The sequence below is a fragment of the Lelliottia sp. 489 genome (genome assembly GCF_050435885.1).
Lineage (GTDB): Bacteria > Pseudomonadota > Gammaproteobacteria > Enterobacterales > Enterobacteriaceae > Enterobacter > Enterobacter nimipressuralis.
In genome coordinates this window covers 56,134-508,693 of the sequence record NZ_JBNDLC010000001.1, presented here as the reverse complement: position 1 = coordinate 508,693, position 452,560 = coordinate 56,134, and the positions used below count along the sequence as shown (strand labels likewise).

Sequence of the window (452,560 nt, the reverse complement as noted above, 5' to 3'; positions counted from 1 at the left end):
CCCAGCTCGACTCGCTCTCTTTTGGCATCAGGCAAAAACGGTCCGGCCCGCCGCCGTTTTTCCAGCCGCTGGCCGTTTTGTGGTAACTCTCGTAGCCGTCCGCCACATACAGGCTCAGGGTATGGTGGTTACTTTTTACCGTCACCGTATCGTGCTTGTTGTACCACGCCGCCAGCTGGATGCCCGAATTGAGGGCGACCGTCTCCCGCAGCACGGCGTTCTGTTGGCGAAGGGTTTCAAAGGTGTCGTAAGCGTGAGACATAACCGTAACTGACAAGTAAACAGATCGACAGTCTAAGAAGTGTTGCCCCGCGATACCAGTCATGGGGAAACAAAAAAGCGCAAGAATTTGCAAGTGAGCCGCAAGTGGCTGAAAGCGCGCCGGTTCAGTTCCGGTCACACTTCACTTTTACCCTTTGATAAGAGAGAACGATGAACGCACTTCTGTATGGGCTGGTGGTGGTGATCTGGGGGACGACCTGGATTGCGATTTTCCTGCAACAAGGACCGGTTGCCGCGCCGGTGTCCATTTTCTGGCGCTTTGCCGTGGCGAGCGCCGCGATGATGCTGGTCCTGCTGGCGCTGGGGCGTCTGCGTAAACTGGCAGTGCGCGATCATCTGTTCTGTATGGTTCAGGGCTGCTGCGTGTTTTGCTTCAACTTCTGGTGCTTTTACACGGCGGCGAAGTTTATCAATACCGGGCTGGAGTCGGTCATTTTTTCGATGGCGGTGCTGTATAACGCCATTAACAGCTTTATTTTCTTCGGCCAGCGTCCACCGGCGCGCTTCTGGGCCGCCGCGATCCTCGGGCTGCTCGGCATCATCACCCTTTTCTGGGACGATTTGCTGGCCAGCGGCTGGAGCCACGAACTGCTGCTGGGTATCGGCCTGTCAGCGCTTGGGACTTACGGTTTCTCGCTGGGCAATATGATCAGCCTTCGCCATCAGCGTAACGGTCTGGAAACCATGACCACCAACGCCTGGGCGATGACCTACGGTACGCTGGTGATGGGTGCGATTGCGCTGGTGCGCGGCGACAGCTTTGTCCCCGAGTGGACCATGAGCTACATCGGTGCGCTGCTGTATCTGGCGATCTTCGGATCTGTGATTGCCTTTGGCGCGTACTTCACCCTCGTCGGTCGCATTGGTGCAGGCAAAGCGGCCTACAGCACCCTGCTGTTCCCGCTGGTCGCGCTGTCGATTTCTACGGTGTATGAGGGCTACGTCTGGCACATGAACGCGGTGGCGGGATTACTGCTGATACTGACGGGGAACCTGGTGATGTTCACCCGACCAGAAACCTGGTTCAGGCGTCTGCGGATGGCATAAAAAAACCGGCGGTGTGAGGCCGCCGGTTTCAGATTATTTTTTGGTATTGTTCACATCAAACATGGTGGCATCCGTCGCCATGTCATCCACGACCTGTTTCAGCGTCGCCACGGTCATTGGTGCATTTTCGTTATTCAGCTCTTTCCCTTCGCCTTTACGAACCACTTTGATCACCGGTTTGCCCGTTGAGGCGTCGATCAACTCACCTTCAAAGAAGAGATGGGTGTCCATCGTGCGGTGTCCTGTCGCCATTTGCGTACCCGCTACCACCAGCGCAACCGGCACCACTTCATAGAACTGCAGCCCTTCGCTCTTCGAACTCACACCCGTTACCGCGCCGCGGAAGATCAGACTACGTGGCCCTGGTGTTGTCACCAGCGGTTTCGTCTGGCCAATGGCCGCTTTCATTTTGGTATTGGTGTAGGCCAGCAGATCGTCCAGTAACTTTTGCCCTACCTGAGTAGTTGGTTTAGGCACCGGATAATAGGTGATTGGATTCCAGACGATATTATCGTAATTAGACGGTTTGTAGGATGGATCTACCCAGCGCAGCGTCGGTTTGCCCGTTGCTGACGTTGTCTGCTGCAAGCCTGAATAATCTTTCAAAAAGCCCGAATATTGATCGGGTTGCGCCACTTTGGACGCGCAGCCCGCTAAAACCAGCAGGCCAGAGAGCGCTGCAACTTTAAAAAAAGTCTGAGTACGCATGGTTGTGAATCCCTGTTATGTGCAGATATGCATATGAAGTTATAGCAAAAGAATCAGGGGTTTGTTGTGACAAAAAGGGTGCTGGCGGCACAATTCAAAAAACAAACTGCCCGGAATAGTCACGGGCAGTGATTTATGGTTATTTAATATCCACTTGCCAGAAGAGGTGTTTACCAAACGGATCGATTTCGTAACCCGTCACCTCTTTTCTCACCGGTTCGAAAATGGTGGAGTGCGCAATCATCACCGCAGGCATTTGATCGTGCATCATCTGCTGCGCCTCTTTATATAGCGCCACGCGTTTGTCGTGATCGGTTATCGATTTCGCCTCGTTGATGATCTTATCAAACGGCTGATAGCACCATTTCGCCGAATTCGAGCCGCCGTTGGCGGACGTACAGGTAAACAGCGGGCCGAAGAAGTTATCCGGGTCGCCCGTCGCCGTGGTCCAGCCCATCAGCGCCGCCTGGTGCTCACCGCCCTTCACACGCTTAAGATATTCGCCCCACTCATAGGTGACGATTTTGGCCTGCACGCCGATTTTCGCCCAGTCAGCCTGAATCATTTCGGCCATCCGTCTGGCGTTCGGGTTATACGGGCGCTGCACCGGCATCGCCCACAGTTCGATACTCACGCCGTTGGCAAATCCCGCCTCTTTCAGCAGCGCTTTGGCCTTATCGGGGCTGTAGTCGTAATCCTTCAGCTCGCTGTCGGCGCTCCAGACGCCGGGCGGCAACAGGTTTTTCGCTGCGGTTCCCGTGCCATGGAACACCGCGTCAATGATCGCCGGTTTGTTGATCGCCATCGCCAGCGCCTGTCGCACTTTCACGTTATCCAGCGGCGGCTTTTGGGTGTTAAACGCCAGGAATCCGGTGTTCAGCCCCGCTTTGCTCATCAGGTTGATATCACTGTTGGCCTTCATGCGCGGCAGATCGGCAGGATTCGGGAATGGCATCACCTGGCATTCGTTTTTTTCGATTTTAGCAAAACGCACGGAGGCGTCCGGCGTGATGCTAAACACCAGTCGGTCGAGTTTTGATTTGCCCTGCCAGTAGTCCGGGAACGCGGTGAAGAGGATGCGCGAATCTTTCTGGTACTGCGTCAGTTTAAACGGCCCGGTGCCTATCGGGTCCATATCCACTTTTTCCGGCGTACCCGCTTTGAGCATCGCGTCGGCGTATTCCGCAGAGAGAATCGAGGCAAAATACCAGGCCAGATCGGCGACAAACGGCGCTTCCGGATGCGCCAGGGTAAAGCGTACGGTGTGGTCGTCCACTTTGTCGATAGCGGTAATCAGGCTGCCGAACTCCAGACTTTCAAAGTTGGAATAGCTGCCGTTAGAGACGTTGTGGTACGGGTGGTTAACGTCTTTCTGCCGCATGAAGGAGAAAATCACATCATCGGCGTTAAAATCGCGCGTCGGTTTATAGAATTTATTGCTCTGGAATTTAACGCCCTTGCGCAGGTGGAAGGTGTAAACCTTGCCGTCTTCGCTGACATCCCAGCTTTCGGCCAGGCTTGGCACCAGCTCCGTCGTGCCGGGTTTAAAATCGACCAGTCGGTTATAGACCGGTACGGCACTGGCATCCACGCTGGTGCCAGAGGTGTATAACTGGGGATTAAAATTCTCCGGAGATCCTTCGGAGCAATACACCAGTGTCTTTGCCGCCACGGCGGAACTTACCGTTAATGCAGCAATTGCCAGGGTTAAGGTTGTCAGTTTGCTATTCATCGCATTTTCCTGTCTTTTTAATTCGACGGCTAATTAATTCTTTTGCCATTGCATAAATACCATTAAAGTGACAATGCAAACACCTGATAATACAAATAAAGAGAGAATCACTATGACGAATTCGCTTTCCAGTCAATTAACCCAACGCTTTTATCGCTACCTGGCCATCACCAGCCAGAGCGATCCGAAAAGCGCAACCCTCCCTTCCACACCGGGCCAGCACGAGATGGCGCGGGTGCTGGCAGAAGAGCTGAAATCACTGGGGTTGAGCGACATCGTGATCGACGAATTTGCCACGGTGACCGCCGTCAAAAAAGGCAATGTCAGCGGCGCTCCGCGCATTGGTTTTATTACCCATATTGATACGGTAGACGTGGGATTATCACCGGATATTCATCCACAAATATTAACTTTTGCAGGAGAAGACCTCTGTCTGAATAAAGAGAAACAGATCTGGTTACGGGTGAATGAGCATCCAGAAATACTGGCTTATCCTGGCGAAGAGATTATTTTCAGCGACGGAACCAGCGTATTAGGCGCAGATAATAAAGCCGCAGTAACAGTGGTAATGACGGTTCTGGAAAACCTGACGGCAGAGGATCAGCACGGCGATATCGTGGTGGCGTTTGTGCCCGATGAAGAGATTGGCTTATGCGGAGCGAAAGCGCTGGATCTAAAACGTTTTGACGTTGATTTTGCCTGGACTATCGACTGCTGCGAAATCGGCGAGATTGTTTACGAGAACTTTAACGCGGCAGCGGCAGAAATCCGCTTTACCGGCGTAACCGCTCACCCCATGTCGGCGAAAGGCGTGCTGGTGAACCCGCTACTGATGGCGATGGACTACATCAGCCATTTCGATCGTCAGCAGACGCCGGAATGCACCGAGGGCCGCGAGGGGTATATCTGGTTTAACGGCATTCAGGCCGGGCAAAGCGAGGCGGTACTGAAAGCCAATATCCGTGATTTCGACACAGCGAGTTTTGCCGCGCGCAAACAGCAAATCGCTGACGTTGCCGGTAAAATCGCCGCGCAACACCCTACTGCCCGCGTCGAGCATCACATTGAAGACACCTACAGCAATATCAGCAATGCGATTGGGGAAGATCGTCGTGCTATCGACCTGATGTTTGAGGCGATGACGTCGCTCGGCATCACGCCAAAACCGACGCCGATGCGCGGAGGCACCGACGGTGCGGCCCTGTCGGCGAAAGGACTGTTGACCCCGAACTTCTTCACCGGCGCGCATAACTTCCACTCAAAGTTTGAGTTTTTGCCGCTGTCGTCGTTCGAGGCCTCTTACAAAACGGCCCTGCAACTCTGCCTGCTGGCGGCGCGTTAGACCGGTTTGCGGGCAAGCAGTGTGGCGAAACGCAGTTTGATGCGGTTGCCATTGGCGTCGGTACGGTGTAATTCACCGACGTCTTCATTATATTTCAGCAGCTCCCAGCCTTCGTAGTAGCGGCTCAGCTCGCCGCTTTTAAAGGCGAACGGGAAACCAACGGTGCACGGATAATCTTCCGTATCCATCGCCGCCACAATCAGGTTGTAACCGCCAGGCACGGTGCAGCGCTGCATGTTCGCAATCAGTCCTGGAATGGTTTTGGCTTCCAGAAACATCATCACCACGGTCGAGAGAATAAAATCGTACTCACCGTCAAAGCTCAGGCTGTTCAGATCCTGCACGGAAGCCTGCAGATTGGCGATCCCTTCTTCAGCCTGGATGCGCGCGATGTTATCGATGCTCATCGGGTTTTTATCCCAGGCGGTTACGTCATAACCCTTCGCGGCCAGATACAGACTGTTGCGACCATTGCCGCAGCCCAGATCCAGAGTTTTGCCGGGTTTGACGATCCCGGCGCTGTAAACCACATCCGAGTGGGTGCGGGTCAGGCCATATTTTTCCGTAAAATAGTTTTCATCAAAGTGAGTCATCTCTTTTCCTCAGCGTGCATAAGCGTGGCTTTATCTGAACGAACTAATAGCTTTCCCTGCACCAGTAAAATGAAGGTGCGCACCAGTAAGAGCGCAATGATGCAGTTGGTAAAAATAAACAGCGGTACCGCAATGGCGTGGAAAAAGCCCGATGGACTGCTCTGCCCCAGATGCAGCCCGGTGGTAGCGAGCGCAGAAACGCCGAACGAGAAGCTCCAGAAGGAGGCGTTGAACGGCTGGGAGAGATACCAGGGCATCAGGCGCAGCATAAACAGCAGCTGCAACAGCCCGTAGCCAAACAGCATTTTGGCGAAGGTATCTGCCTCGCCGCCGTTGACGCTAAACCAGGCGCTGCAGGCCACCAGCGCAGGCGCCAGCTGGATACCCAGAGAGGTGCGCAGCGCCGTCGGTAGCTCGCCAGAACTGCGCAGACGCTGCAATATCACTGGCTCAAGGCTCAACCAGGAGAAAATCCCTGCACCCAAAAATACCAGCCCGGCATCGTGGAAACCGAGCACGCCGCAGGCCATCGCACTGATGAAATTATTGGCGACCGTCGGGAGATACAGGCCCGGCGTGGTGGCCTCTTCGGGGTGTTTTCCCCGCCACAGACCGGCGCTTTGCCAGGCGGCATAGCTCAGCTGCACCACAACGCCGATACCAAACAGCACCAGCGAAACGGGTCGACACCAGGGGACAAACCCTATGGCCACCAGCAGTGTGGTGGCCGGAAACAGACTCACAAAACTGCTCATCAGCGGATGGCGCATCTCCGCAAGAACACTATGCGGGAAGCGTACGGCGCGGGTAAGCATTGCCAGGGTCAGCAAAAACCAGATGAGGATCGCCACCAGCACCAGAATCTCACCCGGCCAACGGGAAACCGGCCCGATCGTGCTGGCATAGCGCCACGCGAAACCCATGCCAATAGTCCCTAATACCATGCCAAAGTAACCGAACGGTAAGTTAAGAACCTGTTGGGATTTGTGTCTATTATGCATTCATTTTAAAGTATAAATTATATTTGAAATGCTAGTTTAAGGGGTTTCAGACGCGGTTGCCAGCACTTCAGAAGGCGTAAAGTTTGCTACGGTTAGTAAAGACCCTTAGCCGAGATCATGAGATGCAAAAATACCGACTCAGCGACGAAACCCGCCTCCACCACTGGCAGAACGGCGAGACAAAAGCAGCCGTAAAGCTCCGGCAAATCATCGCCACGCGAGATTTCGGCGATGTGACCGCCGGGACAAAAGGCGGCTGGCTTGAGGATGAAAGCGCCCTGTCCCATGACGGAAACTGCTGGGTTTATGATGAAAACAGCGTGGTTTTCGCACAGGCGCAAATTTATGATAACGCGCGAATCACCCAGCATTGTGTGATCAGCCACGGCGCGAAAATCGCTGATAACAGTTGGGTCGACGGTTCACACATCAGCCATGGCGCACAGTTAAGTGACAACGTCACCGTTCAGTCTTCCGAAGTGCGCGGTATCTGCCATCTTTACGGCAATGCACGGATTCTGCATCAAAGCACTGTTATTGCAGCCCTTGGCCTGACGCCGGATCGTGAACAGGTTCTGAAAATTTACGATAACGCCACCGTCAGCCAGTCCAGAATTGTCCATCAGGCGCAGATTTACGGGGAGGCGATGGTCAATTTCGCCTTTATCGAGCATCGGGCCGAAGTGTTCGAGAATGCGCTCATCGAAGGCAACGATCTGAATAACGTTTGGGTCTGCGACTGCGCAAAAGTGTATGGCAATGCCCGGCTGGTTGCCGGCCGTGAAGACGATGCGATTCCGACGTTGCGCTACAGTTCGCAGGTGGCAGAAAACGCCGTGGTCGAGGGGAACGTGATCATCAAACATCATGTACTGATCGGCGGCCAGGCCTGGCTGCGCGGTGGCCCAATTCTGATTGATGACAAAGTGGTGATTCAGGGACGGGCGAGAATCAGCGGCGATGTGCTTATCGAACATCGTATTGAAATCACCGACGATGCGGTGATTGAGGCATTCGGTGGCGATAACATCCATTTGCGCGGTGAGAAGGTGATCAACGGAAAACAGCGCATCACCCGCACCCCGCTGCTCGGCGCGCTATAGACGAATGATTTTGGCGTAGCTGTTTACATCCTGGAACTCGCCGTTTAAAAATTCGGCTTCTTTCAGGCAGCCTTCCAGCTCAAAACCATTGCGCACGGCTACGCTGTTGCTTTGCGCATTCGCCACGCGACATTTGATGACGAAACGGCGGACTTCCCCGCGTTCAGCGTAATAGCGCATAAACGCCTGCAACGCGTTTGACAAAATACCCTGCCCCTGGCTGCCTTTATCCAGCCAGTAGCCGATGTAACCCGTCTTATTCGTCGGCTCAATCGAGTTGAATGACAGCACACCTTTCAGGGTCTGATCCTGAAAAATCAGGAACATTTTCGCATAACCACGCTGATGCAGCATGTGATTGCTGAGCACATTTTTGCGCGTGTCGTCTTCCGTTCCCACATACTGCGCCCAGTCAAAGGCGGTTTGTAGCCAGCTTTTGTTTTTGACCACCAGATTGTGCAGCTCAGCGGTATAGCGCTCGTCGATGGCCCGCAGTTCGATGCGGTCGGTAACAGGAATGATTTCAGGGGTGTTAGCCGTCATGGGTCCTCACTTTCCCTCTCCCGTCGGGAGAGGGAATTCAGCGTTAGCGCATCACGCGATCGTCAACGTAGTTGCGTTTATCAGGCGCAGGCGGGAAATACTGATACAACCAGGTTTCACTGATCGCATCCCCCTGACAGCGCAGGAACATGCGCATTTCGACCGGATCGGTGGAATCGTCCGTTGGGTACCAGTCAAACAAAATACGGTAGCCGTCGAACGGTTCGACGTAGAGGATTTCGACCTGTTTCGCTTCGCCGTTAGAGAGCGTAATCACCGGCTCGATGCCTTTCGGCGCAGCGGCTTTCAGATCGCCTCCCACGAAGTCGATAGCAAAGCGACGCGCCCAGACTTTCGGGTAGTTTTCGCCTGGTGCCCAGCCTTCCGGGAAGCCGCCCATACCGGTGCGGGTGGCATAGACGTTCGCCAGCGGCGAGCGAACCGGCGGCTGCGCGCTCCAGTAGAGACGGTATTTGAAGTCCAGCTCATCGCCAGCTTTAACCGGTTTTTCCGGCTGCCAGAAGCAGACGACGTTATCCAGCGTTTCACCGGTGGTAGGGATCTCCATCAGACCGACGCTGCCTTTGCCCCACTGATTGCGCGGCTCAACCCACAGGCTCGGACGCTTGTTGTACCAGCCCATGATGTCCTGGTAGTGGGAGAAATCGCGATCCAGCTGCAGCAGGCCAAAGCCTTTCGGGTTTTTATCCTGGAAGGCATTGAACTGCAGTTTTTGCGGGTTGTTCAGCGGACGACAGATCCACTCGCCGTTGCCCCGCCACATCGCCAGACGATCGGAGTCGTGGATTTGCGGATGGATAGTGTCACACATGCGGCGCTCGTTGTTCCCGCAGCTGAACATGCTGGTCATCGGCGAAATGCCGAGCTGCTTGATATCTTTACGGGCATACAGGTGGTTATCCACCTCCATGATCACCTGGCTCTTCTCGCAGTGGATCACGAACTTATAGGCGCCGGTGATACTTGGGCTGTCGAGCAGCGCATAGACGGTAAACGTGGTGTCGTTCGGCTTGACGGTTTCAAACCAGAATGAGGTGAAGTCCGGGAACTCTTCCGGCGTATCGGTAAAGGTGTCTATCGCCAGACCGCGCGCAGACAGGCCGTACTGATAGGTATCATCCACGGCACGGAAATAACTCGCGCCCAGGAAGGAGACGATATCGCGACGCGCCAGTTCCGGCGCTTTAAAGGCGCGGAAACCGGCAAAGCCTAAATCGCTCTGCCCCTGCAGCTGTTGGGTGTCGACATCCGTATCGTTATAGCTAAACAGCTCCGGGCGGAAGTGAATTTCACGCGCCTGGGATGTCGCAGAATCAAGCGAGAACATACGTACACGCCGGCGGAATCCCATTCCCATATGGAAGAACTGCACGTCGAGCTGGCGATCTTCAATATTGTTCCACAGTGACTGTTTCTCGTCGTATTTGATGGCGTTGTACGCCTGCGGCGTCATGGTCGCCAGCGTATTGGGCAGCGGACGCGGCGCACCGCCCCACGCAGTTTGCGCCAGATCGTGCGCCATGGATTGCAGTACAGAGAAGTCAAAACGACGACTCTGACCGTCGGCAATATCCGATTCCGCGGCAAATGCCGCACGGGAAAAGAGCGATGAGAGTCCAGCGGTACCGCTCAGCGCAGCCATTGCCAGCGAGCCTTGTAAAAAACGTCTGCGATTCATGCCTGAGAAAACGTCCTTATGGTCGTGTGAATGAGTTTCGCGGGCAGCGAAACGACGGCAAGAAAGAACGCACAGCCTAAACAAAAACGGTTAGAAATCCAATTGTTGAGCGGCGATATTCTGAGCAAAGCGAGAAATATTTTCTGTCGAGGGGAAAGGACTGAATTGACGGTAAAGTTATGTATAAATCAAAAATAAAAAGCCTCTGATGGACATCTGCATCAGAGGCGAAGAGGCGCAATATTATTATTTTACGCTGACATCAATGCCCGGGAAGTATTTCTTCGCAAGCTGGTCGATGGTGCCGTCAGCGCGGACTTTTTCGATAGCCGCATCGAGCTGTTTTTTGGTGGCCTCGTCACCTTTGCGCAGCCCGAAACCAATCCCGCTGCCGAGGATAGTGTCATCCGACACCGGTTTGCCAATAAAGCCAAAACCTTTCCCCTGCGGCTTACTCAGGAAACCAGCCTGCCCGGCCGCGGACATCACCAGCGAGGCATCAATACGGCCATTCAGCAAATCACCCCAGGCCATATTCTGATCTTTATAAGACACCACGGTGACACCGTGCTTCTCCCAGTGCTCTTTCGCATAGGTTTCCTGAATGGAACCTTGCAGTACACCGATGGTTTTGCCTTTCAAACCTTCCGGCGTCGCGTCGACGCCACTCCCTTCTTTCCCGACCAACTGGGAAGGAATACGGTAGATCGGCTGGGTGAAATCAATGCTCTGACGACGCTGATCCGTAATGTTCATGGCCGAGTTGATGGCATCGAATTTCTTCGCCATTAATCCAGGGATCAACGCATCAAATGAGGTCTCGACCCAACTGCACTTTAGCTCAGCGGCTTTGCAAATCGCTTTGCCCAGATCGATATCAAAACCTTCCAGTTCACCCGTCGCATTACGGCTTTCAAACGGCGGATATTCCGCTTCCAGGCCATAGCGCAGCTCGGTTGCAGCGAAGGAAGAAAAAGAACACAGCAATCCCATGCCGACAACTAACGCGTTAAATTTCATCTCAACACTCCTTAGCGTGGTTTAACCCGACACAGGGCCTGCGCACCTGCCCGTAATGTTGCCTCGTCTTTCGCAAAAGAGAGGCGGATCAATTTGTTATCTGTACCGTCTGTGTAAAACGCCGACAGAGGAATGGTCGCGACACCGGATTCAACGATCAGCCGTTTGACCATCTCACTGTCGCTTTCGTCGCTGAAGTGGCTGTAATCGGCCAGCAGGAAGAACGAACCTGCGCTCGGCAGCAAACGGAACGGCGACTCCGCCAGTAGATTTTGCAGTAAATCGCGTTTGCGTTGATAGAACGCCGACAGCGACAGCCAGGTCTGAGGATCGGCCATATGCTCTGCAAAGGCGTACTGCATAGGAGTATCGGCAGAAAACATCAGGAATTGATGCACTTTGCAGATTTCGTCCATCAGTTCAGCGGGAGCCACACAATACCCTACTCGCCAGCCGGTGACATGATAGGTTTTTCCAAATGATGAAATGATCACGCTACGCTCCGCCAGCTGCGGGTGCGTTGCCATGCCGTGATGCGGCTGGCCGTCAAACACGACGTGTTCATACACTTCATCAGACAAAATAATGATATCCGTCTGGCGGGTAATCGCCGCCAGCTGTTCGAGGTCGTTCGCCGAGAAGACCTGACCGCTCGGGTTGTGCGGGGTATTGATGATGATCATGCGTGTGCGCGACGTCACCGCGGCGCGGACTTCATCCCAGTCGACGGCAAAATCGGGCACCGTCAGCTTAATCGCCACCGGCGTGGCGCCTTGTAAGCGCACAATCGGCGCGTAGCTGTCGAACGACGGCTCAAAATAGATCACCTCGTCGCCAGGATGCACCAGACCGCTGATCGCCGAGTACAGCCCTTCGCTGGCACTGGCGGTAATCAGCACTTCGCTGCTGGCGTCATAACGGGTGCCATAGAGTGTGGCAATTTTATCGACGATGCGTTCTTTCAGCGGCTGCAGGCCGGTCATAGCCGCATACTGATTGTGCCCCGCCTCCATGGCGCGGGTTACGCCCGCAATGAGCTTAGGATCGCAGGAGAAGTTAGGTGCCCCCTGAGAAAGATTGATGGCGTTATGTTGAGCAGAAAGCTGCCCAATCACCGTAAAGATAGTCGTGCCAACGTCAGGCAGTTTCGAGCGGGTGTGCACGGGAGTACGCAGAGTCATCATCAATCCTTTCTCGTGGATATTGCATAACTATTCAACGCGAAGGGAGCTTTGGCGACAACCGAATTGTTGTCATAGTAGCCATGATGAAAACGCATGGCTGGCCCATTTCGCCGGGCGCAACTCTGGCAAAAACAGAGTTTTTATTTTTCCATTAAAAACTCATGCAGCGCTCACAATTATTAAATTACACTGGCGAAAACTTGATAAACAAGACGAAATTTGCAGCACTGTTAATTAGTAATTAATAATTCACATCAATAAATAATAGCAACTCATAACTCAATATAATTGAGGTTTCATTCCGTTACGGCGGAATTAATTCTTAACATTTTATAAGCGCATACTGTTTGCCGCCCTATTAAAAACAATATTAGGATTCGGGTGATTCTTGTAATGGGCAAAAGTTCATTTCAAATCATAATAAAAACCTTTTTAAGGAATGAAAAAATGAATAGAAAAGTATTGGCACTTGTTATCCCGGCGCTTCTGGCAGCCGGTGCTGCTCACGCAGCAGAGATTTATAACAAAGACGGTAACAAACTGGATCTGTACGGTAAAGTTGATGGCCTGCACTATTTCTCTGATGATTCTGGTGTGGATGGCGATCAGAGCTATGTGCGTATTGGCTTCAAAGGCGAAACGCAGATCAACGACCAGTTGACCGGTTTTGGCCAGTGGGAATACAACGTTCAGGCGAACAACACTGAAGGTTCGTCTAACCAGTCCTGGACCCGTCTGGGCTTCGCAGGCTTGAAATTCGGTGACTACGGTTCATTCGACTACGGTCGTAACTACGGCGTGCTGTACGACGTAGAAGGCTGGACCGATATGCTGCCTGAGTTCGGTGGCGATACCTGGGCACAGTCTGATGTCTACATGACCAGCCGCGCAAACGGCGTTGCAACCTACCGTAACAGCAACTTCTTCGGTGCAGTTGATGGCCTGAACTTTGCTCTGCAGTATCAGGGTAACAACGAAGGTGACGGCAACGGTAACGAAGGCACCAACAACAGCAATGGCCGCGATCCTCGTCATGAAAATGGCGACGGCTATGGTATGTCCACTACCTATGATTTCGGCATGGGCTTCAGCGCAGGTGCTGCATACGCCTCTTCCGACCGTACCAACGATCAGGTTAATCATGGTGGCACCTACGCTGGTGGCGATAGAGCCGATGCATGGACTGTCGGTCTGAAATATGACGATCACGATATTTACCTGGCGACCATGTATTCTGAAACCCGTAATATGACCATTTACGGTAACAGCGATGATGGCGGTATTGCGAATAAAACGCAGAACTTCGAAATTACTGCTCAGTACCAGTTCGATTTCGGTCTGCGCCCATCTATTTCCTACCTGCAGTCTAAAGGTAAGGACCTGAGCTATAACGGCAACACCGATAAAGATCTGGTTAAATACGCTGATATTGGCGCGACCTATTACTTTAACAAAAATATGTCCACCTACGTTGACTATAAAATCAACCTGCTGGATGAAGATGATCAGTTCTATAAAGATTCTGGCATCTCTACTGATGATATCGTAGCCCTGGGTCTGGTTTACCAGTTCTAATTCTGCGCATAATCCCAAAACCCGCCATCCGGCGGGTATTTTTTCGCCGATTGACAGGCACCTTAAGGTCAGGTGTTATGGACGACATGATGAAAACGCATACCTGGAGTGTTTATGTCGCGCCGTTCATTTCCGCACAATGCTGTGGACGCCTTTCTGGTCACCGCTCGTCATCTGAATCTCACCCACGCCGCGAAAGAGTTGTGTCTCACTCAGGGTGCCGTCAGTCGTAAAATTGCCACGCTGGAGTCCTGGTTCGGCTTTTCTCTTTTTGAACGTCATGCGCGCGGGCTGCGGCTTTCATCTCAGGGCAGCGCCCTGCTTCCTGATCTACAGGCCGCCTTCGAACATCTGCTGACCGTCGCGGAACAGGCGCGCGCGCAGCAAACGGTGGTGCGTCTGAAAGTCCCGACCTGCGCCATGCGCTGGCTGGTTCCACGCCTGCTTGAAGTGGAACGCGATCAGCCTGAGCTGCAAATTGCCCTCACCACCACCACCGATCACACGGTGAATTTCAAAACCGAGTCCTATGATGCGGCTATCGTCTTCGGAACGCATCTCAGCGCAGGCGATCTGCTGTTTGAAGAGGCGCTCACGCCGGTGATGAGTCCACTACGAATGAGCGCCCCTCTGGAGTCGCTGACATTCCTGCACCCCACGCGAGATAAAACCGACTGGTCGCTGTGGCTGTCCAGGCAGGAAGAGCTCGCGCTGACAATGCAGCGAAATCAACACTTCGACACCATGGATTTGGCGATAACCGCCGCGATGCAGGGGCTGGGCGTGGCGATTGCTGACGAAACGCTGGTGAGAGAAGATATTCGCGCCGGGCGCCTGGCACGCCCCTTCAATACCAGCGTGAAAACCGGCGCCAGCTATCGGCTGGTGTTACGGGAGTCACGCGCAAAAGCCGCCGGGCTTGCCGCGTTTCGCGCGTGTCTGCTCAATCCAGGCTCACGTGATGCTTCATCACCCGTTTAAACAGGCTCATTCTGGCGCGCATAAAGCGGTTTTCCAGGCGAAATCCTGCATGTTTATTCAAACCAATGCGTAACAGCACATCACGCCCTTTCCGGCAGGCGGGCCAGCGCGTCGGGCCATGTAGCGCATCACAGGTTCGGCTCGCGAAACGCGCAAAATTGACCCAATAATCTGCCACCTGCGCGGCAAAGGCCAAATCGCGCTCGTTCACATACTGGCTGGCAGGTTCCACCTTTCCGAGTGTGTCAAAGACATAGGGCACTTCGTTGCCGTGCCACGCGCCGTTCTGATAGGTTTCGTGTTCCGCTTCCGCAACGTAATCAAACCAGTAGCGCCAGCAGGGTTCGCCGACCCGCTGCTGAGCTTGCATCACCACAAATCCCATGGTCGTAAAAGCCATGTCACGACACACCTGCCGCCCCAGCTCTTCATCCCCCTTCACACCGGGATAAAGCAGCTTGATCAGCCCCAGGCCAAACCGACGTTCACGACGCAGCTTCTGAATTTGCCCGGCGAGATCGATGCCAAACACCGCCATCACGCTGGCTTCGTCACTGTTGGAACCAATCATCACCGGAACCGGGTGCTGGCGGGCCGAGAAAAACACATCCAGCATTGCTTCCGGCAGCACGCAGTCGCCGACAATCGGCGTCGGGGCAATATTGAGGGGAGCCGTCAGTGACCAGAACGCATCGGCGGGGATCGCCCTCAGCTGTTCAGCCGTCGCATTCTCAATGCCAAAATGCGCCGCCAGCGCCTCACCTTTTTGCAGTGCCTGCTCGCGCGGGGTATCAGGAAGCGTGTAACCGCTCTGCACGATCGCCTTGTGAAACAACCCTTTTGCCAGCGGCGAAGCCAGCAGTGACAGCACGCTTCGCGCCCCGGCGGATTCGCCAAACACGGTCACGTTATCAGCATCGCCGCCAAACGCAGCAATATTGTCCTGTACCCAGTGAAGCGCCGCGATTTGATCGTACAGCGCAAAATTATGCACCACATCGGCTTCCTCACCGGCGAGCGCCGGGTGAGCGAAAAAGCCGAGATGGCCCAGACGATAGTTAATGGTGACAACAATGACGTCACGTTGAGCCAGCGCTTTCCCCTGGTAAGGCGGTAATCCGCCCGCGCCAATGGTATACCCGCCGCCATGCAGCCAGACCATCACGGGAAGTGGCTCGGTCAGTTTTGCGGGAGCCCAGACGTTGAGATAGAGACAATCTTCCGAGAATCGCCCTGGGTCGCCCCCGCCCAGTTCCCGGCAGTAGTCGATGTTTTGCCAGCTGGATGCCGAGAACATATTGGCCGGACGGATACCTTCCCAGGAGACGGGTGGTTGCGGCGAGCGCCAGCGCAGCGCGCCAACGGGCGGCGCGGCATACGGAATACCGCACCAGACGTGCACATCATTATCAATAAAACCGCTTAACGCTCCCTGGCGGGTAGTCACTACTGGGGTCGTGGAATTTTCCATACTTGCCTTCTTTTTCCATCACACCCCAGCAGAGTAGCGATTTCAGAGCAAACCGCAACGCCGTTTACTGCGGTCTTCGGCCTGCTGATACAGCGCAAACTCGTCGTTTACCGGGCATCCCAGTGCGGCTTCGAACGCTTCACGACTCGAATTTCCACGGCTGCGCGCCTGGGTTTCATTCCCCAGATTGGACTGGAAAATCCCTGCCGCACTCACCGGCAGAAAATCCTCATAAATAATCGGCTGCGCCACTACCCAGCCACGCTCAATGAGCGGCTGAGGATCGTCGCCCGGGCGGAACGCCTGTCGGTGCGCTTCGCCCGCAGGGGTCAGACGATAGCGGAAATAGGCCAGCTCCTGACGGCGCAGGAACATTTCGCTGTCCGGGAAAGTCTGGAACACCTCCCGCAGATGCAGTTGATGCGTCAAATTATCCTTGCCGGTTCCGGCTTGATTCAGCAGACGGTCATACAGTTCGCGGCCTTTTGGCGTGAGCGCAACTCCGCGCTGTTCGATTTCGCCAAAGCGCGCCGTATGGGTGCCTTTATGCTCTCCGGCAAAAAACACCGGTTCCTCCAGCGCTTTAAAACTGGTCTGGCGCAGTAAAATCGGCACTTCACGACGCGGCGGCCCCTCGATCAGAATCTTCGGCTCAATGCCATATTTCGGCATCAGCTCCTGCACCCGGTCGATATCCAGGGTGCGCGGCGTAAGATGGTTGATATGACATCCCGGGAAACAGACCACATCGGCAATCAGACGGTGCTCATCGTGCAGCGCCTGATAGGTCTCCTGATCGACGGTGGCGTGGCGATGCCAGCGGAACGTCTCCAGTGCTTCTTGAACAAACTCGCGCGCTTGCGTTTCAGTAAACTGCCCTTCTGACTCATGCAGCGCAATCAGTTCCAGGCAGCGCGGAGTAAAAATAGTACGTTGGGCGAGGATCTCAGCCGCGCGTTCGCGCAGGGCGACATTTTCGATAAGCTCCATGCGCAGCAACGAGGTAAACACGCGGAACGGGTTGCGCGACAGCGCGGCGTCATCAATGGGACGAAACGCCGTAGAATGCACCGGGACGCCCGCCTGGGAGAGATCGTAATAGCTGACAGGATACATGCCCATAATGGCAAACATCCTGCGCAAGGTGGACAGCTCCTGAGCGCTCCCCACGCGAATCGCCCCGTGGCGTTCGACGTTTAACCGCGCCAGCTCATCGGCGTTGGCCAGCTGTTCATGTAAGTGCGGATTGTTTTCCAGTACCGCCAGATTCACGTCCGCTACCAGTTCCAGCAGCGTGCCGTACTGCGGAACTTCCTGCTGGTACATCGCTGACATAGCCTGCGAAAAGTGTTCCCGAATATCATCAGCCGTGATGGTGTTCGCCATGATGTCATGCCTCCAGTGAATATTACCTGGAGTGTAGAGAAGGCCGCTGTCGTTGGGGGGAAGAATTTGCGATTTGTGATCCTGACAGACAAGTGGTTATTCCCTGCGCTTTTTCTCTTTCTGCGCGAAGAAAAAACCTCATGAGAATCACCTCATCCACGGGTGAAAAAATTCTTGTAACTCAAATAGATCAAATGTTAATAATATTTTGCTATCAAGTTATCAAAATTAAACATCTTCCCTTGTCACTCGCACGGCTCTGTTCTTAACATCGCATCATGGAAAAAAATGGTTTGTTTAGTCAGCGCATACGCTTGCGCCATCTGCACACTTTTGTGGCCGTCGCTCAACAGGGAACGCTGGGGCGTGCGGCTGAAACTCTTAATCTTAGCCAGCCAGCCCTCTCGAAAACCCTGAACGAACTGGAACAACTCACCGGCGCACGCCTGTTCGATCGCGGGCGTCTTGGCGCGCAGCTCACCTTAGTCGGCGAACAGTTTCTCACCCACGCCGTCAAAGTGCTGGATGCGCTCAATACCGCCGGTCAGGCGCTGAATCGTAAGGACGATCAGATCTCGGATGTGGTCCGCGTTGGCGCACTGCCCACGGCGGCGCTCGGCATTCTGCCTTCGGCGATTGGTCAGTTTCATAAGCAGCAAAAAAACACCACGCTGCAGGTCGCCACGATGAATAACACCATGCTGCTGGCCGGGTTAAAGTCTGGCGAGCTGGATCTGGGCATTGGGCGAATGTCCGATCCAGAGTTGATGGGCGGTCTGAATTACGAGCTGCTGTTCCTGGAATCGCTGAAGCTGGTGGTTCGCCCGAATCACCCGCTGCTGCATGATACGGTCACCCTGAGCCGGGTCATGGAATGGCCGGTGGTGGTGTCACCAAAAGGCACTGTTCCTCGCCATAACGCCGAAGTGATGCTGCAAATGCAGGGCTGCAAGCTGCCATCGGGGTGTATCGAAACCCTCTCGGCCTCCCTGTCGCGCCAGCTGACGGTAGATTATGACTATGTCTGGTTCGTGCCGTCCGGGGCGGTAAAAGAAGATCTTCGCCAGGGCACCCTGACCGCGCTGCCTGTCGCGTCGCCGGGCGCCGGTGAGCCAATTGGTATCCTGACCCGCGTAGACACCCCGCTCTCATCGGGGGCGCAAGCGTTGCTGAGCGCCATCCGCAAGTCGATGCCGATTTAACCGTCTCCCTCCGCTTTCCAGCTGACCCGTTGTGATGACGGGTTTTTTATCGCTTTTAATCAAATAATGCGAAATTTTTTATTAACAATTGCAACAAACAATTTAACAGACTTATCATAGCCACGAATTCACCAAATGGTTCACACCCTATTTCATTCGGTGGGTTTCAAAGCCGTATAAACGGTATTCATCGTATAAATCATCATTAAACCCGTATTCTGTTACCCATTTGGTACAGGCTCTGCGCCCGTGCCACCGGAGGAAAACGAGGTCTTTAAGGAGATAGACATGGCATTTGGCAGCGCGCCACGCGGGGTTCCGAGACTCCTGCAGTGGCTCCTGGTCGTCCTGATGGCAATCATCGGACTGGCGGTCGGCGGGCTGGGCTTTAAGCTCGCCACCGTAGGCGGAAGCTGGTACTTCCTGATCATTGGCGTGGTGATGGTTATCTCCGCCGTTTTAATCCTCATGAATCGCACCAGCGGCATCATTCTGTATGCCATCGCGTTTATCGCGTCGTTATTCTGGGCCGTCAGTGACGCAGGCTGGGATTTCTGGCCGCTCTTCTCGCGCCTGTTTACCCTCGCCGTGCTGGCCTTTTTATGTGCCATTGTCTGGCCGTTCCTGCGCGCAGCAAACGGCAACCAGGCTGTAAATAAAATCCCGGCATTTACCCTTGCCGCCGTGCTCGCCGTAGCGATGCTGGTGAGCTTCGGCTGGATGTTTAAGCCGCAAACGCTGGTCAAGGCTAACGAAGCGGTACCGGTGAAACCCGTCGCCCCAGGCGAGCAGCAGAAAAACTGGGAACACTGGGGTAACACCACCCACGGCGACCGTTTTGCCGCACTGGATCAGATTAACAAGCAAAACATTGGCGAGCTGAAAGTGGCCTGGACCGCGCACACGGGTGATATCCCGGTGAGCAACGGTTCTGGGGCAGAAGATCAGAACACGCCACTGCAGGTGGGCGACACCCTATTTGTCTGCACGCCATACAGCAAAGTACTGGCGCTGGACGTGGATTCCGGTAAAGAAAAATGGCGCTACGATTCCAAAGCCACCGCGCCAAACTGGCAGCGCTGTCGTGGCCTGGGCTTCTTTGAAGACCACAGCGTCGTGACAACGTCACAAACAGATACGCAACCGGCCGCCTGTGCCCGTCGTCTGTTCCTGCCAACCACCGATGCGCGCCTGATTGCCATCAACGCCGATACGGGCAAAGTCTGCGAAGACTTTGGCGATCACGGTATTGTTGACCTCAGCGTTGGCATGGGTGAAATCAAACCGGGCTACTATCAGCAAACCTCTACCCCGCTGGTGGCCGGTAATGTGGTGGTCGTCGGTGGCCGCGTGGCGGATAACTTCTCGACTGGCGAACCGCCGGGTGTGGTTCGCGCCTATGACGTGCACACCGGCAAACTGGCATGGGCCTGGGACCCCGGAAATCCGGAACTGACCGGTCTGCCGCCAGAAGGCCAGACCTATACGCGCGGTACGCCGAACGTCTGGTCTGCCATGTCTTACGACGCAAAACTGAACCTGATCTATCTGCCAACCGGCAACGCAACGCCCGATTTCTATGCTGGCGAACGTACCGCGCTGGACGATAAATACAGTTCGTCAATTGTGGCGGTAGACGCGACTACCGGTCAGGTGCGCTGGCATTTCCAGACCACACACCACGACCTGTGGGACTTCGACCTGCCGTCGCAGCCGCTGCTGTACGATCTCCCTGACGGTAAAGGCGGCACCACGCCGGTGCTGGTGCAGACCAGCAAACAGGGCATGATCTTTATGCTCAACCGCGAAACCGGCAAGCCAGTAGCCAAAGTGGAAGAGCGTCCGGTTCCGGCAGGTAATATTGAAGGCGAACGTTACTCCCCAACGCAGCCGTATTCCGTTGGCATGCCGATGATTGGCAACCAGACGCTGACCGAATCCGACATGTGGGGCGCAACGCCGGTCGATCTGCTGCTGTGCCGCATTCAGTTTAAAGAGATGCGTCACCAGGGCGTCTTTACCCCACCGGGTCTTGACCGCTCGCTGCAGTTCCCAGGCTCCCTCGGCGGGATGAACTGGGGCAGCGTCTCCGTTGATCCGAATAACGGTCTGATGTTCGTCAACGATATGCGTCTGGGTCTCGCGAACTATATGGTGCCGCGCGCGAATGTTGCCAAAAACGCCAGCGGGATCGAGATGGGTATTGTGCCGATGGACGGTACGCCGTTTGGTGCAATGCGCGAGCGTTTCCTCTCTCCGCTGGGCATTCCGTGCCAGAAACCCCCGTTCGGCACCATGTCCGCCGTGGATCTGAAAAGCGGCAAGCTGGTGTGGCAGGTTCCGGTTGGTACCGTTGAAGATACCGGTCCGCTGGGTATTCGTATGCACATGCCGATCCCAATCGGGATGCCGACGCTGGGCGCATCACTTTCCACCCAGTCTGGTCTGCTGTTCTTCGCGGGCACTCAGGATTTCTACCTGCGCGCGTTTGATACCGCAACCGGGAAAGAGATCTGGAAAGACCGTCTGCCAGTGGGCAGCCAGTCAGGCCCGATGACCTACGTGTCGCCGAAAACCGGCAAACAGTACATCATCATTAACGCAGGTGGCGCGCGTCAGTCACCGGACCGTGGTGATTACATTATTGCGTACGCCCTGCCAGATAAAGCGTAAAAGCAGTAATGAAAAAGGGGCCGATTGGCCCCTTTTTTTATCGCCCGGCGACGTTTCACGTTTACGGACGTATGATGTTATCGATGGGGAAAGACATAGCAGCCCATCGATATGTCACCCACTCAGAACGTTTCCCAGTTATCCCCACCGTCAACCACCGCCTGACGCAATGGCGCAGGCTGCGTGGCTGGTGCCGCTTTATTCCCGCGACTGGCGGTTGTGCCGTTAAGACGGAACGCGCCCACGGCTTCGGTCAGACGAGCACCCTGTTCTTCCAGCGATGCCGCCGCCGCAGAAGCTTCCTCCACCAGCGAGGCGTTCTGCTGGGTTACTTTATCCATCTCAGAGATCGCCTGGCTCACCTGCACGATACCCCGGCTCTGCTCGTCGGAGGCTGCGGCGATCTCCAGCATGATATCGGTGACGCGTTTCACGGCTTCAACGATTTCATTCATGGTATTCCCCGCAGCAACCACTTCGCCGGAACCCTGGTCGATCAGCGTGACGGATTCATTAATCAGGCCTTCAATCTCTTTTGCCGCATTGGCGCTGCGGCTTGCCAGCGTACGCACTTCGCTGGCGACCACGGCAAATCCGCGCCCCTGCTCACCCGCACGGGCCGCTTCCACGGCAGCGTTAAGAGCCAGGATGTTGGTCTGGAAGGCGATGCTGTTGATCACCGCCGTGATTTCCGAGATTTTCTTCGAGCTGGTAGAGATATTGCTCATGGTTTTCACCACGCCAGAGACCATCTGGCCGCCACGGCTGGCTTTCCCGGAAGCGTCTTCCGCCAGTTTGCTCGCATGATGGGCATTATCGGCGTTCTGTTTCACCGTCGCCGTCAGCTCTTCCATGCTGGCAGCGGTCTGTTCGATGGCCGCCGCCTGTTGTTCGGTGCGGGAGGAGAGATCGGTGTTACCGGCAGAAATCTCGCTGGTGCCACGGTAAATCTGCTCTGCGCCCTGGCGAACCGTTCCGACGGTATTCACCAGCGAGTGCTGCATGGTTTGCAAATCGCGGGTTAAACGCCCGATCTCGCTGCGACCGGTCAGGTCGTCCGCCATGGTCAAATCCCCCTTCGCAATCTGTTCGATGCGGCGGGCAGCGCGTTGCAGCGGATGAATCACCGTGCGGCGCAGTACCACGAAGGTCATCGCGGTCAGCACCAGCGCCAGCGCAAAGGCGCCGACCATAAACATCAGGCCAAGCTGAGTACGCTTGTGAGCGTCGGTTGTGAGGGCATTCGCGCGATCGGTACGGATCTTAATCGCCTTCAGCAGGATTTCGTTGTAGCCATCGTCCAGCGGGCGCGCAGACTCATTTTCGTGATTAATGATGGCTTCAAACATGCCGTTTTTGGCGTATTTCAGCATCGGCTGCAGGCCGGTAATATAGGCATCAAAGCGAGTTTTCAGCTCACCATCCAGCGCTTCGTCCGCAGGCGTGCGCACGGCACGATTCATATAGGCGGCGAAGCTCTCCTGCGACTGCTTAATACGCGTCTCGGCTTCAGCGATGTTTTGCTTCATCGCGTCCATCTCAGCGATACGGCTGGCCGCACCGGCATGGATCATATTGATGCGCGCCGTGCGTAAATGGTTCGAGCTATTCGACAGCCCCGTACGTACCTGGATTTCAGACGTGACATCCTGCAAATCCGTGTCAGCCTGCAGCAGGAAATACCCCGCCAGAGCCGAACTCAATGCGAATAACAAAATGATGCCACCGAGAATTGAGGAAAACAGCGGAACCAGCCGGATATGATGCAGGAAGCTCAGCGTTTGCGGGCTGCGCATCGTTTTTGTGTTGTCCATGACCGTCGACTCTCTTTATAGGTAAATGCGTGAAAAACACGCCTGTAAAATAGTCATCGGCACGGCAGGAAATTTGCTTATGGCTAAAAGCGCCAGACAGGTCACACTTTAGAAAAGAATATGCAGGAAGGGCCAGCGGCAAAAAACCGCTGGCAGAATAATTAGTTGCTGCCGAAATGTATGACGGTGCGGATCGACTTTCCTTCGTGCATCAGATCGAAGGCTTCGTTGATCTGCTCAAGCGGCAGACGGTGGGTAATGAACGGGTCGAGATTGATTTTCCCGGCCATCGCATCCTCGACCATCCCCGGCAACTGGGTGCGACCTTTTACGCCGCCAAATGCGGAGCCGCGCCAGACGCGCCCGGTCACCAGCTGGAATGGACGGGTTTTGATCTCCTGACCCGCCCCTGCCACACCGATGATGATGCTCTCGCCCCAGCCCTTGTGGCAGCATTCCAGCGCAGAGCGCATGACATTCACGTTGCCGATACATTCAAAGCTGAAATCCACGCCGCCGTCGGTCAGTTCAACAATCACATCCTGAACCGGTTTGTCGTAGTCTTTCGGGTTGATGAAATCCGTTGCGCCCATTTCACCGGCCAGTTTGAATTTCTCCGGGTTGGTATCGACTGCGAGGATGCGCCCGGCTTTCGCCTGTACCGCGCCCTGAATCACCGCCAGACCGATCCCGCCGAGACCAAACACCGCCACAGTGTCGCCCTCTTTCACTTTCGCCGTGTTGTGTACCGCGCCGATACCGGTGGTCACGCCGCAGCCCAGCAGGCAGACTTTATCCAGCGGGGCCTGTGGATTTACTTTCGCCAGGGAAATCTCCGCACAAACGGTGTATTCGCTGAAGGTACTGGTGCCCATGTAGTGATAAATCGGCTCACCGTTGTAAGAGAAACGCGTGGTGCCATCAGGCATCAGGCCTTTGCCCTGCGTGGCGCGAACGGCCTGACAGAGGTTGGTTTTACCGGATTTACAGAACTTACACTCGCCACATTCGGCGGTGTACAGAGGAATAACGTGATCGCCCGGCTTCAGGCTGGTGACGCCTTCACCAACTTCCACTACCACGCCACCGCCTTCATGGCCTAATACCGCCGGGAAGACGCCTTCCGGATCGTCACCCGACAGGGTAAAGGCATCGGTGTGGCACACGCCCGTATGGGTGATTTTGATCAGCACTTCGCCCTTCTTCGGCGGCGCAACGTCAATTTCGACGATCTTCAACGGCTGGCCGGGGCCAAATGCGACAGCTGCACGTGATTTCATATTTCTTTCCTTTATGTGATGCCAGTGTTTTATTTTAGATAAGAGCGTAGCAAATGACCGACTTCCGCCATGCGAACCGCACGCTGGTCGGCGGTGGTTTCGCCCGTCACCAGCTCATCTTTAAGGTGAATTTCGACCATCTCGCCCATCAAACCGTTCGCCGCACCGCGAACCGCCGCGATTTGCTGCAGGATGGCAAGGCAGGGTTCGCCGGACTCCAGCGCACGCTCAAGGGCATCAACCTGCCCCCGAATGCGTCGCACGCGAGTCAGAACGCGTTTTTTGTCTTCGGGTGAATGAGGCATACGCCCTCCTCATTGATACTGTAGGGGGGTATAGTAACTACATTCATTCTCTCAAGCAAATGATCAACGGGCCTTGTCTAACAACGCAGACCTAAACGGAATTTTATGACGCGGATAGCAATGGTTGGCGACGAGTGAGCAAAGGGTTGTGGAGGGAGACGTTTAGGAAGTGTATTCACGCAGCCTTGAGGAAAATCCGGGAACCTGCCGACATCGGTCAGGTCCCGTAAACACACAGCACTGCAGATTTGGATACACCCTGTCCGTGGTGGATAGTGCATTTATAATCGTTCACCCTGTGTTTGTCATGGATATATTCATGACTGAAATACAACAGACTTAAAGCAAATCATCGGGTTAAAGCTCACCTTAAGAACGAATGTTTATTCGCTTAACTGGAATGGATCTTTTTATTGATTGATGTCGGAAATAAATACAAAAAACCCGCTGACGAGAGCGGGTTTAGGACAGCCTGGAAAGATTATCAGGAACGCTTTTTCGGCATCATGCGCAGCAGCGTGTTGTCCTTCCAGTAATAGTGATGCAGCAGCGCCGCAAAAGCGTGAATGCCGATGACGAAATAGCCAATGTTCGCGAGCGTGACGTGCCACGCCTTCAGGCTGTCCACCAGATCGAAATTCGCTTCTGCCGCATGGGGCATCACCAGGCCGAAGGCCAGCCACGGATTACCGCGGTTGTACATCATCACCAGGCCAATCAATGGCAAAGCAATAAACAGCAGATACACCACCAGATGCCCCAGATGTGACATCCCGGTGATCATCGGTTTTGGCTTAGGCTGAATAGGCGGTGCCGGGAATTTCAGGCGTACCAGCAGACGCGCCACCATCAATACCAGGATCGAAATCCCGCAGGAAACATGAATCATATTAATTACCGGACGCGCGCTGCGGGGGAAGAATCCTCGCAGCTCCATCGCCGCGTAAGCCACGATAACCAGAAGAAACACCAGCCAGTGAATGCCAATTTGCAGGCCAGTATATTTATTACGCATATGATTTCCTGGAAAAGGTCGAACAAAGGGTCAACATAACGGGCTTTCCTTAAAAATTCATTAACTTTTCTTTATGGGTTTTCAAAAACTTCGCCTGCTCATGAATCATCTTCAATTGCCTCACCCGCCGACATGGTCTAAGCCTGGAGGAGTTTTCAAACTGTCGCATCGTTCAGTTCATACAGGAGTCAACCATGAGTAAAATTGGCATTAATGGTTTTGGTCGCATCGGACGCCTCGTCCTGCGCCGTCTGCTTGAAACTCAGGACAGCAACACCGTCGTCGCCATTAACGACCTCACCTCCCCCAAGGTGCTGGCGTATCTGCTAAAGCATGACTCGAATTACGGTCCCTTCCCCTGGAGCGTCGATTTCACCGAAGATTCCCTGATTGTTGATGGCAAATCGATCTCCGTCTACGCCGAAAAAGAGGCCAAACACATTCCATGGACCACGGCGGGCGTCGATCTGGTGGTTGAATGTACCGGTTTTTATACCTCGGAAGAAAAGTCCAAAGCCCACCTGGACGCCGGGGCGAAAAAAGTGCTCATCTCCGCTCCCGCAGGCGAGATGAAAACCATCGTCTTTAACGTCAACGACGACACGATTGACGCCAGCGACACCATTATCTCGGTCGCCTCCTGCACCACCAACTGCCTGGCGCCGATGGCGAAAGCACTGCACGACGCCTTTGGGATTAAAGTCGGGACCATGACCACCATCCATGCCTATACCGGCACCCAGGCACTGGTCGACGGGCCGCGCGGGAAAGATCTGCGCGCCTCACGCGCGGCGGCGGAGAACATTATTCCGCACACCACCGGGGCGGCAAAAGCGATTGGGCTGGTGATCCCGGCGCTCAGCGGCAAGCTCAAAGGCCACGCCCAGCGCGTACCGGTGAAAACCGGATCGGTGACAGAACTGGTGTCGATTCTGGAGAAAAAAGTGACGGTCGATGAGATTCACGCCGCGCTGAAAAAAGCGACCGAAGGCAACGACTCTTTTGGCTATACGGACGAAGAGATCGTCTCTTCCGATGTGATCGGTTCCCACTTTGGCTCGATCTTTGATGCCACTCAGACAGAGGTGTCCGAGGCGGGCGACCTGCAGTTGGTAAAAACCGTCGCCTGGTATGACAACGAATACGGCTTCGTCACCCAGCTGGTGCGCACGCTGGATAAGTTCGCCGCACTCTGATTTACAGCGGGCAGCCAGGCTGCCCGCGTATCGCAAATTACGACTGCAGATACACTACCTGGGTTTGCAGATATTCGTGCAGACCGTGTTTCCCGTCTGCCCCGCCGATACCCGATTTCCGCCAGCCCGCATGGAAGCCCTGCATCGCTTCAAAGTTCTCGCGGTTGATGTAGGTCTCGCCGAACTTCAGCCCTTTGATCGCTTGCATCGCCACATTCAGATTTTGCGTGTAAATGGACGAGGTGAGGCCATACTCACTGTCGTTAGCCATCGCCAGCGCCTCATCCAGAGAATCAAACGCCACCACCGGCAGCACCGGCCCAAAGGTCTCTTCATGCATAATGGTCATCTCCTGGCGCACATCCAGCAGCAGCGTCGGCGGATAGAAATAGCCTTTGCCTTCCACCGCTTTGCCGCCCAGTGCAACTCTGGCCCCTTCCTGTACCGCACGCGCCACTTTTTGTTCCACGCGCTCAAGGGCAGCGGCGTTAATCAGCGGGCCCATCGCAATATCATTCCGCTCGGCCGGATTGCCAAACTGCACCGCTTTCATCGCTTCACCCAGACGGTTCACAAAGCGGTCGTAAATGCCTTTTTGCACATACACGCGCTCGGCGCAATTACAGACCTGCCCGGTGTTAATGACGCGCGAATCGACAATCGCTTTCACCGCCAGCTCAAGATCCGCGTCATCCATCACGATAGCAGGCGCTTTGCCGCCCAGCTCCAGGCACACTTTGGTGATGTTTTTCGCCGCTGCGGTCATGATTTTCTCCCCGGCGGTGACGCTGCCGGTCATGCTTACCATCGCCACTTTCGGGTTGCCCGCCAGCTCCTGCCCGACGGTTTCGCCGCGCCCAAGCACCAGGTTAAAGACCCCTTTTGGAAGTCCGATGTCATCGACGATTTTGGCAAACGCAATCGCATTATTTGGCGTGAATTCGCTCGGCTTGATGACGATGGTGTTGCCCGTCAGCAGCGCAGGTGCCAGCTTGCGGGCAATCAGGAAGAACGGGAAATTCCACGGCAGAATGCCGGTCGTTACGCCCAGCGCACGTTTAAACACCAGAATGTTCTCGCCCGGACGGTCGCTCTGAAGAATTTCCCCTTCGTAGCGGCGCGCCCATTCAGCCATATAGTCGATGTAATCGGCGGTGAAACTGACCTCCACGTCGGCCAGTTGCTGAATTTTGCCACCTTCGGCCACGATCAGGGCGCTGATCTCACTGGCGCGCTCGCGAATACCGGCGGAAATTTTGCGCAGCCAGTTGGCGCGTTCAATCGCCGGGAGGGCTTCCCAGCCGGCCTGCGCGTGTTCGGCGGCCTCTATCGCTTTGCGGGCGTCTTCGGCACGCCCATCGGGAATACGGGAAATGACCTCTTCGGTGGCGGGATTGGTTACATCAATCCAGGTTTCACCTTGCCAGGCAACAAACTGTCCATCGATATACATAGGATGTTGTACGGGTACTGTCATGACCTGCTCCTGTAATTGCACTGTTTTTAACAAGTAAAATTAATGTTAAAAATTACAATCAGGCGTCAGGTTGCCTATCGTATCGCGCTGTTTTTGTGAGATATCTCAAAAAAGAAACGGGTCAGCAAAACAATGACATTACAGACTGGCAACATAAAATGCCCGTTTGCGACACAGGGTGCGCAAACGGGCATCACTTACAGCAGAGAGCGACTGACCAGCGCGTCGGTGAGAGTGGTATCGTGGCGCAAAATCTGCCACGCGGCTTCCACATCAGGCGGGATCTCGACATGAGCGATAAAGTCCCGCCCCACCGGGCCGTAGCCGTTCGCGTCGTCCCGCAGGCGCGGGAGTTCACCCAGCACCAGCGACAGATAACGCTCAACCGGCCAAAGCCCCTCACCGCCGCCACTAAACACCAGGCCGTTTTCGCTGTTTTGTAGATGCGGAGTGATCCCAGGATGGCTGATAAAGTGCGGCGACTGGCGCTCGTCGCGGCACACTCTGGCAAAGGTCGCCATCGTGCGCCGCTGCATGGTCGGGTCCTGTACCACGAGAATGCGTTGCGGGATGGGTGCGTGCTGCTTCAGCAGGTTCCAGCTAAAGCGTGCGTTTTCACCACAGTTGGTGGACTGGTCGTCAATCAGAATACGGTCGTCAGGAATGTGCCAGAACTGACGTGCGATATCCGCCAGAATCGCCGCCTCGGCGCGTCCGGTGGTCGGCACCGTGTTATAGCGCGGGTGGCGCGCCGTCGCCGCATACAGAAACGTCGTCGAGTGGCCGATACCGCCGCTAATTAGCAATGGGATCGCCTGTTCAGACGCGACCCGACAGGCGGCGTCTATCGTCGGGATCACCGCATTCCCGGCAAGGATCACTGCGTCAAACGGCTGGTCGCGCGGGTTATCGTCCTGCGCCAGCCAGTTACCCACCGTGTTAACCGCCGCCAGCGTGGTCTCGGGCAGGCAGGGAAAAAGTGTCAGCGTCATCGTTACCTCCTTACATCAGGTTACTTTCAGGGTAGCGCGTATAAGGTTGTGAAACAGAGGATCTCTCCGAAAGCCGCCCGCACGATACCGCAGTTGAGGGCAATCATATTTGATTTAATGAACTATTTCATATTCACTTGAATTATGATTTCTGCCACAGGTAGAATCCTTAGCCCACTAACTATTCAACTATTCCAAAGGTAACCGACGTTATGCGCCTGCCTCAACGCGATCCTTATGCTCCTCGCGAGTGGCAGCCACATGAAAAACCCGCCCTGCTGGGGTCCCCTTCTACACCGCTGCACAGCACACCGAAAAGAGTGGCCTACGGCGTGGTCGGTTTACTGGTTTGCCTGACGGGAGCGCTTGGCAACGCGATGGTAGCCGCCAACCTGCAAAATCTGCAGGGGACATTCGCCGTCTGGTCGACGGAGATCGCCTGGCTCCCTGCCGTTTACGTGATGACCAACGTCTCGATTAACCTGCTGCTGGTGAAGTTTCGCCAGCAGTACGGGCTGCGCGCGTTTACGGAAGGGTTTCTGGTGCTGTATGTGCTGGTGACCTTTTTCCACCTGTTCGTTAACGATCTCAGTTCGGCGCTGATGGTGCGCGCGGCCCACGGCATGGTGGCCGCCGCCTTGAGTTCACTGGGGATTTACTATCAGATTCAGGCCTGGCCGGCGAAACATCGCCTGAAAGCGCTGACCATTGGCATCACCGGGTCGTCGCTGGCGATCCCCATTGCGCGACTGTTCTCGACGGAGTTACTCCAGCTCGATGAATGGCGCGGGCTGTACTTCTTTGAACTCGGTCTGGCGCTGATTTCGCTCGGCTGCGTGATTGCGCTGAAACTCCCGCCGGGCGACCGCCGTAAAGTGTTCGAAAAGAAAGATTTCATCACCTTCTTCCTGCTGGCACCCGGTATGGCGCTGCTGTGCGCGGTGCTCTCCCTCGGGCGGCTCGACTGGTGGTTTGAAGCGCCGTGGATTGGCTGGTCGCTGGCTCTGTCGCTGGTGCTGATCCTCTCGGCCATTGTTTTCGAGCATAACCGCAGCAACCCCCTGCTCAATACCCGCTGGCTCTCTAGCGGCAGTATTCTGCGCCTGGGATTGATTATGCTGCTCATCCGCATCGTGCTGGCAGAGCAAAACACCGGGGTGATCGGCTGGCTACAGTATGTCGGCCTGCAGAATGAACAGATGACGCATCTGGCCTGGTCGATCCTCGCCGGGATTGTCTGCGGCATAGTCGCCAGTTGCCTGACCATCAAACCCACCAGACTGGCCTGGCCGATAGTCACCTCGCTGGTGCTGATGATTGTCGCGTCGCTGCTGGACAGCCAGTCGAACAATCTGACGCGCCCGGACCAGCTGATGCTGAGCCAGTTTTTGCTCGGCTTTGGCAGCGCATTTTTCCTCGCCCCGGCGATGCTGGCGGGTATTGGCGGTGTGATTGCCGATCCGCGCAATCTGGTCAGCTTCTCGGTGCTGTTTGGCATGAGCCAGAACGTCGGCGGCCTGCTGGGTTCCGCCATCCTCGGCACCTTTCAGACCTGGCGCGAGAAATACCATTCGAACTTACTGGCCGATCAACTCACCACGCTCAATCCGCTGGTCAACGAGCGGCTACAGATTTACACCCAGATGTATCAGAACCTTATTGGCGACAGCGCCCTGCTTAACACCCAGGCCGTCACGCAACTGCAATCTGTCACGACGCTGGAAGCCAATATTCTGGCCTATAACGACACTTATCTGCTGACCGCAGGTATTGCCACCGCCACGCTGGTGTGGATTTTGTGGCGCCTGCTGCGCCTGAGAATCACCGCCCGTCTGGCGCTAAAACACGCCACGGGCACCAAATAATGGAAGAAAACCGAGAATGAACAGCGCATTACCTCCGGAGAGATTATGAGTCAGCAGGATGCCGCCAAAGAGCAGGCCACTACCCGCAATAATTTGCGCATTGTTTCCATTTTTACCGCAGCGGCGATAGGGATTGTCGGGGTGCTGGTGATCCTCTACGCCTGGCAACTGCCGCCCTTTACCCGCCACAGTCAGTTCACGGATAACGCCTATGTGCGCGGGCAGACCACCTTTATCAGCCCGCAGGTTAACGGCTATATCACCGAGGTAAAGGTGCAGGATTTCGTGCAGGTCAAAAAAGGCGATCTGCTGCTGCAAATTGATGACCGCATCTATCGCCAGCGCGTACATCAGGCGCAGGCGCAGCTGGCAATGAAAATGGCAGCGCTGAACAATAATCTGCAACAGCGCAAAAGCGCCGAAGCGGTGATTGCTCGTAACGATGCGGCGCTAATAAACGCGCGCGCCCAGAGTGTGAAAACGCAGGCGGATTTAAAGCGCGTTAAAGATCTGACCGCCGACGGCTCCCTGTCGATTCGCGAACGCGATGCAGCGCTCGCCAGCGCTGCTCAGGGCAGCGCTGATATTGAGCAGGCCAAAGCGACGCTTGAGATGTCGCGTCAGGACCTGCAGACGGTCATCGTCAATCGCGGCTCGCTGGAGGCTGACGTCGAGAGCGCGAAAGCCGCGCTGGAACTGGCGCAAATTGATTTGCAAAACACGCGGATTGTCGCCCCGCGCGACGGTCAGCTCGGACAAATTGCCGTGCGACTCGGCGCCTACGTCACCGCCGGAACCCATCTCACTACCCTGGTGCCGCCGCAGCACTGGGTGATCGCCAATATTAAAGAGACGCAGCTCGCGGATCTGCGCGTCGGACAGCCCGTCTCCTTTACCGTCGACGCCCTGAACGGTAAACGCTATCAGGGCCGCGTGCAGAGTATCTCTCCGGCGACCGGCGTCGAGTTCAGCGCCATCACGCCGGATAACGCCACGGGTAACTTTGTGAAAATTGCCCAGCGTATCCCGGTGCGCATCGAAGTGCTCGGCAAGCCCGAAGAGTCCGCCCTGCTGCGCCCTGGCATGTCCGTTCAGGTGAACATCGACACGCGGGAGGCGAAACAATGACGCTTCGCCCCGTCGTCTGCATGTTGGGTGCGCTGTGGCTGGCAGGCTGTCAGTCGGTGGATGTCGCGCCGGCCAAAAGCACGCTGCACATCCCCGCCGAGTGGCGCGAAAACCGTGGCCCTACCAGCCCAGCGGAGCAGCTGTGGTGGCGCAATTTTCACGATAATCATCTCAATCGCTACGTGGATCAGGCGCTGCAAAATAACAGCGACGTGCTGATCGCCCGCGAGCGGATCAACGAGTATCAGGCGCAGGTCTATGCCGCCGACAGCAGCCTGTTCCCCTCCCTGGATGCGGGTGTAAGCGGTACCCGCGCCCGTGCCCAGTCGGCTGCGACCGGCCTGCCTGTCTACAGCACTTTGTATAAGGGAAGTCTCACGGCCAGCTACGATGTGGATATCTGGGGCGTCAATCGCAGCACCGCGAATGCCGCCGAGGCAACGCTGGAGGCGCAAAAAGCCGCGGCTGCCGCGGCGGATCTGACGGTCGCCTCGTCGGTGGCCTCGGGCTATGTCACCCTGCTTTCTCTTGATGAGCAGTTGCGCGTCACTCAGTCCACCGTGAAATCACGGGAAGATGCGCTGGCGCTGGCCAAACGCCAGTTCGAGACAGGCTACAGCTCGCGCCTGGAGCTCATGCAGTCGGATTCCGAGCTGCGTTCGACGCGCGCGCAGATCCCGCTGCTCCAGCATCAGATCGCCATGCAGGAAAACGCGCTCAGCCAGCTTCTGGGTGCGAATCCCGGTGCAGTGGCGCGCAGCAACAGTTTCAGCGTGCTTACGCCGCTGCCATTGCCGTCGCAGCTGCCGTCGACGCTGCTCAATCGCCGCCCGGACATTGTGCAGGCGGAACGCCAACTGATCGCCGCCGATGCCACGCTCGCCGCCTCCCGCGCCAGCCTGCTGCCGTCGATCAACCTCACCGCCACAGGATCGATACAGGATCGCACGCTGCCCGGTTTGCTCGACAATCCGCTGCAGCTCTGGAGTCTCGGCGGCAGCATTCTGGCACCGCTGCTGAACCGCCAGGCGCTGAACGCGCAGGTGGATATCTCCCAGTCCCAGCGTAATCAGGCGCTGTACAGCTATGAAAAGACCGTGCGCAATGCATTCCGGGAAGTGAACGACAGTCTGGATGCGATCACGCGCTATCAGGAGCAGCTGACGGAGTTAATGGCGCAGCAGGATGTGGCCCAGGAGACGCTGCGCATCGCGCAAAACCGTTATCGCAACGGCTACTCCTCCTATCTGGACGTGCTGGACGCCCAGCGCACGCTGTTCTCGGTGCAAACGAATGTGGTACAGGTGAAAAATAACCTGCTGCTGGCGCAGATTGATTTGTATAAGGCGCTGGGCGGCGGGTGGTCTGAGAAAAACTAAAGGGTCAGTCTATGCAACAAACGTGGTCTGCAGTAGATAACTATATGATTTCTTCTCTTATTCCCCAGGATACCGTGCTGCAAAGCGTTCTGGATAATAACAAACGAGCCGGTCTGCCGGAGCATGACGTCGCGGCAAATCAGGGGCAATTACTGGCTTTATTTGTCCAGATGACGCAGGCAAAGCGCATCCTGGAGATCGGCACTCTGGGCGCTTACAGTACGATCTGGATGGCGCGTGCGTTACAGCCTGGTGGCAAAATTATCACCCTTGAGGCCGACCCTGTTCATGCCGAAACCGCCCGGCAGAATATCCGCCTTGCCGGGTTGCAGGCGAAGATTGAGCTTATCGAGGGACCAGGATTGCAATCGCTGGAAGGTTTCAGCGACATCCCCCCTTTTGACCTGATCTTCATCGATGCCGATAAGCCGAATAATCCGGGCTATCTGGAGTGGGCGCTGCGCTACTCCCGCCCTGGCACCGTGATCATCGGGGATAACGTGGTGCGTGACGGCGAGGTGATCAATGAGCAAAGCAATGATGAGCGCGTACAGGGCGTACGGCGTTTTATCGATATGATCGGGGAAAACCCTCGCCTCACGGCCACCGCGCTGCAAACCGTGGGGGTAAAGGGTTGGGATGGATTTACCCTGGCAATGGTGAATAGCTGAACCGTGTTTAGCGCCCGGTTAGCATTGCGCCACCGGGCGTTAATCACACACGTCTTACGACCCGCCGGGTGGCGGCGACGCCTAACCCGGCCTGCAAACTACGCCGTAATCTGCTCCATCGCCTGCAAAATACGCTTGTCGGAGATCGGATACGGCGTACCGAGCTGCTGCGCGAAGAAACTTACGCGCAGCTCCTCGATCATCCAGCGGATCTCCCGCACATCTTCGTCCTCACGACGCGCCGGCGGCAGTTTGTTTAACCACTGCTGCCACGCCTGCTGAACACTCTCCACTTTCAGCATTTGCGCACGATCGCGATGTGGATCGACGGCCAGCTTCTCAAGGCGTTTTTCAATCGCATTCAGATAACGCAGGGTGTCGCCGAGGCGCTTGAAACCGTTGCCGGTAACAAATCCGCGATACACCAGCCCGCCCATCTGCGCTTTCACGTCCGACAGCGCCAGCGCCATGGTCATATCCACGCGCCCTTTCAGGCGTTTGTTGATATTAAACACCGCCGTCAGGATCTGTTCGACCTGTTTGGCGATGGTCACCACGGTGTCGTTCAGCCCGGCGCGCACTTTGTCGTGCAGGGCCGCAAAGCCCTCTTCCGTCCAGACCGGACCGCCCGCCTCGTCTATCAGCTTATCGACCCCACAGGAGATGCAGTCGTCGATCAGATCCAGCACCTTGCCGTACGGGTTGAAGTACAGTCCAAGCTTGGCTTTGTTCGGCAGTTTTTCATGCAGATATTTGATCGGCGACGGAATGTTCAGCAGCAGAAGACGGCGCAGACCACGCCACATGGCCTGCTGTTGTTCCAGCGGATTATCAAACAGCTTGATCGCCACGCTGTCACGCTCATCCACCAGCGCCGGCCACGCCTTCACTCTGTAGTTGCCGCGCTTCTGCTCGTAGTGATTCGGCAGATTGCCGAAACTCCAGATATGCAGCCCGCTCTGCTCGATACCGTCATCGGCAACCGCCGAGAGCGTCTCCTGCACTTTGCCTTTCAGCGCCTCTTTCAGCTCCGTCAGCGAACGGCCTTCGTTGAGCTTTTTGTTTTTATCATCCACCACCCGGAAGGTGATTTTCAGGTGATCGGGTACCTGATCCCAGTGCCAGGATTCGCGGTCAATGGTCACACCTGTCATGCGTCTAAGCTCTTTCTCAAGCGCATCCAGCAGCGGCAATTCCAGCGGCGTGACGCGGCCTAAAAAAGCTTCCGCGTAGTTCGGGGCCGGAACAAAATTACGGCGCACCGGTTTCGGTAGAGATTTGATCAGCGCAATCACCAGTTCGCGGCGCAGCCCGGGGATTTGCCACTCAAAGCCGCTCTCATCCACCTGATTCAACAGCGGCAGCGGAATGTGCACCGTCACGCCGTCGGCGTCTGCCCCCGGTTCAAACTGGTAGGTCAGACGCAGCTTGAGGTTGCCCTGATGCCAGAAGTTCGGATAGTCGAGCTTGCTGACCTGCTCCGCGCCCTCTTTAATCAGCATGCTCTTTTCAAAGTTGAGCAGGTCCGGTGACTCTTTGCTGGCCTTTTTCCACCAGCTGTCGAAGTGACGCGCAGACACCACGTCATGGCTGATGCGCTGGTCGTAGAACTCAAACAGCGCTTCGTCGTCCACGAGGATGTCGCGACGACGGGATTTGTGCTCCAGCTCTTCCACTTCGGCGCGCAGCTTGAGGTTTTCGCGGAAGAAGGCGTGGCGAGTCTGCCAGTCGCCTTCCACCAGCGCATGGCGGATAAACAGCTCGCGGGAGAGCGCCGGATCGATCAGGCTGTAGTTCACCTTACGCGCCGCCACGACCGGCAGGCCGTAAACGGTCACTTTTTCCGTCGCCATTACCGCGCCCTGCGCGCGCTCCCAGTGCGGTTCACTGTACGAGCGTTTCAGCAGGTGCTGCGCGACAGGTTCGACCCACTCAGGATCGATACGCGCCGCAATGCGTCCCCACAGACGGCTGGTTTCGACCAGCTCCGCCACGATAGTCCATTTCGGCGGTTTCTTGAACAAACCGGAACCTGGGAAAATCGAAAAGCGGGCGTTGCGCGCGCCGGTATATTCCTGCTTATCGGCATCTTTCATGCCGATGTGCGACAACAGCCCGGTCAGCAGCGCCATGTGAATCTCGCGGTACTCCGCAGGCTCACTGTTCACCGGAATGCCCAGCTCTTTCACCACCTGCCGCAGCTGGGTATAGATATCCTGCCATTCGCGTACGCGCAGGTAGTTCAGATACTCGACCTTACACTGGCGGCGGAACTGGTTCGACGACAGCGCTTTTTGCTGCTCACCGAGATAATTCCACAGATTCACAAAAGCGAGGAAATCAGACTCTTTATCGTGGAAGCGCTGATGCTTTTCATCGGACGCCTGCTTTTTGTCCATTGGCCGTTCGCGCGGGTCCTGAATCGACAGCGCCGAGGTAATGATCATCGCCTCGCGTACGCAGCCATGTTTCTGCGCTTCGAGCACCATGCGCGCCAGACGCGGGTCCACCGGCAGCTGGCTGAGCTGGCGGCCCAGCGGCGTCAGCTTATAGGCGTTCGCCTGTTCGTCGGTGGTGATTGCCCCCAGCTCTTCGAGCAGGCGCACGCCGTCCTGAATATTGCGTTTATCCGGCGCTTCGACAAACGGGAACGCTGCAATATCGCCAAGCCCAAGGGCGGTCATTTGCAGGATAACGGACGCCAGGTTGGTTCGCAGAATTTCGGGATCGGTAAATTCCGGGCGCGACAGGAAATCGTCTTCGGAGTAGAGGCGAATACAGATCCCTTCCGACACACGTCCGCAGCGGCCTTTACGCTGATTCGCCGACGCCTGTGAAACCGGCTCAATCGGCAGGCGCTGCACCTTGGTGCGATAGCTGTAGCGGCTGATGCGCGCCGTACCCGGATCGATCACATACTTAATGCCCGGCACGGTGAGTGAGGTTTCGGCAACGTTGGTCGCCAGCACAATCCGGCGGCCGCTGTGGGCCTGAAACACGCGGTTCTGCTCGCTGTTAGACAAGCGGGCATACAGCGGAAGGATCTCCGTGTGGCGCAGATCGCGCTTGCTCAGCGCATCGGCGGTGTCGCGGATTTCGCGTTCACCGCTCATAAAGATCAGAATATCGCCGGGGCTTTCGCGGCCCAGCTCGTCAACGGCATCAAAAATGGCCTGCAGCTGGTCGCGATCCGTGTCGTCCGCCTCTTCCACGATCGGGCGATAGCGCACTTCCACCGGATAGGTGCGGCCAGAGACTTCAATGATTGGCGCGTTGTTGAAGTGGCGCGAGAAGCGCTCCGGATCGATCGTCGCGGAGGTAATGATGATTTTCAGGTCAGGGCGGCGTGGCAGCAGCTCGCGCAGATACCCGAGCAGGAAATCAATATTCAGACTGCGCTCGTGGGCTTCATCGATAATGATGGTGTCGTACTGCATCAGCAGCCGGTCCTGCTGGATTTCAGCCAGCAGAATACCGTCGGTCATCAGTTTGACCATGGTGTTGTCACTGACGTGATCGCTGAAGCGCACCTTGTACCCGATGCAGCCACCCGGCTCGGTTTGCAGCTCTTCGGCGATGCGGTTCGCCACCGTGCGCGCCGCCAGACGACGCGGCTGGGTATGACCGATCAGGCCCTTGATCCCACGACCCAGCTCCATACAGATTTTTGGCAGCTGAGTGGTTTTGCCGGAGCCGGTCTCCCCGGCGACAATCACCACCTGGTGATCGCGCACGGCTTCGAGAATTTCCTGTTTTTTCTGACTGACAGGCAGGTTTTCCGGATATTCAATCGCTGGTCGCGCCGCTTCGCGCAGCACGACTTTCCCTGCTGCCTGTTCAATCTCTTTCGCCATCTCCTGGTAAATGGCCTGTTGTGCATCAGGATTTTTAACCTTTTTAACGCCGTGCAGGCGACGCGCAAAGCGCTGCTTATCTCGCAGCATCAGCGTATCGAGCTGTTGCATCAGCTTCGGGAAGGTTAATTTTAGTTGTTCTGTCATAGTGTTAGGGGGCAGTGCTCTGCCAGGCTAAATCTCACTTGAATGATTGCTATAGAGTACCACACCGCCGCTTTGACTGCCTTATTCAAAAAAATCGAACATAGAATTCGATATATTGCGCTATCTCTGCGACAGGATTGTGAATAAAGTGTCAGCAAGCAACGGGGAAACCCCCAATCCAATACAATTTAAGGAATCACCCATGAGCAAAGTATTAGTTCTCAAATCCAGTATTCTGGCAGGGTACTCTCAGTCTGGTCAGCTGTCTGATTATTTCGTTGAACAGTGGCGTGAACAGCATAGCGCTGACGAAATCACCGTTCGCGATCTGGCTGCAAACCCGATTCCGGTACTGGATGGTGAGCTGGTTGGCGCGCTGCGTCCGAGCGATGCCCCACTGACCCCACGTCAGCAGGAAGCGCTGGCGCTGTCTGATGAGCTGATTGCCGAGCTGCAGGCGCACGACGTGATCGTGATCAACGCCCCGATGTACAACTTCAACATCCCGACGCAGCTGAAAAACTACTTCGACCTGGTGGCGCGTGCTGGCGTAACCTTCCGTTACACCGAAAACGGTCCGGAAGGTCTGGTGAAAGGCAAACGCGCAATCGTGCTCTCCAGCCGTGGCGGTATCCACAAAGATACCCCAACTGACCTGGTTGCACCGTACCTGACCCTGTTCCTGGGCTTCATCGGTATCACCGACGTGAACTTTGTCTTCGCCGAAGGCATCGCTTACGGTCCGGAAGTGGCAACCAAAGCACAGACCGACGCGAAATCCGCTATCGACAGCCTGGTCGCTGCATAAGATTTTCCCCTCTCACCGCCTGGTGGGAGGGTTTTTCCTCTCGCTTTATCCGCACCCTATTTCCAACACGCCATGACGCGCCCGCAAATAATAATACGGAATTATTCTGAAATATTTTCGGCAGGATTTTGATGCAAAGAGAAGTTAATTTTTTACAGCAGAAATGAATGCGAGCTATTTGAGGATGATACGTGTATGGTAGCAGGCCAATTACACAGGAAATGCCTATGTCCGATCGCAAAGATGGAAAAGCCCGCCGTAACTTTCTGATTAAATGCCCTTGCCCAAACTGCACTAAAGACTCTGAACACAGCTATACGCGCGTTCAAAAAGGGTCACTGCTCGTTTGCCCTTACTGCAGCACAATGTTCAAATCCAACCAAAAAGTCTGATTTGTTGATCCTCTGCGATTCTGACTACTGAGGCTTTCGCCGTCATCGTGGTTGCAGACTCGCAGAGATCAAAACAGGTTAGTCGCGCAGAACCACGTTAGCGGCAGCCGGGCCTTTCGCGCCAGCGCCCATCACGAACTCCACTTTCTGACCTTCAAACAGTGTGTTGAAATTATCGCCCTGCAACGCAGATAAATTGACAGAAACATCTTTGCTGCCGTCTACCGGAGAAATAAAGCCAAAGCCTTTATCTTCGTTAAACCACTTTACTAAACCAATAATTTTTGCAGACATATAAGGCTCCTTTATTCTGGCCTTTCGGCTGGCAAATTTGTTTAAATCGTAAACGCTGGGCATTAATGCACGGCAGGGCATAATAAGCAATGTTTATTTTAACCGTGCATCAATGTTATCCCTGAAAAGGCCGACGAAAATAATTTTGCCCTGACATAAACAGACAAATTTTATTTCGTTTGCGAGGATTTTGGGCGCAGGTTTTCATCAAAGACCAGACGCGTTCTGCCCGGCTCCACTTCCCGCAGCGGTTCTACCTGATGCAGGGTCATTTTGCAGCGCTCAACCAGCACCTGATATTCACGCGTCCCCTGCTTTTTCCATTCGAGCTCCTGATCGCTCAGCTGACGAATGGCTTTTGCCGGGCTGCCGATAATCAAATAGTTGGCGGGCATTTCGGCTTTGGCTTTCACAAACGCCGCCGCGCCGACGATGCTGTTTTCGCCGATCACCGCGCCGTCCATCACCACCGCGTTCATGCCGACCAGCGCATTTTTACGGATCACGCAGCCGTGCAAAATGGCGCTGTGACCGATATGTCCGTGCTCTTCCACCACCGTATCTTGCTCAGGGAAGCCGTGCATTACACAGTTATCCTGAATATTTGCACCGTCTTTTACCACAATCCGGCCAAAGTCGCCGCGCAGGCTGGCATTCGGCCCGACATAGACGCCTTTGCCCAAAATGACATCGCCAATCAGCACGGCGGTAGGATGAACGTAGCTCTCATCAGGCACGACAGGTGTAAGACCATCTATTTGATATACAGGCATTCTTCCTCCGTTATGGAATATTCAGGCCACCAAAGCGCTGGAAATAGAGCGCCCCCGGAACCGGCAGCTCCCCGACCGAGGTTTCCCCTTTTTCACTGACAAACGCCAGGGCACCCGGTGCCACGCGCTGGTAGATGTTAATGCACAGCTGGCGGGCAGTTTGCCCGGCCCAGTGCGCGGGGAGTAGCTCCTCCGGCAACAGCGGATCTTTCAGCACCACGCGGCGATAAAAATGGATCAACAACAGCTGGATCTGGAAACAGCGCTCCGGCGTTAGCTCATCGGCTCTCGCCTCTTTCAGCAGAGGAAGTAAAGGCCGGAACGAGTCGATAAAGGTTTCGTACATCACGTTTTGTTCCGTGAGCTGCCAGCACTCTTCCACGCGAGAGCGCAGCGCCGCACGCGACAACGCCAGCGGAGAGTGCGCTTCAAAGCAGATCACGTTCTCGGCCACACCCGCTTCATGCAGCAGGGATTGCACATCGGCCATTTTCTGCGACGGTGAGGCCATCAGGCTGGAGGCCAGCGTGCCGAACCCCTGCCAGATGAGCTGTTTTTTCACATCGGCGAGGGTATTTTTATCCAGCCCTTCCGAGAGCAATAACAGCCATTTTCCGTCCCACGCCGGTAGTTCAGCGCGGTAAATTTTGTTCTCTGCGCGACGGGTTAACCGCAGCCCCTTGTCGCTCAGACGATAAAAACTGCGCCTGCCAATTCGGGAGACATCCAGCCAGCCCTCTTTATTCAGGCGAAACAGCGCGGTACGCACAAAGCGCTCGCCAAATCCCATCCCTTCCAGCAGCGCAGCCAGGCTCCCGAGCCAGATTTCACCGCCACGGTGCGAGAGCGAATCGCCATATAAGGATGAAATCAGCGACGTTCCGCTGATGGGCACAGAGCTGACGGCGTGCTGAATAAAAGTATCGAGTTTACTCATCTGATTCATTCTGTTGTGATTTTTGTCCTGGATGAATCATAGCACACAGATACCGCGCAGCGCTGCGCTTGCCCGGCCTACGATAGTTTATAGGCCGGGCGGAGGGTTAACCGTTAGCCGCCACCTTGCGCAGATCAAACACCCGGCAGGCTTTGCCTTCGGAGCGCGGGATACTGCCGCAGTTGACAATCGTCACGTCCGTGGAGATCCCGACCATCGATTTAATGCGATGACGCAGCTGATGACACACCTGGCAGCGCTGCTCGTGGCTCAGCACCAGGCTGCTCTCTTTCAGCTCGACTTTTACCGAAAGTGAATCAAGATGCCCGCGACGGTTCACTTCCAGCTGGTAATGCGGCGACAGATGCTCGAACTTGACGATCTCCTCCTCCAGCTGTGACGGGAAGACGTTCACCCCGCGAATAATCAGCATGTCATCGCTGCGCCCGCTGATACGATCCATGCGGCGCATGGTGCGCGCCGTCCCCGGCAGCAGTCGCGTCAGGTCGCGGGTGCGATAGCGGATCACCGGCAGCGCCTCTTTGGTCAGGGTGGTAAACAGCAGTTCGCCCTGCTCGCCGTCGGCCAGAGGTGTGCCGTCGTTCGGGTTGACGATCTCCGGATAGAAGTGATCCTCCCAGATGGTCGGGCCGTCGGCAGTGTCGATGCACTCCATCGCCACGCCCGGGCCCATCACCTCTGACAGGCCGTAAATATCCAGTGCGGTAATCCCCAGACGTCGCTCAATTTCATGGCGCATCGCCATCGTCCATGGCTCTGCGCCAAACACGCCGACGCGCAGGGAACATTGGCTGGCGTCGCCGCCCATCTGACGCTCCAGCTCTTCAATCAGGTTCAGGCAGTAGGACGGCGTGACCATGATCATATCCGGCTGGAAATCGCGGATCAGCTGCGCCTGTTTCTCCGTCTGCCCGCCGGACATCGGGATCACCGTCGCGCCTAACCGTTCAGCGCCGTAATGCGCACCCAGCCCGCCGGTAAATAAACCGTAACCATACGCCACGTGAATTTTGTCTTTCGCGGTGCCACCGGCCGCGCGTAGGGAACGGGCCACGATATTGGCCCAGTTATCGATATCGTTTTGGGTATAGCCCACCACCGTCGGTTTACCGGTGGTGCCGGACGAGGCGTGAATGCGCACCACCTGCTCCATCGGCACCGCGAAGGTATCGAACGGGTAGTTATCCCGCAGATCCTGTTTGGTCGTGCAGGGAAATTTATTGAGATCGGACAGCTCTTTGAAATCGTCAGGATGCACGCCCGCAGCGTCGAATTTGCGTTTGTACATGGGTACATTGTTATAAGCATGCTTCAGCGTCCACTTCAGGCGTTCAGTTTGCAGCGCCTGTAATTCGTCCACCGAGGCTGTTTCAATGGCATCAAGTTGTGTTGTTGTCGTTGTCATTTTGTAGGGTACTCGCAGGTAGTTTTGCTCAAACACGCTCCAGGATCAGGGCAATGCCCTGGCCCACACCGATGCACATCGTACAAAGCGCGTAGCGCCCGTTGCGTCGATGCAATTCATTACTGGCCGCCAGCACCAGTCGTGCGCCGCTCATCCCCAGCGGATGGCCCAGGGCAATCGCGCCGCCGTTCGGGTTTACGTGCGCGGCATCATCCGCTAACCCCAGCTGGCGCAACACGCCCAGAGCCTGCGATGCAAACGCTTCGTTCAGCTCAATCACGTCCATATCGTTAATGCTCAGACCCGCGCGCTCCAGCACTTTGCGTGTGGCCGGAACCGGGCCAAGCCCCATCAGTCGCGGTTCGACGCCGGCACTGGCCATCGCCACGATGCGCGCACGCGGGGTTAACCCCTGCTGCTGCGCCATCTCACGGCTGGCAATAATCAGCGCTGCCGCACCGTCGTTCACCCCCGATGCGTTCCCGGCCGTCACGACGCCGTTTTTACGAAACGGGGTTTTGAGTGCGGAAAGCTGCGCTAAGGTGGTGTCGGCGCGGGGATGTTCATCCACCCGCACTTCGGTGATAACGCCCTTTTTGCCCGCCACGCTCACCGGCACGATCTCCTGCGCCAGAATGCCGTTCTGCTGGGCCTGCGCGGTACGCTGTTGGCTGCGCAGCGCAAACGCGTCCTGATCGGCGCGGCTAATATTTAACAATTCAGCTACATTCTCTGCCGTTTCGGGCATGCTGTCAGTTCCGAATTGCTGATGCATGAGCGGATTCACAAATCGCCAGCCAATGGTGGTGTCGTACATCTCTGCCTGACGCTGGAAGGCTGTGGTGGCTTTGCCCATCACAAACGGCGCACGGGACATGGACTCAACGCCACCGGCGATCAGCAGATCCGCATCGCCCGCTTTAATTGCGCGCGCCGCAAACCCCACGGCGTCCAGCCCGGAGCCGCACAGACGGTTGATGGTCGTGCCCGACACCGTCTGCGGAAAGCCCGCCAGCAACGCGGCCATGCGCGCCACGTTGCGGTTATCTTCCCCGGCCTGGTTCGCGCAGCCGAAAATCACATCGTCAATACGTTCTGCATCCAGGTGCGGATAACGCGCCAGCAGCGCGCGCAGCGGGACGGCCGCCAGATCGTCTGCACGCACGCCGGACAACGCACCGCCATAACGCCCCACCGGGGTACGAACACCATCACAGATAAATGCATCACGCATCAGGCTTCTCCTGTCACACTGCCGCCAATGCGGTGCGATTTACCGCGGAACAGGGCGACTGTTTTTTGTTGTTGGTTAGTAATTTCGATGTCGTACACGCCGGTCAGTTTGCCCTGATGTTTCACGCGGGCGCTGGCGGTCAGCTTGTCTCCGGCAAACCCTGGGCGCAGAAAATCAATGGAGCAGGCCGAGGCCACCGCCGCCAGCCCCTGGCTGTTGCAGGCGTAGGCGAACGCCGTATCCGCCAGCGAGAACAGCTGGCCACCGTGGCAGGTTTTGTGGCCGTTGAGCATCTGCGGCGTGATGGTCATGGTCAGCACCGCGTAGCCCTCGTCCATCTCGATAATGTCGATCCCTAGCGCCTGGGCGCAGGCATCGTTTTCATACATGGCGCGGGCGTTGTGCCAGGCGTTATGACTCATAGCTACTCTCCAGAAGCGCACGCTGGCGCAGCAGTGAACAGGGGCGATAACGTTCTTCGCCGTAGTGGCGTTGCAGGTTTTCCAGCAGAATCAGCAGGCGCTGCCAGCCCAGACGTTCCCCCCAGGCAATAGGCCCGACGGGATAGTTCACGCCGAGGCGCATGGCGGTGTCGATATCCTGCTCGCTGGCCACCCCTTTCTGCAGGGCATCCAGCGCTTCGTTGATGATCATCGCCACGGTGCGCCAGATCAGCAGACCGGGATAATCCGCACTTTGCAGAACGCGTTTTCCCTGCTGCTGCAGGTGATAAATCGCTTTTTGCGTGGCGGAGTGCGGATTACTGGCCGCTGCGGCAATCACCACGGCGTCGCCGTCCATTCGATCGACCACCACCACCGGTGAATTAAGGCGCAGGGCGAGGCTTTGCGCGGTTTCGCCGGTAGTTTCCACCAGCAGCACTTCGTCGATTTCCGTGACACCGTCACTTCTTTTAGCGATGGTCGTCGGGCTAAAGGTCGCGCCGACCGGTTCCAGCCACTGGGCGGCTGGCCGCTCGCTGTGCCAGTCGTAAACCCCCTGCCCGGTTTTCTTACCGAAACGTCCGCCAAGCACCAGCTCCTGCTGAACCAGCGACGGCAGAAAACGGCGCTCCTGCCAGAAAGCGTTAAATACCGAGCAGGTCACGGCAAAGTTCACGTCCTGCCCGATCAAATCCGTCAGCTCCAGCGGCCCCATCGGGAAACCGCCGCCTTCGCGCAGCGCGGCGTCGATGTCCTGCGCCGGGGCGACATTCTCTTCCAGCGCGCGCCAGGCTTCGGAGTAGAACGGGCGCGCCACGCGGTTGACGATAAACCCAGGCGTGGACTGGCAGCGCACCGGCTGTTTGCCCCAGTTCAGCGCCAGCTCGCACAGCAGATCCGCCACTTCGGTTGACGTCCCCAGCCCGCTCACCACTTCCACCAGCTTCATCACCGGCGCCGGGTTAAAGAAATGCAGCCCGGCGACGCGTTCCGGATGGCGCACCTCGGCAGCCACCGCGGTGATTGAAATCGACGAGGTGTTACTGGTGAGCAGCGTCTGCGGCGGGCAGATATCGCCCAGCTGTTTGAACAGCGCTTTTTTCACCTCAAGGCGCTCGGAGGCCGCTTCAATCACCAGATCGGCGGCGGCGAGCGCCTGGATATCGTTAACGGGGAGCAGACGCGCGACGATTTTTTCGCTGGCCTCGGAGGACAATTTTCCGCGCGCGACGCGGGATTCCAGCCGCGTGCGGATGCCCTCGATGGCGCGAACCACGGCGTCTGAAGCGATGTCGTACACCAGTACCTGATGTCCGTTGCTGGCGGCCACTTCCGCGATCCCGGCCCCCATGGTGCCGCTACCGATCACGGCGACGGTGTGAATTCTCATCGTCATCTTATTTCCCCGTGAAATTCGGCGGGCGTTTGGCGAGAAACGCGCTCACGCCTTCGCGATAGTCGTCGCTGCGCCCGGCCAGTCGCTGATAATCACGCTCCAGATCGAGCTGTTCGTCCAGGGTGTTGGTTTCGGCGGCGTTCATCGCCTGTTTGATCAGCCCCAGACCCAAGGTCGGCTGAGAGGCAAAATGGATCGCCAGTTTCTGCGCGGTGGATGACAGTTCTTCATCGTCAACCACCTGCCAGATCATCCCCCAGGCGTGCGCCTGCTCTGCGCTCAGCTTATCGCCCAGCAGCGCCAGCCCCATGGCCCGCGCACGTCCGGCGACGCGCGGCAGCAGCCAGGTGCCGCCGCAATCCGGCACCAGCCCGAGTTTGCTAAACGCCATCATGAAGTTCACGGAACGCGCGGCGATCACCATGTCGCAGCCCAGCGCCAGCGTCGCGCCTGCTCCCGCTGCCACACCGTTCACCGCCGCGATCACCGGTTTCGGCAGTTTTGCCAGGCGGCGTACCAGCGGGTTGTAGAAAGTTTCCACGGAGTAGCCGAGATCCGGCGCGGGGCCGTTCGGATCGACGTTGCGATCATTCAGATCCTGCCCGGCGCAAAAACCGCGTCCGGCACCGGTAATCAACAGGCAGCGGATAGTGTCATCCCGTTCGGCCTGCTTCAGGCACTCGGAAAGCTGCTGATGCATGACATCGTTAAAGCTGTTCAGACGCTCCGGGCGGTTCAGCGTAATGGTCATCACGCCCTGCTCAACATGACTCAGAATAAATTCCACAATTAGCGTCCTTTAAAGTCGGGGGTGCGTTTTTGTAAGAAAGCGGCGATGCCTTCCCGGCGGTCTTCCGTGGCAGACAGCAGCGTAAACAGCTGACGCTCCTGAGCCAGGCCGGCCTGTAGCGGCACTTCCTGCGACTGGCGCAGCGCCTGTTTCGCGGCCTGCAACGCCAGCGGAGAATGACGCGCCATCAGTGCGGCCTGCTTCAGGGCATATTCCAGCACCAGCGCCGACGGGAATACGTCGCTCACCAGCCCCGCCAACTGCGCCTGCTGCGCGCTAATACTTTCGCCCGTCAGCACCATTTTGCTGGCGAGGGACTTGCCGACGCTGCGGATCAGACGCTGGGTGCCGCCCGCGCCCGGCATAATGCCAAGTGTGATTTCCGGCAAACCAAAACGGGCGTTGTCTCCGGCGATCACCACGTCACACAGCAGTGCCAATTCGCAGCCTGCGCCGAGCGCAAAACCGTTTACGGCGGCAATCAGCGGTTTGTTAAAAGCGTTAATGCGCGCCCAGATCAGCGGGCGAACGTCGTTCAGCGTGGCGGGCAGATCTTTCTCCGCCATCTCGTTGAGATCGGCCCCGGCGGCAAAGCAGCGTTCGTTGCCATAAATGACACAGGCGGAGATCTCGCCATCAACCGCAGCGGCTTCCAGCTCGTCCGCCAGTTGCGAAAGCAGCGCGTTGTTCAGGGCGTTGCGCGCCGCCGGACGGTTCAGCGTCAGCTGCAGCACGCGACCATGACGGGTGACAATCAGCTCGCTCATGCCATCCCCTTCGCGTCAAAATCGACCACCACGTCGGCGGTCAGCGGCAGCGCCTGGCAGCTCAAGACATATCCCGCCGCCAGCTCGTCCGGCTCCAGGCTGTAGTTGGTCGCCATATCGACTTTTCCGCGCAGCACCTTGCATTTGCAGGTGGCGCAGACGCCACCCTTGCAGGCGTACGGCAGATCTGCGCCCTGACGCAGGGCCGCATCGAGAATGCTTTCGTCGTCAGCGGTGAGCGTGATTTCGCGGTCGCGGCCATCCTGACGAACGGTCACTTTCTGCCCCTGCGCCTGAATCGTCGTCGCGCGTTTCACGGCGCTCCCCGGCGTATTAAAGCGCTCAAGGTGTATAGTTTTCTCCGGCATCCCCAGCGCTTTCAGCGCCAGCTCGGCGTCGTCCATCATCGCCGAAGGGCCGCAGATAAAGGCTTCGTCGAACAGGCTGAAATCGATCAGCGTTTTTCCCAGCTGCTGCAATTTTTCGCCGTCGATACGCCCGTGCAGCAGTTCACTGTCGAGGGTCTCCTGACTGAAAATATTCACCAGCTGCAGGCGCTGCGGCCAGGTGTCTTTCAGATCCGCCAGCGCCTGGCGGAACATCATGCTCTGGCTGCTGCGGTTACCGTAGATCAGGGTGAAATGGCTCTGCGGCTCGACCTGCAGGGTGCTGGAGATAATCGCCAGCATCGGCGTGATCCCTGAACCGGCGGCAATCGCCAGATAGCGCCCGGCGCGTTCCGCCTGCGGCTGATAGCCAAAGTGACCCTGAGGGACCATCACCTCCAGCGCCATACCCTGTTTGATCTCATCGCGGGCATAGCGAGAAAAACGCCCGCCGTCGATGGCTTTCACCGCCACGCTGATTTCGCCCGGCGTTACGCTGCGACAAATGGAGTAGCAGCGGCGTAACTCTTCGCCTGCCAGCTGCGCTTTGAGCGTCAAATGCTGACCGGGGCGGAAACGGTAGGCGTCCTGCAAAGTCTGTGGGATCGCGAAAGTAATGGTCACCGCATCGCGGGTTTCGGGTTCCACTTTTGCCACCGTTAAGGAATGAAACGTTGTCATGGCAACCTCAGATACATTTGAAATAGTCGAAAGGTTCACGGCAGGTGTTACAGCGATAGAGCGCTTTACAGGCCGTTGAACCAAATTCACTGATAACCGACGTGTCGGTGCTCGCGCAGCGCGGGCAGGCCACCTCGGCAGGGGCATGCGCATGGCAGCTATGGCCTACCGGCGGGCTGATGCCGTATTCACGCAGTCGCGCGCGGGCGTCGTCGGTCATCCAGTCGGTTGTCCAGGCCGGGTCAAGCTGCAGGACGATATGCACCGGCGTAAAACCGTGGGCGGTCATCGTCTCGCGAATGGCGCCGAGCAGATGCTCCGTCGCCGGACAGCCCGAATAGGTTGGCGTAAAGCCAATCACCCAGCCGCCCGCCTGTGCGCAGACGCTGCGCACCATGCCTAAGTCGGTGATGGTGAGTACCGGCACTTCCGGGTCCGGGATCTGGCTTAACAGCGACCAGATTTGCGGGATTTCCGCCGGGGCGATCTCAGCGAGACGTTGCATAGCGACCTCCTCTTACCACTGCTGACCGGGATACATGCGCTGGAGATACTGCATCTCCGCCAGCATCGGTCCCAGATGTTCGGTGTGCAGCCCTTTTTTGCCGCCGGTGCGATACGCCGCCTCTTCCGGAATGTTCAGGCTGGCCTGCTGGAAACCGGCAAACACTTCCGCTTCCCACTCGGCGCGGAGTTCGCGCGGGTCGACGGCGATCCCCTCGGCAATAAGCTGCTCTTCCAGCGCATCGGCTTCGAACAGTTCGGCGGTAAAGCGCCACAGGGAATCGATCGCCTGCTGCATTTTTTGCGCCGACACCTCCGTGCCGTTGCCCAGACGCTCCAGCCAGCCGCGGCTAAAGCGCAGGTGGTAGCGCGCCTCTTTGATCGCTTTCGCGGCAATCGCGGCCAGCTGCGCGTCGCGGCTTTGGGTCAGACGGGTAAAGAGCGCCACGTGCCAGGCGTCGATGAAATACTGACGCACCAGGGTGTCGGCGAAGTTACCGTTCGGCTGCTCCACCAGCAGCAGATTGCTGAACTGACGCTCATCGCGGCCAAAGGCCAGCGTGTCTTCGTCGCCCTGTCCTTCCAGTTCGGCGGCGTAGGTTAAGAAATTGCGCGCCTGTCCGAGTAAATCCAGGCCGATATTGGCCAGCGCCAGATCGATCTCCAGCTCCGGCGCATGGCCGCACCACGCGCCGAGACGCTGCGACAGGACCAGACAGTTATCACCCAGACGCAGGGCATATTGCGTTGTTGCTTTCATATTCATCCTCACATGTGCTCGATGCCATCAGGGAGGGTGTAAAAGGTCGGATGACGGTAGACCTTGCTCTCTGCGGGGTCGAAAAATTCTCCGCGCTCTTCCGGCTGCGAGGCGACAATTTCGCTCGCTTTCACCACCCAGATCGAACAGCCTTCGCTGCGACGGGTGTAGGCATCGCGCGCATTTTCCAGCGCCATGCGGTCATCGGCGGCGTGCAGGCTGCCAACGTGACGGTGGGATAACCCCTGTTTGCTGCGAACAAACACTTCATATAACGGCCAGTAGACATTGCTCATGGTTAATTCCTCTTACGCGGCGGTGCGGGCATGTTGTTTTTCTGCGTGCGCCAGTGCGGCTTCGCGCACCCACGCTCCTTCTTCCCAGGCTTTACGTTTCGCGGCGAGGCGCTCGTGGTTGCAGATGCCGCGTCCGTTAATCACTTCCTCAAATTCATGCCAGTCGATTTCGCCAAAGCGGTAGTGGCCGCTCGCTTCATCGAACTGCAGATCCGCATCCGGCACGGTCATGCCCAGCATCTCGACCTGTGCGACGGTATTGTCGACAAAGCGCTGGCGCAGTTCGTCATTGCCGAAGCGTTTGATTTTCCAGGCCAGGCTGCGGGCGCTGTTGGGGGAGTTGTCGTCGTTCGGTCCGAACATCATCAGCGCGGGCCACCAGAAACGGTTGATGGCGTCCTGCAGCATCTGGCGCTGAGATTCGCTGCCCTGCGCGAGTGCCATACAGGCTTCAAACCCCTGGCGCTGGTGGAAGCTCTCTTCTTTACAGATTTTCACCATTGCGCGGGCATATGGCCCGTAAGAGGTGCGGCACAGGGCCACCTGGTTAACGATGGCCGCGCCATCGACCAGCCAGCCAATCACGCCGATGTCGGCCCAGCTCAGGGTTGGGTAGTTGAAGATCGAGGAGTATTTCATCTTGCCGTCGAGCATCTTCTGGTAGATGTCTTCCCGCGCACAGCCCAGGGTCTCCGCCGCGCTGTAGAGATACAGCCCGTGCCCCGCCTCATCCTGCACTTTCGCCAGCAGAATCGCTTTGCGGCGCAGTGTCGGCGCGCGGGTGATCCAGTTTCCTTCCGGCAGCATGCCGACAATTTCGGAGTGCGCATGCTGACCAATCTGGCGGATCAGGGTTTTGCGGTAGGCGTCCGGCATCCAGTCTTGCGGCTCGATGGCTGTCTCCTGTGCGATGCGCTGTTCAAAGCGTTGTTCTTCCGTCACGTCGTCACCTTTATGATTCGTTAAATAGCCAATCATCGTTTAATGATGAATCACTTCGTTTCTTAAAAGTTACACAAAGGTTAAATATAACCCCAAGGAGTGTTTGTCTATTTTGTGATGTCGCTCGCAAGGCTTTTACTGCAAGCCGCTTATGGCGGGCGCTGTTCGCCTGAAGATTCATCCGACAAGATCACATTGTTAACAAATCATTAAAACATCACTTGCTTTTTATGATTCATAATCAAACTATCTATAGTGAAATTACGTAACATTTGGAGAAGAGAGATGCAGCAGTTAGCCAGCTTCTTGTCCGGCACCTGGCAGTCTGGCCGGGGCCGTGAGCGCAACATTCATCACGCCATCAGCGGCGAAGCCCTGTGGAGTGTGACCAGCGAAGGTCTGGATATGGCGGCAGCGCGTCGCTTTGCCATCGAACGCGGCGGTGAATCACTTCGCGCGATGACCTTTATCGAACGTGCGGCGATGCTGAAAGCAGTCGCCAAACATTTGCTGAGCCAGAAAGATCATTTTTATGCCCTGTCGGCAGAGACCGGCGCGACCCGCGCGGACAGCTGGGTGGATATCGAAGGCGGCATCGGCACGATGTTCACCTACGCCAGCCTCGGCAGCCGTGAACTGCCCGATGACACCCTGTGGCCAGAAGACGAGCTGATCCCCCTGTCGAAGGAAGGCGGTTTTGCCGCGCGCCATGTGCTGACGTCCAAATCCGGCGTGGCGGTGCATATCAACGCCTTCAACTTTCCCTGCTGGGGGATGCTGGAAAAACTGGCGCCGACCTGGCTTGCCGGGATGCCCGCAATCATTAAACCGGCTACCGCTACCGCGCAGGTCACCCAGGCGATGGTCAAATCCATCGTCGACAGTGGCCTGGTCCCGGAGGGGGCGATTAGCCTGATCTGCGGCGGTGCGGGCGATCTGCTGAATCATCTCGATTTCCAGGACGTAGTGACGTTTACCGGCTCCGCCTCCACCGGGCAGATGCTGCGTGTGCACCCGAATATCGTTGGCAAATCCATTCCGTTCACCATGGAAGCAGACTCGCTGAACTGCTGCGTGCTGGGGGAAGACGTGACGCCGGAGCAGCCGGAATTTGCGCTGTTTATCCGTGAAGTGGTGCGTGAGATGACCGCCAAAGCCGGGCAAAAATGTACCGCCATTCGCCGCATTATTGTTCCGCAAGGGCAGACTGAAGCGGTCAGCCAGGCGCTGATCGCCCGTCTCGAAAAAGTGGTGGTTGGCGATCCGGCGCAGGAAGGGGTCAAAATGGGGGCGCTGGTCAACGCGGATCAGCGTGCCGATGTGCAGGAAAAAGTCGATCTGCTGGTGTCTGCGGGCTGCCAGATCCGTCTCGGCGGTAAAGCCGATCTACACGCTGCGGGCGCATTCTTCCCGCCGACGCTGCTCTTCTGTCCGCAGCCTGACGAGTCCCCTGCCGTTCACGCGACGGAAGCCTTTGGTCCGGTCGCCACGCTGATGCCGTATCGTGACGCAGACCACGCCATGACTCTGGCGCGTGCCGGTGAAGGCAGCCTTGCCGGAACGCTGGTAACGGCGAATGCAAATATCGCCCGCCAGTTTATTTCCGGCGCGGCGCGGGCGCATGGGCGTATCCAGATCCTTAACAACGAGTCAGCGAAAGAGTCTACCGGCCACGGCTCTCCGTTGCCGCAATTGGTTCACGGCGGCCCGGGGCGCGCGGGCGGCGGTGAAGAGCTGGGCGGGCTGCGTGCGGTGAAGCACTATCTGCAACGTACCGCGATTCAGGGCAGTCCGTCGATGCTCGCCGCCGTCAGCCAACAGTGGGTGCGCGGTGCACAGGTACAGGAAGATCGCGTACACCCGTTCCGCAAATACTTCGAAGAGCTGCAGCCGGGCGACAGCCTGCTGACTCCGCGCCGCACCCTGACCGAAACGGACATCGTCAATTTTGCCTGTCTGAGCGGCGATCATTTCTACGCCCACATGGACAAAATTGGCGCGGCGGAGTCTATCTTCGGCGAGCGCGTGGTACACGGTTACTTTGTGATTTCTGCGGCGGCGGGTCTGTTCGTTGATGCGGGTGTCGGGCCGGTCATCGCCAACTACGGCATGGAAAATCTGCGCTTTATCGAGCCGGTCAAACCGGGCGATACCATTCAGGTGCGTCTGACCTGTAAGCGCAAAACCCTGAAGAAACAGCGCACCGCAGACGAAAAACCGACCGGCGTGGTGGAATGGGCCGTCGAGGTCTTTAACCAGCACCAGCAGCCTGTCGCGCTTTACTCCATTCTGACTCTCGTGGCTCGCCAGCAGGGCGATTTCACCGACTGATGTGTCTTTTTACCGGGAAGGCCCCTTCCCGGTTTTTAATTTGGCAAGAGTGACAAATAACCTGGCAGGTGCAGGCAAACACTTTGCGCCCGCGCCTGCCAGGATAACGCTGCACAACACCAATAACACAATAATGATGAGGTCAACGATGGGAAGCCCTTCTTCTTTTTCTGCCCGTAAGACGGCACTGGCCGTGGCTGTCGCGTTGTTATGCGCCTGGCAATCTCCCGCGTTCGCCCATGGCGGCGAAGCGCATATGGTTCCGATGGATAAAACCCTGGCCGATTTTGGCGCCGATGTGCAATGGGACGATTACGCCCAGATGTTTACCATTGCCAAAGACGGTGCCTTTGTGAAGGTCAAACCGGGCGCGAATACCGCCATCGTCAACGGCAAGCCGCTAAAACTGCAGGTGCCGGTGGTGATGAAAGACAACAAGGCGTTTATCTCCGACACCTTCATCAACGATGTTTTCCAGTCGGGACTTGATCAGACTTTCCAGGTGGAAAAACGCCCGCATCCGCTCAACGCACTGACCGCAGACGAAATTAAACAGGCCGTCGAGATCGTGAAAACTGCGGCGGAGTTCAAACCTAATACCCGCTTCACCCAGATTGCGCTGGCCGAACCCGACAAAGCCAAAGTGTGGGATTTTGTCCTGAACGGCACGGCTGTCGATGCTCCGCGTCAGGCGAATGTCACCATGCTGGATGGTAAACACGTCATTGAAAGCGTCGTTGATCTGAAGGACAAAAAAGTCCTGAGCTGGACGCCGGTCAACGACGCCCACGGCATGGTGCTGCTGGATGATTTCACCGCCGTACAGCAGATCATCATGAGCAGCCCGGAATATGCGCAAGCGCTGAAAAAACACGGCGTGGACGACCCGCAGAAAGTGATCGGTACCCCGCTGACCGTCGGCTATTTTGACGGGAAAGACGGTCTGAAACAGGAAGAGCGCCTGCTGAAAGTGGTCAGCTATCTCGACACCGGCGACGGTAACTACTGGGCACACCCGATTGAAAACCTGGTAGCCGTGGTCGATCTCGAGCAGAAAAAAATCCTTAAAATTGAAGAAGGCCCGGTGGTGCCGGTGCCAATGAATCCGCGTCCGTATGATGGTCGTGACCGTATCGCCACCGTCAAAAAACCGCTGGAGATTGTCGAGCCAGAGGGCAAGAACTACACCATTACGGGCGATATGATCCACTGGCAGAACTGGGACTTCCACCTGAGTCTCGACTCCCGCGTCGGGCCTGTCATCTCGACTGTGACCTATAACGACAACGGCAAAAAACGCCAGGTGATGTATCAGGGCTCGCTCGGCGGGATGATTGTCCCTTATGGCGACCCGGACGTGGGCTGGTACTTTAAAGCCTATCTCGATTCCGGTGATTACGGCATGGGCACCCTGACCTCGCCGCTGGTGCGCGGCAAAGATGCGCCGTCGAACGCGGTGATGCTCAACGAAACCATTCCGGATTACACCGGCACGCCGATGGAGATCCCCCGCGCGATTGCCGTGTTTGAACGCTACGCCGGGCCGGAATTTAAGCATCAGGAGATGGGCAAACCGAACGTCAGCACCGAACGCCGTGAACTGGTGGTGCGCTGGATCAGTACCGTCGGTAACTACGACTATATCTTTGACTGGATCTTCCACGAAAACGGCACCATCGGCATCGATGCTGGCGCAACGGGTATCGAAGCGGTAAAAGGTGTGCAGGCTAAAACCATGCATGACCCGAGCGCCAAAGACGATACCAAATATGGCACCCTGATCGACCACAACATCGTCGGAACTACCCACCAGCACATCTACAACTTCCGTCTGGATATGGACGTGGATGGCACCAACAACCGTCTGGTGGCGATGGACCCGGAGGTGAAACCGAACACCGCCGGTGGCCCGCGCACCAGCACCATGCAGGTGAATCAGTACAATATTGATACGGAGCAGCAGGCGGCGCAGAAGTTCGACCCCGGCACCATTCGACTCCTGAGCAACACCAGCAAAGAGAACCGCATGGGCAACCCGGTGTCGTACCAGATTATCCCTTACGCGGGCGGCACTCACCCGGTCGCGAGCGGCGCGAAATTCGCGCCAGACGAGTGGATCTACCATCGCCTGAGCTTTATGGATAAGCAGCTGTGGGTCACGCGCTACCATGCGAATGAGCGCTATCCGGAAGGCAAATTCCCGAACCGTTCGATTCACGACAGCGGTCTGGGGCAGTACAGCAAAGATAACGAATCCATCGATAATCAGGACGATGTGGTGTGGATGACCACCGGCACCACGCACGTGGCGCGCGCCGAGGAGTGGCCGATCATGCCGACAGAGTGGGTTCATACCCTGCTCAAACCGTGGAATTTCTTCGACGAGACACCCACGCTCGGCAAGAAGAAAGACGAGAAGTAGCAAATCTGGCCGGGCAAATGCCCGGCTTTTTTTAATGAGATACCACATTGCCCCCGCAAATTCGATCCCGCGCGCTGCAGGTGATACGGGTAGCTTCGGCGTTATATCGGCTGAAAAATGGTGGGCGGAATAGACAGGTACGGTGAGGGTTTTGTGAGTGGCGGCATCGCCTGGACGACAATAAAGAAGTATGTGAACTGCAGCCCTCTCACCCAGAGGCTGAGGGCTTTACGTTTGTAGGTCGGGCAGCGTTGCCGCCACCCGACAAGGGCAATTAATACCGCACACACACCGACTTCGTTTCACACCAGCCATCCAGCCAGTCAGGACCAAAATCGCGGCCTGTGCCGGACTGTTTCATGCCGCCAAACGGCAGGTTGGCGTCGATCAGCGTATGGCTGTTCACCCACACGGTTCCCGCCTGTAAACGGTCCGTGTACTCCAGCGCTTTGCTGATATTTTGCGTCCAGACGCTGGCCGTCAGGCCATACTCCGTGTCGTTCGCCAGCTGGAGTGCCTCTTCCCCATCGGCCACTCGCACCAGATTTACCACCGGGCCAAACACCTCTTCGCGGGTCAGGCGCAGGCTGGCATCGGGGTTTACAACCAGCGTTGGCGCAACGTAATAGCCCTGTTTATCCGGGCCGCTGTTGCCGGTAATCAGCTCGGCATGGCTGAGCTGCGCCTCGTTGAGGAAGGTTTGCACTTTGTCGCAATGGGCGCGGGAGACCAGCGGGTTGATGTGTGCCGTGGGCGACATGCCTGGCCCGACGCTCAGGGATTTCACCGCCTGCTCAAAGTGGCTCACCAGGGTATCAAACAGCGGTGCTTCAATGTAAATGCGCGAACTGGCGGCACATACCTGCCCCTGGTTGAGGAAGCTGCCGGTCATGAGTCCTTCCACCACCCACGCCGGGTCGGCATCTTTCAGCACGATAGCCGGGTTTTTGCCGCCCAGCTCCAGGGTTACGCCCGTTAAGGTATCGGCGGCGGTGCGTGCGATCTGTTTGCCGGTGGCCGTTGAGCCGGTAAAACTCACTTTGGCGATATGGGGGTGCGAAGTTAATGCCGCGCCGCACACGGCACCGCTACCGGTGACGACGTTAAATACGCCATCGGGAACGCCCGCCTCGCTTGCCAGTTCGGCCACGCGCAGCAGGGTCAGTGGCGTGGTTTCCGACGGTTTGATCACGATAGAGCAGCCCGCGGCCAGCGCAGGCATCACCTTCCACATGCCAATCATCAGCGGGAAGTTCCAGGGGACAATTCCGGCCACCACGCCGACCGGCTCTTTACGGGTCCACGCCTGATAGCGCGCCCCTTGCGGCAGCGGAATAGAGAGATCGAGCGTTTTGCCCGCAATTTTGGTGGTCAGCCCGGCGGTGTAGCGCATCCAGTTCAGGGTGCAGCCCACTTCAAACGCGCGGGAGATGTTAATCGATTTGCCCTGCTCCAGGGTTTCGAGCTGCGCCAGCTCTTCCGTATGCTGCTCCACCAGATCGGCAAAACGCAGCAAAATGCGCTCGCGCTCGGCAGGCAGTTTCCCGGCCCAGCTGCGGGAGACAAAGGCGCGCCAGCCGGACATCACCGCGCGATCCACGTCGTCCACACTCGCATCTGCCGTGGAGGCAATCACTTCACCCGTCGCCGGATTGAATATGTTCAGGCGCTTTTCACTTTCAGAGGCAGACGGGCGGCCCTCGATCCACAGGCCATGATGACGGTCTAAAAACTGTTGCACGCTTTGCAGGACGGCGGTCTGTGACTCAGACATAGGGTGCTCCTTCATTATTATTCGCAGGGTGTCATCGCAGTCTAAGATGGGTTGGCAAAACGCGCTTTTATCTCTGTGACATTCGTTTTGCCACCTGTGACAGCCCCCGCAAATCATGATAATTCCGGCTTATAACACTGTTATCAGCGAGTGTTCTTTCCTATAGTCAGCCCTGACCTCTGACAAAATGCAACACAAATGCAACAATGCAAAAACATTGACAGTGCAGCGAGATGAAAGATGGCGTGTGCAAGTGAGCAGGAAAAATATCAGCAATGGCTGGCGCAAATTAACCAGGTGTGTGGCAGCTTTGCCGCGCGCCCGTTGCCGGGCCAGTTCATCGGTGAACTGGAAACCAGCTATGCCAGAAGCCTGAAGCTCAGCACCGTCACCGCCGCAGGCGTTAACCTGTTTCGCACCCGTCAGGAGATCAAAACCAGCAACGACGCCTGGTTTTACACCGTGTTTCAGCTCGAAGGTCAGGCTACGCTGGAGCAGGATGATAAGCAGATCGTGATCGACGCGGGCGACATTACGCTGATTGACGCCTCACGCCCCTGCTCGATCTACTGGCACGACAAATCGCGCCAGATTTCCCTCTTACTGCCGCGCCAGATACTGGAACAGCAGTGCCGTTTCCAGGAGGTGAGCTGCGCCCATAAGCTGTCGCGCACGCTGCCCACCGTGCAGCTGAGCTATCGGCTGTTGCAGGAGAGTATGGATAATGCGCAGCTGAGCGATATGGAGAGCGAAGCGGCGCTGGAAGCGATGGTGTGTCTGTTGCGCCCGGCGTTTCAGCAGCGCGAATCTGCGCCGCCGCGTAAAGAGCGTCAGTTCCAGAATGTGCTGTCGCTGATCGATTCCCATATTCAGTCGGAAGCGCTGCGACCGGAGTGGATTGCCACCGAGAGCGGGATGTCGGTGCGCAGCCTGTATCGCATGTTTGCCGATAAAGGGCTGGTGGTGGCGCAGTACATCAAAAACCGGCGGCTGGACCTGTGCGCGCAGGTGCTACGCGCCACAGGCGATGATGAAAAACTGGCGGGCATTGGCTATAGCTGGGGCTTTGCCGACCATAGCCATTTCTCTACGGCCTTTAAGCAGCGCTTTGGCGTGTCGCCAGGCGAGTATCGCAAGCGCTACCGCTGATCACTTCCTCAGCCACTTTCCGTTGATACCCTTCACGTATTCGCCGGGCTGCGCGCGGGCCACCAGCTTTTGCCCGGCCATTTTCGCCACTTCATCCACCGGAATATTGTTGCTGTCCGCCAGTTTCTGGTAGCTTTCGGTGCGCGCCGCGTTGATCTCGTTCACCAGCGCCAGCGTTTGCTTATCCTGGCGCAGCGGCGCGATGTAGCCGCTGAGCGTCTCGCCCACCAGCCCCTGTGCGCGCGCTTCGTTTAAGGTGATGGCCTGCGCCTGAACGCTCATGCCCAGCGCCAGCAGACCGATTGCAAGAAGTCGTTTCATGGCATCCTCAGAACAGATCGCTGCGCGATTTCAGCAGGGTTTCGACGTCTTTATCCACTTTGATGTGGATTTCATGTTCGATTTTGACGTTCATATTGATGGTGATCGGCTCTTTCGGTGCCGCCACTTCGATTCGGGGCGTACAGCCTGATAGCATTGCGACCATGACCACGCCGAGCGCGCCTGTCAGCTTTTTCATTGTTGTTCCTCACATTCCTTGCCTGCCTGACAGCGGGCATCCGGTAACGCCGCGTGTTGCTCAAGCCATGCCTGTAAATTATCCCCATAGCGCAGGCTGCGCCACAGGGTAAAAAGATTCTCTTCGTGAGTGTAATTGAGGTTCACGGTGTTGCTTTTACCGTCGACGCGGCTGGTGCCGCTGATCGCCGCCTGCATGGTCAACACACCCAGATTATCTACATTGATTTTCGTCCACGAGCGAGAAATTTCCATATAGCGAAGCCAGTTAATCGCCACGCCCGCCGCCATGTTGTCTTTAACGATGGCGTCTGCCGTGTCTTTATCCAGACGCAGCGTCATCGGGCCGGGGTTAGTCAGCCAGCCGTCTTTGATGATCCATTTTTCGTTCTCCAGCCAGAACGGCAGCGCCCCGCTCACAGGGCCGGACAGGGTAAACTGTTTCGGATTGACGGCACTGATAAGCTCGCTGGAGGAGATATTCTGCACCCTCAGCAGCGCCGGATCGTGCTGCGGCATCCGCAGCTGTTGGAGGGTGATTTTTCCGCCCAGTACGTCGGTGCTGACGTTGGTCAACAGCAGCGGGTGAGATTCACTCCACGGGTAATCGCCCTGCAAATCGGCGGTAATATTGCGTGCGGTGACCTGGTTTATCACTTCGGCGATGCGCAGCGTGACCGGTCCGCGCGTGCCCAGAGACCAGGTGCCTTCGCTGAAGCGGAACGGCAGTACAAAATCGACACCGTTGATCTGGTTGTCGGGCATCCAGACGCTGCCGCTTTTCACCACGCCATGACCACCCGCTTCGAATCCTTGCCCAGCGGCCGCCGAAAACGCCACCTGAGCGTACAGCTCGCCGTCGCGCAGAGTCATTTTCCAGTCGGGCGGCACCAGCGGCTGGAAGACCGTCAGGGACTGTTTTGGCCACCAGGCCTGCCCGCGCAGACGCTCCCCGTCCCAGCGACCGTTCAGCTGGACCGGGCCAATCGCCCCGGCGTGCAGATCGCCTTTAAACTGGAAGAACGTTGGATCGGTGCCGTCGACGCTGAACTTGAGGGTCGACGGCGGTAACACGCTGCCGCCGGAGAACGACGTCTGCTCCGCATCCAGGGAGAGCGCGCCGCTAAAGTGCGGATTGTTTTCGCCACGCAGCCAGCGCACCGGCTGATCCAGCACCAGACGCGGCTTGCTCACCAGCATGGTGCCGTACTGCAGTTTATCAAAACCGGTCGAGAGCGCCGTCAGTTCGATGGCACTGTCGCGCCACTCGCCCTTCCCGGCCACATCCCAGCGGGCATTCATCGGCGTGAAGTGCCCATCGCCCCAGTAGCGCCACTGCCACAGGCCGCTGTCCGGCAGGAAGTCATTGGCCTGTCCGTCGAGATGCAGCACGAAATCGCCCATGTCGTTTTCATGGGCTTTCAGAATCGCTTGCAGACGGCCATCCACCCCTTTTTGCGAGAGTTTAACGCCCGCCAGCGGCCAGCGGATTTCATCGATATTGAGCGAGTCGATAAGCCGCCCGCGCGAACGCAGCAGTGCGCCCGGTTCAAAGACGAGCTGCGGATCGGCGAGGCTGCCCGTCAGTTGGGCTGGCAGAATCGCGTACAGAATCAGGTCGCCCTGCTTGGCTTCGCCCGTCACCTGCAGCGGCATAGCGCTGTTTTCCATGCTCAGCTTGCCCGGTCCGAGGCTCAGCACGGCGTTACCTTTCCCGGCATCGCCCTGAGTCAGCACGTTCAGACGACCGCTGAAGGTGGCGTTTTCCAGCCCCTGCTGCCAGTTGTCGACTTTCACGCCCACGCGCCCGCTCAGAGGTAGCCCCTCCAGATCCCAGTGCCAGCGTCCGTCGCTGACTATTAGCTGTTCAGCAGTGAGCTGCCACGGCAAATCCAGCAGCGGATCGGGGTTATCGCGGGCGGTCAGCACCAGCTGACCACGGTTCTCTTCCCAGTCGAGTTCAGCGTCTACCGGTGATGACAGCGGCGGCACCGTCAGAGTGGCCTCCGCATGGCCTTTCACCGGCACGCCGTCCGGCACCAGCGGCAGGGTAAACTCCCCTGCCAGCCTGATCGGCTGCGGGTAATCCGGCAGATGGACTTCAAACTCGCTGATGGTCAGGTTTTGCCCGCGAAGTTTGCCGCGCACCTTGACCTGTTCGCCCTGGTAGGTCACGTCCTGAACGGAGGGGGTTAAAGAGATGTCGAGTTTGCCCTGCCACTGCTGCCACGGAGAGAGCGTTAAGCGATCAATCGTCAGCCAGGTGTTCGGCAGCATCGACTGCCATTCGGCAAGGGTTTTGGGCGCGGTGTTAGCCTGTTCCGCCTGCGGCAGTTTGCTCAGGCAGGCGGTATTGAGATCGAGTGCGCCGATATCCAGTTTCCAGCGGCTGGGGTGCGACAGCGTGGCGTTTTCCACGCGAGCGATTTCGCAGTCCTCCACCAGATAGCGAAGATCGGGGATAATAATTTGATTGCGGGTCAGACGCGGGCTTTTCTCGAAAGCAATGCGCGTTCCGACGGGGAGCCAGATCCCGGCAAGGGTTGGCACCCACTGGGCGAGCGTCATCAGCAGCGTCAGCGGCAGAAGAATGAACAACAGCAATAGCGCAATTGCGGCTTTGTATTTACCCCTCATGGGCAGTTAATATCCTGATTTAGCGAAAAAATAAGCCGACAGTGCCCGTCATTGTGGCATGTTTAGCCAGTCAGTTGAAGTCAACGCCATTTTTAAGGATAGTTGCTCTAGAATTATTCATAGAACTTATTGAATTCAATAATATTTTATAAATTGTAAGATTATTTTAATCATGCTAACGTGATGGTAAAATCACTGGAGAAAGTCTTATGAAACTCGCGGTATATAGCACAAAACAGTACGATAAAAAGTATCTGCAACATGTTAACGAGACTTACGGATTCGAACTCGAATTTTTTGACTTTCTGCTGACTGAAAAAACCGCCAAAACGGCGAACGGATGCGAAGCGGTGTGTATTTTCGTCAACGACGATGGCAGCCGTCCGGTGCTGGAAGAGCTGAAAAAGCACGGCGTGAAGTTTATCGCGCTGCGCTGCGCGGGCTTTAACAACGTCGATCTGGATGCGGCGAAAGAGCTGGGGTTAAAAGTGGTGCGCGTGCCGGCCTACTCCCCGGAAGCTGTGGCTGAACATGCCATCGGTATGATGATGTCTCTGAACCGACGTATTCACCGTGCTTATCAGCGCACCCGTGATGCCAACTTCTCTCTCGAAGGTCTGACGGGCTTTACCATGCACGGTAAAACCGCAGGCGTCATCGGCACCGGTAAAATCGGCGTGGCGACGCTGCGTATTCTGAAAGGTTTCGGGATGCGTCTGCTGGCGTTCGATCCGTATCCAAGTGCTGCCGCGCTGGAGCTGGGCGTGGAGTATGTCGATCTGCCGACGCTGCTCTCTCAGTCGGACGTGATCTCTCTGCACTGTCCGCTGACCCCCGAGAACTATCACCTGCTCAATCAGAGCGCGTTTGACCAGATGAAAGACGGGGTGATGATTATCAACACCAGCCGTGGCGGTCTGATTGACTCTCAGGCGGCGATCGAAGCCCTCAAAACGCAGAAAATTGGCGCGCTGGGGATGGACGTGTATGAGAACGAACGCGATCTGTTCTTCGAAGACAAGTCTAACGATGTCATCCAGGACGACGTGTTCCGCCGCCTCTCCGCCTGCCACAACGTGCTGTTTACCGGGCACCAGGCGTTCCTGACCGCCGAAGCGCTGATCAGCATTTCAGAAACCACGCTGGGTAACCTGAAACAGCTGGAAAACGGCGAAGACTGTCCGAACGAAGTGGCCTGATGTTCCAGGCCGGGTGGCGTTGATGCGTACCCGGCCTCTATAAATCCCGCAGCATAAACACCGCCAAAAAGATGTGCGAATCAGGTTCTTCTTAGTCCCTCAGTTGGTAATAGATTTACTCATATTGATACCCGTCACCCCAAATCCGCTGGCTTCATAAATATGCTGAGCGCGAGCATTGTCCCCTGCGACACGCAATTTGATCTCTTTAATACCCTCAATCCGTAAATACGCTTCAAAAGCAGCCAGCGACTGTTTACCCAATCCCATTCCCTGGCAGGCAGTGAGAATATGGAAATCGTAGATAAAAGCCGTACGCATAGCCGAGTCGGGTTTGTACCAGAGATAACCGACATGGGCCGACTGCGCGATAATACACAACAGCACCTGGCCTGCGGTATTTACACCCTCGGGAAGCAATGCCGATAATTCCTGTTTCGCTCTTGCCAGAGAATCCGGTTGCGATACGCGATAGTTTGATTCGATTTCATTGGCATAATCCTGAACAAAATATTCAAGATAAGCGGGATATTCATCTTCCGTCATTGCGCGGAACGTAATCACTTTTAACCTCTCAGGCCTAACCTTCTGATAGATAGCATAATAGTGATAAGCCCGTCGGCTTCACTCGTCAATGGAATTCACTGTTAACTACTGATTTGGGTGAGTTGGTTACGTAAAATGCGTTTTGATGATCTGCACCGGATACGGTGGGGATAATGTGTAAGGTTCTGGAGATGCTTTGAGCAAAAAACAGACGATGCTATCTTTGTCATTCTCTGAGCGTTGATAAGGTATCGACTGATATGGATTTGAAACTGTCTGGCGGATGTTTGTGCGGGTTTATCAGATTCACAGCGATTAACCCGGTTTCCACTCATTCCTGCTCCTGTGATATTTGCCAGAAGCATTCAGGTTGTCAGACCGCAGTATGGCTTGAATTCCACTCGGCGGATGTTGAATGGACGGGTGAAGGAGGCACACCTTCTTTATATCGCTCATCTAAAACCTCATCCAGAGCATTCTGCGCCAGGTGTGGCAGTTCATTAGGTGCGATTGATGACGCGCCGGTGACGGCTTTACTCAGCGGTATTTTTGACCACAATGAAGCCGTCATTTTTTCGCCCCACTCCCACTCTTTTCAGGATATGAAACCTGACTGGTGGAGAAAAATCATGCCCGATACCGCTGGATAAAAAAGGACGTTTTGGGCAGTTTCTCAATATTTATCTTAGTTATTCGAAGCATTCGTTCTGCCTGAAGATGCGGACCGCTGAAGTAGCGCGAGGTCTGCTATGAGCGAGAAGGGGTCATCAGAACCTGATACCATGGGAATGTGCGTCATTATTCATTGGTTCTTAAGGGTGTATAACAGCCTGCTACTTATGCCAAAATGATTCAAATTTAGTGATTAGCAGAGACCTACTGAAATGGCTGTTGTATTCATCCCGTCACTTGTTGCGTTGCTTGAAGCAAAAGAGAAAGAGGCCAGCCGCGAACTGCTCAAGTCTGAGGTCGAGGCGATACGAGATAATGCTATCGCTATTGAATTACCAACAGAAATTGCCAGAGACATGACTAAAAGCCGTGGCTATCAAGATATTGATGCGGAGGATGTCTGGAACGAATGGTTAACTATCAAAAACAATAAATCATGAAAAATATCGAAGAGTTACGCGCAGAACTTCTCAAAATCGGTGAAAGAATTGGAGGGGGGATAAGACCCAATTATTACTTCATCATCCCTGACAGACCTGATGGTATGGCGACTCCATATCTGGAAATTCATGGCAAAGAATATCATTTCGTTGTCAATGAAAGAGGTACCGAAATAGCGCGTAAAGTTACCCTGAGTGATGATGATATTCTTTATTGGTTTGTTGAGTGTGGTGTGGTTGGTCTGGCTACAGAGTATGCAGCCATGAATAGCTTAGCTGGAACGGAATTCAGGTATGTTTATTTTCGAAAACAATATAGTTTAATGCTCTCCATCAAACCTGAATGGGCAACAAGGAAGCGCAGAGAATTTACAGAAATCCTTAGCGGACAGGTTTAAAAAGGTCACAGAATTTTTCAGAAATGTCGTTATCATCAGTTTGTTTCGAGCATCACTGCTCCCACCACTCAGCATCCAACTTCCGCTCCTTGGCACCAGACGGTCTGTAAAACGCTTAAACTTCCAGTGCACGCTTATAGTCGATCCTCAGCAAAGCCCCTGAATACGGCATCTTCTCTAAAAGCGTTTCCGAAAGCCCAAGACGCGCTGTGGTGACATACAGAAAACGATCGTCATCTGCAAAGGCACAGCTTGTCGGTCGCTGCACGGGGAGCTTAAGCCATCGCTCGATTTCTCCTTCCGGGGATATCCGCGCAATGGCAGCACCATCAAAGAGTACACTCAGGAGAAACCCGTCCTGATCAACGATCAGTCCGTCAGGCTTACCTTTTTTGGGATTAATGCTGACAACCACCCTTCGATGACTGACTTCGCCTGAGCAAGGATCGTTATCATATCCGTAAATTACGCCACGCCGGGAATCAGTGACGTAAAGTGTTTTGCAGTCGGGACTCCAGCTGATTCCATTGATAAGCGTGAAACCAAAATCGACGGTGTGCCACTTACCGTCTGGATCGAGACGATACAAATAGCCTGAACCCTCTTTCAATTCTTCATCTATCAGCCCAACCCACAGGCGGCCTGAGGAGTCCAGGCTCGCATCGTTGAGACGAAAGCCCTCCTGTACGTGTGGCGCAGTGCCGATCCTTCGTCTCTTACCGGCTCTGTCAATTAGCTCAACATGGCATCCTATGCCAATGATTAACTCACCCGTATTTTTCTCAACGACAAAGCCCAGCGACCCGGGCATGGCATGTTCTACATTCCGGCCCGTTTTGGGATCAAAATAATTGAGAGAAGCCCCAAGGGTATCAACCCACAAAAGCCTGGCTCTTGACCAGCTCCAGATGGGTGACTCTCCCAGTACCGCCTTGCCTGGAAATACCGCCGAAATGCCATTCACTGTCGCGGTTCCACATCAGGAATAGCGATCGATTGCCAGTTCTCCGCAACCTCCTGAGCAGTTGATGCCTTAATAGCGCGAAGATTTCGCGGATAGTCCACATTTGCGGCCTCCCTCATTTTGGTTGCATGGAACTGCCCGTTCGCGGCACGAAGTATCCATCCCCCATCAGTGCATTCTGCTGAGGCAAGATAGGCCACTCCCGGTGCCACTTCCGAAGGATGGAGTTCGGCAGGTTCCCCCTTAATCCCCCACATACGTGTCTGGGCAACGGGAGAAATGGCATTGACGATAATTCCATCTTTTTTGCCTTCACTGGCAAGGACGTTCGTAAGCCCTATCACGGCCATCTTGGCTGCCGCGTAGGAGGCAAGACCGTTGTGAACATACTGCGGATAGATCGCCCGGCAAGAGGTCGTCATAATGATGCGGCCATATCCAGCCGCTTTCATGGCAGGCCAGGCCGCCTGTGACAACCAGAGAGGAGCCTTGGCAGCAATGGCCATCATATGGTCAAAAGAACTTTCTTCTATCGACTCGATATTCTCGTAAGCCACCCAACCCGCATTATGGACTAAGGCATCCAGCCGCCCCGCGACTTGAAGGGCGTCTCTACACAAATTGTGACAGCTCTCGCGTGAGGCCAGCTCCCCCGGTATCGCGTGTACATTCAGCCCTTCCAATCGAAGTGTCTCTGCCGCCAGTTCTGCAATATGAGGATCGATGCCGTCCCCGTCAGAATTGGCACCGATATCCTGAATCAAAACCATTGCGCCAAGCTGACCCATACACCGGGCATAGGCGAATCCCAATCCGCGCCCCGCACCGGTGATAAGTACTACCCGACCGTTAAAGTCCACCATGCCACCCTCGCCGTTTTCACTAAGTGATTGAGAAAACAACATAGAGTGATACCTTTGATATATAAAATACTATTTATATGGCTTCTTAATACTTTAATTGTATCGTGGGAAGATTGACTCACAAACAAGAGGAACGGCGGGATATGACGACAGAGAGTCGGGCACGGATCACTTTACGAAGAATGGAGCAATTCATTGCCGTCGCTGAGGAGTTGCATTTTCACCGGGCCGCTGAACGCCTTAACATGTCGCAGCCTCCGCTGACCAGTGCCATACAGAAACTGGAGGAAGATCTCGGCGTCGCTCTTATTGAGCGTGGTAATCGCGTGGTTAGGCTGACGCCTGCGGGAGAAAAGTTTGTCAGTGAGGCACGCAAAACCCTCCGCCAGGCTGAAAAAACCCTTGTTTCTACGGTAGATGTGGCTGAAGGACGAACGGGTCTTTTACGCCTGGGTTATGTAGGAAGCGCACTTTATGGCCGGTTGCCCGATATTATTCGTGAATTCAGGGCAAGTCATCCGAAGGTACGAATTGAATTGCGAGAAGCAACAACCGCTGCACAGATTGCTGCTCTGCGCGACGGGACGTTAGACATCGGGGTACTGATCCCCCCTCTTGAAAAGGCTGATGACATCGAACAGGTCAATTTCGACAGTGATCGTCTGTGTATCGCTATCCCAAAAGATCATCCTTTCAGTAATCGGTCAGACCTTACGCTTGCCGATCTTGCAGGTGAATCCTTTACTTTGTGGCCAATCCCTGAGGGGCGGAGCTTTCATCTGCAGGTTATCCGCCTTTGTGCTAAAGCTGGCTTTGTGCCGATGATTACTCAGGAAGCACATGGAATGCATGCCGTCTTGTCATTGGTGTCTGTGGGAGGTGGTGTATCTGTCGTTCCTCAAAGTATGAGTGGCTTTCGAGGTGACCGGATTAGTTATCATCCCTTATCAGGTACTGAAACTGAGTTCGATCTCGTCATCGGCTATCGCCACTTATCTCCATCAGCACATGCCTTCGTTCTTTCGGCCGCAGATAAGCAGCAGGGTTTATCACGTTCACTATGAAAATTTTCCAGCGGTCGGAGTGATCATCTTTTAAAGGTGGTAGTAGTAAAGGAGTGTCTGTTTCTGGCACTCACCAGCCCACTAAGTTAGAAAATGGTGGCTATGAGTGAGAAGTGAAAGCTGAATCCATTTTTATGCCTGCTCATGTAGATCCCTCTAAATAACTCTCGTGTTTATAGGGATATTGTTTTTGTATTAAAAACGCATGAATTGAGTAAATTTTCCAGGTCTGTGCTCTGCTTCTGAAATCAAAAGAATGCTAATCGGCTTTGACGAAGAAAAATACTACTAATTCGCGAACATGGGTAATTGATCTCCCCTAATACTTAGTAAAATTATCAGACACGGTGATATGACTTTTTAAGAACAGAGACAAACGGCCAAGTCAAGACAAATTCTAGTAGTATCCTGTTGCCCCTTTCATTGACAGGTAATGTTGACAGAGATAAATACGTGAAATATATTTAACAATTTGTTAATAATGTCAATTAAAGTAAACAAGACATTAAATATTGTAAGGATTACAATGAAAAAGTTGTTATTGTGTGGACTTGTGTTGGCTTCTACTTCATGTGCTGATTTCCCGAAAAACATTGGTGATCAGATGAAAGCGGTGAATGAGGCATTAACGCCTAAATCGACAAACTCGGTGCAAACAGCATCTGTGAATAAGGCTGGGGCTATTACCAATGACCAATGCAAGAATAGCATCGGGAAAACGAGAAATTATTTCGAGCAACTCATTGGTTTTAAGCTTAATGAGACTAACTCATCCGGCTACACTTCCTTCTCTGAGACTTACAACCTTAAAATATCCGACCGCAAAGATCGTTTTGGCGGTAACTTAGCTATTTGTATCATTTCCATCGACCCGCAAACCAATAAAGTCACGTCATTCTCAATGCCTACATAACCTGGTGTAGATATGTTGAATAACCGGGGCATTAAATACCCCGGTTATTACACAGAAGATCTTAAATGCACGGGAGACAGGTCACTTTCTCTGAAGTGAGGCGTGTTTATTTCCAGTGATGTTTAATACACGCTTCTGGCACAGAGCGACAAGCCATCTGAGTTTAAGAGCCGCTGCGAGCGAGGAGCGGCCTGTCAGTGCGGAACTGTCACCGGTACCTTCCAAAGCCTTTGTTTCCATCCCTGAATGATAATATCTTTTAAAATAAACCCTTCTGTCACCTTACTCCTGTTTATCAGGATAAATTACAAGGACTAAACTCATGCCCACCCCAAATATTCGAGCCACAATCGTAGGGGTTATTTTATTTATGTCAGCTTTAGTCTCAGCGTCCGCAAATCAGTCTATACCCATACCTTCAGAGCATCCGAACTCGCAGCGTATTTCTGTACAGACACAAGGCTCAGGACCGGATGTCATATTGATTCCGGGGCTGGCATCGTCTCGCGAAGTTTGGGCCGATTTAGCATCAACTTTACGTATGAATCACCGTATTCATCTTGTTGAACTTGCAGGTTTTGCAAGTACGCCTGCCATTTCCAATCCAGAGGGAAAGGTCATCGATCCGGCAGTTGACGCCATCGCTGATTACATTCAAACCCAGCACCTCGAAGCACCGGCGATCATTGGCCATTCGCTTGGGGGGGAGATTGCATTGATACTGGGGGCCCGTCATCCCGACCAGGTCGGTCGTTTGATGATCGTCGATGCCTTGCCTTTCTATACGTTGATGATTGACCCTGCTGCGACCACCGAAACTGCTGCCCGACAAGCCACAGCTATGCGGGATTGGCTACTGGTGCAATCGCCGGAACAAATCAAAGAGTTTCAGAAAACATCCATAACCCGCTTAGCTAAGACCAAGGCGGTGAGGCCAGCTTTGGTGACTGCGGGAATTAATTCTGATCGAAAAACTGTTGCGGATGCCGTGTATGAATTGATGACTACGGATCTGCGTCCAGAGCTCGCCCGCATCAAAGCGCCGATTGAGATCGTCTACGCGTATGACGCCTTATTCGGGGTGCCTGCGGCCAGAATGGATGCGATGTACCGTCAATCCTATGCTTCTGCTCCCGATGTTCATTTCACGCGGATCGATGACAGTTTTCACTTTGTCATGCTTGATCAGCCAGAGCGGTTTTCCAGCGCGGTAGAGTTATTCTTAAATCAATAAAGGATGCTTTTGCACATCAGGTTGACGTTGCAGGAGTATCTAAAGTCCGGCCAGCAGATCGAGCTGGCCTAAACATCAGTTCAGTAATCTAGATAATCTGACATAGCTGAGTCTTTGTAATGTCCGCTTCTGGCACACACCAGCCGTCCATTGAAAAACCGTCGCCTCGGAGGATTTGACGGTGTGATATCAGATTTAAATCTGCGCCATACCACCGTCAACAAACAGCTCTATGGCATTGATAAAACTGGCGGCATCAGACGCCAGAAACGCAACGGCTTTGCCGACTTCCGCTGGCTCACCAATCCGGCCCAACGGAACCTGCGCTGCCAGCGCATCAAACAGGCCCTGACGCTGATCCTCGGCAACCAGCCCCTCTAATCCAGGTGTTTTGACCGGTCCCGGACTCACGACATTCACCCGAATACCCCGCCCCTGCAAGTCCAGCGCCCATGAGCGAGCAAAGTTTCTCACTGCGGCTTTACTGGCGCTATACACGCTAAAGTTAGCCGTCCCTTTTACCGAAACGGTGGAAGCGGTGAGGATAATGGATGAACCGGCACCAAGCAGTGGCAGTGCTTTCTGGACGGTGAATAATACTCCGCGAACATTGGTCCCGAAAATCCGGTCATAATGTTCTTCCGTTATTTCACCCAGCGCCAGCATATCTCCACCACCGGCGTTAGCAAACAGAATGTCCAGACGCCCCGACTCTTCTGCAATTTGTGCGTAAACATTATCCAGATCGCTAAGACGGGAGATATCGGCCCGAATCCCCTTAGCCGACGGGCCGATCAACGCTATGGCCGCATCCAGTTCCTGCTGACGTCGTCCGGTGATGTAGACTTTTGCCCCCTGCGCCGCCAGTTCCTGCGCACTGGCAAGACCGATTCCTGTGCTGCCGCCCGTGACCAGGGCAATTTTGTCTGAAAGTGGTTTACTCATTATCCATATCCTCGGTTGTGGGTTCGAATGGGCCGTCATTCAGCCTGTGAACTCACTCTAGCCGCAGAGAAATTATTGATAAATTAGCAAAAGTAGAAAACACTCTTTCTACAGGTGAATAATCAACTCCATCACGGAGAAACAGAACGTGGATCAGTTAATGGCTATGCGTGCGTTTACGCGGGTGGTGGAAACGGGCAGTTTTACGCGGGCAGCGGATTCACTGAATCTGCCGAATGCCACATTAAGTAAGCTGGTTAAATCACTGGAGGCCCATCTCGGCGTGCGTCTTTTACATCGTACGACCCGGCGCGTCGTCGCAACACCAGAGGGTCAGGACTATTATGAAAAAGCCTCGCGGGTGCTCATTGACATTGAGGAGATAGACACGTCGTTTAGCGCCTTGCAGAGCAGACCTAAAGGGTATCTGCGTATTGATGTCGGTGGCTCTACCGCACGTGAAGTCCTGATCCCGGCGTTACCAGATTTTTTGCAGCGCTATCCGGAAATCAAAATCGATTTAGGCGTTTCCGACAGGCCGGTGGATCTTATTAGCGGAAATGTGGACTGTGTAATTCGCGGTGGCGCTCTCAATGACTCCTCGTTGATCGCCCGCCACATTGGTGATGCCCCAATGGTGACCTGCGCTACGCCGGGATACCTGAAAGCCGCTGGTGTACCTGCGTATCCGGAAGAATTAAGAAAAGGACATAAGCTGGTGAGCTATTTGTCTCCGCTCACGGGCAGAGCCTTTCCTTTTCGCTTTATCGTAGAAGGTGAAGAGCGGGAGATGAAGACGCAGCATCACATCGGGGTTAATGAAAGTAATGCGCATTTGGCTGCGGCCTTGGCGGGAATGGGAATCATCCAGACCTTTTGCTATGCGGCGAAAGATGAACTGAACAACGGCACACTGGTTGAGATCCTACAAGAATGGCGTCCCGCGAGTTATCCTTTTTATGTCGTCTATCCCCAGAACAGGCACATGACGCACCGGTTACGCGTGTTTATTGACTGGCTAACCGAGGTATTCCCAGCGGCACTACGCAGTTACCGGTAATCACACCTCTAACGATCCTGAAGGGCGCAAAAGTTTCACCGATTCATCTTCTCTTGAGCCCTTCTCTAATGCCTGCCCTTGGGGTGATCTGCGCTGAGCGAGGAGCAGACCTCGGCTTATTAAAACGAATGTCTGCGCTTCCACTCATTTACAACATCACCCAAAGTTTTTGGATCATCATTACGTATCCACATCATAAATTCACGATCGAATCGAAAATCTTCGCCACACTCCTTAATCATGAAACGACGAACGTTTTGTGTATTTTTGTAGTTTTTATCAATGCTAGTGGCACTGGTCAGTAATGAGCTATGCCAATCAATTTTCAATTTACTCACACCTATGATGAAGAGGTTGATTAGAAATTAGGATACTAACTAGCATCAAATTCCGAAATTTTGCAACGTCCGCTCCTGGCACAAAGCAGACTCCTATTTGGCTCACACTCTGCTCTGAGCAAAAATGGGTAGTTCGAACATGCTTCCGCATTGGACGATGCAGGCGGCTCGTCGCAGACATGTCAGGTTTTTTCTATTACGGAATAGGACCATTTCCCCTCGCCGGATCGCTTGTCAGCAAGTACGCATGTCTCCGTTCAGATCTGGTGCTCAGACGAGAGTGCCAACGCAGAGTAGTTCTTGTGTCATTCCCCCTGCCGCGCCGGGTAAATTTACGGCTCACTATAAAATCCGTCATCTACATTGCTAACGGATTTATAACGTTAAAAATCCGGAAGGGACAAAATTATCTACTATCCTTAGTTCGTGGAATGCATTCCCAGTCTGATTTTTAAGTTTTCGTTTTTTAAGGTTTTACAGCTTTCCCTTTTATCTATGGCATTACCAGGCTCCTCAAGAGCCTTAATGTTGAAGGTGATAATGTTTCCTGTTTTTTCAATCAGTTCCTGGTTCCGAACGCAAAGATTAATCAAAGGACAACAGCTATGACTCACATTCACGAACACGCCTCCGTTAACACGACGTATCCTGATACGCGCCTGCCCGTGCCCGCCGCGAGCAGTAGCGCCGTCTCATGGGGCGCCATCTTTGCCGGTGCCGCAGCCGCAGCATCCCTCTCTTTGATATTGCTGATTCTGGGCGCAGGCCTGGGGCTTACGTCCGTGTCACCATGGGAAAGCCGCGGGCTTGACGCGGGTACGGTGGGGATCGCTGCCATCGCCTGGCTGACGTTCACGCAAATTGTTGCGTCGGGTATGGGCGGCTATCTAGCCGGACGACTGCGCTCGAAGTGGGTCGATACCCACACCGATGAAGTTTACTTTCGCGACACTGCACACGGGTTTTTAGCCTGGGCTGTGGCAGCGCTGGTCTCCGCAGCACTGTTAACGAGCACGATGAGTGCCATCGTTGGCGGGGGCGCTAAAGTGGTGGGTACCGTTGCCGGAGGAGCTGCGGTGGCCACGGCGACGGGTGCAGCAAGTATGGCGAACGGATCGTCTGCTGTAGAGGGTTCATCAATGAACTATTTCGTTAACTCTCTGTTCAGGGCGAATAATCCTGCCACACCGGCAGCAAACGGCGCAGCCGATCCCGCCTCTCCTGCCGCAGCGCCTGCTCCTGCAGCGCCCTCTCAGCAACACGTTTCTCCTGCACAGTTAGGTGAAGTGACCGGCATATTTGCCAATAGCATAACCACCGGCGCTTTACCTCAGGAAGATCGTCAGTATGTCGCCCAGCTGATTGCTCAAAACACGGGTATCACTCAGCAAGAGGCTGAACAGCGGGTACAGAGCACCTATGACAAAGCACAAGCTAAATTAAAAGAAGCGAAGGAGAAAGCGCAGCAAGCTGCTGATACCGCACGCAAAACCACGAGCTATCTCATGCTGTGGACATTTATTTCTCTGCTGGCCGGTGCCTTTGTCGCCAGCCTGTGTGCGACCTTCGGTGGCCGTCAACGTGATTTATAATCTTTAATTAAGCGAGAGGTCTACAATGCGCTCATTATTATTGTTCTTCTTAGGTGTTCCTATTCCCATCATTATTCTGATTGCGCTGTTTTTCCATTAATGCGCTGGAGTAACAGACTGGCTGTTTAATCAGTAATATCAGAATAGTTTCCTGTAAAACATAAATGCCCGTAAGGGCATTTATGTTTTCGACTTTCCCTGATGCTTAGATTTTAAGTGCCGCAACAATGGCGGCCTCCATTTTCTCCGGGGTGGAGATAGGTGCAAAACGCTTAAGCGGCTTGCCGTCGCGCCCGATCAGGAACTTCGTGAAGTTCCACTTGATCCGCCCACCCAGCACGCCGGGCAAGGCTTCTTTAAGGTAACGAAACACCGGGTGCGCCGCGTCGCCGTTGACCTCTACTTTCTCGAACATCGGGAAACTCACCCCATAGTTGATACGGCAAGTCTGGGTAATTTCTTCAGCGCCGCCAGGCTCCTGCTTACCAAACTGGTTGCAGGGAAAACCAAGCACCACCAGCCCCTGGTCCGCGTACTTTTTGTAGAGCATTTCCAGGCCTGCGTACTGCGGCGTGAAGCCACAATGGCTGGCAGTATTTACCACCAGAACCAGCTTCCCCGCATAGTCGGCCATAGAGATTAGCTGGCCTTGCAGGCTGGTGGCATTAAGTTGATGAAAAGTCGTCATGCGAAAACCTCATTCACTCAATCCACGGTTCAGGAGCATCGCTTCAATCTTTGGATCGTGCCCGCGCCATTGACGATAAAGTTCAGCTAAATCGCTGCTGTTCCCACGCGACAAAATCGCTTCACGGAATTTCTGCCCGTTTTCACGCGTTAATCCGCCCTCCTCGACAAACCACTGATAGCCATCGTCTGCCAGCATTTGTGTCCACAGATAGGCGTAATAGCCCGCCGCATAACCGCCGCCAAAAATATGGGCAAAATAACTGCTGCGATAGCGCGGGGGTACGGCGGGCAGATCCAGCCCCTCTTTTTTCAGCGCGGCGGTTTCAAACGCCTCAACATCGCTGACCGTTTCCTGCGCCCCGATGCCGTGCCAGTTCATGTCCAGCAGCGCCGCGCTCAGCAGCTCGGTCATATCGTAGCCTTTGTTGAACTGCGTCGCGCTGAGCATTTTCTCGCGCAAAGCGTCCGGCATCGGCTCGCCGGTCTGATAGTGACGGGCATAGTTAGCAAACACCTGCGGATGGCTGGCCCAGTGTTCGTTAATTTGCGAAGGGAATTCCACAAAATCGCGCGGCGTGTTGGTGCCGGATAGCGTGGCAAAGCGCTGATCGGCAAACAGACCGTGCAGCGTGTGACCGAACTCGTGGAACAAGGTGATCACATCATCCCAGGAGAGCAGCGCCGCCTGGCCAGCGGCCGGTTTCTGGTAATTACAGACGTTGTAAATCACCGGGCGGGCGGAGAATTCATGGGATTGCTCAACGAAATTGCCCATCCACGCCCCGCCGCCTTTGGAATCACGTGCGAAGAAATCGCCGTAGAACAGCGCCATCCCTTCGCCGGTATGGTCGAAGATTTCCCACACGCGGACGTCCGGGTGATAGACAGGAATATCGAAACGTTCGACAAAACGAATGCCAAACAGCTGGCTGGCCGCCCAGAACACGCCATCGCGCAGGGCGTTATCAAGAGCGAAATAGGGTTTAATCTGCGATTCATCGAGGGCGTATTTTTCAAGGCGCACGCGCTCTGCGTAATAGGCCCAGTCCCAGGCCTGCACGCTGAAATGCCCCCGCTCACCATCGATCACTTTCTGGATATCCGCCTGCTCGCGTTCGGCGCGCTCTCGCGCGGCTGGGACGATCCCGCGCATAAATTTCAGCGCTGCGTCAGGCGTTTTCGCCATCTGATCGGCAATGCTCCAGCTGGCATAGCTGTCGAACCCTAGCAGTTGCGCGCGGCGCGCGCGCAACTGTGCCAGGCGCAGCACGATCTCACGGGTGTCGTTTTCATCGCCTTTTTGCGTGCGCGTCCAGCCCGCCCTGAACAGTTTTTCCCGCGTCTGACGGTCGTGGAGCGCCGCAAGCGCCGGTTGTTGGGTGGTGTTGAGCAACGGAATCAGCCAGCGGTCGGCCAGCCCTTTCTCCGCAGCGGCACGCGCGGCCGTCGCGATCTCCTCGGCGCTCAGCCCCTCAAGCAGGTGAACATCATCCACCACCAGCCCACCGGCTTTATCCGCCGCCAGAAGATGCTGATTAAACTGGCTGGTGAGGGACGCGGCCTCGGTATTCAGCGCTTTTAACTCGGCTTTTTGCTCGTCGGTTAGCTGCGCACCGGCCAAAATAAAGTGCTGATACGTCTCTTCCACCAGGCGACGGGACTCGGCATCCAGCGACGCGGCCCCTTCCCGCACCGCCGCGACGCGTGAAAATAGCGTGTTATCCAGCCAGATATCGTTAGCCAGTCCGGCCAGTTCGGTGGAAAAGGCTTCGTCCAGTTCCTGTAAAAAATCATTGGTATGCGCCGAGGTCATCGCGAAAAAGACGCTGCTGACGCGGGAAAGCATCGCGCCGCTTTTTTCCAGCGCCAGAATGGTGTTGGTGAAATCGGGTGCGGCGGTGTTAGCAATGATGGCATCAATATCTGCGCGCTTCTGGCGCATCGCCTCGTCAAATGCCGGGCGGTAGTGGCTGTCTTCGATTACGTCGAATCGAGGCGCCTGGTAAGGCAATACGCTGACTTCAAAAAACGGATTGGAAACCGACATCGTTGACTCCTGGGCACATAATTATCCTCCCAGAGTAGGACAGGCAGCAGTGAGCTGCAATCCCCATTAACGGCAGACTAATTGCTGCAAGATACTCTGTTTCCGGGATGATTAAGAAGCCCAGTAAGACCCGGTTTTGAATTCCAGGCGGTGTAAATGTATCGCTGTTATTTACTGATGACGTGACCTTTGTTGATGGAAAAGTCGGTCATTTAGCGATACAAAAGTTGCCTTAACGGTGTGCCGGATGCCGTGCTATGGTTGTACAACACAAAAAGCGTTGAGGAACAGTGAGATGATCGTATTAGTTACCGGGGCAACGGCGGGTTTTGGTGAAAGCATTACGCGTCGCTTCGTCGCCAATGGGCATAAAGTGATTGCAACAGGCCGTCGTCAGGAGCGTTTACAGGAGCTGAAAGATGAGCTTGGCGATAGCATTCTGACGGCGCAGCTAGACGTGCGTAATCGCGCCGCCATTGAAGAGATGCTTGCGAACCTGCCTGCCGAATGGCGTGCCATTGATATTCTGGTGAACAACGCCGGTCTGGCGCTGGGTCTGGAGCCTGCGCACAAAGCCAGCGTAGAAGACTGGGAAAACATGATCGACACCAACAATAAAGGTCTGGTGTATATGACCCGCGCGGTGCTGCCTGGCATGGTCGAGCGCAACCGTGGGCATGTGATCAACATCGGCTCTACCGCCGGGAGCTGGCCTTACGCGGGCGGCAACGTGTACGGCGCAACCAAAGCCTTTGTGCGTCAGTTCAGCCTGAACCTGCGCACCGACCTTCACGGTACGGCAATCCGCGTGACGGATATCGAGCCAGGTCTGGTGGGCGGCACGGAATTTTCCAACGTGCGTTTTAAAGGTGATGATGCGAAAGCCGGCAAAACCTATGAGAACACCGAAGCCCTGACGCCGGAAGATGTGACCGAAACCGTCTGGTGGGTCGCGACGTTGCCAAAACACGTAAATATCAATACCGTCGAAATGATGCCTGTTAGCCAGAGTTTTGCGGGTTTAAGCGTGCATCGCGGCTGATACTTCCCTGCCCGGCCTGCGGGTCGGGTATGGGATGCGCGGCAAAAGAATGGTAGTATTGAAGCGTTAACTCTCTGAGAAACCACATCCAATGGCCGCCGAATCGCAACTTAATCCTACCCAACCTGTTAATCAGCAAATCTACCGCATTTTGCGACGAGATATCGTCCATTGCCTGATTCCGCCTGGCACTCCGCTCTCTGAAAAAGAGGTATCGGTACGCTTTGACGTGTCCCGCCAGCCGGTTCGCGAAGCTTTTATTAAGCTTGCGGAAAACGGGTTGATTCAGATTCGCCCGCAGCGCGGCAGCTACGTCAATAAGATCTCCCTCTCGCAGGTGCGCAACGGCTGTTTCGTCCGTCAGGCGATTGAGTGCGCGGTTGTGCGTCGAGCGGCGTCGCTGGTCGACGAGCATCAGTGTTACCTTCTGGAACAAAACCTCCACCAGCAGCGCATTGCGATTGAACGCACGCAGATCAATGATTTTTTCCAGCTTGACGATGAGTTTCACCAGAAGCTGGCGCAAATTGCCGACTGTCAGCTGGCGTGGGATACCATTGAGAATATTAAAGCGACGATGGACCGCGTGCGCTATATGAGTCTCGATCACGTCTCCCCGCCGGAAATGCTGCTGCGTCAGCATCACGATATTTTTGCCGCACTGGAAAAACGCGACGGTGACGCCATCGTCAAAGCGATGACCGTGCATTTGCAGGAAATTGGCGAGTCGGTTCAGCTTATTCGCCAGGAAAACAGCGACTGGTTTACGGAAGATTAATGATAACCGCATCCCAGGTAAATTTAGGGATGCGGTTAAGGATTTAGCGTACCACTAATACCGGTATTTTGGCGTAGCGAATAACAGATTCCGCGTTCGAGCCAAGCAGATGGCTGGATAAACCGGGCGTCTTAGAGCCGATAACAATCACCTCATAATCGTCTTTATTGCTCATACTGATGATCTCATCGCGAACATTGCCAAAACGTACTTCGGTGTGAATATTCTCCGGCGCGATATCAAACAAGCGTTTTAATTCATTCATCTTTTTCTCTGACTCGCTGACCATATAAGCCTCGAATTTTTTGATGTCAGAGTTAAAGCCGCGCAGCAGCGAGCGGCTGCTGATGGGCAAGATGTTCAGCAGCGTGATGGTGGCGTTATCCGCCTTCGCCAGGAACTCGGCGTGGCGTACTGCTTTATCGCTCAGATTCATTTCAAATACGTCCACAGGCATCAATATTTTCTTGTACATAAGCCCTTCCTTATCCAAATAAAAATAATTACTTATCTGTCTTCAGAGTGACATGCCTATTTGAAACGAAGGCTAAACCGTTCACGGAGGGAACTATCAATAAACGAAAACAATTGTCCGTTTTGTCAATTTGCGTCTGAGCGGGGCCATGCGGATAAAATGCTGACAAAAAAGTGTGACCTTGATCAAAAACAAAAAAATGTTGCCGCAAGAGGCGTATTTATATTCTCCCGTCAGCGGCTGGAACTGTAATCGCCGTGATGTGTTGAGAAGAGGAGAAATAACCATGATGACTTACGACCGCAACCGCAACGCTATTACCACTGGCAGCCGTGTAATGATTAACGGCACTGGCCATATTGGGGTTATCCGCGCAATTCACGCCGAGGGGCTGGATGCGACCCAGGTACGCCGCAACAAAACGGTAGAAGTGGAAGGTTGTGAAGGCAAGTTCGAACCGATTGAACTGATTCGTCTGGGAATGCACTAACAGGTGCAATGACATGCCGCCGCACGCGGCGGCATGAGTTGAGATTATTTCTGAGAGACAGTCTGCGCCACGGTTGCTTTCGCCCCCTGCTCCAGCAACATTTTATATGCGTGCATTACCGCATCCACAAAACGTGCTTCAAGCGGCAGTTCATTGCCGAAAATCGCCTCAATTCCCAGCAGCGCCTTCACGCGGCTTTCGCCTTCGGCACTGCCCTTCACCGCAGCCTGAATCGTTGTCAGCAAAGGATCGCAGACTTCAATCGCGTTTCCGCTTTCATCCACACCACCGACATAACGCATCCAGCCTGCCACGCCCAGCGCCAGCAGCGGGAAGCTCTGCTGATGCGCCAGATGCCAGCGTACGGAATCGAGCATACGCTGCGGTAACTTCTGACTGCCGTCCATCGCGATTTGCCAGGTACGGTGACGCAGCGCCGGGTTACTGTAGCGCGCAATCAGCAGGTCAGCGTAGCGCGCCAGGTCGACCCCTTTTACCTTCAGAGTCGGTGCCTGTTCGTTGAGCATCAACGCATGGGCTGCACGGCGATAGTTTTCGTCTTCCATACAGTCGTTGATGTGCTGGTAGCCCGCCAGATAGCCGAGATAGGCAAGGAAAGAGTGGCTGCCGTTAAGCATACGCAGTTTCATCTCTTCGAACGGAATCACATCAGACACCAGCTCTGCGCCTGCTTTTTCCCACTCAGGACGCCCGGCGACAAAGTTGTCTTCAATTACCCACTGGCGGAAAGGTTCACAGGCCACGCCTGCCGGATCGCGAACGCCGGTAATCTGTTCGATTTTATCCAGCGTCTCTGCCGTCACGGCCGGAACAATGCGATCGACCATCGTCGATGGGAACGTTACATTTGCTTCAATCCAGTCTGCCAACTCAGCGTTAACAGCACGCGCATACGCACAGGTGACGTTACGCATCACATGGCCGTTTTCCGGCATATTGTCGCAGGACATCACGCTGAACGCCGGTAAACCCGCAGCTTTGCGGCGTGCCAGCGCTTCGACCACCACGCCCGGCGCGGATTTTGGCTGCTGCGGGTTTTGCAGATCGGCGGCAATCAGCGGGTGATCGAGCATCAGTTGCCCGGTCGCAGGCGCGTGGCAGTAGCCTTTTTCGGTGATAGTGAGTGAAACAATCGCCACCTGCGGCTCGCACATGGCAGCCAGCACGGTTTCCAGACTATCTACCTGCGCGTGAAGCGCGTTTTTCACCACGCCGACGACGCGAGCGGTCCAGGCATCGGCGGACATTTCCGCCACGGTGTAGAGATTATCCTGGGCTTTGAGATCGGCAATCTGCTGTTCGCCGCCAATCAGGTTGACTTCGGTGTAGCCCCAGTCGCTATGGTGCTCAGCCGCCAGGATATCGGTGTAAACGGCCTGATGGGCGCGGTGAAACGCACCGAAACCCAGGTGCACGATACGTGGTACCAGTATGTTACGGTCATAAGCAGGAAGTGTCGCTTTGGCATTCAACAATTTATTATTCATGAGAAGGCTCATTTAGGTGAGAGGTCGTCGAATCTGAGGATGTAGACCATCTCACGCAATTGGTATGACATCTTTGATTTTCATCAACTACCATACAAGAAGAGAAGAAAAGGCGGGATCACGCTCCCGCCCCATCAGATTACTGATTCACCGTATGCCCGAGAGGCACTGCCGAACCCGATTTTTCAGCGGCATCTTCCGCGAGGCTCAGATCGCGGTCGCGCACTTCCGGCATCAGGAAAGCAGACACCAGGCCAATCAGGGAGTAGACCACCATCATCGCCACAATCGGCCACCATGAGCCGGTCATGTTGCAGAAAATCCCCGCCAGCACCGGGCCAAAACCGACCGCCACCAGACCACCGGCCTCTTTTGAAATCGCCATCCGTGTGAAACGGTTACGCGAGCCAAACATCTCCGCCATGGTGATGTTTTCCAGCGCAAACAGCCCCAGCACCGCAAAGTTATGGATGATGATGATCGACAGCATGATCACCCCTGGGCTGTAGCTTTTATCGACGATAATCGACAGCATCGGGTAGGCCAGAATAATGGCGGAAATATTGAGCAGAATGTACGGCAGACGACGCCCGACCTTATCGGAGAGCCAGCCCAGCAGCGGGATCGTGATAAACCCGAGAATGGAGCTGATCATCAGCGCGTCGGTCGGAATGCTTTTATTGAACAGCAGCGTCTGCACCAGATAGCCCGCGAGGAACGTCTGAATCAGACCGGAGTTCCCCGCCTGACCAAAGCGCAGGCCGGTTGCCAGCCAAAAGGATTTGCTTTTGAACATCGCACCCAGAGAGGTCTCTTCTGCCGTCACCACTGGGCTGCTCTCATCGTTGACCTTCTCAAACACCGGGCTTTCTTTGAGGTTCATTCGCAGCCAGATGGCGAAGATCATCACCACAACGCTGGCGAGGAAAGGTACGCGCCAGCCCCAGGCGACCAGCTCTTCACGGTCAAGGGCGAAGAACATTACCGCCCATATCGCCGTGGCGCTTAAGGTCCCGCAGTTGGTCCCCATTGCGACCAGCGATGAGATAATCCCGCGTTTCCCTTTCGGCGCGTATTCCGCAAGCATTGTTCCCGCGCCCGAAATTTCCGCCCCGGCACCCAGCCCCTGGATAATACGCAGTGTCACCAGCAGAACCGGTGCAAAAATCCCGATCTGCGCGTAGGTTGGCAGAACGCCAATCAGCGTGGTACAGATCCCCATCATGGTGATGGTGATAAACAGCACCTTTTTACGCCCGATCCGGTCGCCCATTTTGCCGAAGATAAACGCCCCGACGATGCGCGCGATATAGCCCGCGCCGTAGGTCCCCATCGCCAGAATCAACGCCATCGCAGCGGACTGCTCCGGGAAGAATATTTCATGAAAGACCAGCGCCGCACCCAGCGAATAGAGCTGGAAATCCATGAATTCCAGCGCGGTGCCAAGCCAGCCGGACACCGCCGCTTTCACCAGATCCGACGTCGTTCTTTGAGGTTGTGTCTGAGTCATAATGGCTATCTCTGAATGTAGGTAAGATGCGTACCACTTAACCGCGTGTGTTGTTATTGGCCGAACGTCAGCAAGACTTTGCAGCACTGCCGCTGGTCTTTCTCAAACAGTTCGATGGCGTCTGTCACGTGGTGATAGTCAAAAGTGTGGGTAATCAGTTTTTCCGGGTCGATCAGCCCCTTTTCCAGCCAGTCGATGACCACCGGGAATTTGTTGGCATTCAGGCGAGATGAGAATATCGACAGCTCTTTGCCGGTAATACCCTGCTGTGTTACCTGGCTCGGGTCGCTGGAGAAGCCCATCAATACAATGCGACCGCCAGGTGACGCGAGGGTGACCGCCTCCTGCAATATCGTCGGGTGACAGGCGGCATCGATGATTAACGTTGGTTTTATCCCCTTCTCATCCAGCGCCGCCTGCAGAGACTGCTCCGCGTTGTTGAACACCCAGTCCGCGCCGCTGCGTTTAGCCATTTCAAGCCGTTCATCGATGCGATCGACGACGATCACCTGTTTCACGTTATAGACGCCTTTGAGCGCCTGAACGGTCACCAGTCCCATCGGACCGGCACCGTAAATCAGCGCGATGTCCTTGTCCGTCGGCTGAGCGTGCCCGGTGACGTTGGCCGCAATGGTGAAAGGCTCCACCATTACCGCGTGGCGATCGGAAATCGTATCCGGGATGGTCCACGCATTTTTCGCCGGAACCACGGCATATTCGCTGAATCCGCCGTCACGATGCACACCCAAAACCACCAGCGACGTGCAAACATTCGGTTTGCCGACTGAGCAAGGCCAACACTCTCCGCAGCTGATCACCGGGTCCACGGATACGCGCTGCCCGAGACGCGCTTTTTCAACGCCCTCTCCGACTGCGTCAATCACGCCAAAGAATTCGTGGCCAATGACACGCGGGTATTTCGCAAACGGATTGTGACCGCGATAAATATGGCTGTCGGAGCCGCAAATCCCGGCTAAGGTGATTTTGACGCGGACTTCGCCCGGTGCCGGAACGGGCAACGGACGCTCTTCGATCAACAGCTCATTCGGTTTTTGAATAACGATGCTTTTCATGGTTGCTCCTGACCGATCCCTTTCTTACATAACGCGTTGTTATTAAGAAATTAATCAATCCTGTGTTTAACAATAAAGAGATAACACATCGCCCCAACAAAGGTGACGCAGGCCGCGACCACCAGGGCGAGATTAAAGGAATGCGTTTTATCGACGATCCAGCCGGTCACGACCGGCGCGAACGAGGCAAAAACAAAGCTGCCGAAGTTCTGGATGGCGGCAACGGAGGCGACTTTGCTTTCAGCGACCATCACCTGTACCAGGCCCCACGCGGAGGTTCCGGCAAAGTGGACGCAAAACAGGGCTAACGAAATAAAGGTGACGGCTTCCGCCGGGGACGACGATTGCACGACCAGCAAAGTGCCTAAAGCCGACAGAATCAATCCCACCACAATCGCCGTTTTGCGCGTTTTGGCGAGGTCATAGCCTTTTTTGGCAAGTGCATCGACCACCAGTCCGTTGACCCACATCCCGACGGCTGCCGCCAGGAACGGGATCGCCGAAACCCAGCCGGTCTTTGCCAGGCTAAAGCCCTGCTGGGCCTGCAGATAGCCGGGCAGCCAGGCGATATACAACCAGCCGGTGTAGTTCACGCCAGAGAACCCTAAAATCATTCCCCAGGTGGTGCGGCGTTTGAACAACGCACTCCATTCGCTAAAACGTAACGTTGGGCGCGGTTTTACCGGCGCGGAAAGGTATTCACGTTCTTCCGGCTGGAAAGCGAACTGCGCGCGGTTGCGATACCAGGCGTACCAGCAGACGCCGACTATCACACCCAGCAGACCAATGATCACGAACATGGCCCGCCAGCCCCAGAGGATTTGCATTGTCACCAGGATCGGTGGCGCAATGGCCTGGCCCAGGACGGTGGATGAGTTAAAAATCCCCAGCGCGGTCCCCCGCTCTTTTTGCACATACCAGTCGGTGATGGATTTCACCCCGGCAGGCATAAAGGGCGCTTCGCCAATCCCTAAGCCAATGCGCAACAGGATAAAATGGCTAAAGGAGTTCACCATGCCCGTCAGGGCCTGCATCAATGACCAGAAGATCACGCCTGCGCCCAACACCAGTCGTGGGCCGTAACGATCGAGCAATATGCCGGAAGGCAGTTGCGCCAGTCCGTACGAAAGTGAAAATGCGGAAAGCAAAAAGCCAAATTCTGTTGCCGACAGCCCCATGTCACCGCGAATGGCTTCACCGGCCACGCTCAGTGAGGAGCGGTCCAGAAAATTGACAATCCCTGCCAGGAATAACAGCACCAGAGTGAGGGTCTGGATTTTTTTAATCCGCGCAGGCTTGGTTAAACTTTCTGTATTGATAGTTTCAGTTGTCATACGGACTCCCGATCTCAATTTACCAGTTCCACAAGGTGCCATCTTCCAGGCGGGCGACCGGCAGATACGCCGGGTCGTACGGGTATTTGGCGGCCAGTTTTTCATCAAACTCAATGCCGAGACCCGGCTTATCGCCTGGATGCATATAGCCGTTATCGAAGCTCCAGCTGTGCGGGAAAACCTCCAGCATTTGCTCGGAATAGCCCATGTACTCCTGAACGCCAAAGTTCGGCACCCACAGGTCGAAATGCAGCGCGGCGGCGTGGCAAATCGGCGACAGATCCGACGGGCCGTGCGAGCCGGTGCGCACCTGATAAAGCGAGGCGAAATCCGCAATCCGGCGCATCCCGGTGATCCCGCCCGCGTGGGTAATGGTGGTGCGGATATAATCGATCAGCTGCTCTTCGATCAGCTGTTTGCAGTCCCAGATACTGTTGAACACCTCCCCGACGGCAATCGGTGTGACCGTGTGCTGGCGGATAAGGCGGAAGCACTCCTGGTTTTCGGCGGGCGTCGGATCTTCCATCCAGAACATGCGGTATTGTTCGATGCTCTTGCCGAAACGGGCCGCCTCGATGGGGGTCAGGCGGTGATGCATGTCATGCAGAAGATGCTCGTTAAAGCCGAACTGGTTGCGCACAGCGTCGAACAGTTTAGGGGTGAAATCGAGGTATTTTTCCGTGGACCACAGCTGCTCTTCAGGCCAGTCGCCTTTGGTCGCCGGTTCGTAGGCCAGCCCTTTCCCTTTCGCCATGCCGTAGGTGGTTTTCATGCCCGGAACGCCGCACTGCACGCGGATCGCCTTGAAACCCATCTCTTTGTGACGCGCGTAATCTTCCAGCACATCATCGATGGTGTGCCCGGTGGTGTGGCAATAAACCATGACTCCTTCGCGCGACGCACCACCCAGCAGCTGATACAGCGGCATACCGGCGGCTTTGGCTTTGATATCCCACAGGGCCATATCGACAGCGGAAATCGCCGACATGGTGACTGGCCCGCGCCGCCAGTAGGCACCTTTATAGAAGAACTGCCAGATATCTTCGATGCGGTGCGCATCGCGGCCAATCAGCTGCGGGCAAAGGTGATCTTTCAGATAGGAGGCAACAGAAAGCTCCCGTCCATTTAAGGTGGCATCACCCAGGCCGACGATCCCATCGTCCGTGGTGATTTTAAGGGTGACAAAATTACGACCCGGGCAGGTGACAAAGACTTCGGCCCCGACAATTTTCATGATCCAGTTCCTTACATCGCTCAGTGTGATGCAAGGAACTTACTTAATTACGCAACTACCATACAAGTATAGTGATCAAAAAATCTTCCACAGATCACAAAACAAAGGCGCTTATGCACGCCCCCAGCCTGCCACGATGATCAACATCCCACACAGTGCAATCAGCGCGCCTGCCCAGTCGTAGGCGCTGAGCTTCACGCCATCGACCACCCGCAGCCAGACAAGCGCCGTGCAGACATAAACACCGCCGTAAGCGGCATATACGCGCCCGCTGGCCGCCGGGTGTAACGTCAATAGCCAGACAAACAGCGCCAGCGCGATCCCCGCCGGAAGTAATAGCAATACCGATGCCCCACGTTTCAGCCACAGGTACGGCAGGAAGCAGCCGAGGATTTCGCACAGCGCGGTCGCAAAGAAAAGTAAGGTTGTTTTAATCATTTTGACGAGTGAGTGAGAATAGGTTTAACCATGATACGCGATAATGGCGCGACCATTACCCTGCCTGCCGCGTGGGTATGCCACCTTTTCAGATTGGTGTAGAATTGACCCTGGGTAAACCCACTACAAGGAACATGCAATGAGTACATTACGCAAACGCTTCTGTCTGGCGGCCATGCTCTCCCTGACGGCGTTCGCCTTTACGGCCCCCGCCTCCGCCAACACCAGCAAACTGATCATTGAGTCGGGTGACAGCGCGCAGAGCCGTCAGAATGCCGCAATGGATAAAGAACAATGGAATGACACCCGCAGCCTTCGCCAGAAAGTTAACAAACGCGTTGAAAAAGAGTGGGACAAAGATGATGTCGCTTTTGATATGCGTGATAAATGCCAGCAAAGCGCGAACGTGAATGCTTACTGGGAACCGAATACCCTGCGCTGCCTGGATCGTCGTACCGGTCGTTCGGTCGCGCCTTAATTTCGACAGCCAGAAAGGATGATTATGGCCAGCCCGTTAACGGTAAAACTCAGACCGCTGGAGCGCGAGGATTTGCGCTTCGTTCACCAGCTCGATAATAACGCCAGCGTCATGCGTTACTGGTTCGAAGAGCCTTACGAGGCGTTTGTTGAGCTGTCGGATCTGTACGATAAACATATTCACGACCAGAGCGAGCGCCGTTTCGTTGTCGAGTGCGACGGAGAAAAAGCCGGTCTGGTCGAACTGGTTGAGATTAACCACGTCCACCGCCGGGCGGAGTTTCAGATCATTATTTCGCCGGAATACCAGGGGAAAGGCCTTGCCACCCGGGCGGCGAAACTGGCGATGGATTACGGATTTACGGTGCTCAACCTGTATAAGCTTTATCTGATCGTCGATAAAGAGAATGAAAAAGCCATCCATATTTACCGTAAACTCGGGTTTATGGTTGAAGGCGAACTGATTCACGAGTTCTTTATCAACGGTGAGTACCGCAACACCATTCGCATGTGTATTTTCCAGGACCGCTACCTGGCAGAACACAGAGCGACCGGAAGCCAGCTTCTGAAACCCACCGCACAGTGACGCGTTTTTACGCCGGGTAGCGGCTTCGCCCCACCCGGCTTACAAAACCTGCCAGTCAGTAATATTCAATACTGTTTTTAATGGTGTACTTGTGCGCCACCGCCGGTTTCACGCTGTCATCCACAATATGTAACTCGCAACTTACCGGGTTATTGTGGCGATCGTAATCACAGCTCTGTTTCACCGACCCTAGCGGTTTGTCGTTAAGCAGGCTGACGGCAGAGTAATCGAGCTTTTTGCGCTTATCGTTCGACGGGGTGGCCGACACCGACAGATGCTGATCGCCTGACACCGTGGTTTTACCCAGCGGATAGCCATCAGCGTCGTAGCGGTACTTCACTTCCATCGCCTTGCCGTGTGCCGTGACGATAAATCCGTTATCGTCCGTATCCCATGTCACGCCCGCCGAGGGCAGCTCAGCCAGCTGGCATTTCCCCTGCAGCTTTATTTTTTGCTGCTGGGTTTCTGCATCCAGATAAAAATTGGCGTCCAGCACCAGCGCCACGCCGGTGTTCGCGTCCAGATCGTGCAACTCCAGGGTATCGAAACACCCCTCCTGCGAGAGCGATCCTGTGACGCGTTTACTCACTTCCCCTTTCTCATTGAACAGCGTCTGGGTGAAGTCTTTTACCGGCCCGCGCAGGGGATCAAAATCAAATTCGTTCGAAAAGCTGGCCATCTCCGGCGTAAACGACAGCGGCGCGGAGGCGTTATCACACCCCGCCAGCACACCTGTCAGCGCAATCATTACTGCTAGTTTCTTCACATTCTCACCGATGCGTGAACATTATTACCTCACATATTAGCAAATACAAAGGGTTACTTTTTAGCGAAACACAGCAGCAATGATGACATTTGTGAACCCGGCGACGCGTCAGGCCGGTACCGCCTCCACAATGGATAAATAGGACGGTGTGTGGATCACCCGGTTTATCTTCAGCCCGGCGTGACCTAACAAGTCTGCATACTCTTTCTCGGTGCGAGCACGTCCGCCGTCGAAACCCGACAGCAAGAGAAGATCAATTTCATACCTTCCCTGCTCGTTATCTTGCTCTTTGATCAGCGGCTCCAGAATTAATAAGCGGGAACTGGCTTTCATCGCTTTACGACAGGTTTGTAATATCTGGCTGGCTTTTTCGTCTGGCCAGTCCATCAAAATATATTTCAGCATATAAATATCCGCCACCGGGCAGGCTTCGAAAAAACTCCCTGCTATGGTTTCCCAGCGGGATGTATTGCCTAATAAATGCAAACTGTTTTCGCTAACTACGTTGTGGCGATCAAATAGAATACCGTGCAGAGTGGGATTGCGTCGCAAAACCGTCAATAAAAGATTCCCCAGCCCACCGGCTATATCAACGACCGTGGCATTTTCCGGGAAATGATAATTATCGGCCAGCATGTCGTTTTCGACGCTCGACATCGAGGCCATCCCGGCATGAAAACCGTCGTCGCCTGACGGTGTTTTTTTCGTTCCCCAGTACTCATAAAACGGCATACCAAATAATTCGTTAAAGACCGGCCTGCCTTTCACGATATCCGTCATCTCCCCGGCGGGCTGCCAGAGGGTTTTATCCGTTAACATCAGCACGGCTTCGCGCAAGGAGTACGGGGTGTCAGACCGCAAAAACTGTGCGGCGGGGGTCAGGGTAAACAGACCATCGTCAGTCATGCTAAACACTTCGCGAGAGGCCAGGGTTCGCATGACCCGATACAGATAGCCGGCATCGACATTCAGCTCCTGCGCGAGCTGCTCAGCGGTTTTATCTTCGTCTTTAAGATGATCCGCGACCCGTAATAACGCAGCGGTACGCAGGGCAGCCTGCCAGACAAATCCCATGCACTGCTCTAACACATACATTCCATCCTGACGCTCTTTTTCCGTCAAACTTTTTTGGCTTAACATTTTATTTCTCCTGTTCCGTAAAATTTAAAAGCACAGAATTAAAATGAAACGTCAGCCAATAAGCCTAACGGGCATAATTAAATAAGCCACTCGCTCAATTTTATTTTCATCGACGACGCTGGAAATTAAAATCCACATTCAAAATAAATAATGTACAGGAATATGGCCAACGAATGGATTTATTAGAAGGCTACTCATCGCTCGCTTAAATAATCACATCGCGCACTTAACCAGAATTAAATTCGCTCTCGGATTTTTCAGAAAATTTCGCGGCAATACAACTATTTACATTATGCCTGCTAAAATAAGACTTACACACAGAGAAAAGGAGCCACACATGAAACGGTTACCCTGGATTACCGCGCTGCTGTTAGCAGGCATTTCCCCTGCTGTTCTGGCCGCCCCCGACTCGTGCGAGCGCGTGAAAAGTGATATTCAGCAACGCATTATCAATAACGGCGTGCCTGAATCCGGTTTTAGCCTGAACATTGTGCCAAACGATCAGGCCGACCAGGCGGATGCGCAGGTGGTGGGACATTGCGCGAACGATACCTTTAAAATTCTCTACACCCGTACCGGCAGCAGCAGCGCACCTGCGGGTGGCGCGGGGACGCAAGACAATGCGCCGAACGAACCGCAGTAATTTATCTGCGGGAATTCCCTTAGCTTGATAAGGATTAATGTTTATTACCCCTGAATAGGTAAAACTCACTCCATCATTACCCCGGTTCTTATCGCGGGTAAAACCCTACGCAATGACAAAGATGGAGTGAGTCATGTCCGATATCGAACATCACGGCGGGATCAGCCGTCGAACTCTCGTTAAATCCACTGCAATTGGCTCTCTGGCGCTCGCTGCCGGAGGGATTTCACTACCCTTCGGTCTGAAAAGTGCCGCTGCTGCCGTACAACAGGCGGTACAGCCTGCCGCGGATAAAGTGGTCTGGGGCGCCTGCTCAGTGAACTGTGGCAGCCGCTGCGCCCTGCGACTACACGTCCGCGACGACGAAGTTTACTGGGTTGAAACCGACAACACCGGCGAGGATATCTACGGCAATCATCAGGTGCGCGCCTGTTTACGTGGCCGCTCGATCCGTCGCAGAATCAACCATCCCGACCGTCTTAACTACCCGATGAAGCGCGTCGGCAAGCGCGGTGAAGGCAAGTTTGAGCGTATCAGCTGGGATGAAGCCCTTGAAACGATCACCCGCAGCCTTAAAGGCGTGGTGGAGAAATACGGCAACGAAGCCGTGTATATCAACTACTCTTCCGGCATCGTCGGCGGCAACATTACCCGCTCCTCGCCGTATGCCTCGCTGGTGGCGCGGCTGATGAACTGCTACGGCGGATTTCTCAGCCACTACGGCACCTACAGCACCGCGCAAATCGCCTGCGCCATGCCTTACACCTACGGCTCCAATGACGGCAACAGCACCTCGGATATCGAAAACACCAAACTGGTGGTGATGTTTGGCAACAATCCGGCGGAAACACGTATGAGCGGCGGCGGGATCACCTATTTTCTGGAACAGGCGCGTGAACGCTCAAATGCGCGCATGATCGTCATCGATCCGCGCTACACCGATACCGCCGCAGGACGCGAAGATGAGTGGATTCCAATCCGCCCAGGCACCGACGCCGCGCTGGTCGCGGGTATTGCCTGGGTATTAATCGACGAAAACCTGGTCGATCAGCCCTTCCTCGACACCTATTGCGTCGGCTACGACGAAAAAACGCTGCCCGCCGATGCGCCCGCAAACGGCCACTACAAAGCCTATATTCTCGGCCAGGGCGAAGACGGTACGGCCAAAACGCCGCAATGGGCGTCACGCATCACCGGTATTCCCGCTGACAGAATCATCAAACTCGCCCGGGAAATCGGTAGCACAAAACCGGCGTATATTTGCCAGGGATGGGGACCACAGCGTCAGGCCAACGGCGAACTGACATCCCGCGCCATCGCCATGCTGCCCATTCTGACCGGCAACGTCGGGATCAACGGCGGCAACAGCGGTGCCCGTGAATCCACCTACACCATCACCATTGAGCGGATGCCGCTCCCGGATAACCCGGTCAAAACCCAGATCTCCTGCTTCAGCTGGACCGATGCCATTGTGCGTGGCCCGGAGATGACCGCCACCCGCGACGGTGTGCGCGGCAAAGATAAGCTGGATGTGCCGATTAAATTCATCTGGAACTATGCCGGTAACACCATCACTAACCAGCATTCCGATATCAACAAAACCCACGATATTTTGCAGGACGAAAGCCTGTGCGAAACCATTGTGGTGATCGATAACTTTATGACCTCGTCGGCGAAATACGCCGATATTCTGTTGCCCGATCTGATGACCGTCGAACAGGAAGATATTATTCCTAACGACTACGCGGGTAACATGGGCTATCTGATTTTCCTCCAGCCCGTCACCGCGCCGAAATTTGAGCGTAAACCGATCTACTGGATCATGAGCGAAGTGGCGAAGCGCCTGGGGCCGGAAGTCTATCAGCAGTTCACCGAAGGGCGTACACAGGAAGAGTGGTTAAAACTGCTGTACGCGAAAATGCTTGAGAAAGATCCACAGCTGCCCTCCTACGACGCCCTCAAAGAGATGGGCATTTACAAGCGCAAAGATCCGAACGGCCACTTTGTGGCGTACAAGCAATTCCGCGACGACCCGCAGGCCAATCCGCTGAAAACGCCGTCGGGCAAAATTGAGATCTACTCCAGCCAGCTGGCGAAAATTGCCAGCAGCTGGGAGCTGGAAAAAGACGAAACCATCAGTCCGCTGCCGGTGTACGCCTCAACCTTTGACGGCTGGGACGCACCGGAGCGCAGCAAGTTCCCGCTGCAGTTGTTTGGTTTCCACTTTAAGGCTCGCACCCACTCCAGCTACGGTAATATTGATATCTTACAGGCCGCCTGCCGTCAGGAAGTGTGGCTTAACCCGGTTGATGCCGATCAGCGTGGCATTAAAAATGGCGATCTGGTGCGGGTGTTTAACGCCCGTGGCGAGGTGCGTATTCCGGTAAAAGTGACGCCGCGCATCATGCCTGGCGTCAGCGCGATGGGCCAGGGCGCATGGCACGATGCTAATATGAGCGGTGATCGTGTCGATCACGGTTCGTGCATCAACACCCTGACCACACACCGCCCGTCGCCGCTGGCGAAAGGCAACCCGCAGCACACCAACCTGGTGCAGATCGAGAAGGTTTAAAGGAACGTTGTTATGAATGAAGTGTTACCGCGCGAATCTTTCGCACTGAGTGCCCGGGTGTTGGGAGCCTTGTTTTATTTTTCACCCGACAGCGAGCAGGCCGCTCCACTGGTGGCAGCGTTGACCACCAGCGACTGGCACCTGGACTGGCCGCTGACGCAGGACGATTTACGGCCCGTCGCTGAGACCTTGCGCACCACCACCGATGAACCGCTGGCAGATGCCTGGCAGCGTCTGTTCATCGGCCCGTGGGCGTTGCCTGCACCGCCGTGGGGTTCCGTGTGGCTCGATCGTGAATCGGTGCTGTTTGGCGATTCGACGCTGGCCCTGCGCCAGTGGATGCGGGAAAACGCCATCGCTTTCGAGGTACAGCAAAACGAGCCGGAAGACCATTTCGGCACGCTGCTGATGCTGGCCGCCTGGCTTGCCGAAAATGGACGCGACGCCGAGCGCGATCAACTCCTGGCATGGCATTTGCTGCCGTGGAGCCAGCGCTTTTTGACGGTATTCATTGAAGAAGCCGGTCATCCGTTTTATGTCGGCCTTGCTCAGCTTGCCCGCCAGTCGCTGGCCAGCTGGCAATCTTCCCTGCTGATCCCGGTCGCCGACAAACCGTTGTATCGCTAATTGTCTCTTCGCACGGCACTTCCTTTGCCGTGCGAACCTCCTCACTTGTGACGGTGTCACTTATTAAGTTTTACCTTTAGGACTATTCTGCCCGCATCCTCTGAGGCCTTACTCCATAAGGCGTAACACCCTGTTTACATTGCCATCTTCCCTGAACTGATTTTCTATGCCGCTGGAACCCTTCCCAATCGCTTGCTATAGGTCATGTACCCCTGCCGAAACATGGCATAACAACAGGCAATCAATGGGTTGCTATAACGCATGCGCACAGGGAGACACACCGCAATGCACTCATCATTACTGACACGTACGCTGCTTTTCATCGGCGCGATTATTGCAGTTCTCGCTCTCCTCGCCTGGGGAATTGGGCTGGATACGATCAAAGCGCGCCAGGTTGACCTGCTGTATCTCGGTCAGCAGCACCTGATTTTAGTTTTCTCTTCCATGTTCTTTGCCCTGTTAGTCGGGATCCCGAGCGGAATATTACTGAGCCGCCCGGCCGCGCGTGGCACCGCCGAATACGTGATGCAAATCTTTAACGTCGGCAACACCCTGCCACCGCTGGCGGTTCTGGCCCTGGCGATGGTGGTACTCGGCATCGGTGACAAACCGGCGATTATCGCGCTGTTCCTGGCGTCGCTGCTGCCGATTGTGCGTAACACCTATGCCGGATTGTGCTCGGTTCCCGCCTCACTGCTCGAAGCCGCTAACGGTATCGGGATGACCAAATGGCAGCGCCTGCGTCAGGTGGAGATCCCTAACGCCTGGCCGGTGATGCTCTCCGGGATCCGCATCGCCACGGCGATCAACGTCGGTACCGCACCGCTGGCCTTCCTGATCGGTGCCAGCAGCTACGGCGAGCTGATTTTCCCCGGCATCTATCTGAATGATTTCCCGACCCTGATTCTGGGTGCGGCGGCCACGGCGCTCTTTGCGCTGATTCTGGATACGCTTTTGGCTGCACTGGGCCGTCTGATGAGCCCACATATCGCACGATAACAATAACAAGGAGCAAGTATGAGACTGTCTTCACGCCTGGCGGCCCTGTTTACCGCCGCGCTGTTGGTCAGCCAGGCCCAGGCCGCACCGCTGATTCTGGCGACCAAGAGCTTTACCGAGCAGCATATTTTATCTGCCATGACCGTACAGTATCTGCAAAAGAAAGGGTTTCAGGTTCAGCCGCAAACCAATATAGCGACGGTCATTTCCCGGAATGCAATGATCAACAAGCAGATTGATATGACGTGGGAGTACACCGGGACGTCGCTGATTATCTTTAACCACATCAACAAACGCATGTCGCCGCAGGAGTCCTACGACACGGTGAAACGCCTGGACGCGAAACACGGTCTGGTGTGGCTCAAACCGGCGGACATGAACAACACCTACGCGTTCGCCATGCAACGTAAACGCGCCGAAGCCGAGCACATCAACACGATGTCTGAGATGGTGGCCAAAATTGAGCAGATCCGCAAAACCGATCCGGACAACAACTGGCTGCTGGGCTTAGACCTGGAATTCGCCGGGCGCAGCGATGGCATGAAGCCGCTGCAGGAAGCCTATCAGATGGAACTGGACCGTCCGCAAATCCGCCAGATGGACCCTGGCCTTGTGTATAACGCCGTGCGCGACGGTTTTGTCGATGCGGGCCTGATCTACACCACCGACGGGCGCGTGAAAGGCTTCGATTTGAAAGTGCTGGAAGATGATAAAGGCTTCTTCCCGAGCTATGCGGTCACGCCGGTGGTGCGCAAAGACACCCTCGCGGCCAACCCCGGTCTGGAAGAGGCGCTCAATACCCTTTCCGGCCAGCTTAATAACGACGTTATCACCGAGCTGAATAAAAAGGTTGATATCGACCATCAGTCACCGCAGCAGGTCGCCCGTGATTTCCTGCGTAGCAAGCAGCTGCTGTAAGGAGGCGCTATGGAGACCATTCACTACATTATTGATAACTGGGATTATTTATTAACCCTCACCTTTCAGCACCTGTGGCTGGTGGCATTAGCCGTCGGACTGGCGATTGTGACCGGCGTGCCGCTGGGCATTTTAATCGTGCGCCATAAATGGCTGGCGACGCCGGTGCTGGGCATCGCGACCATTGTTCTGACCATTCCGTCGATTGCCCTTTTCGGCCTGATGATTCCGCTCTTTTCGCTGATCGGTCAGGGTATTGGCGCCCTGCCCGCCGTTACCGCCGTATTCCTTTACTCGCTGCTGCCGATTGTGCGTAACACCCACACCGCGCTCGACAGCCTGCCGCCCGGTCTGCGTGAAGCCGGACGCGGAATCGGCATGACCTTCTGGCAGCGCCTGCGTTGGGTGGAGATCCCAATGGCCCTGCCGGTGATTTTCGGCGGCATTCGTACTGCCGTGGTGATGAATATCGGCGTCATGGCTATCGCCGCCGTGATTGGCGCGGGTGGTCTGGGGCTGCTGTTGCTGAACGGTATCGGCGGAAGCGACATTCGCATGTTGATTGCCGGTGCCTTAATGATTTGTCTTTTAGCTATTGTGCTCGACTGGCTGCTCCATCGCCTGCAGGTCGTGCTGACTCCGAAGGGGATTCGATAATGATAAAACTGGAAAACCTCACCAAACAATTTTCACAGAAAAATGGCCAGACCTTTAAGGCCGTCGACAACGTTAACCTGAACGTTCCTGAAGGGGAAATGTGCGTCCTGCTGGGGCCGTCAGGATGCGGTAAAACCACCACGCTGAAGATGATTAACCGCCTGATTACCCCAAGCAGCGGCGCTATTCTGATTAACGGCGAAAATACTAACGAGATGGATACCGTCACCCTGCGCCGCAATATCGGCTACGTGATCCAGCAGATTGGTCTGTTCCCGAACATGACCATCGAAGAGAACATCACCGTGGTGCCGCGCATGCTGGGCTGGGATAAGGCACGCAGCAAAGCGCGTGCTGAAGAGCTGATGGATATGGTGGCGATGGACCCGCATAAATTCCTCAACCGCTATCCGCGCGAAATGTCCGGCGGCCAGCAGCAGCGTATCGGCGTGATTCGCGCCCTGGCGGCGGATCCTCCGGTACTGCTGATGGATGAACCTTTCGGTGCGGTAGACCCGATCAACCGCGAGGTGATCCAGAACCAGTTCCTGGAGATGCAGCGCAAACTGAAAAAGACGGTGATGCTGGTCAGCCACGATATTGACGAAGCGCTGAAGCTCGGCGACCGTATTGCCGTGTTCCGTCAGGGCCGTATCGTGCAGTGCGCCAGCCCCGATGAACTGCTGGCAAAACCGGCGAATGAATTTGTTGGCTCTTTCGTCGGCCAGGACCGCACCCTGAAACGCCTACTGCTGGTGTCGGCGGGTGACGTTACGGATCAACAGCCGACGATCACCGTGCGCGAATCCACCCCCCTGCCGGAGGCGTTTGCCACCATGGATGACAACGACATCCGCGCCATCACCGTGGTGGATGGCAACGGCAAACCGCTGGGCTTTGTGAAGCGCCGCGAAGCGCGTCACGCCACTGGCTCTTGCGCAGATATGCTGCATCCGTTCCGTATGACGGGCAAAGCGGAAGACAACCTGCGCGTTGTTCTGTCGCGTCTGTATGAGAGCAACACCAGCTGGATGCCGATCGTAGATGAAGAGGGTCGTTACAACGGTGAGATTTCGCAGGATTATATTGCGGAGTATCTGAGTTCAGGGCGAACCCGTCGTGCGCTGAATATTCACAGCGACACGTAAAATACTGCGGATAATAGCCGGGCAGTCAGGACTGCTGCCCGGTTTCGACGTTAAGCGACGACCTTCTCAACGGAAAAGGTGCTGTCCAGCATCGACAGATCGATGTAACGCGCCAGATCGCGCTGCTCAGCGCGGGGCAGATACGGCAGTTCACCCACCAGCGGCCCCTGCAGTTTTTTGCTCAACACGTCGATGATTTCGGCGTAATGGGCAAGACCGGGGTTGATGCGGTTAGCGACCCAACCAATCAGCGGCAAACCATCGTTAGCAATGGCCTGCGCGGTCAGCAACGCGTGGTTAATGCACCCTTCCTGAATACCGACAACCATCAGCACCGGCAATTGTTCCTGCACCACCCACTCCGATAACGGACGCAGATCGTTCATCAGACTGCGCCAGCCGCCGGTGCCTTCGATCACCACGTGATCGACGCTATCGCTGAGATTCGCCAGCCCGTTGGACAACAGGGAATAATTGATAAGACCGCTGTGTGCGACGCTACTTTCGTCTTCACTCAGCGCGATCGGGTTGATGGCCTGATAAGGCAGTTCAAGGCTTGAGACACTTTGCAGCACCAGCGCATCTTTATTGCGTAGTCCTTCTGGCGTCTCTTTACTTCCTTTCGCGACCGGTTTATACCCTGCCACACTCTTACCGCCTGCCGCCAGGGCCTGCAGCAAAGCGCGGGACACCACCGTCTTACCGACAGAAGTATCAGTACCCGTTACAAAGAAACGCTTAAGCATCACTCACTCCACCTTTTGGGCATATGCTTTGAAAATATAAACTAAGTAAATAATTCAGTGGAGTGAGTCTAAGGTATGCGCCGTCGGTCCAGATTGAGATAGCGCAATTTTTATGAGATCAGCGAAAAAGAGTTATCCCTGCAGCAGGCGGATCAATAGCGAACCGTTATACATGGCATCTTTCACCAGCGCGGCCCCGGCCATGGTGCCTTGATTGGAAAACTGCGTGCTCTCGACCACCATATTTTTACTGTAGGCCGGGAGGGATTGCTGACGAATGCAGTCAGAAATCGCCGGGAACAGGATCTCGGCAGCCTGATTCAGGGGCGAGCCAATCAGGATTTTTTGCGGATTAAAGAGATTCACCATAATCGCCAGAATACGCCCGACGTTATTGCCCACACCGGTAATGATGTCCTTCGCCAGCAAATCGCCCTGTCGCGCCGCGCCGCACAAAGACTCGACGGTCAGCGGCTGGCCGTGCAGCGACGAACTCATCGACTGGCTAAGACGCAGCTGCGCCAGCTCCATCACGCTTTCGACGCTGGCGATGGTTTCGAGGCAGCCGTGATTGCCGCAGTAGCAACGCTTGCCGTAGGGATCGACCTGCGTGTGACCAATTTCCACCAGGCTGCTGCTCCCGGCATGTAACAGGCGGCCATCGGTAATCACGCCCGCCCCGACGTTATGATCAATCACCACCTGAATCACGTCACGCGCGCCGCGAGAGGCACCAAACAGCGCCTCGGCCATCGTCCAGGCGCTGATGTCATGCTGAATGTAGACCGGTACGCCGGTGTGATTCTCCAGCACTTCACCCAGCGGCATGTCTTTGACGTCGTCATAAAACGGCATGCGATGGACGATTCCATTTTCCGTATCAATAATTCCCGGCAGGGTGATCGCAATGGACGTCAACCGCTCCAGCTTTTGCTGATGGCGAATAAAAAACTGATCGATATGGGCAATGATGCGTTCAAGCAAGGTTTGCTCTGACTGGAGCGGCAGTTCGAGACGGTCCTCGACCACCAGCTTACTGCTCAGATCGCGCAGGGCAAGAATCACTTCCGCGCGGCTGATGCGAATCGACAAGTAGTGCCAGGCTTCGGTTTCCACCACCAGCCCCACCGCCGGACGGCCACGGCTGCCCGGCTCCTGGATTTCCGTCTCCTGAACCAGATGCGCTTCCAGCATTTCACGCACTATTTTGGTAATACTGGCTGGCGCCAACTGCGCCAGTCGGGAAAGATCGATACGCGAGACCGGGCCAAGCTGATCAATCAGGCGATACACCGCACCCGCGTTGGTCTGCTTAATTTGATCAATATGTCCTGGCTGACTATCAGCAACCACCTCTTACATCCTTATTTTCGCGCTTCGAAATAAACTTTGGGCTATGGTGAAGCACTTCGCAGGCAATCGTCAAATTTAAACTTAGCCATGTGATTTGCCGCACATTTTTCGCCCTTTTTCAGGCCATTATTGGCCGCTTTGAGGCTGCAATCAGCTGGTTTTTGAAACGCTGTGCCGCATGGCTCTGTTCATGGTGTTTTGGCCATACCAGCCACATCTCAGAGACGGCATCCTCTTCGGCAATCGCCACCCAGCGCATTTCGCTAAGCTGCACGCGTTTAAATGACGCCGGAAGAATCGATACCCCCAGCCCCGCCGCGACTAAACCGATTATCGTCATCGCCTCGCCCACCTCCTGGGTGATCACCGGCGCCTGCCCATAGCGGCGCATCAGGCCAAGAATGTCGTCGTACAACCCGGTCCCGACATGAGGGTCGAAAAAGACAAAGGGTTCCTGCGCCAGCTGGGCAAGCGTTACCGAGTCCAGTTCGGCCAGCGGGTGATCGCGAGGAATCATCGCCAGCAGCGGCTCGCGCAGGATTACTTCCCAGGCCAGGGTATCGGGCAGATGGGTGTTGCGCATCAGCCCCAGATCCAGCGAACCTTCATTCAACGGGACAATCTGCTCCCGCGTATTGATCTCGCGCGTCTGGATGTGCACATCGGGATAATGGCGGCGAAACGACGACAGGGTATCCGACACCGCGCTGATAAACGGCGCCGACGAGGTAAATCCGATGCGCAGTTCGCCCGTTTCGCCCAGATGCAGACGTTCGGCGCGCGCGGCAGCGTCATCGACCAGACTCAGTATTTGTCGGCTGTCGGCCAGAAACTGCCTTCCCGCCTCCGTCAGGCTGACGCTGCGGTTGGTGCGGGCCAGCAAACGTGCGCCAACCTGCTGCTCAAGGATTTGGATCTGCTGGCTCAGGGGCGGCTGGGAGATGTTCAGCCGCGCGGCCGCCCGGCCAAAATGGAGTTCTTCAGCAACAGCGATAAAGTAGCGTAAATGGCGCAGCTCGATATTCATATGTTTAACGTATCATTTGAGATTATTAATATATTAGACAGAATATTTACAATTTCCTACTCTGATCTTGTGGTCATACCCGTCACCAGAAATCACGGGGATGTTTAAGCAAGGAATGAGTGTGAGTCGTACATCTACCGTTGATATCGCCCCGGCAAGCGACATTGATGATTTACCCGCAGCACCCGCGCCGGACCAGTTTATCAAACGTGGTACTTCCCAATTTATGCGCGTCACGCTGGCGCTGTTTTCCGCCGGTCTCGCGACCTTCGCCCTGCTGTACTGCGTGCAGCCGATCCTGCCGGTTCTCTCTCATGAGTTTGGCGTCTCGCCCGCCAGCAGCAGTATTTCCCTGTCGATCTCAACCGGGATGCTGGCGGTCGGATTGCTGTTTACCGGCCCGCTCTCCGACGCCATCGGACGCAAACCGGTGATGGTGACCGCGCTGCTGCTCGCGTCGGTGTGTACCCTGCTTTCGACAATGATGACCAGCTGGCACGGGATTCTGGTGATGCGCGCTCTGATTGGGCTGTCCCTGAGCGGCGTGGCGGCGGTCGGAATGACCTATCTCAGCGAAGAGATCCACCCGAGTTTTGTTGCCTTCTCGATGGGGTTGTACATCAGCGGGAACTCGATTGGCGGCATGAGCGGACGTCTGCTGAGCGGGGTGTTCACGGATCTGTTTAACTGGCGCATCGCGCTTGCGGTAATTGGCTGCTTTGCCCTGGCATCAGCGCTGATGTTCTGGCGTATCTTGCCAGCGTCACGCCATTTTCGCCCTACTTCCCTGCGGCCAAAAACGCTGTTTATCAACTTCCGCCTGCACTGGCGCGATCAGGGCCTGCCGCGTCTCTTCCTGATGGGCTTCCTGCTGATGGGGTCGTTCGTCACCCTGTTTAACTATATCGGTTATCGCCTGATGCTCTCGCCATGGCATCTTAGCCAGGCCTTTGTCGGCCTGCTCTCCGTGGCCTATCTCACCGGCACCTGGAGCTCGCCGAAAGCAGGCGCGATGACCGCACGCTTCGGTCGAGGCCCGGTGATGCTGGTTTCAACAGGGGTAATGCTCGCGGGTCTGCTGCTGACACTGCTCTCTTCCCTGTGGGTCATTTTCGCCGGAATGCTGCTCTTCTCCGCTGGTTTCTTCGCCGCGCACTCTGTCGCCAGCAGCTGGATCGGCCCGCGCGCCCGTCGCGCCAAAGGCCAGGCGTCATCCCTGTATCTGTTTAGTTACTACCTGGGCTCCAGCATCGCCGGGACTCTCGGCGGCGTGTTCTGGCACAACTATGGCTGGAATGGTGTCGGAGGATTTATTGCGTTGATGCTGTGCGCCGCGCTGCTGGTCGGGGCGAGCCTGCATAAACGTCTGCATTGACGGATATCCTTCAAACTAGCGCGAAATGGGAAAGCTGGTACATCGCCACCAGCGCTGAGATATTCACAATCACACTGATGATGAACCTGGTTTTGAATGGCTGCTTTTGCGTTTTATGGCGGAAGAGTTGTTGGCCCGCCATCGCGCGGGCCATCCTCCCACAAGGCCAAACACCAGCAATGTGGATTCCGGCACTCTGCGCCAGCCCTTGCGCGCCGCCGTTTTATCCACGCCATAGATCACCAGCGTAAGCACATTGGCGAGCAAGAGCCAGCTGACAATGGGATGGGCGGTAAACGTGCTTCCGATCGCTGAAACGATGAGGAGCAAGTAACAGAAGCGATTGAGATTCATAGGCGCGGTCACGGTCGTTATTACGGTAAGTTGTGCGGCATTATACGGGGTCGCGCTGTCAGGGCGAAACGGATGTCATAAACCTGGAGCGGGCTGTTTAGCATCTTCTATAAAAGCCACGTCAATCCTTACACCCGGCATCATTTCTTCAAGACCGTCTGTCAGCATCTTCCCGGCTTCATGAAGCTTCTCCAGGGGCATCTGCGGCAGACTCTCCAGAATGAACCACATTTGTTGCGCGTCCGCACTGAGGCGGGTTCTTATCCCCTGTCGCCAGTTCCAGCGGCGGCAGGTCACTCCGGCATCATCGCACCAGATAACTTCTCCCTGCGAAGGGTATTCAACTGCGGGTTCACCCTCTTTGACGGTATCAAAAGGTTCTGTGCCTTTTGCCACAACCAGCCGTGGCACCCCCTGATAGGCAGCGATATTTTCTCCCCCAACCGGAACGGCATACTTCAGACTGACGGCGTTATAGAGATCCACGACCGGATCAAGAGCGGGCATTGCGCCGTCGCGAAGAACGCGTTTACGCAGAGCATCAGCTGAGCACGGCGTGCGTTTTGGCCTGGCACCAAATCCCTGAAACACTTCTGCCCACGCGGCCAAATGTGCTTCAGTCCAGTCAGGATTTCCAGTCAGAACGGCTTCGCAGGCTTGTTTCAGAGCGGTTTCACCAACGCGCGGGTTACGTACCGGGGCGGCCTGTACACAGATACTCAGAGCCCGGAAACCGGGGGCGATACCATAAACCTCTGGGGCAATTGACGGAGAGACAATGAACACGTGATAATCCTGTAATGACCAATTTATTCCATGATAATGACCAATGACCAAAAAAGTCAATTTAATGACCGATGCAAATGCGATTGTGAATACCGTTAACGAAGCCGTATCGCAGCGGATTAAGCTGTACCGTAAGCAAAAGAAAATATCACTCGATGAGCTGTCCGGCCGGGCGGGCGTCAGCAAGGGCGCTCTGGTTGAGATTGAGGGGTGCAGGGCAAATCCCAGCATCGCCCTGCTATGCCGCCTGGCTGCTGCGATGGGCGTTTCAGTAGCGGATTTTGTTGATGTCAGTTCCAAACCGACCGTGCATCTCATCGCTGAAGATGAGATCCCTGAGCTTTGGAATGGTGAAAAAGGAGGAAGAGCACGGCTGCTCGCAGGATCCGGCGGCCCTGATATGACAGAGCTGTGGATGTGGGAAATGCAGCCGGGGGAAAAATTTGCTTCACCCGGTCACCCGCAGGGAACGCTTGAACTGTTTTATGTACAACAGGGGACGCTTACGCTTGGCGTACAGGAGCACCTGTATTCGGTGAATACCGGCTGTTCAGCAACGGCCAGAACCGACGTCCCGCATTTCTATGAGAACCGGGGTGAGAGTTCACTCACATTCATCATGACAGTAAATGAAAAAGCATCCTGAGTGCTGCTCTTAGCACAGAGTAGACTTTACTGTTCCGCGTCTAAACATTCTTCGGCTCCGGGGTTCCCTGATGAAAAACTAACTTCCATTGCCCATTATCAGAACGCGCCCAGCACGATGAACGAAGGGAAACGCGACTACCATACGGATGAAACGTCCTGTAATGCAAGATGGCGAAATCCTCGCGAATGCTGATGAGCCGAAAGTCGTTGCTGAGAATGGCCGGGACACATTCTTCACCCATCAGAGACGCTATCGTCTCCTCACGAGTCACCAGGACGCCCGAGCGTGTAATTTCCTTGAACTCAGGATGAAGTATGTGCTCAAGCCATTCAAGGTCGTTCCGTTTGATCCCATGAAGAGTGCATTCAAGTGCTTTCAGCTTTTCCAGCAGCATGGCGTTCATCCTCGTTGAAATTCCTGTCACCTGGTATTAAAGCAGCCAGAGATAACCAGGGCGATAACCTGATATCAGCAATCTGATAGTGCTCGTTGTTAAACATTTTTCAACCACTGACATCATTCTAACTTATTTATTAAGCACTTAGTCCAGTTATAGTTAACTCTCGCTAATACCAATGCTCCCGAAACGTCGCCGAAATCAACCGCCTGATGCCGGACAAAAAACTCGCGCAGTTGCGTGGGTAAAAACGCTGCGTTATATCGCATCAGCGTGCTGTGCCAGAACGGTGCGGGCAAAGGGCTGCCCGTATGGCGCAGCAGCAGCTCATCTTTCCATTGGGAATTTAAAACGCTCTCGCAGAATGACTGGCGCAGGGCAATGGCGGGATCATCGGGGATACCTGCCAGCAGCAATTGACTGGGCAGTGCCACCAGCCTTAGATGCCGGATCACAATGTGCTTTCCCTGATATTCACGCCAGATATCGGTCAACTGCCCTGTTTTTTCCGGCAGCGGCTCATTCTCTTCATACAGCGGCAGAGTCAGGGGCAGAAAGGTAAAATGGACGCTACTGACAGGGAGAACATCGGCCAGTCGATCGCCCTCCGTGCGTTGCTCCAGTTCGCGAATGAGGCATACCACAGGCTCGGGCAATACCGGCTGTATGCCCGTTGCAAGCGCCAGTTTGTCAGGATCGTAGTAATGCTGTTTCCTGATTTCCCCGATAGCGGGGTTTTCCCGCCAGGGCGCGAGGGTTTTCTCATTCGTCGCGCTGTACGCATTTTGCAGACGGGTGGCGTTCATAGCAGATCTGCCAGGGCGAGAGAGGTGAGTTCCCTTCACTTTACCCTCCTCTCTTCAGGCCGTCACAGGATCTAACAGAGAGGTGCCATAGGAATTATCGATTGTACACAGCCAACGCTCCCCCGCTTCCTGCCTGAAAACATAGGTCGCACGACGTGTCGTTTCGACCGTTCCCCCCTTGCCATCAGGGAAGCGAAGTACGGTTTCCATAATAACGAGCGCATTGCCGCCCCCTTCGATAACCTGCATCTCTCCCTGCTCAACAATAAGTTGATCCTGAAAATAATCAGAGATGGCGATAAACGCTTTACGGATATTCTCTTTACCTGTGACGGTTAATCCCGGCTTCACCACCAGAGCAGCATCTTCAGCGTAATTCTCCATCAGAGAATCAAAGTCTTTAGCGGAAATCGCTCTGTCACAAGATTCAATAATCTGACGTAACGGATGTGAGTGCATAATGATTATCCTGTAAAGTGTCCCACCTGTATTACCTGGTAACTCAGTGTATATGTATAGCTACTATATTTTATGAGTTGTTGGGATTAACACGTTATTTCAGGAGGCTTTGTGCGCACTCGCCCGTCATCCCGGTTAATCGTTATTTCGCCTGAGAATCGCGTTTTGCTCTTTTGCTTCTGTCATAACGATGACGCTCTGCGTGGAAAGACCTACTGGGCAACGCCTGGTGGAGGGCTTGAGCACAATGAATCTTTCGAACAGGCTGCGTTGCGCGAATTACGTGAAGAGACGGGCCTGACAAGAGACTCAGCAGGTCCGCAGAAAGCCTCCAGAACCTTCGAAATGATGCTGCCGAGTGGCGAGACTGTTCTCGCCGAAGAGCGTTTTTTTATTATTCATGCAGATCAATCAGATATCGACCGCTCAGGATGGAGCAGCAATGAAAAGAACGTCATTCGCGAGCACTACTGGTGGACAATCGAAGAGCTCAGACAGACCACTGAAATCATCTTTCCAGCCGAATTGATCATTGAAATACTTGAAGGTTCAGCTGTGTTTACTGCTGCAAAATGACGCTGATATCCGCGCCTGGCACCCGCAGCCAGGTCTGCGAAAAGTAAAATGCATGAAGTTATAAATGAAAAGCAGAGACAGATGACAACCTGGGATTATCCGTTTCGGCGTACTACATTCTCCCGCGTAGGTCCCTGAAAATAGAGGGTACTCACATGGCAGCTTCGGGGTTGTAACAATACAAAACGTACCGCTTCCCAGATTGAACGCCCGTTCAACAACGCCTCACCCATTTTAACCGTGCCATTCGGCAGTTCATTTAAATCGGTCATTTCAAAATCGGGTGGATACAGACCGGTGACGCGAATATTCTCCTTCGCAAGCTGGTGTGACAGCGTCTGCGTAAACCCACTCAGACCATGCTTACTCGCAAAAAATGCCGGATGTGCAATTGAATCTGTAAAGCCAGGAATACCACATGCAGAGATGATGGAAATAATATCTGCCGAGCTGGAACGTCTTAAGCAGGGAAGTAAAGCCTGAGTGAGTAAAATCGAGCCTGTAAGACCAGAGCTAATGGTAGTAATGCATTCTGATGCGGGTTGATCCTCTAATTCCCCGGACAACCATTGTGCGGCGTTGAGAATAAGGATATCGACCGGTGCATCTGAATTTGTTATTAGCTCTGCGAACTCTTCTATGGATGCCACATGGGTTAAATCACAGACATAGCCCCTTGCCTTCCCGCCTTCTGCTGAGACGATACCGCAGGTTGTCTGAATATCTTCTGGCCGCCGCGCGCAAAATTCCACGTCAACCCCTTCGCGAGCCAGCCAGACAACCAATGCCTGACCAAATCCACTGCCACCTCCGGTGACAACCGCTCTTTTACCTCGCAACATTCAACCTGCTCCTGTATTGGCGTTCCATGAAACGTTGACGGAGATAGTGCAGGTTAGTACAGCGAGACGTCTTCCCGTTTGTGCCATTCGGTTCAGATTAAGCAAAAAAGTAGACTGTTCTCTTTCAGTCCGTTTTTTCGCTTAATTTCTCGCGCAGAAATTCAATGAATACCTGAGTTTTTGCAGGTAACAGACGCGTCTCAGTCAGCGCATAAATGGTGACCTCTTCTGCTTGCCAGTCAGGCAAAACCCGAGTCAGTTTATTATCGATAACCTCTTCCTCGACAATTTTGTCCGGCAGGATTGCAATGCCAGCGCCCATCTCGGCAAAACGACGCATCATACCAATGCTGTTCATCTGAAAACGCCCGGTCGGCGTGATGCTGATTTCGTCTTCTTTACGCTGTAATAACCAGTGGCCGGGCTTATCCTGGCGCATAGCAATACATTCATGATGTGTCAGTTCATCAGGATTGTCGGGCGTGCCGTTGCGACGTAAATACGCCGGGGAGGCATAGAGGCTTCGAGGGAGCGAGCCGAGCTTTCGCGCAATAAGACCGGAATCAGGCAAACTTCCCATGCGAATAGCCAGATCATAGGGTTCCGAAACTAAATCGACATTTCTCGGTGTTAAATCAAAATCGAAGCTTATCCCCGGATGGCAGTCCGAAAACGCTTTGATGAGCGGTGCGAGAATAACTACCGCAAAATCGGCCGGCAAAGAGACCCGCAACATGCCCTGTGGCTGAGCCAGGAGAGAACCGAGCTGCTCATGTGCCAGACGCGCTTCATCAATAATGCGCCGGCTTCGTTCGTAATAGATCTGCCCCGCTTCAGTCAGCTCAATCTTGCGCGTCGTCCGGTGTAACAGCCTGAGGCCGATAAACTTTTCAAGCTCATTTATTTTGCGGGACAGGGTGGAGTTCGGCATGCCGAGAGCCTGAGCTGCGCCACGAAAACTGCGCGCTTTGACGACCTCGACAAAGTAGGACATGTGGTTAAGAAGTTCCATATTCATTGTGCCATTGATGGAATATTCAATTCTTATTTTAGCTATTTATCCCAAAAATTAACAGAACTATACTTTAGTCATTCGCAGGAGATACCTGCACAAACTCTGATAAATACTAGCTATCTCAATCAGTTAACCACAAAAGAGGATTACCTATATGAGCTTTGAAAAATTCACCGCTGACAATGCCGCCATGCTGTTGATTGACCATCAGGTCGGTACGATGGGCTGGGCTAAATCGATGGCGTTTGACGAACTTAAACGCAATGCACTGATGCTGGCTAAATCTGCCGCCATTCTGGATATGCCGGTGGTGCTTACCTCCAGCATGGAAGAATATGCGCAGGGGCCGCTGCTTGAAGAACTGAAATCCATTCTGCCAGAAGAATTTGAAGCACGAATCAAACGCATGGGCATTGTGAATGCCATGGACGATGAGAACTTTGCCGCCGCCGTTCACGCAACCGGCAGAAAAAAACTGATTATTGCGGGCGTAACTAACGACGTCTGTACGGTATACCCTGCTCTGTCGCTGGTTGCAGCCGGATTTGACGTACAGGTTGTTGCAGACGCCGGTGCTTCTCCAACCAAAATGGCCGACGACATCGCCCTGCGCCGTATGGATAAGAATGGCATCACGCTTACCACAACGAACCAGCTGATTGCTGAGCTGGCAGGAAGCTGGGCGACACCGCAGGGTGAAAAACTGGTTCAGGTATTAATGGAATCTTTCCAGTAAACACTGAGCTTTTGGCCACTGACCCGGCAGCAAAATCTTTCTGTGGTGGAATGAACAGTGGAAATATACGTCAGCGTATATCATCCCCACAGAAAGCGCCGTGATACTCTTATATTTTTTTGATGTTCACCCTTTATCCGTTGAGCGTTATTACCTTTACGTTTCCCCTCAGCATGCCGGGCTGCTGAATTAATTTCTTTTTATTATCTCAGGGAATTTACCGCCTTTATTTTTCAGCCTACAGGAAAAGAAAAATGAATAAAATATTTACCCCATTCACACTCGGGAAATTAACCCTTAACAACCGCCTGGCTATGGCCCCCATGACTCGCAGCCGTGCTGAATATGATGGCACGCCGGGTGCTCTTGCGGTTGAATATTACGCACAGCGCGCCGGTGTGGGTCTTATCATTGCAGAAGGGACACAGCCCAGCGATGACGGACAGGGATATTTGATGACGCCGGGTATTTACACCGACGCTCACGTGGCCGGCTGGAAAACTATCACTTCAGCCGTTCACCGTCAGGGTGGACATATGTTCATTCAGCTTATGCATGTCGGGCGCATGAATCATCCTGACAACACCCCGCACCATCGTCAGGGCGTTGCGCCGTCCGCCATTGCTCCCGGTGTACAGATGTTTACAGCAACCGGGATGCAGGATATTCCGGTGCCACGAGAACTGACAACGGCAGAAATCGCCAGCACCGTGACTGATTTTCGTTACGCAGCCAGACGCGCGATTGAAGCTGGCGCAGACGGCGTGGAAATCCACGGTGCTAATGCCTATTTGATACATCAATTTTTGGCACCGAGCGCTAACCAGCGCACAGATGAATATGGCGGTTCCATTGAGAACCGAGCCCGATTTGCGCTGGAGGTGGCTGCAGCCATCGCAGATGAGATTGGTGCAGATAAAACGGCAATCCGTCTGTCGCCGGGCAGCAAGATCTGGGGTATTGATGAAGGTGAAGAAGGCCCGACGCTTTATCGTTATCTGGTGGCTGAGCTCAATAAACTCGGACTGAGCTACCTGCATATTATGCATATGGGCAATGAGGAATTGCTTAGCGAGCTGCGGACATTGTGGTCGCAGTCGCTGATACTGAATCGCCCGGGCAAAAGCAGAGAAGCCATCGGCGATGATGTCGAGTCCGGATTTGCTGAACTGGAATCCTATGGTCAAATGATTTTGGCTAATCCAGACTTTACCCGCCGTATTAAAACAGGGGCACCGCTAAACAACGCCGATCCGGCAACGTTCTATGGTGGTGGTGCCGAAGGATATACGGATTATCCTGCAATGCAGTAATTTCTCGCACGAAGAGAGAGGATGGGCATTTATACTCATCCTTTTTTTATTACGCCGCACTGAGTCTGAAAATTGCGGTGAGTTTTAGTCATATTACAGGTCACGAAAAGCCCCGCCCCCGTCAGGATATATATTCCACAATTCAGCGCTGAAATTCATGAATACGCCATGAGATGAATATTCACTGTTGATTAACTCACCGTCGTGTCAGAAACGCGCATATCTGTTACATTGCCAGAACCATCGCCCGATTCCGACACGAGGACCTCATGAATAACAACAACTACCAACAACTCACCCGCACGTTCCAGCGTCTCTCCCGTTTCTCCCATCTCTCCTCCATCGCCAGCTGGGACATGTTCGCCATGATGCCGCCGGGCGGGAGCCAGGCGCGTGGGGAAGCACTGGCGGAAATGAGCGTGTTACAGCATCAAATCCTGACGGATAAAAAAGTGGGCGACTGGCTGGCCGCTGCCGAAAGTGAAGATCTTAATGACGTTGAACGCGCCAACCTGCGCGAGATGACGCGCCATTTCCAGCAGGCCTCCCTGCTGCCGGAATCGCTGGTGGAAGCCAAGTCACTGGCCGGGAGCAAATGTGAACACGCCTGGCGCACCCAGCGTCCGGCTAACGACTGGCAGGGTTTTTCAGCCAACCTGAAAGAGGTGGTGAAGTTCAGCCGTGAAGAGGCGCGTCTGCGTGCCGAAGCCAAGGGCTGCACCCCTTACGACGCCCTGCTTGATATCTTCGAGCCAGACATGACCAGCGCCCGCCTCGACGTGCTGTTTGGCGATCTGAAATCCTGGCTGCCCGATCTGCTGTCACAAGTGGTAGAGAAGCAGTCACAAAAATCATTCGTTCCGCCACAAGGCCCTTTCCCGACCGCCGTTCAACGTGAGCTGGGGCTGGAAGCGATGAAAATGCTGGGCTTTGATTTTAACGCCGGGCGTCTCGACGTCAGCGCCCATCCGTTCTGCGGCGGCGTGCCGGAAGATGTGCGCATCACCACGCGTTACGATGAAGACGAGCTGCTGAGCGCTCTGTTTGGCGTGGTGCACGAAACCGGCCATGCGCGCTATGAGCAAAATCTGCCGCGCAACTGGCTCGGCCAGCCCGTCGCTCTGGCGCGCTCCACCGCCATCCATGAATCGCAAAGTCTGTTCTTTGAGATGCAGCTAGGCCGCAGCAATGCATTCCTGAAACATCTGCTCCCGGCGGTACATGCCCGCTTTGGCAGTCAGGCGGCGTTTAGTGAAGAGAACTTCATCGCCTGGAACCAGCGCGTGAAACCGGGCTATATCCGTGTTGATGCGGATGAAGTGAGCTATCCGGCGCACGTGGTATTGCGTTACGAAATTGAACGCGCGCTGATCAACGGTGAAATCGAAGTGGACGACATCCCGGCCCTGTGGGACGAGAAAATGCAGGCGTGGCTTGGGTTGTCGACAAAAGATAACTACCGCAACGGCTGTATGCAGGATATCCACTGGACCGACGGCGGCTTTGGCTACTTCCCGTCATATACGCTGGGGGCGATGTATGCCGCACAGCTGTTCAGCGCGGCGAAAACGGCGCTGCCGGGGCTGGAGTCTTCTGTTGCGGAGGGTGATTTCTCGGCGCTGTTTGACTGGCTGAACCAGAACATCTGGCAGCACGGCAGCCGCTTCACCACTTCGCAGCTGATTACCCAGGCCACGGGGGAAGATCTTAACAGCCGCTACTTCCGCGACCACCTCACCTCCCGCTACCTGTAATCCCCCGCGCCGGGGCGTGTACCCGGCGCTGTACATTCCGTTACACGCCGATACCAATGACTCACGGAAGCCTCGAATTCATAAGGATATAGTTATTTCAACGGCCCCGCAGTGGGGTTAAATGAGAAACCAAATTCGAGGGTATGAGAATGAAAAAAGTATTAGCTCTGGTTGTTGCCGCTGCTATGGGTCTGTCTTCTGCTGCGTTTGCTGCTGATGCTGCAACGTCTGCTACCCCAGCTCCGGCTGCTGCTGCGACCACGAAAGCGGCGCCAGCAAAAACTGTACACCACAAAAAACACAAGAAAGCCGCTGTAGAGCAGAAAGCTCAGGCCGCTAAAAAGCACCACAAAAAAGCAGCAACCAAACCAGCTGCCACCACCACTACGGCTGCGCCAACTGAGCAGAAAGCCCAGGCGGCTAAAAAACACCACAAGAAAGCCGCTGCTAAACCTGCTGTAGAGCAGAAAGCTCAGGCTGCTCAAAAGCATCACAAAAAAGCAGTAAAACACGAAGCGGCTAAACCAGCTGCACAGCCTGCTGCGTAATCGCACTCGCTAAACCGTGCCCCTCGCGGGCACGTTGCTAAACCGGCGCTGAGCTGTATTTATCGGCGCCGTTTTTTTATCCGGAGGGCGTATGCTGCGGCGCTATCGGTTTGAGTTCATTCTTATCACGCTTATTTTATGCGCGATTATCGCCAGCATGTTTTATCTTTCCTGATTGTAGCACGCTGATTTTACTCCCACTTTAACGCCGTCCCGTCTATAGTATTTTCATAGGGTTCAACTTTTTATAATCATAATTACCCCACCAGAGTGTGATATGCGGAAAACTGTTGTGTTGTTACTGGGAACGTTCTGTCTCTTTTCAGGCCTGGCACATGCAGACGATGGCGATGATAGCGCCATGGCTGCCAAAGAGATCAAAACGCTGTTCTTTGGTCATGATGACCGCACGCGTGTCACCGATCCGACCGGGGCGCCCTGGGATGCCATCGGGCAGCTGGAAACCGCCAGCGGCAACCTGTGTACCGCAACCCTGATCTCACCTCATCTGGCCCTGACCGCCGGGCACTGTTTACTGATCCCACCGAAAGGCAAGCCGGACAAAGCCGTTGCGCTGCGTTTTATCTCCCAAAAAGGTCTCTGGCGCTATGAGATCCACGGCATCGAAGGTCGTGTCGATCCGTCGTTAGGCAAACGCTTAAAGCCAGACGGCGACGGCTGGATTGTGCCGCCGGCGGCAGCCGAGTGGGATTTTGGTCTGATTGTTCTGCGCTATCCGCCCTCGGGGATCACTCCTCTACCGCTGTTTGATGGCGACAAAGCGGCGCTGACGGCAGCCTTAAAAGCCGCCGACCGTAAAGTCACGCAGTCGGGTTATCCGGTCGATCACCTGGATTCGCTCTACACCCACACGGACTGCATCGTCACCGGCTGGGCGCAAAACAGCGTCTTATCCCACCAGTGCGATACGCTGCCGGGCGATAGCGGCTCTCCGCTGATGCTGAAAACCGACGGCGGCTGGCAGTTGATTGGCGTACAAAGTTCAGCGCCTGCCGCCAAAGACCGCTGGCGCGCCGATAACCGGGCGTTATCCGTGACCGGTTTTCGGGAAAAACTGGAAGCGCTGGCGCAGGAATAGCTCAGCCATATTTGATTTCACGTAATTCCATAATCGCCTCGATGGGCATCGGCTGGCTGAACCAGAACCCTTGCAACTGGTCGCAGCCCGCGAGGCGCAGCAGTTTCATCTGCTTTTCGTTTTCCACGCCTTCGGCCACCACCGCCATCCCCAGTGCACTGGCAATCCGCACGGTGCCGCTCACCAGCGCCGCCGCCTGTTCGTCGTTATCCACCAGCCCGGCCAGTGATTTGTCGATCTTGATGGTGTCAAAATTAAAACGGCGTAAATAACCGATGCTGGAGTAGCCCGTACCGAAATCATCCAGCGCGACGGCGATGCCCAGCGCTTTAAGATTCGAGATCGCGGCCCTGGCGCGCTCCGGGTTTTCCAGCACGTAGGTTTCCGTCACTTCCAGCTGCAGACGCGTGGCCGGGAAACGCGTCATTTCAATGATTCGCGCCACTTTGTCCTCAAATTCGGGATCGCGAAACTGCGCCGGAGAGATATTTACCGACAGCTTCAAATCACCGAAAGGCTCCAGATCCTGACAGGCGCGGCGCAGGACAAACTGCCCTAAACCATAAATCAGGCCGCTGGTCTCGGCGATACTGATAAACACATCCGGCCCCAATTCCCCCGCCGGACGCCGTGGCCAGCGCAGCAGCGCCTCGACGCTGGTCATTTTCTGGCTACGCGCATCGATAATCGGCTGATACCAGATGTCGAACTCGTCGCGTTCCATGCCGCTGCGGATCTCATTTTCAATCGCCAGCTGCTGCTCGCGCACGCTGTTCAGTTCAGCGTCATACTGAGTGACGCGGCCCTTGCCGGTAATTTTCGAGTGATACATGGCGATATCGGCCCGGCGGAACAGCTCCGAGCTGGTGCATTCGATCAGCGTGCCGCTGGCAATTCCGATGCTGGCACTGATGTGAATGGTGCGCTCACCGAGGCGCAGGGGCGCACTCAGGAATTCGAGCACGTTATCGGCAAACGCCGCCGCCTGCGCCTGTGAATGGTCGCCGCCAATCAACATCGCAAATTCATCGCCTCCCATGCGGGCCAGCATGCCCCCTTCCGGCACCCGTTCACGCAGGGCGCCGGCCATCATGATGATCAGGTCGTCGCCCACGTCGTGACCGTAAATATCATTCACATCTTTAAAACCATCAAGATCGATAAAGACCACGCTTTTGACATCAATATCGCCGCGCAAACTCACCCGTTCCAGCTCCTCAATCAGGGCGCGGCGATTGGGCAGATGGCTCAGCCAGTCCGTCCGCGCCACCCGCCGGGCCTGATTTTCTCCGCGCGCCAGTTTGTACAGCCCGACGCTGCTCAGCAGAATAAACAGCAGGATCAGCCCCGCCGCCAGGATCACAATTTGCGTGATGTCGTTCGACGCGGCGCTGGCCGCCTGCGCACCGGGCAGTCGCGGCTGCCAGTTGAGATAGCCCAGCAGCTCGCCCGCCGAGCTTTTCAGCGGAACGCTGGCGATGCTGGTGTGATTGACGGTGAAATTGAGATCTTCAATCTGAAAGGTATTGCCCAGATCGCTCAGAATTTGCGGATTCAGGTGGCGGGTGATCACCAGGTAACGGCGCACATCGTTGTGCACCTGCAGGCGGCCAATCATCGGGCGGATTAGTCCAATGCCGACAAACGCTACCCCCTGGCGCGTGCGGGTGATCCCGGCGTAGATATTTTTCTCAGCGCGCAGCGCGTCGGCGTTATCGCGAATCAGCGCCTTCAGGCCATTGCCAAAAAAATCGAGGTTTTTCTCGTGGAAGGCTTTGCTCTGAAACGACCCCCACAGCACGTTGAAATGCTCGTCCAGCACGAAGGTGCCGTCGTACAAATTATTAATTTTAAAGCCTGCTCCCCAGGTATTGTACAGCCACTCGGTGTTCAGCACCGGGGGATATACCTCACGAACGGCATCATCCCAGACGGCATTATCAATCACCAGCGACCAGACGCGGTTGGCCGACGTCTGAATCGCCCCTTGTACGGAGAGCGCCGAACGGTGTTCATCTATTTCGTTGGTTTTACTGCTGATGAGGTGCAGGGAAAGGTAGAGCAGCGCAATGATGGAAACGATCAGGCCGATCCCGGCCATAAAAATCATGACAAACAGGGTTTTCGCGGTGGGAATATTGCGCCAGCTTAATGGGTTATACATTCGCCGCCCTCTCAAAAGCACTTCTTTCTAAGAGTAATACAGGTAGCGAATTTCGCTGCCCGTAAATACAGGCAGCGATCACATCAGGCCAGTTTTATCATGATCATGCCGGCGAGCAGCAGGACCAGGCCAATCCAGCCTTTACGGTTCAGACGTTGGCCGAACAAAATCCAGCCCGCCGCCAGCGTTGCGGCGATACCGAAACCGCCCCACAGGGCATAGGCCACGGAAAGATCGATCCCTTTCACCGCCTGGGACAGCGCGCTGAACGCCCCCAGCACTGCGGCGATTGACATCAGGCCGTAGACTTTACGGCGGAAGCCATCAGAAAATTTCAGGAATACGTTGGCGGCAATTTCCAGCACAATCGCCAGTGCCAGCCACGCCCCATGTACCCACTCAAACTGTTGCATGAGTTGGCTCCTGTGGCTGTTTTTTGCCTTTGCGGGTGCCCGATTTGATCAGCACAATGCCCGCGACCACGGTGGTCAGACCGGCAATTTTCATCGTTGACAGGGCTTCATCAAATAACATCACGCTGAACAGCGTGATTAACAGAATACCGATCCCCTCCCACAACGCATACGCCACGCCGAGGGCGATCTTTTTAACCGCGAACGACAGAAAAATATACGAAAGGGAAATCATCACCAGCATTAAAATAAATCCGGTGTTGCCATCGCTGACGCTTGCCCATTTCATCGACAAGGTTCCGGTAATTTCAGCGATAATGGCCAGGGCTAACAATATCCAGTAAAACATGGTACTTCTCCTGCATGAGAATATAAATCACTGCAGCTTGTCGAAAACGACAAACCCAAAAATATGAAATAAATCAGATAGCCAGACGCATGGCGTCAGCTCAGGCAGAAGACGGGACTATAGCGCGTTGCGCCAGTGTTGCTCACCGGACAGCAGGCAGAGGGAGGTGGAAAATACAGCGGTGTTATTTGAAAAGTACGTCCTGAACAGATTGTCCATAATATTACAATTATCCGCGGTATTGCTTCTCGTCATTGCGGATGAAAATTGTCCTCGGTAGTTAAACACGCCTGATTTGTACCATAAGCTAAGGATTTACTCAAAACATTTTCAATTCTTTACCCTGCCCGTTTTATTTTCGTTCGCATATAAAATGCGCGTTGCCGTTATTATCATTATTATAAATAAAAAGCGTCACGCGGGAACTCACATGGCTAAGCCCATCATTACACTGAACGGACTGAAAATTGTCATCATGCTCGGCATGCTGGTGATCATTCTTGCGGGGGTACGTTTTGCCGCCGACATCATTGTGCCCTTTATTCTGGCGCTGTTTATCGCCGTGATCCTCAACCCGCTGGTGCAACGTATGGTGCGCCTGCGCGTCCCGCGGGTGCTGGCGATTACGTTGCTTATCACGGTGATTATTCTGGCCATGGTGCTGCTGGTGGCGTATCTGGGCACCTCCCTGAACGAGCTGGCGCGCACCTTGCCGCAGTACCGCTCCTCGCTGGTCGTGCCGTTACAGCATCTCGAACCCTGGCTGCAGCGCGCCGGGATTGAAGTCTCCGTAGAAGAGTTGCTGAAGTACATCGACCCCAATGCCGCCATGACACTGGTGACGGCGCTGCTGTCACAGCTTTCGAGCGCGATGACCTCGATTTTCCTGCTGCTGCTGACGGTGGTGTTTATGCTGATTGAAGTGCCGCAGCTGCCCGTGAAGTTGCAGCAGATGATGTCCCGCCCGGTTGAGGGGATGGAGGCGATTCAGCGGGCGCTGGACAGTGTTTCTCGCTACTTGGTGCTGAAAACGGCCATCAGTATTGTGACGGGTCTGGTAGCGTGGGCCATGCTTGCCGCGCTGGACGTGCGCTTCGCGTTTGTCTGGGGACTGCTGGCCTTTGCACTCAACTATATTCCCAATATTGGCTCGGTGCTGGCTGCTATCCCCCCTATCGCTCAGGTGCTGGTGTTTAGCGGACTGTACGATGCCCTGATCGTGCTGGCGGGATACCTGGTGATAAATCTGGTGTTCGGCAATATTCTCGAACCGCGCATGATGGGGCGTGGGCTGGGGCTGTCCACGCTGGTGGTCTTTTTATCGTTGATCTTCTGGGGCTGGCTGCTCGGCCCGGTCGGGATGCTGCTCTCCGTGCCGCTGACCATTATCGTGAAGATTGCCCTCGAGCAGACGGTGGGCGGCCAGAGTATTGCCGTTTTGCTGAGCGACGTCAGCCATCGCTGATCGCAAACACCGGCTTCGCGATCCTGCCCGCCTCGCGGTAATACGCCAGCGCCGGACGCCACGCTGTAAGGGAAAACAGCGTGGCGTCGCCGCCGTGGCTGGCCTGCAGTTTCGGCCAGATTTCACGAAACTCCCCCTGCCACTCGGCCACGCTCATTCCCGCCAGGTAATTACGGATATGAAACCAGCGCACCTGCGGCTGTTGCCGGAACAGCTTCCCGGACAGCAGACCGTAGCTGACAAACACGCCTGCCGCAGGCAGCGTATTCAGGATCTGCTCGGCCACCTCGCCACCCGTAGCGTCGAAGACAATATCCGCGTCTTTGGCGATGGCGTGGATCGCCGCCGTGTCATGGTGTGATATTGGCGTGATCCCCCGCGCTGCCAGCCGGTCGGCGTGAACCGCTGAACGATGAATGCCGTACACGGATTCGGCCCCCGCCTGAAGCGCCCACTGTCCCAGCAGGAGCGCACAGTCCGATCCGGCGGCCGTCAGCAGCACGCGTTTTCCTCGTGGCGGAGAGTGTTTCAACATCAGCTGCGCGGCCAGCGGGTTGATGTACGCGCGCGCGGCAAGCACGGAATCGATAAAGTCGGGCACAGGAACCGCCAGATCCGCCGGGCAATCCACCACCTGCTGCCAGGTTCCCTGTCCGCGCAGCGGCAGCACCCGTTTACCGGTCCAGTCGGGCGGCCCGTCAATCACCACCCCAACCCCCTCGTAACCTGCAATCGCAGGCAGCGGCGTGCGATGGCGATAAGCCCCGGTGATGGGGATCAGATCCGAGGCGTTGACCGGCGAGAACAGCATCTGCACCCGCAGCTGGCCGGGAGCCAGCGGCCCGCAGCGGGAGGTTTCCAGTTGCAGCACCGATTCTGGCTCACCAAAACGGCGATACATTAGCGCAACGTTGTTCATCAGCGGCCCCGAGCAGAGTTAAACCGCACGAGCTTACTGTCTCGCGCGACGAGGGAAAACGACTATTTTGCCACAGGCAAATCGGCGTAGCGTGTCGTATACCCCGGCGACAGCATTTCGCGTTTCATCGCCCAGCTTTTCTGGCTGCCCTGACCGGCAAACCAGACCGTTCCACGCCCGGAGAGATTGAGCCGATCGATAGTCTGCATCAGCGCCTGGCTGTTGTTTCGCGGCTGATATTCATCAAACAAATTCAGCTGCGCGACCCCCTGGCTGAAAAAATCGCTCAGCATCACCCCCGCTTTCATATAGCGAAAACCGTCCTGCCAGATCCGCTCCAGCGCATGGCTGGCGACGCGGATGATATCGCGCGTGTCGTTCGACGGGATCGCCAGACGACCGCTGGCCTGAGGGCCATAAAACACTTCATTTTCCGCGTGCGGGCTGGTGCGCATAAACACGCTGATCACGCAGCAGAACTGCTTTTCTGCCCGCAGCTTCTCGGCGGCACGTTCAGCGTAAGCGCACACCGCCTGCTGCATCTCGCGGTACTCCGTAATACGGTGCCCAAAGGAGCGGCTACAGATGATCTGCTGTTTCGCTGGCGCAAATTCATCGATCTCCAGACAAGGCTCGCCGCGCAACTCACGCACCGTGCGCTCCAGTACCACATTGAAATGTTTACGGATCACCCAGGTTGAGCACTCCGCCAGCTGCAGCGCGTTTTCGATGCCCATCTGATTGAGTTTTTTGCCGATTCGCCGCCCCACGCCCCACACTTCACCCACCGGCACCAGCGCGAGCAGCTTTTGCTGACGATCCGGATCGGAAAGATCCACCACGCCATCGGTCTTACGCCAGGTTTTAGCCGCAAAGTTGGCCAGCTTGGCGAGGGTTTTGGTCGGCGCGATACCGACGCCGACGGTCAGCCCGGTATTTTTCAGGATCTGCTCGCGGATCTGACGGCCAAACGTCTCAAGCGCGATGCAATTCGCCACGCCGGAGACATTAATAAAGGCCTCATCGATGGAGTAGACTTCAATCGCAGGCGCCATCTCCGCCAGGATCGTCATCACGCGATGGCTCAGGTCCGCATACAGGGCGTAGTTGGAGCTAAACACCGCCACTTTTTGCCGTCGCAGTTCATCTTTGATCTTGAAGTAAGGCGCACCCATCTTGATACCAAGCTTTTTGGCTTCTGCCGAGCGGGAAATTATGCATCCGTCGTTGTTGGACACCACCACCACCGGTTTGCCCTGCAGATCGGGGCGAAACACCGTCTCACAGGAGGTGTAGAAGCTGTTGACGTCAACGAGCGCGAACATGTTTGTGCGATTTCACGGTGTGCGTTACCACGCCAAAGAGCTGCAGCTCGTCCTCTGACTGGAAAACGATGGGAGAGTAGTGCTTGTTGTGCGGCAGCAGATGGAGGTACGGGCGGGTGCGCAACTCTTTCACGGTGAACTCCCCCGCAATCGCCGCCACCACAATATCGCCATGTTCCGCCGTTAACGATCGGTCGATCACCAGCAGATCCCCGTCGCCAATCCCTGCGCCGATCATGGAATCCCCGCTCACTTTCACGAAATAGGTCGCACTGGGATGTGCGATGAGCAGTTTGTTCAGATCGAGACGATCTTCGACATAATCCTGCGCCGGACTGGGAAACCCGCACGGGACGCGCTCCAGAAAAAGCGGTAATTCGATGATTTCTTTATGTTCACATGAAAAAACAGGATTCATGATAGCCAACCTGATAATAACTGTATATAAATACAGTATTATGCATTTAGCGATCAGATCAAGTCGATTCTGGCCCGCGAAAATGAAGCCGTTGAAGTCACACGGAATTTAAAAAGGAGAGATCATGCTGAAAGTCATCGCGGAAGATTTTATTAAACCGGAAGCCATTGAGACCGTACTCCCGCTCTACCGCGCGCTGGTGGAGGCCACCAAACGGGAGCCGCTGTGCATTGCCTACGATTTATATGTGGACGAGAAAGATGCCGGGCATTTTGTTTTTATCGAAGAGTGGCCGGATCGCGCCGCGCTGGATGCGCATTGCGCGAGCGAACACTTCAGACGGCTGGTGCCGATGATTAACCAGCACCAGCGAAAAGCGCCAACCTTTATTCTGATGGGCAGTTTCAGCACTACAGTTTAAACGTGAAATCAGCGATATACCGCTCGCCGCCTTCGGCAATCGCCTTCGACAGCTTCTTGTAATAACGCTCAACGCCGTAGGCTTCGATGTGCTGGATTTGAGCGCGAACCGGCGCGCAAAACAGCTCGGGATTACCGGCCCCCACTCTTTTGCTGTTGGGCGGCAGCTCGGACGAAATCGCTTTAAACCAGGTGCGCACGGCGCTCTTCAGCGTGGCGGGCACTTTGGCGACGTCGTCGATGCCCGTCAGCACCTGCACCGTGGGAAACTGGTTGGCCTCGACCGCTTTTTTGAGACGGTTAAAGAACTGGCTGAATAATTCAAATGAGCTTAAATCAGAAATCTTCTGTTTCGTGGAGCCACGGGTTTTGCTGGCCGCTTTCGCACCGCTTCTCCCGCGTTGAGGGCTTTCTTCGAGCTGCAAATCAAACAGCAGATTGCAGTGCTCCCGACGTTTTTTCACATCGGAGAACATTTCCAGAAAGGTAGAGATAAACTGCGGCGTCATCAGATCGTGAAGCTCATGGTTCACCAGCCACTGTGAGCGCGCAAACGCGCCAGGTGTAATGAACCAGTCCGGTGTGTCGGTGAAGCGCCTTGACCGACCTTTGCTGTCAAATTCGACGAACTCAGCCCCGTTCGCAAAGGCGAAACGGCAGTTCTTCAGACTGATGATAGTGTGGTTCATGATCAACGCATCTTTGATAAATCTGGCCACCACCGCACTCATCACAAAGGCGGTGTGCTTATCATCACGGATGACATACTTCAGATCTTCGACAGACTTCACGCCGGGTTCAAGATTATCGAATTCCAAGAAAAGGTGATACATGCCGAGGACTTCCTGATAGCGCCAATCCGCAAAGGATAACACAGATTAATAATGGGGTTGTTAATTGCCAGTATCCCTTTGCAGACACAACATACACTTCACTCACACTACAATAAAAAACATAGCACACTAACAGAAATAAAAATCATCACTTCACATAAAAAATAGACACTACAAACTCACTAAAATAAAACTTTTTCAGAATTTTATGCTGTTTTTACGCCCGCTCTTGCAACCGTTCTTTGCAGAAATGTTACATCTTTCGCGCCCTCTCTCTGGCGCACTATCGGCGAAAAATGGGACTTTCCGATTTTTAAGTGCATAAAAAAGCATTTTATTGCATAGGTAAAGATCCCACGTTGAGGTGATGTTTAATTGTTTACATCCCTGTAATTCATTGAGCAGATTTATGATTAAGCCAGAAGCTCTCACGCAGGACCTCACCCCGAGAATGGAAGCGTTTACACACTATGCAAAACCGGATGATTATTTTCCGCTGTTTTGCCCACTTTCCATGCTCAAGCCTTTCCCCTTTCAAATGAAAATCGGCACAAAAACCAGGCGCGTTTTTAACGGATTTAATACAAATTAAACCGCAGTTTCAGAAAGTTGACTTGTAATCACTCTCCACGCATATTTCACAGCACGAATTAACAAGACAACGTTTGGAGGACTTGAGCAATGCCAAGCCGAGATTACCCGGACAAGCGTGTAGCACGCGGTACAGCAAAGGATGCTAACTTAAAAATGTTGAGCGCGAGGATTGAATCCACGCTGGTCGAATATGTCAGAGCCACGGCGTATGAAACGCGGCTGAGTAAGCAGGAAATTATCGCTGAGGCGCTAGAGCTTCACAGAAGAAGCCGAATGACGGAAGCGGCCACGGAATAAAGGCGTGGCCGCCGGTTTACCAGGCTGGCGGGTTATTCCGCCAGCGCGTTCAGGGCAGCCAGGGCGTCATCCGGCAGCACCAGATCGCCAGCCGCCAGGTTTTCGCGCAGATGCGCCACCGACGAAGTGCCAGGAATCAGCAGGATATTCGGCGAGCGTTTCAGCAGCCATGCCAGTGCAACCTGCATTGGCGTGGCACCCAGTGAATCAGCAACCACCTGAAGGCCGGACGATTGCAGCGGCGTGAATCCCCCCAGCGGGAAGAACGGCACATAGGCAATCCCCTGCTCCGCCAGCTCATCGATCAGCGCATCGTCGCTACGATTAACGATGTTGTAGAGATTCTGCACGCAGACAATCGGCGTGATGCTCTGCGCCTGCGCAATTTGCGTGGCAGTAACATTACTCAGCCCAATGTGTCGTACCAGCCCCTGACGCTGTAATTCCACCAGCGTAGTTAAAGGTTCTTCGATCGACCCCTCTGCAGGGCCGTGAGCGCTAAACATAATGCGTAAATTCACCACATCCAGCACATCCAGCTGCAGGTTTCGCAGGTTATCGTGCACCGCCTGCGTTAGCTCCTGAGCCGAAAAGGCCGGCAGCCAGGAGGCGTCAGTTCCGCGACGGGCGCCAATTTTCGTTACCAGCGTCAGATCGTCACGGTACGGATGCAGTGCTTCCCGAATCAGCTGATTGGTCACATGCGGGCCGTAGAAATCACTGGTATCAATATGATTCACCCCTGCCGCCACCGCTTCACGCAGCACTGCCAGCGCAGCCGCTTTGTCTTTTGGCGGACCAAATACACCGGGGCCTGCAAGCTGCATCGCGCCATAGCCGAGTCGGTTAACCGCGCGAGTCCCTAACGTATAACTGCCACTTTTCTCAATACGGGTCATATGCGTCTACCTGTCTGACTGCCAATTAAGCAGTAGTAAAATTAAAGTTTAGCCCCACTACGTCGATAACAATGATGCAACTTCTGCACATCAAATGGGCTTCCGTCATGCTGAAAAATCTGCACGTTATTACCGGGATTGTCTTTGCTCTCACTATATTCTGCCTGTTGCAAGTCGTCACGGGGGGATTGTTTTATTCCGCTGTCAGCAATGACCGTCATAACTTCCAGAACTCAGGCAACCTGAATGCACAGCAGGAGAGCCTGAGCGACAGCGTCAACACGCTGGTCAAAACTCGCGTCACGGTCACGCGCGTCGCCATTCGTTACCTCAAAAATCAGCGCGACCCGGCCTCTCTGGCGGCGATCAATAAGCTGCTCGGTAACGCCAGCGATTCCCTGACCAAAGCGGAAAACTACTACAGCACCTGGCAGGCCATGCCTCCGGTGAAGGGCCAGCGTCCGGAACTCACGGCTGAAATGCAAAAAGCCTACACCCAAATGCATGAAGTGATGCGCCTGTCGATTGAGTATCTGCGCGCGGATAACTATCAGGCGTATGGCGATCTCGACGCGCAGCAGGCGCAGGATGGAATGGAAGCCGTCTACACCCAATGGCGGGCGGAAAACAACACTCTGCTGAAAGCGGCGACCAAAGAGAACCAGAACAGCTTTACCCATATGCAGTGGACGCTGGGCACCATTTTCCTGGTGGTGGTGGCGGTACTGATTGTGTTCTGGCAGGGATTACAGCACCTGCTGCTGAAACCTCTGCGCAGCGTGATGAATCATATCCGCACCATCGCCAGCGGCGATTTAACACAAGCTATTTCCATCGACAGCCGCAACGAGATGGGCCAGCTGGCGGCCGGGCTGCATGAGATGCAGACGTCGCTGGTTACGACCGTCAGCGCGGTGCGCAGCAGTACCGATTCTATCTACACCGGCGCGGGCGAAATCGCCGCGGGCAGCAATGATCTCTCGGCCCGTACCGAGCAGCAGGCCTCTTCGCTGGAAGAGACGGCGGCAAGTATGGAAGAGCTGACGGCCACGGTGAAACAGAACTCTGATAACGCGCGCCAGGCGACTCTGCTCGCGAAAAACGCGTCGGAAACGGCGGATCGCGGCGGGCGTGTAGTGGATAACGTAATCCGCACGATGACCGAAATTGCCGACAGCTCCCAGCAAATTGCGCACATTACTAGCGTGATCGACAGCATCGCCTTCCAGACGAATATTCTGGCGCTGAACGCTGCGGTGGAAGCGGCGCGAGCCGGTGAACAAGGGCGCGGATTTGCCGTGGTCGCCGGGGAAGTTCGCACCCTGGCGAGCCGCAGCGCACAGGCGGCGAAGGAGATCAAAGCGCTGATCGAAAATTCCGTCAGCCGGGTGAATACCGGCTCCGGTCAGGTCAGTGAAGCCGGGGAAACCATGAAAGAGATCGTCGCAGCCGTCACCCGCGTAACCGATATTATGGGTGAAATTGCGTCGGCGTCCGATGAACAGAGTCGCGGTATTGAGCAGGTGAGTCTGGCGGTTTCGCAGATGGATAGCGTGACGCAGCAAAACGCCGCGCTGGTGCAGGAGTCCGCTACGGCGGCAGCGGCGCTGGAGGATCAGGCGGAACAGCTGCGCCAGGCCGTCGCCGCATTTCGTCTGAACGTGCAAACGCAGACGATCTCCCCGCGCGCGGCAAACCTGAAAACACCGCAGGTATTACGCCCGGCAGCAGCCTCCGCCGGGGATGGCAACTGGGAAACCTTTTGATGCACTTAGCGGCTGCGCTTCGCGTGCCGCTCCCGGTTATCCAGCTTAGCGTCGTCCGATTTTTGTAAGGCTACATAGCACGCACCGCTGCCGCCATGATGGGGCAGCGCAACGCAGACGGCCTGCACGGCGTCGAATTCCGCCAGCCAGCGCGCCAGGTAGCTGCGCACGATATTGGCATGCGAGCCCTCTTCCCGGCCCTTGCCGTGGATAATAATCAGATTGCGTAAACTGTCCTGCTGCGCCTGCTGAATAAATGCAAACAGCATCTGACGGCACTGCTCCACCGGCTGGCGTAATAAGTTCAGGCTGGCCTGACGCGGATATTTACCGGTGCGTAGCTTATCAATGACTCCCCGCTGAACGCCTTCGCGCTGAAACATCAGCGGTTCGGAAAGCGGCAGAACATCGAGGAAGCCGAGGGTGAGGAAGTTATCGAGCTGGGTAGTGTCGATACGCTGACGGGCACGCGGATTGCGGCTCGGCTGCCAGTTAATATCGGTGCTGCGCTTCAGCGGCTGGACATCATCCATGGCGTCAAGAAAAAGCGATTTGTCGTCAGGTTTCATGGTGCTCCTCCCGCTACATCTGAAGGCGTACTATACCTGCGCCAGGCGAGCGTCTCAATATCAGCCGAGCGCCCTGAAAAAATAATAACGCGCAGATATGTATTAAAAAAGCTAATAGATAATCGTGAAGCCGCCTTAAAATAAATTTAACAGGTGATTAAGTGTACAGTTTAAGTTAAAAATAAGTTAAATCATGCACTCTGATCACTTTATTTTTAGAGGAAAGCTGTTATAACTAAATAAACCTGCAACACGGATAATAAGCGGGACTTGCACAAGGATGCACTGCTGTGTGTACTGTAGGGTCTGTCCGATGTCGGCAGGCTCTATTTTTTTATTTCCCTTCGTTGAACATTATTCCACGTGCGTGTCTTCTGAACTGCGTTATTAATGACGCCGTCAACGGTGTTTGTCGGGAATCACGTCTTTGGATTAAATAATAAGCGGCTTTGGGTAATATTTCTTCAACCGGCAACATCACCAGACGGTGCGCCAGCAGAGGGTCACAGCCCAGCTCCTGCGGCAAAATGCTCAAAAAATCGCTCTGCGCCACCAGGCTAATACAGGATGAGAATGTTTCGCACACTACGCCAATTTGCGGTATTTGTGAGCGATAGCGGAATATGTCTTCAAGTTGTTTGTAATAACTTCCGCGCGGCGTAGGCATCGTCCAGTTATAATTCATAAGCTCACTAATGGATTTTGCGCCAATCGCCGGATGACCTTGCCGACAAAATATGGCGAAGGGTTTTTCGAACAGTTTTTCAAAGGTAAATTCGTGATCGTAAGGTCCCTGATAATAGGTATTGATGGTGAAATCCAGCTCTCCCTGGCGTAATTCATTGATCATCGACACCAGCTGCCCTTCCATAATTCGCACTTTCACCTGCGGATGCTGCTCGTGAAAACGGGTGATCACCGCAGGCATTAACGTCCGGGCCACGCTGGCTCCCATCCCGATATTGATCTGCCCGCCCTGCAACCCCTGACGCTGGCGAATATCATCCTGCGCGGCGCGCAGCTCTTCGAGGATCAGGTTGGCGTGCTGATAGAAACTCTCGCCGCATTCCGTCAGCGCCACGCCTTTACTGCGCCGCACAAACAGCTGCGCCGCCATCCCCTCTTCCAGCTCTTTGATGGATTTGGTTAACGCCGGTTGCGACAGATTCATCGCCCGGCTGGCACCGCGAATACTGCCCTGACGCGCCACTTCGACGAACGCGCGGATCTGATGAAATTTGACCTGAAATGACATAGCCCGACCGATAACCGTTGTTTATCAGAGTAAAGAAATTGTCATCTACTTTAATGGAAATGGATGTGCGAGGGTAATTCCTGAACGGTTAAAACTGTGAAAAATTGGTTAGTGATAAGTAAAAACTATCACAGCGTGAAGCAGTTCACATATTTTCATGATGACAGGAAGAGAGATGGATTCATTGACACAATCCCTTCAAAAATTAATGCCTCAGCTGACAACATGGCGTCGTGATTTTCACCAGTATGCCGAATCCGGCTGGGTGGAGTTTCGCACCGCCGCAAAAGTCGCGGAGATCCTCGATAACCTGGGCTATGCGCTGGCGATGGGCCGTGATGTGGTCGATGCCGACAGCCGAATGGGACTGCCCGACGCGGACACGCTGGCAGCGGAATTTGCCCGCGCCCGCCAGCAGGGCGCGCCAGAGAAATGGCTCAGCGCCTTTGAAGGCGGCTTCACCGGCCTTGTCGCCACGCTGAACACCGGTCGTCCCGGACCGACTCTCGCGTTTCGGGTGGACATGGATGCGCTGGATCTCAGCGAAGCCCTCGACGACAGCCATCGCCCGTTCCGCGACGGTTTTGCCTCCTGCAACCCAGGGATGATGCACGCCTGCGGCCACGACGGTCATACCACCATCGGCCTTGGGCTGGCGCATCTGCTGAAGCAGAACGAATCCCGGCTGAACGGTACCCTTAAACTTATCTTCCAGCCCGCTGAGGAAGGTACGCGCGGTGCACGCGCCATGGTGGCCGCCGGTGCGCTGGATGGCGTCGATTATTTTACCGCGATCCACATCGGCACCGGTGTCCCGACCGGAACCGTTATCTGTGGGAGCGATAATTTTATGGCGACCACCAAATTTGACGTGCGTTTCACGGGCGTTGCTGCCCACGCGGGCGGTAAACCGGAAGATGGCCGCAACGCCCTGCTCGCCGCCGCCCAGGCCGCACTGGCCCTGCACAGCATTGCGCCCCACAGCGAAGGCGCGTCACGCGTTAACGTCGGCGTCATGCAGGCGGGCAGCGGGCGTAACGTCGTTCCCGCCAGCGCGCTGTTAAAAGTGGAAACGCGCGGCGAAAGCGAGGCCATTAATCAGTACGTGTTTGAACGTGCTCAGGCGGTGATCGACGGTGCCGCAGCGCTCTACGGCGTAAAAGCTGAAATGCGCCTGATGGGAGCCGCAACTTCCAGCGCCCCGTCACCGGCATGGGTTGACTATCTGCGCGAACAGGCAAGCCTGGTACCGGGCGTGCGCCAGGCTATCGACAAAGTGAAAGCCCCGGCGGGATCAGAGGATGCCACGCTGATGATGGCGCGGGTGCAGCAGAATGGCGGGATGGCCTCCTATATGGTGTTTGGCACCGATCTGAGCGCCGGTCATCACAATGAAAAGTTTGATTTTGACGAGCAGGTCATGGCGGTGGCGATTGAAACGCTGGCCCGTACTGCGCTCAATTTTCCGTGGACGCGAGGTGTGTGATGCAGGAGATCTACCGTTTTATTGACGATGCGATTGAAACCCGATGTCAGACCTTCACCGATATCGCGGATGAAATCTGGGATCACCCGGAAACGCGCTTTGAAGAGTTCTGGTCCGCCGAACGTCTGGCGAGCGCACTCGAAGCCGAAGGTTTTGCCCTGACGCGCGAAGCGGGCGGTATTCCGAATGCCTTTATCGCCAGCTTTGGCAGCGGCAAACCTGTAGTGGCCCTGTTAGGCGAATTTGACGCGCTGGCGGGTTTAAGCCAGACCGCGCACTGCGCCACGCCGCAATCGGACACGCCCGGCGAGAACGGCCACGGCTGTGGACATAACCTGCTGGGAACAGCGGCGCTGGCGGGCGCGGTAGCCGTGAAAAGCTGGCTGGAAAAACACGGTGGCAGCGGCACGGTGCGTTTTTACGGCTGCCCGGGTGAGGAAGGCGGCTCCGGCAAAACCTTTATGGTGCGCGAGGGGCTGTTTGACGATGTGGATGCCGCCGTGACCTGGCATCCGGAAGCCTTTGCCGGGATGTTTAACGTCAGCACGCTGGCGAATATCCAGGCCTCGTGGCGCTTTCAGGGGATCGCCGCGCATGCCGCGAATTCGCCTCATCTCGGGCGTAGCGCGCTGGATGCCGTTACCCTGATGACCACCGGCACAAACTTCCTCAATGAGCACATCATCGAAAAAGCCCGCGTGCATTACGCCATCACCAACACCGGCGGGATATCGCCGAACGTGGTGCAGGCTCAGGCCGAGGTGCTGTATCTGATCCGCGCCCCGGAGATGGCTGACGCCCAGCAGATCTACGAGCGTATTGAAAAGATCGCGCAGGGCGCAGCGCTGATGACAGAAACCACCGTCGAACGCCGCTTTGATAAAGCCTGCTCCAGTTATCTGCCGAACCGCACCCTTGAAGCCGCGATGTACAGCGCGTTACAGCATTACGGCACGCCTGCGTGGACGGAAGAAGAGCGCGAATTTGCCGCTGAAATTCGTAAAACCCTCACGCCAAACGATCTGCAAAACAGCCTGAAAAATATCGCCGCTACGGGCGCTGAAGAGGGTAAAGCCTTTGCCCGTCGACATCATGAGACGCTGCTGGTGGATGAGGTCGCGCCCTACGCCATCACCGATAATGTGCTGGCGGGTTCCACTGACGTGGGCGACGTGAGCTGGAAAATGCCGGTAGCGCAGTGCTTCAGCCCCTGCTTTACCGTCGGCACGCCGCTGCACACCTGGCAGCTGGTGGCGCAGGGTCGCACCTCTATTGCCCATAAAGGTATGCTGCTGGCGGGAAAAGTGATGGGCGCTACGGTGCTGAATCTGCTGCAGGACGCATCGCTTCTGCAATCCTGCCGGAATGAGTTTGAACAACAGATAAAAGAACGACCGTACGAGTGTCCGATCCCACATAACGTGACACCGTCACCTTTAAAATAATAAAACACGCAAACAACAACACAACAGTCCCGAGGAACGCCCATGAGTATGTCTTCCATACCTTCGCATTCCCCATCCGGTAAGGTCTATGGCTGGGTTGAAAGGATCGGCAATAAAGTGCCGCACCCTTTCCTGCTTTTTATCTATTTGATTGTGATTCTGATGATCGCCACCGCCGTGCTGTCGGCTTTTGACGTTAGCGTGCGCAGCCCGGCGGATGGCAGCATGGTGGCGGTGAAAAACCTGCTCAGCGTCGAAGGGCTGCACTGGTTTTTGCCGAATGTGATTAAAAACTTCAGCGGTTTTGCGCCGCTGGGGGCGATTCTGGCGCTGGTGCTGGGCGCGGGTCTGGCTGAACGCGTGGGGTTGTTACCGGCGCTGATGGTCAAAATGGCGTCGGTGGTGAACGCACGCTACGCCAGCTATATGGTGCTGTTTATCGCCTTTTTCAGCCATATCTCCTCTGACGCGGCGCTGGTGATTATGCCGCCGATGGGTGCACTGATTTTCCTCGCCGTGGGCCGTCACCCGGTGGCGGGTTTGCTCGCGGCCATCGCGGGCGTCGGGTGCGGCTTTACCGCCAATCTGCTGATCGTCACCACCGATGTGTTGCTCTCGGGGATCAGCACCGAAGCGGCGAAAACCATTGATACCGCTATGCACGTCAGCGTGATCGACAACTGGTACTTTATGGCAAGCTCGGTGATTGTGCTGACGATTGTGGGCGGCCTGATCACCGATAAGATCGTCGAACCGCGTCTGGGTCAATGGGAAGGCAGCCGTGATGAAAAGCTGGAGACACTGAGCAAGGAACAGCGCCATGGCCTGCGCGTCGCCGGCGTCGTCTCGCTGCTGTTTATCGCGGCAATAGCGCTGATGGTGGTGCCTGAAAACGGTGTCCTGCGCGATCCGGTAAAACACACGGTCCTGCCGTCGCCGTTTATTCAGGGCATTGTGCCGCTGATTATTCTGTTCTTCTTTATCGTTTCTCTCGCTTACGGCATCGCCACCGGCAAAATTCGCCGCCAGGGCGATCTGCCCCAGCTGATGATCGAGCCGATGAAAGAGATGGCGGGTTTTATCGTGATGGTGTTCCCGCTGGCACAGTTTGTGGCGATGTTTAACTGGAGCAACATGGGCAAGTTTATGGCCGTTGGCCTGACAGATGTCCTGGAGTCCGCCGGACTGAGCGGCGTACCGGCGTTTGTCGGGCTGGCGCTGCTGTCATCCCTGCTGTGTATGTTTATCGCCAGCGGGTCCGCCATCTGGTCGATTCTGGCGCCGATCTTTGTGCCGATGTTTATGCTGCTCGGCTTTCATCCGGCGTTCGCCCAGATCCTGTTCCGCGTGGCCGATTCGTCGGTAATCCCTCTCGCACCAGTGTCGCCGTTTGTGCCACTGTTCTTAGGCTTCCTGCAACGCTATAAGCCCGAGGCGAAACTGGGTACCTACTATTCGCTGGTGTTGCCGTATCCGCTTATCTTTTTAGGGGTATGGCTGGTGATGTTAATCGCATGGTATCTTGTGGGGCTGCCAATTGGACCGGGGATTTACCCACGGCTTAATTAAGGGACAAAGGATGCTGAGATTACTCGAAGATAAGATTGCCACGCCGCTTGGCCCGCTGTGGATCATTGCCGATGAGCAGTTCAACCTGCGCGCGGTGGAGTGGGAAGAGCACAGCGACCGAATGGTGGAACTGCTGAATATCCACTATCGCGACGGCTATGAGCGCATCAGCGCAACGAACCCTGGCGGGTTGAGCGCGAAAATGGCGGACTACTTCGAGGGCGATCTCGGCATCATTGATACCTTACCGACCGCCACGGCAGGCACGCCTTTCCAGCGCGAAGTGTGGCAGGCGTTGCGCACCATTCCCTGCGGAAAGATTATGCATTACGGTCAGCTCGCCGAGCAGTTAGGCCGCGCGGGTGCCGCGCGTGCCGTCGGTGCAGCCAACGGCTCAAACCCGGTCAGCATTGTGGTGCCCTGCCATCGCGTGATTGGCCGTAACGGCACCATGACCGGCTATGCCGGTGGTGTGCAGCGTAAAGAGTGGTTATTGCGCCACGAAGGCTATTTGCTGTTGTAGAAATCCAGGCTTTTAGTGCTTAATTTTCTATGATTTAGGTCATTATTCCACAATCAAGCTGTGGAATTTCAAGAAGATGGCGACACAATGTCGCCACTTGCCGCTATTGATGGTTTCCCAGGCTTACGCACACTCCAAAAAGATGTTAAAATTGACCAATATCAATTAAGGCTTGAGCAGACCTATGATCCCGGAAAAGCGAATTATACGACGCATTCAGTCTGGCGGTTGTGCTATCCATTGCCAGGATTGCAGCATTAGCCAGCTCTGTATCCCGTTTACCCTGAATGAGCATGAACTCGATCAGCTTGATAATATCATCGAGCGCAAAAAGCCTATTCAGAAAGGGCAAACGCTGTTTAAAGCGGGAGACGAACTGAAATCGCTCTATGCGATCCGCTCTGGCACCATTAAGAGCTACACCATCACCGAGCAAGGTGATGAGCAGATCACAGGCTTCCATCTGGCGGGCGATTTAGTGGGCTTTGACGCTATCGGCACCGGCCATCACCCGAGCTTCGCTCAGGCGCTGGAAACCTCCATGGTTTGCGAAATCCCATTTGAAACGCTGGACGATCTGTCAGGCAAAATGCCTAATCTGCGTCAGCAGATGATGCGTCTGATGAGCGGTGAGATAAAAGGCGATCAGGACATGATCCTGCTGCTTTCCAAAAAGAATGCGGAAGAGCGTCTGGCAGCCTTTATCTATAACCTGTCGCGTCGCTTTGCTGAACGTGGTTTCTCCCCGCGTGAATTCCGCCTCACCATGACCCGTGGCGACATCGGTAACTACCTGGGCCTGACCGTTGAAACCATCAGCCGCCTGCTGGGTCGTTTCCAGAAAAGTGGCATGCTGGCGGTGAAAGGCAAATATATCACCATCGAAAACGGTGAAGCACTGGCGGTTCTCGCCGGTCACTCCCGCAACGTCGCTTAAGCCTCGCTTCTCTTCTGCCGGATCGATAAATTTTCGTGATTTATTGATCTGGCAAAACCTTATCCCCTGTTTCATTCAACATATATAGGTTACTCTTTTAATTACAGACTGTGGTGACAGTAGTAAGGAGACCTGTATGGCAAAGTATCAAAACATGCTGGTGGCCATCGATCCTAATCAGGACGATCAACCGGCGTTACGGCGAGCTGTCTATTTACATCAACGGATTGGCGGCAAAATCAAAGCGTTTTTGCCGATCTATGACTTCTCATATGAGATGACCACCCTTCTGTCGCCTGACGAGCGCACTGCTATGCGTCAGGGAGTGATCAGCCAGCGGACCGCGTGGATCCGCGAGCAGGCTAAATATTACATTGATGCGGGGATCCCCATCGACATCAAAGTCGTGTGGCATAACCGTCCTTTCGAAGCCATTATCCAGGAAGTGATCAGCGAAAAACACGACCTGCTGCTGAAAATGGCGCACCAGCACGACAAGCTGGAAGCGGTGATTTTTACCCCAACCGACTGGCACTTGCTGCGTAAATGCCCTTGCCCGGTGTGGATGGTGAAAGACCAGCCGTGGCCAGAAGGCGGTAAGGCGCTGGTGGCCGTAAACCTTGCCAGCGAAGAGAATTATCACAACGCGCTGAACGAAAAACTGGTTAAAGAGACAATCCAGCTTGCCGAACAGGTTAACCATACGGAAGTCCATCTGGTCGGTGCGTATCCGGTTACCCCTATCAATATCGCCATCGAACTGCCTGAATTTGACCCGAGCGTTTATAACGACGCTATTCGCGGTCAGCACCTGCTGGCCATGAAATCCCTGCGCCAGAAATTCAGTATCGACGAGAAAATGACGCACGTAGAAAAAGGGCTGCCTGAAGAGGTGATCCCGGATCTGTCGGAGCATTTGCAGGCGGGGATTGTGGTGCTTGGCACCGTTGGGCGCACCGGTATTTCCGCAGCGTTCCTCGGTAATACGGCGGAACAGGTGATCGACCATCTGCGCTGCGATCTGTTGGTCATCAAACCGGATCAGTATCAAACCCCGGTGGAACTGGATGACGAAGAAGACGATTGAGAATTGCTAAATAGAAAAAGCCGCCAACTTAGGCGGCTTTTTTATGCCGGTTTGTCCGGCACTGAGGTTCGTCAAAGGCCCGGCAGCTAGCGCCGCCGGGCAATAGCACCATTACAGCGCTTTCAGAATCGCATCCACGCTGGCTTTCGCATCGCCAAACAGCATGTGGGTGTTCTCTTTGAAGAACAGCGGGTTTTGTACGCCAGCGTAACCGGTGTTCATCGAGCGTTTGAAGACGATTACGTTCTGCGCCTTCCACACTTCCAGAACCGGCATACCGGCAATCGGGCTGCCTGGATCATCCTGCGCCGCCGGGTTCACCGTATCGTTGGCGCCAATCACCAGTACCGTGTCGGTGTCGGCGAAATCATCGTTGATCTCGTCCATTTCCAGCACCACGTCATAAGGCACCTTGGCTTCCGCCAATAGCACGTTCATGTGACCAGGCAAGCGCCCTGCCACCGGGTGAATACCGAAACGCACTTTGATCCCACGCGCACGCAGCTTTTCAGTGATTTCTGCCACCGGATACTGCGCCTGTGCCACCGCCATGCCGTAGCCTGGGGTGATGATCACAGAATGGGAGTTTTTCAGCATATCCGCCGTGTCTTCCGCCGTGATTTCACGGTGCTCACCCACTTCTTCGTCACCGCTGGATGACGCGCCGTCCGTACCAAAACCACCGGCAATAACGCTGAAGAACGAACGGTTCATCGCCTTACACATAATGTAAGACAGAATCGCACCCGACGAGCCCACCAGTGCGCCGGTAACGATCAGCAGGTCGTTGCTGAGCATAAAGCCCGCTGCCGCCGCTGCCCAACCGGAGTAGGAGTTCAGCATCGATACCACGACAGGCATATCCGCCCCGCCGATAGAGGCCACCAGATGCCAGCCAAACGCAAGCGCGATGACGGTCATCACCAGCAGCGCCAGCACCTGCATGCCGGTGCTTTCGGTACGCACGAACACCACCAGCAGCAGGAAAGAGACCACCAGCGCCGCGAGGTTCATTTTGTGACGGTTTGCCAGCATCAGCGGCTTAGACGAGATTTTGCCGCGCAGTTTGCCAAAGGCCACGATTGAGCCAGTAAAGGTCACCGCACCGATGAAGATCCCGAGGAACACTTCGGTCAGATGGATATTGACCAGAATCGGTTCCATGCCCGGTTCGTGGTACAGATAGCTGTTAAAGCCGACCAGCACCGCCGCCAGACCGACAAAGCTGTGCAGAATCGCCACCAGCTCTGGCATTTCGGTCATTTCGACGCGTTTTGCCAGGCGAATACCAATCGCCCCACCGATAATCATCGCTACCAGGATCCACGCGACGTTGCCGGTATCCGGCCCGAAGATGGTGGCAATCAGCGCAATCGCCATCCCCGCGATACCGAAGTGGTTCCCGCGCTGCGACGTTTCGTGCTTGGAAAGCCCCGCCAGACTGCAAATAAACAGGATTGCGGCAACAATGTATGCAGCTGTTACTAATCCTCCAGACATATGCTACCCCTTAGCCTTTACGAAACATTTTCAGCATGCGCTGAGTCACGGTGAAACCACCGAAAATATTGATACTGGCGATAAGCACCGCGATGAAGCTCAGGAAGCTGATCCAGCCGCCGTGACCAATCTGCAGTAACGCCCCCACCACGATGATCCCTGAAATGGCGTTCGTTACCGACATTAAAGGCGTGTGCAGTGCGTGAGAGACGTTCCACACCACGTAGTAACCGACAACACAGGAGAGCGCGAACACGGTGAAGTGGCCGAGGAACTCTTTCGGTGCCACGTCAGCGAGCCAGCCGAACAGAATAATCACCAGCGCCATCAGCGCGTATTTACGCCATGGAGAGACCGGTTTCGGTGGCTCTTTGGGTGCCGGTGCGGCTTTCTGCGCCGCCTGAGGCTGCGCGGAAACCTGAATTGGCGGAGCCGGCCAGGTGATTTCGCCGTCACGAATCACCGTCACGCCGCGCACTACCACATCGTCAAAATCAACGACCACGTTGCCGTCTTTCTCTTTACACAGCAGCTTTAGCAGGTTCACAAGGTTCGTGCCGTACAGCTGGGAAGACTGCGTTGGCAGGCGACCTGGCAGATCGGTGTAACCGATGATTTTCACACCGTTTGCGGTGGTCATCACTTCGTTCGGTACGGTGTATTCACAGTTGCCGCCGTTCTGCGAGGCCAGATCGACAATCACGCTCCCGGCTTTCATGGAATCGACCATTTCACGAGTGATCAGCTTCGGCGCGGGTTTGCCAGGGATCAGCGCCGTGGTGACGATAATATCGACATCTTTCGCCTGCGCCGCGAAGAGTTCCATTTCCGCTTTGATGAACGCTTCGGACATCACCTTAGCGTAGCCATCTCCGCTGCCCGCCTCTTCCTTGAAGTCCAGCTCAAGGAACTCGGCGCCCATACTCTGCACCTGCTCTTTCACTTCAGGACGCGTATCAAACGCACGTACGATCGCACCGAGGCTGTTCGCCGCACCGATCGCCGCAAGACCCGCGACACCCGCACCAATCACCATCACTTTAGCCGGTGGGACTTTCCCTGCCGCCGTGATTTGACCGGTAAAGAAGCGACCAAATTCATGGGCAGCCTCAACGATGGCACGATAGCCGGCGATATTCGCCATGGAACTCAACGCATCCAGCGACTGTGCGCGGGAGATACGCGGCACGGAATCCATCGCCATGACGGTGACGCCACGCGCGGCCAGTTTCTCCATCAGCTCCGGATTTTGCGCAGGCCAGACGAAGCTCACAAGCGTGGTGCCCGGATTTAACAGGGCGATTTCGCTCTCGGTTGGCGCATTCACCTTCAGGATTACCGGTGCCTGCCAGATCTCAGACCCGCTCACCACCTCAGCGCCCGCCTGAATAAATGCCTCGTCATCGAAGCTCGCCAGTTTGCCCGCGCCGCTTTCAACCGCGACGGTAAAACCCAGTTTAAGCAGCTGCTCGACCGTTTTCGGCGTGGCAGCAACGCGGGTTTCATTGGCTAACCGTTCTTTTGGTACCCCAATACGCATAGTTTTCCCTTCCATCGGTTCTTGATGATGGTTTGTCGATAAATGACCGCGATTTGCATAAGCGTCGCCAGGGAGAGCCCTGACGGGTAAATAACCACGGAAAATAAAACAGTAACAAACTTTCTATAACCTACTGAAAATACCGCTTGTGATCTACAGCAAGAAAACACTATTTCTGACTTTATCTGTGAAAAATAAGTGATCGCGGTCTCTGACAGCGATATTTACCTTATTTTCATCGCCAGGGCCGATAAATAGCTCAAGCGAAGCGGTAAAACATGATATAGCGCCGTATTAGAACAACCCATTAACATTAAATTAACTTGTAAAAGTCATATGCTTAATCAGTTTTACTGCTCAAACGCTTGTTTACTCGACATATCAGTAAATGTTATCGAATTTGATCCTGTCGTGAGCACAGGGAGTGAAAAATCGCGCAGACAGCGACGGGTTTTAAATGCCATAATCGGCGACGAATTCAAATTAACAACAACACCAGTACCTGGTTTGCGCAAGGCGAAGGATTATTTTTATGAAGCTTAAGAACACTCTCCTGGCGTCCGCACTCCTTTCTGCGATCGCCCTGTCCGCTAACGCCGCGACAGAGTTAACGCCGGAGCAAGCGGCAGCGTTGAAACCTTATGATCGTGTGACGGTTACCGGTCGTTTTAACGCCATTAGCGATGCAGTGCGAGCAGCGTCACTTCGCGCTGATAAAGAGGGTGCCGCCTCTTTTTATGTCGTTGATACATCTGATTACGGTAGTGGCGGCAACCTGCGCGTCGTGGTCGATCTCTACAAGCAAGATGCGAAAAAAGCGGATGCGCCGAAAAACCGCGTTATTAATGGCGTGATGGAGTTGCCAAAGGATCAGGCGATTGCGCTTGAGCCGTATGACACCGTGACCGTCCAGGGCTTCTACCGCAGCCAGCCTGAAGTGAACGATGCCATCACCAAAGCCGCGAAGGCGAAAGGGGCTGCCTCTTTCTATATCGTGCGCCAGATTGACGCTAACCAGGGCGGCAACCAGCGTATCACCGCTTTCCTGTACAAAGCCGATGCCAAAAAACGCGTTCTGCAAAGCCCGGATGTGATCCCGGCGGATTCTGAAGCCGGTCGCGCAGCGCTGGCGAAAGGCGGCGAAGAAGCGAAGAAAGTGGAAATCCCGGGCGTGGCAACCACCGCGACCCCAAGTGCTGACGTCGGTCGTTTCTTTGAAACTCAGACCACCAAGGGCGGCCGTTACACTGTCACCCTGCCGGACGGCACCAAAATTGAAGAGCTGAACAAAGCCACTGCCGCGCAGATGGTGCCTTTCGATAGCGTCAAATTCACCGGTAACTACGGCAACATGACCGAAGTCTCCTACCAGGTGGCGAAGCGTGCAGCGAAGAAAGGTGCGAAGTATTACCACATCACCCGCCAGTGGCAGGAACGTGGTAACAACGTGACCATCAGCGCAGACCTGTACAAGTAAATCAGCAGGTGTGAAAAGGCGGCGCAATGCCGCCTTTTTTGTAACTTTTCTCTAATTTCTGCCTCACATCATTGCATGCCTGCAAGACACTCCGTAAAATCCCGCGCCTTAGTGTGATCCACCATTTTTATGCGCTTGTGCGAAATAATTATTCTGGATTTGGACCTTTCATAACAGGAAGCCAATGGAAAAGAAACTTGGCCTGAGCGCTTTAACTGCGCTCGTTTTAAGCTCCATGCTGGGTGCAGGCGTATTCAGTTTGCCGCAGAATATGGCGGAAGTCGCCAGTCCCGCGGCGTTGCTCATCGGCTGGGGGATCACCGGTGTCGGGATCCTGCTGCTGGCCTTTGCCATGTTATTGCTCACGCGCATCCGCCCGGATCTGGACGGCGGAATATTCACCTACGCCCGCGAGGGGTTCGGCGAGCTGATCGGCTTCTGCTCGGCCTGGGGCTACTGGCTCTGCGCGGTGATCGCCAATGTCTCCTATCTGGTGATCGTCTTCTCGGCCCTGAGTTTCTTTACCGATACGCCTGAACTGCGCTTCTTTGGCGACGGCAATACCTGGCAATCGATCGTCGGGGCGTCGGTGCTGCTGTGGTTAGTTCACTGGCTGGTGCTGCGCGGCGTGCAGACGGCGGCGAGCATTAACCTGGTGGCGACGCTGGCTAAGCTGGTTCCACTGGGCCTGTTTATCGTGCTGGCGTTTATCGCGTTTCGTCTTGATGTTTTCAGCCTCGATTTCAGCGGTGTCGCGCTTGGCGTACCGGTCTGGGAGCAGGTGAAAAACACCATGCTTATCACCCTGTGGGTGTTTATCGGCGTCGAAGGCGCGGTGGTGGTCTCCGCGCGCGCCCGTAATAAGCGCGACGTAGGCCGTGCCACGCTGCTGGCGGTACTGGCTGCGCTGAGCGTCTATCTGCTGGTGACGCTGCTCTCTATCGGCGTGGTGGCGCGCCCTGAGCTGGCTGAGATGCGTAACCCGTCGATGGCGGGTCTGATGGTCAGAATGATGGGGTCCTGGGGTGACGTGGTGATTGCGGCTGGGCTGATTGTTTCGGTCTGCGGCGCTTACCTGAGCTGGACCATTATGGCGGCAGAAGTGCCCTTCCTGGCCGCGACGCATAAGGCTTTCCCGCGCCTGTTTGCGCGTCAGAACAAAAACAGCGCACCCTCGGCATCCCTGTGGCTGACCAACATCAGCGTGCAGGTCTGTCTGGTGCTGATCTGGCTCACAGGTTCTGACTATAACACCCTGCTGACCATTGCCTCCGAGATGATTCTGGTACCCTATTTCTTAGTCGGGGCTTATCTGTTAAAAATAGCCAGCCGCCCGGCACATTACATGGTCGGTGTTGGCGCTTGTCTCTACGGATTATGGTTACTCTATGCCTCAGGCCCTATGCATCTGCTGCTCTCTGTGGTGCTGTATGCGCCGGGCCTGCTGGTGTTTATCTACGCTCGCCGCACGCATCAGTTAGGTCACGCGCTTAAGCGTCGTGAAATGGCGTTGATTGGCATGTTACTGGTTGCTGCCGTACCGGCAACGTGGATGTTGATGGGATAAGCGCGATTTTTCCCATCGTTGAACTCTCAAGGAAAATACGATGGGAAATGCACCGCAACGCCCGATTCTGATTACTGGCGCTGGCCGACGCATCGGCCTCGCCCTTGCTCACCATTTTCTTAGCCAGCATCAGCCGGTGATCGTCAGTTACCGAACAGAATACGACGCTATTGAAGGATTGAGAAAAGCCGGTGCTGTCTGCATCCAGGCAGATTTTGCCACCGACGATGGGATTCTGGCGTTTGCCGACAAGGTAAAATCAACCACCGACGGTCTGCGCGCCATCGTGCATAACGCCAGCGCCTGGCTGGCGGAAACCCCGGAAACCTCGCTGAGCGAAACCCTCGCGGCGATGATGCAGATCCACGTCCACGCCCCCTATTTGCTCAACCACGCCCTGCAGGATTTGCTGTGCGGGCACGGTCACGCCGCGAGCGATATTATTCATTTCACCGACTATGTGGTGGAGCGCGGAAGCGACAAACATATCGCCTATGCGGCGAGTAAAGCGGCGCTGGACAACATGACGCGCTCGTTCGCCCGCAAGCTCGCGCCAGAGGTCAAGGTGAATGCTATCGCCCCGTCGCTGATTATGTTTAACGACCATGATGATGCGGAATACCGCCAAAAAGCGCTCAATAAATCACTGATGAAAATCGCGCCGGGCGAGAAAGAGGTGATCGATCTTATCGACTATCTGCTGACCAGCCGCTACGTCACAGGGCGCTCTTTTGGCGTAGATGGCGGCCGCCCGCTGAATTAGTGAAAACGGCTCCAGAAGAAGATCAACACCCAGGCGCTGAGGCTCCAGCATACTACCGCCCCGCCCAGCGCCAGGGGTAAGCGCATCATGGCCGTGAAATACCACAGCGACAGAAGATAGATAAAATAGGGAATGATGGACCACATGCCAAAAACGATGGTGGTGCGCAGCGCGTCAATGCCACGCTCTGACGCCACGATATAGTGGGCAATGAGCGCAAAGGTCGGGAATAACGGAATCAGCCCGGCGATATAGTAATTTTTCGTCTTCGCTAAAATGCCAATCAGCACCACGACCAACGCACCCAGCGCGGCTTTGATTAAGAGCGCCATTCTTTTCCCTTAACAATCAACTAACAATACCGGTCAGAATAACGGAACTCGGGTTAATTTAGAAAGATTAATGGAAGGTTAAGGTTACGCGGTGTATGTTGGCTTTTTTCACGAAAACAGACGTTGTATGAATAAGATCGTTTTTGTTGAGGACGAACCCGAAGTCGGCCAGCTGATTGCCGCCTATCTGGGAAAACACGATATGGACGTTATCGTTGAGCCGCGTGGTGACCGCGCTGAAGAGGTGGTGCTGCGCGAGAAACCGGACCTGGTCCTGCTCGACATCATGCTGCCCGGCAAAGACGGGATGACCGTGTGCCGCGATCTGCGCGCGCAATGGGACGGCCCGATAGTGCTGCTCACCTCCCTCGACAGCGACATGAACCATATTCTGTCGCTTGAGATGGGCGCGAACGATTATATTCTCAAAACCACGCCGCCTGCGGTGCTGCTGGCCCGTCTGCGCCTGCATCTACGCCAGCGCGTTGCGACGGAAAACCAGACAGCCTCTGCCGCACTCACGCCCCACAAAGCCATGCGCTTTGGCACCCTTTCGATCGATCCCGTTAACCGCCAGGTGCTGCTTTCCGGGGTAGATATCGCGCTGTCGACCGCCGATTTTGACCTGCTATGGGAACTGGCCACCCATGCCGGGCAAATTATGGACCGTGATGCGCTGCTGAAAAACCTGCGCGGCGTCAGTTACAACGGTATGGACCGCAGCGTCGACGTCGCCATCTCACGGCTGCGTAAAAAGCTGCTGGATAACGCCACCGAGCCGTACCGCATCAAAACTGTGCGTAACAAAGGCTATTTGTTTGCGCCGCATGCCTGGGAAACCTGATAACCCGACACACCCCGTTCGAGCGCTGAAATATCCCCGGACGACAACAGCGGCTGCAGTTCCATCAGCGTCTCTTCCGGCAGCTGATACAGATTCAGCGCCAGCAGCCGCGCAATATCCTCTTCCGGTAGTCGATATTTCAGTATTTTTGCCGGATTGCCACCGACCACGGCGTACGGCGGCACGTCCTTGGTCACAACGGCTCCCGCCGCGACCACAGCCCCTTCGCCGATGGTGACGCCAGGCATGATCATGGCCCGCATTCCCAGCCAGCATCCATCCTGCAGCACCGTATCCCCACGCGGCTGATAGGCCTCTTTGATGGACTCCATAAACGGATAAAGGCTGAGCCAGTCCAGACGATGAGTGCTGTTCCCGCCCATCAGAATCACACACTCCGCACCGATACAGACAAAATTACCGATGAAGAGTTGGTCCAGTTCGCCGAGCGGTTCCCAGTTTCTGCTTACCTCATCGCCGAGCAGATACCGCACCACCGAGCGCTCAAAACCCTTGTCCCAGCAGTCGCTGTAATAACTGTGCGTGCCTTTGATGTGAATATTGGGGTTCGTCACCGTCTGGTGAAGATATTCCGTCCTCGACCAATGTTTATCTGACATGTTTGACATCCTTTTCTGATGATATGAATGGGCTGATTATGCGCGATGGCGCTGTAACCGACTATCAACCACCCGCTACACAACGGAAATAAAAAACCGCCCGTAGGCGGTTAGTAGCAAGCTACCTGAGCGGTGGATCAACATCATCAGGTATGATGGGGTCAACGGGGTCAGTATCACCCGGCAGAGGATCATCTACCGGTACAGGATCAACCCAATCTCGACGTTCAGTCACATTAACCTCCGACGAACGGTGTGTCAGGCACAGCCTGAGTCACTACTTTTTGCTTTTCTGCGGGCTCTTATCGTTGTCTTTCGGCGTATTATCCGGTTTTTTCGGCGTGTCTTTGTTGACTTGCGTAGAATAGTTTTTCACGGCTTACTCCAGTAGGGTATGCAGCCATTCACTGCAAACTAAGTATAGGTCGGTGACCTCAATAAGCCATGCGAAGCGGCACTTCAGGCGGGTTCTGGCCCCTTCAAAAATCCCCCGCGTGGAGGGCGTTGATAAAAAAAAGCCACCCGCCGAAAGCAAGCAGCTTAACTGTTATCTGTGATGTGATGATGCTAAAAAGCGAGGAATAGCAAAGTCATGTCGCGTGGTCATCAGAGAAGATTGATCTTTACCTCGTAACCTTCCAGACCGGTCATTGTTTCACGCTCAGTAAAATCTATGCCAGACACCTCTTTCCCGGTTTTTTTCCGAAGCTCTATGATTTTCTTTGAGATAAGTGCAGAAATCTCTTCCTCGGCTTTTCTTTTAAGATCATCAGCAGTCATAATTTCACCTCTTCTGTCCATCTACAGTGTCATAGGGTAAATATGAGGCCCATCCCTGACAGTTTCAAGTAACTCTATAAAAATTATAGACTATTCTGGTCGAGTTTTGCGCGTCATCGTATTTGGACCACGCCATGCGTTTGTATGTTGTCAGCCGGGGCAAACCCTGCTTTCATAGCCACTTACCTGGGGCATTGATGAACACAACACTGCCGCCCTAGTGCCCCAAAGGTAAAATCAGTTCGCTAACTCATTGTGTTAATGGTGTGATTTCATGAAAAAGCTGTTTGTGCAGTTTTATCTTTTGCTGTTTGTCTGTTTTCTGGTGATGACCATGCTGGTCGGGCTGGTTTACAAATTCACCGCCGAGCGCGCGGGCAGGCAGTCGCTTGATGACCTGATGAAAAGCTCGCTCTATCTGATGCGCAGCGAATTACGTGAAATCCCCCCGCACGACTGGGCGCGAACGCTGAAAGAGCTGGATCTGAATCTGTCGTTTAATATGCGCATCGAGCCGCTCAAGAACTACAATTTAGACCCCCAGACCACGCAGCGCCTGCGCGATGGCGATATCGTGGCATTAGACGATCAGTACACCTTTATTCAGCGTATTCCGCGCAGCCATTACGTGCTGGCGGTTGGCCCGGTTCCTTATCTCTATTTTTTACATCAGATGCGCCTGCTGGATATCGCGCTGCTGGCGTTCATCGCCATCTCGCTGGCCTTTCCGGTATTAATCTGGATGCGGCCCCACTGGCAGGATATGTTGCGTCTGGAAGCGGCGGCCCAGCGTTTTGGCGACGGTCACTTTACCGAGCGCATCCACTTTGACAGCACATCCAGCTTCGAGCGCCTGGGCGTGGCCTTTAACCAGATGGCCGATAACATCAATGCGCTGATCGCCAGTAAAAAAGCGCTGATTGACGGCATCGCCCACGAACTGCGCACGCCGCTGGTGCGTCTGCGTTATCGCCTGGAGATGAGCGAAAACCTGACGGAAGCGGAATCCCTGGCGCTCAATCGCGATATTGGCCAGCTGGAAGCGTTGATCGAAGAGCTGCTCACCTATGCCCGTCTGGATCGCCCGCAGAATGAGCTTAAGCTCAGCTCACCCGATCTGTCGGCGTGGATACGCAGCCATATTGACGATGTGCAGAGCGTGAATCCGCAGCGCAGTTTGCTGCTCGATAACAGCCCCGGTGATTACGGCGCGCTGGATATGCGTCTGATGGAGCGCGTGCTGGATAACCTGGTAAATAACGCCCTGCGCTACAGCGAAAGCAGGCTTCGCATCAGCCTGCATCTGAACGGCAGCGAAGCCAATTTAGCGGTGGAAGACGATGGCCCTGGTATCGCCGCCGCCGAGCGTGAACGGGTGTTTGAACCCTTTGTGCGTCTGGACCCCAGCCGCGACCGCGCCACCGGCGGCTGCGGGCTGGGGCTGGCGATTGTCCACTCTATCGCTCAGGCGATGGGCGGGCGCGTCAGCTGCGACGAAAGCGATCTCGGCGGCGCGAAATTCTGCTTTAGCTGGCCGATCTATCACCACATCACCCTGCCTGTCACGGCCTGATGGCGTTACTTCTCATCAGGTAACGCCTGTAAATGCCCATGCCGCACGCCGCGCTGGGCAATCACATCATCGGCGAAATGCTGAATGTCTCCCATATCGCCTTTTAACACCGCGATCTCCAGACAATCTTCGTGGCTAACATGGACATGCAGCGTAGCGACAGAAAGATCGTGGTGATGGTGCTGCGTCGAGACCAAACGCCGGGCCAGATCGCGTTTCTCATGCTCATACACGTAAGAAAGTACCGCGAATCCCTGCCTGCCGTGCTCCTGGGTGGTTTCCTGCGCCAGCGTGCCGCGCAAAATATCACGGATGGCCTCTGAGCGGTTATTGTAACTACGGCGCTGACTAAGACTGTCTAGCATCTCCAGCAAATCATCATCAAGCGTAATTGTGACACGTTGCATCTGATGTAACCTCAAAGTCTGGCGCGACGGCGCACGGGAAAGGCGGGAAGAACCGCGTTTTGCAGTGTTTGTCCGGCAGCGGACGCAAAGGTTAATCGCTCACCGACGGTTTGCGTCTCCACGATGTTCCCCGCGTCCATCACCATGACCCGGTCGCAAAAGCGCTCGACCAGGCGTAAATCGTGAGTGATAAACAGGCAGGCAGTACCGAACTGCTGCTGGAGTTTTTTGAGCAGGCGAATCACGTTCGCCTGCAGCACCAGATCGAGATTCGACACGGCTTCATCGAGAATCAACAGCCTTGGTTCAACGGCCAGCGCCCGTGCCAGGCATACGCGCTGAAGCTGGCCGCCGCTTAGCTGCGGCGGGCGCTGAGTGAGTAGCGTGTCATCCAGCTCGACCGCCCGCAGCAACTCACGGGCGCGGGCCATCTGCTCTGCTTTAGACAGAGACAAAAGATGGCGCATCGGTTCACGCAGAATTTCACTCACCGTTTTACGCGGATTCACCGCGCTGATGGCATCCTGAAACACCATCTGAATTTCACGGCGAAACGCTTTTTTCCGGGAGCGGTTGAGCTGCGAAAGCGGCGCGCCCTGCCAGAGCACGTCGCCCTGGCTCGGGGATTCCAGCCCTACCAGCAGGCGCGCAAGCGTACTTTTCCCGCAGCCGCTGCGGCCCAGTAGCGCCACGGTTTCTCCGGTTTTCAGACTCATGGCGACGTTGCTCAGCACCCACTCTGAGCGGGCGTATTGATGTGAAAGCGCAGAAACAGAAAGCAGTGTCATTGGGTCAACTCCATGCCATACAGGGCCAGATGCGCCGACACCAGCCCGCGCGTCACCGGATGCTGTGGCGCCCGAAACAGCGTCTCAACGTCGCCCTGCTCAACGATGACGCCGTTATCCATCACCGCCACGTCATCCGCGAGGCGCGCCACGACGCCCATATCGTGCGTCACCAGCAGCATACCGGGCGCGCGGGTGTGCATGATGTCATCCAGCAGATCCAGAATGCACGACTGGGCCACGGCATCGAGATCGGTGGTCGGCTCGTCGGCGATGATAAACGGCGCGTCACACAGCACGGCCATGGCGATCATCATCCGTTGCAACATGCCGCCGCTCATCTCGAAGGGATAGAGCTTCAGCACGCGTTCCGCCTCGTCCAGCCCGACGGCCTTTAATGCGGCGATAAGCGCGGTGTCATCGGAATTTTTACCCAGCGCCTGACAGGTCTCCCTGGCGTGGGTAGCCATGGTATGCAGCGGATTAAAGGCGCTGCGCGGGTTTTGCATAATGGTCGCGATCTTAATCCCCCGCAGGGAGGCTGGCGCTACCGTCTCGCCGTCGGCCAGAATCCGTCCTGCCGTCTGACGCACACCGGCAGGCAATACGCCGAGCGCGGCAGCACAGGTCAGGGATTTCCCGCTGCCGCTACCCCCCACCAGCGACAGCACCCGCCCGCGTTTGAGCGTCAGCGAGACGCCGTTGACTAACGTGCGATCCGCCTCGAGCACGATATTCTGCAAATCAATCTGCTTTGGCATCAGTGGGCATGCTCCGTGACCAGATGAGGATCGAGGTGATCGCGCAGGGCGTCACCCACCAGATTAAACGCCATCACGCTGATAAACAGCGCCAGCCCCGGCCAGAACATCTGCAACGGCTGCGTCCAGATATACTGACGTGCATCGTTAATCATCACACCCCACTCGGGCGTCGGGGCCGTCACGCCCAGTCCGAGAAATGACATCCCCGCGACGTGCAGCATCATATGACCGATATCAAGCGTCGCCAGCACCAGCAGTGACGGCAGCGCCGCCCCTGTCAGGTGGTCGACAAAAATACGCACATGCCCGGCCCCCGACAGGCGCGACGCAAGGACAAACTCCCGCTGACGCAGCGCGATCACCAGGCTGCGCACCATCCGCGCGTACCAGGCCCAGTGGGAAAGCGCGATGGCGATGATGACGTTAGTCAGCCCCGTCCCCAGCACACCCACGAGGAAGAACGACAAAATCGAGGTTGGAAAGGTCATGAACATATCTGCGATGCGCATGGTGAACTGATCCACGCGCCCGCCAAGCAGCCCGGCCGCCCCGCCGATGGTCATTCCCAGAATCAGCACCAGCAGCAGACAGGCCATCACCGATCCCAGAGAGACGCGCGTTGCCGCCAGCAGACGCGAAAAGATATCGCGCCCCAGATGGTCGGTGCCGAGCCAGTGCTGGCTGTCGGGTGACAGAAGCCGCGACGGCAGATCAATCGCCTGCGGATCGTACGGCAGCCACCACTGGCTGGTGAGGGCAATCGCCGCCAGCAGGGCAATCATCATCATCGCCAGCCGGACAGGCCAGCGTGCAGAACGGTAAAAATTCACGCGTGCGCTCCTTCATGACGACGAATACGCGGGTCAAGCGCTGCATTCAACACATCCACCGCCAGATTGCAGAAAACAAAAACCACCACCATGATCAGCGTAAAACACTGAATGACCGGATAGTCGCGGTTAAAAATCGCCGAGACGGCGTAACGCCCTACGCCCGGCCAGGCGAAGATGTTCTCGATGATCATCGTCCCGCCGATCAGCTCGCCGATGTGCATTCCCACCGCCGTGATCATCGGCAGTGAGGCATTGCGCAAAATATGGCGGCGCTCGGTCTGTTTATGGCTCAGGCCGCGCAGACGCGCCCAGGTGACGTGCCGCTGCCCGGCGACATCCAGCATGCTGGCGCGCAGCAGCCGGGCGTTAATCGCCAGCGACATAAAAGCTATCGACACGGCGGGCAGAATCAGATGCTGCCAGTCGCCATAGCCCATCGCCGGGAGCCATTTGAGATAAACCGAAAAGAACATCACCAGCAAAAATGCCAGCCAGAAATTGGGCATAGAGACGCCCAGGAAAGAGATCACCCGGACGATGAAATCCGGCAGCCGATCGCGATGACGCGCGGCCCAAATACCCAGAGGCACGGAGGTAAACAGGATCAGCACCAGCGCCGCACCGGCCAGCAGCAGCGTTGCGGGCAGAAAGTGCATAACGTCGTCCAGCACCGGGCGCTGGGTGGCGAAAGAGATGCCAAAATCCAGGTGCAACGCCCGCCACAGCCAGGTGCCGTACTGCACGATTAACGGCTGATCCAGGCCAAGCATCACGCGGGTAGAGGCCACCATCTCCGGCGTGGGCGGCAGATTAGAGAGACGCAGATAATCCAGCGCCGGATCGCCGGTGCCGAGTCTCAGCATCAGAAAGATAATCACCGAGGCGGCGAACACCATCGGGATCAGCAGCAGTATGCGCCGTAATATATAGCGCCACATCAGGGTTTCACCGGCTGGATAAGTTCAAATGGAATGTCGGACGCAATGGGCGCAAACGGGATCACCCCAAGTTCAGGCTTCGCCACCACCATCATCGACACATAGCTAATCGGCAGATAGACCGCGTCGTTATGCAGTCGGGTCAAAATATCGCGGTACAACGCCTGACGCTGAGGTTCATCGCGGGTGGAAAGCACTTCGCCAATCTCTTTATCAATGACGGGCTTATCTGCGAGCCCCAGCTGCGCCTGATAATCGGCGTGGGACGGCACGCGCATCGAGCTCATAAAGGCATGCGGATCGTAAGGCGCGCCCCAGGTGCGGTTGAAAATCATGCCGAATCGACCGTCGCGCTGGCGGGCGTAGATACTGCTCTCCTCTTCCCCCACCAGCGCCACATCGACGCCCACCTGACGCATATCAGCCTGAATGATTTCCGCCATCGATTTGCTCAGGGCGTCGGTGCCGATATAGGCGAGTTCTACCCGCAACGGCTGACCATTTTTCTCGCGGATGGCTTTTCCGCTCACAGTCTTCCAGCCCGCCTGTTCCAGCAGCGTTGTAGCCTGCTTTGGATCGTACTCGCGCGGCTTGAGACCGATGTTTGCATAAGGCACTGACGGTGCGAACAGCGTGTCCGCCACTTTTTGCGTACCGTACAGGGCGTTATCGATCAGGGATTTTTTGTTCACCGCATAGTTCAGCGCTTCGCGCACCGCCAGATCGTCCGTCGGCGCTTTGGAGGAGTTCAGCGCCAGCATGACCGTTTCAACGGGCTGGGAAAGCTGGGTGTGGTATTGTGGGCTTTGGCTGAAGCGGGCGAAGGTATCGAGAGGCAGCAGCCCTTCGTTACCATACAGCAGGTCAATATCACCTGTTTCAAACGCCACGGCGCGAGTCGTCGGGTCCGGAATCACCTTCACGGTGATCTGCCGGATGGCGGGCTTTTTACCCCAGTAGCGATCGTTGCGCACCAGCACGTCAACCTGGTTAAGCCTGGATTCTTTCAGCACCCACGGTCCGGTTCCGATTGGCGCGTTAATGCCGTTCATCGTTTCATTATTTTTAAACTGCGACGGGGCGATAAAGCGGAAAGGACGCGGCAGCGCGAGCTCCTGTAAGAACGGGTAATAGGCGCTTTTCAGGGTGATTTGCAGCTCAGAGTCGCTCAGGGCTTTAACATCCGTGATCTGCCGGGCCAGCTCCAGCCAGGCGTGGCGCTGGCGGTTATCGAGCACAGTGCGGAAGTTCTCGGCGGCGGCCTGCGCGTTAAAAGGTTCGCCGTTTGAAAACGTGACACCGTCACGAAGCGTGAATACCCAGGTTTTGCCATCCGCCGTGTGGGTCCAGCTTTTCGCAAGCCAGGGTATGACCGAACCATCGGCCTTATACTTCACCAGCGGTTCGTAGACCATGCTCTGAGCGAACATTTGATTGGGTGTATAAAGATGGGGATTGAGCGGTCCTACATTGACGGGCCACGCTGTTGTCAGTTCGTCGGGGGCGGCTGCCTGTACGAAGAACGACGCGCACGCCAGCAGCGCGCAGACAATACGGCCAGGTCTGGACAAGGATTGCCTCTTACCATTTAGGGGTAGATAAAACGTGTGACGATTTTAGGTTTTCATCATACTTTTTACCTGTTCTGGATCAACCGAGGGGCCGCAAGAGACGGGAAGTATACAAATTTCGTATATTTAACCCTCAATTGATAAGCATCCTTTGTCTCTGCCAGACCCATTCCGCACCGTAGCCTGACCCGGCGCACTGTGCTATATAATAAGTATGTTGTAACTACTGCGAGCATTTTATGGCGAACTACGATCTTCTCGAGCGGCTGAACTCCACCTTTCACCAGATAGAACACGAACTGATGAGCCTGAGCGAACGGCTAAAAACCTGTCGGCTGCTGGCCGCGCGGGTTTTCACCCTGCCGGACGTGGTGAAAGGCGCAGAGCACGATCCGCTGGATGTGATTGAGGTGAAGCAACATATCGGCAAGGAGGCGCTGGAACTGACGCTGGCGCACTATCGCCATCTGTTTATTCAGCAGCAGTCAGAAAACCGCAGCAGTAAAGCCGCCGTGCGCCTGCCGGGGGTGATCTGTCTTCAGTGCGACACGTCCCTGCGCGAACAGCTTGAAAGCCAGATTGCGCACATTAATACCCTCAAAGCCGCGTTTGAGAAGATCGTAACCGAAGAGTCGGGTCTGGCCCCTGCCGCGCGCTTTGAGTGGGTGCATCGCCAGTTGCCGGGCCTGATTACCCTCAATGCCTACCGCACGCTGACGCTGCTGCGTCATCCGGCGACCCTGCGCTTTGGCTGGGCGAACAAACATATCATCAAAAATTTCACCCGCAATGAGGTGCTGTCGCTGCTGGAGAAGAGCCTGAAATCGCCGCGCACCATGGCGCCCTGGTCACGCGAACAGTGGATTGAGCGGTTAGAGCAGGAGTACGAGAATATTGCCGCGCTGCCTGCCGATGCGCGCCTTAAAATCAAACGTCCGGTGAAGGTGCAGCCGATTGCACGCGTCTGGTATGCGGGAGAACAAAAGCAGGTGCAGTACGCCTGCCCGACGCCGCTGATTGCCCTGTACGATGCAGACCAGGGGGCGATGGTGCCAGACATTGGCGAACTGCTGAATTACGATGCGGACAATATTCAGCATCGTTATAAACCTCAGGCGCAGCCGCTGCGCTTGATCATTCCACGGCTGCACCTGTATGTGGCGGAGTGATTACTTCAGGCTGCCTACCATCTCTTCCGGGCGCACCCAGGTATCAAACTCCGCCTCCGTCAGATAGCCCAGCGCCAGCGCTGAGGCTTTCAGCGTCAGCCCCTCTTTGTGCGCTTTTTTGGCGATTTCAGCCGCTTTGTCGTAGCCGATATGCGTGTTGAGCGCGGTGACCAGCATCAGCGACTCATTCAGTAGCTGGCTGATACGGTCACGGTTCGGCTCGATGCCCGTCGCACAGTGCTCGTTGAAGCTCTCCATGCCGTCCGCCAGCAGGCGCACCGATTGCAGGAAGTTATGGATCACCATCGGGCGATAGACGTTCAGCTCAAAGTTGCCTGACGCCCCGCCGAGATTCACCGCGACGTCGTTGCCGATCACCTGACAGCAGAGCATGGTCATGGCTTCGCACTGAGTCGGGTTCACTTTGCCCGGCATGATGGAGCTGCCCGGCTCGTTTTCCGGAATACTGATTTCACCGATCCCGCAGCGCGGCCCGGAGGCCAGCCAGCGCACGTCGTTGGCGATTTTCATCAGCGAGGCCGCCAGCCCTTTCAGCGCACCGTGGGCGTGGACCAGCGCATCGCAGGTGCCGAGCGCTTCGAATTTATTCGGCGCGGTCACAAACGGCTGCCCGGTAATCGCGGCCAGCTCTTTCGCCACGCGCACGGCATATTCCGGATGGGTGTTCAGCCCCGTCCCCACCGCCGTACCGCCCAGCGCCAGCTCCGAGAGGTGCGGCAGACTGTGGTCGATATGCTTGAGGTTGTGTTCCAGCATCGCCACCCAGCCGGAGATCTCCTGCCCGAGGGTCAGCGGCGTGGCGTCCTGCAGATGGGTACGACCAATTTTGACGATGTCAGCGAACGCCTGCGATTTTGCCGTCAGGGTCTGGGTCAGCACTTTCAGCTGCGGAATGAGATGCTCGCGCAGGCCGATGATTGCCGCCACGTGCATCGCGGTCGGGAATACATCGTTAGAACTTTGGCTTTTATTGACGTCATCGTTCGGGTGTACTTTGCGCTCCATCCCGCGTACGCCGCCCAGCAGTTCGCTCGCGCGGTTCGCCAGCACCTCGTTCATGTTCATGTTGCTTTGGGTGCCGGAGCCGGTCTGCCAGATGGCAAGGGGGAATTCGTCCGGGTGTTTATCGGCCAGCACTTCGTCGGCGGCACTGATGATAGCGGTGGCTTTTTCAGCGGACAGCAGACCCAGATCCTGGTTGACCTTCGCGGCTGCGCGTTTGGTGAGCGCCAGGGCGTGGATCAGAGAAACGGGCATTTTCTCCGTCGAGATGCGGAAATGTTCCAGCGAGCGCTGAGTTTGCGCGCCCCATAGCTTGTCAGCCGGGACGTCGATTGCGCCCATGGAATCTTTCTCGCGGCGTTGCGTTGTCATTACTTTCTCCTTGATAACAATGAAATGGGGGACATTGCTCACATGCTGGATTAAGTATTGTTTGCTTCAGGAAAACGGTATGGCGCTTTGTGCGCTCTTGTGGTGAGTCATGCCGGGTGAAGCGAAACCGCCACCCGGCACAAAAACTACTTAACGCACGCTGAACACTGGGACGACTGGATCTGCTTGAAGAAGTCGTTGCCCTTGTCATCCACGAGGATAAACGCAGGGAAATCTTCCACTTCAATTTTCCAGATGGCTTCCATCCCCAGTTCCGGATATTCCACGCACTCCAGGCTCTTAATACTGCCCTGTGCCAGCACCGCTGCCGGGCCGCCGATGCTGCCGAGATAGAATCCGCCGTGTTTGTGGCAGGCATCCGTCACCTGCTGGCTGCGGTTGCCTTTGGCCAGCATGATCATGCTCCCGCCGTTGGCCTGCAGCTGATCCACGTAGGAGTCCATGCGCCCTGCCGTTGTCGGGCCGAGTGAACCAGAGGCATAACCTTCCGGGGTTTTCGCCGGGCCTGCGTAGTAGATCGGGTGATCTTTCACGTACTGCGGCAGACCTTCGCCCTTGTCCAGACGCTCCTGCAATTTCGCGTGAGCGATGTCACGGCCAACGATAATGGTGCCGTTCAGCGACAGACGCGTGGAGACCGGATATTGCGACAGCTGGGCCAGGATTTCGCTCATCGGACGGTTGAGATCGACATGCACCGCTTCACCTTCACCGGCCTGACGCAACTCCTGCGGAATGTATTTCCCCGGATTGTTTTCCAGTTTTTCGATCCAGATACCGTCGCGGTTGATCTTCGCTTTGATATTGCGATCTGCAGAGCAGGAGACGCCCATCCCGACCGGACAAGACGCACCGTGGCGCGGCAGACGGATGACGCGGATATCGTGAGCAAAATATTTGCCGCCGAACTGTGCGCCTAAGCCTAAGTTCTGCGCTTCTGTCAGCAATTCCTGTTCGAGCTGCACGTCACGGAATGCCTGACCGTGTTCGTTCCCTTCCGTTGGCAGGCCGTCATAGTATTTGGTCGATGCCAGTTTAACGGTTTTCAGGGTGCTCTCCGCCGACGTCCCGCCGATAACAAACGCGATGTGGTACGGCGGACAGGCTGCCGTGCCAAGTGTGCGCATCTTCTCGACCAGGTAATTTTTCAGCTTGCCCGGCGAAAGCAGCGCTTTGGTTTCCTGGTACAGATAGGTTTTGTTCGCGGAGCCGCCGCCTTTGGCGATGCACAGGAATTTGTACTCGTCGCCATCGACGCTGTAGAGGTCGATCTGCGCCGGCAGGTTAGTGCCGGTATTGACCTCTTTATACATATCCAGCGCCGCGTTTTGCGAATAACGCAGGTTATCTTCGATGTAAGTGTTGTAGACCCCGTGCGCCAGCGCCGCTTCGTCACCGCCGCCGGTCCAGACGCGCTGGCCTTTTTTACCGGTGATGATCGCCGTGCCCGTGTCCTGACAGGTCGGCAGAATGCCTTTCGCGGCAATATCGGAGTTACGCAGGAACTGCAGCGCGACATATTTGTCGTTTTCGCTGGCCTGCGGATCGCTCAGGATATCGGCAACCTGCTGCTGATGCGCGGGGCGCAGCATAAAGGAGGCATCGTGGAAGGCGTGCTGCACCAGTAAGGTCAGCGCCTGCGGGTCAACTTTGAGGATCTCCTGCCCTTCGAATTCGGAGACAGAGACGTGATCGGATGTTAACAGATAGTATTCGGTCTGATCCTTTGCCAGCGGGAAAGGATCTTGATAATGAAAGGGTTTGTTCGACATTGTTCTCTCACTTACTGCTTCGGTCTGGTTATTTAAGAGCAGATGTTCCGCTGCCCTGCTTAAAAGCGAGTTTGCTTATCCTACACAATTTTTTAACAAAAACTGAGACTAGTACGACTTTTTACATGCGCAGGTTACTTCCGGGCGGTTTATTGCTTTAATACGCGAAGATAATTCCACATTTGAAACAGGGCTTGATAATGCAAAAACTCATCAACTCAGTGCAGAACTATGCCTGGGGAAGTCAAACTGCGTTAACGGATCTCTACGGTATCGCCAATCCTGACAACCTGCCGATGGCAGAGCTGTGGATGGGCGCGCATCCGAAGAGCAGCTCAAAAATTGAAGACGCCAGCGGCCAGGTACGCGCTCTGCGCGAGGTGATCGACGCGGACAAAGCGACGCTCCTGGGCGATGCCGTCGCGCAGCGTTTCGGCGAACTGCCGTTCCTGTTCAAGGTGCTTTGCGCCGCGCAGCCGCTCTCCATTCAGGTGCACCCGAACAAGAAAGCGTCTGAAATAGGTTTTGAGAAAGAGAATAAAGCCGGTATCCCACTGGATGCCGCCGAACGTAACTACAAAGATCCGAACCATAAGCCAGAGCTGGTGTTCGCGTTAACGCCATTCCTGGCGATGAACGCCTTCCGCGAGTTCTCGGAGATTGTTTCGCTGCTGCAGCCGGTCGCGGGCGCCCATCATGCTATTGCCCATTTCCTCGAAAACCCGGACGCCGCAGGCTTAAGCCAGCTGTTTGCCAGCCTGCTGAATATGCAGGATGACGAAAAATCCCACGCGCTGGCGGTGCTGAAAGCCGCTCTCAACAACCAGCAGGGTGAACCCTGGCAGACCATTCGCCTGATTTCTGAGTTCTACCCGAACGACAGCGGCCTCTTCTCTCCGCTGCTGCTGAACGTGGTGAAACTGAATCCGGGCGAAGCGATGTTCCTGTTTGCGGAAACCCCGCATGCGTATCTGCAGGGCGTGGCGCTGGAAGTGATGGCGAACTCCGATAACGTACTTCGCGCCGGACTGACGCCAAAATATATCGATATCCCGGAACTGGTGGCGAACGTCAAATTTGTCGCCAAACCTGCCGCAGAGCTGCTGACTCAGCCGGTGAAAAACGGCGCAGAGCTGGACTTCCCGATTCCTGTCGACGACTTCGCTTTTGCGCTGCACGACCTGAGCGCGACGGGAACCGCGGTCTCACAGCAGAGTGCGGCAATCCTGTTCTGTGTTGAAGGCGAAGCGGTGCTGAGTAAAGGCGAACAGCGCCTGGTGCTCAAACCTGGTGAGTCAGCGTTTGTCGCGGCGAATGAGTCCCCGATCGCTATCAGCGGAAATGGCCGCCTGGCAAGGGTCTTCAATAAGCTATAAGTTTATCGACTCTCTTGCTAAGCTAGTGGAAGACTTAATCACCAGGCGGTTTTTACCGCCTGGTTTCATTTTATGGACAATCATGATGAAAAAATCGGTTATAGCGGTTGGTGTTGTTGTCGCATTAGGGGTGGTCTGGACGGGCGCCTCCTGGTTTACGGGCAAACAGCTGGAGAGTCGTCTGGCAGAGATGGTGGCGCAGGCTAACAGCGAAATCAAACGCACGGCGCCGGAAGCCGGGCTGGAATTAAGCTATCAGAACTATCAGCGCGGCGTCTTCAAAAGCCATATGCAACTGGTGGTTAAACCCGTTGCGGGCACCGAAAACGGCTGGCTGAAAGACGGTCACAGCGTGGTGCTGGACGAAGTTGTCGATCACGGTCCGTTCCCGCTGGCACAGCTGAAGCATTTCAATCTGATTCCGTCTATGGCGTCGGTAAAAACCACGCTGGTCAACAACGAAGCGTCTAAACCGCTGTTTGAACTGGCGAAAAATGAGTCGCCGTTTGTGGTGGATACACGCATCAGCTACGCCGGCGATACAAGCTCCGATATCGCCCTGAAAGCGCTGAATTATGAAAAAGGCGACGAGAAAGTGGCCTTCAGCGGCGGCGATTTCAAACTCGATGCGGATCGCGACGGTAACGTGTTTACCCTGAGCGGCTCGGCGGAAAGTGGCCTGGTCAACGCAGTTAACGAATACAATCAGAAGGTTCAGCTGACCTTCAATAATCTCAAAGCCGACGGTAATAGCCGTATGACCACCTTTGGCGAGCGCATGGGCGACCAGCAAATCAGCCTGGGTAAAATGGCGATTGCCGTGGAAGGCAAAGAGATGGCCGTTCTGGAAGGGATGGAATTGGTCGGTAAATCCGATCTCTCCAAAGACGGTAAGAGCGTCAACAGCCAGCTGGATTACAGCCTGAATAGCCTCAAAGTGCAGAGCCAGGATCTGGGCTCCAGCAAACTGACCCTGAAACTCGGCAATATCGACGGCCAGGCGTGGCATCAGTTCAGTCAGCAGTATCGTGCGCAAAGCCAGGCGCTGCTGGCCGATAAAGAGCTGATGACCAAAAATCCTGAGCTGTATCAGCAAAAAGCGATGGATGCCCTGTTAAGCAACCTGCCGTTGCTGCTGAAAGGCGAGCCGGTGATCACGATCGCCCCACTGAGCTGGAAAAACAGCAAAGGCGAAACCAACTTCAACCTGTCCCTGTTCCTGAAAGATCCGGCCACCGCGACCGGTGAAGCGCAGACGCTGGCGCAGGAAGTGGATCGCAGCGTGAAATCCATCGACAGCAAACTGACCATCCCGATGGATATGGCGACCGAGTTTATGACCCAGATTGCGAAGCTCGAAGGCTATAACGACGCCGATGCGGCTAAGCTCGCCAGCCAGCAGGTGAAAGGCATGGCGGCCATGGGCCAGATGTTCCGCATCACCACGCTTGAAGACAACGTGATTAGCACCAGCCTGCAGTATGCGAATGGTCAGGTGACGTTAAACGGTCAGAAAATGCCGCTGGAAGACTTTGTCGGTATGTTTGGTATGCCAACGCTTGGGATGCCGGCACCGGCTGAACCTGCGGCTCCAGCAGTACCGCAGCAGTAATACAGGTATCGCCCGGTCGTTGTTCGCCGGGCATTTGCCTATCCGCCGGGTGCGCTGTGCCACCCGGCAGTTTTACGCAGAGAAATCCACCCCTTGCTGCCAGCGGTTTTCCCAGTGCGCAAGATACTCCGCCACCAGATCCGGCGCGTTGTGAATCACAATTACGTTTTCCGAATTCTTAGACTCCGCCGTTTTGGCAAAGTTAAATGACCCGGTTTCGACCGTACTCCCGTCTACAATAATCACTTTATCGTGTTGAATACGGTAGTGATTATCCGTTCTGAGCTTAACGCCGTTGTGTGCCACATAGCGCATCGCCTGCAGGCTTTTGCCGCTGACATTGCCGTTCTGATCTATCACGATTTGCACATCGACGCCGCGCTTCTGCGCCGCCACCAGCGCGTTCATGATATCCGGGGCGCTAAACGAAAAGGCCATCATGCGGATCGATTTTGTCGCGTCATTGATGGTTTTGAGCACCAGCTCCTGGGCGCCCCCTTCCGGTGAAAAACCGACTTCTATATTGCTGGCGGCAAAGGAGATGGCGGGAACAAAGGCTAAAGCGAGCAGGGTTTTACAGAGTTGCATGGCGGTAATCGTTTTACAGAACTTAACAGGAGCGCAGAATATGCCTCGTAAGGCGGGCAAGGCTCTTGATCTGGATCACCGCCTCCTGATGCCCTCTGCCTAAAAGCGTGAAAAACAGGCGCCTGCCGGGCCGCATTTTTGTATACTGCGCGCTCTATTTTTCCTGGACGGCGGCACAGACAGCTTTTAAGAATGAACATTAAAACACCATTACTGCTTTTGTCCCTGTTGGTGTTAGCTGGCTGTGGAAACAGTACGTTATCGCAAATGGATATGCCGGAACAAAAGAGTACCCGCGTTGTGGTCGGATACTACGGTCGCGGGATCGACCCGATGATCCAGCAGTACATGCAAGAAAAAGAGGTGACCGGGATGATCGTCGCCATTATTCAGCATAACGGCCCCACCGAATTTCACAGCTACGGCGTAACCGACGCAAAAAACCAGTACCCCGTCACCCCGGATACCCTCTTTGCACTCGGCTCACTGAGCAAAGGTGTCACCGCCGAAGTCACGACCCTGCTGGTCAATGAGGGCAAACTCCGCTGGACGGATACGCTCGCGACCTTACTGCCTGACGGCACACCCTTAAGTGCTGACGCGCAAAACATCACCCTTTTGCAGCTAGTCACTCACACCTCTGGCTTACCGCGCCAGCCGATGGATCTGTTGACTCTCGAAAATCTTGTGCGCTATTTCATTACCGGCGAGAACTTCTATTCAGAACTCGACAGCGATAACGTACTCAATTACCTGCGCGATTTCTCTGCGCCTGACTCACACGAACCGCAGTATTCAAACATCGGCTATGCCCTCCTCGGCTATATTCTGCACAGAAAGACGGGGGAATCGATCGAAGCCCTGGCCCAGCGGCTGATTTTTCAGCCACTCGACATGCAAAACTCCAGCTATACGCCGGAAATACTGGCGTCATACCCGAGGCGTGCGCTCGGCCACGCAGGAGATCAACCTAAATTTATACGCCGTGGCGAACTGACGCCGGACTGGCATTTTCAGCACAACATGACCGCAGCGGCAAGCCTCTACAGTAGCGCTCGCGATCTGGCGGCCTACGCCCGGGCGCACATCAGCGCGACGCAGGATAAGGCGATCAACCAGGCTTTCATGGACGTCACCCGTACTTACTATTATCGGCACAAAGAGGCCGCCAATATCGCGTGGGTGAGTGATGAGACGGACGGCCAGAAAATGACCTATCAGGTGGGGTATATTGGCGGGTATTCCAGTTACATTGGCTTTGATAAACAGAATCAAAATGCGGTGATTGTGCTGCAAAACAGTTTCAACTGGAGTAATTACATCGGCCAGACGATTTTGACTCATCTGGCGAAAAAGCCGCAAAACCGTGCGGCACGTTGATTCACATCGTTATTTCGTCGTTACCAGTCGCGCCGACACGATTTGATGCCCGGCCTGGACGTCTGATTTCTCAATTCGCTGCATCATGCGGTCTGCCAGGGTGTAACCCATCTCGCGCGCGGGCGTTGTCGCCCAGACAATAGGCAGATCGTCCAGCGCGTTTTCCCCGACATCCGCAAAAGCACCCAGCGCCACCTGTTGGTCGAAGAAGGTCTCTACGCCACCCTCACCGCTCTGACGTCCGGCGCGGAGCAGGCCAAACCAGGCCCCCATGGCGATAATATCGTTGTAACAGATCACCGCGCTGATGGTGGGATTACTGCGCAGCAGCGCGCCCATCGCCTCGGCGGCTTTTTTCTGGCTCGATTCGCACTCAACCACCCATTCGCTGTGGAACGGCAGACCGTATTTGATCAGCGTCGAGCAGTAACCACCCACGCGTTCGGCGCGCGTAAGGGACGAACTCTTGCCGCCCAGCCAGGCGATGCGCTGATGCCCGCGACGAATCAGATGCTCGGTCAACATTTGTGCGGCCTGCATGTTATCGGGACGCAGGGTATCGGCTTCATCGAGATAGCTGGCACGTGAGGCAAACACCAGCGGAACGCCCTTCTGTGCCGCGCGCTCGCACAGCTCGCTCCCCACGCCAGACGCCCCCGCGATAATCACGCCGTCCACGCCCTGCGTCAGCAGCATATCCAGCCGGGAGAGCAGTTGATCCGCTTCGCGCCCGCCGTGGAGTAAAAAGACCATCCGCCCCTGCGCTTCCAGCGCTTCCGTTAGCCCGGCGGTGAGTTCTGCATAAAACGGCGACGTCAGATCGCGCACGATCAAGCCAATCACGCCGCTCTGCCCGCCGCGCAGAGACGCTGCCTGGCGATTACGCACAAACCCCAGTTGCTCAACCGCCTCGTTCACACGCTGGCCCGTCGCGGGAGAAATGCGCCCTTTTCCGCTTAAGACCAGCGAAACGGTGCTGACCGATACCCCGGCAGCCAGCGCAACATCATTGATGGTGATCTTCTTCGCAACAGACATGTGAACGCGCAACTCCCTGATGTGCAGTCAGATAAAACGTTTTATCAATAGGTTCTATTTATACTGCTAATTAAAGCATGAGAATGTGATTCAGCGCGCACTAAAGTTTGGTAAAACGTTTTATCTTCTCGCCACAGTGAAAACAGATAAAACCCTTTTAACCATCAAGGAGTCGTTTTATGACGGCGAAAGCAGCACAAAAAATATCGCTGTGGGAGTTTTTCCAGCAACTGGGTAAAACCTTTATGTTGCCGGTGGCTCTGCTCTCTTTTTGCGGGATCATGCTCGGGATCGGCAGCTCACTCAGCAGCCATGATGTCATTACCCTGATCCCCTTCCTCGGCAACCCGGTGCTGCAGGCGATCTTCATCTGGATGAGTAAAGTCGGCTCCTTTGCCTTTAGCTTCCTGCCCGTCATGTTCTGTATCGCTATCCCGCTGGGGCTGGCGCGCGAGAACAAAGGCGTGGCGGCGTTTGCCGGTTTTGTCGGCTACGCGGTGATGAACCTGGCGGTGAATTTCTGGCTGACCGCGAAAGGCATTCTGCCCACCACCGACGCGGCAGTGCTGAAAGCGAACAACATTCAGAGCTTGCTGGGTATTCAGTCGATCGACACCGGGATCCTCGGTGCGGTTATTGCCGGTGTGATTATCTGGATGCTGCACGAGCGCTTCCACAATATCCGTCTGCCGGACGCCCTGGCCTTCTTCGGCGGTACCCGCTTTGTGCCGATTGTCACCCTGGTGGTCATGGGTCTGTTTGGTCTGGTGATCCCATTGATCTGGCCGGTCTTCGCGATGGGGATTACGGCGATTGGCCGCATCATCAACAGCGCAGGCGATTTCGGCCCGATGATTTTCGGTACCGGTGAACGTCTGTTGCTGCCGTTCGGTTTACAGCACATTCTGGTCGCGCTGATTCGCTTTACCGAAGCGGGCGGCACGATGGACGTGTGCGGCCACGACGTGAGTGGCGCGCTGACTATCTTCCAGGCTCAGCTGAGCTGCCCGACCACCCACGGCTTCTCTGAAAGTGCGACCCGCTTCCTGTCTCAGGGTAAAATGCCGGCCTTCCTGGGCGGCCTGCCGGGTGCGGCGCTGGCAATGTACCACTGCGCACGTCCTGAAAACCGTCATAAAATTAAAGGCCTGCTGATCTCCGGCGTCATCGCCTGCGTGGTAGGCGGAACGACTGAGCCAATCGAGTTCCTGTTCCTGTTCGTTGCACCGGTGCTGTATCTCATCCACGCCGTGCTGACCGGTCTGGGCTTCACCGTGATGGCGGTGCTGGGTGTGACCATCGGTAACACCGACGGCAACGTGATTGACTTCGTGGTGTTTGGCATCCTGCACGGTCTGTCGACCAAGTGGTATCTGGTGCCGGTTGTGGCGGCTATCTGGTTTGCGGTTTACTACGGTATCTTCCGCTTCGCCATCACCCGCTTTAATCTGAAAACACCGGGCCGCGATACCGATACCGCCAGCAGCGTGGAACAAGCCGTTGTGGGTACCGTCGGTAAATCCGGCTACAACACGCCAGCGATTCTGGCGGCACTGGGCGGCGCGGATAACATCACGTCTCTCGATAACTGCATCACCCGCCTGCGTCTGTCGGTGAACGATATGTCGAAGGTGGATACCAACGCCCTGAAGGCCAACCGGGCCATCGGCGTGGTACAGTTAAATCAGCATAATTTGCAGGTGGTGATTGGGCCGCAGGTCCAGTCGGTTAAAGATGAGCTATCGACGCTGATGCGTACGGTAGAAGCCTGACACCTCACCCCCTTCTGGCGAAGGGGGTTTTGACTTTAAGGACGAGCGCTATGTTTGATTTTTCAACCGTCGTCGATCGCCACGGGACCTGGTGTACCCAATGGGATTACGTCGCCGACCGTTTCGGTGCCGACGATCTGCTGCCCTTTACCATTTCCGATATGGATTTTGCCACCGCACCGTGCATCATCGACGCACTGAATCAGCGCATCAGTCATGGCGTGTTTGGCTACAGCCGCTGGAAAAATGACGAATTTCTCGCCGCCGTTGCGCACTGGTTCCAGCAGCGTTTTCACAGCCAGATTGATACGAACACCCTGGTGTACGGTCCGTCGGTCATTTATATGGTTTCCGAGCTGATCCGCGTGTGGTCTAAACCCGGCGACGGCATCGTGGTGCATACCCCCGCCTATGATGCGTTTTACAACGCCATCCAGGGCAACGATCGCAACGTCGTTCCGGTCGCTATGCAAAAAAACACAGCCGGCTGGGAGTGCGATATGGCCAGCCTGGAAGCCGCGCTGGCGAAACCGGAAAACACGATTTTATTGCTGTGCAGCCCGCAAAATCCGACCGGTAAAGTCTGGACGCACGACGAGCTGAACACCATGGCCGAGCTGTGCGCGCGCTACGATGTGGCGGTGATCAGCGACGAAATCCACATGGATATGGTGTGGAGCGACCACCAGCATACGCCGTGGAACGAGGTGGCGCGCAGCAAATGGGCGCTGCTAACGTCAGGCTCCAAGAGCTTTAATATTCCGGCGCTTACCGGGGCATACGGGCTGATCGGCGACGATGAAAGTCGCGCACGCTATCTTAACGCCCTTAAGGGCCGCGACGGGCTTTCATCTCCGTCCGTGCTGGCACTGACGGCGCATATCGCCGCCTATCAGCAGGGCGAGCCGTGGCTGGATGCCCTTCGCGCGTATCTGGAGGCAAATTTGCGCTATGTGGCTGAGCAACTCAACGCTGCATTCCCGCAGCTGAACTGGCAGCCGCCGGAAGCGACCTATCTGGCATGGATTGATTTGAGCGCGCTCGGTATCGACGACAAAGCGCTGCAGAACGTACTCATTGAGCAGCAAAAAGTCGCGATCATGCCAGGTTACACGTACGGCGTGGAGGGTAACGGGTATGTGCGACTGAATGCCGGATGTCCACGCAGTAAACTGGAACAGGGCGTTGAGCGGCTGATTGCGGGGATTCATTCTCTGCTGTAACAGATTGCGCAATGGAATATTCCATTGCGCAAATAGCTTTTTACCCGCAAATGTTTTTATAATGTGGCGCACTTTAACCAGAAAATGAGTGCGACCATGATTGATACCCGCCTTCCCCTTACCGATATTCACCGTCACCTTGATGGCAACATTCGTGCCCAAACCATTCTCGATCTTGGCCGCCAGTTTAATTTGTCCCTGCCCGCTCAAACTATTGAGACACTTATTCCCCACGTCCAGGTCACAGCGAACGAGCCGGATCTGGTGAGCTTCCTTAGCAAACTGGACTGGGGCGTGAGAGTGCTGGCGTCGTTGGATGCCTGCCGTCGCGTGGCGTTCGAAAATATCGAAGATGCGGCGCGCAATGGCCTGCATTATGTCGAACTGCGTTTTTCCCCAGGCTATATGGCGATGACCCACAATCTGCCCGTCGACGGCGTGGTGGAAGCGGTTATCGCAGGCGTGCGCGAAGGCTGTAAGGCGTTTAACGTACAAGCGAATCTGATTGGCATTATGAGCCGTACCTTCGGTGAAGCGGCCTGTCTGCAGGAGCTGGAGGCGCTGCTGGCCCATCGCGATCAGATCACCGCCGTCGATCTGGCGGGTGATGAACTTGGCTTCCCCGGCAGCCTGTTCCTCTCTCATTTCAACCGTGCGCGCGACGCGGGCTGGCATGTTACCGTTCATGCGGGCGAAGCGGCCGGTCCGGAAAGCATCTGGCAGGCAATTCGTGAGCTGGGTGCCGAGCGTATCGGCCACGGTGTGAAAGCTGTTGAAGACCGGGCGCTGATGGATTTCCTGGTCGAGCAGCGCATCGGCATCGAATCCTGTCTGACGTCTAACATTCAGACCAGCACCGTTGCTTCGCTGGCGCAGCATCCGCTGAAGACGTTCCTCGCGCACGGCGTGCTGGCAACGCTTAACACCGACGATCCGGCAGTTCAGGGGGTCGATATTATCCATGAGTATAATGTTGCCGCGCCGCAGGCGGGACTGAGCCGCGAAGAGATTCGTCAGGCGCAGATCAACGGCCTGGAAATTGCGTTCTTGAGCGCGGCTGAAAAACAGGCCCTGCGCGATAAAGTCGCAGGCTAAGAAGTAAAAGGCCGGCAAATTTGCCGGCCTTTTTTATTACGCCAGACAGAGCGTCGAGCGGTGTTTCGCTGATTCGATGCCCAGCTCAATCAGTTCCATAATCTGAATCGCCTGGCTCGCCGGAACCGGGTTTTCACCCGTGCCGTTCAGGGCATCGCGGATCGCCGCATAGTAGGCCGGATAGTTCCCCGGCAGAGTCAGCCAGGTTTCCTGCACCTGCTCCTCCCCTTCGACACGCGTTAACACGCCGTCACGCATATCGTAGCCCCAGTCTTCCTGCGGCAGGCGTTCGCCGTTTTTCAGACGGTCTTCCTGCGGATCCAGACCAAACTTCACGTAGCTCCCGCGCGTGCCGTGCACGATATAGCGCGCAGATTCGGCCGCCGCCAGCATGGTACCGTGCAGCACCACACGACGCTGCGGATAGGTCAAAATCGCGTGGAAATAGTCCGTGGCCTGTGCGCCCGGGCGCAGCTGCGCCAGATCGACCGTCATGCTGACCGGCAGACCAAACAGATTCACCGCCTGATCCAGCAGATGCGGGGCCAGATCGTACCAGATACCGCTGCCCGGACCGGCCTGCTCGCGCCAGCGGTTACGTACCTGTGGGCGGAAACGATCGAAATGGGATTCGAAGTACGCCACTTCACCCAGCGTCCCTTCGTTCATCAGCGCCTTAAGTGTGAGGAAATCACTGTCCCAGCGACGGTTGTGGAACACCGACAGCAGACGTCCCAGACTTTTTGCCAGCACATCCAGCTCACGTGCCTGAGACAGCGTCACGGTAAAGGGCTTATCCACCACCACATGCTTACCCGCTTCCAGCGCCGCTTTCGCCAGCGGGAAGTGGGTGTCGTTTGGCGTGGGGATCACGATTAAATCGATATTCGGATCGTTAAACAGGTGCTTAGGTTCAGACACTACCGGAACCGCAGGCCAGTCAGCATGCACTTTCGACGCATCGCTGCTTGAAACCGCCGCCAGCTCCATTCCAGGCGTACCGGCAATCAGCGGTGCGTGAAACGTCTTGCTCGCATAACCATAACCAATTAATCCGACGCGGATTTTGTCACTCATGTCGTTGCCTCTCGTCTTGTCTTTCACTCATTTCACACTATCAACAAGCCTGTCACAACCGTTTTGTAATGGATTACAAAAAGTAAAACAGCACGACTGACCAGCGGTCTTTGTTACAATTATATAACCTGCTGAATTCATACATAGAAACCGTTCCCAAAGGACTTGCGATAGCGGAAATCGCGCTGTAACATTCTCAATCTGTATTTATGGATAAATCACAAACAAGAATCATGACGTCAATTATCAATCGAATCGTTGAATTAGCAGGATGGGTTGTCCTGGGTGTTTCCGTCATTTTACTCGGCGTTGCCAGCCATATAGATAACTACCAGCCACCAGAACCGGTTGCGGCGTCTCAGACCAAATAAGTTCTGCTGGCAAAAGAGTGACATATCCTGTCAGTTGCCGGTTGCCAGCCACGGTCATCAGAGTTAACCTTCTTCTGCAGGCGTCGTCCGACGCCTGAAACTTTCAAAGAAAACTCCTAATTTAGTCTTAACCCTTAAGTGGGTTGTTTACGTCTTTATTTATCCGTTTATTATTCGAGCGAATTACCCTACTGATAAAATTTACTTTTAAAAATGGAAGCTTATTAAATGACAGTTCAGGATTATTTATTAAAATTTCGCAAGATCAGTTCTCTCGAGAGCCTGGAAAAACTGTTTGATCATTTGAACTACACGCTGACCGATAATCAGGACATCATCAATATGTACCGCGCTGCCGATCATCGTCGCGCAGAGCTGGTTTCCGGCGGTCGTTTGTTCAATATCGGCGAAGTCCCTAAATCAGTTTGGCGCTACGTGCTGTAAGACGGTAGCCATCGGCGCGAAATGTTATATACTCACGCCCCGGTAAATTTGCCGGGTATCATTTCGTGCAGACTGAGGGAGATAACATGACCGCATCGCCTGGAGAAAAAATCGGAGGCTGGTTACTCGCCCCACTCGCCTGGTTACTGGTGGCTTTGTTAAGCGCATCGCTTGCGCTGCTGCTGTATACAACGGCTCTCGTGACGCCGTATGCGCTTAAGAATCTGACCTCCCAGAGCACAATGAATATTGCGCTGTGGTTTATCTCCTTCGGTTTTGCCATTGCCATGTGGTATTACACCCTTTGGCTGACCATTGCGTTCTTTAAACGCCGTCAGAAAGTGCCTAAGCACTATATTATCTGGCTGCTGATCTCTGTGCTGTTGGCGATCAAGGCCTTTGCCTTTTCACCGGTTTCGGACTTACTGGCTGTGCGCCAGCTGCTGTTCCCGCTGCTGGCCGCTGCGCTCTTCGCGCCCTACTTCAGGCGTTCCGCCCGGGTCAAAAAGACCTTCGTGAACCCGTAATAACCCTACAGTTATCCTGTTGTCGCCCGTTGTGGTTTATCCGATAATAGGCGGCTTTTTTATTTCAGGCTAAATAATGACCGATTACTTACTGCTCTTTGTCGGAACTGTGCTGGTGAATAACTTCGTGCTGGTGAAGTTCCTTGGCCTGTGCCCGTTCATGGGGGTTTCCAAAAAGCTGGAAACCGCAATGGGCATGGGACTGGCAACCACCTTCGTGATGACACTGGCCTCTATTTGCGCATGGTGGATTGATACCTGGATATTGATCCCCCTCGGCCTGATCTATCTGCGCACGCTGGCGTTTATTCTCGTGATTGCCTTTGTGGTGCAGTTTACGGAAATGGTGGTGCGCAAAACCAGCCCGGCGCTCTATCGCCTGCTCGGCATTTTCCTGCCGCTGATTACCACCAATTGCGCCGTGCTCGGCGTGGCGCTGCTCAACATCAACCTTGGGCATAATTTCCTGCAATCGGCCCTGTACGGTTTCTCCGCGGCGGTCGGTTTCTCGCTGGTCATGGTGCTGTTTGCCTCTATTCGTGAACGCATGGCCGCAGCCGATATTCCGGCGCCTTTTCGCGGTAACGCCATTGCACTGGTCACCGCGGGTTTGATGTCTCTGGCCTTTATGGGCTTCAGTGGTCTGGTGAAGTTGTAATGAATGCTATCTGGATTGCCATCGCCGCCATCAGCGTGTTGGGGCTGTTTTTTGGCATTATTCTGGGTTACGCCTCGCGCCGTTTTGCGGTTGAAGGCGATCCTGTCGTCGAAAAAATCGATGACCTCCTGCCGCAAAGCCAGTGTGGGCAATGCGGCTATCCTGGCTGCCGTCCCTATGCTGAGGCGGTAGGCAACGGTGAAAAAATTAACCGCTGTGCGCCGGGTGGCGAAGCCGTGATGTTAAAAATCGCGGCGCTGCTTAACGTTGATCCGCAGCCTGTTGATGGCGACGAGAGCGCACAAGAACCTGCGCGCGTGCTGGCGGTCATCGACGAAGAAAACTGCATCGGCTGCACCAAGTGTATTCAGGCCTGCCCGGTGGACGCCATTGTTGGCGCAACCCGCGCGATGCACACCGTGATGGCGGATCTTTGTACGGGCTGCAATCTTTGTGTGGCCCCCTGCCCGACGCAATGCATCGAGCTGCGTCCGGTCGAAACGACTCCCGACAGCTGGAAGTGGGATCTTCAAACCATTCCGGTTCGTATAATTCCTGTGGAACACCATGTTTAAGTTATTTTCTGCGTTCAGAAAAGAGAAGATTTGGGATTTCGACGGCGGGATTCATCCGCCAGAGATGAAAACCCAGTCCAGCGGCACGCCGCTGCGCCAGATCCCGTTAGCAAACCGGTTCGTCATGCCGCTGAAACAGCACATCGGTGCGGAAGGCGAGCTGTGCGTGAAAGTCGGTGACAACGTGCTGCGCGGTCAGCAACTGACCTTTGGACGCGGGCGTATGCTGCCGGTCCACGCACCGACCTCCGGGAAAGTGGTGGCGATTGCCCCCCATACGGTTCCCCACCCTTCGGCACTGGCCGAATTAAGCGTCATGATCGAGCCGGACGGTGAAGACCGCTGGATCGACCGCGACGGCTGGAGCGATTACCGCGCCCAGAGCCGCGAAGCCCTGATCGAGCGCATCCACCAGTTCGGCGTGGCCGGTCTCGGCGGCGCAGGCTTCCCGACCGGCACCAAGCTGCGCGGTGGTGGCGATAAAATTCAGACCCTGATTATCAACGCCGCAGAGTGCGAGCCTTACATCACCGCTGATGACCGCCTGATGCAGGACTGCGCCGCGCAGGTCGTCGAAGGGATTCGCATCCTTGCCCATATTTTGCAGCCGCGCGAAGTGCTGATCGGCATTGAAGATAACAAACCGCAGGCGATCTCCATGCTGCGTGCGGTGCTGGCGGGCAGCCACGACATTGGCCTGCGCGTTATTCCCACTAAATACCCGTCCGGCGGCGCAAAACAGCTGACGCAAATTCTGACTGGGAAACAGGTTCCGCACGGCGGCCGCTCTTCTGACATTGGCGTGCTGATGCAGAACGTCGGTACGGCTTACGCGGTGAAACGCGCGGTGATCGACGGGGAACCGTTGACCGAACGCGTAGTGACGCTCACCGGCGAGTCCGTTTCGCAGCCGGGTAACGTCTGGGCGCGGCTGGGTACGCCGGTGCGCCATTTGCTGGAGCAGGCCGGGTTCTGTCCGGGCAGCGATCAAATGGTCATCATGGGCGGGCCGCTGATGGGCTTTACCCTGCCCTGGCTGGACGTTCCGGTCGTCAAAATCACCAACTGTCTGCTGGCCCCTTCCGCAAGCGAGATGGGCGAAGAGCAGGAAGAAAAAGGCTGTATCCGCTGTAGCGCCTGCGCCGACGCTTGTCCGGCCGATCTGCTGCCGCAGCAGTTGTACTGGTTCAGCAAAGGCCAGCTGCACGATAAAGCCACAGCCCACAATCTGGCCGACTGCATTGAGTGCGGGGCCTGCGCCTGGGTCTGCCCAAGCAGCATTCCGCTGGTGCAGTATTTCCGTCAGGAAAAAGCCGAGATCTACGCCATTTCGCTGGAAGACAAACGTGCCGCCGAAGCCAAAGCCCGCTTTGAAGCGCGTCAGGCGCGTCTTGAGCGTGAGAAACTGGCGCGTCAGGAACGTCATAAAAAGGCTGCCGTTCAGCCAGCCGAAAAAGATCAGGATGCCATTAACGCCGCGCTGGCGCGGGTGCGTGAGAAGAAAGCCTCTGCCGCACAGCCGGTGATCATTCCGGCCGGTGAAAAACCAGACAACAGCGAAGCCATCGCCGCACGTGAAGCGCGCAAAGCGCAGGCCCGCGCCCGTCAGGCAGAAAAAGCCCAGGACGCACAGCCGAACGCTGAGAACGATCCGCGTAAAGCAGCGGTTGAAGCGGCGATTGCCCGCGCCAAAGCGCGTAAAGCGGAGCAACAGGACAAGAGCGTCGAGCAGGAACCGCCTGTCGATCCGCGCAAAGCCGCCGTTGAGGCCGCCATCGCTCGTGCGAAAGCACGTAAAGCGGAACAACAGGAAAAGAGCGTCGAGCAGGAACCGCCTGTCGATCCGCGCAAAGCCGCCGTTGAGGCCGCCATTGCTCGCGCCAAAGCGCGTAAAGCGGAGCAACAGGAAAAGAGCGTCGAGCAGGAAACCCCTGTCGATCCGCGCAAAGCGGCCGTTGAAGCCGCCATTGCTCGCGCCAAAGCGCGTAAAGCGGCCCAGCAGGACCCCGAACCCGCCGCCAATGACGACCCACGCAAAGCCGCAGTCGCCGCCGCGATTGCACGCGTTCAGGCTAAGAAAGCCGCACAGCAGGCAGTAAACGAGGATTAAATGGTTTTCAGAATCGCAAGTTCCCCTTACACCCATAACCAGCGCCAGACGTCGCGCATTATGATGCTGGTCTGCCTGGCAGCCTTACCGGGCATTGCCGTGCAGTTCTGTTTTTTTGGCTGGGGGACGCTGTTTCAGATTGTCCTCGGCTGCGTCAGTGCGCTGGCCGCCGAAGCGCTGGTGCTTAAGCTTCGAAAAATGCCTGTTCCCCGCATTCTAGCCGATAACTCAGCCCTGCTGACGGGCCTGTTACTGGCGATCAGTATTCCGCCGTTTTCCCCCTGGTGGATGGTGGTACTGGGTACCGTTTTCGCGGTCATTATTGCCAAACAGCTGTACGGCGGCCTGGGGCATAACCCGTTTAACCCGGCGATGATCGGCTATGTGGTCTTGCTGATCTCCTTCCCGGTGCAGATGACCAGCTGGCTGCCGCCGCACGAGATTGCCGCAACGGTACCGGGATTTATGGATGCGCTTCAGGTGATCTTCACCGGCCACACGGCAACGGGTGGCGACATGACCACCCTGCGTATGGGCGTGGATGGTATCAGCCAGGCGACGCCGCTCGACACCTTTAAAACGTCGTTGCATGCCGGTCACAGCGTTGAGCAGATCATGGCGTACCCAATCTACAGCGGCATGCTGGCGGGCGCTGGCTGGCAGTGGGTTAATATCGCCTATCTGTTGGGCGGCGTGTTCCTGCTGTGGAAGAAGACGATTCGCTGGCACATTCCGGTGAGCTTCCTGGTGACGCTGACGATCTGTGCCACGCTCGGCTGGATGTTCTCGTCCGAGCCGCTGCCAAGCCCGCAGATGCATCTGCTCTCCGGCGCAACCATGCTGGGCGCCTTCTTTATTCTGACCGACCCGGTGACCGCATCGACCACCAACCGTGGACGCCTGATTTTTGGCGCGCTGGCGGGGCTGCTGGTCTGGCTGATCCGCAGTTTTGGCGGCTATCCAGATGGCGTGGCGTTCGCCGTACTGCTGGCCAATATCACGGTGCCGCTTATCGACTACTACACGCGTCCTCGCGTGTATGGCCACCGCTAAGGGATTCGCCATGCTAAAAACAATGCAAAAACACGGCGTGACGCTGGCGATCTTCGCCGCTGCCCTGACGGGGCTGACCGCGCTGGTGAATGAAATGACCAAAACGACGATTGATGAACAGGCATCGAAACAGCAAAAGGCGCTGTTCGATCAGGTGATTCCGTCAGATTTCTACGATAATGACCTGCAGAAAAGCTGCTTTATCGTGCAGGCGCCGCAGTTAGGCAAAGGTGAACACCGCGTTTTCATCGCCCGTAAAGGGGATACCGCCGTGGGTGCCGTGATGGAAGCGACCGCACCGGACGGCTACTCTGGCGCGATTCAACTGCTGGTCGGCACCGACTTCTCTGGTACGGTTCTCGGCACCCGTGTGACGCAGCACCACGAAACGCCTGGTCTGGGGGATAAAATCGAGCTTCGCCTCAGCGACTGGATTTTACATTTTGCCGGAAAAGTGATTCATGATGAGAATGACACCGCCTTTGCCGTCAAAAAAGACGGCGGTGAGTTCGACCAGTTTACCGGCGCGACCATCACGCCACGCGCCGTGGTGAATGCGGTGAAACGCGCGGGGCTGTACGCCGAAACGCTGCCTGCGCAAATCAACAATCTTCCTGCCTGTGAGGAGTAATCATGAGCCAGGTTAAAGAGGTTATTGTCCAGGGTCTCTGGAAGAACAACTCCGCGCTGGTCCAGCTGCTGGGGATGTGCCCGCTGCTGGCGGTGACATCCACTGCCACGAACGCCCTCGGCCTTGGACTGGCGACCACGCTGGTGCTGACCCTGACCAACCTGTCGATCTCCGCCCTGCGTCGCTGGACACCGTCGGAGATTCGTATTCCGATTTACGTGATGATCATCGCCTCGGTGGTGAGTATCGTGCAGATGCTGATCAACGCCTACGCGTTCGGGCTTTATCAGTCGCTGGGGATTTTTATTCCGCTGATTGTGACCAACTGTATCGTCGTGGGCCGCGCAGAAGCTTTTGCGGTGAAGAACGATCCGCTGATCTCGGCGCTGGATGGCTTTGCCATCGGCATGGGTGCCACCTGCGCGATGTTTGTGCTGGGCTCGATGCGTGAGATCCTCGGTAACGGTACCCTGTTTGACGGCGCTGACGCACTGCTGGGCGGCTGGGCGAAGGCCCTGCGTATTGAGGTCTTCCACACGGATACGCCGTTCCTGCTGGCGATGCTGCCGCCGGGCGCATTTATTGGCCTTGGTATGATGCTGGCGTTAAAATACCTCATTGATGAGAAGCGTAAACGCCGCGCCGCCGAGCGTAGCGTGCAGGAAGGACTCCCTGAGAAGGCTGTATGAATAAAGAGAAACGCATCACGATCCTGACTCGTCTGCGTGATAACGACCCGCATCCGACAACGGAGCTGAATTTCAACTCCCCTTTTGAGCTGCTCATCGCGGTGCTGCTCTCCGCCCAGGCCACCGACGTGAGCGTCAACAAAGCGACGGCGAAGCTCTACCCTGTCGCCAATACGCCGCAGGCGATGCTGGAGCTGGGCGTGGACGGCGTGAAGTCGTACATCAAAACCATTGGCCTGTTTAACAGCAAGGCCGAGAACGTGATTAAAACCTGCCGTATCCTGCTGGAACAGCACGGCGGCGAAGTGCCGGAAGACAGAGCCGCGCTGGAAGCGCTGCCTGGCGTGGGGCGTAAAACCGCCAACGTGGTGCTCAATACCGCTTTCGGCTGGCCGACCATTGCCGTCGATACGCATATTTTCCGCGTCTGTAACCGCACGAATTTCGCACCGGGTAAGAATGTTGAGCAGGTTGAAGAAAAGCTGCTGAAGGTGGTGCCGGCGGAGTTTAAGGTGGATTGCCACCACTGGCTGATCCTGCACGGACGTTATACCTGTATCGCCCGTAAACCCCGCTGCGGTTCGTGTCTTATCGAAGATTTATGCGAATATAAAGAGAAAGTGTACGCCTGAATTTCCGTCACCTGCCTCCTCTGCTCAGTATATCAATCCCTTACTAAAGGAAGGTCTAACCGTAAACCTTCCTTTTGCCCATTTATTATCCGCTTCGTTCACTTTCAGACCTCTTGATTGTTCGGTTCATTAACACCCTGGCAGGTTAATTGTTTTTTCGTCAGCGAAATTTTCTATACATCTGTGATCGCGATCACTCTGATAACGTCATGTTGGATTTTTGTATATAAAAACCCACTAAGCCCTTGCGCGAACAAGCTATGACCGATCGTTGACAACAGATTAAACCAGTTGATTTTCAGATTATGGACCATATCACTGCCACAATGACCATATAGCAGAACATATCGCCATACAGCCCTTTTTTACGGGTCTCAGCAGTGAAAAAAACCACCAATTCTCATGCTGAAAGATTTAACGCTAAATAACATTTGTCTGACCCGCGTATTATACCGCGCTGGTTATATGTAACAGAGTATTACAAACACCTTGCCAGATGGGTCAGGATAGTGAACATTACCCGCCGTTTCCCCTCCCAATATAACTATAAGGCGAATGGACTCCGGTCAATTACGCTATGAACACCCCCGTTAATATGGGATGTAAAAAAAGAGGTATATGTGTCTACTGCAAACAATAAACCAACAGAAGAGAGCGTAAGTTTAAACGCTTTCAAACAGCCTAAAGCGTTCTATCTCATCTTCTCTATCGAGTTATGGGAGCGTTTTGGCTTTTACGGCCTGCAAGGGATTATGGCTGTTTACCTGGTTAAACAACTGGGTATGTCCGAAGCGGATTCCATCACGCTGTTCTCCTCTTTCAGTGCACTGGTTTACGGCCTGGTCGCCGTCGGCGGCTGGTTAGGCGATAAAGTTCTTGGCACAAAACGCGTGATCATGCTCGGCGCCATCGTTCTGGCTGTCGGCTATGCGCTGGTTGCGTGGTCCGGTCACGATGCTGCGGTTGTCTACATGGGTATGGCGACAATTGCTGTCGGTAACGGGCTGTTCAAAGCGAACCCGTCCTCCCTGCTTTCTACCTGCTACAGCAAAGATGACCCGCGTCTCGACGGTGCATTCACCATGTACTACATGTCGGTGAACATCGGTTCCTTCTTCTCTATGCTGGCAACACCGTGGCTGGCAGCGAAGTTCGGCTGGAGCGTAGCGTTCTCACTCTCCGTTGTCGGTATGCTGATCACCGTGGTTAACTTTGCCTTCTGCAAACGCTGGGTCAAAGACTACGGTTCTAAACCTGACTTCGAACCGGTTCACATGGGCAAACTGCTGGCGACTATCGTGGGCGTCGTGATCCTCGCCACCATCGCCACCTGGCTGCTGCACAACCAGGGCGTTGCTCGCGCGGTACTGGGCGTGGTTGCTCTGGGTATTATCTGCATCTTCGCGAAAGAAGCGTTCGCCATGCAGGGCGCTGCGCGTCGTAAGATGATTGTGGCCTTCATTCTGATGCTGCAGGCGATTGTCTTCTTCGTGCTGTACAGCCAGATGCCAACCTCCCTGAACTTCTTCGCCATTCGTAACGTTGAGCACGCCATTCTGGGTATCGCGTTCGAACCTGAGCAGTTCCAGGCACTGAACCCGTTCTGGATCATGATTGGTAGCCCGATTCTGGCCGCTATCTACAACAAGATGGGCGACCGTCTGCCGATGCCGCACAAATTTGCCATCGGTATGGTGCTGTGCTCTGGCGCATTCCTGGTACTGCCGCTGGGCACCAAGTTCGCGACCGACGCGGGTATCGTGTCTGTTAACTGGCTGATTCTGAGCTACGCGCTGCAGTCTATCGGTGAGCTGATGATCTCGGGTCTGGGTCTGGCAATGGTTGCACAGCTGGTTCCACAGCGTCTGATGGGCTTCATCATGGGTAGCTGGTTCCTGACTACTGCGGGTGCCGCTATCATCGCAGGTAAAATTGCAAACCTGATGGCCGTTCCGGAAAATGTCACCGACCCTCTGGTCTCCCTGGAAGTGTACGGACGCGTATTCATGCAGATCGGTATCGCCACCGCAATTATCGCCGTGCTGATGCTGCTGACTGCGCCTAAACTGAATCGTATGACCCAGGACGACGACAAAACCGCTAAAGCGACGGATACCGCTACCGCGTAATTGTCATCGGGAAACGACTGAAGAGAAGCCGCTAACTGTGCGTTAGCGGCTTTTTTTTTATTCTGCCGCGCATTACCATGACCCTAATCTCAGCAAAAAGGAGTTACCGATGAAACTGTTCTACAAACCAGGCGCATGCTCTCTTGCTTCACACATCACCCTGCGCGAGAGCGGCAAGGATTTCACGCTCGATAGCGTCGACCTGATGAAAAAGCGTCTGGAGAATGGCGAGGATTATTTCGCGATTAACCCGAAAGGACAGGTTCCGGCTCTGGCGCTGGACGACGGCACGTTGCTCACCGAAGGCGTCGCCATTATGCAGTTCCTGGCCGATTCAGTACCCGATCGCCATCTGCTGGCACCGACGGGCAGCATTTCCCGCTATAAAACCCTCGAGTGGCTGAACTACATCGCGACTGAGCTGCACAAAGGCTTCACGCCGCTGTTCCGTCCGGATACGCCTGAAGAGTACAAACCGACCGTTCGTGCCCTGCTGGAGAAAAAACTGCAGTACGTTAACGACGCTCTTAAAGACGATCAGTGGATTTGCGGCCAGCGCTTCACCATTGCTGACGCTTATCTGTTTACGGTTCTGCGCTGGGCGCGGGCAGTGAAGCTGAATATGGAAGGATTAAGCCATATTGCGTCGTATATGGAACGCATGGCGGCACGTCCGGGCGTGGCGGCGGCGCTGAAAGCGGAAGGGTTGAACTAAGATATCTCTGCATTGCCATTGCCCGGCGGCGCTGCGCGCTTGCCGGGCACTGTTTTTAAAGCTGCGTCGCGCTAAAGTAGTGCTCTGGCTTCGCAATACGCTCCTGCGCCGCCACGACCTGCAACTCATACTCATCCATCTGTTTCGTCGCGATCATGATTTCATAGACCGCTGCGGTCACATGCTCCAGCGCGTCGCGCAGGGATGCGCCCTGCAACAGTTTCACCAGCAGTAAACCACTCGTCACATCACCCACGCCCACCGGCTGGCGAGCGCCAAAGTCCACCAGCGGACGGCTGATATGCCAGGCGTCATCTTTCGTCACCAGCAGCATTTCAAAGCGGTCCGGGCTAAACCCCGCGCGCGCCAGATGTTTTACCAGCACAATCTCCGGTCCCTGAGCTATCAGCTCACGTGACGCTGTCACGGCTTCTTCTACGCTGTTCACCGGATGCTCGCAGAGAATTTCCAGTTCGATGAGATTTGGCGCGATGATATCGCTTGCCGGCATCGCATGACGCACATGAAACTCCGCCACACCCGGCGCCACGATGCACCCTTTTTCCGGATGGCCCATCACCGGATCGCAGAAAAATTTGGCTGACGGGTTTGCCGCTTTAACCTGACGTACGATACCCAGGATATGTTCGCCCTGCTCCGCCGATCCCAGATATCCGCTTAAAACGGCGTCACAGCGCTTTAGCTGATCGATATCCGCGATACCCTGCACAATCTCCGTCAAATGCGATGCAGGCAGCACGCAGCCTGTCCATTTACCGTATTGTGTGTGATTGGAGAACTGAACGGTGTTGAGCGGCCAGACGTTGGCCCCAAGGCGACGCATCGGGAACTCTGCGGCGCTATTGCCGGCATGGCCAAAAACAACGTGGGACTGAATGGCGAGGATGTTATTCATTTTTCTTATCACAACCCTGAAAAAATAAAGGGGCGTGGTTTCCCACGCCCCTCAAACACTTGTGATTACTTCCAGCAAACCAGACAGTAATTCTTCTTACCGCGACGCAGCAGGGTGTATCGCCCGTACAGACGATCGCTTTCTACGAAGGTGTATTCCGGATCGGCCTGCTTCTCACCGTTGATGGTGATGGCATTGGAGGCGATGGTCTTACGCGCCTGACCACGGGACGGCTGCAGCTCGGAATCGACCAGCGCCTGCATCAGATCGGCGCCCTTTTCCATCTCAACCATTGGCACGCCATCCTGCGCCAGCTGCTCGAAATCTTCCACACTCAGATCGCTCAGGGTGCCGTTGAACAGACTGGCAGTAATGCGTTTCGCCGCCGCCAGACCGTCTTCACCGTGAACCAGGCTGGTGACCTGATCGGCCAGCACATACTGTGCGCGAGGCGCTTTACCGCTGTTCTTGTCTTCTTCTTCCAGAGCATTGATCTCTTCAATGTCCATGAAAGTGAAGAACTTCAGGAAGCGATAAACGTCCGCATCGGCGGTGTTGATCCAGAACTGGTAGAATTTATACGGGCTGGTTTTCTTCGGATCCAGCCAGACTGCGCCGCCTTCGGTTTTACCGAACTTGGTGCCATCAGCTTTAGTGATAAGCGGAACGGTCAGACCGAATACCTGGTTCTGATGCAGACGACGCGTCAGGTCGATACCGGACGTGATGTTGCCCCACTGGTCGGAGCCACCAATCTGCAGCGCCACGCCGTGCAGTTTGTTCAGACAGGCGAAGTCATAACCCTGCAGCAGGTTGTAGGAGAACTCGGTAAAGGAGATGCCCTGATCGTCACGGTTCAGACGCTGCTTCACCGCTTCTTTGTTGATCATCTGATTAACGGAGAAGTGCTTGCCGATATCACGCAGGAAGGTCAGCACGTTCATGTTGCCAAACCAGTCGTAGTTGTTGGCAGCAATCGCAGAGTTTTCACCGCAATCGAAGTCGAGGAATGGCGCAACCTGCTTGCGAATTTTGTCCACCCACTCCTGCACGGTATCTTCCGTATTCAGTTTACGCTCGGCGGCTTTAAAGCTTGGGTCACCAATCAGACCGGTTGCACCACCCACCAGCGCCACAGGCTTGTGGCCCATCTGCTGGAAGCGTTTCAGGCATAACAATGGAACAAGATGCCCCAAGTGCAAGCTGTCAGCGGTGGGATCGAAGCCGCAATAGAGCGCGATCGGGCCTTGCGCCAGTCGCTCTGCTAACGCTACTTCGTCCGTCACCTGGGCCACCAGGCCCCGCTCTTGCAATTGTTTAATCAAGTTACTGCTTGCCATCAAATTCTCCATGTATAAACGACTGCACCTCTGTCGGTACACGACTTTTCGCCTAGCGCGAAAGAGACATAGAATAAAGCGCCAGCCCATCCAGCGCTAGCGCTTAAAACAACAAATTTCGAGGATTACGGGGCCAGTCGGTCGATTTTCCACGCGTCGTTGTCGCGCTGGTATAAAAAGCGGTCATGCAGACGATGTTCGCCCCCCTGCCAGAACTCCATCTGCTCAATGGGAACGCGAAAACCGCCCCAGAAACTTGGCAGAGGCACTTCGCCCTGCTGGAATTTTTGTTTTAGCTCGAGGAATTTGCTCTCCAGCACGCCGCGTGCCGAAATGCGGCTCGATTGTTTCGAAACCCAGGCGCCAATCTGGCTGTCGCGAGGACGGCTGTGGAAATACTTCAGCACTTCGAGCGTTGAGAGGCGTTCGACTTTCCCTGTCACCATCACCTGACGCTCCAGCATGTGCCACGGGAACAGCAGGCTGATGCGCGGATTGTTTTCCAGATGGTGAGCTTTACGGCTGCCGAGGTTGGTATAAAACACCAGCCCTTTTTCGTCGTAATGTTTCAGCAGAACGATACGCTGGTAAGGCTGGCCATTCTCATCGACGGTGGCGACGACCATCGCGGTCGGATCGGCCAGTTTGGCCTCACAGGCCTGTTTCAGCCAGCGCTCAAAAAGTACGAGGGGTTCAGCGGGAAGATCCTGGCGACGCAGGCCGCCTTTGGTGTACTCACGGCGCAGATGCGCAATTTGCTGCAATTCATCGTTATCTGACATGGCGTTAGCTGAAATTAGAATTGGGTGGCGCTATTGTGCGCCGCCCCTGTAAAAATCTCAACGCTTCGGATTTTGCAGCACACAGTTGTTGAGCACTACGCGGTCGCGTTTGTAGACGGTGGCATCGTCACCTTTGGACCAGAATACGTAGATCCCGTCCGTGTAGCGCGCACCGGAGGCGGACATGCCCTGTTTCAGGTTCAGCATTTTATTGTCATAGATGAAACTGGCTTCCTGACGCGGATTATTGAGCTTCACGGTCAGTGGTTTTTCATCACAGCGATACTCGAGGGTGTCGGTATTGAGGCGATCGACAACCTGGTTGTAGTAGCTACAGCCCGCGAGTAAGAGAGGGGCAAACGTAAGAAGAAGTTTTTTCATGAGCCTGTTCCGAAGACTATCCTGGTCATGGAGGGTGAAGTCACCCTCCTGTATTCCTTTCGATTTTAACGGCAACGGGCAGGGCTGGAATTCAGTTAACTCTGATTATGCCGTGGATTGGCCGGAAAAATCGCCCCCAGTACGCTGGCTTCGCGCGCACCGGTAACGGAAGGCAGATTCCCCGGCAGACCGGCGACCGTGCGCCAGGCAAGCCAGGCGAAGGCCAGGGCTTCCATATCGTCGCCGCTGATGCCTGCCGCATCGGTAGTGGTCACCTCGGTGCCCGGTAACAGCCCGGCGAGGCGCGCCATCACCAGCGGATTTCGGCTGCCACCGCCGCACACCAGCAGTCGCTCGCAGCCGCCGCTCAGCAAAACTTGCTCCGAAATCGAGATTGCCGTCAGCTCCACCAGCGTCGCCTGCACATCCTGCGGGGCCAGCGCCGGGAACTGCGCCAGCTGGCGCTCAAGCCAGCCGTAATTGAAATATTCGCGCCCCGTACTTTTTGGCGCAGGCGCGGCGAAATAGGGATCGCTCAGCATCGTTTGCAGCAGTGGAATAATGACTTTTCCCTCGCACGCCCACTGCGCGTCTTTGTCGTACGCTTTGCCACGCTTACGCCAGATCCAGGCGTCCATCAGCATATTGCCAGGCCCGGTATCGTAACCGCGCACCGGTCGCCCAGGAATGAGCATCGACAAATTGGCGATGCCGCCAATGTTCAGCACCATGCGACGTTCATCCGGGTGCGCCAGCAGCGCCTGGTGAAACGCAGGAACCAGCGGCGCGCCCTGCCCGCCAAGGGCGATATCGCGACGGCGGAAATCTCCCACGACCGTCACACCGGTTTTGGCGACGATCTGATTATTGTCGCCAATTTGCATCGAATGCGGCGCGTCGCCAAGCGGTTCGTGCCACACGGTTTGCCCATGACAGCCAATCGCCACGATGTCCTTTGGCTGAAGATTTTCCTGTTGCATGAGAGCCAGCACCGCATCGGCAAACAGCGATCCCAGCTGCACATCGAGCCGCCCCAGTTGCGAAAGGGTCAGCTGCTGTCCCTGGCAAATGCTCAGAATCGCTTCTTTCAGTTCAACGGGAATCGGCCAGCTCAGGCTTGCCTGCTGCGCCACCATGTTTTCATCAATTGCAGCAAGGACAACATCGACTCCGTCAAGACTGGTGCCTGACATGACACCGATATAACGACCCGATTTCATGCGCTTTCCTTAGGTTATCTGGGCTTGGGGTCACCACTCCACCATAAATGAAGGGGTATTTCTATGACCGGCTAATATTTTTTAACAATGTCCGATCTCAAGCACCCCGCCTCTTCCGTTTATGTCTCGTTAAGTCAAATTCAAGTACAATTTTCCTATTGTTAGTGCAAAGATATGATCTATGGCTCTCAATGCCATATAATTTAGCCATAACGGATGCTCAGTTTGAGCGTTGTTGGTGAACAGGAGATTCAAATGATTTTACGTGTACTGGGCGTTTCACTGATTGGTTTAACACTGGCTGGCTGCGTGAATAACGATTCCCTTTCGGGTGACGTTTACACCGCCTCCGAAGCCAAACAAGTTCAGAACGTCACTTACGGTACTGTTGTTAACGTTCGCCCGGTTCAGATCCAGGGTGGCGATGACAACAACGTGATTGGCGCGATTGGTGGTGCTGTGCTGGGTGGCTTCCTGGGTAACACCGTCGGTGGTGGCACCGGACGTTCTCTGGCGACTGCCGCAGGTGCTGTTGCGGGTGGCGTAGCGGGTCAGGGTGTTCAGGGTTCAATGAACAAAACCCAGGGCGTTGAGCTGGAAATCCGTAAAGATGACGGCAACACCATCATGGTTGTGCAGAAACAGGGTAAAACCCAGTTTGCTAGCGGCCAACGTGTGGTCCTGGCAAGCAACGGTAGCCAGGTGACTGTATCCCCACGCTAATTCCATAATGGATGTGGCCTCAGGGTCACATCCATTACTCTTGAAAACATTCCGATTAATTAATCCGCTAAAACACATTCACCGCGTGAATTAATTACTTCCCCTTCTCTTGTTCCCGCGCAAAGTATTTTATCTCTTATTACATTATCCTCCGCGCTCATCTTAATTTCTTAATAAAGTATTATCTGTCAGTTAACAACCGTATGATCGTGATAAACCGATATCTGGGAAACCGCTACGTTTCCTTCTTGCTTGCCTGTCTGGTCTCTTATGGGATATTACATACTCTTTATTTAAAAACAGAGAGTATTGTTCCAACCCTTTCGCCATTAATTTTTCCTACGCTGACGATATTTCTTTTAGTCTTTCATCTGTTTATTGCCTTTTTTATGCTGATGAAATACTGGTGCGATAAAAACCGGATTTTCCTGCTCGCCATCGCCTTTGCCTTCACGGGCTCCGCGGTGCTGATGCTGGGGACGCTGAGCAGCTTCCCGGCGTGGCTCACCTCGTTCGGCCTGCATCGCATTAATTATAACGACGCGATGATTTTCTTCATGTTCCGCAACGTGATGATGGCCTTTCTGATCACATGCGCGGCGGTACTTTATACCCTGCGCCATCATGTATTACCGCGCCGTGTACATGTAATAATTTTTATCTGTTTATTTCTGTTTACCGTTTCAATGATTACTCTGGCGTGGATATATTCGAGCCACAGCACATTACTTTCGATAGATCTGGTCAGTAATGACACCCGGCAGATGACAATATTATGGAATCAAGTGATTAATCTCATTCTGATTATTTTCTGGATTGTCACATTAATCACCATGCTGGTCATCACGCGTCTGCGTAATGAATTTTGGGTCAGCGGCAGCTTTTTGTGTGTCTGCTATATGATTACGCTTGTCACCCTGTTTGCCAGTGATTATGTGGGGGGATTTGCCTGGTACAGCTCGCGTCTGTTTGAAACGACCGCTACGTTGCTGATTATTTTTACTCTGCTGCACGATGTCTTCAGTCTCTACCGCGATTCCCATCTGAAATATCAGCAGTCTTATCAGAACTCGATTCGCGATGCCCTGACGCGTCTCTACAACCGCAGCTACTTCTACGAATCCTTGAACCATTTGCTCAGAACCACCAGCGCCAGTAAACCCATGTCGGTGATTGTCAGCGATCTCGATCGCTTCAAGCGCATCAACGACACCTACGGTCACCTGCAAGGCGACAAAGTACTGCAGTTTGTTTCCAATCTGCTGATGGATTCGGTCCGTCCTCAGGATATTGCCGCGCGCATTGGCGGCGAAGAGTTTGTCTTGCTGCTGGCGAATACCTCGTCAGAGGCGGCACGCCAGGTGGCCGAGCGGATCCGTATCCTGCTGAGCAGTTTCGATCGTGAAACCACCCACGGACAGCTTCCGGAGCCAATCACTATTAGCATGGGCGTGTATACCGCGACGTCATCTGCGGTTACAGCTGAAGAGTGCGTCGAGCGTGCGGATAAGGCGATGTATGAGGCTAAAGAGACGGGGCGCAACCGGGTGGTGGTGTACCGTTAAAAAGAAAGCCTTGCGATGCAAGGCTTTGTCATGACGTCAGTCGCGGGTTTGCAGCTCATTGATGTTTTGCTCAAGGCGAGCAATCATATCAATCAGCTGTTCCAGCTCGGCCGGTGAAATCCCTGAAAGGATCTCCCCCCGCGTTTTGCTGATCACCGCTTCCATCTCAGTGATGATAGGCGCTGCCTTTTCCGTCAGTTTAATGCGTTTAGCACGGCGATCGCTGGCGCAGGTTTGCCGGGAAATCAGCCCCTTCTCCTCCAGCTGATCGAGCGTACGCACCAGGGATGGCTGCTCAATGCCAATCGCTTTGGCCAGTTGAATTTGTGACTGATCGGGCGGCAACTGATGAATGTTATGCAGCGTGACCCAATGCGTCTGTGTCAATTCCAGAGGTTTCAGGCGATGGTCAATCAGAGCACGCCAGATGCGTACCAACCTTGCCAGATCAGAACCTAATGGCGATTCCAATTTCATCTCCTTATAATTAGCTTGCTAAGTTATTATACTGATTTTAGAATAGTGTGCAGCATTTATATTGGCAAAACAAATGCAATACTGCATTCATCAATTCCGAACGGATCATTTACACTTAATGAAGACACTTCATTGTGTTAACACTGCTCCCTCACCACTGCAAAGGATCTCTGCTCGTGAAGTTCTCTACTAGCTCCGCGGGGTTACCCCTTCAGGACCTGATTGTCGGTGCGTCTGTCTATTTTCCCCCGATTTTCAAAGCCGTTATGCTGGGCTTTCTGATCTGGCTTGTGGCTCACCGGCTGCTTCGCGACTGGATGTACTCCGGCGAAATCTGGCACCCCATGCTGATGGATCTTTCGCTGTTTACCCTTTCCGTCTGTCTCGCTCTGGCTCTGTTGATTGCGTGGTGAATATGTCGCTGAAAACCCTTAAATATTTCTCCAGCCTGTTGGTTCTGGCTTTGGCACTGGTCGCGGGCTGGTGGCTATGGAATTTTTACATGCAGTCGCCGTGGACGCGCGATGGCAAAGTCCGCGCCGAGCAGGTCAGCATTACGCCGCAGGTCTCCGGGAGCATTACGTCTTTGCTGGTTAAGGATAACCAGCGGGTGAAAGCGGGAGACGTGCTCTTTCGCATCGATGAGACACCGTTCCATATTGCAGTACTGAACGCCCAGGCGCAGCTGGCAAAAGCGCAGTCCGATCTGGCGAAAGCCAACAATGAAGCCAATCGCCGCCGCCACCTGCCGCAAAACTTTATCTCTGCTGAAGATCTTGATACCGCGAACATCAACGTCAAAGCCATGAAGGCCAGCGTTGAGGTGGCAGAAGCCACGCTGAAACAAGCCCAGTGGCAACTCACGCAAACGGTCGTTAAAGCACCCGTTGACGGATGGGTAACCAATCTTTCCACTCGCGAGGGGAACTACGCCACTCAGGGGCAGCCGGTCTTTGCGCTGGTCGACAGCCACTCGTTCTACGTTGTCGGCTATTTCGAGGAGACAAAGCTTCGTCATATTCAGGAAGGCGCACCGGCGCAGATCACGCTTTATAGCGGCTCCACCCGGTTACAGGGTCACGTCTCCAGCATTGGCCGCGCCATTTACGATCAAAGTGTCGAGACTGACTCCGGCCTTGTGCCCGACATCAAACCTAACGTGCCGTGGGTGCGCCTCGCCCAGCGCGTTCCGGTCCGCGTAGAGTTCGACAAACTCCCGGCAGACATCACGCTGGTCTCCGGCACAACCTGCACCGTCTCGATCGGAACGCGCTGATGGACCTCTCTGCTTTCTCCTGGCGCAAAATGCCGTGGTTCAAAGCAACCCCTGCGCAGTGGCGATATGCCCTGCGCAACGGCATCGCCATGTGTCTGGCCCTTTCGGTGGCTTATTATCTGAATCTGGATGAGCCTTACTGGGCGATGACCTCAGCGGCGGTGGTCAGTTTTCCTACCGTAGGAGGGGTGATCAGTAAAAGCCTCGGGCGCGTCGCGGGCAGCCTGCTGGGAGCCACGGCGGCGCTGATTATCGCCGGGCACACGCTCAACGATCCCTGGCTCTTTTTGCTGAGCATGGCCGGCTGGCTGGGCTTGTGTACCTGGGCCTGCGCCCATTTTACCAACAACGTGGCCTACGCGTTCCAGCTCGCCGGTTATACGGCGGCGATTATCGCCTTTCCGGTAGTCAATATTCTGGATACCACCGAGCTGTGGGATATCGCTCAGGCACGCGTGTGCGAAGTGATCATCGGTATCCTCTGCGGCGGCGTGATGATGATGATTCTGCCCAGCACATCGGATGGAACGACGCTTATAACCGCCCTGAAAACCATGCATGCTCGCCTGCTTGAGCACGCAAGTTTGCTCTGGCAGCCTGACTCCAGCGACGCGATCCGCCTTGCCCACGAGAAAGTCATCGGGCAGATCCTGACGATGAACCTGCTGCGTATTCAGGCGTTCTGGAGCCATTACCGCTTTCGTCGCCAGAACACGTTGCTGAACTATCTTCTTCACCAGCAATTGAGGATGACCAGCGCCCTCTCCGGCCTGCGCAGGATGTTACTCAACTGGCCAAATCCGCCGGAAAACACGCGGGAAGTGATCGACCGTCTGCTGGCGGCGCTCGCTAACCCACAAACCGATATCCTTACGGTGGCGCGAATTGTTGCCCCTCTCGCCCCGACGGATGAGTTTGACTACCGCCATCGCGCCTTCTGGCAGCGACTGCTCTATTTCTGTCGTTTATATCTGCGCAGCAGCCGCTGGATAAGAGCCGTTGAGGAAGCCACGCCAATAACCGAATTCGCGGTGCCCGGCAGCCCGGCGCTGACCCGTCATACGGATAATATCGAAGCGCTCTGGAGCGGATTTCGCACCTTTTGCGCCCTGATGCTGGTGGGCGCCTGGAGCATTATCACGCAGTGGGAATCCGGCTCGGCGGCGTTGACTCTGGCGGCAATCAGCTGCGTGCTTTACTCCGTGGCAGCTTCCCCCTTCAACTCCCTCACGCTGCTGTTGCGCACGCTGGTGCTGCTCTCGCTGTTCAGTTTCGCAGTGAAATTCGGGCTGATGGTGCAGGTCACCGATCTGTGGCAGTTCCTGCTGTTCCTGTTTCCGCTGCTCACGACCATGCAGTTGCTGAAATTGCAGATGCCAAAACTCGCCGGATTGTGGGGGCAGTTGATCGTCTTTATGGGTTCGTTTATCTCAGTCACCAATCCACCGGTGTACGATTTTGCCGACTTTCTGAATGATAATCTGGCGAAAATCCTCGGTGTTGGTCTGGCCTGGCTGGCGTTTGCGGTCCTGCGTCCTGGCTCCGATGCGCGCAAAAGCCGACGCCACATTCGCGAGTTGCGCGCGGGATTTGTCGATCAGCTCAGTCGCAAACCTCATCTGAGTGAAAATGAGTACGAGTCGCTGGTTTATCATCACGTCAGCCAGCTGAACAACAGTCAGGACGAATTATCCCGCCGCTGGCTGCTGCGCTGGGGCGTAGTGCTGCTGAACTGCTCGCATGTGGTGTGGCAGTTGCGAGCGTGGGAAACGCGCTCAGATCCGCTGTCGCAGGTGCGCGACATCTGTATCTCTCTGCTGAGAGATGTCATGAGCAAACGGGGTGTGCAGCAACGTCCGCTGGCGGTCACGCTTGCCGAGCTGCAGCGCATCAGTGAGACGCTCGCACGCCACCCCCTTCCGGCCGCGCGCGATTTAGCGTCTCTTGTCTGGCGTTTACACTGTTCTCTGTCGCAGCTGGAACAGGCCCCGCCGCCAGGGACAATCAGCGATCAGATCACGCCGCAGGCGTAGCGTGCGCCGCCACCGCCCAGCGGTTTAGGCTGATCGGACATGTTATCGCCGCCGACGTGGATCATCAGCGCCTTGCCTTTGATGTCATCAAGTTTTTTCAGACGCGGTGCCACAACGGGGTCGGTGGCTATTCCGTCGTTGTTCACCACCAGCACAGGCAGATCGCCCTCGTGGCCTAGCCCTTCCGGACCTTCGTGTTTGCCCGTCTGATGAGGGTCAAAATGGCCGCCAGCGGCTTCTGCCGCAGAGGCTTTACCCTCTTTCAGTGCAGGCTGACAGCTGCCTTTAGCGTGAACGTGAAAACCATGTTCACCAGGAGGAAGTGCTTTGAGATCGGGCGCAAATTTCAGCCCTTTGTCGGTTTCGGAAATCGTCACCGTCCCGATGGACTGGCCGATCCCTTGTGAGGTAACGAGATTCATGTCAACGGTTTCGCTGGCTGCCTGCGCACCTGCGCACACAACCAGCGTCACGACTGCCAGAGCAAAACGCTTCATATGACCTCCTCGGGTTTAATTTGCCCCTAAAGTTTAGACCAGGGGCAACATTTTCACCGGAAAGTCAGGCTAATGCGCAGTTAAGGTACGTCGTAGCCCAGCGCGGCCTTGCGGATGCGGAACCACTGCTGACGCGTCATCTGCAGCTCTTCTGCCGCAATCGCCGAGCGCACACGCTCGATTTTGCCGGAGCCAATAATCGGCAGCGGTTGCGACGGCAGGCGCAGGATCCACGCATAAACGACTTGCTCAATGCTCTCGGCGTTCAGCTCGCGGGCCACGGTTTCCAGCTCATCACGCAGCGGCTGGAAGGCCTCGTCGTTGAACAGACGTCCACCGCCAAGGCAGGACCAGGCCATCGGACGAATGCGCAGCTGTTGCAGCTGATCGAGAGTTCCGTCGAGCAGCAGCGGCTGGTGAACCGGGGAGATTTCCACCTGGTTGGTCGCGAGCGTAAACGGCAGACGGGACTGGAGCAGCGCGAACTGCGCCGGTGTGAAGTTCGACACGCCGAAGTGGCGCACTTTCCCGCTCTGATGCAGCGACAGGAACGCCTGCGCCACTTCGTCCGCATCCATCAGGGGATCGGGACGATGAATCAGCAGCAAATCCAGATGGTCGGTGGCCAGATTGACCAGCGACTGCTCGGCGCTTTTGATGATGTGATCGCTGTCGGTGATGTAATGCCCCAGGGCATTTTCGGCGCGCGCGGTGGTGGCAATACCGCATTTGGTGACAATCTCCATGCGCTCACGCAGGTGTGGCGCAAGTTTCATGGCCTCACCGAACGCCGCTTCGCACAGATAGCCGCCGTAGATATCGGCGTGATCGACAGTGGTAATCCCGAGGTCGAGATGTTCCTCAATGAAACTGACCAGCTGGCGCGGGGACATATTCCAGTCCATCAGACGCCAGTAACCCATGACAAAACGCGAAAACTCTGGGCCCTGCGGGGCAAGGGCAATACGCTGAACCATAACAATTTCCTCAAGGAAGTGATGTCATGAGTATACGCATATCCGCCGCTAAAAAAGTGAAGGCTGCTGAGGTTCTTCCGTATCGGTCGGTTTGTTTGCGCGTAATTTGCGCAATAGACGCTGTCGGCACAGGCGTATGACATCCTGTTTTTCCGCGTCGCTCATCTTTTGCCAGTTAAAACGCTCGTCGCGGCTGCGCATACAGCCGCGGCAAAAACCGCGTTCATCCGACTGACAAATTCCCCGGCACGGGCTCTGGATGGGGAAAAACTCCAGTTGCTCTGCCACACACACCTCCCGAAATCACTTAACACCTTCAGTGAAGACGCTAAACGCCGTGCCTGCAAGGGCTTTAACACAGAAATGTGTCATTAAGGTTTCTCTAATCTTCGCTCCCTATACTCGCCTCATCAATATAACAAATGGTTTCTTAATGATGTGGTCCGCGAAAAAGTTACAGTGTAACGATATTAAATTTACCCTCGGTTGCGCCCTGTTCTTTACTCTCCTCAATGCCCTGTTTATTCAGCGCAGCTGGCAGATTATAGCCCCGTCGCATCTGCACGATTTCCTGTTTGCGGCGTCCGTCCCGCTGGTTCTGTTTTGTGGCTGGGTGATTATTTTCAGCCTGCTTAATATCCCCTTTATCCGTAAACCGCTGATGATTCTGTTGACCCTGGGCTGTGCCGGGGCCACGTACTTTATGTTCACCTATGGCGCTGTCATCGATCAGAACATGATGGTGAATATTTTCGAGACCAACTCGCAGGAAGCCACCGCGCTGGTCACACCGCAAATGCTGCTGTGGATCGCGGCGATCGGGTTGATTCCCTCCATTGCACTGCTGTTTATTCGTATTCGTTCCGGGAAATGGTGGTACACGCTGCTTACGCGCGTCGCGGCCATTCTGGGTGCCCTGATGGTGATTATTCTGGTGGCCTCGGTCTTCTATAAGGATTACGCCTCGCTATTTCGCAATAACAAAAGCATCGTCAAAATGGTGACGCCTGCTAACTACGTCAGCGCCATTGCCAAATACAGCAAAAACCGCTGGTTTGCAGGCGATCAAACGCTGGTACGCATCGGCCAGGACGCCCAGAAAGGGCCAGTCATTCTGGCGCAGAAGAAAAAAACGGTGCTGGTGCTGGTGATTGGCGAAGCCTCTCGCGCGGAAAATTACTCTCTCAACGGTTACGGGCGCGACACCAACCCGCAGCTCAAAAAAGAGAACATGATTAACTTCCCACAGGCGTCATCGTGCGGAACAGAAACGGCGGTTTCAGTGCCGTGCATGTTCTCCGGTATGCCGCGCAAAAAATATGATGCCGATCTGGCGCGTCATCAGGAAGGTTTACTGGATGTGCTGGCGCATGCAGGCATTAATCTGCTCTGGCGTGAAAACGACGGCGGCTGTAAGGGCGCCTGCGATCGCATTCCGCACACGGATATGACCCAGTGGAAACTGGATCAGTTCTGCAAAGACAAATCCTGTATCGATGACGTCAACCTGCACCGTCTGGACAACGTGCTCGACGGCCTGAAGCAGGACTCGGTTCTGGTGATCCACCTGATGGGTAGCCACGGCCCGGCCTATTACCAGCGCTATCCAAAAGCGTATCGCCAGTTTACTCCGACCTGCGACACCAACCAGATTCAGGACTGCGATCACCAGGCGCTGATGAATACCTACGACAACACCATCCTCTATACGGATAGCGTGGTCAGTAAAACCATTGATGCACTGAAAGCGCGTCAGACGACGATGAACACCGCGCTGATTTATCTCTCCGATCACGGCGAATCGCTCGGCGAAAACGGGCTGTATCTGCACGGCACGCCGTACATGCTGGCGCCGACACAGCAGACGCATATTCCGTTTATGTTCTGGCTCTCGCCGGATTATGTGAACAACTACAGTATCAACGAGCCGTGCTTACGCGATCGGGCGGCAAAAACAGAGGTGTCTCAGGATAATTTGTTCTCGACTGTGCTTGGGATGATGAATGTAAAATCAGCGGTTTATCATCCGCAGATGGATCTCATCAGCACCTGTCGAAAATCGTGATACTTGCATTAGACCGATTGGTCTATTACAGTGAGCGCCATGAGCAAAAATACTGAACACGATACACGCGAACATCTTCTGGCCACCGGCGAGCGTCTCTGTATGCACCGCGGGTTTACCGGAATGGGGCTGAGCGAGTTGTTAAAAACCGCTGAGGTGCCAAAGGGTTCGTTTTATCACTACTTCCGCTCCAAAGAAGCGTTTGGCGTGGCGATGCTGGAGCGGCACTATGCCAGTTACCACCAGCGTCTCGCCGTCCATTTTGCCAGCGGCGAAGGGTGCTACCGTGATCGTGTGCTCAACTACTATCAGGAAACGCTGAACCAGTTCTGTCAGCAGGGCATTATCAGCGGTTGCCTGACCGTTAAATTGTCTGCCGAAGTGTGCGATCTGTCAGAAGATATGCGCACCGCGATGGACAAAGGGGCCAGCGGCGTTATCGCCCTGCTGGCTCAGGCGCTGGAAAAAGGTCGCGCTGAAAAAACGCTAAACTTTAGCGGCGATCCTTTAACGCAGGCCCAGGTGTTGTACGCGCTGTGGTTAGGCGCAAATTTGCAGGCCAAAATTTCCCGCAGCGCCGTGCCGCTTGAAAGCGCGCTGGCGCATGTGAAGAACAGTATTACGACGCCTGGCGTTTAACAGGCGTTTTTATTTATTCATCTACTAGTCGACCGGTCTACTCAGGAGTCATGATGTCAACTGAAAAATTATTTACCCCACTGAAAATCGGTGCGGTTACCGCACCTAATCGCGTATTAATGGCCCCTCTCACCCGTCTGCGCAGCATCGAGCCGGGCGATATCCCAACGCCGCTGATGGGTGAATACTATCGCCAGCGCGCCAGCTCCGGCCTGATCATTTCCGAAGCGACCCAGATCTCCGCTCAGGCGAAAGGTTATGCGGGCGCACCGGGCCTGCACAGCCCAGAGCAGATCGCAGCATGGAAAAAAATCACCGCAGGTGTTCATGCCGATGATGGTCGCATCGCGGTCCAGCTGTGGCATACGGGCCGTATCTCCCACAACAGCATCCAGCCTGGCGGCCAGGCACCGGTTTCCGCGTCTGCCCTGAACGCCGGAACCCGCACCTCGCTGCGTGATGAAAACGGCCATGCCATTCGCGTGGATACCTCTACCCCACGCGCGCTGGAACTCGATGAGATCCCAGGCATCGTCAATGATTTCCGTCAGGCGGTGGCGAATGCACGTGAAGCCGGTTTCGACCTGGTCGAGCTGCACTCTGCGCATGGTTACCTGCTGCACCAGTTCCTCTCCCCGTCTTCTAACCAGCGTACCGATCAGTACGGCGGCAGCGTGGAAAACCGCGCCCGTCTGGTGCTGGAAGTGGTGGATGCGGTGTGCCAGGAGTGGAGCCCGGACCGTATCGGTATCCGCGTTTCGCCAATTGGATCATTCCAGAACGTGGACAACGGCCCGAACGAAGAAGCCGACGCGCTGTATCTGATCGAAGAGCTGGCGAAACGCGGCATCGCTTATCTGCACATGTCCGAGCCGGACTGGGCGGGCGGTCAGCCGTACTCTGATGCATTCCGTGAGAAAGTGCGTGCGCGCTTCCAGGGCGTCATCATCGGTGCGGGTGCGTACACCCCAGAGAAAGCGGAAGATCTGATCGGCAAAGGTTTGATTGACGCCGTGGCCTTTGGTCGCGATTACATCGCCAACCCGGACCTGGTGGCACGTCTGCAGCGTAAAGCCGCGCTGAACCCACAGCGTCCAGAAAGCTTCTATGGCGGCGGCGCTGAAGGCTATACCGACTACCCTTCCTTGTAATTCCTCGGTTGTTCATTGATAGCGGCGATGATTCGCCGCTATACTAAAACATCGTTTCTGTTCAAAAAGATAAGCCATTGAGTTGGTCAAGAGGAAAATATGCGCCTACTTCATACCATGCTGCGCGTTGGCAACCTGCAACGTTCTATCGATTTCTACACTAACGTACTGGGCATGCAGCTGCTGCGCACCAGCGAAAACCCGGAATATAAATATTCCCTGGCGTTCGTCGGTTACGGCCCGGAAAGCGACGAAGCGGTTATCGAGCTGACCTACAACTGGGATGTCGATAGCTACGAGCTGGGCACCGCTTACGGCCACATCGCGCTGGAAGTGGATAACGCGGCAGAAGCGTGCGAGCGCATTCGCAGCAACGGCGGCAACGTGACGCGCGAAGCGGGTCCGGTCAAAGGCGGCACCACCGTGATTGCCTTCGTGGAAGATCCTGACGGTTACAAAATCGAACTGATTGAAGCCAAAGACGCGGGTCGCGGTCTGGGCAATTGATCCCTCCGGGCGCGTTCTGCGCCCGTTGTTTTACTGCATCGCCTCGCAAAATTTGTCATAATACGCACTGCTTTTTTCCCTTGTAAGAGACCCTGATGTCCGATAACGCTCAACTTACCGGTCTGTGCGACCGTTTTCGTGGTTTTTATCCTGTTGTGATTGACGTAGAAACAGCCGGATTTAACGCTAAAACCGATGCGCTGCTTGAGATTGCAGCCATTACGCTGAAAATGGATGAACAGGGCTGGCTTACACCGGACACCACGCTGCATTTCCATGTTGAACCTTTCGAAGGTGCGAACCTGCAGCCAGAAGCGCTGGCCTTTAACGGCATTGATCCTACGAACCCACTGCGTGGCGCGGTGAGTGAATATGACGCCCTGCACGCCATTTTTAAAATGGTGCGCAAAGGCATGAAGGACAGCAACTGCAATCGCGCGATCATGGTGGCGCACAATGCCACGTTCGATCACAGCTTTATGATGGCTGCCGCCGAGCGCGCGTCGCTCAAGCGTAACCCGTTCCATCCGTTCGTGACCTTCGATACCGCCGCGCTGAGCGGGCTGGCACTGGGCCAGACCGTGCTCTCCAAAGCCTGTATTACTGCGGGCATCGATTTCGACGGTACTCAGGCCCACTCGGCGCTGTACGACACAGAACGCACATCAGAACTGTTCTGTGAGATTGTAAACCGCTGGAAGCGTCTGGGCGGCTGGCCGCTGCCGATGGGCGACAGCGAGGAATAAAAAAGCGACCGAAAGGTCGCTTTTTTTTGCCTGATGCAAAAGAACTTATTCTGCGTCTGGCTCTTCGGTTTTGTACTTGGCAGCGGTTTCTTTGATCAGCTGCTGCAGTTCGCCACGCTGATACATTTCGATCAGAATGTCGCAACCGCCGACCAGCTCACCATCAACCCACAGCTGCGGGAAGGTTGGCCAGTTAGCGTATTTCGGCAGCTCAGCGCGGATGTCCGGATTCTGCAGAATATCAACGTAAGCAAAACGCTCGCCACAGGCAGACAGCGCCTGCACGGCTTGTGCAGAGAAACCGCAGTTTGGCAGCTTCGGTGAACCTTTCATGTACAGCAGAATGGGGTTTTCAGCGATCTGGCGCTGGATTTTTTCAATAGTCGTGCTCATGTCTTGCTTCCTTTAACTTCTGTTACGGCGATCGTCTGACATTGTAGCGGGTCAGAGAGACATCGGAAAATAACATTTTCGTCACCTGCTTATATCTTAACGGTTGTCGGCTAAAGTTGCATTCCAAAGATAGCTTACCCCCTCACCCGGTGTGGTTTTGTTCAGGGAGTGAACAACGCGGCAACAATCTGACTTTTTTTTTTGCACTCGCTAACGAAACAGACTTTTAGACCGATAAATGCTATTAACTTCTCGCAGATTTTTAGATTAGAATCGACGGGCTTTGTAAATCATACGTGGGTACTATTGATGACCCACATCTAATTCAGGGGAATGCTCAGTGGCGCGGATAACAAAAATCTCGATCACGCTCTGTGCTTTACTGTTTACATCACTCGTTTTCACGCCAGCGGCTAACGCCTCGGAGCAGGCGCGGCACTCTGCCGTGCAGAAGTCACATCTGGCGAAAACCACAGAACGTAAGAAAAAAACACCTACCAGCACCCGTAAAAGCGAAAAGAAAAAAACCACTACCGCACGAAAGCAGTCCACCTCCAGTAAGGCCCTCACCAGTAAAACCCGCAGCAAACCCACCCGCACTGCCGTAAAAGTTGCAAAAGTGGCTCCGGAAAAATGCACCGTCCGGAAAGGCCACAAAACGAACTGCGTGAAAGTGGGCAAAACTGCGAAGCTCTCTGAGGTGCATAAAGTGCGCGTGCAGAAAGCGCAGAAAACCGCGATGAACAAGCTGATGGGGCAGATTGGCAAACCCTATCATTGGGGCGGCACCTCCCCGCGCACCGGTTTCGACTGCAGCGGTCTGGTCTATTACGCCTATAAAGATCTGGTGAAGTTCCGCATCCCGCGTACGGCGAATGAGATGTATCACCTGCGCGATGCAGCAGCCGTGAATCGCGGTGAGCTGGAGAGCGGAGATCTGGTCTTCTTCCGCACGCAAGGCCGCGGCACCGCCGATCACGTTGGCGTTTACGTTGGCAACGGCAAGTTTATCCAGTCGCCTCGCAGCGGCCAGGATATCCAAATCACCTCCCTGAGCGAAGATTACTGGGTTCGCCATTACGTTGGCGCCCGCCGCGTAATGACCCCGAAAACCATTCGCTAATCCCTGCCCTGCCGCACCGTCGGCAGGGTAAGTTCCTCTTTTGCATACCCTTTCAATTTGCTACTCTATCCTTGCACTCAATAGGGTTATTGCAGTGCAACACTATAATAAGGAGAGAAGCAATGTCGTTCGAATTACCTGCATTACCGTATGCAAAAGACGCCCTGGCTCCGCACATTTCGGCGGAAACCCTGGAGTACCACTACGGCAAACACCATCAGACCTATGTCACTAACCTGAACAATCTGGTTAAGGGCACTGCGTTTGAAGGTAAAACACTTGAAGAGATTGTGCGCAGTTCTGACGGTGGTGTGTTCAACAACGCCGCTCAGGTCTGGAACCACACGTTCTACTGGCACTGCCTGGCACCGAACGCCGGTGGCGAACCAACCGGTGAACTGGCGGCTGCCATTAACGCCGCATTCGGCAGCTTTGCAGATTTCAAAGCGAAGTTTACTGACGCAGCAATTAAGAACTTCGGCTCTGGCTGGACGTGGCTGGTCAAAGAGGCCGACGGTAAACTGGCTATCGTCTCAACATCAAACGCGGGAACCCCACTGACCACCAGCGCGAAACCGCTGATGACCGTTGATGTGTGGGAACACGCGTATTATATCGACTACCGTAACGCTCGCCCGAACTACCTTGAGCACTTCTGGGCGCTGGTGAACTGGGAATTTGTGGCGAAGAACTTCGCGGCATAAATGAGACGCAGAAGGGGCAGCCCTTCTGCGTTTTTTGATTACTCTGTGACGCGAACAGGTTCCGGCTGTTTACGGCCCGATGTCAGGACCAGCAGCAGACCGAGCGCCGCAATAATCGCCCCCATCACCGGTACAAAAGCGTATCCCAGCCCGCCTGAAATCACCGCCCCACCGGCTGCCGCACCCAGCGCATTCCCGAGATTAAACGCCCCGATATTCACGGAAGAGGAGAGGCCCGGCGCTTCGTGCGCCACACGCATGACGCGCATCTGCAATGGCGGAACCACGGCAAAGGTTGCAGCGCCCCACACCACCATCGCAATGGCCGCCCCAAACTCGTTGCGCGCAAGCCAGGGAATCGCGAGCATAATCACAATCAGCAGCGTTAAGAAGCCTTTCAGCGTCCCGGTGACCGAGCGATCCGCCAGTTTACCGCCGAGATAGTTGCCCAGTGAGAAACCGACGCCAATCAGCACCAGCATCGCCGTCACGAACAACGGTGTGGCGTGAGTAATATCGTGCAGAACCGGTGAAATGTAGGTGTAGAGCGTAAACATCGCGCCCGCCCCAAGCACCGTGGTTAACAGAGCGGAGAGCACCTGTGGACGAACCAGCACCGACAGCTCTTTACGCACGTCCGGGCGCTCGCCCGCCTCGCCTTTCGGAAGGGAGAAGAACAGTGCAATCATCGCCACTACGCCCAGCCCTGCGGTTGCCATAAACGACATCCGCCAGCCTATGACTTCACCTAGCCAGGTCGCCGCCGGTACACCGCCAATATTGGCGATGGTTAGCCCCATAAACATGGTTGCCACCGCGCTGGCCTGCTTGTGTTTTGGCACCACGCTCGCCGCCACCACTGAGCCTAAGCCAAAGAACGCGCCGTGGTTCAGGCTGGTCAGAATGCGTGACAGCAGCAGCGTGGTGTAATCCGGTGACAGCGCAGAGAGCACATTACCGAGGGTAAAAATCGCCATCAGGAAGATCAGCGCATTGCGACGGGCACGATGCGACAACAGCAGCGTCATGAGCGGCGCGCCAATCATCACGCCAATGGCGTAGGCGCTGATCAGCATGCCTGCGGCCGGAATAGAGACATCTACCCCTTTTGCGATAACCGGCAACAGCCCCATCGGCGAAAACTCGGTGGTGCCGATGCCAAAAGCGCCAATCGCCAGGGCCAGCAGGGGAAAATTGATTTTCATTGATTAACTCCGGATGCCGTGTCGTCGCGCGACACAGGACTAAGATGTCAAAAGCATGACATCAAACACAAAAAATGAGAAGTTAACAAATTAGCAAAAGATTTTTGCCGTGCGGGTAACAATCAGGGAACAGGCAGGAGACGAGGGAGAGAACTCTCCCCCGCTTAAATCAGTGCAGCGCAGCGGTCAGACCCGCAGCGACAATCAGGGCCAGAACAATAATGGTTGTCGTCAGCGAAAACTTCAGATCGGTACTCATCAATTTTTCTCCTTTTAATCACCCCACGAAAAGTGAGCTTGCTCATTTTTACACAGTTTACCCCAAAAATCTTCCTGGATTTAGGCTGATAACCGTTTTTGCTCTTCCCCTTTTCATCAAGATAAGACAAAATTCCACGCTAAATTTATAAGCGTACCGGCCACTGACCCCCTCCTGACGTTCTGAGTCGTTTTCCCGGCGTATCGCAATTCACATTGCGAGATAAGGGTGAGAGAAGGCAAACGTTTACCTTTAAGTATTTCAGGAGTTTAAGATATGGTCTGGAGTGACATGTAATGGCAACAATTAAAGATGTGGCGAAACGCGCAAACGTTTCCACTACAACCGTATCACATGTAATTAACAAAACGCGTTTCGTTGCGGAAGAGACGCGCAACGCCGTATGGGCCGCCATCAAAGAGCTGCACTACTCCCCAAGTGCCGTGGCGCGTAGCCTGAAGGTGAACCACACCAAATCGATCGGCCTGCTGGCGACCAGCAGCGAAGCCGCCTATTTTGCGGAGATCATCGAAGCGGTTGAGAAAAACTGTTTCCAGAAGGGCTACACCCTGATTCTCGGCAACGCCTGGAACAGCCAGGAGAAACAGCGCGCTTACCTGTCGATGATGGCGCAAAAGCGCGTTGATGGCCTGCTGGTAATGTGTTCTGAATACCCGGAGTCCGTACTCTCCATGCTTGAAGAGTATCGCCACATTCCGATGGTGGTGATGGACTGGGGTGATACCCGCGCTGATTTTACCGATTCCGTCAACGATAACGCCTTTGAAGGCGGCTACATGGCAGGTCGCTACTTGATTGAGCGCGGTCACCGCGAAATCGGCGTCATTCCGGGTCCGCTGGAGCGCAACACCGGCGCAGGCCGTCTGGCAGGGTTCATGAAAGCGATGGAAGAAGCGCTGATTACGGTGCCAGAAAACTGGATCGTGCAGGGCGACTTCGAGCCGGAGTCCGGCTACCGCGCGATGCAGCAGATCGTCTCCCAGTCGCACCGCCCTACCGCGGTCTTTATCGGGGGTGACATTATGGCGATGGGCGCCCTTTGCGCAGCCGATGAGCTGGGTTTGCGCGTGCCGCAGGACATTTCAGTGATCGGGTACGATAACGTGCGCAACGCACGCTACTTCACCCCGGCGCTGACGACCATTCACCAGCCGAAAGACTCGCTGGGCGAAACGGCCTTCAATATGTTGTTGGACCGCATCGTCAGCAAGCGTGAAGAGTCGCAGTCGATTGAAGTCCACCCGCGCCTGATTGAACGTCGCTCCGTGGCCGACGGTCCGTTCCGCGACTACCGCCGTTGATCTCCCCGAGGGGCCGGTTATTCCGGCTCCCTCAGCCACTCTCTGTTCAGCGTTTCGCTATCCCCCAGATAATCCAGCAGCCACGCCAGCGCCGGTGACATATCGTTTTGCTGCCACGTCAGGCAACAGGCCGCATCCGGGAACGGGTTTTCCAGCGTCAGCGCCACCCACTCACCGCGATCAATGCGTGGACGTGCAAAATGCACCGGCACCATTCCCACGCACAGCCCCGCAGAAAGACAGGTCGCCGACGTCTCCCAGTCCGGTGCGACCACACGGCGCTGGTTATCCAGTAACCAGGTAATCCGTTTTGGCAGCGATCGTGAGGTATCTTCCAGCACCAGCGACGGCCAGTTGCGCAACGTATCATCGCTCAACGGGCCTGCAATGGCGGCCAGAGGATGATCGCGGGCGACAACGCAGGTCCAGCTCAGAGCTCCCATATCGCGAAATGCATAGCGACCACCCACCGGGATCGCCTGGGTCGCGCCGATCGCCATCTCCACCCTGCCGTCAGAGAGCGCATCCCACACGCCGTTGAACACCTCCTGCGAGACGCGCAGCTCCACATCAGAGAAGTGGCGATAGAAATCGACGACCATCTGTCGGGTGCGTTCGGGTTTGACGATGTTATCGACCGCAATGGCGAGATGCCCGCGCCAGCCGTTCGCGATCTGCTGGCACTGCTCGCGAGTGATCATCATTTTTTTGATAACAGATCGCCCTTCTTTCAAAAACCAGACGCCCGCTGGCGTCAGAACCACGTCACGGTGACGACGCTCGAACAGCGGAACCGCCAGCCACTCTTCAAGCTGACGCACCGTATAGCTCACCGCAGAGGGGACGCGGTGGAGTTCCTGGGCCGCACCACTAAAGCTGCCGTTACGCGCGACCGCATCCACCACTTCTAACGAATATTCTGACCACATTTTCTGCCTGCAAAATTTTTGAATGCAATCACCAAATATTAGCGTTTCACAAGGCAGTTTGCACTCCCTACACTTTGCGCCAGTAATTACCTGCCCTCTTTAGGAAATAAAAAATAATGCAACCCAACAAAGGATTCCTGGTCTGGCTCGGCGGTTTAAGCGTGCTGGGCTTTTTGGCGACCGACATGTACCTGCCCGCGTTTGCCGCGATGCAGGCCGATTTACAGACCCCTGCTGCCGCCATCAGCGCCAGCCTGAGCCTGTTCCTCGCCGGTTTTGCCTTCGCACAGCTGTTATGGGGCCCGCTCTCTGACCGTTACGGTCGCAAACCGATTCTGCTCCTCGGTCTGGCGATTTTCGCCGTCGGCTGCCTGGGGATGCTGTGGGTGCGTGATGCCACCTGGCTGCTGGTGCTGCGATTTATCCAGGCGTTCGGTGTGTGTGCCGCAGCCGTCACCTGGCAGGCGCTGGTGACGGACTATTATCCCGCGTCTCGCGTGAACCGCATTTTTGCCACCATTATGCCGCTGGTCGGGCTTTCTCCGGCGCTGGCTCCCCTGCTCGGTAGCTGGATCCTGGTGCATTTTGACTGGCAGGCGATTTTCGCCACCCTGTTTATCATCACGCTGGTGCTGATGTTACCGGCCTTCACGCTAAAACCTGCCCAGCCGAAACCGGCTGAAAACCACGATAATCGCGTCACTTTCCTGTCGCTGCTGCGTTCACGCGCGTATCGCGGCAACGTGCTGGTCTACGCCGCCTGTTCAGCCAGCTTCTTTGCGTGGCTGACCGGTTCGCCGTTTATTCTGCATGATATGGGCTACAGCCCGGCGGTGATCGGCCTGAGCTATGTTCCACAGACCATCGCGTTCCTGGTGGGGGGCTACGGCTGCCGCGCCGCGCTGCAAAAATGGCAGGGACAGCAGATGCTGCCATGGCTGCTGGTACTTTTCGCCGTGAGCGTCATCGGTACCTGGGCGGTTGGCTTTATTCCACACGTCGGGCTGACTGAAATTCTGATCCCATTCTGTGTGATGGCCGTGGCAAACGGCGCGATTTACCCGATTGTAGTGGCTCAGGCACTGCGTCCGTTCCCTCATGCCACGGGCCGAGCGGCGGCGCTGCAAAACACCCTGCAGCTCGGTCTGTGCTTCCTCGCAAGCCTGATTGTCTCTGCGTTAATCGCTACGCCGCTGCTGACCACGACCAGCGTGATGCTGGCTACCGTGGTTCTCGCCGCGCTGGGTTATCGCATGCAGGCGTCAGTGAAGACGCTGGCAGAGGACACTGCCGAGGCGAAATCGTCGCAGGCGTAATCGCGCGAGCAATTATGTTACATTTCAGTCATTAGGCTGCTAACAACTTTCAGTTGAATCGCTCTTTTTTGCGGCCTATACTAAATTTGGTTCATATAAATACGATAAATATTATGTGTTAACGGGAGCCGGAGTGCTCCCGTTTTACCATGGAAGGCCTTTCGGTAAGGGTTATCTCCCTTCCTCTGTTCTACGTCGGATATTAGCCTCACGGAAAAACCGTGGGATTTCTCACAAACCATAAAAAGCGGCTACGCTGTTTGAAGGTTCTGATCACACAACGTGATGGAGAAGCTATGAGTTCATCGTGTATAGAAGAAGTCAATGTTCGGGACAATAACTGGTTCCGGATCGTCAATGAATTACTGAGTCGGGCGGGCATCGCGATTAACGGGTCTGCTCCTTCAGATATTCAGGTAAAACATCCCGATTTTTTCAAACGCGTCTTGCAGGAAGGTTCGCTGGGTTTAGGCGAGAGCTACATGGACGGCTGGTGGGAATGCGAGCGGCTGGATATGTTTTTCCATAACGTTCTGCGCGCCGGGCTGGAAAATCAGCTCCCCCACCACCTGAAGGATACGCTGCGGATCGCCTCTGCACGGTTGCTGAATCTGCAAAGTAAAAAACGGGCATGGATTGTCGGGAAAGAGCATTACGATCTTGGCAACGATCTTTTCAGCCGCATGCTTGACCCGCTCATGCAATATTCTTGCGCCTACTGGAAAGAGGCCACCACGCTCGAAGATGCACAGCAGGCGAAACTGCGTTTAATCTGCGAAAAACTGCAGCTTCAGCCCGGTATGCGGGTGCTGGATATCGGCTGCGGCTGGGGTGGGCTTGCCTGGTACATGGCGAAACATTACGGCGTGAGCGTCGTGGGCGTGACCATTTCGGCTGAACAGCAGAAACTGGCGCAAGAACGCTGCGCGGGGCTGGATGTGACCATTCTTCTGCAGGATTATCGCGATCTGGACGATCAGTTCGATCGTATCGTCTCCGTGGGAATGTTCGAGCACGTCGGGCCCAAAAATTACAACACCTATTTCACGGTTGCCGATCGTAACCTGAAACCGGAAGGTCTTTTCCTGCTACACACCATCGGTTCCAAAAAGACCGATCATTCGGTCGATCCCTGGATCAATAAATATATCTTCCCGAATGGCTGTTTACCTTCGGTTCGCCAGATAGCCGATGCCAGTGAGTCGCACTTTATTGTCGAAGACTGGCACAATTTCGGTGCCGACTACGATACGACACTGATGGCCTGGCACGAACGTTTCCTGGCATCATGGCCGGAAATTGCGGATAACTATTCTGAACGCTTCAAGCGGATGTTCGTCTATTACCTGAATGCCTGTGCGGGCGCGTTTCGTGCCCGGGATATTCAGCTCTGGCAGGTCGTGTTCAGTCGTGGCGTGGAGCATGGTTTGCGGGTCGCACGATAAAAAATAAACCCCGGATAACCGGGGTTTATTTTATTCGTCTTCCGACGTCAGTTTACTCGCTAATTCTTTCGCCGCCAGCACCCGCTCTACGGTATCCACTACCGCCTGGGTCTGGGGATCAATTTCGATATTAATGCGATGGCCGAGTTTTTTCGCCCCGAGCGTCGTGCGCTGCAACGTTTCTGGAATTAAATGCACGCAGAAACGGGTTGGCGTCACTTCTCCCACCGTCAGACTAATCCCATCCACGCCAATAAATCCTTTGTACAGGATGTATTTCATTAATGACGCGTCTTGTACCTTAAACCAGATCTGACGGTTATTTTCTGAAGTCAGGATTTTCGAAATCTCGGCGGTCGTCATAATATGACCCGACATTAAATGCCCGCCAATCTCATCGCTGAACTTCGCCGCGCGCTCAACGTTAACCATGTCGCCCACCACCAGCTCTCCGAGGTTGGTAATACGCAGCGTCTCTTTCATCAGATCAAAGCTAATACGGTTGCCGTTAATTTCTGTCACTGTCAGACAGCAGCCGTTGTGTGCCACCGATGCCCCGGTCTCCAGACCGTCGAGCATATATTCCGGCAGCTCGACCACATGGGTACGGAAATTAGGTTTTTCATCTATGGACACCAGTTTTGCAGTGCCCTGCACGATACCAGTAAACATGCTTACCACTCCTGTATTATCCCAACGGTAGTGACACCGTTTAATCGCAACACAATAACAGTTGGAAAAACAGGTTGCCAGCGGAGCGCATTTTCTGGCGATTTTTTCACTAGATAAATAGAGAAACCCCGCTACAATAGCTGGCATTCCCCCTGTTTTTTCTTCTTGCTGCCAGTTTCGGCGGGTTTTTTAGTCTCTCAAATAACAACAAAACAAAAGGTGTTCACGTGCAGAAGTACATGAATGAAGCGCGTCAGTTATTAGCGCTGGCAATACCGGTGATCATCGCGCAGGTCGCTCAAACCGCAATGGGATTTGTGGATACGGTTATGGCGGGTGGTTACAGCGCCACCGATATGGCCGCCGTTGCTATCGGTACCTCTATCTGGCTTCCGGCTATTCTGTTCGGCCACGGACTGTTGCTGGCCCTTACGCCGGTTATCGCCCAGCTTAACGGCTCAGGCCGACGCGATCGTATTGCCCATCAGGTGCGTCAGGGCTTCTGGCTCGCCGGATGTGTCTCCGTTCTGATCATGATTGTGCTGTGGAACGCGGGCCATATTATTCGCTCGATGCACAATATCGACCCGGCCCTGGCCGATAAAGCCGTCGGCTATCTGCGTGCGCTGCTGTGGGGCGCGCCCGGCTACCTGTTCTTCCAGGTGGCGCGTAACCAGTGTGAAGGGCTGGCGAAAACTAAACCCGGCATGGTGATTGGCTTTATCGGGCTGCTGGTAAACATCCCGGTGAACTATGTCTTTATCTACGGTCATTTCGGCATGCCAGAGCTGGGCGGCGTGGGCTGTGGCGTCGCGACGGCGGCGGTCTACTGGGTCATGTTTGCCAGCATGCTCTCTTACGTCAAACGCGCGCGCTCAATGCGCGATATCCGCAATGAGCCGGGTTTCGGCAAGCCGGATATGAGCGTGGTGAAACGTCTGGTGCAGCTCGGTCTGCCTATCGCGTTGGCGCTGTTCTTTGAAGTGACGCTGTTTGCGGTCGTCGCCCTGCTGGTCTCCCCGCTGGGGATTGTCGACGTGGCAGGCCACCAGATTGCGCTGAACTTTAGCTCGCTGATGTTCGTACTGCCAATGTCCCTTGCGGCAGCGGTAACGATCCGCGTCGGCTATCGTCTGGGGCAGGGTTCGACGCTCGATGCACAGACGGCGGCACGTACCGGCCTGATGGTGGGCGTGTGCATGGCGGCCTGTACCGCCATCTTTACCGTGTTGCTGCGCGAGCAGATCGCCCTGCTTTATAACGACAATCCGGAAGTGGTGATCCTCGCCTCACAGCTGATGCTGCTGGCGGCGGTATACCAGATTTCCGATTCGATTCAGGTGATCGGCAGCGGTATTCTGCGTGGGTATAAAGATACGCGTTCGATCTTCTTTATCACCTTCACCGCCTACTGGGTGCTCGGGCTGCCGAGCGGTTACGTGCTGGCGCTGACGGATCTGGTGGTCGACAGAATGGGTCCGGCCGGTTTCTGGATGGGCTTTATCATCGGATTAACCTCCGCCGCGATCCTGATGATGCTGCGTATGCGCTTCCTGCAACGTCAGCCATCGAATGTGATTTTGCAACGCGCTGCGCGTTAATTACCCGCTAGCCGTCTACGGGCGGCTACTTTCTCTTCATTTTGCGCGGGAATGAAGCAATCGCGTGAAATACGGAAGAAAATTGCATTTTCCCTCTTGCCTCATCCCGTCACTGTCGCTAATATTCGACCCCGTTGTCACAGACAACATGATGCGTCCGTAGCTCAGTTGGTTAGAGCACCACCTTGACATGGTGGGGGTCGGTGGTTCGAGTCCACTCGGACGCACCATCAAAAAAATCTGTACAGTGCGTCCGTAGCTCAGTTGGTTAGAGCACCACCTTGACATGGTGGGGGTCGGTGGTTCGAGTCCACTCGGACGCACCAATTCAGATTCAATCTCTTCAGCATTCCCTCCCTTTTCAACATTCCAGAATATCCCTGATTAGCCCGTTAATAACAGGCATTGCTGCTCTCTCTCGACGACGTTTCCCGTTTTACATTTTCACCGCTTAACCCTCTGCTTCTTTGCGCGAATCCTGTTTCATCCCATGACGTAATGTATTCCACTGGCGAGATCCTGACGGATAACGGCTTTCTGATGACGTTCCCGCTTCTGCTATAGAAATAGTGACAGCGTATATACTGTTTGATGTACGGGAAATCCGGCACTAAAAGCGGTGATGACTCAGAAATGGACGAGGGCAGACGGGCGAAAGGCGTTAACGCCCGGCGAAGTCGGCGCCCGGTTGCCCTCCAGGAATCAAACAATAATAACGGGTGAGAATGGATGAAACAGATTGCGATTATCGGTGCCGGCCCCACCGGCATTTATACCCTTTTCTCTCTGCTGAAAAATCAGATGCCACTGGCCGTGGATATTTATGAGCAGGGCGACGAGGCCGGAGTTGGCATGCCGTACAGCGATGAAGACAACTCGCGGATGATGCTCGCTAACATCGCCAGCATCGAAATCCCCCCGCTCTTTTCGACCTATCTCGACTGGCTGCTTACCCAGAGCAGCGAACACCTGGCACGCTACGGTGTGCAGAAATCCTCCCTTCATGACCGCCAGTTCCTGCCACGCATTTTGTTGGGCGAGTATTATCGCGACCAGTTTTTACAGCTGGTCGCACAGGCGAAACAGCGCGGATTTACCGTCAAGGTGCAGGAGTCCTGCCAGGTTAATGACCTGGAGGTGACGCCTCAGGGCGTCAAGGTCTGGGCGGAGAACCGGGCAGAACCCGCGACGTACGATCTGGCGGTGATCGCCACCGGTCACGTCTGGCCGGACGAAGAGGAATCAACGCGCTCGTTCTTCCCCAGCCCCTGGTCGGGATTGATGGAAGCCACTATTCGCGCCTGTCGCGTTGGCATTATGGGCACCTCCCTCAGCGGGTTAGATGCGGCGATGGCGGTCGCCATTCAGCACGGTGAATTTATCGAGCCGGAAAATCAGCCCGTGGAATTCAGGCTCGACAAAGGGAGCGATGCGCTCGACATCGTGCTGATGTCCCGCTCGGGCATTCTGCCAGAAGCCGATTTTTACTGCCCTCTCCCCTACGAGCCGCTCACCCTCGTCACGGAACAGGCCATCGAAAAAGCGATCGCCGCAGGATCTGAGGGGCTGCTCGATCGCGTGTTCACTCTGATGACGCAGGAACTTGAGCTGGCCGATCCACAGTGGAGCCACGCCATTGGCCTTGAAGCGCTGAACGTCGATACCTTCCACGACGCCTATTTTGCCGAGCGCCACAAACACGATCCCTTCAGCTGGGCGCAATCCAATCTCGATGAGGTCGAGCGCAACAAACGTGATAAACGCACGGTGCCCTGGCGCTACACCATTTTGCGGATGCATGAAGTGGTGCAGGAGATCGTCCCGCATCTGACGGATAAGGACCGCAAGCGTTTTGACGCCGGGCTGTCGCGCATTTTTATCGACAACTATGCGGCCATTCCCTCCCAGTCTATTCGTCGGCTGCTGGCGCTGCGCGAGGCCGGCATTATCAGCGTGCTGGCGCTGGGTGCGGACTATAAAAGGGATGTGCAGGACGACAGGACGATCATTATGGCGAAGGGAGAGCGTTATGAATTCGATCTCTTTATTGATGCCCGCGGACAAAAACCACTGAAGACCAAAGATCTGCCGTTCCCGACGCTGCGCCAGCAGTTACAGGAAAACGGCGATGAGATCCCGGACGTCGGTGAGGATTACACCCTGCTGGCACCCGACAGCGTGCGCGGGCGCATCGCCTTTGGTGCTCTGCCGTATCTGATGCACGATCAGCCCTTTGTGCAGGGGCTGACCGTGTGTGCGGAGATTGGCGAGTCGATGGCGAAAGCGATCACCCAACGCGCATCGCGCGCGCGTCGTCGCCTGCCATTCAGCGAGGAGTAAGGCCTGGCGCGGGGCCTGGCGCGGGGCCAGGCTGCTGATTTAATCGCGCGTGCCCGAGGTGATTGCGTCAATCGCCTCAGGCCGCAGACGAATCTCCGCCGCGCGCCGGTGCCCCTGCATCCCTTCAGTGCGGCTCTGGCGTATCGCCGGTTCCGCAATCGCCGCAATGCCTTTGTCATCAATCCACTGGTGGGTACAGATTTTCACATAGGCGCCCACCCACAGCCCGCCGGTGTAGCGCGCCGCCGCCATCGTTGGCAAGGTGTGGTTGGTCCCACAACATTTGTCCGAAAACACCACGCTGGCGTTCTGGCCGATAAACAGTGAACCGTAATTGCGGATCTTCGCCGCCGTGCCGTGCGGATCGCGGGTGTGCACCTGCAGATGCTCCGTCGCCATAAAATCGGCTAACGCGATCAGCTGCTCCTCGGTGTCACACAGCACGATTTCGCCCTGACGACGCCAGGCTTCACCCGCCGTAGCCGCCGTCGGCAGCGTGGTCAGCTGACGTTCGATCTCCATCAGCGTACCTTCGGCAATGGCGCGACTGGTGGTCGCCAGCCCGACGCGGGTATGGACGTCATGCTCGGCCTGCGCCAGCAGATCCGCCGCCAGAATACGCGGATCGGCGCTGTCATCGGCGACGGTGAAGATTTCGCTTGGCCCGGCCAGGGCATCAATCCCCACTTTGCCAAACACCTGACGCTTGGCTTCGTTCACAAAGGCGTTGCCCGGCCCGACGATTTTATCCACCGCCGGAACGCTGTCGGTTCCCCAGGCCATCGCCGCAATCGCCTGCGCCCCGCCGATTTTGAAGATCCGATGTGCACCCGCCAGATGGCAGACGGCAATCATCGCCGGATGAGCGGCGGGCGGCAGACAGGCGATAATCTGCTCGCAACCCGCGACCGTTGCCGGAACAATCGACATCACCGGCGCCGAAAGGATCGGATAACGCCCCCCCGGTACGTAACAGCCGACGGTCTGCACGGGAATAATGCGGTGTCCGAGATGCACGCCCGGCATGGTTTCCACCTCCAGCGGCTGCATGGTCGCCAACTGCGCCTGGGCAAAACGGCGGACCTGCGCAATGGCGAACTCGCTGTCGCGCCGCGTCTGCGGATCCAGATCGTTCAGCGCGTTTTCAATCTCCTGCGCCGTCACTTCAAACTGCTCTGGCACCACGTTGTCGAACTGCTGTGAAAATGCCCTTAGCGCCGCATCGCCTTCCGTTTTCACGCGCTCGATGATGGCGCTGACTTTATCCGTTAATGTACGGTCGGCCTGCGCATCCTGCCCCTGCGGCCGCTTGATCCAGCTCACCTGTTCCGTAATCGCTTGTGCAGACATTACGCCTCCTCCATCTGGCCGAGTTTGATTTGCGCCAGCAGCGCCAGGTGGTCGTACACCACCCATTCATCGACGATTTTGCCGTTGACGATGTGGTAGTGGGACATGCCCATCACGAACAGACGCTCGCCCGTCGGTTTGCCCAGCGCGCCGTAGCCCAGGTGGTGGCCTTCGATAATCCAGCGCACCGCCACTTTCACCCCGCCCTCATCGCATGGATTCGAGCAGATATGCTGCGGCAGCCATGCGCCATCAGGGATCATGCCGATCAGCGCCAGCGTCTGGTGCGTCACCGCCGCCGTGCCGTACAGCTCTTTCATTAACGGGCCGTGCCACTGCACGGTCGGGGCGTACACCTCTTTGATTTTGCCCAGCATCCGACGGTTATAGATCTCATGCAGCCAGCGCAGAAGCTGCTCTTCGGTGTCCGTGTGGGCGATAGAGACGTCACAAGCCACATCCGGCGGATACTGGCCGAGCATCCGGCCGTTCTCGCCAATATCGGTGACGCGAAAACCTTTATCGAACTGCTCTTTCGCCATGTTAAAGGCGATTTCATCGGTGTTCAGCCCAAGCTGCTTCATCAGCGACATGTTGTCGCTCACCACCCACTCACGGTAAATTTTGTTTTCGTGGATCATACAGTCGGCGACGGTACGGTTCACAAAGGTGCGATTGGTCGGTTTGCCCAGATGGCTGTACTGGGTGTGACGCCCGCTGCCGGTCACCAGATGCGAGGTATAGAAACCGTCCACGTCATTGCCGTTCCAGATAACCTGGGTCGCCATGCCGCGACGCTCCGGGAACGCAATTAAGCGCTGGAGCGTATCCTGCACGACCTGCTCGCGGTTATAGAGGGTTCCCAGCGCGTTATATAACACGCAGTTGTGGGTGTAATGGGTGTAAATTAATCCGACATCACGCTCATCCCATATTTTATGGGTACAGCGGACAATATAATCGACAATATCCGTATAACAATCATCGAAGCCTCGTAATGATTGGGCACGCGGACGTTTTTCCGGAACGAGATCAATAAAGTCACGACGCTCGACCTGTAATACCGGCTCGTCTCGCGCGGGTTTGCTATTATTTTTCTCGGGTACTGCTGGAGCTTTATTGGTTGCTTCAGTTGAAGACATATGACCTCCTGCATTTCTTTTCAGACAAAAGGATCCCGCACCCGGAATGGATGGAGAAATTAACCGCAGAACCTAATACGGCGATGTAGACAGCGTTAATAAAAGAAGAATAGCGGGAGGCGAACCTCCCTTTTTTATTTCACAATCTAATTTATTTCACAATCTGCGACCAGATCGCTAACTCATCGACACCCAAGTATTCGCGAATAATTAAACCATCACGTAATTCGAGCTGGGTAATACCGGTAATTGAAATGGGTTTACGGGTGGGCGCGCCAAATTTACCGTAGCCATCGTGCCAGGTCAGCAGAGACCAGCGCAGGGAAATGCGCACCGGCTCGTTCGGATCTTTGCGCACAATCAGGTGGTGCAACTGGGTTTCACTGTCCGCAAACGACGCGCGATAGCCCGACAGCCAGGCGCCGATCTCCTGCTCGCCCGTGGCCATGCAGTGCCCCGGTCCATAGAGCGTCGCGGCAGTATGGTACAACCCCGGCACCGTGCCGCCGTTGCCCCCCGCCCACATAGTCAGATAGCGCTCGACCACACCCGCCAGCGGCCCGTCGATATCATCACCTTCCGGGCCACCCGCCCAGCGTGCGTCGAGGGTTTCGGCCGATTCCGGCTCAATGCCAAGCTGCTGCTGCGTGGCGGAAAGGCTGCGGGCGAACTCACGAATATCCAGCCCCAGTTGAGAGACAATCGCCGCCCGATCCTGGAGCAGCCACTCCTGGCGCACCGCGCCGTCGGCGCAAATGCGGTCTGCCCAGGTGCGCACCCACACATTTTTCCCGGTCGGCGCACCGAAAAAACCCTCCCCCTGATGGCGAATCGACGCCACCGTGCGCTGCGCCGCGTAATACTCCTCGCCCGGCGTGTGGCTGCACAGGATATCTTCCGTCAGCACAGAGCGTTGCGGGAAGCTGTGCATCGCCTCCAGGGTCAGGCGCATAAATTGCGACAGTTCGTTAAGCTGTTTTTCCGGCGTAATAAACACCACCGGCGTGGCGTAGAAATCCGCCAACTGACCGATATCCTTCTGCTCCCAGACCACGTGGGTCAGCGTCAGAATAAATTGCTGAATAGAGTCGAACTGGGGGCTGAAGCCCGGCAATCTGCTCATTTGACCTCCTGAGGCTGGAACAGAGATAAACCGTCTTTTTCGATGACTCCCGTGCGCGGGCGACGCGCCGAATGGCGAACCACCAGCATACCGGGCAGCGTAATTTGTTCAGGCTCGATGTTGCCGCTGTCGATCTGCTTCATCAGTAATTCCACCGTCGCTGTCACCATCGCCTCCACCGGCTGCGAGGCCGAGGTTAAGGCGTAGGACGGCCAGCCGGACGGCCCGATGTCGTCGTAGCCAATAATCGACACATCCTCCGGCACCCGCAGGCCAAATTCGTAGCGCGCCACGTCCATCACCATCACCGCCATATGATCGTTGGCGACAAAAATGGCGTCTGGCGCAGGCGTCTTAGTGAAAAGCGAATACGCCGCGCGAGTAGTTTGCTGCGCGTCATAGTTACCGTTCACCACCTCTACGTCTGTGACACCGTGCTCCGCGAGCGTGTCGAGATACCCCCGCTGGCGGGCGATATTCACCGACGAATCTGCGACGCCGCCCACGTAGGCGAAGCGCTTGTGCTCTCCGGCGAGCAAGAATTCAGCAATCTGCCGCGCGGCGGCTTCGTTGTTGCTGTTGACGCTCGACGCCATTCCGCTCTCTTCGCTGCGATTGAACAGCACCACCGGAATTCCGGCGGCCAGACACTCCTGAGAGAGATCCAGCGACAGCGTCACCGACGCCAGCACAATCCCGTCGACGCGATACTGCATAATCTGGTCGAAAATGCGATCGACGTTGCCGTCCCTGTCGCCGACAAACAGCAGCAGGTGGTAGTTAAGCGTATCCAGCTTCTGCGCCAGCGCTTCCAGCACCTGCGGATAAAACTGGTTATCAAAATAGGAGATCACCACGCCGATAATGCGCGACCGAGCCGTGTTGAGCGAACGGGCAATCGCATTCGGGCGATAGCCCAGCTCACGCGCCGCCTTGAGCACTTTTTCACGCGTGGTGGGCGAAATGCTCGCCCCCGGCGTGAAGGTGCGGGATACCGCTGACTGCGACACCCCTGCCAGCTGTGCCACCTGCTGGCTGGTCACCGCCGCAAACGTCTTACGCTTCATTACCCTGGGTTCCTTATCCTGTCACTTCCACATTCAGGCCATGTGTTTCAAAGAGATAACATACCATCTTCGATAACCACCCCGTTAAAAGCGCCTCAGGAAGTGAGTGCTTTTTAGTCTTACACCACTTTTGCATGCGTATGCAACAGCCTAAATTATTTTTTTCACAATGGTGATATTGAACCTTTACAAAATTGAAACCTTTTCGTAACTTCAATTTTTGAATACGTATGCATGTCGTCAATTGTACCGGGAAAATTGGGATGTCATCAGAGGGACTGAGCCGGTAAACGTTGTACTTGATTGGTTATAACCCATTAATTTTTAAGAGGTTCACAACCATGTTTCGAGCACTGTTGCGCCGACCGGAAGCCCGGCTGTTTTTTATCATTAGCGTATTGTTTTATATCTGTATTCACAGCATCGATGCGTTTCTGGCGCCCATGATGATCAATCAGGGCATCGAACCGCAGGTAATGGGCATCATCATGGGTGCCAGCGGTCTGGCGACGCTGATGATTCGTTTCCCGCTGGGGATCATCTCTGACGTGGTGAAGAGCCGCAAAATCTTTATCCAGATAGCGCTGGTACTGCCAGTCATCGCCTGGCCGATTGCCTGGCTTGAGCCGAACGCCATTACCCTGTATCTGGCGAAAGCCGCCGATGGCGTAACCGCCGCCACCTGGGTGCTGTATAACATTCTGTTTATTCGCTACTTTGATCGCAAAGAAGCCCCGGCGGCTGTCGCCCTGCTGGCGCTGGCTGGCCCCATCGGCGTGTTTCTCGGCAACTGCATCGGCGGCGTGCTGATTCACTATTTTGCGAACAACATCGCATTTTTCGTCTCCTGTGTGTCTGCTCTTCTCGCCCTGTTCCTGACCACCCGCATTCGCGACGTCCACGATCCGGTGCAGGCGCCGTCACTGAAAGCCTGTATCGCCGGAGCGAAACTTCAGCTCGCTGACCGCTCCGTCTGGCTGATCGGTATTCTGGCAACCATTGTGATTCTGGTTCCTTTCGCCACCCGAGACACCCTTACCCCCATCTACGCTGAACAACTCGGCGCCCGCGCCGGAATTCTGACGCTGTTGAGTAACATCCATCTGATCTTCTACGCCCTGGCGATTGCCCTGTGCAGCTCGGTGTTTTATCAGCGACTGGGGCTGGTCAAAACGGCGGTGCTGGGGATTTTGCTCCAGGTGATTTCGTCGTTTGGCATTCCGTTTACCAGCAATCTGTACCTGATTTATCTTCTGCAGGCGCTGGGCGGTTTCTCGTTTGGCATGGCGTTCGCGGCGTTCATGTCCCTGAGCGTAGTCAACACGACTTCCGATGAGCAGTCCACCCGCATGGGGTTATTCCAGACTATTTACTCCTGCGGCATGTTTGCCGGGCCGGTAATCATGGGCGTCATGATGCAGCACATTAATCTCTCGTCCGGGTATCTGTTTATTGCCGGGCTTTCGATTATTGCGGCCATCGCCACCCCGCTTTCGGTGCGTTGGGTCTATTCCCGCAAAACCCGTCAGCCGGTGGAATTATCCACCAACCGTTCCCTCGCCTCCGCGCGAGAATAATTCCCGCTCATTATGTAATAACTATCCCGGTTCGCCGGGAGGGCATCTGTCATTTCGAGTATTAAAGGAGAACATTGTGGCTTATCAACTTAAATCCAGTAAACCGGTGCAGGAACGTCAGGAAGCGCAGCGACAAATACGTGAAACCGTTGAGCTGATTCTGACGGATATTGAAAAACGCGGGAATAAAGCGATCCGTGAATTATCGATAAAATTCGATAACTACGACCGTCGGGATTATCGCCTGACGGACGCCGAAATTAATAGCTGCATGAAAAAACTCAGCCGCCAGGATATTCACGATATCGAATTCGCCCAGCAGCAGGTGTTTAATTTTGCTCGCGCACAAAAAGAGTGTCTGCGCGATCTGGAGATCGAAACGCGCCCCGGCGTTATTCTCGGCCATAAAAATATTCCGATTAACGCCGTCGGCTGTTATGTGCCGGGGGGTAAATATCCGCTGCTGGCATCGGCGCATATGTCGATAATCACCGCCAACGTCGCGGGCTGCTCGCGCATTATTAGCTGCGCCCCGCCGTTTGGCGGTGAACCGGCGCCAGCGATTGTCGCTGCGCAGAAAATGGCAGGTGCAACGGAGATCTTCGCCCTCGGCGGCATTCAGGCGATTGGCGCGATGGCGCTCGGCACCGACACCCTCGCACCGGTTGATATGTTGGTTGGGCCGGGCAACGCCTTCGTCGCCGAAGCCAAGCGCCAGCTGTTTGGCCGCGTAGGGATCGATCTGTTCGCCGGTCCAACGGAAACCCTGGTGATCGCCGACGACACCGTCGATGCAGAAATGTGCGCCACCGACCTACTGGGCCAGGCGGAGCACGGCGTTACGACACCGGCAATTCTGCTGACCAACTCGCTGACGCTGGCCAAAGAGACGCTGACGGAGATCGAACGCCTGCTGGCAAAACTCCCCACCGCTGACGTCGCCCGTCAGTCCTGGCAGGATTACGGTGAAATCATCGTCTGCGACAGCTACGACGAGATGCTGGCCGAAGCGGATCGTATCGCCTCCGAGCATGTGCAGGTGATGACGGATCGCGACGACTGGTTCCTCAATAATCTCACCAACTTCGGTGCTCTGTTCCTCGGCCCGCGCACCAACGTGGCCTATGGCGACAAGGTCATCGGCACCAACCACACCCTGCCGACGCAAAAGGCGGCGCGCTACACGGGCGGCTTGTGGGTCGGCAAGTTCATGAAAACCTGCACCTGGCAGAAAGTCCTCAGTGACGAAGCCACCGCCGAAATCGGCAGCTACTGCTCGCGTCTGTCGCTGCTGGAAGGTTTTGCCGGGCACGCGGAGCAGGCCAACATTCGCGTACGCCGCTACGGGAATACGGACGTGCCTTACGCCACGCCTGCGCCGGTTCGGGAAAAGGTGTAATCATGACCCTTCCCCACACTCCCTCTTTTCATCTTACCGGAAAACGGGCGCTGGTCACGGGCGGCTCCAGGGGGCTGGGCTTCGCCTGTGCCGTGGCGCTCGCCCAGGCGGGTGCAGAGGTGTGGATTGCCGCCCACGATCGACACACGCTGGAGCACGCCGCCGCGCTTGCGGCTGAAGGCGGGCTGACGCTGCATTCGCTGGCGCTGGATATCACCGATATCTCGCGCGTCGATGCGGCGCTCGCAGAGCTGCCCGCCTTCGACATTCTGGTCAACAGCGCCGGGCTGGCCCGTCACGAGCCTTTCCTCGCCGTCAGCGAAACCCATTTTGACGCGGTGATGACCCTGAACCTGCGCGCCACGTTTTTCCTCAGCCAGCGGGTAGCGCAGCGGATGCGCGAGCACAACATTCCGGGTTCCATCATCCATATCTCCTCGCAGATGGGCCACGTCGGCGGCCCGAATCGCAGCGTCTACTGCGCGTCAAAATTTGCACTCGAGGGGTTAAGCAAAACCATGGCGCTGGAGCTGGGCGGTGCGGGTATCAGGGTCAATACCCTGTGCCCGACCTTTATCGAAACCGAGCTGTCGCGCCAGTCCCTCGACGACCCGGATTTTCGCCGCTATGTGCTGGAGAACATCAAGCTGCGGCGTCTCGGACGCGTCGAGGATGTGATGGGGCCAGTGGTGTTTTTGGCCTCCGATGCGGCGGCGATGATCACCGGCACTGCGCTGCTGGTCGACGGCGGCTGGACTGCCACATGAGAGGCCAAATGGAAAAAACAGTGTGTGATAACACCGCGCTCCCGCTGGTGTTGATCGGCGGAACGCTCTGCACGGCGCGTCTGTGGCAGCCGCTGATAGAGCGCCTGGCGCTCTCTTCCGTGATGTGCGTGAGCCTTACCGGGGCGGATTCCGCACCGCAGGCCGCGCAGCGCCTGCTGCAAAACCTGCCGCCGCGCTTTCTGCTGGTCGGGTTTTCCCTTGGGGCTATCGTGGCGCTACAAATAGCGGCCGATGCCCCGAAGCGGCTGGCCGGTCTTGCGCTCATGTCGGTGAATCCCCTTGCCGATGCGCCGGAAAATCTCGCCGTCCGACGGGAAGCCGTTCGCGCTGCGCGTGAGCAAGGGCTGGCGAACTGGCTATCTGACACCCTGTGGCAAAAGTATGTCGCCCCCGCGCGGCGCTCTGACGCGCCACTCCACGCGCTTGTCTGCCAGATGGCGCAGGAGAGCGGCCACGACACCTTTGCCAGCCAGACGGAGATCGCCCTCTCCCGGCGGGATAACCGCCGGGCGCTGAGCGCGCTCTCCTGCCCCATTATTATCATTAACGGCGCGCACGATCCCATCTGCACGCCCCACCATCACCAACTGGCCTCGGCAAGTGCGCCCCACGCCCAGCACATAACGGTTCCAACAGCCGGGCATTTCGTGGTGCTCGAAGCGCCCGATGAGGTCGCCCCGCCGCTGCGCCAGTGGATTCAGGAGTCCCTTGATGCGACGCAATAAACTCAAACAATTGATTCAGGAACAGTCCCCCATCATCAACGGCTGGCTGGCGATCCCTTCCAGCTACAGCGCGGAGATCGTCGGTCATCAGGGCTATGACGCGGTGACGGTCGATTTACAGCACGGAATGATCGATTTCGCCAGCGCCCTGGCGATGCTTCAGGCCCTGTCAGCCACGCCCGCGGTGCCGCTGGTACGCGTCCAGCATAACGATCCGGCGCAGATCATGCGCATGCTCGACGCCGGGGCCTACGGCATTATCTGCCCGATGATTTCTACCGCCGAACAGGCCGCGCGCTTCGTCGCCGCCTGCCGCTATCCGCCGTTTGGCGTGCGTTCGTTTGGCCCGGCGCGCGGGCTGCTGTACGGCGGAGCGGATTATCCGCAGCACGCCTGCCAGGAGATCCTGACGCTGGCGATGATTGAAACCCGCGAAGGGCTGGCGAATCTCGACGCCATTCTGGCAACCGACGGGCTGGACGGCGTGTTTATCGGCCCGAACGATCTGTCGTTAACCCTCACCGGCAGCGCCAGCGCGGAATCCCAGCACCCTGAGATGCTCGCCGCCGTCGAACGGGTGGTCAGCCGCTGTCGCCAGCAGCAAAAACTGGCCGGGATTTTTTGCACCTCCGGCGACGCCGCACGCCTGCGTATCGACCAGGGTTTTCAGTTTGTCACCCCCGCCAACGACGTGATGCAGCTTGGCCGCGCCGCGCGGGAAGCTATCGCCCTGGCGCGCGGAGCCTCCGCTCCCACCACGGGCGCATCCGGTTACTAACAGGAGAAACATTATGAAAGCACAACATATCACCCCGGTGCAGGCCAAAAGCCGCGTCATCACGCCCGATGAGATGGTGTCCTGCAATCTGGCGTTTATCGACTGCAAACTGCCCGGCTCGCACCTCAAGCAGAACTACTCCTTTATCGGGCCGGGTGTCACCCAGTCATCGGCGCAGGTGGTCAATATTCCGGAACCGCACGGCTTTAATATCGGCGCAGCGGCGATGCCGAAAGGGGTGACCAATAACCTGCATCTGCACTTCACCGCTGAGGTGTTTTTGATTCATGAAGGCACCTGGCGTTTTCGCTGGGGGGCGAACGGCGAAAATGAAGCCGAGTTCAGCGCGCCGGCCATTCTGTCGATTCCGACGTGGATTTTCCGTGGATTTACCAACGTTAGCCCGCAAGAGGCCTGCGGCATGGTCTACACGGTGCTTGGCGGGAATAACACCGGGGGGATCATCTGGCATCCGTCCATTCTGGCGGCGGCCAGCGAATACGGGCTGTATCTGAGCAAAGACAATATGCTGCTCGACGTGAACGCGGGCGATACGCTGCCGGATGCCTCACAGCTGTTAACGCCGCTGCCGCCGGAAGAGATCGCCGCCCTGCGCCACTATTCTGTCGAAGAGATGCGTCAGCGTGCCGTCACTGGCGACGAACGCCGCTGGTCAGCGGACGGCCTGCTGGATTCGGTACTGCCGGGTCATGGCGGGGAGATCGCGCCGGTGATTGGTTTTGGTATGTCGCAGGACCGCCACTCGGCACCGGCGATTGTGAATCCGCACGGGTTTTCCGTCGAATGGCTGCGCCTCGCCGCTGAGCATGTGGTCGGGCGTCATCTCTGCCCGGACGTGCAGGTGATTATGGTGTTCAAAGGGTCGCTGAAGGTGACGTGGAATCAGGCGGGCGAAGAGGTGAGCGTGATCGCCCCGGAGCGCTCGGTGATTTCCGTTCCGGCCAACAGCTGGCGTCAGTATTGTGCGGTCGGGGATGATGTGGAGTGCATTCTGACCACTCAGGGCGATCAGCGTAAACGCGTCTACTGGGATAACGAGATTCTGGCGCAAGCTAAAAGCTATAACCGCTGTCTCGATCCGGACGGATATGTTGCGGCGGTTGATTTGCTGCCAGTGACGGCGCGCAAGGCGGGTGTAAAGCTGGAAGTGTTGCCGGGCTAACCGGCGATATAGGGCGGGTCTGTCCCGCCCTGAAAGCGTTATTCGAAGTAGACCTGAGGGTTGTCAGACAGGGAGATAAAGGTTTTGCTCTCTTTATCCAGCGCGAGGATCTCGCCGCTTTCGATGTCATACACCCAGCCGTGCAGGCGGATGGCGTTATTGCGCAGCCCCACTGCCACCGATGGATGGGTTTTGATGTTGCTCAACTGGGCAAACACGTTCTCCTGCACCATGCCATTCACTTTATCAGTCGGGGTGGCCCAGGTTTTCTTTTCCACCACGGCTTTGGCCGCATCGGAATAGCGAAGCCAATGGGACACCGCAGGCATCGGGTCCAGATTCGCATTGTCGGCAATCGCCTTCATCGCACCGCAGTTGGAGTGGCCGCAAATCACGATATCGGTCACGCCCAGCGCTACCACCGCATACTCAATCGTCGCAGAGACACCGCCTGGCTCAGGGCCAAACGGCGGCACAATGTTGCCAGCATTTCGAATGACAAAGAGCTGTCCAGGTTCCTGCTGCGTCACCAGTTCGGGGACCAGACGGCTGTCTGAGCAGGAGATAAAAAGCGCTTTGGGATTCTGGCTGGACGCTAAACTGCGGAAGAGTTCTTTACGTTGCGGGAAAATCTCTTTTTGAAAGCTGAGAAAACCTTCAATGATATGTTGCATAGCAATGTCTCTTTTATCTGTTTTAGTTTAGGCATGATCGCGATCACGCTTGTGAAGTTTACCCACCGCGCTTTACTTCATACAAGAAATATATTTCTGCCCTGATTGCATGACGATGTCGTGTGCGTTTTCGGTGATGTTTTGTCCTTCAAAGGCGCCGTACAGCCGCTGGAACGGGACCTCCCGCAGTCGGTCGGTTATCGCACTGACCGCCGCCCCCGGCAGGGGAAGCATATTCGGGTAACTCCACATAAACGACACCCGGTCCGCGCCGGGCGTCACCTGCAAAATATCCCCGGCGAGCAGGACGCCGCTACCGTTATCCCAGTGCAACACCGTTCCGCCCGCAAAATGGCCGCCCAGACGCAGCAGCCGGATACCAGGTAGCAGATCCTGAGTTTCTCCCTCCCAAAAGCGCAGCGCCGGGCTGTCGCGCATCACCCACTCCCGGTCGCTGGCATGGAGATAGACCGGCGCGTCAAACGCCGCCGCCCACTCCTGCATGGTGGTGTAGTAATGGGGATGGGAGATCGCAATGGCGTGCAGCCCGCCCAACGCGTTAATCAGCGTGCGGGTGGCAGGGTCCAGCGTGGCGATGCAATCCCACAGGATATTGCCGTGCGGTGTGGTCAGCAGGATCGCACGCTGGTTGATGGCAAATTTGGGTACGGTTTTAAGGCTTAGCAGGCCTGGCTCAAGCTGCTGCCATTTGTTGGTGTGGTTGGTGACAACGGTGTCAAAATCCACCCACTGTTGCCCGCCAACGGGAACATACTGGCGCTCATCTTCACAAATCGCGCAGCGCTCCACGGCGCCCGTGGTGGTGTCATAGGATGTCCCGCAGGTTTTGCACAGTGTGATCATTTCCCCTCCTCTCAGCCGTCAGAGAAAGAGTATGGCAGGGATTGGCGTTACGTGCGGTGAGGTACTTTCACCGACTTTTTTATCCTATACTCTGCCAACAGCAAAACTGAACTCAGCAGGTGCATAATGGAAATTGATCTCGATAATCTGGTGTTTAACGGTCTGGAAGAGGCGCAAGAGCGCAACGCGGAACGTCTGGAAGATGCAAACAAGAAAGCGCAGGCGGTTGTTGCCGACGATGATTGCGGCGATGCCTGCAAGATCTGACCGTCAACGCCGGGTGGCGGCTTCGCCCTACCCGGCTTTTTTAACGTCTACACCGTAGAGCGTTTGTTACTTTTTCACACTGTCCAGCGCCTGCTGTGCACAGGCTTCATCTAACTGACCGCCTGGCGCACCGCCGATACCGATTGCACCAATCACCTCGTCGCCCTCTTTCACCGGCAAACCACCTGCCAGCAGCAAGAAACCCGGAACGTCACGCATATTCTGTGCGCCCGCGTTGCTTTGTGCGGCTTCCATCACTTTGCCGGAAGCATTTTTGGTGCTGAGCGCGGTAAACGCCTTCATCTCACTGGCTTTTACCGTATGCGGACCGGCGTTATCGGTGCGCTGCGCGGCTTTCACCACGCCCGCACGATCCACTACCGTCACGCTGACCTGGTAATTTTTGGCGCTACAGGCCTGAATCGCCGCGCTCGCCAGGGCATTCGCCTGAGTGAGAGAGATATTTTTCTGCGTCAGGGTTTCTGCCTGCGCGGATACCGAAATCATTCCTGCCATCAGCGCGGCTACCGTCATTAACGTTTTCATCGCAATTCCTCGAATGTGGGAGACAACGCGATGCTATCGGGATGCGCGGTTAAGCGGTATTCGGTTGATTACGCAGCCCACCTGGTAGTTATACGGATTGCAATTTGTCGTACTCGCGGATGGCCTGCACCAGACTGCTCACGCCGAGCTTGGCAAACAGCGCCGCGCGGTGCGCTTCAACGGTTCTGGGTGATAAATTCAGGCGCGCCGCCACCTCTTTATTGCTGCGCCCCTCCATCAGTTCGCAAAGCACTTCATGCTCCCGCGCCGTCAATTGTTCAAACAGCGCTTTCACCCGCTTTACCTCCTGCCAGTGGGTCGTGCGGCGCTGACTCTCCTCAAACGCGCGAGCGAGGGTTTCGATAAGCTTATCGGCATCCAGCGGCTTGGTGAAGAACTCGAAAACCCCTTGATGAAACGCCCGACGGCAGGCATCAACGGTGCCGTGCCCGGTCATGACGATCACCGGCAGCAGCGGCCACGGCCACGCCCCCTCTTCCAGCCAGGTCAGCCCACCTTTGCCCGGCATGCGCATATCCAGCAGCAGACAGCCCGCGAGCGCCCGGTCGTTGCTATACCTCTCGGTAAACGCCTCGATGCTGGCAAAGGTTTTCACCTCCCAGTGCATGCCCGAGAGAAGAAAGGCCATTGACTCTCTGATGGCGGCGTCGTCATCAATCAAATAGACCACATTACCCATGTGCGGCTCCGTTACCCGGTTCCAGTTGCAACACGATCTGCGCCCCGCCCTCAGGCGTGTTAGCGAGCGCGATCGTGCCATTCATGCGCATCATTAGCGATTCCGTGAGCGTCATCCCGAGACCAATCCCCTTTTCTCTGCCGCTGTAGAACGGCATAAACGCCTTCTCCAGCGCCTCCGGGCTGAACCCCGCCCCGCCGTCGGTCATGATAATTTCGATGACCCTGTTTTTACGCTGGCTGGTGATGTGTACCCAGCCGCGCGCGTTCTCCTGCTGGGCCTGAATCGCATTGCTGAGCAGGTTGTGTAACACCTGCTCCAGCCAAAGCCTGTCGGCCAGCACGGTGGCGGCGTCGGCCGTGAAAGCGTGGCTGACGGTGATGTGCTCCGATTTGCGCTCATGCTCCAGCAAATTCACCACATGCTGCCAGCACTGGGCTAAATCGATCTCGCTCGGCGTGACTTTTTCCTGCACCACGTGTTCACGAAAGCGCGCCAGCAGTTCGCCGATGCGCTGAGTCTGAATCAGCGCCGCGCCGAGCGCATGGGCCACCGCCTGCGGATTCTCCTGTTCCAGCTGTCGCTGCGCCCCCTGAATCCAGGTCTGCGCCGCCGTCAGCGGCTGGTTGATTTCATGCACAATGCCGGCGGTGATCTCGCCGAGCGTATTCAGTCGCGCGTGCTGATAATACCAGGCTCGCTGCTCGGCGTTTTGCCGCTGCAAGCGTTGCCAGAGCACACCGCTCCCTGCTGCAACGATGGCTGCCCAGCCGACAAACAGCAGCGGGAATAGCGCCCAGGAGATTTGCAGCCAGTGCGGTTCAGCATCCGCCGTCAGGGTAAAGGGCTGCGTATGCTGAGGGAATGCCCGCTGCCAGTACCAGAACGCCGTCGATGAGGGATGCGCATCGGCTGCTGACAGGCTGATAGAGAGATGGGAAAAACGGTGCGTGGCGGCGAGCAGCGGACGCAGATCGATCCGCACTCGGATCTGCCGCCAAGGATTGTACAGCCAGTACTGATCGTCACGGAGCGGCTCAACGCGAGCAGCATCCAGCGCACGGCCTGCTGTTTTTTCCAGGGCCAGAATGTGGGGGAATTTTTTGCGCAGCGCCGTCAGATCTTCGTCGCCATTGAGCAGGGGCAAAACAGATTCATTTTGCGTCAGCACCGCGCTGATGGCGGAAAAGAGCGCGGTAAATTCACGATCGCGCTCCCAGAACTGGCGGCGGATCTGTTCGGCATACAGCAGGACGCTGCTCAGCAGGCAGACAATTATCCACACCACCAGGGCACGCCGGATCAATTTTTGGCTGTTCATTCAGTCTTCAGGCGAGGTGATTTTTGCCTTAGACCTTAGCAGGTTGACGGATTAAGAACAAAAAAAGCCGATACGTTCAGGTATCGGCTGCACAGCTCGTTCCAGTAGGTCATGCGCGTGTGGCGCAGCTCAGCGTGGTGTTTTGTCATGGAACCACTCCGGGTCGATATTAGCAACGTCGACGCCGTACAGACTGGCGATCGGCAGGACCGATTCAATAACACGTTGCGCGCTGTTCTCCGTCTCTGATTTGGCGACAAAAAACCGCCGTAACGTATTCACCCAGTTTTGCATGGTTCCACTCCTCTTGATGGCGTCTGAACTCAGTTAACCCCCAAACTGGACTTAACGGAAATGCCAATATCAGCTGACTATTTTCAGAATTCGCAAATACATCGCCTCTCGTCACTTACCCGTAACACGCTGTTCACTAATACCTTTTTGCATATAGCAAAGAACATTTTCTTATTTGGCGATAGATAACGCTTATGGGAGCGTATCCGGACAAAACAAAAACAACGGGATACTTGAGGGAACTATGGCTACACATAAAAAGCACTATCACACACTCGCACTGGCACTCGGTTTACTGACCACAGGCGGCCTTTTATCGACCCAGGCGCAGGCCGATCAGCTGGGAGATATCAAAGCCGCTGGCGTGGTGAAAGTTGCCACGTTTGATGCCAACCCGCCGTTCGGCTCCATCGATCCCAAAACGCACGATATCGTTGGCTATGACGTCGATTTCGCCAAAGCGCTGGCCAAAAAACTTGGCGTGAAGCTGGAGCTGGTCGCCACGAATCCGGCGAACCGCATTCCGCTGCTGCAGTCGGGGAAAGCCGATTTGATCGTCGCCGACATCACCATCACTCCGGAACGTGCTCAGGTGATTGATTTCTCCACGCCCTATTTCGTGACCGGTCAGCAGTTCCTGGTTCCGGCAAAATCGGCGGATAAACTGGATGATTACAGCAAAGCGCGCATCGGCGCAGTGAAAGGCACCACCGGCGAGCAGGCGCTGCACCAGCGTTTCCCGCAATCCCGCGTGCTCTCTTACGACGATATTCCGCTGGCGTTAACCGCCCTGCGCAACGGTAACGTGCAGGCGATTACTCAGGACAGCACCATTCTGGCCGGTTTACTGGCCCAGGCGCCGGATAAAGCCGATTTTAAAATCCTGCCGGATTTGCTCAGTAAAGAGGAGATCGGCGTGGGGGTGAAGAAAGGCGAAACCGCGCTGTTGAACGTGGTGAATGACGAGCTGGTGAATCTTGAGAAAACCGGCGACGCCGCCAAAATTTATGACGTCTGGTTCGGCCCACAAACCGCCTCACCTCAGCCTCGCGCCTTTAAAATAGAAGCCCAGTAATATGCTCTCAGCGTTTTTTTCACGCTCCGCGGCCCGTGCCGCGGATTTTTCACATCTGGAGCAGGCAAGCGTTGAGTTCCGCGATGTGGTCAAACGCTACGGCGATCATCAGGTGCTGAAAGGCATTTCACTTCGCATTGATCCGGGGGAAGTGGTGGCAATTCTGGGGCCGTCCGGTTCCGGTAAGTCAACGCTGATTCGCCTTATCAATCAGCTGGAGTCCCTCAACGGCGGCGAGATCCTGATTGACGACAAACCCACCCGCAAGCTGACCGGCCCCGCCCTGCGCCAGCTTCGCAGCCGGGTGGGATTTGTGTTCCAGCAATTTAACCTTTACGCCCATCTGACCGCCAGCCAGAACATCAGTCTGGCGCTTGAGCATGTTCACGGCTGGAAAGCGCCGCAGGCGCAGGAGCGTGCCCTGACGCTGCTGGAGAAAGTCGGGATGGTGGAGAAAGCCAGCCACTACCCGGCCGAGCTTTCCGGTGGGCAGCAGCAGCGCGTGGCCATTGCCCGAGCGCTGGCCTCATCGCCGCAAATTATCCTGTTCGATGAGCCAACGTCGGCCCTTGACCCGGAGATGATTGGTGAGGTCCTGCAGGTGATGAAGGCTCTCGCCCACAGCGGGATTACGATGATTGTGGTGACGCACGAGATGCAGTTTGCCCGAGAAATCGCCGACCGGGTGGTGTTCATCGACGGTGGACAAATTCTGGAGACCGCCCCGCCGGAGCAGTTTTTCCGTCATCCAGACCATCCTCGCGCCCGACAGTTCCTGCAAAAGGTGCTGAACCCGCTGCATCAGGAGCCATCCTGATGCCCGCCCTCGACTGGCAAGGGGTACTGACCGGACAACCCTTGCAGTGGATTTTATCCGGCTTTCTGACCACCCTGTGGGTGACGCTCGCGGGGATGATCATCGCCAGCGTCTTCGCCGTTCTGCTTTTGCTTCTCCGTCTGGCTGGCGGGAAAATGGGGAATGCTCTCGTGGCGGCGTGGGTCTCTCTGTTTCGCAACACGCCGTTACTGGTGCAACTGCTGTTCTGGTATTTCGCGGCCTGGAACGGGCTGCCGCAGGCACTTCGCAGTTTCATCAACGCCGATCACAGCTGGTCGATTCTGCCGGGGGATGTCTGGTGGTTTACACCGGAGTTTCTCTGTTCCGCGTGGGGGCTGGGCGTGTTTACCTCCGCGTTCTTAATCGAGGAGATCGCCTCGGGATTGCAGGCGGTGCCATCGGGGCAGCGACAGGCGGCGCTGGCGCAGGGGTTCTCCTCCTGGCGACTGTTCCGCTACATCCTGCTGCCTCAGGGGCTGGCAAACGCCTGGCAGCCGGTGGTCGGGCAGTATTTGAACTTAATGAAACTCTCCTCTCTTGCCAGCGGCATCGGGTTTGCCGAGCTGACCTATCAGGTGCGTCAGATTGAGAGCTATAACGCCCACGCGCTGGAAGCTTTTACCGTCGGCACCGTGCTGTATCTGCTGACGGGCGTGTTGCTGGGGCTGCTGCTGGTGAGGCTTGGGCCGTCCACTAAACGCCGCCCGCGTGCGCGTCATGCGGCTATCGACGCCGGGAGGGAACACGCATGATCGCCGGGCTGAATATCATTATCGATAACCTGGATTATCTGCTCTGGGGACGGATGTCCGCTGGTCAGCCTGGCGGGGTGTTGCTGACGCTACTGATGGCGCTGGGCGCTGCCGTGCTGGCGCTGCCGGGCGGCATTGCGCTCGCGGCGCTCGCATGGCGGTTTCCGGGCGTCGTGCACAACACGCTGTTTTTGTGGGCCGAGCTGATTCGCGGTATCCCGCTGATCTTCGTGATTTTCTGGATGTGGTATTTACTGCCGCTTTTAACGGGTGGCGATCTCCCCGGCGCGTTGACCGTAACCCTGGCGCTGGCGTGGTTTACCGCGACCGCCGTGATGCACTCCGTGCTGGCCGGGCTGAGGGCATTGCCGGACGGGCAATTTGAGGCGGCGTTGACGCAGGGATTTGGTACGCAGCAGACGCTGTGGCTGATCCTGCTGCCGCAGGTGTTGCGCAATATTCTGCCGTCTCTGCTGGGGATTTTTATCAGTCTGCTGAAAGACACGTCGCTGGCTTTTATTGTCAACGTGCCGGAACTGACCACCGTCGCCGGCCAGGTGAACAACCGGGTGCAGATTTACCCGGCGGCCATTTTTATCTTTACCGGCGTGGTCTATTACCTGCTCTGCTGCTCGCTTGAGCAGATCGCTAAACGCTGGCGTTTCACCCCGCCAGCGCTTTAACCACCGTTTCCATCGCTTGCGTTGTCAGTTCACTGCGTTTCACGCGCTGGTTCGCCAGCGCGGTACGCAGCACGCCCGCAATGACGATATGCTTAGGCTCCTGCCCTAAATCCCGCATCTCAAGAACGACCTTCCCCACTACCCGGCACATTTCCTGATAAAGCGCGTCGTCTTTGGTCACATTGCCCATTGCTACCACTCCATTGCTTTAAAGGAGCAGCTTAAATGATTAACAGAATGGATACAAAAAAAGCCCGGCGATCGCTCGCCGGGCCTGGGTCTTATATCCAGGGATTAGTTGTTTACCGGGATCACAGCGCCTTTGTATTTGGTGCGGATCCAGTCCTGAATCTCTTTGGAGTGCAGCACGTCCACCAGCGCCACGATATCTTTCTTCTTCTCGTCGCCGCGATGCACGGTGATGATGTTCGCATACGGGTTGTTCTCACCGCTCTCGACCGCGATCGGGTCGTGAACCGGGTCCAGACCTGCATCAATGGCGTAGTTGGCGTTAATCACGACCGCCGCGCCTTCGTCGTTGTTATACATCTGCGGCAGCAGAGAGGCTTCGACGTTCGGCGTGAACTGCAGTTTTTTCGGGTTTTCGACGATGTCGCTGATGCGCGCGGTCACTTTATCGATGCCTGGCTTCAGTTTGATCACGCCCTCTTTCTCGAAGATAGAGAGAATACGCCCCTCTTCGGAGACCGCATCACGCATGATGATTTTGCCGCCTTCCGGCAGATCTTTCAGGGATTTGTATTTTTTGGAGTAAATACCAATCGGCTCGATGTGAATCGCACCGGCACTGACGAAATCATAATCTTTGTCGCCGGCATGATCTTTCAGCACGCTGTTCAGGTAAGGAATGTGCTGGAAGTAGTTCGCGTCGATATCACGGCCTGCCAGCGCGGTGTTGGGCAGGATGTAGTCCTGGAAAGGTTTGATCTCCAGATCGATACCCTGTTTCGCCAGGATCGGCTTCGCCTGCTCCAGAATTTCAGCATGCGGGGTGTTGGACGCGCCTACGGTCAGCGTATCCGCCCAGGAGGCAAAGCTCAGGGCGCTCAGGGTTGCGGCGGCAATCAGTGTCAGTGTCTTTTTCATGATGTGGTTTCCTGTGTGTTTTATCGTTTATCTAACAGTGAAGTAATGACGTCGCCGCAGAACTGGATAATGAAAACGATGATCAAAATAGTCACCGTTGCCACCAGCGTGACATCACCGTGGTTGCGCTGGAATCCTTCCAGATAAGCCAGATTTCCCAAACCACCGGCGCCAATCACCCCTGCCATTGCGCTGTAGCTCACCAGTGCAATCAGCGTCACCGTAATGCCTGAGACCAGTGCAGGTGATGATTCCGGTAGTAAAACCCGAAAAATTAAAGTGCTCAGACGTGCGCCCATCGAACGCGTCGCCTCAATGACCCCTTTGTCCACTTCGCGCAGGGCGATCTCCACCAGACGCGCATAAAACGGTGCCGCGCCGACAATCAGCGCCGGGAGCGCGGCATTGGCCCCGAGAATCGTCCCGACGATGGTCTTGGTGAACGGGATCAGCAGGACAATCAAAATGATGAACGGAATCGAGCGGAAAACGTTCACCACAATCGAGATGACGCTGTAGACGGTGCGGTTGTGGAACAATCCGCCGCGCGCCGTCAGGAACAGCGCCAGCCCCAGGACAATCCCCAACACAAAGGTCGCGACGCCGGAAATCGCCGTCATGTAGAGCGTTTCCAGGGTGGCGGCCCACAGCTGGTCCCACTTCAGGTGCGGAAAAAGCGTCTCAGCCATGTTTAATTACCTCGCCATCAATATCGCTGTGCTTCAGGTCGGCGAGGATATTGTTCAGTTGCTCTTCGGATGCGACGACGTGCACCCATAATTGGCCGAAAACGCCGTGTGCCGTTTGCGTCATTTTGCCGTGCAGAATGTTAAACGGCAGGCCGTAACGCAGGGTCAGCTCCCCGACAATCGGCTTGTGGGTGCTGTGCCCGGTGAAGGTCAGGCGGATCACCGTGCCTTCCAGCTCGTTCGCCAGCTCCGGATTAAAAGCCTCTTCTTCGGTGTACTGGCTCACCTGGCGCACAAACTGCCGGGTGATCGGTTTTTGCGGATGGGTGAAAACGCCGAGGACATCGCCCTCTTCCACCACTTTGCCGTTTTCCATCACCGCCACGCGGTCACAGATTTTGCGCACCACGTGCATTTCGTGAGTGATCAGCACGATGGTGAGATTAAAACGACGGTTAATGTCGAGCAGCAGATCGAGGATCTGATCCGTCGTTTGCGGGTCGAGGGCGGAGGTCGCTTCATCACACAGCAGTACGTCCGGATTATTTGCCAGCGCACGGGCAATGCCCACGCGCTGTTTTTGCCCGCCGCTGAGCTGCGACGGATAAGCAGTCTCGCGGCCTTTCAGCCCCACCAGATCCACCAGCTCTGCAACGCGGGCGTTAATTTTGGCTTTCGGCACGCCCGCGATTTGCATTGAGAAGGCAATATTCTCCCTGACCGTGCGCGACCAGAGCAGGTTGAAGTGCTGGAACACCATGCTAATTTTCAGGCGCGCCTGGCGCAGTGCTTCGCCTTTGGCCGAAGAGATCTCCTGGCCGCTGATGGTCACGCTGCCAGAGGTCGGCTTTTCCAGCCCGTTCAGCAGGCGAATCAGCGTACTTTTTCCGGCGCCGCTGTAGCCGATAATCCCGTAAATCTGCCCCTGTTCAATCGTCAAATTGACGTTATCAACGGCGGTAAGTGCCACTTTTCCGTTGTCAAAAACCTTCGAAATATTCCTGAGAACAATCATTATTTTTCGTTATCCGTTACGCATATAGCGGTTTAGCAGTATGGATGTCCAAACGATAGTAATCAGACGTTATGATGTTTTAAATGAACAAAATCGAATGTCTTATAACGCCGAGGAATATGTGGCGTGACGACTGGGCGCAGGATGATTAGCTTAATTTCGGCAATGATTATCTGCACAATGCATATGTGGCAGCGCCTGAGGCGCAAAAACGGTCATTTTTGCCGCATTTTCTCCTAATATAGCCATCCTCACATCCAGAGCACTTTACGGCTTGCTGTCTTAACTGCCAAATCAGCCATTTATATTACTTTCCGTTCTAACAGGCAGTGAAACGTTCTTTCTTGAGGAAATTTCATAGTCCTATCATCCAGCCATGTCTCTGTTAAGGAAAAGACCATGGCGATTTATCACTCCGTGACTGAACTGATTGGCCGCACGCCGCTCATCCAGTTGCACAAGCTGGATACCGGCCTGTGCTCGCTGTTTTTAAAACTCGAAAACCAGAATCCTGGCGGCTCGATTAAGGACCGCGTGGCCCTGTCGATGATCAACGAAGCCGAGCGCAAAGGGCTGCTCGCACCGGGCGGCACCATTATTGAAGCTACGGCGGGCAATACCGGGCTGGGGCTGGCGCTGATTGCGGCACAAAAAGGCTATGCGCTGGTACTGGTGGTGCCGGACAAAATGAGCCGCGAGAAGATTTTTCATCTGCGCGCGCTGGGCGCTCAGGTGGTGCTGACGCGCTCCGACGTCAACAAAGGCCACCCGGCCTACTATCAGGACTACGCGAAGCGGCTGGCGCAGGAGATCCCCGGCAGCTTCTATATTGACCAGTTCAATAACGAGGCCAACCCGCTGGCGCACAGCACCTCTACTGCACCCGAGCTGTTTGAACAGCTGGACGGCAGGATCGATGCGATTGTGGTTGGTGTAGGGTCCGGCGGTACGCTCGGCGGGCTGCAGGCGTGGTTTGCGCAGCACTCTCCGCACACGGAGTTTGTGCTGGCCGACCCGGCGGGTTCAGTGCTGGCGGATCAGGTGGAGTCGGGCCGTCACCATGACGCGGGTTCATGGCTGGTCGAGGGGATCGGCGAAGACTTTATTCCGCCGCTGGCGCACATCGAAGGCGTGCATCAGGCCTATCGTGTCAGCGACCGCGAAGCCTTCACCACCGCCCGCGACCTGCTAAAAACCGAAGGCATTCTGGCCGGCTCCTCCAGCGGCACCCTGCTGGCGGCGGCGCTACGCTATTGCCAGGCGCAAACCACCCCGAAACGGGTGGTGACCTTTGCCTGCGACAGCGGGAATAAGTATCTGTCGAAAATGTTCAACGACGACTGGATGCGCCAGCAGGGGCTGATCTCCCGCCCGCAAACCGGCGATCTCTCTGATTATATCGCCCTGCGTCATGACGAAGGCGCGACCGTTACTGCCGCCCCGGATGACACCCTGGCGACCGTGCTGGCGCGTATGCGGCTGTACGATATCTCACAGCTGCCGGTTTTAGAGAACGGTCAGGTGGTGGGCATTGTCGACGAATGGGATCTTGTCAGCCATATCGCGGGGGACGGCGAGCGTTTCGCCCTGCCCGTCACCGAGGCAATGACCCGCAACGTCGAGGTGCTCGACAAAAATGCCTCTGAGAGCGCGCTGAAACCGATCTTTGACCGCGGTCTCGTGGCCGTGATTAACGACCGCGATCGCTTTCTGGGTCTGATAACGCGCAGCGATGTCCTCACCGTGTGGCGCAACCGTCTCCAACACTAAGGAACAATAATGATGAAAAACCTGGCAACCTTGAGCGTCCACAGCGGCGAGTTTAACGATCAGCACGGCGCGGTGATGCCGCCCATTTACGCCACCTCGACGTTTGCGCAACCGTCTCCCGGCGAACATACGGGCTACGAGTATTCCCGCAGCGGTAACCCGACGCGCCATGCGCTGGAAACGGCGATTGCCGAGCTGGAGAGCGGAACGCGCGGCTATGCCTTTGCCTCGGGTCTGGCGGCGATCTCTACCGTGCTGGAGCTGCTGGATAAAGACAGCCACATCGTCGCCATCGACGATGTGTACGGCGGCACATATCGCCTGATTGAAAACGTGCGCAAACGCAGCACGGGATTGCAGGTGAGCTGGGTGAAACCTGGCGATTTATCGGCGCTTGAAGCGGCAATCCGCCCCGATACCAAAATGATCTGGGTGGAAACCCCGACTAACCCTTTGCTGAAACTGGTGGATCTCGCGGCTATCGCAGAGATTGCGCGTCGCCATCGCATCATCAGCGTGGCGGATAATACCTTTGCCTCGCCGGTGATCCATCGTCCGCTGGAGTTGGGTTTTGATATCGTCGTCCATTCCGCGACGAAATATCTCAACGGCCACTCTGACGTGGTGGCGGGCCTGGCGGTGGTGGGCGACAACCGCGAACTCGCTGACCAGCTGGGTTATCTGCAAAACGCCGTTGGCGGCGTGCTCGACCCGTTTAGCAGCTTCCTGACCCTGCGGGGCATTCGTACCCTCGCCCTGCGGGTCGAAAAACACAGCGCCAACGCGCTGGCGATTGCGCAATGGCTGGAGCAGCACCCGGCGGTCGAAAAAGTGTGGTTTCCGTGGCTGGAATCTCACCCACATTACCAGCTGGCACGCGCGCAGATGGCCCTGCCGGGCGGGATGATTTCCGTGGTCGTCAAAGGTGATGCGCAACAGGCCACCGCAATTATCCGCAAGCTGAAACTCTTTACCCTCGCCGAGAGCCTGGGCGGCGTGGAAAGCCTGGTCAGCCAGCCCTACAGCATGACCCACGCGTCGATTCCGCTGGAACAGCGGTTAGCCAACGGCATCGTTCCGCAGCTGATTCGTTTGTCCGTCGGGATTGAAGATGCCCACGATCTGATCGCAGACCTCGAACAAGCGCTGAAAAATTAAGCGAAATGCGGCAGACGTTACCTCTGCCGCAACAAGATAGCGTTTAGCCTTAACGCGTTGATAACAATCTTTTGTGAAACTGCACAGAATCTTTTTGAAACACCGTTTCCATTTTCCTTTTATCTGAAAATCAGCGTATAATGCGCGCCTAATCCCTGGGTGAATGGTTTCAGCGCTTGGAATACAAAAAACAACGTACAACTTCTCCTCTCCTTCGTTGGGCCAAGACTCAGGCACACTTTCTTCTGCACGCTCATTTGATGTCACCTATCCTTAGTGCGTGTTATTTAAAATTTCGCTACACAGGTTTGACTCTGCGGCAGTGCGCCCCCGGAGCGAGATTTCCATATCCTTCCCAACTTAAAGACTAAGACTGTCATGAAAAAGACGAAAATTGTTTGCACCATCGGCCCGAAAACCGAATCTGAAGAGATGCTGAGCAAAATGCTGGACGCCGGCATGAACGTAATGCGTCTGAACTTCTCTCACGGCGACTATGCTGAACACGGTCAACGTATTCAGAACTTGCGCAACGTGATGAGCAAGACCGGTAAAAAAGCAGCGATCCTGCTGGATACCAAAGGCCCGGAAATCCGTACCATCAAACTGGAAGGCGGCAACGACGTCTCCCTGAAAGCGGGTCAGACCTTCACCTTCACGACCGACAAATCCGTTGTGGGTAACAACGAAATCGTCGCTGTGACGTACGAAGGTTTCACCACCGACCTGTCCGTTGGCAACACCGTGCTGGTGGATGACGGCCTGATCGGTATGGAAGTGACCGCTATCGAAGGCAAAAACGTTGTTTGTAAAGTGCTGAACAACGGTGACCTGGGCGAGAACAAAGGCGTTAACCTGCCAGGCGTTTCCATCGCACTGCCAGCCCTGGCTGAAAAAGACAAACAAGACCTGATCTTCGGTTGCGAGCAAGGCGTTGATTTCGTTGCAGCGTCCTTTATCCGTAAACGTTCCGACGTGACCGAAATCCGTGAGCACCTGAAAGCCCACGGCGGCGAGAAGATCCAGATCATCTCCAAAATCGAAAACCAGGAAGGCCTGAACAACTTCGACGAAATCCTCGAAGCGTCTGACGGCATCATGGTTGCTCGTGGCGATCTGGGCGTTGAAATCCCGGTTGAAGAAGTGATCTTCGCGCAGAAGATGATGATCGAGAAGTGTGTGCGTGCACGTAAAGTGGTTATCACTGCCACGCAGATGCTTGACTCTATGATCAAAAACCCACGCCCTACCCGCGCAGAAGCCGGTGACGTGGCGAACGCCATCCTTGACGGTACCGATGCCGTGATGCTGTCTGGCGAATCCGCGAAAGGTAAATACCCGCTGGAAGCCGTGACCATCATGGCTACCATCTGCGAGCGTACTGACCGCGTTATGACCAGCCGTCTGGATAACAGCAACGACAGCCGTAAACTGCGTATCACCGAAGCCGTTTGCCGTGGTGCCGTTGAAACCGCTGAGAAACTGGATGCACCACTGATCGTGGTGGCGACCCAGGGCGGCAAATCCGCTAAGGCCGTGCGTAAATACTTCCCGAACGCCACCATCCTGGCGCTGACCACCAACGAAACCACTGCTCGTCAGCTGGTTCTGAGCAAAGGCGTGATCCCACACCTGGTGAAAGAGATCGCGTCTACCGACGATTTCTACCGTCTGGGTAAAGAAGTGGCTCTGCAGCTGGTTGATTGTGGTCTGGCACGTAAAGGTGACGTTGTGGTGATGGTTTCTGGTGCGCTGGTACCAAGCGGAACGACCAATACAGCGTCTGTTCACGTCCTGTAATCATTATCAAACGAATTAATTTGCTAAAAAAGCGCCTTCGGGCGCTTTTTTTATTTATGGCATTAGCCATGTTTATTCAAAATGCAAATCGAGTTTTTCTATTTAAGAGCGATTTATCTAAGATGAATCCGATGAAAAATGTCTTTTTTAACATAGCTTTTTCGGCAAAAGGGGCAGATTCGTTGTTTCTTTGAGCGAACGATCAAAAATAGGTGTATTCCCATCAAAAAAATATTCTCAACATAAAAAACTTTGTGTAATACTTGTAACGCTACATGGAGATTAACTCAATCTAGAGGGTATTAATAATGAATCGTACTAAACTGGTACTGGGCGCGGTAATCCTGGCTTCTACTATGCTGGCTGGTTGTTCTAGCAATGCTAAAATCGACCAACTGTCTTCTGACGTTCAGACTCTGAACGCTAAAGTTGACCAGCTGAGCAACGACGTGAACGCAATCCGTTCTGACGTTCAGGCTGCTAAAGACGACGCAGCACGCGCTAACCAGCGTCTGGACAACCAGGCTACTAAATACCGTAAGTAATAGTACCTGTTAATAAAATGGCGCACATTGTGCGCCATTTTTTTTGCCTGTTATTCGCCCTACTGCATGACCACCTCTTTCTCGCCTTCAGACACCGCGTCTGATGCGCGACTGTTCTGCACCGACAGCACCGGATTCGCCACCGAGGCGGATGGGCCGTTTCCCGCAGAGACCGCAACCGGAATACCCGCGCGGCGCGACAGCGCTTTATCAATCAGCACTTTGTCATTACCCTCCAGCGACGCAAAGGACGCAAAGCCCGCGTTATGCACGATTGGCGTGGTTTGCGGGTTCTCCCCTTCGACCTGAGCCAGCGGGCGATGTACTTCTACATAGCGTCTGCCATCGGGTTCAACGGAGAACTTCACCGGCTCGTTGATGATCTGCACGCGGGTCCCCACGCGCGCCTGAGCGAACAGCGCTTTAATGTCCGGCGCATTCATGCGCATACAGCCGGAGCTGACGCGCAGCCCGACACTGTCCGGCGCGCTGGTGCCATGAATCAGATACTCCCCGTTGCCTATCCCCAGACGCAGCGCAAAGCGCCCCAGCGGGTTGTTAGGCCCTGCCGGGACCACAGGCGGCAATTTGATACCTTGCGCCAGAGAACGCGCTCTGATGCCCGGTGTTGGCGTCCAGGTTGGATTCGGGATTTTCTGGCTCACGCGCGTAGTGCTGACCGGCGTCTCCAGCCCCAACTGGCCAATGCCTAAAGGATAGACCTGAACGATATTCTCCCCCGGCGGGAAGTAGTAGAGCCGCAGCTCGGCCAGATTCACCACGATGCCCTCGCGCGGTGTATCCGGCAGCAACATTTGCGACGGAATGGTTATCACCGTCCCCGGCGCAGGATAGACCGGTGCAATCGTATTATTGGTTTCGAGGATCAGTTGCGCCGCGGTATTAAATCGACGGGCAATCGCCTGCAAATTTTTGTCCCCTTCCTGGATGGCGTAGGTTTGATTTTGACCAATAAGGCGGCTGCCCGCTGGCGGCAACGGATAATCCATCGCGCTGGCAGAATTAAGGCCACCGAAAGTGCTGAGCAGTAAAAGTGTAATTATCGACGCGCGCTTCATGCTGAGATTCCTTATTCACTGACAGAACGCCAGAAAGCCGAAAAACCAGCGAGGTGGGAGCCACCTCGCGTAACAGAATGAATGCAGTCTTTTTAGTTTAGCTAATGTTGGACGCTTTGGAGCGGATTGCGCGGATCATCGCTTCCAGCCCCTGGGATCGGGAGGGGGTTAAATGTTGTGCCAGTGACATTTTTTCAAACCACGGGCGCACGTCAAAGGCCACAATGTCCTGAGCGGACATCTGGTGATACAGGATAAACACGACGGCAACCAGCCCTTTCACAATGGCAGCATCGCTGTCGCCCTGCAATTCAATCACGCCGTCGTCGGTCTGGCGCATCACAATCCAGACCTGGCTCTGACAACCCTGGATAATGTTCTCCGGGCTGTGTGCTGCTTCGCTGAGCGCAGGCAAACGCTGTCCCAGCTCAATGATGTACAGGTATTTCTCTTCCCAGTTGGCGCAACGGGTAAAGTTACGCAACAGTTTGTCTCTGTCCGGCAACGCGGCCATGTCTTGCCTCTCTTAGCCCAGCAGGTGATGGATACGTTTCAGTCCTGTCACCAGCCTGTCGATCTCTTCCGTTGTGTTATACATCACCAGCGACGCGCGGCACATGGCCGGGACCTGGTAAAACGCCATCAGCGGCATCGCGCAGTGGTGCCCGGTGCGCACGGCCACGCCGTAGTTATCCAGGAAACTTCCCACGTCGTAGGCGTGATGTTGACCCAGATTAAAGGCAATAACCCCTTTGCGCGAATCCGGTCCGTAGAGCGTCAGATCCGGCACGCTGGCCAGCTCCGCCAGCGCATAGCGCATCAGCGTCTGTTCGTACTCGGCAATCGCATCCAGCCCAATCGCTGATACGTACTCCACTGCCGCGCCCAGCCCGATAATTCCGCCCGTGTTCGGCGTCCCGGCCTCAAAGCGCCACGGCGCTTTAGCGTAGGTCGTGCCCTGCGTCAGGCTGACGGTGGCGATCATCGACCCGCCCCCTTCCCACGGCGGCATCGCCTGCAGGATATCCTCTTTCACGTACAGCACGCCTATCCCGGTCGGGCCATACAGTTTATGACCGGAGAAGACGTAAAAATCGCAGTCCAGCGCCTGCACGTCGGTAGCGTGGTGCATCACCGCCTGCGCGCCATCCACCAGCACTTTCGCACCGGCCTGATGCGCTTTGGCGATGATCTCGGCCACCGGGTTTTCGGTGCCAAGCACGTTGGAAATCTGGGTAATCGCCACCAGCCGCGTACGGTCGTCGAGCAGAGTATCCAGCAGCTCCAGCTGCAACGTTCCGTCCTGATTGAGCGGGATCACGCGCAGTTGTGCCCCCACACGCTCGCAAAGCATCTGCCACGGCACGATATTGGCGTGATGCTCCATCTGGGTGATGATGATGTTGTCACCCGCATGCACCTGCGCACTGCCCCAGCTGTTGGCCACCAGGTTGATGCCTTCGGTGGTGCCGCGCACGAACACCAGCTCTTCCGGTGAACGGGCGTTGAGGAAGGTCGCAAGCTGCGTGCGCACGTTTTCCATCCGCTGCGTCGCTTCGGCGCTGAGGGTATGAATACCGCGATGCACCGCCGCATAGCCGTGGCGATAAAACTCCGCCTCGGCGTCAATCACCTGATTCGGCTTCTGCGCGCTGGCCGCGCTGTCGAGATAGGCAAGCGGCAGACCGTTCACTTCACGGGTCAGGACGGGAAAATCCGCCCGCACTTTCTCTACGGGAAAACTCATGCTTCGCCTCCTGGCAAACGCTGACCAATGCGTGCCAGCACCTGCTGTTTCAGGGTTTCATCGCGCAGCGCTTCCGTCAGCTCCGCGGCGAACGCGTAAATAATCATCTTCTGCGCCGCCTGCTTGTCGATCCCACGCGAGCGCAGATAGAACATCTGTTCATCGTCGATACGTCCAACCGTCGCCCCGTGGCTGCACTTGACGTCATCGGCATAAATTTCGAGCTGCGGCTTGGTGTCCACTTCCGCCAGACGGCCCAGCAGCAGATTGTTGTTCGTCATCTGCCCGTCGGTTTTGATGGCGTGTTGCGCCACGTTAATCAGGCCGTTAAACACCGCCCGCCCTTTGTCGTTGGCGATGACTTTATGCATCTGGCGACTGTTACAGAAGCCTTTGTTGTGCTCAAGCCAGGTACGGGTATCGCACACTTCCGACTTCACCGGCATCGCCAGGCTGTTCATGCGCAACGTGGTGTTCTCGCCGTTAAGCTGCGTGCTGGTATTGTGGCGCAGCACCGCCCCGCCGAGAAGGAAGCTGTGGCTGTACGCCGCCGCGTCCGGGCCAATCAGCATGTCGTTGTGGGCAAAGTGATGGCTCACCGGGTTTTCAAACGCCAGCTTGATGTGATGCAGCTGGGCATTGGCCGCCACGTTCATCGTCAGGCGCGCGCCGGTAAAGTGTCTGGTCTCATTCAGGCTGACGTAATGCTCGATAAGGGTCGCTTCCGCCCCCTCAGCCAGGTCGAGATGATGACGATAGTGGGCTGTATTAACCTCTTCGCCCTCCAGCCCCTGCGTGATATGCAACAGCAGCAGCGGTTTCGCCGGGCGCTGATTACGCTTCACGCGGACATGCGTCACGCCTGACGCCAGGCTTTCGGTCAGATGCAGGAACACTTCCGGCTGCACCGGCGCAGGCAGAGACTGGCGCTGGTCATTGATCTCAACGTCAAACCCACTGCCCTCAGTGCTGTCGCTCAGTTCCGGGTTATAACGCCCATCAACAAACACCAGACGTACGGCGTCAATATTCAGCGCCAGCGCATCGCGCTGGGCTGGCGTGACATCCGCCAGACGCGTGACAAACTGACTGTTGAGCAAGCCGTCCAGCGGCGTGTACTTCCAGTTTTCATGTTTGCGCGTCGGCAGACCGAGACGCAGCATCTGCTGCAGGTGCTGTTGCGCCTGTTCAGATCGCGTTTCGCCCTGGGTTTCAAACAGGCGATGCCACTGCTGCAGTGCGTTACTGCTGTTCGGTAAGCCAGCCATAGCCCTGCTCCTCCAGTTGTTTGACCAGAGTAAAATCGCCGGATTTAACGATGCGGCCCTGATACAGAACGTGGACGTAATCCGGTTTGATATAGTCAAGAATGCGCTGATAGTGAGTGACGATAATGAACGAACGTTTGCCGTCGCGCAGGGAGTTCACGCCGTCAGCAACAATTTTCAGCGCATCGATGTCCAGACCGGAGTCCGTTTCATCCAGAATACACAGCTCCGGCTCCAGCACCGCCATCTGCAGGATATCGTTACGTTTTTTCTCGCCACCGGAGAAGCCGACGTTCACAGAACGGGTCAGCAAATCTTCCGGCATTTTCAGCAGTTTGATCTTCTCTTCCATCAGATCCTGGAAGTCAAAGCGATCCAGCTCCTCTTCTCCACGGTATTTGCGCACCGCGTTGAGGGAGGTTTGCAGGAAGAACTGGTTGCTGACGCCCGGGATTTCGACCGGATACTGGAAGGCCATAAAGATGCCCTCACCGGCGCGATCTTCCGGGGAGAGTTCCAGCAGATCTTTGCCCTTAAACTCGACGGACCCGCCGACCACTTCATAATCTTCACGCCCGGCCAGCGTCGCGGAGAGCGTACTTTTCCCGGAGCCGTTTGGCCCCATAATGGCATGCACTTCACCCGGACGGACGTCAATATTCAGCCCACGCAGGATCGCTTTATCTTCCACACTGACCTGTAAATCTTTAATGCTTAACATGTTTTTTCCTTAACCGACGCTGTGCTCAAGGCTAATCGCGAGTAATTTTTGTGCTTCTACGGCAAATTCCAGCGGCAGCTCAGAGAACACGTCCTTGCAGAAGCCGTTCACAATCATCGAAATCGCATCTTCTTCGCTGATCCCGCGCTGTAGGCAGTAGAACAGCTGGTCTTCGCCGATGCGCGAAGTGGTGGCCTCGTGCTCAAGCTGGGCGCTGTTGTTGCGACACTCCACGTACGGGAAGGTGTGCGCCCCGCAGTCGGTGCCGATCAGCATCGAATCACACTGGGTGAAGTTACGGGCGTTAGTCGCTGTCGGCATGATTTTCACCAGGCCGCGATAGCTGTTCTGGCTGTGCCCGGCAGAAATGCCTTTCGAAATAATCGTCGATTTGGTGTTTTTACCGATGTGAATCATCTTGGTGCCGGTATCGGCCTGCTGATGGCCGCTGGTCAGCGCCACGGAGTAGAACTCACCGATCGAGTTATCGCCGCGCAGAATACAGCTCGGGTATTTCCAGGTGATCGCCGAACCGGTCTCGGACTGGGTCCAGGACATTTTACTGTTTTCACCTTCGCACAGGGCGCGCTTGGTCACGAAGTTCAGGATGCCGCCCGTATTACCGTCACCAGGGAACCAGTTTTGCACCGTGGAGTATTTCACTTCGGCGTCTTTGTGGATGATCACCTCTACTACCGCCGCGTGCAGCTGATAGCTGTCGCGCACGGGCGCAGAACACCCTTCGATATAGCTCACGTAGCTGCCTTCGTCGGCCACCAGAATGGTGCGCTCGAACTGGCCGGTTTTTTCCGCGTTGATACGGAAGTAAGTCGACAGCTCCATCGGACAACGCACGCCTTTCGGCACGTAGATAAAGGTGCCGTCGGAGGCGACCGCCGCGTTTAGCGCCGCAAAGAAGTTATCGTTGCTTGGCACCACGGTACCGATGTATTTCTTCACCAGTTCCGGGTGATCGTGAATGGCTTCGCCAAAGGAGCAGAAAATAATGCCCTGCTCGGCCAGCTTGCCTCGGTAGGTGGTGGCAACGGAAACGGAGTCAAAAATGGCGTCGACGGCCACTTCACGTCCTTCGCGCACCGGCACGCCGAGCTGCTCGAAAGCCTCTTCCACCTCTTTGCTCAGGAACGTGTTGGCGCCCGTCTGCTGTACGGCACCCGGCTGAGACGCGCAGGTATCATCACAGCTGCCGCAGGATGGCGCGGAGTAGTAGCTGTAGTCCTGATAGTTGAGCTTATCGTAATGTGCTTTCAGCCAGTGGGGTTCTTCCATTTCCAGCCAGGCGCGAAACGCGCTCAGGCGAAACTCGAGCATCCACTCCGGCTCATTACGTTTGGCCGAAATCGCGCGCACCACCTCTTCGTTGATGCCTTTCGCCAGTTCGTCCGTTTGCAGGTGGGTGAAAAAGCCCTCTTTATAGTTGAGGTGCCCGCCACTCCAGGTGTTCACATCGTCAGTTGCTTCAGTATTACGAGACATAGTACCGCCTATACCCCAAAGCTTTCGCCGCAGCCGCATTCATTCTGCGCTTTCGGGTTATTGAATTTGAATAACTGGTTTAAGCCTTCGCGCACGTAATCGACTTCGGTGCCATCGATAAACGGCATCGCCTGCAGTGCGACAAACAGCTTCGCCCCGTCGGTTTCGAACACCAGATCGTCTTTTTCGGGCACGCTCACCGTGTCCAGCACGTAGCCGAACCCGGCGCAGCCAGTCTGTTTAACGCCGAGACGCAAGCCCACAATATCCGGCTTCTTCGCTATCAGCTCGTGAATATGCGCCGCCGCCGTGGGCGTCAGCGTCAAACCACGCCAGGCAAAATCAGCGGGATTAAAGGTTTCTGAATGCAATTCCATAGGTCCACCTCATCTGTTAAGCCACCAGGGGCATTACACCATGTTAGTGATAACGATTATCACTTCAACCCCCTGACAGCAGGGGCTTTCGGCTAAACCGCCCTTTTTGGCTACTTTTATTAAGCATAGACCCTGCGACGCAGCTTATTAGGCTATGAAAAAATTGTTTAATGCTTTGATGTATAACGCATTTGATGGGCTAAAACCGTGAGAACAGCGCAAGGGGAAAATATGTATCGGGAATACCTATTTATTTAATCGGTTTTAGAAAATCTTCAGAATCAACCGACTACCCGAAAATCAGGGCGTTATGTGATTTACGCAAACAGGGCATTCCAGGAAAACACCGAATCATCAGCGCGTCAGGGATAAGGGACTAAACTTTATGTGACACCAAAAGGAGATAAGTATGTCATCACATGATTTTGAGAATGAAGCCGATCGCCTGGCGAAAAAAGCCCTGAATAAAGCCGATGAATTTGCAGGCGAAGCGCAGTCCCAGTTTGGCGATGCGGTTGATTCACCGAAACATCAGCTAAAAGGCGCCGCACGCAAATACGCAGCACAAGCATCAGACGTCGCTTCAGAGGTCTCTGACAGAGTTCGTGATAATCCATTGACCGGGCTGATGGCGGCAGGCGCAATCGGGCTGATCATCGGTTTATTGGTCGGCAGGAAATAAGCCGCGAATAAGCAGCAAATATGACAGGCCCGAAAGGGCCTTTTTAGTCTTGTCAGGCGATTAGCCGTTGATGAATGAGACGGAAAAACCTTGTTCGCGCCAGTGATCTAACTGCTCCTGCTGACGCATTGACGGCGCATGGCCCGTCCAGACAAATATTTTTTGCCCCGGGAACAGCTCGGGTTTCGGCGAGTCGATCGGCTCAGCCAGCACATCAATATGCCAGCCCTGCTGCGACAGGCGCCCGGCTTCCAGCCATAAACGCGTACGATCGTCCGTATCCCACCCAATCAGCAACGCTTCGTTGCCCGGTTTTTTGCGCGCTTCAGCCAGAAGCATCGCAATGAAATCGATCAGCACCCCATCCAGCAGGCTGGACATGTGTCGAGCGGTGTTGTGATCCAGGCTTAAACGCTGACGAACCGGAATGAAAATGTGATCGATGAGAACTTCTATGGCGTGGTCGCGACGGAATTCAGAAATTTTAAGTCGCAGTTTCGCGGGACTGGCAAACCGCAGCACCGTCATCATCTCTTCCTGAAGAGAGATCCAGTTGCTGTCCACCAGAGGAACGCCGACTTCCAGTAACGCCTTTACCTTGCCAACCGAAATGCCGGTTTTCATGAGGCGTTTAATCTCCTCGATGCGCTGGATATCCTCTTCGTCAAACTGACGATGGCCCCCTTCACTGCGCTGCGGCTTCAACAAACCGTAGCGTCGCTGCCAGGCGCGCAGTGTGACGGGGTTGATTCCGCATCGTTCGGCGACTTCGCCGATACTGTATAAGGCCATTAACTCCCTCATGCTTAAACGCAATACTTCCATACCAAACCTGATCAACTTTAGCAGATTGTATAACCTGATTGTATAACTAACAATTGACCAGGGTACAAGTCGATTTTGTACAAGATGACGTGTACCTGGTCTGATTTGTACAACCTTTACGACGCTATCCCTGTTTTTTCTCCGGCCACGCCACGGCTGGAATCCCGCCAAAACGCGGGCTGGCAAACAGATGTCCCTGGAACTGGGAGATCCCCGCCGACTCAAGCCACATCCACTCTTCCGCCTTTTCGACACCCACGGCACACACCAGGATTTCAAGGGATGTACAGCATTTGATGATGGCCTGAATAATCGCCTGTCGCGGGCCGCTGCGATGGACATCCGCCACCAGATCGCGATTAATCTTGATTCGGTCTGGCTGGAACTGTGCCAGCAGTAATAGCCCGGCGAAACCCGCGCCAAAGTGATCGATTGCCACGCTGATACCGGCACTTTTGAGCTGGCGGACGGCGTCTTTAAATTCATCAAAGCGCGAAATCACTTCGCTCTCGGTGAACTCGACCACAATCTGCTCCGGCACCAGACCGTTGGCTTCAATCTCATTTAACAGAAATCCCACCGCGCCGGGCACATTCACCAGCGTCATCGGCAGCAGGTTGACGGATAAGGCCTGCTCCTGAAGGCGTAACTTGCCGGCCATGGCAAACGCCACTTTCTTACTCTGCAAATCCGCCTCGTAAATCTCGTTGCCAGAGAATTTTTTGAAGTAGGCATCCGGAGAGCCGCCGTCAGCGGTGCGGATCAGGGCCTCATAGGAGACCAGTTCCCGGGCAAAGGGATCGACAATCGGCTGAAAGGCAAAGCCGCAATCAGCCGATGCGTCGAGCGTCAGGGGTTCTGCCGGTGCAACATCGTCGTCCGGGATAAAGTCCCAGCTATCGCCGTCAGGAATTTCGTAGTAGTTGGCTTTTTCCGTCGCTTCAACGAAGGTACGGAAGAACTGCAATGCGCGATCGTTGTAGGTCAGCTGGTACTTGGTCGTCCCTTTATCAAGCACCTTCTGGAGTACTTCCTGGCGATCATAAGTGCGTAAATCGAACAGCTCCATTCCTGCTTTGCCAAAGCGTCGCGACGGCGCGTAATCGCACAGCAGCTCCACCAGGTTGTAGTGGCGCGGATCTTTGCAAATGTCGGCGTAAATGCGGAAAACGCTCTCTTCCGGCCCTTCCAGCAGCTGGAAAAAGTGCGTTCCATTGAACAGTAAAATCCCGGTGACGTCGGATTCCCCGTTCTTAATGTTCGCTCCCGCGACCATCTCTTCCAGCGCTTTCACCGGAACGTTTTCGCAGAGATGGCTGCGGTAGATTATTGTCGTGAGCATAGTCGTCCTGGTGAGTAGAAGGTTACCCCCGCGGCGTGTCGCGGGGGTCAGGTCATTGTTATACCACATTCATTGATTAACAAATAATTCACATTTCAAACAGTTCAGCCGGATTCCACGGCCTCCCCGCGCGTTTGTACAGAATTTTCAGAGTGAAACATCTTGTACAATATATTCTGTACTGATATCGAATCAAACACATTGTAACTTACTGATAAAAAACAAATAGCACTTTTTGTTTAAAATTACGCTAAAAAACTGTACATCAAAAATGTACAACTTTTTAAAAAACGTATAACTTAAATCGTAACTTAGCTGACTACTTAATTTTACAGGAGTGATACATGCGTCAGAACAGCTACATTCCCGATAGCGGTAATGCGATTGTCCAGTACTTCGAGAAAGCTGCGCTACCTACTCAGCAAGAAACCCTGGGACAGATCGTAGTAGAGATCCTGAGCGATGGCCGTCATTTGAATCGCAAAAACCTGTGCACCAAGTTACTCAGCCGTCTTGATAAGGCGTCCGGTCCAGAAGAAGAGAGCCACTACCATGCATTGATTGGTTTGCTATTTGATCGCTGAGATCCAATAGCAAACCCATTTAACAGATCACCTGGTTTTTAAGTCAATTCTGACGAAGGAACGTTTCAGGCACAAAAAGACCTGGCAATCTTCAGCAGACCCCCTTAAAAGGGGATCTGACTTAATGCCGCACGGCGTGACGTCACCCTGCGGCAATCAGAGATGCAGTTATGAACAGAAGTGAAATAGAGCAATTAACAGATGAATTAATTGGAGAGGCGGTTTTATCTCTTCTGAAAGAGCACGGCCCTGTCAGCAAGCAGTCTCTCGTGCGGAGACTGCGGGACATGGAGGCGAGTGAGGCCGACCCTCGCCGTCGCGAAGCCCTCGCGGCGGTGATAGCCGAAATCAGCGCCAGCGGTACGCCGTTCGCACAACGTAAGAGAGCCCGCCCTCAGAGGGATCTGAACGGTCTAAAAAGCGAGCAAAGCGATAATGTTTTCCCGCTGTTTGGCGATGGCAAGCCCAGCGGTTCAAGAAACATACACTAACAGCAACCGATCAATAACCCTTACGGTGAGAATAAATGAGACAAAATATTCAAGTTCAACCCGCTGCGTATACTGGTTTTCATGATACCGCGCTGTCTGAATATTTCCGTAATGCAGGCGACAGACTGGCCGATGAATCCGCGCTTTTCGCCTCTGCGGTGAGCTGTATCATGGCGTCAGAAGGGCATCTGACCAACAAAGCCATTATCCTCTGGCTGATTAACGCCCTTGAAACCACCGACGATGTGGTGATGGCGGACGTGATCCGCAAAACCCTCGAAATCGTGGTTGGCTATACCATGGACGATATCTAAAAAAACGATTTCGCCCCCGAAGGCCAGAAGAGCGTCGCACCCTGCTGCGTTTTCTCACTGGCCTTTTCTTTTGTCGACACTTTTGTCGAATGTCATGTCGAGCCAGGCGCTCAAAACCAAACAACTCCTGTTAAATCAATGAAATGAAATCTGGCACAGAACCTGCTTAGCAGGAATGTCAGATGACGCACATTCAACATATTGAATCGCATGATGTATTGCGGACCTCCGCAATACCTTAATTCATTTCTTAACAGGTCTGTTATTGATGAAAAAAATCGCAAGCGTCTGCCCCTACTGTGGCGCAGGCTGTAAATTAAATCTCGTTGTAGAAAGCAACCGTATCCTCCGTGCCGAAGCCGCTGAAGGCGTCACCAACCAGGGCACCCTGTGCCTGAAAGGCTTTTACGGCTGGGACTTTCTCAACGATACCCGTCTGCTCACCCCCCGCCTCACCCAGCCGATGATCCGCTATAACAAAGGAGACAAATTCACCCCTGTCACCTGGGAAGAGGCGATCCGCTACACCGCCAGCAAACTGAAAGCCATCAAAGAGCAGCACGGCCCACGCGCGATCATGACGACCGGATCGTCACGCGGTACCGGCAACGAAACCAACTACGTGATGCAGAAGTTTGCGCGCGGTGTGCTTAACACCAATAACGTGGACTGCTGCGCCCGCGTCTGCCACGGCCCGTCAGTGGCCGGTTTGCAGGAGACGCTCGGCAACGGCGCAATGAGTAACTCCATAAACGATATCGAGAACTCAACATGTCTGCTGGTGTTCGGCTATAACTGCGCCGATTCGCACCCGATCGTCGCCCGTCGGGTGCTCAAAGCCCGACAAAACGGTGCCAAAATCATCGTCTGCGATCCGCGTCGCATTGAAACTGCGCGCATCGCCGATCAGCATTTGCAGCTCAACAACGGCAGCAATATGGCGCTGGTCAATGCCTTTGGCTACGTTCTGCTCGAAGAGGAGTTGTACGACAAAAACTACGTCGCGCGCTTCACCGATGGCCTCGACGCCTATCGTAAAATCGTTGCGGATTACGCGCCTGAGAAGGTCGAACATCTGACCGGCATCCCGGCGCGCGACGTGCGTCATGCGATGCGCACCTTCGCCGCCGCGCCGTCTGCCACGGTGATGTGGGGCATGGGCGTGACCCAGTTCGGCCAGGCCGTGGATGTGGTGAAAGGCCTGTCGAGCCTGGCGCTGCTGACCGGCAATCTCGGCCGCCCTGCCGTCGGCGTTGGTCCGGTTCGCGGGCAAAACAACGTACAGGGCGCGTGCGATATGGGCGTGCTGCCGAACATGTTCCCTGGCTATCAGGACGTGACGGATGCCGCCGTTCGCGCGAAGTTTGCTGACGCCTGGGGGATTGACGTTAACACCATGGACGATCAGGTCGGCACACGCATCACCGAAGTGCCGCACCTGGCGCTGGAAGGCAAAATCAAAGCCTACTACATCATGGGGGAAGACCCGCTCCAGACCGAAGCGGATCTGGGCCTGGTGCGTCGCGGCTTTGAGGCGCTCGATTTCGTGGTGGTGCAGGACATCTTCATGACCAAAACCGCCGAAGTCGCCGATGTACTGTTGCCGGCGACCTCCTGGGGTGAGCACGGCGGCGTGTTTACCTGTGCAGACCGCGGCTTCCAGCGCTTCGGTAAAGCAATCGAGGCCAGCGGCAACGTGAAACGCGACTGGGAGATCATCAGCCTGCTTGCCAGCGCGATGGGCTATCCAATGCATTACGACTCCAACCAGCAGATTTGGGACGAAATGCGCGAACTCTGCCCGCTGTTCTTCGGCGTCACCTACGAAAAAATGGGTGAGATGGGCCACGTGCAATGGCCATGTCCGACGCTGGATCACCCCGGCACGCCCTACCTGTACAAAGACAATCAGTTCGATACGCCCAACGGTAAAGGCCAACTGTTTGCCGCTCCGTGGCGCGCGCCTGCTGAAGTGCCGGATGCAGACTATCCGTTAGTGCTGTGTACGGTGCGCGAAGTCGGCCACTACTCCTGCCGTTCGATGACCGGCAACTGCGCCGCGCTGCAAAGCCTGGCCGATGAACCGGGACGGGTGCAGATGAATCCGGCGGATGCCGACGCGCTGGGGGTAAGAGACGGACAGCTGGTGTGGGTGCGTTCGCGTCGCGGGAAAGTGATCACCCGGGCGAACGCCAGCGAGCGCATTAATCCGGGCGCGGTGTACATGACTTACCAGTGGTGGATCGGAGCCTGTAACGAACTGACTCAGGATAATCTGGACCCGACGTCGAAAACGCCGGAAACCAAGTACTGCGCGGTTAAACTGGAGGCCATCGACGATCAGCGCTGGGCGGAAGATTATGCCGCCTCTGCCTATCAGTCGATGAAAACCCGGCTGATTGACGCGGTGAACGTTTAGCCACCCGATCGCTTAACGGATAAAAACAAAAAAGGCCGCATGAGCGGCCTTTTAAACAAGCGGGAGTATTAATGGACGTGAACGCCTAACCGCCAGGCAAAGTAGATCTCTTCTTTCAGTTCGTTTGAAGAGAGCGCGAGCAGGTCGGCAAACTCCAGTTCAAGCTGTTTCAGCTTTTTCAGGTACTGCGCCGGGGACAGGTTGCTCTTATCGCGACGTAAAAACTCTACTGCCAGTTGGGTGGGGCTCATTTCGGTATCCATAACATCCTCTCTATGTACAAAACCTGACCAGTATAGCACGTCTGACTGACCAATTTTTGACCAAAAACAATTCCTCAAGGATGTTTACCTTTATTTAAACCACCGCTGTCGTCAGACGCGACGAACAGCACAGCCTCTCCTGCTCGTCGAAAATATCGATATGCCACACCTGATGACGACCGCCCGCATGGAGCGCGCGACAGACGCCGCGCACGCGCCCGCTGCGTACGGAGCGAATGTGGTTGGCATTCACTTCCAGCCCCACCACCTTTTGCTCCCCGTCGGTACAGAGGTAACCCGCCACCGATCCCAGCGTCTCCGCCAGCACCACGGACGCGCCGCCGTGCAGCAGGCCAAACGGCTGATGCGTGCGGCTGTCCACCGGCATGGTGGCTTCAAGGATGTCTTCGCCGATACGGGTAAACTGAATATCGAGCAGCCCGACCATATTCCCTTCGCCCATGGCATTGAGCACCTCAAGCGTCACGGTACGTTTCCAGATCATCCCATAATCTCCAGTAAAGCCTGCAATGGATGGCGAACGCCGCTTCCTTCAACGCGTTTCACCTGGCTGCGACAGGAGTAACCCGTCGCCAGACAGCGATTTCGCGGCAAACGCTGCATGGCCTGATGCCATGACAATTCGTAGATCCCCAGCGAATTCGCGTGGTTTTTCACTTCGTGGCCGTAGGTCCCGGCCATCCCGCAGCAGCCGACGCTGACGTTTTCCAGCTTCGCGCCAAAGCGGGCAAAAATAGAGGCCCATTGCGCAGGCGCACCCGGCAGCGCGGTCACTTCCGTGCAGTGTCCAAAGAGATACCAGGCTTCACCACTGACCTCTTTTGTCTCGGCAGAGTGCAGCGCCGCATGCAGCCATTCATGCACCAGCATAACGCTGAAATCCCCGCGCTTGTCGCCCAGAGTCTGTTTGTACTCGTCGCGATAACAGAGCACCAGCGCCGGATCGACGCCCACCATCGGCATGCCCAGCTGCGCGATACGGTTCAAAAAGTCCGACGTTTTCTGCGCCGTTTTCGCAAAGCGCGTCAGGAACCCTTTAATGTGCTGCGCTTTACCGTTCGGCGAGAATGGCAGCACCACCGGCTGATAGCCGACGCGCTCCACCAGCCGCACGAAATCGGCCACCACCTGCGCTTCGTAGTAGCTGGTAAACGGGTCCTGCACCACCAGCACGGTTTTCGCTTTTTGCTCGTCGCTCAGGGCCTCCAGCTGTTCCAGCGTCATATTGGCCGAACGGTGGCCCACCAGCTGGCGTTGCAGAGAAGGCGTGGAGAGCAGCGGCAGATCGACCATGCCGATATGTTTTTCGGAAAGTTTGCGTACCAGCGGCTGATTGATAAAGAAGTTGAACGTCTTCGGCGCGCGCGCCATCAGCGGGGCGTAGCTTTCGACCGTCGCCACCAGGTGATCGCGCACCGGGCGCAGATAGCGGGAGTGATACAGCTGCAGGAAGCGCGAGCGGAACTCCGGCACGTCGATCTTGATCGGACATTGCGTCGAGCACGCTTTACAGGCCAGGCAGCCGGACATCGCCTCTTTCACTTCATGGGAAAAATCATACTCGCCCTTACTGGCGTGCCAGCTGTTCCTGGAACGCTCAATCAGCGTGCGCAGGCTGGCGCGTTTTTCCGGTAGATCGCTTTCGAGTTTCAGCGGGTCCACGCCGCGATCGGCCAGCAATCGCAGCCACTCGCGCACCAGCGTCGCTCGCCCTTTCGGGGAATGAATGCGGTTGCTGGTGATTTTCATCGACGGGCACATCGGGCTTTTCACGTCGAAGTTAAAGCACAGACCGTTGCCGTTACACTCCATCGCCCCGCGCCAGGAGGAACGCACCGCGATCGGGATCTGGCGGTCATACGTGCCGCGCTTCACCGCGTCGACCTGCATCATCGGATCGTCCACACCCGCAGGCGGACAGATTTTGCCTGGGTTCAGGCGGTTATTCGGGTCAAACGCCGCTTTGATTTTGCGCAGTTCGCCGTACAGCTGCTCGCCGAAGAACGCCGGGCTGTACTGGGCGCGGAAACCTTTTCCGTGCTCGCCCCACAGCAGGCCGCCGTATTTTGCCGTCAGCGCGACCACGTCGTCGGAGATCTGCTTCATCAGCATCTCCTGCTGCGGGTCGCACATATCCAGCGCCGGACGCACGTGCAGCACACCGGCATCCACGTGACCAAACATGCCATAGCTCAGGCCGTGGCTGTCGAGTAACGCGCGGAACTCCACAATGTAATCCGCCAGATGTTCCGGCGGCACGCAGGTATCTTCCGCAAACGGAATCGGTTTGGCCGCACCTTTCGCATTCCCCAGCAGGCCGACCGCTTTTTTACGCATCGCGTAAATGCGCTCAATGCCCGCGAGATCGTTGCACAACTGCCAGCCAATCACGCCGCCCTCGCCCTGCGCGATCAGTTCGTCGAGTCGGGTACAGAGCGTCTGCACCTGTGAGTCGATAAGCTCCGCATCATCGCCAGCAAATTCAACAATGTTCAGGCCCAGCATCTCTTTGTCAGGCACATCGGTGATCAGCTCGCTGACCGAGTGCCAGACGATATCTTCCCGCGCCAGATTGAGCACTTTCGAGTCGACGGTTTCCACCGACAGCGCGCGCGCCTCGACCATAAAGGGCGCGTTGCGCAGCGCCGCATCGAAGGAGTTGTATTTGACGTTCACCAGGCGGCGCACCTTCGGCAGCCGGGTGATATCCAGACGGGCTTCGGTGATAAAGGCCAGGGTGCCTTCCGAGCCGGTCAGAATACGGGTGAGATCGAACTCGCTCAGATCGTCATTAAAGACATGACGCAGATCGTAGCCCGTCAGAAAGCGGTTCAGTTTCGGGAATTTATCGACAATCAGCTGGCGGTTATCGCGACAGCTTTCGAGCACGCTGCGATAAATGCGCCCGACCGCCGTGTTGTCCTGCCCGAGGGTTTCAGCCAGCTGCACCGGAATCGCCTGGGTGTCGAGAATGTCCCCGCCCAGCAGCACCGCGCGCACGCCCAGAACGTGATCGGAGGTTTTACCGTAAACCAGTGACCCCTGGCCGGAGGCATCCGTATTGATCATCCCGCCCAGCGTGGCGCGGTTGCTGGTGGATAATTCCGGAGCAAAGAAGTAGCCGTAGGGTTTCAGGAACTGATTGAGCTGATCTTTAATCACCCCCGCTTCGACGCGCACCCAGCCCTCTTCCGGGTTGATCTCAATGATACGGTTCATATAGCGCGACATATCAATGATAATGCCCTGATTCAGGGCCTGACCATTGGTGCCTGTCCCGCCACCGCGCGGGGTGAAGACCAGCGACGCAAAACGCTCCTGCGCGGCCAGACGGGAAAGCAACGCCACATCGGCGGTGGAACGGGGGAAAACGACGGCATCGGGAAGTAACTGATAGATACTGTTGTCGGTCGCCATCGTCAGCCTGTCGGCATAGTTAGTGGCGGTATCACCTGTAAAACCCTGTTGCTCCAGTGCTTGCAAATAAGTCAGCACCAGCTGAACGACGCCCGGTGCCTGAGAAATCAATGGGATCATTACGGAAGACCCTAAATAGTGTTGTTGCCCTCTCGATAATCCGCGATGCGACAAGGCCGCAAGTGCGCGAATTATGACGGGGATAATCGTTTGCGTTGTGTTTGAATTGTTGTATCACATTTTTTTCTTATACGCCCATCAGTTTTACGGGCAGAATTCGCCTGTCAAAAATCGCTGAAATCACTAATGATTAAGGGATGCGATTTTCTGTTTCGGCCAGCCGGTCTGGTCTTCATGAAAGGTAAATTTCATTTATGGTCACTTCTCGTCAGCCCAGGGACGTTGCGCAAATACTGCTGTCGGTGCTGTTTTTAGCCATCATAATTGTTGCGTGTCTATGGATAGTTCGCCCCTTCGTCCTCGGTTTTGCGTGGGCAGGTACGGTGGTCGTTGCCACCTGGCCACTGTTATTACGTCTGCAGAAACTGTTTTTTGGTCGTCGTACTCCCGCCGTTCTGGTAATGACGCTGCTGCTGTTTCTGGTCTTTATCATTCCGATTGCGCTCCTGATTAACAGCCTTGTCGATACCAGCGGGCCGGTGATTCGTGGGATCACCAGCGGTGAGATGACCGTGCCGGATCTGGCGTGGCTTAACAGCATTCCGTTGGTCGGCGCGAAGCTCTACAGCGGCTGGCACAGTCTGCTGGAGATGGGCGGCAGCGCGATCATGGCGAAGGTTCGGCCATATGTCGGCACCACGACCACCTGGTTTATCGCCCAGGCGGCCAATATCGGCCACTTTATGATGCACTGTACCCTGATGCTGCTTTTCAGCGCCCTGCTCTACTGGCGCGGTGAACAGGTGGCACAGGGCGTACGTCATTTTGCGACCCGTCTCGCAGGGACACGCGGTGACGCGGCGGTGCTGCTGGCAGCCCAGGCGGTTCGTGCGGTGGCGTTGGGTGTGGTTGTTACGGCGCTTGTGCAGGCGCTTCTCGGCGGGATTGGTCTGGCGATAAGCGGCGTGCCGTACGCGACCATTTTAACCGTCATCATGATCCTCACCTGTCTGGTCCAGCTTGGTCCGTTGCTGGTGCTGGTCCCTTGCATTATCTGGCTCTACTGGAGCGGTGATACTACCTGGGGTACGGTACTGCTGGTGTGGAGCTGCGTGGTGGGCACCATGGATAACGTCATCCGTCCGATGCTTATTCGTATGGGCGCGGATTTGCCGTTGATTCTGATCCTCTCCGGCGTCATCGGCGGGTTGATTGCCTTTGGGATGATTGGGCTGTTTATTGGCCCTGTGCTGCTGGCTGTGACCTGGCGTCTCTTCTCCGCATGGGTGCATGAAATTCCACCGCCAGGTACCGACCCTGAAGTGGCGCTGCATAATCTCGAAGAACTTGACGGCAAGAACAACCCGTAATGTATCGTCAGGCGAGGTCACTCGCCTGACACTTAAGCATACCTAATCTTTATTAAGACTTTTCTCAGGTTCAACCCGCTACGTCTGGTCTCGCCCCGCGCTAAATCTTCATAGTTCTTAAACTATTGAGACGAATCTGATCGACGCTAAAACGTCGCATGTCCTACTATTAAGTCACGGTTATGAATCAACGCATTGATTTATAAGCATGGAAATCCCCTGAGTGAAACAACGAATTGCTGTGTGTAGTCTTTGCCCATCTCCCACGATGGGCTTTTTTTTGTCCTGCTTACGCTCGTTTTTACGCTCGTTCGATTTCACACGAACTCAGCATCCGCCACTTCTCCGGCAGTACCCGCGTCTCGCCAGTGACATTTACCGTCACCGCAGCGCGAATATCCGCTGAGGACAGCCCGACCTGCAGCTCAAACTCGCCTGGCTCTACCACTCTTTTACCGTCGCGGCGGGTGAAATTAAACATATCCACCGGCAGGCTGAAGGTGAGCGTCGCCTTTTCGCCCGGTGAGAGCGTGACGCGCTGGAAGGCTTTAAGCTCCTGCAACGGTCGCACCATCGAGGCCACGCGGTCGCGCACATAGACCTGCACCACTTCGCTGCCGCTACGCTCGCCGCTGTTTTGCACCGTCACGCTCAGCATCACCTCGCCCTCGACCGGGACAGACGTTTTCGCTAAACGCAGTGCATCGCAGGAAAATGTCGTCCAGCCGAGACCAAAACCGAAGGGATAGCGTGAGCCAAAGTGGAAGGCGAACGGCGTACCGCCGCTTTTCAGCTTGTGATTGTAATAGTACGGCATCGCACCCGCACTTTTCGGCACACTCACCACCAGCCGTCCCTGCGGTTCCGCGCGCCCGGTCAGCACATCGGCTATCGCCCAGCCGCCCTCCTGTCCTGGTGCCCAGGCCAGCAGCAGCGCCGCGACCTTATCTTCCAGCCCCTGCAGGTTGTACGGACGTCCGCCCGTCATCACCACCACGACCGGCTTACCGGTTTCCACCAGCGCTTCCAACAGTTGTTGCTGCACGCCGGGCAGGTTCAGGCTGTCGGTGTCGGAGCCTTCACCCACGGTACCGCTCTGGAATAATCCCGCCAGATCGCCCACGCAGGCGATGACGATATCGCTGTCCTGCGCCGCCCGCACCGCCTCTGGAATCAGACGGGTATCGAATGACACCGGCGATTGCTGCATCGGTTTGCCGCCACTGTCGCCAGGAAATACCGGCGCGCCCGCCATGCGGTGCTCAATGATGTGGCAGCCTTTGGCGTAACGCACCTGGGCATCGCCCAGATAGTGTTTCAGCGCGGCAAGCGGTGTGGTTACCTGCGACGTCTCTTCCACCATATCGCTGATGATCAGATGCACCGGGAAGCTGTAGCCGCTCAGCAGCGCCAGCGGATCGTCTGCGGTTGGCCCTACCACTGCCACACGCGGTTTACCCGCAAGCGGCAGTATGCCGTTGTTCTCCAGCAGCGTCAGCGAACGGGTTGCCACGTCGCGCGCCACCTGTCGGGTTTGCGCATTTTGCAGATCGATATTCTCTTCGCGCGCATACGGCTGCTCAAACAGACCGAGGCGGAATTTTTCGCTCAGCACGCGCGCGACAATTTCATCGATCTTATCCATCGAAATCAGCCCACGCTTCACGGCTTCCGCCAGATTACGGGCGCAGTCGTCTTTCGGCAGCTCGACGTCCAGCCCGGCGTTGAACGCCAGCGCCGCAGACTCCGCCGCATCGTGGGAAATGCCATGATGCTGATGCAACAGGCTGACACCGCCGTAGTCGGCCACCACAATCCCGTCGAATCCCCACTGCTCGCGCAGCACCGTGGTGAGCAAGAAGGCGTCGCTGTGGCCGGGCTGATTGTCGATATCATGATAGGCCGGCATCACGGAACCGGCGTTGGCCAGTTTGACCGCCATTTCAAACGGCAGCAGGAACGTATCATTCAGCTCGCAAAAACCGAGATGCACCGGGGCATGGTTACGCGCCCCCTCGCTGAAAGAGTGGCCGACATAGTGTTTAAGGGTCGCCAGCAGATCGCGTTTTTCGCCCTGCAATCCGTCGACATACGCGGTCGCCATGACCCCCACCAGCCACGGATCTTCACCGAAGGTCTCTTCGGTACGCCCCCAGCGCACGTCGCGAGAGACATCCAGCACCGGGGCCAGCCCCTGCTGACAGCCCACCGAGCGGGCCTCTGCGCCGATCTGCAGTGCCGCACGTTTGACCAGCGCCGGGTCCCAGGTCGAACCGTAGTTGAGGGAGGACGGAAACAGCGTCGCGTCTTTGCACAGCAGGCCGACCAGGCACTCCTCATGGAACAGCGCGGGGATACCCAGCCGGGTCTCTTCCATCATCATCCGCTGCAGACGGTTTGCCGCGCGCACGCCGGTGTGCGCATCCACAATGTGCGTCCCCAGCGGACGGGTAATTTGCCCGACGCCCAGTTTGAGCCGCTCGCTCAACGCCGCCTGTTCGCTCACGCCTGCAAATTCGTCGCTAAGATCGCTGCGCTCTCGGTGATTGCCGCCCTCATCCAGAACCAGCCAGTAGGCATGCATCTGCGCGAATTTCTCTTCCGGGGTCATACGTGCCAGCAGATCGGCGACACGCTCGTGCACGGGATATCCCGCATCCTTGTAGATGGCAGTCATGTTTTACTCCTGTGTAGCAGAATGAAATGCCGGGCTGGTCTGCCCCGCATCAGTACGCGCTTCGCGCTTGCGGGCAAGCTCTTGTGCAATGGAATCCACCAGGCGGCTGTTCAGTTTGTAAATGGCGAGCAGCACCACCATGGCGATAAACAGCACGCAGGGGATCAGAGTGAACAGCGCGTTAATCGTGGTCAGTACCTGCGGGCTTTGAATTGCCTGCCCCGGGACATAACTCACGATTCCCAGTACCCAACCAACCACCGCGCCGCCGAGGGCGAGGCCGAATTTAATGGCGAACAGCGCAGTGGAAAAGACCAGCCCGTCCAGACGGCGGCCACTGCGGTGCTCTTCGTAATCCACCACATCCGAGAACATGGTCCACTGCAGCGGCGTGGTGAGGTTCTGGATAAAGCTAAAGATGATGTTCAGGCCGAAAATCAGCCAGATTTGCGTCGGCGGCAGGAAGAAAATCATCGCGCCAAATATCACGAAGGAAATAATCGTCCACTGATAGGCACGCACCCGGTCAAATTTACCCAATAACCGTTCAGATAATAAGGCTCCGCTTAAAGAGGCCACCATTCCGGAAACGATAAAGGCAAAGACTAAATCCGGGCGCAGCAGCACATAATTGACGTAATACATCGTGGCGGAGCCGCGTGTGACGACTGCCGTCAGCAGTAAAATATTAAACACAAAAACAATGCGCCATTGGCTGTTGGCGGCCAGTAATTTTAAATCCGTGATCATCGAGCCGGAGGTATCATTACGCGGAGAATAACGCTCGCGGGTCATAAAGAAGCAGATGAAGAATAAGATAATGCCTAACAGCCCCATCAGACTCATGGCATAGAAATAGCCTTTCTGCACATTTCCCTGGCCTAAATGGGAGACCAGCGGCAGGGCGATGACCGTAACAATCAGGCCGCCAATAAAGGACAGTCCAAAACGCCAGGATTGCAGGGAATGGCGCTCACGCGGGTCCATCGTCAGGGCACCCGGCATCGCGCAGTACGGCACATTAATCGCGGAATAGATCAGGCTCAGCAAGGTGTAAGTCACGCAAGCATAGGCAATTTTCGCCGTTGGCCCGACATCGGGGACATAAAAAGTAATCAGACAGCTTACGCCAAACGGAATGGCGAACCACAGCAGCCACGGACGGAAACGCCCGTGCCGGGTCTGGGTGCGATCCACCAGCGCGCCAATGCACGGGTCGACAAAGGCATCCACCACGCGCACCACCAGAAACATGGTACCCATGATCGCGGCGGGCAGGCCAAATACATCCGTATAGAAATATGCCAGAAATAAGGTGGCCGTTTGCCAGACCAGCGCGCTGGCCATATCACCCAGGCCGTAACCTATTTTATCTTTGGTACGTAATACAGAGGAGATTGTCATTGTTAATTGCCTTTTATCGGTTAAAACGTATTTCAACCAGTTGCGCAAGATGTAGGGTAATGCGCAGTAAGGCTCAATTATTAGCAGCGCTTCGCTGGCTAACAATTGTAGAAATTAACAGACTGATTACGATATTTGGTTAATTGCGCTAAGTGTGACGGGGAGCATAGTGGGGAAAATTATGTCGCCGTCCCTTTAAGAATAAAAGGGACGGCGCGATCAATACTACTTATTCAGTTCAGCCAGGCTCAGCCAGGTTTGCACCACGGTGTCCGGGTTCAGGGACAGGCTATCGATCCCCTCTTCCATCAGCCATGCGGCAAAGTCGTCGTGGTCCGATGGACCCTGGCCACAAATCCCGACGTATTTGCCCTGTTTCTTCGCGGCGCGGATGGACATCGACAGCAGCGCTTTCACCGCTTCGTTACGTTCATCGAACAGCTCAGACACCACGCCGGAGTCGCGGTCCAGACCCAGCGTCAGCTGCGTCATATCGTTAGAGCCGATAGAGAAGCCGTCGAAGTGTTCCAGGAACTGCTCTGCCAACAGGGCGTTAGACGGGATTTCGCACATCATAATGATCTTCAGCCCGTTCTCGCCCCGCTTGAGACCCTGACGCGCCAGCTCTTCGACTACCGCTTTCGCCTGATCCACGGTACGCACGAACGGGATCATGATTTCGACGTTAGTCAGACCCATTTCGTTGCGCACGCGTTTCACCGCGTCACATTCAAGGGCGAAGCAGTCGCGGAAGCTGTCCGCCACGTAGCGACCCGCGCCACGGAAGCCGAGCATAGGGTTCTCTTCTTCCGGTTCGTAGCGCTCGCCGCCCACCAGGTTGGCGTATTCGTTGGACTTAAAGTCCGACAGACGCACGATCACCCGCTTCGGATAGAATGCCGCACCCAGGGTGGCAATACCTTCCGTCAGACGTCCGACGTAGAACTCTTTCGGTGAGTCGTAGCCCTTCATCATCTCGCGGATTTCGTTTTGCAGCTGAGGCGTCTGGTCGTCAAACTCCAGCAGTGCGCGCGGGTGCACGCCGATCATGCGGTTAATAATAAATTCCAGACGCGCCAGGCCGACGCCTTCGTTCGGCAGACAGGCGAAATCGAATGCACGATCCGGGTTGCCGACGTTCATCATGATTTTCAGCGGCAGATCCGGCATGGTATCGACGCTGGAGCTTTTCACGCTGAAGTCGAGAATATCGGCATAAACGTAGCCGGTGTCGCCTTCAGCACAGGAGACGGTGACTTTCTCATCGTCTTTCATGCGTTCGGTGGCATCACCGCAGCCGACAACCGCCGGAATGCCCAGCTCGCGGGCGATGATCGCCGCGTGGCAGGTACGGCCACCACGGTTGGTCACGATCGCCGCCGCTTTCTTCATGATCGGTTCCCAGTCCGGGTCGGTCATGTCTGTTACCAGCACATCACCCGGCTGAATACGATTCATCTCGCTGATATCGTGGATCACTTTAACCGGGCCGGCACCGATGCGGTGACCAATCGCACGCCCTTCGGCGACAATTTTGCCCTGGGCATGCAGGGTGTAACGTTCCATCACCTGGCCGCGAGAACGCACGGTTTCCGGACGCGCCTGCACGATAAACAGTTTGCCGGTGTGGCCGTCTTTCGCCCATTCGATATCCATCGGACGTGCGTAGTGCTTTTCAATCTGAACGGCCTGTTTCGCCAGCTCCTGGACTTCCGCATCGGTCAGGGAGAAGCGGTCGCGTTGCTCCTGCGGCACGTCCTCGATTTCCACCTGTTTGCCGTGTTCCTGGCTCGGGGCGTAAATCATGCGGATTTTTTTAGAGCCCATGGTGCGGCGCACAATCGACGGACGGTTGGCCGCCAGCGTCGGTTTGTGGACGTAGAATTCGTCAGGGTTAACAGCGCCCTGCACCACCATCTCACCCAGACCCCAGGCGGAGGTGATAAACACCACCTGATCGAAGCCAGATTCCGTATCGATGGAGAACATCACGCCGGAGGAGCCGATGTCGGAGCGCACCATGCGCTGCACGCCCGCAGAGAGCGCGACGCCGCGATGGTCATAGCCCTGATGCACGCGATAGGAGATCGCGCGGTCGTTGAACAGGGAAGCAAAGACATGCTTCACCGCCACCAGCACCGCGTCGTAGCCCTGAACGTTCAGGAAGGTTTCCTGCTGACCGGCAAAAGAGGCGTCCGGCATATCTTCTGCGGTGGCAGAGGAACGCACGGCGAATGAGGCCTGCGCGTCGTCAGCAGAGAGTTGGTTATAAGCATCGTGAATCGCTTTTTCCAGCTCCGGCTGGAAAGGTGTGTCGATAATCCACTGGCGGATCTGCGCACCGGCTTTGGCAAGCGCGGTTACGTCATCAATATCCGTTTGGTCCAGCAGGTCGTAAATGCGCTGGTTAACACCGCTCTGGTCTAAAAAATAGTTAAACGCGTCGGCAGTTGTGGCAAACCCGTTCGGTACGGAAACACCCATACCCGACAGATTTGTAATCATTTCACCCAGGGAGGCATTTTTGCCTCCAACTCTGTCTACATCATTCATGCCGAGTTGGTTATACCAAAGCACCAGCGGTGACGAGCCATTGTTGGACATCGAAACAATCCTTTTGTGATATTTAAACGGAGTAAGTAACGCCTGACTTCGTATTTATACTGGCATATTTATTCCCGGCAAAAAAACGGTGAATCGTGTAAGCACTTTTATTTTTCTGTTTTTCGGACACTTTCCCATCATTCGCTAACCCGATGATTCCTATAGATTCGTGCTAAAACCCTTAAAACAAAGTGACTAATTTAAAAATGAAATCCACTTTTCAGTAAAATCAAAAAAACCGTTTCATTTATAAATCAGACAAGTTCTTTGCTGTGTATTTTACTTTTTTAATTTATGCTTTCAGACAATTACGTACGATATTCAGGGTGGATAAAATGGATAATGCTGTGGATCGCCACGTTTTTTATATTTCTGATGGTACGGCGATCACCGCCGAAGTGCTGGGGCATGCGGTGATGTCGCAATTCCCCGTTGCGATTAACAGCATCACGCTGCCGTTTGTCGAAAACGAGAGCCGCGCAAAAGCGGTGAAAGAGCAGATCGATGCGATTTATCAGCAGACCGGTATTCGTCCGTTAGTTTTCTATTCCATTGTTATCCCCGAAATTCGCACCATTATTTTGCAAAGTGAAGGTTTCTGTCAGGACATCGTGCAGGCGCTGGTCGCTCCGCTGCAAAGCGAGCTAAAACTCGATCCGACACCCGTTGCCCATCGCACCCACGGCCTGAACCCCGGGAATCTGGTGAAGTATGACGCGCGTATCGCCGCCATCGATTACACCCTCGCCCACGACGACGGAATTTCGATGCGCAATCTCGATCAGGCGCAGGTGATTTTGCTCGGCGTGTCGCGCTGCGGCAAAACACCGACCAGCCTCTATCTGGCGCTCCAGTTTGGTATTCGCGCCGCGAACTACCCGTTTATCGCCGATGATATGGATAACCTCGTGCTGCCCGCCGCCCTGAAACCGCTGCAACATAAGCTGTTCGGTTTGACGATAAACCCCGAGCGTCTGGCCGCCATTCGCGAGGAGCGCCGCGAAAACAGCCGTTACGCCTCGATGCGTCAGTGCCGCATGGAGGTCTCCGAAGTGGAAGCGTTGTACCGCAAAAACCAGATCCCATGGCTGAACAGCACCAACTATTCGGTGGAAGAGATCGCCACGAAAATCCTCGACATCATGGGGTTAAACCGTCGCATGTACTAATATGCTAGTACGATGGTTTATTTTCAGTTATCATCGCGTTCACGCTTCGGGGCAGAGTGGCCCCGAACTTGAATTCAGCAGGGATTGGTTTAAGGTGATGCCCATCACTTCCCGGTAGTCTGCCGATGAAGCAAAAAATTCTGAGAACTTCCATGAACAAAACTGACGAACTTCGCACAGCGCGTATCGAAAGTCTGGTGACGCCCGCCGAACTGGCGCAGCGCCATCCTGTCTCCGCAAGCGTGGCGGAACACGTGACAGCGTCACGTCGACGCATTGAAAAAATCCTCAACGGTGAAGACCGCCGTTTACTGGTGATTATTGGTCCCTGCTCCATTCACGATCTTGATGCGGCAATGGAGTACGCTCAGCGCCTGAAAGTGCTGCGCGATAAGCACCAGGATCGCCTTGAAATCGTGATGCGCACCTATTTTGAAAAGCCGCGCACCGTGGTGGGCTGGAAAGGTCTGATCTCCGATCCTGATCTGAACGGCAGCTACCGTGTGAACCACGGTATCGAGCTGGCGCGTAAACTGCTTTTGCAGGTCAACGAGCTGGGCGTGCCGACCGCGACCGAGTTTCTGGATATGGTGACCGGGCAGTTTATCGCCGATCTCATCAGTTGGGGGGCCATCGGGGCTCGTACCACGGAGAGCCAGATCCACCGCGAGATGGCCTCGGCGCTCTCCTGCCCGGTGGGCTTTAAGAATGGCACCGATGGCAATACGCACATCGCGGTAGACGCCATTCGCGCCTCGCGCGCCAGCCATATGTTCCTCTCGCCGGATAAAAACGGCCAGATGACCATCTACCAGACCAGCGGCAACCCGTATGGCCATATCATCATGCGCGGCGGTAAAAAACCGAACTACCACGCGGAAGACATCGCGGCGGCGTGCGATACGCTGCACGAGTTTGATCTGCCTGAGCATCTGGTGGTGGATTTCAGCCACGGCAACTGTCAGAAACAGCATCGTCGCCAGCTGGACGTGTGCGATGAGATTTGCCAGCAGATCCGCAGCGGGTCGACCGCAGTGGCCGGGATTATGGCCGAGAGCTTCCTGAAAGAAGGCACACAGAAGGTGGTGGCCGGTCAGCCGACCGTTTACGGCCAGTCGATTACCGATCCGTGTCTGAGCTGGGAAGATAGCGCGTTGCTGCTGGAAAAACTGGCGGCAGCGGTCGATACCCGGTTCTGATCTCCTGCCCCATTGTGCCGGGTGGCGCTCTGCTTACCCGGCCTCATCTCGTTTCTGCATAACGTCCTCAATCCGCAAGAATTGATCTCGTCACAAAATTTTCACAAAAACGCTTGCCGTGAAATTTCACTTTGTTGATAATGATTATCATTGTTACATTGATTGTTATTTATAAACACTATGTCACGCATTACTAACAGCACGGCAACGCGCGTACAAGAAGACACACAGCCAAAACCTGCTCCCCTGGAACGTCGTATCGACAGCAAGACTCTGCTGGGCGACGAGGGACGGGTCATTATTGAGCATGACGGCCAGCACTATCTGCTGCGCCAGACACATGCCGGAAAACTGATTCTCACTAAATAAACAATGCCCAAACTATTCGCCAGCCACCCAGGTGATCCCCAGGCAGCCAGCGCTTTCGATTTCCAAATGGAGAGTTGCTATGCCATACCTGCATTCCGCGTCTTTGCGCCCCTCGCTGCTGGCGCTGGCCGTTGTCAGTGCCCTGCCGGGCGCTGCGTTTGCCGCCTCAGAAGAGATGACCGTCACCGCCACGGGTAACGCCCGTAGCACCTTTGAAGCGCCAATGATGGTCAGCGTGATCGACGCGACCTCCCCTGATAAACAGACCGCCAGCTCTGCCGCCGACCTGCTGCGCAATGTACCAGGCATTACGCTCGACGGCACAGGGCGCACTAACGGTCAGGACGTGAACCTGCGCGGGTACGATCGCCGTGGCGTGCTGGTGCTGGTAGATGGCGTGCGTCAGGGGACTGACACCGGCCACCTGAACAGCACCTTCCTCGATCCCGCGCTGATCAAACGTATCGAAGTGGTACGCGGCCCGTCCGCCCTGCTTTACGGCAGCGGCGCGATGGGCGGCGTGATCTCCTATGACACCGTCGATGCCAAAGATCTGCTCGAAAACGGTAAAAACAGCGGTTTCCGCGTCTTCGGCACCGGTGCCACGGGCGATCACAGCATTGGCATGGGCGCCAGCGCGTTTGGTCGTACCGATACGCTGGATGGCCTGGTGGCCTGGTCCAGCCGCGATCGCGGGGATTTACGTCAGAGCGACGGGTCCACCGCGCCTAACGACGAATCTATCAACAACATGCTGGCGAAAGGCAGCTGGAAAATCGACAGCGCCCAGACCCTGGGCGGTGCCCTGCGCTACTACAATAACGCCGCGCAGGAGCCTAAAAACCCGCAGACCCTCGATGCGGATGACAGCAGCAACCCGATGACCGACCGTTCCACCATCCAGCGCGACGCCCAGCTCTCATACGCTCTCGCGCCGGAGGGGAACGACTGGCTGAATGCCAACGCGAAAGTGTACTGGTCCGAGGCACGTATTAACGCCCAGAACGTCGACCGCACCGCTGAATTCCGCAAGCAGACGACCAAAGGCGGGAAAGTCGAGAACCGCACGCGCCTGTTCACCGACTCCTTCGCCTCGCATCTGCTGACCTACGGCGGAGAGTATTACCGTCAGGAGCAAAATCCAGGCGGATCTACCACCGGCTTCCCGGACGCGAAAATCGACTTCAGCTCCGGCTGGCTGCAGGACGAAATCACCTTGCGCGACCTGCCGGTGACCCTGCTCGGTGGTACACGCTATGACAACTACCGTGGCAGCAGCGACGGTTACGAAGATGTGGATGCAGATAAATGGTCATCCCGCGCGGGCTTAACCGTGACGCCTGCCGACTGGCTGATGCTGTTCGGCTCCTACGCGCAGGCGTTCCGCGCACCGACGATGGGCGAGATGTATAACGATTCCAAACACTTCTCCATCGGCAGCTTCTACACCAACTACTGGGTGCCGAACCCAAATCTGCGCCCGGAAACCAACGAAACGCAGGAGTACGGTTTTGGCCTGCGCTTTGACGACCTGATGCTTGCCAACGATGAACTGGAGTTCAAAGCCAGCTACTTCGACACCAAGGCGAAAGATTACATCTCCACCACCGTCGACTTTGCGGCTGCCACCACCATGTCCTATAACGTACCCAACGCCAAAATCTGGGGCTGGGACGTGATGGCGAAATACTCGGCTGATCTGTTCAGCCTGGATATGGCCTACAACCGCACGCGCGGGAAAGACACCGATACGGGCGAATACATCTCCAGCATTAACCCGGATACCGTCACCAGCAAACTGAACGTACCGGTGGCGCAAAGCGGCTTCTCCGTGGGCTGGATCGGTACCTTCGTCGATCGCTCCACGCACATCAGCAGCTCATACAGCAAGCAGCCTGGCTACGCGGTGAATGACTTCTACGTCAGCTATCAGGGTCAGGAGCAGTTGAAAGGCGTCACCACCACGCTGGTGCTCGGCAACGCCTTTGACAAAGAGTACTGGTCCCCGCAGGGCATCCCGCAGGATGGACGCAACGGCAAGATTTTCGTCAGTTATCAGTGGTAATCACCTTGCCCCGGCTCGCCGGGGCGCTTATCTGGAAGGAAGAGACAATGAATCACTACACACGCTGGATTGAGCTAAAAGAACAAAACCCTGGCAAATACGCCCGCGACATCGCCGCCATGATGGGCATCAGCGAAGCCGAACTGACCTCCGCACGCGTGGGCCACGACGCCTGGCGCCTGCACGGTGAAGTGCGTGAGATCCTCAGCGCGCTCGAAGCGGTAGGCGAAACCAAGTGCATTTGCCGCAACGAATACGCGGTACATGAGCAGGTCGGCAGCTTTACCAATCAGCATCTCAGCGGCCACGCCGGGCTGGTGCTGAACCCAGGTGCGCTCGATCTGCGCCTGTTCCTGAATCAGTGGGCCTACGTGTTCCACATCAGCGAAGCCACCGCGCGCGGCGAGCGTCAGAGCATTCAGTTCTTTGACCATCAGGGCGATGCGCTGCTGAAGGTCTACACCACCGACAACACCGATGTCTCTGCGTGGGGTGATGTTTTGACCCGCTTTATCTTTGCCGATAACCCGCCGCTGGCGCTGAAAGCCGCCGATACAGTGGCTCACGCCACTGAAGTGGACGGAAATACGCTGGACAGCGAATGGCGGGCGATGACCGACGTACATCAGTTCTTCAGTCTGCTGAAGCGCCATAACCTGAGCCGTCAGCAGGCGTTCCGCTTGGTCAGAGACGATCTGGCCTGCAAAGTGGAGAACAGCGCGCTGGGGCAACTGCTGGAAACTGCGCGTCAGGACGGCAACGAGATCATGGTCTTTGTCGGTAACCGTGGCTGCGTGCAGATCTTCACCGGCGCCGTGCAAAAACTGGTCCCGATGAAAGGCTGGCTGAACATCTTTAACCCGACCTTCACCCTGCATCTGCTGGAAGAGACCATCGCTGAGACCTGGGTCACGCGTAAACCGACCGCCGACGGGCACGTCACCAGTCTGGAGCTGTTTGCCGCAGATGGCACGCAAATCGCCCAGCTTTACGGCCAGCGCACCGAAGGCCAGCCGGAACAAACCCAGTGGCGCGCACAGATCGACGCCCTGGCGCCAAAAGGGCTGGCCGCATGAGAAAACTGCTTGCCCTGATTGTCGCGCTACCGCTGACGGCTTTTGCCGCTGCGCAGGAGAAAATTGTCTCGCTGGGCGGTGACGTGACGGAGATTGTCTACGCCCTGGGCGCAGAGTCATCGCTCGTCGCCCGCGACAGCACCAGCCAGTGGCCGCAACCGGCCACTGCGCTGCCGGACGTGGGCTATCTGCGTCAGTTGAACGCCGAAGGGATTCTGGCGATGCGCCCGACGCTGGTGCTGGCAAGTGCGCAGGCTCAGCCGTCGCTGGCGCTCAAACAGGTCGAGCAGAGCAACGTCCGGGTCGTCACCGTGCCGGGCAGTAACGATCTCAGCGTCATCGACGAAAAGGTGCGGGTGATTGCTGAAGCGACCCATCGCATTGAGCAGGGTGATGCTCTGCGTAAAAACCTGCGTCAGGCACTGGCGGCGCTGCCGTCGTCACCGCTTAACAAACGGGTGCTGTTCATTCTCAACCACGGCGGGATGACCGCCATGGCGGCGGGCCAGCAGACCGGCGCGGATGCGGCGATCCGCGCCGCCGGGTTAAAGAATGCGATGCAGGGTTTTGCGCGCTATCAACCGCTTTCGCATGAGGGTGTGATTGCCAGCCAGCCGGATCTGGTGGTGATTTCGCAGGACGGCGTGAGCGCGATGGGTGGCGAAGATAATCTGTGGAAGCTGCCAGGCCTGGCGCAAACCCCCGCGGGCAAAAATAAGCAGGTGTTGCAGATTGACGATATGGCGCTGCTCGGGTTTAGCGTGCGCACGCCGCAGGCTATTCAGCAGCTGCGCGACAAAGCGGAGCAACTCCCCTGATGCCTCGCCGGATCACCCTCTCCCTGTGGGGGCTAGCGTTGACGCTGGCGCTGATGACGCTGCTCGCGACCGGTTTTGGCGCGTTGCGCCTGCCGGTCACCCTGCTGTGGAACGGCACCGACGACGCGCTGCGCCAGATCTGGTTCACCATTCGCCTCCCCCGCGTGCTGCTGGCGCTGGTGATTGGCGGATCGCTGGCGCTGGCGGGCTGTGTGATGCAGGGGCTGTTTCGTAACCCGCTCGCCGATCCCGGTCTGCTGGGTATCAGCAGCGGTGCGGCCTGCGCCGTGGCGCTGTGGGTGGTATTGCCCGTCACGCTGCCAGCGCTGCTGATGCTGTACGCTCCGATGCTAGCGGCGTTTATCGGCGCGCTGGCGGCGACACTGGTCATTTTTCTGCTCAGCCAGCAGCGTGACAGCTCCCTGTCGCGCCTGCTGCTGGTGGGCATTGCCATCAACGCCCTGTGCGGTGCGGCGGTTGGTGTGTTGTCGTGGGTCAGCAATGATGCGCAGCTCCGCCAGTTGTCCCTGTGGGGGATGGGCAGTCTGGGTTCGGCACAGTGGTCGACGCTGCTGGCCGTCACCTCGCTGATGATCCCGACGGTGCTGATTATCTGGCGATTAGCGGGTGCGCTGAATTTGCTGCAGCTGGGCGACGAAGAGGCGCACTACCTGGGGGTGGATGTCCGCGTGGTGCAGCGTATTTTGCTGCTGTGCAGCGCGTTGCTGGTCGCCTCTGCGGTCGCCGTCAGCGGCGTAATCGGCTTTATCGGTCTGGTGGTTCCGCATCTGATGCGCATGTGGCTGGGATCGGATCATCGCGCGGTGATCCCCGGTTCGGTGCTGGCGGGCGCATTTTTACTGCTGATCGCCGACACTCTCGCCCGGACGGCCGTCGCCCCTGCGGAGATGCCGGTCGGCCTGCTGACCAGTCTCCTTGGCGCCCCGTGGTTCCTGTGGCTCATTTTCCGTCGCGGGGGACAGCATGACTGAACAATTTTGCGCGCGGGCATTGACCTACCGCACAGCAGACAAGACCGTGATTCGTGAGGTGTCGCTCTCGCTGGAGCCGGGTGAACTGGTGGCGCTGATCGGCCCTAACGGCGCAGGGAAATCGACGCTGCTGCGTCTGCTGACCGGCTTTCTGAAACCCGCATCGGGAGAGTGCATGCTGAACGGGAGACCGCTGGAGGCCTGGAGTACGCAGACGCTGTCCCGCCATCGCGCGGTGATGCGCCAGCAGACCCAGCTGGGCTTCGACTGGCCGGTTGAAGCGGTCATCGGCATGGGACGTGCGCCCTGGACGCCGCAGCCGGAAGGCGCAGTGATCCATCAGGTGATGCAGATAACTGGCTGTCTGCCGCTGGCGGGAAGGCGCTACGCCTCTCTGTCGGGCGGTGAGCAGCAGCGGGTGCAACTTGCCCGCGCCCTGGCGCAGTTATGGTGCGACGGCGCGCCGCGCGGCTGGCTGTTTCTCGATGAACCGACTTCGGCGCTGGACCTTTATCACCAGCAGCATTTGCTGCGACTGATGAAATCCTTAACCGCGCAGGGCGATCTGCACGTCTGCGTGGTGCTGCACGATCTCAATCTGGCCGCCCTGTGGGCCGACCGGATTGTGTTATTGCACGAAGGAGAGATTGTGTCGCAGGGGTCGCCGGAAAGCGTGTTGCGCGCCGGGGATCTGGCGCGCTGGTACGGGGCGCAGGTGCACGTGGGCCAGCATCCTGTGAATGCGGCCCCGCAGGTGTTTCTCGCGCCTTAGCTTGAACAGCTCACTTCCAGCCGCTTGCCCCAGTCCGGTGGGCGGCTGACATAATCATCGCTGCGATCCGCAAACGGCGTGCGTAGGGCGTCGTGCAGACGATGCAGCTCTGCGTAATCCCCCTGCTCTGCCTGCTCAATCGCCCGCTGCGCCAGCCAGTTGCGCAGAACCATCGCCGGATTAATGGCTTTCATCTGCGCCTGACGGGCGTCGTCCTGAATTTCCTCGCGCTGCAAGCGCTCACGGTAGGTGCTAAACCAACCGTCAAAAGCCGCTCTGTCGATAAACTCATCGCGCAGCGGCGAGGCTGCACTCTGCTGTTCCGTCTGGCTCAGCATACGGAAAGTACGGGTGTAATCACTGCCCTCTCGGGCCATCAGCGCAAACAGCGCATTCAGAATATCGTTATCGCCTTTCTCCTGCGTCGTCAGCCCCAGCTTGCGGCGCATCAGCTTGCCGTATTCCTGCATCAGAACCTCCTGATAGCGATCCAGCGCATCGTTCAGGGCTTCCACATCAATAAACGGCGACAGAGACTGGGCGAGGCGCTGCAAATTCCACAGGCCCACCGCAGGCTGGTTTTCAAAGCTGTAGCGCCCCTGATGATCTGAGTGATTGCAGATAAAATCTGGCTGATAGTCATCAAGGAAACCGTACGGGCCGTAATCCATGGTCAGGCCCAGGATCGACATGTTATCAGTGTTCATCACGCCGTGGGCAAAGCCGACTGTTTGCCAGCAGGCCATCAGTGACGCGGTGCGCGCCACGACATCACGGAACCAGAGGATGTATTTGTCCGCGTCATCCTGCCAGTGCGGCCAGTGATGACGAATGACAAAATCTGCCAGCTGGCGGACTTTTTCCGGCTCACGACGATAGTAAAAGTGTTCGAAATGGCCGAAACGGACGTGGCTTTGCGCGATACGCATCAGCATCGCGCCCGGCTCGTAGGTTTCGCGGGCAATCTGCGTATCGCTGGTCACGATGGATAAGGCGCGCGTGGTAGGAATACCAAGCGCATGCATCGCTTCTGAGGCGAGACTTTCGCGGATCGTCGAGCGCAACACCGCGCGTCCGTCGCCCATGCGGGAATATGGCGTCAGTCCGGCCCCTTTCAGGTGCCAGTCGACGGTCTGGCCGTTCGCAAGCTGCTGTTCACCCAGCAGAATGCCGCGACCGTCGCCGAGCTGACCAGCCCAGACGCCAAACTGATGACCGCTGTAGACCTGTGCCAGAGGCTGCATGCCTGGAAGCAGCGCTTCGCCGCCCCAGACGCCAGCGCCGGTCGCGGGCTGGAATAGCGATGGCGGAATGCCTAACTCGCTGGCAAGGCTGTCGTTATGCCAGATGAGCCGGGCGTTGGTCAGCGGCGTTGGATTAAGTGCGGTGTAGAAATCTGGCAGTTCATCGTGCCAGTGAGCAGTAAAAGACAGGGTCATAAGTCCTCCTGCCTCTAGTGTAGAGGGTTTACCCGTGCTTAAACACGGGCGAATGGCAGGGTTATCGTTGAACGAGCGTGGTGACCTGACTCGCGGGGACTGCGGACCACAAATTCCCTTGCATGGCACTAAAACGGAAAGGCATCACCCGTCGCAGAACCTCTTCATCATCCACTCCCGCGATCATCACCGACAGGCAGTACGGCGAGATTTGTGCAAGGATCGCGCGCATAAATGGCTCGAAGGAAAACTCCGCGACACGCTGCTGGATAAACCCTTTATCCAGCGCAACACGGGTAAACAGCCCGTCAAAAATGGCTTTATTCGACGCGGCACCGGCACCGTAGTCGGCCAGCACCATCGGAAAATGGATCGCCATTCTCGCCAGCATGAGATCATCTTTGCCGTTATTTAAACCGGGATAATTCTCATTAACCGTGAACTCAAGAAAAGGATAACGATCTAATATTGCCCCGGCATTTCTGTCCGTTAAAAGATACTCACTAATGACCGGCGTAATATTTATCCATGCAATAAGCTGATGCTGCACAAAAAAAAGTTTGCAGGAATCCAGCAGATCGAGTTTCTCTTTAAACAGCGTTAACTCGTCTTCTGCAGTGAGATGCGGCTTCACCAGCTCAGTAGGGATGCGGACGTCAGCCCCCACGCTAACAAAGTTAGCAAGGATCTCTAAACCCTGTAGCTCCCCTGCGATATTGCGCGCCGGGAGTAATAACAGTTCAGATTGATAAGGATTATTCAGGGTGACAATCATAGAGCCTGCCCCGCGTTAACGACGATATCCTGCATCCTGGAGCAACGGCTAAAACAATTCAACTTTATTGATTTTAATAGAGTTAATTTCATTCTTTCCTTTTATATTTTAAGATTTTTCCCTCAATCTAAAAATAATCTTATCCTGGATATCAAATAATATCCAGTATTCACGAATTCAGGGACTTACAGAATTAATTAATGTTACGTAATGTATCAAAACAGCAATGAGTCAGAAAACAGCGCGACTTAACCAAAATCGCGCTTAAGAAAGAAGAGAGTGCGGCTATATACGGCGCGCCTGCCAGAAGTTTTTCCGCCAGTAAACATTATCTAAGGAAGACCTCATCACACCGCGACTGGTCGAGGCGTGAATAAACTGGTTGTCGGTATCATAAATGCCAACATGTAAGCCACTTTCTCCCGAACCGGTTTTAAAGAATACCAGGTCGCCGGGAAGCAGATCGTCTTTGTCTATTTCAGTGCCAATTTTGGCCTGCGTGCGTGTATCGCGCGGGAGTTGCAGATCGAATTTATCGCGGAATGTCATCAGCACAAAGCCAGAGCAATCCACCCCGCCCCGGCTCATGCCGCCATAGCGATAGGGTGTCCCGCGCCAGTTTTGCAACTGATCGTTCAGGTTGGCTATCACGGTTATTGAATCCGATAACCGCGGATTAGGGGGTGGCGCACGATGGCTACTGCATCCTGCAAGTAATAACATGCCCACGATCAGAAACCAGAATCGCATTTCCAGACGAATCCTCTGCTTTTTTTATCCTTTCCGTAATTTAGCCTGTGATTACACAACCTTGCAAGAAACGCTTATTCCTGGACGGTAGAAATCAACATTCTGTGCCCTTCGATGTCCAGCCGCCGGAAAGGCATCCCGTATGCCGTCGCCAGATTGGGCGGTGTGAGCACGGTGTCACGCGGGCCGCTGGCGAGCAGTTTTCCGCACGCCAAAAGCCACACGCGATGGGCGTGACGCAGCGTATGGTTCAGGTCATGGCTGCTCATCACCACGGCAATGCCCCTGCCAGACAGCAGGCTGAGCTGCTTATCCAGCGCCGCCTGCTGCGCGACGTCCAGACTGCTCATCGGCTCATCCAGCAGCAGCAGACTACCGTGCGGGTTTCCCGCCGGATGGATTTGCAGGATCACCGCTGCAAGCCGCACGCGCTGCCACTCCCCGCCGGAAAGCTGGTTGACGTTGCGCGTAAGCTTATCAGTTAGCCCAAGCGCCCCGGTGAGGTCATCCAGAAGTGATGACGAGGATTTATCATGCTGATGCAGCGCCAGATAGTGCCAGACAGGCATGGCGAAGGGCGGCGTTTGCTGTTGCACCAGATAACTGCGCCGGTGCGCCAGCGACACAGGCGACCATTCATGAAGAGAATGCCCGTGTAAAATGATATCGCCCTCGCCTGACGTCAGCCCGGCCATCCGCGCGAGCAATGTGCTTTTCCCGGCACCGTTTGGCCCCACGAGGTGCACGATCTCACCCGCACGGATTTCCGCGCTGACTGGTTCCAGCCTTCCCTTCTCCGCGACGCCCGCGAGCTGCATCAGCTGAGTCATTACTTCGCCAGCGCCAGTTTAATGGACTCCATGACGATCGGATCTTCCGGCGTCATATCTGGTGCAAAGCGCTGCACCACCTGACCATCGCGGCCAATCAGGAATTTTTCGAAGTTCCACAAAATATCGTCTGGATAGAGCGGCGCGCGTCCTTTGCTCGCCATCCGCTCGTAGAAACCGCTGCCTTCCGGCGCAACGGCAGCAGGCGCTGCGGCGACCAGTTTTTCATACAGCGGATGGCGGTTTTCGCCGTTGACGTCGATTTTGCTGAACATCGGGAATGTCACGCCATAAGTGGTGCTGCAAAAGGTTTTGATCTCGTCTTCGCTGCCAGGCTCCTGGCCCAGGAACTGGTTGCAGGGGAATCCGAGGACCACAAATCCGTCTTTTTCCCAGGCTTTCTGGATGTTCTCCAGCTGTTCGTACTGCGGCGTCAGACCACATTTCGAGGCGACGTTGACCACCAGCAGAACCTTACCTTTGTAACTTTCAAGCGTGGTGTTCTCGCCATCAATGGTTGTGACTTCGGTATTCAAAATATCGTACTGCATAGCGTCCCCTTAGATTGTCTTACGGTTGGGCGGATCTAACGTCCGGCCTTTAATAGTAGCCAGATAAATACGGGCGCGCCCAGTGTTGCGGTCACGACCCCGATCGGCAGCTCGGCGGCACTCATGGCCAGGCGGGCAATAATATCGGCAATCAGCAGCGTTGCCGCGCCTGCGATGGCGGCGGCGGGCAGTAAAGTACGATGATCTGTAATCCCACCGAGGCGCAGCATATGGGGAATCACCAGGCCAATAAAACCTATGGCCCCGGCCAGCGCGACGCTGACACCAACCATCCAGCCGATAGCGACCACCAGCACATTGCGCCACAGGCCGATCGACAGGCCCAGCTGGCGGGCAGAGACCTCACCCAGCGCCAGCATGTTTAGCGGTTTCGCCTGGAAAGCGGCCCACAGGATCGCCGGAAACAGCAGTGCCATCAGCCAGCCCTGCCGCCAGTCCACGCCGCCAAAACCGCCCATCATCCAGTACATCAGCTGGCGCAGGTCGAATGAGGTGGAGAAATAGACCGCCCAGGTCATTAAAGCGCTGCAGATAATCCCCAGCGCGACGCCGGCCAGCAGCAGACGGCTGGTGGATAAATGCCGTCTGGCGAAGCGCAGTAAAATCACGGTGATAAGCAGCGCACCGGCGATGGCGCTAAGGCTCACGCCCCAGCCAGAAAGGCTTCCACTGCCCAGCATCGTTGCGGCGATAAGGCCGACACCTGCGCCATTGGAGACGCCGAGCAGCCCCGGTTCCGCCAGTGGGTTTTCAAATAAGGCCTGCATGATGGTGCCACACAGCGCCAGCGCCGCACCGACCAGCACGACGGCTACTGTGCGCGGCAGGCGAATTTGCCAGACAAACAGTTTGCCCTGATCGCTCAACCATTGTTCTGGCCCGATCCACTGCTCTCCGGCGCACAGACTCACGGCAAAAATGGCGAGCAGAATTGTCATAAGTGCCAGCAGCCAGCGCAGATCGGAACGGTGTTGTTGACGGGCAAAATCGAGCATGGGTTCGGTTTTCGTGTGAGTGATGATGTTGATTTTACGGTGGGTATGCCTTCGCGCAAAGAAAAAAGGCCGCGATTGCGGCCTTTTTGGGTTAGTTCATATTACTCTGCTTTGGGCGTTGCGTTTTCGACACGGCTTTTTAACTTCTGGCCGGGTCTGAAGGTCACCACGCGGCGGGCTGTAATGGGAATATCTTCCCCCGTCTTCGGGTTGCGACCCGGACGTTGGTTTTTGTCTCGCAAATCAAAATTGCCAAAACCGGAGAGTTTTACCTGCTCACCATTTTCCAGAGCACGACGGATCTCTTCGAAAAATAGCTCTACCAGCTCTTTGGCATCCCGTTTGCTAAGCCCAAGCTTATCAAACAGATATTCTGACATTTCAGCTTTTGTAAGCGCCATAGGTTCAATCCCTCAATGATGCCTGGAATCGCTCTTTTAATGCCTCTACACATCTGGCAACGGTAGCGGCAATCTCCTCTTCTTCGAGTGTACGGCTGGTATCCTGAAGGATAAGGCTAATAGCGAGGCTCTTAGAACCTTCTGCTACGCCCTTGCCGCGGTACACGTCAAATAAGTTTACGCCAACTACCTGATTTACGCCAACTTTCTTACATTCGGCCAAAATATCTGCTGCGGGCACATTTTCAGCGACCACGACGGCGATATCGCGGCGGTTCGCCGGGAAGCGCGAAACGTCCTGAGCCTGAGGAACCACGCGGTCTGCGACCTTGTTCCACTCCAGCTCAAACACCATGGTGCGGCCATTCAAGTCCAGTTTGCGTTCCAGCTCAGGATGAACAACACCAACGAAACCAACGCGTTCACCGTGTAAATAAATGGCAGCGCTCTGGCCCGGATGCAGGGCTGGAATGGCTTCTGCGCGGAACTCAATTTCAGAAAGTTTACCGGTCAGTTCGAGAACTGACTCCAGATCGCCTTTCACATCGTAGTAATCAACGCTGTTTTTGGTCAGATCCCAGTGCTCTTCATAGCGATTGCCGCAGATAGCGCCCGCCAGCATCAGATCCTGACGGATACCAAGATTTGCCTGGGTATCAGGCACAAAGCGCAGACCGGTTTCGAAGATACGTACGCGGCTCTGTTGACGATTCTGGTTATACACGATGGTACCAAGCAGACCGGTCCACAGGGAGAGGCGCATTGCGGACATTTCGCTGGAGATCGGGCTTGGCAGAATCAGGGCTTCCTGACCTGGGTGGATCAGCTGCTGCAGTTTCGGATCCACGAAGCTGTAGGTGATCACTTCCTGATAGCCTTTGTCATTCAGCATGGTTTTCACACGCTTCAGGGACAGGTTGGCTTCGCGATGGGTGCCCATCATCAGGCTGGCCTGTACAGGCTCGTCAGGGATGTTGTTGTAGCCGTAAATACGAGCCACTTCTTCCACCAGGTCTTCTTCGATTTCCATATCGAAACGCCAGCTTGGTGCAACGGCCTGCCACTGGTCCTGGCCTTCGGTAACCTCACAGCCCAGACGGCGCAGGATATCGCTCACCTGCGCATCCGCAATGTGATGGCCAATCAGACGATCCAGCTTGCTACGACGCAGCGTGATAGTCGCGCGCTGAGGCAGCGCTGACTCATTGGTCACATCAATCACTGGACCCGCTTCACCGCCGCAGATATCGATCAGCAGGCGAGTGGCACGTTCCATTGCTTTGTACTGCAGTGCCGGATCAACACCGCGCTCGTAGCGGTGAGAGGCGTCCGTATGCAGACCGTGGCGACGCGCGCGGCCGGTAATGGACAGCGGGCTGAAGAATGCACACTCCAGGAGAACATTTTGCGTATCGTCGTTAACGCCTGAGTGCTCGCCACCGAAGATGCCGCCCATGGCCAGCGCTTTGGTGTGGTCGGCAATGACCAGCGTATCGGCATTCAGTTTGGCTTCGCTGCCGTCCAGCAGAACCAGCGTTTCGCCCTCTTTCGCCATACGCACGACGATCCCGCCTTCGATACGATCTTTATCGAATGCGTGCATCGGCTGGCCGAGTTCAAGCAGAACGTAGTTAGTCACGTCAACCACCGCATCGATAGAACGAATTCCGCAGCGACGCAGTTTTTCTTTCATCCACAGTGGCGTTGGCGCTTTGACGTTGATGCCTTTAACCACACGGCCAAGGTAGCGCGGGCAGGCATCAGCGGCTTCGACCTGAATCGGCAGCGTGTCGGTGATGGTTGCCGCAACGGGTGCGATCTCCGGCACGTTCAGTTCGGTCTGGTTCAGCACCGCAACGTCGCGCGCCACGCCGATAATCCCTAAGCAATCGGCACGGTTTGGCGTCACGCTGATTTCGATGGTGTTGTCATCCAGCTTCAGGTATTCGCGGATGTCAGTGCCAATCGGGGCATCAACGGGCAGTTCGATAATGCCGTTGTGATCGTCGGAAATACCCAGCTCGGAGAACGAGCACAGCATGCCTTCTGACGGCTCGCCGCGCAGTTTGGCTGCTTTAATTTTGAAATCGCCCGGCAGAACCGCGCCGACAGTGGCCACAGCCACTTTCAGACCTTGTCGGCAGTTTGGTGCGCCGCAGACGATATCGAGCAGACGCTCGCCGCCAACGTTCACTTTTGTCACGCGCAGTTTGTCGGCGTTCGGGTGCTGGCCGCACTCGACCACTTCACCGACAACCACGCCGTTGAATGCGCCGGAAACCGGCTCAACGCCGTCCACTTCAAGGCCAGCCATGGTAATTTGGTTAGAGAGCGCTTCGCTGTCGAGCGTGGTCTTCACCCATTCGCGTAACCACAGTTCACTGAATTTCATTGTTCTGTCCTGCCCTTATTTAAACTGTTTGAGGAAACGCAGATCGTTTTCGAAGAATGCGCGCAAATCGGTCACGCCGTAACGCAGCATGGTCAGACGCTCCATGCCCATACCGAAGGCGAAGCCGGAATAGACTTCCGGATCGATACCCACGTTACGCAGGACGTTTGGATGCACCATGCCGCAGCCAAGCACTTCGAGCCATTTGCCGTTTTTACCCATCACGTCCACTTCAGCAGAAGGTTCGGTGAACGGGAAGTAGGACGGACGGAAACGAATCTGCAGATCTTCTTCAAAGAAGTTACGCAGGAAGTCGTGCAGCGTGCCTTTCAGGTTGGTAAAGCTGATGTTCTTATCAACGATCAAGCCTTCCATCTGATGGAACATCGGGGTATGCGTCTGGTCGTAATCGTTACGATAGACGCGGCCTGGCGCGATAATGCGGATCGGCGGCTCTTGCTCTTTCATCGTGCGGATCTGCACGCCAGAGGTCTGGGTGCGCAGCAGACGGGTGGCATCAAACCAGAAAGTGTCGTGGTCAGCGCGTGCCGGATGATGGCCAGGAATGTTCAGGGCATCGAAGTTATGGTAGTCATCTTCGATTTCCGGGCCAGTCGCCACGGTAAAGCCGAGCTCACCGAAGAAACTTTCAATGCGGTCGATGGTGCGCGTGACCGGGTGCAGACCGCCATTCTCAATGCGACGACCCGGCAGGGAGACGTCAATGGTCTCTTCGGCCAGACGGGCATTCAGCGCGGCGCTTTCTAAATCGTATTTGCGCGCATTCAGTGCCTGTTGAACCTGCTCTTTGGCTTCGTTAATCACCGCACCCGCTGCCGGGCGCTCTTCTGGCGGCAATTCACGCAGGGTGGTCATTTGCAGGGTCAGATGCCCTTTCTTGCCCAGATATTCGACGCGGACATTGTCTAATGCGGCAACATCTGAGGCCTGATTAATGGCTGCCGTTGCACTGGCAACCAGCTCTGCGAGATGTGACATGGTTTTCCTCGTTATGTGGCGATATTCATAAGCGGTAGAAACAAAAAAAGCCTCCATCAGGAGGCTTTCTGGCGCTGTTTTTCGTTTCATCTTTCACGCGCAAGCCCCCTGAATTCAGGTGCTAAAGTAAAAGAAGAAGCGGAAAATAGCAGCATTCATGCTTGCGTTACCTTGTGTGTTCATTCATCCCGAAGGGGGTGGAAATGAAAGAGGGAGCAAAGCCCCCTCTCTCAACTGGCTTATGCCAGTGCTGCTTTCGCTTTTTCGACCAGAGCGGTGAACGCTAATTTGTCGAATACTGCGATGTCAGCCAGGATCTTACGGTCGATTTCAACAGAGGCTTTTTTCAGGCCGTTGATGAATTTGCTGTAAGAAATACCGTTCTGACGTGCTGCTGCGTTGATACGCGCAATCCACAGTTGACGGAACTGACGCTTACGTTGACGACGGTCACGGTAAGCATACTGACCAGCTTTGATAACAGCCTGGAAGGCAACGCGGTATACGCGAGAACGCGCACCGTAGTAGCCTTTAGCTTGTTTCAAAATTTTCTTGTGACGTGCACGGGCAACTACACCACGTTTTACGCGAGCCATATGTGCTCTCCTGTATCTATTCTAAGTTAAAAAAGGTTAATAAACGTTTACGACTTATGCGTACGGCAGGCACGCGATTACCAGGCCCAGATCGCCTTTGGAAACCATGGCTTTAGGACGCAGGTGACGTTTACGCTTGGTAGCTTTTTTAGTCAGAATGTGACGCAGGTTAGCGTGCTTGTGCTTAAAACCACCTTTACCGGTTTTTTTGAAGCGCTTAGCAGCACCGCGTACGGTCTTAATTTTTGGCATTTTAATAACTTCCACTTCGCATTGTTAATAAACGAAACATAGGCGAACAAAACCTGCGAAGCCCGTAGGCTCCACAGGAATTGCTACTTGAAGGCCTTACTGTTTCTTCTTAGGAGCGAGCACCATGATCATCTGGCGGCCTTCGATCTTCGATGGGAAGGATTCGACCACTGCCAGTTCACTCAGATCGTCACGGACGCGATTAAGCACTTCCATACCGATCTGCTGGTGAGCCATCTCACGACCGCGGAAACGCAGCGTGATCTTAGCTTTATCACCCTCTTCCAGAAAGCGTACCAGGCTGCGGAGTTTTACCTGGTAATCGCCATCGTCGGTGCCAGGTCGGAATTTAATTTCCTTAACCTGAATAACTTTTTGCTTTTTCTTCTGTTCCTTAGAAGACTTGCTCTTTTCATAGAGGAATTTGCCGTAATCCATGATACGACAAACTGGCGGCTCGGCGTTAGGGCTGATTTCGACCAAGTCTACTCCGGATTCTTCAGCTTTTTCCAGAGCTTCTCTCAGACTCACAATACCAAGCTGCTCGCCTTCCAGACCTGTTAAGCGAACTTCTTGCGCGCGAATTTCGCTGTTGATACGATTCGGGCGCGCCGTTTGAACTCGTTTTCCGCCTTTAATACCTTATTCCTCCAGTTGTTGAAGACTGCGGCTGCGAATCTCTTGTCGCAGCTTCTCAATCACTTCACTTACGTCCAGGCTACCCAGGTCTTTACCACGGCGGGTGCGAACGGCAACTTTGCCTGCTTCCACCTCTTTATCACCACAGACCAACATGTAAGGTACCCGACGTAAAGTGTGCTCGCGGATTTTAAAGCCAATCTTCTCATTTCTCAAGTCCGCTTTTACGCGAATGCCCGCATTTTGTAGTTTCTGCGTCAATTCTTTAACGTAATCGGCCTGAGAATCGGTGATATTCATGACCACGACCTGCACCGGCGCGAGCCAGGTTGGGAAGAAGCCTGCAAACTCTTCAGTCAGAATGCCGATAAAGCGTTCGATAGACCCAAGAATTGCACGGTGAATCATTACCGGCACCTGACGCTCGTTGTCTTCGCCCACATAGGAGGCGCTTAAACGCTGCGGCAAGGAGAAGTCCAGCTGGACTGTTCCGCACTGCCATGCGCGATCGAGGCAGTCATACAGTGTAAATTCAATTTTCGGACCGTAGAATGCGCCTTCACCCACCTGATACTCAAACGGGATATTGTTCTCTTCCAGCGCAACTGCCAGATCCGCCTCTGCACGATCCCAGGTCTCGTCGCTACCGATACGTTTTTCCGGACGAGTTGAGAGTTTGACGACGATTTTCTCGAAGCCAAAGGTGCTATACATATCGTAGACCATACGAATACAGGCGTTGACTTCATCACGCACCTGATCTTCGGTACAGAAAATGTGCGCATCATCCTGAGTAAAGCCACGAACACGCATCAGACCATGCAGTGCGCCTGATGGCTCATTACGATGGCAGCTACCGAACTCCGCCATACGTAGCGGCAGATCGCGATAGGATTTCAGACCCTGGTTGAAGATCTGAACGTGGCCCGGGCAGTTCATTGGCTTGATGCAGTATTCACGGTTCTCAGAAGAGGTGGTGAACATCGCATCTTTATAGTTGTCCCAGTGGCCTGTTTTTTCCCACAGTACACGGTCCATCATGAACGGGCCTTTCACTTCCTGATACTGGTACTCTTTCAGCTTGGAGCGCACGAAAGTTTCCAGCTCACGGAAGATAGTCCAGCCGTCGTTATGCCAGAAGACCATACCCGGCGCCTCTTCCTGCATATGATACAGGTCGAGCTGCTTACCGATTTTACGGTGGTCGCGTTTTGCGGCCTCTTCCAGACGCTGCAGGTAGGCACTCAGGGCTTTCTTATCTGCCCACGCGGTACCATAAATACGCTGCAACATCTTGTTGTTGCTGTCGCCGCGCCAGTAAGCGCCAGCGGTTTTCATCAGTTTGAAGTGATGACAGAAACGCATGTTCGGCACGTGCGGTCCACGGCACATGTCGACGTATTCTTCGTGATGATACAAGCCAGGCTTGTCATCATGCGCGATGTTCTCATCAAGAATAGAAACTTTATAGTTCTCGCCGCGCTTCACGAAGGTTTCACGCGCTTCGTGCCAGCTGACTTTTTTCTTGATGACATCGTAGTTGGTCTCGGCGAGCTCGTGCATACGTTTTTCGAGCGCGTCGATATCTTCCTGGGTCAGGGTGTGGTCAAGGTCAACGTCATAATAGAAGCCGTTGTCGATCACCGGGCCGATCGCCATTTTGGTGTTTGGCCAGAGCTGTTTGATGGCATGGCCTAACAGGTGCGCACAAGAGTGACGAATGATCTCAAGACCTTCATCGTTCTTCGCGGTAATGATGGAGAGCTGAGCGTCGTTTTCAATCAGATCGGAGGCATCAACCAGTTCACCATTAACACGGCCAGCGATGGTCGCTTTTGCGAGTCCAGGACCAATGTCCAGGGCAACATCCATCGGGCTAACGGCGTGGTCGTAATGGCGTTGGCTGCCATCAGGAAGAGTAATTACAGGCATTTTATATCCTTATTTGCAGTGATGCCCCACACATAAGAGCATATACAAAGAAAATAATCGTGTTTTATCAATAGATTGCGAAACCATCTGACCAACAATCGTCAAATTGGCTCGCAGTCTGGAACAGTGACGAATCAGACAAAGGCTGATTTACGTTCTGCACCCTGATGGTAACACTAAAAAAAGGGTGAATGCACCCTCTGCGACCAGATTGATGTCTCTCATACATTTGTATGAGTTTTAGGGGGTAGCGCTCGCAATCCCATTTTGCTGAGCTAATCTTGAACTGGTCCTGACAACGTAAGGGGCGTTACATGAATGTTTCCAGTAGAACTGTAGTGGTACTGAATATTGTTTCAGCAGCGGCGCTGGTCATGATCCTGGCTGATAAGTTTCACTGGTTTTGACCCCAAGGCTGACACTGCATAACAGCTTTTGATAGACTCACGTTATCAACTGACGAGGGAACGTGTTATGCCAACAAAACGCTTTGCACAAAAACACTGGAAAATGGTGGTGGTATTAATCGCCATCTGCGGTGCGATGCTTTTATTACGCTGGGCAGCAATGATCTGGGGCGTGTAGCGTGCTGGGGTATTAATTCACGTTTATGACGTGTAGTGAGTAACATGCAGTGGTGCGGTATTTATTAATATGGCAGCAATATTGTCCATTCGCCTGTAAGCGCTGTTTCCGACATAAAATAATTTTAAGTTCGCATAATGCGAAAAACCGGTACATCATCATCCGGTTTTTTCACTGCTGGCGTGATCCAATAATATTAAGACCACTCACCCGCAACCAGTTTGTGCACATCAAAGGCGTCATTCATTGACTGACCGGTAGACTGAGAGCCCGGCGCGATGTTAGAACCCGCTTCAACATCAGAAGCGCGGGTGATACCGATTTGGTTGGTGGTGTCACTGGCAGGTTGGGTTACTGAATCAGCAGCAAATACACCAAATGACAGTGCCGAAAGCACCATTGCTGCTGCAGCATTTTTGATTTTATTCATAATGATTCTTCTCTATATCTGAATTAATGCAGTACAACGTGAGGCAATTAATGCCTGTATCCACAGTGTAGATCTGGATCACACTTTTGCCTAGTCAATTTATTTATCAAATCGTGTCAAATAAATTGAATGTATATCGCTGAGGGGAATTATGAAGAAATTATGGAGAATAACGCTGAGGTATTAATTTAAAACGCTGTTCAATATTTAATAGCACGCTTTGTTAAAATAAAAATACGGGCCGATAATATATCGGCCCGCGAATATTACATTTTATAGCCTAAAGAAACGGTCGTTCTGCGATCGGTATGTTCTGGTGCGGAAGCCGGTGGCTCCGAGTTCCAGGTCACGTTGTACGCCACTTTTAAACCAAAGTGTTCGTTGATCGCCACGTTCAGCGCGGTTTCAGAGTTCAGTGTCGTATCATCAGCACCAAACACGGAGACGCCCTGGGTAAATTTAGCGTTATCGGTGAACTGCCAGGCGTAGGTGCCGGATGCATAACCCAGCGGCTGCGTTTTGGTATCGCCGTCAGTGTACTCGTCGTAACGTACACCCGGACCGAATTCAAAACGGAAGCTGTGGACCGGGCCATTCAGGAACTGACGACCATAACCCGCAGTGAAGACGTCACGCTGGCGATAGCCATTGTAGCGGTCAGTTAACCAGCTTGCCTGGCCGAAAAGATAGTCATAATCCGTCATGTTGTAACGGCTACGGCCACCCACTGCATATTTCTCAGAGGAGCGCTCGTCATTAGATGAGGTGTTACTGGCGTTACCCCACAGGGACCAGGCGGTGGTATTGCCGTACCAGGTCATCGTGGTGTCTGCGGTCAGGGAGGAGCTTTTGGTGTTACCTGATTGCGCCAGATAGCCCGCGTTAAGGTTACCTTCAAACGGTTTCTGCGCAGTGGATGGGTCATCCATGACAGTAAAAACGGTATCGTCAGCGGCTGCGTACATCGAGGCAAACACGCCACCCGCCAGCATCAATGCGGCAGGTACTGTCTTCAAGAGCTTCATTTATAAAGGAGTCCGTACAACAAAAAAAGAGACCATCACGGTCTCGGAAACTTTCTTGAGGATCAATGACAAGGCATCCATAGAAAGGTAACAAATTATAAAAAGGCTCATATAACATAGCAATGATTTCTTATTTCATTTTTTGAATAAGAACGATCTCAAATCGTTAATTAATTCATATTAAAAACGCACAGAACGTCTAAACATTTATATTTAAAATCATACTGTTATTTACTTTCCCTTCTCGTCTTTTGTGCCATGCTTACCTGAGCCAATGCTAAAAGGAGGTCACAATGGTCAAGATTTATACACTGACGCTCTCCCCTTCCCTCGACAGCGCCACCCTCACGCCGCAGATTTATCCTGAAGGTAAACTCCGCTGTAGCACGCCCGTCTTCGAGCCTGGCGGCGGGGGGATTAATGTGGCGCGCGCCATTACCCATCTTGGTGGTCAGGCCACGGCGATCTTCCCGGCGGGCGGTGCCACCGGTGAACATCTGGTGGCGCTGCTGGCGGATGAACAGGTGGCCGTCGATACCGTCGACGCAAAAGACTGGACGCGCCAGAACCTGCATGTCCACGTCGAATCCAGCGGCGAGCAGTACCGTTTCGTCATGCCCGGCGCCATGCTGGATGACGATGAATTCCGCCAGCTGGAACAGAAAGTGCTCGCCATTGAAAGCGGTGCCCTGCTGGTGATTAGCGGCAGCCTGCCCCCTGGCGTGCAATGTGAAAAACTGACCCAGCTGATTCGCGCAGCGAAAGAGAAAGGCCTGCGCTGCATCGTCGACAGTTCGGGCGATGCACTGACTGCCGCTCTGGAATCCGGCGGTCTGGAACTGATCAAGCCGAACCAAAAAGAGTTGAGCGCGCTGGTCAAGCGCCCGTTAACGCAGCCCGATGATGTTCGCTCCGCCGCTCAGGAACTGGTGCGCAGCGGGAAAGCGCATCGCGTGGTGGTCTCATTGGGGCCGCAGGGTGCCCTCGCCGTCGATGAAACCGGTTCAGTGCAGGTCGTTCCACCGCCGATGAAAAGCCAGAGCACCGTCGGTGCCGGTGACAGTATGGTCGGTGCGATGACGTTAAAACTGGCGCAAGGCGCATCGCTGCTGGAGATGACGCGCTACGGCGTCGCGGCGGGTAGCGCGGCCACCATTAATCACGGCACGCGCCTGTGCTCCCTCGAAGACACGCAAAAAATCGTGAATTACCTTTCCCAGAGCTAAAAATGGCTTCCCTCCATAACGGAGGGAAGCGCATTAAGTCGCCAAACTGGCGCGATCGGCTATGCTAAGAAAACTTTCAAGATAACAAAGAGGTGAAATATGAGCAGTGGTGACATCACCCGCTACGTCGTAACCATCAAATTTCATGAAGACTCGCTGACAGAACTCAACGAGATCAATAACCACCTGACGCGTGGCGGCTTCCTGCTGACGCTGACGGATGACGAAGGCAACGTCCACGATCTGGGCACGAATACATTCGGGCTGATCAGTCCCCTCAGCGTTGATGAAGTGAAAGCGCTGGCAAGTGGTCTGATTGAGAGTGCGATCGGTAAACAAGCGGATATTGACGTGAAAACCTGGGAAGAGTGGCAAAAAAGAGAACAATAAATGCCCTAAAGTGATCCTGACGGCTCAGGTGTGCGTTAGCTCGTATTATTGAACAGCGTTTATGCGCTAACTTTATGATCTGGCGGACAACATGGGAGAATCATCATGTGGCAGGCTATCAGTCATCTTTTAAACGAGCAACTGGGCGACGGGGAGATCGAGCAGCGTAACGAGCTGCCAGGCGGTGAGATCCACGCTGCATGGCATCTGCGCTTCGCGGGACGCGATTTCTTCGTGAAATGTGATGAACGGGAATTGCTTCCCATCTTCACCGCCGAAGCCGATCAGCTGGAATTACTATCGCGCAGCAAAACCGTCTCCGTGCCTCAGGTCTGGGCGCTGGGCAGCGATCGCGATTACAGCTTTCTGGTGATGGATTATCTCCCTGCCCGTCCGCTGGACGCGCACAACGCCTTTTTATTAGGCCAGCAGATTGCCCGCCTGCATCAGTGGAGCGATCAGCCACAGTTTGGTCTCGATTTTGACAACGACCTGTCGACGACCCCTCAGCCCAACGCCTGGCAGCGTCGCTGGTCCACCTTCTTTGCCGAGCAGCGCATCGGCTGGCAGCTGGAGCTTGCGGCGGAGAAAGGGCTAGAGTTTGGCAATATTGATGCGATTGTAGAGCATGTCCAGCAGCGCCTGGCTTCTCACCAGCCGCAACCGTCGCTGTTACATGGCGATCTGTGGTCAGAAAACTGTGCGCTGGGGCCGAACGGGCCTTATATCTTTGATCCTGCCTGCTACTGGGGCGACCGCGAATGCGATCTGGCTATGCTGCCGCTGCATCCGGAGCAGCCTCCGCAAATCTACGACGGCTATCAGTCCGTTTCGCCTCTGCCGTCAGGCTTCCTCGAAAGACAGCCTCTTTACCAGCTCTATACCCTGTTGAACCGTGCGATATTGTTTGGCGGTGAACATCTGGTGAATGCGCAACGTGCGCTGGAGCGTGTTTTAGCAGCGTAACAGCGTATACGGGTGGCCAGGGCCACCCGCAGCGCGTTACAGAAAACCGAGTAACGAGAAGAAGAAGTAACCGCAGACGATAATAATCACCGGCAGTACGTATAGCGGGAAAATCTGCAGCAAAATGGTGTGATGCGGAACCACAATTCGCGATTCAATCTGCTCGCGGGTCAGCCCTTCAGTGCCCTTCGCCTGTTCCAGTATCAGCTGATCTTCCACCCCTTCGCGCAGAAAACGCGTCTGACGGCTCATTCGTGCGCCAGAGGCCTGCAGGGCGAGCGCGATAAAGATCAGCGCAAAGATTATCCAGAACGCGATGTTCAGGCTTTGGTGAAAATCGGGCGTCGGCGAGTTGTACCAGAAGAAGTTAAGAAATGGCGTGTTAAAGCGCATCATCTCAATCATAACATGAGCAAAATCAAGCATAACCGCATTGATACCTGCCTGCTTTTCGCTGTGCTCGTACATGAATTTCAGCACGGAGATTAGCGTGGAAATCACCGCCGGAATAAAAATTACCCATCCGGCAATACGTTTTAGCACCGCGATGCGTCCAGCTTGTTGATACGTCATCAGTTCCCCTTCAGTAAGACGCTCACTTAGAGCCTAAGTTTACCTTCTGCTTACGAATTTCGCCCGTTCTTTAAGGCCAATTATGCTAAATTGCTGCTTAACTTTAGAGTGACTTTATGCTGAAAACGTATGAATGGAGATAGCGTTATGACGACCCCGCGCCAGATTGTTGCTGCCATTTTCGATATGGATGGATTGTTAATCGATTCCGAGCCACTTTGGGATCGTGCCGAACTGGATGTTATGGCCAGCATTGGCGTGGATATTAGCCGCCGTAACGAGCTGCCGGATACGCTGGGGCTGCGCATTGATATGGTTGTTGAGCTGTGGTTTGCCCACCAGCCGTGGAATGGCCCAAGCCGTCAGGACGTCACCGACCGCATTATCACCCGCGCCATCGCCCTCGTTGAAGAGAGCCGCCCCCTGCTGCCGGGCGCACGCGAGGCCGTCGCATTGTGTAAAGCTCAGGGGCTGAAAGTGGGCCTGGCGTCCGCATCACCGCTGCACATGCTGGAAAAAGTGCTGGAGATGTTCGACCTGCGCGAAAGCTTCGACGCGCTGGCCTCGGCGGAAAAACTGCCCTACAGCAAGCCCCATCCGCAGGTTTATATGGACTGCGCTGCAAAACTGGGCGTCGACACACTCGCCTGCGTGGCGCTGGAAGATTCCGTTAACGGCATGATTGCCTCGAAAGCAGCCCGTATGCGCTCCATCGTGGTCCCAGCGGAAGAAGGCCAGCACGATCCGCGCTTTGCGCTGGCGGACGTCAAACTGGCCACCCTTGCCGATTTGACCGCAGAGCATTTGCGCGGGTAATCCCTTAGGTTCGGGCAACGCCCTGTTGCCCGAAAACATGACCACCATAATATTTTTGAAACATCATTTCATTTTTATTTGTAATTCCTGCCAGCGGCTCCTATTCTTATCTTCAGAATGACAATAACCCTACACTCTGAGGTTGATATGATACTGGATGCCTTTAATCTGGCGGGAAAAGTAGCCATCGTCACCGGCTGCGATACCGGTTTAGGCCAGGGAATGACGCTGGGACTGGCGCAGGCGGGATGTGACATCGTGGGGGTGAACCGTAAAATCCCCGAAGAGACCGCAAAAAAAGTCAAAGCCCTGGGCCGCCGCTTTATGGCGATTCAGGCCGATCTTAGCCAGAAGGACGCGATTGAAACGATTGTGACAAAAGCGGTCGCCGAAATGGGCCGTGTCGATATTCTGGTCAACAACGCCGGAACCATCCGTCGGGAAGATGCCCTGTCATTCAGCGAAAAAAACTGGGATGACGTAATGAACCTGAACCTGAAATCGGTCTTTTTCCTCTCTCAGGCGGTTGCGCGTCAGTTTATTGCTCAGGGCGAAGGCGGCAAAATTGTGAATATCGCCTCGATGCTCTCCTTCCAGGGCGGGATCCGCGTCCCGTCTTATACCGCCTCGAAAAGCGGTGTATTAGGGATTACGCGCCTGCTGGCAAACGAGTGGGCAGCGCACGGGATCAATGTCAATGCGATAGCACCGGGGTACATGGCGACCAACAATACCCAAGAGTTGCGTGACGACGACAAGCGCAGCAAAGAGATTCTGGATCGTATCCCCGCTGCGCGCTGGGGAACTCCTGAAGACCTGCAAGGCCCGGTGGTTTTCCTTGCCTCAAACGCCTCTGACTATATCAATGGCTATACGCTCGCCGTCGATGGGGGCTGGCTGGCGCGCTAACGCCAGTTTGTGACAAAGAGTTACACCGTAACCTCTTCCGCCTACTGTACAAAAACCCTATACTGTATGAATTGACAGTTTCGTGGGTTTTATCATGACGGCGGAAGGCCACCTCCTTTTTTCTATTGCCTGCGCAGTGTTTGCTAAAAACGCTGAGCTTACCCCTGTTTTGGCACAGGGCGACTGGTGGCATATTGTTCCTTCTGCGGTCCTCACCTGTTTACTGCCAGATATTGATCATCCCAAGTCGTTTCTCGGCCAGCGCCTGAAATGGATCGCCAAACCCATCGCCAGAGCCTTCGGTCATCGCGGGTTCACCCACAGCCTGCTGGCAGTCTTTATTCTGCTGACCTTTTTCTATCTTAAGATCCCTGAAAGCTGGATTGTTCCCGCCGACGCGATTCAGGGGATGGTGCTCGGCTACCTAAGCCATATCCTGGCCGATATGTTAACCCCCGCCGGCGTTCCGCTGCTTTGGCCCTGCCGCTGGCGTTTCCGTTTTCCGATTCTGGCCCCGCAAAAAGGTAACCAGCTCGAGCGCGTCTTGTGCATGGCGCTCTTCGCCTATTCCGTCTGGATGCCTCAGACGCTGCCCGAAAATGGTGCAGTTCGCTGGTCGTCACACATGATCAATTCCCTGCAATTTCAGTTCAATCGCTTTATTCATCACCAGATTGAACAATAAACAGACAAAATAGTTGCATTTGTCATAATCCATTCCATTTGGATATAAGCGCCACATCACACTTCTGATAATCTTGCGCCAACATGATCGGAATATACCGGTCGGATTATAAATCAGGAGAACGGGGATGAATTTTCCACTTATCGCGAACATTGTGGTGTTCGTTGTCTTGCTATTGCTGCTGGCGCAGACGCGTCACAAGCAGTGGAGCCTGGCAAAAAAAGTACTCGTCGGTCTGGGAATGGGTGTGGTATTTGGTCTGGCACTGCAGGCGATCTACGGCTCTGATAACCCGGTTCTGAAAGATTCTATTCAGTGGTTTAACGTGGTCGGTAACGGCTATGTACAGCTGCTGCAAATGATCGTCATGCCGCTGGTCTTCGCCTCTATTCTGAGCGCGGTTGCCCGTCTGCATAACGCCTCTCAGCTGGGTAAAATCAGCTTCCTGACTATCGGCACCCTGCTGTTCACCACGCTTATCTCCGCGCTGGTCGGTGTGCTGGTCACCAATCTGTTTGGCCTGACCGCAGAAGGTCTGGTACAGGGCACTGCGGAAACCGCGCGCCTGGCCGCTATTCAGACCAACTACGCCGGTAAAGTGGCCGATCTGAGCGTGCCTCAACTGCTGCTCTCCTTCGTGCCGAAAAACCCGTTTGCCGACCTGACAGGCGCAAACCCGACGTCCATTATTAGCGTCGTGATTTTTGCTGCCTTCCTGGGTGTGGCCGCGCTGAAACTGCTGAAAGACGATGCGCCAAAAGGCCAGCGCGTACTGACCGCCATCGACACCCTGCAGAGCTGGGTGATGAAGCTGGTGCGTCTGGTTATGCAGCTGACGCCGTACGGTGTGCTGGCTCTGATGACCAAAGTGGTTGCCGGTTCTAACCTGCAGGACATCATCAAACTGGGCAGCTTCGTGGTCGCTTCTTACCTCGGCCTGATGATCATGTTTGTCGTCCACGGCATTCTGCTGGGTGTGAACGGTGTTAGCCCGCTGAAATTCTTCCGTAAAGTGTGGCCAGTGCTGACGTTTGCCTTCACCAGCCGCTCCAGCGCCGCGTCTATTCCGCTGAACGTTGAAGCGCAGACCCGTCGTCTGGGTGTACCAGAGTCAATCGCGAGCTTCTCCGCCTCTTTCGGCGCGACCATTGGTCAGAACGGCTGTGCGGGTCTGTACCCGGCAATGCTGGCCGTCATGGTTGCTCCTACCGTTGGGATTAACCCGCTCGACCCAATGTGGATTGCGACCCTGGTCGGTATTGTCACCGTAAGCTCCGCCGGTGTGGCCGGTGTCGGCGGTGGTGCTACCTTCGCCGCGCTGATCGTGCTGCCTGCGATGGGCCTGCCGGTGACGTTGGTCGCGCTGCTGATCTCCGTCGAACCGCTGATCGACATGGGCCGTACCGCGCTCAACGTCAACGGTTCTATGACTGCCGGGACGCTCACCAGCCAGTGGCTGAAGCAGACCGACAAAGCTGTCCTCGATAGCGATGAGAACGCCGAACTGGCGCATCGTTAATCGTTTACCGCACCCAATAAAAAAACCGCCTCTGGCGGTTTTTTTTATCTCTGCGTTTACTCAATATCCCCCTCCTGGCGGATTTGCATGGCCCAGCGCTGGGCCGATTCCGGAACCGTAAACGTCGGGGAACGGCGAAAATGCTCCCCCATCAGGACAAAGGCCACGTATTTTCCCCGCAGCTGCCAGACGTCGCGAAAACCATCCACTTTCAGGGCATGGTCTGGCGGCGCTGGTTCGACGCGGGGTACGTAGCTGATGACACGACGGTTTTGTTGACGAAATGGTTTCATAAGCACTGGTTCACTAAAGCAAATTCTGGAAGCAGGAAATTCCTATCATAGCCGATTCCCCCCTGACGCGTCGCGCTTTGGATGCGGTATGCCTGCTCTCGCGATGCCTTTAACCCGAAAAGTCTCAGTCTGGCAGGTTGTTTGTCACATTGTTCTATAGTTAATGGGGCTTTTCGCCACAACGACCGTATTTCAGCAATGAAACCCAGGAGACGAGTGCAATGTCGCATCAAAAAGACAAGACCGATAAACATCATCAGTCACCGATCCACGGCGACGAAGAATCAAAACCCGGTATGGACTCGCTGGCCCCGGAAGATGGCTCCCATCGCCCTTCGCCGTCGCCGTCAGCCCCAGGAGAGCAACCTACCGCGCCGGGTAGCCTCAAATCCCCGGATACGGGCAACGAAAAACTGCATTCACTGGAGCCTCATCGCAAAGGCGGCGAGAGTTTCCCGCTCACCACCAATCAGGGCGTGCGCATCGCCGATGACCAGAACTCCCTGCGTGCAGGAAGCCGTGGCCCGACCCTACTGGAAGATTTTATCCTGCGGGAGAAAATCACCCACTTTGACCACGAACGAATCCCGGAACGTATCGTTCACGCCCGCGGTTCTGCCGCCCATGGCTATTTCCAGCCTTATAAAAACCTGAGCGATATTACCAAAGCGGATTTCCTCTCCGACCCGGATAAAGTGACTCCGGTCTTCGTGCGATTCTCCACGGTACAGGGCGGCGCCGGTTCAGCCGACACCGTGCGCGATATCCGTGGTTTCGCCACCAAGTTCTATACGGAAGAAGGTATTTTTGACCTTGTCGGCAACAATACCCCGGTGTTCTTTATTCAGGACGCCCACAAGTTCCCGGACTTCGTCCACGCGGTCAAACCTGAGCCGCACTGGGCTATTCCGCAAGGGCAAAGTGCCCACGACACCTTCTGGGACTATGTTTCGCTCCAGCCGGAAACCCTGCACAACGTGATTTGGGCGATGTCCGATCGCGGTATCCCCCGCAGCTACCGCACCATGGAAGGCTTCGGCATTCACACCTTCCGCCTGATTAACGCCGAAGGCAAAGCAACGTTCGTGCGTTTCCACTGGAAGCCGGTAGCGGGTAAAGCCTCTCTGGTGTGGGACGAAGCGCAAAAGCTGACCGGGCGCGACCCTGATTTCCATCGTCGTGAACTGTGGGAAGCCATCGAAGCGGGCGATTTCCCGGAATACGAACTGGGGCTACAGCTGATTCCGGAAGAGGATGAGTTCAAGTTTGATTTTGATCTGCTCGACCCTACCAAACTGATCCCCGAAGAATTGGTGCCCGTGCAGCTGGTGGGCAAAATGGTGCTCAACCGCAATCCGGATAACTTCTTTGCGGAAAACGAACAGGTGGCGTTCCATCCAGGGCATATCGTCCCAGGGCTGGATTTCACCAACGATCCTCTGCTGCAGGGGCGTTTGTTCTCCTATACCGATACGCAAATCAGCCGTCTCGGTGGGCCGAACTTCCACGAAATTCCGATTAACCGCCCGACCTGTCCGTACCATAACTTCCAGCGCGACGGGATGCACCGCCAGGATATCGACACCAACCCGGCGAACTATGAACCGAACTCGATCAACGATAACTGGCCGCGCGAAACCCCACCAGGGCCAAAACGCGGTGGCTTCGAGTCCTATCAGGAGCGCGTGGAAGGGACCAAAATCCGCGAGCGCAGTCCGTCGTTTGCCGAGTATTACGCCCATCCTCGCCTGTTCTGGAACAGTCAGACGCCCGTTGAGCAGGAACATATCATCGGCAGCTTTAGCTTTGAGTTAAGCAAAGTGGTGCGTGAATACATTCGTGAACGGGTGGTCGATCACCTGGCGCATATCGACATTAAGCTCGCCCAGGGCGTGGCGGATAATTTAGGGCTAACCCTCACCGATGAGCAGCGCAATACGGCGCCGCCGAAAGAGGTTAACGGCCTGAAAAAAGATGCCTCCCTGAGTCTTTATGCGGTGCCGGGCGGAACAATTAAGGGCCGCGTGGTGGCGGTACTGCTTAACGACAAACCCATCGCCAAAGATGTGCTGGCGACCCTGAAAGCGCTGAAGTCGAAAGGCGTGCACGCGAAACTGCTCTACTCCCGCATGGGCGAAGTGAAGGCTGACGATGGCTCTGTCCTGCCCATCGCCGCAACATTCGCCGGATCACCGTCCCTCACCGTGGATGCCGTGATTGTGCCGGGCGGCGATATTAAGAGCCTGCTCACCAATGGCGATGCGGCCTACTATCTGCTGGAGGCCTATAAACACCTGAAACCAGTCGCGCTGGCGGGCGATGCGCGTCAGTTTAAATCGCTGCTGAAAGTGGCAGAAAAAGGTGAAGAAGGGATTGTCGAAGGCGATAAAGTCGGCGCACCGTTTATGGATCAGCTGTTCGATCTGATGGCGGCGCACCGGGTGTGGTCACGAAGCGCTAAAATTTCAGCAATTCCGGCATAACAAACCACCGGGTAGGCTGATGCCTACCCGGCTATTCTTACAAATCGCTAAACGTCCCCAAACGATACCCACGTTCCGCAATCGCATACTTCAGCGAGGGCGACGTCAGCACGTCCAGTTCCGCCAGACGCGGCCAGCAATAGGCGCTTTTACGCACCGTATTATCGACAAACGCCGGATGCGCCATGATCTCCAGCGAACGTTCACCGCGCGAAGCCGAGCCATCCAGTACCTGCAACAGCAGCGCTTCGCTGATCGCATCGCCATAGAACTCGCTGCTGAAACCCTCGGTAGTCGGCGCACGGCCGAGCGGCAAATCGTGCAGGGCCAGCACCTGACGGTCCACACGCATCGCCACACCTTTACGCGCCGCAAATTCGGCCACCAGCGGGAAAATCGCCGGGATCATATGCACATGATGATGGCTGTCGAGGTGCGTCGGTTCGCGGCCAAAGAGATCGACGAAGCGATTGAACTGACAATCCAGTTCGCGGGCGATTTCGTCGAGCGGCAGCGCCCCCTGCTCTGCCATCTCCCAAATCCATTTCCCCAGCACCCCGTCGCGCGTTAGCCCCGGCATGGGTGAGAGCGGCACCCCGAGCGTCAGCACGAAATGCATCCCTACGCCCAGCTTCGGCAGATCGCGGCTTAACGCTGCGGCATGTTCAATCGCCTCGCCGTTGACCAGCGCGGTGGTCGATGTGACCACCCCGTGGCGACAGGCTTCGATGATGCCGTAGTTTTGCCCTTTGGAGAGTCCAAAATCATCGGCATTCACGATCAACAGATTTTCCATCTCTGTTCCTCTCAGCGTTGTTTAAGCTTCTCAGCCGTGGCCGCAAAGTTTGGCAGCCATTTTTCATGGGCGAGAATCATTTCGCGGGCCAGGGATTCTGCGTCGCGGTCGGAGTGGACCAGCGGACTCAGGTTCAGGGCCAGCAACACGTCGTTAAATTCCCCGCTCAGCGCCGCATGGCTGGCTGCGATTTCGAAACCTTTGATGGTGTGAATCAGGCCCATCACTTTGTCGTCGAAATGGGTGATGCGAGAGTGCGGTTTCGCCCCGTCCCGACCAAGAATACAGGTCATTTCAACCGCCCAGTCTGCCGGGATATTGTCGATATGCCCGTGGTGCGGCACGTTCACGTAATGCTCAGCCTGTTTGTCATTGTAGATGGCGTTAATGACTTCACAGGCCGCATCGGAGTAATACGCCCCGCCGCGCTGCTCAAGCTCTTTCGGTTTGACGTTAAGATGAGGATCTTTATACAAATCAAAGAGCTGTTTTTCGACTTTCTGCACGACCTGCGCGCGAGCCCCGCCTTTATAGTACTCGCCCATTTCGATGGCCAGCATCTCTTTCTGCTTGAAGTAGTAGAGCAGATAGGAGCACGGCAGCAAATTCAGGGAGCGAATCAGCCCTTCGCTGAACGGCAGATCGAAGATGTTTTTCACCGAGCCGGCGGTCAGTCGGCCCGAGGCCACGCCGTCCAGCAGTTCGGCAAAGCGTGACTCTCCGTTGACGATCACATCTTTGATAAAGACCATGTGGTTCAGGCCGAACAGATCGATGGAGAGATCGTCGCTGTCGGTCAATTTCAGCACATCGCGGATAAACATTTTCATGCCAATCGGAATGTTGCACACGCCGATGAAGCGTTTGAATCCGGTGTGGCGATAAACCGCTTCCGTGACCATCCCGGCCGGGTTGGTAAAGTTGATCACCCACGCCTGCGGGCAGATCTCTTCCACGTCTTTGATGATGTCAAAAATCACCGGAATGGTGCGCAGGCCTTTAAACAGACCGCCCGCACCGTTGGTTTCCTGCCCCAGATAACCGTGGCTCAGCGGAATACGCTCATCCAGTTCGCGGGCTTTCAGCTGGCCCACGCGCAGTTGGGTGGTCACGAAGTCGGCATCTTTCAGCGCCTGACGACGATCTAACGTTTTGTGTACGGTTAACGGGACACCGGCTTTCTGAACCATGCGCTGGCACAGCTCGAAAATAATATCGAGTTTTTCCTGCCCTTCTTCCACATCCACCAGCCATAATTCGCTGACCGGCAGTTCATGATAACGTTTCAGAAAACCTTCGAGCAATTCCGGGGTATAACTGCTGCCGCCGCCGATAGTTACGACTTTCAATTTCTTTTGCATAATATCTCCCTTAGCGTATCAGGTTAACCGCCTGCAAAGTATAGCGTGGCATTCCCGCTATTATGGGCAAGCGTTTAAGTCAATATTCCTGGCGAGTTAATTCGCCGTGAGTCAATTAATTATTCATTACCGTTAAATTTTTACGGTAGCTGTTAGGCGTGAATGAAGTGAATTTCTTAAAGGTTTTAATAAACAGGCTCGGGCTACTGTAACCCGACTCATAAGCAATATCGGTGACCGAATAGTTGGTTATTTCCAGCTGCTTTTTGGCGAAATTAATACGAATACCGTTAATGATTTGCACCGGTGTTTTTTGATAATAACGCTGGGTGGCGCGGGTGAGATATTCCTGCGATTTACCCGACAGGGCAATCATGTTCTCCAGCGCATTATCGCCAAACTGATGTTTGTCGTGCATTAACTCTACGGTAGTACGCAGCCACTGCGGAATATCATCGATCACCTGCTGCTCATCGCGATGGTGGCGCAGGCGGTTCATCACATAAAACGTGACCGTTTCAATAAACTCATCGAATTCGCTGTCCCGGAAGTTCAGCGAGGCGATAACCGTTTCGATCCAGGTCATAAACTCGTTTTTAATGCGATACACCTGCGATGCCACGAAGCAGAATGGCACCAGGGGTAAGTAGTGTTTCTCGAAGAAACGTCTGCTCACACCGACGTTCAGAATGCGCGTCGCCCCGAATTCATAAAAGCTCTGGTGATACGACCCCATCGGCAGAAAGACAAAGTCGCCGCGCTCCAGCAGCACGCGCTTGCCGTTGATCTCCTGGTAGTAGCGCCCGGTCAGAACAATCGTGAACTCGTAGTAGTCATGCTGATGCAGACCGCTCACGCTTTCCGTTTTGTTATAGATAACCACGTGAAAATTCTTGCCGTTAAACAGTTGCTGCTCAAGTGCGGTTTTAATTTCCATCGTGTTTACCTCCGGCGGCCTGACTTATTGCATTTTCTCGTGAAGCTCAATGAGCTCAGCAACCAGCTCGCGAGCCAGCATTGAGGTCATCAAATGATCCTGGGCGTGAACCAGCACCAGACTCACCTTCATTTTACCTTCTCCCTGGTCGCCTTCAATCAGCTTAGTTTGTACCAGGTGTGCTTCGTTCAGCGCCGTGCGCGACTGATCCATCATGCGTTTCGCTGCGGCGAAATCGCCCTGCTTGGCTTGTTTGAGTGCGCCGTACGCCAGGCTGCGTGCCTGTCCGGAGTTAATGATAAGCCCCATCACTACTTCTTCAAGATCGTTCTCAACGGCCTCGTCTGCCACGATAGTATCCAAATCAAACATCATTTCTCTCCTTTTACAGGCGCGGGTTTCCCCGCGCCGGACCTCTTAGAATTTCAGTGCGTTAGCGATGTCTTCTTCGCTTTCTTGCTCATCAATGACCGCCTGAGCCTTGTTCGACACCGCCACGAATGGCAGGTAAACCAGCGTCGATACACCCAGGTTGAACAGTGCCACGCAGAGTGCGGCGATACTGCCGTTACTGTTGAAGAAGGCGCCAAGACCGGTTGGCATCGTCCACGGTGCCAGGTTCGTTACCGGCGGGATAATACCCATCGAGTAAGCAGCCAGGGTAATGGCGGCCAGAATCGGCTGAATCAGCACGAACGGGATAAACATCACCGGGTTCATGATGATTGGCAAACCAAACAGAATCGGTTCGTTAATCTGGAAGATACCTGATGGCAGTGCCAGTTTCGCTACCTGACGATGATCCGCGCGACGTGAGCCGATGAAGATAGCGATAATCAGACCGAGCGTCGCCCCTGAACCACCCAGCAGGATGTAGGAATCCAGCATCGGTTTCGCCCAGAAGTGGAACTCTTTACCGGCAGCAATCGCCGCTTCTACGGAACCGTACTGGTTATACAGTGCGATGTTTTCCAGCGCCCATGGGGTCATGATGCCGTTATCCAGCGCGGTGAGCGCCAGTGAGCCGTGCACGCCGAAGAACCACAGCAGGGAGTTAAAGATAACGTAAGCCCAGCCCACTACGCTGCCCATTGATGCCAGCGGCGTGGAGATAGAGTCCATGATGATCTGGTGGAAGTTGCTGCCGTGGTTGGCCAGCAGCCAGGAGAGCACACCGAAAATGGACAGGATCAGGAAGCCTGGGATTAACGCCGAGAAAGAACGCGATACGGAAGACGGCACGCTATCTGGCAGGGTAATGACCCAGTTGCGACGAATCACGAAGGTGAACATTTCCGCCACGATCAGGCCAATCACCATCCCGGAAATAATGTTCTGACCGCCCAGCCAGTTTGCACCGACGGCATAGGCTTCACCGACGCTGTAAGGTGTCACAGTCATAAAGGCCGCCACCGCCAGCAGACCGGCTGCCATCGGGTCGACTTTACGCTCTTCCGCTAACGCTGAACCAATGAAAAAAGGCGCCATCAGCGACATAATGCCCAACGTACCGTTGTACACGTTGCCGCCGATGGCTTTAAAGCCATTCAGGGTTTCAATGGTGGAAGCGTCTAACCGAATGCCCATAGAATAGAAAAACGAGCCTTCGCCAAAACTTAAAAAGACGTTATTAATTAATACGAACATGGCACCGGCCAGGGTCAACGGCATTAATTTAATAAAGCCATTTTTAATCGCATTAATGTGGGGCTGCTTTCCTATTTTAACAGCAAAAGGAAGGAGTACCTTTTCAAGAGAGCTAATAACTTGACTCATAGAAATTACCCTTAAATGCCGCAACAAATATTGCGGCGTAAGTGTGTGAAATAACTCTTTGACGGGAAAAATTTAAATTTTAATTAGCGGCAGCTTTTTTAATTGAGGCGACTGCAGCTTTAAGTACACCTAAACCATCAATTTTGCCGTACAGCACAGAATCGATCACTTCTACAGGTTTGTTCGGTAATAAACGCTGGATTTCTGGCAACATATACGCAATCTGTGGACCCAGTAAAATCACGTCCGCGGCCTGACCTTTTTCGCCTGCCAGCGTTTCGGGAAACGCTTCGATAACGACAGGAACTTCATACTTTTCTGCCTGCGCACGCATTTTGGAAACCAGTAGTGACGTTGACATGCCCGCAGAGCAGAACAGGTAGATATGTTTCTTTTCCATAGCAACTTCCCTCTTGTATGACCCTCACCATCGCCCTTCAGCCCGCTGATGAGTGTTACTTTTGTTTGTCATTGAATGGAGTATACGGCAAGGCATAGGGAGCGGATAATTCAGCACGAGTCACAATTGTCTCTCCTTGACCTGTCGTTTTGACTGCCCTCACAGTTTAGGCAAATAATTCGCGCAAAGAAATAAGATTATTGCAGGCATAAAAAAACCGGCACATTGGCCGGTTTGTTACATCGCTCAGGCAAGCAGGTTATTGCGCCTTAGGTGCCTGCGGGTCGGTGTCGTACTCAGCACAGGTCTGATAACCTGAATTGATCACGTGTCCTGTATCGTCCAGAGCCACAAAGTAGGTCTCTGCTTTACCATCACGTTGACCCAGAATATAGGTCTGGCAGGTCCCACGTGCGTGGATCATAGTGACTTCGGAAGAAGGTTTGCCAGCCACCTGCGCTACCTGCGCACGGCTCATCCCTTTCTTCACATCTTTAACTACCGGCTGTGTGAACTGATCGGTTGTACGATCGTAAGCTGTACAGCCCGCCAGCATAGTCAATACCGCCGCTGCACTTAAAATTCCCGCTACATTCTTGTTCATTTTCCGTCCTCTTGTTTATCAGCGTGTTATCTAAGCATGGGATAAAAAATTCGATTCTTCAACTTTGTCTGCGAAGCGGGATGTTTTTCGGAAAATTCTAATAAAACAACGATAACCTACTAAATCGTCGCAATTTGCCGCACTCGAAACTGTGATCCTTGTCGTTTTACGCCCAAAGGGTTAGTTTTAACGGATACTCATTCTGCTTCGTTTTTGCTAATGGAGGGCGTAATGGCTCTGCAACAAGAGATTATTCATGCGCTTGGCGTAACGCCTGCGATAGATGCTCATCAAGAAATCCGCCGCAGCGTCGATTTTTTGAAATCCTATCTGAAAACGTATCCGTTCCTGAAGTCACTGGTACTTGGCATCAGCGGCGGTCAGGACTCAACCCTGACCGGCAAACTGTGCCAGCAGGCGATCTCAGAATTACGTCAGGAGACGGGTGATGACGCGCTGCAGTTTATCGCCGTGCGCCTGCCTTATGGCGTCCAGGCCGACGAGCAGGATTGCCAGGATGCAATCTCCTTTATCCAGCCCGATCGCGTGCTCACCGTGAACATCAAAGGCGCGGTATTAGCCAGCGAACAGGCGCTGCGCGAGGCCGGCATTGAGCTGAGTGATTTCATTCGCGGCAACGAAAAAGCCCGCGAGCGCATGAAAGCCCAGTACAGCATCGCCGGAATGACCAAAGGCGTGGTGGTCGGCACCGATCATGCTGCGGAAGCGGTCACCGGTTTCTTCACCAAATACGGCGACGGCGGTACCGATATCAACCCGATTTTCCGTCTCAATAAACGCCAGGGTAAGCAACTTCTTGCCGCGCTGGGCTGCCCGGAGCACCTCTATAAGAAAGCGCCGACCGCCGATCTGGAAGACGATCGCCCTTCCCTTCCGGATGAAGCGGCGCTGGGAGTGACGTACGACAATATCGACGATTATCTGGAAGGCAAAACGCTCGATGAGAGTATCGCCCGCACTATTGAAGGCTGGTATCTGAAAACCGAGCACAAGCGACGCACGCCGATTACCATCTTCGACGACTTCTGGAAACGCTGATTCCCCAAGCGCATTGCCGGGTGGCGCTACGCTTACCCGGCCTATTTTAACCCCTGCGATGACCGTAAGCCCTACGCACACAGCCCGCCAGACGAAGCCGCCTCTTTTTTAACCACTCACTCTTTGCTACACTGTATGCCTGAACAGTATCAGGAGTCTTTTGTGAGCAGGCGTCAATCTGCCCCGCGTCTTGAATTTGAAGCGGGGGCTATCTACGAATATCCCGAACATCTTCGCCCCTGGCTGGAGGCACTGCCGAAACAGCCTGGCGTCTATTTCTTTCATGGCGAAAGCGAAGCGATGCCGCTCTATATCGGTAAAAGCGTCAATATCCGCAGCCGGGTGTTATCGCATTTACGCACGCCCGACGAGGCCGCGATGCTGCGCCAGTCGCGGCGCATCACCTGGACGCAAACCGCCGGGGAGCTGGGCGCGCTGCTGCTCGAAGCCCGGTTGATCAAAGAACAGCAACCGCTGTTCAATAAACGTCTGCGCCGCAACCGCCAGCTGTGCTCGCTGCAAATCACCGACGGCAAACCGCAGGTGGTTTACGCCCGTGAGATTGATTTCTCCCACGCGCCGAATTTATACGGCCTGTTCGCCAACCGCCGCGCGGCGTTGCAGGCGCTGCAATCTCTCGCTGATGCAGAGAAACTTTGCTACGGGTTATTAGGTCTGGAGTCGCTTACGCGCGGGCGCGCCTGTTTTCGTTCCGCGCTGAAGCGCTGCGCCGGGGCGTGCTGCGGCAAAGAGAGTGTGGAAGATCATCAGATGAGGTTAAAGGCCGGGCTGGCGGCGATCAGCGTAACCTGCTGGCCGTGGCAAGGCGCCATTGCGCTGAAAGAGACCAGCAACGCCATCACGCACTACCACATTATTCACAACTGGCTGTGGCTGGGGGCCGTCGACACGTTAAACGACGCCGCGGCCCTGCTGCGCACGCCTGCCGGGTTTGATCAGGACGGCTACAAAATTCTCTGTAAGCCGCTGCTCTCCGGGCAGTATGAAATCATTGAACTTAGTGACCCGGCAGCCACGTAATCTCACTGAACAGCAGCGTTCCTTCTGATTCCAGTAAGCGCAGGGTGTGTATGCCATCCTGCCAGCTGGCGCCCTGATCGGCGGTGAGGAATTTGTCACCCAACTGCCAGGCACCGCTCAGAACGAAAACCACGCCGCCGCGCGAGGCGAAGGTGGTAAAGGTGCGATCCGCCACCCGCACGTTGGCCTTGCAGCGATCGCGTTTCGTCATGATATTGAAATCCATCGACATCTGCCCTTCCGTGAGCTTCGCCTTCACCGGATGGTCGCCCGCAAAACTAAATGGCTGGTGACGCTTCAGGGTATGACAAAAGGTCTGGCCCGCATCGAGGGTCACTTCACCGCCCTCAATCAGGGTAATCACCCGATCGACGCCGGGAAAGAGAGAGAATTCGCCGTTGCTGGCGATAGAAGCAATACTGGCGCGCCAGTGAAAATCACGGGTCGCAGTGGGAAAGCAACAAATCTCACGGGTTTCACCCGCCCCATTACGCCAGAGATTCACCGGCATTTTGCGGATATCAAAAAACTCCATCACCACTCCTGAAAGGCGCAATCGCACCAGAGCGACAATATCAATAGCGTCGCTGTCTTGATTGTTATCGTTAGGTAATCACAGACGTATTATCGGCAGCAATGCAAAGGGGCCTTAGGCTCATGGTGAAAAAAACTCTAACGCCCTGACTCTGTTAAGCATTCTCTGAACCGACTACAGGAGCATACCGTGATGGCAGCGCGAGACAAGAGGGTGTGAAAGAAAAAACCGCCGGACCTGTCCACAGCGAATGCGCTTTTGTGAACAGGTTTCCGGCGGTCTTAATATGTTGTGCTGTTATTCAGCAGGCGGAGCCATTTTACCTTCTGGCGCCGGACGTTCTGTCAGACGCTTCTCAAAATTGGCATTAAATTGCTTTTTCTGTTCCGGGGTCAGAATGTTGTAGATCTTGTTCTGAGTTTCCATGCGGGCCAGCATACCGGCTTTGTGCTGCTCGGCCATTTTGTCGATCTGCGCTTCGGCTTTCGCTTTATCGAAGCTGTCGCTGGCAATGATGTCATGCATTGCGCGGCGTTCTTCCAGCGGTGGACGTTTCATCTGGTCGCGCTGGCTTTTCATGATGTCACGTACCTGCTGTTTCTGTGCATCCGTCAGGTTCAGGTCTTTAAACATCATGTCGTGATGCATACCCGGCTTGCCTTTGTGATGCATCATCTTGCCTTCAGCAGGTGCTGCGGTCGTGGTCGCGGTATCCGCAGCGAACGCCATGCTGGTAGCGCCCAGAGCCAGGGTAGAAGCAACAAACAGTGCAGTTAATTTACGCATAATTGTTTTCCTTACTTTCAGTTATTCTTCGGCGCTATGCCGTGTTGACGAGATTAACTTTACGGGGTTTATCGTCAATTAGTCAGAGCAACGGTAAAACAATGAAAGTGTAAAAAACAATTTATAACCAAATGTGGAGGAATTAAGGATAAAGCGTGGAGAGTTGAAACAAAAATATTCAATTAGCTGATTTTAAAGAGATTGTGAAAGAGTATAGCGAACTGGAGATTAATAATAAAGCAGGTATCCAGGAATAATCTGTAAACTTTACACGATCGCCATAATAGATAATTTCCCGCCTCCCTGTCAGACGCGGGAAATTATGCCTCAACCTATTTTTTCCAGCATCAGTCCGGCCCGTAAACCAAAGGCCACAGCCGGATTGGGGAACAACACGTACTCCGTCGTTTTCTGCACCTCGTAGCGCTCATCGCCATCTTCTGCCAGCAAAATCCCCTGGCGGAACGGCGTGAAGTTTAGGGTATGCGCCGCCATGTGCAGCCGGAACGCGTCGCTGCGACGGGTGATTTGTTGCACCACCCGATAGCGCTCAACCACTTCGGCATGCGGCTCAGGCTCAACGCCCGCGAGCAGCGCCCGCAGCGCCAGGTGCGTTGGGGCAAATCGCGTCAGATCGTTATGGCCAAATGGCAGCGCTTTGCCCAGTTCCAGCGTGCAGGCCAGCGCGCCGAAATGCTCACAGGTGAAATGGGTAAAGGTTCCGCCCGGCGACTGATGGAACACCAGCGCTTCGAGTCCTGCATCGCCCAGCCATTGCAGGAACCGTTCATCCCAGGGCTGCTCGCGCTGGGGCAACACGCCAAAGCGCACGTGATACGACGCCCGAATGGCAGTGTGCAGATCCAGATGCCAGCGGTCCGGGCCGGCTGCCGCGTAGAACTCGCTGACGGCGTTTTCCAGCACCGGCACGCGTGCCGTCTCCTCACAGGGTGCAAACTGCGCCGCGCGACCGCCAAACATCCGGTTAATATCACTCTCCAGATAGCGTTTGTTGTGCGCCAGCGCCGCAGGGTTCCCGAGCACCACCAGCACACGACAGCGCAGGTGGATATCCCCGTGAAACAGCGCGCGGATCAGCAGATCGACAATCTCCACCGGTGCGGTTTCATTGCCGTGAACACCCGCCGAAAGCACCAGCGCGCGGCCGCTCTCTTCAAACGGGGTCAGTTCCAGTAGCCCGCGCCCATGCCATTTCCAGTGAAACGACGTCCCTTCCCCCTCTTTTTCAGCGGGCGTTTCATCGGCCAGCGTCAGCGCCAGTAAATTCTCCATGCTCTCTCCTTAGCGCTGGAACGGATAAACCGAACCGAGCTGCAGGATCGTGGTCAGGGCATCCAGCGCCTCGCGCCCTTCGCGCAGCAGCTGCGGATCGACCAGATCCGCCTGCGTCAGCTGGTCGCGGTAATAGCGGTCCACCCAGTTATTCAGCGTGTTAAACAGTGTGTCATTCATCATTACTGCGGGGTTTACTGCCTGCATTTCTGCCTGTGTCAGGACGACGCGCAGACGTAAACAGGCTGGTCCTCCGCCGTTAGCCATACTTTCACGCAGATCGAAAACCTTCAGCTCGCTGATGGGATTATCGGCCTTCACCAGCTCGCTCAGATAGCGCCATACTCCCTGATGGTTGTGCGACTCTTGGGGCAGCACCAGCATCATGCTGCCATCGTCACGGCTCAACAGCTGGCTGTTAAAGAGATAGGTTTCCACCGCATCCTGCACGCTCACGGCGTGCGTCGGAACCTGAATCGGCGTAAAGCCCGGAACGCGTTCCGCAAGATTTGCCAGCAATTTATCCTGCTGAGCAAACGCCTGATCATGACAGAACAGCACCTGACGGTTCGACACGGCGATCACGTCGTTGTGGAACACACCCTGATCGATCACCTGAGGATTCTGCTGGGCAAACACCACCTGCCCCGGATTCACCTGATTGAGCCGTGCCACCGCCTGGCTTGCCGCCAGCGTCTGCCGGGCCGGATAGCGCACGGGGGCATGGTGACCGCTCTCATCCCGGCCATAGATAAACAGCTGCGTTGCCGGGTCGCCATAATCGCCGCCCAGACGGTTATGGTTGGCCGCCCCTTCATCGCCAAACATGGCGACCTGCGGCAGTGCCTCGTGGACGCTAAAACGTTCCGCATCGCTGAAAATGGCGCGCAGCACGCGCTCGGTGGTCACCGCCTCCGTCGCGCGATGGAATTTGTTATTGAGGTTGGCGACGGTGAGATGCACTTTGCCATCCAGGGTATCCGCCGAGGGTGCGACGGTGGCCGCGTTCGCGACCCACATCGACGACGCCGAACTGGCCGCCGACAGCAGATGCGGCACCTGAGTACCGGCTTTTTCCACCACCTGTTCATCGCTGCCGCTAAACCCAAGCTGGCGCAGGACCTCGACGTTCGGGCGCTCCTGCGGCGGGATCACCGCCTGCGGGAAACCGGCATCGGCCAGGGCTTTCATCTTTTGCAGCCCCTGCTTCGCCGCAAGCTTTGGGTTCGACATCTGGAAGCGGTGTTTCGTCGAGGCTTCGTTACCAAACGACAGCCCGGCATAGTGGTGGGTCAGCCCCACCAGCCCATCAAAGTTGACCTCACGCGCTTTCATGGCCATCCCCTTTACTAAAATCAAGCCCCGGATTGAGGGTTTCTGGCAGAGTCAGCGCAGGAGTTTCGAGGCTCGCCATCGGCCACGCGCAGTAATCTGCCGCATACCAGGCGCTGGCGCGATGGTTGCCGGAGGCGCCCACGCCGCCAAACGGCGCAGTGCTCGCCGCACCGGTCAGGGGTTTATTCCAGTTCACAATCCCGGCGCGCGCTTCAATCAGCAGCGTGTCGAATTTCTCGCGATCCGGTGAAATCAGGCCGCTCGACAGGCCATAGCGCGTATTGTTCGCAAGCGCAATCGCGCTGTCGAAATCGTCATAGCGCCAGACGCACAGTAGCGGCCCAAAGGTCTCTTCATCCGGCACATCGCTCGCCGCGCTCATTTCCACAATCCCCGGCGTCAGAAGCGACGTGCCTGGCTGGACAAGCTTTGGCTCGAGCAGGCTTTTCCCGCCGCGCGCCACGTGATCGCGCCAGGCGTTGACCACGTTCTGCGCCGCCTGTTCGGAGATCAGGCCGCCGATAAACGGCTGCGGCTCAGCGTCCCATGCATCAGGTTTTAGCCGCGCACTCACTTCCACTAAGCGCGCCAGAAACGCATCGCCCTGCGCGCCGCGTTTAACCAGCAGACGGCGCGCACAGGTGCAGCGCTGCCCGGCGGTGACAAACGCCGACTGGATAGCCAGATGCACGGCGGCGTCGATATCATCAGGATCTTCAACGATCAGCGGATTATTGCCGCCCATTTCCAGTGCCAGAATTTTTTCCGGCTGGCCCGCCAGCTGGCGATGCAGATGATAGCCGGTCCCCGCGCTGCCGGTAAACAGCAGCCCGTCGATATCACTCAGCGCGCTCAGCGCCTGACCGGTTTCACGCCCGCCCTGCACCAGGTTCAGCACGCCCGGCGGCAGACCCGCCTGTTCCCACAGTTTGACCACCGCTTCGCCACTCCAGGGCGTCAGCTCGCTCGGTTTGAAGATCACGGCGTTTCCCGCCAGCAGCGCAGGCACAATGTGGCCATTCGGCAGATGGCCGGGGAAATTATAAGGGCCGAAGACTGCCAGCACGCCATGCGGGCGGTGGCGCAGAGTGGCTGCACCGTCGGCCATCTCCGTATGCTGCTCGCCAGTACGAGTGTGATAAGCCTTCACCGAAATCGCGATTTTGTTGATCATCGCCGTGATTTCCGTCGCCGCTTCCCAGCGCGGTTTGCCGGTTTCACGGGCGATAATGCTGGTCAGTTCGACTTTATTGGTCTCCAGCAGTGACGCGAATTTCTCAACAACCGCCTGACGCAGGCTAAACGGCTGTTTGGCCCACGCCGGGAACGCAGCGCGTGCAGCTTTGCAAGCCTGTTCCACCTGCGCGGCGCTGGCATCTGCACCCGTCCACAGCGCCTCTTTACCCACCGGGTTGGTTTTCACGCGGCGTTCGCCTTCACCCGTCACCCAGTCGCCATTAATCCATAAACTCATGCTGTTTTCTCCTCGGGGCAGAGTCGCACCAGGCGCACCGTGTCGCCTGCGCTACATTTCAGGGCATCCAGCTGGGCTGCGGTCAGCACCAGTCGTTCACATTTTGGATTCGCGTGCACCAGCATGGCGCGAAAATGATCGTATTGTTCATTCGCCACCAGGCAGGCTGGTAATTCGCCTGGCGCAGGCTGCCCTTCGGCGACCGTCACCAGACGGCTTTTACGGATGGCGCGAACGCGATCGATATCGCACTCCAGCGTCGGGCCACCGTCAAAAATATCGACATAGTTCCGATAGCGGAAACCCTCTTTCTCCAGCACCGCGCGCGCGGGTGCCGTCTGCGGATGGACTTCGCCAATCACGGCCTGCGCTTCGGGGGTGAGGAAATGGGTGTAGATCGGATGTTTCGGCATCAGCTCGGCGATAAACGCCTTCTGCCCGGTGCCGCACAGATAGTCCGCGCGGCTGAACTCCATCGAGAAGAAGCGCTCGCCGAGGCTTTCCCAGAACGGGGAGTAGCCGGTTTCGTCGATCACGCCGCGCATCTCCGCCACCACTTTTTCATTAAAGCGGTCGCGGAAGGCAGCCATAAACATAAAGCGTGATTTAGAGAGCAGATAACCGTTGCCCTCTTTGCGCCAGGCCGGGTCGAGAAACAGGGTGCAGAGTTCGCTACTGCCGGTGTGATCGTTGCTCAGTGAAAGCGTCGGCAGCGCGTTATAAATGTTCAGCTCTTTCGACGCATGAACCAGCGTCCCCACGCGGTAGTTGTACCAGGGTTCATTCAGGCCGACCGCCACTTCAATGGCGCAGATCCCGGCCACGGTTCCTGTTTCCGTCTCTTCCAGAACAAAGACGTATCCCTGTTCGCTTTTCGGCACCGTCCCTTGCCAGGTATGGATGGCGCGCTCGATGCGCGCCGACAGCGTTTTTTCGTCGGCAGGAAGCGAGGTCAGCCCGCCTCCCGTCTTACCGGCAAGCTGCATAAGCCCGGCGAGATCGCCGCGCTCAACGGGACGGATGACCATCATGATGACACCCCGGATTTCACCTGTTCACAGGCCAGCGCAAAGCGATCCAGACCGGTGGTGATCTCTTCTTCACTGACGATCAGCGCCGGGGCAAAACGCACCACGTTCGCGCCTGCGATCAGCACCATCACACCCGCTTTTGCTGCTTCCTGTGAAATAAGTTTAGCTTTTCCGGCAAATTCAGCGGTCAGTTCGCAGCCAATTAACAGCCCCAGCCCACGAATTTCTTTGAACATGCCGACCTTGCTGTTGATCGCATTCAGACGCTCAACAAACCAGTCGTGACGCTGTTTCACGCCGTTTAACACCGCTGGCGTATTGATGATATCCAGCACCTGGCCCGCCACTGCGGATGCCAGCGGGTTACCGCCGTAAGTGGTGCCGTGGGTGCCAACGATCATCACGCTGGCACATTTATCGGTGGTGAGCAGCGCGCCAATCGGGAAGCCACCGCCCAGCGCTTTCGCCGTCGACAGCACATCCGGCGTGACGCCGTAGTGCATGTAGGCGTAAAACTCGCCCGTACGGCCAACGCCCGTCTGCACTTCATCAAAAATCAGCAGCGCGTTGTGCTGATCGCACAGCTCGCGAAGCCCCTGCAGGAATGCTTTATCTGCCGGAACCACACCGCCCTCGCCCTGCATCGGCTCGACGATCACTGCACAGGTATTGTCATTAATCAGCGCTTTTGCAGACTGCAGATCGTTAAACACCGCATGGCGAATGTCCGGCGGTAACGGGGCAAAATCCTGGGAGTAAGCGGGCTGCCCACCGGCGCTGACGGTAAACAGCGTGCGCCCGTGGAAGGCATTTTTGAACGCTACGATCCCGCTTTTCTGCGCGCCGAAATGGTCGTGGGCATATTTGCGCGCCAGCTTCAGGGCCGCTTCGTTGGCCTCAGCACCGGAGTTACAGAAGAAAATTTTCTCGGCAAAGGTCGCGTCGATCAGCTTTTTCGCCAGGCGCAGCGCAGGCTCGTTGGTGTAGCCGTTACCGGTATGCCAGAACTTCGCCGCCTGATCGTTGAGGGTCTGACGCAGCGCCGGGTGTGCGTGCCCCAGCGCGTTCACGGCAATACCGCCCGCAAAATCAATATACTCTTTACCCTGCTGATCCCACAGGCGTGAGCCTTCCCCGCGTACCGGAATAAAAGCCGCCGGAGCGTAAACCGGCATCATCCATTCATCAAAATTTTCACGCGTAATTGACAGAGACATAGCGACCTCATCCGGTAAATAATAAGTTGTTTAAATGTTAAATATTTGAGTGTTTGCACTGTGAATGTAGATTGCAGAGTTCGTGCCAGCCAGCGATAAAATTGCATAAACGGGTTGCCGGGACAGAATATCAATGAGTTAGGATATGGAGTTATTCATTGTTAATGCATATTAAGTGAATATTTTTACGATAAGCGGCGGTTCGCGGGACGAAAACGAGAAATATTATTCACAAGCAAAATATAATTCTGGAATTGTGATCGCTCGCGAAATTTATTGACCGTTTACGCCCCTTTTGAGGGCAAGACGCATCGAAATGGTGCAAAAATTGCACCGTCGGCAGGATCTGTTGCAGTTATTGGTCTAACCCGGTAACAGGCGGCGCAAATTCTGCTACCATCCATGCACTATTCACCTTGCACTGGCAGCGACTATGAAATTTGTCTCTTTTAATATCAACGGCCTGCGCGCCCGCCCTCACCAACTGGAAGCCATTGTTGAACAACATCAACCTGACGTGATCGGCCTGCAGGAGACAAAAGTTCACGACGATATGTTCCCGCTGGAAGACGTTGCGAAGCTGGGTTACAACGTCTTTTATCACGGTCAGAAAGGCCATTACGGCGTGGCGCTGTTAACCAAAGAGACGCCTGTCTCGGTCCGCCGCGGCTTCCCTGGCGATGACGGTGAAGCACAGCGCCGCATTATCATGGCGGAGATCCCGTCCCCGCTGGGTAATATTACCGTTATCAATGGCTACTTCCCGCAGGGCGAAAGCCGCGACCACCCGACCAAATTCCCGGCAAAAGCGAAGTTCTATCAGGATCTGCAGGATTACCTGAACACCGAGCTGAACAAAGAGAATCCGGTATTGATCATGGGCGACGTGAATATCAGCCCGACGGACCTGGATATTGGCATTGGCGAAGACAGCCGCAAGCGCTGGCTGCGCACCGGTAAATGCTCCTTCCTGCCGGAAGAGCGTGAGTGGATGGATCGCCTGATGAGTTGGGGCCTGGTAGACACCTTCCGCACCGCCAACCCGGAGACGCAGGATCGCTTCTCATGGTTTGATTACCGCTCAAAAGGCTTCGACGATAACCGTGGCCTGCGCATCGACCTGCTGCTGGCAAGCCAGCCTCTGGCCGAGCGCTGCATCGAAACCGGGATCGACTACGATATTCGCAGCATGGAAAAACCGTCCGATCACGCGCCGGTCTGGGCGAAATTCAAGCTGTAAGTGCCGGTGAACGCGTCAAAAATCCTCTTCCTGTGCGCCCTGTTGGGCGCATTTGCTTTGCTCATCACGCAACTGCCGCCGGGCTTTCTCTCCCTGGATGCGATCCGCGCCCATCGGCTGATGCTGCTGGATAACGTCGACCGCGCCCCGGTGCAAAGTGCCGCGCTCTATTTCGCCCTGTATGTGCTGATTTCCACCTTTTCGATTCCTGGTGCGGCGCTGTTAACGCTGCTTGGCGGCGCGTTATTCAGCTTCTGGGAGGGGATGATGCTGGTCTCTTTTGCCTCGACGCTGGGGGCGACACTGGCGATGCTCGCCAGCCGCTATGTGCTGCGCGACTGGGTGCAGCGCCGCTTTGCGAAACCGATGCAGACGGTGAATGAAGGGGTGAAACGCGATGGCGCGTTTTACCTTTTTGCCCTGCGCCTGATGCCGGTGTTCCCGTTTTTTCTGGTTAATCTGCTCTGCGGGCTGACCTCTCTCAGCGTGGCGCGTTACTGGTGGGTTAGCCAGCTGGCGATGCTGCCGGCGACGGTGGTTTTCCTCAACGCCGGGCGCGAACTGGGGCAACTGACCTCTCTGCGCGATATTCTGTCGCCGGGAGTGCTGATCGCCTTTACACTGTTAGGGTTATTGCCGCTGATCGCTCGCTGGCTGTTTTCTCGCTTCACCCCTTCATCTCATTAACAGGGAGGCATTATGCGCCGTGTGCGTTATTGCGTGTTTCTGACCGGGCTGCTGCTGGCAACTCCGGTGCTCGCCGCCAGCGACTGGCAAACCGTTCAACAGGAAGCCAAAGGGCAGACCGTCTGGTTTAACGCCTGGGGTGGCGATCCGGCGGTAAATCGATATCTCGACTGGGTAAGCGATGAGATGAAAACTCACTATGCTATTACCCTCAACATTGTGCATCTGGCGGATGCCGCCGATGCGGTCAAACGTATCCAGACGGAATCCCGCGCCGGGCGAACCACCAAAGGTTCGGTCGATTTACTGTGGGTCAACGGCGAGAACTTCCGCACGCTGAAGCAGGCGAATCTGCTGCAAAGCGGCTGGGCGCAAATGCTCCCCAACTGGCGGTATGTCGATACCACCAAACCGGTGACTGAGGATTTTGCCATCGCCACCGACGGCGCCGAATCCCCGTGGGGCGCGGCGCAACTGACGTTTATCTCGCGACAGACTTTGCTGCCTGAGCCACTGCGCGATCCTTCCGCCCTGCTCGGGTACGCGAAACAGCATCCCGGTAAAGTGACCTATCCGCGCCCGCCCGATTTTACTGGCACCGCTTTTCTGGAACAGCTGTTACTGAACCTGACGGCAACACCCGATGCGTTAAAAACCGCGCCCGATCCCCAAACATTTGACACGGTAACCGCCCCTCTATGGCGCTATCTCGACCAGCTTCATCCCCTGCTCTGGCGCGAAGGGAAAGATTTCCCGCCGTCACCGGCACGAATGGATGCCCTGCTCGCCAGCGGCAATCTGAATCTCTCCCTGACCTTTAACCCGGCGCACGCCCGGCAGAAGGTGGCCAGCGGCGAGTTACCTGCTGACAGCATAAGCTTCGGCTTTGCCAGCGGAACAATTGGCAATGTCCATTTCGTGGCGATTCCTGCCAACAGCAGCGCCAGCGCCGGAGCAAAAGTGGTGGCCAATTTCCTGCTGTCACCACCCGCACAACGTCGCAAAGCCGACCCGAAAATCTGGGGCGACCCGAGCGTGCTGGACCCGCAAAAACTGCCCGCTGATCAGGCTCACGCCCTGCGCCAGTTTATCCCGGTCGGTTTACCCGTCATGCTACCTGAGCCACACGCGGCGTGGGTGAATGCTCTGGAGCAGGAATGGCTGCGTCGCTACGGCACCCGCTAGGCTGGCTGGTGTGGCTGGCAATGGCGGCCATTTACGCGCCGCTGTTTCCCGCCACCGCCATGCTCCTGTCCCCTGCATTTTCTGCCGCCGGGTGGCAATCCCTGTTTCGCGATCCGCAGCTGCCGCAGGCGCTGATCGCCACCCTGGTCTCAACGACCCTCGCCACCCTCGGTTCGCTTTTTATTGCGCTCTGTATCCTGTCTGCCCTCTGGCCCGGCAAACGCTGGCAGCAGATGAATGGCCGCCTGCCATGGTTACTCGCCGTGCCGCATGTCGCTTTCGCCACCAGCGTGCTGCTGCTTTTTGCCGAAGGCGGTGCCGTTTATCAGCTTTGTAGCGCCTGTTCGCCGCTGCTTGATCCCTATGGAATAGGCCTTGGTGCGACAATGGCGGTGAAAGAGAGTGCCTTCGTGCTGTGGGCGATTTACGCAGTGCTACCGGAAAAGACCCTGGCGCAGAAAATGGTGGTGCTGCAAAGCCTCGGTTATTCCCGCATTCAGGGGCTGTTCTGGCTGGTTCTGCCGACCATTGCCCCGGCACTGGGCGCAGTGATGCTGGCGGTGGTGGCCTGGTCTCTGTCGGTGGTGGATATCGCCATCATTCTCGGGCCGGGCAATCCGCCGACACTGGCGGTGCTGGCCTGGCAGTGGCTGAGCCAGGGCGATGCGGAGCAGCAAATCAAAGGCACGCTACTGTGTCTGGTTTTGCTGCTCCTGCTGACGCTGTTTGCCGTGGTGGGCTTTGCGCTCTGGAAAGCCTGGCGACGCACGCTGCCCGCCACGTCCGGTCACCGCCACAACGCCGGTCCGCCCGTCACGGGAACGGCGCTTGGCTGGCTGCTGCCGCTCTGTGGGCTGCTGTGTGCCGGAGCGCTGCTCCTGCTGGCGCAGTACCGCGAGTTCGATCTGGCGCCGTTTCACGCCAGCCTCTCGTTTGCTCTGCTTTCCGCGCTGATTGCGCTGGCGATTATTTTGCTCTGGCTGGAGTGGGGTCCGTCGCGCGGAACGCTCTGGCTGTGGCTGCCGCTGGCATTGCCCGCCCTGCCCCTCGTCGCCGGGCAATACCGTCTGGCACTCGCGCTGGGTTTTGACGGCGGCTTTCTGGCGGTGCTGTGGGGGCATCTACTGTGGGTACTGCCCTGGACGCTGCTGGTGCTGCAGCCGGCCTGGCGCAGGCTCGATCCGCGCCTGATCCTGATCGCTAAAACCCTCGGGCTGTCGCGCAGTCAGCTGTTTTTTAAAATCAAATGCCCGCTGCTGGTGCGCCCGATCCTGATTGCTTTTGCCACCGGGTTTTCCGTGAGCATGGCGCAGTATCTGCCAACGCTGTGGCTCGGCGCCGGGCGATTTGCCACGCTGACCACCGAAGCGGTGTCCCTTAGCAGCGGCGGTAGCAGCGCCATTCTGGCGAGCCAGGCCTTATGGCTTCTGGCGCTTACCGCCGCCGCGTTTGGGCTGGCGGCCGGTTTATCGCGGCTCGCTGGCTACTATCGACAGGGGTTACGGTAATGTTGACGGTCAAAAATCTCACCCTCGAACCGCTGCTGCGCAATGCCAGTTTCAGTATTGAGCGCGGAGAAATTCTGACGCTGATGGGCCCCTCTGGCAGCGGAAAATCGACCGTTTTTGCCTGGCTGGTGGGCGCCCTCTCCGCCGATTTTCACGCTCATGGCGAGCTGTGGCTTGACGATCAGCAGCTCGATACTCGCCCGGTTGAAAAACGCGGGATCGGCATTTTGTTCCAGGACGCGCTTTTGTTCGATCACTTTAGCGTCGGACAGAACCTGATGCTGGCGCTTCCCGCGCATATCCGCACGGCACGCCGTGAGCGGGTTGAACAGGCACTTGCCAGCGCCGGTCTGGCCGGGTTTTATGCCAGCGATCCGGCCACGCTGTCGGGCGGTGAACGCAGTCGCGTCAGTTTGCTGCGTGCCCTGCTGGCGCAGCCGCGCGCGCTGTTGCTGGATGAGCCTTTTAGTCGTCTGGATAAATCCCTGCGCGTGACGTTTCGGGAGTGGGTATTCGCAGAGGTTCGTGCCCTGAATATCCCGGTGGTGCTGGTCACGCACGATGAAGAGGACATTCCGGCGGGCGGACGCGTGATTCAGCTGTCCGACTGGCAGTAAACCCTGTGCTAACGCAAGGAATTCTGTTTAGGGGGAGACGAAAATGACGCACCTTTTATATGATGTCAGGTTTTTCGATGAAACGTGTTTCTCAACTGACCGCGCTGGCGCTCTGTCTTGCCAGTGTTTCCACTTTTGCCGCTAATATGGCCCCTTCTCTGACGCTGGCACAGCTGCAACAGCAGCACGGCGCGGTGATCGATACCCGCGCCAGCGCATTTTATAACGGCTGGCCGCAAACCCTGTCAGGCACCTCCGGGCATGAGCCCGCCGCGCTGAATCTGTCAGCCAGCTGGCTGAAGGTGATGAGCGATGAGCAGCTCAGCGACTGGGCAAAACAGCATAACCTCACCCCGACATCCGCTATCGCCCTGTACGGCAGCGATACCGACAACCAGGCCGTGAAAGCGCGCCTTACGAAAGCTGGTTATCAGCACATTTCAGTGCTTGGCGATGCGCTGCAAAGTGCCGACCGTCTGCAACGTCTTCCTCATTTCGAACAACTGGTCTATCCCGAATGGCTGCACCAGCTGATGCAGGGCAAAAAGGTCGCGGCGGCGCCTGCGGGCGATTATAAAATTATCGAAGCCGCCTGGGGCGCACCGAAATTTTATCTGCTGAATCATATTCCGGGCGCGGGCTATATCGATACCAACGACGTCGAAAGCGAGCCGCTGTGGAATAAAGTCTCCGACGACAAACTGAAAGCGCTGCTGGCAAAACAGGGCATTCGCCACGACACCACCGTGATCCTCTACGGTCGCGACGTCTATGCGGCGGCGCGCGTCGCGCAGATCATGCTCTACGCGGGTGTGAAAGATGTGCGTCTGCTGGATGGCGGCTGGAAAACCTGGTCCGACGCCGGTCTGCCGGTCGAGCGCGGATTGCCTGCGAAAGTGACGCCTGCGGATGATTTCGGCGCACCGATCCCGGGGCAGCCACAGCTGATGGTAGATATGGAACAGGCGCGCGGGATGGTGCATCGCCAGGATGCCTCGCTGGTGAGTATTCGCTCCTGGCCGGAATTTACCGGCGAAACCAGCGGCTACAGCTACATCAAGCCAAAAGGTGAAATCGCAGGCGCGCGCTGGGGCCATGCGGGCAGCGATGCGACGCATATGGAAGATTTCCACAACCCGGACGGCACCATGCGCAGCGCCGAGGATATCGCTGCGATGTGGAAAGCGTGGAACATCCTGCCGGATCAGCACGTCGCCTTTTACTGCGGCACCGGCTGGCGCGCGTCAGAAACCTTTATGTACGCCCGCGCCATGGGCTGGAAAAACGTCTCGGTTTACGACGGCGGCTGGTACGAGTGGAGCAGCCATCCACAAAATCCGATCACCACGGGTCCGCTGACGCCAGAAAGCACGCTTTAAGATTTCAGGGTTTTCAGCGTCTGATACCCGCTCCAGATGCGCGTTGTGGTGGTGAGCCAGCACAACGCGCCAAAGATCCAGGCGAACAGCGCAAAGTGCGCCGGGAACAGGCAGCAGAGCACAAACAGCGCGATGGTCTCCGTCCCCTCCGTTAATCCCCCGATGTAATAAAACGACTTATGCGCATAGCCTGGGTTGTCGATATTGTGTTTCGCGGCCAGCGCCGCAAACGCCAGAAAACTGCTCCCGGTGCCGATAAACGCAAACAGCAGCCAGGCGGCGGCGAGCGCGTTTTCCATTGGTGCCGCCAGCGCAAAGCCAAAAGGGACCAGGGCATAGAACAGAAAATCGAGGGCGATATCGAGAAAACCGCCCGCGTCCGTCAGGCCGCGACGCCGCGCCAGTGCGCCGTCCAGCCCGTCGAACAGACGGTTCAGCACAATCGCGACCAGCGCCGCTGGGTACCAGCCGAGGGCCAGAAACGGCAACGCCAGCACGCCGAGGGCAAAGCCCGCAAGCGTCACGCCATCCGGCGTGATGAATGGCTTATCGATGACCGCCACCAGGCGGTTGAGCGCAGGTTTAACGCGCGGATGCAGATGTCTGTCAAGCATGAGGCTGACCTTTGAAGGCGTCACAAAGCCCTTGTGACGGGATCTCCAGCGCAGCGTTAAAACGCGCCGAGAGATTCTGAAACGCAATCAGGGCCGTCATTTCGGTAATGGTTTCGTCGTTGTAAAAGCGCTTTAGTTCGGATTTTATCTCTTCCGTCACCTGCGGCGGCGTGGCCGTCGTCGCCTCGGCATAGTCCAGCGCGGCACGCTCTTCTGCCGTGAATAACGCGGATGTACGCCACTCGCTGACCGCCTGGACTTTATCCAGCGCGCCGCTGCGCTCGGCTAGGCGCAGGCTGTTAGCGTCGATACAAAATGCGCAGTGGCAGAGCTGCGAAATGCGGGTCATCAGCAGTGCGCGCAGGGCTGGGTTCAGGCGCGCTTTTTTTCTCTCCAGAAAACCGACAAACAGCGCCACCAGCCAGAAAAGACGCGGCATTCTTCCCCACCAGCGCGTGGGATTGAGCACCACGCCAAAATGTTTTTTCTGCATGGTGGCGATGGGTTTCAGACTGGCGGGAAGGGATTCTACGGGCTGGACCCAGGCGGATGTTTCTTTCACCGGACTCTCCTGATGGTTGGACTCTTTGAAAGGCGACGATAATATGTCGTTTTTCAACTGTAATTATTGACGACCATGCTGAAAACTCTCGATGTTGTTGCCGCTATCCTTGAAAAGGATGGCAAAATTCTTCTCGCGCAACGCCCCGCGCAGGCCGATCAAGCGGGAATGTGGGAGTTCGCCGGAGGTAAAGTCGAAGCCGGTGAAACGCAGCCCGAGGCGCTGATCCGCGAGCTGCGCGAAGAGCTGGGGATTGAGGCACTCCCTGTGCAGTATGTCGCCAGCCACCAGCGCAAAGTGTCCGGGCGGCTGATTCATCTCCACGCCTGGCACGTTCCGTCCTTTAGCGGTGACGTGGTCGCGCACTATCAAGCCGTCTGGTGTGGTGTACGCCGCATGAGGCGTTCGCCTATGATTTAGCGCCCGCCGATATTCCCCTGCTGGAAGCCTTTATCCTTTTACGCGCCGCCACACCAGCGGGTTCGTGCTGATGGTTTTTTCATCGCGCTGACACTGCAGCAGCACGCCGTCGGCCTTCACCACCGCACCTTCCGAATAGTTTTGATCCTGATAGATGCAGCACTGATTGCAGGGCTGCGCACGCTGACCGCCGGAGCTGAACACCTCTGGCGGCACATTGACCTCCACGTCCGGGCGAATACGGTCAGCCTGGGCGCCTGCGGATAACAGAGCAAACAGAGCGGTTACTAGGTAGCGGTTCATAAAGATTCCTTTTATCTGCTGATCATGACTATACACAAAATCATTCAAGTTGCATCAGGCCAGCAAACCGGAGCATACCCAGGGGCTGACTAGCGTAGGTGCCTGAAGGATGATCTGTATATAACGGTTGTTTGCCGCTGAATCTTTAGCGCATCATCGTTTTTAGTTATGACACGAGGCCGCTGATTAATTTCACTTTCCCGGTAAATTTTCCCTTGCCACGCAAAGCGGTACGGGTGGTATAGTCGAAAACGACCACAAATCACCCACACAACACACAAAATTAAAAAAATCGTCATAAGAGGCTCTTATCGCTATGGAACAGACACGCTCTCTGGAATCATTTCTTACCCATGTTCAACAACGCGACCCGCATCAGAGCGAGTTTGCACAGGCCGTTCGTGAAGTCATGACCACCCTGTGGCCATTCCTCGAAGAAAACCCGCGTTACCGTCAGATGTCTCTGCTCGAGCGTCTGGTTGAACCTGAACGTGTGATTCAGTTCCGCGTGGTCTGGGTGGATGACAAAAATCAGGTGCAGGTGAACCGCGCGTGGCGCGTACAGTTCAACTCCGCCATCGGCCCGTTCAAAGGCGGAATGCGTTTCCACCCTTCCGTGAACCTGTCGATCCTGAAGTTCCTCGGCTTTGAGCAGACCTTCAAAAACGCCCTCACCACCTGCCGATGGGCGGTGGCAAAGGCGGCAGCGATTTTGATCCGAAAGGCAAAAGCGAAGGTGAAGTGATGCGTTTCTGCCAGGCGCTGATGACGGAACTGTATCGTCACCTCGGCCCTGATACGGATGTGCCTGCGGGCGATATCGGTGTGGGCGGGCGAGAAGTGGGCTTTATGGCCGGGATGATGAAAAAACTGTCCAACAACAGCGCCTGCGTGTTTACCGGCAAAGGGCTCTCCTTTGGCGGGAGTTTGATTCGCCCGGAAGCGACGGGTTACGGGCTGGTGTACTTCACTGAAGCAATGCTCAAACGCCACGGTCTGAGCTTTGAAGGGATGCGCGTGGCGGTGTCCGGCTCCGGTAACGTTGCGCAGTATGCCATTGAAAAAGCGATGCAGTTTGGTGCGCGCGTAGTGACGGCTTCCGACTCCAGCGGCACGGTGGTGGATGAAGCCGGTTTCACGGCGGAAAAACTGGCGCGTCTATGCGAAATTAAAGCCAGCCGCGACGGTCGCGTCGCCGATTACGCCCGCGAGTTTGGCCTGACCTATCTGGAAGGCAAGCAGCCGTGGTCGGTGCCGGTGGACATTGCCCTGCCGTGCGCCACGCAGAACGAACTGGATGTGGACGCCGCCCGCACGCTTATCAAAAACGGTGTGAAAGCCGTGGCGGAAGGTGCGAATATGCCGACGACCATCGAAGCAACCGATCTGTTCCTGGAAGCCGGGGTGCTGTTTGCGCCAGGTAAAGCGGCCAACGCCGGTGGCGTGGCGACGTCTGGCCTGGAGATGGCGCAGAACGCCGCGCGTATGGGCTGGAAAGCTGAAAAAGTGGACGCCCGTCTGCACCACATCATGCTGGATATTCACCACGCCTGCGTGGAGTATGGCGGAGAAGCGGAGCAGACCAACTACGTGCGCGGCGCGAATATTGCCGGGTTTGTGAAGGTCGCCGATGCGATGATCGGACAAGGAGTGATTTAAGCCGTTACTGGCCTGGTTGATAAAAGTAAAACGGCAACAGAGTTGCCGTTTTTTATATCTTCGCCCGCGTCTTGTGAGAGGACGTCAGGCCGCACTCTTCTTCTTAAACTTTTTCTTCGCGTCCCCACCGCCCGGCGCCACCATTCCTCTGAAGGATTTCACCGGCGTATTGCGCGCCTGATTGATCAGCTCAAACAGCGTACCAACCAGCGGCTGCATAAAGTCCTGATAGCGACACTGCTTCTCGCTGATTTGGGTCAGGATAGATTCCCAGTGCGCCGTCATATCCGGTCGCGCAGCCAGCTCAGGCAGCGAATGGATCAGCGCCCGGCCCGGATCCGTCGAGTGGATATAGCGCCCTTTTTTGATCAGGAAACCGCGCTTGAACAGCAGCTCAATAATCCCTGCGCGCGTCGCTTCTGTGCCTAATCCGTCGGTCGCACGCAGGATCTTTTTCAAATCTTTATCCTGCACAAAACGGGCAATACCGGTCATGGCAGAGAGCAGCGTGGCGTCCGTAAAGTGGCGCGGCGGCTGCGTTTGTCGCTCAATCACTTCGCCCTTTTCGCACAGCAGTTCGTCATCTTTTGCAACCACGGGCAGCGGCGTGCCATCGTTCTCTTCATCGCGCTCTTTATTGCCGAGCAGTGTGCGCCAGCCCGCTTCCGCCAGAAAACGCGCTTTGGCGACGAACTTACCTTTGGCGATCTCCAGCTCAATTACGCACTTGCGGAACACCGCGTCCGGGCAAAATTGCATCAGATACTGGCGCGCCACGAGGTTATACACCTTCGCTTCGTTCTCGCTCAGATTGACATTGCTGGCGCGCGCCGTCGGGATAATCGCGTGGTGCGCGTCGACTTTTTTATCATCCCAGCAGCGGTTGCGCGTTTCCGGGTTCACGGCGGGCTGCGGGAGCAGATCCGGGGCGTGAACGCCGATGGCATTCAGCACCGCATGTCGCCCGGCGAAATGCTCTTCCGGCAGGTAGCGGCTGTCTGAACGCGGATAGGTAATCAGCTTGTGGGTTTCGTACAGCTTCTGGCAGATATCGAGCACGTTCTGCGCGCTCATACCAAAGCGTTTAGCCGCTTCAATCTGTAACGACGACAGCGAAAACGGCAGCGGCGCGGGTTCTGATTCCCGTTTATCGTTATAGCTGGTGACCATCGCTGGCTGGCCGCTGATGCGGTTGACCACGTGATCCGCCAGCGGACGATGCAGCAACCGCCCCTCTTCGTCCTGGTAAGATTCACAGGCATCGCTCGGCTGCCAGGTCGCGGTAAAACGTTCATCCTTCGGGGTGACGATATGCGCTTTAACCTCGAAGAAATCTTTGGCGACGAAGTTTTCGATCTCTTCGTCGCGACGCACCACCAGACCCAGCACCGGCGTCTGAACGCGCCCGACTGAGAGCACGCCCTGATACCCGGCGTTACGCCCGAGAATGGTGTAGGCGCGTGTCATGTTGATGCCATACAGCCAGTCGGCGCGGGCACGCGCCAGAGCAGACACGCACAGCGGGATGAATTCACTGTTGGCGCGCAGACGCGTAATGGCGCGCTCCACCGCTTGCGGATTGAGATCGTTAATCAGACAACGCTGCACCTGCTGACGTTTTTCCGGCGCCAGCTCAAGGTAGTCGAGCACTTCGTCCACCAGCAGTTGCCCTTCCCTGTCCGGGTCACCCGCGTGAACCACTTCTTGTGCGTCATGCAGAAAGCGTTTGATGACGTTGAGCTGTTTGGTGACCGAAGGACGTGGCTGCAGTTTCCACTTTTCCGGCACGATCGGCAGATCGTTGAGATTCCAGCGCGCATAGCGGCTGTCATAGACATCCGGCTGCGCTTGTTCCAGCAGGTGACCGATACACCAGGTGACCACCTGCCCGTTACCGCATTCGATAAAGCCGTCGCCCTTGCGATGCGGCTTGGGCAGCACATCGGCAATGGCTCGGGCGAGACTCGGCTTTTCCGCAATAAACAAACGCATCGAATTAACGGATCTCAATCATCGGACGGCCGCCGCGCGCGCTGACCAGCTCGCCGATGGCGCTCAGGGTAATGCCAAACTCTGCGGCGGTGGCTTTGACCTCGGCTTCCGCCTCAGGCGTGACCGCCAGCAGCAGGCCGCCGGAGGTTTGTGGATCGCACAGCAGATCGCGCCACTCCGTCGGCATATCGCCCATCAGATGGCCGTAGCTGGCAAAGTTACGCTGCGTTCCGCCCGGCATTGCCCCCTGTGCGATGTACTCTTCCACGCCCGGCAGTTTTGGAATGTCCTGATACCAGAGCTGCGCCTGCACGCCCGCGCCCTGGCAAACTTCGCTCAGGTGGCCGAGCAGGCCAAAACCGGTGACGTCGGTCATCGCTTTTACGCCGTCGATATTCGCGAACGCCGCACCCGCCAGGTTCATCTGACACATCACGTCGGTGGCAAGACCGATATGCTCGGGCTTGAGCAGGGATTTTTTCTCAGCGGTGGTGAGCACGCCAATGCCCAACGGTTTGGTGAGGAACAGTTTGCACCCTTCCTGCGCGGTGCTATTGCGCTTGACGCGTTCGGTCGGTACGACGCCGGTGACGGCGAGGCCGAAGATCGGTTCCGGCGCATCAATAGAGTGCCCACCCGCCAGAGCGATCCCCGCCTGCTGGCAGGCAAAGCGGCCACCCTCGATGACGTCGCGGGCAATTTCCGGCGCTAGGGTGTTGATCGGCCAGCCGAGAATAGCAATCGCCATGATCGGTTTACCGCCCATCGCGAAGATGTCGCTGATGGCGTTGGTTGCCGCGATGCGCCCGAAATCAAACGGGTTATCGACAATCGGCATAAAGAAGTCGGTGGTGCTGATAATGCTGGTGCCGTTACCTAAATCGTATACCGCTGCATCGTCACGCGTTTCGTTGCCGACAAGCAGGTTCGGGTCGACAAACTTCGCCTGTTCGCTGTGCAGAATGGTTTCCAGCACTTTCGGGGAAATTTTACAACCGCAACCCGCTCCGTGGCTGTATTGCGTTAAACGAATGGTTTGCTCGCTCATGGACATCTCCTGTCATTGCAATCGCGCTATGGTAGCGCTCATTCCGTGATGAGGTAAGTATGACTGTCTGAATTATGCGACGCTTGCTCATAATCCAGACAGTTTAGTGTGATTATCAGAAACGGGTGACGAACGGGGCGGTATCGGGTGCTGTAATGGTGGTCGAGGCTTTCAGCTGCGGCGTGCCTAAGTAGAGGAAGCCAACGATTTTATCGTGCTGTGCGCAGGAAAGCCCTTCGCGCACCACCGGGCTGTCGGTCAGCGGGCCGGTGCGCCAGATGCCGTTAAAGCCCTGAGCCACAGCCGCCATTTGCATCGCCATCACCGCGCAGCCTGCAGACATCTCCTGCTCCCAGACCGGCACTTTATGTTCCGGCTGACATTTCGCCACCACCGCGATGATCATCGGCGCGCGAAACGGCGCATTGCGCGCTTTATCAATCGCTTTTTCATCCTGCTCGGCGGCCATCGCCCCATTCTCAAGCAAGGTGCTGAAACGGTCGCGCCCTTCGCCTTCAATAATAAAGAAGTGCCACGGCGAGAGCGTACCGTGATCCGGGGCGCGCATACCGGCGCGCAGAATGTTTTCCAGCTGTTCGCCCGCAGGCGCAGGTTCCGCCAGGCGAGAAGCGCTACGACGGTTAACAAGCAGTTCAAGTGCGTCCATTGATTCACTCCTGTCTTCAAATTTGCTCACAAAATTAACACGACAGCAGAATTTGTTACAGCGCAGTGGGCGATTCCTGCTGACAAGTGACGGTTGGGTCATTACGATAACCCCACATTGCCGTCCAGTCGCGACGGAAACGGTCATTATCTGGTTTGGGAGAATACATGCGAACCCTTTGGCGAATTTTTGCCGGTTTCTTTAAATGGACGTGGCGGTTGCTCAATTTTGTCCGCGAACTGGTGATGAATATCTTCTTCATCTTCCTGATTCTGGTGTGTGTGGGCCTGTGGATGCACATCAGCAGCAGTAACCAGGCGCAGCATTCCGAGCGCGGCGCCCTACTGCTCGACATCACCGGTGTGATTGTCGATAAGCCGTCCACCAGCAATCGTCTGGGCGTGATTGGCCGCCAGCTGCTTGGCTCCACCTCCGATCGTATGCAGGAAAACTCCCTGTTTGATATCGTCGACGCTATTCGTCAGGCGAAAGACGATCGCAATATTACCGGCATCGTGCTGGATCTGAAAAACTTCGCCGGGGGCGATCAGCCGTCGATGCAGTACATCGGTAAAGCGCTGCGCGAATTCCGCGACAGCGGTAAACCGGTGATTGCCGTGGGCGACAGCTACAGTCAGGGGCAATATTATCTGGCGAGCTTTGCCAACAAGATTTGGCTCTCCCCGCAGGGTACCGTCGATCTGCACGGTTTTGCCACCAACGGGCTGTACTACAAATCGCTGCTGGATAAGCTGAAAGTGACCACGCACGTGTTCCGCGTCGGTACCTATAAATCGGCCGTTGAGCCGTTTATTCGCGATGATATGTCCCCTGCCGCCCGCGAAGCGGACAGCCGCTGGATCGGCGAGCTGTGGCAGAACTATCTTGCTACCGTGGCCGCGAACCGTCAGATCACCCCTGAGCAGGTCTTCCCAGGTGCACAGGCGATGCTGGATGGCCTGACTAAAGTTGGCGGCGATACGGCGAAATACGCGCTCGATAACAAACTGGTCGACACCCTCGGCTCCAGCGCAGAGATCGAAAAAGCGCTGACCAAGCAGTTTGGCTGGAGCAAAGAAGACAAGAACTACAGCGCCATCAGCCTCTACGATTACACGCCGAAAAAACCGAACGAGACGGGTGACAGCGTGGCCGTGGTCTTTGCCAACGGCGCGATCATGGACGGTGAAGAGACGCCGGGGAACGTGGGCGGTGACACGACCGCGTCGCAGATCCGCGATGCGCGTCTGGACCCGAAAGTGAAAGCCATTGTCCTGCGCGTCAACAGCCCTGGCGGCAGTGTCAGCGCCTCGGAAGTGATCCGTGCGGAACTGGCCGCCGCGCGTGCTGCAGGCAAACCGGTGGTGGTGTCGATGGGCGGTATGGCGGCATCCGGTGGTTACTGGATCTCCACACCAGCGAACTACATCGTGGCGAACCCGAGTACGTTAACCGGCTCTATCGGTATCTTCGGCGTTATTAATACCGTTGAAAACAGCCTTGATTATCTGGGTGTGCATACGGATGGCGTTGCGACGTCACCGCTGGCGGATGTGGCCGTGACCAAATCCCTGCCACCGGAAGTGTCGCAGATGATGCAGCTCAGCATTGAGAACGGTTATAAGCGCTTTATCACGCTGGTGGCGGATTCCCGTAAATCCACGCCGGAGCAGGTGGATAAAATCGCGCAGGGCCATGTCTGGACCGGCCAGGATGCGAAGAACAATGGGCTGGTCGACAGCCTGGGCGACTTTGATGACGCCGTCGCGAAAGCCGCCGAACTGGCAAAACTGAAACAGTGGCACATTGCCTATTATCAGGATGAGCCGACGTTTGTGGATATGGTGATGAACAGCATGTCCGGCTCAGTGCGCGCGATGCTGCCTGCTGCAATTCAGGCCTATCTGCCTGCGCCAGTGGCGAGCGCGGCAAGCGTTGTAAAAGCCGAGAGCGATAAGCTCGCCGCCTTTAACGATCCGCAAAACCGTTACGCGTTCTGCCTCACCTGCGCTAACGTTCGCTAAAAACCCTGTCCCCTCTTCTCGCGAAGGGGGGATTTTTCTTTGAAGCACAAGAACACACTATCATGCAGAAGAAATCGATTTATGTGGCGTATACCGGCGGGACCATCGGTATGCAGCGCTCTGAAAATGGCTATATCCCCGTCTCCGGTCATCTCCAGCGCCAGCTCGCGCTGATGCCTGAGTTCCACCGCCAGGAGATGCCAGACTTCACCATCCACGAGTACGATCCGCTGATGGACTCCTCAGATATGACGCCGGAAGACTGGCAGCATATCGCAGAAGATATCAAAGCCCATTACGACGAGTACGATGGCTTTGTGATCCTGCACGGTACCGACACCATGGCGTTTACGGCCTCTGCGCTCTCCTTCATGCTGGAGAACCTCGGCAAGCCGGTGATCGTGACCGGCTCGCAGATCCCGCTGGCGGAGCTGCGCTCCGACGGGCAGATCAATCTGCTCAACTCCCTGTATGTCGCCGCCAATTATCCGATCAATGAAGTCTCGCTGTTCTTCAACAACCGACTTTATCGCGGGAACCGTACCACCAAAGCACATGCCGACGGTTTTGATGCCTTTGCGTCGCCAAACCTGCAGCCGCTGCTGGAGGCGGGTATCCATATTCGTCGTCTGGGCACACCACCGGCACCGCACACGGCAGGCGAGCTGATTGTTCACCCGATCACCCCACAGCCGATTGGCGTGGTGACGATTTATCCGGGGATTTCTGCTGACGTGGTGCGCAACTTTCTGCGCCAGCCGGTGAAAGCGCTGATCCTGCGTTCCTACGGCGTGGGCAATGCGCCGCAGAACGGCGAGTTCCTGAAAGAGCTACAGGAAGCGAGCGATCGCGGCATTCTGGTGGTTAATCTCACCCAGTGCATGTCCGGCAAAGTGAATATGGGGGGATATGCCACGGGCAACGCACTGGCGCATGCCGGGGTGATCAGCGGGTTCGATATGACGGTCGAGGCCACCCTGACTAAACTTCATTACTTACTCAGTCAGGATCTGGACGTGCAGTCGATGCGTACCGCGATGATGCAAAACCTGCGTGGCGAACTGACGCCGGACGAATAAGGAGAGTGTTATGAAGCAACGTGCCCTGCTGCTGGTCGATCTGCAAAATGATTTTTGCGCCGGTGGCGCGCTAGCGGTGGCCGGTGGCGATAGCACCGTGGATGTCGCCAATACGCTGATTGCGTGGTGTAAAGCGCGCGGTGAGGCGGTGGTGGCAAGCCAGGACTGGCATCCGGCGGATCACGGCAGCTTTGCCAGCCAGCACAATGTCGAGCCGTTCACCCAGGGCGAGCTTGACGGTCTGGCGCAAACCTTTTGGCCCGATCACTGCATTCAGCAGACCGAAGGGGCTGAACTGCATCCGCTGCTGAATCAGGCGGCCATCGATGCGGTGTTTCATAAAGGCGAAAATCCGAATATCGACAGTTACAGCGCCTTTTTCGACAACGGCCATCGACAGAAAACCGCGCTCGATGAGTGGCTGCGCCATCATGAGATCGGCGAGCTGATCGTGATGGGGCTGGCGACGGATTACTGTGTGAAGTTCACCGTCCTCGATGCGCTAAAACTGGGGTATAACGTCAGCGTCATCACCGATGGCTGTCGCGGCGTGAATATTCAGGCGCAAGATAGCGCGCTGGCGTTTATGGAGATGTCGACGGCTGGTGCGACGCTGTACACCCTTTCCGACTGGCAAGAGACGCAGGCGTAAGCGCGGTTCCCATTTTTTATCTTTTTCAGGAGGGCCACTCGTATGGCTTTTATCCCAAAAAACTATGCCCGGCTTGAAGTCGGGTACCGTGAAAAGGCACTGAAGCTTTTTCCGTGGGTATGCGGTCGCTGTAGCCGCGAATTTGTCTATTCCAACCTGCGTGAGCTGACGGTTCACCATATCGATCACGATCACTCCAATAACCCGGAAGACGGCAGCAACTGGGAGATGTTATGCCTGTTCTGCCACGATCATGAGCATTCCAAATACACGGAAGCCGACCTGTACGGTTCCACCGTCGTCGCGGGTGAAGATGCGCAGAAGAGCGTCGGGGAAGCGAAATACAACCCGTTTGCCAATCTGAAAGCGATGATTGATAAGAAGTAATCCTGCACTGATGGCCGGGCATGACAACGCTTCCCGGCCAATTTTCTACTCCTCATCGTTTCCCACGCCTTACGATAGCTTTAGTCACCCTTTACGCTTCCGGACAGTTACGCGCTGCGGTGCCTGCCGTTAACAGCCTTTTGTTTCCGGTATAACAAAAATTCAACCTCTCTCGCAGTTTCAGCGAAGCGGCACTGCTATCCTCATTTGGCTATTTTTTGTCACATCCCTGATGTGACGTACTTTTTTTTTAGTCAAAGAGGATACGTTATGAAACTATTGCCTGTGATGGCAGCCTTACCCCTGCTCTGCGCTCCAGCCCTTTTTGCGGCTGACCTGATGTCCGTCGGCTACTTCAACGGTGGCGGCGATGTGACTGCCGGGCCGGGAGGTGACATCGATAAGCTGGATGTTCGCCAGATTACCCACCTCAACTACTCGTTTGGTCTTATCTATAACAACGAAGCGGGTGAAACAAACGCCGCGCTGAAAGACGCCAGTAAGCTGCACCAAATCTGGCTCTCGCCGAAGGTAACCGCCGATCTGCATAAAATCCCTGAACTGCGTAAGCAAAACCCACAGCTTAAAGTCCTGCTCTCTGTTGGTGGCTGGGGCGCGCGCGGATTCTCCGGCGCAGCGGATAGTAAAGAGAGCCGCGCCGTGTTTGTTCGCTCCGTGCAGGAGATCGTCACGACCTACGGACTTGATGGCATCGATCTCGACTGGGAGTACCCGGTGAACGGTGCGTGGGGTCTGGTGGATAAGCAGCCCGCCGATAAAGACAACTTCACTGCACTGCTGAAGGAGATCCGCGAATCGCTGCCGAAAGAGAAGCTGGTGACTGTCGCCCTGGGGGCGAATGCCGAAAGCCCAAAAAGCTGGGTCGACGTCAAAGCGATCGCGCCATATCTGAACTACATCAATCTGATGACCTACGATATGGCCTACGGCACGCAGTATTTTAACTCGAACCTGTATGACTCCACTAAGTGGCCAACTGTGGCCGCCGCGGACAAATACAGCGCTGATTTTGTGGTCAACAACTACCTCGCTGCCGGGCTGAAACCTGAGCAGATGAATTTAGGGATTGGTTTTTACGGGCGCGTGCCAAAACGCAGCGTGGAGCCTGGCATCGACTGGACAAAAGCAGATGCTGAGAAAAACCCGGTGACACAGCCGTACTTCGGTGCGCAGGAGATCGGATTGTTCAAGGCGTTGGGCTATGACCTCACCAAAGATACCTACGTGAAGTACAACGATATTGTCAGCAAGCTGATTAACGATCCGCAGAAACGCTTTACCGAGCACTGGGACGATCAGGCGAAAGTGCCGTGGCTGTCGGTGAAATCGGCGGAGGGCAAGGAACTGTTCGCTCTGTCGTACGAAAACCCGCGTTCGGTCGACCTGAAGGCGCAGTACATCAAAGAGAAAGGTCTGGGTGGCGCGATGTTCTGGGAGTATGGCGCGGACGACCACAACCAGCTGGCGAAGCAGTTAGCAACGTCGTTAGGGATTAAGCACTAACTCCATTGCCGGGCAGCGTTAGCGCTTGCCCGGCCTGTGGTCACTGCATTTTCATCGTCGCAATCGGTTTTGGCGTGATGCCAAAATCTTCCTTCAGCTCGCGCTTACTCTTCATCACCATCTGGCCTTTCGTGTCGATGGTCATGTGCTGTGCGTCGCTGTTATTGCGCGCCTGCCACAGCATCACCAATTGCAGGCTGTTCTCTTTTTGCTCTGCCGTCAGCGCCACGCCATCTGGCCATTTCCCCAGTTCTACGGCTGTCACCAGACGCTGATACACGTCCGGCGTCATACTGTTAATCATGTCATCAATATTCATGAGAAATCCGCTGTGATGGAATAATTTGCTGAATCGGTTTTTCAACCTTTGGTCTGGTCGCCATTTTCGTCATCAGAGAAGCTCATCGACGCCGAATTTACACAGAAACGCTCACCCGTAGGCTGTGGTCCATCCGGGAAAACGTGTCCGAGATGAGCATCGCAGTTTCCACAGCGGATTTCTGTGCGCTGCATACCGTGTGAAGAGTCCGTTAAATAGCGGATGGCCTCGTCGCTGACAGGCTCGTAAAAGCTCGGCCAGCCGCAGCCAGAATCGTATTTTGACTGGGAATTAAACAGCGGTGCATCGCACACCAGACAGTGATACACGCCATCGCGCTTATTGTGTAGCAAACGCCCGGTGAATGGGGGTTCAGTTCCGTGGTTCTGTGTCACGTAGAACTGCATTTCTGTTAGATTTTTTTTGAGTTCGTCAGGGTTACGTTGATTCGACATATGCTCAGATCTCGCTGTAGAAACAGATACCTTTCATCGCGAATTCTAACAAAACATTAACACTGAAGTGTGAACTTTTGTTCTAAACTTATGCGTTGCGGTACGGCAGTCAGGCAATTGTGATCTTGCTCACATATTTATCCTGATAGCCCTTTAAAATCCCGGGCGCAGCCCCCATGTGGTTGCTAGCTCAAAGGGAAAGTGAGGCTGTCAGTCGCACAAAGGTTATGCGCAGGATTGATTTGTCGCAATGATTGACACGATTCCGCTTGACGCTGCGTAAGGTTTTTGTAATTTTACAGGCAACCTTTTATTCACTAACAAATAGCTGGTGGAATATATGACTATCAAAGTAGGTATCAACGGTTTTGGCCGTATCGGCCGTATTGTTTTCCGTGCTGCTCAGGAACGTTCTGACATCGAAATCGTTGGTATCAACGATCTGTTGGACGCTGAATACATGGCGTACATGCTGAAGTACGACTCAACTCACGGTCGTTTCAATGGCACCGTTGAAGTGAAAGACGGCCACCTGGTTGTTAACGGCAAAACCATCCGTGTTACTGCTGAAAAAGATCCAGCTAACCTGAAGTGGAACGAAATCGGTGTTGATGTTGTTGCTGAAGCAACGGGTATCTTCCTGACCGACGAAACTGCGCGTAAACACATCACCGCTGGTGCGAAGAAAGTTGTTCTGACTGGTCCTTCCAAAGACAACACGCCTATGTTCGTTAAAGGCGCTAACTTTGACAAATACGAAGGCCAGGACATCGTTTCTAACGCATCCTGCACCACCAACTGCCTGGCTCCGCTGGCAAAAGTTATCAACGACAACTTCGGCATCATCGAAGGTCTGATGACCACTGTTCACGCGACCACCGCAACTCAGAAAACCGTTGATGGCCCGTCTCACAAAGACTGGCGCGGCGGCCGCGGCGCAGCTCAGAACATCATCCCATCCTCTACCGGTGCTGCTAAAGCAGTAGGTAAAGTACTGCCAGAACTGAATGGCAAACTGACTGGTATGGCGTTCCGCGTTCCTACTCCAAACGTATCCGTTGTTGACCTGACCGTTCGTCTGGAAAAAGCAGCGTCTTACGAAGAAATCAAGAAAGCTATCAAAGCCGCTTCTGAAGGCGCAATGAAAGGCGTTCTGGGTTACACCGAAGACGACGTTGTTTCTACCGACTTCAACGGCGAAGTGTGCACTTCTGTGTTCGATGCTAAAGCAGGTATCGCACTGAACGACAACTTCGTGAAACTGGTTTCCTGGTACGACAACGAAACTGGCTACTCTAACAAAGTACTGGACCTGATCGCTCACATCTCCAAATAAGTTGAGATGAGATACTGATCCAAAAAGGCGACCTCGGTCGCCTTTTTTTATGCTTAAAGACAGAGGATTGCGTAATGATTCACAAAATTTTTGCACTTCCAGTAGTCGAACAACTTACCCCTGTACTCTCCCGCCGCCAGATTGATGGCGCGGATATTATTGTCGTCGATCACCCGCGCGTGAAAGCCTCTGTGGCCCTCAATGGCGCCCACCTGCTCTCGTGGAAACCAGAAGGCGAAGAAGAAGGCCTGTGGCTGAGCGCGGCGACCTCTTTCAAAAAAGGGGCGGCGATTCGCGGTGGCGTTCCTATCTGCTGGCCGTGGTTTGGCCCTGCCGCTGAAGCAGGCCTGCCAGCGCACGGTTTTGCCCGTAACCAACAGTGGACGCTGAAAGCGCACAACGAAGATGATAACGGCGCTGTACTGACCTTCGAACTGCAAAGCAATGACGAAACCCGCGCGCTGTGGCCGCATGACTTCACGCTGTATGCCCGCTTCAAACTGGGTCAAACCTGTGAAATTGAGCTGGAAGCGCACGGTGAGTTTGAAACCACCTCTGCACTGCACACCTATTTCAACGTCGGTGACATTTCGGATGTGAAAGTGAGCGGCTTTGGCGATCGCTTTATCGATAAAGTGGATAACGCGAAAGAAGGTAAACTGAGCGACGGCGTGCAGACCTTCCCGGATCGTACCGACCGCGTCTATCTGAACCCGGAAGCCTGCAGCGTGATCCACGATGCGGCGCTCAACCGTGGTATTGAAGTGGTTCACCACCATCACAGCAATGTGGTGGGCTGGAACCCAGGCCCGGCGCTCTCTGTGAGCATGGCTGATGTACCGGACGACGGGTATAAAACCTTTGTCTGCGTCGAAACCGCGTGCGTCACCGCACCGCAGAAAACCAGCGCGGATAAACCATCCCGCCTGGGTCAGACCATCAAAATCGTTAAACGCTAATCCGGTTCCCCTCTCTCTGCCCGGAGAGGGGAAATTTCGTTACACCACGTCCAGTGCTGTTTTACGCCCCGGCGCCGGAAACGCCGCATCCAGCCGCGCAAATTCTTCAGCCGAAAGCGTTAACGCCAACGCGCCTGCATTCTCTTTCACATGTTCAATCGACGCCGCTTTTGGAATGGCGATAACACCCTGATGGCTAATTACCCACGCAAGAAGCACCTGTGCGGCGCTGGCATGATGATGTTGCGCGATGTCATTCACGGCGGGATGATTGAGCAGGCCAGAGCGTAACCGTCCGGCTTGCGCCAGCGGGCAATAGGCCATCACCGGCATCGACTGCTGCTGACACCAGGGAAGCAGATCGTATTCAATGCCACGCGAGGCCAGATGATAAAGCACCTGATTGGTGGCACACTCCGCACCGCCGTCGACGGCCCACAGCTCCTGCATATCGTCATGGTCGAAATTAGACACACCCCAGCGGCCAATTTTGCCCTGCTGTTGCAATGTCTGCATCAGCTCAACGGTCTCGTCCAGACCGTAGTTTCCGCGCCAGTGCAGTAGGTAAAGGTCGATGTAGTCGGTGCCGAGACGACGGAGGCTGGCCTCGCAGGCCGCTATCCCCTTTTTCCCGCCCGCATTCCACGGATAAATCTTGGAGACCAGAAAGACGCGATCGCGCTGGCCTTTGATTGCCTCGCCCACCACCTCCTCGGCTCGGCCATCTGCATACATTTCGGCGGTGTCGATGAGCGTCAGCCCCATATCGATGCCCGCTCGCAGTGCAGCCACTTCGTTTTGCCGCTGACCGGCGTTTTCACCCATATACCAGGTTCCCTGCCCCATAGCCGGCAAGGTAAAACGGTCAGCAAAAGTCACGGTTTTATCTGACATGTTTCTCTCCTGTTTTTCTCCGCACCACCATAAAGCAAACGGGGCGCAAGCGCCCCGTTGTCATGCACAGAATGCACCGTAAAAGTGCACAATCAGAAACTGTAGGTCACGCCCGCAGAGAACAGACCGGCCCAGGACTTATCAACCATCGGGCTATCTTTCACTTCATCGCTAAGACGGGTGTAACGGGTAGAGGCGTACAGGTTCCAGTCGCTGGCAAACTTGTAGCTTGCGGTCAGTTCCAGGTACGGGTTCCAGCCGTCATCCGCGTCATAGCTGTTCAGGCCACTACGTTTAGACTCTTTATGGGACACCCCATAATAGTAGTCATTGTAGTTTTCGCTGCTGTACTCCACACCGATACCTGGCGTCAGCGTGATGCCGCCGTTGGTGTAGCGGTACAACCAGGCCAGATCCCAGATAAACCCGTTGCTGTTGTCGAGCGTATCGCCCGCAAGCGCAGTGCGCAGGAAGCCATACTGGGTGTTGTGAACATAGGAAAGCCCCGCCATCACGCTGCTTCTGCGTTTATCGAGCTGACGCAGCGCACGGCTGTCACTGTCACCCGGTTTGAAGTGCATCGGGTTGTAGTACGCCATGATGGAGAGCTTATCTGTGTTGTCATTCCACAGGTAGTAACCGCCACCCAGGCCGCGGAACCAGAAATTATCGCCTTCATAAGTGATCACTGGCACCGGATAAACGTCGCGATCGTACTGTTTATACGGGCTGTTGATAACGCCGACGCCTGCGCCAACGGACCACTGATCGGCCGCGTGAGCGGTGCTAACGGACGTGGCGACAAGTACGCCCAATGCCAGAAGTTTGAGTTTGGTCACAATCCATTCTTTCCTGTAGTCAAATAATCAGCGAGTGAAGTGTAACCGCCCTGCCCACACATCCCAAAATTTTTTGCCCGCTAATGAGTTTAATTAACCGATTATTTTCATCATTTAAGATGACCGGAGGCTTTCATTTATGTGACGAGGCAGTGAAAGTCGACGTTTTATCCTGAATCTCGCCGCAGATTTTTTGGATGAGTTATTGATATGTCATTGAAATTAGATTCTGGAGGCATGCAAGTTTTGCAAATGCCATCTACGCTTAATTTTAGGAAGATGAATTGCTGTACGCCCGGCGGTTGAGAGCGCAAGACCTGGCACACGGGTTGCTGCTCTGGTACTGAGGTGCGGGGGTGAAGACGCTTCCAGGAGCCTCCACTATTCATACGAACGGCTCTTTTCCTGTGCTAAAAAACGAAAGGACGGCATGCCATGAATATATTCGATCACTATCGCCAGCGCTATGAAGCTGCCAAGGACGAAGAGTTCACACTGCAGGAGTTTCTTGCTGTCTGTAAGCAAGATCGCAGTGCCTATGCCAATGCGGCAGAACGGCTATTGATGGCTATCGGTGAGCCAAACATGGTCGACACTGCCCTCGAACCACGGCTCTCCCGTCTCTTTTCGAATCGTGTGGTTGCACGATACCCCGCTTTTGAAGAATTTTATGGCATGGAAGACGCCATCGAGCAGATTGTTTCGTACCTGAAACACGCGGCTCAGGGTCTGGAAGAGAAGAAACAGATCCTTTACTTATTAGGCCCGGTCGGTGGCGGTAAATCGTCCCTGGCAGAGCGCCTGAAATCACTGATGCAGCGCGTGCCGATCTATGTTCTTAGCGCCAACGGAGAACGCAGCCCGGTTAACGATCATCCGCTGTGCCTGTTCAATCCTCAGGAAGATGCCCAAATTCTGGACAAAGAGTTTGGCATCCCGAACCGCTATCTCGGCACGATCATGTCGCCGTGGGCGGCGAAGCGCCTGCATGAGTTTGGCGGCGACATCACCAAATTCCGCGTGGTAAAAGTCTGGCCATCCATTCTGCAGCAGATTGCGATTGCCAAGACCGAGCCGGGCGATGAGAACAACCAGGATATCTCCGCACTGGTCGGTAAGGTCGATATCCGTAAACTGGAACACCACGCGCAAAACGATCCGGATGCCTATGGCTATTCCGGCGCGCTATGCCGTGCCAACCAGGGTGTGATGGAGTTCGTCGAGATGTTTAAAGCGCCCATCAAGGTGCTGCATCCGCTGCTGACCGCCACCCAGGAAGGGAACTACAACGGGACGGAAGGTATTTCCGCCCTGCCGTTTAACGGGATCATTCTGGCGCACTCGAACGAATCAGAGTGGGTCACCTTCCGTAATAACAAAAACAACGAGGCGTTCCTTGACCGTGTGTACATTGTCAAAGTGCCTTATTGCCTGCGGATCTCCGAAGAGATCAAAATTTACGAAAAACTGCTTAACAACAGTGAGCTGGTGCATGCCCCTTGCGCGCCGGGAACCCTGGAAACGCTGTCGCGCTTCTCCATTCTGTCGCGTCTGAAAGAGCCAGAAAACTCCAGCATCTATTCGAAGATGCGCGTCTACGATGGCGAAAGTCTGAAAGATACCGATCCGAAAGCGAAGTCCTATCAGGAGTATCGCGATTACGCCGGTGTCGACGAAGGGATGAACGGCTTGTCCACGCGTTTCGCGTTTAAAATCCTCTCCCGCGTGTTTAACTTCGATCACGCCGAAGTGGCGGCCAACCCGGTACATCTGTTCTACGTTCTGGAGCAGCAGATTGAGCGCGAGCAGTTCCCGCAGGATCTGGCTGAACGGTATCTTGAGTTCCTCAAAGGCTATCTGATTCCGAAATACGCCGAGTTTATCGGCAAAGAGATCCAGACCGCCTACCTGGAATCCTATTCCGAATACGGACAGAACATTTTCGACCGTTATGTCACCTATGCGGACTTCTGGATCCAGGATCAGGAATACCGCGACCCGGATACCGGCCAGCTGTTTGACCGTGAATCCCTGAACGCGGAACTGGAAAAAATTGAGAAGCCGGCCGGGATCAGTAATCCGAAAGACTTCCGTAACGAGATCGTGAACTTCGTGCTGCGCGCCAGAGCGCATAACAGCGGACGTAACCCGAACTGGACCAGCTACGAAAAACTGCGCACGGTTATTGAGAAGAAAATGTTCTCAAACACCGAAGAGCTGTTGCCGGTCATTTCGTTTAATGCCAAAACCTCAACCGACGAGCAGAAAAAGCACGACGATTTTGTCGACCGCATGATGGAGAAAGGCTATACCCGCAAGCAGGTCCGTCTGCTGTGCGAATGGTATTTGCGCGTACGTAAATCGTCTTAACAAAAGTGCCCGGTGGCTTTTCGCCATCGGGCCGACAACGACAACCTTCCGTTAGCCGAATAAGCGCAGCGCATCCGGCAAACAGGGAGTGCGAAAGTTGGCAATGCAGTACGGGGGGCATATGACCTGGTTTATTGACCGGCGTCTTAACGGCAAAAACAAGAGCACGGTGAACCGCCAGCGCTTCTTGCGCCGTTATAAAGCGCAAATTAAACAGTCGATCTCCGAGGCCATCAACAAACGTTCGGTGACCGATGTGGATAGCGGCGAGTCCGTCTCTATCCCGACGGATGATATTAGCGAACCGATGTTCCATCAGGGACGGGGCGGCTTGCGCCATCGCGTACACCCAGGTAACGACCATTTTGTGCAGAACGATCGCATTGAACGCCCGCAGGGCGGCGGCGGTGGTTCAGGAAGCGGTCAGGGGCAAGCAAGTCAGGACGGTGAAGGCCAGGATGAGTTCGTCTTCCAGATTTCCAAAGATGAGTATCTCGATCTGCTGTTCGAGGATTTGGCGCTGCCAAACCTGAAAAAAAATCAGCACCGTCAGCTAAACGAGTACAAAACCCACCGCGCCGGTTATACCGCCAACGGCGTTCCGGCGAATATTAGCGTAGTGCGTTCCCTGCAAAACTCGCTGGCCCGACGCACCGCGATGACGGCGGGTAAACGTCGTGAACTGCGCGAGCTTGAGGTCAGCCTTAAGACCGTTGAAAACAGCGAGCCTGCGCAACTGCTGGAGGAAGAACGGCTGCGCAAAGAGATTGCCGAACTACGGGCAAAAATCGAGCGCGTGCCGTTTATTGACACCTTTGACTTGCGTTACAAGAACTACGAGAAACGTCCGGAACCTTCCAGCCAGGCGGTAATGTTCTGCCTGATGGACGTCTCCGGCTCGATGGATCAAGCCACCAAAGATATGGCGAAGCGCTTTTATATCCTGCTCTACCTGTTCCTGAGCAGAACCTATAAGAACGTGGATGTCGTCTATATCCGCCACCATACGCAGGCCAAAGAGGTGGATGAGCACGAGTTCTTCTACTCTCAGGAAACCGGCGGGACCATTGTCTCCAGCGCCCTGAAGCTGATGGATGAAGTGGTGAAAGAGCGCTATGACCCGGCGCAGTGGAATATTTATGCCGCGCAGGCGTCCGATGGCGATAACTGGGCGGATGACTCCCCGCTCTGTCACGAAATTCTGGCGAAGAAAATTTTGCCGGTGGTGCGGTATTACAGCTACATCGAAATTACCCGGCGCGCGCATCAAACGCTCTGGCGGGAATATGAACACCTGCAGGCGATGTTCGATAACTTTGCCATGCAGCATATCCGCGATCAGGATGATATTTATCCGGTCTTCCGCGAACTGTTCCACACGCAAAGTACCAGTAACGCATAAACAAACAGCCAGCGGCCAAACGCTGGCTGTTTTATTTACTGACTCACATTAATACAGTCGAGATTTTTACCCCTCGGCATAATGCACACCATTATTCCCGCGATAAGCGTCCTATCCGCCCTTTCACTCATTCATAGCCTGTTAAATGTCCGTATCTGTCATTTCTCTGGTAAATATCAAGCAGACGTAAAAATAGCCCCACGCGTGGGCATTATCGGTTTCTTGAAATTAATGCTCTTAAAATACATTGTGCTAATGTAGTCGCACGACTTAACAACCCGAGGGAAATAACGATCATGTCAGACGAGATAAAAGGCACCGCCACCCACCAGCAGCTGATCGCACTGTTATCTGACCAGGGCGCGCAATATCGCGTGGTGGAACATGCGGCGGTAGGAAAATGCGAAGCGGTGAGCGAGATTCGCGGCACGGAGCTTGGTCAGGGTGCGAAAGCGCTGGTGTGTAAAGTTAAGGGTAACGGGGTGAAAAAACATGTGCTGGCGATTCTGGCGGCAGATCAGCAGGCCGATTTGAGTCAATTAGCCAGCCATTTTGGCGGGAGCAAAGCTTCGCTTGCAAGCCCGGCGGAAGTGGACATTTTAACGTCCTGCGTCTTCGGGGCAATTCCCCCGTTCAGCTTTCATCCGGACCTGACGCTGGTTGCCGATCCCCTGCTGTTCGAGCGTTACGATGAGATTGCCTTTAACGCCGGTCTGCTGGAAAAATCGGTCATTATGAATACCCATGACTACCTGCGCATCGCCCAGCCTGAACTGGTGACGTTTCGCCGCGCCTGAGTTTCCCGGCTGGCAGTTCTGTCAGCCGCGTTTTTCCAGAAACATCACTGAGGCCACCAGTATTATCGCAATGGTAAAAAACGACGACGAGATAATCAGCGTTTCAACAAACATGTGATCGTTCATGTTGATTCCCCTTTTGCTGCGTTTGTCCCTTTTTAATCCCCACAGATGACAATGATATGACAGATTCAGGTCAGCCCGATGAATACGATTAAGCTGAAACGATTCTGGTGAAAATAATCCCCTCGCGATAAATACAACCCGCATCACAATAATTTGTTACCGGTATCACGAAAAAGGATTTCCATAAGTCCATTGCCAAATCTCGTAATTGTTAACCCCTCCTGCCTGCTTAACACTGCATACAAGAACACCCGCAAATAAACCTTACACTGGCAAGGTGAATAACATGAGCAATACAATTTCCCGTAAAGAGAAAATCAGTTATGGGTTAGGTGATATGGCGAGCCATATTGGGCTGGATAACGTTATTATCTTTCTGACCTTTTATTATACGGACGTCGTAGGTCTGCCCGCCGCCTTTGTCGGAACCATGTTTCTGCTGGCAAGAACGGCAGATGCGATTATCGATCCGGCGATGGGCTATATTGCCGATCGCACCCGCACCCGCTGGGGTAAATTCCGCCCGTGGATGCTGTGGCTGGCCCTGCCGTTTGGTGCCAGCTGTCTGCTCACCTACGCCGTGCCGGAGTCGCTGGATCTTCACGGCAAAATGATTTTTGCCACCATCACCTACACGGTGATGATGCTGATGTATACCGCCATTAATATCCCCTATTGCTCAATGGGCGCGGTGATTACCCCGGACAACGAAGCGCGTATTTCCCTGCAATCGTATCGCTTTTTCCTCGCCACCCTCGGCGGTGCGTTATCCACCTTCTTTATGATGCCCCTGGCCGAATTTCTCGGCGGCGACGATAAATTAATCGGTTATCGCTGGGCGATGGCAATAATGGCGACGATTGCGGTCATTATGTTCTGGATCTGTTTTGCTAATACCCGCGAGCGTATTAACGCCCCCGCGACGCACAATAATTATCTGGCTGAGTTACGCGATTTATTGCGCAACGATCAGTGGCGCGTGGTTGCCGTTCTGGTATTAACCAATATTGGTTTTGGGGTTATTCGTCTAGGGGCGATGATGTATTTCGTCACCTATTATCTCGGCAGCGCCAGCTATTTTATGTGGATGCTCGGCGCGCATATTCTCGGTAAAGCGGCGGGCAGCGCGCTGGCAAAACGCCTGACGCGCAACTACAGCAAAGTACAGATGTTTGGCTACTGCGCGGTGCTGGCGGGCGTGCTGAGTATCGCCCTGTTCTTCGCGCCGAAAATGGTCGTCGTACTGGTGCCCCTCACCTTCATTATCTCCACCCTTTATCAGGCCACCACCACCTTAATGTGGGTGATGATGGCTGACGTCGCCGATTACGGCGAATGGAAACAGGGCAAACGCATGGACGGCGTGATCTTCTCGACCTTCCTCGCTGTGCTCAAACTGGGAATGGCCATCAGCGGTGCCATCGTCGGCTGGACGCTGGGCTTCAGCGGCTATGTGGCTAACGCGCCGGAGCAAACCTCCACCGCCATGTACTGCATCATCGCCCTCTTTACCGTGGTGCCGGGCATTCTCTCCCTGTGCGCATTTGCCACCCTGCGCTGGTACAAGCTCGACGACCGCACCATGCAATCCATCAACCTTGCCAAACACAGTCTTTCGTAAAAGGACGCATTAACCATGAGTGAACTCATTCAACATACCAATAGTATCGAGTGGCGCTTTGAGCGGCAGATCCTGCGCATCGAACCGTGGGGTAAAAACAGCCTGCGCGTGAGAGCCACCTGCTCACCGGACTTCAGCGAAGCGTTACAGGCTCTCCTGCCAGCTGCTCCTTGCACCGCGGAGATCACCGCGGAGAACGAAAGCCTGACGCTGCGCAACGGCAACATCACCGCCACCCTGAATCTGAAAGGCCAGTTGGCATTCTATAACCAGCGCGGCGAGCTGCTGCTGGAGGAGATGTGGCGTCAGCGCTCAACGGTGGGGATCGGTGCCAGCGAAAAGAGCCAGGATAAATATGTCAGCGCCCTGAAACTCGACGGTCGCGAATTCAAACCGCTGGCGGGCGGCAAGTATCAGCTCACCGTGCGCTTTGAATCGCGCCCTGAGGAGCGGATTTACGGAATGGGTCAGTATCAGCAGCCCTGGCTGGATCTGAAAGGCTGTACCCTCGAACTGGCCCAGCGCAACTCTCAGGCCAGCGTACCTTTTATGCAGTCGAATCTGGGTTACGGCGTGCTATGGAATAATCCGGCGATTGGAGAGGTCAGCTTCGCCAAAAACCAGACCGAATGGCGCGCCCGCGTCACCGGGGAGATGGACTACTGGATCACTGCAGGCGACAGCATTGCGGAGATCACCCGCCAGTATGTCACCGCCACCGGCACTCCGCCGCCTGCCCCGTCCTTTATCAGCGGCCTGTGGCAGTGCAAATTGCGCTACCGCACCCAACAGGAGGTACTGGAAGTGGCGCGCGAATATCGCCGTCGCAACCTGCCGCTCGCTGTGATGGTGATTGATTTCTTCCACTGGCCGAATCAGGGCACCTGGTGTTTCGACCCGGTCGACTGGCCCGATCCCAAAGCGATGGTGCACGAACTCACTGAGATGGGCATCGAGCTGATGGTCTCCGTCTGGCCGACCGTCGAAGCGCGCAGCCCACTGTTCCCGCAGATGAAAGCCAAAGGCTGGCTGGTCAGCAGCGAGCGCGGCGTGCAGGTGAATCTCGACTTTATGGGCAACACCACCTTTTTCGACGCGACCCATCCGCAGGCGCGTGAATTTGTCTGGGAGACCGTCAAGAAAAACTACTACGATCTGGGCATCAAACTGTTCTGGCTGGATGAAGCCGAGCCAGAGTACCGCGCCTACGATTTTGATAATTATCGCTATCACGCCGGCCCGGTGCTGGAGGTGGGCAACCGCTATCCGCGCGATTTTGCGCAGGGCTTCTACGACGGCTTAACCGCTAACGGCGAGCGCGATATCGTCAATCTGGTGCGGTGTTCCTGGGCGGGCAGCCAGCGCTACGGCGTGCTGGCCTGGTCGGGCGATGTGCATTCATCCTTCCACGCGTTTCGCAACCAGCTGGCCGCCGGCCTGAATATGGGGCTGGCGGGCATCCCGTGGTGGACCACGGACATCGGTGGATTCCAGGGCGGAAACGTCAACGATCCGGCATTCCATGAGCTGCTGATTCGCTGGTTCCAGTGGGCGGTCTTCTGCCCGGTACTGCGCATGCACGGCTATCGTGAGCCGCAAATCCAGCCGCCAGAGCGCTATCGCGACGGCATTCCTCAGTGCAACAGCGGCTCGCCAAACGAGCTGTGGAGCTACGGCGAAGCGAACTTCGCTATCATGCAGCACTGGCTGTCAGTGCGTGAAAAACTGCGCCCGTACATTGACGCCCTGTATGAGAATGCCCATCAGCACGGCGACCCGCTGATGCGCCCGCTGTTCTGGCACTATCCGCAGGAAAAACAGAGCTGGGAGACGGAAGATCAGTATCTGTTCGGCGAAGATCTGCTGGTTGCACCTGTGATGCACGCCGGGCAGCGCCAGCGTGACGTCTGGCTTCCCGCTGGAAATCACTGGTTCGCCTTAAACGGTGAGCGATATCGCGGCGGCGAACGCGTGACGGTCGACGCGGCGCTGGAGACGATTCCGGTGTTTATTCGCGACGGTAGCCCGCTGGTGAAGGTGTTAGTGAGCTAGCCTCGGGCAGCTGCCCAAAAATGGGGTATTTGTCGATAAAAGCCTGTTTACGCTCGCCTTTGCGGGTAAAGTAAGCAGGCTTACTTTTTTCTGGCAAGGATACCCCTCATGTTTGACCCTACCCTGCTGATCCTGCTGGCGCTGGCTGCGCTGGGCTTTGTCAGCCACAACACCACGGTGGCCATTTCGATCCTGGTGTTAATTATCGTACGCGTAACGCCGCTCAACACTTTCTTCCCGTGGATAGAAAAACAGGGCCTGACCATCGGGATCATCATTCTGACCATCGGTGTAATGGCTCCCATCGCCAGCGGTACGCTCCCGGCTTCGACGCTTTTACACTCCTTTGTGAACTGGAAATCGCTGGTGGCCATCGCCGTGGGGGTGTTCGTCTCCTGGCTCGGCGGGCGCGGGGTAACGCTGATGAGTTCGCAACCCTCTCTTGTCGCCGGTCTGCTGGTCGGAACGGTGCTCGGCGTGGCGCTGTTCCGCGGCGTGCCGGTCGGCCCGCTGATCGCCGCCGGACTGGTATCCCTGTTTATTGGGAAGTCGTAGACAGGCTGGCGATATAGCGTGCGGGGGTCTGCCCCAACCCTTTTTTGAACATCGTAATAAACGCGGTGGTGGAGTCATATCCCAGTGACTGCGCCGCCTGCTGGACCGATTTGCCGCCGATCAACAGCTGTAGCGCGACGATTAACTGCAGCTGATGACGCCAGCGGCGAAAACTCAGGCCCGTCTCCTTCACCACCAGCCGCGCGAGATTGCGCTCGCTCATGGCAAAGTGGCTCGCCCACTGGGCCAGCGTCTGCCACTCGGCGGGTTGCTCAGCCATGGTTTCGCTCATCATGCGGATTTTAGGGTGCGGTGAAACCGGCAGCTGGAGCTGCTCCTGCGGCTGCTGCGGGACTTCATCAAACAGCACATCAACCAGCCGGGAGGTGGACGGGAGCAACAGCTGCTCGCGGGTTTTGCTCGCCAGCGTCAGGATCAGCTCGCGCACCAGCGGGGAGATTTTTAGCGTACAGCAGCGATCCGGAAGCGTCACCGCGCCCGGCTCAATAAACAGAAAACAGAGCTGCGCGCCGGGCGTGGCTTTGTTGCTGTGAGGGATTTGGCCTGGGATCCACACCGCGTACTGCGGGGGCACCATCCACATGGCGTTTTCCACTTCGCAGGTGATGGCCCCGCGCAGGGCAAGGATCAGCTGACCTTTACGGTGCTGATGGCGCGGAATGCGCTGTTCGTCTTCCACCACGCGGATGCGAAACGCCACGGCCGCATCGTGCTGGCTGTCGGGATCGTAGCCGTCAAGTCCGAGACCTTGCATAAAGTTGTCCGATATTAGCGATAAAGTGTCATTTTAGCTTGATTTAAACAGGGTGGAAAACGGGTATTGTGTGCCCTCGTTACGTTGTCAGAGAAAACCATGACTACTGCTATTCCCTCTTCCGGCAAAGATCGCCTGATGTTGATTGCCGGTATTTTGATGATTGCCACCACTTTGCGCGTCACCTTTACCGGTGCGGCTCCTTTACTGGACATGATTCGTCACGACTACGGCCTGACGACTGCCCAGACAGGCTTGTTAACCACTCTGCCGCTGCTGGCCTTTGCGCTGATTTCCCCTCTCGCCGCCGGTGTGGCGAGGAAGATCGGCATGGAGCGCAGCCTGTTTTTCGCCATGCTGCTCATCTGCGTGGGCATTGGCCTTCGTTCGCTGCCCTCCGCTGCGCTGCTGTTTATCGGCACCGGGGTGATCGGCTGTGGAATTGCGCTGGGTAACGTCCTGCTCCCCGGCCTGATTAAGCGTGATTTTCCAGGCCAGGTGGCAAAGCTTACCGGTGCCTACTCCCTGACCATGGGCGCGGCGGCGGCGCTGGGTTCAGCGATGATCGTACCGCTGGCCCTGAGCGGCGCGGGCTGGCACGGCGCGCTGCTGATGCTGATGGTGTTCCCGCTGTTAGCCACACTTCTGTGGCTGCCCCAGTGGCGACAAAAACATACCGCCTCCATAAGCAATGCGCGGGCGCTGCACAACCGTGGGATCTGGCGCTCGGCTCTCGCCTGGCAGGTGACGCTGTTTCTTGGCATTAACTCGCTGATTTACTATGTGATTATCGGCTGGCTACCGGCGATTTTGCTCAGCCACGGCTACAGCGAAACCGAGGCCGGATCGATGCACGGTTTGCTGCAGCTGGCGACCGCAGCGCCGGGGCTTGCCGTGCCGCTGCTGCTGCATAAACTGAAAGACCAGCGCGGTATCGCCGGGTTATCGGCACTGATGTGCGCGGTGAGTCTCGCCGGGTTCTGGTTTGTGCCGGATCAGGCCGTGCTCTGGACGATTGTCTATGGATTTGGTTCCGGCGCGACGATGATTCTGGGCCTGACCTTTATCGGACTGCGTGCCAGCTCGGCGCACCAGGCGGCGGCACTTTCCGGAATGGCGCAGTCGGTCGGTTATCTGCTGGCGGCCTGTGGTCCACCGCTGATGGGGAAAATTCACGACACCGCGGGTGACTGGCGGATCCCGCTTATCGCCTGTGCGCTGGCTGGCGTGGTGATGGCGGTCTGCGGTGTGCTTGCCGGGCGCGACCGCGAGATCACGCCCCATTGAGTTTGACGGCAGGCCGAATGGCCTGCCCGTTTAGCTACGAGCGGCGTGCAGCATGGCTTGTACCAGCGGTACAGGACGGCCCGCCAGCGCACCGCGCTCGTGCTGGAACAGCGTGGCGACGAAGAATGGATGCGTCACCAGTTCTACCGCGCGGATCTCGCCTTGTTCATCCCAGCCCGTTACGCGCATATCGCCGCTTTCCAGCTCTTTCGCGAACGCCGGTGAGACGCCATAGTTGCAGTGATACCCTTCTTCGATCTCTTCCCGGCCATAGGCTTTGGCGATAATCGTGTTAGCACGAAGTTCAATGGTATCGGTTTTCTCCACCAGCGAGCAGGTCAGAGGCGCAATCACCATTCTGCCGTCAGTATCGGTTTCGGCATGCGCCGCATCGCTCCAGCCCAGCACGTTTCGCGCATATTCAATAAGCGCATGCTGGAACCCGCCGCAGGTTCCTAGAAACGGAATACTATTTTCACGCGCAAAACGCGCAGCAATAAACGCCCCGTCGACATTTTTATACGGACTTGCCGGTACCAGCCAGATCGCGTCGTAGCCCACTAAGTCTTCAGGGCTGGTCAGCTCGGTGGTGGCGATCCAGTCGTAATCCGCCGTTAAATCCAGCACGGCCGCCGCATCATCGATGGATAACGGAATGGCCTGGTGAGCAATGACATCAGGGTTGTAGTCACCAACAAGTGCAATGCGAAGTGTGTCTTTTACCGGGGAGAGTTCCATGAGAGGTTCCATATGCCAAAGAATTATCAGATAACATAAGGAACCTCAGCCTACCGATCTTTTGCAGGGTTCACAATACCTTAAATTGGAGGGGCAAAAATTCAGGTGGTATAGTGATAGCGTATTATCCCCCCTTATTTCGGGTAGTCTGAAACCTCATGAAAACCAAAATTCTGGTCAGCGCGTGTCTGATGGGCCACAAGGTTCGCTATAACGGCAGCGAGAAAGCAGCTATTTCTGACACCCTCAGGCGCTGGCAGCAAGAACAACGACTGGTGACGCACTGCCCGGAGCTGGCAGCAGGCTTGTCGATCCCGCGTTTACCCGCAGAGATTGTGGCAGGCGGTGGAAATGAGGTGATGGCGGGTCGCGCGCGAATTCTGGAAAGCGACGGTCGCGATGTGACCGCGCATTATCAGCTTGCCGCCTGGCTTGCGCTACGTGCAGCCCAGGAGGGGAACTGCCGCGCCGCCCTGCTGACCGACGGCAGCCCTACCTGCGGCAGCGAGCTGATTTACGACGGCAGCTTTCGCGGGCAAAAACGCGCAGGGATGGGCGTCGCCGCCGCACTGTTACGTGAACACGGTATTCAGGTATTTTCCGATAACCAGCTTACTGAGCTGATCGCCTGGGTTGAGGAGAGAGACAATGATTCAGTGTAAACGGGTGTATGACGCACCAGCCGAAAACGACGGCTATCGCATTCTGGTCGACCGGCTCTGGCCGCGCGGCATCAAGAAAGAGGCGCTGGCTTTTGATGAGTGGTGCAAAGCCCTGACGCCCTCCGGCGAGTTACGTAAAGCCTTTCACAGCGAAACCATTGATTTCGCCGCTTTTCGCGAGGCCTATCTGCAGGAGCTGGCGCAGCATCAGGACGAAGGGCAACGCGTGGCTGCCCTTGGTAAAAATCAGAACCTGACGCTGCTCTACGGCGCGAAGAACACCCGGCAGAACCACGCTCGGGTCCTGGCCGACTGGCTGCGCCAGTTAGCTGAAGGTTAATTCGTCGAGGATGTGTGACGCATCATCAGGCGTCAGCGGCAGCAGATGTTCCGGGCGCACAAAGGCAAAACCATGCTGATTATCAACGGCGTAAACATCGCCGGTGACCAGCCACAGGGCGCGATCGGCGCTGGCAGGCAGCTCGGTCATCACGCCGTTAACGGGGTTCAGGAAACGCAGGCCGGGCTTGCAGAGCGCAAAAAGCTCTACGGATTTGCCGATATTGCGCCGCCCGGCGGCAGTGCGGGCGCCGATGACCATGCACAGGCTGCCCGGTTTTAACTGAAACATACTTCTCTCGCGGTCTCTGTTATCAGCCACAAGGACTGAGATAATTCTTAAAGAGAAGTGTATCGCAGTCGCTCCTGCCCTGTCACGCAGCAGGGGTTGGGTGATCGCGGCGGAACAACTCCCACTCATCAATCACTTCGCCGCCCGGCAGTTTGCACTCGGTGCGCACGCCCTGCGGACTTTGTACCGGAACGCGCTCTCCGCCCTTCTTCACACAGTACACGGCAGCAGGATTAGCCATACCGATTTGCGGAGGTTTCGGCGCGTCGGGCGGGGTCGAACAGGCGGCCAATGGCAGAGCCATCGCCAGCAGCAGGTATCGCATGGGGTTGTCCTTTCTGTTTGCAAAGTCTAAAGCGTACCGGGACTTCGCCGTTTTCTCCATGATTTCTCCATTAAACCTGCACTTTTTCACCCTATAGTGGCTGCGTTCTCAATGACCAGAGAACATCATTCCGTAATCAAGATGTCTTTGCCCCGCACGCCTGTGCGGGGCTTTTTTTCGCCTGCCCTGCCACGCGTACCGCGACAATATATAAAATTTCCTGTATTCGTGTTTTACTATGCCCCAGCCGAAAAATTCAGCACAACATGCAGATACTGGCGTCTTCTGCATGGGAGTTTACCCACGTCATGTCGGATATTATTCTTGCCCGTGTTTCAGAAACCCTTGCAACAGAACAATCCCTTGAAAGCCTGGTTCGACAGCTCCTGGAAATGCTGGAGATTGTCACCGAGATGGAGTCGACCTATCTGACGAAAGTCGATATCAATGCGCGTTTGCAGCATATTCTTTACGCCCGCAACAGTAAGCAGATGCAGATCCCAGAAGGGCTGAGCGTGCCGTGGGGCGATACGCTGTGTAAGCGCGCCATCGATAGCAACTCTTTTTTCAGTAATGAGGTCGCGGAACGCTGGGCCGACTGCGACGCCGCCAAAGCGCTGGGCATCACGACCTACGTGAGTATTCCTATTCATCTGGCAGATGGTTCGCTGTACGGCACCCTCTGTGCGGCCAGCACGCAAAAACAGACCTTAAGCGACCGGGCCGAGCAGGTCCTGCAGCTTTTTGCCGGGCTGATTGCGCAGTACATTCAAAAAGAGTCGCTGGTTATTCAGCTGCGCGAGGCGAACGCGGCGCTGATCGCGCATTCCTATACGGATGCGTTAACCGGTTTACCCAACCGCCGGGCGATTTTTGATAATCTCAATACCCTGTTCTCGCTGGCGCGCCACCTCAAGCGCAATGCCATCATCGCCTACATCGATCTTGATGATTTTAAGCTCATCAACGATCGCTACGGCCATGAAACGGGCGATCAGTTTTTGGTTGAGGTCGGTAAACGATTGATCGACGGCCAAACCGAAGACGACATCGTCGGGCGGCTCGGCGGCGATGAGTTTTTAGTGGCCTGTCTGAGTAAGGGTGAAAAAGCGGTCGATAATACGCAAATCAATATTCTGCGCACGCAGCTTGGCGCGTCGATTGCCGGAGAGTACTGGCTTGGAAACGTACACCTGGTCTACCCTGGCGCGAGCCTCGGCGTGGTGGCAGTGGATCCTGCCAGTACCGATGCAGACAGCGCGTTGCGCGCGGCGGATACGGCCATGTACCTGGATAAAAAAGGCAAAAGCAAAACACGCTTTCTCCCGGATGAGTAACCCCGTACACTTTGCGGGCAAGGAAACCTTAGAGGTGATGTGATGAGGATCGGAATTGTTTTCCCGGTCGTTATTTTTATAACGGCAGTGGTATTTTTAACGTGGTTTTTTGTCGGCGGTTACGCCGCGCCGGGGGCATAAATGCGTAAGACAACCATCATTATGTTGATCGTCGCGGTCGTGGCGGTAGCGGGTACCCAGCTTGGCTGGTGGTGAACCCGGAAAACTAAAAAGGCTGCCCTTTGGCAGCCTTTTTTGATGGTTAACGCTGTTAGCTTTTGATTTTTCTGTAGATAAACAGAACTACCAGCGCACCCACTACCGCAACAGCAAAGCTGCCGATATTGAAGCCATCGACTTTACCAAAACCGAACAGGGTGCTGATCCAGCCGCCGACCACGGCGCCCACGACCCCCAGTATTACTGTCACGAAGAACCCACCGCCATCTTTGCCCGGCATGATCCACTTCGCCAGAATCCCCGCAATAAGCCCAAAGATAATCCAGGATAAAATTCCCATAGCTTTCCTCTCTGTATGGTTTTTTGTCATTAAATCAACGACACAGAAAAGGATAGCACAGGATCACCAAAATGATATTTGTGATAGGGATCACGCTGCCTGTTTGCACATTTTATCAGCACTTAAAAAAATCACGCACCACACAAAAGATGGGGTTGCAACTTTAGTTGAGAAAGATTATCTTTCTCAACACTGAATAGTTGAGCAAATCACTCAGGTATTCAGTACGACATTGCTCACATTGCTTCCAGTATTTCTTGCCCACTTTTTAGTGGGCTTTTTTTTGCGCCGTTGCCCCGCTCACCTGGGATACGCATCCGGATCATCAAGTTTAAATATCGCGTTTCACCTCAGAAAAAACAGTAAACATCATATTTTGGTTTTGGACTGATTTTGATGTTTCTCTCAATCAAGCCCCTTTTACCCCTGCCGATAACCCTTCCAACATTGATGGTATTTCGTTACAGGTTATAAAGGGGTTTACTGTGAAAAATATTAAAATCAGAGTCGGGCTGTTGATCGTTCTGACGACTTTTACGCTTATGCTCATTCTTTCCAGCGGGTTGGGACTCTATTTCCTCCACCGCAGCAATAATGATATTCAGACATTGAGTTATAACGCCGGAGAACAAAAAGCGCTCAACAACGTGCGTAATGCCATTTTGCGCGCCCGGGTGATTATTGATTCGGCCTCGCAAGCGAAAACCCACGGCGATGATATTGATGAGCCGGCGATTCAGGCCAGTATCCGCAAAGAGATGCAGACCGCCGCTGAGCAATTCCAGCTGTTTGTGCAAATCCCGGGGCTTTCCACCATTCATCCGGAAGTGGGTGCAAGGATGAAAGACCGTTACGACCAGCAAATAGCCGTCATTGCTCACAACTCCGGCCTGCTGATTAATATTAATGATCCGCAGGAACTGAAACTGGCGCTCGCCAAATATCTCGACACCACCCTGCAGGTGCGTCAGGCCTGGGATGATGAATATCACTCTTATATTGATACCACGCAGCGTAATCTGGATGGCGTCATTAGTTACAGCAACAGTTCTTATCAATTTGCCCTGTACGTGATGATCGCCTTACTGATTCTTGCCGCCATGTTGTTCTTTGTTATCAACGCCTGGATGCGGAAAATGTTAATTCTGCCGCTGCAGGCAGTGGCTGAGCATTTTGAATTTATCGGTAAAGGCGATCTGACCGGAGATATTCACGTCGCTAACAATAATGAAATTGGCTTGCTGTTCGCCTCCTTACAAACCATGCAGGCTGAACTGAACTCGACGGTGGTCTCTATCCGTCAGGGCGTTGAGTCCATCAATATTGGCACGCAGGAGATTTCATCCGGCAACAACGATCTTTCTCGTCGTACCGAAGAGCAGGCCGCAGCCGTAGTCGAAACCGCGGCGAGCATGGAACAGATCACCTCCACGGTGAAAATGAATACCGATAATGCCCTTGAGGCGGCACAGATGGTGCAAAACGCCGCCGGAATTGCCAACGAAGGCGAAGAGCAGATGCGGGGCATGATGAAAAAAATGGACGCCATCAGTCAGAGCGCTCAGAAGATGGTTGAGATCATCAGCGTTATCGACAGCATTGCCTTCCAGACCAACATTTTGGCCCTGAACGCCGCCGTAGAAGCGGCGCGTGCAGGCCAGTCCGGGCGCGGTTTTGCCGTGGTCGCAGGCGAAGTCAGAAACCTCGCCCGTCGCTGTACGGACTCTGCAAAAGAGATCACCACGCTCATCAACGAATCGCGCCTGTATATTGAAGAAGGGGCAGAACTGGCCAATAAAACCAGCCAGACCATGCTGGATATCAGCGGAGCCGTCAGTAAGGTCAATGTGATGATGGAAAACATCGCGCTGGCGTCGGAAGAGCAAAGCCGTGGGGTGGAGCAAATCCGCATCGCAATCACCCAGATGGATCACGTCACGCAGCAAAACGCCGCGCTAGTGGAAGAAGTGGCCACCACCGCGTCGGGGGTCAACGAGCAGGCAAACTTGCTGTCACACTCTGTGTCGCTTTTCAAAGTGAAAGAGGTTTACTAAGACGGGCTGTCCGGGAGCGGAAGCTCCCGGATCCAGCAAGAGACATCATGATGGATGATACGATGAGCAGAATATTGAAGCTCAGTGATGGTGAATTTCGCCATTGCTGTGCTTAGGCCCTATTCGTCCTGCTTCAATTAAGATTTCCTCAATTAACTCCTCAAGACACTCTCGCCCGTGATGATCGCAGACCAGGTGTACCTGTCGGGAAATCTCGTCAGTATTCATACCATCGCATAATGCCGATTTCAGCATTATCGATGCCCACCGTTTGGCTTCAGAATGAGTCAGCATAACCCCTCCCGATATCGGTTACCTGTTTAAGCGTAGCTAGCCGGGAGTGATTCACCAGGGTTTTTGATCAGTAAAATGCAACACGTTTTTACAGAGGGCTGGATGCTCTTGATCACCTTCCTGCATCAAACATATGCGCACGACGCCGCATCGCTTTCACCGCCTAAGACTCTCATGTTTTGCTGATCCCTAACCTGCTGTTCTCTTCAGGATATCTGTTGCGCGGCAAACGTAATGCAATTAATATCCGACCGGATGTTTAAATAATTAGGGTGAATGATGGGACGCAGAAAAGAGATCAGTACCGACAGCATTCTCGATGCGGCGGAAGCGGTAATGGCCCGAATCGGCGTGGCTAACCTGACGATTGACGCCGTCGCGCATCAGGCAGGGATTAGCAAGGCCAGCGTGCTGTACGTGCATAAAACCAAACAGGCGCTGCTGGAAGCGCTGGTGACACGCGCAATGAAGCGTGATGACAGCATTCATCAGGACGCGGAGTTGCAGTTGGGGGACGTCGACAGCTTAGCGCTAAAAGGCCGTATTGAGGTCGCTAAAACGCCACCACCGGAGGAGTTCCGCCCGGTCGCGTTAAACCTCAGTTCTGCGCTGATTCTGAATCCTGAACTGCGAAAAACCATGCAACAGCATCAGGATAACGTTATTCAACGCATCATTACGACCTCTGCCCAGCCTCGCGGTGCGCTATTGGCCTATCTGGCGCTTGAAGGTTTTAAGTTTCTCGATTTTCTCGATTTCCATAAATGGACCGACGTAGAACGGGCGCAAATCCTCGAGGAACTCAGCTGGCTCGCGGAACAAAATGTACCTTCTTCGCCACACCCGGAGACTTCAGATGACTAAACATCCGCACGATATAAATGCCGCCATGGCCCAACGCCGAGTATTCGTCACCGGCGGCAGTGGTTTTGTCGGCAGAAACATCATTCGCCATTATCGCGAAGCGGGGGCAGATGTCCGGGCGCTGGCCAGAAGCGAGGCTGCAGCCGAAATCATTCGCCACGTGGATGGAGCGCCAGTCTACGGTTCATTGTGCGAAACAGACCTGGTGGATGCCCTCACGGGTTGCGACCTTCTCATTCACGCGGCTGCCGATACGTCACATGGATATGAATCGGCAGAACAATGGCAAGTCAACGTTGAAGGGACCGAAAAGCTGTTTACGGCAGCACGCCAGGCGGGCGTTACGCGAGCTGTACACATCAGTACCGAGTCGGTTTTATTGACAGGTGCGCCGCTGCAAATGGCCTCTGAGACACATCCCCTGCCACAAAAATTTGCCGGGGCGTATAGCCGAAGTAAAGCAGCCGCCGAGCAGGCAGCCTTTGCGCAGGCAAATGAAAATTTCTGCGTCAGCGTGGTGCGCCCACGATTTGTCTGGGGAAAAGGCGACACTACCGCCCTGCCACAGCTTGTCGCGGCGGTCTCCTCCGGGAAATTTGCCTGGATTGACGGCGGCAACTACCTGACTTCAACGACCCACATTGATAATCTCTGCGATGGCATCAGCCGTACAGCCGAGTACGGCAAAAGTGGAGAGGTGTATTTCCTCACCGACGGTGAACCTCATACTTTTCGTGATTTCGTCAGCCAACTGCTCGCCACTCAGGGCATAACGGCACCGGATAAGCGCGTTCCGCGCAGACTGGTCAGGATACTTGCCCATCTGGGGGACGGCTTATTCCGCCTCTCCAGGGGCCGTGTTACCAGCCCGTTAAATCTGCAAACCTACGCCACCTCTGCCGTCGAAGTGACCCTCGACATTAGCAAAGCGCGAAGAGAGCTGGACTATAACCCTCAGATTACGTTGCATGAGGGAATGATGAAGCTGGATTCCATATAACAGGCCAGCCCCTCATCGGATCGTTCATCCCCCCGTGAAAGCGTTTTTGCGCTCAGCACCATGGAGTGGTGCTGCCCGCCCTGCCTTGGCCGTTATCAGAAAAAATCATGATCTCTTTTGATAATGAATGTTGGTCACCGTGTTAATTCGAAAAAAAACGGGAGCCCATCGGCTCCCGCTTTCATTTAACCCTGATTCAGGATTACATGTTCGCGATAATCGCGTCGCCAAACTCTGAACATTTCAGCAACTTAGCGCCTTCCATCAGACGTTCGAAGTCATAGGTGACGGTTTTGGCGTTGATTGCGCCTTCCATACCTTTGACGATCAGGTCTGCGGCTTCGAACCATTCCATATGACGCAGCATCATTTCTGCGGAAAGGATGATGGAACCTGGGTTCACTTTATCCTGGCCTGCATACTTAGGTGCTGTACCGTGGGTTGCTTCGAACAGTGCGCACTCGTCACCGATGTTTGCGCCTGGGGCGATACCGATACCGCCAACCTGGGCTGCCAGGGCGTCGGAGATGTAGTCACCGTTCAGGTTCATACAGGCGATCACGTCGTATTCAGCTGGACGCAGCAGGATCTGCTGCAGGAACGCATCGGCGATCACGTCTTTGACCACGATCTCTTTGCCGGTATTTGGGTTCTTGATTTTCACCCATGGACCGCCGTCGATCAGCTCACCGCCGAACTCTTCACGCGCTAACTGGTAACCCCAGTCTTTGAAAGCGCCTTCGGTGAACTTCATGATGTTGCCTTTGTGAACCAGGGTTACGGAATCACGATCGTTGGTGATAGCGTATTCGATGGCTGCACGAACCAGGCGTTTAGTGCCTTCTTCGGAGCACGGCTTGATACCGATACCGCAATGTTCAGGGAAACGAATCTTCGTCACGCCCATCTCATCACGCAGGAATTTGATCACTTTTTCAGCTTCGGCGCTGTCGGCTTTCCACTCGATACCCGCATAGATGTCTTCGGAGTTTTCACGGAAGATAACCATGTTGGTCAGTTCAGGGTGTTTCACCGGGCTTGGCGTGCCTGCGTAGTAGCGCACCGGGCGCAGACAGACGTACAGGTCAAGCTGCTGGCGCAGTGCCACGTTCAGGGAACGAATACCGCCACCGACCGGGGTAGTCAGCGGGCCTTTGATGGCAACGCGGTAATCACGAATCAGGTCCAGCGTTTCTTCTGGCAGCCAGACATCCTGGCCATACAGTTGGGTAGATTTTTCGCCGGTATAGATTTCCATCCAGGAAATTTTCCGCTCGCCCTTATAGGCTTTCTGTACGGCGGCATCCACCACTTTAATCATGGCTGGCGTCACATCCACACCGATACCATCACCTTCAATGAAAGGAATGATTGGGTTGTGAGGGATGTTCAGTTTGCCATCTTGTAGGGTGATCTTCTTACCTTCCGCCGGAACGACTACTTTGCTTTCCATTAACCTCTCCTTCGAGCGCTTCTGGTTTTTTGTTAATGAGTTGTAATATGCGACCTCATACTACTCGAATATCTGGCTCGCGCCAATCACTCATGAATTTCCGTTATAATGCGTGAATACATTCATTCTGAAAACACTATGAACAAAACTTCTTTTAGAAATCACCAAGTTGAACGATTCAGCACCCGACGCAACGCCAAAAAAAAGCCTGACACTGGACCGAAGCGGCTGGTTATCTTCAATAAACCCTACGATGTGCTGCCGCAGTTCACAGACGAGGCGGGACGCAGCACGCTAAAAGATTACATCCCGTTACAAGGAATTTATGCCGCAGGCCGTCTGGACCGCGACAGCGAAGGGCTGCTGGTGCTCACCAACGACGGTCAGCTCCAGGCGCAGCTGACTCAGCCAGGCAAACGTACCGGCAAAATTTACTACGTGCAGGTGGAAGGCGAGCCGACGCAGGATGCGATAGAGGCTCTGCGCAATGGCGTTACGCTCAATGATGGCCCCACCCTCCCCGCAGGTGTCGAACGGGTCGAGGAACCGCAGTGGTTGTGGCCGCGCAATCCGCCCGTTCGCGAGCGCAAAACTATCCCCACCAGCTGGTTGAAAATCACCTTATACGAAGGACGGAATCGACAGGTGCGACGCATGACGGCGCATGTCGGTTTCCCAACCTTGCGTCTGATACGCTATGCGATGGGTTCCCTGACGCTGGACACGCTGGCGTCCGGTGAGTGGCGAGAAATTCCGATCGATTCAATCTAAGGAGAACAGATGTTTAAACCACACGTTACCGTCGCCTGCGTAGTTCACGCCGAAGGAAAATTTCTGGTCGTAGAAGAGACCATCAACGGCAAAGCGCTGTGGAACCAGCCTGCAGGCCATCTCGAAGCCGACGAAACCCTGGTGCAGGCCGCCCGCCGTGAGCTGTGGGAAGAGACCGGCATTCATGCCGAGCCGCAGCATTTTGTTCGTCTGCATCAGTGGATCGCACCCGATCGCACCCCCTTCCTGCGCTTTTTGTTCGTCGTCGAACTTAACGAAATGTGCGCCACTGAGCCGCACGACGACGACATCGATCGCTGCCTGTGGGTCACTGCTGAGGAGATCCTGAATGCCCCAAACCTGCGCTCACCGCTGGTTGCCGAAAGTATTCGTTGCTACCAGTCCGGCAGCCGCTTGCCGCTTGAGGTGATCGCGGAATTTAACTGGCCGTTTACAGAGGGTGCCAACACCGGGGGCGCGTGATAGAATACGCCGCCTTTAAGTTCAATGTCGTGAGTATTCCATGTCAGATAACAGCCAGAAAAAAGTAATCGTCGGCATGTCCGGCGGTGTCGATTCCTCCGTTTCCGCCTACCTGTTGCAACAGCAGGGTTATAAGGTGGAAGGCCTGTTCATGAAGAACTGGGAGGAAGATGATGGCGAGGAATATTGCACGGCTGCGGCGGATCTTGCGGATGCGCAGGCCGTGTGCGACAAACTCGGCATTGAGCTGCATACCGTAAACTTTGCTGCAGAGTACTGGGACAACGTGTTCGAACTCTTCCTCGAAGAGTACAAAGCGGGCCGCACCCCGAACCCGGATATCCTCTGCAACAAAGAGATCAAATTCAAGGCGTTCCTCGAATTCGCCGCTGAAGATCTGGGCGCGGATTTTATCGCGACCGGCCACTACGTGCGTCGCGCCGATGTGGATGGCAAAAGCCAGCTGCTGCGCGGTCTCGACGGTAACAAAGATCAGAGCTACTTCCTCTACACCCTGGGCCACGAGCAGATTGCGCAAAGCCTGTTCCCGGTCGGTGAACTGGAAAAACCGGAAGTGCGTAAAATCGCTGAAGATCTGGATCTGATTACCGCGAAGAAAAAAGACTCTACCGGCATCTGCTTTATCGGCGAACGTAAATTCCGCGAATTCCTCGGCCGCTATCTGCCTGCGCAGCCGGGCAAAATTATCACCGTTGACGGCGATGACGTCGGCGAGCATCAGGGTCTGATGTATCACACCCTCGGCCAGCGTAAAGGGCTGGGCATCGGCGGCACCAAAGACGGCAGCGAAGAGCCGTGGTACGTGGTCGATAAAGACGTTGAAAACAATATTCTGGTTGTGGCTCAGGGGCACGAACATCCGCGTCTGATGTCCGTCGGCCTTATTGCCCAGCAGCTGCACTGGGTCGATCGCGAACCGTTCACCGGCACCCTGCGCTGCACGGTGAAAACCCGCTATCGTCAGACTGATATCCCCTGCACCGTAACGGCTATTGATGACGAACGCATCGAAGTGCGTTTCGACGAGCCTGTCTCTGCCGTTACGCCTGGCCAGTCCGCCGTCTTCTACAGCGGCGAAATCTGCCTTGGCGGCGGGATCATTGAACAGCGTCTACCGCTGGCCGCTGTTTAAACCGATTGCACACCAAAAGGAGCCTGTGTGGCGAAGAATTATTATGACATCACCCTGGCACTGGCAGGAATTTGCCAGTCAGCCCGTCTGGTGCAACAGCTGGCGCATCAGGGTCATTGCGATGCTGACGCGCTGCACGTTTCGCTCAACAGCGTTATCGACCTTAACCCCGGCTCTACGCTCGGTGTGTTCGGTGGCAGTGAAACGAATCTTCGCCTCGGTCTCGAAACCCTGCTCGGCGTGCTCAATGCCAGCAACCGCCAGGGGCTGAATGCAGAACTGACCCGCTACACGTTGAGCCTGATGGTGCTGGAGCGTAAGCTGAACAGCGCGAAAGGTGCGATGGACACGCTCGGCAACCGCATCGCCGGGCTGCAGCGTCAGCTCGACCATTTTGATTTGCAGTCTGAAACCCTGCTGAGTGCGATGGCCGCGATTTATGTCGATGTCATCAGCCCGCTTGGGCCACGCATCCAGGTCACCGGCTCCCCTGCCGTGCTGCAAAGCCCGCAGGTACAGGCGAAAGTTCGCGCCTCGCTGCTGGCAGGAATTCGAGCCGCCGTGCTGTGGCAACAGGTTGGCGGTGGCCGACTGCAGTTAATGTTCTCTCGTAATCGCCTGACGACTCAGGCAAAACAAATTCTTGCTCATTGTTAACCTCCCGGAGTTGCGAATTATGGAATTATCCTCACTGACCGCCGTTTCCCCTGTCGATGGACGTTACGGCGATAAAGTCAGCGCGCTGCGCGGGATCTTCAGCGAATATGGTCTGCTGAAGTTCCGTGTACAGGTTGAAGTGCGCTGGCTGCAAAAGTTAGCTACCCAGGCAGCAATCAAGGAAGTTCCTGCTTTTGACGCCCAGGCAAACGATTACCTTGATAAAATCGTCGCGGAGTTCAGCGAAGAAGACGCGGCGCGTATTAAAACCATCGAGCGCACCACCAACCACGACGTAAAAGCGGTTGAATACTTCCTGAAAGAGAAAGTAGAAAGCGTTCCGGCACTGCACGCGGTGTCTGAGTTCATCCACTTCGCCTGCACCTCAGAAGATATCAACAACCTGTCTCACGCGCTGATGCTCTCTACGGCGCGCCAGGACGTGGTGCTGCCTTACTGGCGCAAAATCATCGACGCGGTGAAAGACCTGGCCGTGCAATACCGTGATATTCCACTGCTCTCCCGTACCCACGGTCAGCCAGCCACGCCGTCGACGATGGGTAAAGAGATGGCAAACGTGGCCTACCGCATGGAGCGCCAGTATCGTCAGCTGGAGCAGGTTGAGATCCTCGGTAAAATCAACGGCGCGGTCGGCAACTACAACGCCCACATCGCCGCGTATCCTGAAGTGGACTGGCACCAGTTCAGCGAAGAGTTCGTGACCTCTCTGGGCATTCAGTGGAACCCGTACACCACCCAGATCGAGCCGCACGACTATATCGCCGAGCTGTTTGACTGCATCGCGCGCTTCAACACCATCCTGATCGACTTCGATCGCGATGTGTGGGGCTACGTGGCGCTGAACCACTTCAAACAGAAAACCATCGCGGGCGAAATCGGCTCTTCCACCATGCCGCATAAAGTGAACCCGATTGACTTCGAAAACTCCGAAGGCAACCTGGGTCTGGCGAACGCCCTGCTGCAACACATGGCGAGCAAACTGCCGGTCTCCCGCTGGCAGCGTGACCTGACGGACTCCACCGTGCTGCGTAACCTCGGTGTCGGCATCGGCTATGCGCTGATCGCTTATCAGTCCACCCTGAAAGGTGTGAGCAAACTGGAAGTGAACCGTGACCGTCTGCTGGACGAACTGGATCACAACTGGGAAGTGCTGGCAGAGCCGATTCAGACCGTGATGCGTCGTTACGGCATTGAAAAACCTTACGAAAAACTGAAAGAGCTGACCCGCGGCAAGCGCGTGGACGCCGAAGGCATGAAGCAGTTTATCGACGGTCTGGATGTGCCAGAAGAAGAGAAAACGCGTCTGAAAGCAATGACGCCGGCGAACTACATCGGTCGCGCCATTGCTATGGTTGATGAGCTGAAGTAATTCCCCTCACCCTCTTTCCGCCCGGAAAGAGGGTTCCTTCCTCTGCGGTTTACTCAATGTTTATCCCCAAAACAACATAATCAGCGTTAAACTATTCATACCATTAATTTTAGGGAGAAGAGATGATGCGCGTATTGGTTGTTGAGGATAATGCATTGCTACGTCATCACCTGAAAGTTCAGCTTCAGGAAATGGGGCATCAGGTCGACGACGCGGAAGACGCAAAAGAGGCGGATTATTATCTCAATGAACACCTGCCTGATATTGCCATCGTCGATCTGGGGCTGCCGGACGAAGATGGTCTGTCGCTGATCCGCCGCTGGCGCAGCCATGATGTCTCCCTCCCGGTGCTGGTCTTAACCGCCCGCGAAGGCTGGCAGGATAAAGTCGAAGTGCTCAGCGCGGGCGCCGACGATTACGTGACCAAACCGTTCCATATCGAAGAAGTGTCTGCCCGTATGCAGGCCCTGATGCGCCGTAACAGCGGTCTGGCGTCACAGGTGATCTCTCTTCCTCCGTTCCAGGTCGATCTCTCGCGTCGCGAATTCTCCATCAATGACGAAGTCATTAAGCTGACGGCGTTTGAATACACCATTATGGAAACGCTGATCCGCAACAGCGGTAAAGTGGTGAGCAAAGATTCTTTAATGCTCCAGCTCTATCCTGACGCCGAACTGCGCGAGAGCCACACCATTGATGTGCTGATGGGGCGTTTACGTAAAAAAATCCAGGCGCAATATCCGCAGGATGTCATCACCACGGTCAGGGGTCAGGGATACCTGTTTGAACTACGCTAAATGAAGAAAATCCTTCGCCATTTACTGCCCCTGTCGCTGCGGGTCCGCTTTTTACTGGCTACCGCCGCGGTGGTGCTGATCCTCTCCCTCGCCTACGGCATGGTGGCGCTGGTCGGCTACAGCGTCAGCTTTGATAAAACCACCTTCCGCCTGCTGCGCGGCGAGAGCAATCTCTTCTACACTCTGGCCAAATGGGAAAATAATCGCATCAGCGTGGAGATGCCGGAAAATCTGGACCGGCAAAGCCCGACGATGGCGCTGATTTACGATGAGAAAGGCAAACTGCTGTGGGCGCAACGACATGTCCCGTGGCTGGAAAAAAGTATTCGTCCGGAGTGGCTAAAAACCAACGGCTTCCACGAAATAGAGGCCGACCTGAATTCCACCAGCTCCCTGCTCGGCAACGATGCCTCCATGCAGCGTCAGCTCGACGAAATCCGCGCGGATGACGACGATACGGAGATGACGCACTCGGTGGCGATCAATCTCTACCCAGCGACCATGGATATGCCGCAGCTCACGATTGTGGTGATCGACACCATTCCCGTTGAGCTGAAACGCTCCTATATGGTCTGGAGCTGGTTCGTGTACGTTCTGGCAGCTAACCTGCTGCTGGTGATCCCGCTGCTGTGGATCGCCGCCTGGTGGAGCCTGCGCCCTATTGAATCGCTGGCGAAAGAGGTTCGCGAACTCGAAGAGCACAACCGGGATAAGCTCAATCCGCAGACCACCCGCGAGTTGACAAGCCTGGTGCGCAACCTTAACCGCCTGCTGAAAAGTGAGCGTGAGCGTTACGATAAATACCGCACCACGCTTACGGATCTCACCCACAGCCTGAAAACGCCCCTTGCGGTGATGCAGAGCACGCTGCGATCCATGCGCAGCTCAAAGCTCAGCGTGGACGACGCCGAGCCGGTGATGCTGGAACAGATCAGCCGCATCTCCCAGCAGATTGGGTATTATCTGCACCGCGCCAGTATGCGCTCGGGCAGCCCGTTGCTCAGCCGCGAACTGCACCCCGTCGCCCCCCTGCTGGACAGCCTGACGTCAGCGCTGAATAAGGTCTATCAACGTAAAGGGGTGAACATTAGCCTCGATATTTCGCCTGAGATCAGTTTTGTCGGCGAGAAGAATGACTTTATGGAAGTGATGGGCAATCTGCTGGATAACGCCTGCAAATATTGCCTGGAGTTTGTCGAGGTTTCCGCGCATCAGACCGACGACGAGCTGCACATTATCGTCGAAGATGACGGCCCCGGCATTCCGCAAAACAAACGCGACGTGGTCTTTGATCGTGGCCAACGTGCCGACACGCTGCGTCCTGGTCAGGGCGTGGGGCTATCCGTCGCACAGGAGATTGTCGACCAGTATGCCGGGCGCATCGAAACCAGCGACAGCCTGCTGGGCGGCGCGCGGATGGTGGCGATTTTTGGGCGTCAGCACCCCTCTTCTGACGATAGTTAGTACTGAATGTGAAAAAAGCGAGATTCTCGCGCGCAGGCTCTTACGCTTCCGTTATAATCCGAGTCAGTAAGAGCCTGCGGAAATATAATTATGGATTATCACTTAACACTTAACTGGCCCGAGTTTATCGAACGCTACTGGCAAAAACGCCCTGTCGTTCTGAAACGCGGGATCAGCAATTTTGTCGACCCCATCTCCCCGGATGAACTGGCCGGACTGGCCATGGAAAACGAAGTCGACAGCCGCCTGGTGAGCCACCAGGATGGAAAATGGCAGGTTAGCCACGGTCCTTTTGAGAGCTACGATCACCTCGGTGAGACCAACTGGTCACTGCTGGTGCAGGCCGTGAACCACTGGCATGAGCCGACCGCAGCCCTGATGCATCCGTTCCGTGCCCTGCCCGACTGGCGCATGGACGATCTGATGATCTCCTTCTCTGTACCAGGCGGTGGCGTTGGCCCGCACCTCGATCAGTACGATGTGTTTATCATTCAGGGAACTGGCCGCCGTCGCTGGCGCGTGGGCGAGAAAGTGCCGATGAAACAGCACTGCCCGCACCCGGACCTGCTCCAGGTCGACCCGTTTGAAGGTATCATCGACGAAGAGATGGAGCCGGGCGATATCCTCTATATCCCGCCAGGATTCCCGCACGAAGGGTATTCCCTGGAAAACTCCCTTAACTACTCAGTGGGTTTCCGTGCGCCGAGCGGGCGCGAGATGATCAGCGGTTTTGCTGATTATGTCCTGCAGCGCGAGCTGGGCAGCCATCGCTACAGCGATCCGGACGTTCCTGCGCGCGAGCACCCTGCCGACATTCTGCCGCAGGAGCTGGATAAACTGCGCGAGATGATGCTGGGCCTGATTAACGAGCCGGAGCATTTCCGTCAGTGGTTTGGGGAGTTTGTCAGCCAGTCGCGTCACGAGCTGGATGTCGCTCCCGCCGAGCCGCCTTATCAGCCAGATGAGATTTATGATGCCCTGCAACAGGGTGATTCGCTGGTCCGTTTGGGTGGGTTGCGCGTACTGCGCATTGGCGACGATATCTTCGTCAATGGCGAGAAGCTCGATTCCCCGCACCGTCCTGCGCTGGAAGCGCTGGCGAGCCATATGGTTCTGAATGCAGAAACCTTCGGCGATGCGCTGGAAGATCCGTCATTCCTCGCCATGCTGGCGGCGCTGGTGAACAGCGGGTACTGGTTCTTCGAGGACTGAGTGTACAAGTGCCCGGTAGCACTTTGCTTACCGGGCACTGTTTTTCTCACTGCTTCGCTGTCAGCTCCGCAATTCGCACAATCACTTTTACCGCTTTCTCCATCCCTTCCAGCGTCACAAACTCGTGCTTGCCGTGGTAGTTATAGCCGCCGGTAAACAGGTTCGGGCACGGCAATCCCATGAAGGAGAGCTGCGAACCGTCGGTACCGCCGCGAATGGGTTTGAGCTGCGGTTCGATATCGCAATCGCGCATCGCCTGCTGGGCGATATCCAGAATGTGCGGATGCTCCATCACCTTCTCGCGCATATTGTAGTAGCTGTCCTCAATGATCAGCTCAATATAGCAATCCGGGTGCAGCCCTTTGCCGACTTTTTTGGCGATCTCCATCATCTTACGCTTACGCGCTTCGAACGCCTTGCGGTCAAAATCGCGAACGATGTAATGCATCTGCGCACTGTCCACCGTGCCTTTGATGCTGGTGAGATGATAGAAGCCTTCATAGCCTTCGGTCTGCTCCGGGCTCTCCTCAGCGGGGACTTCCGCATGAATCCGCGAGGCCAGCGACAGCGCGTTGACCATCACCCCTTTCGCCGACCCCGGATGCACGTTGTTGCCGACAATTTTGATGGTCACCGAAGCCGCGTTAAAGTTTTCAAACTCCAGCTCTCCGACGCCGCCGCCATCAACGGTGTAGGCCCACTTCGCATTGAAAGCCTCAACGTCGAAATGTTTCGCCCCTTTACCCACCTCTTCGTCCGGCGTGAAGGCCACCCGGATATCGCCGTGGGGAATATTTTTGCCTTTCAGCACCGCCAGCGCCGTCATGATCTCCGCGACACCGGCTTTATCGTCGGCGCCCAGCAGCGTTTTACCGTCGGTGGTGATCAGCGTCTGGCCCAGCAGCTGATGGAGCACCGGGAACATCACCGGCGAGAGCACCTCATCGCCGATACCGAGTGCGATATCGCCGCCACGGTAGTTTTCGACAATCTGCGGATTAACGTTCTTTCCGCTAAAATCAGGTGACGTATCGACGTGAGAAATAAAGCCAATCGCCGGAACCGAACCTTTAACGTTCGACGGCAGCGTCCCCATCACAGTGCCCTTTTCGCTTAAGGTCACATTGACCAGACCAAGCTCTTCCAGCTGATCCTTCAGCAGGTTTAAAAGCTTCCACTGGCCCTCGGTGCTCGGCACCTGTCGGACACCCGCTTTAGATTGGGTATCCAGCGAAACGTACTGTAAAAAACGCTCAAGTAATTTTTCCATGCAGTCACCCTCACTTTTTGTGACAACATTATCAGTAAGCATCAAAACCCAAATATTGCGTCAGGTCACTTTTATCCCGTAAACGAGAATATTTTCGATTTTGTCGTGATTCGTTAATAAATGTAGCTTATCAATCAGTCACAAGGATTGGTGATTTCAGTGGTTTGCCGTAGAATGACCGCCCTCATTAAGAGTCACCAAGGTGGTTACACACAAACCCCGCAGTCGGTAAACCCACCGACGCGTTTATATGGGACAGCGCCAAAAATTGAATACACAACCGGGAACACTGTCACCGCTGGTTCTTCTGTCGGGGATCAGCAAAAGTTTCGATGGTAAAACCGTCATTGACGATCTTAACCTGACTATCAATAACGGTGAGTTTCTCACGCTGCTCGGCCCCTCGGGCTGCGGCAAGACAACCGTTCTGCGCCTGATTGCCGGACTGGAAAGTGTCGACAACGGCCATATTCATCTCGAAAATCAGAACATCACCGATGTTCCCGCTGAACATCGTCACGTTAATACCGTCTTCCAGAGCTACGCCCTTTTCCCGCACATGACCGTGTTCGAAAACGTGGCATTCGGCCTGCGCATGCAGAAAACCCCTGCCGATCAGATAACACCACGGGTGAACGATGCCCTGCGGATGGTTCAGCTCGACGAGTTCGCCCAACGCAAACCGCATCAGCTCTCCGGCGGGCAGCAACAGCGCGTTGCCATTGCGCGCGCCGTGGTCAACAAACCCCGCCTGCTGCTGCTGGATGAGTCCCTCTCCGCACTCGATTACAAGCTGCGCAAACAGATGCAGAACGAGCTGAAAGCGTTGCAGCGTAAGCTCGGCATTACCTTTGTGTTCGTCACCCACGATCAGGAAGAGGCTCTGACCATGTCGGACCGTATCGTGGTGATGCGCGACGGTAAGATTGAGCAGGATGGCACGCCGCGTGAAATCTACGAAGAGCCGAAAAACCTGTTTGTGGCCAGCTTCATTGGCGAGATCAATATCTTTGACGCTACGGTCATTGAGCGTCTCGACGAGCAGCGCGTGCGCGCCAGCGTCGAAGGTCGCGAGTGCAATATTTACGTTAATTTTGCGGTCGAAAAGGGCCAGAAACTCAACGTGATGCTGCGCCCGGAAGATCTGCGCGTCGATGAAATCCACGACACCGCCGAGGCGGAAGGCCTTATTGGCTACATCCGCGAGCGTAACTACAAAGGGATGACGCTGGAGTCGGTGGTTGAGCTGGAAAACGGCAAAATGGTGATGGTCAGCGAGTTCTTTAACGAGGACGATCCGGACTTTGACCATCCGCTCGATCAGAAAATGGTCGTTAACTGGGTAGAGAGCTGGGAGGTTGTGCTGGCCGATGAAGAACACCAGTAAATTCCAGAATGTGGTGATCGCCACGATCGTGGGTTGGCTTGTGTTGTTTGTTTTCCTCCCCAACCTGATGATCATTGGCACCAGTTTTTTGACCCGCGACGACGCCAGTTTCGTCAAGCTGGTCTTTACGCTGGATAACTACGCACGCCTGCTGGACCCGCTCTACTTTGAGGTCCTGCTACATTCACTCAACATGGCGCTGATTGCGACCCTCGCCTGCCTGGTGCTGGGCTATCCCTTCGCCTGGTTTCTGGCCCGGCTGCCGCAAAAAGTTCGTCCGCTGCTGCTGTTTTTGCTGATTGTTCCCTTCTGGACCAATTCGCTGATTCGCATCTACGGCCTGAAGATTTTCCTTAGTACCAAAGGCTATCTGAACGAGTTTCTGCTGTGGCTGGGGGTGATTGATACGCCGATCCGCATCATGTTTACTCCGAGCGCGGTGATTATCGGTCTGGTCTATATTCTGCTGCCGTTTATGGTGATGCCGCTCTATTCCAGTATCGAAAAGCTCGACAAACCGCTGCTCGAAGCGGCACGCGATCTGGGTGCCAGCAAACTGCAAACCTTCCTCAGGATCATCATCCCGCTGACCATGCCGGGCATTATTGCCGGTTGTCTGCTGGTGATGCTCCCGGCGATGGGGCTGTTTTACGTCTCCGATCTGATGGGCGGTGCGAAAAATCTGCTGATCGGCAACGTGATAAAAAGTCAGTTCCTGAACATTCGCGACTGGCCGTTCGGCTCTGCCACCAGCATTACGCTGACGGTGGTGATGGGCCTGATGCTGCTCGTCTACTGGCGCGCCTCCCGCTGGCTGAATAAACAGGGAGATCTCGAATGATCGGTCGTCTGCTGCGTGGCGGTTTCATGACCGCCATTTACGCCTATCTTTATATTCCGATTATCATTTTGATCGTGAACTCGTTTAACAGTTCACGTTTCGGGATCAACTGGCAGGGCTTTACCACCAACTGGTATAGCCTGCTGATGAACAACGACAGCCTGTTGCAGGCGGCACAGCACTCTCTGACGATGGCGATCGCGTCGGCGACCTTCGCCACGCTGATTGGCTCACTGACCGCCGTAGCGCTCTATCGCTACCGTTTTCGTGGTAAACCTTTCGTCAGCGGGATGCTGTTTGTGGTGATGATGTCGCCGGATATCGTGATGGCGATTTCACTGCTGGTGCTGTTTATGCTCATCGGCCTGCAGCTTGGCTTCTGGTCGCTGCTCTTTTCGCACATCACCTTCTGCCTGCCCTTCGTGGTGGTGACGGTTTACTCGCGTCTGAAGGGCTTTGACGTGCGAATGCTCGAAGCGGCGAAGGATCTGGGGGCGAGTGAGATGACCATTCTGCGCAAAATCATTCTGCCGCTGGCAATGCCTGCGGTCGCTGCCGGATGGCTTTTGAGCTTCACGCTGTCGATGGACGACGTGGTGGTCTCTTCCTTTGTCACCGGGCCGAGCTATGAAATTCTGCCATTGAAGATCTACTCAATGGTGAAAGTCGGTGTATCACCGGAGGTGAACGCGCTGGCGACGATTCTGTTGGTGTTATCGCTGGTGATGGTGATTGCCAGCCAGATTATTGCTCGTGATACAACGAAATCTCAGGGGACGTTAAAATGAAAAAATGGTCACGCCACCTGCTCGCGGCAGGTGCTCTCGCAATCGGCATGAGCGCCGCGCACGCGGACGACAGTAAGACGCTCTACTTCTACAACTGGACCGAGTATGTGCCGCCAGGCCTGCTTGAACAGTTCACCAAAGAGACGGGGATCAAGGTGATCTATTCGACCTACGAGTCGAATGAAACCATGTACGCCAAGCTCAAAACCTACAAAGACGGCGCCTATGATGTAGTAGTGCCCTCCACCTATTTCGTCGACAAAATGCGCAAAGAGGGCATGATCCAGAAGATCGACAAGACGAAATTAACCCACTTCGGCAACCTCGATCCGGAGATGCTGAACAAGCCGTTCGACCCGAATAATGACTACTCTATCCCCTACATCTGGGGTGCAACCGCCATCGGTGTAAACAGCGACGAGATCGACCCGAAAACCGTCACCAGCTGGGCTGACCTGTGGAAACCGGAGTACAAAGGCAGCCTGCTGCTGACGGACGATGCGCGCGAAGTGTTCCAGATGGCGCTGCGCAAACTGGGCTATTCCGGTAACAGCACCGACCCGAAAGAGATCGAAGCGGCCTATAACGAGCTGAAAAAGCTGATGCCAAACGTGGCAGCGTTTAACTCCGATAACCCGGCTAACCCGTATATGGAAGGCGAAGTGAATCTGGGGATGGTGTGGAACGGTTCTGCGTACGTCGCGCGTCAGGCCGGTACGCCACTACAGGTCGTCTGGCCGAAAGAAGGCGGGATCTTCTGGATGGATAGCCTCTCGATTCCGTCTAACGCCAAAAACGTCGACGGTGCGATGAAGCTGATTAACTTCCTGCTGCGTCCTGAAGTGGCAAAACAGGTGGCGGAAACCATTGGCTATCCGACGCCAAATCTGGCGGCACGCAAGCTGCTCAGCCCTGAGGTGGCGAACGATAAATCACTGTATCCGGATGCGGAAACCGTGAAGAAAGGCGAATGGCAAAACGATGTGGGCGACGCAAGCCGCATTTATGAAGAGTATTATCAGAAGTTAAAAGCAGGCCGTTAGCGTTAACCGGCCCTCTTCCATCAGAAGAGGGCCGGGAAAATTACAATCCCTTCAAGAGCTTTTCGACAAAATCTGGCACCACAACGCTCGCCAGACCATACTGTTTCTCTTCAAACTCGCTGCCGACCTGGCTCGGTTCCAGATTCAGCTCAACCGTGTGCGCACCGTGCAGCCGTGCTTCGTGCACAAAACCTGCCGCCGGATAGACATGCCCTGACGTGCCAATTGCAATAAACACATCTGCCATCGCCAGCGCGCTGTAGATCTCGTCCATACCCAGCGGCATTTCGCCGAACCACACCACGTGTGGACGCAAGGGTGACGGGAACTGGCAGCAATGGCACTTGTCATCGAGCGTGATATCACCGGTCCAGTCGAGAACCTGACCGCTCCACGCGCAGCGCACTTTCAGCAGCTCGCCGTGCATGTGGATGATATTGTGATTCCCGGCGCGTTCATGCAGGTTATCGATATTCTGCGTCACCAGCAGAAAGCGGTCGCCCAGCGCCTCTTCCAGCTTCGCCAGTGCCAGATGCGCTGCATTGGGCGCAATCTCCGGCGACTGTAGCTGACGGCGGCGGTCATTATAGAACGTCTGCACCAGTTCAGGATTACGGGCAAAGCCTTCCGGCGTTGCTACGTCTTCGACGCGATGTTCTTCCCACAATCCATCCGTGGCGCGAAACGTCCGGATCCCGGACTCGGCGGAGATCCCCGCCCCGGTCAGTACCACGACTCTTGGCTTTTCCATACCTTCTGGCATCACCCTGTCTCTGAAAAAAATCCGCTGGCGCAAGCGCTCACGCAGGCGGCGTTTATTTTTGCGAAAACGGCTCAGTCGACCTAACCGACGCGACAGCATAAAAACCTCGTATAACTAACGGGTGAGATGAAGGAATGCCGCACCGCGCATGCCTCCGGCATCCCCATGACGCGCACGTTCAATACGCGGTACGCGGGCGACCGGCAGCAAATGTCGGGGCAGTCGCCCGGACAAATGCTCCGTGATCGCCGAAAAGTTGGATAATCCGCCACCGATCACCAGTAAATCGGGATCGACAACGGTCAGAATATTGCCCAGACACACCGCCAGCAGATCAAGATAGCGCTCAACGTGTTCGCGGGCCTGTTCATCGCCCTGCTCCCACAAGGTGATGATTTCCGGCGCTTCACGTTTCTGATGATAGAAGTGTTCGTAAAGCCATGCAAACCCGCGACCAGAAAGATAATTCTCAATGCAACCGTGCTGCCCACAGCCGCAGCGGGTCAGGGGAAAATCACGCCCGACCACCTCCAGCGCATCCACCGGCAGGCGGATATGGCCGAACTCACCGGTAATATAACTGCGACCGGTAATCGGCTTGCCGTTAATGATAATCCCGCCGCCGACGCCCGTCCCCAGAATCAGCCCCATGACTAAAGGGTACTGACGGAACTCATCGTCCCAGGCTTCGGAGAGGGCAAAGCAGTTGGCATCGTTGTCGAGACGCACATCGCGTTCAAGGAGAGCAGAGAGATCGGCGCGCAACGGTTTGCCGCTGGCGGCAGGCACGTTGGCGGCGTAGAGCGTACCGTCGTCGGTTTCCGGCATCCCCGGAATACCAATCCCCACGGAGCCTTTGACGCCAAAACGGGTGTCTGCGTCGGTCACCAGGGCGGCGATCGCGTTCAGAAAGTCGTCGTAACTGTCGCGTGGCGTGGGAACACGGGTTTCCCACTGCAATTTGAGCTGTTCATCAAATACGCCGAGCGCAATTTTAGTGCCGCCAATATCAAATCCATAATACATAACGCATTCCTCTTTCTGATTTGGCGGCCCGAAAACCGCTAAATCATGACGTAATTACTGGCCACTTAGCACCCTCGCCGGATCAATTCGGCTTGCGCGACGCGCTGGATACCAGCTTGCCAGCAGACTCAGTAAAAGTGCTGTAACCAGCACATAAATAACGTCCAGCCAGTGCAATTCAGACGGCAGGAAGTCAATAAAATAGATGTCACCCGACAGGAATTGATGTCCAATCAGCTTTTCAATGCCGTTGATAATCGGCGTCAGCTGCAGGGAAACCACCACGCCGATCACCACGCCGCAGAGGCTGCCAAACAGACCCGCCAGCAGACCATACCAGACGAAAATGGCACGAATAAGACCGTCTTTCGCGCCCAGCGTGCGCAGAACGGCAATGTCGCTGCTCTTGTCTTTAACGGCCATCACCAGCGTCGAGACGATGTTAAAACAGGCCACGCCAATCACCAGCACCATCGCCAGATACATAATGGCGCGGATCATTTGGATATCGCGATACATATAGCCGTAGGTGCCAATCCAGCTTTTGATATAGACATAGCTGTTGGTCACGCCACCGGCGTCGCGCACCAGTTTATTCGCGTTGAAGACGTCGTTGACCTTAATGGCGATACCGGTGACGCTGTCCGCCATATCCAGGTACTGACGCGCATCGTCCAGCGGGACCATCGCAAAGCTATGATCGAGCTGCCCGCTCAGGGCTAAAATCCCGGTAACGTGCAGACGCACGCGCTTCGGCTGCTGGAGTTTGTGATCGGCACTGGCGTTCGGGATCATGATCGACACCCAGTCGCCCTGCTTCACCTTCAGCGCATCCGCGACACCTTTGCCGATGATAATCTGCTGCTCACCCGCTTTAAAGTTCGCCCACGCGCCGTTCTGCACAAACTGTGGCAACGCGCTCAAACGCGCTTCCTGCTGCGGGTTCACCCCTTTCACCTGAATGGCGCGCAGATTCGCACCGCTCTCCACCAGGCCGGTAAAGTTGATGTAAGGTGCTGCGGCCACAATGCCCGGCACCTTTTCCACTTTCGTGAGCGCCTCGCTCCAGTGGGTCCACGGCTGATTCACCGGTTCAATTTCGCCGTGCGGAACCACCGCCAGAATGCGGTTATTCAGCTCACGTTCAAAGCCGTTCATCGCGCTTAAGCCGACGATGAGCACCGCCACGCCGAGCGCGATACCCACGGTAGAGATCACGGAAATCAGCGACACCATGCCGCCGCGACGGCGGCCACGGCTAAAGCGCATACCGATCAATAAGGATAACGATGACGCCATTACTCGGCTCCCATCAGGGTCAGTTCCGCCGTCAGACGACCGTCACGCATCTCCAGCTGACGGCTCATGCGTCGCGCCAGCTGCAGATCGTGGGTCACCACCAGGAACGCCGTTCCCTGGGAGGCGTTCAGTTCGCCGAGGAGCTGGAAAATGCTGTCTGCGTTGCGCGCGTCAAGGTTACCGGTCGGTTCGTCCGCCAACACCAGACGCGGGTTATTCACCAGCGCACGGGCAATTGCCACACGCTGGCGTTCGCCACCGGAGAGTTCAGACGGACGATGGTTCCCGCGGTGGCCGAGGCCAACGGCTTTCAGCATGTCGCTGGCGCGGGTGTTGATCTCTGCCGGTTTCTTTTTGCCAATCAGCAGCGGCATCGCGACGTTTTCCAGCGCGGTGAAATCAGGCAGCAGGTGGTGGAACTGGTAGATAAAGCCAAGAGACTGATTACGCAGATCGGCTTTCGCCGTCGACGTCATTTTGCTCATCGGCTGGCCGGAGAAAATCACATCGCCGGAGGTCGGCGTATCCAGCCCGCCCAGCAGGTGCAGCAAGGTACTTTTGCCCGAGCCGGAGCTACCGACAATCGCCATCATCTCGCCTTCGCCTACGCTGAAACTGACCTCATGCAGGACATCGGTCTGCACGGTGCCTTCCTGATAGCGTTTGGACAGGTTGTCGCATTGCAACAGGATCTTATTCATAACGTAAAGCCTCAGCGGGTTGAGTGGCGGCGGCGCGCCAGGAAGGATAAAGCGTAGAGAGCAGCGCAATGGCCATCGCGACCAGCGCAATACCCACGACCTGCAGCGGCTCGATCGCCACCGGCAGCGCGGCACCGTCGAGCAGAATGCCGATAATCGGCATCAAATTATTGAGCTGGCTGGCGAGCAGCGCACCCAGTACGGCACCCAGCAGCGCCCCGATAATCCCGGCGCTCGCCCCCTGAACCATAAACACCGCCATAATCTGGCGCGGCGTCAGTCCCTGGGTTTGCAGGATCGCCACTTCGCCCTGCTTTTCCATCACCATCAGGCCAAGCGACGTGATGATGTTAAACGCGGCAACGGCGACGATCAGGCTCAGCAGCAGGCCCATCATGTTCTTTTCCATGCGCACGGCCTGGAACAGCTCGCCTTTACGCTCGCGCCAGTCCTGCCATTTAGTGCCTTCCGGAAGTTTTTGCTCACTCAGAACGTCCACTTTCAGCGGTTCGTTGAGCCACAAACGCCAGCCGCTGATGTTACCCAACGGGTAACGCATCAGGCGGGACGCGTCCTGAATATTCACCAGCATTTGATAGCCGTCGACTTCGCTGTTAGCGGCGAAGGTGCCGATCACGTTGAACAGGCGCTGGCTCGGCAAGCGCCCCATCGGGGTGAACTGGCTGGCTGACGGCACCATCACGCGCAGCTGATCGCCACGGTTGACGCCTAGCTGTCCGGCGAGCTGCTCGCCGAGAATAACGTTGTATTTGCCTGGCTCAAGATCGGTCTGTTTGACGTTAACCAGATACGGAGTGAGCGGATCTTTCTGCGCAGGATCGATGCCCAGCATCACTCCCACCGACACGCTGCGCGCGCTTTGTAGCACCACGTCACCCGTTGTCAGCGGCGCAATACGGCTGACGCCCTGTAACTTCACGGCGCTTTCGGGCAGCTGTTGCGGATTAATGGAGCCCTGAGAGGAAGAGAGAACCGCCTGCGGCATCAGTCCCAGGATGTTGTTTTGCAGCTCGCGCTCAAAGCCATTCATCACGGACAGAACCGTCACTAAAGCCATCACGCCAAGCGTAATGCCAATAGTAGAAAGCCAGGAGACAAAGCGACCGAAGCGGTCCGCGGCGCGCCCACGCATGTAACGTAAGCCTATAAAGAGTGCGACAGGTTGGTACATGAAATCCGTCTGGTTGCTGATAGCAGACCCACGAGTATATAAGCGAATCCGTTAAGCGTAAATGACTGAAACCGTAAGCTTTGGTAATGATTTTGGCGAAAAAACAAGAAAAATCATCAGGCTACTTGTCGATCGGCCTCTCATTACGCCCGCGCCCTTCTCCACCTTTTCTGAAAATCGTCCTGATACAGACTCTTACTGATTACATCTAACGCCGGTTCGCCCAGGATTAACGCCTTCTTTATGGCAAAACAGGTATTAAAGACCGATGAAACAAAAAGCATTATGGATTAATCAGATAAAAGGGCTGTGCATCTGCCTGGTGGTGATTTACCACTCGGTGATCACCTTTTATCCTCATCTAAGCGGGCTACAGCATCCGCTTTCCGGTCTGCTCGCCAAATGCTGGGTCTATTTTAATCTCTATCTCGCACCGTTTCGCATGCCGGTGTTTTTCTTCATTTCGGGCTATTTGATTCGTCGCTACATTGATGACGTCGGCTGGCGGGTCAGCTTCGACAAGCGGATCTGGAGCATCGTCTGGGTACTGGCGCTGTGGGGCGTGTTGCAGTGGCAGGCGCTGAGCCATATCAACGCCTGGCTTGCGCCGGAGCGTGAATTAGCCACCTCTTCCAACGCCGCCTACGCCGGTTCGATAAGCGAATTTATTCGCGGCATGCTCACCGCCAGCACCAGCCTCTGGTATCTGTATGCGCTGATCGTCTATTTCACCCTCTGTAAATTGCTCAGCCGCTGGAAACTGCCGGTGCTCGCGGTGCTGGCCCTGGCGAGCGTAGCGATTAACTTCCTGCCGCTGCCCTGGTGGGGCATGAACAGCGTGGTGCGTAACATGATCTACTACAGTCTCGGTGCCTGGTACGGCGCGCAGCTGATGGAGTGGATGAAAGGCATGGTGATACGCCGCTACTGGCTGCCGATAGTGGCGTTCGGTGGGGTCTCCGTGGTGCTGTGGTTTGCCAACGTTCCCCTGCTGCTGTCGCTTCTGTCGATTCTGCTGATTATGAAACTGTTTTACAGCATCGAGCAGCGTTACGCCGTCCACCCGAATAATCTGCTGAACGTCGTCGGCTCGAACACCATTGCGATCTACACCACGCATCGCATTTTGATCGAAGGTTTTAGCCTGTTCCTGATTGGCGAACTTAACGGCGGCAACTGGCCGGTCTGGGCGGAACTGACCCTGATTCTGGTCTATCCGTTCGTCAGCCTGCTGGTCTGTACGCTGTTCGGACTGGGCGCGCGAAAAGTCTCCAGCGCGCTGTTTGGCGACCTTTTCTTTGCCCCTCCCGCCCGTCTCGCGCCGGTTGAGGCGACCCGATAATGCTTCCCCTCGCCCTCATTCGAGGGCGAATTCACCCTGTGTGCGGTTCCGGTTTGCTAATGTAAAACGATCAAGGATAATAAAGACATTGCGTATCAGTGATATGCCCCAATACTGTGTTTAGGGTATATATCCATAAGAGATTCTGACAAAGCCATGCCTGAACAATACCGTTATTCCCTGCCCGGCAAAGCGGGTGACCAGCGCCAGCTAGGCGAACTGACGGGCGCCGCCTGCGCCACGCTGGTCGCAGAGATCGCTGAGCGCCACGCGGGCCCGGTGGTGCTGGTTGCCCCCGATATGCAAAACGCGCTCCGTCTGCACGACGAGATCCGCCAGTTTACCGACAGCCTGGTGTTTAACCTGGCCGACTGGGAAACCCTGCCCTACGACAGTTTTTCCCCCCATCAGGAGATTATCTCCTCGCGCCTCTCCACCCTCTATCAGCTGCCGTCGATGCAGCGCGGGGTGTTGATCGTTCCGGTGAATACCCTGATGCAGCGCGTGTGTCCGCACAGCTACCTGCACGGCCACGCGCTGGTGATGAAAAAAGGCCAGCGCCTGTCGCGCGATGCCCTGCGTGCGCAGCTCGACAGCGCAGGCTATCGCCACGTCGATCAGGTGATGGAGCACGGCGAATACGCCACGCGCGGCGCACTGCTGGATCTCTACCCGATGGGCAGCGATCAGCCGTACCGTCTGGATTTCTTTGATGATGAAATCGACAGCCTGCGGGTATTCGACCCGGACACCCAGCGCACGCTGGAAGAGGTTGAGGCGATCAATTTACTGCCTGCCCACGAATTCCCGACGGACAAAACCGCCATCGAACTGTTCCGCAGCCAGTGGCGCGATAAGTTCGATGTGAAGCGTGACGCCGAGCATATCTATCAGCAGGTGAGCAAAGGCACCCTGCCCGCAGGCATTGAATACTGGCAGCCGCTGTTCTTTAGCGAGCCGCTTCCGGCCCTGTTCAGCTATTTCCCGGCCAAAACCCTGCTCGTCAATACCGGCGATCTCGACGCCAGCGCCACCCGCTTTGAGAGCGAAACCCGCGCCCGTTTTGAAAACCGTGGCGTTGACCCGATGCGCCCGCTGTTGCCGCCAGAGCAGCTGTGGTTGCGCACCGACGAACTGTTTTCAGAGCTGAAAAAATGGCCGCGCGTACAGCTCAAGACGGAGAGTTTGCCGGACAAAGCCGCGAACACTAACCTGGCGTTTAAGACGCTGCCGGACCTGTCCGTTCAGGCGCAGCAAAAATCGCCGCTGGATAATCTGCGCAAGTTCCTCGAATCCTTTACCGGCCCGGTGATTTTCTCGGTCGAAAGTGAGGGCCGTCGCGAGGCGCTGGGTGAACTGCTGGCGCGCATCAAAGTGTCGCCAAAACGGATCTTGCGTCTCGACGAAGCCGCCGATAACGGCCGCTATCTGATGATTGGCTCTGCCGAGCACGGTTTTATCGATACCCTGAATAATCGGGCGCTGATCTGCGAAAGCGATCTCCTTGGCGAGCGCGTGGCGCGTCGTCGACAGGACAACCGTCGCACCATTAACCCGGACACGCTGATTCGTAACCTGGCCGAGCTGCACATCGGCCAGCCGATTGTGCACCTGGAGCACGGCGTGGGGCGCTACGCGGGAATGACCACCCTCGAAGCGGGCGGGATCACCGCCGAATATCTGATGATCACCTATCTCGGTGACGCAAAACTCTATGTCCCGGTCTCCTCCCTGCATCTGATCAGCCGCTATGCCGGTGGCGCGGAAGAGAGCGCCCCGCTGCATAAACTGGGCAGCGATGCCTGGACCCGCGCGCGGCAGAAAGCCGCCGAAAAAGTGCGTGATGTGGCGGCCGAGCTGCTGGATATTTACGCCCAGCGCGCAGCGAAATCCGGCTACGCCTTCAAACACGATAAAGATCAGTATCAGCTGTTCTGCGACAGCTTCCCGTTTGAAACCACGCCGGATCAGGCTCAGGCCATTAACGCTGTCTTAAGCGATATGTGTCAGCCGCTGGCGATGGACCGTCTGGTGTGCGGCGACGTCGGCTTCGGCAAAACCGAAGTGGCGATGCGCGCGACCTTCCTCGCCGTCGAAAACAACAAACAGGTTGCTGTGCTGGTGCCCACCACGCTGCTGGCGCAGCAGCATTACGACAACTTCCGCGACCGCTTTGCCAACTGGCCGGTGCGTATTGAGATGCTGTCGCGTTTTCGCAGCGCCAAAGAGCAGACGCAGATTCTGGAGCAGGCCAGCGAAGGTAAAATCGACATTCTGATCGGCACCCACAAGCTGCTCCAAAGCGACGTGAAGTGGAAAGATTTGGGCCTGCTGATTGTCGATGAAGAGCATCGCTTCGGCGTGCGTCACAAAGAACGGATCAAAGCGATGCGCGCGGATGTCGATATCCTGACCCTCACCGCGACCCCGATCCCGCGTACGCTGAATATGGCGATGAGCGGGATGCGCGATCTGTCGATCATTGCCACTCCACCGGCCCGTCGTCTGGCGGTGAAAACTTTTGTCCGCGAGTACGACAGCCTGGTAGTGCGCGAGGCGATTCTGCGAGAAGTCCTGCGCGGCGGCCAGGTGTACTACCTCTATAACGACGTGGAAAATATCCGGAAAGCGGCGGATAAGCTGGCGGAACTGGTGCCGGAGGCGCGCATTGCCATCGGCCACGGCCAGATGCGCGAGCGCGAGCTGGAGCGGGTGATGAACGATTTCCATCACCAGCGTTTCAACGTGCTGGTCTGTACCACCATTATCGAAACCGGGATCGACATTCCGACGGCGAATACCATCATTATCGAACGGGCCGATCACTTTGGTCTGGCACAGCTTCACCAGCTGCGCGGTCGTGTCGGGCGTTCTCACCATCAGGCCTACGCCTGGCTGCTGACGCCACATCCGAAAGCGATGACCACTGACGCGCAAAAGCGTCTGGAAGCCATTGCTTCGCTGGAAGATCTGGGTGCAGGTTTTGCACTGGCGACCCACGATCTGGAGATCCGCGGCGCAGGCGAGCTGCTCGGCGAAGACCAGAGCGGATCGATGGAAACCATTGGCTTCTCGCTTTACATGGAGCTGCTGGAAAACGCCGTCGATGCGCTGAAAGAGGGACGCGAACCATCGCTGGAAGATCTCACCAGCCAGCAAACGGAAGTCGAACTGCGGATGCCATCCCTGCTGCCGGACGATTTTATCCCGGACGTCAACACGCGGCTGTCATTCTACAAACGCATCGCCAGTGCTAAAAATGAGGCGGAGCTTGAGGAGATTAAAGTCGAGCTGATTGACCGCTTTGGCCTGCTGCCGGATGCAGCGCGCAATCTGCTGGATATCGCGCGTCTGCGCCAGCTGGCTCAGAAACTGGGCATTCGCAAGCTGGAAGGCAATGATAAAGGCGGTGTGATTGAGTTTGCCGAGAAGAACCACGTCGACCCAATGTGGCTCATCGGCCTGCTGCAGAAGCAACCGCAACACTTCCGCCTTGATGGCCCGACGCGTCTGAAGTTCATGCAAGAACTGAGCGACCGCAAAACGCGGATGGAATGGGTCCGTAACTTTATGCGCCAGCTCGAAGAGAACGCGGCGGCGTAATCTCGTGGCCGGGCGGCGATATCACCGCCCGACCATTAATTTACAAACTCTTTGCACTTCTCCTGATTTCCCGACACGCCCCCTGGTCATAATCATCAATTAACTTTTGAATAACAATAACCTTAGTATTTCCATGGAATTGAGTGATGATGACTCTGCGTTTTACTCGCTGGATAACCCTGATTGCCCTCGCGGCGACCGTCGCCCTCGCCCTGCCCGCGCGTGCGAATACCTGGCCGCTGCCTCCTGCCGGAAGTCGTCTGGTGGGCGAAAATCGTTTTCACGTCGTAGAAAATGACGGCGGTTCGCTGGAGGCGATAGCCAAAAAATATAACGTCGGTTTTCTGGCGTTATTGCAGGCTAACCCGGGCGTTGATCCCTACGTGCCACGCCCTGGCAGCGTGCTGACCATCCCGTTACAAACCCTGTTACCTGACGCGCCGCGCGAAGGTTTGGTGATTAACCTCGCCGAACTGCGCCTCTACTATTACCCGCCGGGTAAAAACGAGGTGACGGTCTACCCTATCGGAATTGGTCAGTTGGGCGGCGACACCTTAACGCCGACCATGGTGACCACTGTTTCGGATAAACGCGCCAACCCAACCTGGACGCCGACGGCCAATATTCGCGCGCGCTATAAAGCCCAGGGCATTGATCTGCCCGCTGTGGTTCCGGCAGGTCCGGATAACCCAATGGGCCATCACGCGATTCGCCTCGCGGCCTACGGCGGCGTCTATTTGCTGCATGGAACCAACGCGGACTTTGGCATCGGCATGCGCGTCAGCTCAGGCTGTATTCGCCTGCGCGACGGCGATATCGAGACGCTTTTCCGCGTGATTACCCCAGGCACGAAGGTCAATATCATCAATACGCCGATAAAAGTGTCGGAAGAGCCGGGCGGAAAACGTCTGGTGGAGGTCCACCAGCCGCTGTCGAAAAACATTGGCGACGATCCGCAAACGCTGCCGATTGTCCTGAACGCAGCGATGCAAAACTTCAAAGCGCGCGCGGACAGCGCGGTGATGGAAAAAGCGATGGACGTGCGCTCGGGTATGCCGGTGGATGTGACGCCGCATCACGACGTGGCTCAGCAAGCGCTCTAAAGCATAAGAGACAAAAAAGGCCCTGCGAAATCGCAGGGCCTTTTTTTTAGCAGTGGCTTTATGAGGGTTAAGCCAGGCTTATTTGTAGATAACCGCAGTACCGTGCAGGGTGTTCGGACCGGTCACAGAGGTGATGCGGAAAGATTTCGCGCCCATGGCGTCGGCTTTCTGCGCTAACTGATCTTCCAGTGAGCTCAGGTTGGTCCCTGCGTTGGCAGAGATGGTGCCCACTTTCTGCTGGTCAGCAGGGGTGGATTGCACTTCGACAGCCGCGAAGCTGGCAAATGACAGAGAACTCAGTACAGCAGCAGCGATGAGGGTATTGATGGTTTTCATGATAATTAGCCTTTAACAGATGAATTTGGGAGGTCGTTAGTTATTTACTTAACGATCGATAGGTAAATGATAGTTGTGATCCACGTCACACGTCAACATAATTTTATAATGACCGTTAAATTAATTTTAAACCTCTTATTTTTCATACCCATATGATTAATTTATTTTTGTGAAATGAGTGCTGGTCGGCGCAGGCTATTATTTTTATAATGATCATTCAACAAACCAACAAAGGTACAACGGCACATGACAACCGACGTCACGAGTTGCGCAAAAAAAAGCCGTGGCCGACCGAAAGTGTTCGACAGGGATGCGGCGCTCGATAAGGCCATGACACTCTTCTGGCAGCATGGGTATGAAGCCACCTCGCTCTCCGACCTGGTCGAAGCGACAGGTGCGAAAGCCCCCACGCTGTATGCAGAATTCACCAATAAAGAAGGCCTGTTCCGCGCAGTGCTGGATCGCTATATCGCGCGCTTTGCGGCCAAACATGAAGCCCAGCTGTTCTGTGAAGAGAAAACCGTTGAACAGGCTTTGCAGGATTATTTCGCGGCTATCTCCGCCTGCTTTACCAGCAAAGACACGCCTGCGGGCTGCTTTATGATTAACACCTCCGCCACGCTTGCCGCCGCGTCGAAAGACATTGCGAATACCGTGAAATCGCGCCACGCCATGCAGGAAGAGACTCTGGGCGCGTTTTTAAGCCAACGCCAAAAGCGGGGTGAAATTCCGGCGCACTGCGATACCGTCGAACTGACGCAATTTTTAAGCTGCGTCCTGCAGGGGATGTCGATCAGCGCGCGTGAAGGCGCAAGCCTTGAAAAGCTGCAAAGTATCTCTCGCACCACGCTACGCCTGTGGCCTGAACTGCTGAAACTCTGATTATCAGGGCGGGAAACCGCCCTTTACTTTTTCATTCCCCTTTTCCCCTCTCGTTTTCACGTTCGCGCCTGTAAACCCTCTTATTTCAGCGGGTTGATAATGAGACTCTTTATCGGCAAAATTCGCGTTTACATTTGTTTCACAATGTTTCCATTGTGTGATTTGACCTGCCGATAACAAAGAGCAAAAGCTCAACAAGGAATGATGATGAAAAAGAGCCTCTGGGTGCTCAACCCTGTCCTGCTGACCATCGCAATGCCGCTGTATGCAGAACAAAAGAACGAAGAAAATCTGGTTGTCAGCGCCAACCGCAGCCACCGCACCGTCGCCGAAATGGCGCAGACCACGTGGATCATTGAAGGTCAGGAGATTGAACAGCAGGTCCAGGGCGGGAAAGAGTTTAAAGATATTCTCGGCCAGCTGATCCCGGGGATGGACGTCAGCAGCCAGGGGCGCACCAACTATGGCATGAACATGCGTGGTCGCGCGATCGTCGTGCTGATTGACGGCGTACGGCTGAACTCCTCGCGAACCGACAGCCGCCAGCTCGATTCCATTGATCCGTTTAATATCGAACATATCGAAGTCATCTCCGGCTCGACGTCACTCTATGGCGGCGGGAGTACCGGCGGGCTGATCAATATCGTCACCAAAAAAGGTCAGCCGGAGACCCAGGTCGATCTGGAACTGGGCGGAAAAAGCGGCTTTAACAACAGTGACGATCGCGACGAGCGCGTGGCGGCGGCCGTCAGCGGCGGCAATGATAACGCCTCGGGTCGTCTGTCTGTGGCGTATCAGCGCTTCGGCGGCTGGTACGATGGAAATGGCGATGCGCTGACCTTCGACAACACCCAGACGGGTTTGCAACACTCCGATCGTCTGGATGTGATGGGAACCGGCACCATTGAAATTGATGAGACCCGTCAGCTGCAGCTGGTGACTCAGTATTACAAAAGCCAGGGCGACGACGATTACGGGCTTTATCTGGATAAAAACATGAGCGCCGTGACCGGGAACGGCACGGCCCGCACGTCCAAAGGCTTTAGCTCAGATCGTATTCCTGGCACCGAGCGTCATCTCGTCAGCCTGCAATATTCCGATACGGATTTCTGGGGCCAGGAGCTGGTCGGGCAGATCTATTATCGCGACGAATCCCTGCGTTTTTACCCGTTCCCGACGGTGGCCAAAGGTGACATCACCAGTTTCTCCGCCTCCGAGCAGAACACGGATCAGTACGGCGCGAAGCTGACCTTGAACAGCACTCCGCTCAACGGCTGGCAGCTCACCTGGGGTATTGATGCCGACCATGAAACCTTCGATTCCAACCAGATGTTCTTCGACCTCGCCGATTCCGTCCCTTCCGGCGGGATGAATAATCAGTCGGCCTACAGCACCGGGCGCTATCCGGGCTACAGCATCACCAATTTCGCTCCGTTCCTGCAAAACAGCTATGACATTAACGAGGTGTTTACCCTCAGCGGCGGCGTGCGCTATCAGTGGACGGAAAACCGCGTCGATGATTTCATCGGCTATACCCAGCAGCAGACCATTGCCAAAGGCGGCGCACGCTCTGCGGATGCTATTCCGGGCGGGAAAACGGATTACGATAATTTCCTGTTTAACGCCGGGATCCTGGCGCACCTGACCGAGCGTCAGCAGGTCTGGTTTAACTTCTCTCAGGGCGTGGAACTGCCTGACCCGGGAAAATATTACGGTAACGGCAGCTATAGCAAACCTGATGCCCAGGGCCATCTGGCGCTGCTGAAAAGCGTTAACCCGAACGATGCGAAGCTCGAAGGGATTAAGGTCGACTCCTACGAGCTGGGCTGGCGTTTTACGGGCGACCAGCTGCGCACACAGATTGCGGCCTATTACTCCTTGTCGGATAAATCCATTGATATCAACCGCGCTGACATGACTATCGACGTGAATCCGCAGAACCGGCGCATCTACGGTGTGGAAGGCGCAGTGGATTACTTCATTCCTGAGAGCGACTGGAGTCTCGGTGGGAATGTTAACGTCCTGAAGTCAGAGATTAAAACCAACGGTTCCTGGGAAAAATGGGATGTGACTCAGGCGTCGCCATCCAAAGCGACGGCCTACGTCGGCTGGGCACCGGAGCCGTGGGCGCTGCGCCTGCAAACGCAGCAGGCCTTTGATCTGAGCGATGCGGCGGGCAATAAGCTGAACGGTTATAACACCGTTGATTTCATCGGCAGCTACCAGCTTCCGCTCGGCAAACTGTCGTTTAGCGTCGAAAACGTGCTTGATAAAGAGTACACCACCGTCTGGGGACAACGCGCTCCGTTGCTCTACAGCCCAACCTACGGGAATGCGGCGCTGTACGAGTATAAAGGCCGTGGACGCACCTTCGGTCTGAACTACGCCCTGACCTTCTGACAGGTAAAAAAAAGGCTCCTCAGCCTGAGCGTTTGAGGAGCCAAATTAATAATACCGCTTTTTTTACACCTTGTTATTCAGAACCAGCTGACCGTTACTGTCGAGTGGGATCTGCGTGCCAGGATCTTTATCCATGCGGATTTTCCCCTGCTGATCGCCAATCTTGTAGGTCACATCGTAGCCAAGCATTTTTTCTGATTTGTCGTACACCGTTTTACAACGCTGCTGCGTCGTGGTGTAGGTGTCGTTGTCCTGCATCGCGCCCTGAACCTGGTGACCGGCATAGCCGCCACCCAGTGCGCCGACGACGGTCGCGACATCTTTCCCGCGTCCCCCACCGAACTGATGACCAATCACACCACCGGCAACCGCACCCAGCACTGAGCCTGCGATACGGTTTTCATCCTGTACCGGACGACGGTGAGTCACCGCCACGTTGCGGCACTCCTGACGAGGGGTTTTCACCGACTCGGTAATCGGGGTGGCAGAAACAACCTGAGCATACTGCGGGCCGCGTTCGAACACGTTCAGACTGGCCACTGCTGCCACGCCCAGCGCTGCAGCCACGCCAATCCCTATACCCGCCAACATAGATTTATTCACGGGGCTTCCTCCTTTGTTGCTATTGGTAACAATTTTGCAATCGAAGAGTGTGTTCGCCAATCGGAATAACGCTCAAAAAGAGAGAGGTAAAATGAAAAGGCACGCGTTTCAGAGAACTCTTAAGCACTCTGACGAAGATTGTCAGCAGGAAATGCTAAAAAGTCCCTCCGGGAGCCGGAGGGACTGAAAGATTAGTGCAGTTTGAGGCGAGGACGGATCACGCGGTTGATACTGCCCACCAGCATCATCAGCCCGGTCTTGAAGTAACCGTGCAGCGCCACCTGGTGCATACGGTACAGCGAGATGTAAACGAAGCGCGCGATACGCCCTTCAACCATCATCGAGCCGCGCATCAGGTTACCCATCAGACTGCCCACGGTGGAGAAGTTAGACAGGGAGACCAGCGAGCCATGGTCTTTATAGACGTAGGACTTCATCGCTTTGCCTTTGGTCTGCGCCAGAATGTTGTGCAGCGCCAGGCTTGCCATCTGGTGCGCGGCCTGCGCGCGCGGCGGCACGAATCCACCTTCAGGACGTGCGCAGGAGGCGCAGTCGCCGATGGCGAAGATGTCCGGATCGCGTGTGGTCTGAAGCGTCGGCTCCACTACCAGCTGGTTGATACGGTTGGTTTCCAGTCCGCCGATCTCTTTCATGAAATCAGGTGCTTTAATACCCGCCGCCCAGACCATCAGATCGGCCTGAATATACTCACCGTCTTTGGTATGCAGGCCGCCGGTATCGGCGCTGGTGACCATGGTTTGCGTCAGAACGCGCACGCCCATTTTGGTCAACTCGTTATGCGCCGCGCCGGAAATACGCGGTGGCAGCGCAGGCAGAATGCGTTCGCCCGCTTCGACCAGCGTCACGTTCAGCGCTTCGTTGGTCAGCCCTTTGTAACCGTAGCTGTGCAGCTGTTTCACCGCATTGTGCAGTTCCGCTGAAAGCTCAACGCCCGTCGCCCCGCCGCCGACAATCGCGATGTTCACTTTGCCGCTCGCACCGAGGTTGTTGGAGTATTTCAGGAACAGGTTCAGCATTTCCTGATGGAAACGACGTGCCTGATGCGGGTTATCCAGGAAGATGCAGTTTTCTTTCACGCCTGGCGTGTTGAAGTCGTTCGAGGTGCTTCCCAGCGCCATCACCAGCGTGTCGTACGGCAGCTTGCGCTCAGGCACCAGCAGCTCGCCTTTCTCGTCACGCAGCTCGGCCAGGGTGATGGTTTTGCTTTCGCGGTTGATATCCATCACGGAGCCCAGCTGGAACTGGAAATCGTGATTACGCGCATGCGCCAGATAGCTCAGGGCATCAACACCTTCGTCCAGTGAACCGGTGGCCACTTCATGCAGCAGCGGTTTCCACAGATGGCTGTGGTTACGATCGACCAGCGTAATTTTGGCTTTTTTGCCACGGCCCAGCTTTTTGCCGAGTTGCGTAGCCAGCTCCAGCCCACCTGCGCCGCCGCCTACAATTACTATCTTTTTCAATGGCGTAGTCAATGTGACCCCCTCAAATTATTAACCAATTGTTAATTAAAAGTTATGAGAATAACCCTTAATTAACAACAGGTTACAGCACTGAAACCATTCAGGTGCATTGAGAATAACACGCCAGGCGCATTGGTCATACCAAAATTGATATGAATCAAGTTTTGATGATTTAAATTTGTACAATTGTAGCAAAAGACAAAGCCCGGCTCGCTTGCGCGGCCGGGCCTGGAGTCGATCAGAGGGGGGGGGTTAGCCCAAGGTCTTGAAGGCTTTGATGCGCTGAAGATGCGGAGAAATATTTTTGAATTTGTGGCTCTGCTCTTCGTCCCAGACAATTTCATAATAGTGGTGCAGCAGCTCCGCCGCGCGATGGTTATCCAGCGCCTCGTCGTTGCGGGAGAGGATCGCCATGCAGCGGTCGCGGTTCTTCTCGCGGAAGTTACTGACGCATTTGGTGGCGATATCCACGTACTCTTCCGGGCGGTCGATCTTGCCTTCCATGTTCTCGTTAGGGAACAAATTCGGATTGAATACCACCTGGCGAATATCGCAGAGAAAGCCGATCCGCTCTGCCCAATAGCCGCCGAGACCCACACCGCAAATCAGCGGGCGATCGTCGACGTTGAGCTGCAGCATCTTGTCCACTTCTTTGAGCAGATGCGCCATATCGTGTTTCGGATGGCGCGTGCTGTAGCTAATCAGCCGCACGTCCGGGTCGATGAACTGCAGTTGCAGCACTTTCTCATGATTACCAGGACTGTTCGAATCAAAACCATGCAAATAAATGATCATTGTTTCCTCACGACACGACGCCTTCCAGGAGGGGGTTATTGACCTGCTTTGTGTGCCTGCCAGCGCTCATTGAGTGCTTCAAGCTCAGCGTTCACCGTCTTCCAGCGAGCCGAGCTCATCAGCTCCTGACGGCTAAATGAACCTTTATGATACAATTGTGTAACACGTTCAGCATTGATCGGCGACAGGTTATCTAACACGCTAACCGCCCCTTTACGATTATTGCAGACCAGGATCATATCGCAACCCGCATCCAGCGACGCCTGACCGCGCTCGGCATAGCTGCCCATAATGGCAGCGCCTTCCATCGACAGATCGTCGGAGAAAATCACGCCGTTAAAGCCCAGCTCCTGACGTAACACGGTTTTCAGCCAGTGCGCAGAGCCGCTGGCCGGACGCGGATCGACGTCGCTGTAAATCACATGCGCGGGCATGATGGCGTCGAGTTTGTTGTCAGTAATGAGCGAACGGAAAACGGACATATCTTTGGCGCGGATTTCCGCCTCAGGGCGCGGATCGCGCGGCGTCTCTTTGTGGGAATCCGCCGTCACAGCGCCGTGCCCCGGGAAGTGTTTCCCGGTGGTTTTCATACCGGCGTCGTGCATTCCGTCGATAAAACGTGTTGCCATCGCCAGAGCGATCTGCGGATCTTCATGATAAGAACGCTCGCCAATCGCCGCGCTGATGTGCCCGACATCCAGCACCGGCGCAAAGCTGATATCAATATCCATGGCGATCATTTCGCTCGCCATCAGCCAGCCTGCATCCTGCGCCAGCTTACCGCCCTGCTCCGTTCCCAGCAGTGCAGCAAAAGATTGCGCCGCCGGCAGACGGGTAAAGCCCTCGCGAAAACGCTGGACGCGTCCGCCTTCCTGATCGACCGCCACCACCAGATGGTTACGGGACGCCGCACGGATCTGACGCACCAGCTCGCGCAGCTGCGCGGGATCGTGATAGTTGCGGGTAAACAGAATGAGCCCACCCACCAGCGGATGCGCCAGAATATCGCGCTCTTCCGCATCCAGTTCATACCCTTCGACATCCAACATTACTGGACCCACACGAACCTCTCTTATCCTTTAGTTTGTAACTGACGCCAGACGTCATCTGCCAGCGCGATAAATTGTTTGTCAGCTGATTGCTGAAAGCGTAATTCAAACCACCCGGCCATCATCATCAGTACCCAGGGCCGCCAGCGCTGCACCTGCTTTTTCAGGTGATGCGCATCGATGTTCGCCGTTTTGGCGTAGACATCGATAAACTCCTGGCGGGCATTTTCCGTCGGCATCCATATGGACGCCAGCTCAAGCCCTACGTCGCCATCACCGGCATATTCCCAGTCGATCAGCCGCTCGCCTGCTGGCGTATGCACAATGTTTCCGGCATGAACGTCCATATGCAGCGGCACCAGTCGCAGGGGCTGCGGTTCGCCGCGCTGACGCAGACGTTTTAGCGTAGCCAGCCAGAACGGCGTGCGTCTGACAGGATCGGCCCCTTGCCAGTAGGCATCGAGCAGCGGTAACAGGGTAATTCGCCAGCCCAGACGGGATTGCCGATGCAGATAATACAGTATGCCTGCGAGGATTTGGGTATCCGGAAGCTCGCTTTTGATCTCGCCCACAAGATACTCCACAGCCATCCAGTCGCGATGAAAGCAGTGCGGCTTTGGCACCAGATCGGCAGGCAGACGGCGCAAAGCGTGGTATTGACGGCGAAAACAGAACGCGGGCCCGCTCGCATCGTGGCGCAGACGTAACACCAGACGGCGCTCGCCCTGTTCAATAATGCAACTCGCGCCGCTAAACCCGGCGTGGGTTTGCGGCGCGACAAGGCGATACTGAGGGAAGTAGCGCGAAACGATTGTTTCGCGCGTGACGTTATTGTTGTGTAACGGCACCTTTACCTGACCAGATAATCTCACCCGTTTGAACCAACATCAGCTGCATTTGCAGGGCTGGCGTATTGACGTTGCCGGTGGCGTTGGAATAGAGCACATACTGCGCGCCAACGTTACGGGCGATACCAATCGCTTTGCTGCGCGAGCCCAGACTGTCCTGCGGTGACAGGCCCAGTTGCTGCTTCGCAACCGACAGTTGCTGCACGGAGACCAGCGTAAACTTGCCGTTATTCGCCAGCGCATTGCGCAGGGTTTCGGTGGCTTCACCGGCATTCAGCGAACCGTTGGTGCGGTTGTTCACGCTGTCCACCAGCAGCACGCTGCCTGCGGTAACACCCTGTGCCTGCAGCATTTTGCCGACCATCGGCTGCATCGCGCCGTTCCAGTCATAGTGGCGAACGCGTGGCGCAGGCTGCGAGGTTTGATCCGGATGTTCAATCGGCCCAGGCTGTTCAGGAATGGTTGGCACGGACGGCACCGTTGGAACCGGCTCCGTCGGGGTCACTGGTTGTTCAGTGCCCGGTTTGGCCTCATCAACGGGCGCGGGTTGCTGTTCCGTACGGGTGATACATCCCGACAGGAAGAGCGCAAAAGCGGTAACGAGCGCGTAACGGCCCAAATTCTTAATCAAGGTTCACCCCTTACAAATAAAGATAAAGTCTGACCTTATGCGCACCCAGATAATTAGCGCTGCCATAAAGCGTGACCGACGAATTCGCCGGAATAACGACGCTGCGCGGCGCTTCAAGTGGATGCATCTCGAGGCCTCTTACGTCATACCAGTAAAACCGATAGTGGACGGTGACAGGCTCATGTCGTTCGTTATAGAGCGTAGAGGACGCCGACGGCTGAATTTCACTGACCGTCAGCGACGGTGCTTCTGCGGTGATGCCCGCAGCCAGTACCGACGACTCCATCACCAGCGTCTGTTCGTCGCTGACCGGGATCGCGGGACGCGAGCTACAGCCCGCCATTACCATCGCCAGGAGCAGAACAGCGATACGCCCTCTTTGCATGTTAAAGACCTTTATGCGCCAGCATCGGACCCAGCGGACGACCGCCCAGCAGATGCATGTGAATATGATAAACTTCCTGCCCACCATGACGATTGCAGTTCATGATCAGACGGTATCCGTCTTCGGCAATCCCTTCCTGCTCAGCAATTTTCGCTGCTACCGTCAGCATACGGCCTAATGCTACTTCATGCTCAGTTTTCACGTCATTAACGGTCGGAATCAGAATATTGGGGATAATAAGGATGTGTGTCGGAGCCTGAGGCGAAATGTCGCGGAAAGCAGTGACCAGTTCATCCTGATACACGATATCCGACGGGATTTCACGGCGGATAATTTTACTGAAAATGGTTTCTTCAGCCATGACGTTTTCCTTTTTGGTTTAATCTGGCGTGGCGTGACCGGCAAAGGCAGACATACGGCAATTGCCCGTGACACAACACAAGAGTATGAGCGAGTTTCTCCTGTGCTTTCAACCTTATCCCGTTATTTCTTTCTTTAACGTCCAATGGATGGTCGCTGATTGACCATTCACCCCCCGGAATGAACTGAAACATAATTTCAGTGGCAATGGTTACATCTGTTTACACGGTTAAATCAAATGCGTATATTTCGCATTTGCATTTTCATGCGCATTTTCAACATAGAAATGACCTCCGACCGTTATCGGGACTGGGGCAAAAAATTACCATTCACTCAGAAAGGGTTTGATAATGTCTTTCATTAATCACACCAGGGATGGGCAACGTCAGTCTGTCGCAACACCTTCGTTGCTGGCAGCCTGTATTGCTATGGCATTGATGCCGACCGCAAGTTTCGCTGAAACGAATCCAGAAGATACCGTTGTCGTTGACGGGGCTGATAACGCGCAAGACCAGAATAGCACGCAGGATAAGGATTACAGCGTCAAAACCACCACGACCGGCACCAAATTACTGCTGGTTCCGCGTGATATTCCCCAGTCGGTCAGCGTCATGAGCCAGCAGCGTATGCAGGATCAGGAGCTGAACACCATTGGCGCGGTGCTCGATAACACCGTCGGTGTGAGTGCGTCTCGCATCGATACCAGCCGTACCAACTTCTATTCTCGCGGTTTCTTCATCAGCAACTTTGCCTATGAAGATATGCCCACTTTCCTCGATAACCGCTGGAATTTTGGTGATACCGCAGGCGACACGGCCATTTTCGACAAAATCGAAGTGGTGCGCGGCGCAGCCGGCCTGATGAGCGGAACGGGTAACCCATCTGCCTACGTCAACATGGTGCGTAAACACGCCGACAGCAAAGAGTTCAAAGGCAACGTCTCCGCCACCTACGGCAGCTGGGACAAACAGCGTTACGTGATGGATCTGCAGGCACCGCTGACGGAATCCGGCAATGTGCGCGGGCGCGTGATCGCTGGTTACGAAGACCGCGACTCCTGGGTTGAACGTAACCACTACCGTAAGAAATTTGTCTCCGGGATCCTCGACGCAGACATTACGGACTCAACCACCCTCTCCCTGGGCTATGACTACCAGAAGAGCGAAGAGGACAGCCCGACCTGGGGCGGTTTCCCGTCCATGTTCAGCGATGGCAGCAAAACCGATTTCCGTCGCGGCTTTAACACGGCGGCCGACTGGACCTACTCCAATAACGACTCCACCAAGGTCTTCGCTAACCTGACGCAGCGCTTTGATAACGGCTGGGAAGCCAAAGTTAACGCTATGCATGCGGAAACTAATTTTGACAGCAAGCTGATGTACATCGACGGCTATCCGGATAAAACAACCGGCCTGTACGATGCCTCCAGCTGGTACGGAGCCTGGGGCGGCTGGAACCGTGGCGAACGTAAACAGGACTCTGTGGATGCGTTTGTGCGCGGCGGCTATGAGCTGCTGGGCCGTCAGCACGAAGTCATGTTTGGCGGCAGCTACAGCCGCCAACGCAATAACTATGACAACTCCTATCCGGTTAACGATAACTATGGCCTGATGGATGTCGGCAGCATTTACGATTACAACGGCAAACTGGCTGACCCGAGCTGGTCCGGCTTCTCGCTCTATCAGCGTGATGTCATCCGCCAGAAATCAGTCTATGGCGCCACCCGCCTGTCACTGGCCGATCCGCTGCACCTGATTCTCGGCGCGCGATACACCGAGTGGAGCGCGAAGTACAACCTGGAGCGTCAACCGGACGAAATCCGCAACGCGAAGTTCGATGACGTCACGCCATACGCGGGCCTGATCTATGACATCGACGATACCTGGTCGGTCTACGGGAGCTATACCTCTATCTTCCAGCCAACTGGCCAGCGCGATATCAACAGCAAGTTTATCGATCCGACCACCGGTAAGAGCTATGAAGCCGGTGTGAAAGGCGACTGGTTCAATACCCGTCTGACCGCGACGGTTGCTGTCTTCCGTATCGAGCAGGACAACGTGGCCGTTAATACCGGAACGACGATCCCAGGCTCCGGCGGCCAGTCGGCGTATAAATCTGTGGATGGTACCGTCAGTAAAGGTATCGAATTCGAACTGAACGGTGCGTTGACCGATAACTGGCAGCTGACCTTCGGTGGAAGCCGTTACATTGCAGATGATGAGAATGGCGCCGCAGTAAACCCTGGCCAGCCGCGTACATCACTGAAACTGTTTACGCGCTACCAGCTGCCCATGCTGCCTGAGCTGACCGTGGGCGGTGGCGCTCGCTGGCAGAACAAAACCTGGCAGGATATCGATAACGGCCCGAACGGCGTGAAGCAGATTACTCAGGACGGCTATACCGTAGTCGATCTCTTTACCCGCTATCAGGTCACCAAAAACTTCTCGGTTCAGGGCAACCTGAACAACGTGTTTGACGAAGAGTATTACGATTACCTGGGCACCTACGGAGTCTATGGCGCACCGCGTAACTTCTCTGTGAGCGGAAGCTACAGTTTCTAAGTTCGCCGTGATTTAGCCGTGAATACGAAGGGAGCCGAAAGGCTCCCTTTTTTATCGGGATAAACGTTGGGTGGCGCTTACGCTTACCCGATCTACACATCCCATACGCCCGGTAAACGCAACGCCAGGGAGCGTAGGCTGGCCAATAAAAAAGGCAGCCATTCGGCTGCCTTAGTCTCCCCAGGTCACAACTTAGTTGCTGCGGATGTATTCATCCATTTCGGTTTTCAGGTTATCGGATTTAGTTCCGAAGATTGCCTGAACACCCGAACCTGCAACAACAACGCCCGCTGCGCCCAGTTTTTTCAGACCCTGCTGGTCAACTTTAGCCACGTCAGCAACGCTCACACGCAGACGAGTGATACACGCGTCCAGGTTAGTGATGTTTTCTTTGCCGCCGAATGCTGCAATCAGAGCAGGAGCCATTTCGCTGGTAGAGGTCGCTTTCGCATCGTCAGTAGAATCTTCACGACCTGGCGTTTTCAGGTCCAGTGCTTTGATCAGCACGCGGAAGATGGTGTAGTACGCCACTGCGTAGCACGCACCAACGATTGGGAACAGCCACAGTTTGCTGCTGTTACCGGACAGAACGATAAAGTCGATCAGACCGTGCGAGAAGGATGTACCGTCACGCATACCCAGCAGGATACAGATTGGGAATGCCAGGCCTGCCAGAATCGCGTGGATAACGTACAGGATCGGCGCAACGAACATGAAGGAGAACTCGATCGGCTCGGTGATACCGGTCAGGAACGAGGTCAGCGCTGCGGAGATCATGATACCGCCCACTTTTGCACGGTTCTCTGGTTTAGCAGAGTGCCAGATAGCAATCGCAGCAGCCGGCAGACCGTACATTTTGAACAGGAAGCCGCCAGACAGTTTGCCTGCAGTTGGGTCACCTGCCATGTAACGTGGGATATCACCGTGGAATACCTGACCTGCGGCGTTGGTATATTCACCAATCTGCATCTGGAATGGAACGTTCCAGATGTGGTGCAGACCAAATGGTACCAGGCAGCGCTCAACGAAACCGTAGATACCGAACGCGACAACCGGGTTCTGGTATGCAGCCCACTGAGAGAAGGTCTGGATAGCCGTACCAATCGGAGGCCAGATGAAGGACAGCACAACGCCCATGAAGATCGCAGCCAGACCAGAGATGATCGGTACGAAGCGCTTGCCCGCGAAGAAGCCCAGATACTCAGGCAGCTTGATGCGATAGAAGCGGTTAAACATGTAGGCTGCAATAGCACCGGAGATGATACCGCCGAGAACACCGGTATCCGCCAGGTGTTTTGCTGCGATCTCTTCAGCAGGTAAATGCAGAACCAGTGGCGCAACCACAGCCATGGTTTTCACCATGATGCCGTAAGCAACAACCGCAGCCAGAGCAGATACACCATCGTTATTGGTGAAGCCCAGAGCGACACCGATAGCGAAGATCAGCGGCATGTTAGCAAAAACAGAACCGCCTGCTTCGGCCATCACGTGTGAAACTACGGCTGGCAGCCAGCTGAAGTTTGCAGAACCGACGCCCAGCAGGATACCTGCGATAGGCAGTACGGATACTGGCAGCATCAGCGATTTACCGACCTTTTGCAGGTTAGCAAATGCATTCTTAAACATAATTGAGAGTGCTCCTGAGTATTTGTGCTTTTTTTACGCTTTCACGCATGGGCACGGGGGGAGAACCGCGCCGTGGACAGGACATCTAAGCGCCCTTTATTTATTACACAGAGTAAAATAAATCCCTGTGACTTTGTTTGACGGCTATCACGTTTCAGCCTCAGACGATCGAAAAACTTTCAGTAATTTACAAAAAGCATTTCCAGATATGTCTAAAAACACCGTCACCGCCCTAAATAAGGCGGTGAACTTTACTCGCTTTGTTTATTAATTACGAGCCTAAAAAAAACAGGTGTTTCAAACAGATTGCAGGCGGGCGGGGGCGATGTGGAACAAATTAGCGAAGTTTTCCGTGGTGGCACGTGCCAACGCTTCGAGGCTGACGCCCTTCAGGACGGCCATGTACTCGGCCACATCTCTCGTCATGGCTGGCTGGTTCTCTTTACCGCGATGCGGCACCGGTGCCAGATAAGGAGAATCTGTTTCCACCAGAATGCGGTCGAGAGGCACATAACGCGCGGCATCACGCAGCTGTTCAGCATTACGGAACGTCACGATCCCGGAAAACGAGATATAAAACCCTAAATCAAGCAGCTTGCCCGCTGTTTCTCTGTCTTCTGTGAAACAGTGTAGTACGCCACCGCAATCCGTCACCTTTTCTTCCTGCAGGATCGCCAGCGTATCGGCGCGCGCATCGCGGGTATGGACGATAACCGGCTTGTTCAGCTCGCGTCCGATGCGGATGTGGTTGCGAAAGGACGCCTGCTGGCGGGATTTCGTTTCCGGCGTGTAAAAATAGTCCAGACCGGTTTCACCCAACGCGACCACGCCCTCTTCCGCTGCCATACGGCGCAGATCCTCAACGTTATACTCTTCATCCTGATTGAGCGGATGCACGCCGCAGGAAAAGGCCACGTTATCGCGCTCACCCACCAAATCGCGCATTGCGCGGTATCCCGGTAAAGTGGTGGCGACCGCCAGACAGAATTTCACATCGCGGGCGGCAGCTTTCGCCAGTACGTCGTCTACGTCTTTATGCAGTGATTGATAATCCAGGCCATCGAGATGGCAGTGTGAGTCGACTAAAAACATGATGTCTCTCTCAGAGATGGGAAGCAGGCAGCTGTGTGCCTGGTTGCAGGTAATGTTCCGTACGCAGTAACAGATCCGTGAGTAACAGCTCGCGATTCACGCCGGTTACGGTTAAGAGTTGTTCGCGGCACACGCTGACGTCGTGGAAGATCGCACGCAGTATGGCCCCCGACAGCTGATTCGCCAGCGTATTGACCAGCGGCCAGACGTCGGTATTGCTCAGTAGCTGTGCGCCTTGCTGTAATTTGAGGGCGTCCAGTAGCAGGGATGCCAGCCAGTACAGCCGTGCGGGCGCCTGCTCGTGGTTCAGCACGCTTAGCAGGCTGAGCCAGTCCCGGCTCTCCAGCGTGCCGCTCAGGGCATCGCAAAGCTGCACTCGCTGTGCCCAGGTCTCTTTTTGCAGCAGTTCGAGGGCGGCGGCAGGTGCGCCACTGCTCAGGCGCAGCGCGGTTAACGCTGCATCTTGTGACACCGTCACTTCCCGCTCAAGCCAGCTTAACGCCCATGATTCCTGGGGTGCGGCGAGGTGGTGAAGTCGGCAACGGCTGCGCAATGTGGCCAGTAATCGGCCCGGCTCACGGCAGGACATGAAGAACCAGGTGTTCACCGGTGGTTCTTCCAGCGTTTTGAGCAGCGCATTCGCGGCAGCTTCAGTCAGCAGCGCCGCATCCTTCAGCCAAACCACTTTCGCCCCGCCGAGACGGGCATGTTCATACAGCTTTTCGCTGACTTCACGCACCGCATCAATCCCGAGCGAGCTTTTGCCCTTCTCCGGCTCCAGCGTGTAGTAGTCCGGGTGCGTCCCCGCCTGCATCAGCTGGCAGCCGCGGCATTTGCCACAGCTTTTACTGCCTTCCGGCTGCTGACACATCAGAAAACGCGTAATCGCATAAATCAGGGCGTCATCACCCATGCCGGGTAACGACTGAATCAGTAACGCATGATGCCCCCGACCGGACTGATAGCTGCTAATCAGCTGATCAAAGTGCGGACGCAGCCATGGGTACCATTTCATGCCTGCTGCTCCTGTACCCACGCAGTGACCGTTTCGCGGATCGAACGGGTGACATCCTCAAGGGATTGGGTCGCATCAATGGTACGAATCGAGCTGTCCTGCGCGGCCAGTTCAAGATAGCGCGCACGGGTGCGGTTAAAGAAATCCAGCGACTCTTGCTCAATACGATCCAGTTCACCGCGCGCGCGGGCGCGTTTCAGGCCCACGGCTGGGGTGACGTCCAGATACAACGTCAGATTGGGGCGGAAATCGCCCAGCACGGCATCGCGCAGCGTTGCAAGCATAGCTTGATCGATACCGCGCCCACCGCCCTGATAGGCCTGGGTCGAGAGATCGTGACGATCACCAATCACCCAGCGCCCTTCTGCCAGCGCCGGTTTGATCACCGTTTCGACCAGTTGCACGCGGGCGGCGTAAAACATCAGCACTTCGGCTTTATCGCAAATCACTTCGTCCCCGACGGATTTGATGTCCAGCACCAGGCTTCTCAGCTTCTCGGCAAGCACAGTCCCGCCCGGCTCGCGGGTGAAAACCATCTCCCCGATGCCCAGCTCTTTCAGTGTGTCGACCACCACGTTACGTGCGGTGGTTTTCCCGGCGCCTTCCAGCCCCTCTATGACGATGTAATTACTGCGCATTTTTTTCCTTAAGTGCCTTCAGATAGTCCTGAACAGAGCGATTATGGCTGGCAAGGTTGGTGTTAAAGGTATGCCCCCCTTTTCCGTCAGCCACAAAATAGAGATACGGTGTGTGCGCCGGATGTGCGGCGGCATCAAGTGATGCCTGGCTCGGCGTCGCGATTGGGCCTGGCGGCAAACCGCTAATCACGTAGGTATTATACGCCGTTGGCGTTTCCAGATCCTTACGGCTTATCTTCCCGGCGTAGTTCTCACCCATTCCATAAATCACCGTCGGGTCCGTTTGCAGCCGCATGCCGATGCGCAGACGATTGATAAAGACCGACGCCACCTGATCGCGCTCACTGGCGACGGCCGTCTCTTTTTCGACAATCGAGGCCATGGTGACAAACTGATTTTGATCTTTATACGGCAGACCTTCCGCGCGCCCTTCCCACGCTTTCTCAACGGCGGTAACCATTTTTTTGTGTGCGCGCTTGAGAATGGCGACGTCCGTAGTGCCTGCGGTATACATCCAGGTATCAGGCCAGAACCAGCCCTCCACCCACTCGGGGTGCTCGAGCTTCAGCACCTCGGCGACGGTCGCGTACTGGTCATCTTTCAGCGTATGGCTGATGTAGGGCGCGTCGCGCAGCTGTTTGAGATAGTCGCTCAGGCGCATGCCTTCGACGAATCGCAGCGGGAATTGCGCCTCTTTGCCGCTTTCCAGCAGTTCAAGCATTTCACGTACCGTCATGCCCGGCGTAAAGCGGTAGGTCCCCGCTTTAAAATGCGAAAGCTCTGGCTCAAGACGCAGCAGCCACTGGAATACCCGTGGGCGGTTAATGATTTTATCGCCGTAAAGCTGATCGCCCAGCGCCAGGCGCCCGGTACCCGCTTTCAGCGTGAATACGGTCTCTTCTTTAATCAGAATGTGACTGTTCGCCATCTGACGAACTTTCCAGACTCCCACGCCGCCAGCAATAGCCATTACGACGATAAGGAGGAGGACAAAGCGCAACATTTTTTTCATGACTATCTTGTTTGCTCACACAGTGGGGCTAAAAACGAGTACAACTCACGCGACGACCATTGCTTCTGGGCATAAGCTCGAACCGGCACGACGGGCATTAACGCATTACAGATGACGACCTCATCGGCATCCCGCAGTGCCTCTTCGCCTGCGTGAACTTCGACAACGCGAAAACCGGAGTGTGCCAGATGCTGCAAACAAAACTGTCGCATGATGCCATTCACACCGGCCTGATCCATCTTTGGCGTGAATACTTCATTACCCTGTCGCCACAGTAAATTGGCCGCACAGCATTCCGTAATGAGACCTTCGCTGTCAAGAACCAGCGCCTCATCGGCGTCTGACTGTTCAAGATGAGCGCGGATCAGCACCTGCTCAAGTCGGTTGAGATGTTTTATCCCTGCAAGCGAGGGATTACGGCCCAGGCGAATCGGGCTGAGCGCCAGGCTGATGCCGTCGCGACGCCATACGTCGTAGTGCGTGGGATAAGCTGAAACAGAGAGGATTCGAGTGGGGTTCAGGCAACTTGCCCCGCTATAGCCGCGTCCTCCCGCCCCCCGGCTGATAATCACTTTTAGCACGCCGCGAGGGTTGCCTTTAGCCAGGTCGATCATTTCACGCTGAAGCTCTGCCCAGTGAGTAAACGGGATCAGCAACTTTTCGCAGGCCATTTGCAGACGCTGAAGATGTGCGGCGAGCAGACAGACCTCGCCTTCAGCAATGCGTGCCGTAGTGAAGCAGCCATCGCCAAACTGGGTCGCCCTGTCGCTCGCGGGAAGATAATCCTGCTGCTGGCCATTGATTAAGAACATGGAGGCTCCTTTTTCGTGACCCGATAGTTTGGCAGGATGAATAATGCAGGACAAGGGAAGAAAACCGAATAAAAAAGGCCCGACAAGCGGACCTTTTCATTTATCGCAACCGGGCAGCGGAACTTAGATCTTTTTGAAGATCAGAGAACCATTGGTACCACCGAAGCCGAAGGAGTTACACAGCGTGTACTCCAGACCGCTAACCTGGCGCGCTTCGTGTGGAACGAAGTCCAGATCGCAACCGTCATCTGGGTTATCCAGGTTGATAGTTGGCGGAACAGCCTGATCGCGCAGGGCCAGGATGGAGTAGATGGACTCTACTGCACCTGCAGCACCCAGCAGGTGACCGGTCATGGATTTGGTGGAACTGACCATAATACGGCTGGCAGCATCACCAAATACAGACTTAACGGCCTGCGCTTCTGCTTTATCGCCTGCAGGCGTCGAGGTGCCGTGGGCGTTAACATAGCCAATCTGGCCCGGCTCGAGACCTGCGTCGCGAATCGCGTTCACCATCGCCAGTGCCGCACCCGCGCCATCTTCCGGCGGAGAGGTCATGTGATAGGCATCGCTGCTCATGCCGAAACCAACGATTTCTGCATAAATTTTCGCGCCACGCTTTTTCGCGTGTTCGTACTCTTCAAGTACGATCATGCCAGCACCATCGCCCAGAACAAAACCATCACGGTCTTTGTCCCACGGACGGCTCGCAGCCTGAGGATTGTCGTTACGGGTAGACAGCGCGCGCGCCGCACCGAAACCACCAACGCCCAGCGGAGTACTGGCTTTTTCAGCACCACCGGCAACCATAGCGTCTGCATCACCATAAGCAATGATACGCGCGGCCTGACCGATGTTATGCACACCAGACGTACAGGCAGTTGCGATAGAAATGCTTGGGCCACGGAGGCCAAACATGATGGTCAAGTGACCAGCCACCATGTTAACAATCGTGGACGGAACGAAGAATGGGCTGATCTTACGCGGGCCACCATTCACCAGAGAGGTGTGGTTTTCCTCGATCAGGCCAAGGCCGCCAATCCCGGAGCCAATAGCGGCGCCAATGCGGGTTGCGTTCTCTTCCGTAATCTCAAGGCCAGAATCCTGCATGGCCTGAACGCCAGCGACAATTCCATATTGAATGAAGGCATCCATCTTGCGCTGTTCTTTGCGCGAGATGATCTCTTCACAGTTAAAATCCTTTACTAAGCCAGCAAATTTCGTTGCATAGGCGCTAGTATCGAAATGGTCGATTAGGCTGATGCCGCTCTGACCGGCAAGGAGAGCTTTCCAGGTGGACTCTACGGTATTGCCGACAGGAGACAACATGCCAAGTCCGGTCACAACTACACGACGCTTAGACACGTTTGTCCTCCAGGGAGGGATAAAAAAAAGGATTCGTGGGACTAAAAAAGATAAAACTCAGGCGGTCGAATGACCGCCTGGAGATGTTCACTTACGCCTGGTGACCGTTGATGTAATCAATGGCAGCCTGAACGGTGGTGATTTTCTCAGCTTCTTCGTCCGGAATCTCAGTATCAAACTCTTCTTCCAGAGCCATTACCAGCTCAACGGTGTCAAGAGAATCTGCGCCCAGGTCTTCAACGAAGGATGCGGAGTTCACAACTTCTTCCTGCTTAACGCCCAGCTGCTCGCCGATAATTTTCTTAACGCGTTCTTCGATAGTGCTCATACTCTTAAATTTCCTATCAAAACTCGCTTTCGCGATGGTTTTCGTAGTGTATAAAATGTTGAAAAATTTGCAACTAAATCCCGGCAGGTCTTACCACGATTTTACGTTATTTTGAGGCCATTCGCCCTAATAACGCAAATATTTTCGATCGTGGTTAAACCATGTACATCCCGCCGTTGACGTGGAGAGTCTCACCAGTGATGTAACTCGCTTCGTCAGAGGCTAAAAATGCAACCGCGCTGGCGATTTCCTGAGCGCCACCGAGGCGACCCGCAGGAACCTGCGCCAGAATACCCGCACGCTGATCGTCAGATAGCGCACGCGTCATGTCCGTTTCAATAAAGCCCGGAGCAACAACGTTTACAGTAATCCCGCGTGACGCGATTTCGCGCGCCAGCGATTTACTGAACCCAATCAGACCCGCTTTCGCCGCAGCGTAGTTGGCCTGACCAGCATTTCCCATGGTACCAACCACAGAACCGATAGTGATAATACGGCCATGACGCTTTTTCATCATAGCTCGCATTACCGCTTTTGACAGACGGAATACAGATGACAGGTTGGTTTCGATGATATCGTCCCACTCGTCGTCTTTCATTCGCATCAGTAAGTTGTCGCGAGTGATACCGGCATTATTTACCAGAATATCCACTTCGCCAAACTCTGCGCGAATATTTTCCAGAACAGATTCGATAGATGCAGCATCGGTCACATTCAGCATCAGACCTTTACCGTTCGCACCTAAATAGTCGCTAATCGCCTGAGCGCCCTTCTCACTGGTCGCAGTACCAATGACTTTCGCGCCACGCGCGACCAGGGTCTCAGCAATTGCACGTCCGATACCGCGGCTTGCGCCCGTTACCAGCGCGATTTTTCCTTCAAAACTCATGGTAATCCTCTTTTATTGCGCGAGTGCCGCTGACAGGGCTTCTGGCTCATTAATGGCCGATGCCGTCAGGGTATCAACAATACGTTTGGTCAGACCGGTCAGGACTTTACCCGGGCCTGCTTCATACAGGTGCTCAACGCCCTGCGCGGCCATAAACTCAACGGTTTTGGTCCATTGCACTGGGCTGTAAAGCTGACGAACCAGCGCATCGCGAATCGCTTCCGGCGCCGTTTCGCATTTCACATCAACGTTGTTCACAACTGGAACCGTTGGTGCGTTAAAAGTGATTTTTTGCAGCTCAGCCGCCAGTTTTTCAGCAGCCGGTTTCATCAGTGCGCAGTGAGACGGTACACTCACCGGCAGTGGCAGTGCACGCTTCGCGCCCGCCGCTTTACAGGCTGCGCCTGCACGCTCAACGGCTTCTTTGTTGCCCGCAATGACAACCTGGCCCGGTGAGTTGAAGTTCACCGGTGAAACAACCTGCCCTTCGGCTGATTCTTCGCACGCTTTGGCAATCGAAGCATCATCCAGACCAATAATGGCGGACATCGCACCAGTCCCTTCCGGAACCGCTTCCTGCATGAATTTGCCACGCATTTCGACCAGACGCACGGCATCGGCAAAACCAATGACGCCCGCACATACCAGTGCAGAATATTCACCCAGGCTATGACCTGCAACCATCGCAGGCGCTTTACCGCCCTGCTGCTGCCAGACACGCCACAACGCAACGGATGCGGTAAGCAATGCAGGCTGCGTCTGCCAGGTTTTATTCAGCTCTTCCGCCGGACCCTGCTGAGTCAGCGCCCAGAGATCGTAGCCCAGAGCGTCTGATGCTTCACGGAAAGTCGCTTCAATAATTGGGTACTGTGCCGCTAATTCAGACAACATCCCAACTGACTGAGAACCCTGACCCGGGAACACAAAAGCAAATTGCGTCATTTTTAATCCTTAATTAGAAACGAACCAGCGCGGAGCCCCAGGTGAAACCGCCACCAAAGGCTTCAAGCAAGACCAGTTGGCCTCGTTTAATTCGTCCATCGCGTACCGCTTCGTCAAACGCGCAGGGTACCGACGCCGCAGAGGTGTTGCCGTGACGATCGAGGGTCACAACAACGTTATCCATGGACATGCCCAGCTTTTTGGCCGTGGCGCTGATAATACGCAGGTTCGCCTGATGCGGTACAAGCCAGTCCAGCGCAGAGCGCTCAAGATTGTTCGCTTCCAGCGTCTCATCGACGATGTGCGCCAGTTCCGTGACCGCAACCTTGAACACTTCATTGCCTGCCATGGTCAGGTAAATGGAACTGTCCGGGTTCACGCGATCGGCGTTAGGCAGCGTCAGCAGCTCGCCATAGCGACCATCGGCATGCAAATGCGTCGAGATAATGCCCGGCTCTTCTGACTGACCTAACAGTACAGCGCCCGCACCATCACCAAAAATAATGATCGTTCCGCGATCTTCCGGGTTGCAGGTGCGTGCCAGCACGTCTGCACCAATCACCAGCGCATATTTCACCGCGCCAGACTTCACGTACTGATCGGCAACGCTCAGCGCATAGGTAAAACCTGCGCAGGCAGCTGCAACGTCAAACGCCGGGCAGCCTTTAATGCCGAGCTTAGCCTGAATCTCACAGGCTGCGCTTGGGAAGGCGTTAGGTGCGGATGTAGTCGCGACCACGATCAGACCGATCTCGTCTTTATCAATACCTGCCATTTCCAGCGCGCGAAGGCCCGCTTCATAGCCCATCGTGGTTACTGTTTCATCTGGACCGGCGATACGGCGTTCACGGATACCTGTGCGGGTGACAATCCACTCGTCAGACGTATCGACCATTTTTTCCAGATCGGCGTTGGTTCGCACTTGTTCAGGCAGAAAACTGCCGGTACCTAAAATCTTCGTATACATGTACGCTCAGTCACTTTTAGCTAATACAGATTCCAGGCGAGCGGCAATCCGCTGAGGGACTTGTCGCTGCACCGCCTGCACTGCCTGTTCAATCGCGACGGTAAAGGCTCGCTGATTGGCCGCACCATGACTCTTAATCACCGTGCCGCGCAATCCTAACAGACAGGCGCCATTATACTGGTCGGGGTTGAGGTGACTGAATCGCCGCGCCAGGCTTTTTTGTAACCAACGCTTTAATAAAATCAGCCACCAGGACCTTTTTTTGCCTTCGCCCTGCGATTTCAGCAGGGAAAGGAACATTCGAACCACCCCTTCCATCGTCTTTAACGTTACGTTGCCGGTGAACCCGTCACACACCAGAACATCGGTCTTTCCGGTCAATAATTCATTAGCTTCAAGATAGCCAATATAGTTGATTGACGGCATGGATTTTAGCAATTCTGCGGCATCACGGATGCTATCAAGACCCTTGGTCTCTTCTTCACCGATATTCAGCAACGCAACGCGGGGATTCACAATTCCCACCACTTCTTCTGCCAGCACCGACCCCATAATGGCAAACTGGGCCAGCATCGTACTATCGCAATCGACGTTAGCGCCCAGATCGAGCACCACCGTTTTGCCCTTCTGCTGATGCGGCAACACCGTCACCAGCGCAGGACGCTCAATCCCCTCAATGGGCTTGAGCATTAATTTCGCCAGTCCCATCAGCGCACCGGTATTTCCGGCGCTGACACAGGCCTCAGCCCGCCCTTCTTTTACCAGCTCCAGCGCAATTCGCATTGAGCTTCCGCGGCTGTTGCGGATCGCATGCGAGGGCCGGGCATCACTGGCAATAACTGACTGCGCAGGGATAATCTGCAGACGTGAACGTTGTTCAAAGTCAGCTTTTGCAAGTAATGGCGTGATGGTGTCGGGATTGCCGACTAAAAGAAGTGTGAGTTGCGAATTAGAATTCAGTGCCTGCAATGCTGCAGGCACTGTCACGGAAGGCCCGAAATCTCCTCCCATGACATCTAACGCCAGGGTTAGACGTGTCAAGGTATCTTCGCTGCCCGGTTCGGTGTATCCCCCGCTTTCGCGGGGAATGCCTCACTAAGCTTCATCACGTTTACTCTTCGTCTTTTACGATGCAGGCTTCCCGCACGGTAAAATTCGTTGAGTAGCGCGTGATTACTTAGTGATTACCTTGCGGCCACGGTAGAAACCGTCGGCAGTCATGTGGTGACGCAGGTGTTTCTCACCAGAAGTCTTGTCTACAGACAGGCTGGTAACTGCAGTCAGCGCGTCATGGGAACGACGCATGCCACGTTTGGAACGGGTTGGTTTATTCTGTTGTACGGCCATGGACCTTACTCCTTAATTACTTACGCTTTAAGCTGGCTAATACGGCAAATGGATTTGGTTTTTGCGCTTCATCAGGCAGTTCCCCAAAGACCATGTCCGCGTCGGACACTTCACAGTGTTCAGAATCATGCACCGGAACTACCGGCAAGGCGAGGATGATTTCATCTTCAACCACTGCAAGCAGATCGATTTCACCGAATTCGTTAACCTCAATCGGCTCATACGCTTCCGGGAGTGCTTCAGCCTGTTCGTCAGAACGAACCGGACTGAAACAATACGTTGTGTGAACATGACGTGTGAACGGTTTCCCGCAACGCTGGCACTCGAGCGTTACCGTGACCTTTGCATCACCGTTCAGAACGGCCAGGCGCTGGTTATCGATAGCGAACGACATGGAGCATTCCACATCAGTGTCCACACTGACCACAAACTCGGCGATACGTTCAGCCTGATCGGCGGTATAAATACCTTCGTAATCGAGGCGTTTTTGAGCCGTACGAACCGGGTCAAGAGTCAGGGGTAATTTTACCTTTTGCATAGGGCGCGCATATTAACTTTGTAACGTCATAGAGTCAAAGAAAAAGGCAACCAGGGCTGCCTTTTGCCAATTATTCGCACACATTGCGGCCTGTAGTTTAAAATGGCTGGCATCGATACGCTATATCTGGTGAAAAAAATATGCCAAATCTCGTGCTTGCTTCCACTTCGTCATACCGCCGCGCGTTGCTTGAAAAGCTGGGGATCCCGTTTGAATGTGCCGCCCCCGTCGCTGACGAAACGCCGCATCACGCTGAATCTCCGCGTCATCTGGTGTTGCGTCTGGCACAGGAAAAAGCGCAAAGTCTGGCCGCTCGCTATCCCAACCATCTGATTATAGGCTCCGATCAGGTTTGCGTGCTCGATGGGGAAATCACGGGTAAACCTCACACCGAAGAGAACGCGCGCCTGCAGCTCATGAAAGCCCGCGGCACCATTGTTACCTTTTACACCGGCCTTGCGCTTTACAACTCCGCCACGGGCCACCTGCAAACGGAATGCGAACCCTTTGACGTTCACTTCCGCCACCTGAGCGATCAGGAGATTGAGGATTATGTGCGCAAAGAGCGCCCGCTTAATTGCGCAGGGAGCTTTAAAAGTGAAGGTCTGGGGATTACGTTGTTTGAAAAACTGGACGGGCGCGACCCAAATACGCTGGTCGGTTTGCCGCTGATTGCGTTATGCCAGATGCTCAGACGCGAGCACTTTAATCCGCTTTCTGCCTGATCGTAAACGGCCCTGGTTTGGTAAGCCGGGTAAGCGCAGCGCCACCCGGCCTATCTTTAACCGCGTAACACTTTCAGACAGCGTTTCAGCTGGTCATCCAGCGGCGCTTCGACGCGCATCACTTCACCTGTGCCAGGATGGGTGAATTTCAGCGCCGCAGCGTGCAGGAAGAGACGCGACAGCCCCGTTCCGGCCAGCTGTTTATCAAACTCACGATCGCCGTAGCGGTCATCAAACGCAATGGGATGTCCGGCATGTTGCGTATGCACGCGAATCTGGTGGGTACGGCCGGTCACCGGGCTACAACGCACCAGTGTCGCAAACGCGTAACGCTCTTCTACTTTAAAGCGAGTTTCAGACGGTTTGCCTTCGCTGTTCACCCGCACAATGCGCTCACCGCTTTGCAGAATGTTTTTCAGCAACGGTGCCTGCACCACTTTCACATGAGACTGCCACTGACCGCGCACCAGCGCCAGATAGTCCTTCTGCATGCCCTTTTCGCGCAGTTGCTCGTGCAGCGAACGTAACGCCGAGCGCTTTTTGGCCACCAGCAGCACGCCAGAGGTATCACGGTCCAGACGATGAACCAGCTCGAGGAAACGCGCTTCCGGGCGCAGGGCGCGAAGGCCTTCGATCACGCCAAAGCTCAAACCGCTGCCGCCGTGCACCGCCGTGCCGGAGGGTTTATTCAGCACCAGGATATGATCGTCTTCATAAAGGATAGCGTCAGTCAGCGCGGCGACTTTTTGCAGATGCGGCGAAACCGCCTCTTCTTCGCGTTCAGCGACGCGCACCGGCGGAATACGTACTTCATCGCCCGCTTCGAGCTTGTACTCAGGTTTCACGCGCTTTTTATTTACCCGCACCTCGCCTTTGCGCAAGATGCGATAAATCATACTTTTTGGCACGCCTTTCAACTGGGTGCGTAAAAAGTTATCGATTCGTTGCCCCGCTTCATCATCGGCGATAGCAACCATTTTTACGGATGGAGTCTCTGTTTTCATGGTTGGCGATTCTAAATATCGATACGCATTAGCGCCACTCATTTTTCTATGCTTATATTTACTTTTGCCCGGGCAGGTTTGTTCACGCGCAATCGATTTGGTGGTTATTAAACCAATCCTCTCGTTGAAGTGGAGAAACTGTGAGTAACCGGGTGATAAATGGTAAAAGTCATCTTGCTATAACCGGGTTAGCAATGGAATAATGAATCCGTTTTCCGTGTTAAATCCTGGTTAAGTAAGGATGTCGACGGAATGACCCATTTTGTCTGACCGATCATCCACGCAGCAATGGCGTAAGACGTATTGATCTTTCAGACAGTTAGCGGGCTGCGGGTTGCAGTACTTACCGGTAAATGGAATCTTCTCTGGAGAGTGTTCCCAGGCTGTTCCCCTGATAATTGCGCTGTATTTCCGTATGAAATACAGGCAACCGACACTTTGCGCCTCTTAAGCGAGCGACAACCGTGAGGTTGGCGACGTCAATAGTCACGAGGCCATCGGTTCAAACCCCGGAAAGCGTCACCTTGCCCGCAGCTTAGTCGTCAATGTAAGAATAATGAGTAAGTTACGATGAAAAGAATGTTAATCAACGCAACTCAGCAAGAAGAGTTGCGTGTCGCCCTCGTGGATGGGCAGCGTCTGTACGATCTGGATATCGAAAGTCCTGGACACGAACAGAAAAAAGCGAACATTTACAAAGGCAAAATCACCCGCATTGAACCAAGCCTTGAGGCCGCATTCGTCGATTACGGCGCTGAGCGTCACGGTTTCCTTCCTCTTAAAGAAATTGCCCGCGAATACTTCCCTGCCAATTACAACTCCCACGGTCGTCCGAACATCAAAGATGTGCTGCGCGAAGGCCAGGAAGTTATCGTTCAGATTGATAAAGAAGAGCGCGGCAACAAAGGCGCTGCGCTGACCACCTTTATCAGCCTGGCAGGCAGCTATCTGGTTCTGATGCCGAACAACCCGCGTGCGGGCGGTATCTCTCGCCGCATCGAAGGCGACGACCGTACCGAGCTGAAAGAAGCGCTGGCAAGCCTCGAACTGCCTGATGGCATGGGCCTTATCGTTCGTACCGCAGGCGTAGGCAAATCTGCCGAAGCGCTGCAGTGGGACTTAGGCTTCCGTCTGAAGCACTGGGAAGCTATCCAGAAAGCCGCAGAAAGCCGCCCGGCTCCGTTCCTGATTCACCAGGAAAGTAACGTTATCGTCCGTGCTTTCCGCGATTATCTGCGTCAGGACATCGGCGAAATTCTGATTGATAACCCGAAAGTGCTTGAGCTGGCTCGCCAGCACATCGCAGCACTGGGTCGTCCAGATTTCACCAGCAAAATTAAACTGTACACCGGTGAAATTCCGCTGTTCAGCCACTATCAGATTGAATCCCAGATTGAGTCCGCCTTCCAGCGTGAAGTGCGTCTGCCGTCCGGCGGTTCTATCGTTATCGACTCCACCGAAGCGCTGACCGCTATCGACATCAACTCCGCACGCGCAACCCGCGGCGGCGATATCGAAGAGACTGCCTTCAACACCAACCTTGAAGCCGCAGATGAAATTGCCCGTCAGCTTCGTCTGCGTGACCTGGGCGGCCTGATCGTTATCGACTTTATCGACATGACTCCGGTTCGCCATCAGCGCGCCGTTGAGAACCGTCTGCGTGAAGCGGTGCGTCAGGATCGTGCACGTATTCAGATCAGCCATATTTCTCGCTTTGGCCTGCTGGAGATGTCTCGTCAGCGCCTGAGCCCGTCGCTGGGTGAATCAAGCCACCACGTCTGTCCGCGCTGTAGCGGTACGGGTACCGTGCGCGACAACGAATCTCTCTCCCTCTCTATTCTGCGCCTCATCGAAGAAGAAGCACTTAAAGAGAACACCAAAGAGGTTCACGCCATTGTTCCGGTGCCAATTGCCTCCTACCTGCTGAACGAAAAACGTGAAGCGGTGAGTGCCGTTGAAACCCGTCAGGGCGGCGTGCGCTGCATCATCGTACCAAACGATCAGATGCAGACCCCGCACTACTCCGTCCTGCGCGTGCGCAAAGGCGAAGAGACCAGCACCCTGAGCTACCTGCTGCCAAAACTGCATGAAGAAGAGATGGCGATGCCGTCTGATGCAGAACCGGCCGAGCGCAAGCTGCCAGAACAACCGGCACTGGCGACCTTCATCATGCCAGAAGCCCCACCGGCGCCTGTTCAGGAAAAAGCGCCGGCGAAAGCCACTGCGCAGAAACCTGCTGAAACCAGTGATAAGCCTGCTGAACCAGGTCTGCTGGGCCGCTTCTTCAGTGCGCTGAAGAAAATGTTCGCCGGTGAAGAGCCTCAGCCGGAGCAGCCAAAAGTTGCGCCGAAAGAAGAGAAACAAGAGCGTCCGCAGGATCGTCGTAAGCGTCAGAACAACCGCCGAGATCGTAACGATCGTGACCGTCGTGACAACCGCGATAATCGTGGTGACCGTGACAACCGTGGTGAGCGCGATAACCGTTCCGACAACAACGAAGGTCGTGAAGCGCGCGAAGATAATCGTCGCAACCGTCGCGAGAAGCCACAGCAGCAGAATGTGGAAGATCGCGAAATTCGCCAGCAGGCGGGCGATGAGTCTGAAAAAACCAGACAGCGTGACGAGCAGCAGCCACGTCGCGAACGCAACCGCCGTCGCAATGACGATAAACGTCAGGCGCAGCAGGAAGCGAAAGTTGTTAACACCGAAGCACCTGTTGAACAGGATGCCGATCAGGAAGAACGCGTTCAGGTGATGCCGCGCCGTAAGCAGCGTCAACTGTCGCAGAAAGTTCGCTTTGCATCTGAACAGGCCGAAGTGGCTACCGTTGCCGCCGCTGAACCGGTTGTTGAAACCGCTCAGAATACGCAGCTGGCGAAACTGGACCTGCCTGCGGTCGTCGATACGGTCGCTGAGCATGATGACAATGGCGAAGCGCGTGATAACAACGGTATGCCGCGTCGTTCCCGTCGCTCTCCGCGCCACCTGCGCGTGAGCGGTCAGCGTCGTCGTCGTTACCGTGACGAGCGCTACCCGACTCAGTCTCCGATGCCTCTGACTGTCGCCTGTGCGTCACCTGAAATGGCGTCCGGCAAAGTCTGGATCCGCTACCCGGTTGCCCGTCCTCAGGAGCAGCAGGTTGAAGAGCAAAACGTCGCTGCAGAAGCCGTTGAGCCAATCGTTGCACCTGTAGCCGCTACCGAAGCCGCTGCTGTGGTCGTTGAAGAAGCACCGCAGATCATGGCCGACGCCCAGCCAGTGGTTGACGTCGAGCCAGTCGCGGAACCTCAGCAGGTTGTGGAAACCGCTGAGATCGAGACAACTCATCCGGAAGTGATTGCCGCGCCTGTCGACGAGCAGCCTCAGTTCATTGCGCAAGAAGATGTTGTGGTGGCTGAACAGGTTGCAGAAGACGCAGAACCGGCTGCCGACGTGGTTGAAGAAGAGGTAGTGACTGAAGCGGTTGCTGAGCAACCTGTCGATGTTACTCCGGCTCCACAAGCACCGGCACCCGCTCCGGTTGTGAAACCAGAGCCTGTTGTCGCTGTCGTTGCTGAGCATCACCATGCAACCGCACCGATGACTCGCGCGCCAGCACCGGAATACGTGCCAGAAGCACCACGTCATAGCGACTGGGTACGCCCTGCGTTCGATTTCGACGGTCGTGGTTCCGCAGGTGGTCATAGCGCCACTCACCAGGCAATGGCTCCGGCGACTCGCCCGAATCCGGTTGAATAACCCGCCGTTCTGATGAAAAAGCCGACCTTCGTGGTCGGCTTTTTTTTGGCTTTTTACGGGAGGGGTTTTCGCATTCCGACGATTTGTGGCATCACCTCACGCATCATTTCCAGAAAACGCCTCAATCGTGCCGGGTAATAGCGCGACCACGGATAAACCAGGTGCACCGGCAGCGCAGCGGGTTGCCAGCCCGGCAAAAGAGGCACCAGCCTTCCCTCGCGGATGTCCTGTTCCACGGTCCAGCTCGAGACCACCGCCACGCCTAATCCATTCAACGCCATGGTGCGCGTTACATACAGGCTGTCAGTGCTCAGACGCGGCGAAATTGCCACACGCGCAGGCTGCGGCGAAGCTCCGTCAAACAGCTCAATATGCTGATGATAAAAGGTATTGAGTGCAATCCAGGGAAGCGCCGTGAGATCGTCGGGGACCTCAGGCATGGCATGACGGGACAGTAGCTCGGGCGCCGCGACCACACAGCGCGGGACTTCGGCCAGCAGCACCGATACCGTATTAGGGTCGATCTCCGCCCCGACGCGGATCGCGCAGTCGATGTTATCACTCAGAAAATCCGCCGATCTGTCGTATAGCATCCAGTCGACAGAAAGCTGCGGATAGCGCATTAAAAACTGGCTCAATGGTGCCAGAAGTTGTTCCTGCCCAAACGCATGGGGCGCCCGCACACGCAAGGTGCCGACAGGTTCATCTTCCGACTGCCCCACCTCATCTTCGAGCGCGAGCCAGCTGTCGATCACTTTTCGGGCATGCTGATAGCAACGCTCGCCGTCATCGGTGAGCTTGGTGGCGTGGGTGGTGCGTAACAGCAAACGCACGCCGAGAAGCGTTTCAAGAGACTGCAGGCGTCGGCTGACGGTCGCCTGCGTGGTCCCCAGCTGCCGTGCTGCGGCAGAGAGCGATCCCGATTCCACGATACGCGCAAAGGTGCGCATCAGTTCCACTCTGTCTATACGCTCTGTTCGCTTCATGATTATTTTTATTATACGTTTAACGTATAACCGTTTTACCATCCCGCTGGCTACCGCCTCAAGCCTAAATGCACAAAAATAGCCTCACTCCATGAATGAGGTACATCAAATGAACACTGCCACTCTTACCCAGGCTACCAGCCGCTGGGTTATTTTTATCCTTGCCATTGGCGCCGGGTTTAGCGTTGCATCCATCTATTATGCTCAGCCGCTGTTGCCGTTGATGGGCGCCGATTTACACCTCAGTATCGAAGGGATGGGACTGGTGCCGACCCTGACGCAGACGGGCTATGCCCTTGGTATCCTTTTCCTGCTGCCGCTCGGCGACCGTCACGATCGCCGAACCTTAATTCTCGTTAAAAGCGCAGCACTGGCGCTCTTTTTGCTGGGCTGTAGCCTGACCGGGCAGCTTCACTCGTTACTGCTGGCCAGCCTGCTTATTGGTATGGCGGCAACTATGGCGCAGGACATCGTCCCGGCGGCGGCCATCCTTGCCCCGGAAGGCAAACAGGGAAAAACCGTCGGGACGGTAATGACCGGCCTGCTGCTGGGTATTCTGCTGTCGCGTACTGTCAGCGGTGTGGTGGGTGAAGCGTTCGGCTGGCGGGTGATGTATCAACTTGCCGCCGTCAGCATCGCCATGATCGGTATGGTGATGTGGGCTGTATTACCGCGTTTTGCGGTTCATTCTACGCTCAGCTATCCGGCCCTGATGCGCTCGATGGAGCACCTGTGGCGTCGCTACCCGGCCCTGCGTCGTGCGGCGCTAGCCCAGGGCTTTCTCTCTATTGCCTTTAGCGCGTTCTGGTCAACGCTGGCGGTGATGCTGCTGGAACGCTATCACCTCGGTAGCGCGGTGGCTGGTGGATTTGGGATTGCCGGTGCCGCAGGTGCGCTGGCCGCCCCGCTAGCCGGAGGCCTGGCAGATAAACTCGGTGCGGGCAGAGTGACCCAACTGGGTGCCGCGCTGGTGACAGTATCGTTTGCGCTGATGTTTTTAATGCCCGCTTTGGGCACCCACGGGCAACTCGTTCTGATCGCGATTTCCGCGATCGGTTTTGACCTGGGGCTGCAGTCCAGCCTGGTCGCCCATCAGAACCTGGTCTATAGCCTCGACCCCCAGGCGCGTGGGCGGCTCAATGCGCTGCTGTTTACGGTGGTATTTATTGGGATGGCGCTCGGCTCAGCGCTGGGGAGCAAAGTGTACGCCCTGGCGGGCTGGCAAGGCGTAGTGATGCTGGCAACGGTGTGTGGTGCAGCGGCAGTGCTGATCCGCTTAATAGAAAGCGCGCGGCTGGTCAGCGTGCAGGCGCAAAATCGCTAAAAAAAAGCCCAATCCGGCACGCCGGGTTGGGCAGACAAAACATATCCAGTTTCAAGACATGTTCTAAAAGGTCAAAATGTTACTTGTTCAGCTGGAACAGAGACATCCCCTGCATATCACTGAACGCTTTATAAGAGGCCTGAAGTGCTGCTTGCTGCATGGTGTATGACGAAATCGCCGCGTTCCAGTCCACGTCCACCAGATCGCTCATCTGCTGAGTCTGACCCAGCGCGCGGTCATCACCCAGTGCATCCAGCTTATCGAGTTCGTTGAGTTTGGTACCCAGATCGGCACGCACGGTCAGTACGTTATCCAGGGAATTACTCAGTCCACGGTTGGCTTTATCGATATTTGCCACAAGTGCATCTGTCTTAGCCTGGTCGCCGCTTACCGGTGTGTTCAGCGCAGCGATGGCGTTATCCAGAATCTTAAACAGGTTAGTTTCCTGGGCACTGCCGTCAGGCTCTGGCTTGGCATTGCTGGTAAACTTTTCAAACACTTCCGAGCCAGTATGGCTAATCTGCATATCGCGTGCAGAGTCCACCTGCTGAGTGATCGCCGTACTGCCACCGTTATAGCTACCGTCTGTCTGATCAAACGGCGCGGTGTCGGTTTTAAAGCCCGCAAAAATATAACGACCATTGCCATCGGTGCTATTGGCCAGGTTGACCAGCTGATCGCGAATACCCTGCAGATCGGTTGCCACAGACGCCCGGTCAATATCACTCAGGGAGCCGTTGTTCGCATACACGATTTTATCCTGTGCAGACTGAATTGCCGTCGTCACCTGGCTTAACACGCTCTCTTCCAGCGACACGCGCTGCGTCGCAAACGTACGCGCGAGAGCGAACTGGCTATTCTGCGACTGGGCCTGAGACAACACAACGGCCTGCGACGCGGCAATCGGATCGTCCGACGGACGGTTCACGCGTTTGCCGGTGGACATCTGCTCGCCATACCCCAGCCATTTGCTTTGGGACTCAGTGATCCCACGCATATTTTGCTGGTACATCATTTGGGTGCTAATACGCATCGTTCACCTCGGCCTTAGCGAATATTAATTAACGCATCAAAGAGCGTACTGGCAGTCTGCAGAACCTGCGCATTCGCGAGGTAATACTGCTGGAAACGCTGCAAGTTGCCATACTCTTCGTCGAGGTTAACCCCGGAGATAGACTGCTGCTGATTGCTCAGCTGCGTCACCACATTTGTTTTGGTCGCAGCGCTGGTTTTCAGTGAAGACGTGGTGCTGCCGACGGTACTGACCAGTGAGGCATAAGCATCGTTAAAGGTCTTGTTGCCACCGACCACTTTGCTGCTTTGCAGATTCAGCAACGCTTTCCCGTTAAGGTTATCACTCTCACCGCCGGTCGCCGAACCCGCCATCGCCAGTTTGGATTCATCGCTGATCCGCAGATCCATGTTCACGATAGCGTCAACTACCGGTTTCACCGTAAAGCTGTCTTTCGGGGCTGCACCACCGCTGACATTCACGGTAACCCCGTCAAACGTCATGTTGCCGCTGGCATCTGGCGTAGCCGTAAATGAGGTTTTGTCAGAACTACGGGTGACGGTCCAGTCAGTGCCGTTAAATTCAAGCTTATAATCCGTCGCCTGAACTTTAGAGCTGTCCGCGATAGTGGCGGTGACAGCCGCACCAGGCACGCTGTTTTTGCTATTGCCGGTCACCGCTGGAGAGCCGATATCGAACAATTTACCGCCCGCATCACCATTGGCATCAAAGCCTTTCTCGTGCTGCTGGTTCATGGCGTCAGCAAACGAGAGCGCCAGCTGGTTCAGCGTATTACGCGCTTTATCCAGGTCTTCTGCGCGGAACGTTAACAGACCGCCCAGTGAGCCGGTGTTCAGCACCTTCTCGGGAATTTCGATATTACCGGCGAGGGAATCCACATACGCCACGGTGGTGCGCGCAGGATCGGCGCTCGACGGTACCGCCGCTAACTGGTTAGCCGTGCTGCCCTGAACCAGGGTGTAACCATTACCGAATGAGACGTTGTAGGTGCCGCCGTCCTGTACCGCGACTTCCACACCCACGATCTGATTCAGTTCGCTCACCAGCTGATCGCGCTGATCGAGCAGATTGTTTGGGGAAGCCCCTGCGCCCACGCCGGTCAGACGTGAAATCTGATCGTTCAGATTCGCAATCTGTTTGGCATAGGAGTTAATCTGATCCACGCTGGTCGCAACCGCAGTGTTTACCTGCTTATCCTGGTCGCGCAGGTACTGGTCGGTCGTTTTGAACTGATTGACCAGGCCATCCGCTTTGCCGAGAACAGTCTGGCGCGCAGCCGGATCTTCCGCGTTACTCACCAGCGTTTGCAGGCTGGTAAAGAAGCCCTGCAGCGTGGTGGACAGGGAGTTAGTGGTATCAGACAGCACATCGTCGATTTTCGACATCTGCTGATAACGCGTGGTCAGGCCGCTGCTCTGAGTCTGTGCTGCACGCAGCTGGTTGGTGATGAACGCATCATATTCGCGCTGCACGCCCGAAACATAAACACCATTGCCAACCCAACCACCGCCGGTCAATGTACTGTTCGCTGCACCCAGCACCGTGGTCTGACGGGTATACCCGGCCACGTTATAACTGGAAATATTGTTGCTGACGGTGTTCAGTGCCGACTGTGCCGCACTGAGGCCACTCATAGCGCTGTTAATCAAACTGGACATTGAGGTTCCTTTTTAAACTTTCAGACACGAGTCCTGATTAGGATTATCGACATCGCGCGCGCAAACTTGAGTCCTTAGAACAGATTTTCGATATCGGTACTGTAAGCCTTGCTGACTTTCTCACCCATCGCTTTAAGCTGTTGAATCATTCCGGTCAGTTTGCGGGCATACTGCGGGTCGGTAGCGTAGCCTGCGTTCTGCAACGCCTGCGCGCCCTGCTCCGCCGTCGCGGCCTGGGTGACCGCAGCGTAACGAGGATTGCGACTCAACAACCCGACATAATCTGACAAGGCTTCAAGATAGGAGCTGTAAACGCGGAATTTTGCTTTGACCTTCACCGCCGCACCGTTTTCAAATTCGGTGGTGGTGATCTCCGTGGTCGGCCCTTTCCAGCCTGACGACGCTTTGACGCCAAAAATGTTAAAGCTTGGTTCGCCGTTTTCACGGCGGATCTGACGCTGCCCCCAGCCGGATTCCAGCGCGGCCTGCGCCAGAATCAGGTGGTGAGGAACCCCACTCTGCTCACTGGCCAGACGCGCCGGGAGCGAAAGCTGAGCGAGGAAGTCTTTGCTGTCGCCCGACAGCGGCTCATCGCTGCTGGCGGTCGGTTTCGGCATGGCTTTACGCACCATCTGCGTCAGCGCCTGGTTCTGATAACTGGTCACCGTTTCAAGATCAAATTTCATCGGCACCTGCTGGGTTTGCTCATCGGGCTGAACACCCTGCGCCGCCTGCATCTGTTTCACGATCATATCGGCGAGGCCAAGCCCCTTACCGGCGGTCATCTGCTGGGCAATCTGTTGGTCATACATGCTGGTGTAGAGTCGCGTCGAGTCGCTGCTGAACATGCCATCTTTCGGCAGCGCTTCTCGCATGCTTTTCAGCATCATCTGCACAAACATCCCTTCCACCTGGCGGGCAACCGGGCGGAGGTTCGCCGCCGGATCGGTGCCTGCTTTGGCTTTCAGATCGTTGAGCGACTGGGCATCCCAGGCCGCACTTGCCATCAGTTTGCTATCGCCGAGCATTAGATGATTTCCAGTTTGGCGCGCAGGCATCCCGCACTTTGCATGGATTGCAGAATCGACATCAGATCCATCGGCGTCGCCCCCAGCGCGTTCAGCGCACGAACCACGTTGTTCAGGTTGGCGCTGGAGCGCACGCTTTGCAGCGAGCCGCCGCTCTGGCGCATATCAATCTGCGTCTGTGGCGTCACCACCGTCTGACCGCCACCAAACGGCGTATCCGGCTGGCTAACGTTAGCCGAGCGGTTCACGCTGATGGAGAGGTTGCCCTGCGCCACGGCGCAGCTGTCCAGCGTCACTTCGCGGTTCATCACCACGGACCCGGTACGGGAGTTGATGATCACTTTGGCATCCTGCAGCGGAACGTTGACTTCCATATTCTGGATATCCGCCAGCATGCGCACCTGGTTGCTGCTGCCCGTCGAGGTGCGGATCTGCACGGTTCGTGCGTCCAGCGCCGTCGCGCTACCAAAACCACGGCTGCGGTTGATGGTATCGGCAATCTGCTGCGCCATAGTGAAGTCTTCATTATTCAGCTGCAGGTTGATGGTGTTCCCGGCGCCAAACTGCGTTGGCAGTTCACGCTCGATGATCGCCCCGTTAGTGATACGCCCGCCGTTCAGCTGGTTCACCTGCACGCTGCTGCCACCCGCCGATGCCCCCGCACCGCCGACCAGAATGTTACCTTGTGCAAGCGCGTAGACCTGGCTGTCCACCCCTTTTAACGGGGTCATCAGCAGCGTCCCGCCGCGCAGACTTTTGGCGTTACCCATTGAAGAAACCACCACATCGATGGTTTGCCCCTGGCGCGCAAAGGCCGGGTAGGACGCGGTGATCATTACCGCTGCCACGTTTTTCAGCTGCATGTTGGTGCCCGTCGGGACGGTGATCCCGAGCTGGGACAGCATGTTATTCAAACTCTGAGTGGTAAACGGCGTCTGGGTGGTCTGGTCGCCCGTTCCGTCCAGGCCAACCACCAGGCCATAGCCTATCAATGAGTTTTCACGTACGCCCTGTACACTGGTGAGATCGCGAATGCGGTCAGCCTGGGCGCATGTCGCCACCAGGACCAACACCATTGCGAAGAGGGATTTAAACATAGGTCACCTCGCTTACATCGGCGATAAATTAAGGAAGAAGCGTTGCAGCCAGCCCATATTCTGCGCTTCGTTGATGTAGCCGTTGCCGACGTACTCAATGCGCGCATCCGCCACCTGGGTGGACGGTACGGTGTTGGTGCCACTGATGGTGCGAGGGTTAACCACACCGGAGAAGCGAATGAATTCAGTGCCCTGATTGATGGCGATCTGTTTTTCACCCACTACGTGTAAATTGCCATTCACCAGAACCTGGTCAACGGTCACCGTCAGCGTACCGCTGAAGGTGTTACTGGCATTGGCGCCGCCTTTGCCGTTAAAGCTGTTACCGCCAGAGGCTTCCACATCGGCACGCGCATTGCCAAACAGGCCCTGCAGATAGCGTGGAACGGTATCGAAACCAAAGTTGGTTTTGCCGTCGCGGCTGGCATTCGCCGAGGAGCTTTTGCTCGCGCTGACGTTCTCCTGCAGCGCAATGGTCAGGGTATCGCCGACGTTACGCGGGCGACGGTCTTCGAACAGCGGTTGATAACCGTAGTTAATCGGCTGTGCGGACTGGAAAATGGAGCCGTTCACCACCGGCGTTGGGCCGGGAACGGGTTGGGCGGTAGTCGCACCCTCTACCAAAGGTTTTGACGGGATCAAGGCGCAACCGCTGAGGGTAACGGCCAGGACAGTCAGTATTGGATAACGAAACGCCGCGTTTTTTTGCATTGCCTTCATCTTCGAAAACAGGGAGCCGGTGCGGTTTACCGCACCGGACTACACCTTAGAGTTGCGTCAGTTTTTGCAGCATCTGGTCGGTCGTCGACACTGCTTTACTGTTAATTTCATACGCGCGCTGAACCTGGATCATGTTCACCAGCTCTTCCGCCACGTTGACGTTAGAGGTTTCGACATAGCCCTGATACAGCAGCCCGGAACCGTTCAGGCCCGGCGTACTTTCATTCGGCGCACCGGAGGACTGGGTTTCGGTGTAGAGGTTCTCACCAATGCTTTCCAGACCGGTATCGTTCATGAACGTCGTCAGGTTCAGCTGTCCAACCTGAACAGGCGCGGCCTGCCCTTGTTGGGTCACGCTGACCACACCGTCACGTCCGATGGTAATGCTCAGGGCGTTAGCCGGAATGGTGATCGCAGGCTGAACCTGGAAACCACCGGCGGTCACCAGCTGACCATTCTGATCCACCTGGAACGAGCCATCGCGGGTATAGGCTGAGGTTCCGTCAGGCAGCTGCACCTGGAAGAAACCCTGGCCTTTGATTGCCACGTCTTTACTGTTGTTGGTCTGGGACAGGTTGCCCTGGCTGTGCAGACGTTCGGTCGCAACCGGACGCACACCCGTACCAATCTGCAGCCCTGACGGCAGTGTGGTCTGCTCGGACGACTGCGCGCCCGGCTGACGAATGGTTTGATAAAGCAAATCTTCGAACACGGCACGCTGACGCTTAAAACCATTGGTACTGACGTTCGCCAGGTTGTTGGCGATGACATCCATATTGGTTTGCTGCGCGTCGAGACCCGTTTTCGCGATCCATAAAGAGCTGATCATAAGAAATCCTGTTAACTCATAGACAGCAGTTGGTTAGCACGGCCGGCGTTTTCATCCACGCTTGTGATAACCTTCATTTGCATTTCGAAACGTCGGGCGCTGGCGATCATATCGGTCATAGCTGCAACCGGTTTGACGTTACTGCCTTCCAGCACGCCGGACATCACGCGAATGCTTGGGTCAGCCTGCAAGGTCGGGCCACGCGTTGCCTGTGCTGCCTGGCTCAGACGGAACATCCCATCATCGCCGCGCGTCACTTCATTGCCTTCCGCTTTGACCAGCTTCAGTCGACCGACCGGGGCAATGGTGTTCGCCGGATCACCGGGGTTGAGGGCCGAAATGGTCCCGTCCGCCGCGATGGTGATTTCCGAGCCTTCCGGCACCGTAATCGGACCCGCTTCGCCAATCACCGGATGCCCCTGAATGGTCATCTGACCGTTGGCATCCACCTGGATATTACCGTTGCGGGTATAGCCTTCTGAGCCATCAGCCGTTTGCACCGCCAGCCAACCGTCCTGCTGGAGTGCAACGTCCAGAGGACGCGAGGTGTAATCCATCTGACCAGGCGTCATATCGGCACCCGGCGTTGAGGCGATAACCAGCGTACGCGTTGGCAGCGACAGCCCTTCCACCGGCACAGCGCGTAGCGCATTCAGCTGTGCACGAAAGCCCGGTGTTGAGGCGTTCGCCAGGTTACTGGCGGTCACAGCCTGCTGATTCATCGTCTGGCTGGCTGCGCCCATCGCGGTATATATTGCGTGATCCATTACATCATCCCGTTAGACGATTAACGCAGGTTGACCAGCGTGTTGAGGATCTGGTCCTGAGTTTTGATGGTCTGCGCGTTCGACTGATAGTTACGCTGCGCGACAATCATGTTCACCAGTTCTTTACTCAGATCGACGTTGGATGCTTCCAGCGCGCCGTTGGTCAGCGTACCGAAGTTACCTGAACCGGCGGTGCCGAGCAGCGCCACGCCAGAGGACTGAGTGGAAGACCAGACGTTATCGCCTTCGGATTTCAGACCTTCGTTGTTGGCGAAGTTCGCCAGCACGATCTGGCCCAGAACCTGGGTCTGTTCGTTGGAGTAGTTACCCACGACAGTGCCGTCATCGTTGATCTGGTAGCTCACCAGGTCGCCCGGCTTGTAACCGTTCTGGTTAGTCGCCACGATGTTGTTCGCACCGGTGTTCTGCTGCATGGAGTTGGTGAAACTCATCGCGAAGGTTGCAGGGGTTGCGCCCGGCATGGTCGCGGTGGTGATGTTGACCTGGCCACCGCCTGTCAGCACGCCGCTGGCGTTAAAGGTCAGCGTAGTGGCCAGAGAGGGGGTGCTGCCCGCCACGCTGCCATCCTGCGCATAGACTTTCCAGCTGTTCGCAGCGGTGTCTTTGACGTAGAACAGGTTCATGTTGTGCGCATTACCCTGGCTGTCAAAGACCGTCACGGTCCCTTTTTTGTTGTAAGAATCGACATTTGTCGGGTCGAACGGTGTCACCGTCGGCGTCGCATCGGTGGAGTTCAGGTTGATCTGCTGAGACGCGGTGGTGGTGGATTTCGCCGCCATCAGCGTGTTCGGAATTGAGATCGCCTGCGGGTTCGCACCGGTCTGTACCGTTGGCGGTGTGCCCGCAACCGGATAGCCCGTCAGCTGCAGACCCTGCATGTTGACCAGGTTACGGTTTTCGTCGAGTTTGAATTGACCGTTACGGCTGTAAAAAACAGAACCGTTTTCATCGACCATACGGAAGAAACCGTTCTGGCTGATGGCCACATCCAGCCCACGGCCGGTGTTAGTGGTGGTGCCATCGGTAAAGTCCTGGGTAATACCCGCAACTTTAACGCCCAGACCCACTTTGGAACCGGCGAACATATCTGCGAAAGATGCTGTGCCAGATTTAAAACCGTAGGTCGCGGAGTTGGCAATATTGTTGCCAATGACGTCCAGGTTGGTGGCCGCAGCATTCAGGCCGCTGACCGCTTGAGAAAAGGCCATGACTTACTCCTGATAAGTGTTAAGGCTTAAATAATCTGCCGAACTTCGTCGAGCGTGGTGGTCCCAGAAGTACCCAAATCCAGTTTGTTACCATCAGAGCCGCGAATCACCCCCTGCACCAGAGCGAATTGCAGCGGCTGAGCCACCAGCTGAGTCGTCCCGTTGCTGGCAGAAATCGCCACTTTGTAAGAACCGTTCGGTGCCGTTGTGCCATCCGTCAGGCTGCCATCCCAGGTAAAGGTATGAACGCCCGCTTTAAGCTCACCAATGTCGATCGTGCGCACCACAACACCGTCTTTGTTGGTGATGGTGGCGGTGACTTTATCGGCCGGTTGCTGCAACTCAACGCCAAATGGCGTGGTCGTGGTGGTACTGCTTCCGTCGGTGGTGCTGGTCCCTGCCAGGATAGTGGTCCCTGGGATCATCACACCGTGGCCGATGAGATTGGCGGCCTGCAAAGACTGGCTGTTGTCGATTTGACCGGAAACGGAACCCAGCGTGGTATTGAGCTTTTCGATGCCGCTCACGGTACTGATCTGCGCAAGCTGCGTGGTCAGTTCGTTGTTCTGCATCGGGTTCGTCGGGTCCTGATTTTTCAGCTGCGCAACCAGTAACGTCAAAAAGCTGCCCTGTAGATCGGCAGCACTGTTACCGGTCAGCGAGCTGGAGCCAGTGGCCCCACTGGTGCTGGCGACGCCGGAGTTGGTCGGGTCATTCACATTGACGGCGATGGACATTCGTGTCTCCTTTACTGGCCGAGAGTGAGCGTTTTGAGCATCATGCTCTTCACGGTATTGAGCACTTCAACGTTCGCCTGATAGCTGCGCGACGCTGACATGGTGTTCACCATTTCGCCGACCACATCGACGTTTGGCATTTTCACGTAGCCGCTCGCATCTGCCAGCGGGTTGCCTGGCTCATACACCAGTTTGTCCGGGGCCTGGCTCTCAACCACATCGGCCACTTTCACACCGCCGGTTGCCGCGCCCGGCGCCGCATTGACCTGAAAGACCACCTGTTTGGCGCGATAGGGCTGACCATCGGGTCCGGTCACGCTGTCGGCGTTCGCCATGTTACTGGCGGCGACGTTCAGACGCTGAGACTGCGCGGTCAGGGCTGAACCCGCGATATCAAAAATATTCAGTAAGGCCATGAATTAGTTGCCCCCCTGCAGGACGCTCTGCATGCTTTTAATCTGTCCACCGAGCACGGTTAGCCCCATCTGATACTGCAGGCTGTTATCGGCAAACTGGGTGCGCTCCCGGTCCATATCGACGGTGTTACCGTCCAGGGATGGCTGGTCAGGAATGCGATAAAGTAAATCGGTGGACGGCGCAGTCATCGCCTGAGCGGGAATGTGGCGTGAAGAGGTCAGCGCAAGGGCAACACCCGTCCCTTCGGCCCGACCACGCTCCATCACTTTTTTAAGCTCAGTAGAAAAATCAATATCGCGCGCCTGAAACCCTGGGGTGTCGGCATTCGCGATATTGGCGGCCAGGATCTCCTGCCGCTGGGCGCGCAGATTGAGCGCTTCCTGTTGAAAACGTAACGCGGCGTCGAGTTTATCGAGCATGTCTCCTCCGCTGATGGCGAAATTTCAGCATGTAGCTTAAATCTCAACCCGTCTTCCTTATCGAAGGAATAAACGCAAAATGCGTCGCTATTTGTTGCGTTGATGGGAAAGCCTTAGGGGTAGAATCCTGTTAAATCCAGGAACCGCGGGAAAGTGAGATGCTGACGTTCAAAAATGGCCTTGCCGTTACCTTACTGCTGTTCAGTACCCAGTCTTCAGCGCTGGGGCTGAATGTGTTGCTGACCGCTTTTTTTGCTGAGCGTCTGGCGGGGTTAAGCGATGAGGTCAAAGTCGATATTCGAACGCAGCCGAATCTCCTGCCCACTTGTGCTCAACCCTCGTTCAGCATCAGCGGCGGTGCCCGGCTGTGGGGTAATGTGAACGTGCTGGCCCGCTGCAATAATGAGAAACGCTTTTTGCAGGTTATGGTTCAGGCGACAGGCAACTATGTTGTCGCCGCTCAGCCCATCGCACGCGGCAGCGTTTTACAGCCCGCTCATGTAGAATTAAAGCGCGGACGCCTGGATCAACTTCCGCCGCGCACCATGCTGGATATTAACCAGGCACAGGATTCGGTGAGCCTGCGCGATCTGGCGCCAGGGCAAGCCATCCAGCTGTCGATGCTGCGTCAGGCGTGGCGCATTAAAGCCGGACAGCGCGTGATGGTGGTGGCGAACGGAGATGGCTTTAGCATTAATAGCGAAGGCCAGGCGCTGAACAACGCTGCCGTCGCCCAAAACGCACGCGTTAGGATGTCTTCAGGTCAGGTGGTTAGCGGAACCGTCGGTTCTGATGGGAATATTCTGATTAACCTATAATCTTTTTAAAGATATCGCGGCAGCTGCCGATAAATAATCATCAGATGATTATATCAGGCGCCAACGCCGCGAACCTCTATGAGGACAACACTATGAGCATTGATCGTACATCGCCCCTGAAGCCGGTTAGCACTGTACAACCTCGCGAAACGAACGACGCGCCAGCCCTTAAAGCGCGTCTGGAAAAATCGTCCACGGCCAACAGCACCAGCGTCACGTTAAGTGATGCACAGTCAAAACTGATGCAGCCAGGCACGAACGATATCAATATGGAACGCGTCGAAGCGCTGAAAACCGCGATTCGTAACGGCGAACTGAAAATGGACACCAGCAAAATCGCTGATGCGCTGATTAACGAAACGCAGAACTTCCTTCAGAGTAAATAACCGTATGAGTCGACTGTCAGAAATATTGGATCAAATGACGGTAGTCCTGAACGATCTGAAGACGGTGATGGATGCCGAGCAACAACAGTTATCCGCAGGCTATGTCAGCGGCAGCGCACTGCAGCGCATTACTGAAGATAAAAGCTCGCTGCTGGCTACCCTGGACTATCTGGAGCAGCAGCGCCGCGCGGAGCAAGATCCACGTCGCAGCGCCAACGACGATATCGTTGAGCGCTGGCAGACCATCACAGAAAAAACGCAGCACCTTCGCGATCTCAACCAGCACAACGGCTGGCTGTTAGAGGGGCAAATTGAACGCAACCAGCAGGCGCTTGAGGTGTTAAAACCTCATCAGGAGCCGGGGCTGTATGGCGCCAATGGCCAGACATCCAGCTCGCGCGCTGGCGGGAAGAAGATTTCGATTTAACGCTTCAGTGAAGAGATGAAGTGGGAAACGGGGAGCACCCTCTGGTGAACTCCCCTTTAGTCGTTTATGCCGTCCGGCGAGCGAACTCTTTCACCTTAAAGCCGAGCACCGCAAGTGTAGCGAAGTAGGCAATAATCCCCACGACCACAACAGCCATCAGGCGCAGCAGACGATACGGCATGGTGCCCAGAGACCATTCCGGCATCACATACATCATCCCGACCAGCGCCGCCGCCATCACCACCACCGCAATGACCAGACGCACCAGGAAACTCATCCAGCCCGGCTGCGGAGTGAAAATTTTCTGCTTACGCAGCTGCCAGTAGAGCAGCCCGGCGTTCAGACAGGCCCCCAGACCGATCGACAGCGACAGACCCGCGTGCTTCAGTGGCCCGATAAACGCGAGGTTCATCAGTTGGGTCATCACCAGCGTCACAATCGCAATCTTGACCGGCGTTTTGATGTCCTGACGCGAATAAAAGCCCGGCGCCAGCACTTTCACCACAATCAGCCCCATCAGGCCGACGGAATACGCCACCAGCGCGCGCTGGGTCATTAATGCATCGAACGCGTTGAATTTGCCGTACTGGAATAATGAAACCGTTAAGGGTTTCGCCAGAATCCCCAGCGCCACAGCGCTTGGCAGCGCCAGCAGGAAGCACAGGCGTAAACCCCAGTCCATCAGGCGACAGTATTCATCATGATTGCCGCTGGCAAAGCTTCGCGACAACGACGGCAGCAGAATCGTCCCCAGCGCCACGCCCAGCACCCCGGACGGGAACTCCATCAAGCGGTCGGCGTAGTACATCCACGACACGGAACCTGACACCAGGAAGGAGGCGAAAATGGTGTTGATAATCAGGGAAATCTGGCTCACGGACACGCCGAGGATCGCCGGCCCCATCTGCTTGATCACGCGCATCGCACCCGCATCGCGGAAGTTGATGCGCGGCAGCACCAGCATGCCGATCTTTTTCAGGTGCGGAAGCTGATAAGCCAGCTGCAGCAGGCCGCCGACGGTGACTGCCCACGCCAGCGCCAGCACCGGCGGATGGAAGTGCGGTGCCGCAAACAGGGCAAAACCGATCATGCTGACGTTTAAAAACGTCGGTGCAAACGCCGGAACGGAGAAGCGGTTCCAGGTGTTGAGGATCGCCCCGACCAGCGACGCCAGCGAAATCAGCAGAATATAAGGAAAGGTAATGCGCAGAAGCTGCGTCGTCAGGGCGAATTTATCCGCCGTGTCGGCAAAGCCCGGCGCGGTCACCATAATCACCCACGGCGCGGCCAGCATCCCGACCACCGTGACAATCGCCAGAGCCAGCGTCAGCAGGCCCGAGACATAGGAGACAAACACGCGGGTCGCGTCTTCGCCCTGCTTGCTTTTGTATTCCGCCAGAATCGGCACGAACGCCTGGGAGAACGCCCCTTCGGCGAAAATTCGGCGCAGTAAGTTCGGCAGTTTGAACGCCACAAAGAAGGCGTCAGTCGCCATCCCCGCGCCAAACACTCTCGCCACAATCGCATCGCGCGCGAAACCCAGCACGCGAGAAAACATGGTCATCGAGCTGACTGCTGCCAGCGATTTTAATAAGTTCATTAACGTGAATTTCCACAACCACACGGCAAAACGCCTGCATAGCAGGCGTGAAAAGTGCGCTTAGTCTACCCGTATTTAAGCGAATTACTATCCGCAGATGTTACAGGGGTTAAACAGTTTCTACTCGCTCATCGCCTCGCGCCAGAGCTTTTCAATGACGCGTTGCGCCAGAATCGCCTGTTCGCCCGAAGTTTCAGGAACCGTCTGATTTTGCACGCACTCGATGAAGTGACGCGCACAACCGGCGAACCCGCGCTGCTCCAGCGTACTCTGCCAGCCAGGGATTGGCCGCGTCACCACCCCGCTCCCTTTTTCTTCACGCCATTCACGCATATCGGTCACATCAATGAGTGCGCCGTCGGTGACCGCCTGCACGGATTCGCGCTGACTTCCCGCACGACGATGCATGCTAGTGGTCACCTGAATTGTGTCCACCGCGAAATGGTGTTCGGCATACACCATCTCCCCCTGATCGTTGGTTTGCAGGGTGCCGCTTTTCAGTTGTGCATTACCGTTGGTCAGCCACAGGGCCGTATCGACCACATGCAGATAATCATCCAGCAGCGTAAAACGCAGATCGTTCGGGCCAATGCTGTCGGTGCGATGCTTATCCATGCGCAGCGATGCCGCCGCGCCAAGCCGGGATTTGAGATCTTGATACAGCGGCGAGAACCGGCGATTGAACCCGACCATCAGCGTCAGATTTTTGCGCGCCGCCAGCTCAATCAGACGCTCGGCGTCCTGCACATTCTCGGCCAGCGGTTTATCGACACAAACGTGAACACCGGCGTTGAGCAATTCGCTCACCACCTGATAGTGCGTCGCGGTCGAGGTATGAACGAATACCGCGTCACAGTCGCGCGCCAGATCCGCCATGGAGGCAGCATAAGGAATTCGCCAGGTATCGCAGATTCGCTGCGCTTTTTCCCGCGTCGGGGACCATGCGGTTTGCAGCGTCCAGTCGGTCGCCGCGCCCAGAACCGGCAGCCAGGCTTTCTGCGCGATCCCGCCGAGGCCGACCACGCCAATGCGTAATGTTGTCACCGTTAGTCTCCTAAATGCGCCAGCAGGGAGTCGAGGCGCTGCTTGAGTTCCGCCACTTCGTTTTCCAACGCGTCGACCCGCGCGGCAAGACTCTCGTCCTCGGCGGGCGAAAGCGCTTCTACCACATTGATGAGGGTTTCAACGTCGCCACTGAAAAGATGCATATATCGGCTTTCGCGTTTGCCCGGCTCACGCGCGAGGCGCAGCACAAACGGGCCATCTTCGCGGGAGGCGAGATTTTCCAGCGTCTGTTCCACTTCCTGCATATCACTGAATTCATGCATTCGTGCGGCGCGGGAACGCAATTCACCCGGCGTTTGCGCCCCGCGCAGCAGCAAGGTGGTGATCACCGCCACTTCGGCGCTGTTCAGTTTCAGATCGCCAAATTCGGAATTGCAAAAACGTTGTTCATATTTAGTGACGCGGTTGCCAAACCCACTGACGGTGCGCAGATAGTGGCGTTTAACCAGCGCATCCAACTGCTCTTGTACCTCGTGTTCGCTCAGGTTGAGCACCGGCTCACGGTTGGTTTTCTGGTTACAGGCCAGCGTCACCGCATTGACCGACAGGGGATATTGCTCTGGCGTCGTGACCTGTTTTTCCAGCAGGCAGCCAATCACACGCGCTTCTGTGGCAGTTAACTGATATTTCATGCGTACTCCTTAACGACCTGCGGTCCATTCTTTGGTGGTTAACGCCGTCAGCACGTGGTCGCGCCACTCGCCGTCGATCAACAGATAATCTTTCGCGTAGCCTTCTTTTTCAAACCCAAGCCGCGCCAGCAGATCGCCGCTACGCTGATTGTGCGGCATATAGTTGGCCATAATGCGGTGGATGTGCTGAGAGCGCTGCATATAGCGGATTGCGCTGGTCAGGGCTTCAAACATCAGCCCTTGGCCCTGCCATTTCTGGCCGATGGAGTAGCCGAGGTAACAGGCGTGAAACGATCCGCGCACCACGTTCGAGAAATTGGCGATCCCGATGATCTCTTTCTCTTCCGGGTCGAGCAACGCGAAATAATAGGCACTGCCCTGCTTGTGGAATTCGGCAATCATACTCAGGCGAGCCTGCCAGCCGGAGGGATAGCAGTGGCTTTCATCCCGAACGGGTTCCCAGGGCTTTAAAAACTGGCGATTCTCGGCGTAATAATCCGCCAGACGCCAGGCATCACGCTCATGCACCAGACGAACGACCAGTCTGTCTGTTGTCAGGCGCACTTTTGGCACGTTACTGCGATAGCCAAACATCGTTACCACTCCTTCCCGTTACTTCTGCTCTACCTGTTAGCTTTACTATACCTGCGCCGGTGCTTTCTGTGAAAACAGTGACATACCCTTTTTCACAGATTTCACAAAATTCGATTAAAAAGCTGAATCAAACCACCCTTTTGATAAAAAAATATTGTCGCTGGCGGTGTGGGAAAACGCCTCACAACCACGCAGAATATTAGCGTGCTCATCTTTCTCTACACTTAAGCCTTCAGACTGCCTTTTCGGGGCCGTCAGCAGGATGACGTGATTTTTCCCTGGAGGGAAAATGTCTCGCGTATCGCAAGCCCGGAGCCTGGGCAAATATTTTCTGCTCGTCGATAACATGCTGGTCGTGCTCGGCTTTTTTGTCGTCTTCCCACTGATCTCCATTCGCTTTGTCGATCAAATGGGCTGGGCGGCATTAATGGTCGGAATTGCCCTGGGCTTGCGTCAGTTTGTCCAGCAGGGACTTGGCGTGTTTGGCGGTGCGATTGCCGACCGCTTCGGCGCAAAACCGATGATTGTCACCGGCATGCTGCTGCGGGCCGCCGGATTTGCCACCATGGGCATCGCGCACGATCCCTGGCTGCTGTGGTTCTCCTGTTTCCTCTCCGGGATTGGCGGCACGCTGTTTGATCCGCCGCGTACTGCGCTGGTCGTGAAACTGATTCGCCCACAGCATCGCGGGCGTTTTTTCTCACTGCTGATGATGCAGGACAGCGCCGGTGCGGTGGTTGGCGCCCTGCTCGGCAGCTGGCTGTTGCAGTATGATTTCCGTCTGGTGTGCGCCACCGGCGCGGTGCTGTTTATCCTCTGCGCGGCATTTAACGCCTGGCTGCTGCCCGCCTGGAAACTCTCGACGGTAAAAGCCCCCGTGCGTGAAGGGCTGGGCCGTGTGCTGGCCGATAAACGTTTCGTCACCTACGTGCTGACGCTGACGGGCTATTACATGCTGGCGGTGCAGGTAATGCTGATGCTGCCCATTATGGTTAACGATATTGCCGGTTCGCCTGCGGCCGTCAAATGGATGTATGCCATCGAAGCCTGCCTGTCGCTGACCCTTCTCTACCCTATCGCGCGCTGGAGCGAAAAACGTTTTCGTCTTGAGCATCGCCTGATGGCGGGCCTGCTGCTGATGACATTAAGCATGATGCCGATTGGTCTGGTCGGCACTCTCCAACAGCTCTTTATTCTGATCTGCACCTTCTACATTGGGTCGATCATTGCCGAACCGGCGCGTGAAACCCTCAGCGCCGGGCTTGCCGATCCGCGTGCGCGCGGAAGCTACATGGGCTTTAGCCGACTGGGGCTGGCCTTTGGCGGTGCGCTCGGATACGCCGGTGGCGGCTGGTTGTTCGATGCAGGGAAAGCGCTCAATCAACCGGAATTGCCGTGGGTGATGCTGGGCGTTGTAGGCTTTATCACCCTCATCGCCCTGTGGTGGCAGTTCAGCCCGAAACGCAGCGCGAGCGGGATGCTCGAACCTGGGGCCTGATGGTCTGAGCACGTATTCCGACGGGCGGAAGGTCCACTTTCGCCCCCGAATATCAGGTTTTTCTGCTGGTAACTGGTATACCCCCCTGACATACTGATGCGTCAGGACAAGAGCGCCGACATCATGTTGAGGAACCCCATGAAAAAGATTGTCATTGCTGCTGCGTTAGTTATCAGCGGCCTGCTGGTCGGTTGTAACCAGCTTACGCAATACAGCGTTAGTGAGCAGGAAATTAATCAGGCGCTGGAAAAACACAATAACTTCTCCAAAGATATCGGTGTGCCCGGCGTTGCCGATGCCCATATCGTACTCAATCAACTCGTCAGCCAGATTGGCCGCGAAGAGCCGAATAAAGTCACGCTCTCCGGCGACGCCAAACTGGATATGAACTCCCTGTTTGGCAGCCAGAAAGCGAACATTAAGCTGAAACTGAAAGCGCTGCCGGTCTTTAACAAAGAGAAAGGGGCCATCTATCTTCAGGAAATGGAGATCGTGGATGCCGAAGTGACGCCGGAGAAAATGAAACCGGTGCTGCAAACCCTGATGCCGTATCTGAACCAGTCGCTGCGGAACTATTTCAATCAGCAGCCTGCCTATGTGCTGAGCGAGGACAGAAGCAAAGGTGAAGCGCTGGCGAAGAAATACGCCAAGGGAATTGAAGTGAAACCGGGTGAAATTATCATCCCGTTTACGAATTAACCGAGAGGGCGCCGTGTGCGCCCTTTTTTTACACTGCTATTTAACGGAAATGTGTGCAAACGAAAACGTTTCCCCTTATGATTTGTGTCCGGCAAAAACAGCCATCCTTATGACTGATTCCTGATAAGCCGGAGCATATCAATGACTGCACATCCCCAGGTTCTGAAAATCCGCCGCCCTGACGACTGGCATATCCATCTGCGCGATGGCGACATGCTGAAAACCGTTGTCCCTTACACCAGCGAAATCTATGGCCGCGCGATTGTCATGCCTAACCTGGTTCCACCAGTCACCACCGTTGATGCCGCAATTGCCTACCGTCAGCGCATTCTCGATGCCGTTCCGGCAGGCCATGATTTTACCCCGCTGATGACCTGCTACCTCACCGATTCGCTCGACCCGAACGAAGTCGAACGCGGCTTTAATGAAGGCGTGTTCACTGCCGCCAAACTCTACCCGGCCAATGCCACCACCAACTCCAGCCACGGTGTGACCAGCACGGATGCCATTATGCCGGTCCTGGAACGCATGGAAAAACTGGGCATGCCGCTGCTTATCCACGGCGAAGTGACGCATCCCGACATCGATATTTTTGACCGCGAAGCGCGCTTTATCGAGACCGTGATGGAACCCCTGCGCCAGCGTCTGCAGGGGCTGAAAGTGGTCTTTGAGCACATCACTACCAAAGATGCTGCCGAGTATGTGCGCGACGGCAACGATCTGCTCGCCGCGACAATCACCCCTCAGCACCTGATGTTCAACCGTAACCACATGCTGGTCGGCGGTGTGCGCCCTCACCTGTACTGCCTGCCGATCCTCAAGCGCAATATCCACCAGCAGGCGCTGCGTGAACTGGTCGCCAGCGGTTTTACCCGCGCCTTCCTCGGAACCGACTCCGCCCCGCACGCGCGTCACCGTAAAGAGGCCAGCTGCGGCTGTGCGGGCTGTTTCAACGCCCCAACGGCGCTGGCCAGCTACGCCACGGTATTTGAAGAGATGGGCGCGCTGGAGCACTTCGAAGCCTTCTGTTCCCTGAACGGTCCGCGCTTCTACGGCCTGCCGGTGAATGAAACCTTTATCGAGCTGGAACGCAAACAGAGCCAGGTCGTCGATACTATCGCCCTGACAGACGACACGCTGATCCCGTTCCTGGCCGGTGAAACCGTTAACTGGACGGTTAAACAGTAATTTTTTATCGCCCCCTGTTGTAAGTTCAATATAATGCCTGTATAAATACACAGTATATTACACAGGGGGCAATTATGCGTATCGAAGTGACTATCGCCAAAACAACCACTTTGCCTGCTGGCGCGCTGGATGCGCTGGCCGGAGAACTCTCCCGTCGCATCAACAGCACGTTCCCCGATCAGGAAGGGGCTGTCACCGTCCGTTACGCCTCCGCGAACAATCTTTCCGTCCTCGGTGGGGCAAAAGAGGATAAAGATCGCATTAGCGAAATCCTGCAAGAAACCTGGGAAAGCGCCGACGACTGGTTCATCACCGATTAATTCAAACTCCCTCATTGTCATTTTTTGCCGGGTCGCCCCGGCTTTTTTTATGCCGATTAAATAAGTTCAAATTAATTGCGTATCTTCTTAAAAAAACGTGAATAAGATGGCGTTTTATTGTTCAAACAATCCTAAAAAGCAGAAATTTAGGTTGCAGCCTGTTTATTTTTCCCTTCATATCCCTTATTTATTGATATACTGAAGTTGCTTCAGAAAAACACGCATTGAACCTCACAGTCGTTGTCTTCTCACACGTATTACGGGGGTTATGATGGAAAAGAATAATGAAGTCATCCAGACTCATCCACTTGTCGGATGGGACATCAGTACCGTAGACAGCTACGATGCGCTGATGCTGCGTTTGCACTACCAGACCCCGAATCAGCCTAGCCGTGAAGAAGCGGAAGTTGGACAGACACTGTGGCTGACCACAGATGTCGCCCGTCAGTTTATTTCTATTTTAGAGGCAGGCATTGCCAAAATAGAGTCTGGCGACTACCAGGAAAATGAGTATCGTCGGCATTAATTTTATGCCCTACATTCACTCAACAGGCACCTAAGGGGTGCCTCATTTATTTCTCCCTTGAATAAGCCTTTCATCTTATTTACTCTGCAAACTTAAGTCCTGGTTTAAGAGATTCTCATGAAATACGACTTGATTATTTTAGGCAGCGGCTCCGTCGGCTCTGCTGCGGGTTATTACGCAACCCTTGCTGGCCTGAACGTCCTGATGATTGATTCCCACCTTCCTCCGCATGCTGAGGGGAGCCATCACGGCGACACCCGCCTCATCCGCCATGCCTATGGCGAAGGCAAGCGCTACGTTCCGCTGGTACTGAGGGCGCAACAACTCTGGGATGAATTATCAGCCCTGACCGAAGATAAAATTTTCGAGCGCACAGGCGTGGTGAACCTCGGTCCTGCGCATTCGGAATTCCTGGCGAACGTGGAGCACAGTGCCCGCGAATTCAATCTCGACGTGGAGCGCCTCGACGCCACCGCCGTCATGAAACGCTGGCCAGAGATCACGGTTCCCGAGGATTACATCGGACTCTTTGAAGCCAACTCCGGCGTACTGCATTGTGAAACCGCCATCAAAACCTGGGTCTCCCTCGCTGAAAAAGCGGGTTGCGCCCAGCTCTTTAACTGCCCGGTCACGGCAATCCAGCACAATGACGACGGTGTTACCGTTGAGACACCGGAAGGGCCTTATACCGCCTCCCGCCTGCTGGTCAGTGCCGGGACATGGGTCACGAAACTGATGCCTGAGCTGCCGGTTCAGCCGGTGCGTAAAGTCTTCTCCTGGTTCCAGGCCGACGGGCGTTTCAGCACCCAGAATAAATTCCCGGCCTTTACCGGCGAGCTGCCGAATGGCGATCAGTTTTACGGCTTCCCGTCTGAAAAAGACGCGCTCAAGATTGGTAAGCATAACGGCGGGCAGATCATCTCCTCCCCGGAGGAGCGCAAAGCGTTCGGTGCTTTGCCGGGCGATGGTTCCGAGGCGTTCAACTTCCTGCGTAATGTGCTGCCAGGCGTCGGCGGGCTGCTGTACGGTGCCGCCTGTACGTACGACAACACCCCGGATGAAGATTTCATTATCGATACGCTTCCGGGCCACGACAATACGCTGCTGATCACCGGGCTAAGCGGACACGGGTTTAAATTCGCCTCTGTGCTGGGTGAAATCGCCGCGCAGTTTGCGCAGGGTATCACTCCGCAGTTTGATCTGGCCCCCTTCTCTCTCGCGCGTTTTGGCGGATAATCCTCTTTTCAGGCTCCGACCCGTCGGGGCCTTTCTCTTTATATCGTCGGACAGAGATAATGCGCAGGATCTTTGATTATCTGGTAAACAATATTCGCGAGCATTTGATGCTCTATATTTTTCTATGGTCAATGCTTGCCATCATCGATGTTATTTATATTGTATTTTTCTGAAAAGACACACTGACGATAATTGACAATACTTTATATTACCTTAATCTGGCTGCAAATAATTTGATTACCACATAACACCCGAAAAGCCTCTCCCACCTAAGAACAGCCACTTAAACACGAATGAATTGAATCAGAATCGCGTTACACTATCAAAAATATTGAAATAGAAAAATGAATATTCCTAATGCTTAAATATCAGTTGCAATAATCCTTTTCACAGGCCATTTTTACCCTTCAAATTAATTAGGGATGGTCATCATTATGCAGCTGCGTAATTCTTCTGCACGCTATGGAATAATATCCATATGCTTGCACTGGTTAATTGCTCTCGCGGTTTATGGCATGTTCGGCTTAGGGTTGTGGATGGTGACGCTTAGCTATTACGACGGCTGGTATCACCAGGCGCCTGAACTGCACAAAAGCATTGGCATCCTGTTGATGATGAGCCTGGTGGTTCGTATTGTCTGGCGTCACATTTCCCCTCCTCCACCGGCGCTAAAAAGCTACAGCAAATTGACGCGACTGAGCGCCATCGCCGCTCACATCGCCCTGTATGGCCTGCTGTTTGCCATTTTGATTAGCGGGTATCTGATTTCGACCGCCGACGGTAAACCGATCAGCGTTTTTGGTCTCTTTGAGGTTCCGGCTACCCTGGCGGATGCCGGTTCCCAGGCCGATCTGGCGGGCCAGGTGCATCTCTGGCTTGCCTGGGGCGTCGTGATTCTTTCTGTCCTGCACGGCCTTGCGGCCCTTAAACATCATTTCATCGATAAAGACGCCACGCTCAAGCGCATGCTGGGCCGATCGTCTGTAGACTCTGGAGCATAAAATGAAAAAACACCTGCTGGGTATCGCGTTAGGTTCTTTGGTATTTGTCACCGGCTCTGCCGTGGCCGCTGATTACAAAATTGATAAAGAGGGCCAGCACGCCTTCGTGAATTTCCGTATTCAGCATCTGGGCTACAGCTGGCTGTATGGCACCTTTAAAGATTTCGACGGCACTTTTACCTTTGACGAGAAAAATCCCGCTGCAGATAAAGTGAATGTGACCATCAATACCAACAGCCTGGACACCAACCACGCAGAGCGTGATAAACATCTGCGCAGCGCGGATTTCCTCAACGTGGCGAAATTCCCGCAGGCGACATTTACCTCAACGGAAGTGAAAAAGGACGGCGATGATCTGGATATCACCGGCAATCTGACGCTAAACGGCGTGACGAAACCTGTCACCCTCGATGCGAAACTCATTGGTCAGGGGGATGATCCGTGGGGCGGCAAACGCGCTGGCTTTGAGGCTGAGGGTAAAATCCGTCTGAAAGATTTCAACATCACCACCGATTTAGGCCCGGCATCGCAGGAAGTGGATCTGATTATTTCCGTGGAAGGCGTGCAGCAGAAGTCCTGATAAAAAAATCCCGGCCGCATTTTGCGCCGGGATTTCTTATTTATTCCGGGTCAGGGATGCCCAGTTTGGTATTCAGACGACCACGCGATTTATTGAAAATCTTGTTGCCGTTTTCTCGCCCTGCGCGACGACGACGTTGCTCTTCTTCAGGCAGTACGCTCTCTTCGCTACACAGCTCGCTACAGCAGCCTCTGAACTTCTCGGCACAGCTCGGACACTGAATAAACAGCAAATGGCAGCCGTCATTTTTGCAGTTGGTGTGGGTGTCACACGGCGTACCGCACTGATGACAGTGCGCAATCACATCTTCGGAGATGCGCTCGCCCATACGCTCGTCAAAGACGAAGTTCTTACCGATAAAACGCACCGGCAGGCCCTGCTCACGCGCGCGGCGGGCGTACTCAATAATCCCGCCTTCGATATGCCAGACTTTATTGAAACCGCTGTGTTTCATAAAGGCGCTGGCTTTTTCACAGCGAATTCCGCCGGTGCAGTACATCACAATTTTTTTATCTTTGTGTTCCTGCATCATCTCCACGGCTTTCGGCAGCTGCTCGCGGAACGTGTCGGCCGGGATTTCCAGCGCGTTTTCGAAATGGCCTACTTCATATTCGTAGTGGTTGCGCATATCGATAAACACGGCATCAGGATCGTCCAGCATGGCGTTCACTTCTGCCGCTTTCAGATATTCGCCGACATCAGCGGCGTTGAACGTCGGATCGTCGATGCCGTCGGCCACGATGCGCTCACGCACTTTCATGCGCAGCACCCAGAAGGATTTCCCGTCATCATCGAGGGCAACGTTCAAACGAACATTGTTGAGAGCGGGATCAAAACCATAAAGAAAATCGCGGAAGGCGTTTACTTTACTTTCTGGCACGCTGATCTGCGCGTTGATCCCTTCATGGGCCAGATAAACGCGGCCAAATACCTTCAGCGCTTCAAAGGCTTTATAGAGTGCGTCGCGGGTGACCTGCGGCTCTTCAATGATAAAATATTTGTAGAATGAGATGGTTACACGCGCTTCGGTTTCCGCAAGCATGCGTGCTTTCAAGGTCTCATTCGAAATGCGGTTGTGTAACACTGGCATGGTGTACGGTTCCTGCAATCGTTAAGAGAAAGAAAATCGGCGGCATCATATAGCATACAATGAGAATTTACATCCCCACATTTTGCGCTACATTTCCCTCATCCAGAAAATAAAGTAGCAACAATTGCTGCAAAAGCGTTCATTTGGCGCCCTTTCGTTTTGGTTATGTATTTAAAAAATGCGAGAATGCTGGCATAAGGACGAAAAAGACAGGAAAGACATGACCCGATTACCTCAGTTTTCAACGGCGTTGCTTCATCCACGTTACTGGCCAACCTGGGCCGGCATCGGCCTTTTATGGTTGCTGGTTCAACTTCCCTATCCGGTGATCTATCGCATCGGTTGCGGTCTTGGTCATCTCGCTCAGCGCTTTATGAAACGACGCGTCAAGATTGCGAACCGCAATCTGGAACTTTGTTTTCCAGACATGGGCGCACAGGAGCGCGAGCGGATGCTGCGCAAGAATTTCGAATCGGTCGGCATGGGTCTGATGGAAACCGGAATGGCCTGGTTCTGGCCCGATAAACGTATGGCGCGCTGGTTTGACGTGACCGGAACAGGCATGGAGCCAGTGCATACCCTGCAGGCGGAAAAAACCGGCGTGCTGCTGATTGGCATTCACTTCCTGACGCTCGAAATAGGCGCAAGGATGTTTGGCATGCAGGCTCCCGGCATCGGCGTCTATCGCCCGAACGATAATCCGGTGATCGATCTTCTGCAAACCTGGGGCCGTATGCGCTCCAATAAGAGCATGATCGACCGTAAAGACCTCAAAGGGATGATCCGCGCGCTGAAAAACGGCGAAGTGATCTGGTATGCCCCTGACCACGATTACGGTAAGCAATCCAGCGTGTTCGTCCCTTTCTTTGCCGTTCAGGAAACGGCGACCACCACCGGTACCTGGATGCTGGCCCGTATGTCTAAAGCCGCCGTTGTGCCTTTTGTTCCGCGTCGTAAACCAGACGGAAAAGGCTACGAACTGATGATGCTTGAGCCAGAGCGCACACCGCCGCTGGATGATGCAGAAACCACGGCCCGCTGGATGAACGGCATCATTGAGCAATGCATCATGCACGCGCCGGAGCAGTACATGTGGCTGCATCGCCGCTTCAAGACGCGCCCACAAGGCATGCCTTCCCGCTACTAACTAACCTCCTTGCGGTCGTTCAGGCCGCATCGCTTTTAGCTTTAAAAGCCCTTCGCATTGCAGCAATCATCCCCCAGGCGCATAATTAGCAAGCTTACTATCTTCTTTTATCGCAATGCGGAATGCTATGTCGCCCTCAGATGCCCCCATAAACTGGAAACGTAACCTCGTCGTGGCCTGGCTCGGCTGTTTTTTAACCGGAGCCGGATTTAGCCTGGTGATGCCTTTCCTGCCGCTGTATGTCGAGCAACTCGGCGTGACGGGCCATAGCGCACTGAATATGTGGTCCGGTCTGGTATTCAGTATCACATTCCTGTTCTCAGCCATTGCCTCCCCTTTCTGGGGCGGGCTTGCAGACCGCAAGGGGCGCAAGATCATGCTGCTGCGTTCTGCGCTCGGGATGGCGATTATCATGGTGCTGATGGGAATGGCGCAGAATATCTGGCAATTCCTCATCTTGCGCGCGCTGCTGGGCCTGTTAGGTGGATTTGTCCCTAACGCTAACGCCCTTATCGCCACGCAAATTCCTCGCCATAAAAGCGGGTGGGCGCTCGGCACCTTATCGACCGGCGGCGTCAGTGGCGCACTGTTAGGCCCGCTCGCCGGGGGGCTGATGGCCGATACCTACGGATTGCGTCCCGTGTTTTTCATCACCGCCAGCGTGCTCTTTGCCTGCTTCCTGCTGACGGCGTTCTTTATTCGCGAAAACTTCACGCCGGTGTCGAAAAAAGAGATGCTGCATGCGCGCGATGTCATCGGCTCGCTGAAAAACCCGAAGCTGGTGTTGAGCCTGTTCGTGACGACGATGATTATCCAGGTGGCGACCGGATCGATCGCCCCGATTTTGACACTGTACGTGCGCGAACTGGCCGGGAATGTCAGCAATATCGCGTTTATCAGCGGCATGATTGCCTCCGTACCGGGCGTTGCGGCGCTGCTGAGCGCACCGCGTCTCGGGAAGCTCGGCGATCGTATCGGCCCGGAGAAGATCCTGATTGCCGCGCTGGTGATCTCGGTTCTGCTGCTGATCCCGATGTCCTTCGTCCAAACGCCGTGGCAACTCGGCGTGCTGCGCTTTTTACTGGGCGCCGCTGACGGCGCACTGCTTCCGGCAGTGCAAACCCTGCTAGTCTACAATTCGACAAACCAAATCGCCGGGCGAATCTTCAGCTATAACCAGTCGTTTCGCGATATTGGTAACGTCACCGGCCCACTGGTCGGGGCCGGGATCTCCGCCAGCTTTGGCTTCCGCGCGGTCTTTATTGTGACGGCAAGCGTCGTGCTCTTTAACGCCATTTACTCCTGGTGGGGCCTGGCACGCGCCTCGCGGCCTGCCCTGAATGCATCCTCCTGACAACTTATTGCCCCATTCATACTTGCAAAATCAGAGAATCAGCTATTCTTTCCCTGAACACCACTGCGAATCACAGGGAGAAACCGATGACCATGTATGCCACGCTGGAAGAAGCGATTGATGCCGCCCGTGAAGAGTTCCTCGCCGACAACACCAACGTCGAGGAAGAGGATGCGGACATCCAACAACTCAATATCCAAAAATATGTCCTGCAGGATGGCGATATCATGTGGCAGGCCGAATTCTTTGCAGACGAGGGGGAAGACGGTGAATGCCTGCCCGTGCTGAGTGGTCAAGCAGCTCAGGCGGTGTTCGACGGTGATTATGAAGAGATCGAGCTGCGTCAGGAGTGGCAGGAAGAAAACACCCTCCATGAATGGGATGAGGGTGAGTTTCAGCTTGAGCCGCCGCTGGATACCGAAGAGGGGCAAACCGCAGCGGATGAGTGGGACGAGCGTTAATCAGCCCTATTCGTAAGGGCCGTGCTGGGCGTCGATGGGCAGTAACAGTGTGTCGAACACCAGCGAGAACGGCAGATCGATAATCGTGACATAACGCCATGCGGAGTCACGAACGTCCCATTGCACACCGGGATAATACTGGTTGCCATGGCCCTGACCGGGAATGGTACGGCTGATAATGCTGCCGCAGCCGCTGAGCAGCAGCGCCATCATCATCACAATGAGTATTCGCATTCAAACCTCATATAAAAAAATACCGGCCTTGGCCGGTATTTTTATTTTCGTTCGGCTTACTTCGCCTTCAGGGCCAGCGGGTTCAGCTTTATCGTCGAGTAGTAGTTCACCCACGAAGAGTATCTCTCCGGAGAGGACCATACGCGGTAGTGCAAACGCGCCATGGTCACGGGATCGCTTAACAGCACCAGACGGCGGTCGCGGTTCAGTTTTTCCGGCGTTTCGTTGAGCGCCTGCTCGATGTGGCGATCGCGGGCGATCTCCAGCACCTGGCTTGCACGGTGACGCGCCGTTGCCATTGCGGTGGCCAGGGCGTTAAACGACGGGTTAAACACCGCGTGAATAAAGCCATCATCCAGCGAGCGGCTGCGGTTCATTGCCAGATACTTGTCGGTATCCACCAGCACCTGCGGCGGGGAGTACTCTTCCGGGATCAGGAACAGTTTCCAGCGTTTGGTACGTAACCCCACCGTAGAACGGCTGGAAAGCACGGAGACAAACGGCGACAGGATCAGCGAGAACACAATCGGCGCCAGCCAGAACAGGAAGCGTAAATCCAGCCATGCCATTCCGGCAGCCCACACCAGACCCAGCAGCATCTGCGAGCCATGACGCATAAAAGCTTCGCTCCACGGCGTGGAGTCATCATCACGCTGCGGCGAGTTCCAGACCACTTCCCAACCGAGGAACGCGCTGACCACAAACACCGTGTGGAACAACATACGTACCGGGGCCAGCAGCACGGAGAACAGCACTTCGAGCAGCAGGGAAAGCGTCACGCGACAGAAGCCACCGAACTCTTTCGAGCCTTTGCACCAGATAAGAATGATACTCAGCAGCTTAGGCAGGAACAGCAGCACCATGGTTGACGCAAACAGCGCAATCGCCAGTTCAGGACGCCACTGCGGCCACACCGGGAACAGCTGGCGCGGTTGCAGGAAGTACTGCGGTTCGGTCAGGGCATGGACAACCTGAAGTGCGGTCGACAGGGCCAGGAACATAAACCACAGCGGCGCAGACAGATAAGACATGACCCCCGTCAGGAACACGGCGCGGTGAACCGGGTGCATCCCTTTGACCAGGAACAGACGGAAGTTCATCAGGTTGCCGTGACACCAGCGGCGGTCACGCTTTAACTCATCCAGCAGGTTCGGCGGCAGTTCTTCATAGGAGCCAGGCAGATCGTAGGCAATCCACACGCCCCAGCCTGCGCGGCGCATCAGCGCAGCTTCCACGAAGTCGTGAGACAAAATGGAACCCGCAAACGAGCCTTCGCCCGGCAGCGGTGCCAGCGCACAGTGTTCGATGAACGGCTGCACACGAATAATGGCGTTGTGGCCCCAGTAGTGGGATTCACCTAGCTGCCAGAAGTGCAAACCGGCGGTAAATAGCGGACCGTAAACGCGGGTAGCAAACTGCTGACAGCGCGCATACAGCGTGTCCATACCGGAGGCTTTCGGCGATGACTGAATGATCCCGGCGTTCGGGTTCGCTTCCATCAGGCGCACCAGGCCAGTCAGACACTCACCGGTCATCACGGAGTCGGCGTCCAGTACCACCATGTAGCTGTACTGATTACCCCAGCGGCGGCAGAAGTCATCGATGTTACCGCTTTTACGCTTCACACGACGACGGCGGCGACGGTAGAAAATCTGCCCTTCGCCCTGCACTTCCGCGATGAGTTCCATCCACGCTTTTTGCTCAGCCACGCAGATGTCCGGGTTGTAGCTGTCGCTCAGGATGTAGACGTCGAAATGCTCGGCGTTGCCGGTCGCCTTTACAGACTCCCAGGTCGCGCGCAGGCCCGCGAATACGCGGTCAACGTCTTCGTTACAGATAGGCATGATCAGCGCAGTGCGGTGCTCGGGATTTAAGGCTTCATCCCCGACCGTCGACGCTGAAATGCTGTATTTGTCACGCCCCATCAGCAGTTGCAGGAAGCCCATCAGCGCGGTCCAGAAACCGGCGGAGACCCAGCAGAACAACACCGCAAACAGCAGGAGGATCCCACTTTGCAGAATGTACGGCAGGAGCTGCATGAAGGAGACCCAAAGATCCTGTCCTACCATGTCGGCCGGATTGATCAGCGCCCAGCCCTGATAAGGCAGGATGGTTTTCATGTACCAGGTGGCGACCACGGTTTGCGCCAGGGTCAGAACCAGCAGGGTGTAGCGACGGAGGGTGCCGACGGTACGCCACTTCTGCTCAGACGCCTGCTGTTCTTTGGTCAGGCGAGACAAATAGCGCGGCGCCACATCGCGACCGCGAAGACGATCCCAGAAGCGGCCCACCGGGTTGGTGCGCCACGGGTCCGGGAACATGGAAGAGCGCGTCGCTTTCGGCATAGCCTGCAGCTGGGTGCGCCCCTCATCGTCTTTAACCAGCTGCCCTTCCGCCAGCGAATCCGGCCAGGCCTGCTCCAGACGCGTCTTGACGGAACCCAGTGGCGTATCGTCATCACGGGTAAATTCGTGATGCTCGCCATCCAGCGCGGTATGAACCGCGCGGATGTCGCTCTTAGGCAGCGCCGCTTTCTCAATATCTGTCAGCGGCATGGCATCGATATATTCAGATGTATTATTCATTGGCAGGTAGCTGATAGCTCCAGGTTTCACTCAGCGGCTGATCGGCATTGACCAGCGCAGCGCGCATTTCAGTGGTCTGTTTAGGATCTTTCACTTTTACGCGCAGGGTTAAACGCCACCCTTTGGTTACCGGGTTGTAACGCACGGTGCTCTCAACGATTTCACCATTATCACCGATGCTGGTTTGCGCCGTGACAGGCGTATCCGGCGTCAGTTTTTTCATGTCCTGACCGGCGAAGTCGACCACAAACGCCACGGTGCCATCAGGCTGGCGAATGAGATTTGACTGCTTCACATCGCCCGTTGAGCGACGCGTCTGCATCACATACGCGTTGTCCGGCGCATGCAGTTTGTCTTCATCGCGGCTGAAGGTGATGGTGTACTTGAAGTTCATCTCTTTACCGGCTTCCGGCAGCTGATCCGGCGTCCAGTAAGCGACGATGTTGTCGTTGGTTTCATCGTTGGTTGGAATTTCAACCAGCTCGACTTTCCCTTTACCCCAGTCCCCTTTCGGTGTGACCCAGGCGCTTGGACGCAGATCGTAACGATCGTCGAGATCTTCAAAGCGAGAGAACTGACGGCCGCGCTGGAGCAGACCAAAGCCCTGCGGGTTTTCCATCGCAAAGCTGCTGACCGCCAGGTGTTTCGGGTTGTTCAGCGGACGCCAGATCCACTCGCCGTTGCCCGCAAGAATAGACAGGCCGTTGGAGTCGTGCAGTTCCGGGCGGAAGTTGGTCGCCGGAGACGGCTGGTTCGGCCCGAACAGGAACATACTGGTCAGTGGCGCAACGCCCAGTTTGCCCACTTTGTCGCGCAGGTAAACTTTAGACTGCACGTCGATAACCGAGTCACGACCTGGAATGATCACAAAACGGTAGGCACCGGTCGCACGCGGGGAGTCCAGCAGTGCGTAGATAGTCAGGCGTTTGTCCGTCGGTTTTGGACGCTCGATCCAGAACTCACGAAAACGCGGGAATTCTTCACCAGACGGCAGCGCCGTGTCGATTGCCAGACCACGCGCAGAGAGACCGTAAACCTGGCCGGAACCGATCACGCGGAAATAGCTGGCCCCCAGCATGCTGACAATTTCGTCGTTTTTATCTTTGCTGTTGATGGGGTAAAGCACTTTAAAGCCTGCAAATCCCAGGTCTTTAACGGTGTCTTTATCGTGTTTCACATCGCCAAAATTAAAATAATCCGGGTTGTACTTGATCTTACGCACCGCAGTAGCCGTCACCTCATTGATGGCAACCGGGGTGTCGAAATACATACCCTGATGATAAAACTCAAGCTTGAACGGGGTTTTAATGTTGTTCCAGTACGCTTTATCGTGATTGAACTGGATCTGCTGATAGTCCGCATATTTCATGTCGCGGAAAACGGAGGGCAGGTTACTTTTTGGCGCCTCATAGCCTTTGTCGGCCAGCGATTTTGCCTGTTTTGCGACATCATCGATGGAAAAAGACCATGCAGAAGAGGTATACAGTGACAACAATACTGCTGCACCTAACCAACGCATTTTCATCATTTGTGGTTTATGTTTCATAATAAGTAAGCACTTCCCCCTTTGTGTGCTTAATTCGATCCGATCCATTTTACTGGAAATTCAGGCAATCCGACAACATTATCACTGCTTTGTTCAGCGGCTGGCTCATGGATTAAGCAACGAGAAGAACCCACTCTTCACTTTGCGTGCTTATCCTGGAGACAGGGTGTCGGTCTTGGTGTAGGGTTGGCTTCGAATGTAACCACTATTAGCCTTATGGATAAGGCGAAAAGTCTGAGAATGCACAAAGTTATATGACCACTGTACCTGTACAACGTGAATATTTCCTCGACTCGATCCGGGCATGGCTGATGCTATTGGGGATCCCATTTCACATCTCACTGATTTACTCCAGCCACACCTGGCACGTTAACAGTATAGAGCCCTCATGGTGGCTGACACTGTTTAACGATTTTATTCACTCCTTCCGCATGCAGGTGTTCTTCGTCATTTCTGGCTATTTCTCCTACATGCTGTTTTTGCGCTATCCGATGAAGCGCTGGTGGAAAGTGCGCGTCGAGCGCGTCGGCATTCCGATGTTGACCGCCATCCCGCTGCTGACACTGCCCCAGTTCATCATGTTGCAGTACGTAAAAGGCAAAGCGGATAACTGGCAAAACCTGTCGCTGTATGAAAAATACAACACCCTGGTCTGGGAGCTGGTTTCGCACCTGTGGTTCCTGCTGGTGCTGGTAGTGATGACGACCGTGAGCCTGTGGATTTTCAGCAAGTTGCGCCGCCATCTTAGCCGCCATCACGAATCGCATTTCCCCCACCTCACCTATGGCAAGCTCTCCCTGCTCTTCCTGGTGCTGGGTATCGCTTACGGGGCGATTCGCCGTATTCTGTTTATGGTTTATCCGCCGGTACTGAGCGATGGGCTGTTTAACTTCGTCGTGATGCAAACCCTGTTCTACATCCCCTTCTTTATGCTGGGTGCGCTGGCATTCATCTCGCCGAAGCTCAAAGCGCTGTTCACCACGCCATCGCCATGGTGCGCCGTCGGTTCAGCCCTCGCCTTTGCGGCCTATCTGCTCAATCAGCGTTATGGGAGTGGCGATGCGTGGATGTATGAAACAGAAAGCGTGATTACGATGCTGCTGGGGCTGTGGATGGTGAACGTGGTCTTTGCGCTGGGGCATCGCCTGCTGAACTTTAAATCCGCGCGGGTGACCTATTTCGTCAACGCGTCGCTATTTATCTATCTGGTTCACCACCCGCTGACGCTCTTTTTTGGTGCATATATCACCCCGCACATTCGTTCTAACGCATTAGGCTTTTTCACCGGTCTGGTGTTTGTGGTGGGGATTGCCATCCTGCTGTACGAAATTCATCTGCGAATTCCCCTGCTGCGTTTCCTGTTTTCCGGTAAACCGCAAAACAAAGCGGAGAGCGTTAAAGCCGCTTAACATCCTGTCGCGCCGGGCTTCCGGCGCGTCTACAGCAGCCACTCCACCGGCAGCCACCAGGCGAGCCGTACCAGCACCCGCTGCCAGAAGCGCGTCTTCGGCTCTTTCTTGAGGACAATCTCCTCGCCCTCTTTTTGCTCCACCCAGTTTAAGCGCCCGAATTTATCCAGCCGGATTTGCCACGCCTCATGCTGACGGCTTTTCAGAAAACGTCGGTGGATCAGGCGCGCCAGGGTTTCGCTTTCAATGACAAACCCCATTTCGGTGTTCAGCATCGTCGAGCGCGGATCAAAATTCAGCGAGCCGATAAACACTTTTTCGTTATCAATGCTGAAGGTTTTAGCATGTAAGCTGGAGCCGGAATTCCCCGTCAGGCCGCGATCCCGAAGGCCTGGGACAAAATCCTGCGTCGGTTTCAGCTCGTAGAGTTCAATCCCATGACGCAGCAGTTTTTTGCGCCAACGGGCATACCCCGCATGCACCACCGCCACGTCGTTTGCCGCCAGCGAATTGGTGAGAATCGCGATTTTGACGCCCTTGCGCACCATTTGCAGCAGTAGCGCGACGCCGGCGCGGGTCGGGACAAAATAGGACGAGATAATATCGATCTGTTCAACCGGCGAGCCCATAACATCCAGCAGACGCTGTGGCAGCAGGGAATGACGTTTCGCCCGCCCTAGCCCCTTACGCGGATCATCGCTGAGCAAACGGGTTTTCGCCCAGATAAGCGGCAGATTGCGCGCTTCAAGCCGGGTGATGAACTGGCTGGACTCGAGTTTATCCAGGTACCGCTGGGTAATGTCATTCTGATACCACTCTTCCGGCGGATGGAGACGCATTTCAATCTCCTCCTCCGACAGCTCAAGCACCTGCTTCAGGGGCGAGACGCAGGCGCTGTTCCAGTAGCGTTCGAAATCGTCCGTGACATCCGCCACCACAGGCCCGATGGCCATCACATCCAGATCGGAAAAGAGCGGCGCCTCCCCTGCCCCAAAATAGGCATCCCCGACATTTCGGCCCCCCACAATGGTCGCTTCACCGTCGACGGTGAAACTTTTATTGTGCATTCGGCGGTTAAGTCGGGCGAAATCGGTGAGATAACCCAGCGCGCGCAGGGTGCGGAAAGAGAAAGGGTTAAACAGCCGGATGTCGATATTGGGATGGGAATCAAGCAGGCGCAGGATAGTATCCAGCCCCTGCGTATTGTTGTCGTCAAGCAAGAGCCTGACCCGCACGCCGCGCGATGCCGCAGCGAGTAGCACGGAAAACAGCAGACGCCCCGACATATCGTCTTCCCAGATGTAGTACTGCACATCCAGCGTCTTCTCGGCCATTTCTGCAAGCCTGTAGCGGCAGGCAAACGCGTCCAGACTGTCATCCAGAGGAAGCAGCCCACACATCCCCGGATGTTCGGCATTGACGGGCGCGATAGCACGCCCGAGTCGCGTGTTATGCGTCGAGATCCTCTCCTCGCTGGGTAAGGAGTCGTTGGTAAAGTCGGGCATTTTCGTCATCATAGCAAACAAAGTATACCCGTTCCGGTAACGGCTTGCGGGTGAGATAGTCTGAAACCGTCGTCACCGCGATGGCCGCCGCAGCAGCCTTGGGAAAACCGTAGATACCGGTGCTGATCGCCGGGAAGGCGATAGTTTGATAGCCATTGGCGGCCGCCAGACGCAGACAATTCAGATAGGCATCTTCCAGGCTTCGCGCCTCATGATGCTCTCCGCCCAGCCAGATCGGGCCTACCGCGTGAATAACTGCTTTGGAAGGCAGATCGCCTGCAATCGTAATCACCGCATGTCCTGGCGCTAACTCACCCTGCTGCTGACGAACAATTTTACAGGCTTCCAGCAGCTGTGGCCCGGCTGCACGATGAATGGCACCGTCGACGCCGCCACCGCCCATTAGCGATGGATTGGCGGCATTGACAATGACATCAACGTGCTGCGTGGTGATGTCCCCGAGGACAACTTCAATGTGCGGTCTCATATCTAACCCTCTACTACCGATCTCTTTGTTAAGTGTATAGCAGCGGTCAGTTGGGAAGAAGTAATTGATAAGAAAAGCCCTCCGGTCGTGAAACGGGAGGGCTCTGGCCTAGCGATAGTTGACTAACAACATTGCCAACGTTTTTTCCGGATTGATATATTTCATACTTACCGTGGCGACATCTGGGTAAGGGTTATGTCCCCGCAGGGCATCACCGTAACTTACCTGGGTGGTTTGCACGCGTCCTTCGTGCGGGCATGACAACGCAAACTGATTATGCTGTGGTGAAATCTCACACGGGTCTTCCACAATCGACCCGTTAAAATGAATCACACCGCCGTTAACCGTGGTTGCAGCTAATGCTGGAGTCAGTGCCGATAAAACAACAATACCTGCTGAAATAATACTTTTTACTGTGGACGCTGCCATGGTTGGCTCCTCAATGAGAAATCATCCTTGAGGGGTCACGCATTCCTTATTCAAATCATAGAAACATTCATTGGGAACCGCCAAATTATCCAATATATTGATTTCGTGAATATTTCATTCAGAACCCGGCCATTGTTGCGATAAATGAAGCGATTGCCCGTCAGAGACATTAACGACAATTCTCACGGAATCTTTAGGGTTAATATTCAGACTCAGACGGGTTAAATCGATCGGTTGATTCGCGGGAATAGAGAGGGTGCTGCGCTGGCTAGACGTACTTTGTCCCCCAAGCCCTTCCCGAGAAGAAATAATTTGCACCTGACACACGCAGGGTTCAGTCAAAATAACCTGAGGAATGATGGTGGTCATATCCCCGTCGTGGGTGGTTTTAAAGGTGATCTGGCTCGAGAGCGCAGCAAGGAGTAATAAGGTGTGCATGATAAACTCCCGAAAAAAAACAGGGCAAATGCCCTGTTTTTTTGTAGTACAGATTCGAAATTAATACTGATGCGCAGTCGCGTTGTTGCCGAAGCCAACCTGATGCACAGTTACAGTTGACCCGGAAGCGGTCTGGTCCACTGCCGCGCCGTTGCCGCCGCCGAACTGTTTAACACTGATGGTGGAGTCTTTACTGTTCCACTGATCGAGGGTTGCGCTGTTACCAAAGCCTTTCTGCAGCAGGTCAATGGAACTGTCATCAGAACCTTGTCCTACATCAGCACCGTTACCGCCGCCGTGCTGAGTAATCGTCAGGTCAGAATTTTTAGCGTCAGTTTGCAAGGCAACAGCTGAGTTGCCGCCACCGTACTGGTAAATGCTCAGAGTTGAGTTCGGGCCGCTATTACCGCCACCCCAACCACCACCGCCGCCGCCATATTGTGGAACCGCACCAGCCAGAGCACTGCCAGAAACTACGATTGCTGCAATTGCTGCCACTTTGAAAAGTTTCATGGTAAACCCCCATCGGATTGATTTAAGTCGTCGTAAATAGTCAGCGTTGGATAACGCGAATTGCCATTTGCGACTGTCTCTGCACTACAACTGCTGTTTTTTGCGTACCATACTGGGTAATATTCGCTTTGTTACCCGAGCCTTTCTGGATAATCATCGCGGTATTACCAAAAGCCCCTTGCTTAATACTCGCATCATTGCCGTTACCGGACTGATCGATATAAGCGAGGTTATAAGTCCCTGATTGATCAACTTTCGCTCGGTTGTTCCCGCCATCCTGAGAAACAACGGACAGTAATTTAGAACCGCCCTGGCGAACGTCAGCATTATTACCTGAACCTTGTTGACCAATAATGGCTGCCTGATTATATGAAGACTTGCTTAATTCATTAATCGCGAAGTTATATTCCGAGACTGCCAAATCCGGACCTGCCGCGATCGCTAACCCAGGCGCACCCAGTAATGTAAACATCATAAATAACGTTCTGTTTTTCATGTTGTCACCTGGACCTGGTAATAAATAAATGGCTTGGTGTTAACGCGATTCGTTTTTTGTTAACGCCGCGTTACGATGAAGAGTATGTCTACCGAAACAATTTAAATATCTCACCCGCGAGTGTTATTTTTATTTAATGGGTCACCTCAAAGTATTAATTAATGCCAAAATTACCAATCAGCAGCGTAAGTTAGTTTTTTAAATATTATTTTGACAGCCTGTTTGCGCTTCGTTAAGGAAGCGCTTATCGCCCCCGTCGCGTCTGCCCTTCGCGCTTCGTCGACAACATTCCGCGACACCTCTGTCACAAGACGTACGATTTCTTAAGAGCTTTCTGTTAGCATGCAAAGTCTTAGATTTTCCATCTCACTCATACCTGTTACGAGCAAAAACAAAATAATCAATTGATATTAAAATCAACTGATTACAATAATTTGTATGATTTTTAAAATGTGTGCAGCATTATTATCATGTACAACTTTTTTATCATTACTGAACTTTTAAAGCGCCTTAAATTCACAAATTAATATTGATTTTTACATTCTGTTACACCATTAACACTTGATTTAAAAATCGTAATAGCTAGATTGAAATCAGCAGTACGAATTATTTTTAATATTTACCTCCTCCTGGAGGTTATGGTCTGATTCTACACACAGCAGTGCAACATCTGTCAGTACTTCTGGTGTCCCCCGAATATATCGGGGGACAGCTGCCAGGTGTTATAAAAAAAGTGGGGTTTCATCATGTTTAATGAAGTCCATAGTTTACATGGTCATACATTACTGTTGATCACAAAGCCTTCTTTACAAGCGACAGCCTTATTACAACATTTGAAGCAGTCTCTGTCATTGAACGGGAAATTGCACAATATTCAACGTTCTTATGATGATATTGCTCCTGGCAGCATCATTCTCTTCGATATGATGGAAGCTGATAAAAAGCTTATCCATTACTGGCAGGATAACTTAAGCAGGAAAAACAATAATATCCGCGTGTTATTATTGAATACACCTGATGAGTATCCTTTCCGGGATATTGAAAGCTGGCCGCATATCAACGGCGTCTTTTACGTCACTGAAGACGAGACGCGTGTGGTGGAAGGGTTGCAGGGTATTTTACGTGGAGAGTGTTACTTTTCACAGAAACTGGCCAGCTACCTCATCACTCACTCCGGAAATTATCGCTATAACAGTTCAGAGTCGGCTTTGCTGACCCATCGCGAAAAAGAGATTCTGAATAAATTACGCATTGGTTCTTCAAATATTGAAATCGCCCGTTCGTTATTTATCAGCGAAAATACAGTGAAGACACATCTCTATAATCTTTTCAAGAAGATAGCTGTTAAAAACAGGACTCAGGCTGTTTCATGGGCAAACGATAACCTCAGGCGTTAATAACATGAAACGCACGTCGAGTTGGATCGCGGCAGTCGGCTTTCTGCTCGCTGCCGGAAATCTTCACGCTGTTGAAGTGGAAGTGCCCGGATTATTAACTGACCACACCGTCTCATCTATCGGCCACGATTTTTATCGGGCATTTAGCGACAAATGGGAAAGTGATTATCCAGGCAACTTAACAATCAATGAGCGGCCCAGTGCTCGATGGGGAAGCTGGATCACCATAACGGTTAATCAGGACGTGGTGTACCAGACATTTTTATTCCCAACGAAAAGAGACTTTGACAAAAACATCAGTTTTGCACTGGCACAAACTGAAGAAGCGGTAAATCGTCTGCAAATCGATAAGGCTCTGCTGAGCACTGGCGATTTAGCAAAAGATGAATTCTAGCGATATTAATCTCCGGAGGCTGTAATGCGTCTCGCACACACAGTGATTTCGTTAATGCTGATTGCACCGTTAAGCTGGGCCGGGAATATGACTTTCCAGTTCCGTAACCCAAACTTTGGTGGCAATCCAAATAACGGGGCTTTTATGCTCAATGAAGCCCAGGCCCAAAACTCCTATAAAGACCCCAGCTATGACGATGACTTTGGTATTGAAACACCGTCTGCACTGGATAACTTCACTCAGGCTATTCAGTCGCAAATATTAGGTGGCTTGCTCACGAATATTAATACCGGCAAACCAGGCCGCATGGTGACCAACGATTTTATTGTCGATATTGCCAATAAAGACGGGCAACTGCAGCTGAATGTGACCGACCGGAAAACGGGCAAAACGTCCACCATTCAGGTATCGGGTCTCGCAACCGATTCAACTGATTTTTAAACAACCACGAAATAAGGACAACAATCATGCAGCGCTTACTGATTCTTGTTGCAGTGTGCTTATTGAGCGGTTGTTTAACTGCTCCACCTAAAGAAGCTGCTAAACCCACGCTGATGCCCCGGGCGCAAAGCTATCGCGACCTAACGCATCTGCCGGCGCCAACCGGAAAGATATTTGTCTCGGTTTATAACATTCAGGATGAAACGGGCCAGTTCAAACCGTATCCGGCAAGTAACTTCTCGACGGCTGTTCCACAAAGTGCCACCGCCATGCTGGTGACTGCGCTCAAGGATTCACGCTGGTTTATTCCTCTGGAACGCCAGGGGCTGCAAAACCTGCTGAACGAACGCAAAATCATTCGTGCAGCTCAGGAAAACGGCACCGTTGAGGTTAATAACCGCGTACCGTTGCAGTCGCTGGTTGCCGCGAACGTCATGGTTGAAGGCTCGATTATCGGCTACGAAAGTAACGTGAAATCGGGCGGTGTCGGGGCGCGTTATTTCGGTATCGGCGCGGACACGCAGTATCAGCTCGACCAGATTGCCGTCAACCTGCGCGTGGTTAACGTGAGCACCGGTGAAGTGCTGTCATCGGTCACCACCAGCAAAACGATTCTCTCCTATGAAGTTCAGGCCGGTGTCTTCCGCTTCATCGACTACCAGCGTCTGCTGGAAGGTGAAATCGGCTACACCTCGAATGAACCGGTGATGATGTGTCTGATGTCGGCCATCGAAACAGGGGTTATTTTCCTGATTAACGACGGGATCGATCGTGGACTGTGGGATCTGCAGAATAAAAATGACGTGAAAAATGAGGTCCTGGTGAAATACCGCGAAATGTCGGTGCCTCCAGAATCCTGATTCAGAAAGCCCAACGAAAAAGCGAGGCGCTAAGGCCTCGCTTTTTTATTTGCTTAATACCGTGCCGTTTTCCTGCGCCCGTTCTCGCCGGGCCGCCAGCCACAGTCCGCTGTTTTTCATCGCGTAGCCAAACACCAGTCCCAGAAGGAGCGACGGGATTATCATTTTCCAGTCGCCCTGCCCGGCAAAGGTCGCGCATGCGCCAATGAAAGTTCCAGGAACAAAAGAGAGCAGCAGGTGTTTTGCCTGAATGCACATCAAAAAAGCCACTACGCCGGTCATCATATAGCCGACGATCTCAAGATGCGGCGCAAGCGCGCTGCCGTGCATGATAATCAATGCCCAGACAACGCCGCTCATCATGGTGCAGCCCGAGATAAACAGCCCTTTCAGTCCGCCCTGCGGACAGGCGAAGTAGGCGGTACAGCCGAGGAAACCCGCCCAGCTGAGCAGCCCCAAAGACACGGCAACCCATCCCCAGATTCCGGAGAGGATCCCTGTCGTAATGGCAATGGAAAGTAATATATTCATGGCGCGCATCTTATCAGATACGCGCCAGTGAAATGAGATCACGAGCACATTTTATTCAAATCAAAATGTATCGTTACATTGAATATGTGATTTAAATCACTCTTCGTTCTCTTCCTGTAATTCGTCCCACATGGCGGAGATCGCTTCACGGGTCAGCGGTGCCATGGTGCGCCAGAAAGGAGACGTGGCGTGGGCTTCAATCTTACCGAGGAAAGCACCGCACCAGGGGAGAATGTAATCGCCAAACAGCGTTTCCAGAGCTTCGCTTTCATCGTCACCGGCGTGATCTTCAATCCACGAGGCCGCCAGCAACAGCGTGCCGATATGGTCGGCAGGCGCATCGCTCAGGGGCATACCGCGCTCGGAGAGGAACGCGCGCACTTCAGATTCCGTCGCCCCCTCTTCCCAGGAAGAGCGATACGGTGAAACGCGCCCCTCTTCGCCCACAAACAGGGCGTTATAATCCGCCGAAATCTGCTGCATATCGCAGCTCTTTTGCAGGCGTTGCAGTAGCTCGTCCTGCTCCAGCGGCCAGTTGTCCGCGAGCTTACCTTCGCGAATCAGCGTAAAGAGCGGAACCAGCAGCGGATCTTGCGGCTGGCGATAGTACAAGGTGCCCAGTACGCGGCAAAGGATTGAAAACTCGTTCATTTATTTATTCCATGACTATATTAAAGTTCAGCAAATTCAGCGATCGGTGGCATGCCACGCGATTCGAGGAAATCCAGCATCCGACGCGGGGTAACGTTAAGAATACGCTCTTCCGGGAACCCGACTTCATCTAACACTTTCCGGCACTCGCCAAATTCCCCCAGCGTAAAGGCGGTGTGGGAATCAGAACCCAGCGCCACCATTCCACCAGCATCTCGCACCGCCGCCGCCACTGCGCGACAGTTGGCTTCGCTGCCAATACGCGAGTGGGTAAAGGAGGAGTTATTGATTTCCAGCGCCACGCGGTGTTTTGCCGCCGCCTGGGCGACCGCCTGAATGTCGATTGGGAATTTCGGGTTGCCAGGGTGGCTGATAATGTGGACGTTGCCGCTGGCAATCGTCGCGATCATCGCCTGAGTGTGGGTCTCTTTATCCTGAGGAGCAAACACCGGTTCATGAAAACCGGCGATAATTAGATCCAGAGAGGTCAGCATCGGGCCAGTACAGTCGATCTCGCCGTCCGTGTTTTTAATGTTCGCCTCGATGCCGCGCAGTATCCCGACGCCATCCACCAGACGAGGCCAGATGCGCATATTTACAAAGTGCCAGTAGTGCGGCGCATCAGCCATATCCGGGCCGTGATCGGTGATCGCAAAAAGCGTAATCCCTCTCAGTTTGGCTTGCGCGATGTAGTCATGAAGGGTGCTGTACGCGTGGGTGCTGGCGACGGTGTGCATATGCAGGTCTACGGGATACATCTCTCTCTCCTCTGATGTTTTACCCCAAGGATAGCAGGTATACCTGGCGAATATCAGCAAAAACCCGGCAAAAGCCGGGTTGCGGTTAGTAGCCTCGCTGCCTGTCGACCTGTCCGGTCGCGGCTTTCCCCTGCTCCAGCAGCGCTATCGTGCGGGCGATGTAATCCACGGCTTCTGCCGGGCGGGTGACTGCGGCAATATGCGGCGTCATCGCCACGCGCGGATGCGCCCACAGCGGACTCTCTTCCGGCAACGGTTCACGGCTGTAGACATCCAGCATCGCCCCTTTCAGCTTACCGCTGTCGAGCGCTTTAAGCAGATCCGCCTCCACCAGATGCACGCCGCGCGCCAGGTTCATCACATAGCTTTGATCCGGCAGTTGGTTCAGCAGATCCTGATTGATAATCCCGACCGTCTCCGCCGTATTCGGCAGCAGGTTGATCAGCACGCGCGTCCCTTTCAGGAAGGCCGGCAGTTCGTCATGACCGGCAAAGCTCTCCACGCCAGGATAGGTCTTGCGCGTGCGACTCCAGCAGCGCAGCGGGAATCCCCACGGCGCGAGGGCTTCCGCCACTTTTGATCCCAGCACGCCCGCACCCAGCAGGCCGACGGTAAAATCTTCGCGCTGATAATCGGCTAACGGTTCCCAGCGCGATTGTTGCTTCAGCGCCTGATAGTCGTCAAAACGGCGGAACCAGTGCAGAACCTGGCTCACCGCGTATTCCTGCATTTGCTGGCCCATACCGGTATCTTCGAGGCGGAACAGGGGAGTATGTTCTGGCAACATTTCCGGATGCGCTTTTAATTTGCTCAGGATGGAATCCACGCCCGCGCCGAGGGCGAAGACCGCTTTCAGATTGCGCCCCTGCAACATCTCCACCGGCGGATGCCAGAC

447 protein-coding genes, 2 tRNA genes, 1 other RNA gene, 4 pseudogenes and 1 other annotated feature (2 of these 455 running past the window's edge) are annotated in these 452,560 nt (G+C 55.4%); of the genes and pseudogenes, 213 read left to right on the top strand and 241 right to left on the bottom strand.

Going from position 1 to position 452,560, the window contains the following annotated elements; translation table 11 throughout:
- Positions 1–262, bottom strand: partial view of a helix-turn-helix transcriptional regulator gene (locus ABIE11_RS02570; RefSeq protein WP_429183887.1) — the 5' portion only. Its footprint begins 611 nt before the window's first position; only the first 262 of its 873 coding nucleotides appear in the window; the start codon lies at positions 260–262; its stop codon lies off the left edge, out of view.
- A 170-nt stretch (positions 263–432) separates the two neighbouring features.
- Here ABIE11_RS02570 and ABIE11_RS02565 point away from each other — a divergent pair, with 170 nt between their 5' ends.
- Positions 433–1,329, top strand: a complete 897-nt coding sequence (locus ABIE11_RS02565; protein ID WP_107703592.1) for a DMT family transporter — start codon at positions 433–435, stop codon at positions 1,327–1,329.
- A gap of 33 nt (positions 1,330–1,362) precedes the next feature.
- Here the strand turns inward: ABIE11_RS02565 and ABIE11_RS02560 are convergent, their stop codons facing one another.
- Both ABIE11_RS02560 and ABIE11_RS02555 read right to left on the bottom strand, forming a co-directional pair.
- Positions 1,363–2,037: a DUF3313 domain-containing protein gene (locus tag ABIE11_RS02560; protein ID WP_429183885.1), complete on the bottom strand. Its 675-nt coding sequence runs from the start codon at positions 2,035–2,037 to the stop codon at positions 1,363–1,365.
- Between the two features lie 139 nt (positions 2,038–2,176).
- Complete coding sequence (locus ABIE11_RS02555; protein ID WP_429183883.1) at positions 2,177–3,769, bottom strand: ABC transporter substrate-binding protein; 1,593 nt, start codon at positions 3,767–3,769, stop codon at positions 2,177–2,179.
- A 112-nt stretch (positions 3,770–3,881) separates the two neighbouring features.
- On the opposite strand from ABIE11_RS02555, the gene pepT (ABIE11_RS02550) reads away from it, so the two are divergent.
- On the top strand, positions 3,882–5,111 hold the full coding sequence (pepT, locus tag ABIE11_RS02550) for a peptidase T (RefSeq protein WP_102103694.1): 1,230 nt from the start codon (positions 3,882–3,884) through the stop codon (positions 5,109–5,111).
- Here the strand turns inward: pepT (ABIE11_RS02550) and tehB are convergent.
- Positions 5,108–5,704 (bottom strand): tellurite resistance methyltransferase TehB, encoded by a 597-nt coding sequence (gene tehB, locus ABIE11_RS02545; protein WP_429183881.1) that lies wholly within the window; start codon positions 5,702–5,704, stop codon positions 5,108–5,110. The genes pepT (ABIE11_RS02550) and tehB overlap by 4 nt on opposite strands.
- A complete protein-coding gene (tehA, locus tag ABIE11_RS02540) occupies positions 5,701–6,705 on the bottom strand; it encodes a dicarboxylate transporter/tellurite-resistance protein TehA (protein WP_429183879.1) in 1,005 nt (334 codons plus the stop codon). The genes tehB and tehA overlap by 4 nt, the downstream gene beginning before the upstream one ends.
- Before the next feature lie 122 nt (positions 6,706–6,827).
- Between tehA and ydcK the strand changes: the two genes are divergently transcribed.
- A complete protein-coding gene (ydcK, locus tag ABIE11_RS02535; protein WP_429183877.1) occupies positions 6,828–7,808 on the top strand; it encodes a YdcK family protein in 981 nt (326 codons plus the stop codon).
- Here the strand turns inward: ydcK and rimL are convergent.
- The 4 genes from rimL to ABIE11_RS02515 all read right to left on the bottom strand — a co-directional run bounded on the left by rimL (position 7,803) and on the right by ABIE11_RS02515 (position 12,251).
- On the bottom strand, positions 7,803–8,351 hold the full coding sequence (rimL, locus tag ABIE11_RS02530; RefSeq protein WP_107703599.1) for a 50S ribosomal protein L7/L12-serine acetyltransferase: 549 nt from the start codon (positions 8,349–8,351) through the stop codon (positions 7,803–7,805). The two genes, ydcK and rimL, sit on opposite strands and share 6 nt — an antisense overlap.
- Before the next feature lie 43 nt (positions 8,352–8,394).
- Positions 8,395–10,050 carry a glucan biosynthesis protein D gene (locus tag ABIE11_RS02525; protein ID WP_102103689.1) on the bottom strand — a complete coding sequence of 552 codons (1,656 nt, stop codon included), beginning with the start codon at positions 10,048–10,050 and terminating at the stop codon, positions 8,395–8,397.
- Positions 10,051–10,296: 246 nt separating this feature from the next.
- Entirely contained in the window at positions 10,297–11,070 is a 774-nt protein-coding gene (locus ABIE11_RS02520; protein WP_429183875.1) for an ABC transporter substrate-binding protein, read from the bottom strand.
- Positions 11,071–11,081: 11 nt separating this feature from the next.
- Positions 11,082–12,251 (bottom strand): pyridoxal phosphate-dependent aminotransferase, encoded by a 1,170-nt coding sequence (locus ABIE11_RS02515; RefSeq protein ID WP_107703600.1) that lies wholly within the window; start codon positions 12,249–12,251, stop codon positions 11,082–11,084.
- 450 nt (positions 12,252–12,701) lie between these two features.
- On the opposite strand from ABIE11_RS02515, the gene ompC reads away from it, so the two are divergent.
- Positions 12,702–13,829, top strand: a complete 1,128-nt coding sequence (ompC, locus tag ABIE11_RS02510) for a porin OmpC (protein WP_429183873.1) — start codon at positions 12,702–12,704, stop codon at positions 13,827–13,829.
- Between the two features lie 114 nt (positions 13,830–13,943).
- Positions 13,944–14,810: a LysR substrate-binding domain-containing protein gene (locus ABIE11_RS02505; protein WP_194512502.1), complete on the top strand. Its 867-nt coding sequence runs from the start codon at positions 13,944–13,946 to the stop codon at positions 14,808–14,810.
- On the opposite strand, the gene ABIE11_RS02500 is transcribed toward ABIE11_RS02505, so the two are convergent.
- Positions 14,773–16,281, bottom strand: coding sequence for a carboxylesterase/lipase family protein (locus ABIE11_RS02500; RefSeq protein ID WP_429183870.1), 1,509 nt, complete (start codon positions 16,279–16,281; stop codon positions 14,773–14,775). The genes ABIE11_RS02505 and ABIE11_RS02500 overlap by 38 nt on opposite strands.
- 42 nt (positions 16,282–16,323) lie before the next feature.
- Positions 16,324–17,667, bottom strand: coding sequence for a 2-oxoadipate dioxygenase/decarboxylase HglS (gene hglS, locus ABIE11_RS02495; RefSeq protein WP_429183868.1), 1,344 nt, complete (start codon positions 17,665–17,667; stop codon positions 16,324–16,326).
- A gap of 278 nt (positions 17,668–17,945) precedes the next feature.
- Here hglS and ABIE11_RS02490 point away from each other — a divergent pair, with 278 nt between their 5' ends.
- Together ABIE11_RS02490 and ABIE11_RS02485 are read left to right on the top strand one after the other, a co-directional pair.
- Complete coding sequence (locus ABIE11_RS02490; RefSeq protein ID WP_100780215.1) at positions 17,946–18,869, top strand: LysR substrate-binding domain-containing protein; 924 nt, start codon at positions 17,946–17,948, stop codon at positions 18,867–18,869.
- A 288-nt stretch (positions 18,870–19,157) separates the two neighbouring features.
- Complete coding sequence (locus ABIE11_RS02485) at positions 19,158–21,542, top strand: glucose/quinate/shikimate family membrane-bound PQQ-dependent dehydrogenase (protein WP_429183866.1); 2,385 nt, start codon at positions 19,158–19,160, stop codon at positions 21,540–21,542.
- Positions 21,543–21,664: 122 nt separating this feature from the next.
- Here ABIE11_RS02485 and ABIE11_RS02480 read toward each other — a convergent pair whose 3' ends face one another.
- The 4 genes from ABIE11_RS02480 to cybB form a co-directional block, all read right to left on the bottom strand.
- The gene (locus ABIE11_RS02480) at positions 21,665–23,356 is read right to left on the bottom strand and encodes a methyl-accepting chemotaxis protein (protein WP_129034880.1); all 1,692 of its coding nucleotides are present in this window, start codon (positions 23,354–23,356) and stop codon (positions 21,665–21,667) included.
- A gap of 161 nt (positions 23,357–23,517) precedes the next feature.
- Complete coding sequence (locus ABIE11_RS02475; protein ID WP_100780218.1) at positions 23,518–24,636, bottom strand: S-(hydroxymethyl)glutathione dehydrogenase/class III alcohol dehydrogenase; 1,119 nt, start codon at positions 24,634–24,636, stop codon at positions 23,518–23,520.
- Positions 24,637–24,665: 29 nt separating this feature from the next.
- On the bottom strand, positions 24,666–24,941 hold the full coding sequence (locus tag ABIE11_RS02470) for a metal/formaldehyde-sensitive transcriptional repressor (RefSeq protein WP_032610935.1): 276 nt from the start codon (positions 24,939–24,941) through the stop codon (positions 24,666–24,668).
- 484 nt (positions 24,942–25,425) lie between these two features.
- The gene (cybB, locus tag ABIE11_RS02465) at positions 25,426–25,956 is read right to left on the bottom strand and encodes a cytochrome b561 (RefSeq protein ID WP_100780220.1); all 531 of its coding nucleotides are present in this window, start codon (positions 25,954–25,956) and stop codon (positions 25,426–25,428) included.
- A gap of 194 nt (positions 25,957–26,150) precedes the next feature.
- Here cybB and gap point away from each other — a divergent pair, with 194 nt between their 5' ends.
- Positions 26,151–27,152, top strand: a complete 1,002-nt coding sequence (gene gap / locus ABIE11_RS02460) for a type I glyceraldehyde-3-phosphate dehydrogenase (protein ID WP_100780221.1) — start codon at positions 26,151–26,153, stop codon at positions 27,150–27,152.
- A 37-nt stretch (positions 27,153–27,189) separates the two neighbouring features.
- Here gap and aldA read toward each other — a convergent pair whose 3' ends face one another.
- Both aldA and ABIE11_RS02450 read right to left on the bottom strand, forming a co-directional pair.
- Positions 27,190–28,629: an aldehyde dehydrogenase gene (gene aldA, locus ABIE11_RS02455; RefSeq protein ID WP_429183862.1), complete on the bottom strand. Its 1,440-nt coding sequence runs from the start codon at positions 28,627–28,629 to the stop codon at positions 27,190–27,192.
- A 197-nt stretch (positions 28,630–28,826) separates the two neighbouring features.
- Positions 28,827–29,621, bottom strand: coding sequence for a YdcF family protein (locus tag ABIE11_RS02450; RefSeq protein WP_429183860.1), 795 nt, complete (start codon positions 29,619–29,621; stop codon positions 28,827–28,829).
- A gap of 212 nt (positions 29,622–29,833) precedes the next feature.
- Here ABIE11_RS02450 and ABIE11_RS02445 point away from each other — a divergent pair, with 212 nt between their 5' ends.
- The 4 genes from ABIE11_RS02445 to ABIE11_RS02430 are packed head-to-tail and all read left to right on the top strand — an operon-like array spanning position 29,834 to position 34,664.
- Positions 29,834–31,486, top strand: a complete 1,653-nt coding sequence (locus ABIE11_RS02445; RefSeq protein ID WP_429183858.1) for an MFS transporter — start codon at positions 29,834–29,836, stop codon at positions 31,484–31,486.
- A gap of 45 nt (positions 31,487–31,531) precedes the next feature.
- The gene (locus ABIE11_RS02440; RefSeq protein WP_429183856.1) at positions 31,532–32,614 is read left to right on the top strand and encodes an HlyD family secretion protein; all 1,083 of its coding nucleotides are present in this window, start codon (positions 31,532–31,534) and stop codon (positions 32,612–32,614) included.
- The gene (locus tag ABIE11_RS02435; protein ID WP_429183854.1) at positions 32,611–33,993 is read left to right on the top strand and encodes an efflux transporter outer membrane subunit; all 1,383 of its coding nucleotides are present in this window, start codon (positions 32,611–32,613) and stop codon (positions 33,991–33,993) included. The genes ABIE11_RS02440 and ABIE11_RS02435 overlap by 4 nt, the downstream gene beginning before the upstream one ends.
- A gap of 11 nt (positions 33,994–34,004) precedes the next feature.
- The gene (locus ABIE11_RS02430; RefSeq protein ID WP_429183852.1) at positions 34,005–34,664 is read left to right on the top strand and encodes an O-methyltransferase; all 660 of its coding nucleotides are present in this window, start codon (positions 34,005–34,007) and stop codon (positions 34,662–34,664) included.
- A 98-nt stretch (positions 34,665–34,762) separates the two neighbouring features.
- Here the strand turns inward: ABIE11_RS02430 and hrpA are convergent, their stop codons facing one another.
- The gene (hrpA, locus tag ABIE11_RS02425) at positions 34,763–38,665 is read right to left on the bottom strand and encodes an ATP-dependent RNA helicase HrpA (protein ID WP_429183850.1); all 3,903 of its coding nucleotides are present in this window, start codon (positions 38,663–38,665) and stop codon (positions 34,763–34,765) included.
- A 202-nt stretch (positions 38,666–38,867) separates the two neighbouring features.
- Between hrpA and azoR the strand changes: the two genes are divergently transcribed.
- Together azoR and ABIE11_RS02415 are read left to right on the top strand one after the other, a co-directional pair.
- Positions 38,868–39,473 carry an FMN-dependent NADH-azoreductase gene (azoR, locus tag ABIE11_RS02420; protein ID WP_095281956.1) on the top strand — a complete coding sequence of 202 codons (606 nt, stop codon included), beginning with the start codon at positions 38,868–38,870 and terminating at the stop codon, positions 39,471–39,473.
- A 221-nt stretch (positions 39,474–39,694) separates the two neighbouring features.
- The gene (locus tag ABIE11_RS02415) at positions 39,695–39,865 is read left to right on the top strand and encodes a YnfU family zinc-binding protein (RefSeq protein ID WP_312153733.1); all 171 of its coding nucleotides are present in this window, start codon (positions 39,695–39,697) and stop codon (positions 39,863–39,865) included.
- Between the two features lie 78 nt (positions 39,866–39,943).
- On the opposite strand, the gene ABIE11_RS02410 is transcribed toward ABIE11_RS02415, so the two are convergent.
- The 14 genes from ABIE11_RS02410 to paaA form a co-directional block, all read right to left on the bottom strand.
- Positions 39,944–40,159, bottom strand: a complete 216-nt coding sequence (locus ABIE11_RS02410; RefSeq protein ID WP_100780228.1) for a cold shock domain-containing protein — start codon at positions 40,157–40,159, stop codon at positions 39,944–39,946.
- Between the two features lie 170 nt (positions 40,160–40,329).
- The gene (gene paaY / locus ABIE11_RS02405; protein ID WP_100780229.1) at positions 40,330–40,932 is read right to left on the bottom strand and encodes a phenylacetic acid degradation protein PaaY; all 603 of its coding nucleotides are present in this window, start codon (positions 40,930–40,932) and stop codon (positions 40,330–40,332) included.
- A gap of 10 nt (positions 40,933–40,942) precedes the next feature.
- Positions 40,943–41,878, bottom strand: coding sequence for a phenylacetic acid degradation operon negative regulatory protein PaaX (paaX, locus tag ABIE11_RS02400; RefSeq protein WP_100780230.1), 936 nt, complete (start codon positions 41,876–41,878; stop codon positions 40,943–40,945).
- Between the two features lie 97 nt (positions 41,879–41,975).
- Entirely contained in the window at positions 41,976–43,295 is a 1,320-nt protein-coding gene (gene paaK, locus ABIE11_RS02395; protein WP_100780884.1) for a phenylacetate--CoA ligase PaaK, read from the bottom strand.
- Positions 43,296–43,323: 28 nt separating this feature from the next.
- Complete coding sequence (gene pcaF / locus ABIE11_RS02390; RefSeq protein ID WP_429183846.1) at positions 43,324–44,529, bottom strand: 3-oxoadipyl-CoA thiolase; 1,206 nt, start codon at positions 44,527–44,529, stop codon at positions 43,324–43,326.
- A complete protein-coding gene (paaI, locus tag ABIE11_RS02385; protein ID WP_100780232.1) occupies positions 44,529–44,951 on the bottom strand; it encodes a hydroxyphenylacetyl-CoA thioesterase PaaI in 423 nt (140 codons plus the stop codon). The genes pcaF and paaI overlap by 1 nt, the downstream gene beginning before the upstream one ends.
- A complete protein-coding gene (gene paaH, locus ABIE11_RS02380; protein ID WP_429183844.1) occupies positions 44,941–46,368 on the bottom strand; it encodes a 3-hydroxyacyl-CoA dehydrogenase PaaH in 1,428 nt (475 codons plus the stop codon). Before paaH ends, paaI begins: the two co-directional genes overlap by 11 nt.
- Before the next feature lies 1 nt (position 46,369).
- Positions 46,370–47,158, bottom strand: a complete 789-nt coding sequence (gene paaG, locus ABIE11_RS02375) for a 2-(1,2-epoxy-1,2-dihydrophenyl)acetyl-CoA isomerase PaaG (protein ID WP_100780234.1) — start codon at positions 47,156–47,158, stop codon at positions 46,370–46,372.
- Complete coding sequence (paaF, locus tag ABIE11_RS02370; RefSeq protein ID WP_429183842.1) at positions 47,158–47,925, bottom strand: 2,3-dehydroadipyl-CoA hydratase PaaF; 768 nt, start codon at positions 47,923–47,925, stop codon at positions 47,158–47,160. The genes paaG and paaF overlap by 1 nt, the downstream gene beginning before the upstream one ends.
- Positions 47,922–48,992, bottom strand: coding sequence for a 1,2-phenylacetyl-CoA epoxidase subunit PaaE (gene paaE, locus ABIE11_RS02365; protein ID WP_231275648.1), 1,071 nt, complete (start codon positions 48,990–48,992; stop codon positions 47,922–47,924). Before paaE ends, paaF begins: the two co-directional genes overlap by 4 nt.
- Before the next feature lie 7 nt (positions 48,993–48,999).
- Positions 49,000–49,497: a 1,2-phenylacetyl-CoA epoxidase subunit PaaD gene (gene paaD, locus ABIE11_RS02360; RefSeq protein WP_181827840.1), complete on the bottom strand. Its 498-nt coding sequence runs from the start codon at positions 49,495–49,497 to the stop codon at positions 49,000–49,002.
- Between the two features lie 12 nt (positions 49,498–49,509).
- Positions 49,510–50,256: a 1,2-phenylacetyl-CoA epoxidase subunit PaaC gene (gene paaC / locus ABIE11_RS02355; protein ID WP_100780885.1), complete on the bottom strand. Its 747-nt coding sequence runs from the start codon at positions 50,254–50,256 to the stop codon at positions 49,510–49,512.
- Between the two features lie 8 nt (positions 50,257–50,264).
- Positions 50,265–50,552, bottom strand: coding sequence for a 1,2-phenylacetyl-CoA epoxidase subunit PaaB (paaB, locus tag ABIE11_RS02350; protein ID WP_100780238.1), 288 nt, complete (start codon positions 50,550–50,552; stop codon positions 50,265–50,267).
- A 12-nt stretch (positions 50,553–50,564) separates the two neighbouring features.
- Positions 50,565–51,494: a 1,2-phenylacetyl-CoA epoxidase subunit PaaA gene (paaA, locus tag ABIE11_RS02345; RefSeq protein WP_429183839.1), complete on the bottom strand. Its 930-nt coding sequence runs from the start codon at positions 51,492–51,494 to the stop codon at positions 50,565–50,567.
- Positions 51,495–51,779: 285 nt separating this feature from the next.
- Here paaA and paaZ point away from each other — a divergent pair, with 285 nt between their 5' ends.
- On the top strand, positions 51,780–53,825 hold the full coding sequence (paaZ, locus tag ABIE11_RS02340) for a phenylacetic acid degradation bifunctional protein PaaZ (protein WP_429183837.1): 2,046 nt from the start codon (positions 51,780–51,782) through the stop codon (positions 53,823–53,825).
- Positions 53,826–53,973: 148 nt separating this feature from the next.
- Positions 53,974–56,247, top strand: coding sequence for a primary-amine oxidase (gene tynA, locus ABIE11_RS02335; RefSeq protein WP_429183835.1), 2,274 nt, complete (start codon positions 53,974–53,976; stop codon positions 56,245–56,247).
- A 274-nt stretch (positions 56,248–56,521) separates the two neighbouring features.
- Here tynA and ABIE11_RS02330 read toward each other — a convergent pair whose 3' ends face one another.
- The gene (locus tag ABIE11_RS02330; RefSeq protein WP_371975083.1) at positions 56,522–58,021 is read right to left on the bottom strand and encodes an aldehyde dehydrogenase family protein; all 1,500 of its coding nucleotides are present in this window, start codon (positions 58,019–58,021) and stop codon (positions 56,522–56,524) included.
- A gap of 240 nt (positions 58,022–58,261) precedes the next feature.
- Here ABIE11_RS02330 and feaR point away from each other — a divergent pair, with 240 nt between their 5' ends.
- Positions 58,262–59,170 carry a transcriptional regulator FeaR gene (feaR, locus tag ABIE11_RS02325; protein ID WP_102103662.1) on the top strand — a complete coding sequence of 303 codons (909 nt, stop codon included), beginning with the start codon at positions 58,262–58,264 and terminating at the stop codon, positions 59,168–59,170.
- On the opposite strand, the gene ABIE11_RS02320 is transcribed toward feaR, so the two are convergent.
- The 3 genes from ABIE11_RS02320 to ABIE11_RS02310 are packed head-to-tail and all read right to left on the bottom strand — an operon-like array spanning position 59,171 to position 62,326.
- Positions 59,171–59,491 carry a YdbL family protein gene (locus ABIE11_RS02320; protein WP_100780244.1) on the bottom strand — a complete coding sequence of 107 codons (321 nt, stop codon included), beginning with the start codon at positions 59,489–59,491 and terminating at the stop codon, positions 59,171–59,173.
- Positions 59,492–59,498: 7 nt separating this feature from the next.
- A complete protein-coding gene (locus tag ABIE11_RS02315) occupies positions 59,499–59,690 on the bottom strand; it encodes a YnbE family lipoprotein (RefSeq protein ID WP_100780245.1) in 192 nt (63 codons plus the stop codon).
- Positions 59,687–62,326: a YdbH family protein gene (locus tag ABIE11_RS02310; protein ID WP_429183832.1), complete on the bottom strand. Its 2,640-nt coding sequence runs from the start codon at positions 62,324–62,326 to the stop codon at positions 59,687–59,689. Before ABIE11_RS02310 ends, ABIE11_RS02315 begins: the two co-directional genes overlap by 4 nt.
- A 209-nt stretch (positions 62,327–62,535) precedes the next feature.
- Between ABIE11_RS02310 and ABIE11_RS02305 the strand changes: the two genes are divergently transcribed.
- The gene (locus ABIE11_RS02305; RefSeq protein ID WP_429183830.1) at positions 62,536–63,525 is read left to right on the top strand and encodes a 2-hydroxyacid dehydrogenase; all 990 of its coding nucleotides are present in this window, start codon (positions 62,536–62,538) and stop codon (positions 63,523–63,525) included.
- Positions 63,526–63,624: 99 nt separating this feature from the next.
- On the opposite strand, the gene ABIE11_RS02300 is transcribed toward ABIE11_RS02305, so the two are convergent.
- Positions 63,625–64,089 carry a GNAT family N-acetyltransferase gene (locus ABIE11_RS02300; RefSeq protein ID WP_429183829.1) on the bottom strand — a complete coding sequence of 155 codons (465 nt, stop codon included), beginning with the start codon at positions 64,087–64,089 and terminating at the stop codon, positions 63,625–63,627.
- A 242-nt stretch (positions 64,090–64,331) separates the two neighbouring features.
- Between ABIE11_RS02300 and ABIE11_RS02295 the strand changes: the two genes are divergently transcribed.
- The 3 genes from ABIE11_RS02295 (at position 64,332) to ABIE11_RS02285 (ending at position 65,581) form a co-directional block, all read left to right on the top strand.
- Positions 64,332–64,721, top strand: a complete 390-nt coding sequence (locus ABIE11_RS02295; RefSeq protein ID WP_429183827.1) for a GFA family protein — start codon at positions 64,332–64,334, stop codon at positions 64,719–64,721.
- Positions 64,722–64,955: 234 nt separating this feature from the next.
- Complete coding sequence (locus tag ABIE11_RS02290) at positions 64,956–65,183, top strand: hypothetical protein (RefSeq protein WP_429183825.1); 228 nt, start codon at positions 64,956–64,958, stop codon at positions 65,181–65,183.
- Positions 65,180–65,581 (top strand): Imm63 family immunity protein, encoded by a 402-nt coding sequence (locus ABIE11_RS02285; RefSeq protein WP_429183823.1) that lies wholly within the window; start codon positions 65,180–65,182, stop codon positions 65,579–65,581. The genes ABIE11_RS02290 and ABIE11_RS02285 overlap by 4 nt, the downstream gene beginning before the upstream one ends.
- 115 nt (positions 65,582–65,696) lie before the next feature.
- Here ABIE11_RS02285 and ABIE11_RS02280 read toward each other — a convergent pair whose 3' ends face one another.
- Both ABIE11_RS02280 and ABIE11_RS02275 read right to left on the bottom strand, forming a co-directional pair.
- Complete coding sequence (locus ABIE11_RS02280) at positions 65,697–66,545, bottom strand: SMP-30/gluconolactonase/LRE family protein (protein WP_429183821.1); 849 nt, start codon at positions 66,543–66,545, stop codon at positions 65,697–65,699.
- Positions 66,542–67,450 carry an SDR family NAD(P)-dependent oxidoreductase gene (locus ABIE11_RS02275; protein ID WP_429183819.1) on the bottom strand — a complete coding sequence of 303 codons (909 nt, stop codon included), beginning with the start codon at positions 67,448–67,450 and terminating at the stop codon, positions 66,542–66,544. The genes ABIE11_RS02280 and ABIE11_RS02275 overlap by 4 nt, the downstream gene beginning before the upstream one ends.
- Before the next feature lie 101 nt (positions 67,451–67,551).
- Here ABIE11_RS02275 and ABIE11_RS02270 point away from each other — a divergent pair, with 101 nt between their 5' ends.
- From ABIE11_RS02270 to ABIE11_RS02260, 3 genes are all read left to right on the top strand, one after another.
- Positions 67,552–68,472, top strand: coding sequence for a LysR substrate-binding domain-containing protein (locus ABIE11_RS02270; protein WP_429183817.1), 921 nt, complete (start codon positions 67,552–67,554; stop codon positions 68,470–68,472).
- A gap of 526 nt (positions 68,473–68,998) precedes the next feature.
- Positions 68,999–69,385, top strand: coding sequence for a hypothetical protein (locus ABIE11_RS02265; protein WP_429183815.1), 387 nt, complete (start codon positions 68,999–69,001; stop codon positions 69,383–69,385).
- Between the two features lie 322 nt (positions 69,386–69,707).
- On the top strand, positions 69,708–70,619 hold the full coding sequence (locus ABIE11_RS02260) for an alpha/beta fold hydrolase (RefSeq protein WP_429183813.1): 912 nt from the start codon (positions 69,708–69,710) through the stop codon (positions 70,617–70,619).
- A gap of 195 nt (positions 70,620–70,814) precedes the next feature.
- Here ABIE11_RS02260 and ABIE11_RS02255 read toward each other — a convergent pair whose 3' ends face one another.
- Positions 70,815–71,564 (bottom strand): SDR family NAD(P)-dependent oxidoreductase, encoded by a 750-nt coding sequence (locus ABIE11_RS02255; RefSeq protein WP_429183811.1) that lies wholly within the window; start codon positions 71,562–71,564, stop codon positions 70,815–70,817.
- 148 nt (positions 71,565–71,712) lie between these two features.
- Between ABIE11_RS02255 and ABIE11_RS02250 the strand changes: the two genes are divergently transcribed.
- Positions 71,713–72,624 (top strand): LysR family transcriptional regulator, encoded by a 912-nt coding sequence (locus tag ABIE11_RS02250; RefSeq protein WP_429183809.1) that lies wholly within the window; start codon positions 71,713–71,715, stop codon positions 72,622–72,624.
- Between the two features lie 119 nt (positions 72,625–72,743).
- On the opposite strand, the gene ABIE11_RS02245 is transcribed toward ABIE11_RS02250, so the two are convergent.
- Complete coding sequence (locus ABIE11_RS02245; protein ID WP_013575635.1) at positions 72,744–72,953, bottom strand: DUF6434 domain-containing protein; 210 nt, start codon at positions 72,951–72,953, stop codon at positions 72,744–72,746.
- A gap of 614 nt (positions 72,954–73,567) precedes the next feature.
- On the opposite strand from ABIE11_RS02245, the gene ABIE11_RS02240 reads away from it, so the two are divergent.
- The gene (locus tag ABIE11_RS02240; protein ID WP_312069101.1) at positions 73,568–74,554 is read left to right on the top strand and encodes a hypothetical protein; all 987 of its coding nucleotides are present in this window, start codon (positions 73,568–73,570) and stop codon (positions 74,552–74,554) included.
- 205 nt (positions 74,555–74,759) lie between these two features.
- Here ABIE11_RS02240 and ABIE11_RS02235 read toward each other — a convergent pair whose 3' ends face one another.
- Together ABIE11_RS02235 and dcp are read right to left on the bottom strand one after the other, a co-directional pair.
- Positions 74,760–75,242, bottom strand: a complete 483-nt coding sequence (locus ABIE11_RS02235; protein WP_194512537.1) for a glutathione peroxidase — start codon at positions 75,240–75,242, stop codon at positions 74,760–74,762.
- 9 nt (positions 75,243–75,251) lie between these two features.
- Entirely contained in the window at positions 75,252–77,291 is a 2,040-nt protein-coding gene (dcp, locus tag ABIE11_RS02230) for a peptidyl-dipeptidase Dcp (protein ID WP_429183806.1), read from the bottom strand.
- Positions 77,292–77,586: 295 nt separating this feature from the next.
- On the opposite strand from dcp, the gene ydfG reads away from it, so the two are divergent.
- Both ydfG and ABIE11_RS02220 read left to right on the top strand, forming a co-directional pair.
- Positions 77,587–78,333, top strand: a complete 747-nt coding sequence (ydfG, locus tag ABIE11_RS02225; protein ID WP_102103648.1) for a bifunctional NADP-dependent 3-hydroxy acid dehydrogenase/3-hydroxypropionate dehydrogenase YdfG — start codon at positions 77,587–77,589, stop codon at positions 78,331–78,333.
- Between the two features lie 91 nt (positions 78,334–78,424).
- Positions 78,425–79,111 carry a GntR family transcriptional regulator gene (locus tag ABIE11_RS02220; RefSeq protein WP_100780265.1) on the top strand — a complete coding sequence of 229 codons (687 nt, stop codon included), beginning with the start codon at positions 78,425–78,427 and terminating at the stop codon, positions 79,109–79,111.
- A 43-nt stretch (positions 79,112–79,154) separates the two neighbouring features.
- Here ABIE11_RS02220 and ABIE11_RS02215 read toward each other — a convergent pair whose 3' ends face one another.
- A complete protein-coding gene (locus ABIE11_RS02215; protein WP_100780266.1) occupies positions 79,155–79,586 on the bottom strand; it encodes a universal stress protein in 432 nt (143 codons plus the stop codon).
- 286 nt (positions 79,587–79,872) lie between these two features.
- Between ABIE11_RS02215 and ydfZ the strand changes: the two genes are divergently transcribed.
- Positions 79,873–80,076, top strand: coding sequence for a putative selenium delivery protein YdfZ (ydfZ, locus tag ABIE11_RS02210; RefSeq protein WP_100780267.1), 204 nt, complete (start codon positions 79,873–79,875; stop codon positions 80,074–80,076).
- 44 nt (positions 80,077–80,120) lie between these two features.
- On the opposite strand, the gene ABIE11_RS02205 is transcribed toward ydfZ, so the two are convergent.
- The 6 genes from ABIE11_RS02205 to ABIE11_RS02180 form a co-directional block, all read right to left on the bottom strand.
- Positions 80,121–81,584, bottom strand: a complete 1,464-nt coding sequence (locus ABIE11_RS02205) for a mannitol dehydrogenase family protein (RefSeq protein ID WP_429183803.1) — start codon at positions 81,582–81,584, stop codon at positions 80,121–80,123.
- A 139-nt stretch (positions 81,585–81,723) separates the two neighbouring features.
- Complete coding sequence (locus ABIE11_RS02200) at positions 81,724–83,094, bottom strand: MFS transporter (protein ID WP_123428061.1); 1,371 nt, start codon at positions 83,092–83,094, stop codon at positions 81,724–81,726.
- A gap of 53 nt (positions 83,095–83,147) precedes the next feature.
- Complete coding sequence (locus tag ABIE11_RS02195; protein WP_100780270.1) at positions 83,148–84,167, bottom strand: Zn-dependent oxidoreductase; 1,020 nt, start codon at positions 84,165–84,167, stop codon at positions 83,148–83,150.
- A gap of 50 nt (positions 84,168–84,217) precedes the next feature.
- A complete protein-coding gene (locus tag ABIE11_RS02190) occupies positions 84,218–85,501 on the bottom strand; it encodes an MFS transporter (protein WP_319418528.1) in 1,284 nt (427 codons plus the stop codon).
- Positions 85,502–85,520: 19 nt separating this feature from the next.
- Entirely contained in the window at positions 85,521–86,735 is a 1,215-nt protein-coding gene (rspA, locus tag ABIE11_RS02185; protein WP_102103644.1) for a starvation-sensing protein RspA, read from the bottom strand.
- Positions 86,736–86,846: 111 nt separating this feature from the next.
- Positions 86,847–87,173 (bottom strand): YnfA family protein, encoded by a 327-nt coding sequence (locus ABIE11_RS02180; protein ID WP_100780273.1) that lies wholly within the window; start codon positions 87,171–87,173, stop codon positions 86,847–86,849.
- A gap of 139 nt (positions 87,174–87,312) precedes the next feature.
- Here ABIE11_RS02180 and ABIE11_RS02175 point away from each other — a divergent pair, with 139 nt between their 5' ends.
- Both ABIE11_RS02175 and speG read left to right on the top strand, forming a co-directional pair.
- Entirely contained in the window at positions 87,313–87,651 is a 339-nt protein-coding gene (locus ABIE11_RS02175; RefSeq protein ID WP_100780274.1) for a DUF1283 family protein, read from the top strand.
- A gap of 24 nt (positions 87,652–87,675) precedes the next feature.
- Complete coding sequence (speG, locus tag ABIE11_RS02170; RefSeq protein WP_100780275.1) at positions 87,676–88,236, top strand: spermidine N1-acetyltransferase; 561 nt, start codon at positions 87,676–87,678, stop codon at positions 88,234–88,236.
- Between the two features lie 55 nt (positions 88,237–88,291).
- Here the strand turns inward: speG and ABIE11_RS02165 are convergent, their stop codons facing one another.
- Positions 88,292–89,002, bottom strand: a complete 711-nt coding sequence (locus ABIE11_RS02165; protein ID WP_100780276.1) for a YnfC family lipoprotein — start codon at positions 89,000–89,002, stop codon at positions 88,292–88,294.
- A gap of 108 nt (positions 89,003–89,110) precedes the next feature.
- A complete protein-coding gene (locus tag ABIE11_RS02160; protein WP_429183798.1) occupies positions 89,111–90,142 on the bottom strand; it encodes a methyltransferase in 1,032 nt (343 codons plus the stop codon).
- Between the two features lie 337 nt (positions 90,143–90,479).
- Here ABIE11_RS02160 and ABIE11_RS02155 point away from each other — a divergent pair, with 337 nt between their 5' ends.
- The 7 genes from ABIE11_RS02155 (at position 90,480) to osmV (ending at position 97,706) form a co-directional block, all read left to right on the top strand.
- Entirely contained in the window at positions 90,480–90,785 is a 306-nt protein-coding gene (locus ABIE11_RS02155; RefSeq protein ID WP_100780278.1) for a DUF1161 domain-containing protein, read from the top strand.
- A 133-nt stretch (positions 90,786–90,918) separates the two neighbouring features.
- The gene (gene ynfE, locus ABIE11_RS02150; protein WP_429183796.1) at positions 90,919–93,357 is read left to right on the top strand and encodes a selenate/tellurate reductase subunit YnfE; all 2,439 of its coding nucleotides are present in this window, start codon (positions 90,919–90,921) and stop codon (positions 93,355–93,357) included.
- A gap of 12 nt (positions 93,358–93,369) precedes the next feature.
- On the top strand, positions 93,370–93,984 hold the full coding sequence (gene dmsD, locus ABIE11_RS02145; protein ID WP_429183794.1) for a Tat proofreading chaperone DmsD: 615 nt from the start codon (positions 93,370–93,372) through the stop codon (positions 93,982–93,984).
- A 285-nt stretch (positions 93,985–94,269) separates the two neighbouring features.
- On the top strand, positions 94,270–94,983 hold the full coding sequence (gene osmY / locus ABIE11_RS02140) for an osmoprotectant ABC transporter permease OsmY (RefSeq protein WP_100780281.1): 714 nt from the start codon (positions 94,270–94,272) through the stop codon (positions 94,981–94,983).
- 18 nt (positions 94,984–95,001) lie between these two features.
- Positions 95,002–95,901 (top strand): osmoprotectant ABC transporter substrate-binding protein OsmX, encoded by a 900-nt coding sequence (osmX, locus tag ABIE11_RS02135; RefSeq protein ID WP_102103640.1) that lies wholly within the window; start codon positions 95,002–95,004, stop codon positions 95,899–95,901.
- Positions 95,902–95,910: 9 nt separating this feature from the next.
- The gene (gene osmW / locus ABIE11_RS02130; protein WP_100780283.1) at positions 95,911–96,558 is read left to right on the top strand and encodes an osmoprotectant ABC transporter permease OsmW; all 648 of its coding nucleotides are present in this window, start codon (positions 95,911–95,913) and stop codon (positions 96,556–96,558) included.
- Positions 96,558–97,706 (top strand): osmoprotectant ABC transporter ATP-binding protein OsmV, encoded by a 1,149-nt coding sequence (gene osmV / locus ABIE11_RS02125; RefSeq protein WP_429183791.1) that lies wholly within the window; start codon positions 96,558–96,560, stop codon positions 97,704–97,706. Before osmW ends, osmV begins: the two co-directional genes overlap by 1 nt.
- 50 nt (positions 97,707–97,756) lie before the next feature.
- On the opposite strand, the gene bioD is transcribed toward osmV, so the two are convergent.
- The 3 genes from bioD to ABIE11_RS02110 all read right to left on the bottom strand — a co-directional run bounded on the left by bioD (position 97,757) and on the right by ABIE11_RS02110 (position 100,832).
- Positions 97,757–98,452, bottom strand: coding sequence for a dethiobiotin synthase (bioD, locus tag ABIE11_RS02120; protein WP_100780285.1), 696 nt, complete (start codon positions 98,450–98,452; stop codon positions 97,757–97,759).
- Positions 98,453–98,584: 132 nt separating this feature from the next.
- A complete protein-coding gene (mlc, locus tag ABIE11_RS02115; protein ID WP_100780286.1) occupies positions 98,585–99,805 on the bottom strand; it encodes a sugar metabolism global transcriptional regulator Mlc in 1,221 nt (406 codons plus the stop codon).
- A gap of 118 nt (positions 99,806–99,923) precedes the next feature.
- Positions 99,924–100,832, bottom strand: coding sequence for a LysR family transcriptional regulator (locus ABIE11_RS02110; protein WP_100780287.1), 909 nt, complete (start codon positions 100,830–100,832; stop codon positions 99,924–99,926).
- Between the two features lie 121 nt (positions 100,833–100,953).
- Between ABIE11_RS02110 and ABIE11_RS02105 the strand changes: the two genes are divergently transcribed.
- Positions 100,954–102,207 carry an MFS transporter gene (locus ABIE11_RS02105; protein WP_429183789.1) on the top strand — a complete coding sequence of 418 codons (1,254 nt, stop codon included), beginning with the start codon at positions 100,954–100,956 and terminating at the stop codon, positions 102,205–102,207.
- A 10-nt stretch (positions 102,208–102,217) separates the two neighbouring features.
- Here ABIE11_RS02105 and ABIE11_RS02100 read toward each other — a convergent pair.
- Together ABIE11_RS02100 and ABIE11_RS02095 are read right to left on the bottom strand one after the other, a co-directional pair.
- Positions 102,218–102,561: pseudogene (locus tag ABIE11_RS02100) on the bottom strand (DUF1294 domain-containing protein).
- A 75-nt stretch (positions 102,562–102,636) separates the two neighbouring features.
- Positions 102,637–103,347: a B3/B4 domain-containing protein gene (locus ABIE11_RS02095; RefSeq protein ID WP_429183787.1), complete on the bottom strand. Its 711-nt coding sequence runs from the start codon at positions 103,345–103,347 to the stop codon at positions 102,637–102,639.
- A 43-nt stretch (positions 103,348–103,390) separates the two neighbouring features.
- On the opposite strand from ABIE11_RS02095, the gene ABIE11_RS02090 reads away from it, so the two are divergent.
- Positions 103,391–103,993, top strand: coding sequence for a helix-turn-helix domain-containing protein (locus ABIE11_RS02090; RefSeq protein WP_429183785.1), 603 nt, complete (start codon positions 103,391–103,393; stop codon positions 103,991–103,993).
- A 40-nt stretch (positions 103,994–104,033) separates the two neighbouring features.
- Here ABIE11_RS02090 and ABIE11_RS02085 read toward each other — a convergent pair whose 3' ends face one another.
- From ABIE11_RS02085 to ABIE11_RS02075, 3 genes are all read right to left on the bottom strand, one after another.
- Positions 104,034–104,399 carry a DUF4440 domain-containing protein gene (locus tag ABIE11_RS02085; RefSeq protein ID WP_429183783.1) on the bottom strand — a complete coding sequence of 122 codons (366 nt, stop codon included), beginning with the start codon at positions 104,397–104,399 and terminating at the stop codon, positions 104,034–104,036.
- A gap of 113 nt (positions 104,400–104,512) precedes the next feature.
- The gene (locus tag ABIE11_RS02080) at positions 104,513–105,199 is read right to left on the bottom strand and encodes a hypothetical protein (RefSeq protein ID WP_429183781.1); all 687 of its coding nucleotides are present in this window, start codon (positions 105,197–105,199) and stop codon (positions 104,513–104,515) included.
- A 54-nt stretch (positions 105,200–105,253) separates the two neighbouring features.
- Entirely contained in the window at positions 105,254–105,658 is a 405-nt protein-coding gene (locus ABIE11_RS02075; RefSeq protein WP_102103632.1) for a YybH family protein, read from the bottom strand.
- A gap of 111 nt (positions 105,659–105,769) precedes the next feature.
- Between ABIE11_RS02075 and ABIE11_RS02070 the strand changes: the two genes are divergently transcribed.
- A complete protein-coding gene (locus tag ABIE11_RS02070) occupies positions 105,770–106,234 on the top strand; it encodes an NUDIX hydrolase (RefSeq protein ID WP_429183779.1) in 465 nt (154 codons plus the stop codon).
- 95 nt (positions 106,235–106,329) lie between these two features.
- On the opposite strand, the gene ABIE11_RS02065 is transcribed toward ABIE11_RS02070, so the two are convergent.
- Together ABIE11_RS02065 and ABIE11_RS02060 are read right to left on the bottom strand one after the other, a co-directional pair.
- The gene (locus tag ABIE11_RS02065) at positions 106,330–107,076 is read right to left on the bottom strand and encodes an SDR family oxidoreductase (protein WP_429183777.1); all 747 of its coding nucleotides are present in this window, start codon (positions 107,074–107,076) and stop codon (positions 106,330–106,332) included.
- 124 nt (positions 107,077–107,200) lie between these two features.
- Positions 107,201–108,088, bottom strand: coding sequence for a LysR family transcriptional regulator (locus ABIE11_RS02060; RefSeq protein WP_371975052.1), 888 nt, complete (start codon positions 108,086–108,088; stop codon positions 107,201–107,203).
- 157 nt (positions 108,089–108,245) lie between these two features.
- Between ABIE11_RS02060 and ABIE11_RS02055 the strand changes: the two genes are divergently transcribed.
- The 5 genes from ABIE11_RS02055 to ABIE11_RS02035 all read left to right on the top strand — a co-directional run bounded on the left by ABIE11_RS02055 (position 108,246) and on the right by ABIE11_RS02035 (position 113,541).
- Entirely contained in the window at positions 108,246–108,827 is a 582-nt protein-coding gene (locus ABIE11_RS02055; protein ID WP_102103606.1) for an isochorismatase family protein, read from the top strand.
- 254 nt (positions 108,828–109,081) lie between these two features.
- On the top strand, positions 109,082–110,140 hold the full coding sequence (locus ABIE11_RS02050) for an alkene reductase (protein WP_429183774.1): 1,059 nt from the start codon (positions 109,082–109,084) through the stop codon (positions 110,138–110,140).
- A 269-nt stretch (positions 110,141–110,409) separates the two neighbouring features.
- Positions 110,410–111,894, top strand: a complete 1,485-nt coding sequence (locus ABIE11_RS02045; RefSeq protein ID WP_100780324.1) for a carboxypeptidase M32 — start codon at positions 110,410–110,412, stop codon at positions 111,892–111,894.
- A 149-nt stretch (positions 111,895–112,043) separates the two neighbouring features.
- Positions 112,044–112,442 (top strand): acid resistance repetitive basic protein Asr, encoded by a 399-nt coding sequence (gene asr / locus ABIE11_RS02040; protein ID WP_429183772.1) that lies wholly within the window; start codon positions 112,044–112,046, stop codon positions 112,440–112,442.
- Positions 112,443–112,719: 277 nt separating this feature from the next.
- The gene (locus ABIE11_RS02035; RefSeq protein ID WP_100780326.1) at positions 112,720–113,541 is read left to right on the top strand and encodes a trypsin-like serine peptidase; all 822 of its coding nucleotides are present in this window, start codon (positions 112,720–112,722) and stop codon (positions 113,539–113,541) included.
- 1 nt (position 113,542) lies between these two features.
- Here the strand turns inward: ABIE11_RS02035 and ABIE11_RS02030 are convergent, their stop codons facing one another.
- The 4 genes from ABIE11_RS02030 to ABIE11_RS02015 all read right to left on the bottom strand — a co-directional run bounded on the left by ABIE11_RS02030 (position 113,543) and on the right by ABIE11_RS02015 (position 116,755).
- The gene (locus tag ABIE11_RS02030) at positions 113,543–115,705 is read right to left on the bottom strand and encodes an EAL domain-containing protein (protein WP_429183769.1); all 2,163 of its coding nucleotides are present in this window, start codon (positions 115,703–115,705) and stop codon (positions 113,543–113,545) included.
- A gap of 83 nt (positions 115,706–115,788) precedes the next feature.
- Complete coding sequence (gene mdtI / locus ABIE11_RS02025) at positions 115,789–116,118, bottom strand: multidrug/spermidine efflux SMR transporter subunit MdtI (protein WP_100780328.1); 330 nt, start codon at positions 116,116–116,118, stop codon at positions 115,789–115,791.
- A complete protein-coding gene (gene mdtJ / locus ABIE11_RS02020) occupies positions 116,105–116,467 on the bottom strand; it encodes a multidrug/spermidine efflux SMR transporter subunit MdtJ (RefSeq protein ID WP_429183767.1) in 363 nt (120 codons plus the stop codon). The genes mdtI and mdtJ overlap by 14 nt, the downstream gene beginning before the upstream one ends.
- A gap of 117 nt (positions 116,468–116,584) precedes the next feature.
- Positions 116,585–116,755, bottom strand: coding sequence for a hypothetical protein (locus ABIE11_RS02015; RefSeq protein ID WP_095281878.1), 171 nt, complete (start codon positions 116,753–116,755; stop codon positions 116,585–116,587).
- A gap of 142 nt (positions 116,756–116,897) precedes the next feature.
- Between ABIE11_RS02015 and ABIE11_RS02010 the strand changes: the two genes are divergently transcribed.
- Positions 116,898–117,932, top strand: a complete 1,035-nt coding sequence (locus ABIE11_RS02010) for an AI-2E family transporter (protein ID WP_100780330.1) — start codon at positions 116,898–116,900, stop codon at positions 117,930–117,932.
- Here the strand turns inward: ABIE11_RS02010 and ABIE11_RS02005 are convergent.
- The 3 genes from ABIE11_RS02005 to umuD all read right to left on the bottom strand — a co-directional run bounded on the left by ABIE11_RS02005 (position 117,919) and on the right by umuD (position 120,594).
- Positions 117,919–118,851 carry a zinc-dependent alcohol dehydrogenase family protein gene (locus ABIE11_RS02005; RefSeq protein ID WP_429183764.1) on the bottom strand — a complete coding sequence of 311 codons (933 nt, stop codon included), beginning with the start codon at positions 118,849–118,851 and terminating at the stop codon, positions 117,919–117,921. The genes ABIE11_RS02010 and ABIE11_RS02005 overlap by 14 nt on opposite strands.
- A gap of 62 nt (positions 118,852–118,913) precedes the next feature.
- A complete protein-coding gene (gene umuC / locus ABIE11_RS02000) occupies positions 118,914–120,176 on the bottom strand; it encodes a translesion error-prone DNA polymerase V subunit UmuC (protein ID WP_100780332.1) in 1,263 nt (420 codons plus the stop codon).
- Complete coding sequence (gene umuD / locus ABIE11_RS01995; protein ID WP_100780333.1) at positions 120,160–120,594, bottom strand: translesion error-prone DNA polymerase V autoproteolytic subunit; 435 nt, start codon at positions 120,592–120,594, stop codon at positions 120,160–120,162. The genes umuC and umuD overlap by 17 nt, the downstream gene beginning before the upstream one ends.
- Before the next feature lie 124 nt (positions 120,595–120,718).
- Between umuD and ABIE11_RS01990 the strand changes: the two genes are divergently transcribed.
- The gene (locus ABIE11_RS01990) at positions 120,719–121,015 is read left to right on the top strand and encodes a putative quinol monooxygenase (RefSeq protein WP_429183761.1); all 297 of its coding nucleotides are present in this window, start codon (positions 120,719–120,721) and stop codon (positions 121,013–121,015) included.
- Here ABIE11_RS01990 and ABIE11_RS01985 read toward each other — a convergent pair.
- Positions 121,005–121,847, bottom strand: coding sequence for a hypothetical protein (locus tag ABIE11_RS01985; RefSeq protein WP_181827810.1), 843 nt, complete (start codon positions 121,845–121,847; stop codon positions 121,005–121,007). The two genes, ABIE11_RS01990 and ABIE11_RS01985, sit on opposite strands and share 11 nt — an antisense overlap.
- 409 nt (positions 121,848–122,256) lie before the next feature.
- Here ABIE11_RS01985 and ABIE11_RS01980 point away from each other — a divergent pair, with 409 nt between their 5' ends.
- Positions 122,257–122,439 (top strand): hypothetical protein, encoded by a 183-nt coding sequence (locus tag ABIE11_RS01980; protein WP_429183759.1) that lies wholly within the window; start codon positions 122,257–122,259, stop codon positions 122,437–122,439.
- Between the two features lie 331 nt (positions 122,440–122,770).
- Here the strand turns inward: ABIE11_RS01980 and ABIE11_RS01975 are convergent, their stop codons facing one another.
- A complete protein-coding gene (locus ABIE11_RS01975) occupies positions 122,771–123,637 on the bottom strand; it encodes an aldo/keto reductase family oxidoreductase (protein ID WP_107703666.1) in 867 nt (288 codons plus the stop codon).
- A 107-nt stretch (positions 123,638–123,744) separates the two neighbouring features.
- Here ABIE11_RS01975 and tcp point away from each other — a divergent pair, with 107 nt between their 5' ends.
- A complete protein-coding gene (gene tcp / locus ABIE11_RS01970; protein WP_429184259.1) occupies positions 123,745–125,403 on the top strand; it encodes a methyl-accepting chemotaxis citrate transducer in 1,659 nt (552 codons plus the stop codon).
- A gap of 5 nt (positions 125,404–125,408) precedes the next feature.
- Here the strand turns inward: tcp and smrA are convergent, their stop codons facing one another.
- Positions 125,409–125,972 (bottom strand): DNA endonuclease SmrA, encoded by a 564-nt coding sequence (gene smrA, locus ABIE11_RS01965; protein ID WP_248860133.1) that lies wholly within the window; start codon positions 125,970–125,972, stop codon positions 125,409–125,411.
- 334 nt (positions 125,973–126,306) lie between these two features.
- Positions 126,307–127,227, bottom strand: coding sequence for a LysR family transcriptional regulator (locus ABIE11_RS01960; RefSeq protein ID WP_429183757.1), 921 nt, complete (start codon positions 127,225–127,227; stop codon positions 126,307–126,309).
- A gap of 175 nt (positions 127,228–127,402) precedes the next feature.
- Here ABIE11_RS01960 and ABIE11_RS01955 point away from each other — a divergent pair, with 175 nt between their 5' ends.
- The 6 genes from ABIE11_RS01955 to uspE all read left to right on the top strand — a co-directional run bounded on the left by ABIE11_RS01955 (position 127,403) and on the right by uspE (position 134,274).
- Positions 127,403–128,713, top strand: a complete 1,311-nt coding sequence (locus tag ABIE11_RS01955; protein ID WP_429183756.1) for a M20 family metallo-hydrolase — start codon at positions 127,403–127,405, stop codon at positions 128,711–128,713.
- Complete coding sequence (locus ABIE11_RS01950; protein WP_429183754.1) at positions 128,713–130,158, top strand: M20 family metallopeptidase; 1,446 nt, start codon at positions 128,713–128,715, stop codon at positions 130,156–130,158. The genes ABIE11_RS01955 and ABIE11_RS01950 overlap by 1 nt, the downstream gene beginning before the upstream one ends.
- A 42-nt stretch (positions 130,159–130,200) precedes the next feature.
- Positions 130,201–131,727 (top strand): p-aminobenzoyl-glutamate transporter, encoded by a 1,527-nt coding sequence (gene abgT / locus ABIE11_RS01945; protein ID WP_429183753.1) that lies wholly within the window; start codon positions 130,201–130,203, stop codon positions 131,725–131,727.
- A 10-nt stretch (positions 131,728–131,737) separates the two neighbouring features.
- Positions 131,738–132,250 carry a methylated-DNA--[protein]-cysteine S-methyltransferase gene (ogt, locus tag ABIE11_RS01940; RefSeq protein ID WP_429183751.1) on the top strand — a complete coding sequence of 171 codons (513 nt, stop codon included), beginning with the start codon at positions 131,738–131,740 and terminating at the stop codon, positions 132,248–132,250.
- Between the two features lie 184 nt (positions 132,251–132,434).
- A complete protein-coding gene (gene fnr, locus ABIE11_RS01935) occupies positions 132,435–133,187 on the top strand; it encodes a fumarate/nitrate reduction transcriptional regulator Fnr (RefSeq protein WP_014070017.1) in 753 nt (250 codons plus the stop codon).
- A gap of 136 nt (positions 133,188–133,323) precedes the next feature.
- A complete protein-coding gene (gene uspE, locus ABIE11_RS01930; RefSeq protein WP_100780346.1) occupies positions 133,324–134,274 on the top strand; it encodes a universal stress protein UspE in 951 nt (316 codons plus the stop codon).
- A gap of 111 nt (positions 134,275–134,385) precedes the next feature.
- Here uspE and pntB read toward each other — a convergent pair whose 3' ends face one another.
- Both pntB and pntA read right to left on the bottom strand, forming a co-directional pair.
- Positions 134,386–135,774: a Re/Si-specific NAD(P)(+) transhydrogenase subunit beta gene (gene pntB / locus ABIE11_RS01925; RefSeq protein ID WP_429183748.1), complete on the bottom strand. Its 1,389-nt coding sequence runs from the start codon at positions 135,772–135,774 to the stop codon at positions 134,386–134,388.
- A gap of 10 nt (positions 135,775–135,784) precedes the next feature.
- Positions 135,785–137,314 (bottom strand): Re/Si-specific NAD(P)(+) transhydrogenase subunit alpha, encoded by a 1,530-nt coding sequence (gene pntA / locus ABIE11_RS01920; RefSeq protein ID WP_100780348.1) that lies wholly within the window; start codon positions 137,312–137,314, stop codon positions 135,785–135,787.
- A gap of 532 nt (positions 137,315–137,846) precedes the next feature.
- On the opposite strand from pntA, the gene ydgH reads away from it, so the two are divergent.
- The 3 genes from ydgH (at position 137,847) to folM (ending at position 141,121) form a co-directional block, all read left to right on the top strand.
- The gene (gene ydgH / locus ABIE11_RS01915; protein ID WP_100780349.1) at positions 137,847–138,791 is read left to right on the top strand and encodes a DUF1471 family protein YdgH; all 945 of its coding nucleotides are present in this window, start codon (positions 137,847–137,849) and stop codon (positions 138,789–138,791) included.
- Between the two features lie 184 nt (positions 138,792–138,975).
- A complete protein-coding gene (locus ABIE11_RS01910) occupies positions 138,976–140,358 on the top strand; it encodes an amino acid permease (protein ID WP_100780351.1) in 1,383 nt (460 codons plus the stop codon).
- Positions 140,359–140,398: 40 nt separating this feature from the next.
- Complete coding sequence (gene folM, locus ABIE11_RS01905; protein WP_100780352.1) at positions 140,399–141,121, top strand: dihydromonapterin reductase; 723 nt, start codon at positions 140,399–140,401, stop codon at positions 141,119–141,121.
- Here folM and ABIE11_RS01900 read toward each other — a convergent pair.
- Positions 141,118–141,453, bottom strand: coding sequence for a GlpM family protein (locus ABIE11_RS01900; RefSeq protein WP_102103591.1), 336 nt, complete (start codon positions 141,451–141,453; stop codon positions 141,118–141,120). The two genes, folM and ABIE11_RS01900, sit on opposite strands and share 4 nt — an antisense overlap.
- 127 nt (positions 141,454–141,580) lie before the next feature.
- Here ABIE11_RS01900 and rstA point away from each other — a divergent pair, with 127 nt between their 5' ends.
- The gene (rstA, locus tag ABIE11_RS01895) at positions 141,581–142,297 is read left to right on the top strand and encodes a two-component system response regulator RstA (protein ID WP_429183744.1); all 717 of its coding nucleotides are present in this window, start codon (positions 141,581–141,583) and stop codon (positions 142,295–142,297) included.
- On the opposite strand, the gene ABIE11_RS01890 is transcribed toward rstA, so the two are convergent.
- Complete coding sequence (locus tag ABIE11_RS01890) at positions 142,264–142,917, bottom strand: CatB-related O-acetyltransferase (RefSeq protein WP_102103590.1); 654 nt, start codon at positions 142,915–142,917, stop codon at positions 142,264–142,266. The genes rstA and ABIE11_RS01890 overlap by 34 nt on opposite strands.
- A gap of 606 nt (positions 142,918–143,523) precedes the next feature.
- Positions 143,524–143,697 carry a GnsA/GnsB family addiction module toxin gene (locus ABIE11_RS01885; protein ID WP_100780891.1) on the bottom strand — a complete coding sequence of 58 codons (174 nt, stop codon included), beginning with the start codon at positions 143,695–143,697 and terminating at the stop codon, positions 143,524–143,526.
- 274 nt (positions 143,698–143,971) lie between these two features.
- Between ABIE11_RS01885 and rstB the strand changes: the two genes are divergently transcribed.
- Positions 143,972–145,270, top strand: coding sequence for a two-component system sensor histidine kinase RstB (gene rstB / locus ABIE11_RS01880; RefSeq protein WP_429183741.1), 1,299 nt, complete (start codon positions 143,972–143,974; stop codon positions 145,268–145,270).
- 5 nt (positions 145,271–145,275) lie between these two features.
- On the opposite strand, the gene nikR is transcribed toward rstB, so the two are convergent.
- Genes nikR through nikA form a run of 6 tightly spaced genes read right to left on the bottom strand, consistent with a single transcriptional unit; the run spans position 145,276 to position 150,571 of the window.
- A complete protein-coding gene (gene nikR / locus ABIE11_RS01875; RefSeq protein ID WP_100780361.1) occupies positions 145,276–145,677 on the bottom strand; it encodes a nickel-responsive transcriptional regulator NikR in 402 nt (133 codons plus the stop codon).
- An 11-nt stretch (positions 145,678–145,688) separates the two neighbouring features.
- Entirely contained in the window at positions 145,689–146,465 is a 777-nt protein-coding gene (gene nikE, locus ABIE11_RS01870) for a nickel import ATP-binding protein NikE (protein ID WP_429183739.1), read from the bottom strand.
- The gene (gene nikD / locus ABIE11_RS01865) at positions 146,462–147,226 is read right to left on the bottom strand and encodes a nickel import ATP-binding protein NikD (RefSeq protein ID WP_429183737.1); all 765 of its coding nucleotides are present in this window, start codon (positions 147,224–147,226) and stop codon (positions 146,462–146,464) included. Before nikD ends, nikE begins: the two co-directional genes overlap by 4 nt.
- Positions 147,226–148,059: a nickel ABC transporter permease subunit NikC gene (nikC, locus tag ABIE11_RS01860; protein ID WP_100780364.1), complete on the bottom strand. Its 834-nt coding sequence runs from the start codon at positions 148,057–148,059 to the stop codon at positions 147,226–147,228. The genes nikD and nikC overlap by 1 nt, the downstream gene beginning before the upstream one ends.
- Positions 148,056–149,000: a nickel ABC transporter permease subunit NikB gene (gene nikB, locus ABIE11_RS01855; RefSeq protein ID WP_429183735.1), complete on the bottom strand. Its 945-nt coding sequence runs from the start codon at positions 148,998–149,000 to the stop codon at positions 148,056–148,058. Before nikB ends, nikC begins: the two co-directional genes overlap by 4 nt.
- Positions 149,000–150,571 (bottom strand): nickel ABC transporter substrate-binding protein, encoded by a 1,572-nt coding sequence (nikA, locus tag ABIE11_RS01850; protein ID WP_429183733.1) that lies wholly within the window; start codon positions 150,569–150,571, stop codon positions 149,000–149,002. The genes nikB and nikA overlap by 1 nt, the downstream gene beginning before the upstream one ends.
- Before the next feature lie 239 nt (positions 150,572–150,810).
- On the opposite strand from nikA, the gene tus reads away from it, so the two are divergent.
- On the top strand, positions 150,811–151,740 hold the full coding sequence (gene tus, locus ABIE11_RS01845) for a DNA replication terminus site-binding protein (protein WP_429183731.1): 930 nt from the start codon (positions 150,811–150,813) through the stop codon (positions 151,738–151,740).
- Here tus and fumC read toward each other — a convergent pair whose 3' ends face one another.
- Both fumC and fumA read right to left on the bottom strand, forming a co-directional pair.
- Complete coding sequence (gene fumC / locus ABIE11_RS01840) at positions 151,741–153,135, bottom strand: class II fumarate hydratase (protein WP_102103583.1); 1,395 nt, start codon at positions 153,133–153,135, stop codon at positions 151,741–151,743.
- A gap of 146 nt (positions 153,136–153,281) precedes the next feature.
- On the bottom strand, positions 153,282–154,928 hold the full coding sequence (gene fumA, locus ABIE11_RS01835) for a class I fumarate hydratase FumA (RefSeq protein WP_429183729.1): 1,647 nt from the start codon (positions 154,926–154,928) through the stop codon (positions 153,282–153,284).
- Positions 154,929–155,128: 200 nt separating this feature from the next.
- Here fumA and manA point away from each other — a divergent pair, with 200 nt between their 5' ends.
- Both manA and ABIE11_RS01825 read left to right on the top strand, forming a co-directional pair.
- On the top strand, positions 155,129–156,304 hold the full coding sequence (gene manA, locus ABIE11_RS01830) for a mannose-6-phosphate isomerase (protein WP_429183727.1): 1,176 nt from the start codon (positions 155,129–155,131) through the stop codon (positions 156,302–156,304).
- An 85-nt stretch (positions 156,305–156,389) separates the two neighbouring features.
- Positions 156,390–157,916 carry a YdgA family protein gene (locus ABIE11_RS01825; protein ID WP_429184258.1) on the top strand — a complete coding sequence of 509 codons (1,527 nt, stop codon included), beginning with the start codon at positions 156,390–156,392 and terminating at the stop codon, positions 157,914–157,916.
- Between the two features lie 72 nt (positions 157,917–157,988).
- Here the strand turns inward: ABIE11_RS01825 and ABIE11_RS01820 are convergent, their stop codons facing one another.
- Positions 157,989–158,504, bottom strand: coding sequence for a phospholipase D family protein (locus tag ABIE11_RS01820; protein ID WP_194514041.1), 516 nt, complete (start codon positions 158,502–158,504; stop codon positions 157,989–157,991).
- Between the two features lie 192 nt (positions 158,505–158,696).
- Here ABIE11_RS01820 and ABIE11_RS01815 point away from each other — a divergent pair, with 192 nt between their 5' ends.
- Positions 158,697–159,884, top strand: coding sequence for a serine hydrolase domain-containing protein (locus ABIE11_RS01815; protein WP_429183724.1), 1,188 nt, complete (start codon positions 158,697–158,699; stop codon positions 159,882–159,884).
- 9 nt (positions 159,885–159,893) lie between these two features.
- Here ABIE11_RS01815 and ABIE11_RS01810 read toward each other — a convergent pair whose 3' ends face one another.
- On the bottom strand, positions 159,894–160,922 hold the full coding sequence (locus tag ABIE11_RS01810) for a Mal regulon transcriptional regulator MalI (protein ID WP_100780374.1): 1,029 nt from the start codon (positions 160,920–160,922) through the stop codon (positions 159,894–159,896).
- Between the two features lie 179 nt (positions 160,923–161,101).
- Here ABIE11_RS01810 and malX point away from each other — a divergent pair, with 179 nt between their 5' ends.
- From malX to add, 3 genes are all read left to right on the top strand, one after another.
- Positions 161,102–162,694: a maltose/glucose-specific PTS transporter subunit IIBC gene (gene malX / locus ABIE11_RS01805; RefSeq protein WP_429183722.1), complete on the top strand. Its 1,593-nt coding sequence runs from the start codon at positions 161,102–161,104 to the stop codon at positions 162,692–162,694.
- Positions 162,695–162,744: 50 nt separating this feature from the next.
- Positions 162,745–163,917 (top strand): MalY/PatB family protein, encoded by a 1,173-nt coding sequence (locus tag ABIE11_RS01800; RefSeq protein WP_429183720.1) that lies wholly within the window; start codon positions 162,745–162,747, stop codon positions 163,915–163,917.
- Between the two features lie 96 nt (positions 163,918–164,013).
- Positions 164,014–165,012: an adenosine deaminase gene (gene add, locus ABIE11_RS01795; protein ID WP_429183718.1), complete on the top strand. Its 999-nt coding sequence runs from the start codon at positions 164,014–164,016 to the stop codon at positions 165,010–165,012.
- 36 nt (positions 165,013–165,048) lie between these two features.
- Here the strand turns inward: add and ABIE11_RS01790 are convergent, their stop codons facing one another.
- Positions 165,049–166,089: an oxidoreductase gene (locus tag ABIE11_RS01790; RefSeq protein WP_429183716.1), complete on the bottom strand. Its 1,041-nt coding sequence runs from the start codon at positions 166,087–166,089 to the stop codon at positions 165,049–165,051.
- A 245-nt stretch (positions 166,090–166,334) separates the two neighbouring features.
- Between ABIE11_RS01790 and blr the strand changes: the two genes are divergently transcribed.
- The 12 genes from blr (at position 166,335) to gstA (ending at position 176,623) form a co-directional block, all read left to right on the top strand.
- Complete coding sequence (gene blr / locus ABIE11_RS01785; protein ID WP_181827939.1) at positions 166,335–166,460, top strand: division septum protein Blr; 126 nt, start codon at positions 166,335–166,337, stop codon at positions 166,458–166,460.
- Between the two features lie 228 nt (positions 166,461–166,688).
- The gene (gene ydgT, locus ABIE11_RS01780) at positions 166,689–166,904 is read left to right on the top strand and encodes a transcription modulator YdgT (RefSeq protein WP_064325909.1); all 216 of its coding nucleotides are present in this window, start codon (positions 166,689–166,691) and stop codon (positions 166,902–166,904) included.
- 86 nt (positions 166,905–166,990) lie between these two features.
- Positions 166,991–167,431 (top strand): DUF2569 domain-containing protein, encoded by a 441-nt coding sequence (locus tag ABIE11_RS01775; RefSeq protein ID WP_100780380.1) that lies wholly within the window; start codon positions 166,991–166,993, stop codon positions 167,429–167,431.
- A gap of 76 nt (positions 167,432–167,507) precedes the next feature.
- Positions 167,508–168,089, top strand: coding sequence for an electron transport complex subunit RsxA (gene rsxA / locus ABIE11_RS01770; protein ID WP_100780381.1), 582 nt, complete (start codon positions 167,508–167,510; stop codon positions 168,087–168,089).
- Positions 168,089–168,664: an electron transport complex subunit RsxB gene (gene rsxB / locus ABIE11_RS01765; RefSeq protein ID WP_100780382.1), complete on the top strand. Its 576-nt coding sequence runs from the start codon at positions 168,089–168,091 to the stop codon at positions 168,662–168,664. Before rsxA ends, rsxB begins: the two co-directional genes overlap by 1 nt.
- The gene (rsxC, locus tag ABIE11_RS01760) at positions 168,657–170,774 is read left to right on the top strand and encodes an electron transport complex subunit RsxC (protein WP_429183713.1); all 2,118 of its coding nucleotides are present in this window, start codon (positions 168,657–168,659) and stop codon (positions 170,772–170,774) included. The genes rsxB and rsxC overlap by 8 nt, the downstream gene beginning before the upstream one ends.
- Positions 170,775–171,827 carry an electron transport complex subunit RsxD gene (gene rsxD / locus ABIE11_RS01755; RefSeq protein ID WP_429183711.1) on the top strand — a complete coding sequence of 351 codons (1,053 nt, stop codon included), beginning with the start codon at positions 170,775–170,777 and terminating at the stop codon, positions 171,825–171,827.
- A gap of 10 nt (positions 171,828–171,837) precedes the next feature.
- Positions 171,838–172,458: an electron transport complex subunit RsxG gene (rsxG, locus tag ABIE11_RS01750; protein WP_429183709.1), complete on the top strand. Its 621-nt coding sequence runs from the start codon at positions 171,838–171,840 to the stop codon at positions 172,456–172,458.
- A 2-nt stretch (positions 172,459–172,460) separates the two neighbouring features.
- Positions 172,461–173,147 (top strand): electron transport complex subunit E, encoded by a 687-nt coding sequence (locus ABIE11_RS01745; RefSeq protein WP_100780386.1) that lies wholly within the window; start codon positions 172,461–172,463, stop codon positions 173,145–173,147.
- On the top strand, positions 173,144–173,779 hold the full coding sequence (gene nth / locus ABIE11_RS01740) for an endonuclease III (RefSeq protein ID WP_107703691.1): 636 nt from the start codon (positions 173,144–173,146) through the stop codon (positions 173,777–173,779). Before ABIE11_RS01745 ends, nth begins: the two co-directional genes overlap by 4 nt.
- Positions 173,780–174,399: 620 nt before the next feature.
- Complete coding sequence (gene dtpA / locus ABIE11_RS01735) at positions 174,400–175,908, top strand: dipeptide/tripeptide permease DtpA (protein WP_100780388.1); 1,509 nt, start codon at positions 174,400–174,402, stop codon at positions 175,906–175,908.
- 109 nt (positions 175,909–176,017) lie between these two features.
- Positions 176,018–176,623, top strand: coding sequence for a glutathione transferase GstA (gstA, locus tag ABIE11_RS01730; RefSeq protein ID WP_100780389.1), 606 nt, complete (start codon positions 176,018–176,020; stop codon positions 176,621–176,623).
- A gap of 55 nt (positions 176,624–176,678) precedes the next feature.
- Here gstA and pdxY read toward each other — a convergent pair whose 3' ends face one another.
- The 5 genes from pdxY to anmK all read right to left on the bottom strand — a co-directional run bounded on the left by pdxY (position 176,679) and on the right by anmK (position 181,262).
- Entirely contained in the window at positions 176,679–177,539 is an 861-nt protein-coding gene (gene pdxY / locus ABIE11_RS01725) for a pyridoxal kinase PdxY (protein WP_100780390.1), read from the bottom strand.
- A 65-nt stretch (positions 177,540–177,604) separates the two neighbouring features.
- Complete coding sequence (tyrS, locus tag ABIE11_RS01720; protein WP_429183706.1) at positions 177,605–178,879, bottom strand: tyrosine--tRNA ligase; 1,275 nt, start codon at positions 178,877–178,879, stop codon at positions 177,605–177,607.
- Positions 178,880–179,004: 125 nt separating this feature from the next.
- Positions 179,005–179,661 (bottom strand): pyridoxamine 5'-phosphate oxidase, encoded by a 657-nt coding sequence (gene pdxH / locus ABIE11_RS01715; protein WP_100780392.1) that lies wholly within the window; start codon positions 179,659–179,661, stop codon positions 179,005–179,007.
- A 57-nt stretch (positions 179,662–179,718) separates the two neighbouring features.
- On the bottom strand, positions 179,719–180,042 hold the full coding sequence (mliC, locus tag ABIE11_RS01710) for a C-type lysozyme inhibitor (protein ID WP_100780393.1): 324 nt from the start codon (positions 180,040–180,042) through the stop codon (positions 179,719–179,721).
- A gap of 95 nt (positions 180,043–180,137) precedes the next feature.
- The gene (gene anmK / locus ABIE11_RS01705) at positions 180,138–181,262 is read right to left on the bottom strand and encodes an anhydro-N-acetylmuramic acid kinase (protein ID WP_429183704.1); all 1,125 of its coding nucleotides are present in this window, start codon (positions 181,260–181,262) and stop codon (positions 180,138–180,140) included.
- 255 nt (positions 181,263–181,517) lie between these two features.
- Here anmK and slyB point away from each other — a divergent pair, with 255 nt between their 5' ends.
- Positions 181,518–181,985 carry an outer membrane lipoprotein SlyB gene (slyB, locus tag ABIE11_RS01700; protein WP_100780395.1) on the top strand — a complete coding sequence of 156 codons (468 nt, stop codon included), beginning with the start codon at positions 181,518–181,520 and terminating at the stop codon, positions 181,983–181,985.
- Positions 181,986–182,188: 203 nt separating this feature from the next.
- Positions 182,189–183,550, top strand: coding sequence for a sensor domain-containing diguanylate cyclase (locus ABIE11_RS01695; protein WP_429183702.1), 1,362 nt, complete (start codon positions 182,189–182,191; stop codon positions 183,548–183,550).
- A 36-nt stretch (positions 183,551–183,586) separates the two neighbouring features.
- On the opposite strand, the gene slyA is transcribed toward ABIE11_RS01695, so the two are convergent.
- Positions 183,587–184,027: a transcriptional regulator SlyA gene (gene slyA, locus ABIE11_RS01690; RefSeq protein ID WP_100780397.1), complete on the bottom strand. Its 441-nt coding sequence runs from the start codon at positions 184,025–184,027 to the stop codon at positions 183,587–183,589.
- 176 nt (positions 184,028–184,203) lie between these two features.
- Between slyA and ABIE11_RS01685 the strand changes: the two genes are divergently transcribed.
- From ABIE11_RS01685 to ABIE11_RS01675, 3 genes are read left to right on the top strand one after another with little or no spacing between them, the layout of a single operon-like run.
- On the top strand, positions 184,204–184,440 hold the full coding sequence (locus ABIE11_RS01685) for a DUF1656 domain-containing protein (protein WP_100780398.1): 237 nt from the start codon (positions 184,204–184,206) through the stop codon (positions 184,438–184,440).
- 2 nt (positions 184,441–184,442) lie between these two features.
- Positions 184,443–185,303, top strand: coding sequence for an efflux RND transporter periplasmic adaptor subunit (locus ABIE11_RS01680; protein WP_100780399.1), 861 nt, complete (start codon positions 184,443–184,445; stop codon positions 185,301–185,303).
- Positions 185,303–187,336, top strand: coding sequence for an FUSC family protein (locus tag ABIE11_RS01675; RefSeq protein ID WP_429183699.1), 2,034 nt, complete (start codon positions 185,303–185,305; stop codon positions 187,334–187,336). The genes ABIE11_RS01680 and ABIE11_RS01675 overlap by 1 nt, the downstream gene beginning before the upstream one ends.
- On the opposite strand, the gene sodC is transcribed toward ABIE11_RS01675, so the two are convergent.
- From sodC to ABIE11_RS01660, 3 genes are all read right to left on the bottom strand, one after another.
- Complete coding sequence (sodC, locus tag ABIE11_RS01670) at positions 187,315–187,833, bottom strand: superoxide dismutase [Cu-Zn] SodC (RefSeq protein ID WP_100780401.1); 519 nt, start codon at positions 187,831–187,833, stop codon at positions 187,315–187,317. The two genes, ABIE11_RS01675 and sodC, sit on opposite strands and share 22 nt — an antisense overlap.
- Before the next feature lie 80 nt (positions 187,834–187,913).
- Positions 187,914–188,810: an aldo/keto reductase gene (locus ABIE11_RS01665; protein ID WP_429183697.1), complete on the bottom strand. Its 897-nt coding sequence runs from the start codon at positions 188,808–188,810 to the stop codon at positions 187,914–187,916.
- 48 nt (positions 188,811–188,858) lie between these two features.
- Complete coding sequence (locus tag ABIE11_RS01660; protein WP_100780403.1) at positions 188,859–189,098, bottom strand: DUF1289 domain-containing protein; 240 nt, start codon at positions 189,096–189,098, stop codon at positions 188,859–188,861.
- Positions 189,099–189,246: 148 nt separating this feature from the next.
- Here ABIE11_RS01660 and eptA point away from each other — a divergent pair, with 148 nt between their 5' ends.
- The 5 genes from eptA (at position 189,247) to rnt (ending at position 193,918) form a co-directional block, all read left to right on the top strand.
- Positions 189,247–190,875, top strand: coding sequence for a phosphoethanolamine transferase EptA (gene eptA / locus ABIE11_RS01655; RefSeq protein WP_100780893.1), 1,629 nt, complete (start codon positions 189,247–189,249; stop codon positions 190,873–190,875).
- 39 nt (positions 190,876–190,914) lie between these two features.
- Entirely contained in the window at positions 190,915–191,514 is a 600-nt protein-coding gene (locus ABIE11_RS01650; protein WP_429183695.1) for a TetR/AcrR family transcriptional regulator, read from the top strand.
- A 53-nt stretch (positions 191,515–191,567) separates the two neighbouring features.
- On the top strand, positions 191,568–192,665 hold the full coding sequence (locus tag ABIE11_RS01645) for an alkene reductase (RefSeq protein WP_429183693.1): 1,098 nt from the start codon (positions 191,568–191,570) through the stop codon (positions 192,663–192,665).
- Positions 192,666–192,764: 99 nt separating this feature from the next.
- On the top strand, positions 192,765–193,172 hold the full coding sequence (gene gloA / locus ABIE11_RS01640; protein ID WP_012017189.1) for a lactoylglutathione lyase: 408 nt from the start codon (positions 192,765–192,767) through the stop codon (positions 193,170–193,172).
- Between the two features lie 95 nt (positions 193,173–193,267).
- Positions 193,268–193,918, top strand: a complete 651-nt coding sequence (gene rnt / locus ABIE11_RS01635; protein WP_100780407.1) for a ribonuclease T — start codon at positions 193,268–193,270, stop codon at positions 193,916–193,918.
- A gap of 45 nt (positions 193,919–193,963) precedes the next feature.
- On the opposite strand, the gene grxD is transcribed toward rnt, so the two are convergent.
- Positions 193,964–194,311: a monothiol glutaredoxin 4 gene (gene grxD, locus ABIE11_RS01630; protein ID WP_095281803.1), complete on the bottom strand. Its 348-nt coding sequence runs from the start codon at positions 194,309–194,311 to the stop codon at positions 193,964–193,966.
- 340 nt (positions 194,312–194,651) lie between these two features.
- On the opposite strand from grxD, the gene ABIE11_RS01625 reads away from it, so the two are divergent.
- On the top strand, positions 194,652–195,434 hold the full coding sequence (locus tag ABIE11_RS01625; RefSeq protein ID WP_371975023.1) for a C40 family peptidase: 783 nt from the start codon (positions 194,652–194,654) through the stop codon (positions 195,432–195,434).
- Between the two features lie 122 nt (positions 195,435–195,556).
- Positions 195,557–196,138: a superoxide dismutase [Fe] gene (gene sodB, locus ABIE11_RS01620; protein WP_100780409.1), complete on the top strand. Its 582-nt coding sequence runs from the start codon at positions 195,557–195,559 to the stop codon at positions 196,136–196,138.
- Positions 196,139–196,176: 38 nt separating this feature from the next.
- On the opposite strand, the gene ABIE11_RS01615 is transcribed toward sodB, so the two are convergent.
- Both ABIE11_RS01615 and ABIE11_RS01610 read right to left on the bottom strand, forming a co-directional pair.
- Positions 196,177–197,343 (bottom strand): MFS transporter, encoded by a 1,167-nt coding sequence (locus tag ABIE11_RS01615; protein WP_100780410.1) that lies wholly within the window; start codon positions 197,341–197,343, stop codon positions 196,177–196,179.
- Between the two features lie 169 nt (positions 197,344–197,512).
- Positions 197,513–197,602 (bottom strand): YnhF family membrane protein, encoded by a 90-nt coding sequence (locus tag ABIE11_RS01610; RefSeq protein ID WP_100780411.1) that lies wholly within the window; start codon positions 197,600–197,602, stop codon positions 197,513–197,515.
- A 296-nt stretch (positions 197,603–197,898) separates the two neighbouring features.
- Between ABIE11_RS01610 and purR the strand changes: the two genes are divergently transcribed.
- The gene (gene purR / locus ABIE11_RS01605) at positions 197,899–198,924 is read left to right on the top strand and encodes an HTH-type transcriptional repressor PurR (protein WP_100780412.1); all 1,026 of its coding nucleotides are present in this window, start codon (positions 197,899–197,901) and stop codon (positions 198,922–198,924) included.
- 17 nt (positions 198,925–198,941) lie between these two features.
- On the opposite strand, the gene punR is transcribed toward purR, so the two are convergent.
- A complete protein-coding gene (punR, locus tag ABIE11_RS01600) occupies positions 198,942–199,853 on the bottom strand; it encodes a DNA-binding transcriptional activator PunR (RefSeq protein WP_100780413.1) in 912 nt (303 codons plus the stop codon).
- A 116-nt stretch (positions 199,854–199,969) separates the two neighbouring features.
- Between punR and punC the strand changes: the two genes are divergently transcribed.
- Entirely contained in the window at positions 199,970–201,169 is a 1,200-nt protein-coding gene (punC, locus tag ABIE11_RS01595; RefSeq protein WP_123428953.1) for a purine nucleoside transporter PunC, read from the top strand.
- Between the two features lie 296 nt (positions 201,170–201,465).
- Complete coding sequence (gene cfa, locus ABIE11_RS01590) at positions 201,466–202,614, top strand: cyclopropane fatty acyl phospholipid synthase (RefSeq protein ID WP_123428955.1); 1,149 nt, start codon at positions 201,466–201,468, stop codon at positions 202,612–202,614.
- 30 nt (positions 202,615–202,644) lie between these two features.
- Here cfa and ABIE11_RS01585 read toward each other — a convergent pair whose 3' ends face one another.
- A complete protein-coding gene (locus ABIE11_RS01585) occupies positions 202,645–203,286 on the bottom strand; it encodes a riboflavin synthase subunit alpha (protein ID WP_100780416.1) in 642 nt (213 codons plus the stop codon).
- A gap of 227 nt (positions 203,287–203,513) precedes the next feature.
- Between ABIE11_RS01585 and mdtK the strand changes: the two genes are divergently transcribed.
- From mdtK to ABIE11_RS01565, 4 genes are all read left to right on the top strand, one after another.
- Positions 203,514–204,887 carry an MdtK family multidrug efflux MATE transporter gene (mdtK, locus tag ABIE11_RS01580; RefSeq protein WP_102103557.1) on the top strand — a complete coding sequence of 458 codons (1,374 nt, stop codon included), beginning with the start codon at positions 203,514–203,516 and terminating at the stop codon, positions 204,885–204,887.
- 153 nt (positions 204,888–205,040) lie between these two features.
- Positions 205,041–205,117 (top strand) — tRNA-Val (locus ABIE11_RS01575).
- 19 nt (positions 205,118–205,136) lie between these two features.
- Positions 205,137–205,213 (top strand) — tRNA-Val (locus ABIE11_RS01570).
- A 403-nt stretch (positions 205,214–205,616) separates the two neighbouring features.
- On the top strand, positions 205,617–207,227 hold the full coding sequence (locus tag ABIE11_RS01565; RefSeq protein WP_429183687.1) for an FAD-NAD(P)-binding protein: 1,611 nt from the start codon (positions 205,617–205,619) through the stop codon (positions 207,225–207,227).
- Between the two features lie 39 nt (positions 207,228–207,266).
- Here ABIE11_RS01565 and hisD (ABIE11_RS01560) read toward each other — a convergent pair whose 3' ends face one another.
- The 4 genes from hisD (ABIE11_RS01560) to ABIE11_RS01545 form a co-directional block, all read right to left on the bottom strand.
- Positions 207,267–208,577: a histidinol dehydrogenase gene (gene hisD / locus ABIE11_RS01560; protein WP_429183685.1), complete on the bottom strand. Its 1,311-nt coding sequence runs from the start codon at positions 208,575–208,577 to the stop codon at positions 207,267–207,269.
- Positions 208,577–209,719: an ester cyclase gene (locus tag ABIE11_RS01555; RefSeq protein ID WP_102103554.1), complete on the bottom strand. Its 1,143-nt coding sequence runs from the start codon at positions 209,717–209,719 to the stop codon at positions 208,577–208,579. The genes hisD (ABIE11_RS01560) and ABIE11_RS01555 overlap by 1 nt, the downstream gene beginning before the upstream one ends.
- A 151-nt stretch (positions 209,720–209,870) precedes the next feature.
- On the bottom strand, positions 209,871–210,842 hold the full coding sequence (locus ABIE11_RS01550) for an ester cyclase (protein ID WP_429183683.1): 972 nt from the start codon (positions 210,840–210,842) through the stop codon (positions 209,871–209,873).
- A complete protein-coding gene (locus ABIE11_RS01545; protein WP_429183681.1) occupies positions 210,839–211,909 on the bottom strand; it encodes a LacI family DNA-binding transcriptional regulator in 1,071 nt (356 codons plus the stop codon). Before ABIE11_RS01545 ends, ABIE11_RS01550 begins: the two co-directional genes overlap by 4 nt.
- Positions 211,910–212,250: 341 nt before the next feature.
- Between ABIE11_RS01545 and ABIE11_RS01540 the strand changes: the two genes are divergently transcribed.
- The 6 genes from ABIE11_RS01540 (at position 212,251) to ABIE11_RS01515 (ending at position 218,359) form a co-directional block, all read left to right on the top strand.
- A complete protein-coding gene (locus ABIE11_RS01540) occupies positions 212,251–213,486 on the top strand; it encodes an MFS transporter (RefSeq protein WP_429183679.1) in 1,236 nt (411 codons plus the stop codon).
- Between the two features lie 76 nt (positions 213,487–213,562).
- The gene (gene hisD / locus ABIE11_RS01535; protein WP_429183677.1) at positions 213,563–214,885 is read left to right on the top strand and encodes a histidinol dehydrogenase; all 1,323 of its coding nucleotides are present in this window, start codon (positions 213,563–213,565) and stop codon (positions 214,883–214,885) included.
- Positions 214,886–214,887: 2 nt separating this feature from the next.
- Entirely contained in the window at positions 214,888–215,652 is a 765-nt protein-coding gene (locus tag ABIE11_RS01530; protein WP_429183676.1) for an SDR family NAD(P)-dependent oxidoreductase, read from the top strand.
- A gap of 8 nt (positions 215,653–215,660) precedes the next feature.
- The gene (locus tag ABIE11_RS01525) at positions 215,661–216,398 is read left to right on the top strand and encodes an alpha/beta fold hydrolase (RefSeq protein WP_429183674.1); all 738 of its coding nucleotides are present in this window, start codon (positions 215,661–215,663) and stop codon (positions 216,396–216,398) included.
- Positions 216,385–217,176 carry an HpcH/HpaI aldolase family protein gene (locus tag ABIE11_RS01520; protein ID WP_429183672.1) on the top strand — a complete coding sequence of 264 codons (792 nt, stop codon included), beginning with the start codon at positions 216,385–216,387 and terminating at the stop codon, positions 217,174–217,176. The genes ABIE11_RS01525 and ABIE11_RS01520 overlap by 14 nt, the downstream gene beginning before the upstream one ends.
- Before the next feature lie 13 nt (positions 217,177–217,189).
- On the top strand, positions 217,190–218,359 hold the full coding sequence (locus tag ABIE11_RS01515) for a cupin (RefSeq protein ID WP_429183670.1): 1,170 nt from the start codon (positions 217,190–217,192) through the stop codon (positions 218,357–218,359).
- A gap of 38 nt (positions 218,360–218,397) precedes the next feature.
- Here the strand turns inward: ABIE11_RS01515 and ABIE11_RS01510 are convergent, their stop codons facing one another.
- Both ABIE11_RS01510 and ABIE11_RS01505 read right to left on the bottom strand, forming a co-directional pair.
- Positions 218,398–219,033: a carbonic anhydrase gene (locus tag ABIE11_RS01510; RefSeq protein ID WP_100780429.1), complete on the bottom strand. Its 636-nt coding sequence runs from the start codon at positions 219,031–219,033 to the stop codon at positions 218,398–218,400.
- Positions 219,034–219,105: 72 nt separating this feature from the next.
- On the bottom strand, positions 219,106–219,897 hold the full coding sequence (locus tag ABIE11_RS01505; RefSeq protein WP_429183668.1) for an MBL fold metallo-hydrolase: 792 nt from the start codon (positions 219,895–219,897) through the stop codon (positions 219,106–219,108).
- 126 nt (positions 219,898–220,023) lie between these two features.
- On the opposite strand from ABIE11_RS01505, the gene ABIE11_RS01500 reads away from it, so the two are divergent.
- Complete coding sequence (locus ABIE11_RS01500) at positions 220,024–220,164, top strand: hypothetical protein (protein WP_429183666.1); 141 nt, start codon at positions 220,024–220,026, stop codon at positions 220,162–220,164.
- Positions 220,165–220,230: 66 nt separating this feature from the next.
- Here the strand turns inward: ABIE11_RS01500 and ABIE11_RS01495 are convergent, their stop codons facing one another.
- From ABIE11_RS01495 to ABIE11_RS01480, 4 genes are all read right to left on the bottom strand, one after another.
- Positions 220,231–220,710, bottom strand: coding sequence for a GlcG/HbpS family heme-binding protein (locus ABIE11_RS01495; protein WP_429183664.1), 480 nt, complete (start codon positions 220,708–220,710; stop codon positions 220,231–220,233).
- 88 nt (positions 220,711–220,798) lie between these two features.
- A complete protein-coding gene (locus ABIE11_RS01490) occupies positions 220,799–221,410 on the bottom strand; it encodes a response regulator transcription factor (protein ID WP_102103542.1) in 612 nt (203 codons plus the stop codon).
- Positions 221,403–222,731: a sensor histidine kinase gene (locus ABIE11_RS01485; protein WP_429183661.1), complete on the bottom strand. Its 1,329-nt coding sequence runs from the start codon at positions 222,729–222,731 to the stop codon at positions 221,403–221,405. Before ABIE11_RS01485 ends, ABIE11_RS01490 begins: the two co-directional genes overlap by 8 nt.
- Positions 222,732–222,860: 129 nt before the next feature.
- Positions 222,861–223,025: a hypothetical protein gene (locus ABIE11_RS01480; RefSeq protein ID WP_164971748.1), complete on the bottom strand. Its 165-nt coding sequence runs from the start codon at positions 223,023–223,025 to the stop codon at positions 222,861–222,863.
- A gap of 244 nt (positions 223,026–223,269) precedes the next feature.
- On the opposite strand from ABIE11_RS01480, the gene ABIE11_RS01475 reads away from it, so the two are divergent.
- From ABIE11_RS01475 to ABIE11_RS01460, 4 genes are read left to right on the top strand one after another with little or no spacing between them, the layout of a single operon-like run.
- The gene (locus tag ABIE11_RS01475) at positions 223,270–224,100 is read left to right on the top strand and encodes an ABC transporter substrate-binding protein (RefSeq protein WP_429183659.1); all 831 of its coding nucleotides are present in this window, start codon (positions 223,270–223,272) and stop codon (positions 224,098–224,100) included.
- Position 224,101: 1 nt separating this feature from the next.
- Complete coding sequence (locus ABIE11_RS01470) at positions 224,102–224,917, top strand: amino acid ABC transporter ATP-binding protein (protein ID WP_429183657.1); 816 nt, start codon at positions 224,102–224,104, stop codon at positions 224,915–224,917.
- A complete protein-coding gene (locus ABIE11_RS01465; protein ID WP_429183656.1) occupies positions 224,917–225,690 on the top strand; it encodes an amino acid ABC transporter permease in 774 nt (257 codons plus the stop codon). Before ABIE11_RS01470 ends, ABIE11_RS01465 begins: the two co-directional genes overlap by 1 nt.
- On the top strand, positions 225,687–226,373 hold the full coding sequence (locus tag ABIE11_RS01460) for an amino acid ABC transporter permease (protein WP_429183654.1): 687 nt from the start codon (positions 225,687–225,689) through the stop codon (positions 226,371–226,373). The genes ABIE11_RS01465 and ABIE11_RS01460 overlap by 4 nt, the downstream gene beginning before the upstream one ends.
- Here the strand turns inward: ABIE11_RS01460 and fumD are convergent.
- The 4 genes from fumD to ABIE11_RS01440 all read right to left on the bottom strand — a co-directional run bounded on the left by fumD (position 226,354) and on the right by ABIE11_RS01440 (position 229,184).
- Positions 226,354–226,563, bottom strand: coding sequence for a fumarate hydratase FumD (gene fumD, locus ABIE11_RS01455; RefSeq protein ID WP_014069945.1), 210 nt, complete (start codon positions 226,561–226,563; stop codon positions 226,354–226,356). The two genes, ABIE11_RS01460 and fumD, sit on opposite strands and share 20 nt — an antisense overlap.
- A 104-nt stretch (positions 226,564–226,667) precedes the next feature.
- Positions 226,668–227,480 (bottom strand): MetQ/NlpA family ABC transporter substrate-binding protein, encoded by an 813-nt coding sequence (locus tag ABIE11_RS01450; protein WP_006174916.1) that lies wholly within the window; start codon positions 227,478–227,480, stop codon positions 226,668–226,670.
- 20 nt (positions 227,481–227,500) lie between these two features.
- Entirely contained in the window at positions 227,501–228,169 is a 669-nt protein-coding gene (locus tag ABIE11_RS01445; protein ID WP_100780438.1) for a methionine ABC transporter permease, read from the bottom strand.
- Positions 228,162–229,184 (bottom strand): methionine ABC transporter ATP-binding protein, encoded by a 1,023-nt coding sequence (locus ABIE11_RS01440; RefSeq protein WP_420171951.1) that lies wholly within the window; start codon positions 229,182–229,184, stop codon positions 228,162–228,164. The genes ABIE11_RS01445 and ABIE11_RS01440 overlap by 8 nt, the downstream gene beginning before the upstream one ends.
- Positions 229,185–229,583: 399 nt before the next feature.
- Between ABIE11_RS01440 and ABIE11_RS01435 the strand changes: the two genes are divergently transcribed.
- The 5 genes from ABIE11_RS01435 to ABIE11_RS01415 all read left to right on the top strand — a co-directional run bounded on the left by ABIE11_RS01435 (position 229,584) and on the right by ABIE11_RS01415 (position 234,457).
- Complete coding sequence (locus ABIE11_RS01435; RefSeq protein ID WP_429183650.1) at positions 229,584–230,954, top strand: pyridoxal-phosphate dependent enzyme; 1,371 nt, start codon at positions 229,584–229,586, stop codon at positions 230,952–230,954.
- Between the two features lie 12 nt (positions 230,955–230,966).
- Entirely contained in the window at positions 230,967–232,112 is a 1,146-nt protein-coding gene (locus ABIE11_RS01430) for a trans-sulfuration enzyme family protein (RefSeq protein ID WP_429184257.1), read from the top strand.
- Between the two features lie 176 nt (positions 232,113–232,288).
- Positions 232,289–232,483 (top strand): hypothetical protein, encoded by a 195-nt coding sequence (locus ABIE11_RS01425; RefSeq protein ID WP_429183648.1) that lies wholly within the window; start codon positions 232,289–232,291, stop codon positions 232,481–232,483.
- A gap of 7 nt (positions 232,484–232,490) precedes the next feature.
- Positions 232,491–233,912, top strand: coding sequence for a pyruvate kinase PykF (pykF, locus tag ABIE11_RS01420; protein ID WP_100780441.1), 1,422 nt, complete (start codon positions 232,491–232,493; stop codon positions 233,910–233,912).
- Between the two features lie 308 nt (positions 233,913–234,220).
- Entirely contained in the window at positions 234,221–234,457 is a 237-nt protein-coding gene (locus ABIE11_RS01415) for a major outer membrane lipoprotein (protein WP_095281761.1), read from the top strand.
- 59 nt (positions 234,458–234,516) lie between these two features.
- On the opposite strand, the gene ldtE is transcribed toward ABIE11_RS01415, so the two are convergent.
- The 7 genes from ldtE to sufA all read right to left on the bottom strand — a co-directional run bounded on the left by ldtE (position 234,517) and on the right by sufA (position 241,146).
- Positions 234,517–235,536: a L,D-transpeptidase LdtE gene (ldtE, locus tag ABIE11_RS01410; RefSeq protein ID WP_100780442.1), complete on the bottom strand. Its 1,020-nt coding sequence runs from the start codon at positions 235,534–235,536 to the stop codon at positions 234,517–234,519.
- Positions 235,537–235,633: 97 nt separating this feature from the next.
- Positions 235,634–236,050: a cysteine desulfuration protein SufE gene (sufE, locus tag ABIE11_RS01405; RefSeq protein ID WP_100780443.1), complete on the bottom strand. Its 417-nt coding sequence runs from the start codon at positions 236,048–236,050 to the stop codon at positions 235,634–235,636.
- A 12-nt stretch (positions 236,051–236,062) separates the two neighbouring features.
- Positions 236,063–237,283 carry a cysteine desulfurase SufS gene (gene sufS, locus ABIE11_RS01400; protein WP_107703720.1) on the bottom strand — a complete coding sequence of 407 codons (1,221 nt, stop codon included), beginning with the start codon at positions 237,281–237,283 and terminating at the stop codon, positions 236,063–236,065.
- Positions 237,280–238,551, bottom strand: coding sequence for a Fe-S cluster assembly protein SufD (gene sufD, locus ABIE11_RS01395; protein WP_429183644.1), 1,272 nt, complete (start codon positions 238,549–238,551; stop codon positions 237,280–237,282). Before sufD ends, sufS begins: the two co-directional genes overlap by 4 nt.
- Positions 238,526–239,272: a Fe-S cluster assembly ATPase SufC gene (gene sufC / locus ABIE11_RS01390; protein WP_095281756.1), complete on the bottom strand. Its 747-nt coding sequence runs from the start codon at positions 239,270–239,272 to the stop codon at positions 238,526–238,528. Before sufC ends, sufD begins: the two co-directional genes overlap by 26 nt.
- A 9-nt stretch (positions 239,273–239,281) precedes the next feature.
- Positions 239,282–240,769: a Fe-S cluster assembly protein SufB gene (gene sufB / locus ABIE11_RS01385; RefSeq protein WP_129034433.1), complete on the bottom strand. Its 1,488-nt coding sequence runs from the start codon at positions 240,767–240,769 to the stop codon at positions 239,282–239,284.
- An 8-nt stretch (positions 240,770–240,777) separates the two neighbouring features.
- A complete protein-coding gene (gene sufA, locus ABIE11_RS01380; protein WP_095281754.1) occupies positions 240,778–241,146 on the bottom strand; it encodes a Fe-S cluster assembly scaffold SufA in 369 nt (122 codons plus the stop codon).
- 409 nt (positions 241,147–241,555) lie between these two features.
- Between sufA and ABIE11_RS01375 the strand changes: the two genes are divergently transcribed.
- Entirely contained in the window at positions 241,556–241,828 is a 273-nt protein-coding gene (locus tag ABIE11_RS01375; RefSeq protein ID WP_100780447.1) for a DUF883 family protein, read from the top strand.
- Positions 241,829–241,888: 60 nt separating this feature from the next.
- On the opposite strand, the gene ABIE11_RS01370 is transcribed toward ABIE11_RS01375, so the two are convergent.
- Positions 241,889–242,620: a MerR family transcriptional regulator gene (locus tag ABIE11_RS01370; protein ID WP_100780448.1), complete on the bottom strand. Its 732-nt coding sequence runs from the start codon at positions 242,618–242,620 to the stop codon at positions 241,889–241,891.
- Between the two features lie 157 nt (positions 242,621–242,777).
- Positions 242,778–243,995, bottom strand: a complete 1,218-nt coding sequence (locus tag ABIE11_RS01365) for a diguanylate phosphodiesterase (RefSeq protein WP_129034432.1) — start codon at positions 243,993–243,995, stop codon at positions 242,778–242,780.
- 344 nt (positions 243,996–244,339) lie between these two features.
- Here ABIE11_RS01365 and ycgZ point away from each other — a divergent pair, with 344 nt between their 5' ends.
- The 4 genes from ycgZ (at position 244,340) to fdhF (ending at position 247,803) form a co-directional block, all read left to right on the top strand.
- Positions 244,340–244,579, top strand: coding sequence for a regulatory protein YcgZ (gene ycgZ / locus ABIE11_RS01360; protein WP_100780450.1), 240 nt, complete (start codon positions 244,340–244,342; stop codon positions 244,577–244,579).
- Positions 244,580–244,749: 170 nt separating this feature from the next.
- On the top strand, positions 244,750–245,070 hold the full coding sequence (locus ABIE11_RS01355; RefSeq protein WP_429183640.1) for a hypothetical protein: 321 nt from the start codon (positions 244,750–244,752) through the stop codon (positions 245,068–245,070).
- A gap of 35 nt (positions 245,071–245,105) precedes the next feature.
- Positions 245,106–245,384, top strand: a complete 279-nt coding sequence (locus tag ABIE11_RS01350; protein ID WP_100780452.1) for a biofilm development regulator YmgB/AriR family protein — start codon at positions 245,106–245,108, stop codon at positions 245,382–245,384.
- Positions 245,385–245,652: 268 nt separating this feature from the next.
- On the top strand, positions 245,653–247,803 hold the full coding sequence (gene fdhF / locus ABIE11_RS01345) for a formate dehydrogenase subunit alpha (RefSeq protein ID WP_429183638.1): 2,151 nt from the start codon (positions 245,653–245,655) through the stop codon (positions 247,801–247,803).
- Positions 247,804–247,871: 68 nt separating this feature from the next.
- On the opposite strand, the gene ABIE11_RS01340 is transcribed toward fdhF, so the two are convergent.
- The 3 genes from ABIE11_RS01340 to ydiJ all read right to left on the bottom strand — a co-directional run bounded on the left by ABIE11_RS01340 (position 247,872) and on the right by ydiJ (position 251,624).
- Positions 247,872–248,066, bottom strand: coding sequence for a YdiH family protein (locus ABIE11_RS01340; protein WP_100780454.1), 195 nt, complete (start codon positions 248,064–248,066; stop codon positions 247,872–247,874).
- A gap of 94 nt (positions 248,067–248,160) precedes the next feature.
- The gene (menI, locus tag ABIE11_RS01335; protein ID WP_429183636.1) at positions 248,161–248,571 is read right to left on the bottom strand and encodes a 1,4-dihydroxy-2-naphthoyl-CoA hydrolase; all 411 of its coding nucleotides are present in this window, start codon (positions 248,569–248,571) and stop codon (positions 248,161–248,163) included.
- Positions 248,568–251,624 (bottom strand): D-2-hydroxyglutarate dehydrogenase YdiJ, encoded by a 3,057-nt coding sequence (gene ydiJ / locus ABIE11_RS01330; RefSeq protein WP_429183634.1) that lies wholly within the window; start codon positions 251,622–251,624, stop codon positions 248,568–248,570. Before ydiJ ends, menI begins: the two co-directional genes overlap by 4 nt.
- 254 nt (positions 251,625–251,878) lie before the next feature.
- Here ydiJ and ydiK point away from each other — a divergent pair, with 254 nt between their 5' ends.
- Positions 251,879–252,994, top strand: a complete 1,116-nt coding sequence (ydiK, locus tag ABIE11_RS01325; RefSeq protein WP_100780457.1) for an AI-2E family transporter YdiK — start codon at positions 251,879–251,881, stop codon at positions 252,992–252,994.
- Between the two features lie 176 nt (positions 252,995–253,170).
- An RNA gene (gene rprA / locus ABIE11_RS01320) (antisense sRNA RprA) lies at positions 253,171–253,278 on the top strand.
- Between the two features lie 17 nt (positions 253,279–253,295).
- Here rprA and ABIE11_RS01315 read toward each other — a convergent pair.
- From ABIE11_RS01315 to ppsA, 3 genes are all read right to left on the bottom strand, one after another.
- Positions 253,296–255,671, bottom strand: a complete 2,376-nt coding sequence (locus tag ABIE11_RS01315; RefSeq protein ID WP_429183632.1) for a glycoside hydrolase family 3 N-terminal domain-containing protein — start codon at positions 255,669–255,671, stop codon at positions 253,296–253,298.
- A gap of 3 nt (positions 255,672–255,674) precedes the next feature.
- Positions 255,675–257,075 (bottom strand): MFS transporter, encoded by a 1,401-nt coding sequence (locus ABIE11_RS01310; protein ID WP_429183631.1) that lies wholly within the window; start codon positions 257,073–257,075, stop codon positions 255,675–255,677.
- A 225-nt stretch (positions 257,076–257,300) separates the two neighbouring features.
- Positions 257,301–259,679: a phosphoenolpyruvate synthase gene (gene ppsA, locus ABIE11_RS01305; protein ID WP_429183629.1), complete on the bottom strand. Its 2,379-nt coding sequence runs from the start codon at positions 259,677–259,679 to the stop codon at positions 257,301–257,303.
- Between the two features lie 335 nt (positions 259,680–260,014).
- Here ppsA and ppsR point away from each other — a divergent pair, with 335 nt between their 5' ends.
- The 8 genes from ppsR to ABIE11_RS01265 all read left to right on the top strand — a co-directional run bounded on the left by ppsR (position 260,015) and on the right by ABIE11_RS01265 (position 268,139).
- The gene (gene ppsR, locus ABIE11_RS01300) at positions 260,015–260,848 is read left to right on the top strand and encodes a posphoenolpyruvate synthetase regulatory kinase/phosphorylase PpsR (protein WP_100780461.1); all 834 of its coding nucleotides are present in this window, start codon (positions 260,015–260,017) and stop codon (positions 260,846–260,848) included.
- Positions 260,849–261,000: 152 nt separating this feature from the next.
- Positions 261,001–262,047 carry a 3-deoxy-7-phosphoheptulonate synthase AroH gene (aroH, locus tag ABIE11_RS01295; protein ID WP_429183628.1) on the top strand — a complete coding sequence of 349 codons (1,047 nt, stop codon included), beginning with the start codon at positions 261,001–261,003 and terminating at the stop codon, positions 262,045–262,047.
- Positions 262,048–262,227: 180 nt separating this feature from the next.
- On the top strand, positions 262,228–262,416 hold the full coding sequence (gene hemP, locus ABIE11_RS01290; RefSeq protein WP_100780463.1) for a hemin uptake protein HemP: 189 nt from the start codon (positions 262,228–262,230) through the stop codon (positions 262,414–262,416).
- A 79-nt stretch (positions 262,417–262,495) separates the two neighbouring features.
- The gene (locus ABIE11_RS01285; RefSeq protein WP_102103522.1) at positions 262,496–264,481 is read left to right on the top strand and encodes a TonB-dependent hemoglobin/transferrin/lactoferrin family receptor; all 1,986 of its coding nucleotides are present in this window, start codon (positions 262,496–262,498) and stop codon (positions 264,479–264,481) included.
- Positions 264,482–264,528: 47 nt separating this feature from the next.
- Entirely contained in the window at positions 264,529–265,557 is a 1,029-nt protein-coding gene (locus ABIE11_RS01280) for a hemin-degrading factor (protein WP_429183625.1), read from the top strand.
- Positions 265,554–266,375 (top strand): heme/hemin ABC transporter substrate-binding protein, encoded by an 822-nt coding sequence (locus ABIE11_RS01275; protein ID WP_429183623.1) that lies wholly within the window; start codon positions 265,554–265,556, stop codon positions 266,373–266,375. Before ABIE11_RS01280 ends, ABIE11_RS01275 begins: the two co-directional genes overlap by 4 nt.
- Positions 266,375–267,367, top strand: a complete 993-nt coding sequence (locus ABIE11_RS01270; protein ID WP_429183622.1) for a FecCD family ABC transporter permease — start codon at positions 266,375–266,377, stop codon at positions 267,365–267,367. Before ABIE11_RS01275 ends, ABIE11_RS01270 begins: the two co-directional genes overlap by 1 nt.
- Positions 267,360–268,139, top strand: a complete 780-nt coding sequence (locus ABIE11_RS01265) for a heme ABC transporter ATP-binding protein (RefSeq protein ID WP_429183620.1) — start codon at positions 267,360–267,362, stop codon at positions 268,137–268,139. Before ABIE11_RS01270 ends, ABIE11_RS01265 begins: the two co-directional genes overlap by 8 nt.
- Here the strand turns inward: ABIE11_RS01265 and selO are convergent.
- From selO to thrS, 14 genes are all read right to left on the bottom strand, one after another.
- Positions 268,136–269,578, bottom strand: a complete 1,443-nt coding sequence (gene selO / locus ABIE11_RS01260) for a protein adenylyltransferase SelO (protein WP_429183619.1) — start codon at positions 269,576–269,578, stop codon at positions 268,136–268,138. The two genes, ABIE11_RS01265 and selO, sit on opposite strands and share 4 nt — an antisense overlap.
- 61 nt (positions 269,579–269,639) lie before the next feature.
- A complete protein-coding gene (locus tag ABIE11_RS01255) occupies positions 269,640–270,353 on the bottom strand; it encodes an EAL domain-containing protein (RefSeq protein ID WP_107703735.1) in 714 nt (237 codons plus the stop codon).
- 285 nt (positions 270,354–270,638) lie between these two features.
- Positions 270,639–271,103 (bottom strand): C40 family peptidase, encoded by a 465-nt coding sequence (locus tag ABIE11_RS01250; protein ID WP_100780471.1) that lies wholly within the window; start codon positions 271,101–271,103, stop codon positions 270,639–270,641.
- A gap of 74 nt (positions 271,104–271,177) precedes the next feature.
- The gene (gene btuD / locus ABIE11_RS01245; RefSeq protein WP_429183617.1) at positions 271,178–271,933 is read right to left on the bottom strand and encodes a vitamin B12 ABC transporter ATP-binding protein BtuD; all 756 of its coding nucleotides are present in this window, start codon (positions 271,931–271,933) and stop codon (positions 271,178–271,180) included.
- Positions 271,933–272,484, bottom strand: coding sequence for a glutathione peroxidase (locus tag ABIE11_RS01240; protein WP_100780473.1), 552 nt, complete (start codon positions 272,482–272,484; stop codon positions 271,933–271,935). Before ABIE11_RS01240 ends, btuD begins: the two co-directional genes overlap by 1 nt.
- Positions 272,485–272,519: 35 nt before the next feature.
- On the bottom strand, positions 272,520–273,500 hold the full coding sequence (gene btuC / locus ABIE11_RS01235; RefSeq protein ID WP_429183615.1) for a vitamin B12 ABC transporter permease BtuC: 981 nt from the start codon (positions 273,498–273,500) through the stop codon (positions 272,520–272,522).
- Positions 273,501–273,601: 101 nt separating this feature from the next.
- A complete protein-coding gene (ihfA, locus tag ABIE11_RS01230; RefSeq protein WP_003857805.1) occupies positions 273,602–273,901 on the bottom strand; it encodes an integration host factor subunit alpha in 300 nt (99 codons plus the stop codon).
- Positions 273,902–273,905: 4 nt separating this feature from the next.
- Positions 273,906–276,293 carry a phenylalanine--tRNA ligase subunit beta gene (gene pheT / locus ABIE11_RS01225; protein ID WP_429183612.1) on the bottom strand — a complete coding sequence of 796 codons (2,388 nt, stop codon included), beginning with the start codon at positions 276,291–276,293 and terminating at the stop codon, positions 273,906–273,908.
- 15 nt (positions 276,294–276,308) lie between these two features.
- Positions 276,309–277,292 carry a phenylalanine--tRNA ligase subunit alpha gene (gene pheS / locus ABIE11_RS01220; protein ID WP_100780476.1) on the bottom strand — a complete coding sequence of 328 codons (984 nt, stop codon included), beginning with the start codon at positions 277,290–277,292 and terminating at the stop codon, positions 276,309–276,311.
- Positions 277,293–277,332: 40 nt separating this feature from the next.
- Positions 277,333–277,456: a sequence feature (Phe leader region), on the bottom strand.
- On the bottom strand, positions 277,407–277,451 hold the full coding sequence (pheM, locus tag ABIE11_RS01215) for a pheST operon leader peptide PheM (RefSeq protein ID WP_001386830.1): 45 nt from the start codon (positions 277,449–277,451) through the stop codon (positions 277,407–277,409). It overlaps the preceding feature by 45 nt.
- Before the next feature lie 75 nt (positions 277,457–277,531).
- Positions 277,532–277,888 carry a 50S ribosomal protein L20 gene (rplT, locus tag ABIE11_RS01210; RefSeq protein ID WP_012017122.1) on the bottom strand — a complete coding sequence of 119 codons (357 nt, stop codon included), beginning with the start codon at positions 277,886–277,888 and terminating at the stop codon, positions 277,532–277,534.
- Between the two features lie 54 nt (positions 277,889–277,942).
- A complete protein-coding gene (gene rpmI, locus ABIE11_RS01205; protein ID WP_001124225.1) occupies positions 277,943–278,140 on the bottom strand; it encodes a 50S ribosomal protein L35 in 198 nt (65 codons plus the stop codon).
- 96 nt (positions 278,141–278,236) lie between these two features.
- The gene (gene infC / locus ABIE11_RS01200) at positions 278,237–278,779 is read right to left on the bottom strand and encodes a translation initiation factor IF-3 (RefSeq protein WP_071818735.1); all 543 of its coding nucleotides are present in this window, start codon (positions 278,777–278,779) and stop codon (positions 278,237–278,239) included.
- A gap of 3 nt (positions 278,780–278,782) precedes the next feature.
- Positions 278,783–280,711 carry a threonine--tRNA ligase gene (gene thrS, locus ABIE11_RS01195; protein ID WP_100780477.1) on the bottom strand — a complete coding sequence of 643 codons (1,929 nt, stop codon included), beginning with the start codon at positions 280,709–280,711 and terminating at the stop codon, positions 278,783–278,785.
- 314 nt (positions 280,712–281,025) lie between these two features.
- On the opposite strand from thrS, the gene yncL reads away from it, so the two are divergent.
- On the top strand, positions 281,026–281,118 hold the full coding sequence (gene yncL, locus ABIE11_RS01190) for a stress response membrane protein YncL (RefSeq protein ID WP_102103511.1): 93 nt from the start codon (positions 281,026–281,028) through the stop codon (positions 281,116–281,118).
- Between the two features lie 67 nt (positions 281,119–281,185).
- A complete protein-coding gene (gene yniD, locus ABIE11_RS01185) occupies positions 281,186–281,296 on the top strand; it encodes a small membrane protein YniD (protein WP_100780479.1) in 111 nt (36 codons plus the stop codon).
- Between the two features lie 196 nt (positions 281,297–281,492).
- Here the strand turns inward: yniD and ABIE11_RS01180 are convergent, their stop codons facing one another.
- The gene (locus ABIE11_RS01180) at positions 281,493–281,726 is read right to left on the bottom strand and encodes a hypothetical protein (RefSeq protein WP_100780480.1); all 234 of its coding nucleotides are present in this window, start codon (positions 281,724–281,726) and stop codon (positions 281,493–281,495) included.
- A gap of 266 nt (positions 281,727–281,992) precedes the next feature.
- On the bottom strand, positions 281,993–282,751 hold the full coding sequence (locus ABIE11_RS01175; RefSeq protein WP_100780481.1) for a DUF481 domain-containing protein: 759 nt from the start codon (positions 282,749–282,751) through the stop codon (positions 281,993–281,995).
- A 293-nt stretch (positions 282,752–283,044) separates the two neighbouring features.
- Here ABIE11_RS01175 and pfkB point away from each other — a divergent pair, with 293 nt between their 5' ends.
- The 3 genes from pfkB to ABIE11_RS01160 all read left to right on the top strand — a co-directional run bounded on the left by pfkB (position 283,045) and on the right by ABIE11_RS01160 (position 285,333).
- Positions 283,045–283,977, top strand: a complete 933-nt coding sequence (pfkB, locus tag ABIE11_RS01170; RefSeq protein ID WP_268196253.1) for a 6-phosphofructokinase II — start codon at positions 283,045–283,047, stop codon at positions 283,975–283,977.
- 99 nt (positions 283,978–284,076) lie between these two features.
- Positions 284,077–284,367: a type V toxin-antitoxin system endoribonuclease antitoxin GhoS gene (gene ghoS / locus ABIE11_RS01165; protein WP_100780483.1), complete on the top strand. Its 291-nt coding sequence runs from the start codon at positions 284,077–284,079 to the stop codon at positions 284,365–284,367.
- 105 nt (positions 284,368–284,472) lie between these two features.
- Positions 284,473–285,333, top strand: a complete 861-nt coding sequence (locus tag ABIE11_RS01160) for a fructosamine kinase family protein (protein WP_107703791.1) — start codon at positions 284,473–284,475, stop codon at positions 285,331–285,333.
- Positions 285,334–285,369: 36 nt separating this feature from the next.
- Here the strand turns inward: ABIE11_RS01160 and ABIE11_RS01155 are convergent, their stop codons facing one another.
- Complete coding sequence (locus tag ABIE11_RS01155; protein WP_123429050.1) at positions 285,370–285,906, bottom strand: YniB family protein; 537 nt, start codon at positions 285,904–285,906, stop codon at positions 285,370–285,372.
- Positions 285,907–286,053: 147 nt separating this feature from the next.
- Between ABIE11_RS01155 and hxpB the strand changes: the two genes are divergently transcribed.
- From hxpB to ABIE11_RS01135, 4 genes are all read left to right on the top strand, one after another.
- Entirely contained in the window at positions 286,054–286,722 is a 669-nt protein-coding gene (gene hxpB / locus ABIE11_RS01150; RefSeq protein WP_429183607.1) for a hexitol phosphatase HxpB, read from the top strand.
- 147 nt (positions 286,723–286,869) lie between these two features.
- Positions 286,870–287,631 carry a 2-dehydro-3-deoxy-D-gluconate 5-dehydrogenase KduD gene (gene kduD / locus ABIE11_RS01145; RefSeq protein WP_429183605.1) on the top strand — a complete coding sequence of 254 codons (762 nt, stop codon included), beginning with the start codon at positions 286,870–286,872 and terminating at the stop codon, positions 287,629–287,631.
- Positions 287,632–287,725: 94 nt separating this feature from the next.
- Positions 287,726–288,316, top strand: a complete 591-nt coding sequence (locus tag ABIE11_RS01140) for a metal-dependent hydrolase (protein ID WP_100780488.1) — start codon at positions 287,726–287,728, stop codon at positions 288,314–288,316.
- Between the two features lie 127 nt (positions 288,317–288,443).
- The gene (locus tag ABIE11_RS01135; protein ID WP_100780489.1) at positions 288,444–289,835 is read left to right on the top strand and encodes an L-cystine transporter; all 1,392 of its coding nucleotides are present in this window, start codon (positions 288,444–288,446) and stop codon (positions 289,833–289,835) included.
- A gap of 56 nt (positions 289,836–289,891) precedes the next feature.
- Here ABIE11_RS01135 and cedA read toward each other — a convergent pair whose 3' ends face one another.
- On the bottom strand, positions 289,892–290,128 hold the full coding sequence (cedA, locus tag ABIE11_RS01130; RefSeq protein WP_100780490.1) for a cell division activator CedA: 237 nt from the start codon (positions 290,126–290,128) through the stop codon (positions 289,892–289,894).
- Positions 290,129–290,349: 221 nt separating this feature from the next.
- On the opposite strand from cedA, the gene katE reads away from it, so the two are divergent.
- Positions 290,350–292,611, top strand: coding sequence for a catalase HPII (katE, locus tag ABIE11_RS01125; protein WP_312153461.1), 2,262 nt, complete (start codon positions 290,350–290,352; stop codon positions 292,609–292,611).
- A gap of 37 nt (positions 292,612–292,648) precedes the next feature.
- Here katE and chbG read toward each other — a convergent pair whose 3' ends face one another.
- The 7 genes and pseudogenes from chbG to osmE all read right to left on the bottom strand — a co-directional run bounded on the left by chbG (position 292,649) and on the right by osmE (position 298,485).
- A complete protein-coding gene (gene chbG / locus ABIE11_RS01120) occupies positions 292,649–293,407 on the bottom strand; it encodes a chitin disaccharide deacetylase (protein ID WP_429183602.1) in 759 nt (252 codons plus the stop codon).
- 11 nt (positions 293,408–293,418) lie between these two features.
- Positions 293,419–294,768: a 6-phospho-beta-glucosidase gene (locus ABIE11_RS01115; RefSeq protein ID WP_123429056.1), complete on the bottom strand. Its 1,350-nt coding sequence runs from the start codon at positions 294,766–294,768 to the stop codon at positions 293,419–293,421.
- 115 nt (positions 294,769–294,883) lie between these two features.
- Positions 294,884–295,717: pseudogene (chbR, locus tag ABIE11_RS01110) on the bottom strand (transcriptional regulator ChbR); the annotation flags it as partial.
- Between the two features lie 12 nt (positions 295,718–295,729).
- Positions 295,730–296,077: a PTS N,N'-diacetylchitobiose transporter subunit IIA gene (gene chbA, locus ABIE11_RS01105; RefSeq protein ID WP_100780495.1), complete on the bottom strand. Its 348-nt coding sequence runs from the start codon at positions 296,075–296,077 to the stop codon at positions 295,730–295,732.
- Between the two features lie 45 nt (positions 296,078–296,122).
- Complete coding sequence (gene chbC / locus ABIE11_RS01100) at positions 296,123–297,481, bottom strand: PTS N,N'-diacetylchitobiose transporter subunit IIC (protein ID WP_100780496.1); 1,359 nt, start codon at positions 297,479–297,481, stop codon at positions 296,123–296,125.
- A 79-nt stretch (positions 297,482–297,560) separates the two neighbouring features.
- On the bottom strand, positions 297,561–297,881 hold the full coding sequence (gene chbB, locus ABIE11_RS01095) for a PTS N,N'-diacetylchitobiose transporter subunit IIB (RefSeq protein WP_100780497.1): 321 nt from the start codon (positions 297,879–297,881) through the stop codon (positions 297,561–297,563).
- Positions 297,882–298,140: 259 nt separating this feature from the next.
- The gene (gene osmE / locus ABIE11_RS01090) at positions 298,141–298,485 is read right to left on the bottom strand and encodes an osmotically-inducible lipoprotein OsmE (RefSeq protein ID WP_100780498.1); all 345 of its coding nucleotides are present in this window, start codon (positions 298,483–298,485) and stop codon (positions 298,141–298,143) included.
- Between the two features lie 231 nt (positions 298,486–298,716).
- Here osmE and nadE point away from each other — a divergent pair, with 231 nt between their 5' ends.
- On the top strand, positions 298,717–299,544 hold the full coding sequence (gene nadE / locus ABIE11_RS01085) for an ammonia-dependent NAD(+) synthetase (protein WP_100780499.1): 828 nt from the start codon (positions 298,717–298,719) through the stop codon (positions 299,542–299,544).
- 162 nt (positions 299,545–299,706) lie between these two features.
- Positions 299,707–300,585 (top strand): excinuclease Cho, encoded by an 879-nt coding sequence (gene cho, locus ABIE11_RS01080; protein ID WP_198520741.1) that lies wholly within the window; start codon positions 299,707–299,709, stop codon positions 300,583–300,585.
- Here cho and ves read toward each other — a convergent pair.
- The 7 genes from ves to astC all read right to left on the bottom strand — a co-directional run bounded on the left by ves (position 300,563) and on the right by astC (position 308,256).
- Positions 300,563–301,120: an environmental stress-induced protein Ves gene (gene ves / locus ABIE11_RS01075; protein WP_102103501.1), complete on the bottom strand. Its 558-nt coding sequence runs from the start codon at positions 301,118–301,120 to the stop codon at positions 300,563–300,565. The two genes, cho and ves, sit on opposite strands and share 23 nt — an antisense overlap.
- Before the next feature lie 297 nt (positions 301,121–301,417).
- Positions 301,418–301,906, bottom strand: coding sequence for an ATP-independent periplasmic protein-refolding chaperone Spy (gene spy / locus ABIE11_RS01070; protein ID WP_123429060.1), 489 nt, complete (start codon positions 301,904–301,906; stop codon positions 301,418–301,420).
- Positions 301,907–302,233: 327 nt separating this feature from the next.
- Positions 302,234–303,199 (bottom strand): succinylglutamate desuccinylase, encoded by a 966-nt coding sequence (gene astE / locus ABIE11_RS01065; protein WP_429183598.1) that lies wholly within the window; start codon positions 303,197–303,199, stop codon positions 302,234–302,236.
- Positions 303,200–303,208: 9 nt separating this feature from the next.
- Positions 303,209–304,534, bottom strand: a complete 1,326-nt coding sequence (gene astB, locus ABIE11_RS01060; RefSeq protein ID WP_429183597.1) for an N-succinylarginine dihydrolase — start codon at positions 304,532–304,534, stop codon at positions 303,209–303,211.
- Entirely contained in the window at positions 304,521–306,008 is a 1,488-nt protein-coding gene (gene astD, locus ABIE11_RS01055; protein WP_429183595.1) for a succinylglutamate-semialdehyde dehydrogenase, read from the bottom strand. Before astD ends, astB begins: the two co-directional genes overlap by 14 nt.
- Complete coding sequence (gene astA / locus ABIE11_RS01050; protein ID WP_312069200.1) at positions 306,005–307,039, bottom strand: arginine N-succinyltransferase; 1,035 nt, start codon at positions 307,037–307,039, stop codon at positions 306,005–306,007. The genes astD and astA overlap by 4 nt, the downstream gene beginning before the upstream one ends.
- Positions 307,036–308,256 (bottom strand): succinylornithine/acetylornithine transaminase, encoded by a 1,221-nt coding sequence (gene astC / locus ABIE11_RS01045; RefSeq protein WP_429183593.1) that lies wholly within the window; start codon positions 308,254–308,256, stop codon positions 307,036–307,038. Before astC ends, astA begins: the two co-directional genes overlap by 4 nt.
- Before the next feature lie 433 nt (positions 308,257–308,689).
- On the opposite strand from astC, the gene xthA reads away from it, so the two are divergent.
- From xthA to ABIE11_RS01015, 6 genes are all read left to right on the top strand, one after another.
- The gene (xthA, locus tag ABIE11_RS01040) at positions 308,690–309,496 is read left to right on the top strand and encodes an exodeoxyribonuclease III (protein ID WP_102103494.1); all 807 of its coding nucleotides are present in this window, start codon (positions 308,690–308,692) and stop codon (positions 309,494–309,496) included.
- Between the two features lie 6 nt (positions 309,497–309,502).
- A complete protein-coding gene (locus ABIE11_RS01035; RefSeq protein WP_429183591.1) occupies positions 309,503–310,183 on the top strand; it encodes a TVP38/TMEM64 family protein in 681 nt (226 codons plus the stop codon).
- Positions 310,184–310,204: 21 nt separating this feature from the next.
- Entirely contained in the window at positions 310,205–311,368 is a 1,164-nt protein-coding gene (locus ABIE11_RS01030; RefSeq protein ID WP_429184256.1) for an ABC transporter substrate-binding protein, read from the top strand.
- On the top strand, positions 311,341–312,876 hold the full coding sequence (locus ABIE11_RS01025; RefSeq protein WP_429183590.1) for a thiamine ABC transporter permease: 1,536 nt from the start codon (positions 311,341–311,343) through the stop codon (positions 312,874–312,876). Before ABIE11_RS01030 ends, ABIE11_RS01025 begins: the two co-directional genes overlap by 28 nt.
- On the top strand, positions 312,876–313,493 hold the full coding sequence (locus ABIE11_RS01020) for an ATP-binding cassette domain-containing protein (protein ID WP_429183588.1): 618 nt from the start codon (positions 312,876–312,878) through the stop codon (positions 313,491–313,493). Before ABIE11_RS01025 ends, ABIE11_RS01020 begins: the two co-directional genes overlap by 1 nt.
- A gap of 77 nt (positions 313,494–313,570) precedes the next feature.
- Positions 313,571–314,872: a sulfurtransferase gene (locus tag ABIE11_RS01015; RefSeq protein ID WP_429183586.1), complete on the top strand. Its 1,302-nt coding sequence runs from the start codon at positions 313,571–313,573 to the stop codon at positions 314,870–314,872.
- On the opposite strand, the gene ABIE11_RS01010 is transcribed toward ABIE11_RS01015, so the two are convergent.
- Both ABIE11_RS01010 and ABIE11_RS01005 read right to left on the bottom strand, forming a co-directional pair.
- The gene (locus tag ABIE11_RS01010; RefSeq protein ID WP_107703807.1) at positions 314,869–315,486 is read right to left on the bottom strand and encodes a CDP-alcohol phosphatidyltransferase family protein; all 618 of its coding nucleotides are present in this window, start codon (positions 315,484–315,486) and stop codon (positions 314,869–314,871) included. The two genes, ABIE11_RS01015 and ABIE11_RS01010, sit on opposite strands and share 4 nt — an antisense overlap.
- Entirely contained in the window at positions 315,479–316,048 is a 570-nt protein-coding gene (locus ABIE11_RS01005) for a carboxymuconolactone decarboxylase family protein (RefSeq protein ID WP_429183584.1), read from the bottom strand. The genes ABIE11_RS01010 and ABIE11_RS01005 overlap by 8 nt, the downstream gene beginning before the upstream one ends.
- A gap of 75 nt (positions 316,049–316,123) precedes the next feature.
- Between ABIE11_RS01005 and ABIE11_RS01000 the strand changes: the two are divergent.
- Positions 316,124–316,539 (top strand): annotated as a pseudogene (locus ABIE11_RS01000) (pyrimidine (deoxy)nucleoside triphosphate diphosphatase).
- On the opposite strand, the gene ABIE11_RS00995 reads toward ABIE11_RS01000, so the two are convergent.
- On the bottom strand, positions 316,499–316,771 hold the full coding sequence (locus ABIE11_RS00995) for a YnjH family protein (protein WP_102103489.1): 273 nt from the start codon (positions 316,769–316,771) through the stop codon (positions 316,499–316,501). The pseudogene ABIE11_RS01000 and the gene ABIE11_RS00995 sit on opposite strands and share 41 nt — an antisense overlap.
- 316 nt (positions 316,772–317,087) lie before the next feature.
- Here ABIE11_RS00995 and gdhA point away from each other — a divergent pair.
- Positions 317,088–318,430: pseudogene (gdhA, locus tag ABIE11_RS00990) on the top strand (NADP-specific glutamate dehydrogenase).
- Between the two features lie 84 nt (positions 318,431–318,514).
- Here the strand turns inward: gdhA and ABIE11_RS00985 are convergent.
- The 3 genes from ABIE11_RS00985 to ABIE11_RS00975 form a co-directional block, all read right to left on the bottom strand.
- Positions 318,515–320,422 (bottom strand): DNA topoisomerase III, encoded by a 1,908-nt coding sequence (locus ABIE11_RS00985; protein WP_102103487.1) that lies wholly within the window; start codon positions 320,420–320,422, stop codon positions 318,515–318,517.
- A 4-nt stretch (positions 320,423–320,426) separates the two neighbouring features.
- Positions 320,427–321,470, bottom strand: coding sequence for a selenide, water dikinase SelD (gene selD, locus ABIE11_RS00980; RefSeq protein ID WP_429183582.1), 1,044 nt, complete (start codon positions 321,468–321,470; stop codon positions 320,427–320,429).
- A 115-nt stretch (positions 321,471–321,585) separates the two neighbouring features.
- The gene (locus tag ABIE11_RS00975) at positions 321,586–322,137 is read right to left on the bottom strand and encodes an NAD(P)H nitroreductase (RefSeq protein ID WP_100780518.1); all 552 of its coding nucleotides are present in this window, start codon (positions 322,135–322,137) and stop codon (positions 321,586–321,588) included.
- Between the two features lie 167 nt (positions 322,138–322,304).
- Between ABIE11_RS00975 and sppA the strand changes: the two genes are divergently transcribed.
- From sppA to ABIE11_RS00950, 5 genes are all read left to right on the top strand, one after another.
- Positions 322,305–324,161, top strand: coding sequence for a signal peptide peptidase SppA (gene sppA, locus ABIE11_RS00970; protein ID WP_123429076.1), 1,857 nt, complete (start codon positions 322,305–322,307; stop codon positions 324,159–324,161).
- A gap of 62 nt (positions 324,162–324,223) precedes the next feature.
- Complete coding sequence (gene ansA, locus ABIE11_RS00965; protein ID WP_100780520.1) at positions 324,224–325,240, top strand: asparaginase; 1,017 nt, start codon at positions 324,224–324,226, stop codon at positions 325,238–325,240.
- 10 nt (positions 325,241–325,250) lie between these two features.
- On the top strand, positions 325,251–325,892 hold the full coding sequence (pncA, locus tag ABIE11_RS00960; RefSeq protein ID WP_100780521.1) for a bifunctional nicotinamidase/pyrazinamidase: 642 nt from the start codon (positions 325,251–325,253) through the stop codon (positions 325,890–325,892).
- 42 nt (positions 325,893–325,934) lie between these two features.
- The gene (gene yajD, locus ABIE11_RS00955; RefSeq protein WP_100780522.1) at positions 325,935–326,279 is read left to right on the top strand and encodes an HNH nuclease YajD; all 345 of its coding nucleotides are present in this window, start codon (positions 325,935–325,937) and stop codon (positions 326,277–326,279) included.
- Positions 326,280–326,549: 270 nt separating this feature from the next.
- A complete protein-coding gene (locus tag ABIE11_RS00950; RefSeq protein ID WP_429183581.1) occupies positions 326,550–327,803 on the top strand; it encodes a glycoside hydrolase family 18 protein in 1,254 nt (417 codons plus the stop codon).
- Positions 327,804–327,843: 40 nt separating this feature from the next.
- Here the strand turns inward: ABIE11_RS00950 and ABIE11_RS00945 are convergent, their stop codons facing one another.
- Together ABIE11_RS00945 and msrB are read right to left on the bottom strand one after the other, a co-directional pair.
- Positions 327,844–328,122 carry a YeaC family protein gene (locus tag ABIE11_RS00945; protein ID WP_100780524.1) on the bottom strand — a complete coding sequence of 93 codons (279 nt, stop codon included), beginning with the start codon at positions 328,120–328,122 and terminating at the stop codon, positions 327,844–327,846.
- 41 nt (positions 328,123–328,163) lie between these two features.
- Entirely contained in the window at positions 328,164–328,577 is a 414-nt protein-coding gene (msrB, locus tag ABIE11_RS00940) for a peptide-methionine (R)-S-oxide reductase MsrB (RefSeq protein WP_100780525.1), read from the bottom strand.
- Positions 328,578–328,917: 340 nt separating this feature from the next.
- On the opposite strand from msrB, the gene gapA reads away from it, so the two are divergent.
- Entirely contained in the window at positions 328,918–329,913 is a 996-nt protein-coding gene (gene gapA / locus ABIE11_RS00935; RefSeq protein WP_100780526.1) for a glyceraldehyde-3-phosphate dehydrogenase, read from the top strand.
- 74 nt (positions 329,914–329,987) lie between these two features.
- Positions 329,988–330,872 (top strand): D-hexose-6-phosphate mutarotase, encoded by an 885-nt coding sequence (locus ABIE11_RS00930; RefSeq protein ID WP_429183578.1) that lies wholly within the window; start codon positions 329,988–329,990, stop codon positions 330,870–330,872.
- 39 nt (positions 330,873–330,911) lie between these two features.
- Here the strand turns inward: ABIE11_RS00930 and ABIE11_RS00925 are convergent, their stop codons facing one another.
- Both ABIE11_RS00925 and ABIE11_RS00920 read right to left on the bottom strand, forming a co-directional pair.
- The gene (locus ABIE11_RS00925) at positions 330,912–331,766 is read right to left on the bottom strand and encodes an aldo/keto reductase (protein WP_429183577.1); all 855 of its coding nucleotides are present in this window, start codon (positions 331,764–331,766) and stop codon (positions 330,912–330,914) included.
- A 92-nt stretch (positions 331,767–331,858) separates the two neighbouring features.
- A complete protein-coding gene (locus ABIE11_RS00920; RefSeq protein WP_312153425.1) occupies positions 331,859–332,605 on the bottom strand; it encodes a MipA/OmpV family protein in 747 nt (248 codons plus the stop codon).
- Between the two features lie 435 nt (positions 332,606–333,040).
- Here ABIE11_RS00920 and yeaG point away from each other — a divergent pair, with 435 nt between their 5' ends.
- The 3 genes from yeaG to ABIE11_RS00905 all read left to right on the top strand — a co-directional run bounded on the left by yeaG (position 333,041) and on the right by ABIE11_RS00905 (position 337,174).
- Positions 333,041–334,975 carry a protein kinase YeaG gene (yeaG, locus tag ABIE11_RS00915; RefSeq protein ID WP_100780530.1) on the top strand — a complete coding sequence of 645 codons (1,935 nt, stop codon included), beginning with the start codon at positions 333,041–333,043 and terminating at the stop codon, positions 334,973–334,975.
- 121 nt (positions 334,976–335,096) lie between these two features.
- Positions 335,097–336,377 (top strand): YeaH/YhbH family protein, encoded by a 1,281-nt coding sequence (locus ABIE11_RS00910; protein ID WP_102103479.1) that lies wholly within the window; start codon positions 335,097–335,099, stop codon positions 336,375–336,377.
- Positions 336,378–336,673: 296 nt separating this feature from the next.
- Positions 336,674–337,174, top strand: coding sequence for a YbaK/prolyl-tRNA synthetase associated domain-containing protein (locus ABIE11_RS00905; protein WP_429183574.1), 501 nt, complete (start codon positions 336,674–336,676; stop codon positions 337,172–337,174).
- A 21-nt stretch (positions 337,175–337,195) separates the two neighbouring features.
- Here the strand turns inward: ABIE11_RS00905 and yoaI are convergent, their stop codons facing one another.
- Positions 337,196–337,300: a small membrane protein YoaI gene (gene yoaI, locus ABIE11_RS00900; RefSeq protein ID WP_228483420.1), complete on the bottom strand. Its 105-nt coding sequence runs from the start codon at positions 337,298–337,300 to the stop codon at positions 337,196–337,198.
- A 286-nt stretch (positions 337,301–337,586) separates the two neighbouring features.
- Between yoaI and ABIE11_RS00895 the strand changes: the two genes are divergently transcribed.
- The 3 genes from ABIE11_RS00895 to ABIE11_RS00885 all read left to right on the top strand — a co-directional run bounded on the left by ABIE11_RS00895 (position 337,587) and on the right by ABIE11_RS00885 (position 341,528).
- Positions 337,587–338,921 carry a glycoside-pentoside-hexuronide (GPH):cation symporter gene (locus ABIE11_RS00895; protein WP_429183572.1) on the top strand — a complete coding sequence of 445 codons (1,335 nt, stop codon included), beginning with the start codon at positions 337,587–337,589 and terminating at the stop codon, positions 338,919–338,921.
- Positions 338,922–338,936: 15 nt separating this feature from the next.
- Positions 338,937–340,973, top strand: a complete 2,037-nt coding sequence (locus tag ABIE11_RS00890) for a glycoside hydrolase family 31 protein (protein ID WP_429183570.1) — start codon at positions 338,937–338,939, stop codon at positions 340,971–340,973.
- A 108-nt stretch (positions 340,974–341,081) separates the two neighbouring features.
- Positions 341,082–341,528: a DUF441 domain-containing protein gene (locus ABIE11_RS00885; RefSeq protein WP_003857881.1), complete on the top strand. Its 447-nt coding sequence runs from the start codon at positions 341,082–341,084 to the stop codon at positions 341,526–341,528.
- On the opposite strand, the gene ABIE11_RS00880 is transcribed toward ABIE11_RS00885, so the two are convergent.
- The gene (locus ABIE11_RS00880) at positions 341,512–342,303 is read right to left on the bottom strand and encodes an AraC family transcriptional regulator (protein WP_102103475.1); all 792 of its coding nucleotides are present in this window, start codon (positions 342,301–342,303) and stop codon (positions 341,512–341,514) included. The genes ABIE11_RS00885 and ABIE11_RS00880 overlap by 17 nt on opposite strands.
- A 99-nt stretch (positions 342,304–342,402) precedes the next feature.
- On the opposite strand from ABIE11_RS00880, the gene ABIE11_RS00875 reads away from it, so the two are divergent.
- A complete protein-coding gene (locus ABIE11_RS00875) occupies positions 342,403–343,590 on the top strand; it encodes a CynX/NimT family MFS transporter (protein WP_429183568.1) in 1,188 nt (395 codons plus the stop codon).
- A gap of 30 nt (positions 343,591–343,620) precedes the next feature.
- On the opposite strand, the gene ABIE11_RS00870 is transcribed toward ABIE11_RS00875, so the two are convergent.
- The gene (locus ABIE11_RS00870; protein WP_123429086.1) at positions 343,621–344,328 is read right to left on the bottom strand and encodes a CTP synthase C-terminal region-related (seleno)protein; all 708 of its coding nucleotides are present in this window, start codon (positions 344,326–344,328) and stop codon (positions 343,621–343,623) included.
- 158 nt (positions 344,329–344,486) lie between these two features.
- Here ABIE11_RS00870 and ABIE11_RS00865 point away from each other — a divergent pair, with 158 nt between their 5' ends.
- Both ABIE11_RS00865 and ABIE11_RS00860 read left to right on the top strand, forming a co-directional pair.
- Entirely contained in the window at positions 344,487–344,990 is a 504-nt protein-coding gene (locus tag ABIE11_RS00865; RefSeq protein WP_429183566.1) for a DUF523 domain-containing protein, read from the top strand.
- A complete protein-coding gene (locus ABIE11_RS00860; RefSeq protein WP_429183564.1) occupies positions 344,977–345,330 on the top strand; it encodes a DUF488 domain-containing protein in 354 nt (117 codons plus the stop codon). Before ABIE11_RS00865 ends, ABIE11_RS00860 begins: the two co-directional genes overlap by 14 nt.
- Here ABIE11_RS00860 and ABIE11_RS00855 read toward each other — a convergent pair.
- Complete coding sequence (locus ABIE11_RS00855) at positions 345,316–345,621, bottom strand: hypothetical protein (protein WP_100780540.1); 306 nt, start codon at positions 345,619–345,621, stop codon at positions 345,316–345,318. The two genes, ABIE11_RS00860 and ABIE11_RS00855, sit on opposite strands and share 15 nt — an antisense overlap.
- Positions 345,622–345,703: 82 nt before the next feature.
- Positions 345,704–345,946: a putative hemolysin gene (locus tag ABIE11_RS00850; protein ID WP_100780541.1), complete on the bottom strand. Its 243-nt coding sequence runs from the start codon at positions 345,944–345,946 to the stop codon at positions 345,704–345,706.
- Between the two features lie 308 nt (positions 345,947–346,254).
- Here ABIE11_RS00850 and ABIE11_RS00845 point away from each other — a divergent pair, with 308 nt between their 5' ends.
- From ABIE11_RS00845 to yoaJ, 3 genes are read left to right on the top strand one after another with little or no spacing between them, the layout of a single operon-like run.
- On the top strand, positions 346,255–347,283 hold the full coding sequence (locus ABIE11_RS00845; protein WP_123429089.1) for a sensor domain-containing diguanylate cyclase: 1,029 nt from the start codon (positions 346,255–346,257) through the stop codon (positions 347,281–347,283).
- Positions 347,284–347,325: 42 nt separating this feature from the next.
- Positions 347,326–347,424 (top strand): YoaK family small membrane protein, encoded by a 99-nt coding sequence (locus ABIE11_RS00840; protein WP_041689378.1) that lies wholly within the window; start codon positions 347,326–347,328, stop codon positions 347,422–347,424.
- Positions 347,425–347,499: a protein YoaJ gene (gene yoaJ, locus ABIE11_RS00835; protein WP_107704291.1), complete on the top strand. Its 75-nt coding sequence runs from the start codon at positions 347,425–347,427 to the stop codon at positions 347,497–347,499.
- A 55-nt stretch (positions 347,500–347,554) separates the two neighbouring features.
- Here yoaJ and ABIE11_RS00830 read toward each other — a convergent pair whose 3' ends face one another.
- Positions 347,555–347,803, bottom strand: coding sequence for a GlsB/YeaQ/YmgE family stress response membrane protein (locus tag ABIE11_RS00830; RefSeq protein WP_100780542.1), 249 nt, complete (start codon positions 347,801–347,803; stop codon positions 347,555–347,557).
- 485 nt (positions 347,804–348,288) lie between these two features.
- On the opposite strand from ABIE11_RS00830, the gene ABIE11_RS00825 reads away from it, so the two are divergent.
- The 3 genes from ABIE11_RS00825 (at position 348,289) to ABIE11_RS00815 (ending at position 352,015) form a co-directional block, all read left to right on the top strand.
- On the top strand, positions 348,289–349,857 hold the full coding sequence (locus ABIE11_RS00825; RefSeq protein WP_429183563.1) for a methyl-accepting chemotaxis protein: 1,569 nt from the start codon (positions 348,289–348,291) through the stop codon (positions 349,855–349,857).
- Positions 349,858–350,427: 570 nt separating this feature from the next.
- Positions 350,428–351,015, top strand: a complete 588-nt coding sequence (locus ABIE11_RS00820; protein ID WP_429183562.1) for a TetR family transcriptional regulator — start codon at positions 350,428–350,430, stop codon at positions 351,013–351,015.
- Positions 351,008–352,015, top strand: coding sequence for an NAD-dependent epimerase/dehydratase family protein (locus ABIE11_RS00815; protein WP_429183560.1), 1,008 nt, complete (start codon positions 351,008–351,010; stop codon positions 352,013–352,015). The genes ABIE11_RS00820 and ABIE11_RS00815 overlap by 8 nt, the downstream gene beginning before the upstream one ends.
- 202 nt (positions 352,016–352,217) lie before the next feature.
- Here ABIE11_RS00815 and icd read toward each other — a convergent pair whose 3' ends face one another.
- A complete protein-coding gene (gene icd / locus ABIE11_RS00810; protein WP_102103468.1) occupies positions 352,218–353,468 on the bottom strand; it encodes an NADP-dependent isocitrate dehydrogenase in 1,251 nt (416 codons plus the stop codon).
- Between the two features lie 108 nt (positions 353,469–353,576).
- Between icd and rluE the strand changes: the two genes are divergently transcribed.
- From rluE to ABIE11_RS00770, 8 genes are all read left to right on the top strand, one after another.
- Positions 353,577–354,239, top strand: coding sequence for a 23S rRNA pseudouridine(2457) synthase RluE (gene rluE / locus ABIE11_RS00805; protein WP_107703858.1), 663 nt, complete (start codon positions 353,577–353,579; stop codon positions 354,237–354,239).
- Between the two features lie 9 nt (positions 354,240–354,248).
- Positions 354,249–354,722 carry an NUDIX hydrolase gene (locus tag ABIE11_RS00800; RefSeq protein WP_100780546.1) on the top strand — a complete coding sequence of 158 codons (474 nt, stop codon included), beginning with the start codon at positions 354,249–354,251 and terminating at the stop codon, positions 354,720–354,722.
- A 40-nt stretch (positions 354,723–354,762) separates the two neighbouring features.
- The gene (gene mnmA, locus ABIE11_RS00795; RefSeq protein ID WP_100780547.1) at positions 354,763–355,875 is read left to right on the top strand and encodes a tRNA 2-thiouridine(34) synthase MnmA; all 1,113 of its coding nucleotides are present in this window, start codon (positions 354,763–354,765) and stop codon (positions 355,873–355,875) included.
- 27 nt (positions 355,876–355,902) lie between these two features.
- The gene (gene hflD / locus ABIE11_RS00790; protein ID WP_100780548.1) at positions 355,903–356,532 is read left to right on the top strand and encodes a high frequency lysogenization protein HflD; all 630 of its coding nucleotides are present in this window, start codon (positions 355,903–355,905) and stop codon (positions 356,530–356,532) included.
- A 19-nt stretch (positions 356,533–356,551) separates the two neighbouring features.
- Positions 356,552–357,922 (top strand): adenylosuccinate lyase, encoded by a 1,371-nt coding sequence (gene purB, locus ABIE11_RS00785; RefSeq protein WP_102103465.1) that lies wholly within the window; start codon positions 356,552–356,554, stop codon positions 357,920–357,922.
- 125 nt (positions 357,923–358,047) lie between these two features.
- Entirely contained in the window at positions 358,048–358,719 is a 672-nt protein-coding gene (gene phoP / locus ABIE11_RS00780) for a two-component system response regulator PhoP (protein ID WP_100780550.1), read from the top strand.
- Positions 358,720–360,183, top strand: a complete 1,464-nt coding sequence (gene phoQ, locus ABIE11_RS00775) for a two-component system sensor histidine kinase PhoQ (RefSeq protein WP_102103464.1) — start codon at positions 358,720–358,722, stop codon at positions 360,181–360,183.
- 90 nt (positions 360,184–360,273) lie between these two features.
- Positions 360,274–361,395, top strand: coding sequence for a cupin domain-containing protein (locus ABIE11_RS00770; protein WP_100780552.1), 1,122 nt, complete (start codon positions 360,274–360,276; stop codon positions 361,393–361,395).
- A 46-nt stretch (positions 361,396–361,441) separates the two neighbouring features.
- Here ABIE11_RS00770 and pepT (ABIE11_RS00765) read toward each other — a convergent pair whose 3' ends face one another.
- Positions 361,442–362,665: a peptidase T gene (pepT, locus tag ABIE11_RS00765; RefSeq protein ID WP_100780553.1), complete on the bottom strand. Its 1,224-nt coding sequence runs from the start codon at positions 362,663–362,665 to the stop codon at positions 361,442–361,444.
- 250 nt (positions 362,666–362,915) lie between these two features.
- Here pepT (ABIE11_RS00765) and potA point away from each other — a divergent pair, with 250 nt between their 5' ends.
- From potA to potD, 4 genes are read left to right on the top strand one after another with little or no spacing between them, the layout of a single operon-like run.
- Positions 362,916–364,052, top strand: coding sequence for a spermidine/putrescine ABC transporter ATP-binding protein PotA (gene potA / locus ABIE11_RS00760; RefSeq protein ID WP_102103463.1), 1,137 nt, complete (start codon positions 362,916–362,918; stop codon positions 364,050–364,052).
- Positions 364,036–364,893 (top strand): spermidine/putrescine ABC transporter permease PotB, encoded by an 858-nt coding sequence (potB, locus tag ABIE11_RS00755; RefSeq protein WP_102103462.1) that lies wholly within the window; start codon positions 364,036–364,038, stop codon positions 364,891–364,893. The genes potA and potB overlap by 17 nt, the downstream gene beginning before the upstream one ends.
- Positions 364,890–365,681 carry a spermidine/putrescine ABC transporter permease PotC gene (gene potC / locus ABIE11_RS00750; RefSeq protein WP_100780556.1) on the top strand — a complete coding sequence of 264 codons (792 nt, stop codon included), beginning with the start codon at positions 364,890–364,892 and terminating at the stop codon, positions 365,679–365,681. Before potB ends, potC begins: the two co-directional genes overlap by 4 nt.
- Complete coding sequence (gene potD, locus ABIE11_RS00745; RefSeq protein ID WP_102103461.1) at positions 365,678–366,724, top strand: spermidine/putrescine ABC transporter substrate-binding protein PotD; 1,047 nt, start codon at positions 365,678–365,680, stop codon at positions 366,722–366,724. Before potC ends, potD begins: the two co-directional genes overlap by 4 nt.
- Before the next feature lie 40 nt (positions 366,725–366,764).
- On the opposite strand, the gene cobB is transcribed toward potD, so the two are convergent.
- The 5 genes from cobB to lolC are packed head-to-tail and all read right to left on the bottom strand — an operon-like array spanning position 366,765 to position 371,705.
- Positions 366,765–367,586: a Sir2 family NAD+-dependent deacetylase gene (gene cobB, locus ABIE11_RS00740; RefSeq protein WP_102103460.1), complete on the bottom strand. Its 822-nt coding sequence runs from the start codon at positions 367,584–367,586 to the stop codon at positions 366,765–366,767.
- A gap of 15 nt (positions 367,587–367,601) precedes the next feature.
- Positions 367,602–368,513, bottom strand: coding sequence for an N-acetylglucosamine kinase (gene nagK, locus ABIE11_RS00735; RefSeq protein WP_429183554.1), 912 nt, complete (start codon positions 368,511–368,513; stop codon positions 367,602–367,604).
- Positions 368,514–368,567: 54 nt separating this feature from the next.
- Positions 368,568–369,812: a lipoprotein-releasing ABC transporter permease subunit LolE gene (gene lolE, locus ABIE11_RS00730; RefSeq protein ID WP_107703863.1), complete on the bottom strand. Its 1,245-nt coding sequence runs from the start codon at positions 369,810–369,812 to the stop codon at positions 368,568–368,570.
- Positions 369,812–370,513, bottom strand: a complete 702-nt coding sequence (gene lolD, locus ABIE11_RS00725) for a lipoprotein-releasing ABC transporter ATP-binding protein LolD (protein WP_100780561.1) — start codon at positions 370,511–370,513, stop codon at positions 369,812–369,814. Before lolD ends, lolE begins: the two co-directional genes overlap by 1 nt.
- Positions 370,506–371,705, bottom strand: a complete 1,200-nt coding sequence (gene lolC, locus ABIE11_RS00720) for a lipoprotein-releasing ABC transporter permease subunit LolC (protein WP_100780562.1) — start codon at positions 371,703–371,705, stop codon at positions 370,506–370,508. Before lolC ends, lolD begins: the two co-directional genes overlap by 8 nt.
- A 268-nt stretch (positions 371,706–371,973) precedes the next feature.
- Between lolC and ABIE11_RS00715 the strand changes: the two genes are divergently transcribed.
- The 3 genes from ABIE11_RS00715 to ldtC all read left to right on the top strand — a co-directional run bounded on the left by ABIE11_RS00715 (position 371,974) and on the right by ldtC (position 377,753).
- The gene (locus ABIE11_RS00715) at positions 371,974–373,047 is read left to right on the top strand and encodes an acyltransferase family protein (protein WP_420171272.1); all 1,074 of its coding nucleotides are present in this window, start codon (positions 371,974–371,976) and stop codon (positions 373,045–373,047) included.
- A 156-nt stretch (positions 373,048–373,203) separates the two neighbouring features.
- Positions 373,204–376,650 (top strand): transcription-repair coupling factor, encoded by a 3,447-nt coding sequence (gene mfd, locus ABIE11_RS00710; protein WP_429183552.1) that lies wholly within the window; start codon positions 373,204–373,206, stop codon positions 376,648–376,650.
- A 143-nt stretch (positions 376,651–376,793) separates the two neighbouring features.
- Positions 376,794–377,753, top strand: a complete 960-nt coding sequence (gene ldtC, locus ABIE11_RS00705) for a L,D-transpeptidase LdtC (protein ID WP_102103455.1) — start codon at positions 376,794–376,796, stop codon at positions 377,751–377,753.
- A 78-nt stretch (positions 377,754–377,831) separates the two neighbouring features.
- On the opposite strand, the gene bhsA is transcribed toward ldtC, so the two are convergent.
- Positions 377,832–378,089 carry a multiple stress resistance protein BhsA gene (gene bhsA, locus ABIE11_RS00700; protein ID WP_100780566.1) on the bottom strand — a complete coding sequence of 86 codons (258 nt, stop codon included), beginning with the start codon at positions 378,087–378,089 and terminating at the stop codon, positions 377,832–377,834.
- A gap of 246 nt (positions 378,090–378,335) precedes the next feature.
- On the opposite strand from bhsA, the gene comR reads away from it, so the two are divergent.
- Both comR and ABIE11_RS00690 read left to right on the top strand, forming a co-directional pair.
- Positions 378,336–378,971 (top strand): TetR family copper-responsive transcriptional repressor ComR, encoded by a 636-nt coding sequence (comR, locus tag ABIE11_RS00695; RefSeq protein WP_100780567.1) that lies wholly within the window; start codon positions 378,336–378,338, stop codon positions 378,969–378,971.
- Between the two features lie 207 nt (positions 378,972–379,178).
- Positions 379,179–381,371, top strand: coding sequence for a TonB-dependent siderophore receptor (locus ABIE11_RS00690; RefSeq protein ID WP_429183550.1), 2,193 nt, complete (start codon positions 379,179–379,181; stop codon positions 381,369–381,371).
- Between the two features lie 63 nt (positions 381,372–381,434).
- Here ABIE11_RS00690 and ABIE11_RS00685 read toward each other — a convergent pair whose 3' ends face one another.
- The 8 genes from ABIE11_RS00685 to hinT all read right to left on the bottom strand — a co-directional run bounded on the left by ABIE11_RS00685 (position 381,435) and on the right by hinT (position 387,527).
- Positions 381,435–381,974, bottom strand: a complete 540-nt coding sequence (locus tag ABIE11_RS00685; protein WP_100780569.1) for a glycine zipper 2TM domain-containing protein — start codon at positions 381,972–381,974, stop codon at positions 381,435–381,437.
- A 191-nt stretch (positions 381,975–382,165) separates the two neighbouring features.
- Positions 382,166–383,470: an NAD(P)/FAD-dependent oxidoreductase gene (locus ABIE11_RS00680; RefSeq protein ID WP_100780570.1), complete on the bottom strand. Its 1,305-nt coding sequence runs from the start codon at positions 383,468–383,470 to the stop codon at positions 382,166–382,168.
- Positions 383,471–383,710: 240 nt separating this feature from the next.
- Complete coding sequence (gene ycfP, locus ABIE11_RS00675; protein ID WP_181827618.1) at positions 383,711–384,253, bottom strand: alpha/beta hydrolase YcfP; 543 nt, start codon at positions 384,251–384,253, stop codon at positions 383,711–383,713.
- A 35-nt stretch (positions 384,254–384,288) separates the two neighbouring features.
- Positions 384,289–385,314 (bottom strand): beta-N-acetylhexosaminidase, encoded by a 1,026-nt coding sequence (gene nagZ, locus ABIE11_RS00670; RefSeq protein ID WP_102103453.1) that lies wholly within the window; start codon positions 385,312–385,314, stop codon positions 384,289–384,291.
- Positions 385,315–385,325: 11 nt separating this feature from the next.
- Positions 385,326–386,150 carry a thiamine kinase gene (gene thiK / locus ABIE11_RS00665; RefSeq protein WP_429183547.1) on the bottom strand — a complete coding sequence of 275 codons (825 nt, stop codon included), beginning with the start codon at positions 386,148–386,150 and terminating at the stop codon, positions 385,326–385,328.
- Entirely contained in the window at positions 386,131–386,781 is a 651-nt protein-coding gene (lpoB, locus tag ABIE11_RS00660; protein WP_100780574.1) for a penicillin-binding protein activator LpoB, read from the bottom strand. The genes thiK and lpoB overlap by 20 nt, the downstream gene beginning before the upstream one ends.
- 10 nt (positions 386,782–386,791) lie before the next feature.
- On the bottom strand, positions 386,792–387,166 hold the full coding sequence (locus tag ABIE11_RS00655) for a YcfL family protein (protein WP_100780575.1): 375 nt from the start codon (positions 387,164–387,166) through the stop codon (positions 386,792–386,794).
- A 1-nt stretch (position 387,167) separates the two neighbouring features.
- Positions 387,168–387,527: a purine nucleoside phosphoramidase gene (gene hinT / locus ABIE11_RS00650; RefSeq protein WP_006809243.1), complete on the bottom strand. Its 360-nt coding sequence runs from the start codon at positions 387,525–387,527 to the stop codon at positions 387,168–387,170.
- Positions 387,528–387,876: 349 nt separating this feature from the next.
- Between hinT and fhuE the strand changes: the two genes are divergently transcribed.
- Positions 387,877–390,087, top strand: coding sequence for a ferric-rhodotorulic acid/ferric-coprogen receptor FhuE (gene fhuE / locus ABIE11_RS00645; protein ID WP_429183545.1), 2,211 nt, complete (start codon positions 387,877–387,879; stop codon positions 390,085–390,087).
- 192 nt (positions 390,088–390,279) lie between these two features.
- On the opposite strand, the gene ptsG is transcribed toward fhuE, so the two are convergent.
- From ptsG to yceD, 14 genes are all read right to left on the bottom strand, one after another.
- Positions 390,280–391,713, bottom strand: coding sequence for a PTS glucose transporter subunit IIBC (gene ptsG / locus ABIE11_RS00640; RefSeq protein ID WP_100780577.1), 1,434 nt, complete (start codon positions 391,711–391,713; stop codon positions 390,280–390,282).
- A 297-nt stretch (positions 391,714–392,010) separates the two neighbouring features.
- Positions 392,011–392,805: a metal-dependent hydrolase gene (locus tag ABIE11_RS00635; protein ID WP_429183544.1), complete on the bottom strand. Its 795-nt coding sequence runs from the start codon at positions 392,803–392,805 to the stop codon at positions 392,011–392,013.
- Positions 392,806–392,815: 10 nt separating this feature from the next.
- A complete protein-coding gene (gene holB, locus ABIE11_RS00630; protein WP_429183542.1) occupies positions 392,816–393,820 on the bottom strand; it encodes a DNA polymerase III subunit delta' in 1,005 nt (334 codons plus the stop codon).
- Positions 393,817–394,458, bottom strand: coding sequence for a dTMP kinase (gene tmk, locus ABIE11_RS00625; RefSeq protein WP_100780580.1), 642 nt, complete (start codon positions 394,456–394,458; stop codon positions 393,817–393,819). Before tmk ends, holB begins: the two co-directional genes overlap by 4 nt.
- Complete coding sequence (yceG, locus tag ABIE11_RS00620; RefSeq protein WP_100780581.1) at positions 394,448–395,470, bottom strand: cell division protein YceG; 1,023 nt, start codon at positions 395,468–395,470, stop codon at positions 394,448–394,450. The genes tmk and yceG overlap by 11 nt, the downstream gene beginning before the upstream one ends.
- A gap of 2 nt (positions 395,471–395,472) precedes the next feature.
- Positions 395,473–396,282, bottom strand: coding sequence for an aminodeoxychorismate lyase (gene pabC / locus ABIE11_RS00615; RefSeq protein ID WP_429183540.1), 810 nt, complete (start codon positions 396,280–396,282; stop codon positions 395,473–395,475).
- Between the two features lie 123 nt (positions 396,283–396,405).
- Positions 396,406–397,647, bottom strand: a complete 1,242-nt coding sequence (gene fabF / locus ABIE11_RS00610) for a beta-ketoacyl-ACP synthase II (RefSeq protein ID WP_100780583.1) — start codon at positions 397,645–397,647, stop codon at positions 396,406–396,408.
- Between the two features lie 91 nt (positions 397,648–397,738).
- Complete coding sequence (gene acpP, locus ABIE11_RS00605; protein WP_003857954.1) at positions 397,739–397,975, bottom strand: acyl carrier protein; 237 nt, start codon at positions 397,973–397,975, stop codon at positions 397,739–397,741.
- 154 nt (positions 397,976–398,129) lie between these two features.
- Positions 398,130–398,864 carry a 3-oxoacyl-ACP reductase FabG gene (gene fabG / locus ABIE11_RS00600; RefSeq protein ID WP_100780584.1) on the bottom strand — a complete coding sequence of 245 codons (735 nt, stop codon included), beginning with the start codon at positions 398,862–398,864 and terminating at the stop codon, positions 398,130–398,132.
- A 12-nt stretch (positions 398,865–398,876) separates the two neighbouring features.
- Entirely contained in the window at positions 398,877–399,806 is a 930-nt protein-coding gene (gene fabD, locus ABIE11_RS00595) for an ACP S-malonyltransferase (RefSeq protein WP_194513346.1), read from the bottom strand.
- A gap of 13 nt (positions 399,807–399,819) precedes the next feature.
- Positions 399,820–400,773 carry a beta-ketoacyl-ACP synthase III gene (locus tag ABIE11_RS00590; protein WP_102105540.1) on the bottom strand — a complete coding sequence of 318 codons (954 nt, stop codon included), beginning with the start codon at positions 400,771–400,773 and terminating at the stop codon, positions 399,820–399,822.
- Between the two features lie 6 nt (positions 400,774–400,779).
- Entirely contained in the window at positions 400,780–401,814 is a 1,035-nt protein-coding gene (plsX, locus tag ABIE11_RS00585) for a phosphate acyltransferase PlsX (RefSeq protein WP_206732569.1), read from the bottom strand.
- Positions 401,815–401,946: 132 nt separating this feature from the next.
- On the bottom strand, positions 401,947–402,120 hold the full coding sequence (gene rpmF / locus ABIE11_RS00580) for a 50S ribosomal protein L32 (RefSeq protein WP_071844907.1): 174 nt from the start codon (positions 402,118–402,120) through the stop codon (positions 401,947–401,949).
- 16 nt (positions 402,121–402,136) lie between these two features.
- Positions 402,137–402,658, bottom strand: a complete 522-nt coding sequence (gene yceD, locus ABIE11_RS00575) for a 23S rRNA accumulation protein YceD (RefSeq protein ID WP_100780588.1) — start codon at positions 402,656–402,658, stop codon at positions 402,137–402,139.
- A gap of 140 nt (positions 402,659–402,798) precedes the next feature.
- Between yceD and ABIE11_RS00570 the strand changes: the two genes are divergently transcribed.
- Positions 402,799–403,383, top strand: a complete 585-nt coding sequence (locus tag ABIE11_RS00570) for a Maf family protein (RefSeq protein ID WP_429183535.1) — start codon at positions 402,799–402,801, stop codon at positions 403,381–403,383.
- A gap of 56 nt (positions 403,384–403,439) precedes the next feature.
- Here the strand turns inward: ABIE11_RS00570 and rluC are convergent, their stop codons facing one another.
- Complete coding sequence (gene rluC / locus ABIE11_RS00565; protein WP_181827608.1) at positions 403,440–404,387, bottom strand: 23S rRNA pseudouridine(955/2504/2580) synthase RluC; 948 nt, start codon at positions 404,385–404,387, stop codon at positions 403,440–403,442.
- A gap of 570 nt (positions 404,388–404,957) precedes the next feature.
- Here rluC and rne point away from each other — a divergent pair.
- A complete protein-coding gene (gene rne, locus ABIE11_RS00560) occupies positions 404,958–408,125 on the top strand; it encodes a ribonuclease E (protein ID WP_429183534.1) in 3,168 nt (1,055 codons plus the stop codon).
- A gap of 53 nt (positions 408,126–408,178) precedes the next feature.
- On the opposite strand, the gene ABIE11_RS00555 is transcribed toward rne, so the two are convergent.
- The gene (locus tag ABIE11_RS00555; RefSeq protein WP_429183532.1) at positions 408,179–409,153 is read right to left on the bottom strand and encodes a LysR family transcriptional regulator; all 975 of its coding nucleotides are present in this window, start codon (positions 409,151–409,153) and stop codon (positions 408,179–408,181) included.
- Between the two features lie 67 nt (positions 409,154–409,220).
- On the opposite strand from ABIE11_RS00555, the gene ABIE11_RS00550 reads away from it, so the two are divergent.
- On the top strand, positions 409,221–410,435 hold the full coding sequence (locus ABIE11_RS00550) for an MFS transporter (protein WP_429183530.1): 1,215 nt from the start codon (positions 409,221–409,223) through the stop codon (positions 410,433–410,435).
- A 79-nt stretch (positions 410,436–410,514) separates the two neighbouring features.
- On the opposite strand, the gene flgL is transcribed toward ABIE11_RS00550, so the two are convergent.
- The 11 genes from flgL to flgB all read right to left on the bottom strand — a co-directional run bounded on the left by flgL (position 410,515) and on the right by flgB (position 420,369).
- Entirely contained in the window at positions 410,515–411,468 is a 954-nt protein-coding gene (gene flgL, locus ABIE11_RS00545; RefSeq protein WP_102105544.1) for a flagellar hook-associated protein FlgL, read from the bottom strand.
- A 14-nt stretch (positions 411,469–411,482) separates the two neighbouring features.
- Positions 411,483–413,126: a flagellar hook-associated protein FlgK gene (gene flgK / locus ABIE11_RS00540; RefSeq protein ID WP_429183528.1), complete on the bottom strand. Its 1,644-nt coding sequence runs from the start codon at positions 413,124–413,126 to the stop codon at positions 411,483–411,485.
- 74 nt (positions 413,127–413,200) lie between these two features.
- A complete protein-coding gene (flgJ, locus tag ABIE11_RS00535; protein WP_100780596.1) occupies positions 413,201–414,154 on the bottom strand; it encodes a flagellar assembly peptidoglycan hydrolase FlgJ in 954 nt (317 codons plus the stop codon).
- The gene (locus ABIE11_RS00530) at positions 414,154–415,251 is read right to left on the bottom strand and encodes a flagellar basal body P-ring protein FlgI (protein ID WP_100780597.1); all 1,098 of its coding nucleotides are present in this window, start codon (positions 415,249–415,251) and stop codon (positions 414,154–414,156) included. Before ABIE11_RS00530 ends, flgJ begins: the two co-directional genes overlap by 1 nt.
- A 12-nt stretch (positions 415,252–415,263) precedes the next feature.
- Positions 415,264–415,962 (bottom strand): flagellar basal body L-ring protein FlgH, encoded by a 699-nt coding sequence (gene flgH / locus ABIE11_RS00525; protein ID WP_100780598.1) that lies wholly within the window; start codon positions 415,960–415,962, stop codon positions 415,264–415,266.
- 55 nt (positions 415,963–416,017) lie between these two features.
- The gene (gene flgG / locus ABIE11_RS00520) at positions 416,018–416,800 is read right to left on the bottom strand and encodes a flagellar basal-body rod protein FlgG (protein ID WP_064325681.1); all 783 of its coding nucleotides are present in this window, start codon (positions 416,798–416,800) and stop codon (positions 416,018–416,020) included.
- Between the two features lie 11 nt (positions 416,801–416,811).
- Entirely contained in the window at positions 416,812–417,567 is a 756-nt protein-coding gene (locus tag ABIE11_RS00515; RefSeq protein WP_100780599.1) for a flagellar basal body rod protein FlgF, read from the bottom strand.
- A gap of 20 nt (positions 417,568–417,587) precedes the next feature.
- Complete coding sequence (gene flgE / locus ABIE11_RS00510) at positions 417,588–418,796, bottom strand: flagellar hook protein FlgE (protein ID WP_100780600.1); 1,209 nt, start codon at positions 418,794–418,796, stop codon at positions 417,588–417,590.
- 26 nt (positions 418,797–418,822) lie between these two features.
- Positions 418,823–419,533: a flagellar hook assembly protein FlgD gene (flgD, locus tag ABIE11_RS00505; protein WP_100780601.1), complete on the bottom strand. Its 711-nt coding sequence runs from the start codon at positions 419,531–419,533 to the stop codon at positions 418,823–418,825.
- Between the two features lie 11 nt (positions 419,534–419,544).
- Positions 419,545–419,949: a flagellar basal body rod protein FlgC gene (gene flgC / locus ABIE11_RS00500; RefSeq protein ID WP_100780602.1), complete on the bottom strand. Its 405-nt coding sequence runs from the start codon at positions 419,947–419,949 to the stop codon at positions 419,545–419,547.
- Between the two features lie 3 nt (positions 419,950–419,952).
- Positions 419,953–420,369, bottom strand: a complete 417-nt coding sequence (flgB, locus tag ABIE11_RS00495) for a flagellar basal body rod protein FlgB (protein ID WP_100780603.1) — start codon at positions 420,367–420,369, stop codon at positions 419,953–419,955.
- A 158-nt stretch (positions 420,370–420,527) separates the two neighbouring features.
- On the opposite strand from flgB, the gene flgA reads away from it, so the two are divergent.
- The 3 genes from flgA (at position 420,528) to flgN (ending at position 422,000) form a co-directional block, all read left to right on the top strand.
- Positions 420,528–421,187, top strand: coding sequence for a flagellar basal body P-ring formation chaperone FlgA (gene flgA / locus ABIE11_RS00490; RefSeq protein WP_429183526.1), 660 nt, complete (start codon positions 420,528–420,530; stop codon positions 421,185–421,187).
- 92 nt (positions 421,188–421,279) lie between these two features.
- Positions 421,280–421,573 carry a flagellar biosynthesis anti-sigma factor FlgM gene (flgM, locus tag ABIE11_RS00485; protein WP_100780605.1) on the top strand — a complete coding sequence of 98 codons (294 nt, stop codon included), beginning with the start codon at positions 421,280–421,282 and terminating at the stop codon, positions 421,571–421,573.
- Between the two features lie 4 nt (positions 421,574–421,577).
- Entirely contained in the window at positions 421,578–422,000 is a 423-nt protein-coding gene (gene flgN / locus ABIE11_RS00480) for a flagella biosynthesis chaperone FlgN (protein WP_429183524.1), read from the top strand.
- 64 nt (positions 422,001–422,064) lie between these two features.
- Here the strand turns inward: flgN and murJ are convergent, their stop codons facing one another.
- From murJ to rimJ, 4 genes are all read right to left on the bottom strand, one after another.
- Positions 422,065–423,600, bottom strand: coding sequence for a murein biosynthesis integral membrane protein MurJ (murJ, locus tag ABIE11_RS00475; protein ID WP_429183522.1), 1,536 nt, complete (start codon positions 423,598–423,600; stop codon positions 422,065–422,067).
- A 120-nt stretch (positions 423,601–423,720) separates the two neighbouring features.
- The gene (locus tag ABIE11_RS00470) at positions 423,721–424,644 is read right to left on the bottom strand and encodes a Gfo/Idh/MocA family protein (protein WP_194513327.1); all 924 of its coding nucleotides are present in this window, start codon (positions 424,642–424,644) and stop codon (positions 423,721–423,723) included.
- A 2-nt stretch (positions 424,645–424,646) separates the two neighbouring features.
- Positions 424,647–425,297, bottom strand: coding sequence for a YceH family protein (locus tag ABIE11_RS00465; RefSeq protein ID WP_429183521.1), 651 nt, complete (start codon positions 425,295–425,297; stop codon positions 424,647–424,649).
- Between the two features lie 9 nt (positions 425,298–425,306).
- Positions 425,307–425,891, bottom strand: coding sequence for a ribosomal protein S5-alanine N-acetyltransferase (rimJ, locus tag ABIE11_RS00460; protein WP_100780610.1), 585 nt, complete (start codon positions 425,889–425,891; stop codon positions 425,307–425,309).
- A gap of 289 nt (positions 425,892–426,180) precedes the next feature.
- Here rimJ and mdtH point away from each other — a divergent pair, with 289 nt between their 5' ends.
- The 9 genes from mdtH to ABIE11_RS00415 all read left to right on the top strand — a co-directional run bounded on the left by mdtH (position 426,181) and on the right by ABIE11_RS00415 (position 432,939).
- Positions 426,181–427,389: a multidrug efflux MFS transporter MdtH gene (mdtH, locus tag ABIE11_RS00455; protein WP_100780611.1), complete on the top strand. Its 1,209-nt coding sequence runs from the start codon at positions 426,181–426,183 to the stop codon at positions 427,387–427,389.
- Positions 427,390–427,527: 138 nt separating this feature from the next.
- Positions 427,528–428,088: a lipoprotein gene (locus ABIE11_RS00450; protein ID WP_100780612.1), complete on the top strand. Its 561-nt coding sequence runs from the start codon at positions 427,528–427,530 to the stop codon at positions 428,086–428,088.
- A gap of 141 nt (positions 428,089–428,229) precedes the next feature.
- Positions 428,230–429,276, top strand: a complete 1,047-nt coding sequence (pyrC, locus tag ABIE11_RS00445; RefSeq protein WP_102105549.1) for a dihydroorotase — start codon at positions 428,230–428,232, stop codon at positions 429,274–429,276.
- A 74-nt stretch (positions 429,277–429,350) separates the two neighbouring features.
- Complete coding sequence (gene dinI, locus ABIE11_RS00440; RefSeq protein WP_100780614.1) at positions 429,351–429,596, top strand: DNA damage-inducible protein I; 246 nt, start codon at positions 429,351–429,353, stop codon at positions 429,594–429,596.
- A gap of 271 nt (positions 429,597–429,867) precedes the next feature.
- Positions 429,868–430,122 (top strand): biofilm formation regulator BssS, encoded by a 255-nt coding sequence (bssS, locus tag ABIE11_RS00435; RefSeq protein ID WP_095281565.1) that lies wholly within the window; start codon positions 429,868–429,870, stop codon positions 430,120–430,122.
- A gap of 117 nt (positions 430,123–430,239) precedes the next feature.
- Positions 430,240–431,358 (top strand): N-methyl-L-tryptophan oxidase, encoded by a 1,119-nt coding sequence (solA, locus tag ABIE11_RS00430; protein WP_429183518.1) that lies wholly within the window; start codon positions 430,240–430,242, stop codon positions 431,356–431,358.
- Positions 431,359–431,417: 59 nt separating this feature from the next.
- A complete protein-coding gene (locus tag ABIE11_RS00425) occupies positions 431,418–431,531 on the top strand; it encodes a YceO family protein (protein ID WP_100780616.1) in 114 nt (37 codons plus the stop codon).
- Positions 431,532–431,792: 261 nt separating this feature from the next.
- Positions 431,793–432,359, top strand: a complete 567-nt coding sequence (locus ABIE11_RS00420) for a cytochrome b (protein ID WP_100780902.1) — start codon at positions 431,793–431,795, stop codon at positions 432,357–432,359.
- Between the two features lies 1 nt (position 432,360).
- Complete coding sequence (locus ABIE11_RS00415) at positions 432,361–432,939, top strand: YceI family protein (protein ID WP_102105551.1); 579 nt, start codon at positions 432,361–432,363, stop codon at positions 432,937–432,939.
- Between the two features lie 40 nt (positions 432,940–432,979).
- Here the strand turns inward: ABIE11_RS00415 and ABIE11_RS00410 are convergent, their stop codons facing one another.
- Positions 432,980–434,029 carry a rhodanese-related sulfurtransferase gene (locus ABIE11_RS00410; RefSeq protein WP_429183516.1) on the bottom strand — a complete coding sequence of 350 codons (1,050 nt, stop codon included), beginning with the start codon at positions 434,027–434,029 and terminating at the stop codon, positions 432,980–432,982.
- 220 nt (positions 434,030–434,249) lie between these two features.
- Here ABIE11_RS00410 and ABIE11_RS00405 point away from each other — a divergent pair, with 220 nt between their 5' ends.
- The 3 genes from ABIE11_RS00405 (at position 434,250) to ABIE11_RS00395 (ending at position 436,991) form a co-directional block, all read left to right on the top strand.
- Positions 434,250–435,176: a Kdo(2)-lipid IV(A) acyltransferase gene (locus tag ABIE11_RS00405; protein WP_100780619.1), complete on the top strand. Its 927-nt coding sequence runs from the start codon at positions 434,250–434,252 to the stop codon at positions 435,174–435,176.
- Between the two features lie 127 nt (positions 435,177–435,303).
- On the top strand, positions 435,304–436,530 hold the full coding sequence (mdtG, locus tag ABIE11_RS00400; protein WP_429183514.1) for a multidrug efflux MFS transporter MdtG: 1,227 nt from the start codon (positions 435,304–435,306) through the stop codon (positions 436,528–436,530).
- 86 nt (positions 436,531–436,616) lie between these two features.
- Complete coding sequence (locus ABIE11_RS00395; RefSeq protein WP_100780621.1) at positions 436,617–436,991, top strand: MysB family protein; 375 nt, start codon at positions 436,617–436,619, stop codon at positions 436,989–436,991.
- 6 nt (positions 436,992–436,997) lie between these two features.
- Here ABIE11_RS00395 and ABIE11_RS00390 read toward each other — a convergent pair whose 3' ends face one another.
- From ABIE11_RS00390 to mdoG, 3 genes are read right to left on the bottom strand one after another with little or no spacing between them, the layout of a single operon-like run.
- Positions 436,998–437,225 (bottom strand): YceK/YidQ family lipoprotein, encoded by a 228-nt coding sequence (locus ABIE11_RS00390; RefSeq protein WP_409255681.1) that lies wholly within the window; start codon positions 437,223–437,225, stop codon positions 436,998–437,000.
- Between the two features lie 56 nt (positions 437,226–437,281).
- Positions 437,282–439,810, bottom strand: coding sequence for a glucans biosynthesis glucosyltransferase MdoH (mdoH, locus tag ABIE11_RS00385; RefSeq protein WP_429183512.1), 2,529 nt, complete (start codon positions 439,808–439,810; stop codon positions 437,282–437,284).
- Positions 439,803–441,338, bottom strand: a complete 1,536-nt coding sequence (mdoG, locus tag ABIE11_RS00380) for a glucans biosynthesis protein MdoG (protein WP_100780903.1) — start codon at positions 441,336–441,338, stop codon at positions 439,803–439,805. Before mdoG ends, mdoH begins: the two co-directional genes overlap by 8 nt.
- A gap of 272 nt (positions 441,339–441,610) precedes the next feature.
- Here mdoG and mdoC point away from each other — a divergent pair, with 272 nt between their 5' ends.
- A complete protein-coding gene (gene mdoC, locus ABIE11_RS00375; protein WP_123429115.1) occupies positions 441,611–442,765 on the top strand; it encodes a glucans biosynthesis protein MdoC in 1,155 nt (384 codons plus the stop codon).
- 29 nt (positions 442,766–442,794) lie between these two features.
- Here mdoC and ABIE11_RS00370 read toward each other — a convergent pair whose 3' ends face one another.
- From ABIE11_RS00370 to csgB, 6 genes are all read right to left on the bottom strand, one after another.
- Complete coding sequence (locus ABIE11_RS00370; RefSeq protein ID WP_429184255.1) at positions 442,795–444,279, bottom strand: phospholipase D family protein; 1,485 nt, start codon at positions 444,277–444,279, stop codon at positions 442,795–442,797.
- Entirely contained in the window at positions 444,215–444,757 is a 543-nt protein-coding gene (ymdB, locus tag ABIE11_RS00365; protein ID WP_429183511.1) for an O-acetyl-ADP-ribose deacetylase, read from the bottom strand. The genes ABIE11_RS00370 and ymdB overlap by 65 nt, the downstream gene beginning before the upstream one ends.
- A 108-nt stretch (positions 444,758–444,865) precedes the next feature.
- Positions 444,866–445,186: a type 1 fimbrial protein gene (locus tag ABIE11_RS00360; RefSeq protein ID WP_429183509.1), complete on the bottom strand. Its 321-nt coding sequence runs from the start codon at positions 445,184–445,186 to the stop codon at positions 444,866–444,868.
- 114 nt (positions 445,187–445,300) lie between these two features.
- Positions 445,301–445,624, bottom strand: a complete 324-nt coding sequence (gene csgC / locus ABIE11_RS00355; RefSeq protein ID WP_100780628.1) for a curli assembly chaperone CsgC — start codon at positions 445,622–445,624, stop codon at positions 445,301–445,303.
- A gap of 60 nt (positions 445,625–445,684) precedes the next feature.
- Positions 445,685–446,137 (bottom strand): curli major subunit CsgA, encoded by a 453-nt coding sequence (gene csgA, locus ABIE11_RS00350; RefSeq protein ID WP_100780629.1) that lies wholly within the window; start codon positions 446,135–446,137, stop codon positions 445,685–445,687.
- A 40-nt stretch (positions 446,138–446,177) separates the two neighbouring features.
- Positions 446,178–446,633: a curli minor subunit CsgB gene (csgB, locus tag ABIE11_RS00345; protein WP_100780630.1), complete on the bottom strand. Its 456-nt coding sequence runs from the start codon at positions 446,631–446,633 to the stop codon at positions 446,178–446,180.
- A 746-nt stretch (positions 446,634–447,379) separates the two neighbouring features.
- Between csgB and csgD the strand changes: the two genes are divergently transcribed.
- The 4 genes from csgD to csgG are packed head-to-tail and all read left to right on the top strand — an operon-like array spanning position 447,380 to position 449,725.
- A complete protein-coding gene (csgD, locus tag ABIE11_RS00340; RefSeq protein WP_100780631.1) occupies positions 447,380–448,030 on the top strand; it encodes a biofilm master transcriptional regulator CsgD in 651 nt (216 codons plus the stop codon).
- A 4-nt stretch (positions 448,031–448,034) separates the two neighbouring features.
- On the top strand, positions 448,035–448,424 hold the full coding sequence (gene csgE, locus ABIE11_RS00335; protein WP_100780632.1) for a curli production assembly/transport protein CsgE: 390 nt from the start codon (positions 448,035–448,037) through the stop codon (positions 448,422–448,424).
- A 24-nt stretch (positions 448,425–448,448) separates the two neighbouring features.
- The gene (gene csgF, locus ABIE11_RS00330; protein ID WP_100780633.1) at positions 448,449–448,865 is read left to right on the top strand and encodes a curli production assembly/transport protein CsgF; all 417 of its coding nucleotides are present in this window, start codon (positions 448,449–448,451) and stop codon (positions 448,863–448,865) included.
- 26 nt (positions 448,866–448,891) lie between these two features.
- A complete protein-coding gene (csgG, locus tag ABIE11_RS00325; protein WP_100780634.1) occupies positions 448,892–449,725 on the top strand; it encodes a curli production assembly/transport protein CsgG in 834 nt (277 codons plus the stop codon).
- Between the two features lie 45 nt (positions 449,726–449,770).
- On the opposite strand, the gene ABIE11_RS00320 is transcribed toward csgG, so the two are convergent.
- The 4 genes from ABIE11_RS00320 to ghrA form a co-directional block, all read right to left on the bottom strand.
- Positions 449,771–450,256 carry a DUF1097 domain-containing protein gene (locus ABIE11_RS00320; RefSeq protein WP_206732568.1) on the bottom strand — a complete coding sequence of 162 codons (486 nt, stop codon included), beginning with the start codon at positions 450,254–450,256 and terminating at the stop codon, positions 449,771–449,773.
- A gap of 96 nt (positions 450,257–450,352) precedes the next feature.
- A complete protein-coding gene (locus ABIE11_RS00315) occupies positions 450,353–450,907 on the bottom strand; it encodes a TorD/DmsD family molecular chaperone (RefSeq protein WP_194513316.1) in 555 nt (184 codons plus the stop codon).
- Positions 450,908–450,927: 20 nt separating this feature from the next.
- Positions 450,928–451,665 (bottom strand): phosphatase, encoded by a 738-nt coding sequence (locus ABIE11_RS00310; RefSeq protein ID WP_100780637.1) that lies wholly within the window; start codon positions 451,663–451,665, stop codon positions 450,928–450,930.
- An 85-nt stretch (positions 451,666–451,750) separates the two neighbouring features.
- On the bottom strand, positions 451,751–452,560 hold the 3' portion of the coding sequence (gene ghrA, locus ABIE11_RS00305; RefSeq protein WP_429183507.1) for a glyoxylate/hydroxypyruvate reductase GhrA. Its footprint extends 129 nt past the window's final position; only the last 810 of its 939 coding nucleotides appear in the window; its start codon lies off the right edge, out of view — the gene reads right to left on this strand; it ends in the stop codon at positions 451,751–451,753.

What these genes read in the sequence shown, in the direction of transcription:
- ABIE11_RS01430 (WP_429184257.1), top strand. Translation starts at nt 230,967, where the DNA reads ATGAAAAACCTGGCAACCTTGAGCGTCCACAGCGGCGAGTTTAACGAT.
- msrB (WP_100780525.1), bottom strand. Translation starts at nt 328,577, where the DNA reads ATGTCGAATCAACGTAACCCTGACGAACTCAAAAAAAATCTAACAGAA.
- ABIE11_RS00950 (WP_429183581.1), top strand. Translation starts at nt 326,550, where the DNA reads ATGAAACTATTGCCTGTGATGGCAGCCTTACCCCTGCTCTGCGCTCCA.
- bssS (WP_095281565.1), top strand. Translation starts at nt 429,868, where the DNA reads ATGGAAAAGAATAATGAAGTCATCCAGACTCATCCACTTGTCGGATGG.
- ABIE11_RS02445 (WP_429183858.1), top strand. Translation starts at nt 29,834, where the DNA reads ATGCGCCTGCCTCAACGCGATCCTTATGCTCCTCGCGAGTGGCAGCCA.
- pntB (WP_429183748.1), bottom strand. Translation starts at nt 135,774, where the DNA reads ATGTCTGGAGGATTAGTAACAGCTGCATACATTGTTGCCGCAATCCTG.
- ABIE11_RS02005 (WP_429183764.1), bottom strand. Translation starts at nt 118,851, where the DNA reads ATGAACAACGTTGCGCTAATGTATCGCCGTTTTGGTGAGCCAGAATCG.
- rstA (WP_429183744.1), top strand. Translation starts at nt 141,581, where the DNA reads ATGAATAAGATCGTTTTTGTTGAGGACGAACCCGAAGTCGGCCAGCTG.
- feaR (WP_102103662.1), top strand. Translation starts at nt 58,262, where the DNA reads ATGGCGTGTGCAAGTGAGCAGGAAAAATATCAGCAATGGCTGGCGCAA.
- ABIE11_RS00905 (WP_429183574.1), top strand. Translation starts at nt 336,674, where the DNA reads ATGTCAGACGAGATAAAAGGCACCGCCACCCACCAGCAGCTGATCGCA.
- yceG (WP_100780581.1), bottom strand. Translation starts at nt 395,470, where the DNA reads ATGAAAAAAATGTTGCGCTTTGTCCTCCTCCTTATCGTCGTAATGGCT.
- ABIE11_RS01500 (WP_429183666.1), top strand. Translation starts at nt 220,024, where the DNA reads ATGGAAATTGATCTCGATAATCTGGTGTTTAACGGTCTGGAAGAGGCG.
- ABIE11_RS02515 (WP_107703600.1), bottom strand. Translation starts at nt 12,251, where the DNA reads ATGACTCTGCGTACTCCCGTGCACACCCGCTCGAAACTGCCTGACGTT.
- ABIE11_RS02555 (WP_429183883.1), bottom strand. Translation starts at nt 3,769, where the DNA reads ATGAATAGCAAACTGACAACCTTAACCCTGGCAATTGCTGCATTAACG.
- fdhF (WP_429183638.1), top strand. Translation starts at nt 245,653, where the DNA reads ATGAAAAAAATCGCAAGCGTCTGCCCCTACTGTGGCGCAGGCTGTAAA.
- tus (WP_429183731.1), top strand. Translation starts at nt 150,811, where the DNA reads ATGGCGAACTACGATCTTCTCGAGCGGCTGAACTCCACCTTTCACCAG.
- pabC (WP_429183540.1), bottom strand. Translation starts at nt 396,282, where the DNA reads ATGTTCTTAATCAATGGCCAGCAGCAGGATTATCTTCCCGCGAGCGAC.
- ABIE11_RS02295 (WP_429183827.1), top strand. Translation starts at nt 64,332, where the DNA reads ATGGATTTGAAACTGTCTGGCGGATGTTTGTGCGGGTTTATCAGATTC.
- tehA (WP_429183879.1), bottom strand. Translation starts at nt 6,705, where the DNA reads ATGCATAATAGACACAAATCCCAACAGGTTCTTAACTTACCGTTCGGT.
- ydiK (WP_100780457.1), top strand. Translation starts at nt 251,879, where the DNA reads ATGGTCACTTCTCGTCAGCCCAGGGACGTTGCGCAAATACTGCTGTCG.
- ABIE11_RS00555 (WP_429183532.1), bottom strand. Translation starts at nt 409,153, where the DNA reads ATGGTAAAACGGTTATACGTTAAACGTATAATAAAAATAATCATGAAG.
- bioD (WP_100780285.1), bottom strand. Translation starts at nt 98,452, where the DNA reads ATGCTTAAGCGTTTCTTTGTAACGGGTACTGATACTTCTGTCGGTAAG.
- ABIE11_RS02485 (WP_429183866.1), top strand. Translation starts at nt 19,158, where the DNA reads ATGGCATTTGGCAGCGCGCCACGCGGGGTTCCGAGACTCCTGCAGTGG.
- ABIE11_RS02410 (WP_100780228.1), bottom strand. Translation starts at nt 40,159, where the DNA reads ATGTCTGCAAAAATTATTGGTTTAGTAAAGTGGTTTAACGAAGATAAA.
- yeaG (WP_100780530.1), top strand. Translation starts at nt 333,041, where the DNA reads ATGAATATATTCGATCACTATCGCCAGCGCTATGAAGCTGCCAAGGAC.
- gstA (WP_100780389.1), top strand. Translation starts at nt 176,018, where the DNA reads ATGAAACTGTTCTACAAACCAGGCGCATGCTCTCTTGCTTCACACATC.
- flgB (WP_100780603.1), bottom strand. Translation starts at nt 420,369, where the DNA reads ATGCTCGATAAACTCGACGCCGCGTTACGTTTTCAACAGGAAGCGCTC.
- osmE (WP_100780498.1), bottom strand. Translation starts at nt 298,485, where the DNA reads ATGAACAAGAATGTAGCGGGAATTTTAAGTGCAGCGGCGGTATTGACT.
- tehB (WP_429183881.1), bottom strand. Translation starts at nt 5,704, where the DNA reads ATGACTCACTTTGATGAAAACTATTTTACGGAAAAATATGGCCTGACC.
- ABIE11_RS00820 (WP_429183562.1), top strand. Translation starts at nt 350,428, where the DNA reads ATGATGGGACGCAGAAAAGAGATCAGTACCGACAGCATTCTCGATGCG.
- ABIE11_RS01645 (WP_429183693.1), top strand. Translation starts at nt 191,568, where the DNA reads ATGTCAACTGAAAAATTATTTACCCCACTGAAAATCGGTGCGGTTACC.
- pyrC (WP_102105549.1), top strand. Translation starts at nt 428,230, where the DNA reads ATGACTGCACATCCCCAGGTTCTGAAAATCCGCCGCCCTGACGACTGG.
- ABIE11_RS01510 (WP_100780429.1), bottom strand. Translation starts at nt 219,033, where the DNA reads ATGCAACATATCATTGAAGGTTTTCTCAGCTTTCAAAAAGAGATTTTC.
- ABIE11_RS01525 (WP_429183674.1), top strand. Translation starts at nt 215,661, where the DNA reads ATGGAAAAAACAGTGTGTGATAACACCGCGCTCCCGCTGGTGTTGATC.
- ABIE11_RS02080 (WP_429183781.1), bottom strand. Translation starts at nt 105,199, where the DNA reads ATGAACGCCACCCGTCTGCAAAATGCGTACAGCGCGACGAATGAGAAA.
- uspE (WP_100780346.1), top strand. Translation starts at nt 133,324, where the DNA reads ATGGCAAAGTATCAAAACATGCTGGTGGCCATCGATCCTAATCAGGAC.
- ABIE11_RS02505 (WP_194512502.1), top strand. Translation starts at nt 13,944, where the DNA reads ATGTCGCGCCGTTCATTTCCGCACAATGCTGTGGACGCCTTTCTGGTC.
- ABIE11_RS02195 (WP_100780270.1), bottom strand. Translation starts at nt 84,167, where the DNA reads ATGAAAAGCATCGTTATTCAAAAACCGAATGAGCTGTTGATCGAAGAG.
- ABIE11_RS01375 (WP_100780447.1), top strand. Translation starts at nt 241,556, where the DNA reads ATGTCATCACATGATTTTGAGAATGAAGCCGATCGCCTGGCGAAAAAA.
- ogt (WP_429183751.1), top strand. Translation starts at nt 131,738, where the DNA reads ATGCTGAGATTACTCGAAGATAAGATTGCCACGCCGCTTGGCCCGCTG.
- osmX (WP_102103640.1), top strand. Translation starts at nt 95,002, where the DNA reads ATGAGACTGTCTTCACGCCTGGCGGCCCTGTTTACCGCCGCGCTGTTG.
- umuD (WP_100780333.1), bottom strand. Translation starts at nt 120,594, where the DNA reads ATGAATCCTGTTTTTTCATGTGAACATAAAGAAATCATCGAATTACCG.
- ABIE11_RS00830 (WP_100780542.1), bottom strand. Translation starts at nt 347,803, where the DNA reads ATGGGAATTTTATCCTGGATTATCTTTGGGCTTATTGCGGGGATTCTG.
- ABIE11_RS01900 (WP_102103591.1), bottom strand. Translation starts at nt 141,453, where the DNA reads ATGGCGCTCTTAATCAAAGCCGCGCTGGGTGCGTTGGTCGTGGTGCTG.
- ABIE11_RS00845 (WP_123429089.1), top strand. Translation starts at nt 346,255, where the DNA reads ATGTCGGATATTATTCTTGCCCGTGTTTCAGAAACCCTTGCAACAGAA.
- folM (WP_100780352.1), top strand. Translation starts at nt 140,399, where the DNA reads ATGGGAAATGCACCGCAACGCCCGATTCTGATTACTGGCGCTGGCCGA.
- yniD (WP_100780479.1), top strand. Translation starts at nt 281,186, where the DNA reads ATGCCAACAAAACGCTTTGCACAAAAACACTGGAAAATGGTGGTGGTA.
- manA (WP_429183727.1), top strand. Translation starts at nt 155,129, where the DNA reads ATGCAAAAACTCATCAACTCAGTGCAGAACTATGCCTGGGGAAGTCAA.
- paaX (WP_100780230.1), bottom strand. Translation starts at nt 41,878, where the DNA reads ATGAATCAGATGAGTAAACTCGATACTTTTATTCAGCACGCCGTCAGC.
- ABIE11_RS00530 (WP_100780597.1), bottom strand. Translation starts at nt 415,251, where the DNA reads ATGTTTAAATCCCTCTTCGCAATGGTGTTGGTCCTGGTGGCGACATGC.
- ABIE11_RS00850 (WP_100780541.1), bottom strand. Translation starts at nt 345,946, where the DNA reads ATGCGATACCTGCTGCTGGCGATGGCTCTGCCATTGGCCGCCTGTTCG.
- pykF (WP_100780441.1), top strand. Translation starts at nt 232,491, where the DNA reads ATGAAAAAGACGAAAATTGTTTGCACCATCGGCCCGAAAACCGAATCT.
- csgD (WP_100780631.1), top strand. Translation starts at nt 447,380, where the DNA reads ATGTTTAATGAAGTCCATAGTTTACATGGTCATACATTACTGTTGATC.
- ABIE11_RS02155 (WP_100780278.1), top strand. Translation starts at nt 90,480, where the DNA reads ATGAAACGGTTACCCTGGATTACCGCGCTGCTGTTAGCAGGCATTTCC.
- ABIE11_RS02415 (WP_312153733.1), top strand. Translation starts at nt 39,695, where the DNA reads ATGCCTATGTCCGATCGCAAAGATGGAAAAGCCCGCCGTAACTTTCTG.
- ABIE11_RS01445 (WP_100780438.1), bottom strand. Translation starts at nt 228,169, where the DNA reads ATGGCTGAGACGCTTTTTCCGCACCTGAAGTGGGACCAGCTGTGGGCC.
- ycgZ (WP_100780450.1), top strand. Translation starts at nt 244,340, where the DNA reads ATGCGTCAGAACAGCTACATTCCCGATAGCGGTAATGCGATTGTCCAG.
- ABIE11_RS01470 (WP_429183657.1), top strand. Translation starts at nt 224,102, where the DNA reads ATGCTCTCAGCGTTTTTTTCACGCTCCGCGGCCCGTGCCGCGGATTTT.
- ihfA (WP_003857805.1), bottom strand. Translation starts at nt 273,901, where the DNA reads ATGGCGCTTACAAAAGCTGAAATGTCAGAATATCTGTTTGATAAGCTT.
- ynfE (WP_429183796.1), top strand. Translation starts at nt 90,919, where the DNA reads ATGTCCGATATCGAACATCACGGCGGGATCAGCCGTCGAACTCTCGTT.
- dmsD (WP_429183794.1), top strand. Translation starts at nt 93,370, where the DNA reads ATGAATGAAGTGTTACCGCGCGAATCTTTCGCACTGAGTGCCCGGGTG.
- ABIE11_RS00910 (WP_102103479.1), top strand. Translation starts at nt 335,097, where the DNA reads ATGACCTGGTTTATTGACCGGCGTCTTAACGGCAAAAACAAGAGCACG.
- phoP (WP_100780550.1), top strand. Translation starts at nt 358,048, where the DNA reads ATGCGCGTATTGGTTGTTGAGGATAATGCATTGCTACGTCATCACCTG.
- abgT (WP_429183753.1), top strand. Translation starts at nt 130,201, where the DNA reads ATGAGTATGTCTTCCATACCTTCGCATTCCCCATCCGGTAAGGTCTAT.
- speG (WP_100780275.1), top strand. Translation starts at nt 87,676, where the DNA reads ATGGCCAGCCCGTTAACGGTAAAACTCAGACCGCTGGAGCGCGAGGAT.
- selO (WP_429183619.1), bottom strand. Translation starts at nt 269,578, where the DNA reads ATGACCCTGTCTTTTACTGCTCACTGGCACGATGAACTGCCAGATTTC.
- ABIE11_RS01475 (WP_429183659.1), top strand. Translation starts at nt 223,270, where the DNA reads ATGGCTACACATAAAAAGCACTATCACACACTCGCACTGGCACTCGGT.
- ABIE11_RS01695 (WP_429183702.1), top strand. Translation starts at nt 182,189, where the DNA reads ATGATCGTGATAAACCGATATCTGGGAAACCGCTACGTTTCCTTCTTG.
- ABIE11_RS00310 (WP_100780637.1), bottom strand. Translation starts at nt 451,665, where the DNA reads ATGTATCCCGTAGACCTGCATATGCACACCGTCGCCAGCACCCACGCG.
- menI (WP_429183636.1), bottom strand. Translation starts at nt 248,571, where the DNA reads ATGATCTGGAAACGTACCGTGACGCTTGAGGTGCTCAATGCCATGGGC.
- ABIE11_RS00890 (WP_429183570.1), top strand. Translation starts at nt 338,937, where the DNA reads ATGAGTGAACTCATTCAACATACCAATAGTATCGAGTGGCGCTTTGAG.
- acpP (WP_003857954.1), bottom strand. Translation starts at nt 397,975, where the DNA reads ATGAGCACTATCGAAGAACGCGTTAAGAAAATTATCGGCGAGCAGCTG.
- umuC (WP_100780332.1), bottom strand. Translation starts at nt 120,176, where the DNA reads ATGTTCGCGCTCGTTGACGTCAACAGCTTCTACACCTCCTGTGAGACG.
- bhsA (WP_100780566.1), bottom strand. Translation starts at nt 378,089, where the DNA reads ATGAAAACCATCAATACCCTCATCGCTGCTGCTGTACTGAGTTCTCTG.
- ABIE11_RS00635 (WP_429183544.1), bottom strand. Translation starts at nt 392,805, where the DNA reads ATGTTTTTAGTCGACTCACACTGCCATCTCGATGGCCTGGATTATCAA.
- dinI (WP_100780614.1), top strand. Translation starts at nt 429,351, where the DNA reads ATGCGTATCGAAGTGACTATCGCCAAAACAACCACTTTGCCTGCTGGC.
- ABIE11_RS01825 (WP_429184258.1), top strand. Translation starts at nt 156,390, where the DNA reads ATGAAAAAATCGGTTATAGCGGTTGGTGTTGTTGTCGCATTAGGGGTG.
- ABIE11_RS01155 (WP_123429050.1), bottom strand. Translation starts at nt 285,906, where the DNA reads ATGACGTATCAACAAGCTGGACGCATCGCGGTGCTAAAACGTATTGCC.
- ABIE11_RS00800 (WP_100780546.1), top strand. Translation starts at nt 354,249, where the DNA reads ATGTTTAAACCACACGTTACCGTCGCCTGCGTAGTTCACGCCGAAGGA.
- ABIE11_RS01800 (WP_429183720.1), top strand. Translation starts at nt 162,745, where the DNA reads ATGTTTGATTTTTCAACCGTCGTCGATCGCCACGGGACCTGGTGTACC.
- aldA (WP_429183862.1), bottom strand. Translation starts at nt 28,629, where the DNA reads ATGACAGTACCCGTACAACATCCTATGTATATCGATGGACAGTTTGTT.
- paaK (WP_100780884.1), bottom strand. Translation starts at nt 43,295, where the DNA reads ATGACAACGACAACAACACAACTTGATGCCATTGAAACAGCCTCGGTG.
- rstB (WP_429183741.1), top strand. Translation starts at nt 143,972, where the DNA reads ATGAAAAAGCTGTTTGTGCAGTTTTATCTTTTGCTGTTTGTCTGTTTT.
- phoQ (WP_102103464.1), top strand. Translation starts at nt 358,720, where the DNA reads ATGAAGAAAATCCTTCGCCATTTACTGCCCCTGTCGCTGCGGGTCCGC.
- ABIE11_RS01610 (WP_100780411.1), bottom strand. Translation starts at nt 197,602, where the DNA reads ATGAGTACCGATCTGAAGTTTTCGCTGACGACAACCATTATTGTTCTG.
- cfa (WP_123428955.1), top strand. Translation starts at nt 201,466, where the DNA reads ATGAGTTCATCGTGTATAGAAGAAGTCAATGTTCGGGACAATAACTGG.
- anmK (WP_429183704.1), bottom strand. Translation starts at nt 181,262, where the DNA reads ATGAAATCGGGTCGTTATATCGGTGTCATGTCAGGCACCAGTCTTGAC.
- rpmF (WP_071844907.1), bottom strand. Translation starts at nt 402,120, where the DNA reads ATGGCCGTACAACAGAATAAACCAACCCGTTCCAAACGTGGCATGCGT.
- ABIE11_RS01975 (WP_107703666.1), bottom strand. Translation starts at nt 123,637, where the DNA reads ATGACCCGTATTGAGAAAAGTGGCAGTTATACGTTAGGGACTCGCGCG.
- ABIE11_RS00995 (WP_102103489.1), bottom strand. Translation starts at nt 316,771, where the DNA reads ATGAACCGCTACCTAGTAACCGCTCTGTTTGCTCTGTTATCCGCAGGC.
- ABIE11_RS01810 (WP_100780374.1), bottom strand. Translation starts at nt 160,922, where the DNA reads ATGTCTGTTGCGAAGAAGATCACCATCAATGATGTTGCGCTGGCTGCC.
- flgJ (WP_100780596.1), bottom strand. Translation starts at nt 414,154, where the DNA reads ATGCTCGGCGATAGCAAACTGATGGCAAGTGCGGCCTGGGATGCCCAG.
- ABIE11_RS01585 (WP_100780416.1), bottom strand. Translation starts at nt 203,286, where the DNA reads ATGTTTACTGGTATCGTGCAGGGCACTGCAAAACTGGTGTCCATAGAT.
- ABIE11_RS02045 (WP_100780324.1), top strand. Translation starts at nt 110,410, where the DNA reads ATGAATAACAACAACTACCAACAACTCACCCGCACGTTCCAGCGTCTC.
- ABIE11_RS00875 (WP_429183568.1), top strand. Translation starts at nt 342,403, where the DNA reads ATGACTACTGCTATTCCCTCTTCCGGCAAAGATCGCCTGATGTTGATT.
- ABIE11_RS02320 (WP_100780244.1), bottom strand. Translation starts at nt 59,491, where the DNA reads ATGAAACGACTTCTTGCAATCGGTCTGCTGGCGCTGGGCATGAGCGTT.
- ydiJ (WP_429183634.1), bottom strand. Translation starts at nt 251,624, where the DNA reads ATGATCCCATTGATTTCTCAGGCACCGGGCGTCGTTCAGCTGGTGCTG.
- ABIE11_RS00655 (WP_100780575.1), bottom strand. Translation starts at nt 387,166, where the DNA reads ATGCAAAGAGGGCGTATCGCTGTTCTGCTCCTGGCGATGGTAATGGCG.
- ABIE11_RS01495 (WP_429183664.1), bottom strand. Translation starts at nt 220,710, where the DNA reads ATGAAAACGTTAATGACGGTAGCCGCGCTGATGGCAGGAATGATTTCG.
- ABIE11_RS02060 (WP_371975052.1), bottom strand. Translation starts at nt 108,088, where the DNA reads ATGGAACTTCTTAACCACATGTCCTACTTTGTCGAGGTCGTCAAAGCG.
- ABIE11_RS01140 (WP_100780488.1), top strand. Translation starts at nt 287,726, where the DNA reads ATGACGGCGGAAGGCCACCTCCTTTTTTCTATTGCCTGCGCAGTGTTT.
- rnt (WP_100780407.1), top strand. Translation starts at nt 193,268, where the DNA reads ATGTCCGATAACGCTCAACTTACCGGTCTGTGCGACCGTTTTCGTGGT.
- ABIE11_RS02110 (WP_100780287.1), bottom strand. Translation starts at nt 100,832, where the DNA reads ATGAATATCGAGCTGCGCCATTTACGCTACTTTATCGCTGTTGCTGAA.
- cybB (WP_100780220.1), bottom strand. Translation starts at nt 25,956, where the DNA reads ATGCGTAATAAATATACTGGCCTGCAAATTGGCATTCACTGGCTGGTG.
- ABIE11_RS01115 (WP_123429056.1), bottom strand. Translation starts at nt 294,768, where the DNA reads ATGCAAAAGAAATTGAAAGTCGTAACTATCGGCGGCGGCAGCAGTTAT.
- ABIE11_RS02030 (WP_429183769.1), bottom strand. Translation starts at nt 115,705, where the DNA reads ATGTATAACCCATTAAGCTGGCGCAATATTCCCACCGCGAAAACCCTG.
- ydgT (WP_064325909.1), top strand. Translation starts at nt 166,689, where the DNA reads ATGACAGTTCAGGATTATTTATTAAAATTTCGCAAGATCAGTTCTCTC.
- ABIE11_RS00855 (WP_100780540.1), bottom strand. Translation starts at nt 345,621, where the DNA reads ATGTTTCAGTTAAAACCGGGCAGCCTGTGCATGGTCATCGGCGCCCGC.
- ABIE11_RS01815 (WP_429183724.1), top strand. Translation starts at nt 158,697, where the DNA reads ATGAACATTAAAACACCATTACTGCTTTTGTCCCTGTTGGTGTTAGCT.
- add (WP_429183718.1), top strand. Translation starts at nt 164,014, where the DNA reads ATGATTGATACCCGCCTTCCCCTTACCGATATTCACCGTCACCTTGAT.
- ABIE11_RS02090 (WP_429183785.1), top strand. Translation starts at nt 103,391, where the DNA reads ATGACCAAAAAAGTCAATTTAATGACCGATGCAAATGCGATTGTGAAT.
- ABIE11_RS01885 (WP_100780891.1), bottom strand. Translation starts at nt 143,697, where the DNA reads ATGACTGCTGATGATCTTAAAAGAAAAGCCGAGGAAGAGATTTCTGCA.
- mdtH (WP_100780611.1), top strand. Translation starts at nt 426,181, where the DNA reads ATGTCTCGCGTATCGCAAGCCCGGAGCCTGGGCAAATATTTTCTGCTC.
- rsxC (WP_429183713.1), top strand. Translation starts at nt 168,657, where the DNA reads ATGTTTAAGTTATTTTCTGCGTTCAGAAAAGAGAAGATTTGGGATTTC.
- btuD (WP_429183617.1), bottom strand. Translation starts at nt 271,933, where the DNA reads ATGACTCAGCTGATGCAGCTCGCGGGCGTCGCGGAGAAGGGAAGGCTG.
- cobB (WP_102103460.1), bottom strand. Translation starts at nt 367,586, where the DNA reads ATGCTGTCGCGTCGGTTAGGTCGACTGAGCCGTTTTCGCAAAAATAAA.
- ABIE11_RS00925 (WP_429183577.1), bottom strand. Translation starts at nt 331,766, where the DNA reads ATGTCAGATAAAACCGTGACTTTTGCTGACCGTTTTACCTTGCCGGCT.
- ABIE11_RS01440 (WP_420171951.1), bottom strand. Translation starts at nt 229,184, where the DNA reads ATGATTGTTCTCAGGAATATTTCGAAGGTTTTTGACAACGGAAAAGTG.
- ABIE11_RS02275 (WP_429183819.1), bottom strand. Translation starts at nt 67,450, where the DNA reads ATGTTGTTTTCTCAATCACTTAGTGAAAACGGCGAGGGTGGCATGGTG.
- ABIE11_RS00395 (WP_100780621.1), top strand. Translation starts at nt 436,617, where the DNA reads ATGACCATGTATGCCACGCTGGAAGAAGCGATTGATGCCGCCCGTGAA.
- ABIE11_RS02205 (WP_429183803.1), bottom strand. Translation starts at nt 81,584, where the DNA reads ATGAATAATAAATTGTTGAATGCCAAAGCGACACTTCCTGCTTATGAC.
- chbA (WP_100780495.1), bottom strand. Translation starts at nt 296,077, where the DNA reads ATGTTTGATTTGGATACTATCGTGGCAGACGAGGCCGTTGAGAACGAT.
- eptA (WP_100780893.1), top strand. Translation starts at nt 189,247, where the DNA reads ATGTGGTCCGCGAAAAAGTTACAGTGTAACGATATTAAATTTACCCTC.
- ABIE11_RS01255 (WP_107703735.1), bottom strand. Translation starts at nt 270,353, where the DNA reads ATGATTGTCACCCTGAATAATCCTTATCAATCTGAACTGTTATTACTC.
- ldtE (WP_100780442.1), bottom strand. Translation starts at nt 235,536, where the DNA reads ATGAAGCGCGCGTCGATAATTACACTTTTACTGCTCAGCACTTTCGGT.
- ABIE11_RS01820 (WP_194514041.1), bottom strand. Translation starts at nt 158,504, where the DNA reads ATGCAACTCTGTAAAACCCTGCTCGCTTTAGCCTTTGTTCCCGCCATC.
- ABIE11_RS01340 (WP_100780454.1), bottom strand. Translation starts at nt 248,066, where the DNA reads ATGGATACCGAAATGAGCCCCACCCAACTGGCAGTAGAGTTTTTACGT.
- ABIE11_RS01250 (WP_100780471.1), bottom strand. Translation starts at nt 271,103, where the DNA reads ATGCGATTCTGGTTTCTGATCGTGGGCATGTTATTACTTGCAGGATGC.
- ABIE11_RS01665 (WP_429183697.1), bottom strand. Translation starts at nt 188,810, where the DNA reads ATGGTTCAGCGTATTGCCCTTGCCCCGCAGGGCCCAGAGTTTTCGCGT.
- ABIE11_RS01910 (WP_100780351.1), top strand. Translation starts at nt 138,976, where the DNA reads ATGGAAAAGAAACTTGGCCTGAGCGCTTTAACTGCGCTCGTTTTAAGC.
- mfd (WP_429183552.1), top strand. Translation starts at nt 373,204, where the DNA reads ATGCCTGAACAATACCGTTATTCCCTGCCCGGCAAAGCGGGTGACCAG.
- icd (WP_102103468.1), bottom strand. Translation starts at nt 353,468, where the DNA reads ATGGAAAGCAAAGTAGTCGTTCCGGCGGAAGGTAAGAAGATCACCCTA.
- ABIE11_RS00985 (WP_102103487.1), bottom strand. Translation starts at nt 320,422, where the DNA reads ATGCGTTTGTTTATTGCGGAAAAGCCGAGTCTCGCCCGAGCCATTGCC.
- ABIE11_RS01955 (WP_429183756.1), top strand. Translation starts at nt 127,403, where the DNA reads ATGGATTCATTGACACAATCCCTTCAAAAATTAATGCCTCAGCTGACA.
- ABIE11_RS01160 (WP_107703791.1), top strand. Translation starts at nt 284,473, where the DNA reads ATGTGGCAGGCTATCAGTCATCTTTTAAACGAGCAACTGGGCGACGGG.
- chbB (WP_100780497.1), bottom strand. Translation starts at nt 297,881, where the DNA reads ATGGAAAAGAAACATATCTACCTGTTCTGCTCTGCGGGCATGTCAACG.
- ABIE11_RS00930 (WP_429183578.1), top strand. Translation starts at nt 329,988, where the DNA reads ATGATTCACAAAATTTTTGCACTTCCAGTAGTCGAACAACTTACCCCT.
- mdtJ (WP_429183767.1), bottom strand. Translation starts at nt 116,467, where the DNA reads ATGTTTTACTGGATATTGTTAGCCCTGGCCATTATCGCTGAAATTACC.
- ABIE11_RS02075 (WP_102103632.1), bottom strand. Translation starts at nt 105,658, where the DNA reads ATGCACTCACATCCGTTACGTCAGATTATTGAATCTTGTGACAGAGCG.
- pncA (WP_100780521.1), top strand. Translation starts at nt 325,251, where the DNA reads ATGAAGCAACGTGCCCTGCTGCTGGTCGATCTGCAAAATGATTTTTGC.
- ABIE11_RS02480 (WP_129034880.1), bottom strand. Translation starts at nt 23,356, where the DNA reads ATGGACAACACAAAAACGATGCGCAGCCCGCAAACGCTGAGCTTCCTG.
- ABIE11_RS01355 (WP_429183640.1), top strand. Translation starts at nt 244,750, where the DNA reads ATGAACAGAAGTGAAATAGAGCAATTAACAGATGAATTAATTGGAGAG.
- ppsR (WP_100780461.1), top strand. Translation starts at nt 260,015, where the DNA reads ATGGATAATGCTGTGGATCGCCACGTTTTTTATATTTCTGATGGTACG.
- ABIE11_RS02490 (WP_100780215.1), top strand. Translation starts at nt 17,946, where the DNA reads ATGGAAAAAAATGGTTTGTTTAGTCAGCGCATACGCTTGCGCCATCTG.
- ABIE11_RS01465 (WP_429183656.1), top strand. Translation starts at nt 224,917, where the DNA reads ATGCCCGCCCTCGACTGGCAAGGGGTACTGACCGGACAACCCTTGCAG.
- ABIE11_RS02450 (WP_429183860.1), bottom strand. Translation starts at nt 29,621, where the DNA reads ATGACGCTGACACTTTTTCCCTGCCTGCCCGAGACCACGCTGGCGGCG.
- ABIE11_RS01435 (WP_429183650.1), top strand. Translation starts at nt 229,584, where the DNA reads ATGGCGATTTATCACTCCGTGACTGAACTGATTGGCCGCACGCCGCTC.
- btuC (WP_429183615.1), bottom strand. Translation starts at nt 273,500, where the DNA reads ATGCTCGATTTTGCCCGTCAACAACACCGTTCCGATCTGCGCTGGCTG.
- ABIE11_RS01175 (WP_100780481.1), bottom strand. Translation starts at nt 282,751, where the DNA reads ATGAAGCTCTTGAAGACAGTACCTGCCGCATTGATGCTGGCGGGTGGC.
- csgE (WP_100780632.1), top strand. Translation starts at nt 448,035, where the DNA reads ATGAAACGCACGTCGAGTTGGATCGCGGCAGTCGGCTTTCTGCTCGCT.
- ycfP (WP_181827618.1), bottom strand. Translation starts at nt 384,253, where the DNA reads ATGATCATTTATTTGCATGGTTTTGATTCGAACAGTCCTGGTAATCAT.
- kduD (WP_429183605.1), top strand. Translation starts at nt 286,870, where the DNA reads ATGATACTGGATGCCTTTAATCTGGCGGGAAAAGTAGCCATCGTCACC.
- ABIE11_RS01960 (WP_429183757.1), bottom strand. Translation starts at nt 127,227, where the DNA reads ATGTCATTTCAGGTCAAATTTCATCAGATCCGCGCGTTCGTCGAAGTG.
- astB (WP_429183597.1), bottom strand. Translation starts at nt 304,534, where the DNA reads ATGAAAGCGCGTGAGGTCAACTTTGATGGGCTGGTGGGGCTGACCCAC.
- rspA (WP_102103644.1), bottom strand. Translation starts at nt 86,735, where the DNA reads ATGAAAATTGTCGGGGCCGAAGTCTTTGTCACCTGCCCGGGTCGTAAT.
- ABIE11_RS02560 (WP_429183885.1), bottom strand. Translation starts at nt 2,037, where the DNA reads ATGCGTACTCAGACTTTTTTTAAAGTTGCAGCGCTCTCTGGCCTGCTG.
- ABIE11_RS01315 (WP_429183632.1), bottom strand. Translation starts at nt 255,671, where the DNA reads ATGACTGCCATCTACAAGGATGCGGGATATCCCGTGCACGAGCGTGTC.
- ABIE11_RS00405 (WP_100780619.1), top strand. Translation starts at nt 434,250, where the DNA reads ATGACCCGATTACCTCAGTTTTCAACGGCGTTGCTTCATCCACGTTAC.
- flgA (WP_429183526.1), top strand. Translation starts at nt 420,528, where the DNA reads ATGCTGACGTTCAAAAATGGCCTTGCCGTTACCTTACTGCTGTTCAGT.
- ABIE11_RS00865 (WP_429183566.1), top strand. Translation starts at nt 344,487, where the DNA reads ATGAAAACCAAAATTCTGGTCAGCGCGTGTCTGATGGGCCACAAGGTT.
- osmV (WP_429183791.1), top strand. Translation starts at nt 96,558, where the DNA reads ATGATAAAACTGGAAAACCTCACCAAACAATTTTCACAGAAAAATGGC.
- hglS (WP_429183868.1), bottom strand. Translation starts at nt 17,667, where the DNA reads ATGGCGAACACCATCACGGCTGATGATATTCGGGAACACTTTTCGCAG.
- ABIE11_RS00515 (WP_100780599.1), bottom strand. Translation starts at nt 417,567, where the DNA reads ATGGATCACGCAATATATACCGCGATGGGCGCAGCCAGCCAGACGATG.
- ABIE11_RS02055 (WP_102103606.1), top strand. Translation starts at nt 108,246, where the DNA reads ATGAGCTTTGAAAAATTCACCGCTGACAATGCCGCCATGCTGTTGATT.
- asr (WP_429183772.1), top strand. Translation starts at nt 112,044, where the DNA reads ATGAAAAAAGTATTAGCTCTGGTTGTTGCCGCTGCTATGGGTCTGTCT.
- flgH (WP_100780598.1), bottom strand. Translation starts at nt 415,962, where the DNA reads ATGCAAAAAAACGCGGCGTTTCGTTATCCAATACTGACTGTCCTGGCC.
- sufE (WP_100780443.1), bottom strand. Translation starts at nt 236,050, where the DNA reads ATGGCCGCGTTGCCGGACAGAGACAAACTGTTGCGTAACTTTACCCGT.
- rluE (WP_107703858.1), top strand. Translation starts at nt 353,577, where the DNA reads ATGCGTGAATACATTCATTCTGAAAACACTATGAACAAAACTTCTTTT.
- flgM (WP_100780605.1), top strand. Translation starts at nt 421,280, where the DNA reads ATGAGCATTGATCGTACATCGCCCCTGAAGCCGGTTAGCACTGTACAA.
- pfkB (WP_268196253.1), top strand. Translation starts at nt 283,045, where the DNA reads ATGGTCAAGATTTATACACTGACGCTCTCCCCTTCCCTCGACAGCGCC.
- ABIE11_RS01265 (WP_429183620.1), top strand. Translation starts at nt 267,360, where the DNA reads ATGACTGAACAATTTTGCGCGCGGGCATTGACCTACCGCACAGCAGAC.
- mdoH (WP_429183512.1), bottom strand. Translation starts at nt 439,810, where the DNA reads ATGAATAATACATCTGAATATATCGATGCCATGCCGCTGACAGATATT.
- fabG (WP_100780584.1), bottom strand. Translation starts at nt 398,864, where the DNA reads ATGAGTTTTGAAGGAAAAATCGCGCTGGTAACGGGCGCAAGCCGCGGT.
- ABIE11_RS01565 (WP_429183687.1), top strand. Translation starts at nt 205,617, where the DNA reads ATGAAACAGATTGCGATTATCGGTGCCGGCCCCACCGGCATTTATACC.
- ABIE11_RS01020 (WP_429183588.1), top strand. Translation starts at nt 312,876, where the DNA reads ATGTTGACGGTCAAAAATCTCACCCTCGAACCGCTGCTGCGCAATGCC.
- flgK (WP_429183528.1), bottom strand. Translation starts at nt 413,126, where the DNA reads ATGTCCAGTTTGATTAACAGCGCTATGAGTGGCCTCAGTGCGGCACAG.
- gapA (WP_100780526.1), top strand. Translation starts at nt 328,918, where the DNA reads ATGACTATCAAAGTAGGTATCAACGGTTTTGGCCGTATCGGCCGTATT.
- ydfZ (WP_100780267.1), top strand. Translation starts at nt 79,873, where the DNA reads ATGATGACTTACGACCGCAACCGCAACGCTATTACCACTGGCAGCCGT.
- ABIE11_RS01135 (WP_100780489.1), top strand. Translation starts at nt 288,444, where the DNA reads ATGAATTTTCCACTTATCGCGAACATTGTGGTGTTCGTTGTCTTGCTA.
- ABIE11_RS02310 (WP_429183832.1), bottom strand. Translation starts at nt 62,326, where the DNA reads ATGAGGGGTAAATACAAAGCCGCAATTGCGCTATTGCTGTTGTTCATT.
- ves (WP_102103501.1), bottom strand. Translation starts at nt 301,120, where the DNA reads ATGGAGTTTTTTGATATCCGCAAAATGCCGGTGAATCTCTGGCGTAAT.
- astD (WP_429183595.1), bottom strand. Translation starts at nt 306,008, where the DNA reads ATGAGTTTATGGATTAATGGCGACTGGGTGACGGGTGAAGGCGAACGC.
- ABIE11_RS00945 (WP_100780524.1), bottom strand. Translation starts at nt 328,122, where the DNA reads ATGAATATTGATGACATGATTAACAGTATGACGCCGGACGTGTATCAG.
- ABIE11_RS01310 (WP_429183631.1), bottom strand. Translation starts at nt 257,075, where the DNA reads ATGACAATCTCCTCTGTATTACGTACCAAAGATAAAATAGGTTACGGC.
- ABIE11_RS00885 (WP_003857881.1), top strand. Translation starts at nt 341,082, where the DNA reads ATGTTTGACCCTACCCTGCTGATCCTGCTGGCGCTGGCTGCGCTGGGC.
- pepT (WP_100780553.1), bottom strand. Translation starts at nt 362,665, where the DNA reads ATGGAAAAATTACTTGAGCGTTTTTTACAGTACGTTTCGCTGGATACC.
- ABIE11_RS00410 (WP_429183516.1), bottom strand. Translation starts at nt 434,029, where the DNA reads ATGCCAGTGTTACACAACCGCATTTCGAATGAGACCTTGAAAGCACGC.
- ABIE11_RS02330 (WP_371975083.1), bottom strand. Translation starts at nt 58,021, where the DNA reads ATGTCTGAGTCACAGACCGCCGTCCTGCAAAGCGTGCAACAGTTTTTA.
- mdtG (WP_429183514.1), top strand. Translation starts at nt 435,304, where the DNA reads ATGTCGCCCTCAGATGCCCCCATAAACTGGAAACGTAACCTCGTCGTG.
- ABIE11_RS02260 (WP_429183813.1), top strand. Translation starts at nt 69,708, where the DNA reads ATGCCCACCCCAAATATTCGAGCCACAATCGTAGGGGTTATTTTATTT.
- ydcK (WP_429183877.1), top strand. Translation starts at nt 6,828, where the DNA reads ATGCAAAAATACCGACTCAGCGACGAAACCCGCCTCCACCACTGGCAG.
- ABIE11_RS02475 (WP_100780218.1), bottom strand. Translation starts at nt 24,636, where the DNA reads ATGAAATCACGTGCAGCTGTCGCATTTGGCCCCGGCCAGCCGTTGAAG.
- purB (WP_102103465.1), top strand. Translation starts at nt 356,552, where the DNA reads ATGGAATTATCCTCACTGACCGCCGTTTCCCCTGTCGATGGACGTTAC.
- rne (WP_429183534.1), top strand. Translation starts at nt 404,958, where the DNA reads ATGAAAAGAATGTTAATCAACGCAACTCAGCAAGAAGAGTTGCGTGTC.
- grxD (WP_095281803.1), bottom strand. Translation starts at nt 194,311, where the DNA reads ATGAGCACGACTATTGAAAAAATCCAGCGCCAGATCGCTGAAAACCCC.
- ABIE11_RS01650 (WP_429183695.1), top strand. Translation starts at nt 190,915, where the DNA reads ATGAGCAAAAATACTGAACACGATACACGCGAACATCTTCTGGCCACC.
- mliC (WP_100780393.1), bottom strand. Translation starts at nt 180,042, where the DNA reads ATGAAAAAACTTCTTCTTACGTTTGCCCCTCTCTTACTCGCGGGCTGT.
- rsxA (WP_100780381.1), top strand. Translation starts at nt 167,508, where the DNA reads ATGACCGATTACTTACTGCTCTTTGTCGGAACTGTGCTGGTGAATAAC.
- ABIE11_RS01415 (WP_095281761.1), top strand. Translation starts at nt 234,221, where the DNA reads ATGAATCGTACTAAACTGGTACTGGGCGCGGTAATCCTGGCTTCTACT.
- ABIE11_RS02270 (WP_429183817.1), top strand. Translation starts at nt 67,552, where the DNA reads ATGACGACAGAGAGTCGGGCACGGATCACTTTACGAAGAATGGAGCAA.
- ABIE11_RS01480 (WP_164971748.1), bottom strand. Translation starts at nt 223,025, where the DNA reads ATGCAAAACTGGGTGAATACGTTACGGCGGTTTTTTGTCGCCAAATCA.
- ABIE11_RS02290 (WP_429183825.1), top strand. Translation starts at nt 64,956, where the DNA reads ATGGCTGTTGTATTCATCCCGTCACTTGTTGCGTTGCTTGAAGCAAAA.
- ABIE11_RS02435 (WP_429183854.1), top strand. Translation starts at nt 32,611, where the DNA reads ATGACGCTTCGCCCCGTCGTCTGCATGTTGGGTGCGCTGTGGCTGGCA.
- ABIE11_RS00370 (WP_429184255.1), bottom strand. Translation starts at nt 444,279, where the DNA reads ATGACGAAAATGCCCGACTTTACCAACGACTCCTTACCCAGCGAGGAG.
- rpmI (WP_001124225.1), bottom strand. Translation starts at nt 278,140, where the DNA reads ATGCCAAAAATTAAGACCGTACGCGGTGCTGCTAAGCGCTTCAAAAAA.
- ABIE11_RS01180 (WP_100780480.1), bottom strand. Translation starts at nt 281,726, where the DNA reads ATGAATAAAATCAAAAATGCTGCAGCAGCAATGGTGCTTTCGGCACTG.
- malX (WP_429183722.1), top strand. Translation starts at nt 161,102, where the DNA reads ATGACGGCGAAAGCAGCACAAAAAATATCGCTGTGGGAGTTTTTCCAG.
- ABIE11_RS01530 (WP_429183676.1), top strand. Translation starts at nt 214,888, where the DNA reads ATGACCCTTCCCCACACTCCCTCTTTTCATCTTACCGGAAAACGGGCG.
- paaH (WP_429183844.1), bottom strand. Translation starts at nt 46,368, where the DNA reads ATGACGATGAGAATTCACACCGTCGCCGTGATCGGTAGCGGCACCATG.
- flgG (WP_064325681.1), bottom strand. Translation starts at nt 416,800, where the DNA reads ATGATCAGCTCTTTATGGATCGCGAAAACGGGTCTCGACGCGCAGCAA.
- ABIE11_RS01680 (WP_100780399.1), top strand. Translation starts at nt 184,443, where the DNA reads ATGTCGCTGAAAACCCTTAAATATTTCTCCAGCCTGTTGGTTCTGGCT.
- flgN (WP_429183524.1), top strand. Translation starts at nt 421,578, where the DNA reads ATGAGTCGACTGTCAGAAATATTGGATCAAATGACGGTAGTCCTGAAC.
- potD (WP_102103461.1), top strand. Translation starts at nt 365,678, where the DNA reads ATGAAAAAATGGTCACGCCACCTGCTCGCGGCAGGTGCTCTCGCAATC.
- sppA (WP_123429076.1), top strand. Translation starts at nt 322,305, where the DNA reads ATGCGAACCCTTTGGCGAATTTTTGCCGGTTTCTTTAAATGGACGTGG.
- ABIE11_RS01450 (WP_006174916.1), bottom strand. Translation starts at nt 227,480, where the DNA reads ATGAAAAAGACACTGACACTGATTGCCGCCGCAACCCTGAGCGCCCTG.
- ompC (WP_429183873.1), top strand. Translation starts at nt 12,702, where the DNA reads ATGAATAGAAAAGTATTGGCACTTGTTATCCCGGCGCTTCTGGCAGCC.
- rimJ (WP_100780610.1), bottom strand. Translation starts at nt 425,891, where the DNA reads ATGTTTGGCTATCGCAGTAACGTGCCAAAAGTGCGCCTGACAACAGAC.
- nikB (WP_429183735.1), bottom strand. Translation starts at nt 149,000, where the DNA reads ATGTGGCGCTATATATTACGGCGCATACTGCTGCTGATCCCGATGGTG.
- ABIE11_RS02265 (WP_429183815.1), top strand. Translation starts at nt 68,999, where the DNA reads ATGAAAAAGTTGTTATTGTGTGGACTTGTGTTGGCTTCTACTTCATGT.
- ABIE11_RS01285 (WP_102103522.1), top strand. Translation starts at nt 262,496, where the DNA reads ATGCCATACCTGCATTCCGCGTCTTTGCGCCCCTCGCTGCTGGCGCTG.
- ABIE11_RS01270 (WP_429183622.1), top strand. Translation starts at nt 266,375, where the DNA reads ATGCCTCGCCGGATCACCCTCTCCCTGTGGGGGCTAGCGTTGACGCTG.
- ABIE11_RS02500 (WP_429183870.1), bottom strand. Translation starts at nt 16,281, where the DNA reads ATGGAAAATTCCACGACCCCAGTAGTGACTACCCGCCAGGGAGCGTTA.
- ABIE11_RS00590 (WP_102105540.1), bottom strand. Translation starts at nt 400,773, where the DNA reads ATGTATACGAAGATTTTAGGTACCGGCAGTTTTCTGCCTGAACAAGTG.
- ABIE11_RS00450 (WP_100780612.1), top strand. Translation starts at nt 427,528, where the DNA reads ATGAAAAAGATTGTCATTGCTGCTGCGTTAGTTATCAGCGGCCTGCTG.
- ABIE11_RS01515 (WP_429183670.1), top strand. Translation starts at nt 217,190, where the DNA reads ATGAAAGCACAACATATCACCCCGGTGCAGGCCAAAAGCCGCGTCATC.
- fhuE (WP_429183545.1), top strand. Translation starts at nt 387,877, where the DNA reads ATGTCTTTCATTAATCACACCAGGGATGGGCAACGTCAGTCTGTCGCA.
- pepT (WP_102103694.1), top strand. Translation starts at nt 3,882, where the DNA reads ATGACGAATTCGCTTTCCAGTCAATTAACCCAACGCTTTTATCGCTAC.
- paaC (WP_100780885.1), bottom strand. Translation starts at nt 50,256, where the DNA reads ATGAAAGCAACAACGCAATATGCCCTGCGTCTGGGTGATAACTGTCTG.
- chbC (WP_100780496.1), bottom strand. Translation starts at nt 297,481, where the DNA reads ATGAGTCAAGTTATTAGCTCTCTTGAAAAGGTACTCCTTCCTTTTGCT.
- ABIE11_RS01350 (WP_100780452.1), top strand. Translation starts at nt 245,106, where the DNA reads ATGAGACAAAATATTCAAGTTCAACCCGCTGCGTATACTGGTTTTCAT.
- ABIE11_RS00840 (WP_041689378.1), top strand. Translation starts at nt 347,326, where the DNA reads ATGAGGATCGGAATTGTTTTCCCGGTCGTTATTTTTATAACGGCAGTG.
- slyA (WP_100780397.1), bottom strand. Translation starts at nt 184,027, where the DNA reads ATGAAATTGGAATCGCCATTAGGTTCTGATCTGGCAAGGTTGGTACGC.
- ABIE11_RS01520 (WP_429183672.1), top strand. Translation starts at nt 216,385, where the DNA reads ATGCGACGCAATAAACTCAAACAATTGATTCAGGAACAGTCCCCCATC.
- ABIE11_RS01490 (WP_102103542.1), bottom strand. Translation starts at nt 221,410, where the DNA reads ATGGGTAATGTGGTCTATTTGATTGATGACGACGCCGCCATCAGAGAG.
- ABIE11_RS01790 (WP_429183716.1), bottom strand. Translation starts at nt 166,089, where the DNA reads ATGAGTGACAAAATCCGCGTCGGATTAATTGGTTATGGTTATGCGAGC.
- astC (WP_429183593.1), bottom strand. Translation starts at nt 308,256, where the DNA reads ATGTCTCTGTCAATTACGCGTGAAAATTTTGATGAATGGATGATGCCG.
- paaB (WP_100780238.1), bottom strand. Translation starts at nt 50,552, where the DNA reads ATGAGCAATGTCTACTGGCCGTTATATGAAGTGTTTGTTCGCAGCAAA.
- ABIE11_RS02285 (WP_429183823.1), top strand. Translation starts at nt 65,180, where the DNA reads ATGAAAAATATCGAAGAGTTACGCGCAGAACTTCTCAAAATCGGTGAA.
- ABIE11_RS01460 (WP_429183654.1), top strand. Translation starts at nt 225,687, where the DNA reads ATGATCGCCGGGCTGAATATCATTATCGATAACCTGGATTATCTGCTC.
- ABIE11_RS02220 (WP_100780265.1), top strand. Translation starts at nt 78,425, where the DNA reads ATGGCCGCCGAATCGCAACTTAATCCTACCCAACCTGTTAATCAGCAA.
- ABIE11_RS01015 (WP_429183586.1), top strand. Translation starts at nt 313,571, where the DNA reads ATGAAACGTGTTTCTCAACTGACCGCGCTGGCGCTCTGTCTTGCCAGT.
- flgE (WP_100780600.1), bottom strand. Translation starts at nt 418,796, where the DNA reads ATGGCCTTTTCTCAAGCGGTCAGCGGCCTGAATGCTGCGGCCACCAAC.
- sufA (WP_095281754.1), bottom strand. Translation starts at nt 241,146, where the DNA reads ATGGAATTGCATTCAGAAACCTTTAATCCCGCTGATTTTGCCTGGCGT.
- ABIE11_RS00895 (WP_429183572.1), top strand. Translation starts at nt 337,587, where the DNA reads ATGAGCAATACAATTTCCCGTAAAGAGAAAATCAGTTATGGGTTAGGT.
- mdoG (WP_100780903.1), bottom strand. Translation starts at nt 441,338, where the DNA reads ATGATGAAAATGCGTTGGTTAGGTGCAGCAGTATTGTTGTCACTGTAT.
- nikE (WP_429183739.1), bottom strand. Translation starts at nt 146,465, where the DNA reads ATGACACTGCTTTCTGTTTCTGCGCTTTCACATCAATACGCCCGCTCA.
- ABIE11_RS02200 (WP_123428061.1), bottom strand. Translation starts at nt 83,094, where the DNA reads ATGACTCAGACACAACCTCAAAGAACGACGTCGGATCTGGTGAAAGCG.
- lolE (WP_107703863.1), bottom strand. Translation starts at nt 369,812, where the DNA reads ATGGCGTCATCGTTATCCTTATTGATCGGTATGCGCTTTAGCCGTGGC.
- ABIE11_RS02160 (WP_429183798.1), bottom strand. Translation starts at nt 90,142, where the DNA reads ATGTTAAGCCAAAAAAGTTTGACGGAAAAAGAGCGTCAGGATGGAATG.
- pdxH (WP_100780392.1), bottom strand. Translation starts at nt 179,661, where the DNA reads ATGTCAGATAACGATGAATTGCAGCAAATTGCGCATCTGCGCCGTGAG.
- flgD (WP_100780601.1), bottom strand. Translation starts at nt 419,533, where the DNA reads ATGTCCATCGCCGTCAATGTGAATGACCCGACCAACTCCGGCGTCGCC.
- ABIE11_RS01550 (WP_429183683.1), bottom strand. Translation starts at nt 210,842, where the DNA reads ATGAGCAGATTGCCGGGCTTCAGCCCCCAGTTCGACTCTATTCAGCAA.
- ABIE11_RS01555 (WP_102103554.1), bottom strand. Translation starts at nt 209,719, where the DNA reads ATGTCTTCAACTGAAGCAACCAATAAAGCTCCAGCAGTACCCGAGAAA.
- lolD (WP_100780561.1), bottom strand. Translation starts at nt 370,513, where the DNA reads ATGAATAAGATCCTGTTGCAATGCGACAACCTGTCCAAACGCTATCAG.
- mnmA (WP_100780547.1), top strand. Translation starts at nt 354,763, where the DNA reads ATGTCAGATAACAGCCAGAAAAAAGTAATCGTCGGCATGTCCGGCGGT.
- holB (WP_429183542.1), bottom strand. Translation starts at nt 393,820, where the DNA reads ATGAAATGGTACCCATGGCTGCGTCCGCACTTTGATCAGCTGATTAGC.
- pntA (WP_100780348.1), bottom strand. Translation starts at nt 137,314, where the DNA reads ATGCGTATTGGGGTACCAAAAGAACGGTTAGCCAATGAAACCCGCGTT.
- ABIE11_RS02315 (WP_100780245.1), bottom strand. Translation starts at nt 59,690, where the DNA reads ATGAAAAAGCTGACAGGCGCGCTCGGCGTGGTCATGGTCGCAATGCTA.
- tmk (WP_100780580.1), bottom strand. Translation starts at nt 394,458, where the DNA reads ATGCGCAGTAATTACATCGTCATAGAGGGGCTGGAAGGCGCCGGGAAA.
- tcp (WP_429184259.1), top strand. Translation starts at nt 123,745, where the DNA reads ATGCTGAAAAATCTGCACGTTATTACCGGGATTGTCTTTGCTCTCACT.
- ABIE11_RS01540 (WP_429183679.1), top strand. Translation starts at nt 212,251, where the DNA reads ATGTTTCGAGCACTGTTGCGCCGACCGGAAGCCCGGCTGTTTTTTATC.
- sufS (WP_107703720.1), bottom strand. Translation starts at nt 237,283, where the DNA reads ATGAGTTTTCCCGTAGAGAAAGTGCGGGCGGATTTTCCCGTCCTGACC.
- csgF (WP_100780633.1), top strand. Translation starts at nt 448,449, where the DNA reads ATGCGTCTCGCACACACAGTGATTTCGTTAATGCTGATTGCACCGTTA.
- fumC (WP_102103583.1), bottom strand. Translation starts at nt 153,135, where the DNA reads ATGACAACGCAACGCCGCGAGAAAGATTCCATGGGCGCAATCGACGTC.
- ABIE11_RS00315 (WP_194513316.1), bottom strand. Translation starts at nt 450,907, where the DNA reads ATGAACGAGTTTTCAATCCTTTGCCGCGTACTGGGCACCTTGTACTAT.
- rsxG (WP_429183709.1), top strand. Translation starts at nt 171,838, where the DNA reads ATGCTAAAAACAATGCAAAAACACGGCGTGACGCTGGCGATCTTCGCC.
- ABIE11_RS00420 (WP_100780902.1), top strand. Translation starts at nt 431,793, where the DNA reads ATGCAGCTGCGTAATTCTTCTGCACGCTATGGAATAATATCCATATGC.
- punR (WP_100780413.1), bottom strand. Translation starts at nt 199,853, where the DNA reads ATGTGGTCAGAATATTCGTTAGAAGTGGTGGATGCGGTCGCGCGTAAC.
- nth (WP_107703691.1), top strand. Translation starts at nt 173,144, where the DNA reads ATGAATAAAGAGAAACGCATCACGATCCTGACTCGTCTGCGTGATAAC.
- fabD (WP_194513346.1), bottom strand. Translation starts at nt 399,806, where the DNA reads ATGACGCAATTTGCTTTTGTGTTCCCGGGTCAGGGTTCTCAGTCAGTT.
- ABIE11_RS00975 (WP_100780518.1), bottom strand. Translation starts at nt 322,137, where the DNA reads ATGGACGCACTTGAACTGCTTGTTAACCGTCGTAGCGCTTCTCGCCTG.
- punC (WP_123428953.1), top strand. Translation starts at nt 199,970, where the DNA reads ATGCAACCCAACAAAGGATTCCTGGTCTGGCTCGGCGGTTTAAGCGTG.
- paaE (WP_231275648.1), bottom strand. Translation starts at nt 48,992, where the DNA reads ATGACAACGTTTCATTCCTTAACGGTGGCAAAAGTGGAACCCGAAACC.
- pheS (WP_100780476.1), bottom strand. Translation starts at nt 277,292, where the DNA reads ATGTCACATCTCGCAGAGCTGGTTGCCAGTGCAACGGCAGCCATTAAT.
- ABIE11_RS00465 (WP_429183521.1), bottom strand. Translation starts at nt 425,297, where the DNA reads ATGAAATATCAGTTAACTGCCACAGAAGCGCGTGTGATTGGCTGCCTG.
- pcaF (WP_429183846.1), bottom strand. Translation starts at nt 44,529, where the DNA reads ATGCGTGATGCATTTATCTGTGATGGTGTTCGTACCCCGGTGGGGCGT.
- sufC (WP_095281756.1), bottom strand. Translation starts at nt 239,272, where the DNA reads ATGTTAAGCATTAAAGATTTACAGGTCAGTGTGGAAGATAAAGCGATC.
- ABIE11_RS01365 (WP_129034432.1), bottom strand. Translation starts at nt 243,995, where the DNA reads ATGCTCACGACAATAATCTACCGCAGCCATCTCTGCGAAAACGTTCCG.
- ABIE11_RS01025 (WP_429183590.1), top strand. Translation starts at nt 311,341, where the DNA reads ATGGCTGCGTCGCTACGGCACCCGCTAGGCTGGCTGGTGTGGCTGGCA.
- ABIE11_RS00425 (WP_100780616.1), top strand. Translation starts at nt 431,418, where the DNA reads ATGCGCAGGATCTTTGATTATCTGGTAAACAATATTCGCGAGCATTTG.
- fumD (WP_014069945.1), bottom strand. Translation starts at nt 226,563, where the DNA reads ATGGGCAATGTGACCAAAGACGACGCGCTTTATCAGGAAATGTGCCGG.
- paaF (WP_429183842.1), bottom strand. Translation starts at nt 47,925, where the DNA reads ATGAGCGAGCTGATTGTCACCCGTCATGGTCGCGTGCTGCAGCTGACG.
- selD (WP_429183582.1), bottom strand. Translation starts at nt 321,470, where the DNA reads ATGAGCGAGCAAACCATTCGTTTAACGCAATACAGCCACGGAGCGGGT.
- azoR (WP_095281956.1), top strand. Translation starts at nt 38,868, where the DNA reads ATGAGCAAAGTATTAGTTCTCAAATCCAGTATTCTGGCAGGGTACTCT.
- ABIE11_RS00415 (WP_102105551.1), top strand. Translation starts at nt 432,361, where the DNA reads ATGAAAAAACACCTGCTGGGTATCGCGTTAGGTTCTTTGGTATTTGTC.
- ABIE11_RS00550 (WP_429183530.1), top strand. Translation starts at nt 409,221, where the DNA reads ATGAACACTGCCACTCTTACCCAGGCTACCAGCCGCTGGGTTATTTTT.
- sodB (WP_100780409.1), top strand. Translation starts at nt 195,557, where the DNA reads ATGTCGTTCGAATTACCTGCATTACCGTATGCAAAAGACGCCCTGGCT.
- csgB (WP_100780630.1), bottom strand. Translation starts at nt 446,633, where the DNA reads ATGAAAAACAGAACGTTATTTATGATGTTTACATTACTGGGTGCGCCT.
- csgG (WP_100780634.1), top strand. Translation starts at nt 448,892, where the DNA reads ATGCAGCGCTTACTGATTCTTGTTGCAGTGTGCTTATTGAGCGGTTGT.
- ABIE11_RS02010 (WP_100780330.1), top strand. Translation starts at nt 116,898, where the DNA reads ATGGCTAAGCCCATCATTACACTGAACGGACTGAAAATTGTCATCATG.
- ABIE11_RS02525 (WP_102103689.1), bottom strand. Translation starts at nt 10,050, where the DNA reads ATGAATCGCAGACGTTTTTTACAAGGCTCGCTGGCAATGGCTGCGCTG.
- slyB (WP_100780395.1), top strand. Translation starts at nt 181,518, where the DNA reads ATGATTTTACGTGTACTGGGCGTTTCACTGATTGGTTTAACACTGGCT.
- ABIE11_RS02065 (WP_429183777.1), bottom strand. Translation starts at nt 107,076, where the DNA reads ATGTTGCGAGGTAAAAGAGCGGTTGTCACCGGAGGTGGCAGTGGATTT.
- rluC (WP_181827608.1), bottom strand. Translation starts at nt 404,387, where the DNA reads ATGAAAACAGAGACTCCATCCGTAAAAATGGTTGCTATCGCCGATGAT.
- ymdB (WP_429183511.1), bottom strand. Translation starts at nt 444,757, where the DNA reads ATGAGACCGCACATTGAAGTTGTCCTCGGGGACATCACCACGCAGCAC.
- ABIE11_RS02240 (WP_312069101.1), top strand. Translation starts at nt 73,568, where the DNA reads ATGACTCACATTCACGAACACGCCTCCGTTAACACGACGTATCCTGAT.
- nikD (WP_429183737.1), bottom strand. Translation starts at nt 147,226, where the DNA reads ATGCCAAAGCAGATTGATTTGCAGAATATCGTGCTCGAGGCGGATCGC.
- potC (WP_100780556.1), top strand. Translation starts at nt 364,890, where the DNA reads ATGATCGGTCGTCTGCTGCGTGGCGGTTTCATGACCGCCATTTACGCC.
- mdtI (WP_100780328.1), bottom strand. Translation starts at nt 116,118, where the DNA reads ATGCAACAGTTTGAGTGGGTACATGGGGCGTGGCTGGCACTGGCGATT.
- comR (WP_100780567.1), top strand. Translation starts at nt 378,336, where the DNA reads ATGACAACCGACGTCACGAGTTGCGCAAAAAAAAGCCGTGGCCGACCG.
- hisD (WP_429183685.1), bottom strand. Translation starts at nt 208,577, where the DNA reads ATGTCTGCACAAGCGATTACGGAACAGGTGAGCTGGATCAAGCGGCCG.
- ABIE11_RS01370 (WP_100780448.1), bottom strand. Translation starts at nt 242,620, where the DNA reads ATGGCCTTATACAGTATCGGCGAAGTCGCCGAACGATGCGGAATCAAC.
- yncL (WP_102103511.1), top strand. Translation starts at nt 281,026, where the DNA reads ATGAATGTTTCCAGTAGAACTGTAGTGGTACTGAATATTGTTTCAGCA.
- potA (WP_102103463.1), top strand. Translation starts at nt 362,916, where the DNA reads ATGGGACAGCGCCAAAAATTGAATACACAACCGGGAACACTGTCACCG.
- ABIE11_RS02050 (WP_429183774.1), top strand. Translation starts at nt 109,082, where the DNA reads ATGAATAAAATATTTACCCCATTCACACTCGGGAAATTAACCCTTAAC.
- nagK (WP_429183554.1), bottom strand. Translation starts at nt 368,513, where the DNA reads ATGTATTATGGATTTGATATTGGCGGCACTAAAATTGCGCTCGGCGTA.
- ABIE11_RS00715 (WP_420171272.1), top strand. Translation starts at nt 371,974, where the DNA reads ATGAAACAAAAAGCATTATGGATTAATCAGATAAAAGGGCTGTGCATC.
- ptsG (WP_100780577.1), bottom strand. Translation starts at nt 391,713, where the DNA reads ATGTTTAAGAATGCATTTGCTAACCTGCAAAAGGTCGGTAAATCGCTG.
- osmY (WP_100780281.1), top strand. Translation starts at nt 94,270, where the DNA reads ATGCACTCATCATTACTGACACGTACGCTGCTTTTCATCGGCGCGATT.
- ABIE11_RS02085 (WP_429183783.1), bottom strand. Translation starts at nt 104,399, where the DNA reads ATGAACGCCATGCTGCTGGAAAAGCTGAAAGCACTTGAATGCACTCTT.
- osmW (WP_100780283.1), top strand. Translation starts at nt 95,911, where the DNA reads ATGGAGACCATTCACTACATTATTGATAACTGGGATTATTTATTAACC.
- rimL (WP_107703599.1), bottom strand. Translation starts at nt 8,351, where the DNA reads ATGACGGCTAACACCCCTGAAATCATTCCTGTTACCGACCGCATCGAA.
- sufD (WP_429183644.1), bottom strand. Translation starts at nt 238,551, where the DNA reads ATGGCTGGCTTACCGAACAGCAGTAACGCACTGCAGCAGTGGCATCGC.
- chbG (WP_429183602.1), bottom strand. Translation starts at nt 293,407, where the DNA reads ATGGAAAATCTGTTGATCGTGAATGCCGATGATTTTGGACTCTCCAAA.
- ABIE11_RS01950 (WP_429183754.1), top strand. Translation starts at nt 128,713, where the DNA reads ATGCAGGAGATCTACCGTTTTATTGACGATGCGATTGAAACCCGATGT.
- ABIE11_RS02520 (WP_429183875.1), bottom strand. Translation starts at nt 11,070, where the DNA reads ATGAAATTTAACGCGTTAGTTGTCGGCATGGGATTGCTGTGTTCTTTT.
- ABIE11_RS01485 (WP_429183661.1), bottom strand. Translation starts at nt 222,731, where the DNA reads ATGAACAGCCAAAAATTGATCCGGCGTGCCCTGGTGGTGTGGATAATT.
- csgA (WP_100780629.1), bottom strand. Translation starts at nt 446,137, where the DNA reads ATGAAACTTTTCAAAGTGGCAGCAATTGCAGCAATCGTAGTTTCTGGC.
- paaD (WP_181827840.1), bottom strand. Translation starts at nt 49,497, where the DNA reads ATGCAACGTCTCGCTGAGATCGCCCCGGCGGAAATCCCGCAAATCTGG.
- dcp (WP_429183806.1), bottom strand. Translation starts at nt 77,291, where the DNA reads ATGTCGGTTTCCAATCCGTTTTTTGAAGTCAGCGTATTGCCTTACCAG.
- yoaI (WP_228483420.1), bottom strand. Translation starts at nt 337,300, where the DNA reads ATGAACGATCACATGTTTGTTGAAACGCTGATTATCTCGTCGTCGTTT.
- ABIE11_RS01280 (WP_429183625.1), top strand. Translation starts at nt 264,529, where the DNA reads ATGAATCACTACACACGCTGGATTGAGCTAAAAGAACAAAACCCTGGC.
- ABIE11_RS02470 (WP_032610935.1), bottom strand. Translation starts at nt 24,941, where the DNA reads ATGCCTCATTCACCCGAAGACAAAAAACGCGTTCTGACTCGCGTGCGA.
- paaI (WP_100780232.1), bottom strand. Translation starts at nt 44,951, where the DNA reads ATGAGTCATAACGCCTGGCACAACGCCCGCGCCATGTATGAAAACGAT.
- katE (WP_312153461.1), top strand. Translation starts at nt 290,350, where the DNA reads ATGTCGCATCAAAAAGACAAGACCGATAAACATCATCAGTCACCGATC.
- flgL (WP_102105544.1), bottom strand. Translation starts at nt 411,468, where the DNA reads ATGCGTATTAGCACCCAAATGATGTACCAGCAAAATATGCGTGGGATC.
- csgC (WP_100780628.1), bottom strand. Translation starts at nt 445,624, where the DNA reads ATGCACACCTTATTACTCCTTGCTGCGCTCTCGAGCCAGATCACCTTT.
- fnr (WP_014070017.1), top strand. Translation starts at nt 132,435, where the DNA reads ATGATCCCGGAAAAGCGAATTATACGACGCATTCAGTCTGGCGGTTGT.
- ABIE11_RS02190 (WP_319418528.1), bottom strand. Translation starts at nt 85,501, where the DNA reads ATGACAACTGAAACTATCAATACAGAAAGTTTAACCAAGCCTGCGCGG.
- ABIE11_RS01745 (WP_100780386.1), top strand. Translation starts at nt 172,461, where the DNA reads ATGAGCCAGGTTAAAGAGGTTATTGTCCAGGGTCTCTGGAAGAACAAC.
- hemP (WP_100780463.1), top strand. Translation starts at nt 262,228, where the DNA reads ATGTCACGCATTACTAACAGCACGGCAACGCGCGTACAAGAAGACACA.
- ABIE11_RS00880 (WP_102103475.1), bottom strand. Translation starts at nt 342,303, where the DNA reads ATGCAAGGTCTCGGACTTGACGGCTACGATCCCGACAGCCAGCACGAT.
- rsxB (WP_100780382.1), top strand. Translation starts at nt 168,089, where the DNA reads ATGAATGCTATCTGGATTGCCATCGCCGCCATCAGCGTGTTGGGGCTG.
- ABIE11_RS00860 (WP_429183564.1), top strand. Translation starts at nt 344,977, where the DNA reads ATGATTCAGTGTAAACGGGTGTATGACGCACCAGCCGAAAACGACGGC.
- fumA (WP_429183729.1), bottom strand. Translation starts at nt 154,928, where the DNA reads ATGTCGAACAAACCCTTTCATTATCAAGATCCTTTCCCGCTGGCAAAG.
- pheT (WP_429183612.1), bottom strand. Translation starts at nt 276,293, where the DNA reads ATGAAATTCAGTGAACTGTGGTTACGCGAATGGGTGAAGACCACGCTC.
- ABIE11_RS01240 (WP_100780473.1), bottom strand. Translation starts at nt 272,484, where the DNA reads ATGCAGTACGATATTTTGAATACCGAAGTCACAACCATTGATGGCGAG.
- ABIE11_RS01675 (WP_429183699.1), top strand. Translation starts at nt 185,303, where the DNA reads ATGGACCTCTCTGCTTTCTCCTGGCGCAAAATGCCGTGGTTCAAAGCA.
- sufB (WP_129034433.1), bottom strand. Translation starts at nt 240,769, where the DNA reads ATGTCTCGTAATACTGAAGCAACTGACGATGTGAACACCTGGAGTGGC.
- ABIE11_RS01980 (WP_429183759.1), top strand. Translation starts at nt 122,257, where the DNA reads ATGATTAAGCCAGAAGCTCTCACGCAGGACCTCACCCCGAGAATGGAA.
- rplT (WP_012017122.1), bottom strand. Translation starts at nt 277,888, where the DNA reads ATGGCTCGCGTAAAACGTGGTGTAGTTGCCCGTGCACGTCACAAGAAA.
- thrS (WP_100780477.1), bottom strand. Translation starts at nt 280,711, where the DNA reads ATGCCTGTAATTACTCTTCCTGATGGCAGCCAACGCCATTACGACCAC.
- nikR (WP_100780361.1), bottom strand. Translation starts at nt 145,677, where the DNA reads ATGCAACGTGTCACAATTACGCTTGATGATGATTTGCTGGAGATGCTA.
- tyrS (WP_429183706.1), bottom strand. Translation starts at nt 178,879, where the DNA reads ATGGCAAGCAGTAACTTGATTAAACAATTGCAAGAGCGGGGCCTGGTG.
- gap (WP_100780221.1), top strand. Translation starts at nt 26,151, where the DNA reads ATGAGTAAAATTGGCATTAATGGTTTTGGTCGCATCGGACGCCTCGTC.
- tynA (WP_429183835.1), top strand. Translation starts at nt 53,974, where the DNA reads ATGGGAAGCCCTTCTTCTTTTTCTGCCCGTAAGACGGCACTGGCCGTG.
- ppsA (WP_429183629.1), bottom strand. Translation starts at nt 259,679, where the DNA reads ATGTCCAACAATGGCTCGTCACCGCTGGTGCTTTGGTATAACCAACTC.
- hinT (WP_006809243.1), bottom strand. Translation starts at nt 387,527, where the DNA reads ATGGCTGAAGAAACCATTTTCAGTAAAATTATCCGCCGTGAAATCCCG.
- smrA (WP_248860133.1), bottom strand. Translation starts at nt 125,972, where the DNA reads ATGAAACCTGACGACAAATCGCTTTTTCTTGACGCCATGGATGATGTC.
- ansA (WP_100780520.1), top strand. Translation starts at nt 324,224, where the DNA reads ATGCAGAAGAAATCGATTTATGTGGCGTATACCGGCGGGACCATCGGT.
- ABIE11_RS00815 (WP_429183560.1), top strand. Translation starts at nt 351,008, where the DNA reads ATGACTAAACATCCGCACGATATAAATGCCGCCATGGCCCAACGCCGA.
- rsxD (WP_429183711.1), top strand. Translation starts at nt 170,775, where the DNA reads ATGGTTTTCAGAATCGCAAGTTCCCCTTACACCCATAACCAGCGCCAG.
- hxpB (WP_429183607.1), top strand. Translation starts at nt 286,054, where the DNA reads ATGACGACCCCGCGCCAGATTGTTGCTGCCATTTTCGATATGGATGGA.
- ABIE11_RS02255 (WP_429183811.1), bottom strand. Translation starts at nt 71,564, where the DNA reads ATGAGTAAACCACTTTCAGACAAAATTGCCCTGGTCACGGGCGGCAGC.
- murJ (WP_429183522.1), bottom strand. Translation starts at nt 423,600, where the DNA reads ATGAACTTATTAAAATCGCTGGCAGCAGTCAGCTCGATGACCATGTTT.
- lolC (WP_100780562.1), bottom strand. Translation starts at nt 371,705, where the DNA reads ATGTACCAACCTGTCGCACTCTTTATAGGCTTACGTTACATGCGTGGG.
- ydfG (WP_102103648.1), top strand. Translation starts at nt 77,587, where the DNA reads ATGATCGTATTAGTTACCGGGGCAACGGCGGGTTTTGGTGAAAGCATT.
- purR (WP_100780412.1), top strand. Translation starts at nt 197,899, where the DNA reads ATGGCAACAATTAAAGATGTGGCGAAACGCGCAAACGTTTCCACTACA.
- potB (WP_102103462.1), top strand. Translation starts at nt 364,036, where the DNA reads ATGAAGAACACCAGTAAATTCCAGAATGTGGTGATCGCCACGATCGTG.
- ABIE11_RS02430 (WP_429183852.1), top strand. Translation starts at nt 34,005, where the DNA reads ATGCAACAAACGTGGTCTGCAGTAGATAACTATATGATTTCTTCTCTT.
- ABIE11_RS00360 (WP_429183509.1), bottom strand. Translation starts at nt 445,186, where the DNA reads ATGGCAGCGTCCACAGTAAAAAGTATTATTTCAGCAGGTATTGTTGTT.
- mdoC (WP_123429115.1), top strand. Translation starts at nt 441,611, where the DNA reads ATGACCACTGTACCTGTACAACGTGAATATTTCCTCGACTCGATCCGG.
- astE (WP_429183598.1), bottom strand. Translation starts at nt 303,199, where the DNA reads ATGGAGAATTTACTGGCGCTGACGCTGGCCGATGAAACGCCCGCTGAA.
- ABIE11_RS02305 (WP_429183830.1), top strand. Translation starts at nt 62,536, where the DNA reads ATGAAACTCGCGGTATATAGCACAAAACAGTACGATAAAAAGTATCTG.
- ABIE11_RS02180 (WP_100780273.1), bottom strand. Translation starts at nt 87,173, where the DNA reads ATGATTAAAACAACCTTACTTTTCTTTGCGACCGCGCTGTGCGAAATC.
- ABIE11_RS01615 (WP_100780410.1), bottom strand. Translation starts at nt 197,343, where the DNA reads ATGAAAATCAATTTTCCCCTGCTGGCCCTGGCGATTGGCGCTTTTGGC.
- spy (WP_123429060.1), bottom strand. Translation starts at nt 301,906, where the DNA reads ATGCGTAAATTAACTGCACTGTTTGTTGCTTCTACCCTGGCTCTGGGC.
- pdxY (WP_100780390.1), bottom strand. Translation starts at nt 177,539, where the DNA reads ATGAATAACATCCTCGCCATTCAGTCCCACGTTGTTTTTGGCCATGCC.
- xthA (WP_102103494.1), top strand. Translation starts at nt 308,690, where the DNA reads ATGAAATTTGTCTCTTTTAATATCAACGGCCTGCGCGCCCGCCCTCAC.
- ABIE11_RS01985 (WP_181827810.1), bottom strand. Translation starts at nt 121,847, where the DNA reads ATGTATCACCTTTTCTTGGAATTCGATAATCTTGAACCCGGCGTGAAG.
- ABIE11_RS02440 (WP_429183856.1), top strand. Translation starts at nt 31,532, where the DNA reads ATGAGTCAGCAGGATGCCGCCAAAGAGCAGGCCACTACCCGCAATAAT.
- hrpA (WP_429183850.1), bottom strand. Translation starts at nt 38,665, where the DNA reads ATGACAGAACAACTAAAATTAACCTTCCCGAAGCTGATGCAACAGCTC.
- ABIE11_RS00870 (WP_123429086.1), bottom strand. Translation starts at nt 344,328, where the DNA reads ATGGAACTCTCCCCGGTAAAAGACACACTTCGCATTGCACTTGTTGGT.
- sodC (WP_100780401.1), bottom strand. Translation starts at nt 187,833, where the DNA reads ATGAAGCGTTTTGCTCTGGCAGTCGTGACGCTGGTTGTGTGCGCAGGT.
- ABIE11_RS02565 (WP_107703592.1), top strand. Translation starts at nt 433, where the DNA reads ATGAACGCACTTCTGTATGGGCTGGTGGTGGTGATCTGGGGGACGACC.
- ABIE11_RS02235 (WP_194512537.1), bottom strand. Translation starts at nt 75,242, where the DNA reads ATGACGACTTTTCATCAACTTAATGCCACCAGCCTGCAAGGCCAGCTA.
- ABIE11_RS00770 (WP_100780552.1), top strand. Translation starts at nt 360,274, where the DNA reads ATGGATTATCACTTAACACTTAACTGGCCCGAGTTTATCGAACGCTAC.
- ABIE11_RS02175 (WP_100780274.1), top strand. Translation starts at nt 87,313, where the DNA reads ATGAGTACATTACGCAAACGCTTCTGTCTGGCGGCCATGCTCTCCCTG.
- ABIE11_RS01505 (WP_429183668.1), bottom strand. Translation starts at nt 219,897, where the DNA reads ATGATCACACTGTGCAAAACCTGCGGGACATCCTATGACACCACCACG.
- gloA (WP_012017189.1), top strand. Translation starts at nt 192,765, where the DNA reads ATGCGCCTACTTCATACCATGCTGCGCGTTGGCAACCTGCAACGTTCT.
- ABIE11_RS01990 (WP_429183761.1), top strand. Translation starts at nt 120,719, where the DNA reads ATGCTGAAAGTCATCGCGGAAGATTTTATTAAACCGGAAGCCATTGAG.
- ABIE11_RS01775 (WP_100780380.1), top strand. Translation starts at nt 166,991, where the DNA reads ATGACCGCATCGCCTGGAGAAAAAATCGGAGGCTGGTTACTCGCCCCA.
- aroH (WP_429183628.1), top strand. Translation starts at nt 261,001, where the DNA reads ATGAACAAAACTGACGAACTTCGCACAGCGCGTATCGAAAGTCTGGTG.
- paaY (WP_100780229.1), bottom strand. Translation starts at nt 40,932, where the DNA reads ATGCCTGTATATCAAATAGATGGTCTTACACCTGTCGTGCCTGATGAG.
- nadE (WP_100780499.1), top strand. Translation starts at nt 298,717, where the DNA reads ATGGCTCTGCAACAAGAGATTATTCATGCGCTTGGCGTAACGCCTGCG.
- ghoS (WP_100780483.1), top strand. Translation starts at nt 284,077, where the DNA reads ATGAGCAGTGGTGACATCACCCGCTACGTCGTAACCATCAAATTTCAT.
- ABIE11_RS01010 (WP_107703807.1), bottom strand. Translation starts at nt 315,486, where the DNA reads ATGCTTGACAGACATCTGCATCCGCGCGTTAAACCTGCGCTCAACCGC.
- ABIE11_RS00390 (WP_409255681.1), bottom strand. Translation starts at nt 437,225, where the DNA reads ATGCGAATACTCATTGTGATGATGATGGCGCTGCTGCTCAGCGGCTGC.
- ABIE11_RS01275 (WP_429183623.1), top strand. Translation starts at nt 265,554, where the DNA reads ATGAGAAAACTGCTTGCCCTGATTGTCGCGCTACCGCTGACGGCTTTT.
- ABIE11_RS00570 (WP_429183535.1), top strand. Translation starts at nt 402,799, where the DNA reads ATGCCAAATCTCGTGCTTGCTTCCACTTCGTCATACCGCCGCGCGTTG.
- ABIE11_RS01545 (WP_429183681.1), bottom strand. Translation starts at nt 211,909, where the DNA reads ATGAAGCGTAAGACGTTTGCGGCGGTGACCAGCCAGCAGGTGGCACAG.
- ABIE11_RS01890 (WP_102103590.1), bottom strand. Translation starts at nt 142,917, where the DNA reads ATGTCAGATAAACATTGGTCGAGGACGGAATATCTTCACCAGACGGTG.
- yceD (WP_100780588.1), bottom strand. Translation starts at nt 402,658, where the DNA reads ATGCAAAAGGTAAAATTACCCCTGACTCTTGACCCGGTTCGTACGGCT.
- flgC (WP_100780602.1), bottom strand. Translation starts at nt 419,949, where the DNA reads ATGGCCTTACTGAATATTTTTGATATCGCGGGTTCAGCCCTGACCGCG.
- paaZ (WP_429183837.1), top strand. Translation starts at nt 51,780, where the DNA reads ATGCAGCAGTTAGCCAGCTTCTTGTCCGGCACCTGGCAGTCTGGCCGG.
- ABIE11_RS00690 (WP_429183550.1), top strand. Translation starts at nt 379,179, where the DNA reads ATGAAAAAGAGCCTCTGGGTGCTCAACCCTGTCCTGCTGACCATCGCA.
- solA (WP_429183518.1), top strand. Translation starts at nt 430,240, where the DNA reads ATGAAATACGACTTGATTATTTTAGGCAGCGGCTCCGTCGGCTCTGCT.
- yajD (WP_100780522.1), top strand. Translation starts at nt 325,935, where the DNA reads ATGGCTTTTATCCCAAAAAACTATGCCCGGCTTGAAGTCGGGTACCGT.
- ABIE11_RS02215 (WP_100780266.1), bottom strand. Translation starts at nt 79,586, where the DNA reads ATGTACAAGAAAATATTGATGCCTGTGGACGTATTTGAAATGAATCTG.
- astA (WP_312069200.1), bottom strand. Translation starts at nt 307,039, where the DNA reads ATGATGGTCATCCGTCCCGTTGAGCGCGGCGATCTCGCCGGGCTTATG.
- cedA (WP_100780490.1), bottom strand. Translation starts at nt 290,128, where the DNA reads ATGAAACCATTTCGTCAACAAAACCGTCGTGTCATCAGCTACGTACCC.
- ABIE11_RS02035 (WP_100780326.1), top strand. Translation starts at nt 112,720, where the DNA reads ATGCGGAAAACTGTTGTGTTGTTACTGGGAACGTTCTGTCTCTTTTCA.
- ydgH (WP_100780349.1), top strand. Translation starts at nt 137,847, where the DNA reads ATGAAGCTTAAGAACACTCTCCTGGCGTCCGCACTCCTTTCTGCGATC.
- ABIE11_RS00320 (WP_206732568.1), bottom strand. Translation starts at nt 450,256, where the DNA reads ATGAATATATTACTTTCCATTGCCATTACGACAGGGATCCTCTCCGGA.